Origin of the sequence: Leclercia sp. Marseille-Q4284, from assembly GCF_916618945.1 — a bacterium.
Taxonomy (GTDB): Bacteria; Pseudomonadota; Gammaproteobacteria; order Enterobacterales; family Enterobacteriaceae; genus Enterobacter; species Enterobacter tamurae.
Map to the genome: position 1 here is coordinate 1,435,584 of NZ_CAKAKG010000001.1, position 461,373 is coordinate 1,896,956.

424 protein-coding genes, 6 pseudogenes and 1 riboswitch (2 of these 431 running past the window's edge) are annotated in these 461,373 nt (G+C 57.5%); of the genes and pseudogenes, 222 read left to right on the forward strand and 208 right to left on the reverse strand.

Annotated elements, in window-relative coordinates; translation table 11 throughout:
• On the forward strand, positions 1 to 93 hold the final stretch of the coding sequence (gene acnA / locus LG383_RS06690; RefSeq protein WP_225758620.1) for an aconitate hydratase AcnA. Its footprint begins 2,583 nt before the window's first position; the window shows 93 of its 2,676 coding nt (coding positions 2,584-2,676); its start codon lies off the left edge, out of view; the stop codon is at positions 91 to 93.
• A gap of 48 nt (positions 94 to 141) precedes the next feature.
• On the opposite strand, the gene ribA is transcribed toward acnA, so the two are convergent.
• Positions 142 to 732, reverse strand: coding sequence for a GTP cyclohydrolase II (gene ribA / locus LG383_RS06695; RefSeq protein WP_106993149.1), 591 nt, complete (start codon positions 730 to 732; stop codon positions 142 to 144).
• A gap of 197 nt (positions 733 to 929) precedes the next feature.
• Between ribA and pgpB the strand changes: the two genes are divergently transcribed.
• The 5 genes from pgpB to yciH all read left to right on the forward strand — a co-directional run bounded on the left by pgpB (position 930) and on the right by yciH (position 4,577).
• Positions 930 to 1,694, forward strand: coding sequence for a phosphatidylglycerophosphatase B (gene pgpB, locus LG383_RS06700; protein WP_225758621.1), 765 nt, complete (start codon positions 930 to 932; stop codon positions 1,692 to 1,694).
• Positions 1,695 to 1,845: 151 nt separating this feature from the next.
• Positions 1,846 to 2,154: a LapA family protein gene (locus LG383_RS06705; protein WP_106993147.1), complete on the forward strand. Its 309-nt coding sequence runs from the start codon at positions 1,846 to 1,848 to the stop codon at positions 2,152 to 2,154.
• 6 nt (positions 2,155 to 2,160) lie between these two features.
• Positions 2,161 to 3,330, forward strand: a complete 1,170-nt coding sequence (lapB, locus tag LG383_RS06710) for a lipopolysaccharide assembly protein LapB (protein ID WP_106993146.1) — start codon at positions 2,161 to 2,163, stop codon at positions 3,328 to 3,330.
• A 183-nt stretch (positions 3,331 to 3,513) separates the two neighbouring features.
• Positions 3,514 to 4,251, forward strand: a complete 738-nt coding sequence (gene pyrF, locus LG383_RS06715) for an orotidine-5'-phosphate decarboxylase (protein WP_225758622.1) — start codon at positions 3,514 to 3,516, stop codon at positions 4,249 to 4,251.
• Complete coding sequence (yciH, locus tag LG383_RS06720) at positions 4,251 to 4,577, forward strand: stress response translation initiation inhibitor YciH (RefSeq protein ID WP_106993144.1); 327 nt, start codon at positions 4,251 to 4,253, stop codon at positions 4,575 to 4,577. The genes pyrF and yciH overlap by 1 nt, the downstream gene beginning before the upstream one ends.
• A 112-nt stretch (positions 4,578 to 4,689) precedes the next feature.
• Here the strand turns inward: yciH and osmB are convergent, their stop codons facing one another.
• From osmB to LG383_RS06735, 3 genes are all read right to left on the reverse strand, one after another.
• Entirely contained in the window at positions 4,690 to 4,905 is a 216-nt protein-coding gene (osmB, locus tag LG383_RS06725; RefSeq protein WP_106993143.1) for an osmotically-inducible lipoprotein OsmB, read from the reverse strand.
• Between the two features lie 261 nt (positions 4,906 to 5,166).
• Positions 5,167 to 5,922 carry a DNA-binding transcriptional regulator YciT gene (locus LG383_RS06730; RefSeq protein ID WP_106993142.1) on the reverse strand — a complete coding sequence of 252 codons (756 nt, stop codon included), beginning with the start codon at positions 5,920 to 5,922 and terminating at the stop codon, positions 5,167 to 5,169.
• A gap of 68 nt (positions 5,923 to 5,990) precedes the next feature.
• On the reverse strand, positions 5,991 to 6,173 hold the full coding sequence (locus tag LG383_RS06735) for a hypothetical protein (RefSeq protein ID WP_106993141.1): 183 nt from the start codon (positions 6,171 to 6,173) through the stop codon (positions 5,991 to 5,993).
• A 192-nt stretch (positions 6,174 to 6,365) separates the two neighbouring features.
• Between LG383_RS06735 and LG383_RS06740 the strand changes: the two genes are divergently transcribed.
• Complete coding sequence (locus tag LG383_RS06740) at positions 6,366 to 7,235, forward strand: crotonase/enoyl-CoA hydratase family protein (RefSeq protein ID WP_106993140.1); 870 nt, start codon at positions 6,366 to 6,368, stop codon at positions 7,233 to 7,235.
• Here LG383_RS06740 and pdeR read toward each other — a convergent pair.
• The 10 genes from pdeR to pspF form a co-directional block, all read right to left on the reverse strand.
• Positions 7,232 to 9,223, reverse strand: coding sequence for a cyclic di-GMP phosphodiesterase (gene pdeR / locus LG383_RS06745; protein ID WP_225758623.1), 1,992 nt, complete (start codon positions 9,221 to 9,223; stop codon positions 7,232 to 7,234). The genes LG383_RS06740 and pdeR overlap by 4 nt on opposite strands.
• A gap of 323 nt (positions 9,224 to 9,546) precedes the next feature.
• Positions 9,547 to 11,481: an exoribonuclease II gene (locus LG383_RS06750; protein ID WP_225758624.1), complete on the reverse strand. Its 1,935-nt coding sequence runs from the start codon at positions 11,479 to 11,481 to the stop codon at positions 9,547 to 9,549.
• Between the two features lie 88 nt (positions 11,482 to 11,569).
• Positions 11,570 to 12,577 (reverse strand): CMD domain-containing protein, encoded by a 1,008-nt coding sequence (locus LG383_RS06755; RefSeq protein WP_225758625.1) that lies wholly within the window; start codon positions 12,575 to 12,577, stop codon positions 11,570 to 11,572.
• A gap of 161 nt (positions 12,578 to 12,738) precedes the next feature.
• On the reverse strand, positions 12,739 to 13,527 hold the full coding sequence (gene fabI, locus LG383_RS06760) for an enoyl-ACP reductase FabI (protein ID WP_225758626.1): 789 nt from the start codon (positions 13,525 to 13,527) through the stop codon (positions 12,739 to 12,741).
• A 121-nt stretch (positions 13,528 to 13,648) separates the two neighbouring features.
• Positions 13,649 to 14,455, reverse strand: a complete 807-nt coding sequence (sapF, locus tag LG383_RS06765; RefSeq protein ID WP_106993135.1) for a putrescine export ABC transporter ATP-binding protein SapF — start codon at positions 14,453 to 14,455, stop codon at positions 13,649 to 13,651.
• A 1-nt stretch (position 14,456) separates the two neighbouring features.
• Positions 14,457 to 15,449 (reverse strand): putrescine export ABC transporter ATP-binding protein SapD, encoded by a 993-nt coding sequence (gene sapD / locus LG383_RS06770; protein WP_225758627.1) that lies wholly within the window; start codon positions 15,447 to 15,449, stop codon positions 14,457 to 14,459.
• Positions 15,449 to 16,339 carry a putrescine export ABC transporter permease SapC gene (gene sapC / locus LG383_RS06775; protein ID WP_106993133.1) on the reverse strand — a complete coding sequence of 297 codons (891 nt, stop codon included), beginning with the start codon at positions 16,337 to 16,339 and terminating at the stop codon, positions 15,449 to 15,451. Before sapC ends, sapD begins: the two co-directional genes overlap by 1 nt.
• A complete protein-coding gene (gene sapB, locus LG383_RS06780) occupies positions 16,326 to 17,291 on the reverse strand; it encodes a putrescine export ABC transporter permease SapB (RefSeq protein ID WP_106993132.1) in 966 nt (321 codons plus the stop codon). Before sapB ends, sapC begins: the two co-directional genes overlap by 14 nt.
• Positions 17,288 to 18,928 carry an ABC transporter substrate-binding protein SapA gene (gene sapA / locus LG383_RS06785; protein ID WP_166182669.1) on the reverse strand — a complete coding sequence of 547 codons (1,641 nt, stop codon included), beginning with the start codon at positions 18,926 to 18,928 and terminating at the stop codon, positions 17,288 to 17,290. Before sapA ends, sapB begins: the two co-directional genes overlap by 4 nt.
• Before the next feature lie 88 nt (positions 18,929 to 19,016).
• Positions 19,017 to 19,994 carry a phage shock protein operon transcriptional activator gene (pspF, locus tag LG383_RS06790; protein ID WP_166182668.1) on the reverse strand — a complete coding sequence of 326 codons (978 nt, stop codon included), beginning with the start codon at positions 19,992 to 19,994 and terminating at the stop codon, positions 19,017 to 19,019.
• A gap of 166 nt (positions 19,995 to 20,160) precedes the next feature.
• Between pspF and pspA the strand changes: the two genes are divergently transcribed.
• The 15 genes from pspA to LG383_RS06865 all read left to right on the forward strand — a co-directional run bounded on the left by pspA (position 20,161) and on the right by LG383_RS06865 (position 34,590).
• A complete protein-coding gene (pspA, locus tag LG383_RS06795) occupies positions 20,161 to 20,829 on the forward strand; it encodes a phage shock protein PspA (protein WP_106993129.1) in 669 nt (222 codons plus the stop codon).
• Positions 20,830 to 20,883: 54 nt separating this feature from the next.
• Positions 20,884 to 21,108, forward strand: coding sequence for an envelope stress response membrane protein PspB (gene pspB, locus LG383_RS06800; protein ID WP_106993128.1), 225 nt, complete (start codon positions 20,884 to 20,886; stop codon positions 21,106 to 21,108).
• Positions 21,108 to 21,467, forward strand: coding sequence for an envelope stress response membrane protein PspC (gene pspC / locus LG383_RS06805; RefSeq protein WP_225758628.1), 360 nt, complete (start codon positions 21,108 to 21,110; stop codon positions 21,465 to 21,467). Before pspB ends, pspC begins: the two co-directional genes overlap by 1 nt.
• A 14-nt stretch (positions 21,468 to 21,481) precedes the next feature.
• Positions 21,482 to 21,706 (forward strand): phage shock protein PspD, encoded by a 225-nt coding sequence (gene pspD, locus LG383_RS06810; protein WP_106993126.1) that lies wholly within the window; start codon positions 21,482 to 21,484, stop codon positions 21,704 to 21,706.
• A gap of 183 nt (positions 21,707 to 21,889) precedes the next feature.
• Positions 21,890 to 23,587, forward strand: a complete 1,698-nt coding sequence (locus LG383_RS06815) for a sugar phosphorylase (protein ID WP_304608144.1) — start codon at positions 21,890 to 21,892, stop codon at positions 23,585 to 23,587.
• A gap of 14 nt (positions 23,588 to 23,601) precedes the next feature.
• Positions 23,602 to 24,894 (forward strand): ABC transporter substrate-binding protein, encoded by a 1,293-nt coding sequence (locus LG383_RS06820; protein WP_225758629.1) that lies wholly within the window; start codon positions 23,602 to 23,604, stop codon positions 24,892 to 24,894.
• Positions 24,895 to 24,916: 22 nt separating this feature from the next.
• Positions 24,917 to 25,798 carry a carbohydrate ABC transporter permease gene (locus LG383_RS06825; protein WP_106993123.1) on the forward strand — a complete coding sequence of 294 codons (882 nt, stop codon included), beginning with the start codon at positions 24,917 to 24,919 and terminating at the stop codon, positions 25,796 to 25,798.
• Positions 25,785 to 26,627, forward strand: a complete 843-nt coding sequence (locus LG383_RS06830; RefSeq protein ID WP_166182665.1) for a carbohydrate ABC transporter permease — start codon at positions 25,785 to 25,787, stop codon at positions 26,625 to 26,627. Before LG383_RS06825 ends, LG383_RS06830 begins: the two co-directional genes overlap by 14 nt.
• A 28-nt stretch (positions 26,628 to 26,655) precedes the next feature.
• On the forward strand, positions 26,656 to 27,708 hold the full coding sequence (locus LG383_RS06835; protein WP_225758630.1) for a zinc-binding alcohol dehydrogenase: 1,053 nt from the start codon (positions 26,656 to 26,658) through the stop codon (positions 27,706 to 27,708).
• Positions 27,709 to 27,725: 17 nt separating this feature from the next.
• Positions 27,726 to 28,514: a sugar phosphate isomerase/epimerase gene (locus LG383_RS06840; RefSeq protein ID WP_166182663.1), complete on the forward strand. Its 789-nt coding sequence runs from the start codon at positions 27,726 to 27,728 to the stop codon at positions 28,512 to 28,514.
• Between the two features lie 11 nt (positions 28,515 to 28,525).
• Positions 28,526 to 29,584, forward strand: coding sequence for a Gfo/Idh/MocA family protein (locus LG383_RS06845; protein WP_225758631.1), 1,059 nt, complete (start codon positions 28,526 to 28,528; stop codon positions 29,582 to 29,584).
• Positions 29,578 to 31,857 carry a glycoside hydrolase family 65 protein gene (locus LG383_RS06850; protein ID WP_225758632.1) on the forward strand — a complete coding sequence of 760 codons (2,280 nt, stop codon included), beginning with the start codon at positions 29,578 to 29,580 and terminating at the stop codon, positions 31,855 to 31,857. Before LG383_RS06845 ends, LG383_RS06850 begins: the two co-directional genes overlap by 7 nt.
• A complete protein-coding gene (gene pgmB, locus LG383_RS06855) occupies positions 31,847 to 32,524 on the forward strand; it encodes a beta-phosphoglucomutase (RefSeq protein ID WP_166182660.1) in 678 nt (225 codons plus the stop codon). Before LG383_RS06850 ends, pgmB begins: the two co-directional genes overlap by 11 nt.
• Positions 32,525 to 32,526: 2 nt before the next feature.
• On the forward strand, positions 32,527 to 33,609 hold the full coding sequence (locus LG383_RS06860) for an ABC transporter ATP-binding protein (protein ID WP_166182659.1): 1,083 nt from the start codon (positions 32,527 to 32,529) through the stop codon (positions 33,607 to 33,609).
• Positions 33,610 to 33,675: 66 nt separating this feature from the next.
• Positions 33,676 to 34,590, forward strand: coding sequence for an OmpG family monomeric porin (locus tag LG383_RS06865; protein ID WP_225758633.1), 915 nt, complete (start codon positions 33,676 to 33,678; stop codon positions 34,588 to 34,590).
• A 34-nt stretch (positions 34,591 to 34,624) separates the two neighbouring features.
• Here LG383_RS06865 and LG383_RS06870 read toward each other — a convergent pair whose 3' ends face one another.
• Positions 34,625 to 35,635: a LacI family DNA-binding transcriptional regulator gene (locus LG383_RS06870; protein WP_225758634.1), complete on the reverse strand. Its 1,011-nt coding sequence runs from the start codon at positions 35,633 to 35,635 to the stop codon at positions 34,625 to 34,627.
• Positions 35,636 to 35,789: 154 nt separating this feature from the next.
• On the opposite strand from LG383_RS06870, the gene LG383_RS06875 reads away from it, so the two are divergent.
• From LG383_RS06875 to tyrR, 3 genes are all read left to right on the forward strand, one after another.
• Entirely contained in the window at positions 35,790 to 37,187 is a 1,398-nt protein-coding gene (locus tag LG383_RS06875; RefSeq protein WP_225758635.1) for a YcjX family protein, read from the forward strand.
• On the forward strand, positions 37,184 to 38,233 hold the full coding sequence (locus LG383_RS06880; protein WP_225758636.1) for a YcjF family protein: 1,050 nt from the start codon (positions 37,184 to 37,186) through the stop codon (positions 38,231 to 38,233). Before LG383_RS06875 ends, LG383_RS06880 begins: the two co-directional genes overlap by 4 nt.
• 127 nt (positions 38,234 to 38,360) lie before the next feature.
• A complete protein-coding gene (gene tyrR, locus LG383_RS06885; protein WP_106993113.1) occupies positions 38,361 to 39,902 on the forward strand; it encodes a transcriptional regulator TyrR in 1,542 nt (513 codons plus the stop codon).
• Between the two features lie 38 nt (positions 39,903 to 39,940).
• On the opposite strand, the gene tpx is transcribed toward tyrR, so the two are convergent.
• Positions 39,941 to 40,447 (reverse strand): thiol peroxidase, encoded by a 507-nt coding sequence (tpx, locus tag LG383_RS06890; protein ID WP_032611112.1) that lies wholly within the window; start codon positions 40,445 to 40,447, stop codon positions 39,941 to 39,943.
• A 105-nt stretch (positions 40,448 to 40,552) separates the two neighbouring features.
• On the opposite strand from tpx, the gene ycjG reads away from it, so the two are divergent.
• Positions 40,553 to 41,518 (forward strand): L-Ala-D/L-Glu epimerase, encoded by a 966-nt coding sequence (gene ycjG, locus LG383_RS06895; protein ID WP_106993112.1) that lies wholly within the window; start codon positions 40,553 to 40,555, stop codon positions 41,516 to 41,518.
• Here ycjG and mpaA read toward each other — a convergent pair.
• Positions 41,509 to 42,222 carry a murein tripeptide amidase MpaA gene (mpaA, locus tag LG383_RS06900; RefSeq protein ID WP_106993111.1) on the reverse strand — a complete coding sequence of 238 codons (714 nt, stop codon included), beginning with the start codon at positions 42,220 to 42,222 and terminating at the stop codon, positions 41,509 to 41,511. The genes ycjG and mpaA overlap by 10 nt on opposite strands.
• A gap of 185 nt (positions 42,223 to 42,407) precedes the next feature.
• Here mpaA and LG383_RS06905 point away from each other — a divergent pair, with 185 nt between their 5' ends.
• The 5 genes and pseudogenes from LG383_RS06905 (at position 42,408) to LG383_RS06925 (ending at position 48,062) form a co-directional block, all read left to right on the forward strand.
• Positions 42,408 to 44,024, forward strand: a complete 1,617-nt coding sequence (locus LG383_RS06905) for an ABC transporter substrate-binding protein (RefSeq protein ID WP_225758637.1) — start codon at positions 42,408 to 42,410, stop codon at positions 44,022 to 44,024.
• Between the two features lie 419 nt (positions 44,025 to 44,443).
• Positions 44,444 to 44,935, forward strand: coding sequence for a type VI secretion system contractile sheath small subunit (gene tssB, locus LG383_RS06910; protein ID WP_225758638.1), 492 nt, complete (start codon positions 44,444 to 44,446; stop codon positions 44,933 to 44,935).
• A gap of 42 nt (positions 44,936 to 44,977) precedes the next feature.
• Positions 44,978 to 46,513 carry a type VI secretion system contractile sheath large subunit gene (gene tssC, locus LG383_RS06915; protein ID WP_225758639.1) on the forward strand — a complete coding sequence of 512 codons (1,536 nt, stop codon included), beginning with the start codon at positions 44,978 to 44,980 and terminating at the stop codon, positions 46,511 to 46,513.
• Positions 46,514 to 46,526: 13 nt separating this feature from the next.
• Positions 46,527 to 47,427, forward strand: a pseudogene (gene tssK / locus LG383_RS06920) (type VI secretion system baseplate subunit TssK); the annotation flags it as partial.
• Between the two features lie 155 nt (positions 47,428 to 47,582).
• On the forward strand, positions 47,583 to 48,062 hold the full coding sequence (locus LG383_RS06925; RefSeq protein WP_225758640.1) for a hypothetical protein: 480 nt from the start codon (positions 47,583 to 47,585) through the stop codon (positions 48,060 to 48,062).
• A 31-nt stretch (positions 48,063 to 48,093) separates the two neighbouring features.
• Here LG383_RS06925 and LG383_RS06930 read toward each other — a convergent pair whose 3' ends face one another.
• Both LG383_RS06930 and LG383_RS06935 read right to left on the reverse strand, forming a co-directional pair.
• Positions 48,094 to 48,660 (reverse strand): DJ-1/PfpI family protein, encoded by a 567-nt coding sequence (locus LG383_RS06930; protein ID WP_106993094.1) that lies wholly within the window; start codon positions 48,658 to 48,660, stop codon positions 48,094 to 48,096.
• A gap of 44 nt (positions 48,661 to 48,704) precedes the next feature.
• Complete coding sequence (locus LG383_RS06935; RefSeq protein ID WP_225758641.1) at positions 48,705 to 49,937, reverse strand: sensor domain-containing diguanylate cyclase; 1,233 nt, start codon at positions 49,935 to 49,937, stop codon at positions 48,705 to 48,707.
• Between the two features lie 597 nt (positions 49,938 to 50,534).
• On the opposite strand from LG383_RS06935, the gene LG383_RS06940 reads away from it, so the two are divergent.
• The 4 genes from LG383_RS06940 to dbpA all read left to right on the forward strand — a co-directional run bounded on the left by LG383_RS06940 (position 50,535) and on the right by dbpA (position 54,666).
• A complete protein-coding gene (locus LG383_RS06940) occupies positions 50,535 to 51,653 on the forward strand; it encodes a methyl-accepting chemotaxis protein (RefSeq protein WP_225758642.1) in 1,119 nt (372 codons plus the stop codon).
• Positions 51,654 to 51,822: 169 nt separating this feature from the next.
• On the forward strand, positions 51,823 to 52,806 hold the full coding sequence (gene zntB, locus LG383_RS06945; RefSeq protein WP_106993091.1) for a zinc transporter ZntB: 984 nt from the start codon (positions 51,823 to 51,825) through the stop codon (positions 52,804 to 52,806).
• 281 nt (positions 52,807 to 53,087) lie between these two features.
• Complete coding sequence (locus LG383_RS22940) at positions 53,088 to 53,264, forward strand: hypothetical protein (protein ID WP_269468323.1); 177 nt, start codon at positions 53,088 to 53,090, stop codon at positions 53,262 to 53,264.
• A 28-nt stretch (positions 53,265 to 53,292) separates the two neighbouring features.
• Positions 53,293 to 54,666: an ATP-dependent RNA helicase DbpA gene (gene dbpA / locus LG383_RS06950; protein ID WP_225758643.1), complete on the forward strand. Its 1,374-nt coding sequence runs from the start codon at positions 53,293 to 53,295 to the stop codon at positions 54,664 to 54,666.
• Between the two features lie 45 nt (positions 54,667 to 54,711).
• Here the strand turns inward: dbpA and ttcA are convergent, their stop codons facing one another.
• Both ttcA and LG383_RS23010 read right to left on the reverse strand, forming a co-directional pair.
• Entirely contained in the window at positions 54,712 to 55,647 is a 936-nt protein-coding gene (gene ttcA, locus LG383_RS06955) for a tRNA 2-thiocytidine(32) synthetase TtcA (protein ID WP_106993087.1), read from the reverse strand.
• A 74-nt stretch (positions 55,648 to 55,721) separates the two neighbouring features.
• A pseudogene (locus LG383_RS23010) lies at positions 55,722 to 55,826 on the reverse strand (hypothetical protein); the annotation flags it as partial.
• Between the two features lie 32 nt (positions 55,827 to 55,858).
• Here LG383_RS23010 and LG383_RS06960 point away from each other — a divergent pair.
• The 3 genes from LG383_RS06960 to LG383_RS06970 all read left to right on the forward strand — a co-directional run bounded on the left by LG383_RS06960 (position 55,859) and on the right by LG383_RS06970 (position 57,180).
• Positions 55,859 to 55,936, forward strand: a complete 78-nt coding sequence (locus tag LG383_RS06960; RefSeq protein ID WP_225759512.1) for a hypothetical protein — start codon at positions 55,859 to 55,861, stop codon at positions 55,934 to 55,936.
• 226 nt (positions 55,937 to 56,162) lie between these two features.
• Entirely contained in the window at positions 56,163 to 56,669 is a 507-nt protein-coding gene (locus tag LG383_RS06965) for a hypothetical protein (protein ID WP_225758644.1), read from the forward strand.
• Positions 56,670 to 56,766: 97 nt separating this feature from the next.
• A complete protein-coding gene (locus LG383_RS06970) occupies positions 56,767 to 57,180 on the forward strand; it encodes a GFA family protein (protein WP_106993084.1) in 414 nt (137 codons plus the stop codon).
• Between the two features lie 45 nt (positions 57,181 to 57,225).
• On the opposite strand, the gene LG383_RS06975 is transcribed toward LG383_RS06970, so the two are convergent.
• From LG383_RS06975 to nifJ, 3 genes are all read right to left on the reverse strand, one after another.
• Positions 57,226 to 57,438, reverse strand: coding sequence for a KTSC domain-containing protein (locus LG383_RS06975; protein ID WP_106993083.1), 213 nt, complete (start codon positions 57,436 to 57,438; stop codon positions 57,226 to 57,228).
• Positions 57,439 to 57,574: 136 nt separating this feature from the next.
• Positions 57,575 to 58,684, reverse strand: a complete 1,110-nt coding sequence (gene ompC, locus LG383_RS06980; protein ID WP_106993082.1) for a porin OmpC — start codon at positions 58,682 to 58,684, stop codon at positions 57,575 to 57,577.
• A 400-nt stretch (positions 58,685 to 59,084) separates the two neighbouring features.
• Complete coding sequence (gene nifJ, locus LG383_RS06985; RefSeq protein ID WP_225758645.1) at positions 59,085 to 62,609, reverse strand: pyruvate:ferredoxin (flavodoxin) oxidoreductase; 3,525 nt, start codon at positions 62,607 to 62,609, stop codon at positions 59,085 to 59,087.
• Positions 62,610 to 62,876: 267 nt separating this feature from the next.
• Here nifJ and LG383_RS06990 point away from each other — a divergent pair, with 267 nt between their 5' ends.
• On the forward strand, positions 62,877 to 63,143 hold the full coding sequence (locus LG383_RS06990; protein ID WP_166182626.1) for a DUF333 domain-containing protein: 267 nt from the start codon (positions 62,877 to 62,879) through the stop codon (positions 63,141 to 63,143).
• On the opposite strand, the gene hslJ is transcribed toward LG383_RS06990, so the two are convergent.
• Both hslJ and LG383_RS07000 read right to left on the reverse strand, forming a co-directional pair.
• Positions 63,144 to 63,557, reverse strand: coding sequence for a heat shock protein HslJ (gene hslJ / locus LG383_RS06995; protein WP_225758646.1), 414 nt, complete (start codon positions 63,555 to 63,557; stop codon positions 63,144 to 63,146). It abuts the gene before it with no gap.
• A 137-nt stretch (positions 63,558 to 63,694) separates the two neighbouring features.
• Positions 63,695 to 64,684: a 2-hydroxyacid dehydrogenase gene (locus LG383_RS07000; protein WP_106993079.1), complete on the reverse strand. Its 990-nt coding sequence runs from the start codon at positions 64,682 to 64,684 to the stop codon at positions 63,695 to 63,697.
• A 403-nt stretch (positions 64,685 to 65,087) separates the two neighbouring features.
• Between LG383_RS07000 and LG383_RS07005 the strand changes: the two genes are divergently transcribed.
• The 4 genes from LG383_RS07005 to LG383_RS07020 all read left to right on the forward strand — a co-directional run bounded on the left by LG383_RS07005 (position 65,088) and on the right by LG383_RS07020 (position 68,606).
• On the forward strand, positions 65,088 to 65,252 hold the full coding sequence (locus LG383_RS07005) for a hypothetical protein (RefSeq protein ID WP_166182623.1): 165 nt from the start codon (positions 65,088 to 65,090) through the stop codon (positions 65,250 to 65,252).
• 201 nt (positions 65,253 to 65,453) lie between these two features.
• The gene (locus tag LG383_RS07010; RefSeq protein ID WP_225758647.1) at positions 65,454 to 68,090 is read left to right on the forward strand and encodes a YdbH family protein; all 2,637 of its coding nucleotides are present in this window, start codon (positions 65,454 to 65,456) and stop codon (positions 68,088 to 68,090) included.
• Positions 68,087 to 68,278, forward strand: coding sequence for a YnbE family lipoprotein (locus tag LG383_RS07015; protein ID WP_059307766.1), 192 nt, complete (start codon positions 68,087 to 68,089; stop codon positions 68,276 to 68,278). Before LG383_RS07010 ends, LG383_RS07015 begins: the two co-directional genes overlap by 4 nt.
• A 7-nt stretch (positions 68,279 to 68,285) precedes the next feature.
• Positions 68,286 to 68,606: a YdbL family protein gene (locus LG383_RS07020; protein ID WP_106993077.1), complete on the forward strand. Its 321-nt coding sequence runs from the start codon at positions 68,286 to 68,288 to the stop codon at positions 68,604 to 68,606.
• Here LG383_RS07020 and feaR read toward each other — a convergent pair whose 3' ends face one another.
• On the reverse strand, positions 68,607 to 69,512 hold the full coding sequence (gene feaR, locus LG383_RS07025; protein WP_225758648.1) for a transcriptional regulator FeaR: 906 nt from the start codon (positions 69,510 to 69,512) through the stop codon (positions 68,607 to 68,609).
• A gap of 235 nt (positions 69,513 to 69,747) precedes the next feature.
• Here feaR and LG383_RS07030 point away from each other — a divergent pair, with 235 nt between their 5' ends.
• Positions 69,748 to 71,247, forward strand: a complete 1,500-nt coding sequence (locus tag LG383_RS07030; protein ID WP_225758649.1) for an aldehyde dehydrogenase family protein — start codon at positions 69,748 to 69,750, stop codon at positions 71,245 to 71,247.
• A 146-nt stretch (positions 71,248 to 71,393) separates the two neighbouring features.
• Here the strand turns inward: LG383_RS07030 and LG383_RS07035 are convergent, their stop codons facing one another.
• The 3 genes from LG383_RS07035 to paaZ all read right to left on the reverse strand — a co-directional run bounded on the left by LG383_RS07035 (position 71,394) and on the right by paaZ (position 78,186).
• The gene (locus LG383_RS07035; RefSeq protein WP_225758650.1) at positions 71,394 to 73,370 is read right to left on the reverse strand and encodes an alkyl/aryl-sulfatase; all 1,977 of its coding nucleotides are present in this window, start codon (positions 73,368 to 73,370) and stop codon (positions 71,394 to 71,396) included.
• Between the two features lie 326 nt (positions 73,371 to 73,696).
• Complete coding sequence (tynA, locus tag LG383_RS07040; protein ID WP_225758651.1) at positions 73,697 to 75,964, reverse strand: primary-amine oxidase; 2,268 nt, start codon at positions 75,962 to 75,964, stop codon at positions 73,697 to 73,699.
• A 176-nt stretch (positions 75,965 to 76,140) separates the two neighbouring features.
• Positions 76,141 to 78,186, reverse strand: coding sequence for a phenylacetic acid degradation bifunctional protein PaaZ (gene paaZ / locus LG383_RS07045; RefSeq protein ID WP_225758652.1), 2,046 nt, complete (start codon positions 78,184 to 78,186; stop codon positions 76,141 to 76,143).
• A 282-nt stretch (positions 78,187 to 78,468) separates the two neighbouring features.
• On the opposite strand from paaZ, the gene paaA reads away from it, so the two are divergent.
• The 13 genes from paaA (at position 78,469) to paaY (ending at position 89,618) form a co-directional block, all read left to right on the forward strand.
• The gene (paaA, locus tag LG383_RS07050) at positions 78,469 to 79,398 is read left to right on the forward strand and encodes a 1,2-phenylacetyl-CoA epoxidase subunit PaaA (protein WP_225758653.1); all 930 of its coding nucleotides are present in this window, start codon (positions 78,469 to 78,471) and stop codon (positions 79,396 to 79,398) included.
• Between the two features lie 11 nt (positions 79,399 to 79,409).
• Entirely contained in the window at positions 79,410 to 79,697 is a 288-nt protein-coding gene (paaB, locus tag LG383_RS07055) for a 1,2-phenylacetyl-CoA epoxidase subunit PaaB (RefSeq protein WP_106993070.1), read from the forward strand.
• Between the two features lie 8 nt (positions 79,698 to 79,705).
• Positions 79,706 to 80,452 (forward strand): 1,2-phenylacetyl-CoA epoxidase subunit PaaC, encoded by a 747-nt coding sequence (gene paaC, locus LG383_RS07060; protein WP_225758654.1) that lies wholly within the window; start codon positions 79,706 to 79,708, stop codon positions 80,450 to 80,452.
• A gap of 14 nt (positions 80,453 to 80,466) precedes the next feature.
• Positions 80,467 to 80,964 carry a 1,2-phenylacetyl-CoA epoxidase subunit PaaD gene (gene paaD, locus LG383_RS07065; RefSeq protein ID WP_106993068.1) on the forward strand — a complete coding sequence of 166 codons (498 nt, stop codon included), beginning with the start codon at positions 80,467 to 80,469 and terminating at the stop codon, positions 80,962 to 80,964.
• A gap of 7 nt (positions 80,965 to 80,971) precedes the next feature.
• A complete protein-coding gene (gene paaE / locus LG383_RS07070; protein ID WP_225758655.1) occupies positions 80,972 to 82,042 on the forward strand; it encodes a 1,2-phenylacetyl-CoA epoxidase subunit PaaE in 1,071 nt (356 codons plus the stop codon).
• Positions 82,039 to 82,806: a 2,3-dehydroadipyl-CoA hydratase PaaF gene (gene paaF / locus LG383_RS07075; RefSeq protein WP_225758656.1), complete on the forward strand. Its 768-nt coding sequence runs from the start codon at positions 82,039 to 82,041 to the stop codon at positions 82,804 to 82,806. Before paaE ends, paaF begins: the two co-directional genes overlap by 4 nt.
• Before the next feature lie 2 nt (positions 82,807 to 82,808).
• Positions 82,809 to 83,594 (forward strand): 2-(1,2-epoxy-1,2-dihydrophenyl)acetyl-CoA isomerase PaaG, encoded by a 786-nt coding sequence (gene paaG, locus LG383_RS07080; RefSeq protein ID WP_225758657.1) that lies wholly within the window; start codon positions 82,809 to 82,811, stop codon positions 83,592 to 83,594.
• A 1-nt stretch (position 83,595) separates the two neighbouring features.
• Positions 83,596 to 85,020: a 3-hydroxyacyl-CoA dehydrogenase PaaH gene (gene paaH, locus LG383_RS07085; RefSeq protein ID WP_225758658.1), complete on the forward strand. Its 1,425-nt coding sequence runs from the start codon at positions 83,596 to 83,598 to the stop codon at positions 85,018 to 85,020.
• Entirely contained in the window at positions 85,010 to 85,432 is a 423-nt protein-coding gene (paaI, locus tag LG383_RS07090; protein WP_225758659.1) for a hydroxyphenylacetyl-CoA thioesterase PaaI, read from the forward strand. The genes paaH and paaI overlap by 11 nt, the downstream gene beginning before the upstream one ends.
• On the forward strand, positions 85,432 to 86,637 hold the full coding sequence (pcaF, locus tag LG383_RS07095; RefSeq protein WP_225758660.1) for a 3-oxoadipyl-CoA thiolase: 1,206 nt from the start codon (positions 85,432 to 85,434) through the stop codon (positions 86,635 to 86,637). The genes paaI and pcaF overlap by 1 nt, the downstream gene beginning before the upstream one ends.
• Before the next feature lie 34 nt (positions 86,638 to 86,671).
• Positions 86,672 to 87,988 (forward strand): phenylacetate--CoA ligase PaaK, encoded by a 1,317-nt coding sequence (gene paaK / locus LG383_RS07100; protein WP_106993550.1) that lies wholly within the window; start codon positions 86,672 to 86,674, stop codon positions 87,986 to 87,988.
• 87 nt (positions 87,989 to 88,075) lie between these two features.
• Positions 88,076 to 89,011, forward strand: coding sequence for a phenylacetic acid degradation operon negative regulatory protein PaaX (gene paaX, locus LG383_RS07105; RefSeq protein WP_225758661.1), 936 nt, complete (start codon positions 88,076 to 88,078; stop codon positions 89,009 to 89,011).
• 10 nt (positions 89,012 to 89,021) lie between these two features.
• A complete protein-coding gene (paaY, locus tag LG383_RS07110; protein ID WP_106993060.1) occupies positions 89,022 to 89,618 on the forward strand; it encodes a phenylacetic acid degradation protein PaaY in 597 nt (198 codons plus the stop codon).
• Positions 89,619 to 90,274: 656 nt separating this feature from the next.
• Here paaY and nadS read toward each other — a convergent pair.
• The 3 genes from nadS to azoR all read right to left on the reverse strand — a co-directional run bounded on the left by nadS (position 90,275) and on the right by azoR (position 91,736).
• Entirely contained in the window at positions 90,275 to 90,559 is a 285-nt protein-coding gene (gene nadS, locus LG383_RS07115; protein WP_106993059.1) for a NadS family protein, read from the reverse strand.
• Between the two features lies 1 nt (position 90,560).
• Positions 90,561 to 90,893 (reverse strand): type II toxin-antitoxin system RelE/ParE family toxin, encoded by a 333-nt coding sequence (locus LG383_RS07120; RefSeq protein ID WP_106993058.1) that lies wholly within the window; start codon positions 90,891 to 90,893, stop codon positions 90,561 to 90,563.
• Positions 90,894 to 91,130: 237 nt separating this feature from the next.
• Positions 91,131 to 91,736, reverse strand: a complete 606-nt coding sequence (azoR, locus tag LG383_RS07125) for an FMN-dependent NADH-azoreductase (protein WP_106993057.1) — start codon at positions 91,734 to 91,736, stop codon at positions 91,131 to 91,133.
• Between the two features lie 203 nt (positions 91,737 to 91,939).
• Here azoR and hrpA point away from each other — a divergent pair, with 203 nt between their 5' ends.
• Positions 91,940 to 95,842 carry an ATP-dependent RNA helicase HrpA gene (gene hrpA / locus LG383_RS07130; protein WP_225758662.1) on the forward strand — a complete coding sequence of 1,301 codons (3,903 nt, stop codon included), beginning with the start codon at positions 91,940 to 91,942 and terminating at the stop codon, positions 95,840 to 95,842.
• A gap of 80 nt (positions 95,843 to 95,922) precedes the next feature.
• Here hrpA and LG383_RS07135 read toward each other — a convergent pair whose 3' ends face one another.
• The 4 genes from LG383_RS07135 to LG383_RS07150 all read right to left on the reverse strand — a co-directional run bounded on the left by LG383_RS07135 (position 95,923) and on the right by LG383_RS07150 (position 100,784).
• Positions 95,923 to 96,582, reverse strand: coding sequence for an O-methyltransferase (locus LG383_RS07135; protein ID WP_225758663.1), 660 nt, complete (start codon positions 96,580 to 96,582; stop codon positions 95,923 to 95,925).
• Positions 96,583 to 96,645: 63 nt separating this feature from the next.
• Complete coding sequence (locus tag LG383_RS07140) at positions 96,646 to 98,022, reverse strand: efflux transporter outer membrane subunit (RefSeq protein WP_225758664.1); 1,377 nt, start codon at positions 98,020 to 98,022, stop codon at positions 96,646 to 96,648.
• Positions 98,019 to 99,098 (reverse strand): HlyD family secretion protein, encoded by a 1,080-nt coding sequence (locus tag LG383_RS07145; protein WP_106993053.1) that lies wholly within the window; start codon positions 99,096 to 99,098, stop codon positions 98,019 to 98,021. The genes LG383_RS07140 and LG383_RS07145 overlap by 4 nt, the downstream gene beginning before the upstream one ends.
• Positions 99,099 to 99,131: 33 nt before the next feature.
• Entirely contained in the window at positions 99,132 to 100,784 is a 1,653-nt protein-coding gene (locus LG383_RS07150) for an MFS transporter (RefSeq protein WP_370635140.1), read from the reverse strand.
• A gap of 189 nt (positions 100,785 to 100,973) precedes the next feature.
• Between LG383_RS07150 and LG383_RS07155 the strand changes: the two genes are divergently transcribed.
• Positions 100,974 to 101,777, forward strand: a complete 804-nt coding sequence (locus tag LG383_RS07155) for a YdcF family protein (RefSeq protein ID WP_106993052.1) — start codon at positions 100,974 to 100,976, stop codon at positions 101,775 to 101,777.
• Between the two features lie 199 nt (positions 101,778 to 101,976).
• The gene (gene aldA / locus LG383_RS07160) at positions 101,977 to 103,416 is read left to right on the forward strand and encodes an aldehyde dehydrogenase (protein WP_106993051.1); all 1,440 of its coding nucleotides are present in this window, start codon (positions 101,977 to 101,979) and stop codon (positions 103,414 to 103,416) included.
• A 98-nt stretch (positions 103,417 to 103,514) separates the two neighbouring features.
• On the opposite strand, the gene LG383_RS07165 is transcribed toward aldA, so the two are convergent.
• Both LG383_RS07165 and gap read right to left on the reverse strand, forming a co-directional pair.
• Entirely contained in the window at positions 103,515 to 104,441 is a 927-nt protein-coding gene (locus LG383_RS07165) for an alpha/beta hydrolase (RefSeq protein WP_225758665.1), read from the reverse strand.
• 103 nt (positions 104,442 to 104,544) lie between these two features.
• Entirely contained in the window at positions 104,545 to 105,546 is a 1,002-nt protein-coding gene (gene gap / locus LG383_RS07170; RefSeq protein ID WP_106993049.1) for a type I glyceraldehyde-3-phosphate dehydrogenase, read from the reverse strand.
• Positions 105,547 to 105,731: 185 nt separating this feature from the next.
• On the opposite strand from gap, the gene cybB reads away from it, so the two are divergent.
• Both cybB and LG383_RS07180 read left to right on the forward strand, forming a co-directional pair.
• The gene (gene cybB / locus LG383_RS07175; protein ID WP_106993048.1) at positions 105,732 to 106,259 is read left to right on the forward strand and encodes a cytochrome b561; all 528 of its coding nucleotides are present in this window, start codon (positions 105,732 to 105,734) and stop codon (positions 106,257 to 106,259) included.
• 9 nt (positions 106,260 to 106,268) lie between these two features.
• On the forward strand, positions 106,269 to 107,537 hold the full coding sequence (locus LG383_RS07180) for an MFS transporter (RefSeq protein WP_225758666.1): 1,269 nt from the start codon (positions 106,269 to 106,271) through the stop codon (positions 107,535 to 107,537).
• A gap of 66 nt (positions 107,538 to 107,603) precedes the next feature.
• Here LG383_RS07180 and LG383_RS07185 read toward each other — a convergent pair whose 3' ends face one another.
• From LG383_RS07185 to LG383_RS07195, 3 genes are all read right to left on the reverse strand, one after another.
• Entirely contained in the window at positions 107,604 to 107,822 is a 219-nt protein-coding gene (locus LG383_RS07185) for a hypothetical protein (RefSeq protein WP_146145506.1), read from the reverse strand.
• Between the two features lie 116 nt (positions 107,823 to 107,938).
• On the reverse strand, positions 107,939 to 108,121 hold the full coding sequence (locus LG383_RS07190) for a general stress protein (RefSeq protein WP_039028538.1): 183 nt from the start codon (positions 108,119 to 108,121) through the stop codon (positions 107,939 to 107,941).
• A gap of 307 nt (positions 108,122 to 108,428) precedes the next feature.
• Positions 108,429 to 109,763, reverse strand: coding sequence for a PLP-dependent aminotransferase family protein (locus tag LG383_RS07195; protein WP_225758667.1), 1,335 nt, complete (start codon positions 109,761 to 109,763; stop codon positions 108,429 to 108,431).
• A 90-nt stretch (positions 109,764 to 109,853) separates the two neighbouring features.
• Between LG383_RS07195 and LG383_RS07200 the strand changes: the two genes are divergently transcribed.
• The 4 genes from LG383_RS07200 (at position 109,854) to LG383_RS07215 (ending at position 112,334) form a co-directional block, all read left to right on the forward strand.
• Positions 109,854 to 110,738, forward strand: coding sequence for a DMT family transporter (locus tag LG383_RS07200; RefSeq protein WP_225758668.1), 885 nt, complete (start codon positions 109,854 to 109,856; stop codon positions 110,736 to 110,738).
• A gap of 282 nt (positions 110,739 to 111,020) precedes the next feature.
• The gene (locus LG383_RS07205; protein WP_225758669.1) at positions 111,021 to 111,323 is read left to right on the forward strand and encodes a type II toxin-antitoxin system HigB family toxin; all 303 of its coding nucleotides are present in this window, start codon (positions 111,021 to 111,023) and stop codon (positions 111,321 to 111,323) included.
• Positions 111,324 to 111,326: 3 nt separating this feature from the next.
• Entirely contained in the window at positions 111,327 to 111,686 is a 360-nt protein-coding gene (locus tag LG383_RS07210; protein ID WP_106993044.1) for a type II toxin-antitoxin system HigA family antitoxin, read from the forward strand.
• A gap of 228 nt (positions 111,687 to 111,914) precedes the next feature.
• On the forward strand, positions 111,915 to 112,334 hold the full coding sequence (locus tag LG383_RS07215; protein WP_106993043.1) for a translesion error-prone DNA polymerase V autoproteolytic subunit: 420 nt from the start codon (positions 111,915 to 111,917) through the stop codon (positions 112,332 to 112,334).
• Here LG383_RS07215 and LG383_RS07220 read toward each other — a convergent pair.
• Positions 112,331 to 113,269 (reverse strand): LysR family transcriptional regulator, encoded by a 939-nt coding sequence (locus tag LG383_RS07220; protein ID WP_225758670.1) that lies wholly within the window; start codon positions 113,267 to 113,269, stop codon positions 112,331 to 112,333. The genes LG383_RS07215 and LG383_RS07220 overlap by 4 nt on opposite strands.
• A gap of 117 nt (positions 113,270 to 113,386) precedes the next feature.
• Here LG383_RS07220 and LG383_RS07225 point away from each other — a divergent pair, with 117 nt between their 5' ends.
• Positions 113,387 to 113,878, forward strand: coding sequence for a GNAT family N-acetyltransferase (locus LG383_RS07225; RefSeq protein ID WP_225758671.1), 492 nt, complete (start codon positions 113,387 to 113,389; stop codon positions 113,876 to 113,878).
• A 1-nt stretch (position 113,879) separates the two neighbouring features.
• Here the strand turns inward: LG383_RS07225 and LG383_RS07230 are convergent, their stop codons facing one another.
• A complete protein-coding gene (locus LG383_RS07230) occupies positions 113,880 to 114,809 on the reverse strand; it encodes a LysR substrate-binding domain-containing protein (protein ID WP_225758672.1) in 930 nt (309 codons plus the stop codon).
• A gap of 159 nt (positions 114,810 to 114,968) precedes the next feature.
• On the opposite strand from LG383_RS07230, the gene LG383_RS07235 reads away from it, so the two are divergent.
• Together LG383_RS07235 and LG383_RS07240 are read left to right on the forward strand one after the other, a co-directional pair.
• A complete protein-coding gene (locus LG383_RS07235) occupies positions 114,969 to 115,745 on the forward strand; it encodes an SDR family NAD(P)-dependent oxidoreductase (protein WP_225758673.1) in 777 nt (258 codons plus the stop codon).
• A gap of 136 nt (positions 115,746 to 115,881) precedes the next feature.
• Positions 115,882 to 116,319: a GNAT family N-acetyltransferase gene (locus tag LG383_RS07240; RefSeq protein WP_225759514.1), complete on the forward strand. Its 438-nt coding sequence runs from the start codon at positions 115,882 to 115,884 to the stop codon at positions 116,317 to 116,319.
• A 10-nt stretch (positions 116,320 to 116,329) separates the two neighbouring features.
• Here the strand turns inward: LG383_RS07240 and bdcA are convergent, their stop codons facing one another.
• A complete protein-coding gene (bdcA, locus tag LG383_RS07245; protein WP_225758674.1) occupies positions 116,330 to 117,043 on the reverse strand; it encodes an SDR family oxidoreductase in 714 nt (237 codons plus the stop codon).
• Between the two features lie 73 nt (positions 117,044 to 117,116).
• Here bdcA and LG383_RS07250 point away from each other — a divergent pair, with 73 nt between their 5' ends.
• The 3 genes from LG383_RS07250 (at position 117,117) to LG383_RS07260 (ending at position 119,013) form a co-directional block, all read left to right on the forward strand.
• On the forward strand, positions 117,117 to 117,710 hold the full coding sequence (locus LG383_RS07250; RefSeq protein WP_225758675.1) for a TetR/AcrR family transcriptional regulator: 594 nt from the start codon (positions 117,117 to 117,119) through the stop codon (positions 117,708 to 117,710).
• A 91-nt stretch (positions 117,711 to 117,801) separates the two neighbouring features.
• Positions 117,802 to 118,521: a DUF1571 domain-containing protein gene (locus LG383_RS07255; RefSeq protein WP_225758676.1), complete on the forward strand. Its 720-nt coding sequence runs from the start codon at positions 117,802 to 117,804 to the stop codon at positions 118,519 to 118,521.
• Positions 118,522 to 118,536: 15 nt separating this feature from the next.
• Entirely contained in the window at positions 118,537 to 119,013 is a 477-nt protein-coding gene (locus LG383_RS07260; RefSeq protein WP_106993037.1) for an SRPBCC family protein, read from the forward strand.
• Positions 119,014 to 119,094: 81 nt separating this feature from the next.
• Here LG383_RS07260 and LG383_RS07265 read toward each other — a convergent pair whose 3' ends face one another.
• Positions 119,095 to 119,472: a RidA family protein gene (locus tag LG383_RS07265; protein WP_225758677.1), complete on the reverse strand. Its 378-nt coding sequence runs from the start codon at positions 119,470 to 119,472 to the stop codon at positions 119,095 to 119,097.
• A 124-nt stretch (positions 119,473 to 119,596) separates the two neighbouring features.
• Between LG383_RS07265 and LG383_RS07270 the strand changes: the two genes are divergently transcribed.
• Positions 119,597 to 120,454: an alpha/beta fold hydrolase gene (locus LG383_RS07270; protein WP_225758678.1), complete on the forward strand. Its 858-nt coding sequence runs from the start codon at positions 119,597 to 119,599 to the stop codon at positions 120,452 to 120,454.
• Positions 120,455 to 120,482: 28 nt separating this feature from the next.
• Here the strand turns inward: LG383_RS07270 and LG383_RS07275 are convergent, their stop codons facing one another.
• Complete coding sequence (locus LG383_RS07275; protein ID WP_225758679.1) at positions 120,483 to 121,532, reverse strand: NAD(P)-dependent alcohol dehydrogenase; 1,050 nt, start codon at positions 121,530 to 121,532, stop codon at positions 120,483 to 120,485.
• Between the two features lie 112 nt (positions 121,533 to 121,644).
• Between LG383_RS07275 and LG383_RS07280 the strand changes: the two genes are divergently transcribed.
• Positions 121,645 to 122,031: a helix-turn-helix domain-containing protein gene (locus tag LG383_RS07280; RefSeq protein WP_225758680.1), complete on the forward strand. Its 387-nt coding sequence runs from the start codon at positions 121,645 to 121,647 to the stop codon at positions 122,029 to 122,031.
• 18 nt (positions 122,032 to 122,049) lie between these two features.
• Positions 122,050 to 122,946, forward strand: a complete 897-nt coding sequence (locus LG383_RS07285) for a LysR family transcriptional regulator (RefSeq protein WP_225759515.1) — start codon at positions 122,050 to 122,052, stop codon at positions 122,944 to 122,946.
• Between the two features lie 92 nt (positions 122,947 to 123,038).
• On the opposite strand, the gene LG383_RS07290 is transcribed toward LG383_RS07285, so the two are convergent.
• The gene (locus LG383_RS07290; protein ID WP_166182577.1) at positions 123,039 to 123,362 is read right to left on the reverse strand and encodes a YebG family protein; all 324 of its coding nucleotides are present in this window, start codon (positions 123,360 to 123,362) and stop codon (positions 123,039 to 123,041) included.
• A gap of 218 nt (positions 123,363 to 123,580) precedes the next feature.
• Here LG383_RS07290 and LG383_RS07295 point away from each other — a divergent pair, with 218 nt between their 5' ends.
• From LG383_RS07295 to LG383_RS07310, 4 genes are all read left to right on the forward strand, one after another.
• Complete coding sequence (locus LG383_RS07295; protein ID WP_225758681.1) at positions 123,581 to 123,916, forward strand: copper-binding protein; 336 nt, start codon at positions 123,581 to 123,583, stop codon at positions 123,914 to 123,916.
• A gap of 46 nt (positions 123,917 to 123,962) precedes the next feature.
• Positions 123,963 to 125,984 (forward strand): protein-disulfide reductase DsbD, encoded by a 2,022-nt coding sequence (locus LG383_RS07300; RefSeq protein WP_225758682.1) that lies wholly within the window; start codon positions 123,963 to 123,965, stop codon positions 125,982 to 125,984.
• Positions 125,981 to 126,736: a thiol:disulfide interchange protein DsbG gene (gene dsbG / locus LG383_RS07305; RefSeq protein WP_225758683.1), complete on the forward strand. Its 756-nt coding sequence runs from the start codon at positions 125,981 to 125,983 to the stop codon at positions 126,734 to 126,736. The genes LG383_RS07300 and dsbG overlap by 4 nt, the downstream gene beginning before the upstream one ends.
• A gap of 167 nt (positions 126,737 to 126,903) precedes the next feature.
• Positions 126,904 to 128,169 (forward strand): Y-family DNA polymerase, encoded by a 1,266-nt coding sequence (locus tag LG383_RS07310; RefSeq protein ID WP_225758684.1) that lies wholly within the window; start codon positions 126,904 to 126,906, stop codon positions 128,167 to 128,169.
• 437 nt (positions 128,170 to 128,606) lie between these two features.
• Here the strand turns inward: LG383_RS07310 and LG383_RS07315 are convergent.
• Positions 128,607 to 128,699 (reverse strand): annotated as a pseudogene (locus tag LG383_RS07315) (SOS response-associated peptidase); the annotation flags it as partial.
• A 155-nt stretch (positions 128,700 to 128,854) separates the two neighbouring features.
• On the opposite strand from LG383_RS07315, the gene LG383_RS07320 reads away from it, so the two are divergent.
• Complete coding sequence (locus LG383_RS07320; protein ID WP_106993028.1) at positions 128,855 to 129,256, forward strand: type II TA system antitoxin MqsA family protein; 402 nt, start codon at positions 128,855 to 128,857, stop codon at positions 129,254 to 129,256.
• A 42-nt stretch (positions 129,257 to 129,298) separates the two neighbouring features.
• On the opposite strand, the gene LG383_RS07325 is transcribed toward LG383_RS07320, so the two are convergent.
• Positions 129,299 to 129,976 carry an SOS response-associated peptidase gene (locus LG383_RS07325; RefSeq protein ID WP_106993027.1) on the reverse strand — a complete coding sequence of 226 codons (678 nt, stop codon included), beginning with the start codon at positions 129,974 to 129,976 and terminating at the stop codon, positions 129,299 to 129,301.
• Positions 129,977 to 130,056: 80 nt separating this feature from the next.
• On the opposite strand from LG383_RS07325, the gene LG383_RS07330 reads away from it, so the two are divergent.
• A complete protein-coding gene (locus LG383_RS07330) occupies positions 130,057 to 130,887 on the forward strand; it encodes a DMT family transporter (RefSeq protein ID WP_225758685.1) in 831 nt (276 codons plus the stop codon).
• On the opposite strand, the gene LG383_RS07335 is transcribed toward LG383_RS07330, so the two are convergent.
• The 4 genes from LG383_RS07335 to LG383_RS07350 form a co-directional block, all read right to left on the reverse strand.
• Positions 130,862 to 132,694, reverse strand: a complete 1,833-nt coding sequence (locus LG383_RS07335) for a glycoside hydrolase family 15 protein (protein ID WP_225758686.1) — start codon at positions 132,692 to 132,694, stop codon at positions 130,862 to 130,864. The genes LG383_RS07330 and LG383_RS07335 overlap by 26 nt on opposite strands.
• Before the next feature lie 47 nt (positions 132,695 to 132,741).
• A complete protein-coding gene (locus LG383_RS07340; RefSeq protein WP_166182570.1) occupies positions 132,742 to 133,623 on the reverse strand; it encodes an SDR family oxidoreductase in 882 nt (293 codons plus the stop codon).
• Positions 133,624 to 133,741: 118 nt separating this feature from the next.
• Positions 133,742 to 135,154, reverse strand: a complete 1,413-nt coding sequence (locus LG383_RS07345) for a hypothetical protein (protein ID WP_225758687.1) — start codon at positions 135,152 to 135,154, stop codon at positions 133,742 to 133,744.
• Positions 135,155 to 135,356: 202 nt separating this feature from the next.
• The gene (locus LG383_RS07350; RefSeq protein ID WP_225758688.1) at positions 135,357 to 135,944 is read right to left on the reverse strand and encodes a DUF4142 domain-containing protein; all 588 of its coding nucleotides are present in this window, start codon (positions 135,942 to 135,944) and stop codon (positions 135,357 to 135,359) included.
• A gap of 477 nt (positions 135,945 to 136,421) precedes the next feature.
• On the opposite strand from LG383_RS07350, the gene hflK reads away from it, so the two are divergent.
• From hflK to LG383_RS07370, 4 genes are read left to right on the forward strand one after another with little or no spacing between them, the layout of a single operon-like run.
• Entirely contained in the window at positions 136,422 to 138,170 is a 1,749-nt protein-coding gene (hflK, locus tag LG383_RS07355) for a protease modulator HflK (RefSeq protein ID WP_225758689.1), read from the forward strand.
• Complete coding sequence (hflC, locus tag LG383_RS07360) at positions 138,167 to 139,150, forward strand: protease modulator HflC (protein WP_225758690.1); 984 nt, start codon at positions 138,167 to 138,169, stop codon at positions 139,148 to 139,150. The genes hflK and hflC overlap by 4 nt, the downstream gene beginning before the upstream one ends.
• Positions 139,143 to 140,174, forward strand: a complete 1,032-nt coding sequence (locus LG383_RS07365; RefSeq protein ID WP_225758691.1) for an SPFH domain-containing protein — start codon at positions 139,143 to 139,145, stop codon at positions 140,172 to 140,174. Before hflC ends, LG383_RS07365 begins: the two co-directional genes overlap by 8 nt.
• Positions 140,171 to 142,063, forward strand: a complete 1,893-nt coding sequence (locus tag LG383_RS07370; RefSeq protein WP_225758692.1) for a cation-translocating P-type ATPase — start codon at positions 140,171 to 140,173, stop codon at positions 142,061 to 142,063. Before LG383_RS07365 ends, LG383_RS07370 begins: the two co-directional genes overlap by 4 nt.
• Positions 142,064 to 142,230: 167 nt before the next feature.
• Here LG383_RS07370 and LG383_RS07375 read toward each other — a convergent pair whose 3' ends face one another.
• Complete coding sequence (locus tag LG383_RS07375) at positions 142,231 to 143,058, reverse strand: N-acyl homoserine lactonase family protein (protein ID WP_225758693.1); 828 nt, start codon at positions 143,056 to 143,058, stop codon at positions 142,231 to 142,233.
• 115 nt (positions 143,059 to 143,173) lie between these two features.
• Positions 143,174 to 144,304 (reverse strand): alkene reductase, encoded by a 1,131-nt coding sequence (locus tag LG383_RS07380; RefSeq protein ID WP_225758694.1) that lies wholly within the window; start codon positions 144,302 to 144,304, stop codon positions 143,174 to 143,176.
• Positions 144,305 to 144,515: 211 nt separating this feature from the next.
• Here LG383_RS07380 and LG383_RS07385 point away from each other — a divergent pair, with 211 nt between their 5' ends.
• Positions 144,516 to 145,454: a LysR family transcriptional regulator gene (locus LG383_RS07385; protein ID WP_225758695.1), complete on the forward strand. Its 939-nt coding sequence runs from the start codon at positions 144,516 to 144,518 to the stop codon at positions 145,452 to 145,454.
• 211 nt (positions 145,455 to 145,665) lie between these two features.
• Here the strand turns inward: LG383_RS07385 and LG383_RS07390 are convergent, their stop codons facing one another.
• Positions 145,666 to 146,592 (reverse strand): hypothetical protein, encoded by a 927-nt coding sequence (locus tag LG383_RS07390; protein ID WP_225758696.1) that lies wholly within the window; start codon positions 146,590 to 146,592, stop codon positions 145,666 to 145,668.
• 728 nt (positions 146,593 to 147,320) lie between these two features.
• On the opposite strand from LG383_RS07390, the gene LG383_RS07395 reads away from it, so the two are divergent.
• The 5 genes from LG383_RS07395 (at position 147,321) to LG383_RS07415 (ending at position 163,885) form a co-directional block, all read left to right on the forward strand.
• Entirely contained in the window at positions 147,321 to 148,529 is a 1,209-nt protein-coding gene (locus LG383_RS07395; protein WP_225758697.1) for a TolC family protein, read from the forward strand.
• Positions 148,529 to 150,754, forward strand: coding sequence for a peptidase domain-containing ABC transporter (locus LG383_RS07400; RefSeq protein WP_225758698.1), 2,226 nt, complete (start codon positions 148,529 to 148,531; stop codon positions 150,752 to 150,754). Before LG383_RS07395 ends, LG383_RS07400 begins: the two co-directional genes overlap by 1 nt.
• A complete protein-coding gene (locus tag LG383_RS07405; protein WP_225758699.1) occupies positions 150,744 to 151,976 on the forward strand; it encodes an HlyD family efflux transporter periplasmic adaptor subunit in 1,233 nt (410 codons plus the stop codon). The genes LG383_RS07400 and LG383_RS07405 overlap by 11 nt, the downstream gene beginning before the upstream one ends.
• A gap of 78 nt (positions 151,977 to 152,054) precedes the next feature.
• On the forward strand, positions 152,055 to 161,198 hold the full coding sequence (locus LG383_RS07410) for a cadherin domain-containing protein (RefSeq protein WP_225758700.1): 9,144 nt from the start codon (positions 152,055 to 152,057) through the stop codon (positions 161,196 to 161,198).
• Complete coding sequence (locus LG383_RS07415) at positions 161,195 to 163,885, forward strand: tetratricopeptide repeat-containing sulfotransferase family protein (RefSeq protein WP_225758701.1); 2,691 nt, start codon at positions 161,195 to 161,197, stop codon at positions 163,883 to 163,885. The genes LG383_RS07410 and LG383_RS07415 overlap by 4 nt, the downstream gene beginning before the upstream one ends.
• Positions 163,886 to 164,225: 340 nt before the next feature.
• Here the strand turns inward: LG383_RS07415 and LG383_RS07420 are convergent, their stop codons facing one another.
• From LG383_RS07420 to LG383_RS07430, 3 genes are all read right to left on the reverse strand, one after another.
• The gene (locus LG383_RS07420; RefSeq protein WP_225758702.1) at positions 164,226 to 164,699 is read right to left on the reverse strand and encodes a hypothetical protein; all 474 of its coding nucleotides are present in this window, start codon (positions 164,697 to 164,699) and stop codon (positions 164,226 to 164,228) included.
• 221 nt (positions 164,700 to 164,920) lie between these two features.
• Positions 164,921 to 165,493 carry a DUF1349 domain-containing protein gene (locus tag LG383_RS07425; protein ID WP_225758703.1) on the reverse strand — a complete coding sequence of 191 codons (573 nt, stop codon included), beginning with the start codon at positions 165,491 to 165,493 and terminating at the stop codon, positions 164,921 to 164,923.
• A gap of 425 nt (positions 165,494 to 165,918) precedes the next feature.
• Positions 165,919 to 168,336: an excinuclease ABC subunit A gene (locus LG383_RS07430; protein WP_370635141.1), complete on the reverse strand. Its 2,418-nt coding sequence runs from the start codon at positions 168,334 to 168,336 to the stop codon at positions 165,919 to 165,921.
• Positions 168,337 to 168,648: 312 nt separating this feature from the next.
• On the opposite strand from LG383_RS07430, the gene LG383_RS07435 reads away from it, so the two are divergent.
• On the forward strand, positions 168,649 to 169,533 hold the full coding sequence (locus LG383_RS07435) for a LysR family transcriptional regulator (RefSeq protein WP_106993008.1): 885 nt from the start codon (positions 168,649 to 168,651) through the stop codon (positions 169,531 to 169,533).
• 61 nt (positions 169,534 to 169,594) lie between these two features.
• On the opposite strand, the gene LG383_RS07440 is transcribed toward LG383_RS07435, so the two are convergent.
• From LG383_RS07440 to LG383_RS07465, 6 genes are all read right to left on the reverse strand, one after another.
• Positions 169,595 to 169,921 (reverse strand): multidrug efflux SMR transporter, encoded by a 327-nt coding sequence (locus tag LG383_RS07440; RefSeq protein WP_225758705.1) that lies wholly within the window; start codon positions 169,919 to 169,921, stop codon positions 169,595 to 169,597.
• Complete coding sequence (locus LG383_RS07445) at positions 169,918 to 170,244, reverse strand: multidrug efflux SMR transporter (RefSeq protein ID WP_106993006.1); 327 nt, start codon at positions 170,242 to 170,244, stop codon at positions 169,918 to 169,920. The genes LG383_RS07440 and LG383_RS07445 overlap by 4 nt, the downstream gene beginning before the upstream one ends.
• A gap of 210 nt (positions 170,245 to 170,454) precedes the next feature.
• Complete coding sequence (locus LG383_RS07450; RefSeq protein WP_225758706.1) at positions 170,455 to 171,477, reverse strand: methionine synthase; 1,023 nt, start codon at positions 171,475 to 171,477, stop codon at positions 170,455 to 170,457.
• A gap of 27 nt (positions 171,478 to 171,504) precedes the next feature.
• Positions 171,505 to 172,488, reverse strand: coding sequence for a DUF1852 domain-containing protein (locus LG383_RS07455; protein ID WP_225759516.1), 984 nt, complete (start codon positions 172,486 to 172,488; stop codon positions 171,505 to 171,507).
• Positions 172,489 to 172,650: 162 nt separating this feature from the next.
• On the reverse strand, positions 172,651 to 173,421 hold the full coding sequence (locus tag LG383_RS07460; protein WP_106993004.1) for a hypothetical protein: 771 nt from the start codon (positions 173,419 to 173,421) through the stop codon (positions 172,651 to 172,653).
• A 1-nt stretch (position 173,422) separates the two neighbouring features.
• Entirely contained in the window at positions 173,423 to 173,620 is a 198-nt protein-coding gene (locus LG383_RS07465) for a hypothetical protein (protein WP_106993003.1), read from the reverse strand.
• Positions 173,621 to 173,795: 175 nt separating this feature from the next.
• Between LG383_RS07465 and LG383_RS07470 the strand changes: the two genes are divergently transcribed.
• Positions 173,796 to 175,169 carry an FAD-binding oxidoreductase gene (locus tag LG383_RS07470; RefSeq protein WP_225758707.1) on the forward strand — a complete coding sequence of 458 codons (1,374 nt, stop codon included), beginning with the start codon at positions 173,796 to 173,798 and terminating at the stop codon, positions 175,167 to 175,169.
• A 68-nt stretch (positions 175,170 to 175,237) separates the two neighbouring features.
• Here LG383_RS07470 and LG383_RS07475 read toward each other — a convergent pair whose 3' ends face one another.
• Entirely contained in the window at positions 175,238 to 175,501 is a 264-nt protein-coding gene (locus LG383_RS07475; RefSeq protein WP_225758708.1) for a hypothetical protein, read from the reverse strand.
• Positions 175,502 to 175,791: 290 nt separating this feature from the next.
• Between LG383_RS07475 and LG383_RS07480 the strand changes: the two genes are divergently transcribed.
• From LG383_RS07480 to LG383_RS07495, 4 genes are all read left to right on the forward strand, one after another.
• Positions 175,792 to 176,067 (forward strand): metal/formaldehyde-sensitive transcriptional repressor, encoded by a 276-nt coding sequence (locus tag LG383_RS07480; RefSeq protein ID WP_032610935.1) that lies wholly within the window; start codon positions 175,792 to 175,794, stop codon positions 176,065 to 176,067.
• 29 nt (positions 176,068 to 176,096) lie between these two features.
• A complete protein-coding gene (locus tag LG383_RS07485) occupies positions 176,097 to 177,215 on the forward strand; it encodes an S-(hydroxymethyl)glutathione dehydrogenase/class III alcohol dehydrogenase (protein WP_106993000.1) in 1,119 nt (372 codons plus the stop codon).
• 173 nt (positions 177,216 to 177,388) lie between these two features.
• On the forward strand, positions 177,389 to 179,080 hold the full coding sequence (locus tag LG383_RS07490; RefSeq protein ID WP_225758709.1) for a methyl-accepting chemotaxis protein: 1,692 nt from the start codon (positions 177,389 to 177,391) through the stop codon (positions 179,078 to 179,080).
• Between the two features lie 163 nt (positions 179,081 to 179,243).
• Entirely contained in the window at positions 179,244 to 179,696 is a 453-nt protein-coding gene (locus LG383_RS07495; RefSeq protein WP_225758710.1) for an energy transducer TonB, read from the forward strand.
• A 40-nt stretch (positions 179,697 to 179,736) separates the two neighbouring features.
• Here the strand turns inward: LG383_RS07495 and LG383_RS07500 are convergent, their stop codons facing one another.
• Both LG383_RS07500 and LG383_RS07505 read right to left on the reverse strand, forming a co-directional pair.
• Positions 179,737 to 182,115, reverse strand: a complete 2,379-nt coding sequence (locus tag LG383_RS07500) for a glucose/quinate/shikimate family membrane-bound PQQ-dependent dehydrogenase (protein ID WP_225758711.1) — start codon at positions 182,113 to 182,115, stop codon at positions 179,737 to 179,739.
• Between the two features lie 280 nt (positions 182,116 to 182,395).
• Complete coding sequence (locus LG383_RS07505; RefSeq protein WP_225758712.1) at positions 182,396 to 183,319, reverse strand: LysR substrate-binding domain-containing protein; 924 nt, start codon at positions 183,317 to 183,319, stop codon at positions 182,396 to 182,398.
• A 274-nt stretch (positions 183,320 to 183,593) separates the two neighbouring features.
• Between LG383_RS07505 and LG383_RS07510 the strand changes: the two genes are divergently transcribed.
• Positions 183,594 to 184,937, forward strand: a complete 1,344-nt coding sequence (locus LG383_RS07510; protein ID WP_225758713.1) for a VOC family protein — start codon at positions 183,594 to 183,596, stop codon at positions 184,935 to 184,937.
• An 18-nt stretch (positions 184,938 to 184,955) separates the two neighbouring features.
• Entirely contained in the window at positions 184,956 to 186,488 is a 1,533-nt protein-coding gene (locus LG383_RS07515; protein ID WP_370635142.1) for a carboxylesterase/lipase family protein, read from the forward strand.
• Here LG383_RS07515 and LG383_RS07520 read toward each other — a convergent pair.
• A complete protein-coding gene (locus LG383_RS07520; protein WP_225758714.1) occupies positions 186,475 to 187,317 on the reverse strand; it encodes a LysR substrate-binding domain-containing protein in 843 nt (280 codons plus the stop codon). The genes LG383_RS07515 and LG383_RS07520 overlap by 14 nt on opposite strands.
• 110 nt (positions 187,318 to 187,427) lie before the next feature.
• Here LG383_RS07520 and LG383_RS07525 point away from each other — a divergent pair, with 110 nt between their 5' ends.
• From LG383_RS07525 to rimL, 4 genes are all read left to right on the forward strand, one after another.
• The gene (locus LG383_RS07525) at positions 187,428 to 188,597 is read left to right on the forward strand and encodes a pyridoxal phosphate-dependent aminotransferase (protein WP_225758715.1); all 1,170 of its coding nucleotides are present in this window, start codon (positions 187,428 to 187,430) and stop codon (positions 188,595 to 188,597) included.
• 11 nt (positions 188,598 to 188,608) lie between these two features.
• The gene (locus LG383_RS07530) at positions 188,609 to 189,382 is read left to right on the forward strand and encodes an ABC transporter substrate-binding protein (RefSeq protein WP_106992991.1); all 774 of its coding nucleotides are present in this window, start codon (positions 188,609 to 188,611) and stop codon (positions 189,380 to 189,382) included.
• A 250-nt stretch (positions 189,383 to 189,632) separates the two neighbouring features.
• Complete coding sequence (locus LG383_RS07535) at positions 189,633 to 191,288, forward strand: glucan biosynthesis protein D (RefSeq protein ID WP_225758716.1); 1,656 nt, start codon at positions 189,633 to 189,635, stop codon at positions 191,286 to 191,288.
• A gap of 65 nt (positions 191,289 to 191,353) precedes the next feature.
• The gene (rimL, locus tag LG383_RS07540) at positions 191,354 to 191,905 is read left to right on the forward strand and encodes a 50S ribosomal protein L7/L12-serine acetyltransferase (protein WP_225758717.1); all 552 of its coding nucleotides are present in this window, start codon (positions 191,354 to 191,356) and stop codon (positions 191,903 to 191,905) included.
• Here the strand turns inward: rimL and ydcK are convergent.
• A complete protein-coding gene (gene ydcK / locus LG383_RS07545) occupies positions 191,900 to 192,880 on the reverse strand; it encodes a YdcK family protein (RefSeq protein ID WP_225758718.1) in 981 nt (326 codons plus the stop codon). The genes rimL and ydcK overlap by 6 nt on opposite strands.
• Before the next feature lie 122 nt (positions 192,881 to 193,002).
• On the opposite strand from ydcK, the gene tehA reads away from it, so the two are divergent.
• The 5 genes from tehA to LG383_RS07570 all read left to right on the forward strand — a co-directional run bounded on the left by tehA (position 193,003) and on the right by LG383_RS07570 (position 196,178).
• Positions 193,003 to 194,007 carry a dicarboxylate transporter/tellurite-resistance protein TehA gene (gene tehA, locus LG383_RS07550; protein WP_106992987.1) on the forward strand — a complete coding sequence of 335 codons (1,005 nt, stop codon included), beginning with the start codon at positions 193,003 to 193,005 and terminating at the stop codon, positions 194,005 to 194,007.
• Positions 194,004 to 194,600, forward strand: coding sequence for a tellurite resistance methyltransferase TehB (gene tehB / locus LG383_RS07555; protein ID WP_106992986.1), 597 nt, complete (start codon positions 194,004 to 194,006; stop codon positions 194,598 to 194,600). Before tehA ends, tehB begins: the two co-directional genes overlap by 4 nt.
• A 288-nt stretch (positions 194,601 to 194,888) precedes the next feature.
• The gene (locus LG383_RS07560; RefSeq protein ID WP_225758719.1) at positions 194,889 to 195,380 is read left to right on the forward strand and encodes an Hcp family type VI secretion system effector; all 492 of its coding nucleotides are present in this window, start codon (positions 194,889 to 194,891) and stop codon (positions 195,378 to 195,380) included.
• Between the two features lie 10 nt (positions 195,381 to 195,390).
• Positions 195,391 to 195,747 carry a tlde1 domain-containing protein gene (locus LG383_RS07565; RefSeq protein WP_225758720.1) on the forward strand — a complete coding sequence of 119 codons (357 nt, stop codon included), beginning with the start codon at positions 195,391 to 195,393 and terminating at the stop codon, positions 195,745 to 195,747.
• Positions 195,744 to 196,178 (forward strand): hypothetical protein, encoded by a 435-nt coding sequence (locus LG383_RS07570; RefSeq protein ID WP_225758721.1) that lies wholly within the window; start codon positions 195,744 to 195,746, stop codon positions 196,176 to 196,178. Before LG383_RS07565 ends, LG383_RS07570 begins: the two co-directional genes overlap by 4 nt.
• 40 nt (positions 196,179 to 196,218) lie before the next feature.
• Here LG383_RS07570 and pepT read toward each other — a convergent pair whose 3' ends face one another.
• Positions 196,219 to 197,448: a peptidase T gene (gene pepT / locus LG383_RS07575; RefSeq protein ID WP_225758722.1), complete on the reverse strand. Its 1,230-nt coding sequence runs from the start codon at positions 197,446 to 197,448 to the stop codon at positions 196,219 to 196,221.
• Between the two features lie 114 nt (positions 197,449 to 197,562).
• Between pepT and LG383_RS07580 the strand changes: the two genes are divergently transcribed.
• Entirely contained in the window at positions 197,563 to 199,155 is a 1,593-nt protein-coding gene (locus LG383_RS07580; protein ID WP_106992982.1) for an ABC transporter substrate-binding protein, read from the forward strand.
• 140 nt (positions 199,156 to 199,295) lie between these two features.
• Positions 199,296 to 199,973 (forward strand): DUF3313 domain-containing protein, encoded by a 678-nt coding sequence (locus tag LG383_RS07585; RefSeq protein WP_106992981.1) that lies wholly within the window; start codon positions 199,296 to 199,298, stop codon positions 199,971 to 199,973.
• A 39-nt stretch (positions 199,974 to 200,012) separates the two neighbouring features.
• On the opposite strand, the gene LG383_RS07590 is transcribed toward LG383_RS07585, so the two are convergent.
• On the reverse strand, positions 200,013 to 200,909 hold the full coding sequence (locus tag LG383_RS07590; protein WP_225758723.1) for a DMT family transporter: 897 nt from the start codon (positions 200,907 to 200,909) through the stop codon (positions 200,013 to 200,015).
• A gap of 186 nt (positions 200,910 to 201,095) precedes the next feature.
• Between LG383_RS07590 and LG383_RS07595 the strand changes: the two genes are divergently transcribed.
• Positions 201,096 to 201,968 (forward strand): helix-turn-helix domain-containing protein, encoded by an 873-nt coding sequence (locus LG383_RS07595; RefSeq protein WP_225758724.1) that lies wholly within the window; start codon positions 201,096 to 201,098, stop codon positions 201,966 to 201,968.
• Here the strand turns inward: LG383_RS07595 and LG383_RS07600 are convergent.
• Positions 201,948 to 203,114, reverse strand: a complete 1,167-nt coding sequence (locus tag LG383_RS07600) for a benzoate/H(+) symporter BenE family transporter (RefSeq protein ID WP_225758725.1) — start codon at positions 203,112 to 203,114, stop codon at positions 201,948 to 201,950. The genes LG383_RS07595 and LG383_RS07600 overlap by 21 nt on opposite strands.
• A gap of 89 nt (positions 203,115 to 203,203) precedes the next feature.
• On the opposite strand from LG383_RS07600, the gene LG383_RS07605 reads away from it, so the two are divergent.
• Together LG383_RS07605 and LG383_RS07610 are read left to right on the forward strand one after the other, a co-directional pair.
• Positions 203,204 to 203,731 (forward strand): helix-turn-helix domain-containing protein, encoded by a 528-nt coding sequence (locus LG383_RS07605; RefSeq protein ID WP_225758726.1) that lies wholly within the window; start codon positions 203,204 to 203,206, stop codon positions 203,729 to 203,731.
• 80 nt (positions 203,732 to 203,811) lie between these two features.
• On the forward strand, positions 203,812 to 205,776 hold the full coding sequence (locus LG383_RS07610; RefSeq protein WP_225758727.1) for a U32 family peptidase: 1,965 nt from the start codon (positions 203,812 to 203,814) through the stop codon (positions 205,774 to 205,776).
• Here the strand turns inward: LG383_RS07610 and LG383_RS07615 are convergent, their stop codons facing one another.
• From LG383_RS07615 to LG383_RS07645, 7 genes are all read right to left on the reverse strand, one after another.
• Complete coding sequence (locus LG383_RS07615; protein ID WP_225758728.1) at positions 205,777 to 206,007, reverse strand: DUF2554 family protein; 231 nt, start codon at positions 206,005 to 206,007, stop codon at positions 205,777 to 205,779.
• 157 nt (positions 206,008 to 206,164) lie between these two features.
• On the reverse strand, positions 206,165 to 206,293 hold the full coding sequence (locus LG383_RS07620; protein ID WP_106992974.1) for a DUF2474 domain-containing protein: 129 nt from the start codon (positions 206,291 to 206,293) through the stop codon (positions 206,165 to 206,167).
• Entirely contained in the window at positions 206,293 to 207,303 is a 1,011-nt protein-coding gene (gene cydB, locus LG383_RS07625) for a cytochrome d ubiquinol oxidase subunit II (RefSeq protein WP_225758729.1), read from the reverse strand. Before cydB ends, LG383_RS07620 begins: the two co-directional genes overlap by 1 nt.
• Positions 207,303 to 208,709 (reverse strand): cytochrome ubiquinol oxidase subunit I, encoded by a 1,407-nt coding sequence (locus LG383_RS07630; RefSeq protein ID WP_225758730.1) that lies wholly within the window; start codon positions 208,707 to 208,709, stop codon positions 207,303 to 207,305. The genes cydB and LG383_RS07630 overlap by 1 nt, the downstream gene beginning before the upstream one ends.
• Positions 208,710 to 209,178: 469 nt before the next feature.
• Positions 209,179 to 209,658, reverse strand: a complete 480-nt coding sequence (locus LG383_RS07635; RefSeq protein ID WP_166182534.1) for a DUF2778 domain-containing protein — start codon at positions 209,656 to 209,658, stop codon at positions 209,179 to 209,181.
• Positions 209,655 to 210,137, reverse strand: a complete 483-nt coding sequence (locus tag LG383_RS07640) for an Hcp family type VI secretion system effector (protein WP_166182533.1) — start codon at positions 210,135 to 210,137, stop codon at positions 209,655 to 209,657. The genes LG383_RS07635 and LG383_RS07640 overlap by 4 nt, the downstream gene beginning before the upstream one ends.
• A gap of 178 nt (positions 210,138 to 210,315) precedes the next feature.
• A complete protein-coding gene (locus tag LG383_RS07645; RefSeq protein WP_225758731.1) occupies positions 210,316 to 211,344 on the reverse strand; it encodes an LLM class flavin-dependent oxidoreductase in 1,029 nt (342 codons plus the stop codon).
• Positions 211,345 to 211,722: 378 nt separating this feature from the next.
• Here LG383_RS07645 and LG383_RS07650 point away from each other — a divergent pair, with 378 nt between their 5' ends.
• The 8 genes from LG383_RS07650 (at position 211,723) to LG383_RS07685 (ending at position 220,740) form a co-directional block, all read left to right on the forward strand.
• Entirely contained in the window at positions 211,723 to 211,911 is a 189-nt protein-coding gene (locus tag LG383_RS07650; RefSeq protein ID WP_106992970.1) for a cold-shock protein, read from the forward strand.
• Positions 211,912 to 212,024: 113 nt separating this feature from the next.
• A complete protein-coding gene (locus LG383_RS07655; protein ID WP_106992969.1) occupies positions 212,025 to 213,443 on the forward strand; it encodes a PLP-dependent aminotransferase family protein in 1,419 nt (472 codons plus the stop codon).
• Between the two features lie 292 nt (positions 213,444 to 213,735).
• A complete protein-coding gene (gene ydcS, locus LG383_RS07660) occupies positions 213,736 to 214,881 on the forward strand; it encodes a putative ABC transporter substrate-binding protein YdcS (RefSeq protein WP_225758732.1) in 1,146 nt (381 codons plus the stop codon).
• Positions 214,882 to 214,898: 17 nt separating this feature from the next.
• Entirely contained in the window at positions 214,899 to 215,912 is a 1,014-nt protein-coding gene (locus LG383_RS07665; protein WP_225758733.1) for an ABC transporter ATP-binding protein, read from the forward strand.
• A gap of 7 nt (positions 215,913 to 215,919) precedes the next feature.
• Positions 215,920 to 216,858 (forward strand): ABC transporter permease, encoded by a 939-nt coding sequence (locus LG383_RS07670; RefSeq protein WP_370635159.1) that lies wholly within the window; start codon positions 215,920 to 215,922, stop codon positions 216,856 to 216,858.
• Positions 216,848 to 217,654, forward strand: a complete 807-nt coding sequence (locus LG383_RS07675) for an ABC transporter permease (protein ID WP_225758735.1) — start codon at positions 216,848 to 216,850, stop codon at positions 217,652 to 217,654. Before LG383_RS07670 ends, LG383_RS07675 begins: the two co-directional genes overlap by 11 nt.
• A gap of 24 nt (positions 217,655 to 217,678) precedes the next feature.
• On the forward strand, positions 217,679 to 219,103 hold the full coding sequence (gene patD / locus LG383_RS07680; protein ID WP_166182525.1) for an aminobutyraldehyde dehydrogenase: 1,425 nt from the start codon (positions 217,679 to 217,681) through the stop codon (positions 219,101 to 219,103).
• A gap of 188 nt (positions 219,104 to 219,291) precedes the next feature.
• Positions 219,292 to 220,740 carry a flagellin gene (locus tag LG383_RS07685; protein ID WP_225758736.1) on the forward strand — a complete coding sequence of 483 codons (1,449 nt, stop codon included), beginning with the start codon at positions 219,292 to 219,294 and terminating at the stop codon, positions 220,738 to 220,740.
• Positions 220,741 to 220,750: 10 nt separating this feature from the next.
• Here the strand turns inward: LG383_RS07685 and LG383_RS07690 are convergent, their stop codons facing one another.
• Together LG383_RS07690 and LG383_RS07695 are read right to left on the reverse strand one after the other, a co-directional pair.
• On the reverse strand, positions 220,751 to 220,933 hold the full coding sequence (locus LG383_RS07690) for a DUF1869 domain-containing protein (protein WP_059307860.1): 183 nt from the start codon (positions 220,931 to 220,933) through the stop codon (positions 220,751 to 220,753).
• Between the two features lie 15 nt (positions 220,934 to 220,948).
• Positions 220,949 to 221,278: a DUF1971 domain-containing protein gene (locus LG383_RS07695; protein WP_225758737.1), complete on the reverse strand. Its 330-nt coding sequence runs from the start codon at positions 221,276 to 221,278 to the stop codon at positions 220,949 to 220,951.
• Positions 221,279 to 221,690: 412 nt separating this feature from the next.
• On the opposite strand from LG383_RS07695, the gene LG383_RS07700 reads away from it, so the two are divergent.
• Positions 221,691 to 221,864 (forward strand): GhoT/OrtT family toxin, encoded by a 174-nt coding sequence (locus tag LG383_RS07700; protein WP_106993544.1) that lies wholly within the window; start codon positions 221,691 to 221,693, stop codon positions 221,862 to 221,864.
• 125 nt (positions 221,865 to 221,989) lie between these two features.
• The gene (locus tag LG383_RS07705) at positions 221,990 to 222,760 is read left to right on the forward strand and encodes an alpha/beta fold hydrolase (RefSeq protein WP_225758738.1); all 771 of its coding nucleotides are present in this window, start codon (positions 221,990 to 221,992) and stop codon (positions 222,758 to 222,760) included.
• A 70-nt stretch (positions 222,761 to 222,830) separates the two neighbouring features.
• Here the strand turns inward: LG383_RS07705 and LG383_RS07710 are convergent, their stop codons facing one another.
• The 3 genes from LG383_RS07710 to LG383_RS07720 are packed head-to-tail and all read right to left on the reverse strand — an operon-like array spanning position 222,831 to position 229,304.
• The gene (locus LG383_RS07710) at positions 222,831 to 224,993 is read right to left on the reverse strand and encodes a virulence factor SrfC family protein (protein ID WP_225758739.1); all 2,163 of its coding nucleotides are present in this window, start codon (positions 224,991 to 224,993) and stop codon (positions 222,831 to 222,833) included.
• Entirely contained in the window at positions 224,990 to 227,971 is a 2,982-nt protein-coding gene (locus tag LG383_RS07715; RefSeq protein WP_106993543.1) for a virulence factor SrfB, read from the reverse strand. The genes LG383_RS07710 and LG383_RS07715 overlap by 4 nt, the downstream gene beginning before the upstream one ends.
• 4 nt (positions 227,972 to 227,975) lie before the next feature.
• A complete protein-coding gene (locus LG383_RS07720; RefSeq protein WP_225758740.1) occupies positions 227,976 to 229,304 on the reverse strand; it encodes an SrfA family protein in 1,329 nt (442 codons plus the stop codon).
• Between the two features lie 281 nt (positions 229,305 to 229,585).
• Between LG383_RS07720 and LG383_RS07725 the strand changes: the two genes are divergently transcribed.
• Together LG383_RS07725 and LG383_RS07730 are read left to right on the forward strand one after the other, a co-directional pair.
• Positions 229,586 to 231,184 carry an ABC transporter substrate-binding protein gene (locus LG383_RS07725; protein WP_225758741.1) on the forward strand — a complete coding sequence of 533 codons (1,599 nt, stop codon included), beginning with the start codon at positions 229,586 to 229,588 and terminating at the stop codon, positions 231,182 to 231,184.
• A gap of 74 nt (positions 231,185 to 231,258) precedes the next feature.
• Positions 231,259 to 231,492: a YdcY family protein gene (locus tag LG383_RS07730; protein WP_225758742.1), complete on the forward strand. Its 234-nt coding sequence runs from the start codon at positions 231,259 to 231,261 to the stop codon at positions 231,490 to 231,492.
• Between the two features lie 2 nt (positions 231,493 to 231,494).
• Here LG383_RS07730 and LG383_RS07735 read toward each other — a convergent pair whose 3' ends face one another.
• Positions 231,495 to 231,944, reverse strand: a complete 450-nt coding sequence (locus tag LG383_RS07735; protein WP_225758743.1) for a DMT family transporter — start codon at positions 231,942 to 231,944, stop codon at positions 231,495 to 231,497.
• Positions 231,941 to 232,459: a GNAT family N-acetyltransferase gene (locus LG383_RS07740; RefSeq protein WP_225758744.1), complete on the reverse strand. Its 519-nt coding sequence runs from the start codon at positions 232,457 to 232,459 to the stop codon at positions 231,941 to 231,943. The genes LG383_RS07735 and LG383_RS07740 overlap by 4 nt, the downstream gene beginning before the upstream one ends.
• Before the next feature lie 152 nt (positions 232,460 to 232,611).
• Between LG383_RS07740 and LG383_RS07745 the strand changes: the two genes are divergently transcribed.
• From LG383_RS07745 to LG383_RS07755, 3 genes are all read left to right on the forward strand, one after another.
• Positions 232,612 to 233,187: a helix-turn-helix domain-containing protein gene (locus LG383_RS07745; RefSeq protein WP_225758745.1), complete on the forward strand. Its 576-nt coding sequence runs from the start codon at positions 232,612 to 232,614 to the stop codon at positions 233,185 to 233,187.
• Between the two features lie 65 nt (positions 233,188 to 233,252).
• The gene (locus LG383_RS07750) at positions 233,253 to 234,290 is read left to right on the forward strand and encodes an NADP-dependent oxidoreductase (RefSeq protein WP_225758746.1); all 1,038 of its coding nucleotides are present in this window, start codon (positions 233,253 to 233,255) and stop codon (positions 234,288 to 234,290) included.
• A 257-nt stretch (positions 234,291 to 234,547) separates the two neighbouring features.
• Positions 234,548 to 235,216: a GntR family transcriptional regulator gene (locus tag LG383_RS07755; protein ID WP_106992952.1), complete on the forward strand. Its 669-nt coding sequence runs from the start codon at positions 234,548 to 234,550 to the stop codon at positions 235,214 to 235,216.
• 89 nt (positions 235,217 to 235,305) lie between these two features.
• On the opposite strand, the gene pqqU is transcribed toward LG383_RS07755, so the two are convergent.
• On the reverse strand, positions 235,306 to 237,420 hold the full coding sequence (pqqU, locus tag LG383_RS07760; protein ID WP_225758747.1) for a TonB-dependent receptor PqqU: 2,115 nt from the start codon (positions 237,418 to 237,420) through the stop codon (positions 235,306 to 235,308).
• Positions 237,421 to 237,684: 264 nt separating this feature from the next.
• On the opposite strand from pqqU, the gene LG383_RS07765 reads away from it, so the two are divergent.
• Entirely contained in the window at positions 237,685 to 238,746 is a 1,062-nt protein-coding gene (locus tag LG383_RS07765) for a YncE family protein (RefSeq protein WP_225758748.1), read from the forward strand.
• A 97-nt stretch (positions 238,747 to 238,843) separates the two neighbouring features.
• Here the strand turns inward: LG383_RS07765 and LG383_RS07770 are convergent, their stop codons facing one another.
• On the reverse strand, positions 238,844 to 239,437 hold the full coding sequence (locus tag LG383_RS07770; RefSeq protein ID WP_370635160.1) for a TetR/AcrR family transcriptional regulator: 594 nt from the start codon (positions 239,435 to 239,437) through the stop codon (positions 238,844 to 238,846).
• Positions 239,438 to 239,555: 118 nt separating this feature from the next.
• Between LG383_RS07770 and LG383_RS07775 the strand changes: the two genes are divergently transcribed.
• Complete coding sequence (locus LG383_RS07775; protein WP_225758750.1) at positions 239,556 to 239,948, forward strand: RidA family protein; 393 nt, start codon at positions 239,556 to 239,558, stop codon at positions 239,946 to 239,948.
• Between the two features lie 132 nt (positions 239,949 to 240,080).
• On the opposite strand, the gene ansP is transcribed toward LG383_RS07775, so the two are convergent.
• From ansP to LG383_RS07790, 3 genes are all read right to left on the reverse strand, one after another.
• Positions 240,081 to 241,577 (reverse strand): L-asparagine permease, encoded by a 1,497-nt coding sequence (gene ansP, locus LG383_RS07780; protein WP_225758751.1) that lies wholly within the window; start codon positions 241,575 to 241,577, stop codon positions 240,081 to 240,083.
• Positions 241,578 to 241,811: 234 nt separating this feature from the next.
• Positions 241,812 to 243,119, reverse strand: coding sequence for an HdeD family acid-resistance protein (locus LG383_RS07785; RefSeq protein WP_225758752.1), 1,308 nt, complete (start codon positions 243,117 to 243,119; stop codon positions 241,812 to 241,814).
• Positions 243,120 to 243,121: 2 nt separating this feature from the next.
• Positions 243,122 to 244,369 carry an MASE1 domain-containing protein gene (locus LG383_RS07790; RefSeq protein ID WP_225758753.1) on the reverse strand — a complete coding sequence of 416 codons (1,248 nt, stop codon included), beginning with the start codon at positions 244,367 to 244,369 and terminating at the stop codon, positions 243,122 to 243,124.
• Between the two features lie 180 nt (positions 244,370 to 244,549).
• On the opposite strand from LG383_RS07790, the gene LG383_RS07795 reads away from it, so the two are divergent.
• Positions 244,550 to 245,164 (forward strand): Fic family protein, encoded by a 615-nt coding sequence (locus LG383_RS07795; protein ID WP_225758754.1) that lies wholly within the window; start codon positions 244,550 to 244,552, stop codon positions 245,162 to 245,164.
• Here the strand turns inward: LG383_RS07795 and LG383_RS07800 are convergent.
• Together LG383_RS07800 and LG383_RS07805 are read right to left on the reverse strand one after the other, a co-directional pair.
• Positions 245,161 to 245,307 carry a hypothetical protein gene (locus tag LG383_RS07800; RefSeq protein ID WP_225758755.1) on the reverse strand — a complete coding sequence of 49 codons (147 nt, stop codon included), beginning with the start codon at positions 245,305 to 245,307 and terminating at the stop codon, positions 245,161 to 245,163. The two genes, LG383_RS07795 and LG383_RS07800, sit on opposite strands and share 4 nt — an antisense overlap.
• 127 nt (positions 245,308 to 245,434) lie before the next feature.
• Positions 245,435 to 246,970 carry a methyl-accepting chemotaxis protein gene (locus tag LG383_RS07805; protein WP_225758756.1) on the reverse strand — a complete coding sequence of 512 codons (1,536 nt, stop codon included), beginning with the start codon at positions 246,968 to 246,970 and terminating at the stop codon, positions 245,435 to 245,437.
• Positions 246,971 to 247,319: 349 nt separating this feature from the next.
• On the opposite strand from LG383_RS07805, the gene LG383_RS07810 reads away from it, so the two are divergent.
• The 10 genes and pseudogenes from LG383_RS07810 to pptA all read left to right on the forward strand — a co-directional run bounded on the left by LG383_RS07810 (position 247,320) and on the right by pptA (position 256,388).
• Positions 247,320 to 247,904 (forward strand): adenylate kinase, encoded by a 585-nt coding sequence (locus LG383_RS07810; protein WP_106992941.1) that lies wholly within the window; start codon positions 247,320 to 247,322, stop codon positions 247,902 to 247,904.
• A 65-nt stretch (positions 247,905 to 247,969) separates the two neighbouring features.
• A complete protein-coding gene (locus LG383_RS07815) occupies positions 247,970 to 248,965 on the forward strand; it encodes an LLM class flavin-dependent oxidoreductase (RefSeq protein WP_225758757.1) in 996 nt (331 codons plus the stop codon).
• Entirely contained in the window at positions 248,962 to 250,083 is a 1,122-nt protein-coding gene (locus LG383_RS07820; protein ID WP_106992939.1) for an amidohydrolase, read from the forward strand. The genes LG383_RS07815 and LG383_RS07820 overlap by 4 nt, the downstream gene beginning before the upstream one ends.
• Positions 250,084 to 250,098: 15 nt before the next feature.
• Positions 250,099 to 252,359 (forward strand): annotated as a pseudogene (locus LG383_RS07825) (NtaA/DmoA family FMN-dependent monooxygenase).
• A 9-nt stretch (positions 252,360 to 252,368) separates the two neighbouring features.
• Positions 252,369 to 252,878, forward strand: coding sequence for a GNAT family N-acetyltransferase (locus tag LG383_RS07830; RefSeq protein ID WP_225758758.1), 510 nt, complete (start codon positions 252,369 to 252,371; stop codon positions 252,876 to 252,878).
• A 9-nt stretch (positions 252,879 to 252,887) separates the two neighbouring features.
• Positions 252,888 to 253,811 carry an amino acid ABC transporter permease gene (locus LG383_RS07835; protein WP_225758759.1) on the forward strand — a complete coding sequence of 308 codons (924 nt, stop codon included), beginning with the start codon at positions 252,888 to 252,890 and terminating at the stop codon, positions 253,809 to 253,811.
• A complete protein-coding gene (locus LG383_RS07840; protein ID WP_225758760.1) occupies positions 253,795 to 254,568 on the forward strand; it encodes an amino acid ABC transporter ATP-binding protein in 774 nt (257 codons plus the stop codon). Before LG383_RS07835 ends, LG383_RS07840 begins: the two co-directional genes overlap by 17 nt.
• 9 nt (positions 254,569 to 254,577) lie before the next feature.
• A complete protein-coding gene (locus LG383_RS07845) occupies positions 254,578 to 255,465 on the forward strand; it encodes a transporter substrate-binding domain-containing protein (RefSeq protein ID WP_225758761.1) in 888 nt (295 codons plus the stop codon).
• Between the two features lie 39 nt (positions 255,466 to 255,504).
• Entirely contained in the window at positions 255,505 to 256,125 is a 621-nt protein-coding gene (locus LG383_RS07850) for a glutathione S-transferase family protein (protein ID WP_106992932.1), read from the forward strand.
• A gap of 32 nt (positions 256,126 to 256,157) precedes the next feature.
• Positions 256,158 to 256,388 carry a tautomerase PptA gene (pptA, locus tag LG383_RS07855; protein WP_039028695.1) on the forward strand — a complete coding sequence of 77 codons (231 nt, stop codon included), beginning with the start codon at positions 256,158 to 256,160 and terminating at the stop codon, positions 256,386 to 256,388.
• A 47-nt stretch (positions 256,389 to 256,435) separates the two neighbouring features.
• Here the strand turns inward: pptA and LG383_RS07860 are convergent, their stop codons facing one another.
• Positions 256,436 to 257,329, reverse strand: a complete 894-nt coding sequence (locus tag LG383_RS07860; RefSeq protein ID WP_225758762.1) for an ABC transporter six-transmembrane domain-containing protein — start codon at positions 257,327 to 257,329, stop codon at positions 256,436 to 256,438.
• A 92-nt stretch (positions 257,330 to 257,421) separates the two neighbouring features.
• On the opposite strand from LG383_RS07860, the gene LG383_RS07865 reads away from it, so the two are divergent.
• Positions 257,422 to 258,003 (forward strand): TetR/AcrR family transcriptional regulator, encoded by a 582-nt coding sequence (locus LG383_RS07865; RefSeq protein ID WP_106992929.1) that lies wholly within the window; start codon positions 257,422 to 257,424, stop codon positions 258,001 to 258,003.
• Between the two features lie 47 nt (positions 258,004 to 258,050).
• On the opposite strand, the gene LG383_RS07870 is transcribed toward LG383_RS07865, so the two are convergent.
• On the reverse strand, positions 258,051 to 258,947 hold the full coding sequence (locus LG383_RS07870; protein ID WP_225758763.1) for a LysR family transcriptional regulator: 897 nt from the start codon (positions 258,945 to 258,947) through the stop codon (positions 258,051 to 258,053).
• Between the two features lie 129 nt (positions 258,948 to 259,076).
• Between LG383_RS07870 and LG383_RS07875 the strand changes: the two genes are divergently transcribed.
• The 4 genes from LG383_RS07875 to LG383_RS07890 all read left to right on the forward strand — a co-directional run bounded on the left by LG383_RS07875 (position 259,077) and on the right by LG383_RS07890 (position 263,421).
• Positions 259,077 to 260,384 carry an MFS transporter gene (locus tag LG383_RS07875; RefSeq protein WP_225758764.1) on the forward strand — a complete coding sequence of 436 codons (1,308 nt, stop codon included), beginning with the start codon at positions 259,077 to 259,079 and terminating at the stop codon, positions 260,382 to 260,384.
• A gap of 15 nt (positions 260,385 to 260,399) precedes the next feature.
• On the forward strand, positions 260,400 to 261,467 hold the full coding sequence (locus tag LG383_RS07880; RefSeq protein ID WP_166182497.1) for a tartrate dehydrogenase: 1,068 nt from the start codon (positions 260,400 to 260,402) through the stop codon (positions 261,465 to 261,467).
• A gap of 3 nt (positions 261,468 to 261,470) precedes the next feature.
• Positions 261,471 to 262,733, forward strand: coding sequence for a glycerate kinase (locus LG383_RS07885; RefSeq protein WP_225758765.1), 1,263 nt, complete (start codon positions 261,471 to 261,473; stop codon positions 262,731 to 262,733).
• A gap of 241 nt (positions 262,734 to 262,974) precedes the next feature.
• On the forward strand, positions 262,975 to 263,421 hold the full coding sequence (locus LG383_RS07890; RefSeq protein ID WP_225758766.1) for a hypothetical protein: 447 nt from the start codon (positions 262,975 to 262,977) through the stop codon (positions 263,419 to 263,421).
• Between the two features lie 147 nt (positions 263,422 to 263,568).
• Here LG383_RS07890 and LG383_RS07895 read toward each other — a convergent pair whose 3' ends face one another.
• From LG383_RS07895 to LG383_RS07905, 3 genes are read right to left on the reverse strand one after another with little or no spacing between them, the layout of a single operon-like run.
• Positions 263,569 to 263,805, reverse strand: coding sequence for a hypothetical protein (locus tag LG383_RS07895; RefSeq protein ID WP_225758767.1), 237 nt, complete (start codon positions 263,803 to 263,805; stop codon positions 263,569 to 263,571).
• The gene (locus tag LG383_RS07900) at positions 263,805 to 264,281 is read right to left on the reverse strand and encodes a DUF2778 domain-containing protein (protein WP_225758768.1); all 477 of its coding nucleotides are present in this window, start codon (positions 264,279 to 264,281) and stop codon (positions 263,805 to 263,807) included. The genes LG383_RS07895 and LG383_RS07900 overlap by 1 nt, the downstream gene beginning before the upstream one ends.
• Positions 264,278 to 264,760 (reverse strand): Hcp family type VI secretion system effector, encoded by a 483-nt coding sequence (locus LG383_RS07905; RefSeq protein ID WP_225758769.1) that lies wholly within the window; start codon positions 264,758 to 264,760, stop codon positions 264,278 to 264,280. The genes LG383_RS07900 and LG383_RS07905 overlap by 4 nt, the downstream gene beginning before the upstream one ends.
• Before the next feature lie 283 nt (positions 264,761 to 265,043).
• Here LG383_RS07905 and fusA point away from each other — a divergent pair, with 283 nt between their 5' ends.
• Positions 265,044 to 267,146, forward strand: a complete 2,103-nt coding sequence (gene fusA / locus LG383_RS07910) for an elongation factor G (RefSeq protein WP_225758770.1) — start codon at positions 265,044 to 265,046, stop codon at positions 267,144 to 267,146.
• A 15-nt stretch (positions 267,147 to 267,161) separates the two neighbouring features.
• Complete coding sequence (locus tag LG383_RS07915; RefSeq protein ID WP_225758771.1) at positions 267,162 to 267,779, forward strand: serine protease; 618 nt, start codon at positions 267,162 to 267,164, stop codon at positions 267,777 to 267,779.
• Here the strand turns inward: LG383_RS07915 and LG383_RS07920 are convergent.
• Complete coding sequence (locus LG383_RS07920) at positions 267,773 to 268,348, reverse strand: flavin reductase family protein (RefSeq protein ID WP_225758772.1); 576 nt, start codon at positions 268,346 to 268,348, stop codon at positions 267,773 to 267,775. The genes LG383_RS07915 and LG383_RS07920 overlap by 7 nt on opposite strands.
• Positions 268,349 to 268,484: 136 nt before the next feature.
• Between LG383_RS07920 and LG383_RS07925 the strand changes: the two genes are divergently transcribed.
• From LG383_RS07925 to nhoA, 4 genes are all read left to right on the forward strand, one after another.
• Entirely contained in the window at positions 268,485 to 269,177 is a 693-nt protein-coding gene (locus LG383_RS07925) for an ABC transporter ATP-binding protein (RefSeq protein WP_225758773.1), read from the forward strand.
• Entirely contained in the window at positions 269,174 to 270,142 is a 969-nt protein-coding gene (locus LG383_RS07930; RefSeq protein WP_225758774.1) for an ABC transporter substrate-binding protein, read from the forward strand. The genes LG383_RS07925 and LG383_RS07930 overlap by 4 nt, the downstream gene beginning before the upstream one ends.
• 38 nt (positions 270,143 to 270,180) lie before the next feature.
• Complete coding sequence (locus tag LG383_RS07935; RefSeq protein ID WP_225758775.1) at positions 270,181 to 271,836, forward strand: iron ABC transporter permease; 1,656 nt, start codon at positions 270,181 to 270,183, stop codon at positions 271,834 to 271,836.
• Positions 271,837 to 271,907: 71 nt separating this feature from the next.
• Positions 271,908 to 272,753, forward strand: coding sequence for an N-hydroxyarylamine O-acetyltransferase (gene nhoA / locus LG383_RS07940; RefSeq protein WP_225758776.1), 846 nt, complete (start codon positions 271,908 to 271,910; stop codon positions 272,751 to 272,753).
• 28 nt (positions 272,754 to 272,781) lie between these two features.
• On the opposite strand, the gene mazF is transcribed toward nhoA, so the two are convergent.
• Both mazF and LG383_RS07950 read right to left on the reverse strand, forming a co-directional pair.
• Positions 272,782 to 273,108, reverse strand: a complete 327-nt coding sequence (gene mazF / locus LG383_RS07945) for an endoribonuclease MazF (RefSeq protein WP_106992912.1) — start codon at positions 273,106 to 273,108, stop codon at positions 272,782 to 272,784.
• Positions 273,108 to 273,356, reverse strand: coding sequence for an AbrB/MazE/SpoVT family DNA-binding domain-containing protein (locus LG383_RS07950; protein WP_059307895.1), 249 nt, complete (start codon positions 273,354 to 273,356; stop codon positions 273,108 to 273,110). Before LG383_RS07950 ends, mazF begins: the two co-directional genes overlap by 1 nt.
• A 334-nt stretch (positions 273,357 to 273,690) precedes the next feature.
• Between LG383_RS07950 and LG383_RS07955 the strand changes: the two genes are divergently transcribed.
• Positions 273,691 to 274,140 (forward strand): hypothetical protein, encoded by a 450-nt coding sequence (locus LG383_RS07955; RefSeq protein WP_225758777.1) that lies wholly within the window; start codon positions 273,691 to 273,693, stop codon positions 274,138 to 274,140.
• Between the two features lie 99 nt (positions 274,141 to 274,239).
• On the opposite strand, the gene narI is transcribed toward LG383_RS07955, so the two are convergent.
• The 6 genes from narI to LG383_RS07985 all read right to left on the reverse strand — a co-directional run bounded on the left by narI (position 274,240) and on the right by LG383_RS07985 (position 283,127).
• Complete coding sequence (narI, locus tag LG383_RS07960) at positions 274,240 to 274,920, reverse strand: respiratory nitrate reductase subunit gamma (RefSeq protein ID WP_106992911.1); 681 nt, start codon at positions 274,918 to 274,920, stop codon at positions 274,240 to 274,242.
• On the reverse strand, positions 274,917 to 275,612 hold the full coding sequence (gene narW / locus LG383_RS07965; protein WP_225758778.1) for a nitrate reductase molybdenum cofactor assembly chaperone: 696 nt from the start codon (positions 275,610 to 275,612) through the stop codon (positions 274,917 to 274,919). The genes narI and narW overlap by 4 nt, the downstream gene beginning before the upstream one ends.
• Positions 275,612 to 277,156, reverse strand: a complete 1,545-nt coding sequence (gene narH / locus LG383_RS07970; protein WP_225758779.1) for a nitrate reductase subunit beta — start codon at positions 277,154 to 277,156, stop codon at positions 275,612 to 275,614. Before narH ends, narW begins: the two co-directional genes overlap by 1 nt.
• Positions 277,153 to 280,893, reverse strand: coding sequence for a nitrate reductase subunit alpha (locus LG383_RS07975; RefSeq protein WP_225758780.1), 3,741 nt, complete (start codon positions 280,891 to 280,893; stop codon positions 277,153 to 277,155). Before LG383_RS07975 ends, narH begins: the two co-directional genes overlap by 4 nt.
• Before the next feature lie 67 nt (positions 280,894 to 280,960).
• Positions 280,961 to 282,352, reverse strand: coding sequence for a NarK family nitrate/nitrite MFS transporter (locus LG383_RS07980; protein WP_225758781.1), 1,392 nt, complete (start codon positions 282,350 to 282,352; stop codon positions 280,961 to 280,963).
• Between the two features lie 199 nt (positions 282,353 to 282,551).
• Positions 282,552 to 283,127, reverse strand: a complete 576-nt coding sequence (locus LG383_RS07985) for a TetR family transcriptional regulator (RefSeq protein ID WP_225758782.1) — start codon at positions 283,125 to 283,127, stop codon at positions 282,552 to 282,554.
• 116 nt (positions 283,128 to 283,243) lie between these two features.
• Between LG383_RS07985 and LG383_RS07990 the strand changes: the two genes are divergently transcribed.
• Entirely contained in the window at positions 283,244 to 284,731 is a 1,488-nt protein-coding gene (locus LG383_RS07990; protein WP_225758783.1) for an MFS transporter, read from the forward strand.
• A gap of 137 nt (positions 284,732 to 284,868) precedes the next feature.
• Here the strand turns inward: LG383_RS07990 and LG383_RS07995 are convergent, their stop codons facing one another.
• From LG383_RS07995 to LG383_RS08025, 7 genes are read right to left on the reverse strand one after another with little or no spacing between them, the layout of a single operon-like run.
• Positions 284,869 to 286,095, reverse strand: coding sequence for a Zn-dependent hydrolase (locus LG383_RS07995; RefSeq protein ID WP_225758784.1), 1,227 nt, complete (start codon positions 286,093 to 286,095; stop codon positions 284,869 to 284,871).
• Positions 286,092 to 286,574, reverse strand: a complete 483-nt coding sequence (locus tag LG383_RS08000) for an L-2-amino-thiazoline-4-carboxylic acid hydrolase (protein ID WP_106992903.1) — start codon at positions 286,572 to 286,574, stop codon at positions 286,092 to 286,094. The genes LG383_RS07995 and LG383_RS08000 overlap by 4 nt, the downstream gene beginning before the upstream one ends.
• Before the next feature lie 17 nt (positions 286,575 to 286,591).
• Positions 286,592 to 287,749, reverse strand: a complete 1,158-nt coding sequence (locus LG383_RS08005) for a branched-chain amino acid ABC transporter substrate-binding protein (protein ID WP_225758785.1) — start codon at positions 287,747 to 287,749, stop codon at positions 286,592 to 286,594.
• A 23-nt stretch (positions 287,750 to 287,772) separates the two neighbouring features.
• Complete coding sequence (locus LG383_RS08010) at positions 287,773 to 288,492, reverse strand: ABC transporter ATP-binding protein (RefSeq protein ID WP_106992901.1); 720 nt, start codon at positions 288,490 to 288,492, stop codon at positions 287,773 to 287,775.
• A complete protein-coding gene (locus LG383_RS08015) occupies positions 288,485 to 289,252 on the reverse strand; it encodes an ABC transporter ATP-binding protein (protein ID WP_225758786.1) in 768 nt (255 codons plus the stop codon). The genes LG383_RS08010 and LG383_RS08015 overlap by 8 nt, the downstream gene beginning before the upstream one ends.
• On the reverse strand, positions 289,249 to 290,355 hold the full coding sequence (locus LG383_RS08020) for a branched-chain amino acid ABC transporter permease (RefSeq protein ID WP_225758787.1): 1,107 nt from the start codon (positions 290,353 to 290,355) through the stop codon (positions 289,249 to 289,251). Before LG383_RS08020 ends, LG383_RS08015 begins: the two co-directional genes overlap by 4 nt.
• Positions 290,356 to 290,364: 9 nt before the next feature.
• Positions 290,365 to 291,315: a branched-chain amino acid ABC transporter permease gene (locus LG383_RS08025; protein ID WP_225758788.1), complete on the reverse strand. Its 951-nt coding sequence runs from the start codon at positions 291,313 to 291,315 to the stop codon at positions 290,365 to 290,367.
• Between the two features lie 171 nt (positions 291,316 to 291,486).
• Here LG383_RS08025 and LG383_RS08030 point away from each other — a divergent pair, with 171 nt between their 5' ends.
• Positions 291,487 to 292,419 carry a LysR substrate-binding domain-containing protein gene (locus LG383_RS08030; RefSeq protein ID WP_106992897.1) on the forward strand — a complete coding sequence of 311 codons (933 nt, stop codon included), beginning with the start codon at positions 291,487 to 291,489 and terminating at the stop codon, positions 292,417 to 292,419.
• A 35-nt stretch (positions 292,420 to 292,454) separates the two neighbouring features.
• On the opposite strand, the gene yddG is transcribed toward LG383_RS08030, so the two are convergent.
• A complete protein-coding gene (yddG, locus tag LG383_RS08035; protein ID WP_225759518.1) occupies positions 292,455 to 293,342 on the reverse strand; it encodes an aromatic amino acid DMT transporter YddG in 888 nt (295 codons plus the stop codon).
• Between the two features lie 222 nt (positions 293,343 to 293,564).
• On the opposite strand from yddG, the gene fdnG reads away from it, so the two are divergent.
• From fdnG to fdnI, 3 genes are read left to right on the forward strand one after another with little or no spacing between them, the layout of a single operon-like run.
• The gene (gene fdnG / locus LG383_RS08040) at positions 293,565 to 296,612 is read left to right on the forward strand and encodes a formate dehydrogenase-N subunit alpha (RefSeq protein WP_225758789.1); all 3,048 of its coding nucleotides are present in this window, start codon (positions 293,565 to 293,567) and stop codon (positions 296,610 to 296,612) included.
• A gap of 11 nt (positions 296,613 to 296,623) precedes the next feature.
• A complete protein-coding gene (fdxH, locus tag LG383_RS08045; protein WP_106992894.1) occupies positions 296,624 to 297,508 on the forward strand; it encodes a formate dehydrogenase subunit beta in 885 nt (294 codons plus the stop codon).
• Complete coding sequence (gene fdnI, locus LG383_RS08050) at positions 297,501 to 298,157, forward strand: formate dehydrogenase-N subunit gamma (protein ID WP_106992893.1); 657 nt, start codon at positions 297,501 to 297,503, stop codon at positions 298,155 to 298,157. The genes fdxH and fdnI overlap by 8 nt, the downstream gene beginning before the upstream one ends.
• Before the next feature lie 98 nt (positions 298,158 to 298,255).
• Here fdnI and LG383_RS08055 read toward each other — a convergent pair whose 3' ends face one another.
• The 3 genes from LG383_RS08055 to ppk2 all read right to left on the reverse strand — a co-directional run bounded on the left by LG383_RS08055 (position 298,256) and on the right by ppk2 (position 299,769).
• Positions 298,256 to 298,579 carry a CcdB family protein gene (locus tag LG383_RS08055; RefSeq protein WP_106992892.1) on the reverse strand — a complete coding sequence of 108 codons (324 nt, stop codon included), beginning with the start codon at positions 298,577 to 298,579 and terminating at the stop codon, positions 298,256 to 298,258.
• A complete protein-coding gene (locus tag LG383_RS23015; RefSeq protein WP_106992891.1) occupies positions 298,579 to 298,767 on the reverse strand; it encodes a hypothetical protein in 189 nt (62 codons plus the stop codon). The genes LG383_RS08055 and LG383_RS23015 overlap by 1 nt, the downstream gene beginning before the upstream one ends.
• 177 nt (positions 298,768 to 298,944) lie before the next feature.
• Positions 298,945 to 299,769 (reverse strand): polyphosphate kinase 2, encoded by an 825-nt coding sequence (gene ppk2 / locus LG383_RS08065; protein WP_225758790.1) that lies wholly within the window; start codon positions 299,767 to 299,769, stop codon positions 298,945 to 298,947.
• Between the two features lie 201 nt (positions 299,770 to 299,970).
• Here ppk2 and araJ point away from each other — a divergent pair, with 201 nt between their 5' ends.
• Positions 299,971 to 301,146, forward strand: a complete 1,176-nt coding sequence (gene araJ, locus LG383_RS08070; protein ID WP_225758791.1) for an MFS transporter AraJ — start codon at positions 299,971 to 299,973, stop codon at positions 301,144 to 301,146.
• 86 nt (positions 301,147 to 301,232) lie between these two features.
• Here the strand turns inward: araJ and LG383_RS08075 are convergent, their stop codons facing one another.
• The 9 genes from LG383_RS08075 to LG383_RS08115 form a co-directional block, all read right to left on the reverse strand.
• The gene (locus LG383_RS08075; RefSeq protein WP_225758792.1) at positions 301,233 to 301,832 is read right to left on the reverse strand and encodes an NAD(P)H-dependent oxidoreductase; all 600 of its coding nucleotides are present in this window, start codon (positions 301,830 to 301,832) and stop codon (positions 301,233 to 301,235) included.
• 74 nt (positions 301,833 to 301,906) lie between these two features.
• Positions 301,907 to 302,500 carry a TetR/AcrR family transcriptional regulator gene (locus tag LG383_RS08080; protein WP_106992887.1) on the reverse strand — a complete coding sequence of 198 codons (594 nt, stop codon included), beginning with the start codon at positions 302,498 to 302,500 and terminating at the stop codon, positions 301,907 to 301,909.
• 96 nt (positions 302,501 to 302,596) lie between these two features.
• Entirely contained in the window at positions 302,597 to 303,688 is a 1,092-nt protein-coding gene (locus LG383_RS08085; protein ID WP_106992886.1) for an alkylhydroperoxidase domain protein, read from the reverse strand.
• Between the two features lie 9 nt (positions 303,689 to 303,697).
• Positions 303,698 to 304,687, reverse strand: coding sequence for a putative FMN-dependent luciferase-like monooxygenase (locus tag LG383_RS08090; RefSeq protein WP_106992885.1), 990 nt, complete (start codon positions 304,685 to 304,687; stop codon positions 303,698 to 303,700).
• Complete coding sequence (locus tag LG383_RS08095) at positions 304,684 to 306,285, reverse strand: ABC transporter ATP-binding protein (RefSeq protein ID WP_225758793.1); 1,602 nt, start codon at positions 306,283 to 306,285, stop codon at positions 304,684 to 304,686. The genes LG383_RS08090 and LG383_RS08095 overlap by 4 nt, the downstream gene beginning before the upstream one ends.
• A complete protein-coding gene (locus tag LG383_RS08100; protein WP_225758794.1) occupies positions 306,282 to 307,133 on the reverse strand; it encodes an ABC transporter permease in 852 nt (283 codons plus the stop codon). The genes LG383_RS08095 and LG383_RS08100 overlap by 4 nt, the downstream gene beginning before the upstream one ends.
• Positions 307,130 to 308,074 carry an ABC transporter permease gene (locus LG383_RS08105; RefSeq protein WP_225758795.1) on the reverse strand — a complete coding sequence of 315 codons (945 nt, stop codon included), beginning with the start codon at positions 308,072 to 308,074 and terminating at the stop codon, positions 307,130 to 307,132. Before LG383_RS08105 ends, LG383_RS08100 begins: the two co-directional genes overlap by 4 nt.
• 10 nt (positions 308,075 to 308,084) lie before the next feature.
• On the reverse strand, positions 308,085 to 309,704 hold the full coding sequence (locus LG383_RS08110) for a TIGR04028 family ABC transporter substrate-binding protein (RefSeq protein ID WP_225758796.1): 1,620 nt from the start codon (positions 309,702 to 309,704) through the stop codon (positions 308,085 to 308,087).
• A gap of 143 nt (positions 309,705 to 309,847) precedes the next feature.
• Positions 309,848 to 311,050: an NAD(P)/FAD-dependent oxidoreductase gene (locus tag LG383_RS08115; RefSeq protein ID WP_225758797.1), complete on the reverse strand. Its 1,203-nt coding sequence runs from the start codon at positions 311,048 to 311,050 to the stop codon at positions 309,848 to 309,850.
• Between the two features lie 201 nt (positions 311,051 to 311,251).
• Between LG383_RS08115 and LG383_RS08120 the strand changes: the two genes are divergently transcribed.
• Positions 311,252 to 311,758, forward strand: a complete 507-nt coding sequence (locus LG383_RS08120) for an Rrf2 family transcriptional regulator (RefSeq protein ID WP_106992879.1) — start codon at positions 311,252 to 311,254, stop codon at positions 311,756 to 311,758.
• A 33-nt stretch (positions 311,759 to 311,791) separates the two neighbouring features.
• Here LG383_RS08120 and adhP read toward each other — a convergent pair whose 3' ends face one another.
• Positions 311,792 to 312,802 carry an alcohol dehydrogenase AdhP gene (gene adhP / locus LG383_RS08125; protein WP_106992878.1) on the reverse strand — a complete coding sequence of 337 codons (1,011 nt, stop codon included), beginning with the start codon at positions 312,800 to 312,802 and terminating at the stop codon, positions 311,792 to 311,794.
• A 273-nt stretch (positions 312,803 to 313,075) separates the two neighbouring features.
• Here adhP and LG383_RS08130 point away from each other — a divergent pair, with 273 nt between their 5' ends.
• Positions 313,076 to 313,675 (forward strand): inorganic diphosphatase, encoded by a 600-nt coding sequence (locus tag LG383_RS08130; RefSeq protein ID WP_225758798.1) that lies wholly within the window; start codon positions 313,076 to 313,078, stop codon positions 313,673 to 313,675.
• A gap of 39 nt (positions 313,676 to 313,714) precedes the next feature.
• On the opposite strand, the gene LG383_RS08135 is transcribed toward LG383_RS08130, so the two are convergent.
• Complete coding sequence (locus tag LG383_RS08135) at positions 313,715 to 315,421, reverse strand: ABC-F family ATP-binding cassette domain-containing protein (protein ID WP_225758799.1); 1,707 nt, start codon at positions 315,419 to 315,421, stop codon at positions 313,715 to 313,717.
• Between the two features lie 362 nt (positions 315,422 to 315,783).
• Here LG383_RS08135 and LG383_RS08140 point away from each other — a divergent pair, with 362 nt between their 5' ends.
• The 3 genes from LG383_RS08140 to LG383_RS08150 all read left to right on the forward strand — a co-directional run bounded on the left by LG383_RS08140 (position 315,784) and on the right by LG383_RS08150 (position 317,919).
• Positions 315,784 to 316,998 (forward strand): MFS transporter, encoded by a 1,215-nt coding sequence (locus LG383_RS08140; RefSeq protein ID WP_225758800.1) that lies wholly within the window; start codon positions 315,784 to 315,786, stop codon positions 316,996 to 316,998.
• 53 nt (positions 316,999 to 317,051) lie between these two features.
• Entirely contained in the window at positions 317,052 to 317,399 is a 348-nt protein-coding gene (yajD, locus tag LG383_RS08145; protein ID WP_106992874.1) for an HNH nuclease YajD, read from the forward strand.
• A 301-nt stretch (positions 317,400 to 317,700) separates the two neighbouring features.
• Positions 317,701 to 317,919, forward strand: coding sequence for a cold shock domain-containing protein (locus LG383_RS08150; protein WP_106992873.1), 219 nt, complete (start codon positions 317,701 to 317,703; stop codon positions 317,917 to 317,919).
• A 101-nt stretch (positions 317,920 to 318,020) separates the two neighbouring features.
• Here the strand turns inward: LG383_RS08150 and LG383_RS08155 are convergent, their stop codons facing one another.
• Entirely contained in the window at positions 318,021 to 318,191 is a 171-nt protein-coding gene (locus LG383_RS08155) for a YnfU family zinc-binding protein (RefSeq protein ID WP_312077461.1), read from the reverse strand.
• A gap of 327 nt (positions 318,192 to 318,518) precedes the next feature.
• Between LG383_RS08155 and cspA the strand changes: the two genes are divergently transcribed.
• Entirely contained in the window at positions 318,519 to 318,731 is a 213-nt protein-coding gene (cspA, locus tag LG383_RS08160; RefSeq protein WP_166182458.1) for an RNA chaperone/antiterminator CspA, read from the forward strand.
• 45 nt (positions 318,732 to 318,776) lie between these two features.
• Here cspA and LG383_RS08165 read toward each other — a convergent pair whose 3' ends face one another.
• From LG383_RS08165 to LG383_RS08180, 4 genes are all read right to left on the reverse strand, one after another.
• A complete protein-coding gene (locus LG383_RS08165; RefSeq protein WP_166182457.1) occupies positions 318,777 to 320,474 on the reverse strand; it encodes an NAD-dependent malic enzyme in 1,698 nt (565 codons plus the stop codon).
• 175 nt (positions 320,475 to 320,649) lie between these two features.
• The gene (gene sra / locus LG383_RS08170; protein ID WP_225758801.1) at positions 320,650 to 320,787 is read right to left on the reverse strand and encodes a stationary-phase-induced ribosome-associated protein; all 138 of its coding nucleotides are present in this window, start codon (positions 320,785 to 320,787) and stop codon (positions 320,650 to 320,652) included.
• Between the two features lie 80 nt (positions 320,788 to 320,867).
• On the reverse strand, positions 320,868 to 321,083 hold the full coding sequence (bdm, locus tag LG383_RS08175; protein WP_106992870.1) for a biofilm-dependent modulation protein: 216 nt from the start codon (positions 321,081 to 321,083) through the stop codon (positions 320,868 to 320,870).
• A 142-nt stretch (positions 321,084 to 321,225) separates the two neighbouring features.
• The gene (locus LG383_RS08180; RefSeq protein ID WP_225758802.1) at positions 321,226 to 321,747 is read right to left on the reverse strand and encodes a VOC family protein; all 522 of its coding nucleotides are present in this window, start codon (positions 321,745 to 321,747) and stop codon (positions 321,226 to 321,228) included.
• Positions 321,748 to 321,881: 134 nt separating this feature from the next.
• Between LG383_RS08180 and LG383_RS08185 the strand changes: the two genes are divergently transcribed.
• Complete coding sequence (locus LG383_RS08185) at positions 321,882 to 322,310, forward strand: OsmC family protein (RefSeq protein ID WP_106992868.1); 429 nt, start codon at positions 321,882 to 321,884, stop codon at positions 322,308 to 322,310.
• Positions 322,311 to 322,335: 25 nt separating this feature from the next.
• On the opposite strand, the gene LG383_RS08190 is transcribed toward LG383_RS08185, so the two are convergent.
• Positions 322,336 to 323,241, reverse strand: coding sequence for a LysR family transcriptional regulator (locus tag LG383_RS08190; protein ID WP_166182455.1), 906 nt, complete (start codon positions 323,239 to 323,241; stop codon positions 322,336 to 322,338).
• 125 nt (positions 323,242 to 323,366) lie between these two features.
• Between LG383_RS08190 and LG383_RS08195 the strand changes: the two genes are divergently transcribed.
• On the forward strand, positions 323,367 to 324,116 hold the full coding sequence (locus LG383_RS08195; RefSeq protein ID WP_225758803.1) for an SDR family oxidoreductase: 750 nt from the start codon (positions 323,367 to 323,369) through the stop codon (positions 324,114 to 324,116).
• Here the strand turns inward: LG383_RS08195 and LG383_RS08200 are convergent.
• Positions 324,113 to 325,093 carry a mannuronate-specific alginate lyase gene (locus tag LG383_RS08200; protein ID WP_225758804.1) on the reverse strand — a complete coding sequence of 327 codons (981 nt, stop codon included), beginning with the start codon at positions 325,091 to 325,093 and terminating at the stop codon, positions 324,113 to 324,115. The two genes, LG383_RS08195 and LG383_RS08200, sit on opposite strands and share 4 nt — an antisense overlap.
• A gap of 153 nt (positions 325,094 to 325,246) precedes the next feature.
• Between LG383_RS08200 and LG383_RS08205 the strand changes: the two genes are divergently transcribed.
• From LG383_RS08205 to glgX, 5 genes are all read left to right on the forward strand, one after another.
• On the forward strand, positions 325,247 to 326,464 hold the full coding sequence (locus tag LG383_RS08205; RefSeq protein WP_225758805.1) for a diguanylate phosphodiesterase: 1,218 nt from the start codon (positions 325,247 to 325,249) through the stop codon (positions 326,462 to 326,464).
• Positions 326,465 to 326,681: 217 nt separating this feature from the next.
• On the forward strand, positions 326,682 to 328,232 hold the full coding sequence (locus tag LG383_RS08210; RefSeq protein ID WP_225758806.1) for a methyl-accepting chemotaxis protein: 1,551 nt from the start codon (positions 326,682 to 326,684) through the stop codon (positions 328,230 to 328,232).
• A gap of 254 nt (positions 328,233 to 328,486) precedes the next feature.
• Positions 328,487 to 330,259 carry a malto-oligosyltrehalose trehalohydrolase gene (gene treZ, locus LG383_RS08215; protein ID WP_225758807.1) on the forward strand — a complete coding sequence of 591 codons (1,773 nt, stop codon included), beginning with the start codon at positions 328,487 to 328,489 and terminating at the stop codon, positions 330,257 to 330,259.
• On the forward strand, positions 330,259 to 332,775 hold the full coding sequence (treY, locus tag LG383_RS08220; protein WP_225758808.1) for a malto-oligosyltrehalose synthase: 2,517 nt from the start codon (positions 330,259 to 330,261) through the stop codon (positions 332,773 to 332,775). Before treZ ends, treY begins: the two co-directional genes overlap by 1 nt.
• Positions 332,776 to 332,804: 29 nt before the next feature.
• On the forward strand, positions 332,805 to 334,880 hold the full coding sequence (glgX, locus tag LG383_RS08225; RefSeq protein ID WP_225758809.1) for a glycogen debranching protein GlgX: 2,076 nt from the start codon (positions 332,805 to 332,807) through the stop codon (positions 334,878 to 334,880).
• A 9-nt stretch (positions 334,881 to 334,889) separates the two neighbouring features.
• On the opposite strand, the gene LG383_RS08230 is transcribed toward glgX, so the two are convergent.
• A complete protein-coding gene (locus LG383_RS08230) occupies positions 334,890 to 335,168 on the reverse strand; it encodes a VF530 family DNA-binding protein (RefSeq protein ID WP_106992861.1) in 279 nt (92 codons plus the stop codon).
• Between the two features lie 106 nt (positions 335,169 to 335,274).
• On the opposite strand from LG383_RS08230, the gene LG383_RS08235 reads away from it, so the two are divergent.
• From LG383_RS08235 to LG383_RS08245, 3 genes are all read left to right on the forward strand, one after another.
• The gene (locus tag LG383_RS08235; RefSeq protein WP_225758810.1) at positions 335,275 to 335,760 is read left to right on the forward strand and encodes a metallophosphoesterase; all 486 of its coding nucleotides are present in this window, start codon (positions 335,275 to 335,277) and stop codon (positions 335,758 to 335,760) included.
• A 68-nt stretch (positions 335,761 to 335,828) separates the two neighbouring features.
• Positions 335,829 to 337,085 (forward strand): MFS transporter, encoded by a 1,257-nt coding sequence (locus LG383_RS08240; protein WP_225758811.1) that lies wholly within the window; start codon positions 335,829 to 335,831, stop codon positions 337,083 to 337,085.
• 71 nt (positions 337,086 to 337,156) lie between these two features.
• On the forward strand, positions 337,157 to 337,744 hold the full coding sequence (locus LG383_RS08245; protein WP_106992859.1) for a hypothetical protein: 588 nt from the start codon (positions 337,157 to 337,159) through the stop codon (positions 337,742 to 337,744).
• A gap of 42 nt (positions 337,745 to 337,786) precedes the next feature.
• Here the strand turns inward: LG383_RS08245 and LG383_RS08250 are convergent, their stop codons facing one another.
• Together LG383_RS08250 and LG383_RS08255 are read right to left on the reverse strand one after the other, a co-directional pair.
• Positions 337,787 to 339,127: a glycoside hydrolase family 10 protein gene (locus tag LG383_RS08250; RefSeq protein WP_225758812.1), complete on the reverse strand. Its 1,341-nt coding sequence runs from the start codon at positions 339,125 to 339,127 to the stop codon at positions 337,787 to 337,789.
• A 78-nt stretch (positions 339,128 to 339,205) separates the two neighbouring features.
• Positions 339,206 to 339,739 (reverse strand): dihydrofolate reductase family protein, encoded by a 534-nt coding sequence (locus tag LG383_RS08255; RefSeq protein ID WP_225758813.1) that lies wholly within the window; start codon positions 339,737 to 339,739, stop codon positions 339,206 to 339,208.
• Between the two features lie 825 nt (positions 339,740 to 340,564).
• Between LG383_RS08255 and LG383_RS23020 the strand changes: the two are divergent.
• The 3 genes and pseudogenes from LG383_RS23020 to LG383_RS08270 form a co-directional block, all read left to right on the forward strand.
• A pseudogene (locus LG383_RS23020) lies at positions 340,565 to 340,785 on the forward strand (hypothetical protein); the annotation flags it as partial.
• Positions 340,782 to 342,167: a cytochrome ubiquinol oxidase subunit I gene (locus LG383_RS08265; RefSeq protein WP_225758815.1), complete on the forward strand. Its 1,386-nt coding sequence runs from the start codon at positions 340,782 to 340,784 to the stop codon at positions 342,165 to 342,167. The pseudogene LG383_RS23020 and the gene LG383_RS08265, both read left to right, overlap by 4 nt.
• Positions 342,160 to 343,143, forward strand: a complete 984-nt coding sequence (locus tag LG383_RS08270) for a cytochrome d ubiquinol oxidase subunit II (protein WP_225758816.1) — start codon at positions 342,160 to 342,162, stop codon at positions 343,141 to 343,143. The genes LG383_RS08265 and LG383_RS08270 overlap by 8 nt, the downstream gene beginning before the upstream one ends.
• Positions 343,144 to 343,174: 31 nt before the next feature.
• Here the strand turns inward: LG383_RS08270 and LG383_RS08275 are convergent, their stop codons facing one another.
• The 3 genes from LG383_RS08275 to LG383_RS08285 form a co-directional block, all read right to left on the reverse strand.
• On the reverse strand, positions 343,175 to 343,441 hold the full coding sequence (locus LG383_RS08275; RefSeq protein ID WP_225758817.1) for a hypothetical protein: 267 nt from the start codon (positions 343,439 to 343,441) through the stop codon (positions 343,175 to 343,177).
• A gap of 340 nt (positions 343,442 to 343,781) precedes the next feature.
• Positions 343,782 to 344,000 (reverse strand): hypothetical protein, encoded by a 219-nt coding sequence (locus tag LG383_RS08280; protein WP_225758818.1) that lies wholly within the window; start codon positions 343,998 to 344,000, stop codon positions 343,782 to 343,784.
• A 347-nt stretch (positions 344,001 to 344,347) separates the two neighbouring features.
• A complete protein-coding gene (locus LG383_RS08285) occupies positions 344,348 to 348,148 on the reverse strand; it encodes an NAD(P)-binding protein (RefSeq protein ID WP_225758819.1) in 3,801 nt (1,266 codons plus the stop codon).
• Positions 348,149 to 348,954: 806 nt separating this feature from the next.
• On the opposite strand from LG383_RS08285, the gene LG383_RS08290 reads away from it, so the two are divergent.
• The 5 genes from LG383_RS08290 (at position 348,955) to LG383_RS08310 (ending at position 354,991) form a co-directional block, all read left to right on the forward strand.
• Positions 348,955 to 349,206 (forward strand): helix-turn-helix domain-containing protein, encoded by a 252-nt coding sequence (locus tag LG383_RS08290; protein WP_106992856.1) that lies wholly within the window; start codon positions 348,955 to 348,957, stop codon positions 349,204 to 349,206.
• Between the two features lie 29 nt (positions 349,207 to 349,235).
• A complete protein-coding gene (locus LG383_RS08295; RefSeq protein ID WP_370635161.1) occupies positions 349,236 to 350,528 on the forward strand; it encodes a type II toxin-antitoxin system HipA family toxin in 1,293 nt (430 codons plus the stop codon).
• Between the two features lie 115 nt (positions 350,529 to 350,643).
• Complete coding sequence (locus LG383_RS08300) at positions 350,644 to 351,705, forward strand: YncE family protein (protein ID WP_225758821.1); 1,062 nt, start codon at positions 350,644 to 350,646, stop codon at positions 351,703 to 351,705.
• 10 nt (positions 351,706 to 351,715) lie between these two features.
• Entirely contained in the window at positions 351,716 to 353,710 is a 1,995-nt protein-coding gene (locus tag LG383_RS08305; protein ID WP_225758822.1) for a TonB-dependent receptor domain-containing protein, read from the forward strand.
• A 99-nt stretch (positions 353,711 to 353,809) separates the two neighbouring features.
• On the forward strand, positions 353,810 to 354,991 hold the full coding sequence (locus tag LG383_RS08310; protein ID WP_106992853.1) for a PLP-dependent aminotransferase family protein: 1,182 nt from the start codon (positions 353,810 to 353,812) through the stop codon (positions 354,989 to 354,991).
• 41 nt (positions 354,992 to 355,032) lie between these two features.
• On the opposite strand, the gene LG383_RS08315 is transcribed toward LG383_RS08310, so the two are convergent.
• Positions 355,033 to 355,869, reverse strand: a complete 837-nt coding sequence (locus LG383_RS08315) for an alpha/beta fold hydrolase (protein WP_225758823.1) — start codon at positions 355,867 to 355,869, stop codon at positions 355,033 to 355,035.
• A 91-nt stretch (positions 355,870 to 355,960) separates the two neighbouring features.
• Positions 355,961 to 357,349, reverse strand: coding sequence for an MFS transporter (locus LG383_RS08320; RefSeq protein WP_225759519.1), 1,389 nt, complete (start codon positions 357,347 to 357,349; stop codon positions 355,961 to 355,963).
• 122 nt (positions 357,350 to 357,471) lie between these two features.
• On the opposite strand from LG383_RS08320, the gene LG383_RS08325 reads away from it, so the two are divergent.
• The gene (locus LG383_RS08325) at positions 357,472 to 358,380 is read left to right on the forward strand and encodes a LysR family transcriptional regulator (RefSeq protein WP_225758824.1); all 909 of its coding nucleotides are present in this window, start codon (positions 357,472 to 357,474) and stop codon (positions 358,378 to 358,380) included.
• 385 nt (positions 358,381 to 358,765) lie between these two features.
• The gene (locus LG383_RS08330) at positions 358,766 to 359,989 is read left to right on the forward strand and encodes an MFS transporter (RefSeq protein ID WP_225758825.1); all 1,224 of its coding nucleotides are present in this window, start codon (positions 358,766 to 358,768) and stop codon (positions 359,987 to 359,989) included.
• Positions 359,990 to 360,042: 53 nt separating this feature from the next.
• On the opposite strand, the gene LG383_RS08335 is transcribed toward LG383_RS08330, so the two are convergent.
• The 5 genes from LG383_RS08335 to grxB form a co-directional block, all read right to left on the reverse strand.
• Positions 360,043 to 361,293, reverse strand: coding sequence for an MFS transporter (locus LG383_RS08335; RefSeq protein ID WP_225758826.1), 1,251 nt, complete (start codon positions 361,291 to 361,293; stop codon positions 360,043 to 360,045).
• 256 nt (positions 361,294 to 361,549) lie between these two features.
• Entirely contained in the window at positions 361,550 to 362,404 is an 855-nt protein-coding gene (dapF, locus tag LG383_RS08340) for a diaminopimelate epimerase (protein ID WP_225758827.1), read from the reverse strand.
• A 48-nt stretch (positions 362,405 to 362,452) separates the two neighbouring features.
• Positions 362,453 to 363,520, reverse strand: a complete 1,068-nt coding sequence (locus LG383_RS08345) for a bifunctional transcriptional activator/DNA repair enzyme AdaA (RefSeq protein ID WP_225758828.1) — start codon at positions 363,518 to 363,520, stop codon at positions 362,453 to 362,455.
• Positions 363,504 to 364,280, reverse strand: a complete 777-nt coding sequence (locus LG383_RS08350) for an isocitrate lyase/phosphoenolpyruvate mutase family protein (protein WP_225758829.1) — start codon at positions 364,278 to 364,280, stop codon at positions 363,504 to 363,506. Before LG383_RS08350 ends, LG383_RS08345 begins: the two co-directional genes overlap by 17 nt.
• A gap of 104 nt (positions 364,281 to 364,384) precedes the next feature.
• Complete coding sequence (grxB, locus tag LG383_RS08355; RefSeq protein ID WP_225758830.1) at positions 364,385 to 365,020, reverse strand: glutaredoxin 2; 636 nt, start codon at positions 365,018 to 365,020, stop codon at positions 364,385 to 364,387.
• 169 nt (positions 365,021 to 365,189) lie between these two features.
• Here grxB and LG383_RS08360 point away from each other — a divergent pair, with 169 nt between their 5' ends.
• The gene (locus LG383_RS08360; protein ID WP_225758831.1) at positions 365,190 to 365,738 is read left to right on the forward strand and encodes a GNAT family N-acetyltransferase; all 549 of its coding nucleotides are present in this window, start codon (positions 365,190 to 365,192) and stop codon (positions 365,736 to 365,738) included.
• Here the strand turns inward: LG383_RS08360 and LG383_RS08365 are convergent.
• The 7 genes from LG383_RS08365 to LG383_RS08395 form a co-directional block, all read right to left on the reverse strand.
• Positions 365,735 to 366,145 carry a DUF6691 family protein gene (locus tag LG383_RS08365; RefSeq protein ID WP_225759520.1) on the reverse strand — a complete coding sequence of 137 codons (411 nt, stop codon included), beginning with the start codon at positions 366,143 to 366,145 and terminating at the stop codon, positions 365,735 to 365,737. The two genes, LG383_RS08360 and LG383_RS08365, sit on opposite strands and share 4 nt — an antisense overlap.
• Before the next feature lie 10 nt (positions 366,146 to 366,155).
• Positions 366,156 to 366,587: a YeeE/YedE family protein gene (locus LG383_RS08370; protein ID WP_225758832.1), complete on the reverse strand. Its 432-nt coding sequence runs from the start codon at positions 366,585 to 366,587 to the stop codon at positions 366,156 to 366,158.
• Entirely contained in the window at positions 366,577 to 366,915 is a 339-nt protein-coding gene (locus tag LG383_RS08375; RefSeq protein WP_166182426.1) for a metalloregulator ArsR/SmtB family transcription factor, read from the reverse strand. Before LG383_RS08375 ends, LG383_RS08370 begins: the two co-directional genes overlap by 11 nt.
• Positions 366,916 to 367,037: 122 nt before the next feature.
• Positions 367,038 to 367,376: a hypothetical protein gene (locus LG383_RS08380; RefSeq protein WP_146145502.1), complete on the reverse strand. Its 339-nt coding sequence runs from the start codon at positions 367,374 to 367,376 to the stop codon at positions 367,038 to 367,040.
• Between the two features lie 64 nt (positions 367,377 to 367,440).
• Complete coding sequence (locus LG383_RS08385; protein ID WP_225758833.1) at positions 367,441 to 368,703, reverse strand: type II toxin-antitoxin system HipA family toxin; 1,263 nt, start codon at positions 368,701 to 368,703, stop codon at positions 367,441 to 367,443.
• Positions 368,696 to 369,010, reverse strand: coding sequence for a helix-turn-helix domain-containing protein (locus tag LG383_RS08390; protein WP_370635144.1), 315 nt, complete (start codon positions 369,008 to 369,010; stop codon positions 368,696 to 368,698). Before LG383_RS08390 ends, LG383_RS08385 begins: the two co-directional genes overlap by 8 nt.
• Positions 369,011 to 369,157: 147 nt before the next feature.
• A complete protein-coding gene (locus LG383_RS08395; RefSeq protein ID WP_225758834.1) occupies positions 369,158 to 369,913 on the reverse strand; it encodes a DeoR/GlpR family DNA-binding transcription regulator in 756 nt (251 codons plus the stop codon).
• A gap of 87 nt (positions 369,914 to 370,000) precedes the next feature.
• Here LG383_RS08395 and LG383_RS08400 point away from each other — a divergent pair, with 87 nt between their 5' ends.
• Both LG383_RS08400 and tam read left to right on the forward strand, forming a co-directional pair.
• Entirely contained in the window at positions 370,001 to 370,585 is a 585-nt protein-coding gene (locus LG383_RS08400; protein ID WP_225758835.1) for an NUDIX domain-containing protein, read from the forward strand.
• 75 nt (positions 370,586 to 370,660) lie between these two features.
• Positions 370,661 to 371,419: a trans-aconitate 2-methyltransferase gene (tam, locus tag LG383_RS08405; protein WP_225758836.1), complete on the forward strand. Its 759-nt coding sequence runs from the start codon at positions 370,661 to 370,663 to the stop codon at positions 371,417 to 371,419.
• Here the strand turns inward: tam and LG383_RS08410 are convergent, their stop codons facing one another.
• The 13 genes and pseudogenes from LG383_RS08410 to sad form a co-directional block, all read right to left on the reverse strand.
• Positions 371,420 to 372,610 (reverse strand): cytochrome c biogenesis protein/redoxin, encoded by a 1,191-nt coding sequence (locus LG383_RS08410; RefSeq protein WP_225758837.1) that lies wholly within the window; start codon positions 372,608 to 372,610, stop codon positions 371,420 to 371,422.
• Between the two features lie 256 nt (positions 372,611 to 372,866).
• Positions 372,867 to 374,168, reverse strand: a complete 1,302-nt coding sequence (locus LG383_RS08415; RefSeq protein ID WP_225758838.1) for an ATP-binding protein — start codon at positions 374,166 to 374,168, stop codon at positions 372,867 to 372,869.
• Complete coding sequence (locus LG383_RS08420; RefSeq protein ID WP_225758839.1) at positions 374,165 to 374,905, reverse strand: response regulator; 741 nt, start codon at positions 374,903 to 374,905, stop codon at positions 374,165 to 374,167. Before LG383_RS08420 ends, LG383_RS08415 begins: the two co-directional genes overlap by 4 nt.
• 47 nt (positions 374,906 to 374,952) lie before the next feature.
• On the reverse strand, positions 374,953 to 375,948 hold the full coding sequence (locus LG383_RS08425) for an alpha/beta fold hydrolase (RefSeq protein WP_225758840.1): 996 nt from the start codon (positions 375,946 to 375,948) through the stop codon (positions 374,953 to 374,955).
• A gap of 131 nt (positions 375,949 to 376,079) precedes the next feature.
• The gene (locus LG383_RS08430) at positions 376,080 to 376,994 is read right to left on the reverse strand and encodes a bestrophin family protein (protein ID WP_225758841.1); all 915 of its coding nucleotides are present in this window, start codon (positions 376,992 to 376,994) and stop codon (positions 376,080 to 376,082) included.
• 284 nt (positions 376,995 to 377,278) lie between these two features.
• Positions 377,279 to 378,730, reverse strand: a complete 1,452-nt coding sequence (locus LG383_RS08435; RefSeq protein WP_166182417.1) for a tagaturonate reductase — start codon at positions 378,728 to 378,730, stop codon at positions 377,279 to 377,281.
• Positions 378,731 to 378,848: 118 nt separating this feature from the next.
• Positions 378,849 to 379,376 carry a GNAT family N-acetyltransferase gene (locus tag LG383_RS08440; protein WP_225758842.1) on the reverse strand — a complete coding sequence of 176 codons (528 nt, stop codon included), beginning with the start codon at positions 379,374 to 379,376 and terminating at the stop codon, positions 378,849 to 378,851.
• Positions 379,377 to 379,457: 81 nt separating this feature from the next.
• Complete coding sequence (locus tag LG383_RS08445) at positions 379,458 to 380,423, reverse strand: sensor domain-containing diguanylate cyclase (protein ID WP_225758843.1); 966 nt, start codon at positions 380,421 to 380,423, stop codon at positions 379,458 to 379,460.
• A gap of 52 nt (positions 380,424 to 380,475) precedes the next feature.
• Positions 380,476 to 381,460 (reverse strand): annotated as a pseudogene (locus LG383_RS08450) (diguanylate cyclase).
• Between the two features lie 181 nt (positions 381,461 to 381,641).
• Complete coding sequence (locus LG383_RS08455) at positions 381,642 to 383,093, reverse strand: GGDEF domain-containing protein (RefSeq protein ID WP_225758844.1); 1,452 nt, start codon at positions 383,091 to 383,093, stop codon at positions 381,642 to 381,644.
• A gap of 161 nt (positions 383,094 to 383,254) precedes the next feature.
• Positions 383,255 to 384,181, reverse strand: a complete 927-nt coding sequence (gene glsB, locus LG383_RS08460) for a glutaminase B (protein ID WP_106993870.1) — start codon at positions 384,179 to 384,181, stop codon at positions 383,255 to 383,257.
• Between the two features lie 63 nt (positions 384,182 to 384,244).
• Positions 384,245 to 385,822, reverse strand: a complete 1,578-nt coding sequence (locus LG383_RS08465; protein ID WP_225758845.1) for a methyl-accepting chemotaxis protein — start codon at positions 385,820 to 385,822, stop codon at positions 384,245 to 384,247.
• A gap of 166 nt (positions 385,823 to 385,988) precedes the next feature.
• Positions 385,989 to 387,371, reverse strand: coding sequence for a succinate-semialdehyde dehydrogenase (gene sad, locus LG383_RS08470; RefSeq protein WP_225758846.1), 1,383 nt, complete (start codon positions 387,369 to 387,371; stop codon positions 385,989 to 385,991).
• A 99-nt stretch (positions 387,372 to 387,470) separates the two neighbouring features.
• On the opposite strand from sad, the gene LG383_RS08475 reads away from it, so the two are divergent.
• The gene (locus LG383_RS08475; RefSeq protein ID WP_225758847.1) at positions 387,471 to 388,349 is read left to right on the forward strand and encodes a LysR family transcriptional regulator; all 879 of its coding nucleotides are present in this window, start codon (positions 387,471 to 387,473) and stop codon (positions 388,347 to 388,349) included.
• On the opposite strand, the gene LG383_RS08480 is transcribed toward LG383_RS08475, so the two are convergent.
• Positions 388,303 to 388,785, reverse strand: a complete 483-nt coding sequence (locus LG383_RS08480; protein ID WP_225758848.1) for a GNAT family N-acetyltransferase — start codon at positions 388,783 to 388,785, stop codon at positions 388,303 to 388,305. The genes LG383_RS08475 and LG383_RS08480 overlap by 47 nt on opposite strands.
• A 151-nt stretch (positions 388,786 to 388,936) precedes the next feature.
• Between LG383_RS08480 and LG383_RS08485 the strand changes: the two genes are divergently transcribed.
• A complete protein-coding gene (locus LG383_RS08485) occupies positions 388,937 to 389,881 on the forward strand; it encodes an L-lactate dehydrogenase (RefSeq protein WP_106993864.1) in 945 nt (314 codons plus the stop codon).
• Between the two features lie 3 nt (positions 389,882 to 389,884).
• Here LG383_RS08485 and LG383_RS08490 read toward each other — a convergent pair whose 3' ends face one another.
• Genes LG383_RS08490 through LG383_RS08500 form a run of 3 tightly spaced genes read right to left on the reverse strand, consistent with a single transcriptional unit; the run spans position 389,885 to position 392,841 of the window.
• Positions 389,885 to 390,646 carry a DeoR/GlpR family DNA-binding transcription regulator gene (locus LG383_RS08490; protein ID WP_225758849.1) on the reverse strand — a complete coding sequence of 254 codons (762 nt, stop codon included), beginning with the start codon at positions 390,644 to 390,646 and terminating at the stop codon, positions 389,885 to 389,887.
• Between the two features lies 1 nt (position 390,647).
• Positions 390,648 to 391,634, reverse strand: a complete 987-nt coding sequence (locus LG383_RS08495; protein WP_225758850.1) for a D-threonate 4-phosphate dehydrogenase — start codon at positions 391,632 to 391,634, stop codon at positions 390,648 to 390,650.
• Positions 391,627 to 392,841 carry a four-carbon acid sugar kinase family protein gene (locus LG383_RS08500; RefSeq protein ID WP_225758851.1) on the reverse strand — a complete coding sequence of 405 codons (1,215 nt, stop codon included), beginning with the start codon at positions 392,839 to 392,841 and terminating at the stop codon, positions 391,627 to 391,629. The genes LG383_RS08495 and LG383_RS08500 overlap by 8 nt, the downstream gene beginning before the upstream one ends.
• A 175-nt stretch (positions 392,842 to 393,016) precedes the next feature.
• Between LG383_RS08500 and LG383_RS08505 the strand changes: the two genes are divergently transcribed.
• From LG383_RS08505 to LG383_RS08530, 6 genes are all read left to right on the forward strand, one after another.
• Positions 393,017 to 394,162: an iron-containing alcohol dehydrogenase gene (locus LG383_RS08505; RefSeq protein ID WP_225758852.1), complete on the forward strand. Its 1,146-nt coding sequence runs from the start codon at positions 393,017 to 393,019 to the stop codon at positions 394,160 to 394,162.
• A gap of 18 nt (positions 394,163 to 394,180) precedes the next feature.
• Positions 394,181 to 395,065, forward strand: a complete 885-nt coding sequence (locus LG383_RS08510; RefSeq protein WP_225758853.1) for a dihydrodipicolinate synthase family protein — start codon at positions 394,181 to 394,183, stop codon at positions 395,063 to 395,065.
• Between the two features lie 77 nt (positions 395,066 to 395,142).
• Positions 395,143 to 396,555 carry a sodium:solute symporter family protein gene (locus tag LG383_RS08515; RefSeq protein WP_106993859.1) on the forward strand — a complete coding sequence of 471 codons (1,413 nt, stop codon included), beginning with the start codon at positions 395,143 to 395,145 and terminating at the stop codon, positions 396,553 to 396,555.
• A 1-nt stretch (position 396,556) separates the two neighbouring features.
• A complete protein-coding gene (locus LG383_RS08520) occupies positions 396,557 to 397,726 on the forward strand; it encodes an exo-alpha-sialidase (protein WP_225758854.1) in 1,170 nt (389 codons plus the stop codon).
• Positions 397,723 to 398,193 (forward strand): YhcH/YjgK/YiaL family protein, encoded by a 471-nt coding sequence (locus LG383_RS08525; protein WP_225758855.1) that lies wholly within the window; start codon positions 397,723 to 397,725, stop codon positions 398,191 to 398,193. The genes LG383_RS08520 and LG383_RS08525 overlap by 4 nt, the downstream gene beginning before the upstream one ends.
• Position 398,194: 1 nt before the next feature.
• Entirely contained in the window at positions 398,195 to 398,872 is a 678-nt protein-coding gene (locus LG383_RS08530) for an SDR family NAD(P)-dependent oxidoreductase (protein ID WP_225758856.1), read from the forward strand.
• Positions 398,873 to 398,961: 89 nt separating this feature from the next.
• On the opposite strand, the gene LG383_RS08535 is transcribed toward LG383_RS08530, so the two are convergent.
• Together LG383_RS08535 and LG383_RS08540 are read right to left on the reverse strand one after the other, a co-directional pair.
• Positions 398,962 to 399,756, reverse strand: coding sequence for a PhzF family phenazine biosynthesis protein (locus LG383_RS08535; RefSeq protein WP_225758857.1), 795 nt, complete (start codon positions 399,754 to 399,756; stop codon positions 398,962 to 398,964).
• Between the two features lie 17 nt (positions 399,757 to 399,773).
• Entirely contained in the window at positions 399,774 to 400,562 is a 789-nt protein-coding gene (locus LG383_RS08540) for a PhzF family phenazine biosynthesis protein (protein ID WP_225758858.1), read from the reverse strand.
• Between the two features lie 175 nt (positions 400,563 to 400,737).
• Between LG383_RS08540 and LG383_RS08545 the strand changes: the two genes are divergently transcribed.
• Entirely contained in the window at positions 400,738 to 401,934 is a 1,197-nt protein-coding gene (locus tag LG383_RS08545) for a sugar transporter (RefSeq protein ID WP_166182401.1), read from the forward strand.
• Positions 401,935 to 401,970: 36 nt separating this feature from the next.
• Here the strand turns inward: LG383_RS08545 and LG383_RS08550 are convergent, their stop codons facing one another.
• Entirely contained in the window at positions 401,971 to 402,639 is a 669-nt protein-coding gene (locus tag LG383_RS08550) for a MarC family NAAT transporter (RefSeq protein ID WP_106993852.1), read from the reverse strand.
• A 257-nt stretch (positions 402,640 to 402,896) separates the two neighbouring features.
• Between LG383_RS08550 and marR the strand changes: the two genes are divergently transcribed.
• From marR to marB, 3 genes are all read left to right on the forward strand, one after another.
• A complete protein-coding gene (gene marR, locus LG383_RS08555; protein ID WP_106993851.1) occupies positions 402,897 to 403,331 on the forward strand; it encodes a multiple antibiotic resistance transcriptional regulator MarR in 435 nt (144 codons plus the stop codon).
• Between the two features lie 18 nt (positions 403,332 to 403,349).
• Entirely contained in the window at positions 403,350 to 403,733 is a 384-nt protein-coding gene (marA, locus tag LG383_RS08560; RefSeq protein WP_072250842.1) for an MDR efflux pump AcrAB transcriptional activator MarA, read from the forward strand.
• Positions 403,734 to 403,909: 176 nt separating this feature from the next.
• Positions 403,910 to 404,125: a multiple antibiotic resistance protein MarB gene (marB, locus tag LG383_RS08565; protein ID WP_106993850.1), complete on the forward strand. Its 216-nt coding sequence runs from the start codon at positions 403,910 to 403,912 to the stop codon at positions 404,123 to 404,125.
• 33 nt (positions 404,126 to 404,158) lie between these two features.
• Here the strand turns inward: marB and eamA are convergent, their stop codons facing one another.
• Entirely contained in the window at positions 404,159 to 405,058 is a 900-nt protein-coding gene (eamA, locus tag LG383_RS08570; RefSeq protein ID WP_225758859.1) for an O-acetylserine/cysteine exporter, read from the reverse strand.
• Between the two features lie 193 nt (positions 405,059 to 405,251).
• Between eamA and ydeE the strand changes: the two genes are divergently transcribed.
• Positions 405,252 to 406,445: an efflux MFS transporter YdeE gene (gene ydeE / locus LG383_RS08575; protein ID WP_225758860.1), complete on the forward strand. Its 1,194-nt coding sequence runs from the start codon at positions 405,252 to 405,254 to the stop codon at positions 406,443 to 406,445.
• Positions 406,446 to 406,537: 92 nt separating this feature from the next.
• On the opposite strand, the gene zinT is transcribed toward ydeE, so the two are convergent.
• The 9 genes from zinT to LG383_RS08620 all read right to left on the reverse strand — a co-directional run bounded on the left by zinT (position 406,538) and on the right by LG383_RS08620 (position 415,046).
• Positions 406,538 to 407,179, reverse strand: coding sequence for a metal-binding protein ZinT (gene zinT, locus LG383_RS08580; protein WP_225758861.1), 642 nt, complete (start codon positions 407,177 to 407,179; stop codon positions 406,538 to 406,540).
• 68 nt (positions 407,180 to 407,247) lie between these two features.
• Positions 407,248 to 407,946 carry an urea ABC transporter ATP-binding subunit UrtE gene (urtE, locus tag LG383_RS08585; RefSeq protein WP_225758862.1) on the reverse strand — a complete coding sequence of 233 codons (699 nt, stop codon included), beginning with the start codon at positions 407,944 to 407,946 and terminating at the stop codon, positions 407,248 to 407,250.
• Between the two features lie 9 nt (positions 407,947 to 407,955).
• On the reverse strand, positions 407,956 to 408,747 hold the full coding sequence (gene urtD, locus LG383_RS08590; protein ID WP_106993845.1) for an urea ABC transporter ATP-binding protein UrtD: 792 nt from the start codon (positions 408,745 to 408,747) through the stop codon (positions 407,956 to 407,958).
• Complete coding sequence (gene urtC, locus LG383_RS08595) at positions 408,747 to 409,820, reverse strand: urea ABC transporter permease subunit UrtC (RefSeq protein ID WP_225758863.1); 1,074 nt, start codon at positions 409,818 to 409,820, stop codon at positions 408,747 to 408,749. The genes urtD and urtC overlap by 1 nt, the downstream gene beginning before the upstream one ends.
• Positions 409,820 to 411,394 carry an urea ABC transporter permease subunit UrtB gene (gene urtB / locus LG383_RS08600; protein WP_225758864.1) on the reverse strand — a complete coding sequence of 525 codons (1,575 nt, stop codon included), beginning with the start codon at positions 411,392 to 411,394 and terminating at the stop codon, positions 409,820 to 409,822. Before urtB ends, urtC begins: the two co-directional genes overlap by 1 nt.
• Before the next feature lie 25 nt (positions 411,395 to 411,419).
• Positions 411,420 to 412,691, reverse strand: coding sequence for an urea ABC transporter substrate-binding protein (gene urtA, locus LG383_RS08605; protein ID WP_106993842.1), 1,272 nt, complete (start codon positions 412,689 to 412,691; stop codon positions 411,420 to 411,422).
• Between the two features lie 203 nt (positions 412,692 to 412,894).
• The gene (locus LG383_RS08610) at positions 412,895 to 413,998 is read right to left on the reverse strand and encodes a cobalamin-independent methionine synthase II family protein (protein WP_225758865.1); all 1,104 of its coding nucleotides are present in this window, start codon (positions 413,996 to 413,998) and stop codon (positions 412,895 to 412,897) included.
• Between the two features lie 295 nt (positions 413,999 to 414,293).
• The gene (locus LG383_RS08615; RefSeq protein ID WP_225758866.1) at positions 414,294 to 414,614 is read right to left on the reverse strand and encodes a hypothetical protein; all 321 of its coding nucleotides are present in this window, start codon (positions 414,612 to 414,614) and stop codon (positions 414,294 to 414,296) included.
• 15 nt (positions 414,615 to 414,629) lie between these two features.
• Positions 414,630 to 415,046, reverse strand: coding sequence for a GNAT family N-acetyltransferase (locus LG383_RS08620; protein ID WP_225758867.1), 417 nt, complete (start codon positions 415,044 to 415,046; stop codon positions 414,630 to 414,632).
• A 977-nt stretch (positions 415,047 to 416,023) separates the two neighbouring features.
• On the opposite strand from LG383_RS08620, the gene LG383_RS08625 reads away from it, so the two are divergent.
• Both LG383_RS08625 and LG383_RS08630 read left to right on the forward strand, forming a co-directional pair.
• Complete coding sequence (locus tag LG383_RS08625) at positions 416,024 to 416,779, forward strand: SDR family oxidoreductase (RefSeq protein ID WP_225758868.1); 756 nt, start codon at positions 416,024 to 416,026, stop codon at positions 416,777 to 416,779.
• A 44-nt stretch (positions 416,780 to 416,823) separates the two neighbouring features.
• Positions 416,824 to 417,114, forward strand: a complete 291-nt coding sequence (locus LG383_RS08630) for a Bor family protein (RefSeq protein WP_106993836.1) — start codon at positions 416,824 to 416,826, stop codon at positions 417,112 to 417,114.
• Between the two features lie 84 nt (positions 417,115 to 417,198).
• Here LG383_RS08630 and dcp read toward each other — a convergent pair whose 3' ends face one another.
• Entirely contained in the window at positions 417,199 to 419,244 is a 2,046-nt protein-coding gene (gene dcp, locus LG383_RS08635; protein ID WP_225758869.1) for a peptidyl-dipeptidase Dcp, read from the reverse strand.
• Between the two features lie 153 nt (positions 419,245 to 419,397).
• On the opposite strand from dcp, the gene ydfG reads away from it, so the two are divergent.
• Together ydfG and LG383_RS08645 are read left to right on the forward strand one after the other, a co-directional pair.
• Positions 419,398 to 420,144 (forward strand): bifunctional NADP-dependent 3-hydroxy acid dehydrogenase/3-hydroxypropionate dehydrogenase YdfG, encoded by a 747-nt coding sequence (gene ydfG, locus LG383_RS08640; RefSeq protein WP_032618025.1) that lies wholly within the window; start codon positions 419,398 to 419,400, stop codon positions 420,142 to 420,144.
• Between the two features lie 91 nt (positions 420,145 to 420,235).
• On the forward strand, positions 420,236 to 420,922 hold the full coding sequence (locus tag LG383_RS08645) for a GntR family transcriptional regulator (RefSeq protein WP_106993833.1): 687 nt from the start codon (positions 420,236 to 420,238) through the stop codon (positions 420,920 to 420,922).
• Between the two features lie 42 nt (positions 420,923 to 420,964).
• Here the strand turns inward: LG383_RS08645 and LG383_RS08650 are convergent, their stop codons facing one another.
• From LG383_RS08650 to LG383_RS08680, 7 genes are all read right to left on the reverse strand, one after another.
• Entirely contained in the window at positions 420,965 to 421,396 is a 432-nt protein-coding gene (locus tag LG383_RS08650) for a universal stress protein (RefSeq protein ID WP_106993832.1), read from the reverse strand.
• A gap of 161 nt (positions 421,397 to 421,557) precedes the next feature.
• Complete coding sequence (locus LG383_RS08655; protein WP_225758870.1) at positions 421,558 to 423,021, reverse strand: mannitol dehydrogenase family protein; 1,464 nt, start codon at positions 423,019 to 423,021, stop codon at positions 421,558 to 421,560.
• A 217-nt stretch (positions 423,022 to 423,238) separates the two neighbouring features.
• Positions 423,239 to 424,783, reverse strand: a complete 1,545-nt coding sequence (locus tag LG383_RS08660) for an MFS transporter (protein ID WP_225758871.1) — start codon at positions 424,781 to 424,783, stop codon at positions 423,239 to 423,241.
• A gap of 125 nt (positions 424,784 to 424,908) precedes the next feature.
• Entirely contained in the window at positions 424,909 to 426,288 is a 1,380-nt protein-coding gene (locus LG383_RS08665) for an MFS transporter (RefSeq protein ID WP_225758872.1), read from the reverse strand.
• 53 nt (positions 426,289 to 426,341) lie between these two features.
• The gene (locus LG383_RS08670) at positions 426,342 to 427,355 is read right to left on the reverse strand and encodes a Zn-dependent oxidoreductase (protein WP_225758873.1); all 1,014 of its coding nucleotides are present in this window, start codon (positions 427,353 to 427,355) and stop codon (positions 426,342 to 426,344) included.
• An 11-nt stretch (positions 427,356 to 427,366) separates the two neighbouring features.
• Entirely contained in the window at positions 427,367 to 428,581 is a 1,215-nt protein-coding gene (gene manD, locus LG383_RS08675) for a D-mannonate dehydratase ManD (protein WP_106993827.1), read from the reverse strand.
• Positions 428,582 to 428,690: 109 nt separating this feature from the next.
• On the reverse strand, positions 428,691 to 429,017 hold the full coding sequence (locus LG383_RS08680) for a YnfA family protein (RefSeq protein ID WP_225758874.1): 327 nt from the start codon (positions 429,015 to 429,017) through the stop codon (positions 428,691 to 428,693).
• Positions 429,018 to 429,164: 147 nt separating this feature from the next.
• On the opposite strand from LG383_RS08680, the gene LG383_RS08685 reads away from it, so the two are divergent.
• On the forward strand, positions 429,165 to 429,494 hold the full coding sequence (locus LG383_RS08685) for a DUF1283 family protein (RefSeq protein WP_106993825.1): 330 nt from the start codon (positions 429,165 to 429,167) through the stop codon (positions 429,492 to 429,494).
• Between the two features lie 39 nt (positions 429,495 to 429,533).
• On the opposite strand, the gene LG383_RS08690 is transcribed toward LG383_RS08685, so the two are convergent.
• Positions 429,534 to 430,244: a YnfC family lipoprotein gene (locus LG383_RS08690; RefSeq protein WP_225758875.1), complete on the reverse strand. Its 711-nt coding sequence runs from the start codon at positions 430,242 to 430,244 to the stop codon at positions 429,534 to 429,536.
• A 106-nt stretch (positions 430,245 to 430,350) separates the two neighbouring features.
• Between LG383_RS08690 and LG383_RS08695 the strand changes: the two genes are divergently transcribed.
• The 7 genes from LG383_RS08695 to LG383_RS08725 all read left to right on the forward strand — a co-directional run bounded on the left by LG383_RS08695 (position 430,351) and on the right by LG383_RS08725 (position 436,252).
• Positions 430,351 to 430,656: a DUF1161 domain-containing protein gene (locus LG383_RS08695; RefSeq protein ID WP_106993824.1), complete on the forward strand. Its 306-nt coding sequence runs from the start codon at positions 430,351 to 430,353 to the stop codon at positions 430,654 to 430,656.
• Positions 430,657 to 430,806: 150 nt separating this feature from the next.
• Entirely contained in the window at positions 430,807 to 433,245 is a 2,439-nt protein-coding gene (gene ynfE, locus LG383_RS08700; RefSeq protein ID WP_225758876.1) for a selenate/tellurate reductase subunit YnfE, read from the forward strand.
• 10 nt (positions 433,246 to 433,255) lie between these two features.
• On the forward strand, positions 433,256 to 433,873 hold the full coding sequence (locus tag LG383_RS08705; RefSeq protein ID WP_106992574.1) for a DMSO/selenate family reductase complex B subunit: 618 nt from the start codon (positions 433,256 to 433,258) through the stop codon (positions 433,871 to 433,873).
• A gap of 1 nt (position 433,874) precedes the next feature.
• Positions 433,875 to 434,729, forward strand: a complete 855-nt coding sequence (locus tag LG383_RS08710) for a dimethyl sulfoxide reductase anchor subunit family protein (protein ID WP_106993821.1) — start codon at positions 433,875 to 433,877, stop codon at positions 434,727 to 434,729.
• Between the two features lie 43 nt (positions 434,730 to 434,772).
• On the forward strand, positions 434,773 to 435,372 hold the full coding sequence (dmsD, locus tag LG383_RS08715; protein ID WP_225758877.1) for a Tat proofreading chaperone DmsD: 600 nt from the start codon (positions 434,773 to 434,775) through the stop codon (positions 435,370 to 435,372).
• Positions 435,373 to 435,506: 134 nt separating this feature from the next.
• Complete coding sequence (locus LG383_RS08720) at positions 435,507 to 435,773, forward strand: DUF1778 domain-containing protein (RefSeq protein ID WP_225758878.1); 267 nt, start codon at positions 435,507 to 435,509, stop codon at positions 435,771 to 435,773.
• Positions 435,761 to 436,252: a GNAT family N-acetyltransferase gene (locus tag LG383_RS08725; RefSeq protein ID WP_225758879.1), complete on the forward strand. Its 492-nt coding sequence runs from the start codon at positions 435,761 to 435,763 to the stop codon at positions 436,250 to 436,252. The genes LG383_RS08720 and LG383_RS08725 overlap by 13 nt, the downstream gene beginning before the upstream one ends.
• Positions 436,253 to 436,309: 57 nt before the next feature.
• Here LG383_RS08725 and atzF read toward each other — a convergent pair whose 3' ends face one another.
• The 7 genes from atzF to LG383_RS08760 form a co-directional block, all read right to left on the reverse strand.
• The gene (gene atzF / locus LG383_RS08730) at positions 436,310 to 438,100 is read right to left on the reverse strand and encodes an allophanate hydrolase (RefSeq protein WP_225758880.1); all 1,791 of its coding nucleotides are present in this window, start codon (positions 438,098 to 438,100) and stop codon (positions 436,310 to 436,312) included.
• Positions 438,097 to 441,699, reverse strand: coding sequence for an urea carboxylase (uca, locus tag LG383_RS08735; RefSeq protein WP_225758881.1), 3,603 nt, complete (start codon positions 441,697 to 441,699; stop codon positions 438,097 to 438,099). Before uca ends, atzF begins: the two co-directional genes overlap by 4 nt.
• A 152-nt stretch (positions 441,700 to 441,851) precedes the next feature.
• Positions 441,852 to 442,484, reverse strand: a complete 633-nt coding sequence (locus tag LG383_RS08740) for an urea amidolyase associated protein UAAP2 (protein WP_225758882.1) — start codon at positions 442,482 to 442,484, stop codon at positions 441,852 to 441,854.
• An 11-nt stretch (positions 442,485 to 442,495) separates the two neighbouring features.
• Positions 442,496 to 443,203, reverse strand: coding sequence for an urea amidolyase associated protein UAAP1 (locus tag LG383_RS08745; RefSeq protein WP_225758883.1), 708 nt, complete (start codon positions 443,201 to 443,203; stop codon positions 442,496 to 442,498).
• A 4-nt stretch (positions 443,204 to 443,207) separates the two neighbouring features.
• Positions 443,208 to 443,984, reverse strand: a complete 777-nt coding sequence (locus tag LG383_RS08750; RefSeq protein ID WP_225758884.1) for an ABC transporter ATP-binding protein — start codon at positions 443,982 to 443,984, stop codon at positions 443,208 to 443,210.
• Positions 443,981 to 444,796 (reverse strand): ABC transporter permease, encoded by an 816-nt coding sequence (locus LG383_RS08755; RefSeq protein ID WP_225758885.1) that lies wholly within the window; start codon positions 444,794 to 444,796, stop codon positions 443,981 to 443,983. The genes LG383_RS08750 and LG383_RS08755 overlap by 4 nt, the downstream gene beginning before the upstream one ends.
• A gap of 17 nt (positions 444,797 to 444,813) precedes the next feature.
• Positions 444,814 to 445,872, reverse strand: coding sequence for a putative urea ABC transporter substrate-binding protein (locus tag LG383_RS08760; protein WP_225758886.1), 1,059 nt, complete (start codon positions 445,870 to 445,872; stop codon positions 444,814 to 444,816).
• Positions 445,873 to 445,929: 57 nt separating this feature from the next.
• A riboswitch (guanidine-I (ykkC/yxkD leader) is annotated at positions 445,930 to 446,028 on the reverse strand.
• A 523-nt stretch (positions 446,029 to 446,551) separates the two neighbouring features.
• Between LG383_RS08760 and LG383_RS08765 the strand changes: the two genes are divergently transcribed.
• Both LG383_RS08765 and LG383_RS08770 read left to right on the forward strand, forming a co-directional pair.
• The gene (locus LG383_RS08765) at positions 446,552 to 447,682 is read left to right on the forward strand and encodes a DNA cytosine methyltransferase (RefSeq protein WP_225758887.1); all 1,131 of its coding nucleotides are present in this window, start codon (positions 446,552 to 446,554) and stop codon (positions 447,680 to 447,682) included.
• Positions 447,639 to 448,622, forward strand: coding sequence for an HNH endonuclease (locus LG383_RS08770; RefSeq protein WP_225758888.1), 984 nt, complete (start codon positions 447,639 to 447,641; stop codon positions 448,620 to 448,622). Before LG383_RS08765 ends, LG383_RS08770 begins: the two co-directional genes overlap by 44 nt.
• 372 nt (positions 448,623 to 448,994) lie before the next feature.
• On the opposite strand, the gene LG383_RS08775 is transcribed toward LG383_RS08770, so the two are convergent.
• Together LG383_RS08775 and LG383_RS08780 are read right to left on the reverse strand one after the other, a co-directional pair.
• The gene (locus LG383_RS08775; RefSeq protein ID WP_225758889.1) at positions 448,995 to 449,423 is read right to left on the reverse strand and encodes a hypothetical protein; all 429 of its coding nucleotides are present in this window, start codon (positions 449,421 to 449,423) and stop codon (positions 448,995 to 448,997) included.
• Positions 449,424 to 449,804: 381 nt separating this feature from the next.
• Positions 449,805 to 450,641: a MipA/OmpV family protein gene (locus tag LG383_RS08780; protein ID WP_225758890.1), complete on the reverse strand. Its 837-nt coding sequence runs from the start codon at positions 450,639 to 450,641 to the stop codon at positions 449,805 to 449,807.
• A 203-nt stretch (positions 450,642 to 450,844) separates the two neighbouring features.
• On the opposite strand from LG383_RS08780, the gene LG383_RS08785 reads away from it, so the two are divergent.
• The 3 genes from LG383_RS08785 to LG383_RS08795 all read left to right on the forward strand — a co-directional run bounded on the left by LG383_RS08785 (position 450,845) and on the right by LG383_RS08795 (position 453,527).
• Positions 450,845 to 451,522 carry a response regulator gene (locus tag LG383_RS08785; protein ID WP_106993811.1) on the forward strand — a complete coding sequence of 226 codons (678 nt, stop codon included), beginning with the start codon at positions 450,845 to 450,847 and terminating at the stop codon, positions 451,520 to 451,522.
• Entirely contained in the window at positions 451,522 to 452,910 is a 1,389-nt protein-coding gene (locus LG383_RS08790; RefSeq protein ID WP_225758891.1) for a HAMP domain-containing sensor histidine kinase, read from the forward strand. Before LG383_RS08785 ends, LG383_RS08790 begins: the two co-directional genes overlap by 1 nt.
• Before the next feature lie 137 nt (positions 452,911 to 453,047).
• Positions 453,048 to 453,527 (forward strand): Rrf2 family transcriptional regulator, encoded by a 480-nt coding sequence (locus LG383_RS08795; RefSeq protein WP_010430601.1) that lies wholly within the window; start codon positions 453,048 to 453,050, stop codon positions 453,525 to 453,527.
• A 64-nt stretch (positions 453,528 to 453,591) separates the two neighbouring features.
• Here LG383_RS08795 and oqxB read toward each other — a convergent pair whose 3' ends face one another.
• Complete coding sequence (gene oqxB, locus LG383_RS08800; RefSeq protein WP_225758892.1) at positions 453,592 to 456,747, reverse strand: multidrug efflux RND transporter permease subunit OqxB; 3,156 nt, start codon at positions 456,745 to 456,747, stop codon at positions 453,592 to 453,594.
• Between the two features lie 24 nt (positions 456,748 to 456,771).
• Positions 456,772 to 457,947: an efflux RND transporter periplasmic adaptor subunit gene (locus tag LG383_RS08805; RefSeq protein WP_225758893.1), complete on the reverse strand. Its 1,176-nt coding sequence runs from the start codon at positions 457,945 to 457,947 to the stop codon at positions 456,772 to 456,774.
• Between the two features lie 336 nt (positions 457,948 to 458,283).
• Between LG383_RS08805 and LG383_RS08810 the strand changes: the two genes are divergently transcribed.
• The 4 genes from LG383_RS08810 to LG383_RS08825 form a co-directional block, all read left to right on the forward strand.
• On the forward strand, positions 458,284 to 458,637 hold the full coding sequence (locus tag LG383_RS08810) for a helix-turn-helix domain-containing protein (RefSeq protein ID WP_225758894.1): 354 nt from the start codon (positions 458,284 to 458,286) through the stop codon (positions 458,635 to 458,637).
• A gap of 436 nt (positions 458,638 to 459,073) precedes the next feature.
• The gene (locus LG383_RS08815; protein ID WP_225758895.1) at positions 459,074 to 459,751 is read left to right on the forward strand and encodes a DUF1963 domain-containing protein; all 678 of its coding nucleotides are present in this window, start codon (positions 459,074 to 459,076) and stop codon (positions 459,749 to 459,751) included.
• Between the two features lie 77 nt (positions 459,752 to 459,828).
• Positions 459,829 to 460,107 carry a hypothetical protein gene (locus LG383_RS08820; protein ID WP_225758896.1) on the forward strand — a complete coding sequence of 93 codons (279 nt, stop codon included), beginning with the start codon at positions 459,829 to 459,831 and terminating at the stop codon, positions 460,105 to 460,107.
• A protein-coding gene (locus LG383_RS08825; protein ID WP_225758897.1) for a TonB-dependent siderophore receptor crosses the window boundary here: on the forward strand, positions 460,049 to 461,373 show its 5' portion. 865 nt of this gene lie beyond the right edge of the window; 1,325 of the gene's 2,190 nt are visible here — the first part of the coding sequence; it begins with the start codon at positions 460,049 to 460,051; its stop codon lies beyond the right edge, outside the window. The genes LG383_RS08820 and LG383_RS08825 overlap by 59 nt, the downstream gene beginning before the upstream one ends.

Here is a 461,373-nt window from a genome sequence, read left to right on the forward strand (position 1 = left end):
GAGTGTCGCTGCCGTATTGATACCGCGACAGAGCTAACCTACTACCAGAATGACGGCATCCTGCACTATGTTATTCGTAATATGTTGAATTAACGTGCTGTGACCAGCCCGGCATGCCTTGCGCTGCCGGGCTGTTATTTTTTATTCGCTAAGGAGATGCCCAAGCTTCGCCGCTTTGGTATCCAGATAGTGTTCGTTGTTCGGGTTGCGGCCCACGATCAGCGGCACGCGCTCAACAATGTTGATGCCAGCTTCGGTTAGAATCTCGACCTTACGCGGGTTGTTGGTCAGAAGACGCACTTCGTCCACGCCCAGCAGCTTGAACATATCGGCGCAGAGGGTGAAATCACGCTCATCGGCAGCAAAGCCTAACTGGTGGTTCGCTTCCACGGTGTCGTACCCTTGATCCTGCAGGGCATAAGCGCGGATTTTATTCAGCAGGCCGATATTACGACCCTCCTGACGGTGATACAGCAGGATGCCACGGCCTTCTTCCGCAATGTGCGACAGGGCGGCTTCCAGTTGAAAACCACAATCGCAGCGCAGGCTAAACAGGGCGTCACCCGTCAAACACTCGGAATGGACGCGAGCAAGCACTGGCGTCTGCCCGGAGGTATCCCCGAACACTAACGCAACGTGATCCTGCCCGGTTGCCAGTTCTTCAAAACCCACCATCAGGAAATCGCCCCATGGGGTTGGCAGATTGGCTTCTGCCACACGTTTAAGCTGCATGTGATTCTCCAGAAAATGCTGACACGCCTTGTGTCTGTTGCCTGTTTGGCTGTCGGTATTGTCATATTTTGCCACAAGCTGCGCGGGTTCACCTAATCACCGCAAGCTTAACGAACGTTAAACGCACAATCCGACATTTTTACGCGGTTGTAATTTTTCGGTTATGATTGTGAGGCTTATCGAAAAAAGGAGACGACATGCTTTCTATTGCCCGCCGCACGGCAGTTGGTGCAGGGATATTACTCATTATGCCTGCGACGGTATGGATATCAGGCTGGCAGTGGCAGCCTGGCGCGGATAGCGGGTGGCTTAAGGCGCTGTACTGGATCACAGAGACGGTCACCCAACCCTGGGGCATTATTACGCACGCGCTGTTGTGCGGATGGTTTCTATGGTGCCTGCGTTTTCGCCTGCGGGCCGCCATTATGCTCTTTGCCATTCTCGCCGGTGTGATCCTGATCGGCCAGGGACTCAAATCCTGGGTGAAAGATCAGGTTCAGGAGCCGCGTCCGTTTGTCGTCTGGCTGGAAAAAACTCACCATGTCCCGGTCAACGACTTCTACAATTTAAAGCGTAAAGAACGCGGCGAGCTGGTGAAAGAACAGCTTACTGAACAACAGGCTGTTCCGACATTCTTACGCAAGCACTGGCAAAAAGAGACAGGATTTGCCTTCCCGTCCGGCCACACAATGTTCGCCGCGAGCTGGGCATTGTTGGGGGTAGGATTGCTGTGGCCGCGTCGACGCACCTTCACTATCGCCATTCTGCTGGTGTGGGCGACGGGTGTCATGGGGAGCCGCCTGCTGCTCGGCATGCACTGGCCGCGGGATCTGGTGGTGGCCACCCTGATGTCGTGGCTGCTGATCATCTGTGCGACCTGGCTTGCTCAGCGCGTCTGTGGTCCACTCACGCCGCCAGTAGAAGAGAAGCGGGAAATAGCCGACAGGGACCAGGAAAGCTGACAGCGGTTGAAATTCTCATATTTAGCCGCAGATCTCACCGTGGCGCGATGCTTTTTCCGTTTCGCGCCCGTCCTTAAAATGGTAGTTTATAAGGCTGGCTACGCGATGTTGAACACTCTTTATTCGCTCAAACCACATAACGGGAAGTAATGTGAAATATTTACTCATTTTCTTACTGGTATTGGCGATTTTCGTCATTTCCGTCACATTGGGTGCGCAAAACGATCAACAGGTAACCTTTAATTATCTGCTGGCGCAAGGCGAATATCGGATTTCCAGCCTGCTGGCGGTACTCTTTGCGGCCGGGTTTGCAATCGGCTGGCTTATTTGCGGCCTGTTCTGGCTGAAAGTTCGGGTTTCACTTGCCCGTGCTGAACGTAAAATTAAACGTCTTGAATACCAGATTGCGCCCACGACCGACGTTCCGGTGAGTTCAGGTGTGCCGGTAGCGAAGGAATAATCAAAGATGCTGGAGTTGTTGTTTCTGCTTTTGCCTGTAGCCGCAGCCTATGGCTGGTATATGGGCCGCAGAAGTGCGCAACAAACAAAACAGGATGAAGCTAACCGCCTGTCACGCGACTACGTTGCCGGGGTTAACTTCCTTCTGAGCAACCAACAGGACAAAGCGGTCGACCTGTTCCTCGAGATGTTGAAAGAGGATACCGGCACCGTTGAGGCCCATCTTACTCTCGGCAATCTGTTCCGTTCCCGCGGTGAAGTTGACCGCGCCATTCGCATTCACCAGACCTTAATGGAAAGCGCCTCATTAACCTATGAGCAGCGTCTGCTGGCCGTACAACAGCTGGGTCGTGACTATATGGCGGCCGGGTTGTACGACCGCGCCGAAGAGATGTTTAACCAGCTGGTGGACGAAACCGATTTCCGCATCAGCGCCCTGCAACAACTCCTGCAGATTTACCAGGCCACCAGCGAGTGGCAGAAGGCGATCGACGTTGCCGAACGTCTGGTGAAGCTGGGTAAAGACAAACAGCGCGTCGAAATTGCCCATTTCTATTGCGAACTGGCTCTCCAGCAGATGGGCAATGAAGACATGGATAAAGCCATGGCGCTGCTCAGGAAAGGCGCTGCCGCCGATCGCAGCAGCGCGCGCGTCTCCATCATGATGGGGCGCGTGTACATGGCGAAAGGCGATTATCAGAAAGCGGTAGAGAGCCTGCTACGGGTCATCGAGCAGGATAAAGAGTTGGTCAGCGAAACTCTGGAGATGCTGCAAACCTGTTATCAGCAACTGGGTATGGCCGAAGAGTGGGTTGCCTTCCTGCGCCGCTGCGTGGAAGAGAACACCGGGGCGTATGCGGAGCTGATGCTGGCGGATGTCGTCCAGGAGCATGAAGGCAGTGACACGGCGCAGGTCTACATCACACGTCAGCTGCAGCGTCATCCCACCATGCGTGTCTTCCACAAGCTGATGGATTATCACCTGCACGATGCAGAAGAGGGGCGTGCTAAAGAGAGTCTGATGGTGCTGCGTGACATGGTCGGCGAGCAGATCCGCAGTAAGCCGCGCTACCGCTGCCAGAAGTGCGGTTTTACCGCCTATACGCTGTACTGGCACTGTCCGTCCTGCCGCGCCTGGTCCACCATCAAGCCGATTCGCGGCCTCGATGGGCAGTAATTTTTAAAAAAATCTCATTTTAGTTACAACATACTCTAAGTCTGGCATCCAGGCTGGTCGGTGCGCGCTGCGGTCTGGCAGGAATGGAAATGGAACCTGTTAATTTCAGCGAGGCACAGGTAGAATGCACGCCGTTTATCATTCCCGCGCCGATGCGGCGCCCATCGACGAGAAGGTCCGGTCATGACGTCTGTAGCTCCCTCTTCTTCCCGCGCAGGTACTGAATCTCCTGTTGTTGTCGCTCTGGATTACAACAATCGCGATAACGCGCTTGCGTTCGTTGATCGTATTGACCCGCGCGACTGCCGCCTGAAAATCGGCAAAGAGATGTTCACGCTCTTTGGCCCGCAAATCGTGCGTGACATGCAGCAGCGCGGCTTTGATATCTTTCTGGATCTAAAATTCCACGATATTCCTAACACTACGGCCCATGCGGTAGCCGCGGCGGCCGAGCTGGGCGTCTGGATGGTGAACGTCCACGCTTCAGGTGGGGCACGGATGATGACAGCCGCCCGGGAAGCCTTGCTGCCGTTTGGCAAAGACGCCCCCTTGCTGATTGCCGTCACCGTGCTGACCAGCATGGAAGCCAGCGACCTGCTGGATCTCGGCGTGACCCTGTCACCGGCTGAGCATGCCGAGCGCCTGGCGCGGCTGACCCATTCCTGCGGGCTGGACGGTGTAGTGTGCTCTGCTCAGGAAGCGGTGCGCTTCAAAAGTGCTATCGGTCAGGATTTTAAGCTGGTCACCCCAGGCATTCGTCCACAGGGCAGCGATGCCGGCGATCAGCGCCGCATTATGACCCCTGAGCAGGCGCTGGCAGCGGGCGTAGACTATATGGTTATTGGTCGACCGGTGACCCAGTCTGCGGATCCGGCTCAGACCCTGAAAGCCATCAACGCATCACTTCACAAGGGGGCCTAATGCGCGATACCAACAGCCGCCTGGTCTATTCGACCGACACCGGGCGCATCGATGAACCGAAGGTGGAAGCTGAGCGCCCGAAAGGCGACGGCATTGTGCGCATTCAACGCCAGACCAGCGGACGCAAAGGCAAGGGCGTTTGCCTGGTGACCGGCATTGATGCCGACGATGCCACCCTGACAGCCATTGCCGCCGAGCTGAAGAAAAAGTGTGGCTGTGGCGGATCGGTTAAAGATGGCGTGATTGAGATCCAGGGCGATAAGCGGGATCTGATTAAATCCCTGCTGGAAGCAAAAGGGATGAAAGTGAAATTAGCGGGCGGTTAACGCTTAGCAGAAACAAATAAGCCACGGTCGAGACCGTGGCTTATTGTTTTTATTTTGAGATAGCGCCAGAAACAACAGGGCGGTATCAAATGACTGCGGGGTAATCGGTAAGTTATTTAACCTGGTGACCGATGATACCACCCACTGCAGCACCACCCAGGGTACCCAGCGTGCTACCGTCTGTTAAGACGGAACCACCGATTGCGCCTGCACCCGCACCAATCGCGGTATTACGATCTTGTCTGCTCATGCCGGAGCATGCGCTCAGTGATAACGCCAGCGTGACAGCCAGCATAGCAGCGGATAATTTTTTGCTGTTAATAGACATAACTCATTCTCCTGAAATAGTGATCCACGGAAATAGCTCTGCTTAAATAAGTGTAAAACTCTTAAGCCAGTTTTCCATGAAACTTGATTGCGCAGGCGTTACAAAATCACGCAGGTGATAGTTACTTCCTGTTATATCGCTAACAATAATTTTACGTCTTTATCACTGATCCGACAGGTAAATAGTCTTAAAGGCTGCGTCAGAATAATCTCAGAGCGAAAGGGCAGAAAAAACGCCCGACGAGGCGGGCATAGAGGAGAGTCAGGCCGGTTTTTTGACGATATCGACGATCAGGCCTTCTTGCTGTAGCTTCTCGCTGTGGGCCGCTTTGATGCCCTCGTCAGTGATCACCCGATTGAAGCGGGAGACAGGGCCCATCGTGTAGGGATGCACTGCGCCAAACTTGGTGCTGTCGGTCAGCACAATGGCTTCAGCGCCTTTCTCAAGTACCGCGTTAACCACGTCAGAACGCATCATGTCCCGCCCGGTAAAGCCAGTCTCAGGCTGCCAGCCATCGATACCGATAAAAGCCTTGCTGAAATGCACCTGCTGAACATACTGACGCGTCAGTGGGCCAACCATGCTTTCGCTTTTTTTCTGATAGATACCGCCCAACAAAATGACTTCGCTGCGCGTCTCTTTCAGGAGATGAGCAATGTAGCTGCTCACCGTCACGATGGTCACATCCTCTTTCTGCTCAGCCAGCGTTCGCGCCAGCAGGGCATTACAACTGCCATTTTCGATAAACACCGTTTCGCCATTATTGACCAGAGAAGCGGCAAACTCTGCCAGTTCACGTTTCAGGGCGTAGTTGTTCATCATGCGCGTTTCGACATCTTCGCTGTCCAGCGGCACGGCATAGCCATGTGCGCGGCGCAGATAACTCATCTTTTCCAGAAGATTGAGATCCTGGCGGATGGTGACTTCTGATACGCCGGTGCTTTTAGCCAGATCAACGACGCTCATGCGACCCGTGTCGATCACCATCTGTAATATTATTTGTTGTCGGGAATTCATAGCATCCATATTAAAACGGCAGAGCCGTTAGTTGAAAACTGACATTACCATGTGGGCTGCTGTGACCCTTAAACTTCCCACGGCGATTTAGGCTGTGCTGCATCGCCGTTTTTCTGTGCGCCCGCCTGAGTCAGTAATTCTGATTTTAATATCTCGAGATTACGCAGAGCAGAGTTCACATCACCTGCAACCAGAATATCCAGCACAGTATCAATACGTTGGGCAACTTTCAGTGCATCGATATCAGACATAATCTCATCCCTAAATGAAAAGTGAATAAATTCAATGATGCAGAAATTGAAGGCAAAAGAGAAGGGAAAAAGTGTGCTAACGAAAGCACATTAATGGTAGTGATATTTTCGTACTTCTTTATACAGAGGACTTTAGTAGTGGATTAGTCTAATTCTGCGCGCAAGGCGCTTTTTTCTATGAGGAATTAGACTATGACAATTATCAATCAGGCTACCTGTAAACTGTTTACTGATTCTGTACGATTCACCCAACTCGCCGGTTACTACGAGGAGGAAAGACGCACCCTGTGGATGATGCTGCGAGCTCAGCCGCGCCCTTGCTTCAATCATGCCCTCATTGAGGAGATCATGAACCTGTCGTGGCTGGTAAGGCAGTCGGGGTTTGAGGTTGATTTTTGGGTAACCGGATCGCTGGTGCCAGATATCTACAACACCGGCGGGGATTTACGCTTCTTTGTTGAGTGCATAGAGAATGGTCGTCGCGAAGCGCTTCGGGCGTATGCTCGCGCCTGTGTGGACTGCGTCCATGCGGCGTCGCGGGGCTTTGATACCGGGGCGATCACCCTGTCGATGGTGGAGGGTAGTGCGCTTGGCGGCGGATTTGAGGCCGCGCTGGCGCATCACTTCCTACTGGCTCAGCGGGATGCGCGCTTAGGCTTTCCGGAGATCGCTTTTAATCTTTTCCCTGGCATGGGTGGCTACTCGCTGGTGGCGCGCCGTTCAGGCATGAAACTGGCAGAGGAGCTGATCTATAAAGGGGAGTCACACACGGCGGAGTGGTATGAGCAGCAGGGGCTGGTGGACGTGCTGTTCGAACCCGGTCAGGGCTACGTGGCGACACGGACCTTCATCGACACCTTACAACCTAAAATGAATGGCGTCAGAGCCATGCTGCGCGCCCGTCAACGGGTATTACAGTTGCCGCGCAGTGAGCTGATGGACATCACGGAAGATTGGGTGGACGCTGCATTCTGCCTGCAGCCGAAGGACGTGGCCTATATGCAGCGGCTGGTTCAGCTTCAGGATCGCCACACTGCATCAGGCCTGCGTAAAGCCAGCTAACGCGCGTTGCGTGCCTGGTAACGTTTAAACCATCGCTCGAATGCGACAGCGGGCATGGGCTTAGCAAACAGAAAACCCTGTCGTTCGTTGACGCCATTCTTCGTCAGAAAGGCGTCTTCTTTCGCACTCTCCACCCCTTCGGCAATGACCTGTAAATTCAGCGCCTGAGCAACGGCAACAATCGCGCGCACCAGCGACTGCGATACCGACTGCTTATGAATATCCCGGACAAAGGCCTGATCGAGCTTAATGGCATCGATGGGGAAGCGGGCCAGCTGTGATAGTGACGAATACCCGGTGCCGAAATCGTCGAGATGGATCTGCGCCCCCAGCTTGCTGAACTGCTGAATGACCGACAGCGCCAGCTCCTCGTTCTCAATCAGGCAGCTTTCCGTCAGCTCCACGTCAACCGGGCAGTACTCAAAGTCGAGATCCTTTAACGCCTGTTTCAAATCGCTGAAGATGGTTTGATCCGCCAGCTGACGGGCAGAGACGTTGACCGCTACCCGCAGGTTGATGCCTTTATCACGCCATTTAGCGATCTGGCGCACCACGTCGAGCATTACCCAACGGCCCAGCGGTACAATGAGCCCGGACTCTTCCGCATAGGAGATAAACTCCAGCGGCGGGATCAGCCCGCGTTCCGGCGACTGCCAGCGAACCAGCGCTTCGAGGGTTCTGACCTCGCCCCGCCAGGTAATTTTGGGCTGATAGTGGATCACCAGTTGGTCGTTATCCAGCGCCTTGCGCAGGTTCGTGTCCAGCCACAGGTATTCAAAGACGCGCTGATTCATCTCCGGGGAGAAGACGCAGAACGTCCCGCGGCCGTTCTCTTTAGCGGTGTACATGGCGGTGTCGGCATTGCGGATCACGCTCTCACGATCGGTTCCGTGCTGCGGGGCGAGAGAGATACCCAGCGAGCAGCCGGTATAGACTTCGATTAAACCAATCCGGAAGGGCTGGCGCAGTCGGGTCAGGATCCGCGAGGCCATGGCTTCCAGCGCGCCCTGGGAGGTGCCACTGGCCAGCACGATGAACTCATCCCCGCCCAGACGGGCCAGCACCTGCCCATCTTCCAGACAGCTGAGGATCGCCAGCGCCACGGCCTGTAACAGCTGATCGCCGAACATATGCCCGTAGGCGTCATTCACCTTTTTGAAATTATCGAGGTCAAGATAGACCACGCCCACCTGGGTATCGCCGCGCGTGTCGATCGCTTCGGTGATCATATCGTGAATAGCATTGCGGTTTGGCAGGCCGGTGATGGTATCGGTATTGGCCAGGACCCGGAGTCGCTCCTGGGCGCGGCGCTCTTCGGTGATGTCCGTCCCGGAACAGATAAGGAAGATTTCGTTCTTACCGCTGCCGCTGTGCACGAATTTATTCCGAAACAGGAACAGGCGTTGCCCTTTGCGGGTTTTGATCCAGCGCTCCACTTCATAGGAGCTACCGTCGCGAAAAAAACCGCTGATATTGCGGCGGGAGGCGGCGGCTTCGCTGCGGCTCATAAAAAGCTTGAATACGTTCTGGCCGATAACCTCCTGCTCCTTCATCCCGGTGTACTCTTCGCTCAGGCGGTTAAAGCGCTGAATATTGCCGTGCCGGTCTAGGATGACAATCACCGAGTTGGCTTCGGAAACCACCTGTTCGGCAAAGGATAAACCCTGCGCCAGATCGCGGGCAACGGAGGGGGTATCATGCCAGGCGGAGGCGGTGCCAGCCCACTCTTTTTTGGTGATTTTACGGCCCACCAGATGCACCGGCACCTCGGTTCCGTACAGGGAGAGCGTCATGGTAATACTGGAGGTGATCACCGTCATCTGGCGAATATGACTGGCCTGCTCATCGGAGAGCGCGACAACTTGCGTCGTATCGGCACTTTCACTGGCCGCAAGATGCAGAGCATTGCTGTCCGCCGTCAGTCGCCACCAGGGACTGTGGGTGCCCATGTAACGAAACAGCAAATTTTGCTCCAGATCGTCAATCATGCTCTCTCCCAGGCGCACTTAATTGCACACATTGTGCATTTTCAGTCGGTTTAATCGCGTTAAAACGGCGGTGACCCCGAGCTAAACTTATTGTTTTTCCCAGTATTCTTAATAGTAGAACGAGAATAGCGAAAAAGGATACAGGCGAATGAATATTCTACAAATGCACCATAGCGTGAACCCGCCCGTCGCTAATAATTGTGATCGCTTTTTGCAATTTGTGGGAGGAAAAGGTCAGTAAAAATAGTGAGAATGGGTTTTAGTGGTAATAAAAAAGTCGGATCACCCGGGGTGGGTGAATCCGACTTTTTAGCAGACAATAATCAGATGGCTGGGCGGGCGATGACGCTGCGTGTTTCCATACGCACTTCAGCGATAGTGACGTCAATAACCTCGGTCACTTTAAAGGCCACTTCACCTTTGATCTGAACGGTGCCGTTCTCCTGGCTGCAGACCAGTTCATCACGCACGGCGTGCAGGAACGGAGCCGGAATGAAGGCCACAGCGCCGTTATCCACCAGACGAACACGCATGCCGCCGCGGCTAATATCGATGATCTCGGCCGCAAAACGGGTGTCAGTCCCGGCTTTGTCTTTCAGGAAGCGGGCATACAGCCAGTCACCGACATCGCGCTCCGCCATGCGGTTAAGGCGACGACGCTCCGCCATCTGCACAGTGGTTTCGTCCTGCGGACGGGCGATGGATTCACCCTTGACGATCGCTTTCAGCAGGCGGTGGTTAACCATATCGCCATACTTACGGATCGGGGATGTCCAGGTGGCATAGGCTTCCAGACCGAGGCCAAAGTGCGGGCCCGGTTCGGTGCTGATCTCAGCGAAAGACTGGAAACGGCGAATGCGGCTGTCGAGGAAGCCGGACGGCTGTGCATCCAGCTCACGACGCAGCTTGCAGAAGCCGTTCAGGGTCAGGACTTCCTGCGGATCAACGTGTACGTCGTGGGTCTTCAGCAGGGCAGCCAGCGTTTCGCTATTTGCCGGGTCAAAGCCGGTGTGCACGTTATAGATGCCGAAACCGAGTTTATCGCGCAGGACGCGAGCGGCACAGATGTTCGCCGCAATCATTGACTCTTCAACAATGCGGTTAGCAATGCGACGCGGTTCAGCAACGATATCCAGCACTTCGCCTTTTTCACCAAGAATAAAGCGGTAGTCAGGGCGATCCTTGAATACCAGCGCATGGGTCTTACGCCACTCGCTGCGGCTCAGGCAGACGCGCTGCAACAGACGGATCTGTTCGGCAATGGCGTCACTGGCAGGTTGCCAGCTACCGCTGTTTTCCAGCCAGTCAGACACCTCGTCGTACACCAGTTTGGCTTTCGACTCGATGGTGGCGGCAAAGAACTCAATGTTCTCTTCGATGGTGCCATCGGCAGCAATGGTCATGCGGCAGGCGAGGACCGGACGCACTTCATTGGCGCGCAGGGAGCACAAGTCATCAGAGAGTTCGCGCGGCAGCATCGGGATGTTGAAGCCCGGCAGGTAGTTGGTAAAGGCGCGGATTTTGGCAGACTCATCCAGCGGGGTGCCTTCAGCAATCCAGGCCGTTGGATCGGCAATCGCCACGGTTAACAGCAGCTTGCCGTCAGCCTGCTCTTCCACATACAGCGCATCGTCCATATCTTCGGTGCTGGCGCTGTCGATGGTCACGAAATTGAGGGCGGTGAGATCGCGACGTTCCAGACCTTCGTCCAGCATCTCCGTCGCCGCGCCTTCTGGCGCTTCTTTTTCCAGATTATGGCGTGCCAGGGTGACCCACCATGGCACGAAGTGGTCGTCGCCAAAGGTAATAAACTGGGTCAGTTCGGCATAAAAGCCGCGGTCGCCCTTCAGAGGGTGACGGCGCATCTCAGCTACCGCCCAGTCACCTTCTTTAAAATCATGCTCGACGCCGCGCTCTGCGCGGCAAGGGATGGCGTCTTTCAGCAGGGGATGGTCCGGGATAATGGACAGACGGTCATCTTTACGCAGCACCTTACCCACAAAGCGGGTCAGGAAGGGTTCAATCAGCTCTTCAGGCTCGGCGGATTCACGATCCTTTTGGCTATGGATCACGGCAGTAATACGATCGCCGTGCATCACTTTCTTCATCTGCGGAGGCGGAATGAAGTAACTTTTCTGTGCATCGACTTCAAGGAAGCCAAAGCCTTTTTCCGTGGCTTTTACCACCCCTTCAGCACGTGGCGTCTGGGAATGCAGTTGCTGTTTAAGCTGCGCTAGCAGCGGGTTGTCCTGGAGCATAGTGATCTATTTTCGTAGCCATTGAGCGGCTGACAGTTTTACGCGAATCTCACTGCTACAGCAAGCGCTCTTTAGGTAATTAGTATGGTTATTCGCCTCTGCCGATGGCGATTTTAAGCCGGTTCAACCAGCCGCAAAAAGCGCTCCAGGTCAGCAAGTTGATAGCCTGCGCCAGAGGAAGCCCCTCGTCCGTCAGTGGGGTAAATTGCGCGGCGCTGAACCGATCCGGGGAGCGTGCCAGCTGTTCCACAGCGCGTCTCACCGCCTCATCTGAAGCACCCGCTGGCTGTGCGGCATCGAGCCCGCTAACCAGGATTTCACCGGTGTAATCGAGGAGCGCGGGCTCATGACACAGCACCGGCGTGAGCTGCTGCAATAGCGGCTCGGCCTGCCAGCGTTCAAGGGACGCCAGCTGTTGTGCACTGGCATTTCGTTGCTCAACGCCCGGGACGACTGGCTCCCAGGTATCCATGTTCAGCGCACTATCGTCAATCAGGGCGTGCAGCGGGATATGGTGCCCGGGCAGCCAGCGGACAGGATGGCCGAGCAGGGCCTGGAACACCGCCACCACCCGGGCCTGAAAGCCGACAAAGCCGATGATCTGGTTGATGGTCACAATGTCATACACCGTCAGGCCCACCTCATCGAGCTCCTGCTGCGCTTTGGTGTCGATCACGTCGGGTGAGCTGGCAAGCTGGCGGGCGTACTGGGTGATCTGGGCGAGACGGCGATTGCTTTCACGGGAGGAGTCGGGGCCGGGGAGCGGGGCGAGTAGCGCGGCGTAGTGATTACAGAGCCGCTGCACGCCACACACCTGGGCTACCGTCAGGGCGGTGCTGAATCGGTCATACGCGCTGAGCGTGCGCAGGCGATTGACCGGCACGGTGCGCGGGAAAAAGAGGTCGCACAGCGCCCGGGCCGGGGTTAACCAGCGTTCGCAGGCCGCCAGCAGCGACGCCGGTAATGTGAGGTTCAGCAAAAAACGATCCGCGACCTGTGCGGCTTCGGGAACCAAAGGCAGGACTTCCGTCGGGCTGCTACTGGACTGGGTTTCATGATACCAGTGGCCTTTGCCAGAAATACGGCGTTGTTCCATGTGCGTTCCTTGATCTCATAATGGCGATCAATATCCTGGCGTAAGGCGGATAAGCGGAAAAATATTGTTAGGTGATAACAAATAGCGGAACGGAATAACGAGGGGAAAAGCGGGGCGTAACAACAGGAAAACCTTCCCGCCGCAGCGGGAAGGTGACGAACTTATTTGATTTCCAGCTCGTTCATTGCAGCGATACTGAAACCGCCGTCAACGTGGACCACTTCACCGGAGATGCCAGCAGAGAGGTCAGAGCACAGGAAGGCCGCAGAGTTACCCACGTCTTCGATGGTGACGGTGCGACGGATCGGCGTAACCGCTTCGCAATGCGCCAGCATTTTACGGAAGTCTTTGATGCCTGAAGCGGCCAGGGTACGGATTGGACCCGCAGAGATCCCGTTCACGCGCACGCCTTCAGGCCCCATAGCGTTCGCCATGTAGCGCACGTTGGCTTCCAGAGAGGCTTTCGCCAGGCCCATCACGTTGTAGTTCGGGATGGCGCGCTCAGCACCCAGATAGGAGAGGGTCAGCAGGGCTGCGCCCGGGTTCAGCATGCTGCGGCAGGATTTTGCCATCGCCACGAAGCTGTAGGAGCTTATATCGTGGGCAATTTTGAAGCCTTCACGGGTAACCGCGTTCACGTAGTCGCCATCCAGCTGGTCGCCTGGTGCGAAACCGATGGAGTGAACAAAACCGTCAAATTTCGGCCAGGTTTTTGCCAGCTCAGCGAACATGCCATCGATGCTTTCATCTTGTGCAACGTCGCATTCCAGAACAATGCTGGAACCCAGCTGCGCGGCAAACTCTTCTACGCGGCCTTTCAGCTTGTCGTTCTGGTAGGTGAATGCCAGCTCAGCGCCTTCGCGATGCATCGCCTGTGCGATGCCGTATGCGATGGAGAGTTTGCTGGCAACGCCGGTTACCAGAATGCGCTTACCGGAAAGAAAACCCATAGCTCTGATCCTTATAATCATTGTGGTGGCGGCTGCCGTCTTGCTGGGCACCCGTCGTTAAAACGCGGCGATAATAGCATGGGTCGCCAATAGAATTAATCCGACCACTCTGCAGAGCCGATCAGCGGTCTTTCCGCCAGGCGTCGGCGGTTAAGGCTTCGCCAAAATGCCCGGCAATTAAACGTTTGGTCAGATCGTGAAGCGGCGCGGCCAGCACCGACGCGGTACTGCCGCGTTCCACCACCGAGCCTTCATGCATCACCAGCACCTGATCGCTGATGTGCTTCATCATTCCCAGATGCTGGGTGACGTAAATATAGGAGATTCCCTGTTTCTCCTGCAGCTCCAGCATCAGATTGATTAACTGAGAACGCATCGACATATCCAGCGAGGCCAGCGCTTCGTCAGCGATAATCACTTTAGGTCGCAGGATCAACGCGCGCGCCAGGCCGAGACGCTGTTTCTGGCCCGGGGCCAGCATGTGCGGATAGTAACTGACATGATCCGGCAGCAGCCCGACCATGCGCAGGGTTTCGATAATCTGCTTACGCCGCGCTTCAAACTCCAGATCGGTATTCAGACGCAGCGGGAAATCGAGGATCTGTGAGATACGCTGGCGCGGGTTCAGCGAGGTCGAGGGATCCTGGAAAATCATGCGGATCCGCTGACTGCGGAACGAGTAATCGCCAAACTTCAGCAGATGGTCATCAATCAATACTTCGCCATCGGAGGGTTCGATCATCCCGGCCAGCATTTTCGCCAGCGTCGATTTCCCCGACCCGTTCTCACCGATAATCGCCAGGGTCTGCTTTTCCCGCAGGGTAAAGCTCAGCGGCTTCACCGCTTCGACGGTCTGACGGTGGAATAAACCGGTGCGGTAGCGAAAGGTCTTACTCAGGTTGCGCACTTCCAGCAAGGTTTCGACCATGTCACTCTTTCTCCATGTTCAGCGGGAAATGGCAGGCAAACAGATGGTTTCTCGGCCCGGCAAGGCGTGGCGTTTCAATGCATTTTCGCTGGGCATACGGACAGCGTGGCCCCAGGCGACAGCCGATCGGCAGATGCTCCAGCAGCGGGATCGCCCCTGGCAGGGTGTTGAGACGGCTTTTATGCGGCATAGCGCTGCCAAAATCGGGGATCGCACGGATCAGCGCCTGGGTATAAGGATGATGCGGCATGGTAACCAGCTCTTCACTGCCGGCGGTTTCCACGGTTTGGCCGCAGTACATCACGTCAATCTTATCCGCCCATTTGCTCAGCATCTGCAGGTCATGGCTGATCAGCAAAATGGTGGTGTTGTTGTTCTGATTAAGCCTGGTGAGCAGGCGGAAAATCTGCGCCTGGGTGGTGGGTTCCATTGCGTTGGTCGGTTCGTCGGCAATCAGCAGGCGCGGCTGGTTGGCCAGCGCAATGGCGATCATCACTTTCTGACACTCGCCATCGGTCAGCTCATAGGGGAAGCTGCGCATGGCGTCTTTGTGATCCTTGATCCCCACCCGGTGCAGCAGCTCGATGGCCCGGCGTTTGCGCCAGCCAAAACGCTGCCACCAGCGGCCTTTATAGGTCCAGGCGGGAATGTTCTGCATCAGCTGTTTGCCGACACGCTCCGACGGATCGAGACAGGACTGCGGCTCCTGAAAAATCATCGACACGTTGTGACCCACCAGCTTGCGTCGCTCCCGGACGGAGAGGCGCAGCAGGTCGATATCGTCAAAGCGCATCCGGTCTGCGGTGACGCGCCAGTTATCTTTCGCCACGCCGCAAATCGCTTTGGCAATCAGGCTTTTGCCCGAGCCCGACTCACCTACCAGCCCGCGGATTTCGCCTTCGCTGAGAGTAATGCTGACGCGGTCGACCGCTTTCACCCAGCCTTCGCTGGTTTTAAATTCAATCGTCAGATTGCGAATATCCAGTAATGGCATTATTCCACCCCCGCCACGATGGCGCGACGAATGCCGTCGCCAAGCAGGTTCACCAGCAGCACGCTCATCATGATCGCCGCACCCGGCAGCATCACCGTCCAGGGGGCTACATAGATCAGTTCCAGTGCGTCGCCCAGCATCGCGCCCCATTCCGGGGACGGGAGCTGCGCGCCCAGATCGAGAAACCCGAGCGCGGCGATATCGAGGATTGCCATCGACAGGGCGCGGGTGATCTCGGTAACCATCCCGGAGGCGATATTGGGCAACACGGCGAACCACAGAATATTTAAGGTGGTAGCGCCATCCAGACGGGCGGCGACCACGTAATCTTTTTCCAGCTCATCGTGCACCAGGCTATAGACCGAGCGCACCATGCGCGGCAGCAGCGCCAGCCACACCGCAAACATGGCGTGGATCAGGTGCGGCCCGGAGAACGCCACCACGATGATTGCCAGCAGCAGCGACGGAATCGACAGTAGGGTGTCGAGAATGTGGTTCGTCACTGCCGAGCGCAGGCCGTGGGTTGAACCGGCGACAATGCCGAGCAGCAGACCGCACAGCGTGGCCGCCAGCGTCACCACAAAAGCACCGCCCACCGTTGGCGCCGCACCGCTCAGCAGGCGACTTAAGAGATCGCGTCCGAGGTCATCGGTGCCGAGGAAGAAAGAGACTTCGCCGTAACGCGACCACGAGGGCGGTAACAGCTGATAGCCGAGGAACTGCTGGTCAATGCCGTAGGGGGCAAACCAGGAGCCCAGGATGCAGAGCAGCACCAGGCCGCCGCAGCCGTACAGGCCGATCATGGCGGTGGCGTCGCCGTAGAAGTTACGCCACGCGGTGCGCAATGCCCCGGGGGTGCGCTTTTCACTGTATACGCTATCGTAAGGCATACCATTCCTTATGTTTCAGCGGGTTAGCCATAGCGCCCAAAATATCGGATATTACGTTAACAATAATGACCAGCGCGCCAATCACCATCACACCGGCGGAGATCGCGGCGTAGTCCTGCTGGCGGATGGCGTTGATTAGCCAGCGGCCCAGGCCCGGCCAGCTAAAGACCATCTCGGTGATCATCGCCAGGGTCAGCATGGTGGAGAACTGCAGGCCAAGACGCGGGATCACCGGCGGGAGGGCGTTATGCAGAACATGGCGGCGTAAAATCGTCAGCCGCGACAGGCCGCGCGTGGCGGCGGCTTTAACATAGTTCTGATCAAACACCTCGATGGTGCTGATGCGCATCAGGCGGATCACCTCGGTGGTTGGCGCAACGGCCAGCGCCAGCACCGGCAATACCATGTGGCGCACGGCGCTGATAATCATCTCATGCCGCCAGACCGAATCTGAGAGCCAGGCGTCAATAATCGCGAAACCGGTCACCGTCTTCACCGTATACAGCAGGTCGAAACGGCCGGACACCGGCAGCCAGCCGAGCGTCAGGGAGAAAAAGAGCGTCAGCAGCAGCGCCAGCCAGAACACCGGAACCGAGAAACCGAGCAGGGCAATGGCGCTGATAAGCTTATCCTGCCACTTGTTGCGGGTGATCCCGGCGAGCATCCCGACCGGGATCCCCACCACCAGCGCAAAGCCGAACGCCAGGATACACAGCTCCATAGTGGCGGGGAACACCTCTTTCAACTGCTCGGCGATGGGCTGACCGTTGATGCTGGAGACGCCAAAGTCCCAGTGCAGCACCCCTTCAAACCAGAACCACCACGCATTCCACAGGGAGGCGCCCTGCAGCGGCGCATGAGGGGTGAAATAGCTCAGACTGAAGCCGACAAAGGTCAGAAAGAAGAGGGTGATCAGCAGCAACAGCAGCCGACGTAAGGTAAAAATAATCACGGTTTTTTCACCTCTTCTTGCTCTTCACGGGAGACGCCGGCAAAGGATGCGCTACCGAACGGGCTCAGCACCAGGCCTTTAATGTCGTAACGGTACGCCTGCAGACGCAGGGAGGAGGCCAGGGGCAGTACCGGCAGCTCTTTGGCCAGAATAATTTGCGCTTCGTCGTAGGCGTCGATACGCGCCGCCAGTTGCTGAGTCGAGAGGGCTTTGCGCAGCACATCATCGAACTCGCGGTGGCACCAGTGGGCGTAGTTGGTCTGCGAGTCAATCGCCGCACAGCTCAGCAGCGGCCGGAAGAAGCTGTCCGGGTCGTTACTGTCGGTTGCCCAACCTGCCAGGGTTAAATCATGGTTCATGTCCATCAGGCGCGCCTCCTGAAAACGGCCTTCCACCGGAACGATCACCACCGTGACCCCCACCTGGGCGAGGTCGGCCTGCAGCAGCTCGGCGGTCTTCAGCGGGCTGGGGTTCCAGGCCTGAGAGCTGGTGGGCACCCACAGCTGCAGGGTGAGGTTATCCGCCCCCAGCGCCTTGAGCTGTTCGCGGGATTTATCCGGATTATATTCGGTAATTTTAGCCTCGCTATCGTAAGCCCACGAGGCGCGGGGCAGGATGGAGGCGGCGGTTTCTGCGGTACCGTAATAAATGGACTGCATCAGACGCTGGTTATTGATCGCCAGCGCGAGGGCGTGCCGCACCGCCGGGTTATTCAGCGGCGGCTTATTGGTATTAAACGCCAGATAGGCGATGTTCATGCCCGGACGCAGGGTCAGGCGCAGACGCGGGTCGTCGCGCAGAATGGTCAGCTGGCTGGCGGCGGGCCAGGCCAGCACATCGCACTCACCGGTGAGCAACTTCGACAGGCGACCCGTTCCGCCGGAGCCTAAATCCACCACCACCTGGGGCATCAGCGGTTTGCCGCGCCAGAATTTTTCGTGGCGCTGCAGACGAACATATTGCCCGGCGCGATACTCTGCGATCTGGAACGGCCCGGTGCCTACCGGCTGGCGATCCATCAGCTCCTGTTTATCCTTCAGGGTCAGCTGGGTGGCGTACTCCGAGGACATTACCGAGGCGTAGTGCGTCGCCAGATGCCAGAGGAAAGAGGCATCCGGGCGGGCGAGGGTGAACTCGACGGTGCGGTTATCCAGCTTGCGCACGTTCTTTACCGTATCGGCAAATTGCAGGCTGTCGAAGTAAGGGAAGCTGCCGCCGTTGACGTAGTGCCACGCATGGTCGCGGTTAAAAATGCGCTGGAAGGTGAAGACCACGTCATCCGCATTCAGTTTACGGGTGGGTTTGAACCACGGCGTGGTCTGGAAGTTCACATCGTCGCGCAGACGGAAACGGTAGGTCGCGCCGTTGTCCAGAACTTCCCAGCTCTCGGCCAGCTCCGGCACCAGGCGGTAAGTATAGGGATCGACATCCAGCAGGCGGTCATACAGCTGCGCGGCGAGGGTATCGACGATCAGGCCGCTGCTCGCTTTTTGCGGGTTGAAGGTGTTGACCTGCCCACTGACGCAGTAGACAAAGCCGCTGTCGCGAATATCGGCGCGATCTGCAGGCGTGGGCGCAGCAAAAGCCTGGCTACTTAACAGACCGAGCGCAATCAGGGACGAGAAAACCAGACGCATAATTTTTAAGGTTTTTAGTGACGATCTGCAAAGTGTATCGCACTTACACCTGCTTCGTAAAAATGTCTGCGGATAAGTGCTGATATTGTCAGCGCATCTGATGCTTTTTGAGCAATGCCCGCAATTGATGGTAGGTCAGCCCCAGCAGTTCAGCCGCCCGTTTCTGATTAAACTTGGCCTCCCGCAGACTCAGCTCCAGCAGCTGCTTTTCCTGCGCCTGCTGGAACTGACGTAAATCCAGCGGCAGGGTGGGGGAAGCGGCATTGCGGGGCTTATCGACAGGTAATTGTGTGGGGCGATGGAAGGGATCGATCACAATCTCATCCAGCTCGGTTTCGCTGCTGCCATGGCGATAGACGGAGCGCTCAACCACGTTCTTCAGCTCGCGGATATTACCCGGCCAGCGGTAATCGAGCAGGGTTTCGCGGGCGTGCTGGCTAAAGCCGGGGAACAACGGCAGGCCCAGCTCGCGGCACATCTGGATGGCAAATTGTTCCGCCAGCAGCATGATATCGCTGCGCCGCTCGCGCAGCGGGGGCAGGTTGACGACGTCGAAGGCCAGTCTGTCCAGCAGGTCGGCGCGAAACCGCTCCTGCTCGACCATCTCCGGCAGGTTGGCGTTGGTGGCGCAGACCAGTCGCACATTCACCTGTAATGGCTGGCTGCCGCCCACGCGCTCGAGCTCGCCATACTCAATGACGCGCAGCAGCTTTTCCTGCACCAGCATCGGGGCGGTGGCCAGCTCATCCAGGAACAACGTCCCACCGTCGGCGCGCTCGAAACGCCCGGGATGACGCCGCTGGGCTCCGGTAAAGGCGCCCGCCTCATGGCCGAACAGCTCGGTATCGAGCAGGTTTTCGTTCAGCGCGGCGCAGTTCAGGGAGATAAAAGGGCCATCCCAGCGCCCGGATAAATAGTGCAGACGGTTGGCTATTAGCTCTTTCCCGGTGCCGCGCTCGCCGATGATAAGCACCGGTTTATTCAGCGGGGCCAGGCGCGAAACCTGCTCCAGCACTTCGAGGAAGCTGTTGGCTTCCCCCAATAATGTATCTTTAAATTCAGCCATGATGAAATTAACTACTTATTGGTGTGATTCACTAAGCGAGAGTAGGGTGGAACGGGCGAAAAAGCAATCACCTTGCGTAAAATCAATAAGATAAAAACCTGGCATGGGATTTGTATTAGCTAAACAGCAGGGCTTAGCCCGATAACAGAACTATGAGGATTCAATTATGGGTATTTTTTCTCGTTTTGCCGACATCGTGAACGCCAACATCAACTCGCTGCTGGAAAAAGCGGAAGATCCACAGAAGCTGGTTCGCCTGATGATTCAGGAGATGGAAGATACGCTGGTCGAAGTGCGTTCAAACTCCGCCCGTGCGCTGGCCGAGAAGAAACAGCTTTCGCGCCGCATTGAGCAGGCGACCGCCCAGCAGAACGAATGGCAGGAAAAAGCCGAACTGGCGCTGCGTAAAGATAAAGACGATCTGGCCCGTTCCGCGCTGATTGAAAAGCAGAAGCTGACCGATATCGTCGCAACGCTGGAGCAGGAAGTGACGCTGGTGGATGAAACCCTCACCCGCATGAAAAAAGAGATTGCCGAGCTTGAGAACAAGCTGAGCGAAACCCGTGCCCGTCAGCAGGCGCTGACGCTGCGTCATCAGGCGGCAAATTCTTCCCGCGACGTGCGTCGTCAGCTCGACAGCGGCAAGATTGATGAGGCCATGGCCCGTTTCGAGTCATTTGAGCGCCGTATCGATCAGATGGAAGCCGAAGCGGAAAGCCACAGCTTTGGCAAACAGAAGACGCTGGATCAGCAGTTTGCCGATCTGAAAGCGGATGATGAAATCGGCGAGCAACTGGCCGCGCTGAAAGCCAGAATGAAACAAGACAATCAATAATAATATCTGCGGCGCCAGCTGGCGCCGCCACTCATCGTAAGACAAGGAGTAGACATGAGCGCGCTTTTTCTTGCCATTCCGCTGACCATTTTCGTGCTGTTTGTGTTGCCGATTTGGTTGTGGCTGCATTACAGCAACCGTTCTTCCCGAAGCGAGCTGTCGCAAAGCGAACAACAGCGTCTGGCGCAGTTAACCCAGGACGCGAATAAAATGCGTGAACGTATTCAGGCGCTGGAAGCAATCCTGGATGCGGAACATCCGAACTGGAGGGATCGCTAATGGCCGGACTAAACCTGAATAAAAAATTGTGGCGTATCCCCCAGCAGGGGATGGTGCGCGGCGTCTGTGCCGGGCTGGCGCACTACCTCGACGTGCCGGTAAAGCTGGTGCGCGTGGTGACGGTGCTCTCCATTTTCTTTGGCCTGGCGTTTATTACTCTGGTGGCCTATATCATTTTATCCTTCGTGCTGGATCCGATGCCGGACGGTGCGATGGGCGATGAAAATGCCCCCACCAGCAGTGAACTGCTGGATACGGTGGATGCCCAACTGTCGGCAGGTGAACAACGCCTGCGCGAGATGGAGCGGTATGTCACCTCTGATACCTTCTCGCTGCGAAGCCGTTTTCGTCAGCTTTAACGGAGAGATTTCATATGAATCAACGCTGGCAACAGGCCGGACATCGCGTTAAGCCGGGCCTGAAATTCGCAGGGAAGCTGGTTTTACTTACCGCACTGCGTTACGGCCCTGCAGGCGTGGCCGGGTGGGCCATTAAATCTGTCGCCCGTAAACCCGTCCGGATGCTGCTTGCGGTAGCGCTGGAGCCGATGCTGAAAAAAGTGGCTAACCGCGTCTCACGCCGATACTTCTCCCGCTAATTCCTCACCGCACCAGCCCTTTTCGCAATGAACAGGGCTGGCGACGTTTCTTCTTATTTCATCCTTTCTTTGCGTCAGTTCACATTAACGATCTGCGCGCCTTTATGATCGCGTTTTTCTGCCGCCTGGTCCGTTGACAGATATTTACCATGGGAGTAGATTGCCCTTCGTGGGACCGCTACCATGGAAAATAATGTGAACGACAAAATTAAAAATTTAATCAATCTTATTTACGGGAAAACGTTTTCTGAACGCCATCTTGAGATGTTGTCAGAAAACATCAGTCGGGGGGCTTCTCGTATTAACGAGAGGCGTAAGTCAGGTTGGGATGAAAAAGATATCGTCCTGATTACCTATGCCGATCAATTTTTTTCGAAAGAGGAGAAGGCGCTGCCCGTTTTTACGCGCTTTTATAATAGGTGGCTTGCACGCTCTTTTTCTCATGTCCATCTCTTGCCTTTTTATCCATGGTCATCTGACGATGGATTTTCCGTTATTGATTATCACCAGGTCGCGCCTGAAACAGGCACATGGCAAGATATTGCCGATTTAAAACAGTCGACCGGTCTGATGTTTGATTTTGTTTGCAACCATATGTCAGCCAAAAGCCAGTGGTTTGCTAATTACCTTAAACAAGCCCCAGGCTATGAAGATTTCTTTATTTCTGTCGCACCTGGAACCGATTTATCCGCCGTGACGCGCCCGCGGGCATTACCGCTCCTGACACCATTTACGCTGGAGGATGGCAGCGTACGCCATCTGTGGACCACCTTCAGCGAGGACCAGGTCGATCTCAATTTCGCCTCGCCAGAGGTGTTGATTGCCATGGTGGACGTGCTCCTGCATTACCTGGCGGAAGGAGCCCGTTATATCCGCCTGGATGCGGTTGGCTTTATGTGGAAGATCCCCGGAACCACCTGCATCCATCTTGAGCTGACTCACCGCCTTATCCAGCTCTTCCGCGCCATTACTGACGCGGTCGCGCCTGGCACGGTGCTGATCACCGAGACCAATGTTCCCCATAAAGATAACGTTTCCTATTTTGGCGACGGGCAAAATGAGGCGCAGATGGTATATCAGTTCTCATTACCTCCGCTTGTGCTGCATGCTATCCATCGTCAGGATGTCCGCGCCCTCTGTCAGTGGGCGGCGACGCTGAATCTGCCTTCAATCAAGACCACCTGGTTTAACTTTTTAGCTTCTCATGATGGCATCGGCCTTAATCCGCTGCGGGGTATTTTACCCGAGCCGGAGATCCTCTCCCTGGTAGAGAAACTCCAGCAGGAAGGGGCACTGGTTAACTGGAAAAATAATCCTGATGGTACGCGAAGCCCGTATGAAATCAACGTAACCTATCTCGATGCATTAAGTTCAAAAGACGCTGCAGAGGACGAACGCATTGCGCGCTTTATTCTGGCCCATGCGGTGCTATTAACTTTCCCGGGTGTGCCGGCAATTTATATTCAAAGCATCCTGGGTTCAGGTAACGATTATGAAGGGGTTAAACGCCTTGGCTATAATCGTGCGATTAATCGTAAGAAATACCCTGCCGGGCAGATTGATGCCGAACTGGAAAATAAACGTAGCCTTCGCCATAAGATTTATCATCAATTAAACGATCTGATTGCCCTTCGTCGCACAGAAAAAGCATTTCATCCTGACAGTCAGGCGTTATTTGAAAGATCAGGTGAACATATTCTTAAAATTACTCGTGTTGCCAATAAGAGCGAGCGGATAACGGCATTATTTAATTTTAGCGATTGTATTCAGTCTGTTTATTCGGGGGATTTATCCGGTACGGACCTGATTTCACACCAGGATATTCGCGGTACAGATCTGTCCCTGAATCCATGGCAGGTAATGTGGATTAAAGAACACTAAAAAGGACCCTAACAATGAAGATACCCAAAATTGTGCTGATCTCAGCACTGGTTTCGTGCGCCCTGTTGACAGGCTGTAAGGACGACAAAAAGTCTCAGGTCACCATCGAGTTTATGCACTCCTCAGTGGAACAGGAGCGTCAGGCGGTGATTACTCGTCTGATTGAGAAGTTCGAGATAGAGAATCCTGGCATCACCGTGAAACAGGTGCCGGTGGAAGAGGACGCCTACAACACCAAGGTCATTACTCTGGCGCGAACCGGTGCCCTGCCGGAAGTGATTGAGGTGAGCCACGACTATGCAAAAGTCATGGACAAGGAGCAACTGCTGGATCGCGCTGCTATCAGCGACGCCATTAATGCCGTAGGTGAAGACACCTTCTATGACGGCATTCTGCGTGTGGTGCGTACGGAAGACGGCGCGGCGTGGACCGGGGTACCCATCAGCGCCTGGCTGTCCGGCGTCTGGTACCACAAAGACATTCTCGCCGCTGCGGGCCTTGAGGAGCCACGCAACTGGGATCAATTGCTGAATGCCAGCCAGAGGCTCAACGACCCAGCCAACAAACATTACGGCATTGCGTTACCCACGGCGGAAAGCGTGATGACAGAGCAGGCATTTTCGCAGTTTGCCCTCTCGGGTGGCGCGAATATCTTTGATGCGAAAGGCGATATTGAAATCGATACCCCTGAAATGGCGCAAGCGCTGGCGTTTTATAAAGGGCTGGCGGCCACCACCATGCCGGGATCCAACGATGTCATGGAGATTAAAGACGCCTTTATGAACGGCTCCGCGCCGATGGCCGTTTACTCCACCTACATCCTCCCGGCGGTGTTCAAAGACGGAAACCCTGCCAACCTGGGATTTGTCGTCCCAACGGAAAAATCGTCTGCGGTCTACGGCATGGTGACCTCCCTGACCATCACCTCCGGCCAGAGCGAAGAGGAGACCAAAGCAGCAGAGAAATTTGTCACCTGGATGGAGCAGGCTCAAAACGCAACCGACTGGGTGATGATGTCACCGGGTGCGGCGCTGCCGGTTAACAAGCTGGTGGTCGGGACCGAAACCTGGAAAAACAACGATGTGATTAAAGCCTTTGGTCATCTCCCTTATGAGCTGATCGCCCAGTTCCCGAATGTGCAGGTGTTTGGTGCCGTGGGTGACAAAAACTTTACCCGCATGGGTGACGTCACCGGGTCCGGCATTATCAGTTCTATGGTGCATAACGTCACCGTGGGTCAACAGGACCTCAACGCGACCTTAAGCAGCAGCCAGAAGCGACTGACTGACCTGATCACCCAACGATAGGCGCGCACTGCGGAAGGGAATTATGAAAACGTTGTTTTCTGGTCGTTCAGATATGCCTTTCGCCATGCTGCTGTTGGCCCCCAGCCTGATTTTGCTGGGGGGCCTGGTGGCCTGGCCGATGATATCCAACATTGAAATCAGCTTCTTACGCTTGCCGCTCAATCCGCGCATCGATGCGGTGTTTGTGGGGCTGGATAACTACATTCGCATTTTGAGTGATGCCGCGTTCTGGCACTCCCTGTGGATGACGTTCTGGTACACCGCGCTGGTGGTGATGGGCAGCACGGGGTTAGGGCTGGCGGTCGCCGTCTTCTTTAACCGGGAATTTCGCCTGCGTAAAACGGCGCGCTCCCTGGTGATTTTGTCCTACGTCACCCCGTCGATATCGCTGGTCTTTGCCTGGAAGTATATGTTCAACAACGGCTACGGGATTGTGAACTATCTGGGTGTGGATCTGCTGCATCTATACGATCAGGCCCCGCTGTGGTTCGACAACCCCGGCAGCAGTTTTGTACTGGTGGTGCTGTTCGCCATCTGGCGCTACTTCCCGTATGCGTTCATTTCGTTTCTGGCCATTCTGCAAACCATCGATAAGTCATTGTACGAAGCGGCAGAAATGGACGGGGCCAATGCCTGGCAGCGTTTTCGCATCGTCACGCTGCCCGCGATTATGCCGGTGTTGGCCACGGTCATCACGCTGCGCACTATCTGGATGTTCTACATGTTTGCCGACGTGTATCTGCTGACCACCAAGGTCGATATTTTGGGCGTCTATCTCTACAAAACCGCCTTTGCCTTTAACGACCTCGGTAAAGCCGCGGCGATCTCGGTGGTGCTGTTCGTAATTATCTTTGCCGTCATTCTGCTGACCAGAAAAAGGGTAAACCTCAATGGCAACAAATAAACGCCTGCTGGGCCGGCTCGGTTTTTATCTGGGGCTGGCGGTGTTCCTGATTATCACGCTGTTCCCGTTCTTCGTGATGTTAATGACGTCGTTTAAGAGCGCGAAAGAGGCGATATCGCTGCACCCGACCATTTTGCCGCAGGCGTGGACCCTGCAGCATTACGTCGACATCTTCAACCCGCTGATCTTCCCGTTTGTGGACTACTTCAGAAACAGCATGGTGGTGTCGCTGACCTCATCGGTGATCGCCGTATTTCTCGGCACGCTGGGGGCGTATGCCCTCTCTAAACTGCGGTTTAAAGGGCGGGCGACGATCAATGCCAGCTTCTACACCGTCTATATGTTCTCCGGGATTTTGCTGGTGGTACCGCTGTTCAAAATCATCACTGCACTCGGAATTTATGACACCGAGCTGGCGCTGATTATCACCATGGTGACCCAGACGCTGCCGACGGCGGTATTTATGCTGCGCAGCTATTTCGACACCATCCCGGACGAGATCGAAGAGGCCGCGATGATGGACGGCCTCAACCGCCTGCAGATCATCTTTCGCATTACCGTGCCGCTGGCGATTTCCGGGCTGGTGTCGGTCTTCGTCTACTGCTTTATGGTGGCGTGGAACGACTATCTGTTCGCCTCTATTTTCCTGTCCAGTGCCAGCAACTTCACCTTGCCGGTAGGGCTTAACACGCTCTTCAGCACGCCGGATTACATCTGGGGTCGCATGATGGCCGCCTCGCTGGTGACGGCACTTCCGGTGGTGATCATGTACGCGCTGTCAGAACGTTTTATTAAAAGTGGTTTGACCGCCGGGGGCGTAAAGGGCTGAGGCGGCCGATTTTAACAAGGAGTCAGTCATGAAGAAGTTAGTTGCGACAGCGCCCCGCGTGGCGGCGCTGGTGGAGTATGAAGATCGTCCGGTTGCCGTTCACGAAGTGAAGATTCGCGCCCGCTTTGGCGCACCGAAACACGGTACCGAGGTGGTGGATTTCCGGGCGGCGAGTCCGTTTATCGATGAAGAGTTTAACCCGGAGTGGCAGATGTTTACCCCGCGTGAAGAGGGTACGGCTCGTGGGATCGAATTCGGCAAATTCCAGCTGGGGAATATGATCGTCGGCGACATCATCGAGTGCGGCACTGACGTGACGGATTACCAAGTTGGCGAGAGCGTCTGCTGCTACGGGCCGCTGCAGGAAACGGTGATTGTTAATGCCGTCAATAACTACAAGCTGCGCAAAATGCCGCAGGGCGCGTCGTGGAAAAATGCCGTCTGCTATGACCCGGCGCAGTTCGCCATGAGCGGCGTACGGGATGCCAACGTGCGGGTCGGGGATTTCGTGGTGGTAGTCGGGCTGGGGGCGATTGGTCAGATAGCCATTCAGCTGGCGAAAAAAGCCGGAGCATCAATTGTTATCGGCGTCGATCCTATCGAACACCGCTGCGAGATTGCCCGCCGCCATGGGGCGGACCATTGCCTCAATCCGATCGGGACAGATGTCGGTCTGGAAATCAAAAAGCTGACCGGTAAGCAGGGCGCGGACGTCATCATCGAAACCAGCGGCTTTGCCGATGCGCTGCAATCCGCCCTGCGCGGGCTGGCCTACGGCGGAACGATCTCTTACGTTGCCTTCGCGAAACCCTTCGCAGAGGGCTTTAATCTCGGACGTGAGGCGCATTTTAACAACGCGAAAATTGTCTTCTCCCGCGCCTGTAGCGAGCCTAATCCGGATTACCCGCGCTGGGATCGCAAGCGGATCGAAGAGACCTGCTGGGAATTGCTGATGAACGGATATCTCAACTGTGAGGATCTGATCGACCCGGTAGTGACCTTCACCACCAGCGCTGAAAGCTATATGCAGTATGTCGATCAGCACCCGGAACTGAGCATCAAAATGGGCGTCACTTTCTGAGCTAAGGAGAGCACACAATGAAAATCGCAACGCAAAATCAGGCCTTTTTTCCGACCAACATCCTGGAGAAATTCAGGTTCATCAAAGCCATGGGGTTTGACGGCTATGAGATCGACGGCAAGTTGCTGGTGGAGAATCTGGATGAGGTGAAAGCCGCCATTAAAGCCACTGGCTTACCGGTGACCACCGCCTGCGGCGGCTACGACGGCTGGATCGGTGACTTCATCGAAGAGCGTCGCCTGAACGGGTTACATCAGATTGAACGCATTCTTGAAGCGCTGGCTGAGGTCGGAGGAAAGGGCATTATCGTTCCTGCCGCCTGGGGGATGTTTACCTTCCGCCTGCCGCCGATGACCTCCCCGCGCAGCCTCGACGGTGACCGCAACGCGGTGAGCGCCTCGCTGCGCTGGCTGGATGAGGTGGCGGCGCGTACCGGGACTACCGTCTACCTGGAGCCGCTGAACCGCTATCAGGATCATATGATCAACACCCTGGCGGATGCGCGCCGCTATATCAAAGAGAACGCCCTGAAGCACGTGCAGATCATCGGCGATTTCTATCATATGAACATCGAAGAAGATTCGTTGACGGAGGCGCTGCATCACAACCGGGATCTGCTTGGGCACGTGCATATTGCCGATAACCACCGTTATCAACCGGGCAGCGGCAGCCTGGATTTCGCCACTCTGTTCGATCAACTGCGTGCCGACAATTATCAGGGCTACGTGGTGTACGAGTGTCGCGTTCGTGCTGACGATCCTGCGCAGGCTTACCAGGACTCCCTCACTTATTTGCGTGAATGCTAAGGATGACGAGCGTGATAAGTGCTTCAACAGCTTTGCCTCTGCGCGTCGCCATCATCGGCGCCGGGCAGGTTGCAGACAAAGTGCATGCCTCGTATTACGCCACGCGCAGTGATGTTCAGATGGTGGCTGTCATGGACAGCCGCCTGGAACAGGCTCAGGCGTTTGCGGAACGTCATGCTATCCCGTCGGCATGGCAGGACGCGCACGAGATGCTGGAAACGGTCAAGCCGGAAGTGGTGAGCGTCTGTTCGCCCAACCGCTTTCATTATGAACATGTCATAGCGGCCCTGGCGGCCGGGTGCCATGTGATGTGTGAAAAACCGCCCGCCATGACGCCACAGCAGGCCGATGAGATGCGTCTCGCGGCCCGCAGGGCGGGGAAAGTGCTGGCCTATGATTTTCACCACCGTTTTGCTCAGGATACACAACTGCTGCGTGAGGCCGTGCAGAGCGGCACCTTCGGGGAGATCTATTTCACAACGGCGCAGGCGCTGCGCCGCTGCGGTGTGCCGGGGTGGGGCGTGTTTACCAACAAATCCCTGCAGGGCGGCGGACCCTTGATTGATATCGGCATTCATATGCTGGATGCCGCGATGTATGTGCTGGGGTTCCCGGCGGTAAAACGGGTGACGGCGCACAGCTTTCAGAAGCTGGGAAATCGTAAAAACCGGGGGCAGTTCGGCGAGTGGGATCCCGCTCAGTTTACGGTTGAAGATGCCCTGTTCGGGACGATTGAGTTCTGCAATGGCGGCGTTCTGCGGCTGGACACCTCCTTTGCGCTGAATATCCGCGAGCAGTCGATCTTGAATGTCTCCTTCTGCGGTGAAAAGGCCGGGGCAACGCTGTTCCCGGCCCATATTTATCACGACGAAGCAGGGGTATTACAGACAATCGCGCAGCGTGAAGAGGCGGACGATCAGCGGCATCTGCGCAGTATGGATGCTTTTGTTCGCCATCTGTTCGGCGAGCCGGTGATGATCGCCGATGCGGAGCAGGGGCTGGTGATCCAGCAGCTGGTCGCCGCGCTATATCAAGCGGCGGAAACAGGGGAAAGCGTGACCTTATGCTGAACCTGTCTGTATTAACCGATCCGGGCTTCTGCCCGCATAGCCTGAATAAATACGCATCCATTATGGCTGGCGGTAATGGCTACATGGGCGTTCGCGCCACGCATGAAGAAGATTACACCCGGCAAACGCGCGGTATGTATCTTGCCGGTCTCTATCATCGCGCAGGCTGCAACGAGACCAACGAGCTGGTCAATCTGCCTGATGTGGTCGGTATTGATATTGAGCTCGATGGCGAGAATTTTACCCTGCTAGCAGGGGAGATCCTGAGCTGGCAGCGAGAACTGGCTTTCGCCAACGGGGAACTGCGTCGCAGCGTCCTCTGGCGCTCGCCGGGAGGGAAACGCTACCGGCTGGAGAGCCGTCGGTTTGTTTCGCTGGATCAACTCCCGCTGTTGGCAATGCAGCTCTCCATTACGCCGGTAGATGACGCTTCGCAGGTGGTGTTAAAGACCGGCATCGACGCGACCCAAACCAATACCGGCAGGCAGCATCTGGATGAGATGTCGGTCAGAGTCTTCGACCAGCACTACCTGCAGGGGGGGTATGAGACGCAGGACCATGCCGCAGAGGTGGTGATGTCGGCATACTGCCGCCTGTCGACGGAGAGCGACAGCTGTTTTACCGCAAAAAATCGACGTATTACGGCCCACCAGGCATTCAGCATCCCGCAGGGTGACACTGTCACGCTGGAGAAGCTAGTATGGGTCGCACACCGCAGGGACAAAACCCTTTCACAGGAGGCTTTCGCCCGGAATGCGCTGGCAGAGCTAAAAGTTTGTGCGGTGAAAGGCTACGCCGCCTTGCTGAAAAGTTCTGCCGACGCCTGGGAAAAAATCTGGCGTGACGGGCGGGTGGAAGTGGCTTCAACGGAACCTCAGGACCAAATCGCGCTGGATTATGCCGTCTGGCATCTGACGGCCATGACGCCAGCCCATGACGAACGCAGCAGCATCGGGGCTAAAGGACTCACCGGGGAAGGGTATAAAGGACACGTTTTCTGGGATACGGAAATCTTCCTGCTGCCTTTCCATCTCTTTACCCGGCCCCAGATCGCCCGCAGCCTGCTGCGTTATCGCTGGCTTAACCTCCCGGGGGCGCGAGAAAAGGCCCAGCGCAACGGCTGGCCAGGCGCGCTGTTCCCGTGGGAAAGCGCCGCCAGCGGCCAGGAAGAGACGCCGGAGTTTGCGGCGATCAACATCCGCACCGGGACGCGCCAGAAAGTGGCTTCCGCGCTGGCTGAACACCACATTGTGGCGGACATTGCCTGGGCCGTTGTCGCCTACTGGCAGGCGACGCACGATGATGACTTTATGCGCAATGAAGGCCTGAAGCTGCTGATGGAAACCGCGACGTTCTGGATGGGGCGCGCCACAGAGGTTAACGGTCGTCTGGAAATCCATAACGTGATCGGGCCGGATGAATACACGGAACACGTGAATAACAACGCTTATACCAACTATCTGGCCTGGCACAATGTCGCCAGCGCTTGCCAGTTTATGGTGAGGTTTAAGCGTGAGGACAGGCGTTTTACGGAAAATGCCAGCCGGTTCCTGACACGTTTATGGCTTCCGGAGGCCGATGCCGACGGGGTGATCCCGCAGGATGACAGCTTCCTGGCGAAACCGGCTATCGACCTGAGTCGCTACAAAGCGCAGGCGGGCAAACAGACCATCCTGCTCGATTACTCCCGGGCGGAAGTGAATGAGATGCAGATCCTGAAGCAGGCGGATGTGGTGATGCTCAACTACCTGTTACCGGAACGGTTTACCCCGCAGCAGTGCGCCGCCAATCTGGCGTTCTACGAGCCGCGCACCATCCACGACTCTTCCCTGAGCAAGGCTATTCACGGGATTGTCACCGCCCGCTGCGGCGACACGGAAGGGGCATACACCTTCTGGCGTGACGGGATCGCCATCGATCTGGGGGACGATCCGCACAGCAGTGACGACGGCATCCACGCCGCCGCCACCGGCGCAATCTGGTCCGGCGTGATTCAGGGTTTTGCCGGATTGCAGATCGTGGAAGGGGAACTGCACCTTGCCCCGCGCATCCCCGCCCACTGGCAAAAGCTCACATTCCCGTTACGGTGGCGAAATGCGCGCATGCATTTCACCTTTGAGAATGCGGTGTTAACCATCGAAACCTCGGCTCCCGTCACCTTAACGCTGTGGGGCAAAACCCTTATGACTTCAGGTCGGCAAGTCTGGTCGCAGAAGGATTTTATAACGCCTGATACTGGGACCGCTACCACGGAGGGAAGCCATGACGCCTGACGCCGTTGTGTTTGATTTGGACGGGGTGATCACCGATACCGCGCATCTGCATTTCCTTGCCTGGCGTGCCGTGGCGCAGGAGATCGGCATCACCTTTGACGAAAACTTTAACGAACAACTGAAGGGGATCAGCCGCATGGACTCCCTGCAGCGGATCCTGCAACACGGCGGGAAAGCCGGGGCGTTTAGCGATAAGCAGCGTCTGGCCCTGGCCGGGAAGAAAAACGATCTCTATGTGCGGTCGCTGGCATCGCTGACGCAAGCGTCACTCCTGCCGGGAATCCGCGAGGTGCTGGCGGAGATCCGCGCCGCGAAGGTCAAGATTGGGCTGGCTTCGGTTTCCCTTAATGCCCCGGGAATAGTGCAGGCACTGGGGGTACACAAGGCGTTTGATTTTTGCGCCGATGCGTCCCGTATTGCCTGCTCAAAACCCGACCCGGAGATCTTCCTCGCGGCTTGTGCCGGGCTGAAGGTACGCCCTGAAAGCGCCATCGGGATAGAAGATGCCGCAGCAGGCGTTGAGGCGATCAACGCGGCGGGCATGTTGTCGGTGGGGATTGGCTCGGGTCTGGAGCAGGCGGGACTACAACTTCATTCAACGCGGGAACTTACCTGGAAATGCCTGACCGATTTCTGGGCGTCCCGGCCGGTATTGATAAGGAACTAACAATGGCTCAACTCTCCCTGAAACACATTCAGAAAATCTACGATAACCAGGTCCACGTGGTGAAGGATTTCAACCTCGAGATTGAGGACAAAGAGTTCATTGTCTTCGTTGGGCCGTCGGGGTGCGGTAAATCGACCACGCTGCGCATGATTGCCGGTCTGGAGGAGATCAGCGCCGGTGAACTGGTGATCGACGGCGTCTGCATGAATGACGTCCCGGCCAAGTCGCGTGACATCGCGATGGTGTTCCAGAACTATGCGCTCTATCCGCATATGACGGTGTACGACAACATGGCCTTTGGCCTGAAGATGCAGAAAATCGCGCCCGCGGTGATTGAAGAGCGGGTTAGCTGGGCGGCGCAGATCCTGGGCCTGCGCGACTACCTCACGCGTAAGCCCGGGGCGTTATCCGGCGGCCAGCGCCAGCGTGTGGCGCTCGGCAGAGCGATCGTGCGCGAAGCGGGGGTGTTCCTGATGGATGAACCGCTCTCAAACCTCGACGCCAAGCTTCGGGTACAGATGCGCGCTGAAATCAGCAAGCTGCACCAGAAGCTCAACACCACCATGATCTATGTTACCCACGATCAAACCGAAGCCATGACCATGGCGACCCGTATCGTGATCCTCAAGGACGGTATCATTCAGCAGGTGGGGGCGCCGAAGCAGGTCTATAACGAACCGGCCAATATGTTTGTGGCAGGCTTTATCGGTTCGCCAGCAATGAATTTTATTCGCGGGGCGATAGACGACCGCTATTTCGTGACCGAAACGCTGCGGCTGGCGATCCCTGCGGACCGGCTCGCCAGACTCAATGCGCTGGGATACCAGCGCAAAGCCGTGGTCTTTGGCATTCGGCCAGAAGATATTTTCACGCTTCAAAACGCTGGTGAGGATATTACGGCAAAAGTCAGCGTTGCGGAGCTGACGGGCGCGGAGTTTATGCTCTATGCCACCGTGGGCGGGCATGAACTGGTGGTCCGCGCTGGTGCGGCAAATGACTATGCCGCCGGAGATAATATCGGCATCCAGTTCGATATGAATAAGTGCCATTTCTTCGACGCTGAAACTGAAGCGGCTATTAGATAAGAAAGGTCTTCGCCGGGAATATTCATTTCCGGCTTTTTTGTGTGTAAATGATAAAGGACTATTTTAATGAGTACTCTACTAAGACGTGCTGCGCTCGTTCTGTGCGCAGGGATCGGCTGCGCGCAAGCAACCGAAACAGCTAAACAGTGGGAATTTAATATTGGAGCCATGTATGAAATTGAAAACGTCGAAGGGCAGGGTGACGATAAAGATGGATTATATGAACCTTCCGTCTGGTTTAATGCCACATGGGACGCATGGACGCTCTCGCTTGCCATGTATCAGGAAGGGCCGGTTGATTACAGCAGCATGACGCGTGGCCCCTGGTTCGATCGGCCTGAGTTCGAATTACGTTATCGCTTTATCCGTTCTGATGACTTTACGCTAGGCCTGACCGGCGGGTTCCGTAATTATGGTTATCACTTTAAAGATGAACACGGCGCGAAAGACGGCAGCGCGAATATGCAGCGTTACAAAGTTCAGCCGGACTGGGATCTTAAATTAACCGACGACTGGCGCTTTGGCGGCTGGTTAGCCCTGTATCAGTTTGCCAACGATCTGGAGAAAACGGGGTATGCCGACAGCCGGGTTGAAACAGAAACCGGGTTTAGCTGGGCTATTAACGAAACGGTCTCCGCGAAAGTAAATTATTATCTGGAGCGCGGATTTAATATGGATGGTTCGCGTAATAACGGTGAGTTTTCCACCCAGGAGGTTCGCGCCTATCTGCCCATTGCACTGGGGCAGACCACATTAACCCCTTATACCCGACTGGGCCTTGACCGCTGGTCGAACTGGGACTGGCAGGACGATCCGTCGCGAGAAGGGCACGACTTTAACCGCCTGGGCCTGCTGTACGCCTATGATTTCAATAATGGACTATCCATGACGCTGGAGTATGCCTACGAATGGGAAAATCATGACGAAGGCGATAGCGATCGCTTCCACTATGCCGGTATCGGCGTCAACTACGCGTTCTGACAGACGGATCCCCAGGGGCTCATGGCCCCTGGTGTTAACGCGCGACGTCGGCGAACGTTAAATGGGTATCCACCAGCACCTTGCGTGGGGCGGGCTTACCGGCAATACGCTTGAACAGAAGATCGCAGCTCTCTTCCCCCAGCTTACGCGTTGGGATGTCAAAGCCTCCGGGTGCAGGGGTCAAAATGAGCGACAGCATCGGGTCACTGTAACCTGCCACCGCCACCTGTTCAGGGAGTGCCAGCTTTAATTCATCCGCTGCGCGATACAGGCTGAGCAACTTCATGCTGTCAGTAGCAAATACCGCATCCGGCGGCCTGGCTGACGACAGTAATTCACGGGCCGCAGCAAGCGCACTTTCGTGGGTATATCCCCCATCGATGATCCACTCCGGGTTAATCGCAATATTATGCTTTTCCAGGCTGGCTTTATAACCCGCCAGACGATCAACAGAGACGTGATAATCGAGAGGAGCGTGCAGGCAGGCAATGTTACGGCGCCCGTTCTTAATAAAATTATCCGTCAGTGTGGCGCTGTCGTGAAAATTATCGGTATCGACAGAGTAGATATTCTGATATTCACCTTCCACTTTCCCGATAACCACCACCGGTACGCCATAAGGGTCCAGCGTTGAGAAAAAGGATTCATCTGCCGGAGAGCTCAACATAATGATCCCTTTGATCATCTTTTGTTTTATTTTGTTCACGCATTTCAGCAGATCGTCTTCACTGCTTTTTGACGTTTGCAAAATGACGTCAAACTCTTCCTCTTCTGCTTTGGCAGTAATGGCATGCAGAACATCGGAGAAAAAAGGATTGCCGGCGGTGGTTTTAGTAGAGCGGGTCGAAATAACCATAATGGCGTCAAAGCCAGAAGAGGTCAGGGCGCGGGCCACTTTATTGGGCTGATAATTTAATTCTTCGATCGCCTTCAGCACTTTTTCCCGCGCTTCAGGGGAAATATTCGTTTGCTTATTCAGAACCCGGGACACGGTTGATTTCGATACGCCAGCAACGCGCGCAATATCATAGATGGTGGGTGACATACACCTTACTCACTCCGATAGACGGCAATGAGGGCCATCTTACTGGAGAAAAAACGGCAATAGCAATAATTATGAATTGATAATCAACGAACTGCCCCAATTTACTGTATTCTGAGGCAAGTGATTCCAGGCTTCCAGGCAATGAAGGATGACGATGAAGCGACTTAAAAATGAACTCAATTCTCTGGTCAATCGTGGGGTTGACCGTCATTTACGCCTGGCGGTCACCGGACTGAGCCGCAGCGGCAAAACCGCGTTTATAACGGCGATGGTCAATCAACTCCTCAACCTGCACGCCGGGGCGCGTTTACCTCTGCTGAGCGCCGTGCGCGAAGAGCGGCTGTTGGGCGTAAAGCGCGTGCCGCAGCGCGATTTTGGCATTCCCCGTTTTACCTACGATGAAGGGCTGGCCCAGCTGTATGGCTCTCCGCCCACCTGGCCGACGCCGACTCGTGGGGTAAGCGAGATCCGTCTGGCGCTGCGCTTTCGCTCCAACGATTCGCTGCTGCGTCACTTTAAAGAGACCTCCACCCTCTATCTGGAGATCGTTGATTATCCGGGTGAATGGCTACTCGATCTGCCGATGCTGACCCAGGATTATCTGAGCTGGTCGCGACAGATGACCGGTTTACTGCAGGGGCAACGCGCGGAGTGGTCAGCCCGCTGGCGTACGCTGTGCGAGGGGCTGGATCCGCTGGCACCCGCCGACGAAAACCGGCTGGCGGCCATCTCAGAAGCCTGGACCGATTATCTGCATCAATGCAAAAAAGAGGGGCTGCACTTTATCCAGCCGGGCCGCTTCGTGCTACCGGGCGATATGGCTGGCGCTCCGGCGCTGCAATTCTTCCCCTGGCCGGACGTGGACGCCGTTGGCGAATCTAAACTTGCTCAGGCGGATAAACAGACCAACGCCGGAATGCTGCGGGATCGCTTCAACTACTACTGCGAAAAGGTGGTGAAGGGGTTCTACACCAACCACTTCTTACGCTTCGACCGCCAGATCGTGCTGGTGGATTGCCTGCAGCCGCTCAACAGCGGGCCGCAGGCCTTTAACGACATGCGTCTGGCGCTCACCCAACTGATGCAGAGCTTCCACTACGGGCAGCGTACGCTGTTCCGTCGCCTCTTCTCCCCGGTGATCGACAAACTGCTGTTCGCCGCCACCAAGGCGGATCACGTCACGGTGGATCAGCACGCCAATATGGTGTCGCTCCTGCAACAGCTGGTGCAGGATGCCTGGCAGAACGCGGCGTTCGAGGGCATCAGCATGGACTGTCTGGGCCTGGCCTCGGTGCAGGCCACCCAGAGCGGATTGATTGACGTCAATGGCGACAAGATCCCGGCGCTGCGTGGGCACCGCCTGAGCGATGGCGCCCCGCTGACGGTCTACCCCGGCGAGGTGCCCGCCCGGCTGCCCGGCCAGGCGTTCTGGCAAAAGCAGGGCTTCCAGTTCGAAGCCTTCCGTCCGCAGACCATGAACGTTGACCAGCCGCTGCCGCACATTCGTCTCGATGCCGCGCTGGAGTTTTTAATTGGAGATAAATTGCGATGACCGAACCCTTAAAACCGCGGATGGACTTTAGCGGGACGCTGGAGCAGGAACAGCAAGAGGCCTTCAAGGCGTCACAAACTTTCGATGCGGCGCAGGCTGAGCAGTTTGCCCCGGTGGTGACGGACATGCTTCCCGCTGAAGAGGGACAGGCCGAAGCCGTGGTTGAGGCAGCCCTGCGCCCGAAACGCAGCCTGTGGCGCAAAATGGTCAGCGCCGGGCTGCTGCTGGCTGGCGTCACGGTGGTGGGACAAGGCGTACAGTGGGCGATGAACGCCTGGCAAACCCAGGACTGGGTGGCGCTGGGTGGATGCGCGGCCGGGGCGCTGATCGTCGGCGCAGGCGTGGGCTCCATTGCCACCGAATGGCGACGCTTATGGCGACTGCGTCAGCGCGCGCACGAGCGTGACGAAGCCCGGGATCTGCTCAACAGCCACGGCACCGGTAACGGACGAGTATTTTGCGAAAAACTGGCGAAACAGGCCGGGCTGGATCAGTCTCACCCGGCGCTCCAGCGCTGGTATGCCGCGATCCACGAAACGCAGAACGACCGGGAAGTGGTCTCGCTGTATGCCCACCTGGTTCAGCCGGTGCTTGATGGCCAGGCGCGACGGGAGATCAGCCGCTCGGCGGCAGAGTCGACCCTGATGATCGCCGTCAGCCCGCTGGCACTGGTGGATATGGCCTTTATCGCCTGGCGTAACCTGCGTCTGATCAACCGTATCGCCGCCCTGTACGGCATTGAACTGGGCTATTACAGCCGCCTGCGTCTGTTCCGTCTGGTGCTGCTGAATATGGCCTTTGCCGGCACCAGCGAAGTAGTGCGCGAAGTGGGTATGGACTGGATGTCGCAGGATCTGGCCGCACGCCTCTCGGCCCGCGCGGCCCAGGGGATTGGTGCCGGATTGCTGACCGCGCGGCTGGGGATCAAAGCGATGGAGTTGTGCCGTCCTCTGCCGTGGACAGCGGACGATAAACCACGCCTGGGCGATTTCCGCCGGGAATTAATCGGTCAGCTGAAAGAAACGCTCAACAAAAAACCGCAGTAGCCCTTCCGCCTCGCACATAATTCCGCCTCTCGCTTCACAGGCTGTCAATATTTGTTGACAGCCTTCTTCCCGATCGCCGATATCTGGCTTATCATTTCAGAGTTACTGTTTATAGAGTGATTTTCCCATGCGTCTGGAAGTGTTTTGTAAGGACCGTCTCGGCCTGACTCGCGAGTTACTCGATCTCCTTGTTTTGCGTAGCATTGACCTGCGTGGAATTGAGATCGACCCTATCGGGAAGATTTACCTGAACTTTGCCGAAATTGCATTCGATACATTCAGCAGCTTGATGGCTGAAATCCGCCGTATCGCTGGCGTTACGGATGTGCGCACCGTGCCGTGGATGCCCTCCGAGCGCGAGCATCTGGCTCTGAGCGCACTGCTGGAAGCGATGCCGGAGCCGTTCTTGTCCCTGGATCTGAAGGGCAAAATTGACCGGGCCAACCTGGCGAGCTGTCAGCTGTTTGCCCAGGAGCAGGACAAGCTGAGCAGCCACAATGCCGCCCAGTTGATCCCCGGCTTCAACTTCCAGCGCTGGCTGGAGAGCAACCCACGCTCGACCCATAGCGAGCATGTGATCATCAACGGGCAGAATTTCCTGATGGAGATCACCCCGGTCTACCTGCAGGGCGACAACGACGACCGCACTCTGACCGGGTCGGTGATCATGCTCCGCTCCACGGTGCGCATGGGACGTCAGCTGCAAAACCTGTCCAGCCAGGATGTCGGCGCCTTTAGCCAGATCATCGCCGTCAGCCCGAAAATGCGCCACGTGGTGGAGCAGGCGCGCAAGCTGGCGAATCTGGCGGCGCCTCTGCTGATTACCGGCGATACCGGCACCGGCAAGGATCTGCTGGCCCATGCGGTACATCAGGCGGGCCCGCGCGCGGCTAAACCTTATCTGGCGCTCAACTGCGCCTCTATTCCGGAAGATGCTGTCGAAAGCGAACTGTTCGGCCACGCCCCGGAAGGCAAAAAAGGCTTCTTTGAGCAGGCCAACGGCGGCTCGGTGCTGCTGGATGAGATCGGTGAAATGTCACCGCGGATGCAGGCCAAACTCCTGCGTTTCCTCAACGACGGTACCTTCCGCCGGGTGGGGGAAGATCATGAGGTCCATGTGGATGTGCGCGTGATCTGCGCCACCCAGAAGAATCTGGTGGAGCTGGTGCAGAAGGGTGTCTTCCGGGAAGATCTCTATTATCGCCTTAACGTGCTGACGCTGAATATCCCGCCACTGCGCGATTGCCCGCAGGACATCATGCCGCTGACCGAGCTGTTTGTGGCGCGCTTTGCCGACGAGCAGGGCATTCCACGGCCTAAGTTTTCGGCCGATCTGAATACGGTGCTCACCCGTTACGGCTGGCCGGGAAATATCCGTCAGTTGAAGAATGCAATTTATCGCGCGCTGACCCAGCTTGAAGGCTATGAGCTGCGGCCGCAGGATATTTTGCTGCCGGATTATGACGCCGGTACGGTGGCGGTGGGCGAAGAGGCGATGGAAGGGTCGCTGGATGACATTACCAGCCGCTTCGAACGCTCGGTGTTAACGCAGCTGTACCGCAACTATCCCAGCACCCGCAAGCTGGCGAAACGGCTGGGTGTTTCGCATACCGCGATTGCCAATAAACTGCGTGAGTATGGGCTGAGCCAAAAGAAGGGTGACGAGTAAAAGAAAAAAGCCTCCGCAGGGAGGCTTTATTTTTGGTCTCAGGCTTTCAGCGCTTCCAGCGCGGCAGCATAGTCCGGCTCGGTGGTGATTTCATTCACCAGGTGGCTGAACACGACGGTGTCGTTTTCGTCGATCACCACAACTGCGCGGGCAGCCAGGCCTTTCAGGGCGCCTTCAGCGATGCCCACACCGTACTGCTCCAGGAATTCCGGGTTACGCAGGGTGGAGAGGGTGATGACGTTGCTCAGGCCTTCAGCACCGCAGAAACGAGACTGGGCGAACGGCAGGTCGGCGGAGATGCACAGCACAACGGTGTTGTCCATTTCAGTCGCCAGCTGATTGAATTTACGCACAGATGCGGCACATACGCCGGTATCGATGCTTGGGAAAATGTTCAGTACTTTACGTTTGCCGGCAAACTGGCTCAGCACGACGTCAGACAGATCTTTTGCCACGAGCGTAAACGCCTGCGCTTTGCTGCCAGTCTGAGGAATGGATCCTGCAACAGAAACCGGGTTGCCCTGGAAATGAACGAGTTGTGACATAGTTATCTTCCTGTTTACATATAGTTAACGTCGCCGTTAGTGTATGTCATCAGCCAATAACACAGCAAACCCTATTTACGCGAAGCCGCTATACAGGAGTGAGTGATGAGAACCCTCAAGGTTTATGAAGAAGCCTGGCCATTGCATACGCCGTTTGTGATCTCCCGGGGAACCCGGAGCGAGGCCTGCGTGGTGGTAGTCGAAATAGAGGAAGAGGGTGTCAAAGGGGTGGGGGAATGTACCCCGTACCCGCGGTATGGTGAAAGTATCGCCTCGGTGATGGCGCAGATTATGGCACTGGGGCCGGAACTTGAGCAGGGGCTTAGCCGGGAAGCACTGCAGACGCTGCTGCCACCCGGTGCGGCGCGCAATGCCGTTGACTGCGCCCTGTGGGATTTAGCCGCGCGCCAGCAGGGGATCCCGCTGGCCGCTCTGGCCGGGGTGACGCTGCCGCAAACGGTGGTGACCGCCCAGACGGTGGTGATCGGCGAACCCGCGCAGATGGCCGCCAGCGCCAAAGCCCTGTACGCCGCCGGGGCGCGACTGCTGAAAGTGAAGATGGACGATCGTCTGATCAGCGAAAGGATGGTCGCCATTCGCGGTGCAGTTCCTGAGGCTACGCTGATCGTTGATGCTAACGAATCCTGGCACAGCGAAGGGCTGGCCGCGCGCTGCCAGCTGCTGGCGGATCTGGATGTTGCCATGCTCGAGCAACCCTTGCCTGCGGGTGACGATGCCGCGCTGTCGAATTTCATTCACCCGCTGCCCATCTGCGCCGACGAAAGCTGCCATACGCGCGCGAGCCTGCCCGCCCTGAAAGGGCGCTACGAGATGGTGAATCTTAAGCTGGATAAAACGGGTGGGATCACTGAAGCGCTGGCGCTGGCCGCCGAGGCGCGGGAGAACGGTTTTGCGCTGATGCTGGGCTGTATGCTCTGCACCTCACGCGCCATTAATGCGGCGTTACCCCTGGCGGGCGAGGTGCAGTTTGCCGATCTGGATGGCCCGACCTGGCTGGCGGTGGACGTCTCACCGGCGCTGCATTACACCACCGGCGTAGTTCATCTCTGAGGTTCCCAGCGCAGCAGATCGGTCATCGCTCTCAGGTATTTCTCACTGGCCTCGTCGGAGGAGATCGGCGGGAACTCGGCGGTGATGCAGTGCAGGCTTAAATCAGCGCACCAGCTGCCGAACGATCCCGGCGTTTCATACCCGACGCTGGTGACCAGTGGCAGCGAAAACGCATCAGCCAGCCAGCGTCCCAGCGCGGTATGGGCCGGATCCTCAATGCAGGCCAGCGGATCGTGAAATGACACCACCCAGGCCGGATGCAGCTTGTGGATCAGGTGACACAGCGCTTCCGTTTCCGGCTCTGAGCCCGGTTTGTCACCGGTCAGCAATACCACATCCCGGTCCTGGGCGGCACTGTTCCAGCGGTAAACCGTCTCGCCTTCACGCCAGTTGGCCGCCGGGAAGTTACGATTTAAATCCACGCCGCGGGCGTTGGCGCGCAGCCCCAACTGACAGCCGTCCGGGTTGACGGTTAAAATGACATGGTGACGACGAAGCTCCGGGGCGAGGGTGCGCAGGGCGCAGGAGAGGGTTACTATCGATGAGTTTTCATCCCCGTGGGTCCCGGCAATGATCAGGCCGCTATTGCGATCGGCCTGCGGCGCAGGGAACCAGATCAAGGGCGCGCCGAGGAACGAGCGGCCATAATGTTCGGTTCCAGGCGGGAAAGCACCACGTTCCGTTCTTGGGCGAGTAAGGGACATAGATGTTCCTGAATCAAAGTTATACTACTGGCAGTGTTGTGCAAAACACATGGTTAATCAAATAGTTTCAGTGCCGGGGCAAAACCGGCCGATATCAACTTTCCGACGGAAGTTGTTTGCATTTCCCTGTTCTGAAACAAATAATTACGCATCTGCTCGTTACCCATCATTTCAAAGGGGATCTCATGAAGCATCCGGTTTCGTTGATTTGTTCAGCCCTGTGGTTGTGTGGCTTTTCTTCTTATTCCTTTGCTGCGGATGTGCCCTCCGGGACGACGCTGGCGCCGAAGCAGGAGCTGGTGCGTCATATTAAAGATGAACCGGCCTCGCTGGATCCCGCCAAAGCGGTGGGGCTGCCGGAGATTCAGGTGATCCGCGATCTGTTCGAAGGCCTCGTCAATCAGAACGAAAAGGGCGAACTGGTTCCAGGGGTTGCCACCCGCTGGCAGAGTAACGATAACCGCGCCTGGACCTTCACCCTGCGCGAGAACGCCCGCTGGTCTGACGGTACCCCCGTCACCGCACAGGATTTTGTCTACAGCTGGCAGCGCCTGGTGGATCCGAAAACCACGTCGCCGTTCGCCTGGTTTGCAGCGTTGGCGGGGATCAGCAACGCGCAGGCCATCATCGATGGCAAGGCTACGCCGGATAAGCTGGGCGTGACCGCGGTGGATAACAGAACCCTGCGCGTGCAGCTGGATAAACCGCTGCCGTGGTTTGCCAACCTGACGGCGAGCTTCGCCTTCTACCCGGTACAAAAAGCCAACGTGGAGAGCAGCGCGGAGTGGACCCGGCCCGGTGCGCTGGTGGGCAATGGGGCATACATCCTGAAAGACCGGGTGGTCAATGAGAAACTGGTTGTTGAGCGCAACACTCATTACTGGGATAACGACAAAACGGTGCTGCAGAAAGTGACCTTTATCCCGATTAACCAGGAGTCCTCTGCCACCAAGCGTTACCTGGCAGACGATATCGACATCACCGAGTCATTCCCGAAAAACCTCTACCAGAAGCTGCTGAAGGACATTCCGGGCCAGGTCTATACCCCGCCGCAACTCGGCACCTATTATTATGCTTTTAACACCCAGAAAGGCCCGACGGCGGATGCCCGGGTGCGTCTGGCGCTGAGCATGACCATCGACCGGCGGATTATGGCCGAGAAAGTGCTTGGCACCGGTGAGAAACCGGCATGGCACTTCACGCCGGACGTCACCGCAGGCTTTACTCCTGAACCATCCCCCTTCGAGCAGATGAGCCAGGAAGAGATGAATGCGCAGGCTAAAACGCTGCTGCAGGCGGCAGGCTACAACGCGCAGAAACCTCTCAAGCTGACGCTGCTGTACAACACCTCGGAAAACCACCAGAAAATCGCTATCGCGGTGGCATCAATGTGGAAAAAGAATCTTGGCGTCGATGTGAAGCTGCAAAATCAGGAGTGGAAAACCTATATCGACAGCCGTAACACCGGTAATTTCGATGTGATCCGCGCTTCGTGGGTGGGGGATTATAACGAGCCGTCGACGTTCCTCTCGCTGCTGACCTCCACGCATACGGGTAATATCTCCCGCTTTAACGATCCGGCGTATGACAAGGTGATAAATCAGGCGTCGCTGGAGACCACCGTTAAGGCCCGCAACGCGGATTACAATACGGCGGAGAAAATCCTCGCCGAAAAAGCGCCAATTGCGCCGATCTATCAGTACACCAACGGGCGCTTAATTAAACCCTGGGTGAAAGGGTATCCGATCAACAACCCGGAAGATGTGGCGTACAGTCGCACAATGTATATCGAGAAGCATTGACGGGGCCTGCGTAAGACAACCTCTGCTGTAACCGGAACTGGCGCGATTATCAGCGCCAGTTTTCATTTAACAGCCAATTATAACTGCGCCCATTCTGATTTTTATTTTCCCTTATTAAATTCGCTGCGGCATTTATAAACCTTATTGATTTAATAAAGAAGAAGTATTCAGTGCAAAAATAATACCTTGCTCTTTGCGAGGGACATCTCTTCTTTATTCCTGCGCGAATGATTAAAGTCCTGAATATATAATTGCTATCTGATGTTTCTTATTGTGGGGAGTTAACGATATCTGTTAGAGGGAAGTCTAGTTTTGGACCACGAGTTAGTTGATTCATTCTAATTAATTGGTCTAATATCGACCCCGGCGAACAAATGTAGATTTACTTAATAACTATTCCTTAAGGAAAAGGGACTGCTATGGCTGATACATTTCAGAATGAGGTGCCCAAGGCACGCATAAATTTAAAACTAGCCCTCCACACCGGCGGCGCACAGAAGAAAGTTGAACTGCCGCTGAAGCTTCTTACTGTTGGTGACTTCAGTAATGGCAAAGAAAACCGGCCGTTATCTGAACGTGAGAAGATAAACGTCAATAAAAATAATTTTGACAGTGTACTTTCGGAATTTAACCCGGAAATTAACCTGGATGTGCAGAACACGCTGGCGAGTGAGGGTTCAGAAGAAAATATCCGACTGCATTTTTCCAGCATGAAAGATTTCGAGCCAGAACAGGTTGCCCGTCAAATTCCTCAACTTCGCGCCATGCTGGCGATGCGTAATTTATTACGCGATTTGAAATCCAATCTCCTTGATAACGCCACTTTCAGAAAAGAGCTCGAGAAAATTCTTAAAGATCCGGCGCTGTCTCAGGAATTACGTGACGAAATGAGTGCGCTTGCCCCGAAATAAAAAACGGGCATCTCTTTTAATGGATTAACCGGGAATATGCTGATGTCTGTGAATACTGAAACTGGCTCTGCTCAGGGGCAAACCACCGTACTGGAAAAAGAGGGCGTTTACGCCTCCCTGTTTGAAAAAATCAACCTCACCCCGGCGTCCAGCCTCGGGGATATTAATACGTTTCTGGATGATGCCGCGCTGGCCGATGCGCCTGCGGGCGAGCGCCTGACGGCCGCCATGCAGGTGTTTATGGACTGTATCCGTAAATCTGGCCAGCAGGTGGAAAAGCTCGACAAAACGCTGATCGATCACCATATCGCCGAACTGGACTTTCAAATAAGCCGCCAGTTGGATGCGGTGATGCATCATGAAGAATTCCAGAAGGTAGAGTCCCTGTGGCGTGGCCTTAAACAGCTGGTGGACAACACCGACTATCGCCAGAACGTGAAAACAGAAATTCTCGACGTCTCCAAAGACGACCTGCGTCAGGATTTTGAAGATGCGCCGGAGCTTATCCAGAGCGGACTTTACTGGCACACCTACACTGCTGAATACGACACCCCAGGCGGCGAGCCGATTGGTTCGGTGATCTCCTCCTGGGAATTTGACGCCAGCCCGCAGGACGTGGCGTTGCTGCGCAATATCTCAAAAGTCTCCGCCGCGGCGCATATGCCGTTTATCGGATCTGTCGGGCCAAAATTCTTCCTGAAAGAGTCGATGGAAGAGGTGGCGGCCATTAAAGATATCGGCAACTACTTCGACCGCGCCGAATACATCAAATGGAAATCCTTCCGCGACACCGACGACTCCCGCTATATCGGTCTGGTCATGCCCCGCGTACTCGGACGCCTGCCGTATGGCCCGGATACCGTGCCGGTACGCAGCTTTAACTACGTTGAGCAGGTAAAAGGGCCCGACCACGAGAAATACCTCTGGACCAGCGCGTCATTTGCCTTTGCCTCCAACATGGTGAAGAGCTTCATTAATAATGGCTGGTGCGTGCAGATCCGCGGCCCACAGGCCGGTGGCGCAGTGAAAGATCTGCCGATCCATCTGTACGATCTGGGTACCGGCAACCAGGTGAAGATCCCGTCCGAAGTGATGATCCCGGAAACCCGCGAGTTCGAATTCGCCAATCTCGGTTTCATCCCACTGTCGTACTACAAGAACCGCGACTACGCCTGCTTCTTCTCAGCCAACTCCACACAAAAACCGGCGCTGTACGATACGGCAGATGCCACGGCTAACAGCCGCATCAACGCGCGGCTGCCTTATATCTTCCTGCTGTCCCGTATCGCTCACTACCTGAAGCTTATTCAGCGCGAAAACATCGGTACCACCAAAGACCGTCGCCTGCTGGAGCTGGAGCTCAATACCTGGGTACGCGGTCTGGTGACCGAAATGACCGATCCGGGCGACGAGCTGCAGGCCTCTCATCCGCTGCGCGACGCGAAAGTGATTGTGGAAGATATCGAGGACAACCCGGGCTTCTTCCGTGTGCGGCTGTATGCAGTACCGCACTTCCAGGTGGAAGGGATGGATGTGAATCTGTCGCTGGTTTCCCAGATGCCAAAAGCGAAAGCGTAAGGCGGTAGCAGGGATGAAAATTTATCGTCCGCTTTGGGAGGATGGGGCCGCTCTGGCCCCGCAACAGTTCCAGCAGCAGACCCGCTGGAATGAACACGTTGCCGACATGGTCGCCCGGATGGGTATTTCTCATCCCTGGGGCGTGGTGGCAGCAGAATTTGATGATGCAGCACTGGCGCTCTCGCGCCTGAACGCCACCCGTCTGGTGGTGCGCTTTCAGGACGGTACCCTTGTTGATACTGACCTGGCAGACACGCTTCCTCCGGTCTGTGATGTGTCTGTTGCAGCTGGCAGTGAGGCTGTTGACGTGGTTATCGCGCTGCCGCTGCTGAGCGCCAGTGGCGGCAACCTCGATAACGGTCAGGACAGTGAGCGCCCGCGTCGCTGGAAAGCCGAACGCGTAGTGGTGCAGGAACTGGCCGGCCATGAAAGCGGGGAACTCGCAATTTTGCGTCATGCGCTGACCCTGCGTCTGTCCAGTCAGGAAAACACGGCATACCTGACCTGTCCGGTGGCCCGTCTGGTGCGTAATGCACAGGGGCAGTGGAGCCTGGACCCGGCCTTCATTCCGCCGATGCTTGCCGTTGCTGCAAGCCCGTTGCTGACTACCGAACTGGGTGACCTGCTGGTTCGCTTGCAGGTTCGCCGCCGCCGCCTGATGGCCATGCGCCGGGAAAGTAATGAGCGGATGGCCGACTTTGCGGTCGCGGATGTTTCCCTGTTCTGGCTGCTCAATGCCCTGAACAGCGCTGAGCCGGTGCTGACAGAACTGCTGCAGACACCGGGCAGGCACCCGGAACTGCTGTACCGTGAACTGACCCGTCTGGCCGGCAGCCTGTTGACTTTTTCCCTGGAGCACGACGCCGGGGATATTCCTGCTTATCAGCACAATGCACCGGAACGGGTAGAGGAGCAGTTGCGTCAGCTCTCTGAGCTCCCCGCAGAGCAGGACAGTAACGCCGTCCGGCAGCGCCAGGTGGAACAGCATCTGCAACAGCTGATTGCCTCCTGGGCTGCGCTGAAATCAATCCAGATTGAATAAAGCCGAAATGATGACAAGGACGACAATGTGTCAGCCAGAGAACGTTTTTTTAAAAAAGTGCAGGACAAAAACAATAGAGTTACGTCGGGCAAAAAATCCGCTGACGCAGAGGTCAGGGCATTCTGCTCCCGAATGGATGAGCTTGCGCAGCAAATAAACCAGTGGTTTGCGGGTTCCGGAATTGAGGTGACGTTTTCCACCCGACACCTCCATGACCTGAGCGCGGTGGGCTACAGCCTGAACAGCGGGATATATCGGTATGACATCACCGCGATCCAGTTACAGAACGGTGATCGTAGCGTCCGACTTCTTCCGGAGCAGCTCTGGAATGGCACCGAGACGGGTATTGTGATCCTGCATGTCGATGCGCCCGGTATCAGGCAGGTCTTTTGTCTGAGCATGGCACCAGAGACCGGATGGTTTATTCGGCGTGAGTATCAGAGCGCCAGAGATAACGTCATTATGACGGAAGCGCTGTTTTTTGAGGCTGTTGACAGGCTGGCGTGAAGCCCGCGAGCCTGTCAACTCTCTGGCGGGCCTACTTCTGCAACACTTCAGCAAATTTCGCCAGCCACTGCGGATGCGCAGGCCAGGCGGGGGCGGTAACCAGATTATCATCGACATACGCCTCATCGATACCGATGTCGGCATAGTACCCGCCGCTGAGTCGGACTTCCGGCGCACAGGCTGGATAGGCGCTGCAGGTGCGACCCTTCAGAACGTCAGCGGCAGCCAGTAATTGAGCACCATGGCACACGGCGGCGATCGGTTTACGCGCCTGGTCAAAGGCCTGAACCAGTTTGATGACCTGTTCGTTCAGCCGCAGATATTCCGGCGCCCGTCCGCCCGGAATTAACAGGGCGTCATAATCCTCTTCTTTCACATCAGCGAAATTGGCGTTGAGAATAAAGCGATGGCCTGGCTTCTCACTGTAGGTCTGGGCGCCGTCAAAATCATGGATCGCCGTCATGATAAAGTCGCCTTTGGCTTTGTCAGGACAGACCGCATCAACCTGATGGCCAATCATCTGCAGTGCCTGAAACGGCACCATCGTTTCGTAATCTTCAGCGTAATCCCCGACCAGCATCAAAATCTTCTTGCTCATCTTAACCACTCCTCAAGGAATATATTGAAAGACAGATGGCGACATCAAGCCGCCAGCACTTTATTACGACCATCATTCTTGGCGCGATACAGCGCATCGTCTACGCGCTTAAACAGATCGTCAATACTTTCATCCGGGTTATGCCGCGCCACCCCAATGCTGACGGTAAAGCGGGGCAGGCCTGCAATGGTAATGCGGGCGATCGCCGCACGCAGGGTTTCAGCGATCTGCATTGCCGCATCCAGCGACGTGCGGGGCAGCAGCAGCACAAACTCCTCGCCACCCCAGCGGAAAACGTAATCGTCCTTCCGACAACAGCTTTCCAGCATCCGCGAGAGGGCAATCAACACCTCATCCCCCTTTTGATGCCCAAACACATCATTAATACCCTTGAAATGATCCGTGTCCACCAGCAGCAGGCTGAACTCCTGCTGGGCCGGAAGATGATTCGGTGAGGCCTGATCGGTAAGGTGATAAAACTGCCGGCGATTGAGCAGCCCGGTTAACGAATCGCGCAGCGCGGCGTGTTCAAGCTCCTGTTCAAGCCGTTTTTGCTCGGTAATATCGTGAATGATGCACAACATCAGTTTATCGCCGTAGATCTCAATCGGGCCGGCATAGGTCTGTACATGTCGGGTGGAGCCGTCAGCCAGGCGATGGACAAAGTTGAGCGGCTTATGGCCGCCGGGCAGGCGTGAGATCTCCGTCATCACCGGCATGATATTGCGCCCGAGGGTATTGATCTCCCAGGTGTGCTTGCTGCACATCTCCTCATGGGTGTAGCCATAAAAATTGAGAGCCGCGAGATTGGCATCAACCAGCTGACCGTCCCGGGCGGGATCGATTAACAGCATTGGCGCACTGTTGGTCTGGAAAAAGCGGGCGTAGAACCCCTGTTTTTTGCGTTGATAGGTGCCAGAGCTGGTGGCCTTGAGGCCCGTGACCGGCTGTCGGGCAATGCCCTCAAAAATAATCACCTCACCACAGCTGTCAAACACGGCCAGCGAGAGTCGGCAACTGAGGCTGGTCTGCTGGTTATTGACCAGCACGCTCCAGATCTCGATGATCTCTTGCTGGGTTTTTAAATCGGGCACATACATCGCAAGCGTTGCCTGGGCATGTGCCGAGCAGACCCCTTTGCGCAGGCTGTCAAGCGTCGCATCCTGCATAATCTTTTTTGCGGCCGTATTGGCGAACAGGAGATCCTCCGTAACCGGGGATACCACCCATACGGGCGTTTTAAGCATATCCAGTGCAGCAAACCCTGTAGGCGACATAGCTCAGTCTCATTTATCGGCACATCAAATGTCTGAGAACCACGGCGGAGCGGAACGCGTGGGCTTCTTTGAAACATACTCTACTTCATACGCTCAGGCAGGATTTTTTTGTGATATTCGTATGAAATTCGTATTAATTTTACCAACTGGAATAGTTTTATTCTCAACGGGTCGGCAGCATTGATTAAATTAATTTTCCTGTCTGCCCGAAGGAAAGGTAGTGCTGTTTTAGGCGAAAATGTGTTTAGTATCGGATTGAGATTAAGAAAACATTAGGGCTTTTTTCAAAAAAATCATAAAAACATATTCGACACAAAATAGTTTAAGCCCGGCTAACAAATACAGCTTCAAAGCGTGCGTGCGGCTTAAGTGTATAATTTATCAGGGTCACTACTTTTCAAGGCGTTAAGCATGCAATCTTCTTGTTGTCAGATGTTAATGCATGGGAGTCCCGGTAAAATAGGTTTTATCTCCTCCTTAAGGTAAATTCCATAACCTTTAAGATTAATAAATTGTCTCTACGAAATGAGGGTGAAAAATTAAAATCAGAATGCTATATATTCCCTATCATATGAAAATACCGCTGCGGGATATATTATGCTCAGAAACATTAGCGTAAGAACCTTTATTCTTTCTTATCTATTAGTCGTGCTTCTGGTAATTGATGGAATGGTCATTCTTTTAGCACCGCAAACATCTTTGTTAATTGCACTTAATGTTTTATTCGTCGTCGCGTTCGTGCTCCTGCGGGTTTACATGACCCAATACCTGGTCGTGCCCATCAATACGGTTAAGAGAAGCATAGAAGAGGTGGTCTCCGGCAATCTGGGTGTCACGATCCCGGAATTTGGTGATAACTGCGCGGGGCGATTGATCCCGGGCATCAACACGCTGTCGAGCAACATCGCCACGCTGGTGCGCGAGATCCGTTCTTCCTCTGCGACCGCAATGAGTCTCTCTGAACAACTGGCCGCTCGCAGTTCAGCCCTGGCGGCGAAAACAGAGCTGCAGTCCGCATCGCTGATCCAGACCTCAGCCAGTATGGAACAGATGGCCGCCACCACTAAAAACACTGCCGATAACACCCGCCTTGCTAACGAGAAGGCCAACGTGGCGACCCGACAGGCGCAGAAAGGCGGGGAGCTAATGGGGCAGGTCGCCACCAACATGAACTCCATCACCGAATGCGCTCAGCAGATGACCGAGATCATCACCATGATCGACGGTATTGCCTTCCAGACCAATATTCTGGCGCTCAATGCGGCGGTCGAAGCGGCCCGCGCCGGTGACCATGGCAAAGGCTTCTCCGTCGTGGCCGGGGAAGTGCGTAGCCTGGCGCATCGCAGTGCCGAGGCGGCAAAAAGCATCAAATCCCTGATCGCCGTTACCAGCAGCAACGTCAACCAGGGGGCGATGGTCGTCGCTGAAGCCGAGAAGAACATGCAGGAGATCGTCAGCGGCTCCGGGCAGGTCAGCAAACTGATGGATGAGATCTCCACTTCAACCTATGAACAGGAGAAGGGCATCGCGCAGATCACTCAGGCGTTAACCGATCTGGAAAACGTCACCCAGAGTAATGTGGGGATGGTGGAGGAGCTGTCCGGCTCCTCGGCGGTGCTGAAAAATCAGGTAGTTGAGCTGCAGGCCCGCACGCGAAACTTCCATCTGGAACCGGCATCACTATACGATGGGCAGTTCAAACCCGCGCGAGCCTGATATCACAACAGATATAAAAGCCTGGTTCGCCAGGCTTTTTTGTGCGTCAGGGTCCATTCAGGAATAGTCTCTTTTATGAATAAATTCAGCGCGATGGCGAGGGAAATGGTTGCTTAACCTGCCGGGGTGGCTAGACTGACAGCAAAGAACAGCTACTGGCGGAGGCGCTGTGGAAGGCTTAAAAGGATCGGAAGTTAACGTTCCTGACGCAGTTTTTGCGTGGATACTCGACGGTAAAGGCGGGGCAAGACCGCTCACCAACAATGATGTTATCGATCAGCAACATCCCTGCTGGCTGCACCTGAACTATACCCAGCCGGAGAGCGCCCACTGGCTGGCCTCAACCCCGTTATTGCCCAATAACGTCCGCGACGCGCTGGCTGGAGAAAGCCTGCGCCCGCGCGTGACCCGCATGGGCGAGGGGACGCTCATTACTCTGCGCTGTATTAATGGCAGCACCGATGAGCGGCCGGATCAGTTGGTGGCGATGCGCGTCTATATGGATGAGCGGCTGATTGTCTCCACCCGCCAGCGAAAAGTGCTGGCGCTGGACGATGTCGTCGGGGATTTAAAAGAGGGCACCGGTCCGGGCGATTGCGGTGGCTGGCTGGTGGATGTCTGCGACGCGCTCACCGATCATGCCAGCGAGTTTATCGAAGAGCTGCACGACAAAATTATCGATCTGGAGGATAACCTGATCGATCAGGTCATTCCCCCTCGCGGCTTCCTCGCGCTGCTGCGCAAACAGCTGATCGTCATGCGCCGCTACATGGCCCCGCAGCGCGATGTTTATGCCCGGCTGGCGAGTGAACGTCTTCCCTGGATGAATGACGATCAGCGCCGCAGAATGCAGGATATTGCCGACCGGCTCGGGCGCGGCCTCGATGAAATTGACGCCTGTATTGCCCGTACCGCGATACTGACCGACGAAATCGCCCAGGTTATGCAGGAGTCGCTCTCCCGCCGAACCTACACCATGTCGCTGATGGCGATGGTCTTTCTGCCCAGCACCTTCTTAACCGGGCTATTTGGTGTCAATCTCGGGGGGATCCCCGGCGGGGAATTCCGCTTTGGCTTCTCACTGTTTTGCATCATGTTAGTGGTTTTAATAGGTGGTGTTGCATGGTGGTTACATCGCAGTAAATGGTTGTAAATTTGCACAATTTTGTCGTTCTGGCAGGTCTGAAACGCCATTTTAATTGAGCGAGGTCAATAAACCCTTTACCCATAAGGTGCAATATCTCTTCCGCAGGTGAATGCAACGTCAAGCGATGGGCGTTGCGCTCCATATTGTCTTACTTCCTTTTTTGAATTACTGCATAGCAAAATTGATTCGTACGACGCCGACTTAAATAAGTCGGCTTTTTTTTGCCTGCAACCCAGCAGCGACTACCCTAAAAGAGTCATCCCGCTCTTCTGGAGGGTAATATGTGCATGCTTTTAACACTGCTGCTGCAACAGACGCGGCAATCGGACCCGGTCCCCACCGATCCGGTGCCTGTTCCCGAACCGATCCCACGCCCACAGCCGATGCCGGATCCGCCACCGGATGAAGTGCCCATTAAAATGTCGCATCAGAGGCGGAGATCTGCGAGGATACGCGCCTGCTGACTGTGTGTCTTTTACCGCGAGAATAACTGTGACTGCTTTTTCAACGCTGAACGTACTGCCTGCCGCCCAACTCGATAACCTTAACGAGTTGGGTTACCTGACGATGACCCCTGTACAAGCTGCCGCCCTGCCAGCGATCCTGGAAGGACGCGATGTCCGCGTACAGGCGAAAACCGGCAGTGGCAAAACGGCAACGTTTGGCCTCGGGGTGTTACAGCATATCGACGCCACCCTTTATAAGACCCAGTCTTTGGTGCTTTGCCCGACGCGCGAGCTGGCGGATCAGGTCGCGGCTGAGTTACGTCGTCTGGCGCGTTTTCTGCCCAACACCAAAATTTTAACCCTCTGCGGTGGTCAGCCGTTCGGCGCCCAGCGCGACTCGTTGCTGCATGCACCGCACATCATCGTCGCCACGCCAGGGCGTTTGCTCGATCACCTGCAAAAGGGCACGGTCTCCCTCGAGGCGCTGCAGACGCTGGTGCTGGATGAAGCTGACCGGATGCTGGATATGGGCTTTAGCGAGGCCATCGACGAGGTGACCCGTTTCGCACCGCCGTCGCGTCAGACCATGCTGTTCTCTGCTACCTGGCCAGAGGCGATTGCCGCCATCAGCGGCCGCGTGCAGCAAAACCCGATCGCCATCGAAATTGACACCGTTGACGCACTGCCGGCGATTGAACAACAGTTCTTCGATACCACCCAGCGAGGCAAAATTCCGCTGCTGCAAAAGCTGCTCAGCGTACATCAGCCAGCCTCGTGCGTGGTGTTCTGTAATACTAAAAAAGATTGCCAGGCGGTATGTGATGCCCTGACCGAAGCCGGACAGAGCGCACTGTCGCTGCATGGCGACCTGGAACAGCGCGATCGCGATCAGACCCTGGTACGTTTTGCTAACGGCAGCGCCCGCGTGCTGGTGGCGACCGACGTGGCCGCCCGCGGTCTGGACATCAAATCCCTCGAGCTGGTGGTGAACTACGAGCTGGCGTGGGATCCGGAAGTTCACGTTCACCGTATCGGCCGTACTGCCCGGGCCGGTAACAGCGGTCTGGCGATCAGCTTCTGCGCCCCGGAAGAGGCGCAGCGCGCCAATATCCTGGCGGAAATGCTGCAAATTAAGCTCAACTGGGTCGATGCTCCGGCCAACGTCAGCGTTGTGCCGCTGGTTGCCGGGATGGCGACGCTCTGTATCGACGGCGGTAAAAAAGCCAAAATGCGTCCGGGTGATGTGCTGGGTGCGCTGACGGGTGATATTGGTCTGGATGGTGCCGATATTGGCAAAATCGCGGTGCATCCGGCGCACGTGTATGTGGCTGTGCGTCAGTCAGTGGCACAAAAAGCGTGGAAACAGCTGCAAAACGGCAAGATTAAGGGCAAAGCCTGCAAGGTTCGTCTGCTGAAATAAGCGGGCGGGAGAGCGTCTCAGCGCGATCGCTGAGACGCTTAACGATTACTTCACTTCAATAACGTTCAGACGCATCTCATCCAGCTGAGTGTCATCTTCTTCCGGCTGCCAGCCCGCTGGCTGCATCGGGATCTCTTCGCGATCGAATGCCAGATCGCCACCGTTCACCACTTCTGAACCGTGCTTAATCCCTTTGAAATCAAACAGGTTGATATCGCTCAGGTGCGAAGGCACCACGTTCTGCATCGCGCTGAACATGGTCTCGATGCGGCCCGGATAACGTTTGTCCCAGTCGCGCAGCATATCGCCAATCACCTGACGCTGCAGGTTTGGCTGGGAGCCACACAGGTTGCACGGAATGATCGGGAAGGCTTTCGCCTCGGAAAAACGCTCGATGTCTTTCTCGCGGCAGTAGGCAAGGGGACGGATCACAATGTGCTTCCCGTCATCGCTCATCAGCTTCGGTGGCATGCCTTTCATTTTGCCGCCGTAGAACATGTTAAGGAACAGCGTCTGTAAGATGTCATCCCGGTGGTGACCGAGAGCAATTTTGGTCGCGCCCAGCTCGGTAGCCGTGCGATACAGAATGCCACGACGCAGGCGGGAGCAGAGCGAGCAGGTGGTTTTGCCTTCGGGGATCTTCTCTTTGACGATGCCGTAGGTGTTCTCTTCGACAATTTTGTACTCAACCCCCAGCTGCTCCAGATATTCCGGCAGGATATGTTCCGGGAATCCTGGCTGCTTCTGATCCAGGTTGACGGCAATTAATGAGAAATTGACCGGTGCGCTTTGCTGAAGATTGCGCAGGATTTCGAGCAGGGTGTAGCTATCTTTGCCGCCAGACAGGCAGACCATGATGCGGTCGCCTTCTTCAATCATGTTGTAATCCGCAATGGCTTCGCCGACGTTACGGCGCAGACGCTTTTGCAGTTTGTTGAGGTTGTACTGGTCTTTCTTGGTAATTTCTTGATTTTGCGACATTTAATAGTGGCTCAATTCGTTTGTGGCTAAAGCCGCCCAGGCGGCCCACCGTTAAGATGGGGGGCAGCAGGTCAACATGAAAAAGGATGGCGTGTATGGTACGGATTACGGCGGTGAATGTCAGCACGTTTTACAGCAAACGCCTGCCGCCTGGCTGGTTTTAAACAATAGACGCTATAGTTGTAGTCCATCCATAAAACGGGAGGTAGTCATGCAGTATGTTGAAAAAGATGACCCACGCGAGGCCCCGGAGTCGGGCGATAAAAAGCCCCAACCCGTCAAAAAATAGCTGACCGTGCGTCATGCCCACGCCACCGGCATTCGCTGGTGGCTTTTTTATGCCTTCACCCGCCCGCGCCACCCTGACGGCGCTCAGTAAGTAGTGCTGTATCGTCCTTGCGTACTCATCAAAAAGGCCCATGTGTTGTTGAAGATCAATTCTGTACGATAGAGAAGAGACAGGTACTGAAGGCGATAGTCAGCAAAAACACGACTGATACGATGAGGTGCTAACGATGGGTAAACAGTGGCAATTACTGATAGGTATGTTTGTTTTACTGGCAGTATTTTCATCCGCAAAAGCAGATACCACGGCGATGGGGTTGACGTTAGGTAAAACCACGCTGCAGCAGTTCATTAAAGCCTATCCTTCCGCCCAGCATGAGGGGCGCAGTAAGTGGAGCGACGGTGATATTTTCTCTATTCCCAATAATGAACTGGGATTAGAGGGCGCAAAAAATAATGCGATTATCTTCAATCAAGCGGGAAGGATCACCGCGATTATGCTTGAGCTGGATAAGACGCGATTTGATGAAGTTGAGAGTATGCTCGAGCATAAATATGTGGCGCTGAAAAAACAGATCTCTTTCGCCGGTGACAAATACGCCAAATACCAGAATGAAAATGATTTAATCGAGCTCGATGCCCCCTATTTAGCACCCGTCATGAAACTCACCTACTCAGAACAACTCTTCCAGGAGGCTTGGCTGAAAAAGAGCGCGCAGGAATTTAGCCGCCGCTGATAACGGCGCAGGGGGGGAGGCTGGCTTACACTTAGCCGGTACGCGGCGTTCCGTCACGCCGTTCAGGCGAGTCATGCTTATCGGAAAGGAGCCAGTTATGGCAAATAAAGTCTCTGGACAGTGCCACTGTGGTGCGGTCAGGTTTACCGTTGAACTCTCGGACGGGTTCAACACTATCCGACGTTGTAACTGCTCGTTCTGCCGGATGCGCGGGGCAATCGCGGTCTCCGCGCCGTTATCCGGGCTGGACATTATTCAGGGCGCGTCGCTGCTGACCGAGTACCGGTTTAACACCCGGGCGGCAGTGCACTATTTTTGTTCGGTCTGCGGGATTTACACCTTCCACCAGCGGCGTTCAACGCCGGATCAGTATGGCGTCAACGTCGCCTGCCTTGAGGGCGTCTCGCCGTTTGATTTCCCGGAGGTGCTGGTGATGGAGGGAAGACACCACCCTAACGACGGGGGTGGCGGTGTGGCCGGTGTGCTGAGCTATCGCGCGACCGACAGCTAGGGCAGCCATTTATCAGGGCAGGTCATAGGCACAGCGGATGTGCGATCAGGCAATTTTTCTCTCTTTGAATTTGCCTTTCACTACCCCGTCATAGAAACGTCCCTTTGAAACCACGCTCAGGAAATCGTTAAAAATACGCACAGGCACGGACTGATATTGCCAGGCGCTGTGATCCCGAAAACGGACTTCCAGCGTCTCGTTGCTTGTATCGTAGGCAATCGAGGCGATGCGCGAAGATTTAACAGAATGGTGGTTCACGATAGTGAGTCCTCTACAGCCGGGCAGACATGAGATTTATCTTGTATCAGAAAGGTTAAACGGCGCAACAAAATTTGAAGGCAAGGCGGCAAGGGATATAAAGCGTTAGCCCGCGCCGTAACGCGGGCTAATTTCATCAGAACTGGTAAACCAGACCGACGGCGACGATGTCATCGGTGCCGATGCCATTGTCTTTGTAGAACTGCTCGTCTTCATCCAGCAGATTAATTTTATAATCAACGTAGGTAGACATATTTTTGTTGAAGTAGTAAACCGCCCCGACTTCAGCATATTTAACCAGATCCTGATCGCCCTGACCGTTGCCCAGGTCTTTACCTTTAGACTGCAGGTAAGACACCACCGGACGCAGGCCGGAATCAAACTGGTACTGAGCCGTTACTTCGAAGTTCTGGGTTTTGTTTGCTACCGCGTCAGCCTGGTCGCCGTACGGGGTCATGTTACGGGTTTCAGAGTACATGGCTGCCAGGTAGATGTTGTTGGCGTCGTATTTCAGACCGGTAGTCCATGCGTCCGCTTTGTCGCCGCCTGCGGTGGTTTCGTTAACCTGTGCATTGGTACGGTCAGAAGAAGTGTAGGCCGCCGCCGCGCTGAAGCCCATACCGAAGTCGTAGGAGGTGGAGATACCGAAACCGTCGCCGTTCTCATGACGTACGTCACGGCCGTTGTTGGTGCCTTCGTTACCGTTACCGCTGTCTTCGTTGTTACCCTGGTACTGCAGGGCGACGTTCAGGCCTTCAACCATGCCGAAGAAATCGCTGTTACGGTAGGTCGCCACGCCGTTCGCACGACCGGTCATGAAGTTATCGGCTTTGGTGTAGGTATCGCCGCCGAACTCTGGCAGCATATCGGTCCAGCCTTCCACGTCGTACAGCACGCCGTAGTTACGGCCATAATCGAAGGAACCGTACTGGTCGAATTTCAGACCAGCAAACGCCAGACGGGTCCAGGACTGATTTGATGAACCTTCGGTGTTGTTTGCCTGAATATTATATTCCCACTGGCCGTAACCGGTGAGCATATCGTTGATCTGGGTTTCGCCTTTAAAGCCGATACGCATATATGTCTGGTCGCCGTCAGCACTGCTGTCGTCGGAGAAATAGTGCAGACCGTCAATTTTACCGTAAAGATCTAATTTGTTGCCGTCCTTATTATAAATTTCAGCGGCATTTGCTGCGCCTGCCATTAACAGGGCAGGGATCATCAGAGCCAGTACTTTTCTTTGCATTGTGACTAATCCTTATGCTGTTTTTATATTTAATATTTTTAAACTTTCCATTGAACTTTCTGCGTTGGAAAGTGGTCACATGCTAAATCACTCTTCCTTCCAGCGATAAAGCATAATTGTTACCAATTAAGTGAAATCTCAAGTATTTGCTGCCAGTGAAATAGTCATAAGTTTAGTGAATACATTAAATAAAACTATATAAAACAAAAATTACTCATTTCTCAATAAACTCAGTAGACTCTGGTTTGTTATATGCCTGTAGTATTTTCGTCCGTTTATTTGATAAATACTTTTCTGATTCATAACTGATATTTATTGCTGAACAGGATCACCCGCCAGTACTTTCCTGGCGGGTTTTTTTATAGCCAAAGAAAAGCCCGGACATGCCGGGCTATATATGTTATTCGCTTGCCGACTTTTCGGCTTTCCCGGCTAGCTGCGCCAGGAAGTCGTAGCGTTTTTGCAGATCGGCGGCGGCATCCTTCCACAGCTGCTCTGCCACTTCAGGCTGCTGGGCGTTGAGGCGACGGAAGCGTTGCTCCTGCATCAGCGTCTCTGCCAGCGCATCCGACGGTGGACGGGAGTCCAGTGCCAGCGGCAGCTTGCCCTCATCGGCACGACGCGGGTCGAAGCGATACAGCGGCCAGAAACCGGTAGCCGTTAGCTGGCGCATCTGATCGTGGCTCAGGGCCAGATCGTAGCCGTGCTCCTCGCATGGGCTGTAGGCGATGATCAGCGACGGACCCGGATAGGCTTCCGCCTCCTGAATCGCCTTCACGGTCTGGTTGAGCTGCGCGCCCAGCGAGATCTGCGCCACATACACATGACCGTACATCATCATGCTGACCCCCAAATCTTTGCGCGCCTTGCGTTTGCCATGCTCGCCAAACTTGGTTACCGCCCCCAGCGGCGTCGCTTTTGACGCCTGGCCGCCGGTATTGGAGTAACACTGGGTATCCAGCACCAGAATGTTGACGTTCTCGGTCAGGCTCAGGACATGATCCAGCCCGCCAAAGCCGATGTCATAGGCCCAGCCGTCACCGCCAATCAGCCAGATCGATTTCTCGACCAACGCATCGGCATCGGTTAACAGCTGCTCAGCGCCATCAACGCCCGCCAGATGCTGACGCAGCTCCGCCACCTGCTGACGACGCACGTCCGGCGTGGCCTCGCTGTGCAGGGCGCTGTTGAGCTCTGCCGGGATGTTATCGGCAAACTGTTCCAGCAGACGCATCACGCGCACCCGATGCTGATCCACCGTCAGGCGGAAGCCCAGGCCAAACTCGGCGTTATCCTCGAACAGCGAGTTGGCCCACGCCGGCCCGCGACCATTAGCATCGGTGGTGTACGGCGTTGACGGCAGGTTGCCGCCATAAATCGACGAACAGCCGGTGGCGTTGGCGATCAGCATCCGGTCGCCATACAACTGGGTCAGCAGCTTGATGTACGGCGTTTCGCCGCAGCCGGAACAGGCCCCGGAGTATTCGAACAGCGGGGTGATCAGCTGCGAGGTACGAATATCAATGCGCTCGAGGCTGTTGCGATCGATTTCCGGCAGGTCGAGGAAGAAGTCATAATTCACCTTCTCCTCTTCCACATGCTCAAGGCGCGACATCATATTGATGGCCTTGATCTCCGGGTTCTGGCGATCTTTCGCCGGGCAGACTTCCACGCACAGGTTACAGCCGGTGCAATCTTCCGGTGCCACCTGCAGGACATATTTCTGGCCGCGCATGTCGCGGGATTTCACATCCAGCGAGTGCAGGCTGGACGGGGCGCTCTCCATTGCCTCAGGCGAGACGACTTTGGCGCGGATCGCGGAGTGCGGGCAGGCCGCCACGCAGTGGTTACACTGGGTGCACAGCTCCTCTTTCCAGATCGGGATCGCTTCGGCGATATTGCGTTTTTCCCAGCGGGTGGTCCCCATCGGCCAGGTACCGTCCGGCGGCAGGGCGGAGACGGGCAGGGCATCGCCCAGACCGGCCAGCATCGCGGCGGTAACGGTTTTGACAAAATCCGGCGCGGCATCGGAAACCACCGGCGGACGGTTCGGGCTGTGAGCATTCACCGGTTGCAACGGCACCTCCGCCAGTGACTCCCGCGCCAGGGCCAGCGCCTGCCAGTTGCGTTCCACCAGCTCCTGGCCTTTGCTGCTGTAGCTTCTGGCGATAGCGCCCTGGAGTTCCATCAGGGCGCTATCGCCCGGCAGGATCTTCGTCAGATGGAAAAACGCCATCTGCATAACGGTGTTAATACGTGCCGCGAGGCCGCACTCACGGGCGATTTTTGCCGCATTAACAATATAGAATTTGGCTTTTTTCTGATTCAGCACCGCCTGGACTTCCTGCGGCAGCCGTCCCCAGACCTCATCGGCACTGTAGGGGGTATTGAGCAGGAATATCCCGCCCGGTTTCAGGCGCTCGGCCATCTGGTATTTGTCGATAAACTGCAGCTGGTGGCAGCCGACGAAATCGGCCTGTGAGACCAGATATGCCGAGCGGATCGGCTGCTCGCTGACGCGCAGGTGGGAAACCGTCAGGCCCCCTGCTTTCTTCGAGTCATAGACGAAATAGCCCTGGGCATACCACGGCGTAGAGTTACCGATGATCTTGATGTTATTTTTGGTGGCCGAGACGCTGCCGTCGCTGCCCAGACCGTAAAACAGCGCTTCCAGCTTCGCGGTGGAGGGCAGGGTATTTTCCGGCAACGACAGTGACAGATTGGTCACATCGTCATAGATGCCGACGGTGAAGCGCGGCTTCGGCTTTGCAGCGCTCAGCTCGTTGAAGATCGCCAGCACGCACTCCGGACCGAACTCTTTGGAGGAGAGGCCATAGCGCCCGCCAATCACCCGCGGCAGGGTCTCGCGCTCGCCGCCGTTAAAGGCCTCGGCCAGGGCGGTCATCACGTCCAGATAGAGCGGCTCGGCCTGGGCGCCCGGCTCTTTGGTGCGATCCAGCACCGCCACCGACCGCACGCTCTCCGGCAATACCGCCAGCAGGTGTTTCGCGGAGAACGGGCGATACAGGCGCACTTTCAGCACGCCGACTTTTTCACCCCGGCTCAGCAGCTCGTCCACCACCTCTTCACAGGTACCGATGGCGGAACCCATGATCACAATCACGCGCTCCGCCTGCGGATGGCCGTAATACTCGAACGGTTTGTACTCGCGTCCGGTGGCGGCGGCAAAATCGGTCATCGCCTGCTCTACGTGGTCATAGACCGCGTTGTACCACGGGTTGGTAGCTTCCCGGGACTGGAAGTAGGTATCCGGGTTGGCGGAGGTGCCGCGGATCACCGGATGTTCCGGATTGAGTGCACGGGCGCGGTGAGCATCAATCTCCGCCTGCGGGAGCAGGCTGCGGATGGTGTCGTCGGAAATCGACACGATCTTGTTAATCTCGTGCGAGGTACGGAACCCGTCGAAGAAATGGATAAACGGCACCCGGCTTTTCAGCGTCGCCATATGGGAGATGAGGGCAAAATCCTGCGCCTCCTGCACGCTGGCGGAACAGAGCAGGGCGCAGCCGGTCTGGCGGACGGCCATCACATCGGAGTGATCGCCAAAAATCGACAGGGCGTGCGTGGCGATGGTGCGCGCTGCGACGTGCAGCACGAAGGGGGTGAGCTCTCCCGCCAGCTTGTACAGCGTCGGGATCATCAGCAGCAACCCCTGCGACGAGGTGAAGGAGGTGGACAGCGCCCCGGTCTGCAGCGCGCCGTGGACGGTGGCAATCGCCCCTGCTTCTGACTGCATTTCGACCACGCGAGGGACATCGCCCCAGACGTTCTTCAGCCCGTTTCCGGCCCAGGCATCCGCCTGTTCAGCCATGGTTGAGCTGGGTGTAATGGGATAAATGGCGATCACTTCACTGGTGCGAAACGCCACGGACGCGACTGCGCCATTCCCGTCAATAGTTTGCATATGACACCCTTACATTGCGCAAAGAAAAAGGGACCCGTGATACGTCGACGCGTCCTGTAGTTATCTTTTTATTTTAGCAAAGGCCCGCTGAAACGATTTTCGCTTTTGTGTCCTGCTTATTAATGCCATCAATGGTTTGATCAAACTTTTGCCTGAAAATAGTCTGTAATTGTTTTGACAGCGCAGAAAACCGCGCTTCGGCTCTCGACGGCAGGACGTGTGATGCCTATTATGCATAGGTTTTGCAATTCAATATGGGGAGAGAATATGCGCGCAGCATTTTGGGTAGGGTGTGCCGCTTTGTTACTGTCGGCCTGTAGCAATGAACCAGTACAGCAGGCTACCGCCGCGCACGTCGCGCCGGGGATGAGAGCGGCGATGTCCAGTTCCGGCGAGGCGAATTGCGCCATGATTGGCGGGTCGCTGTCCATTGCGCGTCAGCTGGACGGCTCGGCCATCGGCATGTGTGCGCTGCCTAACGGCAAACGCTGCAATGAACAGTCGCTTGCCGGCGGTTCGTGCGGGACTTACTGATTACTCAGCGCGTTTAAAGACCAGCGTCGTCTCTGCCGTCGCCAGGGTTAACACGTCTTCCGTCAGATCGACCTGCGTACCGTTACGCAGCATCGTGCCGATCGCGTGATCCAGGTCATTGAGCTGTGGCTCGGTACACAGTTTTCGCGTCATGGCGAGCGCTTTTACCTTGAGCTCGCCGTCTGACAGCTTGCCCTGTCCGTTGAAGCGATTACACATCACACCGGATACGGCCAGGTCTTCCCCAAAGGCGATTTCCGGCGGGGTAGTAGCCGGGTTGATGGCGGTGCCATTGATACTTTGCAGCACGAAGCGGTGCTGCTGAAGCTGTTCTTCCTGAACAGAGGCTTTTCCTGGATTGACACAGCCTGCCAGCGCCATGCTGAGGATCGTTACTGCGACGAGCGTTTTCATGGTTCTTCTCAATATATTCACTTCATAAATATCTAATGCATAGTCTATTGCGCTGGCGGGAATTGTCTTGCGGGAAAATCTGAAAACCGGGCGGGGTTTGTTCCCTCTCCCTTGAGGGAGAGGGAGAATTACGTCACTCAGAACAGTGCGTTCGGGCTTGCTTCGCCTTTCTCCAGCTGGCTCAGGTTCCCCAACGTGGTCTCCGAAATACTGATCAGCGCCTCGGCGGTCAGGAACGCCTGATGGCCGGTAAACAGCACGTTGTGGCAGGCGGACAGGCGACGGAACACGTCATCCTGGATCACGTCGTTAGACTTATCTTCAAAGAACAGATCGCGTTCGTTCTCATATACGTCCATCCCCAGTGCGCCGATTTTTTGCGTTTTCAGCGCTTCAATGGCCGCCTGAGAGTCCACCAGGCCACCGCGACTGGTGTTAACAATCATCACGCCATCTTTCATTTGGTCAAATGCGCTCTGGTTCAGCAGATGGTAATTGTCTGCGGTCAGCGGGCAGTGCAGGGAGATGACGTCTGACTCGGCATACAGGGTTGCCAGGTCGACATACTCCACGCCCATCTCCAGTGCGGCAGCGCTTGGATAGGGATCGAACGCCAGCAGGCGCATACCAAAACCTTTCAGGATCCGCAGCGCCGCGATACCGATTTTACCGGTGCCTATCACCCCGGCAGTTTTGCCGTACATGGTGAAACCGGTCAGCCCTTCCAGCGAGAAGTTGGCATCACGGGTACGTTGATAAGCACGGTGAATACGACGGTTTAAGGACATCATCAGGCCGATGGCATGTTCAGCCACAGCTTCCGGGGAGTAGGCCGGTACGCGTACCACCTGCAGACCCAACTCTTTGGCCGCGTCGAGGTCAACATTGTTGAAGCCCGCGCAGCGCAGCGCGATGTACTTCACGCCCTGTCTTTTTAACTCTTCCAGCACTGGGCGACTGCCGTCATCGTTAACAAAAATACAGACCGCATCGAAGCCGTGGGCGGTTTTGGCTGTTTTTTCGTTAAGCAGAAAGTCGAAAAATTCAAGTTCGAATCCATATCCCTCGTTAACATGTTGCAGATACTTTTTGTCGTACTGCTTTGTGCTATATACCGCGAGTTTCATAAGACTTTCTCCAGTGATTTTGGAACTACGTTAGCATGATTAAAATAATCATACAAATTATAAAATATTATTGAATTCAATAAGTTCTGAGAATGATTTTACACCATCCCACCTCCCGCAGGTGAAATAGAGAAGGCGCTCGTTTCATCTCACAATAAAACTAAATAAAACAACAGTATAAAGTTAATTCACTGCCGTCTCGCTCGATATAACTATAAGCGTAACTTATAGTTTCAGGGTGGCGACTTGCTGCATCTACAATCGGAGTTTCAAAATGAAATCCACCGCACAACATGTCTCGAAAGAACAACCTAAGCAGCCGCAAAAGAATCAAGATGAGCAGACCAAACAGAAACCAGGTAAATCGAAATAACCTCTCATAACGCAGTTTGACGGAGGCTTTATGGCTGATCGTCCCGACTATATTGATCCCATTCCTGATGATGAACCACTTCCTGGTGGCAGCGATCCCCTCCCGGGCGACACCGATCCACTCCTCCCGGGTGATGACATACCTGATGTGAATGACCCGCTGGATCCGGATGACCCTGATGTGATCAGAAGATAGGGTCAAAAACCGCTTTTCTAAACCGCCTCCGGGCGGTTTTTTGTTGCCCTGAATGGGCATGGGCGGAGATTAAAAACGCTCACATTCAGGATTAACACATCTATTCTTAAACAGGCCTTCGCTTCACCTGCCTGACGAAACATGCCACAATATTCCATACTGTCGGCTAATTTTTTCGCTAAATCAGGATATTAACTGCCCATGAGGGGTAAATACAAAGCCGCAATCGCGCTACTGCTGCTGATCGTTCTTTTGCCGCTGACGCTGCTGCTGACCCTTGCGCAGTGGGTTCCTACGCTTGCCGGGATCTGGCTGCCTGCCGGTACCCGGATCGCGTTTGAAAAAAGCCCGCGCCTGACCCGCAACGCGCTGGTGATCGCCGATCTGCGCTATCTGGTAGACGACTGCGAAATCGCCCGCATCGAAGACGCTACCCTTAGCCACCCGAGCCGCTGGAAAATCGACATCGCCGGGCTGGATCTCAACAGTGCCTGTCTGAGTAAAATCCCCGCCAGTGAGTCCACGCCCGCCGCACCGCGAACGCTGGCCGAGTGGCAGTCGCTACTGCCCAATACCTGGCTGACCATCGATCGCCTGACGCTCTCTCCCTGGCAACAGTGGCAGGGGAAGCTAACCGCCTCGCTGACTCCGACGCGACAGGAGATCGCTTACCACGGAGATCAGTTTAGCCTGCGTGGCACACTCCGGGGACGTTCTCTGACCGTCAGCGACGTCACGCTAAATCTGCCCGATAACCCGCAGCCCGTGACCCTGGTGGGGGAATTTACCCTGCCGCTGGTGCCGGACGGCCTGCCGGTGCAGGGACATGCGGCAGCGACCTTCTCGGTGCCGCAGCTTCCGTCGCTGGTGGATGCCGATCTGGCGTGGCAGGACAATCAGGGCCAACTGGTGATGGTAGAACGGGAGAGCGGCGAGCCGCTGCTGGATCTCCCCTGGCAGATCACGCCCGACCAGTTGACCATCAGCGACGGGCGCTGGCGCTGGGATCGCGCGGGTATTCCGTTGAGCGGTCGCCTGGGGCTGAAGATTGACAACTGGCAGCAGGGCACGGAGCGCGCCGTTATCAGCGGGCGGATGAACGTCCTGACTCAGGGGGATGCAGGGAAAGGCAACGCGGTACTCACCTTTGGCCCCGGCAAGCTAAGTATGGATAACAGCGCCATGCCGCTGCAGCTCACCGGCGTGGCCAAACAGAACGATCTGATCCTCTATATCGGGTTGCCCGCTATGCTGACCGGTAGCCTGGCCGAGCCCCGGCTGGCCTTTGCGCCAGGGGCGCTGCTGCGCTCCCGCGGGCGAATTATTGATTCCCTGAATATCGATGAAGTGCGCTGGCCGCTGGCCGGGGTGGCGCTGACCCGCAAGGGTATCGACGGTCGCCTGCAGGCCATTTTGCGCGTCCATGAACAGGAGATGGGGGATTTCACCCTGCATCTTGATGGCCGGGCGAATGATTTCCTGCCGGATAGCGGCTTATGGCAGTGGCGCTACTGGGGTGAAGGCAACTTCACCCCGATGCAGGCCCGCTGGGACGTGGCGGGCAGGGGCGAGTGGCGCGACAGCGTGATTGAACTCAGCGAACTCTCAACCGGGTTCGACCAGCTGAAGTACGGCTCGATGCATGCCAGCGCCCCGCGAATGGTGCTGGACAGCCCGATCCGCTGGCAGCGCGATCCCGCCCGGCCACACTTCAGCGGCGCATTATCCTTTGACGCTGGGGAAACCACCTTCACCGGCGGCAGCGTATTACCGCCGTCGACCGTCAAATTCAGCGTCGATGGCAGCGATCCTACCCTGTTCCAGTTCAAAGGCACCCTCAACGCCGAAGCGATCGGCCCGGTGCAGCTGAACGGGCGCTGGGACGGGGAGCGTCTACGCGGCCAGGCCTGGTGGCCGAAGCAGTCCCTGACCGTCTTCCAGCCGCTGGTGCCGCCGGACTGGAAAATGACGCTGCGCGAAGGAGAGCTGTACGCTCAGGTGGCGTTCTCCGCGGCGGCCGATCAGGGCTTTGAGGCCGGAGGGCACGGAGTAGTAAAAAGCGGCAGCGTCTGGATGCCAGATAACAAAATTAATGGCGTCGATTTCATTCTGCCGTTCCGCTTCAGCGAAGGCACCTGGTCGCTGGGCACCCGTGGTCCGGTAACGCTGCGGATCGGCGAAGTGATCAATCAGGTTACGGCCCGCAATATCACCGCCGATTTGCAGGGCGACTACCCCTGGAGCGAAGCGAATCCGCTCCTGCTGACCGACGTCAGCGTGGATCTGCTGGGGGGCAAAGTGACCATGCAGCAGCTGCGCATGCCGCAGCACGACGCGGCTCTGCTGCGGGTGAATAACATCTCCTCCAGCGAGCTGATTAGCGCCATCAATCCGAAACAGTTTGCCATGTCCGGGCCGTTCAGCGGGGCGCTGCCGTTCTGGCTGGACAACGACAAGTGGATCATCAAAGATGGCTGGCTGACCAATTCTGGCCCGATGACCCTGCGTCTCGACCAGGACACCGCTGATGCTCTGGTTGCCGATAACAGTGCGGCAGGGGCGATTAACTGGCTTCGCTATATGGAAATTTCGCAGTCGTGGACGACACTCAATGTAGATAATCTGGGTGAATTAACCCTGGCATCGACCCTCCGTGGCGCCAGCCGTTCCGGGGGCCAGACGCAAGCCGTTAACCTTAACTACACCCATCAGGAGAACCTGTTCACCCTCTGGCGCAGCCTGCGTTTTGGCGACAATCTGCAGACCTGGCTGGAGCAACACGCAGCATTACCGGATAACCGCTGCCCGACAGGCAAGGAATGTAAGGAACAACCATGAAAAAGCTGGCCGGTGGGTTCACCGCGATTGTGATCCTGACGCTGACAGGCTGTACGCCGAGGATCGAAGTGGCGGCGTCGAAAGAGCCAATCACCATCAACATGAACGTTAAAATTGAACATGAAATCCATATCAAAGTGGATAAAGACGTCGAGACGCTGCTGAAATCACGCAGCGATCTGTTCTGAGGTAGCCATGAAAAAATTCATCCCGCTGATGATATTGACGCTGGGGCTCTGTGCGCCCGCGCTGGCGCTGACCCTCAACGAGGCCCGCAGTGCAGGGCGGGTCGGTGAAACCCTGAGCGGTTATATTGCGCCACGGAGTCAGGATCGCGAGACGCTGGCGCTGGTGGAGCAGATCAACAAGGCTCGCACCGACAGCTATCAGAAACTTGCCGACAGCAATAACCTTCCGGTGGATGAAGTGGCGAAAATGGCCGGGACAAAGCTGGTATCGCGCGCTAACCCCGGCGAGTATGTCCAGGGGATTAACGGCAAGTGGATGCAGAAGTGATCAGCGGTGGCGTTTGCGGTACTCGCCAGGCGACACGCCAAAACGCTGCTTGAAGGCCGTGGAGAAGTGGCTGTGATCGGTAAACCCCCAGCTGTAGCCAATGCCCGCCAGCTTTTCATCATCGCCGGTGGCGCGCAGCATCTGCGCGCACAGATCCAGACGACGATTTTTTATGTACTGCGCCACCACCAGCCCTTTCTCGGCAAACATTCGGTACAGGCTCCGGACTGACATTCCACACTCCGAGGCAATCCACTCCGGGCGCAGGTGCTCGGCTTGAATATGGTCGTCGATCAGAGTCAGCACATGGGTGAACTGGCGTTCCTTGCGCGGCGTCACGCTGTCACGCTGCTGCAATACCGGGCGCAGCAGGCAAACCATCGCTTCGAGGGCGGCTTCGCTTTCGGTTTCGCTTAATGCCGGGTTGTTCATGCTGTCCTGCAGCAGGCGATAGCTGAGCTGGACGGTGGGCAAGCTGCGGGAGAGTTTTTGCGCGCAGGTCACTTCCTGAAAGCGAAAGTGTTGCTCAAGGATCTGACGTGGCAACAGGAGCGAGATCTGACGTGATTTTTCCGGCCAGTAGATTGAGCAGGGGCGGGAGGCGTCAATCAGGGTGATATCCCCGGCGTTCAGCACAATCTGGCGGTCATCCTGCTCCAGTCCCGCTTCGCCTTCCAGCTGAAACACGGTGTAGAACCAGGCGTCGTTGCTGGTCTTGATCTCCTGACGGGTACGAAACAGATTCACACCGCCGGCAGTAACGGTGCTCAGTTTCAGGTTGCCGGTCCAGGTTGCTTCCAGCTCGCCATAAAACTCACCGCTCATCGGCCGGGCAGCAAAACTGCCGCAAACCTGGTTAATCTGCGCCAGCCAGCGCTGGTAGTTGTCCTGTTCGTCTGCAAACATGTCATACCCGCTACGTCGTCAATGTTTAAACATTGTTGCATTTATGTTTCGAATTACCCGTGACATGGGGCGAAATCCAGGCAAAAACTCCGCTGCCCAACAGAGCGAAACGGCGGTATTGTCGCGTTTTGCGGCGCCTGTCACAGCGGACAAAGCGAATGTCACAGAGATAAAAGCGCATTCGGCAAAGCCATCTTAGACTGCGTTGACACCCTGCGAATAATAAGGAATCGCTATGTCTGATACACAGGTCGACGTACTGCCCAGCGTGCAGCAATTTCTGGATCGCCAACATGGCCTCTGGATTGAGGGACGCCAGTCCGCCTCCGACAGCGAAAAGCGTCTGGAGATTTTTAACCCGGCTACCGGCCAGGTAATTGCCTCGACGGCCGATGCCAGCGCGCAGGATGTGGACCGCGCGGTGATGTCCGGCTGGCGCGCTTTCGTGGCCCGCAGTTGGTCAGGCAAACTGCCTGCGGAACGTGAACGTATTCTGCTGCGCTTTGCCGATCTGGTGGAGCAGCACACCGAGGAGCTGGCCCAGCTCGAGACCCTTGAGCAGGGTAAATCTATTAACATCTCCCGCGCCTTTGAAGTGGGCTGCACCCTGAACTGGATGCGCTACACCGCCGGGCTGACCACCAAAATTTCCGGCAAGACACTGGATCTCTCCATTCCGATGCCGCAGGGGGCCCGCTATCAGGCGTGGACCCGTAAAGAGCCGATTGGCGTGGTGGCCGGGATCGTGCCGTGGAACTTCCCGCTGCTGATCGGCATGTGGAAAGTGATGCCCGCCCTGGCCGCTGGCTGCTCCATTGTGATCAAACCGTCGGAAACGACACCGCTGACGTTGCTGCGCGTGGCCGAACTGGCTAGCGTTGCCGGGATCCCGGACGGCGTCTTTAACGTGGTGACCGGCAGCGGGGCGGTGTGTGGCGCCGCGCTGACCAACCATCCGCATATCGCCAAAGTGAGCTTCACTGGCTCGACTGCCACCGGTAAACAGATTGCGCGCGCGGCAGCGGATCGTCTGATGGGGGTGACCCTGGAGCTGGGGGGTAAAAACCCGGCTATCGTCCTGAAAGATGCGGATCCGTCGTGGGTTATCGAAGGGCTGATGACCGGCAGCTTCCTGAACCAGGGCCAGGTCTGTGCGGCAAGCTCGCGCATTTACATCGAAGCGCCGCTGTTTGATACCCTGGTGAGCGGCTTTGAGCAGGCGGTGAAGTCCCTGAGCGTCGGGCCGGGGATGTCCCAGGAGGCGCACATCAACCCGCTGGTCTCCCGTGCCCACTGTGACAAAGTGCAGACCTTCCTCGACGAGGCGCAGTCGCGTCAGGCCGAGCTGATCGTCGGTAATCGCGGCCCGAACGGCCAGGGGTATTACGTTTCGCCGACGCTGGTGGTCAACCCGGACGCCAGCCTGCGTCTGACCCGCGAAGAGGTGTTTGGTCCGGTGGTGAACCTGGTGCGCGTCGCCGACGGCGAAGAGGCGTTGCGCCTGGCGAACGATACCGAATACGGCCTGACTGCCAGCGTCTGGACGCAAAACATCAGCCAGGCGCTGGAGTATACCGAACGCCTGCAGGCTGGCACCGTATGGGTCAACAGCCATACCCTGATCGACGCCAACCTGCCGTTCGGCGGCATGAAGCAGTCCGGCACCGGCCGCGATTTCGGCCCGGACTGGCTGGATGGCTGGTGCGAAACCAAATCGGTGTGCGTGAGATATTAGGTAAAAGCAAAACGGTCACCTCGGTGGCCGTTTTTAGTGTTTGCGCCCTCTCCCTGTGGGAGAGGGTCGGGGTGAGGGCACCAGGCCGCACAATGCCCGTAGGCCGGGTAAGCACAGCGCCACCCGGCAATTTCTCCGGAAGTAAGTTACGGTGTCACAATATTGAACCAGAACTCAAACTTATCCATATAACCCAGCATGGTATCCAGTTTCGTCCCGTCCCCGGTCACCTTCACCGCACCGCTCTCCTCAGCCTGTTTCAGGGTGGTCTCCTTGAGGATGATTTTATTTAGCGTGTCGCGGTTAAGCGTAATGGTGGCGTCAGCATCAGTGGCTTCGGCATTGGCGGTGTGGTTCAGCACCCCGTTCTCCAGCTCCAGCTTGTACTTCCCGCCGTCACTGCCCAGATCGATATTAAACACCGATTTCGCCGTCCCGGCTTTGTCACCGTTAATATGCACCGCCAGATAGTCGAAGAACATCTCCGGCGTCATCGCCCGCACTGTATCCGGGCTGGCAGTATTCGGGGTCGGGCCTTTCACCACGCCGTTACGCAGTTCCTGCGCCCCGGTAAGGTAGAAGTTACGCCACGGGCCAGACTCCGCCTGATAACCCAACTGCTCCAGCGCATCCGCCTCCAGATTGCGGGCCGCCTGGTTGTTCGGATCGGCAAATACCACTTTACTCACCACCTGCGCCACCCAGCGATAGTTCCCCTGGTCGAAGTCGGTTTTGGCCTTCTGCAGAATGGCATCCGCGCCGCCCATATACTCAACGAATTTCTTCGCACCTTCTTCCGGTGGCAGCTCGTCAAGAGTCGCCGGGTTGCCGTCGAACCAGCCGAGATAGAGCACGTAGGTGGCCTTCACGTCATGGCTCACCGAACCGTAGTAACCGCGGTTCGCCCAGGTGTGTGCCAGCGAATCCGGCAGCTTAAAGTTGGCGGCAATTTCGTCCCGGGTCAGACCCTGATTCGCCATACGTAAGGTCTGGTCGTTGATATAACGGTAGAGATCGCGCTGGCTTTTTAGCAGATTATTGACGTTCTCTTTGCCCCAGGTGGGCCAGTGGTGTTGGGCCATCAGGACTTCTGCTTTATCACCCCAGCGCACAATGGCTTCGTTGATATATTTCGACCACGGCAGCGGCTCGCGGATCTTCGCCCCGCGCAGGGAGTAGGTGTTGTGCAGGGTGTGGGTCACATCCTCGGCAGTCTCGATCAGCTTTTTCTCTTCGATAAACCACAGCATTTCCGACGGCGCTTCCGAGCCCGGGGCGAGCATAAAGTCATAGGTCAGGCCGTCGATGGTCTCCTTCTGGCCATCTTTTTCGATGATATTGGTCGGCGCAAGCAGGGTAACGGTCCCGGCGGAAGTGGTGGTACCCAACCCGGCACCGACCTGGCCTTTGGCATCCGGTTTCAGCAGGTTGCCGTACATGTAGCTGGCGCGGCGGCTCATCACGTTCCCGGCCATAATATTCTCTGCCACCGCGGCTTCCATAAAGCCAGCCGGGGCGTAGATTTTCACCTTCCCGGCTTTAACATCGGCCTCATCCACCACCCCGCGCACGCCGCCGTAATGGTCGACGTGGCTGTGGGTATAGATCACCGCTACCACCGGCTTCTGCCCGCGGTTTTTAAAATAGAGATCCATCCCGACTTTCGCCGTTTCGGCCGACACCAGCGGGTCAACGACGGTCACGCCGGTGGTGCCTTCGATAATGGTCATATTCGACAGATCGAGGTTGCGGATCTGATATACCCCGTCCGTCACCTCAAACAGGCCGCTGATATTAATCAGCTGCGCCTGACGCCATAAGCTGGGGTTGACGGTATCCGGCGCTTTGTCGCCCTCTTTAATAAACGCGTATTGTTGCGGATCCCAGACCACGTTGCCTTGTTCACCTTTGATCACCTCCGTGGGGAGCGGGGCGATAAAGCCCTTATGAGCATCGGTAAAGTCGGTGTTATCGGAGAAGGGCAGTTGACTAAAGAGGGCGTTATTGGCTTGTTGGGTGGCAGCGGCGGCGTCTTTTGGCGCTTCTGCGGCAAACGCAGGAGTGCCAGTGGAAATAAAAAGCCCGGCGAGCGCAAGGCTTCTTGCTATCAGATTGAATCTCATCCTGAAAACCTCTCAATGTGCATACAGCGGCGTAGGGGAAACTTCGCGTGATGACCAGAAAAACGTTTTAAGAAAGGCAACCCGGATGGCATGGGTATGATTAACTATAAGCAGGCAAATACATTCAGCAAATAAATCCGTTAATGATAATTAATTATCGTGCGGCGGAATTGCCCGGCGGCAAGGTAAAAGCAAAAACGGTCACCTCCGGTGACCGTTTTTGTGTTTGCACCCTCTCCCTGTGGGAGAGGGCCGGGGTGAGGGCATCAGGTCGCACAGTGCCCTGGCAATGCCCGGCGGCGCTATGCTTGCACGGGCCTACGGGTTTACTGCCCCTCTTTCTTCTTGCCCAACGACGGCGTTTCGTCGAAGAAGTTCCAGGGTTTGAGCAGGGTATGCACCCACTCGGTTGGCATGATCGGCCACTCCTCCGCCCGCGCCACGTGGGTCGTACCGGTGGTCATCCACACCACGTTATCCTGCTTATCCAGCGACTCGTTATCCTTGCTGAACTGGCCCAGCCCCTGATCCTGGCTGGAGCGGTTCGGGAATTTGCCTTCCGGGTACATCTCGTTCGGATGGTAGCGGGTCACCCACAGCTGTTTATCCATAAAGCTCAGACGGTGATAGATCCACTCGTCCGGGGCGAATTTCGCGCCGGTGGCCACCGGGTGCGTACCGCCCGCATACGGGATGATCTGGTAGGAGACCGGGTTGCCCATGCGGTTCTCCTTGCTGGTGTTGCTCAGCAGACGAATGGTGCCCGGGTCAAATTTTTGCGCCGCCTGCTGCTCGGTATCGATGTTGTACTGGTTGATTTGCAGGGTACTGGTACGTGGGCCGCCCGCGGTGTTCGGCTTCACCTCCGGATCCATTGCCACCAGACTGTTGCTGGTGCCATCCACGTCCATATCCAGACGGAAGTTATAAATGTGCTGGTGGGTGGTCCCGACGATGTTGTGATCGATCAGGGTCCCGTATTTGGTATCCTCTTTGGCGCTCGGGTCGTGCATGGTTTTCGCCGTCACCCCTTTCACCGCTTCGATACCGGTCGCCCCGGCATCGATGCCGATGGTGCCGTTTTCGTGGAACACCCAGTCGAAGATGTAGTCGTAGTTGCCGACGGTACTGATCCAGCGCACTACCAGCTCACGACGCTCGGTGCTGACGTTCGGCTGATTCATCTCCTGGTGCTTATACTCCGGCCCGGCGTAGCGTTCGAAAATCGCCATCGCCCGCGGGATCTCCATCGGCGCTCCGGTGTAATCCGGGATGGTCTGATTCAGCAGCACGGCATTGGACGGCACATCTTTGCCGCGTACCAGCGGGGAGGTCAGGGTGCCCATCCCGTAGTCGCCGGAGTCGAGATAAGCTTTGAAGTACCAGCCCACGTCCGGGTCGCCGTAAGGGACGATCATCCCCCCCAGCGATCCTTCATACATCACCTGGCGTTTTTTGCCGTTGTCGTTAAAGGTCACGGTGGAGATAATCGGCCCGACGCGGGAGTCGAGGCTCAGATGGAAGTCCCAGTTCTGCCAGTGGATCATATTGCCGGTGATGGTGTAGTTCTTGCCTTCCGGCTCAACGATCTCCAGCGGTTTATGGGCGACCGGCTCGCGGTCGCGGCCGTCATAAGGACGAGGCTCCATCGGTACCGGGACAATCGCACCTTCTTCGATTTTGACGATCTTCTTCTCGATCAGATCCACCACCGCCACCAGGTTTTCAATCGGGTGCGCCCAGTAGTTACCGTCGCCCGTGTCCAGATAGCTCACCACTTTCAGCAGGCGATCTTCCTGCTTCAGGCCATCTTTGCCGTCAAAGTAGCCGACGGTCAGCGGGGTGGTCATCACCTTGCCCGGGTCATTGATGCCGCGTTTTTTCAGCGCGTCGGCATACTCCTGGCTGCCGGTGACGATCTTCTGTACCGCCATAAAGTCATCCAGCAGCACCATGCCGTGGGCATCTTTAATCGGCTCCCAGTGCATGATTTTCTTATCTTTCAGATCCACCAGCGCTTCGATAACGAATTTGCCGTCCAGCATGGTGACATTGGCCTGACGCGGCGCATCCACCGCCGTGCCGTTCAGCACGAAGTCCCACACTTTGGCTTTTTCCGGCTCGGCCAGAGCGATCTGGGTAAAGCGGGTATTGGGTTTAAAGTCCGGCGAAGCTTTCACAATCTCGACAGCCTGTTTAATTTCATCTGCGGACAGGGCGTTCAGCGGGTGCGGGGTCTTCTCCACCTGGAAGGTCTGGTCGAGGCCGGACTGGAACACATCGTTGACAAAGGTATCGGAGATCCAGGCCTTGTTGTCCTTCATTACCACCGGTGCCTGTAGGGTGAGCGGTTTACCGTTGACGATGGCGGTGGTTGCGCCCGGCTTCACTTTGATGAATGCCCCGTCTTTGCTGATGGTGTAGATCCCGGCATAGTCATCCCATTTCACATCAGCGCCAAATTCGGCCAGGGTTTTGTCCATCTCGACCATATGCGCCGCGCTACCGTGAGCCAGCACCTGACCGGAAAAGAGACAAGCAACGGCCAACGCCAGCGCCGTTTTACGTGGAGAAAAGATTGAGGAGCTTCCCATGATTAACCTCTGTTGTATGTGTTGTTATCCACTCGGGACCGCTGTTCTGCGCGCGGTTTATTCATTGCCAACATAGCAATATCGCTGTGCGTACCGTTTGCCTGCATTTGCCAGATGTTTTGTCAGATGTGCCAGAAGCCGGGTAACGTGCGCGACGTTACCCGGTGGGAAGGGGATCAGGCGTCAAAATCGCCGTGCTGGCGGGAGACGAGGGTCAGGATCGAGTAGAGCGCCACCGGCTGCTGGTGCTGGTTGACGATCTCAACTGACCACTCCACCACGCCGGTCGGTTTCTCTTCCGCCGTGCGCTGTTTCTTCAGGGTCTTGCGCTTACAGGTCAGACGCACCTGGATGGTATCGCCCGGTTTCACCGGCTCGATAAAGCGCAGGTTTTCCATGCCGTAGTTGGCGATCACCGGCCCGACGCCCGCATCGACGAACAGCCCGGCGGCGGCGGAGATCAGGAAGTACCCATGCACCACGCGCTCGCCAAAAATCGACTCCGCCGCGCCAATCTTGTCCATGTGGGCGTAGAAATGATCCCCGCTCAGGCAGGCAAAGTTAACGATATCGGTCTCGGTCAGGGTGCGGCGCGGGGTCAGCAGGCTGTCGCCCGGCTGCAGCTCCTCGAAATATTTGCGGAACGGATGAACGCGATCCTCCTGCACCTGGGCGCCACGCACCCACTGCTGGCTGATGGCGGCCAGCATGCTCGGGCTGCCCTGGATCGCGGTGCGTTGCAGGTAGTGTTTCACCGCCCGCAGCCCGCCCAGCTCTTCGCCACCCCCGGCACGGCCCGGACCGCCGTGCACCAGCTGCGGCAGCGGAGAGCCGTGGCCGGTGGACTCTTTGGCCGACTCTTCGTTAAGGATCTGGATACGCCCGTGGGCCCGCGCAGCCCCGGAGATGAACTGACGCGCCAGGCGCAGATCGGCGGTCACCAGCGTTCCGGCGAGGCTACCTTCCCCGGCGCGGGCCAGCGCCATGGCGTGTTCGCGGTCCTGATACGGCATCAGGGTGGCGACCGGGCCAAAAGCTTCGGTAGCGTGTACGGCCGGGGTTTCGTCCGGCTGCGGGCAGAACAGCAGCGTCGGCGGGAAGAAGGCCCCGGCGGCGTTCAGGTCGGCTTTACCGCCCAGACGGATCTGACACCCGGCAGCGACCAGGGCATCCACCTTCTCCTGCACGTCAGCGCGCTGGTCGGTGTTGACCAGCGAACCCATCTTGATTCCTTCCTGGGCCGGGTCACCCACCGCCACTTTCTCCAGCCGGACGATCAGCGCCTGGCTGACGGCTTCCACCTGCGCCTGCGGCACAATAATGCGGCGGATGGCGGTACATTTCTGTCCGGCTTTGGCCGTCATCTCCCGCACCACTTCGCGGATAAACAGGGCAAACTCCGGCTGCTCCGGAGTGACGTCATCCCCCAGCACGCAGCAGTTCAGGGAGTCCGCTTCCATAGTGAACGGAATCGATTTGGCGACGATGTTCGGGTGAACGCGCAGCATCTGGCCGGTGACGGCGGAGCCGGTAAAGGTCACCACGTCCTGATGATCGAGCTGGTCGAGCAGATCCCCCGCGCCGCCGCAGATCAGGCTGATAGCACCGTCCGGCACCAGGCCGCTGTCGACAATCGCTTTTACCATCGCCTGGGTCACCTGGGCGGTGGCGGTGGCCGGTTTGATGATTGCCGGCATCCCCGCCAGCCAGGTTGGAGCCAGTTTTTCCAGCATCCCCCAGCAGGGGAAGTTAAAGGCGTTGATGTGGACGGCCACGCCGGATTTCGAGGTCAGGACGTGACGGGCGGCAAAACCGCCTTCTTTCGACAGGGGGATCAGTTCATCTTCCGGCCACAGGGTGTCGTCCGGCAGTTCGCGGCTGCCGAGGCTGGCGAAGGTGAACAGCGTCCCAATCCCGCCCTCGATATCCACCCAGCTGTCGGCGCGGGTCGCTCCGGTCTGCGCGGAGAGGGCATAGAACACCTCTTTCTGGCTCATCAGATGTTTTGCCACCGCTTTCAGCATTGCGGCGCGCTCGATAAAGGTCATGGCGTGAAGTGATTCACCGCCTTGCTCAATGGCGTAACGACGCGCGGCGGCCATATCCAGCCCTTCGCTGGTGACCTGCCAGAGGGTTTCGCCGCTGATGGCGTGCTGAATAGTGCGCTCACGGCCCCGGCCAGACTGCCAGGTGCCGGACAAAAAGCTGGCTAACTGCTGCATTTTTCTCTCCGAGTGGTTCGTGATTTCACTATAGATAGTTTGATTATGAATCATAAAATGCAAGGGATGTTTTAATGATTTGTTAACAGTGTGATCTTGTCTGACTATTCCTGCTCCCTGTTTCCCGCCGCATAAGGGGCTCCGCAAAAGCCTTGCGAGCCACATCACAAAATAAACAAACACTCCTTGGGGTTATATTTAACCTTTGTGTAACTTTTAAGAAACGAAGTGATTCATCATTGAATGGAATTTACCGGTTAAACGAATCATAAGGGTGATGACGTGACGGAAGAACAACGCTTTGAACAGCGAATCGTGCAAGAGACGGCCATCGAGCCGCAGGACTGGATGCCTGACGCGTACCGCAAGACGCTGATCCGCCAGATTGGTCAGCACGCCCACTCCGAAATTGTCGGCATGCTGCCGGAAGGTAACTGGATCGCCCGCGCCCCGACGCTGCGCCGCAAGGCCATCCTGCTGGCGAAAGTGCAGGATGAAGCCGGACACGGCCTCTATCTCTACAGCGCGGCGGAGACGCTGGGCTGCGCCCGGGAAGACATCTACCAGAAGATGCTCGACGGCAAGATGAAGTACTCCTCGATCTTCAACTACCCGACCCTGAGCTGGGCTGATATCGGCGTGATTGGCTGGCTGGTGGATGGCGCGGCCATCGTTAACCAGGTGGCGCTGTGCCGCACTTCGTATGGTCCTTATGCCCGGGCGATGGTGAAAATCTGTAAAGAAGAGAGCTTCCACCAGCGTCAGGGCTTTGAAGCCTGCATGGCGCTGGCTCAGGGCAGCGAGGCCCAGCGCCAGATGCTGCAGGACGCCATCAACCGTTTCTGGTGGCCAGCGCTGATGATGTTCGGGCCGAACGACGACAACTCGCCGAACAGCGCCCGCAGCCTGGCCTGGAAGATCAAACGTTTTGGCAACGACGAGCTGCGTCAGCGCTTCGTCGACAACACCGTGCCGCAGGTGGAGATGCTGGGGATGACCGTCCCGGATGCGGATCTGCACTTCGATGCTGAAACCGGTCACTACCGTTTCGGCGAGATCGACTGGCAGGAGTTTGACGAGGTGATCAACGGCCGCGGCGTCTGCAATCACGAACGCCTGGCCGCCAAGAATAAAGCCTGGGAAGAGGGGACGTGGGTGCGCGAAGCCGCCCTGGCGCACGCAGAAAAACAACACGCCCGCAAGGTCGCGTAAGGGGAATCACGATGAGCAAAACATACTGGCCGTTATACGAAGTGTTTGTCCGCAGCAAACAGGGGTTGTCTCACCGCCACGTCGGCAGCCTGCACGCCGCCGATGACCGCATGGCGCTGGAAAACGCCCGCGATGCTTATACCCGCCGCAGCGAAGGCTGCTCCATCTGGGTGGTGAAGGCGAGCGAAATCGTCGCCTCGCAGCCGGAAGAGCGCGGTGAGTTTTTCGATCCGGCGGAAACCAAGGTTTATCGTCATCCCACTTTCTACACCATCCCTGATGGCATCGAGCACATGTGAGGTCCGGGATGAAAACGTTAACGCACTATGTTCTGCGTCTGGGTGATAACGGCCTGGTGCTCTCTCAGCGTCTGGGGGCCTGGTGTGGCCACGCCCCGGAGCTGGAAATTGACCTCGCGCTGGCCAATATCGGCCTCGACCTGCTGGGCCAGGCACGCAACTTCTTAACCTACGCCGCCGAACTGGAAGGCACAGGCGATGAAGATACGCTGGCCTTCCAGCGTGACGAACGCCAGTTCAGCAACCTGCTGCTGGTGGAGCAGCCGAACGGCAACTTCGCCGACACCATTGCCCGACAGTACTTTATCGACGCCTGGCACGTGGCGCTGTTTACCCGTCTGACGAACAGCCGCGACCCGCAGCTGGCCGCCATTGCCGCCAAATCCATCAAAGAAGCGCGCTATCACCTGCGCTTCAGCCGTGGCTGGCTGGAACGCCTGGGGAACGGCACGGCGGTTTCCACGCAGAAAATGCAGCATGCGGTCAACGACCTGTGGCGCTTCACCGCCGAGCTGTTCGAAGCCGACGAGATCGACTTAGGCCTGGTGGCCGAGGGTATCGCCGTCGATCCGCGCAGCCTGCGTGACGAATGGGAAGCGGAAGTCTTTGCCGGGCTGAACGCGGCGACGCTGAGCGTTCCTGAGGAAACTGCCTACCGCAGCGGCGGCCGTAAAGGGCTGCACACCGAACATCTGGGACCGATGCTGGCAGAGATGCAATATCTGCAGCGCGTCAATCCCGGCCAGCAGTGGTAGAGCAGGAGAGCGCTATGCAACGTTTCGCTGAACCCGCACCCGCCGCCGTCCCGCAGATCTGGTCCCTGTTAAGCCAGATCCCGGACCCGGAGATCCCGGTGCTGACCATTACCGATTTAGGGATGGTGCGCAGCGTGACCCCGCAGGGTGAGGGCTGGGCCATCGGCTTTACGCCGACCTATTCCGGCTGCCCGGCCACCGACCACCTGATGGGGGCGATCCGCGACACGTTGACCGCTCACGGCTATGGACCGGTGCAGATCAGCATCCAGCTCGACCCGGCGTGGACCACCGACTGGATGACCCCGGACGCCCGGGAGCGTCTGCGCCAGTACGGCATCAGCCCACCCGCCGGACACAGCTGCCATGCGCATCTGCCTGCCGAGGTGACCTGTCCGCGCTGCGCCAGCACCCGTACCACGATGATCAGTGAATTTGGTTCCACGGCCTGTAAAGCGCTCTACCGCTGCGACAGCTGCCGGGAACCCTTCGACTATTTCAAATGTATCTGAGGTCGCCATGACAACGTTTCATTCCTTAACGGTGGCAAAAGTAGAACCCGAAACCCGCGATGCGGTGACCATTACCTTCGCGGTTCCCCAGGCGTTGCAGGAGGCGTATCGCTTCCGTCCGGGCCAGCATCTGACTCTGAAAGCCCATTTAGCGGGGGAAGAGTTGCGCCGCTGCTACTCCATCTGCCGCAGCGTTCAGCCGGGCGAGATCAGCGTGGCGGTGAAAGCCATCGACGGCGGGCGCTTCTCGCGCTATGCCCGGGATGAGATCACACAGGGGATGGCGCTGGAGGTGATGGTGCCCCAGGGCCACTTTGGTTATCAGCCCCAGGCGGAACGAGAAGGCTGCTACCTGGCGATTGCCGCCGGTTCCGGCATCACCCCGATGCTGGCGATCGTCTCCAGCACCCTGAAAACCGAACCCAACAGCCAGTTCACCCTGATCTACGGCAACCGCAGCAGCCAGAGCATGATGTTCCGTCAGGCGCTGGCCGACCTGAAGGATAGCTATCCCACCCGCCTGCAGGTGGTCAACATTTTCAGCCAGGAGACGCTGGACAGCGAGCTGCTGCACGGCCGCATCGACGGCGAAAAGCTGCAGGCGCTGGCGAAACATCTGATCGACTTCAGCCAGTTTGACGAAGCCTTTATCTGCGGCCCGGCGGCGATGATGGACGAGGCCGAGCAGACCCTGAAAGCGCTGGGCATGCCGGAAAAATCCTTGCATCTGGAACGCTTCAACACCCCGGGCACCAGCGTAAAACGCGCCCACACCGTGCAGGTGGAGGGCCAGAAAGTGACGGTGCGCCAGGACGGACGCGACCGCGAGATCACCCTTACGGCCGACGACGAGAGCATTCTCGACGCCGCCCTGCGTCAGGGGGCGGATCTGCCGTACGCCTGCAAGGGCGGGGTCTGCGCCACCTGCAAATGCAAAGTGCTGCGCGGGAAAGTGGATATGGCGACCAACTACAGCCTCGAGCCGGACGAACTGGCGGCGGGCTACGTTCTGAGCTGCCAGGCCCTGCCGTTGACCAGCGACGTGCTGGTGGACTTTGACGCGAAGGGGATGGCATGAGCGACCTGATTGTTACCCGTCAGGGTCGGGTTTTGCACCTGACTCTCAACCGCCCGGCGGCCCGCAACGCTCTTAACAATGCGTTGCTGAGCGAGCTGGCGATCACCCTCGAAGCCGCGGCTGACGACCGCGAGATTTCGGTGTGTGTGATTTCTGGCAACGAACGCTTCTTTGCTGCGGGGGCCGATCTGAATGAAATGGCGGAAAAAGATCTGGCCGCCACCTTGAACGATATTCGTCCCCAGCTATGGGGGCGGATCAACGCCTTCAGCAAACCACTGATCGCCGCGGTCAACGGCTACGCGCTGGGCGCAGGCTGCGAACTGGCGCTGCTCTGCGATGTGGTGATTGCCGGGGAGAACGCCCGTTTCGGCCTGCCAGAAATTACGCTGGGCATTATGCCGGGCGCGGGCGGCACCCAGCGCCTGATCCGCAGCGTCGGCAAATCGCTGGCCAGCAAAATGGTGCTGACCGGGGAGAGCATTACCGCCCGTCAGGCGCAGGCCGCGGGGCTGGTGAGCGACGTTTATCCCGAATCTCTGACCCTGGAATATGCCCTCCAGCAGGCGGCGCTGATGGCGCGCCACTCCCCGCTGGCGTTGCAGGCCGCGAAGCAGGCCTTACGCCAGTCGCAGGAGGTGCCCCTGCAGGCCGGGCTGGCCCAGGAGCGTCAGCTCTTTACCCTGCTGGCGGCCACCGAGGATCGCCGCGAGGGCATTGATGCCTTTCTGCAAAAACGCACCCCCGACTTTAAAGGACGCTAACCATGGATTTCATTCTGAGTCACGTTGAGCAGGGGGTAATGACCCTTACCCTGAACCGCCCGGAGCGTCTCAACAGCTTTAACGAGGAGATGCATCTGCAGCTGGCGGCGTGCCTGACCCAGGCCGAGCGCGACGACAGCGTGCGCTGTCTGCTGGTGACCGGTGCCGGACGCGGTTTTTGCGCCGGACAGGATCTCAACGACCGCAACGTCGACCCGAACAGCCCCGCGCCGGACCTCGGGATGTCGGTGGAGAAATTTTATAACCCGCTGGTTAAGCGCCTGGCAAAACTGCCCAAGCCGGTGATCTGCGCGGTGAACGGCGTCGCCGCCGGGGCCGGTGCCACCCTGGCACTGGGCTGCGACATCGTGATCGCCGCCCGCTCGGTGAACTTTGTGATGGCCTTCAGCAAGCTGGGTCTGATACCAGATTCCGGCGGGACCTGGCTGCTGCCGCGCCTCACCGGCCGCGCCCGGGCGATGGGCCTGGCTCTGCTGGGGGAGAAAATCAGCGCTGAACAGGCGCACGCCTGGGGGATGATCTGGCAGGTGGTGGATGATGCTGAACTGACCGACACCGCCCGCCAGCTGGCGGTGCATCTCGCTTCGCAGCCGACCTTTGGCCTGGGGCTGATCAAGCAGGCGATCAACGCCGCCGAAACCAACACCCTGGACGCACAGCTGGATCTGGAGCGTGACTATCAGCGCCTGGCCGGACGCAGTGCCGACTACCGGGAAGGCGTCGGCGCCTTCCTCAACAAACGCGCGCCGCAGTTTACGGGGAAATAAGATGACGACTATTCATACCGTGGCGGTGATTGGCAGCGGCATCATGGGAGCGGGGATCGCCGAAGTGGCGGCCAGCCACGGGCATCCGGTGCTGGTATATGACATCAATGCCGGGGCCATTACTCGCGCCATTGACGGCATCCGCACCCGTCTCGAATCCCGCGTGGCGCGAGGCAAGCTGAGCGCTCAGGCCTGCGAGCAGACGCTCCAGCGCCTGATCCCGGTCACCGACATTCACGCCCTGGCGGCGGCCGACCTGGTGATTGAAGCGGCCTCTGAGCAGATGGAAATTAAAAAGGCGCTCTTTGCCGAACTGGCGGCCATCTGCCCGGCCAACACGCTCCTGACCAGCAACACCTCCTCTATCTCGATCACCGCAATTGCCGCCGACCTGCGCCACCCCGAGCGCGTGGCCGGGCTGCACTTCTTTAATCCGGCCCCGGTGATGAAGCTGGTGGAGGTGGTGAGCGGTCTGGCGACCTCGGAAGAAGTGGTGGCGCAACTGAGTGAACTGGCGGTGAACTGGGGTAAACAGCCGGTGCGCTGCCAGTCCACTCCGGGCTTTATCGTTAACCGCGTGGCGCGTCCTTATTACGCCGAAGCCTGGCGGGCGCTGGAAGAGCAGGTGGCCGCCCCGGAAATTATCGACGCGGCGCTGCGCGACGGCGCAGGCTTCCCGATGGGGCCGCTGGAGCTGACCGACATGATCGGCCAGGACGTCAACTTCGCCGTCACCTGTTCAGTATTTAACGCCTTCTGGCAGGAGCGCCGTTTCCTGCCGTCGCTGGTGCAGCAGGAGCTGGTGCTGGCCGGGCGCTTCGGTAAGAAGAGCGGCCAGGGCGTCTACAACTGGCGCAGCGAGAGGCCTGCCGTGAACTGGCAGAAGACCGTTGGCGACACATGGAGCGCCATGAGCGTGCAACGAAGAAGTGACGGTGTCACCGAAATTGACGGCCTGCTGCTGATCGAGACCCAGGGCGAGACTGCCCAGGCGCTGGCGAACCGTTACGGCCAGCCGGTAGTGGTCATCGATCGGCAAGAAGGGGATGTAGCGGTGATTGCCGCCGCGGCCAGCAACCCGACCTCCGCTACCCTGAAAGCGGTCCGGCATCTGCAGCAGCAGGGCAAGCGCGTCCTGCAGGTGGCGGATTATCCCGGCCTCTTGATCTGGCGCACGGTGGCGATGATCGTCAACGAAGCCCTCGACGCCCTGCAAAAAGGGGTCGCCAGCGAACAGGATATCGATACCGCCATGCGCCTCGGGGTGAACTATCCGCGCGGCCCGCTGGCGTGGGGAGAACAGCTTGGCTGGCAGCGTCTGCTGATTCTGCTGGAAAACCTGCAACGCCACTACGGCGAAGAGCGTTACCGTCCGTCATCCCTGCTGCGCCAGCGCGCGCTTCTGGAGAGTAGCTATGAGTCATAACGCCTGGCGCAACGCCCGCGCCATGTATGAAAACGATGCCTGCGCCCAGTCCTGTGGCATCGACATTATTGAGATGGATGACGGCGTCGCCGTGCTGACCATGACCGTCACCCCGCAGATGCTCAACGGCCACAAAAGCTGCCACGGTGGCCAGCTGTTTACCCTCGCCGATACGGCCTTCGCCTACGCCTGCAACAGTCAGGGGCTGGCGGCGGTGGCCTCGGGCTGCACCATCGATTTTGTGCGTCCGGCCTTTGCCCATGACAGGCTCACCGCCACCGCGCAGGTGCGTCATCAGGGGAAACAGACCGGCGTGTACGACATTGAAATTGTTAACCAACAGCAAAAAACCATTGCCCTGTTCCGTGGGAAATCCCACCGCATCGGCGGCACTATTACAGGAGAAGCATAATGCGTGACGCCTTTATTTGTGACGGGATCCGAACCCCTATTGGCCGCTATGCCGGGGCATTATCCGGCGTGCGCGCGGACGATCTGGGCGCCATCCCCCTGCGCGAGCTGCTGGTGCGTAACCCGGGTCTGGACGCGGAACGCATTGATGATGTGATTTTTGGCTGTGCCAACCAGGCGGGGGAAGACAACCGCAACGTGGCGCGAATGTCCCTGCTGCTGGCCGGGCTGCCGCAGACCGTTTCCGGCACCACCCTCAACCGCCTGTGCGGCTCCGGCCTGGATGCGCTGGGCTTTGCTGCCCGCGCCATTCGCGCCGGTGATGGTGACCTGATGATCGCCGGGGGCGTGGAGTCGATGTCCCGTGCGCCCTTCGTGATGGGAAAAGCCACCAGCGCCTTCCAGCGCCAGAATGAAATCTTTGATACCACCATCGGCTGGCGTTTTGTGAACCCGCTCATGGCGCAGCAATATGGTTCTGACAGCATGCCGGAAACGGCAGAGAATGTAGCGGAATTGTTACGAATTTCCCGTGAAGATCAGGACGCCTTTGCTTTCCGCAGCCAGCAGCGCACCGCCCAGGCTCAGGCCAACGGCATCCTGGCCCAGGAGATCGTCCCGGTGATGATTAAAGGCAAAAAAGGGGCGGTGACTGAAGTGATGCATGATGAGCACCTGCGCCCGGAGACCACCCTCGAGATGCTGGCCGGGCTGAAAGCCCCGTTCCGCGCCGGTGGCGTGGTCACCGCAGGTAACGCATCCGGCGTGAATGACGGTGCCGCAGCGCTGATTATCGCCAGCGAGGAGATGGCCGCGGCGCAGGGCTTAACCCCGCGTACCCGCATCGTGGCGATGGCCACCGCCGGGGTGGAACCGCGTCTGATGGGGCTGGGCCCGGTGCCGGCCACCCGCCGCGTGCTGGAGCGCGCCGGGCTGAGCATCAACGATATGGACGTTATCGAACTGAATGAAGCCTTTGCGTCGCAGGCGCTGGGCGTGCTGCGCGAGCTGGGGCTGCCGGACGATGCTGCGCATGTGAACCCTAACGGGGGCGCGATTGCTTTAGGCCATCCGCTGGGGATGAGCGGAGCCCGTCTGGCGCTGGCCGCCAGCAACGAGCTGCATCGTCGGAAAGGGCGTTATGCGCTCTGCACGATGTGCATTGGTGTCGGTCAGGGAATTGCCATGATCCTTGAGCGTGTCTGAACAATTATAAAAATGTGAGTACCCTACAATGACAATCACAACGACAACTAAGCTGGATCCGATCGAAACCGCGTCCCTGGATGAACTGCAGGCCCTGCAAACCCAGCGCCTGAAGTGGACCTTAGAACACGCTTATAACAACGTCCCGATGTACAAACGCAAGTTTGATGCGGCGGGGGTCCATCCTGACGATTTCAAAGAGTTAGCGGATATCCGCAAGTTCCCGTGCACCACTAAACAGGATCTGCGCGACAACTATCCCTTCGACACTTTCGCGGTACCGATGGAGCAGGTGGTGCGTATTCATGCCTCCTCGGGCACTACCGGCAAACCGACCGTGGTCGGCTACACACAAAACGACATTGATAACTGGGCCAACATTGTGGCGCGCTCCCTGCGGGCCGCAGGCGGCAGTGCGAAAGATAAAATTCATGTGGCTTATGGCTACGGACTCTTTACCGGCGGACTGGGGGCGCACTACGGTGCCGAGCGTTTAGGTGCGACGGTGATCCCGATGTCCGGCGGCCAGACCGAGAAACAGGCCCAGCTGATCCGCGATTTCCAGCCGGACATGATCATGGTGACGCCATCCTACTGCCTCAACCTGATCGAAGAGCTTGAGCGCCAGATGGGCGGCGATGCCAGCCAGTGCTCCCTGCGGGTCGGTGTGTTTGGTGCTGAGCCCTGGACCCTGGCGATGCGCCGCGAAATTGAAAAACGCCTCGGTATTACCGCCCTCGACATCTACGGCCTCTCCGAAGTAATGGGCCCGGGCGTGGCGATGGAGTGTATCGAAACCGCCGACGGCCCGACCATCTGGGAAGATCACTTCTACCCGGAAATCGTCAACCCGAACGATGGCACGCCGCTGAACGACGGCGAGCAGGGCGAACTGCTGTTCACCACCCTGACCAAAGAGGCGCTGCCGGTGATCCGCTACCGCACCCGCGACCTGACCCGCCTGCTGCCGGGTACCGCCCGCACCATGCGCCGTATGGATCGCATCAGCGGTCGCAGCGACGACATGCTGATCATCCGCGGCGTGAACGTCTTCCCGTCCCAGCTGGAAGAGGAGATCGTCAAGTTCGAGCACCTGTCGCCGCACTATCAGCTGGAGGTGAATCGTCGGGGCCATCTTGATTCGCTTTCAGTGAAGGTGGAGCTGAAACAGAGCAGCTTAACCCTGACCCATGAGCAGCGCTGCCACGTGTGCCATGAGCTGCGCCACCGCATCAAGTCGATGGTCGGGATCTCCACCGACGTGACCATTGTCAACTGCGGCAGCATCCCGCGTTCCGAAGGCAAAGCCTGTCGCGTCTTCGACCTGCGTAAGGTTGCCGCCAACGGTTAATTCCGGCCTGCCGACCCTCTCCGTATTGGGGAGGGTCAGGCTTTTGGGGCTATGCTATGATTCATCCGACATAATAATCACAACAGAATGAATCACATGAGTAAACTCGACGCCTTTATCCAGCACGCGGTCAGCTCCGTTCCCGTCAGCGGCACCTCGTTGATCTCCTCCCTGTACGGTGATGCGCTGTCGCATCGCGGCGGCGAAGTCTGGCTGGGAAGCCTGGCGGCACTGCTGGAGGGAATGGGATTTGGTGAACGCTTCGTGCGCACCGCGCTGTTCCGCCTGAACAAAGAGGGCTGGCTGGATGTGGTCCGTATCGGCCGACGCAGCTTTTACCGCCTGAGCGACAAAGGGCTGCGCTTAACCCGTCGCGCCGAGGCAAAAATTTACCGCGCAGAATTACCGGCCTGGGACGGCAAATGGTTGCTGCTGCTCTCCGAAGGGATGGACAAAGCCACGCTGGCGGATGTGAAAAAGCAGCTGATCTGGCAGGGGTTCGGCACTCTGGCACCCAGCCTGATGGCCTCGCCATCGCAGCAGCTGGCAGACGTGCAGACGTTACTGCACGAAGCGGGGGTGGCCGAGAACGTCATCTGCTTTGAGGCGCATTCGCCGCTGGCGCTCTCCCGCGCCGCGCTGCGCTCCCGGGTGGAGGAGTGCTGGCAGCTCAGCGAGCAGAACGGCATGTATGAAACCTTTATCGACTCGTTCCGTCCGCTCCTGCCGCTGCTGCGGGAGGCCACCCCGGATGAGCTGACGCCGGAACGCTGCTTCCAGATCCAGCTGCTGCTGATCCATTTTTATCGCCGGGTGGTGCTGAAAGATCCGCTGTTGCCTGAAGAGTTACTCCCGTCGCACTGGGCAGGCCAGACGGCCCGCCAGCTGTGCATCAACATTTATCAGCGCGTCGCGCCGGGTGCGCTGGCGTTTGTCAGTGAGAAAGGCGAGACCAGCGTCGGCGAACTGCCGTCGCCGGGCTCTTCTTACTGGCAACGCTTCGGCGGCCTGACGCCTGCGTAAAGGAGGTAGTGTGCCTGTATATCAAATCGATGGGATGACCCCGGTTGTTCCGCCAGAGAGTTATGTCCACCCGACCGCGGTGCTGATTGGCGATGTGATCCTTGGCAAGGGGGTCTACGTGGGGCCCAACGCCAGCCTGCGCGGTGATTTTGGCCGTATCCTGGTGAAAGACGGAGCCAATATCCAGGATAACTGCATCATGCACGGTTTCCCGGAGCAGGATACGGTGGTGGAGGAGGAGGGCCATATTGGTCATGGCGCGATCCTGCACGGTTGCATCATCCGCCGCAATGCGCTGGTGGGGATGAATGCGGTGATCATCGACGGGGCGGTGATTGGCGAAAACAGCATTGTCGGCGCGGCCGCGTTTGTGAAAGCGAAGGCGGAAATGCCGGCCGACCATCTGATTATCGGCAGCCCGGCCAAAGCGATCCGGGTGCTGAGCGAGCAGGAAAAAGAGTGGAAAAAGCAGGGCACCCGGGAGTATCAGACCCTGGTTGAGCGCTGCAAACAGACGATGCATCAGGTGGAGCCGCTGCACGAGGTTGAACCGGACCGTAAGCGGCTGGTGTTTGATGAAAATCTGCGGCCCAAATCCGCCGGTTGAGCGGCAAAACCCGCTTCATAACGAGATCGGGATCACGTAAATATCTGTTTTTATGATATTAAACAAGAAAATATAATAGGCCTCAATCTGAGGGTTGACACTGCGTCTATAATGAGTAAATTAGAACTCAGCACCACAGAGAAATAAATGTTTCACGGTGCGGTAATAGAGCAGTAACGAGATGCGATAAAGGCCACGAAGTAGTGTAGTTTGGGTCCTGGTAATAAGTAAACGCCAGTGTGAACACGCTTTCAGGCCATGCAGTAAATCAGTACGATCGCATGATGGGGAAGTTAACGCGATGATGTAAGGCCTTGTTTCAAAGAGTAATGGTCGCGACTTGGGTACGTAAGTATGGCGTTAAGAATATCGCGACGCAGTTAAGGCAACGCATCAAGAGTATATATCGCGTGGGTGATGTACACGACAGGAAAAAATGTTATTTCACATACTTATCGAAGGAGGTAGCGTTAACTGGTTTAAACGGTAATCCTGTGAGAATACGTACATCTTTGAAGTTGTAGTGTGTAATTAAGTTGATGAATGTTAATTATTAATTTGGTAGTACCCTAAAAGCCCTGGCAAAATATCGCTGGGGCTTTTTCATTTCTGCGGCGTTAATTCCCGTCCCGCTGTTGATGGTGTAAAAACGACCATTAATGTGCAGCCAGTTCGTAAAAGAATGCCGGGTTCGCCTGGATCGTGGCCAGCACTTTTGCCGCCAGGCCCGTAGGATTACGTCGTCTGGATTCCCAGCTTTTGATGGTGTCCACGCTGGTACCCAGCGCTTTTGCCATTTCAGCCTGAGAAACGTTGAGCTGCTCTCGGATCGCCTTCACATCGGCAATCTCGTAGCGGGTGACACGAGCAGGGGCTTTGGTCCCGTTTTTGATCTCTACCGCCTCTTTCAGAGACGTTTTCAGTTCGTCAAAAAAATTCATTTCATACCTCATTTTTCAGTAAGGTTGTCAGTTTCTTGAGTTCAGCCTTTTCTGCATCAGTCAGATTCTCTTTGGCGCTTTTCGGATAAGCGAGCACTAGCCAGATAATCTCCCGCGTTGCCAGAAGGTAAATCACCCTGGCGCTACCGCTTTTACCCTGAGTGCCCGTTGCCATCCGGACTTTTCGCAGCCCGCCGGTATGCTGGATGACATCGCCTTTGTCCGGAAAGGCAATGAGCTCTCTTTGTAATGTCAGAAGCTCATCATCAGTCGCGATCTGTTTAATTTGCCGCGTAAACAGTGACGTCTCGATAAATTCTATTGCATGGCACACGATACTCTCTCCATGTAAGGTACCACGTACACCCCTTGGTGTACATAGTACAGGTCCATAATTATTTTGCTGCCAGAGAACGCGTGAACTAAAACGATCTCTGATGCTGGCTGGCATTGTATGAAGCGTGGGAAGAGTGTGCTGAAAAGCGTGCTGACTCTACGAGGCGTCTCGTAAAGATGCGAGAGAAGGCAGGGGAAATAAAAAACTCCCACCGGGTGGTGGGAGTGGGAAATCTTATGCTGCTACCAGGCTGTCGATCGCGGCTTTCGCGTCGGACTGAGCTTTGGTTGCCACTTCCGGACCGTATGCGATACCTTCAGCAAACACGAAGTTCACGTCGGTAATGCCGATGAAGCCCAGGAACACGGACAGGTACGGGGCAATCAGGTCAGTTGGGGTATCTTTGTGAATACCACCACGGCTGGAGAGCACAACCGCACGCTTACCGGTAACCAGACCTTCCGGCCCTTTCTCGGTGTAGCGGAAGGTGACGCCAGCACGGGCAATCAGGTCAAAGTAGTTTTTCAGCTGCGTCGGGATGTTGAAGTTATACATCGGGGCGTTAATCACGATCACGTCGTGCGCCTGCAGCTCGGCAATCAGCTCATCAGAGAGCGCCAGCGCTTCCTGCTGACGTGGGGTCAGCGGCGCATCGCTCGGACGCAGAGCACCTACCAGTTCACCATCCAGTACCGGAATTGGCTGAGCGGCCAGATCGCGGACGGTGATTTCGTCACCGCTGTGCTGTTCACGCCACTGTTCAACGAAATAATCAGACAGCTGACCAGACTGAGAGTACCCTGCCAGAATACTGGATTTAAGAACTAATACTTTGCTCATGGGTGATTCCTTTTATGTATTTGATAAGGGGGGTGGCCCCGTTGCTTGCTGACACTTTATTCACAATCCTGTCGCAGGGATAGCGCAATATATCGAAGCCTATGTTCGAATTTTTTGAATAAGGCGCAAAAACCACCGATGTGGTACTCTATATCAATCATTAAAAAGAGATTTTATCCGGCAGTGCACTGCCCGTTAACGCTATGACAGAACAACAGAAATTAACCTTCCCGATGCTGATGCAACAGCTGGAATCGCTGATGCTGCGTGACAAACAGCGGTTTGCCCGCCGTCTGCACGGGGTAAAGAAGGTTAAAAATCCTGATGCACAACAGGCTATCTACCAGGAGATGGCGAAAGAGATTGAACAGGCTGCCGGTAAGGTCGTGCTGCGCGAAGCCGCGCGTCCGGCGATCACCTACCCGGAAAACCTGCCCGTCAGCCAGAAGAAACAGGAGATCCTCGAAGCCGTGCGCGATCACCAGGTGGTGATTGTGGCGGGGGAGACCGGCTCGGGTAAAACCACTCAGCTGCCAAAAATTTGTATGGAGCTGGGCCGCGGGCTCAAGGGTCTGATCGGCCACACCCAGCCGCGGCGTCTGGCGGCGCGTACGGTTGCGAACCGTATTGCCGAAGAGCTGCAAAGCGAGCCGGGCGGCTGTATCGGCTATAAGGTGCGATTCAGCGATCACGTCAGCGACAACACCATGGTCAAACTGATGACCGACGGGATCCTGCTGGCGGAAATTCAGCAGGACCGGCTGCTGATGCAGTACGACACCATCATCATCGATGAAGCGCACGAGCGCAGCCTGAACATCGACTTCCTGCTGGGCTATCTGCGGGAGCTGCTGCCGCGTCGTCCGGATCTGAAGGTGATCATCACCTCGGCCACCATTGACCCGGAACGTTTTTCGCGCCACTTCAACAATGCGCCAATCATTGAAGTCTCCGGTCGAACCTATCCGGTGGAAGTGCGCTACCGTCCGATGGTGGAAGAGGCCGACGACACCGAGCGCGATCAGCTGCAGGCCATCTTCGATGCGGTGGACGAGCTGGGCAACGAAAGCCCGGGCGATATCCTGATCTTTATGAGCGGCGAACGCGAAATCCGCGATACCGCCGATGCGCTCAGCAAGCGCGATCTGCGCCATACCGAGATCCTGCCGCTGTATGCCCGTCTGTCCAACAGCGAGCAGAACCGCGTGTTCCAGTCTCACAGCGGCCGCCGCATCGTGCTGGCGACCAACGTGGCGGAAACCTCCCTCACCGTACCGGGCATTAAATATGTCATTGACCCCGGCACGGCGCGTATCAGCCGCTACAGCTACCGCACCAAGGTGCAGCGTCTGCCGATTGAGCCGGTATCCCAGGCCTCGGCTAACCAGCGTAAGGGCCGCTGCGGACGCGTCTCGGAAGGGATCTGTATTCGTCTCTATTCGGAAGACGATTTCCTGTCGCGCCCGGAATTTACCGACCCGGAAATTCTGCGTACCAACCTCGCGTCAGTCATTCTGCAGATGACCGCTCTTGGGCTGGGCGATATCGCCGCCTTCCCGTTTGTCGAAGCGCCGGATAAACGCAATATCCAGGACGGCGTGCGCCTGCTGGAAGAGCTGGGGGCAATCACCACCGACGAGCAGGCCACGGCCTACAAGCTGACCCCGCAGGGTCGTCAGCTCAGCCAGCTACCGGTGGACCCGCGTCTGGCGCGGATGGTGTTGGAGGCGCAAAAACATGGCTGCGTGCGCGAGGCGATGATCATCACCTCCGCGCTCTCTATTCAGGATCCGCGCGAGCGTCCGATGGACAAGCAGCAGGCTTCCGACGAGAAGCACCGCCGCTTCCACGACAAAGAGTCCGACTTCCTCGCCTTTGTGAACCTGTGGAACTACATCGGAGAGCAGCAGAAAGCGCTCTCCTCGAACCAGTTCCGCCGCCAGTGCAAGCTGGACTTCCTCAACTACCTGCGGGTGCGCGAGTGGCAGGATATCTATACTCAGCTGCGTCAGGTGGTGAAAGAGCTGGGTATTCCGGTGAACAGCGAACCGGCGGAGTACCGCGAGATTCATATCGCGCTGCTGACCGGTCTGCTGTCGCATATCGGGATGAAAGATGCCGACAAGCAGGAATTTACCGGCGCGCGTAACGCCCGTTTCTCCATCTTCCCGGGCTCCGGCTTGTTCAAGAAGCCGCCGAAGTGGACGATGGTGGCCGAGCTGGTAGAGACCAGCCGCCTGTGGGGGCGCATTGCCGCACGCATCGATCCGGAGTGGGTCGAGCCGGTAGCCCAGCATCTGCTGAAGCGTTCGTACAGTGAACCGCACTGGGAGCGGGCGCAGGGCGCGGTGATGGCCACCGAAAAGGTCACCGTCTACGGCCTGCCGGTGGTAGCCGCGCGCAAAGTTAACTACAGCCAGATCGACCCTGTGCTGTCGCGCGAGCTGTTTATCCGCCACGCGCTGGTGGAGGGCGACTGGCAGACCCGTCACGCCTTCTTCCGCGAAAACCTGAAGCTGCGCAGCGAAGTGGAAGAGCTGGAGCACAAAACCCGTCGCCGCGACATCCTGGTGGATGACGAGACGCTGTTTGAGTTTTACGACCAGCGCATCAGCCACGATGTGGTCTCGGCCCGCCACTTCGACAGCTGGTGGAAAAAGGTCAGTCGCGACACCCCGGACCTGCTCAACTTTGAAAAGAGCATGTTGATCAAAGAGGGGGCGGAGCAGGTCAGCAAGCTCGATTACCCGAACTTCTGGCATCAGGGCAACCTCAAGCTGCGCCTGAGCTACCAGTTTGAACCGGGCACCGATGCCGACGGCGTCACCGTTCACATCCCTCTGCCGCTGCTTAACCAGGTGGAAGAGAGCGGTTTCGAGTGGCAAATTCCCGGCCTGCGCCGGGAGCTGATTATCGCTCTGATCAAATCCCTGCCGAAGCCGGTGCGGCGTAACTTTGTCCCGGCGCCGAACTACGCCGAGGCGTTTTTAGGCCGCGTGACGCCGCTGGAGCTGCCGCTGCTGGATTCGCTGGAGCGCGAGCTTAGGCGTATGACCGGCGTAACCATCGACCGCGAAGAGTGGCACTGGGATCAGGTGCCCGATCACCTGAAAATCAGCTTCCGCGTGGTGGACGAGAAAAACAAGAAATTGCAGGAAGGCCGTTCCCTGACCGACCTGAAAGACGCCCTGAAAGGCAAAGTGCAGGAGACCCTCTCCGCCGTGGCCGACGACGGGATCGAACAGAGCGGGCTGCATATCTGGAGCTTTGGTCAGCTGCCGGAAAGCTACGAGCAGAAGCGCGGCAACTACAAGGTGAAAGCCTGGCCGGCGCTGGTGGACGAGCGCGACAGCGTGGCGATCAAGCTGTTCGATAACCCGCAGGAGCAGCAGCAGGCGATGTGGCGCGGGCTGCGCCGTTTACTGCTGTTGAACATCCCGTCGCCGATCAAGTATCTGCACGAGAAGCTGCCAAACAAAGCCAAGCTGGGACTCTACTTTAACCCGTACGGCAAGGTGCTGGATCTGATCGACGACTGCATCTCCTGCGGCGTGGACCAGTTGATCAACGCCGCGGGCGGGCCGGTGTGGACCGAAGAAGGCTTTGCGAAGCTGCACGAAAAAGTGCGCGCTGAGCTCAATGAGACGGTGGTCAATATTGCGAAGCAGGTCGAGCAGATCCTCACGGCAGTGTTCAATATCAACAAGCGCCTGAAAGGGCGGGTGGATATGACCATGGCGCTGGGGCTGTCGGATGTGAAGGCCCAGATGGCAGGGCTGGTCTATCGCGGGTTTGTCACCGGCAACGGCTACAAGCGTTTAGGGGATACGTTGCGCTACCTGCAGGCGATTGAAAAACGTCTGGAGAAGATGGCCATCGATCCGCACCGCGACCGGGCGCAGATGCTGAAGGTGGAAGCGGTGCAGCAGCGCTGGCAGCAGTGGCTGAATAAGCTGCCACCTGCCCGTCGCGATGACGAAGATGTACAGGAGATCCGCTGGATGATCGAAGAGCTGCGCGTCAGCTTCTTTGCGCAGCAGCTGGGGACGCCGTATCCGATCTCCGACAAGCGTATTTTGCAGGCGATGGAGCAGATTTCAGCCTAAAAAACGCCGGGCGGCGCATTCGCTTGCCCGGCCTACGGAGTCCTGTAGGCCCGGTAAGCGCAGCGCCACCGGGCATTTCCTCAGCCGTTGACCACTGCCAACGTAAACCCATCCCACCCCTTTACGCCCACCGTCTGGAGCGCCGTGGCGGTCAGGCGCGGGTTATCGCCAATCATCTCAATAAAGCGTCGCACGCCGTGCACCCGGGCATCATCGCTCTGGCCGTTAATCACTTCCCCGTCGCGCACCACGTTGTCACCGATGATCAACGTTCCCGGTCGGGAGTAGTGCAGCGCCCACTCCAGATAGCCGGGATTGTTTGGCTTGTCGGCATCAATAAAAATCAGATCGAACGGGGGAACCTCGCCAAGCTGGTCGAGGGAGAGCAGCGCCGGGCCTTCAATCAGCTCAATGCGAGAGTCCAGCCCCGCCAGGTGGATGTTCTGGCGCGCGGCCTTCGCGTGAACCGGATCGGCCTCAAGGGTAATCAGCTTTCCGTCCGGCGGCAGGGCGCGCGCCATCCAGATGCTGCTGTAGGCCCCCAGGGTGCCAATCTCCAGAATGCGCCTCGCCTGGGTCATGCGCACAAACAGCGCCAGCAGCTGCCCCTGATTGGCGGCGACGTCGTGCGCCGGTAAACCGGCACGCTGGTTATTTTCCAGCACCTGCTGGAGCACCTCATCCTGAGGAATAAGCTCGGAAATCATGTAATTATCGACGGCAGACCACTGTTGTTGCATAGATTGACCCCTTAGTGAGAGTTTTGCCCGGCGGCGCTACGCTTGCGCGGGCCTACGATCCGATTATGCCGACCACCCACCCCCCAGCGCCTTATACAAATCGATCTGCGCCAGCAGTAGATTATTTTTCGCCTGCACCACGCTGGTCTGCACCGAGAACAGCGTCCGCTGGGCGTCCAGCACGTCCAGATAGGACGAATAGCCGTTGTTATAGCGGTTCTGCGCGATCCGCAATGTCTCCTGGGCGACCTCCTGCTGGGCCACCAGCTCGGTCAGCTGCTCGCCGTAGCGGGTGATAGCATCCAGACTGTCATTCACCTCTTTAAAGGCGTTGCGCACGGTTTTTTCATAGCTGTAGAGCGCCTGATTACGCTGCGACTGGCCGATATCCACCTGGGCATTCAGCGCCTGGCGGTTCAGGAGCGGGGCCAGAATACTGCCGCCGATACTCCACAGCTCCAGCGGGTTGTCCAGCAGGCCGGGCAGGGTGCGATCCTGGATCGATCCGGTTGCGGTCAGGTTGAACGACGGCAGCAGGCTGGCGCGCGCGGAAGCCAGAGAAGCATCGGCGGCGATCAGCTGGCGTTCCGCCTGCACAATATCCGGGCGGCGATTAAGCAGCGACGAAGGCAGCTGCGACGGGATACGCAGCGGGGTCAGGGTGTCGAAATCCGCGCTGCGGGCGATAGCTCCCGGGTTGTTTCCCAGCAGTAGGGTCAGGGCGTTCTCCTGGCGGGCAATCTGATTCTGCACCTGCGGGATCTGGGCCCGCGTCGAGCGCAGCTCGGAGTCGGACTGCATCAGCTCCAGACGCGAGCTGTAGCCGGTCTGATACTGCCGTTGCGCCAGGTTGAAGGCCTCTTCCCGCGCTTTGAGGGTCGACTGCGTCACCCGGAGCTGCTCGTCCAGCGCCAGCAGGGTGACATAACCCGAGGCCACCGAGGAGGCCACGGTCAGATCCGCCGCGGCCGCCGCCGCTTTTTGCGCCTCGAGCGAGGCCCGGGCGGCATCGGTGGTGCGGCGGTTCACCCCCCAGATATCCACATCATAGCTGGCGGTCAGGCTCCCTTTGTACAGCGCGCCGTAGGTGGGCAAACCGGTGGCCGCCGACTGGGACCGGGCGCGACCCGCATTCAGATCGGCATCGAGGGTCGGAAACAGGTTGCCCTCACTGGCGTACACCCGGGCCTGATACTCGTTGATCCGCTCCCGGGCAATCAGCACATCGCTGTTGTTGCGCAGGGCCTGATCCACGTAAGCGTTGAGAGGATTGTCGTGAAAATTGCGCCACCACATCTGCTCTGCCGGGCTGGCGGGGCCGGTGCTGGCCCGCCACTGGGCGGGGATCTGCAGGGTGGGTTTCGCCGGGGCGACATCCACTGACTGGCAGGCGCTCAGGGCGGCGGCAATCAGCAGGGCGATGAGCGGGCGGCGGATCATTCTGCCTCCCGGGTATCAATCGTCACCTGCACCGACATTCCCGGCCGCAGCCGTGCCGCGTCTTCGGCTTTGCCGAGCACCTCAATGCGCACCGGGATCCGCTGGGCAATCTTGACGAAGTTGCCGGTGGCGTTATCCGGGGTAATGGCGCTGAACTCTACCCCGGTGGCGGGGGAAATGCTCTGCACCCGGCCTTCATAGGCCTGGTCGTTCAGGGCATCGACGGTAAATTTCACCGGCTGGCCGACACGCAGGTTCGCCAGCTGAGTCTCTTTAATATTGGCGATCACCCAGTGCTGCGGCGGCACCAGGGTGGTGAGGTGGGTCCCGGCGGTAACGTAGGCCCCCAGACGCACGGCAATCTGCCCCAGCTGGCCGTCACGCGGCGCAACGATGCGGGTGTTCTGCAGGTCGATCTGTGCCAGCTCCAGCGCCGCCTTCGCGTTTTCGACATCGGCCTCCAGCGCGGCGCGGTTGACGATCGCGGTCTGCAGATCCTGGCGCGACATCTCCAGCGTGGCTTTCGCCTGGTCGATATTGGCGCTGCCCTGGGCGGCGCTTGCCAGCGCGGCATCCCGCTCACGGATCGACAGCGAACCGTCGGCGGTAAGGTCCTTCACGCGCTTTAAGTCGGCCTGGGTTTTCTGGCTCTGGGCCCGGGCGTTTTTCAGCGCCGCCTCGTTACGCTGAATCACCGCTTCGGCGCTTTTGCGCTGTTGCAGGTTGTTGTTGAGGGTGGCGATTTTCATCGCCAGCTGGGCTTCGGCCTGATGCACCCGCTGGCGGTAGATGCGATCGTCGATCTGCAGCAGCAGGTCGCCTTTCTTCACCTGCTCAAAATCCTGCACCTTCACCTCGGTGATGTAGCCATTCACCTGGGGGCTGATAAAGGTGGTCTGGCCGCGCACGTAGGCGTTATCGGTAAACTGAACGTGGCGGGTAAAGGGCGGTAGCTGCCAGGCGTAGAGGATCACCAGCACGCCAACGATGCCGATCGCGGCGGCGGCGAACACTGACACCACGCGCAGATTATTACGGGTATTGGCCTGCTCTTTAGCGGCATCCTGCTGACTCATAACTTCTCCAGAAACATCATTAATTTTTATCCATTACTGACTGCCGGTGGCCTTTTTCAGCGCCAGACGGGCAGTGATGCGCAAGCGCAGCAAGCGCCATAAAATCCAGACCAGCGTGGCGGTGGCAATGCCAGCCGTCAGAAGATAAGTATCGTTGTAAGCGAGAATATTTGCCTGCAGCGTGCTGGCGGTTTGCAGCTGGAGCGCCGACTGGGTGTTCAGCAGGGCGCTGTCGCCAATCTGGCTCTGGTACATCTGGCTGTACATTTGCAGCCGTTCCGTCACCAGCGGGTTGAGGCTGGTGAGCTGTTCGGCCAGCAGGCCAGAGTGGTACTTCTCGCGCCAGGTCTGAAAGGTGCCCAGAATGGCGGAACCCAACAGGCCGCCGAGGTTCTGGCTCATGCCGAACAGCACCGAAAAGCTGACCAGGTTACGCGGGTCAGCAATTACCCCGCCAATCCCGGCCAGCATCGCCGGGGCGAGGAAGAAGGCGCTGCCGAACCCGAGCAGGAACTGGCTCAGCATCAGCTGATCCGGGCGGGTGAGGCTGGTGGACTGGCTGTCGAGCAGGGAGGCGATAATCATCAGTACCAGCGAGGTGACTATCGGCCAGGCCAGTCGGGTCGGTTTGATGGTCAGGCAGCTGACGGCGATGCCGCAGGCGATCCCGGCAAAAATCGCCCATGCCAGGTGAGTCATCTGTTCGTTCTGCAGGCCGACATACTGCAGCCAGCCAATCACCCCGGTGTTCTGCTCCGCCAGCACGATGCGGATCAGCAGCATGATCAGCCCCAGGCGCAGGATGCTGCCGCTGGAGAGCCAGCGGGTGTTCAGCAGCGGGTTGCTGCGGTTATGCTCGAAGAAAATCGCCGAGACGATCAGCACCAGTGAACCCGCCAGCGCCCAGCCGATCCACGGCGCTTCAAACCACCAGTCGACGCGCCCGAGCGACAGCACCGCGCACAGCAGCGCCATCCCCGGGGCCAGCAGAATAAAGGTGATGAAATCTTTCTTCTCGAACACTTTGCGCCGGTCGCCGGGAGGCAGCTTGAGGGCGATCACGCAGCCCAGTGAGATCAGCGCCAGGCCGAGTTCGAAGAGGTAGAGCCCGCGCCACTCGTCCAGCTGCAGCAGCTCGGTAGAGAACAGCCGCGCAATGGGGATCGCCAGCGACGAGCCGGTGATGCCGATGGTCAGCGCCTTCAGGCGATGTTTCGCTGGCCAGGCCTGGATCTGATAGTAGATGCCCAGCGAACTCAGCGCCGCAGCCACCATGCCGTGGGCGGCGCGCACCATCAGGGCCGAGCTGAGATCGTTGACGAACAGGTGAAAGAAGGTGACCAGCACATACAGAACCAGAAAGCCTTCGGTGAAGGCGCGCAGGCCAAACTGCTGGCGAAACTTCACCAGCAGCAGGTTGATCGACACGTTGGTCATCACGTACACCGCCGGTAGCCAGGCGATCTCGGTGGACCAGGCGGAGAAGGTACCCTGCAAATTTTGCAGGTTGGCCGCAACCATCGCATTGCCCAGCGCCCCGGTCAGACAGACCAGCAAACCCACCACCCCATAGGCGATGCGTTTCGGGGTGCTGTGCACCGGCGTGGACGGGGAGCCTAACAGCATCGGCTTTTCGTGAGGCTGCCACTCGCGAGGAGCATAGGGGTCGCGTTGGGGCAGTCGCATAGCGGTAATTACCTGTCGCATTAATGAATGGTTAGTGGGCTAATGATTCTACGTCTGACGTAAAGACTGTTTCAAGTGAATATGATCATGCGAGGTTACGCAAATGTAGGCGAAAATATTTCAGAGGGATCCTCTGTTAACCCGTAGCCTATGCGTTACTCTGAACTTACTTGCTGGAAGGAGGTAACGATGAGTCTCACAATCTTCCCATCTCTGCCGGATAAAACGCTGGCTGCGGTCAATACCGTCGGGGCCTGGCTCGCTGAGGATAATCTGCCCTTCAATCCACCCGCGCTGCAGCCGGATCTGGTGGTGCTGGCCGGTAATGCGGTGATCCCCTCCATCGACGCGGCCTGTCGTCTGGCGTCGGAGCTGGCCATCCCCCTGCTGATCAGCGGCGGCATCGGTCATTCGACCACCTTTTTATACGCCGCCATTGCGCGACACCCGCGCTACAACAGGGTGCGTACCACCGGCAAAGCCGAAGCCACCATCCTGGCGGAGATCGCCCGGGAGTTCTGGCATATTCCACCGGAGCGTCTGCTGGTGGAAGATCAGTCCACCAACTGCGGTGAAAATGCCCGATTTAGCGCCGCCACCATCACCCATCATCACCTGACGGTGAAGCGCGGAATTGTGGTCCAGGACCCCACCATGCAGCGCCGTACCATGGCGACCTTTGCCCGGGTCTGGCGCGATAAGCCCGATGCCCCGGCGTGGACCAGCCATCCCGGTATCGTGCCGCAGCTGCAGAACAGCGAGGAAGGGCTGGTATTCCGCGGCGGCGGCGAGGGGCTGTGGCCGGTGGAACGCTATCTCTCCCTGGTGCTGGGTGAGCTCCCGCGCCTGCGCGACGACATCAACGGCTATGGCCCGCTCGGCCGCGATTTCATCGTTCATGTCGATATTCCTGCTGAGGTTGAGACCGCCTGGCAGATCCTGCGCAACGACGTCATTCTCACCGAGGCGCTGGTCAGCCGCTCCCTGCTGTAACGCGTTGCCCGTTTGCGATGACTTTCCCGCAAACGGGCACGCTTTTGTTGTCGACTTGTAATTATTTCCCCCTGCTGACCCGTTTCTTTTATGAGATATCTCACAAAAACAGCGCGATAGACTGGGATTGCGGATCGGGAACTGTAGTTTTTAACAATAATTTTACTTGTTAAAAACAGTGCAATTACAGGAGCAGGTCATGACAGTACCCGTACAACATCCTATGTATATCGATGGACAGTTTGTAGCCTGGCAGGGTGATGCCTGGATTGATGTGATCAACCCGGCCACCGAAGAGGTCATTTCCCGTATTCCCGACGGCAGCGCCGAAGAGGCCCGCAAGGCCATCGACGCCGCCGAGCGCGCCCAGGCTGACTGGGAGGCGCTGCCGGCCATCCAGCGTGCGGGCTGGCTGCGTAAAATCTCCGCCGGTATTCGTGAGCGCGCCAGCGAGATCAGCGCTCTGATCGTGGCTGAAGGCGGCAAAATTCAGCAGCTCGCGGAGGTGGAAGTGGCGTTCACCGCCGACTATCTCGACTACATGGCCGAGTGGGCGCGCCGCTACGAAGGCGAAATTATCCAGAGCGATCGCCCGGGTGAAAACATCCTGCTGTTCAAACGTGCCCTCGGCGTGACAACCGGCATTCTGCCGTGGAACTTCCCGTTCTTCCTGATCGCCCGCAAGCTGGCCCCGGCGCTGCTGACCGGCAATACCATCGTCATTAAGCCGAGCGAGTTCACGCCGAACAACGCCATCGCCTTTGCCAAAATCGTCGACGAGATTGGCCTGCCGAAAGGGGTCTTTAACCTGGTGCTGGGCCGCGGCGAAACCGTGGGTCAGGAGCTGGCGGGCAACCCGAAAGTGGCGATGGTCAGCATGACCGGCAGCGTGGGCGCAGGCGAGAAGATCATGGCCGCCGCGGCGAAGAACATCACCAAAGTGTGCCTGGAGCTGGGCGGTAAAGCCCCGGCCATCGTGATGGACGATGCGGATCTGGAGCTGGCGGTCAAAGCGATTGTCGACTCGCGGGTGATCAACACCGGGCAGGTGTGTAACTGCGCCGAGCGCGTGTATGTCCAGAAGGGCATCTACGACCGCTTTGTGAACCGTCTTGGCGAGGCGATGAAAGCCGTGCAGTTTGGCAACCCGGCCGAGCGCAACGACATCGCCATGGGGCCGCTGATCAACGCGGCGGCGCTGGAGCGCGTGGAGCAGAAAGTGGCCCTGGCGGTGCAGGAGGGGGCGAAAGTGGTGCTGGGCGGTAAAGCGGTAGAGGGCAAAGGGTATTACTATCCGCCAACGCTGCTGCTCGACGTGCGTCAGGAGATGACCATCATGCACGAAGAGACCTTCGGACCGGTGCTGCCCGTGGTGATGTTTGACACGCTGGAAGAGGCGCTGAAGATGGCCAATGACAGCGACTATGGCCTGACGTCGTCGATTTATACCCGGGATCTGAACGTGGCGATGAAAGCCATCAAAGGACTGAAGTTCGGCGAAACCTACATCAACCGCGAGAACTTTGAAGCGATGCAGGGCTTCCACGCCGGCTGGCGTAAATCCGGGATCGGCGGGGCGGATGGCAAGCATGGCTTGCATGAGTACCTGCAGACCCAGGTGGTCTATTTGCAGTCCTGAGCCTGAAGATGCCCGGCGGCGCTTCGCTTGCCGGGCCTACAAAACCGACCCCGATCCCGTAGGCCGGGTAAGGCGTAGCCGCCACCCGGCGTTACAGGCTACACCTTTGTCGCAATCCAGTTCATCATCAACTCTGGCCAGACGGCCACCGGCAACCCCTGGGCATCGCGGATGCCGAACCCGTGTTTTCCTCGCTCGAAGATATGCATCTCCACCGGCACTCCCAGGCGGCGCAGGGCGCTGAACATCCCCAGGCTATTCTCAACGTTTACTGCCGGGTCGTCGGCGGCGTGCAGCAGGAAGGTTGGCGGCGCATCGCGGGTGGCGCGCTCCTCCAGCGAGTAATGGTGGATCTGCGCCTCTGTCGGGTTATCCCCGATCAGCTCATGACGTGAACCCGAATGATGATGCGCCTCGCGCATGGTGATCACCGGATAGACCAGCGCCATAAAGGCCGGACGGGCAGGGAACGCATCGGCGGCGTCCATTGGGGCATACACCGCTTCATCGTGCCGGGTGCCGAGGCTCGCCGCCACGTGCCCACCCGCAGAGAAACCCAGTACGCCAATGCGGGTCGGATCCAGCTTCCACTCCTGAGCCCCGGCGCGGATCACCCGCATCGCCCGCTGAATGTCGGCCAGCGGCGCGTCGGCCCCTTCTTCGTGACCATCCCCCGGCATACGGTAGGTCATCACAAACAGGGTATAACCGCGGGCATTAAAGAACGCGGCCAGCGCGCTGCCCTCTTTATCCAGCACCACGCGGCGATAAGAGCCGCCGGGTGCCACCAGAATACCCACGCCGTTAGGGCGGGCAGGGGCGTACACGGTGATCTCCGGCGCGCGGATGCCGGTGACGGCGCGATCGTAGTCGGAGGTTCCGGTATGGCGGGGTTCAGGGGTAAAAACGGCGTCGCTGGTGTGCGCGCCAGGGGCTTCATTATCGGGCCAGATGGTAAAGGTGGTCGATCGACCCACGGCTTGCGCCATCTGTTGTTCTAATGTGTCGCGGCTCAGTGCTTCCATGATAAGGCTCCCTCTCTGGAAAGCCTTTGTTATATCAGGGTTAACAAAATGAAAACCAGCACCGACTCACAGGTTGCGGACAGCAGGGCTGTCCGCGGCGTGTTTACAGGGCAGCGAACTTATCCAGAGTACGCACCAACTGGGTCACAAACCCGTATTCGTTATCGTACCAGGCCACGGTTTTTACCAGCTGGACGTCGCCCGCGTCGGTGACTTCCGTCTGGGTGGCATCGAAGATCGAACCAAAGTTTGAGCCGATCACATCCGACGAGACTATCTCTTCGTCGGTATAGCCAAAGGACTCGTTGCCTTCGGTGGCTTTTTTCAGCGCCTGGTGGATCTCATCCACGCTCACCTTTTTCTCCAGAATCGACACCAGCTCGGTCACGGAGCCGGTTTTGACCGGCACGCGCTGGGCATGGCCCTTCAGTTTGCCGCTCAGCGCGGGGATCACCAGCCCGATGGCCTTCGCCGCGCCCGTAGTGTGCGGGATGATATTTTCCGCTGCGGCACGTGAGGCGCGAAGATCTTTCCCGCGCGGGCCATCCACCAGCGCCTGGGTGCCGGTGTAGGCGTGGATAGTGGTCATGGTGCCAGCTTTGATGCCAAACGAATCGTGCAGCACTTTCGCCAGCGGTGCCAGGCAGTTGGTGGTGCAGGAGGCAACCGAGATAATGGTGTCGCTGGCCTCGATAGTGTCGTCATTGACGTTAAAGACGATGGTTTTCATCTCCCCGGCCGGGGCGGAGATCAGCACTTTTTTAGCACCAGCATCCAGATGCGCCTGCGACTTCTCCTGAGAGGTGTAGAACCCGGTGCACTCCACCACCAGATCCACCCCGGCGGCTTTCCACGGGATATGTTTCGCCTCTTTCTCGGCGTATACCGAAATGGATTTCCCGTCGACGATCAGGGAGTCTTCCGTAAAGTCCACGCTCCAGGGGAAGGGGCCATAGTTGGAGTCGTGTTTTAGCAGGTAGGCCAGCACTTTCGGTGACGTTAAATCGTTAATTGCCACGACGCTGTTACTGTCCTGAGTTTCCAGTAACCGACGAAGAACCAGTCGGCCAATGCGACCAAATCCGTTAATGCCAATCTTACTCATGATCTTCTCCTGTGTAATGGACGGGACGTTGAACTCATCCAGGATTAGACCATGAAGCCCAGCGAGGCAATTGAAGATGGCTCATCTGCACGGAAGTTTTTGAAAAGGCGGGGACAATAAATAATGAATTTTTAACTGAAGCTGGTTATTTTACCTTTTTGTTAGCCTACTATTCAGGAAAGACTATGCGCAATAAATACACCGGCCTGCAGATTGCAATTCACTGGCTGGTTTTTCTGCTGGTGATTGTGGCCTACTGTGCCATGGAGTTTCGCGGCTTTTTCCCGCGCAGCGACCGCCCGCTGATCAACATGATCCACGTCTCCTGTGGTATCTCAATTCTGGTGCTGATGGTGGCACGCCTGCTGGTACGTCTTAAGTATCCTGCGCCGCCGATCGTGCCGAAGCCAAAACCGATGTACATCGGCTTATCCCATCTGGGCCACCTTGCCATCTACCTGCTGTTTATTGCCCTGCCGCTGATTGGCCTGGTGATGATGTATAACCGGGGCAACACCTGGTTTGCCTTTGGCCTGGGGATGCCGCACGCCGCCGAGTCCAATTTCGACCTGGTGGACACGTTGAAAGCCTGGCATGTCACCCTGGCGAACCTGGGATACTACATCATCGGCATTCACGCTTTTGCCGCGCTGCTTCATCACTACTTCTGGAAAGACAACACCCTGCTGCGCATGATGCCGAAAAAGCGTTAAGGGCAGCCGGTGTCTTATCAACAGCGTAAGGTGCTGGTTGCCACCGGCATCGGCCATTTTGTCGAATGGTTCGATTTTGGGCTCTACGGTACGCTGGCAACCATCATCGGCATGCAGTTCTTCCATACCAACGACCCGGCGACGGCGTTGCTCTCATCGTTTGCCGTGTTTGGCGCCGGGTTTGTGATCCGCCCGCTGGGCGGGCTGTGGTTTGGCTCCCTCGGAGACCGGATCGGGCGGCGCAAGGTGCTGGCCACCGTGATCCTGCTGACCTCCGGCGCCACCTTTACCATTGGGTTACTGCCCACCTACGCGCAGGCCGGGTTTTTCGCCACGCTCCTGCTGGTGCTGGTGCGGATGATCCAGGGGTTTGCCGCCGGAGGCGAAAGCGCAGGCGCCACCACCTTTCTGGCCGAATTTGCCCCCGCCAGTCGTCGGGGCTACTTCACCTGCTGGACCGACAGCTTCGGCTTTATGGCCTTTGTCGCCGGATCGGGCCTGGTGCTGCTGCTGACCGCACTACTGGGGGAGGCGGCGATGAATGACTGGGGCTGGCGCATTCCGTTCCTGCTGGCCGGGCCGCTGGGCTGGATTGGCCTCTATCTGCGCAACCATCTTCAGGACTCCCCCGAATTTGAGGCGCTGCGGAAAAGCCATCAAACGGAACCTGCGCCGCTGCACAAGGCCGTGACCTCCGGCAGACGGGCGCTGGGCTTCTGCATCGGGTTTGTGGCGATCAAGGCGGTGGTGCACTGGATGCTGCAAACCTTTATTCCTGCTTATCTGGTGGCGACGCTGCACTTTCCGGCGCTGGATGCGTATACCATCACCACTCTCGGGCTGTTGGCCGTCGCCGTGCTGGTGCCTTTTATGGGCTACTTGTCGGACAGGGTTGGCCGTAAGCCGCTGATGCTGGCGGGATGCCTCGGGCTGATCCTCTTTGCCTGGCCAGCCATGAAGCTGATGGCGAGCGGGGAGATGTTCCCGGCGGTGCTGGGGCTGCTGCTGGTGGGGCTGTGTATTGCCGCCTTTGACGGGGCCAGCAATGCGGCGATGGCGGAGTTGTTCCCGACCCGGATCCGCTATGGCAGCATGGCGATCGCCTATAACCTTGCGGTGGCGTTGTTTGGCGGGATAACGCCGTGGTTGCTGGCCTGGCTGCTGACCGCGACCGGCAATCCGCTCTCGCCGGCGCTCTACGTGATGGTGGCGGCGCTGATTACCTTTCTGACGGTGCTGCGTGCCAGAGAGACTGCCGGGCTGCCGCTGCGGAGATAAAAAAGCCCGGCGGGGAAGGCCGGGCGAACAACAAAGCACAACAAGTTTGCATCACTTAACAGATACTTACTTCAGGTCGCGGCGCGCCATGGCGTTGACCAGATACGACTGACGCTGGCTGAGCTTCATCTCACTGCTGGCGTCATTATCTCTTCTGAGCTGGAGTGCCGGACCGCTATCCGGTGAACGGGTACGCTCAGCGTCTCCCGGAATTATCCAGCCAACATCATCACTGGTGCGATGATTATTACGGGCATTGCGAACTCGTCTTCTTAAATGCAGCATATAACCTCCGCATAATTCATCGAACTGCCTGTTAATGGCGCGGTATTTATACCGCTCTGTTTGCCTCAACTATATTGTCTGACAAAAGAGGTCAGACCGAGAATATATTGTGAAACTTACGCCGCTGGTTTACGACCACCGCCCCGGCTATTTTGTCCGCCTTTTTTTCCCGCTTCGGATGCGCGCTGCGGGTCATTTTTAAAATTCCCGCCGCTGCTCTGTCCACCTTTGCGGCCGGCCTGGGATGCACGCTCCCGGTCTTCTGCGAAATTGCCGGAACCGCCCCGATGTTTAGTCATAACATGTCTCCAGTGTTTCGTTGAAAATATTTTCCGAGAGGAAATTAACCTCTTCAAATGTGTGCATAAATAAATGTAGACACAACGGCAAAAAGTTCAATAAGCCATTCGGCGCGATTTTATTCGCGGCCTGTCTGTATTTTAGGTGCTTCCAAGGGCAGGAGAGAATATATCGACGCTAATAAATAAGTTAGCAAAAGTTACATGCGGGCCGAATAATTTCAGCCTTAATTTCTACTGTGATGCAGATCCGGAAAAATAAGCATTATGGACATAATTAAGACAACTCTTAATAAGCGGGGCAGGCCTAACGGCTCTGCTCCAGCTCCACCGCCACGCGGACCTGCATTAACGCCTGGCGTAAATTATCCACCGTCACCGATCCCAGGGCGATGCGGATCGCCTGCGGCACCGTGCCGGAGGTGGAGAACGGCTCGGCGGTCGAGACGGAGATGTTGTTGTCCATCAGCGCTTTCACTACCCGATCGGCTCGGGCCTCGTCCGCGAGGGGCAGCCACGCAAAATACGATTCGGGATGGGTGATGCAGGGCAGATCCCCCAGCACCGCGTTGAGGACGGCTTGCCGCTGCCGGGCGTCGCGTCGTTTCAGGGTTTCAAACCGGGCCACGGTGCCGTCCTGGATCCAGTGACAGACCATGGCGGTCATGACCGAGGGGGTATTCCAGGTGGTGGCCCGGATGGCCCTCTCCAGCGCCGGGCGCAGATCCGGCGGACAGACCACCGCCCCGACCCGCAGACCGGTCGCCACATTTTTGGAAAAGCCGGTGACGTAGACCGTCCGTTCGGGGGCGAAGCTGGCGACAGGGGGCGGCGGGCGGCGGATCAGCCAGCCGTAGGCGGTGTCTTCGACGATCAGCAGATCGTGCTGCCGGGCAATTTCTGCCAGCGTCCTGCGCTGCTCCCGGCTCAGCACCCAGCCCAGCGGGTTGTGCAGGGTGGGCATGGTGTAAACCGCCCGCACCTGACGCCGCTGACAAAGCTGGCGTAGCGCCGTCAGGTCCGGGCCGGTTTCCGTGCAGGGAATGGCGAGCAGTTCCAGATGATAGAGCGCCGCCAGGGCCTTAAAGCCCGGGTAGGTGAGGGCGTCTACCGCCACCACGTCGCCGGGCCGGAGCAGCCCCATCACGGTGACGGTCAGGCCATGCTGAGCCCCGTTCACGATCAGCACGTTATCCCCCGAGGGTTGAAAATGTGGCCCCGCGAGGTGCGCGGCGACAATCTCCCGCTCGGTCTGCCTCCCGGCATGGGGCTGATAGCGCAGATGCGCTTCAATATCGCCCCCGGCGGCGACCTGCCGGAGCGCCTCCCGGAGCAGTTCCCCCTGGCCCGGCAGGGCGGGATAGTTGAAGTTCAGATCCAGCACATCGCTGGCAACCGCATGCTGATCGATCCCCTGGCCCGACGGCAACAGGATCTCCCTGACGAAGGTGCCGCGCCCGGTTTCCCCGCTCGCCAGCCCCATCTTCTCCAGCTCGGCGTAGACCCGCGTCGCGGTGGCGAGGGAGATATGTTCCCGGGTGGCGAGCGTGCGGTGGGTGGGCAGGCGGGTACCTGCCGGGATCTGCGCCGAGCGAATCATCCCGGCGTAGCGATCCACAATCTCTTTGTAGCGCGCTTTCATCAAATGTATCCATGACAATAATTTGATTGTATTGAATGGGCGAGACTACCATCGGCTCCACAGAGGCTCAAGATCGGGAAGATAAGGGTAATGAATATTGCAGTAGATAAAAACGCGCTTTCAGGCTGGCTCAACGGCCTGCTGGGCGTCGTCATTTTCAGCGGTTCCTTGCCCGCCACGCGGGTTGCGGTGCAGGATTTCGATCCCTTTTTCCTGACCTTTGCCCGGGCCTCCCTTGCCGGGATGGTGGCCCTGATCCTGATCCTGATCCTGGGATGGCGGGAAAAACGCCCGCCAGCCGCGCGGATTGTGCCGCTGATGATGGTCTCCCTGGGCGTGGTAGTCGGTTTTCCGCTGCTGACCGCCCTGGCGTTGCGGCATGTCACCGCCGCCCACTCTATTGTGTTTCTCGGGCTGCTGCCGCTGATGACCGCCATTTTCGCGGTGCTGCGTGGCAAGGAGCGTCCTGCCCAGGCCTTCTGGATCTTCTCGGTGCTGGGCAGCCTGCTGGTGATGGGATTTGCCTTTTCGCAAGGCGCATCGCTCTCCCTGACGGGCGATCTGCTGATGCTTGCGGCGGTGATCGTCTGCGGCCTGGGCTATGCCGAAGGGGCCGCGCTCACCCGCGAGTGTGGCGGCTGGCAGGTGATCAGCTGGGCGCTGATCCTGGCGCTGCCGTTTATGGTGGTGGCCTCCCTGCTGATGATGCCTGTATCCTTCAGCGACATCGGTATTCCAGCCTGGGCCGCGCTGGGTTATGTGTCGCTGTTCAGCATGCTGATCGGGTTTATCTTCTGGTACAAAGGGCTGGCCCAGGGCGGGATCGCCGCCGTCGGGCAGCTGCAGCTGCTGCAGCCGTTTCTCGGGCTGGCGCTGTCCGCCACGCTGCTGCATGAGAGGGTTAGCCCGCTGATGATGTTTATCACCCTGGGTGTGATTTTGTGTGTGATTGCCTCGCGGAAATATGGCCGCTGAAGGTAGAGCTGCTCCCTCTCCCTGAGGACTATACGGGCCGGGAACATGCGATCTCGCTGTTTTGCGAGACACCTTCCGGTAATGTTTTTCCTGGCTTGTCGCCTCGATCTTCCCGCAGTATCTTTTTGTTGCGCCTGCAAAGGACGCTGTCATTTTGTGGTTCCTCTCGTTCCTGGCGTAACTTGTCGATTAGCCATTTGTCAAAGGCTATGATTTATTACTCATATCCCAATATGGGACTAAAGGATTGCTGAAGTCCCATATTGGGACTATCATTTGTGCATGAAGATCATCTCGGTGAAAATATTAAGGGATTTCTGGGCGGAGAACCCCGATGCTGAACAACCGCTAAGGGCTTGGGTGGATGAGGCTACAAAAGCTGACTGGAAAACCCCAGCAGAAATTAAAGTACAGTACCGCAGTGCCAGTATTCTTAAAGACAGGCGAGTGATCTTCAATATCAAGGGAAACAGTTACCGGTTAATAGTTGCAATTGCCTATCAGCGTGGATGGATCTTCGTTAAGTTTATCGGAACGCATAAGGAATATGATGCAGTAGACGCGGATACGATTGACCTGGAGTAAACGATGAACATTAAACCTATCCGAACTGAACAAGACTATGAAGCGGCCCTGCGAGCGGTCGAACCGATGTTCGAAAATGAACCTGCACTGGATACACCAGAAGGTGACTATTTTGAAGTGATGTGCCTTTTAATCGAAGATTATGAGAAAAAGCACTATCCGATTGAGCCACCTTCCCCGGTTGAGGCCATTAAGTTCCGCATGGAACAGCAAGGTCTGAGTGCTAAGGATCTCGAGCCAGCCATCGGTAAGTCGAATCGTGTTTACGAAATTTTGAACGGAACGCGGACTCTCACTTTACCGATGATCCGCCGTTTGCATGCTCAACTTGGCATTCCTCTTGAAAGCCTGGTGGGTGTGTAACAGCGCAGTAGAAGCAAAAAACTAAGGTGCATGGAGCCGTCCCGTTCGTGCAGGTGAGGGGATACCTCTATGCAACGTCCTGAAATATTTACAAAATCAATATTGTTAGACACATTAATCACTTATAAGCGAAGCGGTTAAGCAATAAACAGCTGCCGCTGCCCCATGACTTGCCTGCGCTCCTCGCTACGACTACTGTATATAAAAACAGTATTCGAGGAACGAATCATGGTGTTTTACCAACTTGCAGCATTGCGCGAGGTGATCGCGCTACCCCTTTTCAGCGATGTCGTGCAGTGCGGCTTCCCCAGTCCGGCACAGGACTACGTGGAGCAGCGTATCGACCTGAACAAATTGCTGATCCAGCACCCCAGCTCAACCTATTTCGTAAAAGCCGCCGGGGATTCAATGATTGATGCCGGCATTGGCGACGGCGATCTGCTGATTGTCGACAGCGCCAGAACGGCGCAGCACGGAGATATTGTGATCGCCGCGGTGGAGGGGGAGTTTACGGTAAAGCGCCTCCAGCTCAGACCCCGGGTGCAGCTTAACCCGATGAACAGCGCCTATTCACCGATTGTCGTGAGTAGCGAAGATTCGCTCGATATTTTTGGCGTGGTGACCTATATCGTCAAATCGGCGGATTAGCCTGCATGCACCGGCTCTTGCCCATCGCATATCGCTAAAATTTGCTCCCTCATCCACAGATGCCCGGGTGAGTTACCCAGCGCAGGGCTGTAATACGCCTTCAGGGTGTACTGCGGTGTCGGGAAGGGGGGAGCAAAAACCACCAGATCTTTCATATCAAAGACCGACGCTATGCCTCTTTTCGGCAGGGTGATCACCAGATCGGAGCGGGAGACAATAAGCGGGGCGATCATCAGGCTGGGCAGTTCAACAACGATCCGACGGCGGACCTGCTGACTTTCCAGATAACGATCGATCATCCCGCGAGTTTCCATCCACGGCCGCACCACCACATGCCCGGCACTCAGGTAATGCTCCTGCGTCAGTAAATCCTGAATATCCGGGTGACCATGGCGCACGGCAACCACATAATCATCGGTAAAACAGGTCATGGATTCGATGCCGCGCCGGGGGTGTTTTTGCTCCTCTTCGAACCCCAGGGCGAAGTCGACCTTACCCGACAGCAGATCGTCGTCGGCATTAAAATCCCGCGAATAGACAATCTTAATGGTGATGCCCGGTGCCAGCCGGTTTACGCGCGCCACCAGCGCGGGCAGGATCACCGCGGCGGTGTAGTCCGTTGCGGCAAAGGTGAATGTCTCCCGGCTTTTTCCCGCCTCGAAGTGCCCGGGTTCGTGCAGGCAGGAAGAGAGGCTGCCTAACGCCCCGGAAACCTTCGCCGCGATACTCTCCGCTCTGGCGGTGGGCACCATCCGGCCGCCGGTACGCACGAACAGTTGATCCTCAAGCGCCATCCGCAGGCGATTCAGGGCATGACTCAGCGCCGAAGGGCTAAGGGCCAGCTCATTGGCGGCATCCGTTACGCTGCCGTGACGGTAGAGAGAGTCGAAGACCAGCAGCAGATTCATGTCGATCTTACGTAAGGGCGAGTACATGTTTTTCCTGAATTCGGTTAACTGCATGTTATGCAGTTTATTATTGCATAACATGCAGCGCAAACATGCCGGGAACAAAGTAACCTGTCGCCCATAAAATAATGAAAAGGTAAAAACATGACCACTCCCGTATTCCGACAGGCAACCCCAGCTGACGTCGATCGTTGCTATGAAATTGAAATGACTTCTTATGAAGGGGATGAAGCGGCAACGCGCGAAAAAATTGCCACCCGCATTCACCGCTATCCGGAAGGCTTCCTCTGTATGGCGCTGGAGGGCAATGTCATCGGATTCATTAATGCGGGCTGTGCATGGGAAGTGGTGATGTCCGACGAGGAGTTTAAAGAGCTAGTGGGCCACGATCCGGATGCGCCAAACGCAGTGATCATGTCCGTGGTGGTTCACCCGGATTTTCAGGGGAAAGGCTACTCGTCGCTGCTGATGCGTGAGTTCGTGTCACGCCTGAAGGCGATGAACAAAAAGACAATTCACCTGATGTGCAAAGATCGCCACGTCGATCTGTATGCCCATTTTGGCTACCGCTATATCAAGCCGTCGGCGTCCGATCACGGCGGGATGGCGTGGCATGAAATGATGATGACGCTCTGATTTAAACCGCCCGGGACTGCCCACTACTGGCAATCACATCCTGCACCAGCCAGTCATGAAATATTTTTACTTCGTGGCGCATCACTGCCTGCTGGGGTGTGACCACGTAATAGGACCATTTCAGCGGCCAGCGATGGTCAGGATGTAGCTGGACGAGTTGTCCGGTTTCAATCAGCTGACTGACGAGAGCGCGACGAACAATGGCGACGCCACGCCCGCTGAGGGCCGCTAAGATCACGGCGGAGGTCGAGTTAATGTGCAACCGGCTTTCCCGGACCTCGGGAGCCTTCACCGCGCTCAGCACCGCCTCCCAGGAGGGAAACTCTGCGCCGGGGTGAGGCGTGTCGTCATGGATTAATTTTTGCGTGGCGAGCCACTCGCCGCAGGCAACTTTCGCGGGTGGTACCAGACGCGGACTACAGACCAGCACCGCTTCTTCATCCATCAGCCAGGTTTTATTCACGCCGGGCCAGTCTCCCTGACCACAGCGAATGCCGATATCGGCTTCACCGTGGGCGACATCCATTAGCTTTTCGGTCACGTTAAGCCGCAGATCGATAGTTTCATGGTTTTCCGCAAAGCGGTTGAGACGATCCATCAGCCAGTTCATCACCAGCACCTGTGATGCGGTCAGCACCACTACAGAACGTGCCCGACCTCCCCGGAGCTTATTGAGCCCGGCTTCCAGCTTATCCAGCCCCTGCGTAATGTCCTGCAACGCCTCCCGGGCGTCATCCACCAGGGTAAGGCGTTCTTTGCCCGTGCGGGTGCGGTTGAGCAGCGGGTGCCCGACCCAGGCTTCAAGGGAGCGGACAAGCTGTCCTACGGCGGCAGGCGTCACGCCCAGCTCCTGAGCAGCTCCGGTAAAGCTGCCATGGCGTGCCGTGGCCTCGAAGGCGTGTAGCCATTTCAGTCGGTTAAGCGATCGCATTCTTAAATCCCCTTAGCGTGAAAGCCTGGTCATTATACGCCAGTAAGATAGATTTTCTTTCTCGTCCCGCAATTTCTTCTGCGTCGTCAACCCGGACGCGCGCTGGCATTCTGCTGCCACAGGTTCCTTATTCATTACATCATTTCAAAGAGGTTAACGATGAACGCATCTTTTACTGGTAAAAAACTGTTAGTGGTCGGTGGTACAAGCGGTATGGGTTTTGAAACCGCGAAAAAGGTTCTGAAAGAGGGCGGCAGCGTGGTGCTGGTGGGCAACCGTCAGGACAAAGCGGAGCAGGCTCGCCAGGCGCTGGCGGCTGACGGTCAGGTATCGCTGATCCTGGCCGATCTGATGACCGAAGCGGGCATGAAGCACGTCACTGAGGTGATTAACGCCGAACATAAAGATATCAGCCTGCTGGTGAATGCGGCCGGGGTGTTCTTCCCGAAACCCTTCACCGACCATGAAATGGCTGACTACGATCTCTATATGAGCCTGAACCGCGCGACCTTCTTTATTACCCGCGATGTGGTGCGCAATATGGTTGACGCCGGGATCAAGGGTGCCATCGTTAACATCGGCTCCATGTGGGCCCAGCAGGCCATCGGGGCGACGCCATCTTCCGCCTATTCCATGGCGAAAGCGGGCCTGCACGCGTTGACCAAAAACCTGGCGATCGAGCTTGGCGGGAAAGGTATCCGCGTGAATGCCGTCTCGCCGGCGGTGGTGCATACCCCAATCTACGAAGGCTTCATTCCTAAAGACGACGTCAAAGAGGTGATGAACAGCTTCGACAGCTTCCATCCGATCGGCCGCGTCGGTACGCCGGAAGATATCGCGGAAACCGTGGCCTTCCTGCTCTCGGACAAAGCGGCCTGGGTCACCGGTGCCATCTGGGATATCGACGGTGGGGTGATGGCGGGTCGTAACGCCTGATAACGAATTTAATTTCAACCAGCGTGCCTTCCAGGTTAAGCCAGAGGACATGAAGAATATGAATAAAGTATGGGCGGTAATAACGCCGACAGCTGGTATAAATTTGCGTTGAACTTAACGTAAGGAGTTAATGGCAATGGCTTTAATAAGGGCGGCAGCGTTAAAAGACATCCCCTCTCTGCAAACGCTTTTTCTGCAGTTGGGCTACCAGACAGACCCTGAGAAACTGACGCGACACATTACTGAAGCAAATAACGGCTTCAACCTGTTAGTGGCGGAAGCAGAGCAGGGCGTATGTGGTGTGATCGTGGTGAACTTTATCACCCCGGTGCATGAGAGTGGCCTGTGGGCATTGATCTCCGCCCTGGTGATCAATGAGTCTACAAGAGGAACAGGCATTGGTCAGAAACTCCTTATCGCCGCTGAGCAGCTCGCCCTGGATAAAGGCTGTACGCAGATTGAGCTTTCAAGCAGTGAAAGAAGAGTCAGGGCGCACAATTTTTATGAAAATAATGGCTATAAGGAGGTCAGGAAGCGCTTCGTCAAGCTTCTTGCTGACCCTCCTTCTGTGTGATTACGGACGATTATGCCCCAAACGCGCCGTCGATGGTGTGCATCGCCCCGGTCACAAACGACGCCTCCGGGCCTGCCAGCCAGGCGACCATGCCCGCTACCTCTTCGGGACGCCCGTGTCGTTTGATGGCCATAAAGCTGTGCATCAGCTCCTTCATCGGGCCGCTCTCCGGATTCGCATCGGTGTCGATGGGGCCGGGCTGTACGACGTTGACCGTAATCCCACGTGGGCCCAGGTCCCGTGCCAGGCCACGCGCCAGCCCCTGCAGGGCGGATTTGCTGACGGCATAAGAGGCCATTCCCGGGACGGGCATACGATCACCATTCACGGAACCGATGACAATAATCCGTCCGCCGTCCGGCATCTGCCGGGCCGCCTCGACCGCAGCATGGTAAGGGGCATGGATGTTGATACGGAACAGACGATCGACGGCATCGCTGTCCTGCTCCAGGGCATCACCGAACAGAGCGATACCCGCGTTAACGATCAGCACATCCAGCGGCCCGCTGTCACGCACCAGCTTTATTACCGCCTCCCGGTCGGCGCTGTCGGTCTGTACTGCCACGCTTCCGGTTTCAGTGGCGAGTTGCGCGGCGGCCTCTGGCGAGCCGGCGTAGCTGAAGATCACCGACGCGCCATCGGAAACAAAGCGCCGTACGATAGCCGCGCCAATCCCACGACTCCCCCCTAAAACCAGTACCGATCTCTTTTGTAATGCAGCCATAATCTGTTCCTCATGATATTGTAGTGATGATTACAATATTCGTCGGCAACGCGTGCCGTCAAGGAGTAATGTAGTGGTCACTACAAAAAATAGCCGTACCCCGGGACGTCCTCGCCGGTTTGATCCTGAGCAGGCCATTGAAACCGCGCAACATCTCTTTCATTCCCGGGGGTATGACGCGGTCAGTATTGCAGACCTGACAAAAGCGTTCGGCATCAATCCGCCCAGTTTCTATGCGGCTTTTGGCAGTAAATTCGGGCTCTATACCCGTGTGCTGGAGCGCTATAACCATACCGGCGCGATCCCCTTTACGGCGCTGTTGCGTCGCGATCGTCCGGTGGCTGACTGTTTGATAGATGTCCTGAACGAGGCGGCAAGACGCTACGTTGCCGATCCAACCGCCGCCGGGTGCCTGGTGCTGGAAGGCACCCATTGCAACGATCCCGAGGCGCGCGAGGCGGCGTGCGATCTGCATACTGCTGCTGAAAATAGTATTCGGGCTTATATCGCCGAACAGCACCCGCAGGACGCCGTCCGGCTGACTGACTTTATCAGCACGCTGATGTCGGGTCTGTCTGCGAAAGCACGGGCGGGGGATAGTCTGGAACGTCTTCAGGAAACCGTGCGGCTGGCAGGGCTGGCCCTGAAGCAGTTACTTCCGCGCTGATGTGGGGAAGATGGCAGGGAACCGCGTTTAACGACCTGCCCGGCACATTTAACGGTTATCCGACATACTGATCTTATTCCCGATCATGTTATTGCAGGAGACCATCATCAGCGGCTTCCTCTCTGTGGCAGTAATGCTGACAACATTGCTGCTCTTAAGCTTTCATGAGCCTGCGCACGCCGCGGACAAGCTGGTTATGGCCGCAGCCTTTTTGCAAAGCGGCACAACCTCCGATCCCGTTGCGCGCGCCCTGCAACGTTTTGCCCAACTCCAGTCTTACCAGGTGATGGTGCGCTCCGTCTCCTCGCAGGATGAAACCAAAGTCATCCGCTATAGCTACCGTAAACCGGGTCATGTGCGGATGGATTTTTCCACTCCGCATGCCGGGGCGGCGCTCATCTATAATCCGGGTAATGGCAAGGTGAAGCTGTGGCCCTTTGGCGTAGGGACGTTCCCGGTTCTGAACCTGTCGCCCACGGATTCATTGATAATGGATGAAAATGGTCATCGGGTGGATCAATCCGACCTTGGCGTGTTGCTGAATAACATTCGGCATCTGCAACAGGGGGGCACAACCACCACCCTCGGGGAGGCGATTGTCGCCGGGAAACCGACGCTGCATTTGTCGGTGGTCGGTCCCGAAGGTAAGACTGTCGATGCGGTTCATCACTATGAGATTTGGTTCGATAAGAAATCCGGATTGCCCATCAAAGTGGTCAGCTATGGACTGGCGGGCAAATTACTGGAAACCGTCCTGATGGAGGCCATGGCGATCAACGTGCGTTTCCCTCCTGATTTCTTCGCACCCTGACGGGAGACGAACGCTATGGCTGACTATCAGTTTTCCACCATCTGGCGGGTTGAGGCTTCTGTCCAGGAGGTATGGGATATTTTGTGTCATCCGGATTTGTGGCCCGAATGGTGGGAAAGCCTGGTGCAGATCGTCGAGTTGAAGAAAGGCGATGTGCGGGGGATTGGTGCTCTGCATCGCTATACATGGAAGGGCGCGCTCCCGTATCACATCACTTTTGATATTCATGTCTTAACTATTCAGCCGCTGTCCCTTCTGGAAGGAGAAGCCAGCGGAGAGGTAGTCGGGCGCGGCGTGTGGTCGTTGTCCGATCACGGGCAAGAGACGATTGTCCGCTATGACTGGGATATTCGCACCAACACCCGCTGGATGAACCTTCTTGCGCCGTTGGCTGGGCCCGTTTTTCGCTGGAACCACCATCAGGTGATGCGCGACGGCGCTAACGGGCTGGCCCGGAGATTAGGCACGCGTGTTGAAGTGTATGCCGGGTGAAAGACCAGTGAACCGTATCCTTCCGGATAAACATCGGCGGGCGAAGTTGCCCGCCAGAAACGACCGACTATGAGCAATAAATTACAGGCCGAATACTGCCTCAATTTCAATTGAGAGGTCGGGTGAGAAGAGGCGGCTGACTTCCACAAGCGAACTGGCAGGCAGGTGATCGCCGTAATTTCGGTATAACACTTTACGTAGCGCGTCGATCTCCGCAAAAGAGGTGATGAATATAGTCACTTTAATCAGGGCGGAAAAATCAGCGCCTTCTGCACTGACGATTTTCCTGATTTGGTTGAATATTTCTTCAGCCTGCTCGGCAATACCTTTATGTTGAGCCGCTGTGCCAAAGGCAGTAAGGCCGGAAATATAAAGCGTATTGCCATGCTTTACTGAATGGACATAAGGCGCCTTTACTTCCCCTAATTCAGGATAATTCCTTCTTATTACATTACTCATGCGGCAGGCCTTCTTAAAAGTGAACAAGCCACCACCTTAGCAGAAAAAAATCGCCAGATTGGAAAGGAAGGTCTAGATTGAATTCAGTTGCCACTGGTATGACCACATAGATAAGGCTCAACGCATGAATTCAATAATAATACCCGTAAATGAAGGCGGATTTCTGGCGGCCACGATATGGGAAAGAAGCGATGCCAAAGCGATGGTGATCCTTCACCCCGCAACGGCGGTTGTGCAGGCGTTTTATAAGGGATTTGCAGAGTACCTTTTTAACAGGGGATTCAGTGTCCTCACGTACGATTACCGTGGCACGGGCCTTTCAAAATCCGGGAAAGTCCGGAGCTACAGCGTCTCAATGTCAGACTGGATCGAGCAGGACGTCGGATGCATCACCGCCTGGGCTAAAGCGCGCTGCCCCGGTCTTAGCCTGCTGGCGGTAGGGCACAGTGTGGGAGGGCACGCCGTTCTGCTTTCGCCAGCTACGCACGCTCTGCAGGCCGCGGTGATAGTGGCCTCACATGCCGGGGTGACAAGCACCATAAAACAGACGACAGAAAAGGTGCGAGTCTGGTGCTTATTGCGCGTTCTGGCCCCGGTTCTTTGCCGACTCTTCGGGTACATGCCTGCCAGGCGTCTTGGGCTGGGCGAGGATTTGCCGGCGCCAGTGATGCTTCAGTGGGGGCGCTGGAGCGCAATGCCGGGCTATTTCTACGACGATCCAGACTGGGATGCACGCCAGCGGGCAAGCGAGATAACCTTACCCGTGCTGGTGATGGGGTTTGATGATGACCCTTGGGCTAACCCTGAAGCCATTACGCGGCTGATGGCGCCAGTGCGAAACGCCAAAATAGAACGCCGCGAGATACGGCGCGCCGATTTCGGTATTCCGGCCATTGGCCATATGGGCTTTTTCCGTACCCGATGTGCGGAGAAATTATGGCCCGTCGTCGGTCAATGGCTGGAGAAACAGTGCCCGGATTGAACGACGCGGGCAGGGGGCTGTTGCTCTGCTACCAGCGTGTCGCCTGCATATCAATCACAAAGCGATACTTAACGTCCCCTTTCAGCATGCGGGCAAAGGCAGCCTCAATATCCTCGCCGCCGATCGTTTCAACCTCGGCGGTAATATTGTGTTTGCCGCAGAAGTTCAACATCTCCTGGGTTTCCTGAATGCTGCCAATCGACGACCCGCTGATGCTTAAACGTCGGAACACCATGGGGGTGATATTCGGGGAGTTGTGTGGCTGGTCCGGAATACCGACCAACACCAGGCGGCCATTGGTTTTCAGCGTTGCCAGATAAGGGTCGAGGTCGTGCGGGGCCGCTACGCAGTCGATGATAAAATCGAGCGAGGTCTGGCAGGCAGCCATTTGCGCGGCATCTCGCGATACCACGACCTGTTTTGCCCCCAGACGTCGGGCATCGTCGCCCTTCCCGGGGGAGGTGGTAAACAGCGTCACTTCCGCCCCCATCGCACTGGCAAGCTTCACGGCCATATGGCCTAATCCACCCAGGCCCACCACACCCACACGATCGCCTGCTTTGACGTTGAAATGGCGCAGCGGCGACCAGACAGTCACGCCTGCACATAACAGCGGTGCAACTCCGGCAAGGGAGAGGTTTTGCGGTACAGAAACAACAAAATGTTGATCGACAATGATGCTCTGGGCATAGCCGCCCCGGGTTCTGTCGCCGGTATATTTATCAATGCCATTGTAGGTTGCCGTAAACCCCACCTCACAGTACTGCTCTTCGTGGTGTTTGCAGAAATGGCACTCGCGGCAGGAGTCGACCATTACCCCCACACCGACGATATCACCGGGTTTAAAATGGCTGGCTTCGTCTCCAGTCTCCACCACGCGTCCGACGATTTCATGTCCCGGTACCAGGGGGTACTCACTTACCGCCCATTCGTTACGCGCCATATGGAGATCGGAGTGGCACACGCCGCAATAGAGGATCTCGATTTTGACATCCTGCTTTTGTAAGGCGCGCAGCGAAACCTGGCCTGATACTAAAGGTTGTGCCGCGTCATGTGCGACTAAAGCGTTGATTTTCATCTTACCTCAGGAATGTGCTGGTGTTGGTTAACTCAAGGGGGCAGACTATAGTCAACAGGGTTCCATATTGATAGTAGTTACCATTTGGTGACCATAAGCAGAGGGAAGAACAATGCCAGCCTGGGTTGAGGGTAAACTCTTTTTCTATGCGGACTCGCCGCCGCGCCGCCTGATGGATCTCTTTTCTGTGAAATGGAGCACGATGGTGCTGCACGCGCTGTACCACTGGCCGGATGAACGTGCCCGCACGGGTGAGTTACAGCGCAGCCTGCAGGGGATTTCGAAGAAAATGCTGTTCCAGACGCTGAAAGAGCTGGAGCAGCGAGGGTTGATCGCCCGCCATGTGTATGACGTAATCCCCCCCAAAGTCGATTACCGTCTGACCCCACTTGGCAGAACCTTTGCCGAACCCATTGAGCAAATGTACCAGTGGGGGTTAGAAAATCAGTTCGCGCTGGATGAAATGGAAGCCTGTTATCAGGCGGCGACGTCCAGCTGACTGCTTTGCAACAGCGGCCTGCCGCCTGGTGGGCTTCGCACATTCCAGCGCATCGTTGAAACGCGCTCATTCACTAAGGCCGCTGCACACCTGGGGTTGCCACGCTCTACTGTCAGTAAAGCGCTCAAGGATCTTGAAGCGCACCTTGGCATCAAGCTGATACAGCGCACGACGCGATCGGTTACCTTAACGATCGAAGGCGCTGAGTATTACCAGAGAATCAGCAGGCTTGTCGCCAGGCTGGATGAGACTGAAACTGCCATGCGGGACAGGGGCGCTGCGGCTAAAGGAAGGCTGCGAATCGATCTTCACTCTTCACTCGCCAACTTTGTGTTGCTCCCCATTCTCGACGAGTTTCGGGAACGCCATCCTCATATCCAGCTCGCGCTGGGGATCGGCGACCGGCCAGTAAACCTTATTGAAGAGGGAGTAGACTGCGTTATTCGCGCGGGCGAGCTGGCGGATTCGTCTCTGATTGGCCGAACCTTATATAAAGATCGCTTAGTGACCTGCGCAAGCCCTGACTATCTTGAAAAGTTTGGTGTACCCAGGCGTGTCGCTGACCTTGAAAACGGGCACAGGGTGGTGGGTTACTTCAGCGCCGCGACAGGAGAAGCCTGGCCTCTTCGTTTCCGGAACCGGGGCGGTGAAAAGCAGGTGCTTAACTTCGATATCGCCACGAATGACAGTGCTGCGCTGATCAATATGCTTGTGCGCGGCATGGGAGTAGGGCAAACACACGCTTCTGTAGCAAAAAGCTTTCTTCAGTCAGGGCAGCTCGTTCCCCTTCTTGAAGACGCGACCCATACACGATTTCCTGTATCAATAATTTATCCGCCAACGAAGCAGTTGAATGCGCGTCTCCGGCTCTTCATTGACTGGATGGTAGAGAGACTTTCCGGGCATCACGCCTGAAAAGCGTATCCGGCAACCATACCCCCCATAAAAAAAGCCGCGAGCGGTTTCCCACTCACGGCGACAGGTTCAGTGATGATCTGTTCTGGCGATCAGGCTGCTTTAACGGCTCTGATTTTTTTACTGCCAGCGGTATCTGCATCTGACTCTGTTTTATCTGTTGCAGGTGCGGCATTCAGCTCAGGAAGCTTGCTGGTACGCAGAATATGTTGCACGGCCTCTTTCTGCTCGGCCAGATATAGCCCAAGATTCTCAGCCTGGGTTTCATCCATCTGCATTTCGCTTTGCAACAGCCAGTCGGTGAACGCTTCTGCCAGGTCGAGCAGTTTGTCGTGAGCGTCAGCCTCTTTCTTACTGGCAAATGTCATTTTCTCTTCACCTTTTCTTACGACAACAAATTTTGTTTCAACAGCCATTATGCGCCCTCCGTACTGTAATTATATACAGTATAACAGCTCCGGGTTTTTGTTGCAGCAAAAAATGACATCGTTAGGTAGAAGGTGAGGAGACCGCTTGGGTTGGCATTCCTTTACAAATTGCCGCTTGCCCGCAGGCGCGCCGCTCACTATTCTCATTGCCCATGAATATCCTGACGGGTCCGGCTCATCAAAAAAACAGGCAACTGAAAGCCATCGTGCTTCTGGTGGTTGCCTGTTTTGTCATGCTGATCTGCCTGACTCAGCGGGCGAGTATCCTGCATAACATGCAGGTGAAAGCCGCCGCGCTCTCCCTGAGCGCTGAAAACAGCGTGCAGGAGCGCGTGTCGCCCGCCTTGTCCCCCTGTGAGCTCAGCGCCCACTCGCTGCTGAACGCCCAACCCCTCCATTTCGATACGCTTCTGCTGTTACCCGGTCTGCTGGTTCTGGTGTTAGCGGTGCTGATCAAAATCAGCGTCCTGCCGAGACCGGTGATCCTTTTTCGACCGCCTTTACTTCGAATACACCTCAAAAACTGCGTTTTCCGTGAATGACTGAACTGGACGTTCCTGTTTAGTTAATTTTTTACGGAGAAAATAGATGAAAACCTTTTTCAGGAGCCTGTGGTTCCTGTTATTCAGCCTGTCTGCGGCCTCAGCTGCGGTACCGGGCTGGTCGATGAAGCCTGAAAATTCCCATGCTCAGGTTCACGTCTGGCATGATGCGCCCGCAGAGGGGAAAGTTCGTCTGCTGCTGGACGTGACCCCTAATGAAGGGTGGAAAACCTACTGGCGTACCCCCGGTGACGGCGGCTTTCGGCCGGTGATTGCGTGGGAGCCGCAGGCCAAAACGCAGTGGCACTGGCCCCGGCCTGTCCGCTTTGATTCTGCTGGCTTCAGTTCAGTTGGCTACGATCGCCGCGTTGTGTTTCCGCTCGACGTGGCCACCGATGAGCGGCAGCGATTGCGCGGGAAACTGACGCTTTCGCTGTGCAGCACGCTCTGCGTGGTCAATACCTTCCCGCTGGATATCAACCTGGCCACCGGTCCGTCAGCGCAGTTTGCTGATGCCTGGGACAACGCAATGCGCGCGGTTCCGCCAGATAACGGTCCTGTGGCGGTTAAATCCGTCGCCGCTGACAATGACACGCTGACCGTCAAACTGACCTCCCCGGAAGGCTGGTCCCAGCCCGATCTCTTTCCTGACAACCCGACGGGGGTGAATCTGTCGCCGCCGCAGACAGCGATCCTCGGTGACACGCTGACCGCCCGGTTTAACGTCAGCGATAGCCAGGGCAAACCGCTGGAGGCCTCCGGGTTGCAGCCGCTCTCTCTGCTGGTCAGCGATGGTGCGCAGAGCCAGCAACTCAGGATTGATATCAGTTCGTCCACCACGCTGTGGCAGATCATGGCTGTGGCGTTAGCGGGTGGCCTTATCCTCAACCTGATGCCCTGTGTTCTGCCTGTCCTCGGGATAAAACTCGCTTCGCTGATGACCCTGGCAGAAAGCAGCCGCCGTAAGACGCGGGTGCGTTTCCTGGCAACGGCGGCCGGGATAATGTTCTCGTTTCTGGTGCTGGCGGCGGTCATTACCGGCCTGCGGTTATCCGGGGCCTGGATTGGCTGGGGGTTTCAGTTCCAGAGCCCCTGGTTCATCGCCGCTATGGTGCTGGTGACCTGGATTTTTTGTTTCAGCCTCGCCGGCCTGCTTGAAATTCGCCTGCCTTCCACTCTGTCCACCCGGCTGGCTACCGCCGGTGGCAACGGTATCGGCGGGAGTTTTCTGGAAGGCGCCTTTGCGACCCTGCTTGCCACGCCCTGTACGGCGCCATTCCTTGGTACTGCCGTCACCTTCGCGTTAGCGGCACCGGTGCATCAGCTGTGGCTTATCTTCCTGGTGCTGGGGCTTGGGATGAGTCTTCCCTGGCTGGCGATCAGCATTGTTCCCGGCGTGGCGCGCTGGCTGCCTAAACCCGGCCCCTGGATGGGAAAACTGCGTCTGGGGCTGGTGCTCCTGATGCTGGGCTCCTGTATCTGGCTGATGTCGCTGTTGGTAAAGGAGTGGGGCGCACGCTATGTGCTGATCGGCGGCGGCCTGATGGTGGCGTTTTTCCTTTTCCGTTGCGCGAAGGCCATGCCGAACCACAAAGAAAATCTGCGCAGTCTGGTGTTTGGCGTGCTGTTTGGCGCGGGGCTGTATGCTTTTCTGGCTCCCCAGCCCCAGGGGAAGGACGACTCCCCCCTGAACTGGCAACCGCTCAGCGAAGCGGCGCTCAGTGAGGCGCTGAATGCCAGAAAGCGCGTGCTGGTGGATATCACCGCCGACTGGTGCCTTAACTGCCGGGTGAACGAAGTGCTGGTTCTTCATCGCCCTGAGGTGATCGCTGCCTTAAACCGCGACGACGTTGTATTGCTGCAGGGAAACTGGAGTCAGCCTTCTGCTGAAATCGAGCGATTCCTGCGCCGCTACGGCGCCAGTGGCATTCCTTTTAACGCTGTTTTTGGCCCTGCAATTCCGCAGGGGCACGTGCTGCCATCCCTACTTAGTAAAGACGCGCTGCTGACCACCCTGATGAGTGCGAATGCAGCCACATCACCTGATTTCACTGAGGAAAAACAATGAACAAGATCCTGACCCTGTTAATTTTACTGATAAGCGCCACCACGCAGGCGCAGACCACTGACTTACCTGAAGCAGTTAAACAAGTGCAGAAGCAGGGCATTGAAATTATTAAGCCGTTCAGCGCCCCCGGTGGCGTGGAAGGCTGGTTGGGTAAATATCAGGACATGGGCGTCACGCTTTATCTTACCCCGGATAAAAAGCATGTGATTTCAGGCTATATGTATGATGCCGAGGGAAATAACCTGAGCGAAAAAATCATTAATGATGAGATTTATATTCCCGCCGGGCGCGAGATGTGGAAGCAGCTTACCGCCGCGCCAGGGATCGCAGAAGGCAGCCCGGATGCGAAGTGCCAGGTGGTGGTATTTGCCGATCCCTTCTGCCCCTACTGCAATAAGTTCTGGCACCAGGCCCAGCCTTTTATCAAAGATAAAAGCATCAACACCAAAACCTTGCTGGTTGGCGTGATCCGCCCGGACAGCGCCCAGTATGCAGCGGCAATTCTCTCCGCGAAGGATCCGGCTAAAGTCTGGTATGACCTGGAAAGCAGCGACGGAAAAACCAAACCTGCGCTGCAGGGCGACACTCCGCCTGCGGTGTTTAAGCAGATCCAGCACAATCAGCAACTGATGGAAAAACTCGGTGCCAGCGGCACGCCTGCCATTTATTACCTGAATAAGGCGCAAGTCCTGCAACAAATCATCGGCATGCCTGATGCTGAGCAAATGGCCGATCTGGTGGCCTGTAAATAAGCCACTCTGGCCATATGTCCTGTCCGCGCCAGAAGAAAGGTTGCGGACAGGACCTTGATTTATCCATCGATTCATGAATACTGTATAGATATACAGTTAAATGGATTTGATATTATGCAACTCATCCTTTCGCGCGTTATCGCGCCAGTCAAAGCGCGCCAATAATCATGTTTGCGCTGGTAGACGTGAATAGCTTCTATGCCTCCTGCGAAACCGTGTTTCGCCCGGATCTGAAGGGGCGCCCGGTGGTGGTGCTGTCGAACAACGATGGCTGCGTCATCGCCCGCAGCGCCGAAGCGAAAGGGCTGGTGACGATGGGGGCACCCTATTTCAAGCAGAGAGAGATTTTTCGCCGCCACGGGATTGTCACCTTCAGCAGTAATTACGAACTGTACGCCGATATGAGCCACCGGGTGATGACCACCCTGGAAGAGATCACCCCGGGGGTTGAGATCTACTCCATTGATGAGGCCTTTTGCGATCTCACCGGCGTCAGCAATTGCCTCAATCTGGAGGCCTTTGGCCGTGAAATTCGACAAACGCTGCTGCAACGTACGCACCTGACCGTCGGGGTGGGTATTGCCCCCACCAAAACTCTCGCCAAGCTGGCGAATTTCGCGGCCAAGAAATGGCAGCGGCAGACCGGCGGTGTGCTCGATCTCTCCAGCGTCGAGCGGCAGCGTAAGCTGATGGCGGCGCTGCCCGTCGAGGAGGTATGGGGCGTTGGGCGGCGGTTGAGTAAAAGGCTGGATGCCATGGGGATTAAAACCGTGCTGGATCTGGCCGATACCCACACCGCCGTGATCCGCAAGCATTTCAGCGTGGTGCTGGAGCGCACCGTGCGGGAATTGCGCGGCGAGTCCTGCCTGGGGTTTGAAGAGTTTGCCCCGCACAAGCAGGAGATTATCTGCTCCCGTTCTTTCGGCGAGAAGGTCTCAGAGTACGAGGCGATGCGCCAGGCCATCTGCAGCTATGCCGCCCGCGCCGCTGAGAAACTGCGGGCCGAGCACCAGTACTGCCGGTTTATCTCCGCCTTTGTGAAGACCTCGCCGTTCGCGCTGAACGAGCCTTACTATGGCAACAGCGCCTCGATTAAGCTCCTGACGCCCACCGAAGACAGCCGGGATATTATTAACGCGGCGACTCGCTGTCTGGACGCCATCTGGAAAGAGGGGCTGCGCTATCAGAAAGCCGGGGTCATGCTGGGGGATTTCTTTAGTCTTGGCGTCGCGCAGCTTAATCTGTTTGATGAAAATCCTCCCCGACGCAACAGCGCAGAGCTGATGGCGATTATTGACGAACTTAATAAAAAAGAAGGGCGTGGAACTCTCTGGTTTGCGGGGCAGGGGATTGAACAGCAATGGCAAATGAAAAGAGAGATGTTATCTCCGCGATATACCACGCGTTTTTCTGATTTATTACGGGTGAGATAAATCCTTATCCCGAAAATAGTCTGCTTATAAAAAAGAAATATAGGTGAAAAGAAAGTTTTTTATACGATATATCCCTGATCGATTAATAATTACTGTATGGTGGTGTTTCTATTCACTTGCCCGGAGGGGCTATTCCCAACCTAAAATTTGAGTGCCCGGTTTGCACAAGTACGCGATTTCGTTTTACCACGTTTAGCCCAGCGCAAACCCAACCTCATGGTGCTGTTTGTTCCGTCTGTGGAACCCGACTCACCCCTCACTCATGCCTGCCACTCCCGAAAAGGAGACGCTGGCCAAAACAGGTTGTTTAAGTGTAATGCGGGGGCCCGTCCTGGGCCCTCCTGGATTATTTTTTACCGCTTCGCTTACGGCACTTTTATATTAATTGAGTGTTAGTAAATTCCAGTAAATAATAGTAACAAGTCATCCGCTTTATTTTACGCGTCGCTGATCTTATCAATTAATTCTGGCCCCTGGTTTTTTACATTCCCCACTGCCCGGCTAACGGCAGGCCATTGAAACGGGTCTGCGACCATCCTCGCATTTTCATCTCAGGCTATCTTTACTTGCTTACGTCACGAATTTAACCTGTTTGCACAATTTGGCATGCAGCTGAATTTTATGGAAAGGATAACCATTCATCACATTTACACGTACTGGTGGTGTCATTTAAGGAGCTATGAAGATGAAATGTCCTGTTTGCGGTGGCGCGGAGCTTCAACACGAAAGCCGCGATATTGCGTATGAATACAAAGGCCAGAAAACGATCTTTCATGCCGTTAAAGGGCAGTTTTGCGATGCGTGCGATGAGATTATTTTTAGCAATGGGGAAGGGGACGAGTACTTTGCCGCCATTCTGGCGTTTAACCGTAAGGTAAACGCTGAAGAGGTCGATCCAACCTTCATCGCAAACGTGCGTAAACGCCTGAATCTGGACCAACGTCAGGCAGCCGAAATTTTTGGCGGCGGAGTCAATGCTTTTAGTCGCTATGAAACGGGGCGTGTCGCGCCGCCACGGCCATTAGTGTTGTTGTTTAAAGCGCTGGATAAACATCCTGAACTTCTGGACGAACTGAAGCAGGCTTAACCGGTCAACCTGGCCAGAAAAGATGCTCAGATAATCCAGACTTTAAGACGCGCTGATGTCATCAATTAATTCTGGCCCCTGGTTTTTCACATTCCCCACTGCCTTTGTAACGGCATGCCAATGGAATGCGTCCGCGGGGACTGCACCCGTCTGCGCAATCTCTTCTGCTTCTTGCCCGCTCACCGACTCGTGTAGCCATTCCCGTGCTGCCTCTGGCGTTAACACCAGCGGACGCCGATCGTGAATATCCACCAGCCCTTTATCCGCCGCGGCGGTGACGATCAGGAATCCTTCCGCCTCATCCCCGCGTTCAAACGGCGTGCTGCCGATGGCCGCCATAAAGATGGGTTGTCCGTCGGCGCGACAGATAAAGTAAGGCTGCTTTTTATCCCCCTCTTTTTTCCACTCGAACCAGCCGTCGGCAAAGACAATTGCCCGACCATGGTTCCACAGCGGTTTAAACATCCGGCTGCTGGCGGCGGTCTCCTGCCGGGCATTGATCAGCGGCGGCTTGTCCCACCAGCCAGGGGCGTAACCCCAGAATACCGGGTCGAGATGCAACAGATCCTCGCGCTCGCTGAGCAGTAATACTTTGGTGCCGGGCGCCACGTTATAGCGCCCAATGGGTTGCGGGTCGTAGGGGATGTCGCAATCCGCTTCATCGGCCAGAAAGGCAAGATACTCTTCCCGGGTCTGCGCCTGGGCAAAACGTCCACACATAGTCACCTCCGGTGGTATATGTAAGTATTATAGGTTGTCTATTTTCCGGAAACGGGCAGGTTGCACTTGTGAGAGAGGGTATGACAGGAAAAATAATACTCACCATGCTGGCATTTGCGGCGAACTCCGTCCTGTGCCGGGTGGCACTGACGGGCGGGCACATCGATCCGGCGACCTTCAGCGATGTGCGGATCGTCAGCGGCGCACTGTTCCTGGTGATACTGATGAGCGTCAGAAAAAAGCCGGCATCGAAAATACATTATGACTGGCGGAGCGGCCTGGCCCTGACGCTGTATGTGCTGGCGATGTCCTGGTCCTATCTGCGGATCGATACCGGGACCGGGGCGTTGTTACTGTTCGGGACCGTGCAGACGGCAATGGTCATCTATGGCTGGCGGCAGGGAGAAAAAATCGGTGTGCTGAAGGGCGCGGGGCTGTTGCTGGCGGTCGCTGGAACCCTGCTGCTCCTGCTTCCCGGCGCGCATGCCCCGGAACCAACCAGTGCGTTGATGATGATCGGCTCCGGGCTGGCCTGGGCGTACTACTCGGTGAAAGGGAAAAGCATGCCGGAAGCCATACCGGCGACGACCGGGAATTTTATCCTCGCCGTACCTTTCACCGTCGTTCTCTCGCTCTTGCTGTCCGGGGAAAGGTTTACCAGCGCGCCCGGACTGTTATTAGCCATGACGTCCGGGGCACTGGCATCAGGCGCGGCTTACGCGCTGTGGTATACGCTGCTGCCGAAGATGAAAGCCATGACCGCAAGTACGGTACAGCTTAGCGTTCCCTGCCTTGCCACTCTGGGCGGCGTGGTGCTGCTCGGCGAAACCTTCAGCCTGCGCATGCTGGTGTCGATGTGTGCCGTGCTGCTCGGCATTACGCTGGTCATTCGGGCCCGTGATGCTCGCTGATGGCCTGCGCCGCGCAGATGAGGGCGAGATGGCTCAGGCCCTGGGGCATATTGCCCACCCATTCGCCGGTGCGGGTATCAAACATCTCATTGAAGGTTTCAACGTTGCCGCGGTGGCACAGCGTCTCCAGAATTTCCTCCATCATCTCCTCGCCAACCGCTGGCTCGCCCATCGAGGCCCAGGCCTCTGCCAGCCAGAATGAACAGGCGATGAAGGTACTCTCCTCCTGCTCGACGCCGCTGTAGCGGTAGACCATCGCGCTGTTATGGCCCAGTTCGCGATGGATAGCCTCATAGGTCAGCTTCATGCGTTTCGGGTTCACGTTCATGCCGTAGCGTGAAACCAGCGCCAGGGAGGCGTCCAACTGTCCGCCGTCCCCGACGTAAAAGCAGTAGGACTGATGGGTTTCGGACCAGCAGTGCTCCTCAACCCAGTCGCGGATGCGGTCCCGCTCGCGTTCCCAGCGCGCCTTCCATGTCGGTTCGATATGGCTGTGCTCCGCCAGCACCACGGCGCAGTCCAGCGCCAGCCAGCAGGACATTTTCGAGTGGGTGTAGTGTCGCTCTTCCGGCAGCTCCCAGATCCCGGAGTCCTTCATGCGCCAGCGGTCGGCGCACTGATTGGCAAGATGCCCGAGGAAGCGCGAGGTGCCCGTATCCAGAATATGGCCCGCTTCGACAAACAGTTTTGCCACGCCGAGCATATCGGCATACATGCTCAGCTGACGCTGGTCGCGGGCGTTATTGCCAATGCGTACCGGCTGCGACCCCCGGTAACCCTGGAGTTCCGCGTAACGCTCTTCCGGTACCAGCTCGCCTTCGAGGGTGTAGCAGGCCTGCATCTCCGGGCCGTGTTTGATAATGGTTTTCGACAGCCAGGAAAACGCCGCCTTACACTCCTCAAGGGTGCCGAGGAAGGTAAAGGCTTTGATAATCAGGCAGGCATCTCTCACCCAGGCGAAGCGGTAGTCGTAGTTTTTCTCGCCGCCGATCCCTTCCGGCAGGGAGGTGGTGGCCGCCGCGGCCAGCGCGCCGGTTGGTGAATACCAGAGGAACTTCAGCGCCAGCGCGGAACGGATAACGTGATCTTTATAGAGGCCGTCATATTTGAGCCCCTTCACCCAGTCCTGCCAGGCGGTGTGGCTGGTTTCAATGCGGTTATCAATCGCCTGAATGTCCGGCACCGCCAGCGGCTCGCTCTGGGTCACGAGCAGGGCGACAACTTCCCGGCTTCCCTTTTTGAGGGTGATCTCCGCTTCGATCTCTTCGTCATCAGCGTGAGTAATAACCACGTTTTCGCTGGTGTGCAGCATCGCCATCAGATCGCCGATATGGTAAACGCTCCCCTTGAAGGTATCTGACCGCCAGGGGGAGCGCGTTTCGACCATCGTCCCGAAGCGCAGATGGAGTCGGAAAGGCACGGTGCCGTGGACGCCTTCCAGCCGCCGGGCCAGTTCACTCCAGGGCAAACGCCCCGCCAGGGTGCTGTTAATCGATTCGGTTAAAAGCACCGTGCCGTCTTTGGTCTCAAAACGGGTTTCCAGCACGTTGCTGTCATCGCGATAGGCACGCGAGACGGTATAGTCCACCGCAGGGGTCAGGCTGAAAAAGCCGCCGATGGTCGGGTCCAGTAGCCGGTCGAAAAGGGGCGGCGAGTCGAGATTAGGCGCGCTCCACCAGTCGATCGAACCATCCGGGGCGATGAGCGCCACGGAGCGGCCCTCACCGATCGCGGCATAATCCCCCAGACCAATAAATCCTTCCTCGCGCAACGGCATAGTGTATTTAGCATTTTTCAAATGAGTCATCCCTTAGTCTGGCGCAGCAGGCCACGTTGTCTTTTCGTTACGGATAATTAAAGCGTGCCGTTGCCACCGTCTGCGCACCAGACCTGACCCGAACAATAGCTACTTTCATCGGAGGCAAGGGTCACGTAAAGTGAGGCAATTTCTACCGGTTGTCCCGGGCGATCCATCGGTGTGCCGGAGCCCATGCTGACGATCTTCTCCTGCGGCTGGCCGCCGCTCACCTGTAACGGCGTCCAGTAGGGGCCTGGCGCCACGGCATTTACGCGTATACCTTCGCTACCCAACTGTTTGGCCAGCGATTTAGTAAAGGCCACGATAGCGGCTTTGGTCTGGGCATAGTCCAGCACGATAGCGTCAGGATCGAAGGCCTGAACGGAGGAGGTATTTACAATCGCCGAGCCGGCCGAAAGATGGTTGAGGGCGGCGCGGGTGATCCAGAACATGGCATAGACGTTGGTTTTGAAGGTGGCGTCAAAGTCGGCGGTAGAGAGAGTGCGAATCGAGGTGGAGAACTGCTGACGCCCGGCATTGTTCACCAGGATATCAAGTCCGCCAAGCTCTGCGGCCGCGCGTTCCACAAGGGTTTCGCAGAAGGACTCGGTGCGAATATCGCCGGGGATAGCGACGGCTTTACGGCCTTCAGCCTGGATGAGTTTGATCACTTCCGCCGCGTCGCTCTCCTCTTCGGGCAGATAATTAATGGCCACGTCTGCGCCTTCACGAGCATAGGCAATCGCCACCGCCCGGCCAATCCCCGAATCCCCGCCGGTGATAAGCGCTTTGCGGCCTTTGAGTCTACCAGTGCCGCGATAGCTGGTCTCGCCATGGTCGGCCTGAGGCGTCATCTGCGAGGCGAGTCCCGGCCAGGGCTGAAGTTGTTCAGGGAAAGGAGGGCGAGGGTACTGATCCGGTGAGGTGTGATGCGACATAGCAGGCTCCTTATATTTCGGTGATGAATATAAAGCCTGGCATAATGTGATGAATATCGCGCTTTCAGGGGGAATATTTGAGAATTCAGCCCGTTAACGGGCTGAAATTCAGGCGGGTTTAACGCGTCACCACGACATCGGTAAAGGTAAAACGTTTCGGCTGAAAATTGTCTTGATAGCCGATGCGAATAAACACCCGCAGCGCCTCAAGCCAGGCGTAGTCGCTGCTGGCTTCTCTGTCATCACCGAGATCCCCTTTACAGATGTACTCCAGATAGCGTCCGGGCAGGTTGGGATGGATGTCGGCGGCGTTATGCCACGTTTTGCCAGCCACACAGGTCTGACTGATAGTTTTATTCAGTTGCGGCTTGTCCCGGTTGGCGAGCTGGCTGAACCAGGAAAAGGCCTTGCCCGGCTGTAAGGGAAACGTAATCCAGTTATCCAGTCTGGCACCGACCCACGGCGCTTCGGACATGGTTTCCCATTTCTTCACCTCCACGATGTTGAACAGGCGCTGGTACTGCGAATAAAACACGGCATTGCCGATAGCCATCTTGACGATGGTTAAGGTTGTGCCGTCTGGCTGGGCATCCACTCTGGCTGACAGCCCGGGTCCCTCTGTTTCCGGGCCGCTCTGGGTGTAGCTGAGAGAGCGGAAGGCCGGTTGATACTGTGGATCGGAGAAGGTTTTGTTGATCACAGCAGCGACCTCCGCCGGAAGCGCAAAACGCTGCAACGCTGCCGGGGAATTGTGTTCTAAATCCGGCTGCACGGAGGCTGTATCGGCCAGGTCTTTATTACGTAAGGTCAGAGTGCCGGTCCCTTTAAAGTGCGCAAGATCGGGACTCGCGCAGAGCGTTTTTGTCGCTCCCGTCATCTCAGGCGACAGCCCGGTTGCGGCCCCGGAATCAGTCACCCGCCCCTGGGTATCCAGCGAGAAGGTGTTAAGTACGCGACCCTGGGCTGTTTCACAGTTGAGCTCTACGTCCTGGATTTTAATCGAGTAAGGTGCGCCGTATTTCTCATCGTGATGGACTTTGTCGAAATCCGTCGCCAGACGCGCTTTTAGCATCGTCCCTTCGCGCAGGCTGTTGTTCAGGTCAATGAATGGCTTGTCTCCCTGCTTCTCTGGGGAGGAGAGGCCCGCCCACTTCGGCTCAGGGATATTCTGCTTACAGAGATCCAGCCCGGGGGTGGTCATAAATGGGCTATCAGACTCAGGTTCGAACGGCGTGCCTGGCGTGAAGCGATCGATAGAGTCGGTACTGTAGACGCGCAACCCTTTACCTGGCTGAGCGTTGATAAACAGCAGGGTTTTATCCTGGGTCTGGCAGTCGGTGTGGATCCAGATCTCACTGGACTGGCCCGTCATCGTCGTCACGCGATAAGCCGCGTTGATGCCCTGCCCAACACGTACGGTGCTGGCTGGCAGCCATTCGATGCTTTTAACGGGAGCGGGGGGAGGCATGTCGATAGCGAGGGCCGGGGCGGCGAAGAGCAATCCGAAAGACAAGGCGACAAGCTGTTTCATCTTAATTCCGTTATTAATCATTCCTTAAAGTGAAGCAACGATAGCGCAAAACGACGGCGCGTTGTAACACCAGAATCGGGGGGATTGAAGGAGGGAGACAGCATGCGCTCTTACTGTGCCAGAAGGGAACCTTCGCAAGGATAGCGCCATGCTGTCTGACGGCAGTCCGGGTCGCAGGACCCGGTGACCACCGAACAACCTGTTATTTATCTGCTGCCATTTTCATCTGCTCGGCAGACTTCAGATGCTGCTCTACGACCGGCGTATGTGCGTCCGCCAGGGCCTTCACATCGGGATCCTTGATGTTTTTGGCGTCATTTTGCAGTTTCGACAACACCATTTTGTGGTCTTTGGTGCCGGCATTCTCCATATACATCTTGTCAAACGCGTCGCCGCTCTCTTTTTCCAGCTTATCGGCCATGGCTTTATGGGCTGGATCCGGCTCAGTCGGCAGCGTCACGTCCTTCTGCTTAGCCACCGCCTGGACTTTGGTCAGAGCAGCGCCGTGGTCATCGACCATCTTCTGGGCGAAGGCTTTGACGTCGCTGTTTTTGGCCTTGCTCAGGGCGATCTTAGCGGCGGCAACTTCATTGATATTGGCCTGCGCCATGTCCTTCAACGCTTTTTCGTCGCCGGAGTCCAGCTTAGCCATGGAGCCGGTCGAGCTGGTCTGGGCTGAGGCGTCACTCTGGGCGGCGCTCGTCGACTGGGCCTGCACGCCAGCAGTACCGAACATGGCGGCGACTGCTGAGGCAATCAGCAGCACTTTCAGGTTGTTACGCTTTTGCATGTTGTTCTCCTGATGGTCATGGGTAGGGTTGATGTCAGATCATTAACCGTGCATTTCCTGCTGTCCAAATTACAACTGCAATGGTCAGTATAGTGGATGGGTGGGGTGTGGCAGCAGATTCAGCTATTGTCCTGGTCGGAGGGCGGCAGGAAATGACGAGAGTAAGGCGCTTGCCCACGGCTCGGTTGTACAAATGGTTACACGCGGTTCGTTTACGAAAATTTACGATGATGATATGTTATGTGATAACAATACACGTCAATGACGTATCCTCTTGCGTCCGAAAGTCAAAACGCCATGCAACCCTCTCAGGCTCGATATTCATTAGCATCCTCTCAGGCCTTACTCGCCGCCAGAGTCGTTTTTGGGCTCGGTGCGACAATTTTTCTTATGCTCATGACGGCGCTGATCGCGCAATTTTTCGCGCCAGCTTCCCGGTGGCCTGCGCTGTTATGCAGCAACGCCGGGGCGCTAATTTTGTTAGCGGTCACGTGGTATCACGCTCAGCGGATTTGCCAGTGGCGCGCGGACATCTTCTCGCCGCCGCTCAAAATGGAAGAGGTTCTGCCAGAATCTGCACCTCAGTTGAGTATTTACCCGCGCTTTGTTGGGTTGCTCCCGATTAATTTCAGACGCATCGGGGCACTGCTTAAAAGCGATGGCGTGGGGCTCGCCGTAATGGCGGTCTTCGTGATAGGTGTTGCGCTTGCGGGGTGGGGCGAAAATTACGTCGCGCTGGATGACGGCAGGCTGCGATGGGTAGCGGTGGGTATTATTGCGGCAGCGATGTTTGCCGTGCTGGTTGCCGAACGGCATATGGCGGCAACGGCCAACGAAGCCTGGCCGGAAGCAAAATTTATCGCGCCGATATTGCGCCTGACGCTGGCGGTGCAATGCCTCTCGTTACCGGCGTTCGTTTTTCCCACCCTCAATATCGCACTCTTCATTAATCTGCCTGCAGTACTGGTGCTGGTGGTGGCGATTGAGTTCCTGCTGCGCGGCCTGTTCTCGCTGTTTATGCCGCCGAAAACTGAAGAGGTTGAACCTGACTATCTGGCAAAAAGCCAGCTGGCGGCCCAGCTTGTCTGGCCCCCGCGCCCGATGCTGTTTTTACAACACGAAATCCATCAGCGCTTTGGCATCGATCTGCGCCAACTTTGGGCGTTAACGGTTCTGAAGCGCGTGTTTATGCCTGTACTGACGGTGATGATCGTTTGCGGCTGGATGCTGACCGGGTTCCAGCAGGTTTCCACCACGCAACGCGGGATCTACGAACGGTTCGGCAAACCGGTGACGGTGCTGCCTGCAGGGCTGCATTACGGGCTGCCATGGCCTTTTGGGCAGGTGAAGTTAACCGAAAACGGCCAGGTACATGAACTGGCCGCCGGGGAACAGGACGATACCGCACCCGAGCCGCTGGCCAGTGCCGAAGGTAATGCTCCACCAGGGGCAGACCGTCTCTGGGACGCGATCCACAGTTTTGATAAAGCCCAGATCATCGCCAGCCAAAGTGATGACCAGCAGAGCCTGCAAATCATCAACAGCGACGTGCGTTTTATGTGGCGCATTGGCTTGACCGATAACGCGGCACTGGCGGCAACTTACCGCAGCAACAATCTACCGGCGCTGATCCGCAGCACCGCCAATCAGGTGCTGGTGCATCAATTTTCCTCACTCACGCTGGAACAGTTACTCGGGGAGCAGCGCAACGCCTTAGCCAGCCTGATTAACCGGGCAGTACAGCAAAAACTCGACGCCTTACACAGCGGCGTTGAATTGCTCTCTACCGTGGTCGAAGCCATTCACCCGCCAGCCGGTGCCGCCGATGCGTTTCACGGCGTGCAGGCGGCACAAATCTCCGCTCAGGCGCTGGTATCCCGCGAGCGCGGTCATGCCGCTGAACTGGCCGCCAGCGCGCAAACCCTGGCGACCACTCGCCGGAACCAGGCGCAAATGAATGCCACCGATATGACCAGCAAGGCGCAGGCCACGGCAGTCAGCTTTGCCGCGCAAAAGCAGGCAGTCGCGCACGCCGGGCAGGTCTTTATCGACGAATTATGGTTTAGCCAGCTGCGCCAGACGCTCGGCCACAGCCTGCTGCTGATAATCGACAGCCGCATTGGGGCGGGTGCATCCCCGACCATCGATCTGCGCGAATTTCCCTCATTGAACGCCGCAGCACGCCGCGATGTGCCTGCAAAACCGACACAGGAGCCTTCCCGTTGAGTCATTCACATCATCATGGTTGCAGCCACGGCTGTAGTCACCACCATCATTCAGTCGGGCCTGCAACGGGCGGCTGGAAGCGCATTGCCGGGGCGGGTTTACTGGTGCTGGTTCTTGTTGCGGCCGCCAGTCTGGTGCAGGTCCGCTCGGGTGAATCGCTGATTATCACCCGCTTTGGCAATCCGGTGCGCGTGCTGCTTACGCCGGGCCTGGCATGGCGTCTGCCTGCGCCGTTTGAAACGGCAACCACCGTGGATCTGCGCATGCGCACCACCTCGAGCGGCTTGCAGGATGTCGGCACCCGGGATGGGCTGCGCATTATCGTGCAGTCTTACGCGGTCTGGCAGGTTGATAACACGCCGGAACATGTGCAGCGCTTCCTGCGCGCGGTGCAAAATCAGCCCGATGAAGCCGCACGGCAAATCCGGGCGTATTTAGGATCGGCGCTGGAAACCACCACCAGCGGCTTTACGCTTTCACAACTGGTGAATACCGACAGCACACAGGTGCAACTCAGCCAGTTTGAATCACACCTGCAGGCGCAAATCAGCCAGCCGCTGCTGGAAAGCTACGGCATTCGCCTGGTGCAGGTGGGAACCGAACGCCTGACGCTCCCGGCGGTGACGCTGAATGCCACCGTCGACCGGATGCGCGCCGAACGTGAAACCATCGCCACCGCGCGCACCGCCGAAGGCAAACGTGCCGCAGCGGAAATCCGTTCGGCGGCAGAGCGCGACGCGCGCATTGAGGAGGCGCAGGCACAGGTTCAGGCCGCCGACATTGAAGCGCAGTCGCAGGCGCAGGCGGCAGAAATCTACGCTAAGGCTTACGCCAGTTCACCGCAGCTTTACCGCCTGTTGCGTCAGCTTGATGCCCTGAGCGGCGTGGTGAACGCCAGTACCCGCCTGGTATTACGCACCGATGCTGCCCCTTTCAACCTGTTAGTCGATGGCCCGAAACTGGATAAAACCCATGAGTGAGAGGCAAAAACCTGCCGGGCCCTGGACGCAGTCCATCCGCCTCGCTTTTTATGCCTTGCTTGGGTTGACGCTTATAGCCGCCTCAAGCTGGCTGTTTTCGAACATCCGCCAGGTGCCTGCTGACAGTCGCGCCGTGGTGCTGCATTTTGGCGCCCTGCAACGCGTTACCGAACCCGGATTATTGCTGAGCTGGCCGAAGCCGATTGATGAGGTGGTGATGGTGCCTGCGCCTGACCGGGTTATTGAACATCGCGTAACTGCGCTGTTGCGCTCGCCCGACGCGCTGGAGGCGGATACAAGTGATGCGCTAGCCGGTTCAGGCTATTTGCTCACCGGCGATGCGGGCGTGGTGCAGTTGGATATCAGCGTCTTTTACCGCGTCAACAGCCCGGCAGATTATGTGTTGCAGGGCGAACACGTAATCCCCGCCCTCGACCGCCTGGTGGAGCGCGCGGCGGTGGCGGTTTGTGCTGCCCGCGATCTCGACAGGATCCTGGTGGCTCGCCCGGAGATGGTCAGCAACAACATGAACGTGGCCCAACAGCGCGAACGTCTGCGCACCGACGTTCAGCACAACATCGAGCATAATCTGCAACGCCTTGCCCGGGCCGGCAGTTCGCCCGGCATTACCCTTGAGCGCGTCACCGTACAATCGATGCTGCCGGCTACAACAGTCACCGCCTTTAATGGCGTACTCACGGCCAGCCAGATGGCCTCACAGGTGATTGCTACGGCAAATACGGAGGCGTCTGTCATTCGGCAAAAAGCCACTCAACATGCTGACCAGATACGCCAGACTGCCCAGGCACAGGCCCGGGAAAAGGTCGCCAAAGCGCAGGCCGACACCGCGATGGTTACGCGATTAGCGAACACGCCGCAGGATCCGGATCTGCTGGCGCGCATTTACCGGGAACGCATTGCGGCAATTCTGGCCCAGGCGGCATCTGTCATTACCGTTGCACCGCAGGATGATGCCAGGCTGATCCTGCAGGCAGCCGGGCAAAAGGAACCTTCTCCACAATGAGCACCGATTCAATGAATCCGGGTGGCGCGTTAAGTCATCAGGAACAGCGCAACATTGCCCAACGGCTGATTCTGGCCATGCTGGCCAGCGGTACGTTAATTCTCGGCCTGCTGTGGCGCGCCCTGGCACCGGAGCAGGTGGCCGTCGCCGATATGCTGCTGGGGGCCGCCTCGTTGATGGTCGGCATTCCGGTGCTGCGCCACGCCGTTTACAGCCTGCGCTATCCAGACCTGCACGGCATTACCGATCAACTGGTGGCGCTGGCGCTGCTGGGGGCGTGGGCAACAGGGGATATGCTCACCGCCGCACTGCTGCCGCTGATCATGATCGTCGGGCATATTCTTGAAGAACGCAGCGTGATTGGCTCGCAAGAGGCAATCGAGGCGCTTGGCAAGCTTACCCGTAGCCGTGCGCGGCGTGTTGCTGCCGACGGCAAACTGCATGACATCGATAACCACCAACTGGTGGCAGGCGATATCGTGGAGGTGAGGGCGGGCGACCGTTTGCCTGCCGACGGGCGTGTGCTGGAAGGGCAGGCGAGTCTGGATACCGCGCCGATCACCGGTGAATCCGTGCCGCTGGAAGTGAAACCGGGGATGGACGTGTACGGCGGCGCGATCAACCTCGACGGACGGTTACGTATTGAAGTCACGCGCACCGGCGAAACCTCAACGCTCGGACGTGTTATCGCGCTGATGCAAAGCGCGGAGCAGGCCAGCCCGCCGATTACCCGCCTGCTGGAGCGTCATGCGGCCCGCTACTTGCTGCTGGTGTTGCTGATCGCCGCCAGCACCTGGTTTTTAACGCAGAATAGCCAGGCAATGCTCGCCGTGCTGGTGGCCGCTTGCCCTTGCGCGCTGGTGCTGTCTGCCCCTGCGATCTCCATTGCTGGCCTGACCGTTGCCGCGCGACACGGTATTTTGATTCGCGGTGCCGCGTTCCTTGAAGAACTCGCCGAGCTCAATGCGGTGATTATCGACAAAACCGGCACGCTCACCCACGGCAGACTGCAACTACATGAACTGCGCCTGGAGGCGGGGGAATCGCCGGAGGCCCTGGCAGCGCTGGCGGCCAGTCTCGGTTCGACCAGCAATCACCCGGTCAGTTGCGCGCTGGTCAACATCGCGGCACAAGGCGCGTGGCCTGCGTTGCAGAATGTGCATGAGCATCAGGGCCTCGGCGTATCCGCCACGACCGCGGCGGGCGAGGCCTGGCTTGGCAGATATGCATTACTGGCAACCCAGGTCGCGGATTTACCGCCGGAACCCCCACACGACGGGCCGATAGTGGGCCTGGTACTGGCAGGGCGCTTCCGGGGCTGGATTTTACTTGCCGACAGCCTTCGCGAAGAAGCGCACGACGCGATGGCGCAGCTGCGCGACCTTGGCCTTCATCAGCAACTCTTACTCACCGGCGATCGCCTGACCGTGGCACAACGTATCGCCAAAAAGGTCGGTATTAACCAGGTTATCGCCGGCGCGTTGCCCGCCGACAAACTGCACCAGGTGAAAGAGCAGATCGATAACGGCTTCCGCCCGATGGTGGTTGGCGATGGGATCAACGATTCGCTGGCGATAAAAGCAGGCGTGGTCGGCGTAGCGATAGGGGCAGGTGGTTCAGATATTGCCATGGCATCAGCGGATATCGTGTTGATTGGCGGAGACTTACGTCGCCTCGGCACCTGCGTGCGCTTAAGCCGCCGCTGTCGCCGCACGCTGCACATTAACGTGATGATTGGCCTTGGCTGGACGCTGGTCATTGTCGCTGCCGCCGCGTTTGGGTGGTTAGGCGCGTCGGGTGCAATCATTGCGGCGATTTTGCACAATATGAGCACCTTGCTGGTGCTGGGAAATGCCGGACGTCTGTTACGGTTTGAGGAGAATATGTAGTTGAGGTTAGTTAGCTGGCGATGATAAAGATGTCCGCCTGGTGCCAAAAGCAGTCGTTGTACTATATAGCTCAGTAGGTTTCGAGAGTGATAAATAATGTCCACCCTGACATTCGCGGATGAAATGTCAGGATGATTCATTCATCCCCTTAAAAAGGTTCTCTGTAGTTATTCTGCAGCCTGAGGAAATTTGGGTAATTTTTCAATATCCGCAGCCTCGTGGCCAATGATGAGTTCGGCGTTAAGGTTATGGATAATACGGTTTAATCTGTCCTGTGATGCAAGCGTATCGGCGCGATTAGTATTAAATGTCGGTACACCATTAATCGGTACTGAGGCAGCAAAATGCCATAAGTCTCCGGAAAGAATGATATTCCTGTCGCGAAGGCGTACCAGCAAGGAATGATGGCCTGGAGTGTGTCCTGGTGTTTTAAGCATGACCACCTTACCGTCGCCAAAAATATCAAAATCACCCTCTACTTCAGTCACCTTTGCGTTACCGGAAAGCCAGTGAGTGAACTGGCTCCGGTCGAGGTTCTCGTCAGGCTTTTGGGAACGAATCACTGCCATATCGCTCGCGCCGATGAGCAAGCGAGCTTTAGGAAAGCTGGAGAGCTGGCCAGCGTGATCAAAATGGTAATGACTGAGCGCGACCAATGAGATCATATCAGGCGTCACGTTTAGCTTTGCGAGCTGCTCAACCAGTGGACGTTCAAGACGCGGCCGTATACCTGTCCCGCTCTGATCTTTTCCCAGGTCAGACAAAGGAAGGCCTGTATCCCACAACATCCATGTGTTGTTATGGCTAATCAGATAGCAGCTATCGGCCACGTGTCGCGGCTTAACTGCATAATCGAAGGTATCGGAAAAAGGACTCATATCCGATAACTCGATGGTGCCACAGTTAAGTCGCCATAATTTAATTGATTCAGCATGAGCGGTCAGGCTCAGGCTGTAAAGCGCAACGGCGCCAACGACATATTTTACCCAGTTCATATTTTGAACCCTTCAAATTTTCCGTTCTGCCAGAAAAGTTTGTTTACTCAGTCAGAAAAATTTCAGCCGGTTTGCGATATTTTCACAGAAACAGGCGAACCCTCTCATTCAATGATTAAGCTCCATAGGGAGGGTAATCGACATAACCTTTTGAATCCCCACCATAGAATGTCTCCCGATCGGGTTCTGCAAGCGGCAGCCCATTCTGCATACGTGCTACCAGGTCCGGGTTGCTGATAAAGTTCGCGCCAAACCCGGCGAGGTCAATTTCACCTCCCTCAATCATTTCCGTTGCCAGATCACGGGTCAGTCCGCCAGCCAGGATCAATGCTGTAGCGTTCAGCGGTGACTTCATTCCTCGCATAAGCTCGAAGAAACCATTTTCAGCAGATCCTTCAACTTTGCCGTCTGCACGAGAGAAGCCTGACTGATTCATAAGATGCAGGTAGGCAAGCTCACGCTTACCGATTTCTGCGGCAAGGGCCAGGTAAGTTTCATTAATTTCGGGATATACCGGCATATCAAAAATCTGACCATAAGGAGACAGTCGAATACCTGTTCGATTTGCACCGATCCTTGTCGTTACTGCATCGATGACTTCAAGCGTGAATCTTAGCCGGTTATCCAGCGTGTCGGCTGCATATTTGTCGGTACGGTCATTGACACCTGGATTGAGAAACTGCTCGAAAAGATAGCCATTGGCAGCATGGATCTCGACACCATCAAAACCGGCAGCTATCGCGTTTTCAGCAGCCCAGGCAAAGTCTTCAACAAGCCGTGGGATCTCATCCGTATTCAATGGTCGCGGAGCAGGAGTGTCAATCAGGGCGGGCTGCCCGTTTTCATCATAGCCGAAGGCTTTCGTCCCTTCTGCTTTTCTGGAACTCGGGCTGACAGGTAGCTTACCGCCTTCCTGAATTGAGGGATGGGACAACCGGCCTACATGCCAGAGTTGTGCAAAGATTCGTCCTCCAACAGCATGTACTGAATCCGTGGTCAGCTTCCAGCCAGCAATCTGATCATCACTGTAAATCCCCGGATTGAACAGATATCCCTGCCCTTCACGTGACACCGGGGTGCCTTCAGTCACGATCAGGCCCGCCGTGGCGCGTTGGGTGTAATAGAGGGCTGTCATCGTGTCAGCGACGTCGCAGGGTGCACGGGAGCGCGTCATCGGAGCCATGACTACGCGATTGCTTAAGGAGGTTCCTGACAGATTGTAGGCTTCAAATAATGTGTTTTTCATAACGTCCCCAGAATGAATTTACGTTCACGACGGCTTTGAAATTCATCTCAGCCGTCAGGTCTGGATACAGTCTAGAAAAATGTTATTAAAGGAACAATTAGGCTAAAATGCAAAACATTATTGCAATAATGACAATTTATAGCTTATTAGTTAGTCATCACAGCAACAACTGACAGTGAGTTAATCCGTTTCGCATACATTGAGAGGGCTTATGCAGCTTAAGGCACTTCGTTATTTTTTAATGGTTTCCAGCTCCGGCAGCTTTCTCGCAACAGCGCGTCACTTTGGTGTCCCGGCCTCATCGGTATCGCGTGATATAGCAGCACTGGAAAAAGAGCTAAATCAGCAGCTTTTGTACCGAAGCACACGAGCGGTAACTCTGACAGAAAAAGGAACCTGGTTCCGGTCTCAGGTCAGGGAGGCTCTGGACCTGCTGGATAACGCTGCCGAGCAAATTGCTCAGGAAGGCCAGCAAATAAGTGGCAAAATAAGGATTAATGCCCCGGAAGCACTGGGCAGGCTGCATATTGTTAATCTCGTCAGTCAATTAAGAAGGAAATATCCGGGCGTATCCGTTGAACTGACCCTGACAGATACCTTTCGTGACCCGGTACAGGAGGGAAATGATATTACCTTCAGGGTAAGTACGGTCGAGGATTCCGGAATGTTAGGTAAGGTAATTTGCGATCAACAGTATATTGTGGCAGCCAGCCAGACCTATCTGCAGCAGAACGGTATACCGATGCAACCGGAAGATCTCCGCAACCATAACTGCCTGCTGTATCGTGGGGGATCAGGAGAACAGCGGTGGTATTACCGTACATCTCTGAAAGATAAGTATAAGAATATTGAGGTCAGTGGCGGCATAAGTAGCAACAATGCTGGAGCACTGGTCGCTGCGGCACAGGACGGAGCAGGCATTGTGCTGTTTCCAACATGGATTTTTAGCCCTGAAATTTTTGTGAATGGTAGTCTTATAAGACTCCTTCCTGAATGGGATATGTCAGCAGAATCTGTCCCGACCGTTATACACGCTCTCTATCCCGAAAATAAGCTTCGCTCGCACCGCATACGTGAAATTCTCAAATTTATGGTTGATGAGATCGGCTCCCCTCCATACTGGGATCAATACTTTATTAACAATCATTAACCGCTGGCGTATGTCTAAAAAATAGGTAATGAAATGATGAACTTTCGAACCATTTGCCTTAACGCTGAAATAAGCAATAATAGCGCGAGAGAAGTTCCGCTTATCGCTCACAGCGGAACAAGCTCAATCATTTGATGCTGTTCTTCCTTTAAGGAAAGCGACTGAACTCACTCTGCCTCGTAAGGGGCGTGAATAACGTCGCGTTAATTGTCTATATTGCTATCTGCCGTTCCGCGAGAGCATGTCTTGCTGCGCTTGATGCCCATTCATCGGATTGGTCCAGATGTTCAATCTCTGACTCTGCTATCGGCGTTACGCGAATGAGCGGAACCGAACCGAAAGGCAAATTATCAATCCTGCGGCTATCACGGCTGAGGATGATTCGGGTCACTGGGTTATATTCGTCTGTAAGAGCGCAAAACAGGATTGCGCCATAATTTTCTACATCAGCCGCAACCTGATAACCATCGGCAACGAGATCCCCCAGGGTAATCAAGAGATGAGCCCAGTCATCAATCTGCTGGCTGATCATATTCGAAGCGTCTAATTCCATGAAAAGTTCGCATCCTACGCCATTTTCCGGGTCTGCAATGCCGGCCCAGGGCGTCGAGAGGCCATCAGTGGCAAGCGTTAATGTGGTGTTCCTCTTAATATTGAGCACCCGGCGATGGGGCCCGAACCATTTCGTCTGGTTATGTACGTTTGCGTCATCTCGTTCAACCGTAAAGCCATCTGAGACGCTGCCATACTTTTCCCAGAAGGCTCGCCTTGCTACAGCGGCAATCTCATAAATCGGGTCCTGAGGACCGCGCGGCACAATAGTCTCATCGAATAATGTCTCAACCGTAACGCGCCCCCGTATTAACGGTATTTTAGACCTTGTCCAGTGAACGATAACTTTATTGAAGGGCTGTACCCGTGATGCTTCGAGTTTCCCGACAACCTCCCGGACCTTCTGTAAGGCGTGGTTACCCTCTGCAACGTGACTCCCGTCGGCATACATGTAACCTCCGATTTGTGAGGAGACGCCTGCCTGTTCGGTGATAAAGAACCATTCTCCGTTCACCGCGCCAGCGGGTGCCTTGTCTAAGGCCGGGCGTAAGTCCCTTGCCGCATCAGAATTGGAATATGCTGTCATGTCTGTCCTTTAGCTTCATGTCTTATGCATCATACTTATTTCAGGCTTTTCAAAATTACAGTATTGCTTACCTTTAGGCCCAACAAACTGAAAAACGTCTGTCGGATTCATTTTGGCTCTGTTTAACATGGCTCTGGACAGTAAACGTCGGGGCTGGGATCTGGATAAGTTAATAACGCTTTATAACAGCCTTGATTTGCCATACAACGTCACTTCCTCTCAGGGGCAACGACATTCTCTTGCCTAACTCAACAATCAACACCTCCCTCTGCCACTTTTCGCTAGTGACAAATTATCCACTGCCTTAACAGATATTCCTCTAATAAAGTTTTTCTTCATCCTGCGGATATTTGAGTTAAATGAACTTATCGTCTCAATTAACGATGTTTTACAGTCTTTATTACACGATTACACACATTGACATGAATGTTGTTGATCGGTAATCATTGCGTAAAACAATAGGCATTTTCTTATTTCCAGCTCGTTATCCGGCCGTGCCATTTATTAAATCATTGTTATGTCGGGATAACCTGAGAAAAATCGTGATCGGTGGGCCTTTTACACTTTCTTAAATACAGGGCTCTTCAGACATGGGGTTTCTTCCAGTGCGACACGGTTGTCGCATTCTTCCTGCAATCATACTTCCTTTAGCCTTTGTCATTTCTGTGACCATGGCTGAGGCGAGGGTGCCTTCGCACTCTATCTCTGACGACACTTCGCCGGGGGGGTTGTACGCCGCACTGCGCAGCACCATGCTCCATCACCCCGGTCTGGCCAGTCAGCAGGCGCTTGTGCGTTCCAAAGAGGCCAACGCCGACAGCGCCCGCGCGGCACGTTTGCCAACCCTTGGGGCCAGCGCAGGGACGGGGCAAATTTCTGGTTACAATGATTCCAGTTCGACCACGCTGAGTGTATCGCAACCATTATGGGCGTTTGGGCGCATCGACAGCGCCATTGACTACGCCGACACTGACACCCTTGCTCAGCAAGCTACGGCCTGGGCGACACGTCGTGACTTGCTGGAAGAGACCGCAGTGGCCTATGCGAATGTCCAGGGTGTTCGCGAGCGTCTTGCCGTTGCCGAATCGAACGTTACCAACCATCAGGCGTTGCAGGAACAGATCCAGCGCCGTCAGCAGGGGGGACTGGCGTCTTCGGCTGATGTCAGCCTGGCGAAGGCCCGGTTGTTACAGGCGCGTTCCTCATTCGAACAGGCCAAATCGGACCTGCTTACCGCTGAATCCACGCTGTTATCCTTGACGCAGGTGCCGGTCGCAAGCGACCTGCCGGTGCCTGGCAGCATCCTCAAACTGCCTGCCGATCGGGCTATACAGGAACAAATTCTTGCGCAGAGTGCAACCGTACGAGCCCGCGAAGCGGGGGTCACGCTTGCCGAAACGGATGTGAAACGTCAGCGCACCTCATCCATGCCGACCGTCTCCCTGCAAGCCTCTCGCAATGACTACTCGGGCATCCCCAATCAGAGAAATGAAAATACGATCAATGTTGTGGTGACCGGCACGATGGAAGGTCTGGGACTGGTGAACCGCGGCCTTCAGAACGCGGCAATAGAACGCGTGGAGTCCGCACGACAGGATCTGGCTCAACAACGCCACAGCGAAGACATTCAGACGCGCCAGCTGCTCGATCAGCGTGATGCTAACCAAATGCTGATGACGGGTTATGAGCAGTCTGTCATTGAACTCAGCGACACGCTGGCATCCTTCCGACGCCAGTATGAATCGGGCTACAAGAGCTGGCTGGATGTCCTCAACGCCGTGCGCGAATTAACTGAACAACAACAAGCCCTGGTAGCGGTACGATCGGCATGGCGGGTCGATTGCCTGCGCCTGGCTGCACGCACAGGACGTATGGACGATACCTCTGGCGCCCTGCCAGGCACCCAATTAGCTAACACGTCTGCGAGCCTTCCCTGATGATATCTGTTCCTCTCTCTGAATTACTGGCCTTGCTGGACAAGCTAAAGGCCCCGGTGAATAAAGCGGCGTTAACGCAGGCGTATGCACGTGCGCAGACCGTTCCTTCATTGACAGATCGCCCCCAGGATGATGTGCGCAGTTTACTGTCGGACGCGGGGATGAAAGATGTCCGGCTGGCGTTGCTTCCGTGGCGGCGTTTTGATCCCCGTCAACTCCCGGCACTGATGTGGCACGAACAAACATGGTGGCTAGCCGAGCGACACAGTGAGGGAGGGAATACCGATACCCTTACGCTGACCCGTGAAGGTGCCGAATCCCGAACGCTAACGGTAGACGATATTCTGACCGGTGCGCCGGGTACGGTTGCGGGTGACGAAACGGCTGTTCTCTGGTTGAGACTGGCTTCACCTGTACAGTCAGAAAACCTCTCTGATAGTGAAAACCCGGCCATGCGCCTGGTCTGGCGAGAACTGTTGCGCGACCGCCGTTGGGTGTTCCAGGTCGTCGCCGCCACGCTGCTGGTGAACATCCTGGCCATTCCCACCTCGCTCTTCGCGATGCAGATCTACGATCGCGTGGTGCCTACCCTGGCCTGGGCAACCCTGACCACGCTGGTCGTGGGGATGGTGCTGGTTGTGGGGCTGGACTGGCTGCTCAAAACGCTGCGGGCCCGCGTTATGGACAGCGTTGCCAGCAGTGTGGATAAACGCCTTTCCCAGCATGTCTATGAACACCTGCTGCACCTGCAACTCGACCAGCAGCCCGGCAGTCTGGGCACGCTGGCCGCGCAGGTGGGGGCGCTGGATTCGGTACGGCAGGTTGTCTCTGCCGGTCTGGTCTTCGGGATCGTGGATCTGCCGTTTGCCTTTCTGTTTATCGGGCTGATTGGTTTGATCGGTGGGCCCGTCGGCTGGGTTTACCTTGGAATGCTGCCTGTCGCGCTGGCGCTTGGCCTGTTCACGCGTATGCGCTTACGCCGTCTCACGCGCCAACAGATGCTTCGCAGCAACGAGCGTCTGGGCCTGTTAGTCGACAGTATTCGCGGCGCCGAGACGCTGCGCGCCAGTCATGCTGGCTGGCGTTTTGCACAAGACTGGCAGACGCTCAGCAATTCCATCGCTGGCTACAGCATTCAGCAAAAATCGCTCAGTCAGTTCTGTACTAACACCACCGGCAGTCTGTCGACGCTGGCGTATGTTATGGGGATCGTGGTGGGCGTCTGGGGCGTCGAGGCCGGATATTTGACCACCGGGGGCATGGTCGCCTGCAGTATTCTGGGGGGGCGTGTCATCGGGCCGGTGAGTCAGGGCGTTCAGTACCTGATGCAATGGCAGCAGGTCAGAGAAGCGCTGGACATGGTGAACAACCTGCTGCGTAAACCGACGGAGCGTCGTCCCGGACAGACCCTGCTGTTGCCCGATCGCCTGCCAGAACATATTAGTGTGGAAAAGCTGCGCTTCGCCTTTCCGCAGTCTCCGGTACAACAACTCAATATTCCCGCACTTCGCTTTCATGCCGGTGAACGCGTTCTGCTGTTAGGGCCCGTTGGCGGCGGTAAATCGACGCTGCTGAAGATCCTGTCCGGGCTGTATCGCCCCGGTGAGGGCCGCGTACGCCTGGGCGATGCCGATTTGTGGGAGATCGATCCCCAACTGGTCAGTGCTCAGGTTGGCTATCTGCCACAAGCGGTGCAGCTCTTCAAAGGCACGCTGCGAAGCAATCTGATGCTCGCAGGAGCAGTCAGCGACACCACGCTGACCGACGTCACCCGCGATCTGGCGCTGGATCAGGTGGCTGCCAGTAATCCGCTGGGTATGGATATGGCGATCAGCGAAGGTGGCTCGGGTCTTTCTGGCGGTCAGCGCCAGCTGGTAGGGCTGGCACGTGTGCTGATGTCTCGTCCACGTATCTGGCTTCTGGATGAACCGACGGCCTCGCTGGATGGCGAAGCGGAGGCCCGTGTCTGGCAAGCATTACAGGCCAGGCTGCAGCCAGAAGATATCCTCATCGTCGCCACTCACCGTCCGATGGCTGCCGTTAATTTTGCCACCCGCGTCCTGGTCGTGCAGGAAGGCACCATCGTACGTGATGGTGCACCGGAAAAACTGATGCCAGGACTAATGGCCCGCGCCACGGGTTCGCGGCCCACCGTTGAAGTAACGAACTTAAAAACACGTATGCCTGAAGCATCTAATTCAGCAGGAGTCCTTAATGGCCGTTGAACTGTTTGACGACGAGGTCGCTGACGCCGCTCGCGTGCATCGGCTGGAAAACTACCACCGTAGCCGACTCTCCGCCGGGCTTATCGGGAGCATCGTCGTCCTGGTGCTGGGTTTTGTCATCTGGGCGATCTATTTTCGCATTGATGAAGTCGCACGGGCACACGGGGAAGTGATCGCCAGCAGCCGGGTGCAGATAATCCAGACCGTGGACGGGGGCGTACTGTCCGAGCTGGGCGTCAAAGAGGGTGACCATGTTAAGGCGGGGCAGATTCTGGCTCGTCTCGACCCAACCCGCGTTGAGGCAGCGGCGGGTGAAGTGGACGCGCGTATCGTCGGTCTACGGGCGCGTATTGCCCGACTGCGCGCAGAATCAACGGGCCAGTCAGCCCCCCGGTTCCCCTCCGATCCTGATCCGGCATTGCGCGAGCAGGCTGACATTGAGCGCGCCCTGTTTTTGCAGCGCCGTCAGAGCCTGCAGGAAGATATCACTGCGCTGCAAACCGCTGTCAATTTAGCCAGTCAGAAGCTCAACCTGGTGAACGGGCTTGAACGCTCTGGGGATGTGAGCACCAGTGAGCGGCTTAACGCGCAGCGCGATCTCAATGAAGCCCGTGCCCGCCTGCTGGGTCGACGCAATAAGTTTCTGGATGACGCGCGAGCCGATCTCACCAAGGCCGAAGATGACCTGAGCCAGACGCTGCAACAGATGGCCGGCCGTCGCCAGCAGGTGCACGATACGGTCTTTACGGCCATGGGACCTGGGATAGTCAAAAACGTCCGCGTCACCACGCTGGGTGGGGTACTGCGTGCCGGTGATGAAATTATGCAGATCGTCCCGTCAGATGATGCCCTCATCGTTGAAGCTAAGGTTCTGCCTGCTGATATTGCCCGCGTTCAGGTTGGACTGCCGGCCACCGTACGGCTGGATCCCTTCGATTACACCATTTATGGCGCATTGCAGGGGGAGGTGATCTATGTGTCGGCCGACACCCTTAAAGAAAACACACCCCGTGGCGAGGAGATCTACTACCGCGTCCACGTTCGTTTGAAAAGCCATGCAGAAGGAGAGGGGCAGCTTGTGCGCAGTACGACAGGTCGTCAACTGGACATCCTGCCGGGCATGACATCTCAGCTCGATATCCGTACCGGCGATCGCACGCTGATGGATTTTTTACTTAAACCTTTGCGTAAAACACTCAGTGAATCATTCCAGGAGCGATGACACCACAGGTGGTCGTTGCAACCCGATTTTCCTGTTCGCCCCAATTGGACACAACACACAATGACATCCGAGACCCAGATGAACCCACGCCAATATACGCTCAGTACCGGTAAAACCCGTATTACCCTGCAGGCCGGGCAGGCCAACATTCACAAGGCCGCGCCGGGTGAAGCTTACCGGGTGCTCAAGCGCCAGGGCGATAAAGATCAGGAAAAGCTGGCCGATGACGTCGTGGCTTCGCGTCACGGGCAAGATCTGCAGCTGGACTATGCCGATGGCACCACGTTGACCCTGCAGGACTGGTATTCGCAAAACGATACCAGCGTCACCCTGCCTGCTGATGGCTCCGCTACCCAACTGATGACGCCCGGTAGCACCGAAGGGGCGGCGTTGGCCGACGGCAGCCATGTTCTCTATGCGCACGGTTCGCCGGACGCGCTGGCCAGCATGACCTCTGGTCACCCGGGTCTCGAGAGTATCTTAGCCGGCCTGCAGAATAGCTCTGTGGTGTCTGGCCATCCGGTCACCTACCTTCCTCAATCGCACTCTTACGTGGGCTACCTGGCTGGCGCTCTCGCACTGGGTGGCGTGGTCGGGGTTGCCGTGGCGAGTGGTCATAGCGGGAGTGACAATGGCGGCAAGCACGATAACGGCGGTGGAGAACCCGCTGTACAGAACGCCGTCGAGCTTAATTTTGTCGGCGGCCCGGCGCTCAGCAGTAACGATTTGAATGTAGAGATTTATCAGGCCGATGGCAAAACGCTGATTGGCACGGGGACGCTGGGGCCCAACGGCTCGGTAACCATCTCTGCTGGCAGTTACAGCGGCGTGGTGATTGTTAAGCTCGTCAACAGCGGCAGCGCTGCTGACTACCTGGACGAAGCGACTGGCGCGGGAAAAGACCTCTCTGCGCAGCTCTGGAGCATGGGTGTTATCTCCGGAGACAACAGTACCCTCGTTCTCAATATTAACGTGTTGACCACTCTCGCCTATAACAAGGCTCAGGAAGCCATCGGCGGCACGCCTGACAGTCCAGCCACCCTGAGTGCGACGCAGGTGGCCGACACGTCCGCCGCCATTAGCAGCCTGTTTGGTGTGGATGACATTCTGAACACCACGGTCGTTGCCACCAACGGCGGCAGCTATGATGCGACCGATGGCCTGAGTGCCGGTGAAAAATATGGCCTGCTGCTGGCGGCATTCTCCGGCGCGGAAGCCAACGCCGGTGCATCCACCCAGGCCATCCTTGACACCGTCACTGCCGGGATCACACTCGGCAGCAGTAGCAGTTTGTCCGATGAGGTGCAGTCGTTGCTGATTAAAGGCGCAGCGACCGCCACTGACACGTCCGGTGGACTCAGCCTCATTATTGATACCCATGCGCCTGTCTTCAGCAGCGCCACGACGGCCAGCGTGGATGAGAACATCGGGGCAGGCCAGGTGGTCTGGACTGCTGTCGCCACCGACCCCAGCCAGTTTAGCTACAGCCTGAGCACCACCGGCGATAGCGCGCTGTTCAGCATCAATGCCGCCACCGGTGCGGTCACCCTGATCGGCAACCCGGACTTTGAGAACAAAGCCAGCTACAGCTTCACCGTGGTGGCCACCGATGCGGCGGGCAACGCCAGCAGCCAGAAGGTGACCCTGGGGATCAACAACCTCGACGAAGTTGCGCCGACCATCACCAGCGGCACCACCGCTACCGCAATCAACGAAAACAGCGGCGCAGGCCAGGTGATCTATACTGCCACGACCACCGATACCGCCGACATCAGCGGGGGCGTCACCTTCTCCCTGAAAGCGGGCAGCGACGCGGATCTGACGATTGATCCGATCACCGGCGCGGTCACCCTGACCGGCAACCCGGATTTTGAAAACAAAGCCAGCTACAGCTTCACCGTAGTGGCCACCGATGCGGCGGGCAATGCCAGCAGCCAGAAGGTGACCCTGGGGATCAACAACCTCGACGAAGTTGCGCCGACCATCACCAGCGGCACCACCGCTACCGCAATCAACGAAAACAGCGGCGCAGGGCAGGTGATCTACACCGCCACGGCCACCGACACTGGCGACATCAGCAACGGCGTTACCTTCTCGCTGAAAGCGGGCAGCGATGCGGGCCTGACTATTGATGCCTCCACCGGAGCGGTCACCCTGACCGGTAACCCGGACTTTGAGAACAAAGCCAGCTACAGCTTCACCGTGGTCGCCACCGATGCGGCGGGCAATGCCAGCAGCCAGAAGGTGACCCTGGGGATCAACAACCTCGATGAAGTTGCCCCGACCATCACCAGCGGTACAACCGCCCCGGCAATCAACGAAAACAGCGGTGCCGGTCAGGTGATCTACACCGCCACGGCCACCGACACTGGCGACATCAGCAACGGCGTCACCTTCTCCCTGAAAGCGGGCAGCGACGCGGATCTGACGATTGATCCGATCACCGGCGCGGTCACCCTGACCGGCAACCCGGATTATGAGAGCAAAGCCAGCTACAGCTTCACCGTGGTGGCCACCGATGCGGCGGGCAACGCCAGCAGCCAGAAGGTGACCCAGGGGATCAACAACCTCGATGAAGTTGCGCCGACCATCACCAGCGGCACCACCGCTACCGCAATCAACGAAAACAGCGGCGCAGGCCAGGTGATCTACACCGCCACGGCCACCGATACCGCCGACATCAGCGGGGGCGTCACCTTCTCCCTGAAAGCGGGCAGCGACGCGGATCTGACGATTGATCCGATCACCGGCGCGGTCACCCTGACCGGCGACCCGAATTTTGAGAGCAAAGCCAGCTACAGCTTCACCGTGGTGGCCACCGATGCGGCGGGCAACGCCAGCAGCCAGAAGGTGACCCTGGGGATCAACAACCTTGATGAAGTTGCCCCGACCATCACCAGCGGCACCACCGCTACCGCAATCAACGAAAACAGCGGTGCCGGGCAGGTGATTTACACCGCCACGGCCACCGATACCAGCGATATCAGCAACGGCGTTACCTTCTCGCTGAAAGCGGGCAGCGACGCGGATCTGACGATTGATCCGATCACCGGCGCGGTCACCCTGACCGGTAACCCGGATTATGAGAGCAAAGCCAGCTACAGCTTCACCGTGGTGGCCACCGATGCGGCGGGCAATGCCAGCAGCCAGAAGGTAACCCTGGGGATCAACAACCTCGATGAAGTTGCCCCGACCATCACCAGCGGCACCACCGCTACCGCAATCAACGAAAACAGCGGTGCCGGGCAGGTGATCTACACCGCCACGGCGACCGATACCGGCGATATCAGCAACGGCGTTACCTTCTCGCTGAAAGCGGGCAGCGACGCGGACCTGACGATTGATGCAACCACCGGCGCGGTCACCCTGACCGGCAACCCGAATTTTGAGAGCAAAGCCAGCTACAGCTTCACCGTGGTGGCCACCGATGCGGCGGGCAATGCCAGCAGCCAGAAGGTGACCCTGGGGATCAACAACCTCGATGAAGTTGCCCCGACCATCACCAGCGGCACCACCGCTACCGCAATCAACGAAAACAGCGGCGCAGGCCAGGTGATCTACACCGCCACGGCCACCGATAGCGCCGATATCAGCAACGGCGTCACCTTCTCCCTGAAAGCGGGCAGCGACGCGGATCTGACGATTGATCCGATCACCGGCGCGGTCACCCTGACCGGCAACCCGGATTTTGAGAGCAAAGCCAGCTACAGCTTCACCGTGGTGGCCACCGATGCGGCGGGCAATGCCAGCAGCCAGAAGGTGACCCTGGGGATCAACAACGTTGATGAGCAGGCCCCGAGCTTCACCACCGGCAACAGCAGCGACAGCTATGCCAGCGCCACGGTAAGCGTTGCTGAGAATACCGCCGCCAGCACCGCCATCTATACCGCACAGGCCAACGATAATGACGCCGCCGACGGTGGCGAGCATGTCACCTATAGCCTGGCTGACGAGCCTGGTCGCGCAGACGCCCAGTATTTCACTATCGACGCTGCAACGGGTGCGGTCACCTTTAATACCAGCCCCGACTATGAAGGCACCCACGTGCCGCAATACACCTTCAACGTCGTTGCCACTGACGCCGCGGGTCACGCAACCACGCAGACCGTTACCGTCAATGTCACCGATGTGGACGAAATCGCACCGACTGTCACCCTCGACGGCAGCTCGTCGGGGCCAGTAATGTTGAGCCCGGCGACCTACTCCACTTACCCCAACGGTTTTGACACCACCGCGCTGGGTGACGGCAGCTTCCTGGTGACATGGGCAGGCAACAACAATGGCAGCTACGGGATCTATGCGCAGCGCCTAAGCGCTCAGGGTGTGGCGCTGGGTGATGCCGTACAGCTCGCATCAGGTGCGACCAACTCTTTCTACAACTGGTCAGACAGTGTTGTCAGCGTGACAGCCATTAATGATGCCGGGGCTTACGCTGTGGCCTGGATCGGCCAGAACGATGGCAGCAACGACACCAGCATCTATACGCAGTTATTCAACGCTGACGGCATCTCCCTATCCGCCGCTGTGAAACTGGATGGGTACGCTTCTGCGCAGGACATCGCCCCGCAGATCGCGACGCTGGCCGATGGCGGCTATATCGTGACCTGGTACACCAGCGGCAGCGACGGCGTGTACGTGCAGCGCTTTGACGACGCCGGTGTCGCCGTGGGCAACACCGTGCCACTGGTGGTGCCTGGCTCTTATAGCAATGCCAGCCCGCAGATCACCGTGCTGGACAATGGCGGCTACGTGGTGACCTGGCAGGGCTATACCTCCGGCGATTACCACATCTACGTGCAGCAGTTCGACGCTACCGGCACCGGTTCCCCCCCGGTGGTGCTGGATGGCACTACCGGAAACAGTTCCAGCTACGAAACCCAGCCGCAGATCACGGCGCTGACTGGCGGCGGCTATGTCGTCACCTGGTCGGGCTTCGACTACAACAGCTCGAATTACGACAGCAGCACCTGGGTGCAGCAGTTCGATGCCACTGGCGCTAAAGTCGGCACCCCCGTCGAACTGGACGGCTTGAGCAGCGGCAGTAACGGTGGCAACTATACCTATCCGTATGTTGCCGCGCTGGCCGACGGCGGCTACGCCATCACCTGGATGGAATACGACACCACCAACGGATCCTGGGATTACACTGTCTATGTGCAGCAGTTCACTGCAGGTGGCAGCAAAGTGGGCGCTGTCGTGCAACTCGATGCACCGCACAACAATACGAGCAATAACTACGACGAAAACCCGCGCATCACGGCGCTGGGTGATGGCGGCTACGTCGTCACCTGGATGGGTAATAGCGGCTCGAGCCCGGACATCTATGTGCAGAAGTTCAATGCCAGCGGCGTCGCGGTAGGCGATATTGTGCGTCTGGAGGCTTCCGGCGGCGCGATTGACCAATACCCACAAGTGACCGCCGTCGGTGCAGACGGCGAATACATGGTGACCTGGTACGCTTTCAATCCTGCCAACGGTATTTTTAACTTCAACCTGTATGTGCAGAAATTTAACGCCGACGGCAGCACCTACGAAAACCTCGTCGTGCTGAACCATGATGGCCACGCGACCGTGCAAAGCAGCGAAAGCGGCACCGTCTATCTGGTCAACGACACAGTGGTGGTCAGTCAGCTTAGCGACATTACCGGCGCGGCCAGCGACCAGTGGGCCAGCACTGTCGTTACCGCCAATACCCCTGCAGCGATCTCCGCAGCCAACCTCGCTGACGGTACCTACCATGCCTGGGCTGTTGATGCGGCAGGCAATCTGTCAGTCATTTCCGGCAGCAGCGTGATGGTGGATAACGTCGACCCTGTCTTCACCAGCGCGGCCACCGCCGCCGACATTACGGACAGCACCGTCGCTGGCGACACGGTCTACACCGCTGCCGCGACCGACGCGCACGGGGTCACCTACAGCCTGAACGACATCCAGCACTTCCGCATCAACGCCAGCACCGGCGTCGTGACGCTGCTCACCAGCCCGGCCAAGGCCACCGGTGCGCAATTCATTGTCACCGTCACCGATGCCGCCGGTAATCAAACCACGCAGACCGTCACCTACAACGTCGTCGATACTACACCGCCGATCGCCACGCTTATCCGTGACGCGGATGGCGTGGAGAACAGCAGCGAGACGGTCAGCGTGCAGAGCACCGAAACTGGCACGGTATATCTGGTCAGCGACAGCGTGACAGTGACGGATCTGAACAGCCTCACCAGTGCTGCCGACAATCTGGTGAACAGCGTTGCCGTCACGGCTAATACCGGCTCTACGCTGGCGCTGACTGGCCTTGTCGACGGCACTTACCACGCTTACGCCGTGGACGCGTCCGGCAATGTCTCTGCTATCTCCGGCAGCAGCGTGATCGTGGACAACACCGCACCTGTTATTGCAGGCGGCGCAACTGCTACCGGCACCACCCTCACCAGCGGCGCAGCGGCGGGCACCCAGGTGTACGACGCCAACGCCAGCGATGCCAACGCCGTCACCTACAGCCTGGATCAGGACAGCCTCGGCTGGTTCGACATCAACGCCACCACCGGCCTCGTCACCCTGAACAGCGCCGCCGTGGCTGGCAGTTATAACCTGGTCGTGACCGCCACCGATGCGGCGGGCAACCACAGTAGCCAGACCGTTACCGTTGAGGTGGCGCCAGGCCTCAACCTTGATGGCAGCGCAATGGTCTCGGGCAGCACCAACGACACCTCTACCGAGATGACCATCAACCTCGGCCTGGAGAAGTTGAGTAACGGCTATACGGTTGTCGAATATATGCGGCAGACCGGCGGCGACTATATCACCTGGGATCCGACCGGTGCGCTGTACGACGGCGTCGTCAGGGTGCTGGACGTGAACAACAACGTCGTCAAGACCCTGGACATCAGCATTCCTGCGGGCTACACCATGCTGGATACGCAGATCAAGGCGCTGGCCAACGGCGGCTTCGTTGTGGCCTGGTCGCAGGTGGATACCCTTAACTGGAATGACTACAGCGTCCACTACGCTATCTACGACAACAGCGGCAACCTGCAATCGAGCGACACGCTGGCGTCACCTGGCCAAGGCGTCACCATTGCCGCGCAGAGCAGCGCGAATGGCGGTGATTTCGCGATCGCTTACCAGACTTACGGACCGGGGACCGACCAGCAGCAGGCCGTCTCTGTCTTCCATTACAACGGCAGCGGAACCAGCTTCACACCGGTCGCGCAGACCCTGATCGGCGGCAACAGCGCGAGTCAAAACTTCGGCGGCGTTGCCAGCCCGGCAGTCCAGTTGATGAAATTCCAGCTGTCGCCAGGTGTACTGACGGCACTGAGCGATGGCAGCTATGTCCTGGCCTCCGAGGTCTACGACTGGATTGGCACGCCGGGTCAGTCGGCGACAAGCACGCCTATTGGTGCCTTCATCTTCAAGCTCGACGACACCGGCTCGCTGGTCAATTTCGACAGCGGCACCACCTGGCAGCGCGTTAACTGGAATGACGAGCAAACTTCTCCGACCAACGTCATTGCGTTCGACGGCGGTTTTGCCGTCTTTAGCCAGGAATACCGCTCCGCGACCTGGGAGGTCACGCTCTACAACAACAACGGGACGCTGATCACCACCAACGTTCAGAGCAATACCGTCTATAACATGGGGACCCAGAGCTATCACGCCGTGGACGTTGGCGCGATGGACAAAACGCTTCATGACGAGCTGGCGTGGGCAAGCAGCGGCTCCGTGGCTGCATCGGCTACGGCCTATGACAACGGCACCGATCTGGTGTTTGTGTTCCCTGACGGTAACGGCGGCTTTAGCCAGGTCACCATCTCCAAAACCACCGGCGAGCTGACCAGTGCCGTGACCGACAGCGGTATCACGGTGCCTCAGGGCGGGCAGTTGTATAACCCGCGGATCGTCTCCGACGGCGCGGGCGGCTATGACATCACCTATTCTGTGCTGTTTGATTCCGACTCAAGCGATGGCGGCAAAAGCGGCTACGCAGTGGGTGGTATCTACCAGATCGGCCTGAATGCGCCTGTGGCACCGACAGTGACCGATGCCCATATCGCCATCACCTCCATGCCAGGTGGCGCAGACGGCAGTACCTACAAGGTCGGCGACACCGTTACCGCCACGTGGGACAACTCCGCCAGCGGCGATGCCAATGCCAGCACTGTAAGCAGCGTCACCATGGACTTCAGCCAGTTTGGTGCCAGCACGCCAACGACCGCCTGGGACGACGGTACCCACGGGGATGCCATCGCGGGCGATGGGAAATTCACGGCGCAATACACCCTCACCGCCGGTGCCATTAACCACGTAGACAGTCGCAACGTCGCCGTCACGGTCACCACGGCAAACCACGGCATGGCGACTGCGGCGGACAGCACCGGCCTGACGGTAGACAACACTGCGCCGATGCTCACCAGCAGCACGCCGCAGGACAACGGCGGCAGCGTTGCCACGGGCGCGAATCTCACGCTGACCTTCAGCGAGGATGTGCAGGCTGGCAGCGGCCATATCACCCTCGTCAACGAGAGCAACAGCAGTCTGAACAAGGTTATCGACATCACCGACAGTTCGCAGGTCAGCATCAGCGGCAACACGGTGACGGTGAACCCGACAACGGATCTGGCGGCAGGCGCAAACTACCACGTCCAGATCGACAGCACAGCGCTGCACGATACGGCGGGCAATGACTATGCCGGGATCAGCACCTCGACGGGGCTGAATTTCACGACCGTTTCCGCCGGGATGGGGGATCCGTCCATTGTGGTATTCGACCTGACGACGGGCCAAAGCTCCGATCACAACGGGCGCGTCTTTGATGCCAATACCGCGTACACCATCTATATCCAGGTCAACAGCAATTACGGTTCGCTGGCTGGGCTGGACAGCAACGAGATGTGGTCGGGCGCGCAGAATCTGAGCCAGGACGACAAGATTGTGCTGGTGGGCACGGGCAGTGATGTTCGGGGACAGTATGGCGATCCCGTGATGAATATGAATCACGGTGGGAATGCCGTTAACTGGTTGGCGGGGTTCTCTACTTCGTTTTCTGCTTATAACGCCGCCGGTGTTGATGCTAACGGCCAATTCTATCGTGGTGGTTATAGCGCGGATCTCTGGACCGGCTCATGGGCCCAAAACCCGAATGGGGACAATTCGTTTGCTCAGGCCTATATGCCGGCGATGCCTGCTGGCCTCCTCACCTCGCAAGGGCTGGCGCTGCCATGACAGGTTCTCTGACGTTGCTACGCCGTCTGGTCGACATGCGGCAGTTCGACGCGCTGCATGAGGCCTGTTATAGCCTGCCGGTGATGTCACCGGCAGAACAGGTGCTGCTGGCTCTGGCCCAGGCCCATCTGGGCCAGCCAGAGGCGGCCCGCCAGGCGCTGATGGTGCTGAGCCCGGCGGCACTGGAGGTCGACGCCCGCGTCGACCTGGCCGCCATACACCTGTTTCTTGGGGAATGTGACGCGGCGCAGGCGCTGCTGGAAGCCACCCGCACAGAGGCGCCAGACCACGCGCTTTTGCTGGCGCGTCTGGCTGCCTGTTATGTGCAGCATCAGCGGGGGGAGGAGGCTATCCCCCTGTATGAACGCAGTCTGCGCCTGCAGCCCGACGTCGACGTTTATCAGCAACTGTTGCGTCTCCATCTGCAACGGGAGAATTTGCCGCAGGCCGAGGAGACGCTGGCCGCCGCCGACCTCTTCTGGGCAGGCGAACGGGAGCACTGGCCTGCACCGCAGGCGGCTCTGCACGACCAACAGCTGCGCGGCCTGCGCCTGGAGCTGTGGCTGGCCCGTGACGACAACGCCCGCGCTGAAACCTGGCTGGAGTCACGCCATGCTGAACTGGCTGAGGACGATTATTGCGGCCTGCTGACCGGCTATGCTCAGCGTCTGGCCGAGCGTGGACGCCATGCCCAGGCCGAGGATGCGCTGCGCCGTGGTCTGCGGTATTACCCGGAACAGACGGATCTGTATCAACAGCAGGCTGAACTGGCGGAGTTACAGGGGCGTCTGCCTCAGGCTATCTCATTGTTGCACCGTGCCATCCATCTGGCCGGACAGCAGCAAAACAAGACGCTTCCTTTGCGCCTGAAGCTGGCCAGCGTTGCCACTCAGGGCCATCCGGCGCTGGCGCGTCAGATGGCTGAACAGGCTATCGAGGAGGCCGGGGCGCTGACGCCATCATCCGAGATGGACGCCGGGCAGATCGGCCAGTGGCTGGCCCAGGCGCAAGTGGCACTCGCCGGGGCGGATGCGCAAGAGCAGCACTACAGTGGGGCAGAGGCGCGATACCTCGAGGTACTGCAAGCGTATCCGCACCTGGTACCCGCCCTGCAGGGGCTGGGGCAGCTGTATATGCAACTGGGGCGCATCGACGAGGCGGTCGCGTTGTTCGAACAGGTTCTGGCTGTCGATCCGGCACGCGGTCATGCGGCCCTGATTAACGCCCGACGTTTTCCGCAAGACGACGAAACGTTGATTCGCCTGGAAACCCTGGCCCGACGGCCTGGCCTGTCCGGCCCGGTGCAGCCTGGATTGCTGCTGCAACTGGCTGCGGCCTGGGAAAAGCGCAAGGACTACACCAAAGCCTTCACCCTGGCCAATGACGCCAATGCGGCCAGCCGCGCACTGCTGCGCTACGACCCGGTTTCGCACCGGCAGGGCAGCGCGCGTATCCGTCACGCGTTCAGTCGTTCGCTCTACGAACACCGTGGCGGCATCGGCAACGATTCAACGCTGCCGGTATTCGTACTGGGTATGCCGCGTTCCGGGACCACGCTTGTCGAACAGATCCTCGCGGGCCACAGCCAGATCCACGGCGCGGGCGAACTGGGGGTGATCCCCAGTACGATCGCCCGGCTGGAACGCTGGGAACGTCATACGGGTTCAGGACGTCATTACCCGGATTGTGTGGACGATCTATCGGCCGATGTCGTGGCGGGTATCACCGACAGCCTGCTTAGGGAGCTGCGGGAAACCTTGCCCGAAAATGCGTCTGAAGTCCGGCATGTGGTGGACAAGCTGCCACACAATTTCGAGAACATTGGTCTTATCAAGCTGCTGTTCCCGAATGCGCGGATAATCTCAGTGCGACGCGACCCACGCGATATCGCTATCTCCAACTACTTCACCGACTACGCGGCCAGGCACGGCGGGATGGGCTTCGCCTATGACCTGCGGTGGATTGGCGAACAACTGGCCGACCACAACCTGATGATGCACCACTGGAACCAGTTGTTCCCTGGCGACATTCTCGAGGTGCGCTATGAAGACGTGGTTTCTGAGCCGGAGCGCGAGGCGCGTCGCATGCTGGAATACGTGGGCGTGCAATGGGAGCCGCAGGTGCTCGACACCTCTGAGCTGAACAGACCGGTCAAGACCGCCAGCGTGTGGCAGGTGCGTCAGCCTATCTATCAGACTGCACGTGAACGCTGGCGACGTTACGCGGACTTTCTGTCGCCGCTGATTGCGGGGACTAACGCGAAGATCGTGCACGAGCCAGTTGAGATGGTGAGCTTGCCCGTGCCGGGAATGCAGACCGACGGCATCGCCCGCTATCGCGAGGGGAAGCTTGATGAAGCCGAGATGCTCTTCAGGCGTCTGCTGCATCACGTGCCCGAACACGCGACCGCGCATTTCATGGTGGGCCTGATTTGCGTGCGTAAAGGGCACCTGGCGGATGGCATTGCGCACATGGAAAAGGGACACCAGGCCTGCCCATGGAATGTCAACTGGCGACGCGATCTGGCGCTGGCATACGAATTAGCGGAGCAACCGGAAAAAGCACAGAGGGTAAGGGGGCGTCACGTCGGTATGGATGACAGAGTGATGAGCGTAATAGATATTGACCAGGATGATGCACTTCCTCTGGGCTATTCCATTCGCACCTCCGCGACGGCACTGTTTTAATTTAGCGGGCAAGGAGGCCCGCAAACCTCTAAACGGGCCATACACGTTGGCGGTATCAGTCAGGCGATAACCGCTGTGGTTCTAATCGTTCCGGGCTTCGGGCCGACCGATCGGGATGGAAACAACCCGCATGGTGTGAATGCATCGCCTTACCCACTTCTTGCTGAAGGCCTGGCTGCAAAAGGCTTTGCAACGCGTCGTATCGACAAATGTGAAATGTTCGCTAGCGCAATGGCCGTAGAGGATGCGAATGCGGTGACGATTGCTGACTATGTTGACGATGTTCGCTCCTGGGTAAAAGTGCTTAGAAGTCAGGTACACACTCCCTGCCAGGAGGCATTTAATTCCGGTCTGAGCGCGTTGCCAGGAAGACCACCGCTGCCCCAAGGGCGACGATAAGCGTGTCTTCAATCAGGCCACTTCGGGTCTGGCCTATCTGTGCCATGGCTTTTTTACGTGCCGCAAGCGTTGCATAGGCCATTGGCACCGCGGCAGAGATGGCGATAGCGGCCCCGATTTTTTCTTCTCCTCTGGGTGCCAGCGCAGCACCAGCAATCCCTGCGCTGGCCACGCGTGCGGACAAACCCAAAAAGACGGTGCGGTCTGGCGCTGACTTCATCTTGTCGCCAAACAGTTCACCTGCACCCATCGCTAATGCGCCAAATTTGAATAGCGGACGGTCCAGCAGCAAGAGCTTGCCCGAGGTGTCGCGCCCACTAAGGCGTGCTGCAGCAATGGCCGCCATCGGCGTCATGGAACGGCAGCTGGCGACAAGGCCAATCAGGGCGGAATAAACAAAATCGGTCATTTTCATCAGTTATCTCCCGGATAAATAAGGTTTTTGTATTCAGACGGCAGTCTGCGCGGGCGCATGATGGCGGGTTATCAGGACCAGGGCAGCTGGCTGGACCGGTTACGCCGTCGAGTCGCGTAATGTATTTGACGAGTTAATACCTGGCCTGCTCCCCGTTGATTCATACATCTTTATGAAGCAGACAGGCGACGTAGTCGCCTTTTATGGATGGCCTTGTGACATTAGCTCAAATCATGCAGTGCCTTATCCAGCGGCGGCGTTAAAAGGATGTCCTGAAACACGACATCCAGGCCAGCCCGCTCCGGAGTACAACACATTGTACCGATCTTGACCGGACCCGGCGGAAAATAGCTCAGGCGTATTAAAGGCCACGTCTGTCCCTCTGTTGAATACTGTAGTCTCAGGCTGTCTCCTTTACGCGTGAGCCTCAGCCAGAACGCTCGCGCATCGCCGGGAAAAATGCCTGTAGCCCAGTCGGAATGGCCGAGTGTCAGCACGCTGCCAATGGCGGGCGCGCCGTCGTTATATTCAACCCCCGCTTTTAACCAGTGCTGTTCATCACATATCAGCATCAGTCCGGCCTGATCGTACAGCGTGGTAAAGTCTGCGCAGATCTTGAGCTGGAAAGTAAAATCTCCCTCAACCTCAGTGGCAAAAACATGACCGGAAAAGCGTTCAAACCCGTACCAGGTTTCGCGCCAGAAATCCGTTTTGTCATCAGTGGTGACCTGTAGAGTGCCTTTCTGGCAATGCCACGTTGCAGGCTCATTTATCCAGGCGAACGATTTAAACATAACGGTTCCAAAAATGGTTATGGCTGACCGCAACGAATGCGGCTCAGAATTAAATCAGTATAGCTGTTAAGCAGTTTAACGCATTCAACAGTTTACCTGACTCTCCATGCCCCGCTGCGCTCTCCGTCCCGGTTTGATAATATCTACCGTAACCGGTTCCCTGAGTGCCAAAATTATTATGGAAGGTTAAATATGTTTTAACACTCTGGCGGGTACCCCACCGGCTATAACCCTGTCACGAATATCACGGGTCACGACACTACCTGCGGCAATAACAACATCATTGCCAATCTTTATCCCGGAAGAATCACCGATCTACCTCCAACCCAGACGCGGTCGCCGATAGTAACGTCATTCTCCCTCAAAGCGGACCCTTAGCGCCACATCCCCGTCCGCTCAGTAACCATGAGAAGATCTGACCGACGTTATTCCACAAGATCGCCAATCCGTTTTTTCAACCTGGCCGACAGATAGGGCGCGGTGAGGCTTTGCAGTGAGCGGCTGACCTCTTCCGGCGTGCCGGCCGCAACGAGTTGACCGCCGTTTTCGCCCGAGCCGGGTCCGAGATCGAGGATCCAGTCGGCTTCTGACGCAATCCGCATATCGTGTTCCGCCATCACTACCGTATCACCGCGCTGAACCAGCCTGTCGAGGACCCCCATCAGTTTATCCATATCTGCCGGATGCAGCCCTGTGGAGGGCTCGTCCAGCAGATAGAGCGTTTTACCTCGCTGCGCGCGCTGCAGCTCCCAGGCAAGCTTGATGCGCTGGCATTCACCGCCGGACAGCTCGGTGGCCGGCTGGCCCAGCTTCAGGTAGCCGAGGCCTAGCGAGGCAAGGGCGGCAAGGGATCGCTGGATGGTGTCGTTATTCCTGAAGACAGAGATGGCTTCGTCGACGGTGAGATCCAGCACATCCGCTATGGTTCTGTTGTGCCACCGCACCTCCAGCGTCTCGTCGTTGTAGCGACGTCCACCGCAGGCGGAACACGGCGCGCTCGCCTGAGGCATAAACATCAGCTCAATGGTGATTTGCCCCTGGCCCTCGCAGGCGGAGCAACGTCCGGCGGGCAGGTTAAAGGAAAATCGGCTGGCGTCAAAACCGCGTTTTTTCGCCTCGTCGGTTTCGGCAAAAAGCTTACGCACGGTGTCAAAAAAGCCGGTATAGGTGGCCAGATTTGAACGCGGCGTACGCCCGATAGGCCGTTGATCGATACTGACCAGACGCTTGAGGGAAGTACCACCCGCGGTGATGTGACCCTGTACGTCCGGCACCAGGCTCTCTTCCTCGTTATCTTCATCCTTTGGCGTTTTGTCGAGTCGCTGAAGCAGGGTAGGGAGCACCCGGGCCAGAAGCGTTGACTTACCCGAGCCGGATACGCCAGTGATAACGGTCATCCGTTCAAGGGGAATGCCGACATCCAACCCGTGAATATTATTGCTGGTGACCTGCTCAAGCTTCAGCCAGTGCTCGGGAAGCCGACGCTGGCGCAGGCCCGGACGGTGCTTATCGAACAGATAGCCTGCAGTAGGTGAACGAGATATCTGTCTGAGACCGGAAGGCGGGCCGTTATACACGATTTCGCCCCCCAGCCGTCCCGGCCCGGGACCAATCTCCGTTAACCAGTCGGCTTCGGCGATAACGTCCAGATTGTGCTCGACGATAACCAGCGAGTTGCCGGCCTCCAGCAGTAAGCGCAGGGACTGGAGCAGGGCGCGTACGTCCTCTGGGTGCAGGCCGGCCGCGGGTTCGTCAAGCACGTAGATCACGCCAAACAGCCGGGAGATAAGCTGCGTGGCCAGACGGATCCGCTGCAGCTCTCCGGACGACAGCATGGTAGTCCGCCGGCCGAGAGACAGGTGACCGAGGCCCAGCTTTTCGAGCTGATCGAGGCGACCGCAGATATCGGTTGTCATCCTGATGACGGCCTCCCGGACCGCGGCCTCGCTGGAGATCTGCCGGGAACGGCCTTCGGCAAAGGGTAAAAGCAGCGCTTTGAGCTGCGTTATCGTCAGCTCACCCATTTCGGCAATGTCGTGGCCTGCAAAGGTGTAAGCAAGGGCATTCTGGTTGAGCCGCTTACCCTGACACTCGTGGCACGGGGCAACGGTAATGAAGCGTGAAAGGCGTTTTTTCACCGAATCCTTACCGCCTGAGTAGCTCTGTAGCAGGTATTTTCTGGCGCTGGTATAGGTGCCGGTATAGGCGGGCTCGGTGCCTGCCGCGATTGCCTCCCGGCGCTGCTCCGCATTCAGCCCCATAAAGATGGGTACCGACGGCTGTTCGTCGGTGAAAAGGATCCACTTCCTGTCTTCTTCAGCCAGCGTGTTCCACGGGGCATCGATGTCGTAGCCCAGCGAATCGAGAATTGAACGCAGATTTTTCGCCTGCCAGCCGTTGGGCCAGGAGGCTATTGCGCCTTCGCGGATGCTTCGCGACCCGTCAGGGACAAGCGCATCGTCCCTGACTTCATGGATCATTCCCATTCCCTGACAGGCGGGGCAGGCGCCCTGGGGGTTATTAGGGGAAAATGATTCGGCGGGCAGGAACGGGACGTCAGCGGGACGGAGGCCCGCGCGGGAAAACAGCAGCCTCAGGGTGACGGAGATCCGCGTCAGGCTGCCTACCGTAGAGCGCTCCTGCGCCCCGGCCCGGCTCTGCTGCAGGGCAACGGCGGGCGGCAGACCGTCTATCCCATCCACGTCCGGGGCGGAAGCCTGTTCAATCAGGCGTCGCGCGTGCGGCGCGATGGATTCCATAAACCGACGCTGCGCCTCGGCATACAGTGTGTCAAACGCCAGGGAGGATTTACCCGAGCCGGAGATCCCGGTAAATACCACCATGGCGTCGCGGGGAAAGGAGAAGGAAACATCCCTGAGATTGTGTGTTCTGGCGCCGTGTACGCTGACGCTTGTGCTGATATCCAGAGGCTGTGCGCTTATGCTTGCTGATCGTTTTTCTGATGACATGGTTTCCTCTAAGAGCTCCGTTCTGATGAAGAAAGTCGGACAGACGGCCTGAGAATAGAACTTCAAGGGTAGACCTGAGAAGCGCATCGAACAATTGTCTGTTCCGGTAATTCAGTCGTGACGAAATGGAATGTAAGGATGGGATAAGATGGCCGGACTGCAACCCCCATTTCACAGGAGAAGAGGATGAACCTGGTTGACGGTATTACAGCGTTCGTGAAGATTGCCGACCTGGGCAGTTTCGCGGCCGCAGCGCGTGAGCTGAATATCTCCCCCTCAGCCGTGAGCAAGTTAGTCAGCAAAACCGAAGAGGAGCTGGGTACGCGGCTGCTTAACCGGAACACGCGCGGCTTAAGCCTGACGCAGGAAGGGGAGATGTTTCTTGAGCACAGCCGGGTCATTCTTGATGAACTGACGTCAGCAAAGGAAGAACTCTCGTCCATTTCAGGCGAGCCCAGAGGCAAGCTTCGCGTGAGTCTGCCCAATATGCCGTCTTTTTTCCTGCCGGTTATCAGCCGTTTTATGGCGCAATACCAGGCCGTAACTCTGGAGGTCGATCTCAGTGACAGGCTGGTAGATGTGATAGATGAGGGATTCGACGCGGTGATACGCGTCGGGCAGCTGTCGGATTCCCGGCTGACCGCCCGTTCACTCGGCAACTGCGCCATGAATCTGGTGGCATCGCCGGACTACCTCAGGAGATATGGCGTCCCTGCGACCGTGGACGATCTCCGTTCCCATACCTGCATCCAGTACCGCTATCCCTCAAGTGGACGGACCGAGCCCTGGCCACTGCAACATCCGGCATCCGGCGTTGTGGACGTTATCCCGTCACTCATCTGTAATAGCACGGACGTGCGTCTCGGGCTGGCGCTCGATAGTAAAGGTATTGCCTTTATGCCGGGGCTGCTGACGGAGAAATATATTGCATCAGGCGAACTGGACGTTGTGCTGGAAAATATCGTGGAACAAAATTATGAAATGAATCTGGTCTGGCCCACTAATAAATATGCGCCCTCAAGACTCAAAGCCTTTACTGATTTTATAGTGAATTATTTTACCGACAGGTAATACTGATTTAAAAAATGCTCTCTTTCATTCAATATCCTGTCTGAAAGAGAGGACAAATAAATCAAACAAGTTTCAGCATGATCGCGCTGAAGATAATAAGAGAAATACTAAGACCCTTACGCAGGTGGATTTTGTCATCGTTAATAAACACACCCACCGCCACCGCACCGACGGCACCCACCCCCGTAAAAATGGCATAGGCCACGGAGAGTGGGATCTCACGCATGGAGATACTCAGGGCGCTGAGTGCAACGGTAAAGAGTAAAATTGTGGCCAGAAGGAACATAACCTTACGACTTACACTGCCTGCATTAGCATAACCGTTGAGCGTGGAGATACCTGCAACCTCAAAGCATCCAGCCACGCATAAAATAATATAAGAGATCATGACTTTGCTCCTTTAACACCAATCACGCCCAGCATCAGAGTAACAACAAAAACGATACGAAGGAGTTCCGGCTGACCTCCGTGAGACAAGGTGTCTGCCATTTCGATGAGGACGACAAACAGGGTGCCGAGTCCGGTGTAAACCACGTAGGCAATACTCGCTCCGACATAGTTGAACGAAAGCATGAAGATGCCGAAACTGGCCACCACGCACACGACGGTTAAAAAGATTTCTACAGTGCCTTCAGCGTGTTTAAGCCCGTAAGCCCATGCGCATTCAAACAGCGCGCCAATAATAATAAGGAGTAAACCTTTTGTATTCATAACGACCTTCTGATTTTATTATGATGCCTGAATTTCTGGAATTAAATAATTTAATGGCTATTTTTGCGGATTATCCCGGGGCGTGAAAGAACGGGAAAAATAATAAGGTGAGGGGGTGATTCAGGCAATACGAATAAAGTGAATTTCAGAAGTGACAAAATGGAAAAGCCGGGGGCGCTTCGCTTGCCCGGCCTACGCTCGTACTAAATCTTATAGCTCTCTGCGAATAATCTCCGCCCCGGCACTTAAGGCATTGAGCTTGCCGTTAGCCACCTGGCGGGATAACGGTGCCATCCCACAGTTGGTTGAAGGGTAGAGCTTGTCGGCATCAACGAACTGCAGCGCTTTGCGTAAGGTGTTGGCAACCTCTTCTGGCGTCTCGATGGTATTGGTCGCCACATCGATAGCGCCCGCCATCACTTTTTTACCGCGGATCAGCTCCAACAGATCCATCGGCACGCGGGAGTTATGGCACTCCAGGGAGATGATATCGATATTCGAGGTCTGCAGTTTCGGGAACGCCTCTTCATATTGCCGCCACTCTGAGCCCAGGGTCTTTTTCCAGTCGGTATTGGCTTTGATGCCATAGCCGTAGCAGATATGTACCGCCGTTTCGCATTTCAGCCCTTCGATGGCGCGTTCTAATGCGGCGATCCCCCAGTCATTGACCTCGTCGAAGAACACGTTAAAGGCCGGTTCATCAAACTGAATAATGTCCACACCCGCTGCTTCTAACTCTCTGGCTTCCTGGTTGAGGATCTTTGCGAACTCCCAGGCCAGTTTTTCGCGGCTTTTATAGTGGTTGTCATAGAGGGTGTCGATCATCGTCATCGGACCCGGCAGCGCCCATTTAATCGGCTGGGTGGTGAGCTGACGGAGATATTTAGCATCCTCAACAAACACCGGCTTCTGGCGGGCGACAGCACCCACCACCGTCGGCACGCTGGCATCATAGCGATTACGGATTTTAACCACTTCGCGCTTCTCAAAATCGACGCCGCTGAGGTGCTCAATAAACGTGGTGACGAAATGCTGACGCGTTTGCTCACCATCGCTGACGATATCAATCCCCGCCCGCAGCTGATCGTCGAGGGATAAACGCAGCGCATCCTGCTTACCGGCGAGTAATTCCTCGTTTTCCAGCTTCCAGGGGGACCACAGGGTCTCAGGTTGGGCAAGCCAGGACGGTTTAGGCAAGCTGCCGGCTGTAGACGTGGGGAGCAATGTTTTCATAACAGGTGACCTTATATTTTTAATGAATCAACGCGCGTACTGAGCAGACCATTGCTCAAGAATATTCTTGTACGGGGTGATGAAATGTTTCTCAGTAAATTTGCCCTGCTCAATCGCTAACTGGCTACGCTCTTCGCGATCGTAAACGATCTTGGTTAAGGAGTGATCCTGGTTCGTCAGGCTGGGCTGATAATAGTGCCCGGCGACCGAGTTCGCGTTGTAAATCTCAGGCCGGTAGATTTTCTGGAACGTCTCCATGGTGCTGATGGTGCCGATCAGCTCAATAAAGCTGTAGTCATTCAGTAAATCGCCGATGAAAAAGAACGCCAGCGGGGCAGCACTGTTTGGCGGCATAAAATAGCGCACCTGCAGGCCCATTTTTTTGAAGTACGCTTCCGTCAGGGACGACCCCTGCTGCTGATATTCGATGCCTAATACCGGATGTTCATTCCCGATGCGTTGATAGACATTTTTATTGGAGACGCTAAGGCAGATCACCGGCGGCTTGTTAAAGTTCTGCTGGTACGCTTCTGAATTCACGAAATGCTTGAAGATATTGCCATGTAACGCACCAAAATCCTGCGGAATGCTGAACTCGGTCTGCTGCTTATTGTGATCCGGCAGCAAGACGCTGAAATCATAATCCCGGACGTAGGAAGAGAAGTTATTCCCGACAATACCTTCAATACGCTCGTTGGTTTTTTTATCGACAATATTGGTTTTTAATATTTCGATTGCCGGGAAGGTGAAGCGGTTATCTTCCGCATCAATATTCATCTCGACAGAGATAATGTCCAGCTCAACGGTATAACGATCGCCTTTGGGGTTATCCCAGTGGGCGAGGGCGTTAAAACGATTATCGATCATCGCTAAGGTATTACGCAGGTTCTGCTGGCGGTTGTCGCCCCGGGCCAGATTGGCAAAGTTAGTGGTAATGCGCGTGTTTTCTGAGGGATTGTAATTCTCATCGAACCGACTGCGTTTGATCGTAAAGGTGAAGTCTTTATTCATCGTCATCTCACTTCCTGAGCGCTGGCCTAAAGAGTGAAACGATTTCATTTCACTCTTTATGTTATTGATACGTTAATGCATCTTTTATGCCAGAGCCCCGGAACGAGTGAAAGCGACTAAATTTCACTACAACATGAGCCATCTTCATGATCGCTGAACCGATCAGTCAATTTTCTCCGAACGCTGCTCCAGATCCAGCGCGCTGGCACTGGCCGGATCGAATAATGAGAGACTTTCAATTTGATCCAACATAATCACTTTTCGAAAGGCCATCGCGCTTCTGGGCTGGGAGTCGAGGGTGATGTCATGGTCGGCATACCACTTGCTGTAATTATGCTCAATGCACAGGTTCAGCGTCGTACCGTCACGGTAGCCGCTGAGCATCGGGATCAGCACGATATTGGCCGTCTTTTCGTATTCCAGCGTCGCGGTATGGATCATACCGATGTAAATGCGTCGCGACTTGAGGGTCACCAGCGCCAGTTCACCTTCCTCCATACACTGATACAGCAACTGCTCGATACCGCTTGATTGCGACAGGCGTTTATACAGCTGTTTCCGGCCTTCGCCGTCCAGCCTGGCGCTGCCCGCCCAGTTGGAGCGATAGAGACAAAACAGGATCGCAAAGGCCAGCATTATCACCACCGGCGCCTGGATGCCCAGAAAGCTCCAGTTCATAAAATCCACTTGCCAGTTAGCGTCGGGCTGCGCAGTAAGATGGAAGGTATTGGCAGCCCAGGAGACCCCGAGCAGCAGCAGCCAGAGCAGGCCAGTGGCGATCACCCCCTGCAGGACGAAAATACAGCCATACAGCGCGACCAGAAAATAGACATCCCAGCCAAAAGAACGCTTAATTTTAAACCGGGTGGAGAGGTCGCGGCTGGTGTACCAGTATCCGCACACCATCAACACCATAAATATCGCCGTTCCCATATCAGGCCCTCTTCAGCGCGTTAACATGGCGCAGAAAGTCCTCACGCACCTCTTTGCTCTTGTAGTTGACCGAGGCGTTACCGTCCTGATCGATAATAATACGGTCGCCGTCCTCGACGGCTTCAATGATTTCCTGCTGACTCATTACCTGCAGCAATGACTCCGGGCTGGAGAAGATCGACATGACCAAACGTCTCATCGCGGGGCATCCTTATAAACAAAAAGGTTAAGTCTGGCCGATCCCGGCTGGGGCTGCCTTAAGGTTATGCTGAAAATTTCCCTTACGGGTACACCTGAATAAATCCCGCTTCACACCCTCATGACGCGCGAAACCCACCATAATTAGTAGGGTTAAACAACGCCAGGGGATAATCATGAAGGTCACAATCGATGAATTTAAAACGCACTTCCAGGGGGAAGTGCTTCTTCCGGACGATGCTGGCTACGACGAGGTGCGCCAGATCTGGAACGCCATGGTCGACCGCAAACCCGCAGTAATCGCACGCTGCGCGTCAACGGAAGATGTTATTCGGGCCATTCAGTTTGGTCGCACGCAAAATCTGCTCATTTCGATCCGCGGAGGAGGACACAACATCGCCGGCAACGCCGTGTGCGACGACGGGCTGATGATCGACCTCTCGCTGATGAAGGACGTGCAGGTGGACCCGACCACCCGAACGGCCAGCGTCGGGCCAGGCTGCACGCTGGGGGATTTTGATCGGGCGGTGCAGGTCCATGGCCTCGCCACACCGCTGGGCATCAATTCGACCACCGGGGTGGCCGGCCTGACGCTCGGGGGCGGTTTCGGCTGGCTGAGTCGCAAGTACGGCATGACCATCGACAACCTGATCTCGGCAGAAGTGGTCACGGCAGATGGCCGACAGCTTTACGCCAGCGAATCAGAAAATGCGGATCTCTTCTGGGGCCTGCGGGGCGGGGGCGGTAACTTCGGGGTGGTAACACGCTTTGACTTCCGGCTCCATCCCGTTGGGCCGGATGTGCTAAGCGGGCTGATCGTCTTTCCGTTTGAAGAGGCAAAGCAGGTGATCACCCAGTTTGCCCGCTTCACCTGTAGCATGCCGGAAGAGCTCAATGTCTGGATGGTCACCCGCAAGGCACCACCGCTGCCTTTCCTGCCTGAAGCGTTTCACGGGAAAGAGATGGTGGCGCTCGCCCTGTGCTATGTCGGCCATCCTGAAATGGGAGAGCAACTTATCGCGCCGCTGCGCGACTTCGGGACGGTGATTGGCGAGCACGTCGGCGTGCAGCCCTATGTCGCCTGGCAGCAGGCATTCGATCCGCTGCTGGCGAAAGGGGCGCGCAACTACTGGAAGTCACACAACTTCACGCAAATCAGCGACGGGGTGATCGATGCCATCGTCGACTACGCGGCCAGACTGCCGTCACCGCACTGTGAAATATTTATCGGGACGATTGGCGGTGAGACGACCCGCATCGCCCCCGAAGCCATGGCCTACTCCAGCCGGGATGCGAATTACGTGATGAACGTACATGGCCGCTGGGAAACCGCCGCCGAGGATGAGCGCTGCATCGCCTGGGCGCGGGCGTTCTTCGCCCAATCCCAGCCTTTTGCCAGCAGCGGGGCCTATATTAACTTCCTCACTCAAGAGGAGACCGACCGCATCGCCTTCGCCTACGGTGCGACCTGGAACCGGCTGGTGGAGATCAAGAGCAAGTATGACCCGACAAATCTGTTCCGGATGAATCAGAACATCAAGCCGGTATGAGGTCGGGCAGGACGCATCAGCTAAGCCAGTCCGCAGCGAGTCGGACTGGCGTTTAGCGTTAACCGGGATCAGTTCTCTTCAGATTCACTTTCCGCGTCGTTATCGCCACCAAAACTGAGCAGTTCGGAGACTTTCATATTGCCGATCTCCTCCGCTTTCTGCTTAACGCTGTCGATTTGCTTGTTCGTCTCTTCCGACAGGGTAGAGGTGAGAGCGCTCTGTTTAGCTTTTTCCATTTCGCTGTTCACGGAGTGGGTTAACGCCTCTACCGAGGCATTCGCCTCCTGGGTCGTCTCTTCAACTTTGGATTTCGCTTCCTGCGAGAGCTCCATATCACAGCCCGCGAGGAGAACGCTTCCCGCAAGGAGGAGTGCCGGGGTAAGTTTTATCATAGTGGTGCAGGCCTTTTTTATTATCCGGACGTGTCGCAACGTCGTGGTGGGGGTATTTGCCAACATGATGACATGCCGCTTTGATATTTATTCGAGCGATAAAGTAAGAAAGCGCAAAGTTGGGTAAGCCAGTGGGACGTCACCTTTACCGGGCTGCGTAGATATCACGGTTTACATCGCGGTAGCAGATCGCATACCATACCCCCCTACAGTATCCAGGAGCCCCTCCCATGCCACATTCACCTGAAGATAAAAAACGTGTCCTGACGCGCGTGCGCCGCATTCGCGGGCAGGTCGATGCCCTGGAGCGGGCGCTCGAATCCGGCGAACCCTGCCTCGCCATCCTGCAGCAGATCGCCGCGGTGCGCGGGGCGGCAAACGGGTTGATGGGCGAGATGGTTGAAATTCACCTCAAAGATGAGCTGGTGACGGGCGAGACTACCGCCGATCAGCGGGCCGTCAGAATGGCAGAAGTCGGTCATTTGCTGCGCTCTTATCTAAAATAAACACCTGACATCACTAAAAGGAAAGCAAGATGAAATCACGTGCAGCTGTTGCATTTGGCCCAGGCCAGCCGCTGAAAATTGTTGAGATTGATGTGGCACCGCCGAAGAAAGGCGAAGTGCTGGTCAAAATCACCCACACCGGCGTGTGCCACACCGATGCGTTTACCCTGTCGGGTGACGATCCGGAAGGCGTTTTCCCGGCGGTGCTCGGCCATGAAGGCGGCGGCGTGGTGGTGGAAGTCGGTGAGGGCGTCACCAGCCTGCAGCCGGGCGATCACGTCATCCCGCTGTACACCGCCGAGTGTCGCGAGTGTAAGTTCTGTAAATCCGGCAAAACCAACCTCTGCCAGGCGGTTCGCGCCACCCAGGGTAAAGGCCTGATGCCGGACGGCACCACCCGTTTCTCGTACAACGGCGAGCCGATCTATCACTACATGGGCACCAGCACCTTCAGCGAATACACCGTGTGTGCAGAAATTTCTCTGGCGAAAGTGAACCCGCAGGCACCGCTGGATAAAGTCTGCCTGCTGGGCTGCGGCGTCACCACCGGGATTGGTGCCGTGCACAATACCGCCAAAGTAAAAGAGGGCGATACCGTCGCGGTATTCGGTCTGGGCGGGATCGGTCTGGCGGTGATCCAGGGTGCGGTGCAGGCGAAAGCCGGACGCATTCTGGCCGTGGATACCAACCCGGAGAAATTCAAGCTGGCCGGAGAAATGGGCGCGACCGATTTCATCAACCCGAACGACTACGACAAGCCGGTGCAGGAGGTGATTGTTGACCTCACCGACGGCGGCGTCGACTTCAGCTTCGAGTGCATCGGTAACGTCAACGTGATGCGTGCGGCGCTGGAGTGCTGCCACAAGGGCTGGGGCGAAAGCGTCATCATCGGCGTGGCCGGAGCCGGGCAGGAGATCAAAACCCGTCCGTTCCAGCTGGTGACCGGTCGCGTCTGGCGTGGTTCTGCCTTTGGCGGCGTCAAAGGCCGTACCCAGCTGCCGGGCATGGTAGAAGATGCGATGGCGGGCAAAATTCAGCTCGATCCGTTCATTACCCACCGTCTGCCGCTGGACCAGATCAACGAAGCGTTCGATCTGATGCATGAAGGCAAATCCATCCGCACCGTTATCCATTTCGGCGATAACTGATCGATCTTTTCTCCCGCTGTGCCTTTACGGGCAGCGGGACGACATTTCTTTAAAAATCATTGCGAAAGTGTGACCCGTGTTGCGATCTTAGCCGTAATCAAATTCCTTGTAGTGCCGATGACTATTTTACAGGCGTGTTTGCACGCATCTTACCTCTAAGAGAGTCAACGGCTATGGACAAAACAACAACAGTTCGGGCGCAACATAAGCTGGGCTTCCTGCATCACATCAGGCTGCTTCCGCTTATCTCCTCGATTTTGGGTGGTATTATTTTGCTGTTTGCCCTGAGCGCCGGGCTGGCAGGCTATTTTTTACTGCAGGCCGATAAGGATCTGCGGGATGTGACCGCTGAAATCCAGGTGCGTACCGGGTTATCCAACAGTTCAAACCACCTGCGCACGGCGCGTATCAACATGATCCACGCGGGTGCCGCCAGCCGTATCGCGGAAATGGAGGCGATGAAAAAGAACATCGCCGAAGCTGAACAGCGTATTAAACAGTCCCAGGCAGGCTTTGCCGCCTATATGGATCGCGGCGTTCGTACTCCGGCGGATGAAGCGCTGGATGGCGAGCTGAAATCCAACTATCAGGCCTACATCGACGGCCTGCAGCCGATGCTGAAATATGCCAAAAACGGCATGTTCGAAGCCATCATCAACCATGAAAATGAGTCGGCGCGTCCGCTGGATGACGCCTATAACGTGGTGCTGCTGAAGGCGATCAAGATCCGTACTGACCGCGCCACTATGCTGACCGAAGAGGCGCACACCCGCACCCAGATGGGGCTGATCTTTATGGTCGGTGCCATTGGTCTGGCGCTGGTGATGACGGTGCTGACCTTTATTGTGCTGCGTCGCACGGTGATTAACCCGCTGCAGCGCGCGGCGAATCGCATTGCCCATATCGCCAAAGGCGACCTGACCCTGGCCGAGGATCTGACCGGACGCAGCGAAATTGGCCGTCTGACCCACGACCTGCAAACCATGCAGCGTTCGCTGGTGGGCACCGTTGGCACCGTGCGTCAGGGCGCGGAAGAGATCTACCGCGGCACCAGCGAAATCTCGGCCGGGAACACCGATCTCTCATCCCGTACCGAACAGCAGGCTGCGGCCATTGAGCAGACGGCAGCCAGCATGGAGCAGCTGACCGCCACCGTGAAGCAGAACGCCGATAACGCCCATCACGCCAGCAAACTGGCGGAAGATGCTTCCGGTAAAGCCAGCCGTGGCGGCCAGATGGTCTCCGGGGTGGTGAAAACCATGGGCAACATCTCCACCAGCTCGAAGAAAATCTCTGAGATCACCGCGGTGATCAACAGCATCGCTTTCCAGACCAACATCCTGGCGCTGAACGCCGCGGTGGAAGCGGCCCGCGCCGGTGAGCAGGGCCGTGGGTTTGCGGTGGTTGCCAGCGAAGTGCGTACGCTGGCCAGCCGCAGCGCCAACGCTGCGAAAGAGATTGAAGGGCTGATCAACGAGTCGGTGTCGCTTATTGACCAGGGCTCCGGGGAAGTGGTTGCTGCTGGTAACACCATGAGCGAGATCGTGGACGCGGTGAAACGCGTGACCGATATTATGCTGGAGATCGCCGCCGCCTCAGACGAGCAGAGCCGTGGCATTGTGCAGGTCAGCCAGGCGATCTCGGAGATGGATAAAGTGACCCAGCAGAACGCCTCGCTGGTGGAAGAAGCCTCCGCCGCCGCCGCCTCGCTGGAAGATCAGGCTGCCCGTCTGACCGAAGCAGTAGGTACCTTCCGTCTGCACGGTATGACCCAGACCCGCAGCAGCAGCACAGTTGTCCCGGCCACTGCAGCCGTACCGCTGCGCCCGGCCGTTGCCGATGGGGATAACTGGGAAACTTTCTGATCCCAGCGCGTATCCAGCCCGGTGGCGGCTACGCCTTACCGGGCCTACAAACCGTAGGCCCGTGCAAGCGAAGCGCCGCCGGGCAAAAAGGGTTCATGTTTCGACATGAACCCTTTTTTTATTCCCCGCTATGCTGGTTGTAAGGGCTGAAGAGGAACAGGCGATGAGACAATTTATGCAGGTGGTTTGCGCCGCGTGGCTACTGGCCGGATGCGCATCAGGCGGCAGCGTGGGGATTGGCGGTGTAGGGATCGGCGGAGGCGGGGGGAGCAGCGGCGTAGGGGTTGGTCTCTCCTTTCCGGTGGGCGGCAGCACGTCGACCGCAGACAGCGGCCAGGCGGACTGCGACGGCGACGTTTATCGGGTGCAACCTCGCTATCCAGAGCAGGCCGCGGCGCAGAACTACTCCGGCAGAGTCACGGTGTCGTTTAACGTCAAGCTGAACGGAAGGGCGGCGGACTACGAGGCTGCGGGGGACAAACCCTTCTTCGACGAGACAAAGCGGGCAGTGATGCGCAGCTGCTGGCCAGCCGGGGTCAGGCAGAATCTGGTGGCAAGTTACCAGAACGGCAAGACGGCGACCTGGGTCGAAAACTCTCTGTCCGGCACACCGTAAAGACAAAAAAAACCGGCCACATCAGTGGCCGGTTTCACCATTACTGCTTATCAGGCAAGGCGTACGCGATGATGTAATCCCCGCGATCCGGTGACTGACGTGCGCCACCCGCATTGATGATGATGTACTGCTTCCCGGTTTTCGGGGACACGTAGGTCATCGGCCCGGACTGGCTGCCCACCGGCAGACGGTCTTTCCAGATCTCTTTCCCGTTGGCGGTATCGAACGCGCGCAGGTAGAAGTCCTGAGTCCCGGCGAAGAACAGCAGGCCAGACTGGGTGGAGAGCGATGCCCCCAGGGTCGGCATGCCGATTGGGATTGGCATGTGCATGCGAATGCCCAGCGGACCGGTATCTTCAACGGTACCCACCGGAACCTGCCACACCAGCTTGCCGGACTTCAGATCGACCGCAGACATGGTGCCGAACGGCGGTTTCTGGCACGGAATGCCCAGCGGCGACAGGAAACGCTCACGCATGGCGCCAAACGGTGTACCGTCCATCGGGACGATCCCCATCTCAATCCCGCTGGCGTTTTTAGCCACATTGGCGCGCGGCACCATGTAGTTCGCCAGCCCCAGACGCATATCGTTAACGAACATCAGGCTATTGTTCGGGTCCACCGACACGCTGCCCCAGTTCATCCCGCCCAGAGAGCCCGGGAACTGCAGGGAGCGATCCAGACCCGGCGGGGTATAGACGCCCTGATGGCGCATCTCTTTAAACTGGATGCGGCACAGCAGCAGGTCAACCGGCGTCGCGCCCCACATATCCGACTCGTGCAGGGTCTGGTTGCCAATCATCGGCATGCCCACCGAGTACGGCTGGGTAGGGGAATAACGCTCGCCCTCGACATTCCCGGCAGGCACCGGACGCTCTTCCACTTTTGCCACCGGCTCGCCGGTTTCGCGGTTGAGCATGAAGATCATGCCCTGCTTGCTGGTCTGCACCAGCACCGGGGTCGAGCCGCCTTTATCATCCGGCAAATCGTACAGCAGCGGCTGAGAAGGCAGGTCGAAATCCCACAGATCGTGATGGGTGGTCTGGAAATGCCAGCGGACCTGACCGGTCGCGGCATCCACCGCCACAATCGAGGAGCTGTATTTATCGTCCAGCTCGGTACGTTCGCCCGCGTAGAAGTCTGGGGTGGCGTTACCGGTCGGGAGGTAGATCAGGTTCAGCTTCGCGTCATAGGACATCGCTGACCAGACGTTCGGCGTCCCGCGGGTGTAGGTCTGGCCTTCCGGCGGCAGGCCGGTGAGGTTTGGATTGCCTGGATCCCAGGCCCACGCCAGTTTCCCGGTATGCACGTCGTAAGCACGGACCACACCAGGCGGTTCACCGGTGGAGAAGTTATCCGCCACGCGTCCACCTACGACCACCACATTACCCGCCACCAGCGGGGTGGAGGTCTGCTGATAGTAGCCAGGCTTGATTTCACCCATGCCCACACCAAGGTCAACCACGCCGTGGTCGCCAAAGTCGTCGCACAGCTGACCGTTATCGGCATTAAGCGCAATCAGACGGGCATCGGTGGTCGGCAGGAACAGACGGCGCGCACAGGCGGCAGGTTGAGTCTCTGTCGGTGACGTTGTCACCTTGGTGGTCTCTTCGAAATAGCCCAGCCCACGGCAGCGCTGCCAGTTTGGCGCAGTGGCTTTCGAATCGTAACGCCACTTCTCTTTCCCGGAGTCCACGTCCAGCGCCAGCACTTTGCTGTACGGAGTACAGACAAACAGCGTATCGCCAATCTGCAGTGGGGTGTTCTGGTCTTCCGCGCCGGAGCCGTTGCTCTGCGGAATGTCGCCGGTATGGGCAACCCAGGCCACCTTCAGATCGTTCACGTTCTGCTTGTTAATCTGGTCCAGCGCGGCAAAACGGTCGCCGTGGGTGGTGTTACCCCAGTGCGCCCAGTTCTTCTGCTGCTGACCTTCGGCGACCGGTTTAACCGGGACGGGTTCGTTAGCCGCGACCAGGGTTTGTGGCTTAAACATCCAGCCGATGCTCACCAGCATCACCACCGCCAGCACGGCAGCAATGGTGAACGCCGGGGCTTTGTTAACCGGTTGCTCTGCGCCACGCAGGAACGGCCAGACGATGGCGGCGAGGAAGGCCAGCACCGCCAAGGTGAACAGGCGCGAGAACAGCGGCCAGAAATCCCAGCCCGCGTCGCTCACGGCCCAAACCAGCGAGGCGATAAACGCTACCGCGTAAAGGATGATGCCGCTGGCGCGACGGCGCGCAATGAGGAACGCGGCGATCAGCATCACCACACCCATGATCAGGAAGTACCAGCTTCCCCCTACGGTGGCGAGCTTAAAGCCCAGCCCACCGACCGCCAGCCCGATGAGTGCCATCAGACCGACCAGCAGCCACAGCAGGATCCGGGGGAACCCACGTAGCGAATTACCTAAAGCCATTTCTGTCTCCTGAAATAATCTTGTCTTCGCTGGCCAGACAGCATTGCATCTGAACCAAATGGGTAACAGAAGAGAAGATCCATGATGAAAAAGTCGGACATAACGCCTTTATAGCGTCTTGGAGATCACCGCTGCGTTATTTGAATGAACCATTTGGTGAAATCGGCGGGTATGATAAATCTGTTAAATTGTTTTGCGCAATTGTTAATGAATGATTTCGCATTATTTGAGTAACGGAAACAAAAAGCCCGTCATCAAGACGGGCATAGAGGAAGTGTGATCACACCGGCATGGATTTACGTATCGCGCTGAGCAGCGTCTGGGTGGCGGTGGAGAGTGGGGCCTCCACGCGGGTTAATACCCCAATCGGTTCGCCGGGGCTGGAGGTGGTTACCGGCAGCGCCACCAGCGTGCCCTGGCGCAGATCCTCTTTCACCGCGCCGGAAGGCACGAACCAGACATAGTCAAAATCGACCGTCAGCTGGCGCGACAGGGAGGCCGACAGGGTTTCGATACAGCCCGACGGCAGTTTACACCCCTGCGTTTCCAGCAGTGTTTCTGCGGTCTGGCGCGGAACGGTGCCTTTCGGGGAGACCACTACCGGCCACTCCATCACCCGGCTGAGGGTCACGGTATCATTGAGGATCGGATGACGCGGGCGCACCACCAGCTTCAGGGATTCGAGGAACAGCAGCTCATAGTTGAGGCCGCTCATCAGCTCCGGGTCCGACATTCTGCCGATCCCCAGATCCAGCTCCCCGGACTTCAGCCCCGCCAGCAGCATGGTGTTATTCATGGTCGCCACCTGCAGCGTGATGTTGCGCTGCTGCTTGTGAAACTGGCCGATAACCGCAGGCAGAATGCCCAGCGCTGCGGTAGGGAGAGCCCCAATGCGCACCACATCCCCCGGCACGTCGTTACGCCGCGTCAGCGACTGGCCCGCCGTATTCAGGGCATCAAGCACTTTAACGGCGTGGGTCAGGAATTGCTCTCCCACCAGCGTCAGCTGTGCACCCAGTCGTCCCCGGTCGAACAGGCGGGTACCGGTCAGCTGCTCCAGCTCGTTCAGCGTTTTGGAGAGCGCAGGCTGGCTCAGATTAAGCGTCTCAGCCGCACGCCCCAGCGTTCCCTGTTGAGCGACGGCCACAAAAGTGTGCAGATGGCGCAGACGAATGCGCTGACTAAACAAACCATTTTTTTCCATAGGCGATGTTAAAAACAGAGGTAGCGAAGTGACAAGTAAAGTTGTTTAATTTTGATAACCTGCTAGCAAAATATTATTAACATTCAATCTAATTGAGTAACAAGCATTTTTTGAAGATGTCCATAAAGAGTTGTGCAGACGCCTGAATCGGTTAACGTCGTCACCACTCAGGAAATGAACAGCGCTCCATCTGGATCACAAATCGTAAATTCTTCCCGACGGTCGCAATGGCCTTCTCTACACTCCAGGTAATATTCACTGGAGGCATTAAATCATGGCGAACAACATCACGGCTGATGATATTCGGGAGAACTTTTCACAGGCGATGTCGGCAATGTATCAGCAGGAAGTTCCGCAATACGGAACGCTGCTGGAGCTGGTCGCAGATGTGAATCTGGCGGTACTGGAAAATAACCCGAAACTGCATGAGCAACTGGCCAACGCGGATGAACTGGCTCGCCTCAACCTCGAACGCCACGGAGCAATCCGTGTCGGTACGGCCCTGGAGCTGGCCACCCTGCGGCGGATGTTCGCCATTATGGGGATGTTCCCGGTCAGCTATTACGATCTCTCCCAGGCCGGGGTGCCGGTCCACTCCACCGCGTTTCGTCCGGTTGACGATGCCGCCCTGTGCCGTAACCCGTTTCGAATTTTCACCTCGCTGCTGCGCCTCGATCTGATCGACAACGTTTCCCTGCGCGAGCAGGCGGCAGAGATTCTGGCCCGCCGCAACATCTTCACCCCCCGTTGTCTGGAGCTGATTGCCCTGCACGAGGCGGAAGGGGAATTCACCCCGGCACAGGCTGAGGAGTTTGTCCATGAGGCGCTGGAGACGTTCCGCTGGCACCGCCATGCCACGGTGGATCACGACACTTACCAGGCGCTGCACAACGAACACCGGCTGATTGCCGACGTGGTCTGCTTCCCGGGCTGCCATATCAACCACCTGACGCCGCGCACCCTGGATATCGACCGGGTGCAGGCCCTGATGCCGGAGTACGGCATTGAGCCGAAGATGCTGATTGAGGGGCCGCCGCGTCGGGAGGTGCCGCTTCTGCTGCGTCAAACCAGCTTTAAGGCGCTGGAGGAGCCGATTCTGTTTGCAGGCGAACATCGCGGAACCCATACCGCTCGCTTCGGTGAGATCGAGCAGCGCGGCGTGGCGTTAACCCCGAAAGGACGGGAGCTGTACGATCGCCTGCTGGCCGAGTCCGGTACCGGCAAGGATAACCTGACTCATCAGCTGCATCTCCAGGAGGTCTTCCGGGCCTTTCCCGACAGCGATATCTTCCTGCGCCGTCAGGGGCTGGCATGGTTCCGCTATCGCCTGACCCCGGCGGGCGAGTCGCACCGGCACTCTTTTGGCCCCGGGGACGATCCTCAGCCGCTGATTGAGCGCGGCTGGGTGGTGGCCCAACCCATCACCTATGAAGATTTCCTCCCGGTGAGCGCCGCCGGGATCTTTCAGTCGAACCTCGGGAATGAAACCCAGGCCCGCACCCACGGCAACGCCAGCCGCGATGCCTTTGAGGAGGCGCTGGGGTGCCCGGTGCTGGATGAGTTCACCCTCTATCGGGAGGCGGAGGAGCGCAGCAAGCGGCGTTGCGGTTTGCTCTGAAAACGGTACTCTGCGGGGATGAGTCAGCAATGTAAGGTCAGTATGGAAAACGCCTCATCTCAGATCATTACCACGCGCCAGGGGGCGCTAAGCGGCATCACGGATGGTGATGTGCAGAACTGGCGCGCCATTCCCTACGCCGCGCCGCCGGTGGGCGCATTGCGCTGGCGCTCACCGCAGCCTGTTGAAAGCTGGCAGGGCGTGCGACAGGCCACCACCTTTTCACCGTCGAGCTGGCAGAGCAGTGAGTATTGCCAGCAGCTGGGCGGGGGCGATCCGGGGCGTTTCTCGGAAGATTGCCTCTACCTGAACGTCTGGTCGCCGGTTCAGCGTCCGGAACCCCTCCCGGTGATGGTCTGGCTGCACGGGGGCGGCTTTACCATTGGCGCGGGCGGGTTGCCGCCCTATGACGGGAAGGCGCTGGCACAGCGCGGCGCGATTGTGGTGACGCTGAACTACCGGCTGGGCCATCTGGGCTTTTTTGCCCATCCGGCGCTGGAAAGGGAAGAGGAGCGGGTGGTGCATAACTTTGCCCTGCTCGATCAGATTGCCGCCCTGGAGTGGGTGCGGGACAACATCGCCCGGTTTGGCGGTGACCCGCACAACATCACCCTGTTTGGCGAGTCCGCCGGCGCGCGCAGCGTGCTGTCACTGCTGGCCTCACCGCTGGCAAAGGGGCTGTTTCATAAGGCGATTGTTCAGAGTGGATATACTCTGCCGGATACGCCCCGGGAGCAGGCGCTCAGAAAGGGCGAGGCGCTGGCGGCTCATTTTGGGCTGCAAAACGCTACCGCGGAGCAGCTGCGGGCGATCCCGCCGGAGGCGCTCTGGCCGCTGACGGCCCCGCTGAACGTGGCACCTGCGCCCATCGTCGGGGATTGCGTGTTACCCGATCCGATGCTGGAGGTCTTTTTCGCCGCCCGCCACCATCCGGTGCCGATTATGGTGGGCTCCAACAGCGACGAAGCCAGCGTGATGGCGGTGTTTGGTATCGATCTCGCGGGGCAGATCCAGAAGCTACGCCGGGAGCGGCGGCTGGGGCTGGGGTTGATCAAGCTGCTCTATCCGGGGGTGAAGGATGATACCGAGTTAGGGCGCCAGGTGTGTCGGGATATGGCCTTCACCACCCTGGGGTTTGTGGTGATGCAGGCTCAACGGCGGATAGGGCAGCCATGCTGGCGCTACTGGTTTGACTATGTCGCCGAAGCCGAGCACGCCACCTACGTTAACGGAGCATGGCACGGCAACGAGGTGCCGTATGTGTTTGATACGCTTACCCTGGCCGAGCCCGCCCGGCACTATGTGAATAACAACGACCTGGCGTTCTCAGCCCAGGTTGCCGATTACTGGGTTAACTTCGCCCGCCACGCCAGCCAGACGTGCGATATCCTGGATGGCCCGACGCGCTGGCCTGCCTGTCACCACGGGCGGGACGTACTGCTGCGCATTGGAGTGAATAAACATGCGGGATTTAAGCTTGAAAATCGCTTTATGCGCGCCCGAATGGTGCTGTTTAAACGGGTGATGAAGCACCACGTCAGCCTGGATTAAGCAGACACTCGCGAAAGGCGGCCAGTCCGGCCGCTTTGTCGCGCGACTCCCGCAGCACCAGCCGGTAGCTGGCCCCGGTTCTGACGCTGCTGGCGTAAGGCCGCACCAGCCGCCCGGCGCGGATGTCTTCCGCTACCAGCGTCTCATCGGCAATCGCCACCCCGAGCCCCTGAATGGCGGCGGTGATCGCCAGATCCATAGTGTCGAAGTGTTGATTTTTGTGCATGACAGACGGCTGTGCGGTCTGTTTTTCCAGCCACAGCGACCAGTCGGTCTTATCCCGGGTCGGGTGCAGGAAGGTGAGCGACTCCACCGCTGACCCCTGGCGCAGGGGGCTTAACACCGGGGTTAACGCCTCCTCAAACAGCAGATCCCCGGCGCTGAGCTGAGTGCCAAACACAATGGCGGCATCGTAGGATTCGGTTTTGAAATTAACGCTGTGCTCGTTGGTGGTGGTCAGGGCGATCTGCAGTTCAGGCTGCTCGCGCTCCACCTGCAACAACCGCGGCACCAGCCAGCGCATGGCGCAGGTGGGGACTTTAAGACGCACCACGGTTTGCTGGGCGCGGGCCTGATCCACCACCGTCAGAAACTGTTCATACGAGGCGCGCAGATCCGGCAGCAGGGCGCTGCCCTGGGAGGAGAGGCGCAACCCGCGGGCGTGGCGCTCAAACAGCGGAAAGCCGAACCAGCTTTCGAGGGCGGCAATCTTGCGGCTCACTGCCCCCTGAGTCAGACACAGCTCTTTAGCGGCATGAGTCAGGTTCAGATGCCGCGCGGTAACAATAAAGGCCTCAACGGCGGTAAGCGGGAACGAGCGACGCGACACGGAACCTCCAGGTATGATTTTTTGTCATGGCTATTATGACAACAATTCGATTGTCGCCACAATAGCCTTCAGGTTGAATAGTTATGCACTCTCTACCAGAGGAATTTCCGATGACGCTGCGTACTCCGATACAACCCCGTTCCAAACTGCCGGACGTTGGCACCACCATTTTTACCGTTATCGGTCAGCTCTCCGCTGAGCACAATGCCATCAACCTTTCCCAGGGTGCGCCGAACTTTGAATGCGATCCGGCGCTGATTGCCGGTGTCCACCGGGCGATGCAGGCGGGCCATAACCAGTATGCGTCGATGACCGGGCTGGCACCGCTGAAAGCGCGCATCGCCGATAAAATCGCCTCGCTGTATGGCACGCAATACGATCCCGCCAGCGAAGTGTTGATCACCGCCAGCGCCAGCGAAGGGCTTTACTCCGCCATCAGCGGGCTGGTGCATCCCGGCGACGAGGTGATCTACTTTGAACCTTCGTTCGACAGCTATGCGCCAATTGTGCGTCTGCAAGGCGCGACCCCGGTCGCTATCAAGCTGACGGTGCCGGATTTCGCGGTGAACTGGGATGAAGTCCGCGCCGCCATTACCTCGCGCACGCGGATGATCATCATCAACACGCCGCATAACCCGAGCGGGCAGGTCTTCTCTGCCGACGACCTGCAACAGCTGGCGGCCATTACCCGCAACACCGATATCATCATTCTCTCTGACGAAGTCTACGAGCACGTGGTGTTTGACGACGTGCCGCATCACGGCATGGCGACCCATCCCGGGCTGGCGGAGCGCAGCGTGATCGTCTCGTCGTTTGGCAAAACCTATCACGTTACCGGCTGGCGCGTAGGCTACTGTGTCGCTCCGGCGGAGCTGATGGACGAGATCTGCAAGATCCATCAGTTTTTAATGTTTTCAGCCGATACACCAATGCAGTACGCTTTTGCCGAGCATATGGCCGACCCGCAAACCTGGCTGTCGCTGGCGGCGTTTTACCAGCGTAAACGCGATCTGCTGGTTAACCTGATGGCGGATTCACCTTTCCGTCTGCTGCCAAGCGCTGGCTCGTTCTTTCTGCTGGCGGATTACAGCCACTTCAGCGACGAGCGTGACAGCGAGATGGTGAAACGGCTGATTGTTGACCACGGCGTTGCCACCATTCCGCTGTCGGCGTTTTACACCGACGGGACAGATAACAAATTAATCCGCCTCTCTTTTGCGAAAGATGAGGCAACATTACGGGCAGGTGCGCAGGCCCTGTGTCGGGTAACACCACGCTAAGGAGTTCAGTCATGAAATTAAAAGCCTTCGTTGTCGGCCTGGGATTGCTGTGTTCGTTCTCTTCCATCGCCGCAACAGAATTACGTTATGGCGTAGAAGCCGAGTATCCGCCGTTTGAGAGCCGTAACGCCTCGGGTGAGCTGGAAGGGTTTGATATTGAGCTCGGGAACGCCATTTGCGCCGCCGCCGCGCTGAAATGCAGCTGGGTGGAGACCTCGTTTGACGCGCTGATCCCGGGGCTGGTGGCCAAGAAATTCGATGCTATCAACTCGGCGATGAACATCACCGACCAGCGTCGTCAGAGCATCGACTTTACCCAGCCGATCTACCGGATCCCATCCCAGCTGGTGGGCAAGACCGGTACCGCGGTCGATGCCACCCCGGAAGGGCTGAAAGGCAAGACCATTGGCGTGTTGCAGGGTTCCATTCAGGAGACCTACGCCAAGGAGCACTGGGAAAAGCAGGGCGTTACCGTGGTGTCCTATAAAGATCAGAACATGGCCTGGGGCGACCTGCTGAACGGGCGTATTGACGCCTCGCTGGTGATGTCTGCCGCCGGGCAGGCCGGATTCCTCAGCAAGCCACAGGGGAAAGGCTTCGGCTTTATCGGCAAGCCGGTGGCGGATGACACTATCCTCGGAAGTGGGATCGGTTATGGTCTGCGTAAAGGCGACGAGGCCACTAAGAAGCAGCTTGATGCCGCCATTGATAAAGTCCGCGCTGACGGCACTATCGATAAGCTGGCGAAGAAGTACTTCCCGGGTATCGATGTCAGCGTAAAATAACAACAATTTCATCTTTTAGCCCCTGGCGTTGATGTCCGGCAGGGGCTTTTTTATACTTTTCTTTACCTCCGTTTCGGGCAATTCTCCTCGACAGAAAAATCTTTCCCCCTTTGCGCAGATTCTCACCTGTCAATAATTGGATTCTTAATCATTTTTGTTTAGGCTGTGCCCTCTTAATGATGTTCTTTCTTGCCGTTGTTTCGCCGATGCGAAACCCACTCCCCACGACCATAAGGACGTTTTCCCAGGCATGAATCGCAGACGTTTTTTAAAAGGCTCAATGGCCGTTGCCGCACTGAGCGGGACTTCCGGACTCGCCGCGCTCTTTTCCCGGGCGGCCAGTGCGGCTGAATCGGATATTGCGGACGGTACGAGCCGTCGTTTCGACTTTTCCGTGCTGCAGTCCATGGCGCACGACCTGGCGCAAACACCGTGGGGCGGTGCGCCGCGTCCGCTGCCGGATACCTTAGCGACCCTGACGCCGCAGGCCTATAACAGCATCCAGTACGATGCGAAGCAGTCGCTGTGGAATAACATCGAAAACCGCCAGCTCGACGTGCAGTTCTTTCACGTCGGGATGGGCTTCCGCCGCCGGGTGCGCATGTTCTCGCTGGATAGCCAGACCGCCCAGGCGCGTGAGATTCACTTCCGCCCGGAACTGTTCAATTACCACGACGCGGGCGTCGACACTAAACAGCTGGAAGGCCAGAGCGATTTAGGCTTTGCCGGTTTCCGTGCCTTTAAATCTCCGGAGCTGGCGCGTCGCGACATCGTTTCCTTCCTCGGCGCCAGCTACTTCCGCGCGGTGGATGATACTTACCAGTACGGTCTCTCGGCGCGTGGCCTGGCGCTGAACACCTACGCCGATACGCAAGAAGAGTTCCCGGACTTTACCTCGTTCTGGTTTGAAACCGTCAAACCGGGCGCGACCACCTTTACGGTCTACACCCTGCTCGACAGCCCAAGCATCACCGGGGCCTATAAGTTCGTGATCCACTGCGAGAAGACCCAGGTGATCATGGACGTCGAAAACCATCTGTATGCCCGCAAGGACATTCAGCAGCTGGGCATTTCGCCGATGACCAGCATGTTTGCCTGCGGCAACAACGAGCGCCGCATGTGCGACACCATTCACCCACAGATCCACGACTCCGATCGTCTGGCGATGTGGCGCGGCAACGGGGAGTGGATCTGCCGTCCGCTGAATAACCCGCAGAAGCTGCAGTTCAACGCCTATACCGACAAGAACCCGAAAGGGTTTGGTCTGTTACAGCTTGATCGTGATTTCTCGCACTATCAGGACATTATGGGCTGGTACAACAAACGCCCAAGCCTGTGGGTCGAACCGCGTAACCAGTGGGGCAAAGGCACCGTGTCGCTGATGGAGATCCCGACCACCGGTGAAACCCTGGATAACGTGGTCTGCTTCTGGCAGCCGGAAAAACCGGTGAAAGCGGGGGATAAGCTGGACTTCCAGTACCGTCTCTACTGGAGTGCCAAACCGCCAGTCCGTTCTCCGCTGGCGAACGTGATGGCGACCCGCACCGGTATGGGTGGCTTCCCGGAAGGCTGGGCCCCGGGCGAGCACTTCCCGAAAGTGTGGTCGCGCCGTTTCGCGGTCGATTTTGTTGGCGGCGATCTGAAAGCGGCTGCGCCGAAAGGGATCGAGCCGGTGATTACCCTCTCCAGTGGGGAAGCGAAGCAGATTGAGATCCTCTACGTGGAGCCGTTCGACGGGTATCGCATCCTGTTTGACTGGTACCCGACCAGCGACTCCACCGATACGGTGGACATGCGCATGTTCCTGCGCTGCCAGGGCGAGGCGATCAGCGAAACCTGGCTGTATCACTATTTCCCACCCGCAGCGGATAAACGCCAGTACGTCGATGACCGGGTAATGCGTTAAGGCAACAGGCACAAACCGTAGGCCGGGCAAGCGCATGCGCCGCCCGGCATTGCACAGGAAGCACAATGACCACCACAACCGAAGAAGAAATTATCCCCGTCAACACGCATCTCGAACTGCGCGCCACCGATGAGCGTTACACCACCGAGCTGCACAATCTGGTGGTCAAAAACCGGGCGTATCTGCAGGACTATCTCAACTGGCCGCAGTTTGTAGGCTCAGAAGAGGACACCCGCCAGAACATCCTCAGCAACCAGATGCTGCATCAGCGCGGTTACGCCAAAATGTTCCTTATCTTCAGGGATAACGTCCTGGCAGGCGTGCTGTCGTTCAATTCCATCGAGCCGCTGAACAAAACGGGCTATATCGGCTACTGGCTGGATGAAGCGCATCAGGGGCAGGGGATTTTATCTCAGGCGCTGGAGGCGTTTATCCGCCACTACGCCAGACGCGGCGAGATCCGCCGCTTTGTGATCAAGTGCCGGGTCGACAACCCCGCCAGTAACCAGGTGGCGCTGCGCAACGGCTTCCTGCTGGAAGGGTGCCTGAAAGAGGCCGAGTTCCTCAACGGGCGCTATGACGACCAGAATATCTACGCCCGGATCTGCACCTCATAATGCCCCGAGCAACGGCGTGCGCGTGATGTGCTGCGCGCCGTTAATCATCTTCTCGCCGCGCAGGTGAATCACGTCTCCGTGTGACGCTTCAATCACCGCGTCATCGGTAATTTCAATATGATGCTCGATCAGCACTTCTCCGTGAATGCGCGCCCGACCCTGGATCACCACTTTATCGTCAATCAGGATCGGCCCGCCGCGCAGCCAGGCGTTGCCACCAATCAGGACGTGATGTTTGATCACGCAGTTACCCTCGACCAGCGCGTTTTCCGCCACCTGGGAGCTGTAACGCAGGGTTGGGATGGCATCCTCTTCCAGCCCGGCGAGCAGGCGGGCGTTGCCGTACACTTTGGCGCAGTCGCACACCCAGACGTTATTCACCTCGTTGCCCTCGAGCAGCGCGTTCTCAAACACTTCGGCACGATGCTCGACAAAGGCATAACTGACGATGGCATTGCCGTAGATCTGCGCCTGATGCACCACCCGCGACTGGCTAACGGTGGCCTCGCCGAAAATGCGCAGGATCTGATGCGGGTCCGGGGTCAGGCCTTTGGCGGCAATCACCATGCTGTTATGCAGGATGCGGGCGTTGTCGAACAGATGACACTCCCCGCGCACCACCGAAGACTGAACCGTGACGTTGTCACTTAAGCGAGCGCCATAGCCGATCTCAGCCCCATCCACCCAGACGTTATCCCCAATGGAAACCTGATGGCTGATGACGCACGGCTGGGTGATCCGCGCGTTGCCGCTGATCTGCGCGCCGGCGAAGACCACGCTGTTCTCATCGTAGATCCAGCAGTCGTGCTCGTGAGACAGGGCCGATTCGTCATCGATCCAGCCACCCCGGGTGCCTGATTTCACATCGCTGAAATCACGTTCGGCGATAATCTGGCGCACTTTTACCGCTGTTTTTGTCTCACCGTCCTGCCAGTGGTGCAAACGGCTTTCATCACTAAGTCGATATTTTTTCATCACTGTGCCCGCAGTTGTCGTCTCCACTAAACGTAGCAAACTTTAGCTTGATCGAAACAGTGGCATCCGCAAATGAAACACCTTAAACTAGTATTTCAAATATATTTTATAGATTAAAATTTATGTATAAAACGCAAGCGACTGAACGCGTTCTTAATTTACCCGCGGGTTACTACGGGATGGTGCTGGGAACCATAGGTATGGGCTTTGCCTGGCGTTACGCCAGCACCCTCTGGCCGGTGACGCGTTGGCCGGGGGAGATCCTGGTGACGCTGGCGATGGTGATGTGGCTCCTGCTGACCGCGGCGTTTCTCACCCGCGCGATACGCTTTCCGCGCAGCGTACTGGCGGAGATGCGCCACCCGGTGATGAGCAGCTTTGTCAGCCTGTTTCCGGCCACCACCATGCTGGTGGCGATTGGCTTCGTGCCCTGGTTTCGTCCGCTGGCGTTGGCCCTGTTCACCGTCGGGGTGGTGGTGCAGCTGAGCTATGCGGCGTGGCAGTCTGCCGGACTCTGGCGCGGCAAACACCCGGAGGAGGCGACAACTCCGGGCCTCTATCTGCCGACGGTGGCGAATAATTTTATCAGCGCCATGGCCTGCGGGGCGCTCGGGTTTCACGATGCAGGGCTGGTGTTCCTCGGGGCCGGAGTTTTCTCCTGGCTGAGCCTGGAGCCGGTGATTTTGCAGCGTCTGCGCAGTGCAGGCGAACTGCCTTCTGCGATGCGCACCTCCCTTGGGATCCAGCTGGCACCCGCGCTGGTGGCCTGTAGCGCCTGGTTAAGCGTCAACGGCGGCGAAGCCGATACCTTCGCCAAAATGCTGTTTGGCTACGGCCTGCTGCAGCTGTTATTTACCCTGCGCCTGATGCCCTGGTATCTGTCGCAGCCGTTTAATGCGTCGTTCTGGAGCTTTTCGTTCGGCGTCTCGGCGCTGGCCACCACCGGTCTGCATCTGGGGCAGAGTAGCCCGTCCGGTTTTTTCCACGCCATCGCCATCCCGCTATTTATTTTTACCAACGCCATCATTGCGCTATTACTGGTGCGCACGTTTATCCTGCTGATGCAGGGGAAACTGTTGGTCCGTGCAGACAAAGCAACGCTTATGCAAGTTGAGGAAAGAGAATGACTGTGTTTGATGAGAACTACTTCACCGAAAAATATGGCATGACCCGCACCCACTCTGAAGTGGTGTATAGCGCAGGGATGGTTAAACCGGGCAAAACCCTGGATCTCGGCTGCGGCAACGGGCGCAACAGCCTCTATCTGGCGGCGAACGGCTTTGATGTCACCGCATGGGATAAGAATGCGGCAAGCATCGATAACATCGAGAGCATCAAGGCGAAAGAGGGCATCACTAACCTGCAGACGGCGATTAAGGATCTCAACACCCTGCGTTTTGACGGCGAATACGATTTTATCCTCTCGACCGTGGTGCTGATGTTCCTGCAGGCAGAAACCATTCCTGGCCTGATCGACAATATGCAGCGCTGCACCAGACCGGGTGGCTATAACCTGATTGTCGCGGCGATGGATACCGAAGATTATCCGTGCAACGTCGGCTTCCCGTTTGCGTTTAAAACCGGGGAGCTGAGCGGCTACTATGCGGGCTGGGAACAGCTGAAATACAACGAGGACGTCGGCGAATTACACCGCACCGACGCCCAGGGGAATCGTATTAAACTGCGATTCGCCACGCTGCTGGCGCGCAAACCGGCTTAACGTGCATTGCCCGGCGGCGCTTCGCTTGCACGGGCCTACAGGTCAGGGGTTTTGTAGGCCGGGTAAGCGTTAGCGCCACCCGGCAGAAACAAGGGCACAATGTTAATACAAGTTCGTTATCAGACTCAGGCCGGATATTTCCGGCCTTTTTTATTTACATCAATGAAACCGCAGATCGTTGTTTATCGACGTAGTTAAGACGTTGACGGGTTCTTTTTTGGTCTATAGCTTGAATTTGCACGTAAGTGCATAACATATCAGGATTTTCTTAAATGGAGTTTAACCAAAATGGCAATCCCCGCATATTTATGGCTTAAAGACGATGGTGGTGCGGATATAAAAGGCTCTGTCGACATCCTTGGGCGTGAGGGCAGCATAGAGATCATCGGCCTCAACCATGGCGTAATGCAACCTACCGACATGCACAACGGCAAGGCAACCAGCCTGCGTGTACATTCCCCTTATTCATTCGATAAAGAGGTCGATGCCTCCAGCCCTTATTTTTACAAAGCTGTCAGTACGGGTCAAAAACTCAAATCCGCTGAGGTGAAGTTTTACCGCATCAATGACGCTGGTCAGGAAGTGGAATACTTCTCCACCTTTATGGAGGGTGTAAAAGTTGTCAGCGTCTGTCCGATGATGCTGGATATCAAAGATCCGGGTTATGAGAAACATAATCACATTGAGCTGATCGAGTTGTTGTATGAAAAAATCACCTGGCGCTATGTCGACGGTAACATCATGCATTCAGACAGCTGGAACGACCGTAAAACGGCATAAGGAGAGGGTTATGGGATGGAAGTATGAGCAGTCGACCGGCAAAATGTATAAAGACGGCAAGCTAATCGAGTCGGGCTATTCCGGCGCACTCACTAATAAAAACAACCCGGACCGCCAGCATGTTAAAGGACTGGGGCCTCTACCAAGAGGGACCTATAAAATCGCGGGACATTCGAATTCCAGGGGCCCTGTGACCATCATTCTTGAACAGACCACCGGCGAAACCTTTGGACGCTCAGCGTTTCGTATCCATGGCGAGCGTGTAGAAGGTCCCGCAGGTTTCGCATCGGCAGGCTGTATTATTCTTTCGCTGTCGACGAGTCGGCAGATACTCCGCGATGGCGGCGATCTGGAGGTGGTGCGATGAAGTGCCTGGCCATTTTGTTGCTAGCTGTTGTCTCACTTCCGGTAATGGCTAACGGCACTGATTGGCCTGCGGCTTTGCGTGGGATAGCCGCTGGTGAACCACGATGGATTGAACAAACCCCGTCACTTGCGGCAATTGCCGACGTTAAGCAAGCGCAGCAGCTGGAAGACGCGCTGGCCTTAGCCTTATCAACTAACACCACCACCACGCTTAAGGTGCTGCGCACCATTGATGCTGGGAAATGGCCGCATATTATTGGCAGCGATATCGTCTGTACCCCACCGAGCGAGAAATCACCGACCGAGGTCGAGGCGTTCTACCAGCGTACGCGCAAAGCATTGTTAGCGACCATCGACGGTGCCCAGTGCCTGTGGATACTTGAAGCATCCTGGGAAGAACTGAACGCCGATAAATCGCGTCAGGTTAAGTAAGGTAATTTGCCCGGTCATTTTATGACCGGGTTATTTCCAGTTAACGTGCCGCCAGCAAACAGAGCTGCAGCGCCGTGTTATACGAGGCCTCGAACGATTTCAGCGGTAAAAACTCAAACTTCGAGTGGAAGTTATGCGCGCCGGTGAAGAAGTTCGGGGTCAGCAGCCCCTTCGCTGACAGGGCCGCACCGTCGGTGCCGCCGCGCATCGGGGTCGGTTTCGGCGTGATGCCTAAGCTCTCCATCGCCTCAAACATCAGGTCGATGGCGCGACGGTCTTCACCCACCGCGTTGCTGATGTTGCTGTAGGTATCTTCAATGTGCCAGCTTACCTTTGCGGTAGGGTGCTGCGCGGCAATTTTCTCCGCTACGTCGCCAATCTGCGCCTTGCGGGCGGCGAAGCTGTCGCGATCGAAATCACGGATATTGGCTTTCAGCACCGCCTCGTTTTGCCCGGCCTGGATGCCGTTAAACCAGATGTAGCCTTCCCGGCCTTCGGTGTGCTCCGGGGTTTGCAGGCGATCGAAGTGGTTGATGTAGTCGGTGGCCATCAGCAGCGGGTTCACCAGCACGCCTTTGGCCGACATCGGGTGCGCCGTCACGCCGGTAAAGCGAATTTCTGCCGCCGCGGCGTTGAAGTTCTCATAAACAATCTCTCCCAGCTCGCAGCAGTCGATGGTCCAGGCAAAATCGACGTCAAAACGTGCCAGATCCAGCGCTTTCGCCCCGCACAGACCAATCTCTTCGTCCGGCACAAAAGCGACCACGATATCGCCATGCCGATGTTCTGCAGTGAGGTTTTCCAGCAGCGTCATTACCACGGTGACGGCCGCTTTGTTGTCGGCACCCAGCACGCTGGTGCCGTCGCTGAAGATGATCGCTTCGTTGGGGTAGGCCAGAATTTCCGGGTGCTCGCTGACCCGCAGCCAGATATCTTTTTCGGCATTCAGGCAGAGATCATCGCCTGTAAAGGTGAGGATCTGCGGATAAATATCCGGTGACAATCCCACGTCGACGGTATCGATATGGGTGATAAAACCGACCCGCGGCGCGCCGGGCACGTTGCCCTTTTTGACCGCCGTAACGGTGGCAGATTCGTCGATCACAATGTCGTCCAGACCCAGCGTTTGCAGCTCCATCGCCAGTGCCCGAGCCATCTCGTGCTGGCCGGGTGTGGAGGGCAAGGTTTTCACCTTCGGATCGCTCTGACTGGTGATAGCCAGATAGCGAAAGAAGCGTTGGGTTAATTGACTGGCGAGCGCGTGAGCCATGGTTGATCCTTCTTTATTTGTGTTATCAGGTGTTTGCACAATCACTTTAATGATATTTATGGTTTGGCACGACAAAAATTCATTAGCCGTCAAATTAAAAGACAGGAAAACGCGATGAAAAGCAACCTCACAACGTTGGCACTGACCGTCGCCGCGCTGACGGTCAGTTCCACCGTCGCCGCTAAAACGCTGGTCTATTGTTCGGAAGGATCGCCGGAGAACTTTAACCCGCAACTCTACACCTCGGGCACCAGCGTGGATGCCAGCGCCGTACCGGTGTACAACCGGCTGGTGGATTTTACTCCGGGCACGACCGATCTGGTGCCGAGCCTGGCCGAAAGCTGGGAGGTCAGCGAGGATGGTAAGGTCTATACCTTCCATCTGCGTAAGGGCGTTAAGTTCCAGAGCAGCAAGCTGTTCACGCCGACGCGAGACTTTAACGCGGATGATGTGATCTTCTCGTTTATGCGGCAGAAAGACGCTAATCATCCGTATCACAACGTCTCCAACGGCAACTACTCCAACTTCGAGAGCCTGGAGTTTGGCAAGCTGATCACCGCCATCGACAAAGTCGACGACCATACGGTGCGCTTCACACTGGCCCACCCGGAAGCGCCGTTCGTGGCTGACCTCGGCTGGTATTTCGCCTCGATTCTCTCTGCCGAATATGCTGACGCGATGCTGAAAGCGGGCACCCCGGAGAAGGTGGACATGGAGCCTATCGGCACCGGGCCGTTTAAGCTGGCGAAATACCAGAAGGACTCGCGGATCCTCTACACCGCCTTCCCGGAGTACTGGCAGGGTAAGGCGAAGCTGGATCGGCTGGTGTTTACCATCGTTCCGGATGCCTCCGTGCGTCTCGCCAAGCTGGAGAAAAACGAGTGTCAGGTGATGCCATTCCCGAACCCCGCCGATCTGCCGCGGATGAAGGAAAATAAAGACATCAACCTGATGAGCAAGGCGGGGCTGAATACCGGTTTCCTGGCATTTAACACGCAAAAGCCGCCGCTGGATAACGTCAAGGTGCGCCAGGCGCTGGCGATGGCGATCAACAAACCGGCCATTATCGAGGCTGTCTTCCAGGGCACTGGCACCGCCGCCAAAAACCTGCTGCCGCCGGGTGTCTGGAGCGCAGACAGTTCGCTAAAGGACTACGATTACGATCCGGATAAAGCCAAAGCGTTGTTGAAGGAGGCCGGGTTTGCCAACGGGATGACCATTGACCTGTGGGCCATGCCGGTGCAGCGTCCGTATAACCCCAATGCCAAACGGATGGCCGAGATGATCCAGTCCGACTGGGCAAAAATCGGCGTGCAGACCAAAGTGGTCACCTACGAGTGGGGGGAATATCTCAAGCGGGTGAAGGGCGGGGAACATCAGGCGGCGCTCATGGGCTGGACCACGGCGACCGGCGACCCGGATAATTTCTTCGGCCCGCTGTTTACCTGCACCTCGGCCAACGGCGGTTCCAATTCCGCCAAATGGTGTTATCAACCATTCGACAAAATTATTGCTGAAGCGAAATCTATTACCGATCACGATAAACGCGTAGCGTTATATCAGCAGGCGCAGCAGATGATGCACGATCAAATGCCTGCGGTAATGATTGCGCACTCAACAATATTCGAGCCGGTGCGTAAAGAGGTGACCGGCTACGAAATCGATCCGTTTGGTAAACATTTATTCTGGCAAGTGGATATAAAATAAACCTTTAATTCAGCCCGTCATTATGACGGGCACTTTTTTTTCAATTTGTGCTGTCTTCATCATTTTTTGTCACTTCTTTTTCAGCCAGCTTTTGCTATAACTTCAAGTGCATATTTGCACTTAACAGGGATACACCCACTATGCGTACTAATACTTTATTTAAAGTTGCCGCGCTCTCCGGCCTGTTGCTTCTTGCTGGCTGTGCGTCAAAAGTGGCTGCGCCTGAACAATATTCAGGTTTTTTAAAAGACTACTCCGGGCTCCAGCAAACCACCTCTGCTTCGGGTAAACCGACGCTGCGTTGGGTTGATCCGTCTTATAACGAATCAAACTACGACAGCATTATCTGGAACAATATCACCTATTATCCAACGCCAAAGCCAACCACCCAGATCGGTCAACGCACGCTCGATGAACTGTTAAATTACACCAACACCAAAATGAAGACCGCAATCGGCCAGCGTAAGCCGATTGTGACCACACCAGGTTCACGCAGCCTGATCTTCCGCGGTGCCATCACCGGTGTGAGCTCGCAGAAAGAAGGCCTGCAGTTCTATGAAGTTGTCCCTGTGGCGCTGGTCGTAGCTGGCACGCAAATGGCAACCGGTCACCGTACCATGGATACCCATCTGTTCTTTGAAGGTGAGCTGATTGACTCTAAGACCAACAAGCCGGTCATTAAAGTGGTCCGTAAGGGTGAAGGGAAAGAGCTGAATAACGAAAATACGCCAATGACCTTCGCGACGCTGAAGCAGGTTGTTGATGACATGGCGACTGATGCCACCATGTTTGATGTCAATAAAACCGCAGCAAAATAATCACAATAGACCGGCCTGCATCGCGCAGGCCGGTTTTTTTTACGCCATTCGCAGCCGCTTAAACCAGTTCTCCGGCCGGGCAAACATCACCAGATTCCCGGTTAAGATCAGCAGAAGCCCCGCAATCCCGTTGCTGTGCCAGACGTACCCTTCGTACACCGTCGAGAACGAGAGCGCCACCAGCGGGAACAGCAAGGTGCTGTATGCCGCTTTGCCCGCGCCAATTCGTCCGACCAGCGTGAAGTAAGCGCCAAAGGCAATCACCGAGCCAAACAGCGCCAGATAGAGCAGAGCGCCCATATAGCTCACCGACCAGACCGGCGTAAAGTCATCCCCACGGATCAGCGCAATCGCCCCCATCACCAGGGTGCCGTATAGCATCGCCCAGGCGTTGGTGGTCATGGTCTCCAGCCCGTTGCGCTGGTGGCGCAGGCTGATCATATTCCCGAGTGAGAAGCCGTAGGTGCCCAGCGCCGACAGGGCAACGCCGAACAGCAGACCGGCGCTCCAGCCGCTGGCTAACAGGTCGTTCCAGAACAGGGTAATAATGCCGAGCAGCCCCAGCGCCGCCGCCAGATAAAAACGCGTCGGCGGGCGCTGGCCAAAGAACAGGAAGCTGTTCAGGGCGTTATACAGCACTGCCATCGAAAAAATCACCGATTCGAGGCCGGTGTTGATATACCCCGCGGCGGTATAAAAGCACCAGAAATTAAAGCAGAACACGCAGCAGCCCTGCAGGGCGCAAAACAGGTGGTCGCGCAAGGCCAGCGGGCTCAGACGGCGCAGGATTAACAGCACCGTCATGATGGTGGCGGTGGCGACGGCAAAGCGCCAGAAAATCGAGACCGGGGCGGGCACCGGCCCCTGTTGTAAGAAGATGGCAATCCACGTTGTTCCCCAGATAACAACTACCAGCGCGTACAGTAATGTGTTCATCGTTTTTTCTCTTATCAGCAAAGTCTGGGGTCAGTATGGCGGCAGGGAGAACGGCCTTCTTTCACAGACTTGCGTCGGACTTGCATATTCTTGCGCTTTTTTCCCGCCGGGGAGTCAACAGGGCTGGCACTGAAGGGAAGATCTTTTTAGACTCAATGGTTCTTATTTATCAGGGTGTGAGTCGCTATGGCTGAGATGTACGGTGCCTTTGAAAATCTGCGCAAGCATAAAGCGGTATTGCACAATGCCGTGGCGCTGAATTCGGGTATCCAGCTGGCGGCCTGGTCTAATAAACGCGACACCATCACGCAATATTGCGATCACCATACCCTGAGTCTCTATATCGCCGACGGCTACGAGAGTTATCACAAAACCTCTGCGGGCTGGAAAAACGGCGGCGGCCCGGACCGTTTCTGTCTGATGCCGAAAGAGAGCGAGTCCAGTTGGGATATTCGCGACGATCTGTCGTTTATCCACCTTTACTGTACCGACGATCATCTGCGCAACGTCGGGGAGCAGATCTGGGACAAAAGCCCTTACAGCTTTACCCTCGACGAAAATCTGTTCGGCGATGATGCCAGCATTACCGCCCTGTACCGCCATTTTATCCTCGGCTGCGACTGGCAGCAGCCTGCCAATCAGCTCACGCTGAGCACCGCCTCCACACTGTTGCTGACCCATCTGGTGCAGCGTTACAGCAACGTGCAGTGGACGCTGCCAACGGTCACGGGCGGCCTGTCGCCTTTTGTGCTGCGCAACGTGCTCGGGTTTATCGAAGAGAATCTGGCCCAGCCGCTGACCCTGGCGGATCTGGCGGGTCAGGCGAGCTTAAGCGAGTTCCATTTTGCCCGCATGTTCCGGCAGTCGATGCAGATGGCACCTCACCAGTATGTGATGCAGCGGCGGATGGAGAAGGCCAAAACCCTGGTGCGCTACACCCGCCAGCCGCTGACCGAGATCGCCCTGACGTGCGGATTCAGCTCCGCCAGCCACTTCAGCAACCGCTTTCGCGTCGCCACCGGGCTGACGCCGTCCCAGCTACGCGCGTCGGGTGCGTAACAGCAGGGCGTAGCAGATGCCGCCCGCCACTAATCCCCAGAATGCCGAGCCGATCCCGGCAAGCGTCGCGCCGCTGGCGGTGAGCAGAAACGTCACGATTGCCGCATCGCGTTCGGCCTCATTGTGCAGCGCCTGATGCAGGCTACCGCCGATGGTGCCCAGCAGCGCCAGCCCCGCCAGGGTCTGGATCCAGCTTAACGGCAGGGCCGCCATCAGCCCGCTAATCGAACCGCCGAAAATCCCTGCCAGCAGATAAAAGACGCCTGCCGCTGCCGCGGCCAGCCAGCGCTTGCTGGCATCCGGGTGCGCATCCGGGCTCTGGCAGATGGCGGCGGTGATTGCCGCGATGCAGATCGAGTAGACCCCAAACGGCGACAGCAGCAGCGCCAGCCCACCGGTAAAGACCATCAGCGGCGAGACGGCCACCGGGTAGCCGGAGGCTTTAAGCGTCGCGAACCCTGGCGCATTCTGCGAGGCCATGGTGACCAGGAAGAAGGGCAGACCGATGCTGACCAGCGTGGTCAGGTTAAAGGTTGGGGCGATAAATTCGGGCATCACCACCGCAAAGCTGAGCTGCTCGGTGACAACGTCACCTTTCAACGCCGCCACCGCGCCCCCCACCAGCAGGGTCGCGACGATCGCATAGCGCGGCGCAAAGGCTTTGGTCACCAGCCAGGCCAGCAGCATGCTGCCGCACAGCAGCAGATGCCCCTCGAGGTTGCTGAAGGCCTGCAAACCAAAGCGCAGCAGGACGCCCGCCAGCATCGCCGCCGCCAGCGAATGGGGGATAATCTTCATCAGGCGGGCGAACAGGCCGCTGATGCCGCAAATCAGGATCAGGGCATTGGCAAAGATAAAGATGCCGATGGTCTCTGAGAGTGTTACCCCCTGCAAGCTGGTCGCCAGCAGGGCGGCACCGGGCGTCGACCAGGCGGTGAGCACTGGCGCTTTATACCACCACGACAGCGCCAGGGTGCTGATCCCCATGCCGATCCCCAGCGACGTCATCCAGCCGGCAATCTGCGGTGCCGTTGCGCCTGCCGCCGCCGCGGCCTGCCAGATGATGGCCGCAGAGCTGGCATAGCCCACCAGAACGGCAACAAAACCGGATAACAGGGTGGGAAAGGTGAGCGAGGATGGGCGCATGGGAACTCCGTTGTGCGTTATAACAGCCGCAAATGTATCACTGTGCGTTATAGCATACAAGTGCTACACTCGCGGCAACGGGAGGGACCATGAACATCACACAACATCTTGCCATTACACTGAAAACGCTGCGTCAGGCCCGCGGCTGGAGCCTGTCGAAGCTGGCTGAAGAGACCGGGGTGTCGAAAGCGATGCTCGGCCAGGTGGAACGCAACGAATCCAGCCCGACGGTCTCGACGCTGTGGAAGATCGCTACCGGACTGAACGTGCCGTTCTCCACCTTTATCAGCCCCGAAGCGGAGAACCCGCCGGTGTTTGACCCGCAGCAGCAGGCGATGGTGGTCAAACCGCTGTTCCCCTGGGACGACACCCTGAAGTATGACCACTTCTCGATTACCCTCGCGCCGGGGGCGCTCAGTGAATCCACGCCGCACGAAGCCGGAGTGGTTGAGCACGTGGTGGTGATCAGCGGTGAGCTGGAGATGCAGATCGAGGGTATCTGGCAGACGCTGGTCCCGGATACCGGCCTGCGTTTTGCCGGAGATAAACCGCACGCCTACCGCAACCGCAGCGGCCAGACGGTGCACTTTCACTCGCTGATCCATTATCCCCGCTAAAGGTGCGCAAAACTGTTTCACTGGCCCATACTTCTGACTACAATAGCCGCCATTTTGACCATAACGGATAACGACGAAGTATGCGCCTGCCATCCCATCATCTTGAACTCTTAAGCCCGGCTCGTGACGCCGCCATTGCCCGTGAAGCGATCCTTCACGGTGCCGATGCGGTCTATATCGGCGGCCCTGGATTTGGCGCCCGCCATAATGCCAGCAACAGCCTGCGCGATATCGCCGACCTGGTGCCGTTCGCCCACCGTTTCGGGGCGAAGGTGTTCGTAACCCTGAACACCATTCTTCATGATGATGAACTGGAGCCAGCGCAGCGTCTGATTACCGACCTGTACCAGACCGGCGTTGATGCGCTGATCGTCCAGGATATGGGTGTCCTTGAGATGGATATCCCGCCGATTGAGCTGCACGCCAGTACCCAGTGCGATATCCGCAGCGTGGAGAAAGCGAAGTTCCTCTCGGATGCCGGATTTACCCAAATCGTGCTGGCCCGCGAACTGAACCTCAATCAGATCCGCGATATTCGCCAGGCGACCGACGCGACCATTGAGTTCTTTATTCACGGCGCCCTGTGCGTGGCCTACTCCGGACAGTGCAACATCTCCCATGCCCAGACCGGGCGCAGCGCCAACCGTGGCGACTGTTCTCAGGCCTGCCGCCTGCCATACACCCTGAAAGACGATCAGGGCCGCGTGGTGGCCTTCGATAAACACCTTCTGTCGATGAAAGACAACGACCAGACCGCCAACCTTGGCGCGCTGATCGATGCCGGCGTGCAATCCTTCAAGATTGAAGGGCGCTACAAAGACATGAGTTACGTGAAGAACATTACCGCCCACTATCGTCAGATGCTGGATGCCATTATCGAGGATCGCGGCGGTCTGGCGCGCAGCTCAGCCGGGCGCACCGAGCACTTCTTTATTCCGTCCACCGACAAGACCTTCCACCGCGGCAGCACCGACTACTTTGTGAATGCGCGTAAAGACGACATCGGCGCCTTCGACTCCCCGAAATTTATCGGCCTGCCGGTAGGGGAAGTACTCAAGGTGACGAAAGAGTATCTCGACGTGGAAGTGACCGAACCGCTGGCGAACGGCGATGGCCTGAACGTGATGATCAAACGTGAGGTGGTGGGCTTCCGCGCCAATACGGTAGAGAAAACCGGCGAAAACCGCTATCGCGTCTGGCCGAACGAAATGCCCGCCGACATGTATAAAGCACGCCCAAATGCGGCGCTGAACCGCAACCTCGACCATAACTGGCAGCAGGCGCTGATGAAAACCTCCAGCGAGCGTCGTATCGCGGTGGACATTGAACTGGGTGGCTGGGAAGAGCAGCTGATCCTCACCATGACCTGCGAAGATGGCATCAGCGTGACTCATACCCTGGACGGGATGTTTGAGATAGCTAACAACGCCGAAAAAGCGCTGAACAGTTTGAAAGACGGGGTGGCAAAACTGGGTCAGACGATCTATTACGCCCGGGACATTCAGGTCAATCTGGCGGATGCGCTGTTTATTCCGAACAGCCTGCTGAACCAGTTCCGCCGTGAAACCGCCGGGATGCTCGACGAAGCCCGTCTGGCGAATTACCCACGCGGCAGCCGCAAAGCGGTCTCTGTACCGCCGCCGGTCTACCCGGAAACGCACCTCTCATTTCTGGCGAACGTCTACAACCATAAAGCGCGGGCCTTCTATCAGCGCTATGGCGTTGAGCTGATCGATGCCGCCTATGAAGCGCACGAAGAGAAGGGCGACGTGCCGGTGATGATCACCAAGCACTGTCTGCGCTTCGCCTTTAACCTCTGTCCGAAGCAGGCGAAGGGCAGCATCAAGAGCTGGAAGGCCACCCCGATGCAGCTGGTGAATGGCGATGAAGTGTTAACCCTGAAGTTCGACTGCCGTCCGTGCGAAATGCACGTTATTGGCAAGATGAAAAACCACATCTTCAAAATGCCGCAGCCGGGCAGCATTGTGGCATCGGTCAGCCCTGACGATCTGCTGAAAACGCTGCCGAAGCGTAAAAGCAGTTAATTAACGAAAGTGAGTATCCGGTTTGCGCGACTTCTGCCAGTGGTGGTGTTCGCGCAAACCTTCTGCTGAATCCTCTGCCACCGCACGCAGCTCATCGCTATCTGCTTCATGACGTAACTGCTGATCCACGTTCTTCACCCAAAAAAACTCATGTCCCTTGTGTCCTGCCATCAGTTGACCGGAAAATAACGCACAGGTCAGTAACACTATTGATAACGCTCTTGTAAACATTCTGCCACCACCCGGTTACGTTGAGCGGCCATCATGCCGATAGTTACCTTGAGTTATTATTCGCTTTTTCAAATGCAGGAAAGGTTTTGTCAGATTAGGTATATCTGCACGGACTGTTCCCTCTCCCTTTCAGGGAGAGGGTGAGGGTGAGCTGAATTCAGTGCGCCTTAAACCCCGCCGCAGTCATCAGCACGCGGAAGAACATCCCGACCAGCGTCAGCGCCAGCACGCTCCCGCCCCAGATAATCACCATCCACATCAGACGTTTCCAGACAGGTTGATTCATCAGTGATAGCCCTCCCCAGGCTGGACTTTGCCGCGAAACACGTAATAGCTCCAGAAAGTGTAGACAAGGATGATCGGGATAATGAATAACGCCCCCACTAACATAAAGCCCTGGCTCTGCGGAGGTGCCGCAGCCTGCCACAGGGTAATCGACGGCGGAATGATATGCGGCCAGATGCTGATCCCCAGCCCGCTAAAGCCGAGAAAGATCAACCCGAGGGTCAACACGAACGGCAGATGGTGGCTGCGCGGGTTACTCAGGCTGCGCCACTGCCACAGGCCCAGCACCACCACCAGCACCGGAACCGGCAGCAGGAAGAAGAGGTTCGGCAGGCTAAACCAGCGGTCGGCAATGGCGGGCTGGGAGAGCGGCGTCCAGATGCTGATCACCGCGATAATCCCCAGCAGCGCCAGCAACAGACGTTTCGATACCTGCCGCATCCGCGCCTGCAGCGGGTTTTCGCTTTTCATCACCAGCCAGGTGGCGCCTAAAAAGGCATAGGCCACCACCAGCCCCAAACCGCAGAACAGGTTGAACGGCGTGAACCAGTCGAACGGACCGCCGGCAAAGGCGCGTCCACTGACCGTAAAGCCGTTGATCACCGCTCCCACCACCATGCCCTGGGTAAAGGTGGCCAGCACCGAGCCGCCGATAAAGGCCTTATCCCAGAAGGGCCGGTGCGCGGGTGTGGCCTTAAAGCGGAACTCAAAGGCCACGCCACGGAAAATCAGCCCAATCAGCATTAAGGTCAGCGGGATGGTCAGGGCATCGATGATCACCGCATAAGCCAGCGGAAACGCGCCAAACAGTGCCGCTCCCCCCAGCACCAGCCAGGTTTCATTCCCGTCCCACACCGGGGCGACGCTGTTGACCATCACATCCCGGTCGTCCGCATCCTGGATGGCGGGAAACAGAATGCCAATACCCAAATCAAACCCGTCCATCACGATGTACATCAGGGTGGCGAAGACGATTATCACAAACCAGATCAGGGAGAGATCGATACCCATTATGGTGTCTCCTTGGTAGTAAATTCAGCGTTTGCTGCCGAGAGCGGGCGCGCCGGGCGACCATCGTTTTCGGTCGGGAAGGACTCTTCTTCCTGCGGACCCTTTTTAATCAGGCGCACCATGTAGCTGTAGCCGACGCCAAACACCGAGGTGTAGACCACAATAAAGGCCAGCAGGCTGACGCTCATATGCAGATCGCCATGGGCCGATACCGCATCTTTGGTACGTTGCAGACCGTAGACGACCCACGGCTGACGGCCCACTTCGGTCGTCACCCATCCGGCGAGAATGGCAATTAATCCCGATGGTCCCATCAGTAGGGCAAACCACAGGAAAGGCCGGGAGTGGTAGAGCCGCTGCTTATAGCGCAGCCACAGGGCGACGGTGCCCAGCAACAGCATCAACATCCCCAGCCCGGCCATAATGCGGAACGACCAGAAGACAATGGTGGAGTTAGGCCGATCCTCTTTCGGAAACTCTTTCAGCGCCGGCACCTGCTTATCGAGGCTGTGGGTGAGGATCAGGCTGCCGAGTGCCGGGATCTCCAGACCATAGCGGGTGCGTTCCTGCTCCATATCCGGCCAGCCAAACAGCAGCAGCGGAGTAGGTTCGCCGGGCGGGTTCTCCCAGTGACCTTCGATGGCGGCGATTTTGGCGGGCTGATGTTTCAGGGTGTTCAGGCCGTGCATATCCCCGACCATCGCCTGAATGGGGGCGACGATCAGCGTCATCCACAGCGCCATGGAGAACATGCGGCGAATGGCGGAGGTATTATTACCCCGCAGAAGGTGCCATGCCGCCGAGGCCGCAACAAACAGGGCGCTACTGAGAAACGCGGCAATCGACATGTGCAGCAGGCGATACGGGAAGGAGGGGTTAAACACCACCGCAAACCAGTCCACCGGCACCACCTGACCGTTGACGATCTCAAAGCCCTGCGGGGTCTGCATCCAGCTGTTAGAGGCGAGGATCCAGAAGGTCGAGATGATGGTGCCCAGAGCGACCATGCAGGTGGCAAAGAAGTGCAGCCCCGGCCCGACTTTGTTCCAGCCGAAGAGCATCACGCCGAGAAAACCGGCTTCGAGGAAGAAGGCGGTCAATACTTCATAGGTCAGCAGCGGGCCAGTAATGCTCCCGGCAAACTGGGAAAAACCACTCCAGTTGGTGCCGAACTGGTAGGCCATCACCAGCCCGGAGACCACGCCCATGCCAAAGTTGACGGCGAAGATCTTCGACCAGAAATGGTACAGCGACCGCCAGACAGGGTTTTTGCTTTTCAGCCATAACCCCTCCAGCACCGCCAGATAGCTGGCGAGGCCAATGGTGATCGCCGGGAAAATAATGTGGAAGGAGACAGTAAAAGCAAACTGGATCCTCGCCAGGTGAAACGCATCTAAACCAAACATGCACAACCTCAGGGTAAAACGGTGTGGCTGTTATGGTAAAGCGGCGGGAAGTCGAGTATCAGAGACAGTAAAGGGGAATTTAGCTATAACAGTTTGGGGGAATAGTATTAAAATACAACGCTGTTATGTCTTTGAAGCCCATGCTTGTAAATGTTTACGCCTTATTCAGGCCTGAGAATGTAATAATTCAAGGAGATGACGGGGCTAAAGCCCCGTCATAGTCAGCGGGCTAAACGCTTATGCTTATAACGGGCGAAAAGCCATATTAAAAAAGTCGTTAACAGCAGAGACAAAACCGATAAAGTGAAAATATAACGGTCGTACCATTGTGCTTCTGTCAGAAAACCAAACTTATCCGTGTAAATGTCATAGAGATAAATATCGGGCATAACGATGCATAACAACGAATAAACAAGGCACAGAAGCGCTAACTCCATCAGCCATATAACGACGCTTGTGCTAGGTTTCATCAATATACCTGTATAGTGCCAAATGCTTTAAGCTCAGAGGTAATGAGTAAAGAACCGTTGCTTAATAATGCATGATGAAGGATTCGATAATGAGAATGGTTTGGCAATGTAATACAGCCTTCACTGATTCCAGAAGTGCCAGCAGGATGTAGACGAAAAGCACCACGTTCCACGTTACCAATAAACGTTGAATCATCTATAGCCCCATCATCCCGGTAAAGCGCAAACCAAAAGTCACGATTTGAACCGCTCTCCAGTTCTTTGAGCATATCGTGCCATCGGGACCCGGTGCCTCCGCGGGAACGGGTTACGATGAAATATTTTCCGGGAGGCAAGGGACCTTTCTTTTTCAGGGCAATAGCATCCGGATTATTTCTATTGGCACCGGCATGTCCAGAATATGCCGGAAAGAATCCCAACCCCGGACAGCTTAAGGTAGACATCTGCCCACCGTTTAAATGAAAAGTGCAGCGGATCATCTCTCATTCCACGCATCAGAAAAAATAATATTTCCATCACAATGCTTCCATGTGATTTTTTCGTAGCGCAAAGCGATAGACTCGAGATGATTATGTTTTTCAGTGGAAGGATTTTTCACATCATGCATAAGAGGACAAACGGAAACGACCTTCACCCCTTCGAGGAGCATATTAAAGTACTCTTCTTCAAATCCGGCATCATTTATACGATACCATTTAAATTCTGCTGATTTGAGCGTTTGCCCGTGAGCAACGGCTTTATAGAGGTATGGACTGGAAGAGTCGAATTCTTTCTCAAAAACAAGTGCGCTATGAATGCGTGTACCGGTTATCTTTCCAGTATTGCTGTCCGTAGGTAAATGAAGCCCGTGACCAAATCCAAATATCTCAATACTTCCTTCACGTTCCTGAACATCTACAGAACCACGGATATCCGCGCCACCATCATCCTTTAACCACAGATAGGCCGGTATTGCCATGTCAAACTCCTTTTGTCAGTTAGCTTAAAAAACAGGCATTACTTAACAATGGTTTTATGACAAAGGCCAGGCATAACGTGCCATAGTTATTGTAAATATTTCATGTATTTATATGCGAAATAATGATTCGGTGTAGTAAACGTCTCGCATAATATTGCCTACACGAGACGTTATTCCTTTATTCGTCGCGCCAGCCCATAGCTGGTGCAACATGCTTCAGAATCGACTCAATCACATGTACGTTATACTCCACGCCCAGCTGGTTCGGCACGGTGAGTAACAGCGTATCCGCTTCGGCAATCGCTTCGTCCTGTTTCAGCTGAGCAATCAGCTTGTCAGGCTCGGCGGCATAGCTGCGGCCGAAAATGGCACGGGTTTTCTCATCCAGGTAACCCACGCTGTCGCTTTCGTTACGGCTGGAACCGAAGTACATCCGGTCGCGATCGTCCATCAGGGCAAAGATACTCCGGCTGACCGATACGCGCGGCGTGCGGGTATGACCCGCTGCGGCCCAGGCGTCGCGGTAGGCGCGGATCTGTTTTGCCTGCTGGATGTGGAAAGGCTCGCCGGTTTCGTCGTCCTTCAGGGTTGAGCTTTGCAGGTTCATCCCCAGCTTCGCGGCCCACACGGCAGTGGCGTTCGAACCCGCCCCCCACCAAATCCGATCCCGCAGCCCTTCGGCGTGCGGCTCAACGCGCAGCAGGCCCGGCGGGTTAGGGAACATCGGCTGCGGATTGGGTTTGGCAAATCCTTCGCCGCGCAGGGCGTCTAACAGCACTTCGGTGTGGCGACGCGCCATATCAGACTCGTTTTCACCTTCGCCTGGCACGTAACCAAAGTAGCGCCAGCCATCGATCACCTGTTCCGGAGAGCCACGGCTGATCCCCAGCTGCAAACGTCCGCCGGAAATTAAATCGGCAGAACCCGCGTCTTCTGCCATATAGAGCGGATTTTCATAGCGCATATCGATAACGCCGGTGCCGATCTCAATCTTGCTGGTTTTCGCGCCAATCGCCGCCAGCAGCGGGAAGGGGGAGGCGAGCTGGCGAGCAAAGTGGTGCACGCGGAAGTAAGCGCCATCTGCGCCCAGCTCTTCGGCGGCTACCGCCAGATCGATGGATTGCAGCAGGGCGTCGGCGGCAGTACGGGTGCCCGACTGCGGCGACGGCGTCCAGTGACCAAATGACAAAAAGCCGATCTTTTTCATGTCGGGTTATCCTGGTTTCAAATGATAAGCGTGGCCTTTACTTTACGGATTGCCTGAGGAATGAAAATGGGCTTTATTTCACAGAAGCCATCAAATAATTTGACCGATAACAATGACAGCTGGCTAAAGCACAGAATTTTATCTTTTAAAAGCGCTTGCATCCTTCCACCGGTTGTGCGTAAATGGATTTTCGGTTTGAATGCCAAAAGAATATCCGTCGCAGTCCCTTAAAGCATCTCTCAACACGTTGTGCCTCTCCGCAGCCTCTCTTGGGTTTTTTCTTTACGCTCTGAACGCTCTGATTAGTTTTTGTCTCAGACCTCTAATGCCGCTAAGGCCCAATTTAGTATTTGACGTTTTTACGTTCAGGAGATTTACATGAGTTCACATATCCATTTTCGTTGCCCTTGCTGTCATGGTTCGCAGTTCCGTACTTCCGCTTTCGACGTGTCTGAAAAAAATCCACTCGGTGCGAAGTGCATTTTCTGCAAATCCTCGATGATCACGCTGGATCATTTAGCGGCCTCCCGCCATGCGCGTCAGGTGCCGTTTGAGTTTCGTAAGTAAGTCAGTCGGGCGCCGTCACGCCTGCTGAAATCCTCACTACTATCTATAACAGTTTATTAATCCTGCCTTTTTTCTCCTGCTGATATACACTGTGATGCAGCAAGGAGAACCCGATGAAAAAATACCAGCGCCTGGCGCAGCAAATCATTTCGCAGATCGAGCTCGGTGTCTGGCAGCCCGGCGATAAGCTGCCCTCCCTGCGTGAGCAGGTGACCAGCAGCGGAATGAGCTTTATGACCGTCGGTCACGCGTATCAGATGCTGGAGAGCCAGGGGCGTATTGTCGCGCGCCCGCAATCAGGTTACTACGTGGCGGCCCGGCCCACCGGGCAGCAGCCGATGCCACCCGCGCAGGTGATGCGCGATGAAGCGGTGGATATCAATACCTATATCTTCGATGTCTTACAGGCCAGCCGCGATCCCTCGGTGGTCCCTTTTGCCTCGGCCTTTCCCGATCCGCGTCTCTTCCCCTTACAACAGCTGAACCGCTCTCTGGCCAATGTCAGTAAAACTGCCACCGCCATGAGCGTCATCGAGAATCTGCCGCCGGGCAACGTCGATCTGCGTCATGCCATTGCCCGCCGCTATGCCCAGCAGGGGATGAACATCTCCCCGGATGAAATTGTGATTACCGCCGGGGCCCTCGAAGCGCTGAACCTCAGCCTGCAGGCGGTTACCGAGCCGGGCGACTGGGTGATCGTCGAAAACCCCTGTTTCTACGGGGCCTTACAGGCGCTGGAACGTCTGAAGCTCAAGGCGCTGTCGGTGGCCACCGACGTGCGCGAGGGGATCGATCTCAACGCGCTGGCCCAGGCGTTAAACGACTATCCGGTGAAAGCCTGCTGGTTAATGACCAACGGCCAGAACCCGCTGGGCTTCACCCTCAGCGCCGACAAAAAGGCGCAGCTTATCGCCTTGCTCACCGAACATAACGTCACCCTGATCGAGGACGATGTTTACAGCGAGCTCTACTATGGACGCGAAAAGCCGCTCCCGGCGAAAGCCTGGGATCGCAGCGACATGACGCTGCACTGCTCCTCTTTCTCGAAATGTCTGGTCGCCGGGTTCCGCATTGGCTGGGTGGCCGCCGGGAAACATGCCCGCCGCATTCAGCAGTTGCAGCTGATGAGCACCTTATCCACCAGTTCCCCGATGCAGCTGGCGCTGGTGGATTATCTCGCCACCAAACGCTACGACGCCCACCTCAGACGTCTGCGCCGCACGCTGGCGGAACGTAAACAACAGGCGTGGCAGGCCCTGCTGCGCCATCTGCCCGCAGAGGTGAAAATTCACCACAGCGACAGCGGCTACTTTTTATGGCTTGAGCTACCCGCGCCGCTGGATGCCGGGGAGCTTAGCGCCCGGGCGCTGGAGCATCACATCAGCATTGCCCCGGGCAAGATGTTCTCCACCTCCGATACCTGGACGCCGTTTTTCCGCTTCAATACCTCCTGGGCCTGGGGAGAGCGGGAAGAGCAGGCGGTGATCCAGTTAGCGCAAATAATTAGCGCTATGTTGAAAGGGCAAAAATAGTATTTTCTCGCTATTGAACACCGCGCCTGAATAATTGTTTCTTATCCCGTTAATAACGCCGCAATTAATTTGCGGCGTTTTTTTATTATCGCTCATAGGAAATATGCATAACCCCTGCGCCAGCTAACCCCTTGTCTATAATCCACTTACCGGGGAATGCGCCCCCGGTCACAACCTGGTGAAATTTCTGCAGGCCGCCGGGTGCGGGGCAATAGCGCGGTCTACGTTTAATTAAGGAGATATTCTACCGGCACGGCTGCCTTCTGATTTCATTACGACAGGAGTAATACGTATGAGCAAAAAATTTGCCCGTAGCAGCCTGTGCGCGCTCGGCATGACGGTGTTGACTGCGCAAGCGGCGGAGCCGCCAAAAGAGATCGGTCAGGGCGAAGGACGGCTGGATATTATTGCCTGGCCGGGCTACATCGAGCGCGGCGAGACTGATAAAGCCTATGACTGGGTCACCGCGTTTGAAAAAGAGACCGGCTGCAAAGTGAACGTCAAAACCGCCGCCACCTCTGATGAGATGGTCAGCCTGATGGCGAAGGGTGGTTACGACCTGGTGACCGCCTCCGGCGACGCCTCCCTGCGCCTGATCATGGGCAAACGCGTTCAGCCCATTAACCCCGACCTGATCCCCAACTGGAAAACCCTTGACCCGCGGATCGTCAAAGGCGAATGGTTTAACGTCGATGGCAAGGCGTACGGCACCCCGTATCAGTGGGGGCCAAATCTGCTGATGTATAACACCAAAACCTTCCCGACCCCGCCTGACAGCTGGGGTGTGGTATTTAAAGAACAAAACCTCCCGGACGGCAAAAGCAACAAAGGGCGGGTTCAGGCCTACGATGGCCCGATCTACATCGCCGATGCGGCGCTCTACGTCAAAGCCACCCAGCCCGATCTGGGGATCACCGATCCCTATCAGCTGACGGAGGCGCAGTACGCGGCGGTGGTGAAAGTACTGAAAGATCAGCGTCCGCTTATCCACCGCTACTGGCACGACACCACCGTGCAGATGAGTGATTTCAAGAACGAAGGGGTGGTCGTCTCCAGCGCCTGGCCGTATCAGGCTAACGCCCTGAAAGGCGAGAATCAGCCGATTGGCACCGTCTTCCCGAAAGAGGGGGTAACGGGCTGGGCGGACACCACCATGCTCCATGCCGACGCCAAACATCCGATGTGTGCCTACAAGTGGATGAACTGGTCCCTGACGCCAAAAGTGCAGGGCGATCTGGCGGGATGGTTTGGTTCACTGCCAGTGGTGGCGGAAGGCTGTAAAGCCAGCACCCTGCTGGGCGACAAAGGCTGTGAAACCAACGGCTACAACTATTTCGACAAGATCATGTTCTGGAAAACGCCAACCGCCAACGGCGGCAAGTTTGTGCCTTACAGCCGCTGGGTTCAGGACTACATCGCCATCATGGGCGGTCGTTAAGCGCCAGGGAGCGGATTATGACGTACGCAGTAGAGTTTAACGATGTCTCGCGTCTGTATGGCGACGTGCGTGCGGTGGACGGGGTAACGATCCGCATCCGTGACGGGGAGTTTTTCTCCATGCTGGGGCCTTCGGGCTCCGGCAAAACCACCTGCCTGCGCCTGATAGCGGGTTTTGAACAGCTGAGCGGTGGCAGCATCTCGATCTTTGGCAAAGATGCCAGCGAGCTCCCGCCCTGGGAGCGCGACGTTAACACCGTCTTTCAGGACTACGCCCTGTTTCCCCACATGTCGATCCTTGAGAACGTCGCCTACGGGCTGATGGTCAAAGGGATCAACAAACCTACCCGTCAGGCCCAGGCGCGGGAAGCCCTGGACAAAGTCGGCCTTAGTTTCGCCGAGGCACGCAAACCCTCGCAGCTCTCCGGCGGCCAGCGTCAGCGGGTGGCGATTGCCCGGGCGCTGGTTAATCAGCCCCGGGTGCTGCTGCTGGATGAACCCCTCGGGGCGCTGGATCTGAAGCTGCGCGAGCAGATGCAATTTGAACTGAAAAAACTGCAGCAGGAGCTGGGCATCACCTTTATTTTCGTCACCCACGATCAGGGCGAAGCCCTGTCGATGTCGGACCGGGTGGCGGTGTTTAACAACGGGCGGATTGAGCAGGTGGATACCCCGCGCGAACTCTATCTGCGCCCGCGCACGCCGTTTGTGGCCAGCTTCGTCGGCACCTCGAACGTCTTCACCGACGCCCTGGCGCAGCGCGTCTGCGGCCTGACGGGGAGTTACTCCCTGCGTCCGGAGCATATCCGTCTCGACGGGGAGGGGGATATCCAGGTTCAGGGCCGGGTACAGGCCGTGCAGTTTCAGGGGGCCGCCACCCGTTACGAGCTACGCCTTGCCGAGGGGGAAAAGCTGCTGGTGAGCCAGGCGAACCTGACCGGCTCCGGGCTGGCGACAGGCGTGGAGCCGGGGCAGATGGTGACCGCCTCCTGGGCGCGCGACGCCATGGTGCCGCTGCATGAGGAGGGGTGATATGGACATGAGCGTTTCGCCTCCTCCGGCCTCACGCAGCCTCGCGGGGCGTCTGTCGGCGCTGTTCTGGCGCAGACCGGCCCTGGGGCTGTTCTTACTTCTGCTCGGCCCGCTGATGTGGTTTGGCATTGTCTATCTGGGGTCGCTGTTTGCTCTGCTGTGGCAGGGGTTCTACACCTTCGATGACTTCACCATGTCGGTGACGCCAGACCTGACCTTCGCCAACATTCGCGCCCTGTTTAACCCCGCCAACTACGACATCATTCTGCGAACCCTGACGATGGCGATCGCCGTCACTATCGGCAGCGCGATCCTCGCTTTCCCGATGGCCTGGTATATGGCGCGCTATACCCGCGGGAAGTGGAAAGCCTTCTTCTACATCGCGGTGATGCTGCCGATGTGGGCCAGCTACATCGTCAAGGCCTACGCCTGGACGCTGCTGCTGGCGAAAGACGGCGTGGCGCAGTGGTTTCTCAGCCATATGGGGCTGGAAGGGGTGCTGACCTCGCTATTGACGGTACCCGGCATCGGCGGCAGTACGCTCTCCACCTCCGGGCTGGGACGTTTCCTGGTGTTCGTCTATATCTGGCTGCCGTTTATGATCCTGCCGGTGCAGGCGGCGCTTGAGCGTCTGCCGCCGTCTCTGCTGCAGGCTTCTGCCGATCTGGGGGCGCGCCCGCGGCAGACCTTCCGCTACGTGGTGCTACCCCTGGCCATTCCGGGCATTGCCGCGGGGTCGATCTTCACCTTCTCCCTGACGCTGGGCGACTTTATCGTCCCGCAGCTGGTGGGCCCGCCGGGGTACTTTATCGGGCAGATGGTGTATTCCCAGCAGGGGGCGATCGGCAATATGCCGATGGCAGCCGCCTTTACGCTGGTGCCCATTGTTCTCATCACTGTCTATCTGGCGTTCGTGAAGCGCCTTGGAGCGTTTGATGCACTCTGAACGCGCGCCGCTGTTCCTGAAAATTGCCACCTGGGGCGGGGTGATCTTCCTCCACTTCCCGCTGCTGATTATTGCCATCTATGCTTTTAATACGGAGGACGCCGCGTTCAGTTTTCCGCCCCAGGGGCTGACGCTGAAGTGGTTCAGCGCGGCGGCGGGGCGCAGCGACATCATCGAAGCGGTGACGTTGTCACTAAAAATCGCTGCGCTCTCAACGGTGATTGCGCTGGTGCTGGGCACCCTGGCGGCTGCGGCGTTATGGCGGCGGGAGTTCTTTGGTAAGAACGCGGTGTCGCTGATGCTGATCCTGCCGATTGCCCTGCCGGGGATCATCACCGGCCTGGCGCTGCTGACGGCGTTCAAGACCATCAATCTGGAGCCTGGTTTCTTCACCATCATTCTCGGTCATGCCACATTCTGCGTGGTGGTGGTGTTCAATAATGTGATTGCCCGTTTCCGACGCACCTCATGGAGCCTGGTGGAAGCGTCAATGGATCTGGGGGCTAACGGCTGGCAAACCTTCCGCTACGTGGTGCTGCCCAATCTGGGCTCGGCGCTGCTGGCGGGGGGCATGCTGGCCTTCGCGCTGTCGTTCGACGAGATCATCGTCACGACCTTTACCGCCGGACATGAGCGCACCCTGCCGCTGTGGCTGTTAAACCAGCTCGGCCGCCCGCGTGATGTCCCGGTGACCAACGTGGTGGCCCTGCTGGTAATGCTGGTGACCGCGATACCCATTCTGGGGGCCTGGTGGCTCACCCGCGACGGCGAAACCATTGCCGGCAGCGGGAAATAACGTTGATTTCAACAGGACAATACTATGCAAACTCAACTGCTGATTAATGGTGAACTGGTCAACGGCGAAGGGGAAAAGCAGCCGGTCTATAACCCCGCGACCGGCGAAGTACTGCTGGAGATCGCCGAAGCCTCCGCTGAACAGGTCGATGCTGCCGTGCTGGCCGCCGACCGGGCCTTTATCGAGTGGGGACGTACCACGCCGAAAAGCCGCGCCGAGTGCCTGCTCAAACTGGCCGACACCATCGAAGCCAATGCCGACACGCTGGCCCGGCTGGAGTCGCAAAACTGTGGCAAGCCGCTGCACTGCGTACTGGGAGATGAGATTCCGGCGATAGCCGACGTGTTTCGCTTCTTTGCCGGGGCGGCGCGCACCCTGCACGGCTCGGCGGCGGGGGAATATCTGGAGGGGCACACCTCGCTGATCCGCCGCGACCCGGTGGGGGTTGTCGCCTCGATTGCGCCCTGGAACTACCCCCTGATGATGGCAGCCTGGAAGCTGGCCCCGGCGCTGGCCGCCGGGAACTGCGTGGTGCTTAAACCTTCTGAAATCACGCCACTCACCGCTCTCAAGCTGGCGGAGCTGGCAAAAGAAATTTTCCCTGCCGGGGTGCTTAACGTGCTGTTCGGGCGAGGTAAAACGGTCGGCGATCCGCTGACCGGGCATGAAAAGGTGCGGATGGTGTCGCTCACCGGCTCTATCGCCACCGGGGAACACATCATCGGCCATACCGCCTCGTCCATTAAGCGCACCCATATGGAGCTGGGCGGCAAAGCGCCGGTGATCGTTTTTGATGACGCTGACCTTGACGCGGTGGTGGAGGGGGTACGCACCTTCGGCTTCTACAACGCCGGGCAGGACTGTACTGCCGCCTGTCGCATCTACGCGCAAAAAGGCATTTACACGAAGCTGGTGGAAAAACTGGGTGCCGCAGTCGCCAGCCTGAAGATCGGCGCCCCGGATGATGAGAGCACCGAACTCGGCCCGCTAAGCTCGCAGGCGCACCTCGACCGGGTGTGTAAAGCGGTGGATGAGGCCAAAGCCCTGGGGCATGTGCAGGTGATCGCCGGCGGCAGCAAGCACGACGGCAAAGGCTATTACTTCCAGCCGACCCTGCTGGCAGGCGCGAAGCAGGAGGACGCCATCGTACAGCGGGAGGTGTTTGGCCCGGTGGTCAGCGTCACCGAATTTGACGATGAGGATCAGGTCCTGGAGTGGGCCAATGAATCCCAGTACGGGCTGGCCTCCTCGGTCTGGACCCAGGATGTGGGCCGCGCGCACCGGATCAGCGCCCGCCTGCAGTATGGCTGCACCTGGGTGAACACCCACTTTATGCTGGTGAGCGAAATGCCCCACGGGGGGATGAAAATGTCGGGCTACGGCAAAGATATGTCGGTGTATGGTCTGGAGGATTACACCGTGGTCAGGCACGTGATGTTTAAGCACTGATAAGCCTCACCGCCGGTTCTGGGAGACTAAGCCGGCGGTGATTTAATATATTCTCTAAGCGAATATATTAAATATTTATCTTTTATATCCCCGCGAGAATATATCGTCAGCTTTTTTTAACCATTACCCTAAATTAAATCGCCAGCCCGCCGATACCGAAGTAAATCCATAATAAAATCGCCCTGACCATGCTTGCAATTAATCATAACGAGATTGCCGGGCTCTCGCTTAAGTCCCGGAATACCAACAGTACTTTACTGTCCCAGACCATTGAACGGCTGTCGTCCGGCTTGCGTATTAACAGCGCGAAGGATGACGCAGCCGGGCAGGCGATTGCCAACCGCATGACCGCCAACATTAATGCGGATGGGGTGATTTCCCGTGGGCTGGATGACGCGATAAGCCTGGCGCAGACGGCAGAAGGGAGTCTGAGCGATATCGGCGCTATGCTGATCAGAGCCAAAAGTCTGGCGATTCAGGCGGCAACTGGCACGTTATCGCAGTCTGACCGCAACAGTATCAACCAGGAGTATCAGCAGATCCTCGGGACGATTACTCAAGTCTCTGAGCAAACTGAAATATTTGGTCAATATCCGCTGGCAACGGATAAGCCTGTATTACCGCCGCAATTAATTGGCGATGTTGCACCGCTGGACCGTAAATTCCCGGTGGCCGGAACAGATTATTCTTTCAGTTCCGGTGTTATTCCGCTGGCCTATATTCCCGCCGGGTCGATCAATATCAGCATTACCATTGATTCACTGGGCCTGGATGACGATCTGCAGATATTTACCCGGGATGGCAAACATCTCGCGGGTACGCCTTTATCCGGCCCGGACGCGGATTATACCTGGGTCAGCCGTGGCATTACCGATGGCGCGAAAGCCACCGCTTCGGTGCTGACGGCCAAAAACGGATTCGACAGCGGAGCGGCGTATGACGACTCGCAGCTGATTTCTGGCGGAGCCAGCTGGAGCCTCAGCGGTGAAACGCTCAACTATAACGGGATGAACATAACCTACAGCGGGGATGGGGATCGTTATGAAGATGTGGCCTCCGGAGCCTGGAACGACGGCGCTAACGGCTCAAACCGCATCGAACGCGTTACGCTGGATACCGTTACGGAAGATTTGCTGGTGATGGTGGTGGGGAGCGGCTCCTTTACCAGCAATATTACCTGGGGAACTTTACCGACACCGACGATCACCCCGGCGGTTCCGCCGAAGCAAAGCCGCCCCGTTGAGATAGTGACCAGCGCCAATTTCGGTGAAGCCCTGCAGTCCACGACCATCGAGCCAACGCCGACAGATCTGAAGACGCTGCAGCTGGACAATACCGACATGATCACCGAGGCGGGGGCTCGCAAGTGCATGGGGTTACTGGATGCCGCGCTGGAGAAGGTGAGTGGCTATCGCGCGCAGTATGGCGCCGCGATCAACCGGTTTGAATCCAGTAAGGCGGTGCTGTCCCAGCAGAGCATCTCCCTGCAAACGGCTCGCAGCCGCATTCAGGATGCCGACTACGCCGCCGAGGCCAGCCAGCTTGCCCGGGCGCAGATCCTGGAACAGAGCCAGAATGCGGCCCTGAAAATGGCGAATCAGGTGCCGCAGACGGTGCTTGAACTGCTCAAAATGTAACGGGGGGCGGCTACCAGCCGCACACCTCGTGTTCATTCTCCGTGTCGTACGCGCGCACCGTATTCACCAGGTCTTTTACCACCTGAGCGGCGACGTCCGGGATCATCAGCTCCATCGGGGCGTCCGTCTCGTAATCCACCGATACGCCGTTGCTGTTGTTGGTCACGGTGACGGTATAAGTTGCTTTGCCCATGATGTTACTCCTTCTCTATTTGCGACTTCTTAGTACGTCGGGTTCAACAAAAAAGTCGATATTGAAATACGTATCGTCGGTCATCACTTCGATGTGGTGCCAGCGTTCAGGCGGGAATACGCCGAAATGCCCGGCTTCAATGATCAGAACGCTGTCGGGATCGGGCGAGGTTTCGTCAGCATAGCCGAGATAACGCACCGCACCCTGCATCACGCTGAGGCGCGGATAGACGCCGGGCTGCGTCCCGGTATCGAGATGGCGTTTAAAAATCCCCGGCGGGGCGGTCTCTTTGGTCCAGAATGGGGTGGAACGAGTGTGAATACAACTTTGCGGAATACGCAGCATAACGTCCTCCTTATAAAAAGTGAGGATATTACAGCACGGATCGCCAACCGGGACTTACCAGAAAGTGCATTTAAAATGCGGCTTTAAAGTAGTACTCCTCAGTTGGGCTATACTTACTCATTCCGAAGGCCATAAAGGAGAGTCTTATGCTACACGTCGATAAAGACAAATCCCGTAAAGTACCCGACTCGGGGAACAAGAAGCCTCAGCCGGTGAAGAAGTAGTCCCGGAAATCAGGGCCGCATAGTGCGGCCCTTTTAGTTTAAAGCGTCACGCCAGAGATGTAGCTAAAGCTACTCAATTGTTAGTAACCATAAAATCTATGTGGCTAATATGTAACAAAAAACTTGATCTGGTTCAACATTTGCCGCATATTGCGCGCGGTTATTGAACAGCAGATTGGGTGAATGAGATGACGTTGTACCAGAAAATGTTAATGTTTTACGCCATCATGGCGACCATCTGTGCGCTTATCACCTGGTTTCTCTCTAAAGATCGCAAACGCATCCGCTTCCTGAGCGCCTTTCTGGTGGGCTCTACCTGGCCGATGAGTTTCCCGGTTGCGCTGCTGATCTCTCTCTTCTAAAAGCCGCCCCTGCGCGGCTTTTTGCCGGATGCGGTGCAAGCACCTTATCCGGCCTACAAAATCTGGCAATGGTATTCCTCTGCGATGAACTGTATAAATACACAGTCATCTGAAAAGGAGTGCATATGAACAGCTTTTATTCTCAACAGGCTTGCTGCGCTGTGCGCTGGCAGGATCTTCCAGGACACGGCGAACCGCTGGTATTTATTCACGGGCTCGGCTGTGCCTCTTCTTACGAATATCCCCGTATCGTCTGCGACCCTCAGTTCGGTTCCCGCCGGGCCATTCTTATCGATCTTCCCGGCAGCGGTTACAGCGATAAGCCTGAGACCTACGGCTATCAGACTTCAGCCCAGGCACAGGTCATTATCGAACTGCTCAATCATTTAGCCATATCGTCATTCTGGCTGTATGGGCACAGCATGGGCGGCAGCATTGCGATCGAAACGGCAGAGCTGGCCGGTAATCGTCTGCTGGGCCTGATCGTGTCCGAACCCAATTTCCATGCTGGCGGTGGCGTGTTTAGTCGGAATATTGCCGCCCAGACGGAAGAGGATTTTGTCACTACCGGATATCAGGCCATGCTGGAGGCTGAAACTTCATCCTGGAAAGGGAGCCTGCAAAGCAATGCCCCCTGGGCGGTATGGCGCGGAGCAGCGAGTCTGGTTGAAGGCGTACAGCCCAGCTGGAACGAGCGATATCTGCAATTAGTTTGTCCGGTATGGCTGATTTTTGGTGAGCTTTCGCTTCCCGATAGCGATATGGAGGAGATGCGCCAGCAGGGTATTGAGGTAAAAATTATCCCCGATGCCGGACATTCAATGTCGTGGGAAAACCCGTCGGCGCTGGCGAAGGTACTGGCTGATTGTATCCAGCAGGGTCAGGCGGGCCGATGAGGTTGCCGTATGGTTATCAGGCCTACGATTCACCGTAGGCCTGATAAGCGTAGCGCCATCAGGCGTCTTTTCAGGCAAGCAAGCCCTGCAACGCCTTGCGATCCTCCATCGACATATCGTGCGGATGCTGATACCCGATGTTATCAATCGCCTGGGTGTACAACGCTACCAGCCAGTCATAGACATAGGCCGTGGCCGCATGGACCGGCTGCTCGCCGAGGCGGGTCAGGCGGGGCGCACTGCTGTTGACCGTTGGGGTTACAAACACCGGCTGGCCTTTACGGATGCGGCTGGCAGGGCGGTCAGAAGCGGGTGTCTGCGCATAGCCGACCCAGCCCACGAAATTCCCCAGCGCGGCATGCAGTTGCGCGGCACTGCTTTTATCGGTATCGACAATCTTCTTCAGCTGAGCGAGCAGGTTCAGTCGATAGCTGGCGATCACCAGCACATCGCTAATCTGCTGTAACACCGCATTATCGATCCCCAGACGGCTGGCGACGGCTTCATCGCGGCTCCACTGTCGCAGGTGATTCACCCAAACCTGATGGGCGAGGCGGGCTTTGTCCGTCGGCTGCCAGATCTCATCGGCATCCTGGGCGCTGTCGGCAAACAGGTCGATGGCGTCGGTAAACAGGCCGTTGACCTGCTCTTCGCGCGGCTGTTGCACTGCGAGTAGCGTTTCAAAGGCGCGCAGCGGCGGGAGCAACCCTTCCAGCAGCTCACCGTGACGGGCGGCGCTTCCCTGCAGGGTACGCACCATCGCTTCGGCGGCACCGCGCTGGGCGGCAGGATCCTGAGTCAATGGCGCCAGATACCCCTGCATCAGCTGATGCAGGTCGCGCTGATGGTGCTGGCGGAGGGCCAGCAGACGCGTCTTACGCTGGGATGGCAATGTCGCCTGGGACAGCCACTCGATCACCCGCTGCATGCTGCTGCTGTCCAGCGCCTGCAGGGTGCCCCAGTGCTGACCGGGTTTGCCGAGCAGCTGCTGTACCGCTTCGTCGAGATTAGTCCGGCGGGTAAAGCGCGCATCCTGCGGGGTGATCGCCCACACCAGCCCCGGCAGGGCAGCGTCGTCACCCGGCTGGGTCTCTTTCACCCAGTTGAGCAGCGTTTTTGCGGTTTTTGCCGTCTCGCCGTGGTGGGCGGTAGCGTTGCAGATCACCAGCACGTCCGGCTGGAGATGCTGGCGATAGTGCTCCAGCAGCCACTGCTGTTTGGCCTGGGCCAGGGGTAAATCAGGCTGGGTTGACGGGGCCGGAATATCGATAATATCCACCCCGGCCAGGGCGCTGTTTTCTATCGGCAGGATCAGCTCGCGGGTCAGCAGGGCCAGCACGTCCAGCGGGATGCTGATGGCGTTAAGCAACTCGCCGTTGTGCAGCGGATGCAGCACGGCCTGCTGCACGTCCGGCAGGGCCATGTCGCCCCGGGTGAGGAAGCCCTCGGTCGGCAGACCAAAGTTATCCACCAGCAGGCTCAGCGGCGCGGCGAGCGCCCGGGCATGGCTGGTCTGGTGCAGAATATGTGCCAGCTTCAGCCACTGCTGAGTCAGCTCCTGCTGTTCGCCCCACAGCAGCGACCAGACGCTGGCGCGGGTGCTCAGATCCAGCGACGGCAGCAGCAGGGCAAACTGGTGCCACAGGGCATCGTCCATCTGCTGGGCTGCGGCGGGCACCGTATCGCGCCAGTAGTGGGCGATGGTACCCACCTCGGCGGGCGTGATCCCCGGTACGCTCTGGGGCTGACGCAGGGCGCGCCACTTCTCCAGCCGGGCTTCAATCACGGTTTTGTCCACCGCCGGCAGCGTGGCGCGGGCCAGGAAGACCTGCACCAGTTCGGCCTCGGTGAGCAGACTCAGGCGCAGCGGAAAGGCGTCGTCCGCGATCTCTGCCGCGTTCGGGCTGAAGCGCAGCGCCATGTTGGTCAGGGCATGGCCGGGGTTGATGTGTGAAAAATAGTCAAAGGTCCGCTGGCCGACAATCACGTTCATGCGCTGATTGTCGCTTCCACACAGGGTGGCGAGCAGGTGGGCTTTCGCCGCCTGGGCGTGACCGTACAAGCCGATAGTGCTTCCCGCGGTCAGCGCCCGCTCGATGGCGTGCTCCCGCGCGTCAGCTATCGCCAGTCTGGCCAGCAGGGCGTCGGCGTCGTTATCAAGGATTGGGGCGTGCTGGCGCGTTGTGTTGATCCACCCGATTAACGCCTGAGTTGTGGTCGTCGTGGCTGTCATTTCAGGTATACGCTCCCGCTGTCGATCCAGTAGTGGCTACCGCTGTGTCGGCGGTCGGCCAGGGTATTCAGTTTAAAGGTCAGGGCATCGGGTGGCACCGGGGTGCCGTCCTGCAGCCAGGCATCGCTCAGTTCAAAGGCTTCCGGGCCATCATGTTTGTTTCCGCCGCACAGCTTCAGGCGCACGTTCAGGACCCCATCCCCGGCGATGGATTTCGCCAGTTCCGCCGAGTTGATGCTCAGGGTGTAGAGCGGGGTGGCAGGCCAGCGGGCATTCGCCAGCTGACGGAAGCCGAGCGTCACGTTACCGCGCAGCGGGAAGTGCAGGCGGGTATCCAGCTTCGCCCCCGGTTTGTCGAGATCGATATCCTGATACCAGACGTTCTCGTCGCGCAGGGTGTTGACGGTATTATCCAGCACGCCGAGATAACGCACGGTGGAGTAGGCCCCGATATCCGCCGCTTTAAAGTTAAAGCGCGGCAGGCGCAGATCCAGCGCCAGGCTACAGAGCATCGCCCCAACCGCCGCGGTGGATTTCGGGTTGCCGATCCGCCCCTGCTGGCTGAACGGATACCACTCATGCACCCGGTACTTATCCAGCCACACCATCCGGCTGACCGGCACCGGCTGCAGATGGCGGATCAACGCCTGAACGCCCGGCAGACAGCCCGGACGCCCGGTGATTAGCAGGATATCGCAGGCGTAGTGGGAGATCGCCTCTGCCACCGCGTGCAGCGGCGCGGCGAGGGTAAAGTGCCCGGCCAGCATCGCATCCTGCATTTCACGGAAGTTAACGTGCAGCGGCACGGCGAACAGGTCGAACGGCTCAGAACCCGCAGGCAGAGCGTGTTCGATGGCCTGCTGGAGATAGTTCATCACATTGCGCGTCGGCTTGCGGGTCAGCAGATCGCCAAAGGTGGCGTGCAGCCCGTCGAGCGGATTGTCGATATCGCTGGCTTCCCACGCGGCGAGGATCGCATGCCCAATCGGCATAAACAGCTGCAGCGCCGTCTGCTGGCGCAGCACCGCCTGGGTGTCGATGCGCCCGGAGTCGCCAAACAGCGAGGCCATCAGCAGTGAGGCATCGGCAATGCCGGACTTCTGCAGCTGCGTCTGCAGGGCAGGCAGGACATAACGCTGGATCACATCCAGCAGGGTGTCATCGCCCGCCACCTTAAAGCCTTCGCGGAACAGCAGTTGGGGGGTGATTTTGACGTTACTGCCCGAGCCATCGTCGAGCTGGTAATGGGTGATCGCCATATCGGTGGTGCCACCGCCGATATCAATCGAGGCCACGCGCAGGGCGCGACCCGGGGCGCAGCCTGGCTCCGGCTCGCGATCCGGTCGGGCTACCGCCGCGAAGAAGGCTTCGGTCTGGCCGTTGTAATGGGAGATCGCTTCGTTATAGAGCCATACCAGCTGGCCGCAGCTGGCTTCGTCCCACTCCATCTGGATCTCCGGCACTGGCACCACGCTTTTCTCCTGCTGCTTGCGGCTGGAGAAGTCGTCATCCTGCGGGTGCCAGCCCATCGCTTTCCAGACGATGGCGATGGCTTCGAACATGCGGCGGCGGAAGATCTCGCGCTCCTGCTTCGGCATTGCCGACGGCAGGGTGAGGATCAGGGTGCGCAACTGACGCGGCGACGCCGGGAAGCCCAGACGCAGACGAGTAGCCACGCTGTTGATCTGCCCCAGCGCCTGCGCCAGCAGTTCGCACAGCATGTGGGTCATCAGGGTGCTGCGGCTGTACTGCGGCGAGAAGACCGGCAGACGCTCATCCTGCGGGAGGGTGAACAGCGGCTGGCCGTCATCGTTCATCAGGTTCATCAGCGGGAAGGCGGTCGCCAGCGGTTCGCGCTGGGTTTTGCTGTTCATCTGGCTGAAGCGCCAGTCCTGCACCACCGGGGTTTCATCCCACAGGTAGCGGCGCGGGCTGGAGATGCCGCTGTTACCTTCGGTGCCCAGTCGCTGGGTGGCCAGCTTCCGCGCTTCATCGCCGACGCGCACGATGGAAGGCCAGACAAAGGCGTCTTCCCGACCGCTCTCCACTGAGAAGTGCTGCTTGCCGAAGCGGGCTTCGGAAAACTCCAGACGGCTGGTAAACAGTGGCTCGTTGAGGAACTGCGGTTCGCTCAGGGAGCGCACCTGCAGCTCGGCGGTCTGGCGCAGGCCGTCGTTGGCATCGCCGTGGTCTTCAATGATCACGCCGCAGGTGTGGGTGTTGCCGACATCCAGAATCAGATCCACCGGGATCGCCGGGGTGCTGAGGGTATGGGTGACAAATTTCACTTCCGGCACGGTGAGCTGTTCGCCCAGCATCGCCATAATGTTCAGCCAGTGCGCCTGATACTCAAAGTTACGCATTGCCAGCTGGAGATCGCGCTCGGCGCGGTTCTCTACCCCCGCGGCATACTGGGTGAAGGCCTCGCGCAGCCAGCCGTCAATCCAGGTCTGGTCGAGGAAGTTCGCCACTTCGTCGTCGCGCCAGGCCAGCGCGAAGCGGGTGCCGTTAAGAATATCGTTCTCCACCGGCGACAGCGGGCTGGTGGCGTGGGCGGCAATCTGGCTGTCCAGCGCCAGGGTCACGCGGTGGCTGTTCCCGGCGTTGTCCGGCGTCTCCAGCTTGCGCACCTGCACCCGCGCCCAGTTATCCGGACCATCAACAAAGGTGCGCGGCGGGTTAAAGCGTAAAAACGGCACCGGCAGCCAGACGCCGTCCAGTACCGCCAGCGACTGCTGGAGCAGAATGGTGCTTTCGGGTTTGACCACCTCCGGCTGTCCGCCGCCGGTGGTGGGCAGGGTGTAACGGCCATTCACCAGATCGAAGTTCAGGCGCAGCAGGGGGCCGTTCGCGGTTTTACGCACGAAACGTCCGCTCTGGGCGGAGTCCTGCGGCGTCAGGCCAAAATCAAGAAACTGAACGCCGCTGTTCGCAATCAGCGTGACGCTCTGTTTGTAGTCGCAAAGGTTTACCAGCATAGGATCACGCACCTGCCTTCCTGAATGTCAATGGAACTACGGTTTTCGCGTCGTAGCGCGCGCTGCATTCCGCCACGTCGTTGGTGCCGGCTTTACAGGTAATTTCCGGCATCGGGTAGCGCGAGCCGTCGGCGCAGCGGGCGTTGCCCCGGGTTTTGATCAGCAGCTCACCGTTGCTGTGCAGGCCGGAGAAGACCTCTACGCGGCAGACCACGTTGTCGCCGTGAACGACGCGGGCCGTCCCTTTATTGTTCTGGATCTGATAGCGCAGTGACGGCGGTTTGCCGGTGATCGGATCGGTTACATCCAGCATGACGCGCCAGCTGCCGTTAAGAAAACGGGTCGAGCCGGATTTCACCTGACCGGCCTCCATCACCATCGCCTCTTTCGGGATCGCAGTAATCACCACCGGTTCGGCCGCGACCGGGGCCGGGGCTTTTACGGCGGCGACTTCAGCCTGGTGCAGCGGTAAATTCAGCGGCAGAGGTTCGACGGCGGCAACCGGTTTTGGCTCGATGGCCACCGGGGCGGCCGCCACGGCTTTTACCGGCTCAGCGGTAGGGGTGTGCTTCTGCCACAGCAGCGGGCCGGCAACGGCAGCAACCACGACGGCGGCAACCGGCAGCGGCCAGAGTGGAAGGCGGCGTTTTTTCGCGGCCACCACCACCGGGGTCGGTTCCGGCTCGGGATCGCTGGCGGTCATCACCGGAGCGGGATGGGCCTCGTACAGATCGTCGGCGGTGATATGCACCGTTGAGGGGGCAGCAACCAGCGGTTCATCGGCTTTTTCAAAGACGATGGCCGGTTCCGGCTCGGATTCAGGCTCGGGCTCAACAACCGGGGCAGGCAGCAGGGAAGCGCGCAGACAGTCGAGGATATCCTCCCGCGCATTTTCATTGAGGTTCACAAACCCCCAGAAGGTGATCACCGGCTTGCCGTCAACCAGGAACAGGAAGTTCTCGCCGGGGAACTGAAACGCTTTAGAGAGCAGGGAACCAAACAGCTGCTGGGCGGTTTTTGGCGACTGGAGCGATTTTTTGCTCAGAGACTCGACGCTGGACAGGGTGCTTTCCAGCAGGCGCAGGGCCCGGAAGCGCGCATCTTCGTCGGCGGCTTTCCAGCTGGTCACGGTGCCTTCCGTGGGCGAGTACCAGTCTACCCGGTCGCCTTCATCATTGACCTGCGGGATCGCCAGGCAGTCGACAATCGACTGCTGTTTGCGCAGGCGCAGGGCCTCACGGATTTGCAATGCTGATTCAAAAACGGCCTGTCCGCCGCCGCCAACGGCCTGAAAATCATCAAGATTGCCGCTGCGTAAAAGGGTTTTTGCCACGATTTGGTCCCATAGACTTTTTCACGCGTCTACTTTACGAAATCTGCGGGCAAGCAAACGGCAGAAGAGACGGCAAAAGCGGCGATTTCTTACAGCATTGAGGCAGCGGAAAGTGCTTGACGTTGAATGTACCTTAAGGCAAATCACTCTCCCGTGGCTGGTGGGAAAATCAGCGGAAATAACTGCTTTAGAATAACCTGATAGTGTTTCGTTATTTGCCAGGGGAGAGGGGCTGTGCTGTTATTACCCTTCTCTATAATAAAACCAAACAGGTAATAAACATGTCTACAGGGAAAACGCTCCTCGCGCTGGCATTAAGCGCGTTGTTACCGGCAGGTGCCGCCTCGGCGGCGAAAAACGACACCATTATCTATTGCTCAGAGGCTTCGCCTGAGTCATTCAACCCGCAGATCGCCAGCTCCGGCCCGACCTTTGTCGCCAGTTCGCAGGTGCTGTATAACCGCCTGATCAACTTTGATCCGGTCAAAAATACCCCGGTACCGTCGCTGGCAGAATCCTGGACCATCTCCCCGGATGGCAAAACTTATACCTTTACCCTGCGCAAAGGGGTGAAGTTCAACAGCAATAAATTCTTCAAACCGACCCGCGATTTTAATGCCGACGACGTTATTTTCTCGGTGCTGCGTCAGAAAGACCCTAATCACCCGTACCACAAGGTGTCACAGGGCAACTATGAATACTTCAATGACGTCGGGCTGGATAAGCTGATCCAGGAGGTGAAGAAGGTAGATGATACCCACGTTCAGTTTGTATTGAGCGAACCGAATGCCGCGTTCCTCGCCGACTGGGGGATGGACTTCGCCTCGATCCTCTCTGCGGAATATGCCGACGCGATGCTGAAGAAAGGCACGCCGGAGAACGTCGATACCTGGCCGATCGGTACCGGGCCGTACGTGCTGCAGCAGTACAAAACCGACTCCCAGATCCGCTATCTGGCTAACCCGAATTACTGGGATGGCGAGGTGCCGACCAAACATCTGATCTTCTCCATCACCCCGAACGTCGAGACCCGTCTGGCGAAGCTGCAGACCAACGAGTGCCAGATTATCCCTGCGCCATCCCCGGTGCAGTTTGATGTGATCAAGAAAAACAACGATCTGACCCTGCATTCGGTGGATGCGCTGAACGTCGGTTATCTGGCGTTTAACACCGAGAAAAAACCGTTTGATAACGTGCTGGTGCGTCAGGCGCTGAACTACGCCACCGATAAAAAAGCGATTATCAACGCGGTGTTTATGGGCTCCGGTACGGTGGCAAAATCGCCGATTCCGCCGAATATGATGGGCTTTAATAAAGATTTGCAGGACTACAGCTACGATCCGGAAAAAGCGAAAGCGCTGCTGAAACAGGCCGGGCTGGAGCAGGGGGCGGAAGTGACCCTGTGGTCGATGCCGGTGCAGCGTCCCTATAACCCGAACTCACGCCGCATTGCCGAGATGATCCAGAGCGACTGGGCGAAGGTGGGGATTAAGGCGAAGATCGTCTCCTATGAGTGGGGCGAATATCTCTCCGGGATGCGTAAAGGCGAGCACGACAGCGCGCTGTTTGGCTGGATGTCGGATAACGGCGACCCGGATAACTTCGCCGATGTACTGCTGGGCTGCAACAGCATTAAAACCGGCTCCAATGCTGCGCGCTGGTGCGACAAGGGCTATGATGACCTGGTCCAGAAAGCGAAGCTCACCAGCGACCCGGCTGCCCGCACGAAGCTTTATAGCCAGGCGCAGGAGATCTTCTACCAGCAGGCGCCGTGGATTGCGCTGGCGAACGGCAAAACCTTCTATGCTACCCGCAGCAACGTCAGCGGGTATAGCGTCAGCCTGATGGGGAGCGATTTCTCGAAGGCGAAGCTTAACTGAGTCTGGTGCGGCCTGAGCCCCTCACCCTGACCCTCTCCCCATAGGGGAGAGGGAAAAAAACATAAGGAGTGACAATGTCACATTTAGAGGAAGTGATCGCCCGCGTTGATGCGGCGGTTGAGGAAAGCGTGATCGTTCATATGAACGAGCTGCTGTTCGAATTAAGCGAAGATACCGAACTCAGCCGGGAAGATCGCTATACCCAGCAGCAGCGTCTGCGCACTACCATCGCCCATCACGGCAAACACTATAAAGAGGATCAGGAGGCCCGTCAGGAGAGCCTGACCAAAGGCGGAGTGATCCTCTGATGTCAGAATGAGCGCCTTGCCACCAGCCAGGCGCCAATGACCAGCAACACCGCGCCGCAAACCGGGCCGATCAGCGCCTTCAGCGGCACCCCCTGACTGCGCACCACGTCCATCACCAGACCGCCAATCAACTGGCTGGCGACCAGCACCGCAATGGTCGTCGCGGCCCCGACATACTGATAGCCGCTGATGCTGGCAAAAACGAAAAACGACCCCAGCAGGCCGGGGATTAAGGTCCACCAGCGCACCGTATGCACCAGCTCGCTGAACCCGGCCACGCCGTTTTTAATCAGCAGGATCGACACAAACAGCACAATCCCCACCAGCGAGTTGAGCAGCATGGCGATAAGAATGGTGCTCGAGGTCTGGGTAATACGCACCATCAGGGTGTTCTGTACCACCAGGCCAATGCCTGCCGCCACCAGAAACACCAGCGTCAGGGACTGATTCATCCGATGTTATCCGGGTCACTGCGCTCGTCGAGCTGCAACTGCATGAAGGTCAGATCCAGCCAGCGGCCAAACTTGGTGCCCACCTGCGGCATCTGTCCGGTGGTGACAAAGCCCAGCGTCTCATGCAGATGAAGGGAGGCGCTGTTTTGCGCTTCAATGCCTGCCACCATCACGTGTTTGCCAATGCGCCGCGCTTCTGCGATCAGGGCCTTCATCAGCTCGCGACCAATGCCTTTACCCTGGTGGTCCGGGTGAACGTACACCGAGTGCTCCACGGTATGACGAAAGCCGTCAAAGGCGCGCCAGTCACCGAAGGAGGCATAGCCCGTCACCACCTCATTTTCCTCGCTTACCAGCACCGGATACCCCACCATCTGGCGCGCTTCGAACCATGCGATACGGTTATCGGTATCGACCGTGGCATCGTTCCAGATCGCGGCGGTGTACAGCACCGCGTGGTTATAAATTTCACCGATGGCGGCGCAATCCTCTTTGCAGGCGTGACGAATAATCATAGGGATCCTCAGGCTGAATGTGTTCACTATAGTGGTACGTATTGTCACAATATTACACAGAGCGGCTGACTTAGCACTATGCTATAAGTCATAACTTTTTGTTATGTAAAAAAGCGTCTTGTAATCCATTACTTTCACTATAGTATTACGCGATGACAACTATGCCAGACAATATCAATCAACGGATCAGCGCCCGTATCCGGCTGGAGCGTGAAGCCCGCGGCTGGTCGCTGAGTGAGCTCGCGGAACGCGCCGGTGTCTCACGAGCAATGATCCATAAAATTGAACGCGCAGATAGCAGCCCGACGGCGACGCTGCTGGCCCGTCTCTCCGGCGCGTTTGGCATCAGTATGTCCACGCTTATTGCGCGCGCTGAACTGCAGGAAGGCAAGCTGTTACGCTTTGCCAACCAGCCGGTCTGGCGCGACCCGCAAACGCACTATCTGCGTCGTCATGTCTCACCTCGCAGCGATCTGCCTATCGATATGGTGCAGGTTGAACTTCCCGGTGGGAGCGATGTACCGATGCCTGCCTCTTCTTATGCCCTTGCACGCCAGCTGATCTGGCTGCAGTCGGGTGAACTGGTCTTTCAGGAAGGCGATACCCGCCACGACATGCGCGCCGGGGATTGCCTCGAACTGGGGCCGCCAAACGACTGCCGTTTTATCAACGAGAGTCGCGAACCCTGTGTCTATCTGGTGGTGCGGCTCAATCAATCCGGCTCGTAATGCGAAGGCAGGCTGGAGGATATGCAGCTAGTCTCTAAGGACATTTGTGTAATCTGGAGTCATATATGAGTCAGCCTTCTACACCAAACCGTCGTTGGGTTCTCGCTTCGCGTCCAAAGGGCGCCCCGGTTGCCGATAATTTTCGCCTGGAGGAGCGTTCTGTTCCTCCGCTGGCTGAAGGGCAGATCCTGCTCCGTACCGTCTGGCTGTCGCTGGACCCCTATATGCGCGGCCGCATGAGCGATGCGCCATCCTACTCGCCGCCGGTGGAGATCGGGGCGGTGATGGTGGGCGGCACGGTCAGCCGCGTTGAGCAGTCGAACCACCCGGAGTATAAAGCCGGTGAATGGGTGCTCGGCTACAGCGGCTGGCAGGAGTATGACGTCTCCGACGGCAAGGATCTGGTCAAGCTGGGCGATAACCCTGAGCGTCCCTCCTGGGCGCTGGGAGTGCTGGGAATGCCGGGCTTTACCGCCTATATGGGGCTGCTGGATATTGGCCAGCCTAAAGAGGGCGAAACCCTGGTGGTGGCGGCCGCAACCGGTCCGGTAGGGGCTACCGTCGGGCAAATTGGCAAACTGAAAGGCTGCCGGGTAGTCGGTATTGCCGGGGGCGCGGAGAAATGTCGCCATGCGACCGAGGTACTGGGCTTTGACCAGTGTATCGATCACCATGCCGCCGATTTTGCCGACCAGCTGGCTAAGGCCTGCCAGGCGGGGATCGACGTCTATTACGAAAACGTCGGCGGGAAGGTGTTCGACGCCGTACTGCCGCTGTTAAACACCGGGGCGCGAGTGCCGGTGTGCGGTCTGGTGAGCGGGTATAACAACGACGCCCTGCCGGACGGCCCGGACAGGCTGCCACTGCTGATGGGTACGTTGCTGAAAAAACGTATTCGCATGCAGGGCTTTATCATTAACCAGGACTATGGCCATCGCATCGAAGAGTTTCAGCAGGAGATGGGCCGCTGGGTCAACGAGGGCAAAATCCACTACCGCGAGCAAGTGGTTGATGGGCTGGACAATGCCCCGCAGTCGCTGATTGGTCTGCTGGAAGGTAAAAATTTCGGCAAAGTCGTGATACGCGTCGCGAAGGATAACTAATAGTACTTGTAAGGGCGGGTAAAACCGCCCTTACGGACTATGCAAAATTCTGAATAACGTCTTTAATAATACATGTCTACAATAACTCAGCCGCAAAATTGACGGATGAGATACCTAAAGAAATCAATTAATTTTAGTTCTGTTTTTATGCGGTCAAGAATACCAGGCATGCAGATACAGGATATATCATCACGCGTCGCTTCACGCCTTTTGCCCATTTGGCAAAGCGCGTTTTGCATCTGTTACAGGAATTGAACATGCTTGATTTGGATAATATTGAAAAAGCGCAGCGCATGAGTCTGACGACTCAGGTGGAAGTGGCGCTAAAAGGGGCGTTAATTGCCGGTTCGCTTAGGCCAGGGTCACGTCTTGTGACGAAAGAGATTGCCGATAAATTAGGCACCAGTATTACTCCGGTTCGTGAAGCACTACTGCGGTTGGTCTCCGCAGGCGTACTGCACGCTGCACCGGCTCAGGCCTTTCTGGTGCCTGAAGTGACACAGGTAGGGTATGACGAGGTCAACCGCATCCGTCGGGAGCTGGAGATGTTGGCCGTTGCCGCAGCCTGCGAACGCATGACGGACAGCAAGCTTGAGGAGTTGCGTAAACTCAGTGAGGCGTTTCACGACGCCATGAGCAACAACGATGTGGAGAAGTCTCTGGAGGCCAACCGCATCTTCCGTTTTACCCTGTACAAACACGCCGAAATGCCAACGCTCTGCACCCTGATCGAACAGCTGTGGATGCGGATCGGTCCCTGCTTTAGCTACTGGTACGATCAGGATATCGAACTTCCTGCGACCACCTATCGCTATGATGAACTGATCGACGCGCTGGAGAAACGCGATGTTGAACGGTGCCGCGCCGCCGTCGCCGAGGTCGTGGACAAAGCGAATAACCTGCTGCTGCAACAATATTTAGCTTAATATTTAACCGCCAGCGAAACGCTATATTTTTTAATATTACCGCTTCGCTTGTTTATTCCCGGCAGACGAATGCCTGCCGGGTAGTTTAATTACTCAAAGCGGTAAGAGATTGATAACCCAACGCCATAATTACGTCCTGGCGCCGGCTCGTAATAACGTCCATTGGATTCATTAACGATCACCGACCCGATATATTCTTTATCGAACAGGTTATCCACGCGACCAAAGAGATCCATTCCCCAGTTACCCAGATTCATCTTATAGCCGGTGTTCAGACCCACGACGGTATAAGAGGGCGCTTTGGCGTTATTCTCGTCATCGGCCTCGATGTCACTCATGTAACGCACATCCGATCCCGCATACCAACCCTCTTCAGGCTGCCAGCCAAACGAGGCATAGCCCATGTTGCGCGCAATGCCTGGCATCCGGTTGCCGTTACAGTCTGCGTCGCCGCAGACGTTGCTGCGGTAGGTAGCATCCAGGTAGGTCCACGCCATTTTCAGCTTCCAGTTCTCGGCAAACTGCTGGTCAAGGCCGAGCTCCACGCCCTGACGACGGGTTTTCCCGGCGTTTTTGTAGCTGGTGCGTCCGCCTGCGCTGGCGTCCACCACGATCTCATCGTCGGTATCGGTACGGAACAGCGCCGCGGTCAACAGGCCGTTGCCGATCCGCGTTTTGCTCCCCACTTCATACGTGTTGTTGGTGGACGGCTTGAGGCCGAAGTTCAGGCCGCTCTGATTATCGGTGCGGTAGGAGAGTTCGTTGATGGTCGGCGTCTCAAAACCACGGCCTGCGGCGGCATACAGGTTCCATGCGTCGGTCACGCGGTACTTCAGCGCCCCTGCCGGGAGCCATTTGTGATAGCTGGCCTCACCGCTGTCATCGCCGTTGGCACCCTGCACATAGTGGTCGTTCGAGTCGAACCATACGGAGCTGTAGCGCACGCCTGCGTCGAGGGAGAGTTTATCCGTCAGCTGCCAGTTGGTTTGCAGGTAGGGATCGACGTTCCACATCAGGTTGCGCTCGTCGCGGCGTTTCGCCCCTTTCACGCCGTAGTCCGGTGTCCCGTTGTTCATCACGTAGTTTTCATAACCGCGACGATCTTCACTCAGGTTTTCGTAGTTCAGGCCGGTGGTGAAGGTCATCGGTACCAGCAGCTCCCCGCGGTGGGTCCAGCGGGTGTCGATCCCCTGGTAATGACGCTGCATGTCGATCACGCCGCCCGCGTGGGTAGGACGCAGCTGGGGCTGGTACGGAATCGACTGGTACTGAGTCATCTCGCGTTCACCCGCATAGGCCATCACGCTGAGGTCGTCCTGCGCGCTCAGCTGGCGCTCATAGCGCAGGCCAGCCTGGGTCTGCTTGATGGTCTTACGGGTGTTGTACTGATCCCCGCGCGGGGACTGGCGCGGGTTATCCCGCCACTCCTGATAGTCCAGGCCGCCGGGATCGTTGGCTTTCATATCCACGCTGTTGAAAATCAGGGTCAGCTTGCTGGCATCGTCGATGCGCACGCCCAGTTTGGCGTTGGCGAGGTTTTTACGCGCGCCGCTGTGATCGCGATAGCCGTGGGTGGTGAAGCGGGTGGTGGAGACGGTGTAATCCACATCTCCTGGCTGGGTGCCGTCGCCCATCGCGCCGGTAGCCTTCATGCCGTAGCGCCAGCTGCCGTAGCTGCCGTAATAGCTGCTGGCCTCCACGGTATTAGGCTGGCGTCCGGTTTCGGTGGTCATGTTTATCACGCCGCCCGAGGCGTTGCCGTACAGGGCGGAGAACGGCCCGCGCAGGACCTCGACGCTCTCGATGCTGTTAAGATCGATATTGGACGTTTGCCCCTGGCCGTCCGGCATGGTGGCCGGGATCCCGTCGACATACAGGCGAATACCGCGCACCCCGAAGGTGGAACGTGCACCGAAACCACGGGTCGATAACTGGAGATCCTGGGCGTAGTTCTGCCGGTTCTGGATTTGCAGTCCCGGCACGCTGCCAAGGGTTTCAGAGAGATTAATACGCGGGGTGGCGTGGCGCATATCGTCGCCGTTGACCACGCTGACCGCAGCAGGGGTATCCAGCTCAGAGAGCGTTTGTGGCGACGCGCTGACGATCATGGTCTGCTCTTCTGCCGCCAGGGTGGCGACAGGAGACAAAATAACAGGAACCAACAGCAGGGGAAGCGTTGCCTTACGGGCAGAAAAGATTTTCATTAATAAAAGCCGCTTAAGGAAATGACGAACCAAATGGAACATGTGCTTACATGGTAAATCTTTTGTAAATGTTTTGAAAACCATAACAGCACATAGCGTTAAGCAAAGTGTAGGTTAAATCGGCGGATCGTCCTGACACGATCAAGAATTACTCCACATTGCGATAAATAATGATTACTATTCTCATCCATAATCAGGCGAAGCGATGACTTTGCCAGCCGGAAGCGATGTCAGCGATACCATTTACGTTAAAAGGGAGTTGTTATGAATTTACGTCACCTGTGCTCGCCGCGTCTGCGTGGCTCACTGCTGTTAGGTACTCTGCTGGTCGCCGGGACCTTTAATGTTCACGCTGCAGAAGAGATGCTGCGTAAAGCAGTTGGTAAAGGCGCGTATGAGATGGCCGTCAGCCAGCAGGAGAACGCGCTGTGGGTCGCTACCACGCAGAGCCGCAAAACCGATAAGGGTGGGGTGGTTTACCGTCTCGATCCGCTGACGCTGGAAGTGACCCAGGCGATTCATAGCGATCTGAAACCTTTTGGCGCGACCATCAACAACGCTACCCAGACGCTGTGGTTTGGTAACACCACGAACAGCGCGGTGACCGCAATTGATGCCAAAACGGGTGACGTGAAGGGCCGTCTGGTACTTGACGACCGTAAGCGCAGCGAAACCGTTAAACCGCTGCAGCCGCGTGAGCTGGTGGCCGATGACACCACCAATACCGTCTATATCACCGGCATCGGTAAAGAGAGCGTGATTTGGGTAGTGGATGGCGAAACGCTGAAGCTGAAAGAGACCATTACCGGCACCGGTAAGTTCAGCACCGGTCTGGCGCTGGACGCGCAGGCGAAACGTCTGTACACCACCAACGGTGACGGCGAGCTGCTGACCATCGACACCGCGACCCACAAAATCATCGAGCGCAAGAAACTGCAGGACGACGGGAAAGAGCACTTCTACCTGAACCTGAGCCTCGACGTGAAAGGCCAGCGCGCGTTTATTACCGACTCTAAGCAGCCGGAAGTGCTGGTTGTCTCCCTGAAAGATGGCAGCGTCATCAGTAAAGTGGCCGCGCCGGAATCACTGGCAGTGCTGTTTAACCCGGCACGTAATGAAGCCTACGTGACCCACCGCGAGGCGGGCAAGGTGAGCGTGATTGACGCGAAAACCTATAAAGTGAAGAAGACTCTCGACACCCCAACCTTCCCGAACAGCCTGGCGCTCTCCGCCGACGGTAAAACCCTGTTCGTGACCGTGAAGCAGAAGTCTTCCCGCCAGCAGGAAGCCACCCAGCCGGATGATGTGATCCGTATCGCGCTGTAAGGTGAGTGCCGTGCCGGGTGGCGGCTTCGCCTTACCCGGCCTACAACACCACGTAAACCGTAGGCCCGTGCAAGCGCAGCGCCGCCGGGCAAATGTGTTATTCCGGACGCTGGCACAGGCCGCTCGCCAGCTGCGTAAATACCGCAATAATGTCCGGCAGCGCTTTCTGTGGGTCCTGGCTGGCCGCTATCCACAGGGCGGCGCTCATGGCGGCGCTGTTTAACATATAGGCCGCGGCGTCTGCGTCCACCGGTTTTATCACGCCGCGTTCGAGCATCTTGATGATGCTCTGACGGGTCGATTCCAGGCAGCTCAGCTGACCTGGCCATTGGGCGGGATCGCCCAGAAACGCCGGGCCATCAAGCAGAACGATGCGCTGCACCTCCGGATCCAGCGCCATTTTGATATAGGCGACCCCTTCGGCTAACAATCTGTCCCAGTCATCCACCACTCCAGAGGCCTCAGCCTTAGCCCGTTGCGCCATTTCGCCATCAATCTGGTCGACAACTGCCGCGAGAAGTCCCTTTTTATCGCCAAAATTGTGGTACAGCGCCCCACGGGTCAGGCCGACGCTGGCCGTGAGTTCATCCATTGATGCCGCGACAAAGCCCTTTTCGGCAAAGGCTTTACGCGCTGATGCGATCAGTTTTTCGCGGTTCTCTTCCATCGTTTCGCTGCGGCGTTTGGCCATCACAGGTTCTCCATCTTCATTTGACATACGCGGCGTATGTGTGATTAATTTGACATACGCCGCGTATATTAAATCATCCCTACGCGTTTTTCACCCTTAATACAGTACAGGAGACGCTATGATCCAGCGCGAAACGGTTTTCCCTGCCAACCGACATGCTCTTTATGAGGAGCACGGTTATTCTGCCGCGATCCGTTCCGGCGATTTGCTGTTTGTCTCCGGTCAGGTGGGCAGCCGCGCCGATGGCACGCCGGAGCCGGATTTTGCAGCTCAGGTGCAGCTTGCCTTTGATAACCTGAAAGCGACCCTTGCCGCGGCGGGGTGTACGTTCGATGATCTGATTGATGTCACGACCTTCCACACCGATCCGCAAAATCAGTTTGCAACGATCATGGAGGTCAAACAGGCTATTTTCCCGCAGCCGCCTTATCCGAACTGGACCGCCGTCGGCGTGACCTGGCTGGCAGGATTTGATTTCGAAATTAAGGTGATCGCCCGCATTCCGCAGTAACCGTAGGCCCGTGCAAGCGTAGCGCCGCCGGGCAAAAAGGTAGGTGCGGTCTGATGCCCTCACCCCGACCCTCTCCCACAGGGAGAGGGAGCACAGATAAAAAAAACGGTCACCTGAGTGACCGTTTTGCTTTTACCTTGAGGTCTCTTCCACCAGCGGACCATCACGCTTTTCATCGTCCGGATGGACCGGCGCGGTGCTGTGGATCTCATGCACGCGTTTACGCACGCCAAACCAGCCAGCCACCAGCAGGACTGCCAGCAGTGGGATCGTAGCGATGGTGTAAGTGCCGTTCGGGTAGTCGAACGCCATCAGTACCAGCACGCTGAACAGGAACAGGAGGGTCAGCCAGGAGGTGACCGGCGCGCCCGGCATTTTGAAGCTTACGTCAGCCGCGGTACCTTCTTTAATCGCTTTGCGCAGACGCATCTGGCACACCACGATAAAGGCCCAGGAGGCGATAATGCCCAGCGCCGCCACGTTAAGCACGATCTCAAACACCTGCGACGGCACCAGATAGTTCAGGAACACGCCGAAGACGTACACCACCAGGGTCGCCAGAATGCCCGCGTACGGCACCTGCTGCTTGCTCATCTTCGACATAAACTTCGGCGCAGAACCGCCCATCGACATGGAGCGCAGGATACGGCCGGTAGAGTAGAGGCCGGAGTTCAGGCTGGAGAGCGCCGCGGTCAGAACCACGATGTTCATGATGCTGCCCACGTACGGCACGCCCAGCTTCGAGAAGAAGGTAACGAACGGACTCTGACCCGCCTGATAGGCGTTCCACGGCAGGAGCAGAACCAGCAGCACCACGGAGCCGACATAGAACAGGCCGATACGCCAGATCACGCTGTTGATCGCTTTTGGCACCATGTTCTCGGGATCTTTACATTCCCCCGCCGCCGTACCCACCAGCTCGATGGAGGCAAAGGCGAATACCACGCCCTGAATCAGCACCAGCGCAGGCAGCAGGCCGTGCGGGAAGAAACCGCCGTTGTCGGTGATCAGGTGGAAGCCAGTCATGTTGCCGTCCAGCGGTTTACCGGTGCCAAGGAACACCGTACCCACCACCAGGAAGATGACAATCGCCAGTACCTTAACCAGCGCAAACCAGAACTCCATCTCGGCGAACCACTTCACGCCGATCATGTTCATGGTCCCGACAATCGCCAGCGCGCCAAGGGCAAACACCCACTGCGGCACATCGCCAAACGCGCCCCAGTAGTGCATGTACAGGGCCACCGCCGTGATATCCACGATCCCGGTCATCGCCCAGTTAACGAAGTACATCCAGCCCGCAACATAGGCGGCTTTTTCACCGAGGAACTCACGGGCGTAGGAGACGAAGCTGCCGCTGGACGGACGGTGTAATACCAGTTCGCCTAGGGCACGGAGAATGAAGAAGGAGAAGATCCCGCACACCAGATAGACCAGGGCGAGGGCCGGGCCAGCCATCTGCAGGCGGGCGCCTGCACCTAAAAACAGCCCCGTACCGATAGCGCCGCCGATGGCGATCATCTGCACCTGACGGTTGCCCATCGCCTTGTGATAGCCCTCTTCGTGGGCGTTCAGCCAGCGACGTTTCGCGGCCTGATGATCGGCTGCGCTTTTATTGCTTGTTTTCATTGAGTTACCTGTTTACCTGTCAAAATCACTTTCATGATGTCCGTACCCGGCAGTCGCAATACAAACGATTGCTCTTGCGCGGAAATGTGCTGCCTTTCCAGTCATTCTGCGTATGGATAAGGCAAAACATGGCGAAGCATCCTACCTGCAATTAATAATCGACGCAAAAAATAACGGGGCGAAAGTGATGTGTGTCGACGTAAATATCAGGCGCTGGAGATTGGCTGGAAAAGGTTACTGACGACCCGTATCCGCAGCCGTAAACCATCTCTTTTTAATCAGGTGCAGAAGCGACACGTCCGTGGGGTGAACCACCGCATGTAGCGCCCGGGTATAGTCCAGCACCAGCCCGGGTGTCCAGGCCATATTAGTGGCGCGCTTGCGCAGTTGCGCGGCGATCCACAGCTCCGGAATAAACAGCAGCCGCACAAAACCGCCCCGGGAGCAGCGCTCTTTTAAGGCCCCGTCGAGGGCCGCTTCGAGGGCATACGCCACGCTGCTGGAACAGTTGCGCCAGGTCAGATTGTAGGTTTCGGTTTGTCGGTACTGAGTCCAGAAATGGGTTAACGACGCCACATTGAAGGTGGAGAAGTGGATTTTGCGGTCAGACTCGCACCACATATTGGCTTCAAAGCGGTAATCCGGTTGATACTTGCCCGCCACCGTATTCGCTTCTACCGCTTTCAGCAGGTTAAAAAACTCCGAGGGTGAACGGTCGATCTCCGCCGCCGGATAGAGACTGATATAGAGGGCAGGAGGAACCTCCAGCGCCGCATGGCCGGTTGAGATCACCCCGTTGGCGTCTACAGCGGCGATATAGCGGTTGATCACCGGGCGCGGCAGGGTTTGCTGTTTAGCCGAACCTTCCGGGGTCCAGACGTGGACGATCAGCTGATGGCCCGGGGTGTTCGCCACCGCCTGTGGCAGCGTCTCCCGCCCGGCGGTCATTAGCGTCTGCGGGGCGAGAATATCGAACACCGAGCGACCCTGGCGGATCTGGCGCATCCGCAGGGAGAGGATCACCGATTGCAGCCCGCCGGTGAGCATCACCATGCCGATAAACTGCGAGACGGTGCCGTCATGTTCGGTCGGAAAGGGCAGGAACAGGAAAACGGCAAACAGGATCTGTAACACCCCGGACAGCAGGGCCCGACGCCAGTGGGTAAAGCGCACCACCACCGCAGAGGCGATGGTAAACAGGCCGGTGATGAAGTACGCAATCCCGAAGACGATCGCCAGCACCAGGGTGCCATCGTGGCGACCTGACAGGATCAGAATGGCGATTAGCAGGAACACGCCGCCCTTGAAGTAAAAAATGCCGCGCTGAGTCCCTTTGGCCGCCGAGCCCAGGGTGAGCGACACCAGGCTGTCGAGCAGCAGAAACAGGCCAAAGACGTGTAGCGGGAAATGCAATCCGCCCTGCAGGCCATCAATAAAAATGGCCAGCCCCAGCCCGCCCCAGAGCATGCCTGCCACCAAAAAGAAGGGTGCCGCTTTGCGGACAAACGCCGCCCCGGCGAGTAAAAAGGCGATCTGCAGCATGATTAACCCTCCTCCTGCGGCGCGGACTGAAACAGGCTTCCCTGGTCCTCAGACCAGAACGCGACAATCACCGGGCGATCCTTATTGCTCATCATCAGCATATTTCGCTCTGTTAAGGTGATGGGCGGATGGCCTGCAATCGCCAGCGTAAAACGAAACGTCTCTGCAACGGGCTGGTTGTTCGCCACCGCCTGCCAGCGGGCGGTCATCCGGGCCTGCTGTTGCGGATCGGGCACAAGGGCCAGCAGCGCTTCCCGGTGGGTGACCGGGGCTAGCGCGGCGGCGAGAATTGGGTCCGCATGGGGATCCCAGCTCATCCGGCCCGTTTCGGGATCGAGGGAATAGGCCATCGCCCGGGAATGACGACCGGCCGTGCTGTGCATTTTCTGGGCGCGGATAAACACCAGCAGCAGGGCGGCGGCAGAAAGATAAGATTGCGCCAGTAGGACCGACTCTTCCGGCGTCAGACGGGCAAAATAAAAGGGGCCGGTTTCCCGCCAGGAGGCATAGATCACCCCGGCGCTAAACAGGATAAACGCCAGCGACGCCAGCCGATTTCCGCAGATAACGGTAGCGGCAGTCAGCAGAACCAACGGCAGGCAGGCCAGGGCGTAAATCACGGCGACATTGTCGCTGGGGTCGGGCAGGTCGCTGAAGATATACAGGGTCGCCAGCAAGACGGCGAAAACTAAACAGACACCCGCCAGCGACTCACGCCGCGCCACTTTATCAGCCAGGGCCAGCAGACCCATCAGCGGCGGGGTAACAAACAGCGTGCCGGTGACGTTAGCGCTCCAGGCGATCCACAGCCACTGCATCTGCACGCTCCCGGCCAGCAGGGAGAGCCAGCCAACCCCCGCCAGCGCCGCCAGGGCGCTGATGACAATCGTCGAGATCACCCAGGTAACGATCTTATGCAACTGGTCGTAGCCCCGGGAAAAGTAGCGCACGCACCAGGCAATCCCCATCTGGCTGGTGAGCGAAAACAGGGCCAGCACCAGCGAGACGTGAAACGTATGATGAAAGGTCAGCCCCAGCGCCAGGCGGGCGAGGAACAGAATAAACCACAGCGCGAGCCACTGCTTTCGCGTCGCGATCAAAAAGGCGGCGACAGCCACGCCCGAGGGCAGCCAGATAAAAGCCACCCGACTCTCCGGGCCGTCGAGGAATAAGGAGATCCAGCCCAGCAGATAGTAGAGCGCCCCCCAGGCGAGTAACGAGACCGCAAACGTCAGTTTTTCTGCTTTCATCCAGGCTCCCGGCAGCGACCGTCGCTTTAAAAAAGATATGACCTTTTCGCCGGGTTAGCCATTTTGCCGTAGCGATGAATGGTGGTAGATATGATGAACCCGAATCGCTACGCTCGACAGATTTCACGACAGTAAGGCGCAGGGTGCAACGTTAAAACGCGTTAGAGAGGAGGTAACGGCTTGTCAAAATATGAACTTCATTCAGCGGAACAGCGTCACCAGCCTGGCTCTGGCGACTCGGTTCTGGCGAACAAATTAGGGATCATCGATGTCGATGAAATGGAAGCGCTGGAATCGGGCTTGTTGCTGATGCTGTATGAAGAACTGTTCATCGAAGATCAGCCGCTTTCGGGGCTGGCTTTTGAACATATCAGGGTATGGCACCGGAAATGGCTGGGAAATGTGTACGACTGGGCGGGGAAGTTGCGTAATGCAAACCTGACAAAGGACGGTTTTCAGTTCGCCGCAGCCAACAGGATCCCGTTGCTGATTGCTGGCTTCGAGAAGCAATATCTCTCCCGTTCTGGTGAACTAAAAAACCTGACGCGTCCTGAGCTGGTGAGTTATCTGGCCGAATGTCATGTTGAGTTTATTTTGATTCATCCATTCAGGGAAGGTAATGGACGTCTGTCGCGGCTACTCTTCGATATGCTGTCCGTTCTGGCGGGAAAAGGAGTGCTGGATTACAGCTTATGGGACGAGCACAAGCTTTTTTACTTCAAGGCAATTCAGGCTGGTGTCTCAGGCAACTACAGACCCATGATGCAACTGGTAAGCGATATTTTGCCAGATTAGCGGGCGAGACCAACGGCTTTCGCCTGGGCCAGATTTTGTATAAGTTGCTGCTCGATTTTTTGCACAGCAACACCTGTTTCGATCGCGGTTGAGCTGGCAACGGAACGATAAATCTGCGCTTTTGTAATGGTTTTTTTTCTCATGCTACGTATCTCCTGAGCGACTCTGGAAATTCTAGGGAGGAACAGGGCCATTAGCAAGGCTGTTATTACAGTGGCCTTGCTCCTGACACTTAATCGGGGCGAAACGACAATTTCGCCCCGATAGTGATTAGCCGCCAAACACCGCAATCGCCTGCTGCAGGCGGGTGGTGCGCTGGGTAAGGTGGTTGGCCGCCTGGGTGACGTGCTCCACCATCCCGGTGTTGTTATGAGTCATCACTCCGATACGGGAAATGGACTCATTAATCAGGGTCAGCGCCTGGGTCTGCTCCTGAGTGGCGTGGCCGATCTCTTTAATCAGGGCCGACATGTTCAGCACGTTGCCGATCATGGTGGTTAGCTGGGTTTCGGTTTGCTCGACCATATTGACCCCGGCATTGACGCTGGCGACATTCTTCTCGATAAGCGACGCGATCTCCTTCGCCGCCGACGCTGAGTGCTGGGCCAGATTACGCACTTCGGCGGCCACCACCGCAAAACCGCGGCCTGCCTCCCCGGCGCGAGCGGCTTCCACCGCGGCATTCAGCGCCAGGATATTGGTCTGGAAGGCGATACGGTCGATCACCGCGATGATATCGACTATCTGGCCGTTATCCCGCGACACCGACTGCATCACGCCGATGGTCTGCTTCATCACCGCTTCGCCGCTGTAAGCGCTGGCGCTGGTCTGGTCGGCCATGCGGATTGCGTCTTCCGCCGTCTGGGCCGTCTGTTGTACCGCGCTGGCAATCTCTTCCACCGCCGCGGCGGTCTGCTGCAGATCTCCCGAGGTCTCCTCCGAGCGGGCCTGCAGAGCGTCGCCTTCTTTAGCGACCTGCTGACTGATGGCGCGGATGCCGCTGATTTGCGTCCCGACATCATCCACCAGTGAATTCAGGTTTAATCCGGACTGATTAACCAGCCGCATCATCAGGCCAATCTCATCGACCCGATCGAAGTGGTAATAGTCGGTCTTGCGGCCCGAGACGACGCGCTGCATCTGTTTAACAATGGTTTTCACCGGGCGGCAGATCTGGGCATTAAGAAATATCGACAGCAAAATAAACAGCACCGCCAGGCCACCGGACTGCATTATTTCATCAGGAAGTAATAAAGGAAGGGCGAGGGCAACCAGGGCGGTAATACCAAGGGAGTAATTAACCCGTTTTGCAGTGCTGAGTCGTTTGAAAATAGAGAGAAAGGAGAATATACCCCGACGCACCAGCACACCTTTATAAAAGCGATGGCTTTTTAATTCGTTATTTCGTACCCGCTGATAAAGCGCTTCACTGGCATCGACCTCACGACGCTCAGGAATATTCCGCACCGAAATATAACCGGTCAAAGTGTCATTCTGGTAGACCGGTGTAACGTTGGCTCGCACCCAGTAGTGATCCCCGTTGTGGCGGCGGTTCTTTACCAGCCCGGTCCAGCTCTCGCCCTGCTGGAGGGTAAACCACATATCGCCAAACGCCTCCGGAGGCATATCCGGATGGCGGATCACATTATGCGGTTCACCAATAAGATGTTCTTCTTTATAACCACTGGCATCAATAAAGGCCGAGTTCGCATACGTAATATGACTCAGGGTATCGGTGGTCGACATTAAGGTCGACCCTTCGTTAAGCAAATACTCGTTTTGTGTAACGTGATTGTTACGCCTCATGAATAACTCCATGGTGATGTCTGTGTAAAAGAGTAGCCGCCCGATAAAAGAGTCAGGCAAGGTTGGATATTTATTCTGTAATATTACGGCTGGCGTATTCTCCACAAAAAGTAATGAATTAGAAAGCGCCGCAATTAACTATTTTTTCGTATTAATGAATATCCAGGTCATAAAAATGCAATCAGCGGGATGCAGAAAGTAAAGCAGAGGGGAAATAAACCGACTTAAGGCAAATGTTAAGGAAATAATGAATCCGTGGCCTAAACCATACCGCCGAAATCGTGTTTCATTAACAATGATAAAACATTATCATTGTTAGCCCGTTTTCCCCGACTCATCAGGAAATGTGATGAAAATCAACCTGGTTGGTACCAGCGGCAGCGGCAAGAGCACGCTTGCCCGCCGGATCGCCGCCGAACTGGCGCTACCCTGTATCGAAATGGATACCCTGTACTGGCGTCCCGACTGGCAGGGCACCCCGGACGACGTCATGTTCGCAAAGCTGGAGGCGGCGCTCAGCGCCACGCCTGGCTGGGTGCTGGACGGCAACTACAACCGCACCCGTCCGATTAAATGGCGCCACGTCGATCTGGTGGTGTGGGTCGATTACGGTCTGGCCCGCACCCTGCGTCAGGCCGTCACCCGGGCGGTAAAACGCGCCTGGACTCAGCAGGAGCTGTGGCCCGGCACCGGCAATCGGGAGAGCTTTCGCCGCACTTTCTTTAGCCGGGAGTCGATATTACTGTGGACGATCAAGACCTGGCGCAGCAACCGCGCACGCTATGAAGCCGACATGCAGAATCCAGCTTTTGCCCACATCCGCTTCGTGCGCATCACCTCCCGGCAACAGGCCGATGCCCTGATCGCTGAGCTTCGTGCAACGCTGTCATCCGACGCTGTATATCTGAAATCCGGCAAACCAAATGTAAATTAATTGTTTCTCAGCGGTGAAATCGCCCCTTAATAATGGCGACATGTTTAGTCAAACGAGATTGCAACATGTCCTGGCGAATCAGCATTCTGGATAAAAGTCCTGTCGCAGAAAACGAAACGGCCGCCGATGCGCTGGCGCGCACGCTGAGCCTGGCGCAGCAGGCCGAAACCCTGGGTTATCACCGCTTCTGGATTGCCGAACACCACAACACCCCACAGCTGGCGAGCCCGTCACCCGAGCTGCTGATTGCCTGGATCCTCGGGCAGACGAAACGCATTCGCGTCGGCTCTGGCGGGGTAATGCTGCAACACTACAGCCCCTACAAAGTGGCAGAAAACTTCAACCTGCTGGCGGCTATCGCCCCTGGTCGTGTGGATCTGGGCGTCGGCAAAGCGCCGGGCGGCCTGCCGCTCTCGACCCGGGCATTACAGCTCGGCCTCAGCCAGCAGGAGAAGGGCGACTTCGCCTCCCAGCTGGCGCAGCTGAATGGCTGGATCAACCCTACATCACAGGAGGAGGCGGTTCGAGCCACACCGTTACCGCAGGTGGCGGCGGCTGGCTTCCTGCTGGGGGCCAGCGCGGAGAGCGCGCGCCTTGCCGCCAGCCTCGACTGGGACTTTGTTTTTGCCGCCCATCTGAATGGCGACCCGGAACTGCTGCGCGAGGTCATCGGCACCTGGCGCGCCCATAGCGCCCGGGAGGTGATTGTCGCGGTGCAGGCGATTGTGGCACCAACCCAGGCCCAGGCTGATGAGTTGGCGAAATCAGTAGAAGTGTGGGGCGTTGAGCTGGCCAACGGCCAGCGGGTCACCGTGGCCAGCGAAGAGCAGGCTTACGCCTTTGCCCGTCAGGCAGGCAGCGAGCCGCTGCGCATCGCCCGTCGCGCCCAGTCGTTGCTGGCAGGTACCGCCGAGTCGGTGCTCGCACAGCTGGAGGCGCTGCATCAGCAGTGGGGCATCGACGAGTTCATCATTGATACGCCGGTCGCGGAGGGCACCGCCCGGGTGCAATCCCTGCGCCTGCTGGCTCAGGCCCGAGAGCAGAGAGAGGTGGCAGTATGAGCCTCGAACAACAGCTGATCGCCTGGCGCCGCGAGCTGCACCAGAACCCGGAACTCTCCGGGGAGGAAGTCCAAACCACCGCCCGACTGCGTCAGTGGTTAGGCGACGCCGGAATTAAGGTTCTGCCTTACGATCTGGCCACCGGCGTGGTCGCCGAGGTGGGGAAGGGTGATAAACAGATCGCCCTGCGAGCCGATATCGACGCCCTGCCGATCGAGGAGCGCAGCGGCGTAGCCTTTACCTCTCAGCGTCCCGGCGTGATGCACGCCTGCGGCCACGACATCCACACCAGCGTGATCCTCGGCGCGGCCCTGAAGCTGAAAGAACGGGAAGCCTCGCTGAACGGCCGGGTGCGGATCCTGTTCCAGCCCGCGGAGGAGAATTTCGGCGGCGCCAAAAGCCTGGTGCGCGCCGGGGCCCTGCGCGACGTCAGCGCCATCTTCGGTATGCATAACGAACCCGGTCTGCCGGTGGGCAGCTTTGCCACACGCGGCGGACCGTTCTACGCCAACGTCGACCGCTTCGTGTTCCGCATCACTGGCAAAGGGGCGCACGCCGCTCGTCCACATGAAGGCAACGATGCCATCCTGCTCGCCAGCCAGCTGGTCACCGCCCTGCAAAGCGTCGCCAGCCGCAACGTCAATACCCTCGATTCGGTGGTGCTGAGCGTGACCCGCATTACCGGGGGCAACACCTGGAACGTGCTGCCGGAGAGCGTCGAGCTGGAAGGCACCCTCAGAACCCATCGCACCGAAGTGCAGCAGAACGTGAAGGCCCGGGTGGCCGAAATCGCTGCTGGCTTTGCTGCCGCCTTTAACGCGCAGATCGACATCACCTGGTACGCCGGGCCTACCGCGCTGGTTAACGACGCCAACTGGGCCGAGTTTGCCACCTCGGTGGCTAGCGAAAGCGGCTATGAAACCCGGCATGCAGAACTGCATATGGGCGGGGAGGATTTCGCTGTCTACCTGCAGCAGATCCCGGGGGCTTTCGTCAGCATCGGCAGCGCCAGTCAGTATGGCTTACATCATCCGGCCTTTAACCCGGACGAGGCATTAATAGAACCCGCCGCGCGTTACTTCGCCCGACTTGCGGAAAAAGCACTGAATCAACTTTAAGGGTAAGGAGGGAATATGTCCGCACCACGACAACTGCGACTGGGCACGATTTTGCACGGCGCCTCGGGAAATATGTCCGCCTGGCGTCATCCGGCAGCCCCGGCCGATGCCAGCATCAATTTTAACTTCGTCAAAGAGACGGCCCTGAAGGCCGAAGCGGGCAAGCTCGACTTTATCTTTGTCGCCGATGGTCTCTACATCAACGAGAAGTCGATCCCGCATTTTCTCAACCGCTTTGAGCCCCTGACCGTGCTGTCGGCGCTGGCGACCGTCACATCACGGTTGGGGCTGGTGGGGACGCTATCCACCTCCTACAGCGAGCCGTTCACCGTGGCGCGCCAGTTCGCCAGCCTCGATCACCTGAGCAACGGCCGGGCGGGCTGGAACGTGGTGACCTCGCCGCTGGAAGGGTCAGCGAAGAACTTCTCCCGCGACAAGCACCCGGAGCACGCCCTGCGTTACCGCATCGCCGATGAGTATCTCGACGTGGTGAAAGGGCTGTGGGACTCCTGGGAGGGCGACGCCTTTGTGCGTAACAAAGAGACCGGGCAGTTCTTCGACCCTAAAAAGCTGCACACCCTCGATCACCACGGGGATTTCTTCAAGGTGGCCGGGCCGCTGAACATTGGCCGCACGCCGCAGGGCAGGCCAATCGTCTTCCAGGCCGGGGCCTCGGACGACGGCAAAAAGCTGGCGGCGAAACATGCTGACGCCATCTTTACCCACCATGAAACCTACGAAGAAGCCCAGGCCTTCTGGCATGACGTCAAAAGCCAACTGAAACAGCATGGTCGAAGCGAGGACGAGCTGCACATCTTCCAGGGGGTGAGCGTGATCGTCGGAAAAGACGCCGACGACGTGGAGGCGCAGTACCAGACCACTGCCGCGCTGGTCTCCATCAACGATGCCCTGAACTATCTCGGTCGCTATTTTGAGCACCACGATTTCAGCCAGTATCCGCTGGATGAAGCCTTCCCGGACGTTGGCGACCTGGGAAAAAACAGCTTCCGCAGCACCACCGATGAGATCAAGCGTAACGCCCAGGAACGCAACTTAACCCTGCGTCAGGTGGCACTGGAAGCTGCCTCGCCGCGCCCGCGTTTTTCCGGCACCCCGGAACAGGTGGCCGACGGCTTGCAGCAGTGGTTTGAAGGCTATGCCGCAGACGGTTTTATCATCCAGGGCGGCACGCCGGATACCTTCCCGCGCTTCGTGGATCAGGTGGTGCCGCTGTTGCAGGCCCGCGGCCTGTTCCGCACAGAATATCCCGGCACCACCCTGCGTGAGAGCCTGGGATTAGACCAACCAGCAAATCAGTTCACACAACAATAAGAGAACCTGCCATGCAAAAATCATCGCTTATTCTGGCGCTCGCGCTGGCCTTTACCCCTGCCGTCTGGGCAGAGAACGTCAACATTAACGGCACCGGGGTCAGCCTCGAAGCCAACAAAACGCCGATCAATACCGCGAAAAACCCGCAGGCCATCGCCCAGCTTCCCGCGAGCTTTAAGCCGGTGGTGCCGGGGAAATTTACCGTGGCGATTTCTGCGCAGAGCCAGCCGCCGCTGACGGTGTTTGCCGATGACAACAAAACCCTGATCGGCAGCGAGGCCGATATCGCCCGTCTGGTGGCCGACAGCCTCGGGCTGGAGCTGAACGTGGTGCCCACCTCCTGGGAAGACTGGCCGCTGGGTGTCACCTCCGGGAAATACGACGCGGCGATCAGCAACATCACCGTCACCAAAGAGCGCAAACAGAAGTTCGATTTCGCCACCTATCGTAAGGATTCGCTGGGCTTCTACGTGAAATCCACCAGCCCGATTAAGAAACTTGAGAAGGCGGAAGATATCGCCGGTCTGCGGATTATCGTGGGTTCCGGCACCAACCAGGAGGCGATCCTGCTGGCGTGGGATGCAGAAAACCAGAAGAAGGGCCTCAAGCCGTTCACCCCGATCTACACCAAAGATGATGCCGCCCAGACGCTGGCGCTGCAGTCCGGTCGCGCGGACGCCTACTTCGGCCCGAACGTGATTGGTGCGTGGAAAGCGGCCCTCACCGGCAAAACCAAACTGGTGGGCAGCGTTGACGGTGGCTGGCCGAAAGCGGCGCACATCGCCGTGACCCTGAAGAAAGGCAGCGGCCTGGCGGAACCGGTGCAGACCGCCCTCAACGGGGTGATCAAGAACGGCGACTACGACAAGGTGCTGAACCGCTGGGGTGAAGGCGTGGAGCGCATCCCGAGTTCGGAAGTGAATCCGGCTGGCCTGGGCGACTAAGGAGGACTTATGAGCGACCTTTTTCGTGACGTTTCGCCGGAGGATGCCGAACTTCAGCCCATCATCGAGGGGCTGTTCGGGGAATACGCCGCGCGCTACGGTGACTACTTCTCCAAAGATGCTGAGATCGAACTGACCGAGTGGTATCTGGCGCCGCAGGGGCTGTTTATTGTGCTGGAGCGCGATGGGAAAATCATCGCCACCGGGGCCTATAAACCCTTCGATGATCACACCGCCGAGATCAAACGGATCTGGACCGACAAATCTCTGCGTCAGCAGGGACTTGCCGCCCGGGTGGTGCAGGAGCTGGAGCACCGGGCGGTGCTGGCCGGTTACAGCCAGATCTACCTCACCACCGGTTTCCGTCAGCCGGAAGCGGTGCGGCTCTACCTGAGCCAGGGCTACGCGGCGCAATTCGACCTCGACCGCGACCCGGAGGAGTACAGCCAGCCGCCGTTCGACGGGCGGCTGCGCTTCACCAAAACGCTGGTACGCGAAGCGTTCAGTAAATCGGCATGAGGAACGACCATGAACAACGTTGAAACCATCAAAGTGGTCCCGGCGCGCTACCCGCTGCGCACGGTGGGGGCGATTGTGGCGCTGTTTGTGCTGGCGGTTGTCGTACAGTCGGTGGCCTTTAACCCCCGCTGGGAGTGGAGCGTGTTCGCGCGCTGGTTCTTCGACCCGGTGATCCTTGAAGGGGTGGGGCAGACGTTGCTCCTGACCCTGATCGGCACCGCGCTGAGCGTGGTGATCGGCGGCCTGTTAGCCCTGGCCCGGTTGTCGTCCTCGTGGCTGCTGAGCAGCCTCGCCTGGGGCTATATCTGGCTGTTCCGCTCCCTGCCGCTGATTGTGGTCCTGATCATCCTCTACAACTTCTCCTATCTCTACGACACGCTGTCGCTCGGCGTGCCGTTCACCCGCATCACCTGGGGCAGCTTTGAGACCATCAACGTGCTGGGGCAGTTCTCCACCGCGGTGGTCGGGCTGACGCTGGTGCAGAGCGCCTATACCGCAGAAATTATCCGCGGCGGTTTCCTCGGGGTCGATCACGGCCAGTATGAAGCCGCTGCCGCGCTGGGTTTACCGGCCTCGCGCCGTACCCTGCGCATCATCCTGCCTCAGGCGCTGCGCACCATTCTGCCGGCCGGGTTCAACGAAATTATCAGCCTCGCCAAGGGCACGGCGATGGTTTACGTCCTCGCCATGCCGGAGCTGTTCTACACCATCCAGATGATCTACAACCGCACCCAGGAGGTAATCCCGCTCCTGATGGTCGGTGCCGTCTGGTATCTGGTGATCACCACCGTGCTTTCCGCGATCCAGCATCTGGTGGAACGTGCCCTGGCCCGCAGCGAGCGCCGCTCGGCGGTGAACACCACCCGCGCCACCCGCACCCGTTCCGTGACCACCCAAACCACACAGGAGCCTGTCCATGCAAGCCTCTCCTGAAGGACATATTTCCATTACCGGCGTGAGCAAGTTCTTTGGTCGCCACAAGGCGCTGGATAACGTCTCGCTGGAGATCCCGCCGGGTTCAGTGACGGTGATCCTCGGCCCGTCCGGCTCCGGTAAATCGACCCTGCTGCGCACCATTAACCACCTCGAACGCGTGGATGAAGGCTTTATTCAGATTGACGGGGATTACATCGGCTATCGCCGGGAGGGCAACACCCTGTATGAGCTGAAGGAGAAAGCGATCCTCAAACAGCGCATCAACGTCGGGTATGTGTTCCAGAACTTCAACCTGTTCCCGCACCTGACGGTGCTGGAGAACCTGATCGAGGCACCCATTGCCCATAAACAGCTGAGCCGTAAACAAGCCGTCGAACGGGCCTACGATCTGCTCGACGTGGTGGGTCTGCGCGATAAAGCCGACGCCTGGTCCCGGCATCTGTCTGGCGGGCAGCAGCAGCGCATCGCCATTGCCCGCGCCCTGGCCCTGCGCCCACGGGTGATGCTGTTTGATGAACCGACGTCGGCGCTGGATCCCGAGCTGGTGGGTGAGGTGCTGGATGTGATCAAAAAGCTGGCCCGCTCCGGCACTACCCTGGTGGTGGTGACCCATGAGATCGGCTTTGCCCGGGAAGTGGCGGATCAGGTGGTGTTTATGGTCGACGGCAAAATCGTCGAACAGGGGAGCAGCGACGAGGTGCTGAACCGTCCGTCGCATGCGCGAACGCGGCAGTTCCTGTCCAAAGTCCTGTAAGGAGAGAAGATGAAAAAGGGATTACTGGCGTTGTTAGTGGTGGCCTCTGCGAGCCACGCCTCGATTGATTTACAGGCTAACGAGCAGCCGCTGCCGGTGACGGTGGATAAACAGGCGGTGGCGAAGATCCCGGCGAACTACAAGTTTGTCGAACCGGGTACGCTGACCGTCGCCATTTCGGCCCTTAACTCACCGCCGCTGGCGCTGCTGGCCAGCGATAACCGCACCCGCATCGGCAGCGATCCGGATATCGCCCGGCTGCTGGCGGGCAGCCTGGGTTTAAAACTCAAGCTGGTGCCGACGGCGTGGGAGGACTGGCCGCTGGGGATCACCTCCGGGCGTTACGACGTGGCGCTGGTCAACATTGCGGTGACCGAGCAGCGCAAACAGAAGTTTGATTTTGCCACCTATCGCGTCGATAACCTGGCCTTCTCGGTGAAATCCACCAGCGAGGTGCAGTCGATCAACAGCGCTGCCGATCTGTCCGGTAAAAAGGTGATTGTCGGTTCGGGCACTAACCAGGAGCGCATTCTGCTGGGCTGGAATGAGGAGAACAAAACCGCCGGGCGCGAGCCTGCGCTGCCGGTCTACCTGACCGATGACGCCTCGGGCAATCTCTATATCCAGTCCGGTAGGGCGGACGTGTTCTTCGGCCCGCAGTCGGTTTCCGCCTACAAAGAGGCCCTGACCGGCAAAACGCGGGTGGTGGGCTTAGGGCCGAAGAAGGCTTACGTGGCCACCACCACCAAAAAGGGCAACGAGCTGGTGTATGCCCTGCAGGCCGCGCTCGACGGGGCCATCCAGCGGGGTGACTACCAGAAAGTGCTGGCCCGCTGGGGCGAGCAGGGCGAAGCGGTGGCGCAGTCGGAAGTCAACCCGCCCGGGATAACCTACTGAGGCTGCTCTACACTTAAGGCTTTGACCGAGGTATAGCCGATGATCAAAGTCTATGGCGTTCCCGGCTGGGGCTCAGCCATCAGTGAAGTGATGCTGACCCTGGCCGACATTCCGTACCAGTTTATCAACGTCGACGGGTTCGATAAGCCTGGCGAGACGCGTGAGCTGCTGGAAAAACTCAACCCGCTGTGTCAGGTCCCGACCCTCGAGCTGGAGAACGGCGAGATCATGACGGAAACGGCGGCAATTGCGCTGATGATCCTCGATCGTCGGCCCGATCTGGCCCCTCCGCTCGGGAGTAGCGAGCGTCAGCAGTTTCAGCGCCTGCTGATCTGGCTGGTGGCTAACGTCTATCCTACCTTCACCTATGCCGACTACCCGGAACGCTGGGCACCGGATGCCCCGGAACAGCTGCAACACCACTGCCGGGAGTACCGCAAATCGCTCTACCTGTGGCTGGATAATCACCTTAAAGCCACGCCGTACGCCTTTGGCGAGCAGATCACCCTTATCGACTGCTATCTGTGCGTGATGCGTACCTGGGGGCCGCGATCGGACTGGTTTGCCGCCAACACACCAAAGATCACCGCCGTTGCCGATAGCGTGGGCAAGCTCCCGAAACTGCACAAGGTGCTAAAAGACAATGACATACTCTGCTAGTCTGGAATCATTACTCAAAAGGAGCCCTGCCCATGCCACACGTTGATATTAAGTGTTTTCCCCGCGATCTGAACGACGAGCAAAAAACTGCCCTGGCGGCGGATATCGCCGAGGTGATTACGCGCCATCTGAACAGTAAAGATCGCTCTATTTCCGTGGCCCTGAACGAAGTTCAGGAAGCCGACTGGAAAGCGCAGGTCTGGGATACGGAAATTGGCCCGAAGCTGGATGAGCTGATTAAGAAGCCGGGTTATTCGATGTAAAAGCGTAAGTTATCCCCTCATCGTTGCGGTGAGGGGATAAAGACTGATTAAACCGTACTGGTATTAACCCGCTTGCCAATATCTTTCAGCTGCGAGTATTTTTCCAGCAACTGCGGCCCGTCATCCAGACTCATCGCAAACATCCACATGTAGGTCATGACCGAATAGATATGACCGGCATCCAGTCCGCCTTTGAACGACATGGTCAGGATAGTGCTGGCGAACAAAATCGCGGTCACCGTGCCGATGGCTAAATAGCCAAAAGCTTCCCGATCTGACAGTTTAACTCTGAGTCGCGCCAGCACATCGTAGTGCCTGGAGAGCGATATCCTGGAGGCGCTGTTCACAAACGCCACCTCTTTTTCCAGCCGGTCGTTCAGTCTCAGGAATAACGCTTCGTTCCTGCGGGTAAATCCCGGTAAAAACAGGGCAAAGAAGACCAGGATAAGCAGACAGGCGACGCCGGTCCAGAACTGCAGCAGGAGCAACATCACCGCGGCGCCGATGATGGACGCGACAGAGGTCACCAGCACCGGCAGATGTTTCTCGAAGAAATCGACAAATTCACGCGACAGCGCCACGCGGGCAGCAATCGTCGACGAGCTGTGCTGCTCTTCACGTTGCGCAAGGATGACCGGAACCGCCAGTTCGGCATAGATGCGCGCAAAGGTGCGGGTGTCGATACTGCGTCTTGCCGCGCCGATCGCCCACATCACAAACACCATCACCGCATACAGCACGGCATGCAACGCCTGGCCGGAGATGATGGCGTTGATCGCAAACCCCGCCAACAGGGGATAAAGCAGCATGGTGATGTTTTCAGCTGCCACCAGTAAGAAGGTCAGGACGAGTTTTCGGCTATGGCGTTGGCCCAGCAGTTTGAGCGTTTTGACCGCGCTATTTGAGACTGCGGCAGGAGCCGCATTTTTTAAGGTAAGCATACAATTTTCTGTTAAGATAAATTTGAGCGGTTGCTCAAATTTGTAGGGCGAGTCTATTTGAGCACTTGCTCAAAGTCAACGTGGGCGTGTAGATGAAAGAAGCAAAAGAGGCGGTAAAAGCCAGGATTCTGGACGGGGCGATCGCATTATTTCTGGAGAAGGGGATCGCTAACGTCACCACGCGTGAGTTGACCGAGTCGTTAGGGATCTCTCGCAGCCATATTTACCATTACTTCAGCAACTGGCAGGCCCTGTGTATTGCGGCGCTGGATCGTTTTATGCGCGACGAACTGGAGACATTTACCCGTGAGGTGGCGTCCTTACCCTCCACGCAAAAAATGGAGCGCCTGGTCGTCGATTTTTTACCCTTTGAGCCGGATGCCGCCTGGCAGCTGTATGGCTCAACGTGGCAGTTAGCGCTGCATAATGACGTTTACGCTGAATTTGTTGAATCCATCACGCAAGCATGGAACGACATCGTCCGCGGCATTATTGAGGAGGGCGTAGCGAATGGGAGCTTTCGCGAGTGTGACGTCAGCCGCACCACGCGACAGCTGATTTCATTGTTGAATGGTTATGACGAGTTTCTCGGGGTCAGGCCTTCGGCGGAAAAATGCGCCATGGTCGAAGCCGATATCGCCGATTTTATCCAACGATTTATTTATAAGGCGTAGGTCCGTGCTCTCGTAGGCCGGGTAAGGCGTAGCCGCCACCCGGCGATTCACTCATACAGCTCCGGATGCTCCTCCAGCATCCCCAGCATATTATCCCGTATCTCATCCTGCGCCCCGGCCATCCATACCGCCTCCAGCGGCATTCCCATCTTTTCCGCTCCGTTCAGCTTCACAAATTTCACTCCCGGCATCAGATAGCGGCTGCTCCAGGCTGGCACAATCGCCAGCCCAATTCCCGCCGACACCAGATTGATGATGGTCTGCTTCTCGTCCGCCATCTGTGACACTGTCACCTCAATCCCGGCGGTATGAAACAGATTCATGGTCAAATCATGGCTGTGCGGACGGGAACGCCGCTCCGGCAGGATCATCGGCATCCCTTCCAGCTCGGCAATATTGACGGTTTCCCGGTCGGCAAACGGGTGGCTGGCGGGCAGGGCCAGGATCCCCGGCTCATTGCAGAGAAACGCCCGGCCAAACTGGGCGTCGAGCTGGGCGGGAGGGCGAATAAACACCAGATCCAGCCTGCCGCTTTTCAGTTTCGGCAGCAGATGGACGGTCTTATCTTCGAAGAGCTGGATCTCCACCGTCGGGTAGTGCTGGCGGAACAATTGCAACAATCCTGGCAGCAATCCGATGGCCGCGCTGTCGATAGTGCCGACGCGCAACAGCGGCTGTGAGCGGCGTGGATTTTGACGAAATTGCAACATAATCGCGTCGGCATGGGCGAGCAGTTTACGTGCCTCTTCCCGCAGCAATACCCCGTTCTCGGTGAGCGCCACCCGGCGGGTCGAGCGGGTAAACAGCCGGGTGCCAAGTGTCTCTTCTAAAAGACGAATATTCCTTCCCAGGGCAGAGGGCAGCATATCCAGTTTTTGTGCCGCCTGACCGAAATGCAGGGTTTCGGCTACCGCCAGGAAACAGCGCAGGTGTTGTAGTTCCATTTTGGCTCGCTCGCGATTATTGCATTTTTTTGTATAAACCGATGCGCATGATCATGCAAGAAATATCAGCATACTCATCAAGGCAGCCCGACTGCGTACCCTACAAAATAATTATGAGGAACACCTCACATGACCTGCACAATCGAACAACGGGTAATGCGCAAAATCACCTTGCGCATCGTACCCTTCATCATGCTGTTGTATTTCATCGCCTTCCTCGACCGCGTCAACATCGGCTTCGCGGCGCTCACCATGAACGCCGAACTCGGCTTCTCCCCGGCGGTGTTCGGGTTTGGTGCCGGGATCTTCTTCCTCGGCTACTTCCTGTTTGAAGTCCCGTCCAACCTGATCCTGCACAAGGTCGGGGCCCGCATCTGGATTGCCCGGGTGATGATCACCTGGGGGCTGGTCTCCGGCGGGATGGCCTTTGTCCAGGGCACCACCAGCTTCTACACCCTGCGTTTTCTGCTCGGCGTGGCGGAAGCGGGCTTCTTCCCGGGGATCATCCTCTACTTAAGCTACTGGTTCCCGGCGCAAAAGCGCGCCCAGGTGACGGCAATCTTTATGGCGGCGGCACCCATCTCCACTGCGCTCGGCTCGCCGATCTCTGCGGCGCTACTGGAGATGCACGGCCTGATGGGCTTTGCCGGCTGGCAGTGGATGTTTGTCCTCGAAGCGGTGCCTGCAGTGATCCTCGGCGTGGTGGTGCTGTTCTGGCTCACCGACCGCCCGGAAAAAGCGAAATGGCTCAGCGAAGAGGAGCGCGGCTGGCTGATTTCTACCCTGCAACGTGAGCAGGCCGCTAAACAGGGCACGGCGCAGCACAGCGTCTGGAAAGGGTTGCTGGATAAACGCGTCCTTGCCCTGTCGCTGGTCTACTTCGGCACCTCCGCCGGGCTCTATACCCTCGGCATCTGGTCGCCGCAGATCATCAAAACCCTCGGCGTCTCCTCGATGACCGTCGGCCTGCTGAATGCGATCCCGGCGGTGATGGCGGTAGTGGCAATGGTGCTCTGGGCGCGTCATTCGGATAAAACCGGCGAACGTTCGTGGCACGTGATTGCGGCCTGCGTCGTCGCGGCGGCGGGGCTGTTTATGGCGGGTAGCACGGCGAGCATCGTCGGGGTGATCCTCGCCCTGACCATCGTTAACTGCGGCATCAGCGCCTCTAAACCACCCCTGTGGAGCATGCCGACCCTGTTCCTGTCCGGGTCGGCGGCCGCGGCGGGTATCGCCACTATCAACTCACTCGGCAATCTGGGCGGCTTTGTCGGTCCGTTCATGATTGGCCTGATTAAGCAACAGACCGGGAGTTACACCTGGGGGCTGTGGTTTGTCGCCGGGCTGCTGATCCTCTCTTCACTCGTGGTGCTGTGGCTCTCGGCGTCCAGCCGCAAGGCGCAGGCCAACGACACATTAATTCAGTCAAAACATTAATTTAAGGAATAACAGATGAAAGATTACGCCATTGCAGCTATCCCCGCAGACGGTATCGGCCCGGAAGTGATCACCGCGGGTGTGGAAGTGTTACACGCGCTGGCCCAGCGTCAGGGCGATATGCGTTTCTCGGTGCACACCTTCGAGTGGGGCTCGGATTACTACAAAACCCACGGGGTGATGATGCCGGAAGACGGGCTGGAGCAGCTCAAAGCCTTCGACGCCATCTACTTTGGCGCGGTGGGTGCCCCGGACGTGCCGGATCACATCACCCTGTGGGGGCTGCGCCTGCCGATCTGTCAGGGCTTCGATCAGTATGCCAACGTCCGTCCAACCAAAATCCTGCCGGGCATTCAGTCCCCGCTGCGCAAGGCGGTGCCGGGCACCCTCGACTGGGTGATCGTGCGTGAGAACTCGGAAGGGGAATATTCCGGCCACGGCGGTCGCGCGCACCGCGGCCTGCCGGAAGAGGTGGGCACCGAGGTGGCCATTTTCACCCGCACCGGGGTAACGCGTATTATGCGCTACGCCTTCCGTCTGGCGCAGACCCGTCCGCGTAAGCTGTTAACCGTGGTCACCAAATCCAACGCCCAGCGTCACGGGATGGTGATGTGGGACGAGATCGCTGCCGAAGTGGCGCGCGAGTTCCCGGACGTCACCTGGGACAAAATGCTGGTGGATGCCATGACCGTGCGCATGACCCTACATCCGGAGTCGCTGGACACCATCGTGGCGACCAACCTGCACGCCGATATTCTTTCCGATCTGGCCGGCGCGCTGGCGGGCAGTCTGGGGGTGGCCCCGACCGCCAACATCGATCCCGAGCGTCGTTTCCCGTCGATGTTCGAACCGATCCACGGCTCGGCGTTTGATATCACCGGCAAAGGCATCGCCAACCCGGTCGCCAGCTTCTGGACCGCGGCCCAGATGCTGGAGCATCTGGGCGAGGGCGAGGCCGCCATTCGCCTGATGGCCGCCGTGGAAAAAGTCTGTGCTGAGGGCATCATGACCCCGGACGTGGGCGGCACGGCCAACACCCGCGAGGTCACTCAGGCGGTGATCCGCGCCATCGCAGAAGGCTGACCTATGGCACAACACGACGACAGCGCCCTGCAAGGGGCGCTTACTGAGATCTTCATGGCGGCAGTAAAGAGTGCCGATCCCCATGAAGCGCTGATTAAAGCCCTGCCGGAGAAACCGCGTGGGCGTTGCATCGTGGTAGGGGCAGGGAAAGCCAGTGCCGCCATGGCTGCCGCGCTGGAAGCCGCCTGGCCGGATGTCGATCTGCAGGGCGTGGTGGTCACGCGCTACGGTCATGCAGCACCGACGCAAAAAATCCGCATCGTCGAGGCGGCGCACCCGGTCTCGGATGCGATGAGCGAAGTGGCCTCGATGCTGATGATGGAGCAGGTCAAAAATCTTACTGCCGACGACTGCGTCATCGCACTGATCTCCGGCGGCGGCTCATCGCTGCTGGCCCTGCCGCGCAAAGGGATCACCCTCGCCGATAAGCAGGCGGTGAACAAAGCGCTGTTGAACAGCGGGGCGACCATTCAGGAGATGAATACCGTCCGCAAGCAGCTGTCGGATATCAAGGGCGGACGGCTGGCACTGGCGGCCAGACCCGCCCGGGTGATCACCCTGATTATCAGCGATGTGCCCGGCGACGATCCCCAGAGCATCGCCTCCGGCCCGACGGTGGCGGACAGCTCCACTGCAGAAGAGGCGCTGGAGATTATCGCCCGCTACGGTCTGGATCTGCCGGAGCCGGTGATGCGGGTTCTGCGCACCCCGCGCGCCCCGGTGACTGCTAAGGAGATAGACGACGATATCCGCCTAATCGGCACCCCATCCGGTGCGCTGGCCGCCGCTGCAGCCGTAGCGCAGCGGATGGGCTACACCCCGTTGATTCTGGGGGATGCCCTGGAAGGTGAAAGCGCCCAACTGGGGATTATGATGGCCGGGATCGCCAAATCGGTGAAGCAGCACGGCCTGCCGGTCAAAGGCCCGGCGGTGCTGCTCAGCGGGGGAGAAACGACGGTCACGATTGGGAGCGCAGGTGCCGGACGCGGCGGGCGCAACACCGAGTTCTTGCTCGCGCTGGCCTGCGCCCTGAAGGGCGAGGCGGGGATTTACGCCATCGCCGGAGACAGCGACGGGATTGACGGCACCGAGGATGCGGCGGGAGCGATTGTCACGCCGGATACGCTGGGTCGTACTTCGCTGGATGCGAAGGCGATGCTGCGCGGGCATGACAGCTACAGCTACTTCGCCGCCGCGGGGGATCTGGTGGTGACCGGGCCGACGTTAACCAATGTGAATGATATTCGGGTGATAGCGATCACCTGACGTGGGTTATGCCGGGCGGCAGCTGCGCTTTGCCCGGCCTACCACACCAATCCCGTAGGCCGGGTAAGGCGCAGCCGCAACCCGGCGTTTTTTTAATGATTTGCGAGGCTGCTTCCGGGAATGCCTCTTGCCGCCTCGTCTGTATCGCAGTATCTTCTTGTCGCGCCTGCAAAATCAGGCGTCGGGATTAGCCTCCTGAAACCTTAGTGAACAAACTTCGTTCATTTATCAGGAGATTCACATGGCTACGACCGCAACCCCAATTCACACATTAATTACCAGACCTTTCAACCATCTCACCGATTTCATCGAGCTTGCAGATAACTGCGAACGCTACGTTGAAGCGATGGTAGAAGCCGACGACACCCGGGATAAACTGGCCCTGTGCGGGCGGCTTTCCACCAGTCTTTCGCTACTTATGCCGACGCTTAACGATCCCATTCCGCCGGAAATGGTGGCTACGTTGACCATTGATACGCTGCCCACCCATCTCCCGGTGTTCGAGCCAGAAACCGATACTCTGTGCCGGTACTGCCAGGAACTCACTCAGCTAACAATGAGTGGCATGCTGACAAGCGAGCAGCAGCGTGTGATTGAAGATCTGCTGTTTGAACTGGTGAGTTATTTTAGCGACCGGCTGAAAGCCCCTCGCTGGTTGCGAACAGAGCAGGGCGACGTATTACTTTGATGTCGAAAAGAGATCTACTTCTTACAGCTGAATGTCCGTAATGAAGCAAGTATCTTAATTTGAGTCGTTAAATGTTTTCATCGAAGAGTTGTTGAGTCCATATGTACCGAAAAACCCCCTTATAGTTATCACCTATAAGGGGGCGTTTTATCTCTTCTTCAATGATGCACTTATATAAATAATGATGGCAACAATGAGTAACGATGCAATGCAGAGGGAAAGGAAATAATATTTATCCCATGTATCACCAGGTATGACCCCTGTAAAAATTCTTACCAGACTATAGGCTTTCATTTCTGGCATGAATAAAAATAAGGACGCTAATACCAAAACATAGAGAAACGCTTCCCCAACCCACAATAACACATAATGCATTGGCTTCATTAATACACCTGTATAGTACCGAAAGCAGTTAAAGAGGACGTTACTTGTATGGTTGGCGTTTTAAGCAAAGCATCACGTAACAGCATAAAATCAGATAGACGGGGCAAAGTAATACAACCTTCACTTACGCCTTTATAACCTGCTGGATGCAAGCGGAAATGTCCTCTTTCTATGTGTCCTATGAATGTAATATCGTCAATCTGTGCGTCATGTTTGTACAAAGCAAACCATACTGACCTGTCTGAACCTGATACAAACGACGCAAAAGCATCACTCAACCCTGTTAGTGCACCCCCGGTACCACGTGTAACAATATAGTACAAACCTGGCGGTAGCGGTCCGATAGAGGGGATTGCAATATCATTAGCATTGTTGCGTGATGTGCCTGTACCAGAATATGCAGGAAAAAAACCTATACCAGGGCAGCTCAGATTACTTAGCTGATTCCCATTTAGATGGAATGAACATTGGATCATCTTTCATTCCAGCTATCCGAGAAAATAACGTTCCCATCACAGTATTTCCATGTGATTTTCTCATAACGTAAGGATACCGCTTCCAGATGATTATGTTTTTCAGTTGCTGGATTTTTGCAGTCGTGCATCATAGGGCAGATTGAAATAACCTTAACATTCTCTAGTAACATGTTGAAGTATTCCTCTTCCTGCCCTGAATAATTGATTTTATACCATTTCAACTCGACGTTCTTAAGTGTTTGCCCCTGGGCTACAGCCTTGTAGATATAGGGGCTTGAGGAATCAAATTCTTTCTGGAATGTTAAAGGCGCGTGTAAGCGCGTTCCAGTGATTTTACCTGTACTGTTATCAGTCGGTAAGTGTAATCCATGACTAAAACCCAAAACCTCTATGCTTCCTTCGCGATTTTTAACATCTACCGATCCTTTAATATCAGCGCCACCATCATCTTTCATCCATAAGTAAGCTGGAATTGCCAATTTGTAATCCTTTATATAGTTGATGAACTCAATGAAAACCCTACATAAAATAATGTTAATTTGCAAAGATATTGAGTCCGAAAACAGAGGGGTATTGTTTTTACGTCTATGAAAACTTAATTCAACGGTGCTGGCTCGTATTGAATAACAGACGTCAAATTTTTCTCAGTCCACCCCCTGCAATATCACCCGTCCCCCCTTTGACAGGGCACTACACTGATCTACATACCTGCACGCGCTACCCCAGCGCGTGATTGTCATGTCCATTGAATAAGGATGCATCATGATCCGGTCCATTCCTCTCGAGCGTTATCGCAACATCGGTATCTCGGCGCATATCGACGCCGGTAAAACCACCACCACCGAGCGCATCCTGTTTTATACCGGGGTGAGCCATAAGATGGGGGAGGTCCACGATGGCGCGGCGATCACCGACTGGATGGCGCAGGAGCAGGAGCGGGGCATCACCATCACCTCGGCGGCGGTGAGCTGCTTCTGGTCAGGGATGGACCGCGGTTATGAGCCGCACCACATCAACATCATCGACACCCCCGGGCACGTCGATTTCACCATTGAGGTGGAGCGCTCCATGCGGGTGCTGGACGGAGCGGTGATGGTCTACGACTCCGTCGGCGGGGTGCAGCCGCAGTCAGAAACCGTCTGGCGGCAGGCCAATAAGTACCGGGTGCCGCGCATCGCCTTCGTCAACAAGATGGACCGTCCGGGGGCTGACTTCTTCCACGTGGTGCAGATGATGATCGACCGGCTGAAAGCCCACCCGGTGCCGATTGTCATCCCCATCGGGGCCGAGGAGCACTTCACCGGGGTGGTGGATCTGATCCACATGCGGGCCATCATCTGGGATGACGCTACTCAGGGGATGACCTTCAGCTATGCCCCGGTGCCGGACGATCTGCAGGCCACCGCCAAAACCTGGCGGGAGAAAATGGTCTCAGCGGCGGCGGAAGCCAGCGACGAGTTAATGGATAAATACCTCGAAACTAATGAACTCGACGAAGCGGAAATTATCAGCGGCCTGCGCAAACGCACGGTAGCCGGGGAGATCCAGCCGATGCTCTGCGGCAGCGCTTTTAAAAACAAAGGGGTGCAGCGGATGCTGGATGCGGTGATTGAGCTGATGCCATCCCCCCTCGACGTGCCCGCCATCGACGGCGTGGATGAAAAGGGGCAACATGCCGAACGTCATCCCAGCGATGAAGAACCTTTCTCAGCGCTGGCGTTCAAGCTGATGTCCGACCCCTACGTCGGGCAGCTGACCTTTATCCGCGTCTACTCCGGGGTACTGAAAAAAGGCGATGCGGTATTTAACCCGGTGAAGGGTAAGAAAGAGCGTATCGGGCGCATCGTGCTGATGCATGCCAACGATCGCCACGACGTCGAGGAGCTGCGGACCGGGGATATCGCCGCCTGCGTCGGGCTGAAGGATGTCACTACCGGTGACACCCTGACCGACCCCGGGGCAGTGATCACCCTTGAGCGGATGGAGTTCCCGGACCCGGTGATCTCCCTCTCCATCGAGCCGAAAACCAAAGCCGATCAGGAGAAAATGGGCATCGCCCTGCATCGACTGGCGGCGGAAGATCCCTCTTTCCATCTGCATACCGATGAAGAGTCCGGCCAGACCATTATTTCCGGGATGGGGGAGCTACACCTGGAGATCATCGTCGATCGCATGAAACGCGAGTTCGGTGTCGAGGCCAATATCGGCCGTCCGCAGGTCACCTACCGGGAAACTATCCGCAAAGGGGTGAGCGACATCGAAGGCAAGTTCGTTCGTCAGTCCGGCGGGAAAGGGCAGTACGGCCATGTGGTGCTGAGCCTCGAGCCGCAGGAGCCGGGCAGCGGCTTTGCCTTTGTCGACGCCACCAAGGGCGGGGTGGTGCCGCGGGAGTATATTCCGTCGGTGGAAAAAGGGCTGCGGGAGGCGATTAACAGCGGCGTGCTGGCGGGTTATCCGGTGGTCGATATCAAAGCGACCCTGACCTTTGGCTCCTATCATGACGTCGACTCCTCGGAGATGGCCTTCCGCATGGCGGCGATCTTCGGCTTTAAAGACGCGGCGCGCAAAGCCGATCCGGTGATCCTCGAGCCGATGATGCACGTCGAGGTTGAAACCCCGGAAGAGTACGCCGGGAATATTATGGGGGATCTCTCCTCCCGACGGGGGCTGGTGCAGGGGATGGAGGAGCAGTTCGGCAGCCAGATTATCCGCGCCGACGTGCCGCTGGCGGAGATGTTCGGTTACGCCACCACGCTGCGCTCCATGTCTCAGGGACGGGCCACCTACAGCATGGAGTTCCACCATTACGCCGAAGCGCCGCGTATCGTGGCCGATGAGATCATCGCCGGGCGGTCGAAAAAGTAGATCCTGGGGTGAACCATGAAGCGTCTGCATCTTGCTCTCGCCGCACTCATGGCACCCCTTACACTGCTGGGGTGCGTGGTGATGTCCGGCACCAGCCGCACTGACTTTTCCGCCACGAAGCAGGCGGATTTAGTCTTTATCGGTCTGCCTGCGCCACTGAACTGGCTGGCGGCGGGGATGCAGGGCACCACCTTTCCGGTCTCAAGCACGCTTTCTCTTACCGCCGCCCATGTCGCCGTGCCGCTGCTCAAGCCGGTCAGGGCGCAACATCCTGTTTGCGATGTGGCGGTGATTGGCGATAACAACCGCGGCAAGATCGTGCATCAGCTGGCGTACGCCAGGGTCGGGCGCAACGTGACTCTGTTCGGCTACAGCGCCATTAACAGCCTGCCCAAATCCAGCATGGGGAAAATCGACGGCTTCGTGAAGCGTGACGGCTGTTACTACGGCATCATCACCGGCGCGGGGGCGGTATCCGGCATGTCCGGCGGGCCGGTGGTGGACAGCATGACCGGGGAGACGGTGGGGATCATCACCAACGTCATCCCCGGCAAAGGGGCGGTGGCATTCGTCGCGGTGCAGGATTTTACTAACCTGCTGGACCGGATGCGTATTCCCTATAAGAGTTACTGACCCGGCGCTTTCACCTGCTTCCCGCTGGTCACAAAAGTCCCTGCGCCCAGGTGGTGCAGCGTATTGCGCTTATCGTCGTCAAACTGCCATCGCCCGTTCACGAACGCCCGTTCATCCGCAGCGGCAGAGACCACTTCGCCAAACAGGGTGTCATACTTTTCCGCAGCCGAGGTGGCAGGCAGCAGACGGCACTCCATCCACGCCAGACACTTCTCCTCAATCACCGGTAGCCCCAGCACCGGGCCGTTGAACGCCGGAATGCCGTAGCAGTTGAACTTATCCTCATCCCGGCCGCTGACGCTGCCCACTGCATACGTCCAGTTGGTGGCCGCCACGCCGGGAATGACGATCCCGAACCTGCCGCTGCGCTCGATCAGCTCCCGCGACCAGGCGCTTTTATCCACCACGATGGCGATCCGCGGCGGCTCGAACTCCACCGGCATCGACCAGGCGGCGGCCATCACGTTGCGGCGGTCGATGGTCTCGTCGCGGCTGGTGATCAAAACGGTCGGGCCGTGATTCAACAGGCGGCTGGCGTGCATTAACTCAACGGGGCGGAAGTGGCTCATCGATTTTCCTCATAAATAGCGTCAGAGCATTAAACGGCTGAAAGCCATTGGAAATCAAGCTGCAACAAATGCGTAATTAATTCGTCACACAAGCTGCCTACAGTGGCGAGCATCAAATCCCAAAGAGGATAACAATATGCTCACTTCCATCACGCTCAAAGGCGTCTCGTACGCTTTTGGCGCGAACACCGTTTTGAATCAAATCGATCTGCATATCGAGCCGGGTAGCGTGGTTGCGCTGCTGGGGCCGTCGGGTTGCGGCAAAAGCACGCTGTTGCGTTTGCTGGCGGGGTTAACCCAGCCCGCAGAAGGGGAGATCCATTTTGGCGATCGCCTGGTGGCGAAAACCGGATGGGCCTTACCGCCGGAAGCCCGGGACATCGGCATGGTGTTCCAGGATTACGCCCTCTGGCCGCACATGACCGTGGAACAGAACGTGTCGTTCCCACTGCGAATGCGCCATATCCCGCGTCAGGAATGCGACCGCCGGGTAGCGCAGGCGCTGGCCCGCGTCGGGTTAAGCGATTTCGCCGACCGCAAACCGGCCGGGCTCTCCGGCGGGCAGCAACAGCGCGTGGCGCTGGCCCGGGCGATTGTCGCCGAGCCGCGGGTGCTGCTGTTTGACGAGCCGCTCTCCAACCTCGACAGCGAACTGCGTGGAACCTTGTGTCACGAGATGGCCACGCTGCTGCGCCAGCTCGGCACCACCGCCGTCTATGTTACCCACGACCGCCGGGAGGCTGAAATTCTGGCCGATCGCATCGTGCATTTGTCTGCTGGCAGCGTCGCTGCCGATCGTTTGATTACATCTTCAGGGGAGTTCGCATGAAAGCTGCAATGTCCGTTAAAAAAGGAGTGCTGTTAGCCATGGCGTTATCGTCCGTTATAATCTCCAGCGCCCACGCGCTGACCGTCTACACCGCAGGCCCGGGGTCGCTGGCTAAAAACCTCGCCAGCGGTTTTGAAAAGAAAACCGGCGTGAAGGTGGATATCTTCCAGGCGACTACCGGCAAAGTGATGGCCCGCCTTGAGGCGGAGCAGGCGAATCCGCAGGCCGATATTCTGATCTCCGCCTCCTGGGATACCGCAGAAGATCTGCATAACCGCGGCTGGCTGCTGCCGTACCAGAGCGCCAATGCGGCGAAGGTGCCTGCGGATCTGAAATCTGACGACTACGTCGCGCAGGGCATTTCAGCGTTGGGCATCGTCTGGAACACAAAAAGCGGCACCCCGGAGCCGAAAGAGTGGCGCGATCTGACCACCGCGGCCTTCAAAGATAAAGTCACCACCCCGGACCCGGCGCTGTCCGGCGCGTCGCTCGATCTGCTGATCGGGCTGCAAAATGGGATGGGCGATAAGGCCTGGACCCTGTTTGATGAGCTGAAAAAGAACGGCATGGTGGTCAGCGGCCCGAATGCCCAGGCGGTGACGCCGGTGATGCAGGGGGCCAAAGCGGCGGTGTTTGGCGCGGTGGATTATGTGTCGTACGGTAACATCAGCCAGGGCGAATCCCTGAAGGTGATCTTCCCGGCCAGCGGGACGGTGATCGCCCCGCGTCCAATGATGATCCTTAAATCCACCCAACACGCGGAGGATGCCAAAGCCTTCGTCGATTACGTCCTGTCGCCAGAAGGCCAGGCGATGGTGGCCGATGCCTGGCTGATGCCGGCCCGTGGCGACGTGCAGGCTAAGCGCCCGCTGCTCAACGATCTGAAAATCCTGCCGACCAAAAGCGATGGTACAAGCGAACGCAGCGATATCCTCAAGCGTTTCAACACGCTCTTCACCTTATAATCACCTGACGGGGGCAACCCCGTCTTCAGGACTGTTTTGTGAACCCTAAATTCTTGTCGGTGACGACGCTGGCGCTGCTGGTGATCCTGGTGGCGTCTCCGCTCACGTTTATTCTGCTGCAGGCGGTGTTTCCGCAGTTCAGCGCCGGCGTTTTCGCCGGGGCCTTTAGCGGCGTCGCGACGCTGCTGGCCGAGCCGCAACTGCCCACCATGCTGGGCGGTACGCTACAGGTGGCGGTCGGCGTGGCGCTGGTCAGCGCCCTGATTGGCTTTCCCCTTGGCGTGGCGCGCGGGCTGCTTAATCTGCCGCTGCCCCGGCTGTGGGATCTGCTGTTTCTGATCCCGTTTTTAACCCCGCCCTATATCGCCGCGCTGTCGTGGATGCTGGTGCTGCAAACCAACGGCTATCTGCAACAACTCACCGGCCTTAACCTGAATAATCTGCTGTTCAGCCAGACCGGGATCGTGCTGGTGATGGCCCTGAACATCTTCCCGGTGGTCTATTTTGCTGTGTCGCGTAGCCTGCTGGCCAGCGGACAACGGCTGGCGCTGGTGGCGCGCGTACACGGCGCCACTCCCGGCCGGGCCTTCTGGCATATCACTCTGCCAATGCTGTCGCCGTCGCTGGCGGCGGGGATGCTGCTGGCCTTCACCCTGGCGATTGAGGAGTATGGCGTGCCCGCGGCGCTCGGGACCCGTGCCGGGGTACTGATGCTCACCACCGATATCGAGAAAAAACTCGCTGAATGGCCGATCGATCTGTCGGGGGCGTCGATGCTCTCGGTGGTGTTGGTGACCATCGCCCTGAGCGCCTGGTGGCTGCAGAAAAAGCTGACCGGCAATCAGGACGTGACCAGTATTACCGGCAAACCGACGGAGAACATGGGCGCGGATGCGGGGGGCTTTACCCTGCCGATAGTAGCGCTGCTGGCCCTGACCGGATTTATCGCGGTGATCCTGCCGGGAGCCTCCATGGCCTTGTCCGGGGTGCTGGGCACCTTATCGGGCGGGGTGACGCTCGCCAATCTGACGACCTCCCACTATGCGGCGTTATTCAGCCAGCAGGGGGACGCCCTGTCGGCGCTGGGCACCAGTCTGTCGCTGGCCCTTGGCGCGGCCTGTATCACCGGCTTGCTCGGCCTGCTGGCCGCCTGGCTGGTGGTGGTGCAGAAGATCAAAGGCCACGGGCTGGTGGATGCGCTGTCGCTGATGCCTGCCGCGCTGCCCGGCGTGGTGGTCGGGGTGGGGCTGATCCTGCTGTGGAACCAGCCGTTCTGGCCGGTCTCACCCTATAACAGCTGGGCGATCCTGCTGCTCTCCTATTGTTGCCTGCTGCTGCCGTGGCCGGTGCGCTATGTCGGCAGCGCGCTGCGCCAGCTGGGGGGCAACCTCGAGCCTGCCGCGCGGGTGCATGGCGCGTCGGCATTGCAGGCGTTGCGCTTTATCGTCCTGCCGCTGGTCTCTCAGGCGATGCTGGCGGCGATGCTGATGGTGTTTGCCATCGCCTCGCGGGAGCTTGTTACCTCGCTGCTGCTGGCCCCGGCGGGGACGCAGACCGTGTCGGTATTCATCTGGCGGCAGTTTGAGCAGGGCTCGGTCGGGCAGGGAATGGCGATGGCGACCCTGACGCTGCTTACCGGGCTGGTATTAATGCTCACGGCGCTGGGGATCATGCAGCGCTCGGCTCGGGGATAAAAAGCACTATTGCGACAGTGGACGGGTAAAAATAGTTTATAAACAAGGGAGACTGTAAAAGGAAACTGATTATGACCCCGTTTTTAAGCGCCTATTTCGCCCGTACCGGCTGGCAGCAGCCGGTTTCTGTGGACATCAACACCCTGCGGGCGCTGCATTTGCAGCACAACAGTACCATTCCGTTTGAAAATATCGATGTGGTGCTGCCGCGGGAGATCCAGCTCGATGAGCAATCCCTGGTGGATAAGCTGGTCACCGCCCGGCGCGGGGGCTACTGCTTTGAGCAGAACGGCCTGTTTGAGCGGGTGCTGCGTGAGGTGGGCTTTAACGTCCGCAGCCTGCTGGGCCGGGTAGTGCTGGCGAATCCGCCCCACATGCCGCCGCGCACGCATCGCCTGCTGCTGGTGGAGCTGAACGATGAACGCTGGATCGCCGATGTCGGCTTCGGCGGGCAGACCCTGACGGCACCGATTCGGTTAATCGCCGAGGAGGAGCAGGCGACGCCGCACGGGGTCTACCGGCTGATCAACGACGGCCAGGACTGGGTGCTCCAGTTCCGTCATCATGATCACTGGCAGTCGATGTATCACTTCGACCTCGCCGCCCAGTATCAGACCGATTACGTAATGGGCAACTTCTGGTCCGCACACTGGCCGCAGTCCCATTTTCGTCATCATCTGCTGATGTGCCGCCATCTGCCGGACGGCGGTAAACTGACCCTCACCAACCTGCACTTTACCCACTGGCAGGACGGGCACGTGGTGGAGCAGAGTAATTTGCCGGATGCCGGGGCGCTGTATCAGCTGATGCAGGAGCGGTTCGGGCTGGGGGTGGACGATCCGAAGTACGGTTTTTCACTGGCAGAACTGACGGCGGTGATGGCCGGGTTTGAAACCCATCCACAGGCGGGGAAATAGGGCGGGAAGGGGCGTAAGCCCCTTTCTGTTAGCCGATGAGAACCTTAGCGCGCATTCTCACGGCATCCAGTTCTTCGGCGGTTGCCGTTCCCTTTTTCACCGCGTTACGCGCCCGCCAGTCCAGATTTTTGATCTGATCGGCGAGGGCGACGTTGCGGCGTGAACCGCTAATAACCACTTCGAAGGGATAGTTTTTGATTTGCGACGTGAGCGGACAACAGAGCATCAAACCGGTACGTCCATTGTAGGTGGCGGGTGAAATAACCAGCGCGGGGCGATGTCCTGCCTGTTCATGTCCTGACTGCGGATCAAAATCCAGCCAGACGATATCGCCCGCTTCCGGGATGTAGTCCATTACAGCAGCTCCTTACCTTGCGGTTCCCCGAAGGTGACTTCGTGATGCAAATTGTCGTCGGTGATCGCCGCGAGCAGCGATTCCAGCGTCGGTTCGTCCTTTCTGACCGGTGTCAAAATAATACGTCCTTCTTCGTCTACGTTAACGTTCACCACATCGTCAACGTGCAGTTCTGCCTCACGCATAACCGCGACAGGGAGCCTGACGGAAGGGCTGTTACCCCATTTTTTAACGGTGACCTGCGGCATAAAAACACTCCAGATGTTGATACAAAGTATCGCCATCTTAGGCGGGGTCATTCTGGTGTGTCAACATTGTTGATACAGTGGAAATGTTGCAATGCCGGGCGGCGCTGTTGTGCGGTTTGATGCCCTCACCCTAACCCTCTCCCACAGGGAGAGGGAACAAACATCAAAAACGGCAACGGGGTTGCCGTTTTGCTTTTACCTCCGCCACCCGGCGGGATGTATTGACCCGGATCTCCAGCGAGTATCTCTTCGAATGTTGCTGATGTTGAGTACAATAATGCCGCCTGGATAATAAACCAGGACGCTTATACTCATCATCACAAGGCATATTGATATGGAAATCTTGTCGCAGAATAAATTTAGCTCACTGGGCATGCTACTGGGCGCTTTCGCCCTGGTGCTTGGGATAGTGCATTTCTCTTTTGGTCCTTTCTCTTCACCACCTCCATCCCTGGAAACGGTGGTTGCTGAGCAGGTCGCTGCCGTTAAAAAGGGCATTATTGCTGGCATAACCGGGAACACGCCTGCAATCGCAGAAAACCGCACTCTGGATGTTGACCGGCTTCTCCATAATGGTGGGATTGTTCTTGCCATCGCCGGGTTGGGGCTCGCGTTTATCGGCGGTATGCGAAAGGAGAATCGCTGGGGCATACGTGGCGCTATGGCGTTTGCCGGAGGCACCTTGATCTTTCATACCGTACTGTTTGGCATCGGGGTTGTTTGCGCCATTATTGTGCTAATGGTGATCCTTTCCATAGTGAGTGCTCTTTTGCCGGGTATCTAGCCAGTCGGTAACGCCGGGTGGCGCTGTCGCTTGCCCGGCCTACATGGTGCGGTTTTCCAGGACGGGTAAGGCGCAGCCGCCACCCGGCGTGGTTCGGGCTTATCTCCGGGATCTCACCAGCTGATAGCGCCGGGTGATGTATTCGAACGGCGCGCTCCAGACGTGGACCAGTCGAGTGAAGGGGAAGAGCAGGAAGATGGTCATCCCCAACACCAGATGGACGCGGAATATAAATGCTACCCCGGTCAGCATTTCAGACGAGCCCCCGCGGAATGTGAAGATCCCCTGCGCCCAGCCGACCAGCTTCAGCATTTCGCTGCCGTCCGGGTATTGCGCCGAGAACGGAATGGTCGTCAGGCCGAGCACGCACTGGGTCAGCAGAATGCTCATGATGATAATATCCGGCGTGGTGGAAGTGGCGCGCACCCGCTGATTAAACAGGCGACGATACAGCAGCATCGAGCCGCCAATCAGGGTCAGCACCCCGCAGATCCCCCCGGCAATCATCGCCAGCTGCTGCTTGACCGCCATCGGCAGGAACCAGGCGTACATCCAGTGTGGGGTTAACATCCCGAACAGGTGGCCGAAGAAAATCCCAATAATGCCGATGTGGAACAGGTTAGAGCCCCAGTTCATGCCGCGCTTGTCCAGCAGCTGGCTGGAGGAGGCGCGCCAGGTGTACTGGCCGTAGTCATACCGCAGCCAGCTGCCGAGGAAGAAGACCGCGGCGCAGATGTACGGATAAATATCAAAGAAAAAGACGTTCAGATGGTGTGTCATTTTGGGCCTCCGGCGCTGACGTCTACGTACTGCGGCGCGACGTCCTGGCTAAAGCGTCGTTGATATTGCTGCATGGGCGAGCTGTCGCACGCCGTGGCGTTATCCTCAATAAACTTCACCTGCTCCTCTTCCCAGACCGCATCCAGCGCCTGGCGGGTATCGTCCCGTTTTTCACCTGCCACCTGCTGCGTGACACTGTCACAGGAAAGCTTGCTCCCCGCGAACTTCAGTAGGGCGTCGAACAGTTGATAATGCGCCACCTGGCGCTGTTTCAGCCGTCCACCAATCAGGGCCAGGATCGGCGCGACGTTCTGTAACCCCTCCCGGACCTGCGCCTCGGGCACAATGCTCAGATACTCCAGATAGAGCGGCAGATAGTCCGGCAGCTCGCGGCAGTCGAGCTGAAGCCCGGCCTGCTCGTACTGACTCATCAGGTCGACCATCGCCTGACCGCGATCCCGGGATTCGGCATGCACATGTTCAAACAGCAGCAGCGAGGTGGCGCGCCCGCGTTCGAACACCTCGCACCACTCGGCCTGGCGATCGAGCAGCGGGGCATTAAGGTACTGCTGCGCAAACGGCAGCAGCCCCGGCGCGTCCTGCGCCACGAGTGAGATCGCCTCGTCGCGGCTCTCCCACAGCGCCTCGTCTGGATACTCAATCAGCAGGGCGATAATTTTGAGGATCTGCATCACTCTCCCTCCCCATGTTCGCGCACCTCGGTGATGTTGATGGCATCGATGCGGCTACTGTTGAACAGGTTGAATTTAGTGTCGGAGCCGTGGCAGCCGTCGCCGAAGGTAAAGCCGCAGCCGTTTTTCTCCGGGAAGGCGTCACGGGCCATCTCCCGGTGGCTGGTCGGGATCACGAAGCGGTCTTCGTAGTTGGCGATGGCGAGATAGCGGTACATCTCCTCCACCTGCTCGACGCTGAGGCCCACTTCCTCGATGGCGCGGGTATCGGTCACGCCTTCCACGGTCTGGGAGCGTTTGTAGTGGCGCATCGCCATCATCCGTTTCAGGGCGCGCAGCACCGGGCCGGTATCGCCCGCGCTGAGCATATTGGCCAGATACTGCACCGGAATGCGCAGGCTTTCGACCGCCGGGAGGATGCTGTCGGTCTGCGGCAGGCCACCGGCATCGGCATAGGACTGGATCGGTGACAGAGGTGGCACATACCAGACCATCGGCAGGGTGCGGTACTCCGGGTGCAGCGGCAGGGCCAGCTTCCAGTCCATCGCCATTTTGTAGACAGGGGAACGCTGGGCCGCGTCGATCACGTTCTGCGGAATACCTTGCTTAACCGCCTCTTCAATAATCGCCGGGTCGTGCGGGTTGAGGAACACGTCGCACTGACGCTCATAGAGATCGGTTTCGTGTTCAGTGCTGGCCGCCTCTTCGATACGGTCGGCGTCATACAGCAGTACGCCGAGGTAGCGGATGCGTCCAACGCAGGTTTCCGAGCAGACGGTGGGCTGGCCGGATTCGATACGCGGGTAGCAGAAGATGCATTTTTCTGACTTGCCGCTCTTCCAGTTGAAGTAGATCTTTTTGTACGGACAGCCGCTGATGCACAGACGCCAGCCGCGGCACTTGTCCTGGTCGATCAGTACGATGCCATCCTCTTCGCGCTTGTAGATCGCCCCGCTCGGACAGGTAGCCGCACAGCTCGGGTTCAGGCAGTGCTCGCACAGGCGCGGGAGATACATCATGAAGGTGTTTTCGAACTGACCGTACATCTCCTTCTGCATCCGGTCGAAGTTGCGGTCCCGGGCGCGCTTCTCGAACTCGCCCCCCAGCAGCTCCTCCCAGTTTGGCCCCCACGTGATTTTGTCCATCCGCTTGCCGTCAATCAGCGAGCGCGGGCGGGCGGTGGGCAGGTGATTGCCCTCCGGGGCGCGGTGCAGATCCTGATAGTCAAAGGTGAAGGGCTCGTAGTAGTCGTCGATCTGCGGCATCTGCGGGTTGGCGAAGATTTTTGACAGCACCCCCAGCTTGCCGCCGAGGCGCGGGGTCAGCTTGCCGGAAATGCCGCGGATCCAGCCGCCTTGCCACTGCTCCTGGTCCTCCCAGTTTTTCGGGTAGCCGATGCCCGGCTTGGTTTCGACGTTATTAAACCAGGCGTACTCCATCCCTTCGCGCCCGGTCCAGACGTTCTTGCAGGTCACCGAGCAGGTGTGACACCCGATGCATTTGTCGAGATTGAGTACCATGCCAACCTGTGAGCGTATTTTCATTTTTTCGCCTCCTGTACCTGATCCCGACCTTCGCCATCCAGCCAGTTAATGTTTTTCATTTTGCGGATCATGATGAACTCATCGCGGTTCGACCCGACGGTGCCGTAGTAGTTGAAGCCATACGCCAGCTGGGCGTAGCCGCCAATCATGTGGGTCGGTTTCGGACAGATGCGGGTGACCGAGTTGTGGATCCCCCCGCGTCGTCCGGTCACTTCTGAACCCGGAATGTTCAGAATGCGCTCCTGGGCGTGGTACATCATGGTCATCCCCGGCGGCACGCGCTGGCTGACCACCGCGCGGGCGGTGAGGGCGCCGTTGGCGTTGAAGCACTCGATCCAGTCGTTATCCTCGATGCCCAGCTCGCGGGCGTCGGTTTCGCTGATCCAGACAATCGGCCCCCCGCGCGACAGGGTCTGCATCAGCAGGTTTTCGCTGTAGGTGGAGTGGATGCCCCATTTCTGGTGCGGGGTCAGGAAGTTCAGCGCCTTCTCCGGGAAGCCGTTAGGTGGGATCTCGCGCATGTGGGTCACGCTGCGGGTATCAATCGGCGGACGATAGGCCACCAGACTCTCACCGAAGGCGCGCATCCACTGGTGATCCTGATACAGCTGTTGACGCCCGGAGAGGGTGCGCCACGGGATCAGCTCGTGGACGTTGGTATACCCGGCGTTGTAGGAGACGTGCTCGCTCTCAATGCCGGACCAGGTCGGGCTGGAGATGATTTTGCGCGGCTGGGCCTGAATATCGCGGAAGCGGATCTTCTCGTCTTCCTTGTTCAGCGCCAGATGGCTGTGCTCGCGACCGGTGAACTCGGCCAGCGCCTCCCAGGCTTTGACCGCCACCTGCCCATTGGTTTCCGGGGCGAGGGCGAGGATCACCTCCGAGGCGTCAATCGCTGTCTCAATGCGCGGACGGCCTTTCGCCGGGCCGTCGAGCTTGACGTAGTTGAGCTTGCCGAGGAAATCGACCTCGTCCTGGGTGTTCCACGAGATGCCTTTCCCGCCGTTGCCGAGCTTGTCCAGCAGCGGCCCGAGGGAGGTAAAACGCTCGTAGGTGTCCGGGTAGTTACGCTCGACCACGGCAATGCCTGGGGCGGTTTTGCCCGGGATCAGGTCGCATTCGCCTTTGCGCCAGTCGGCAATGTCGAACGGCTGGGAGAGCTCCGCCGGGGAGTCGTGCTGCAGAGGCTGCAGCACCACGTCGGTTTCGGTTCCCAGATGCCCGACGCAGACCTCGGAGAAGACTCTGGCGATGCCCTTGTAGATCTCCCAGTCGCTGCGCGATTCCCAGGCCGGGTCCACCGCGGCGGAGAGCGGATGAATAAACGGATGCATATCCGAAGTATTCATATCGTCTTTCTCATACCAGGTGGCGGTGGGCAGGACGATATCCGAGAACAGGCAGGTGCTGGACATACGGAAATCGAGTGTCACCAGCAGATCCAGCTTGCCCTCGATAGCGGCGGTCTGCCACTCCACCTCTTCCGGCTTCACGTCATCGGTATTACCAAGGTCATCGCCCTGAATACCGCTCTCGGTCCCCAGCAGGTACTTGAGCATGTACTCGTGGCCTTTCCCGGAGGAGCCGAGCAGGTTTGAGCGCCAGACGAACAGGTTGCGCGGGTGGTTTTTTCCGCTGTCCGGCTGCTCGCAGGCCATGCGGATATCGCCGGATTTCAGCCCCTGGGCGGTGTACTCCTGCGGCGACATGCCTGCCGCCTCCGCCTGGGCCTTGATGTGCAGCGGGTTAAGGTTCAGCTGCGGTGAAGAGGGCAGCCAGCCCATGCGCTCGGCGCGCACGTTAAAGTCGATCAGATGCCCGGTGAACTTCGAGGCGTCCGCCAGGGGAGAGAGCAACTCCCGGGCGGTGAGTTTTTCATAGCGCCACTGGCTGGCGTGGTTGTAGAAGAACGAGGTGCTGTTCATCTGGCGCGGCGGACGGTTCCAGTCCAGCGCGAAGGCCAGCGGCAGCCAGCCGGTCTGCGGGCGCAGCTTCTCCTGGCCGACATAGTGCGACCAGCCGCCGCCGCTTTTGCCCACGCAGCCGCAGAAGACCAGCATGTTGATCATCCCGCGGTAGTTCATGTCCATGTGATACCAGTGGTTGACCCCGGCACCGAGAATGATCATCGACCGGCCATGGGTTTTGTGCGCCGTGTCGGCGAACTCCCGGGCGATCTGTTCGATGTGGCGACGCGGCACGCCGGTGATCTGCTCCCCCCAGGCTGGGGTGTAAGCTTTGATCTCGGCGTAATCTTTTGCCGCGAGCTCATCCTCCAGGCCGCGATCGAGGCCGTAGTTGGCCAGCACCAGATCGTAGACGCTGGCGACCTGCAGCTGGCGGCCATCGGCGAGGGTCAGGGTTTTCACCGGCAGCTGGCGGACCAGCACCGGCTCCTGCTTCACGCTGCGGAAATGCGGGTTTTCATTGCCGCCAAAGTAGGGGAAAGCCACGCCGGCGACGCTGTCGTGGGTGCCGAGCAGGGAGAGCGTCAGCTCGGTCTCCTGACCTGCCGCCTGGGGTTCGAGGTTCCATTTGCCTTTTTCGCCCCAGCGGAAGCCGATAGAGCCGTTTGGCACCACCAGATCGCCGGTGGCGGTAAAGGCGACGGTTTTCCACTCCGGGTTATTGGCTTCGCCCAGCCCGTCAGCAAGGTCGGAGGCGCGCAGCATCCGGCCCGGCACATAGCTGCCGTCCTCACGCGGATCGAGCATCACCAGCATCGGCATGTCGGTATAGCGACGGCAGTAGTTGAGGAAGTAGTCGCTCGGGTTATCGAGGTGGAACTCTTTCAGGATCACGTGGCCCATCGCCATCGCTAAAGCGCTGTCGGTGCCCTGTTTCGGTGCCAGCCACTGGTCGCTGAGTTTTGCCACTTCCGAAAAGTCCGGGGTGATGGCGATGGTTTTGGTGCCTTTGTAGCGCACCTCGGTAAAGAAGTGGGCGTCCGGGGTACGGGTCTGCGGCACGTTGGAGCCCCAGGCGATGATGTAGCTGGAGTTGTACCAGTCTGCGGACTCCGGCACGTCGGTCTGCTCGCCCCAGGTCATCGGCGAGGCGGGCGGCAGGTCGCAGTACCAGTCATAGAAGCTGAGGCAGGTGCCGCCCAGCAGGGAGAGATAGCGGGTGCCGGCGGCGTAGGAGACCATCGACATCGCCGGGATCGGCGAGAAGCCTGCCACCCGGTCCGGGCCGTAGTGTTTGATGGTCCAGACGTTGGCGGCGGCGATAAGCTGGTTCAGCTCTTTCCAGTTCGAGCGGATAAATCCGCCGTGACCGCGCGCCTGCTTGTAGCTCTGGCTCTTTTGCGGATCATTCTGGATGGCATTCCAGGCCAACACCGGATCGCTGTGCTGGGCCAGCGCCTCGCGCCACAGCTCGATAAGTTTGCGGCGCACCAGGGGGTACTTCAGGCGGTTGGCGCTGTAAAGATACCAGGAGTAGCTGGCCCCGCGCGGGCAGCCGCGCGGCTCGTGGTTTGGCAGGTCGGGGCGGGTGCGGGGGTAGTCGGTCTGCTGGGTTTCCCAGGTCACCAGGCCGTTCTTGACGTAGATCTTCCAGCTACAGGAGCCGGTACAGTTCACGCCGTGGGTGGATCGCACAATTTTGTCGAACTGCCATCGCTGGCGATAGCTGTCCTCCCAGTCGCGGTTGGTGTGCATCACCTGACCGTGTCCATCCGCGAAGGTCTCGCCTTTGAGTTTGAAATAACGAAAGCGATCCAACAATTTACTCATGACGTTTCTCCTGACGGAGCGACTCCCGCCCCGTGGTTACACTGCTCACAAAAAATTGAACTACTCGTTATGGTTTGACGTGCTTCTGACGACGGCCATACACCAGCCAGGTGATGAACACGCAGACGATGTAGAACACCAGGAAGACCTTCATCGCTCCTACCGGCGAGCCGGTCATTGCCAGCGAGGTGCCGAAGGCTTTAGGAATGAAGAACCCGCCGACGGCGCCGATGGCCGAGATAAAGCCCAGCGCAGCGGCGGTGTCGGTAACGGCCTCTTTCTGGGCCTGCTCGTCCGTGCCGCCGTGCAGTTTGACTCTATAGACGGTGATTTGCCGGAAGATGACAGCGATCATCTGGAAGGTGGAGCCGCTGCCGAGCCCGGCGGTGAGGAACAGCCCCATAAACACCAGATAAAAGGCGGTAAAGTTGCCGGAGCCGGTGCCCGGCAGGGTAAGAAACAGCAGGGCGCTGAACAGCGCCATAAAGATAAAGTTCACCAGCGTGACGCGCACTCCGCCGAGCTTATCGGAGATCACCCCGCCGGCAGAGCGCGCCAGAGCGCCGATCAGCGGGCCGAAGAAGGCCAGATGCAGGATATTGACGTCCGGGAACTGGGTTTTCGACAGCATGGCGAAGCCCGCAGAAAAGCCGATAAAGGAGCCGAAGGTGGCGAGATAGAGCAGGCTCAGCAGCCACAGGTGCAGGCGCTTCAGCACCGGCAGCTGGCTGGCGATGGTCGCCTTCGAGCTGGCGATATCGTTCATGCCGAAGAAGGCGGCAAGGGTGGCCAGCAGCAGCAGCGGGGCCCAGATCCAGGCGGCGTTGGCGAGGAACAGCGTCGAGCCATCCTCCTGCGGCACGCCGTGGACCCCGAGGAAGGTAAACATCGGCAGGAAGATCACCACCGGGGCCGCCATCTGCATCACGCTGACGCCGAGGTTGCCCAGCCCGCCGTTAATACCCAGCGCGCTGCCCTGTTTGGCTTTGGGGAAGAAAAAGCTGATGTTGCCCATGCTGGAGGCAAAGTTCGCCCCGGCAAAACCGCACAGCAGGGCAATAGTAATAAATACCGCATAAGGGGTAGCCGGATTTTGTACCGCAATACCGAGCCAGACGCAGGGAATAATCAGAATAACGGTGCTTAATACTGTCCAGTAGCGGCCACCAAATATGGGCACCATAAAGGAGTAGGGTACGCGTAATATGGCCCCGGAGAGCGATGGCAGAGCGGTTAACATAAACAGCTGATCGGTGGTGAAATTAAAACCCACCTTATTCAGGTTTACCGCCACTGCGCTAAATAACATCCAGACGCAAAATGCCAGCAGTAGACAGGCAACCGAAATAACTAAATTTCGTCGCGCAATGGGTTTGCCTTTATTTTCCCAAAATGCCGCGTTTTCCGGTTTCCAGTTGCTTAACAAATAATGATTATTCTTCTCAGCTTGTTGTGACATATTACCCTCTTGCATATCCGTAAATGGCAGAAAGAGAAATACAATCAGGCAGTTGCCTGAACTTTTGATGAGAAATTATTAGATGTGTTTTGGGAGTCTTCTGAAAGGATAGAGAAAAAAAGCGAACCCATGAGTTTATAAGGGAGAAGAGGGTCCGCTTAATGTGTTACAAATCGTAACAGTTAAGAAAGACTGATGATTAACCCAGTTCCAGGGTAATAAGCGTCTCAAGATGTCGATTAAACGCGGCGTCATCCATTTCTGGCATGGATAAAACGTATAAGCCGTCCAGCCCGCAGACCAGACCAATCAGCCGCCAGGCAATGTTTTCAGGACTATCTTTCAGCCTGAAGGCGTTCTGTTGTTCACCCGCCCGTATGATGGCGACCGTCTCCTGATGCCACATCTCCATGGTTAACACATAAGCGCCTTTTATTTCTGCATCGCGGGCGGCTAGCAGCTGGGCTTCCCGCCACAGACGAATATAGGGTTCAAAACTACGGTCGTCGCTGCCGAGCATGGCATGCAGCTTTTCGCGCCAGCTGGCGTTTGCTGCCACCACCTCAGCATCCAGCAGATCGCGGATCAGGCGGATAAAGGCCTGTGACTTGAGTTCGCCTGCGGAGGCAAAATGGTGATGGACCTGACCCGTCGCCACTTTCGCTTCGGTGGCGATCCGTCTCACGGTCATCGCGGTAAAGCCGTCGCTCAGCGCCACGCGCATCGCCGCCTGCATGATCTCTTCCCGCCGCTCGTCCTTGCTCAGATAGCTCATTCTTTTCACTCTCAACTGGGGGACAACGAGTGTAACAAAAAAGCTGGACACGCGTTCAACTTTCCGTAGGATCGCAAACTGGACATGTGTCCAGGTTTGGAAGAATAAGGATAGTTATGTTTCGTCAGTGGTTAGCGTTAGTGATTATTGTGCTGGTCTACATCCCGGTTGCGATTGATGCCACAGTGCTCCACGTCGCCGCCCCGACGCTGAGCATGACCCTGGCTGCCAGCGGCAATGAACTGCTGTGGATCATTGATATCTACTCGCTGGTGATGGCCGGGATGGTGCTGCCGATGGGGGCGCTCGGGGATCGCATCGGCTTTAAACGGCTGCTGATGATGGGCAGTACCCTGTTTGGCCTCTCGTCGCTGGCGGCGGCGTTTGCCCCGACTGCGGGGTGGCTGATTGCCGCGCGGGCCTCGCTGGCCATCGGGGCGGCGATGATCATTCCTGCCACCCTGGCCGGGATCCGTACGCTGTTTCCGGATGCGCGCCAGCGCAATATTGCCCTTGGGGTCTGGGCCGCGGTGGGGTCCGGCGGGGCGGCTTTTGGCCCGCTGGTGGGCGGGATGCTGCTGGCGCACTTCTACTGGGGATCGGTATTTTTGATCAACGTCCCGATTGTGCTGCTGGTGGTCTCCCTGACGGCGCGGTTTGTTCCGGCCCAGCAGGGGCGACCTGAGCAGCCGCTGAACATCACCCATGCCCTGATGCTGATCGTGGCGATTTTGCTGCTGGTCTTCAGCGCTAAAACAGCACTGAAAGGGGAGCTCTCCCCGTGGCTGGTGGCGGGCACGCTGCTGATCGGAGCGGCCATGCTGTGGACCTTTGTCCGCATCCAGCTCCGCGCCCCTACACCGATGATCGACATTCGCCTGTTCGGCCACCGCATTATTCTCAGCGGCGTGGTGATGGCGATGACGGCGATGATCGCCCTGGTGGGGTTTGAACTGTTGATGGCCCAGGAGCTGCAGTTCGTGCACGGCTTCACCCCGTTTGAGGCGGGGATGTTTATGCTGCCGGTGATGGTCGCCAGCGGCTTTAGCGGCCCGATTGCCGGGGTGCTGGTGGGCCGTCTGGGGCTGCGGATCGTGGCGACCGGTGGTATGGGATTAAGTGCGCTCAGCTTTATCGGGCTGTCTACGCTGGATTTCAGCACCCAGCAGTGGCAGGCCTGGTGCCTGATGGTGCTGCTGGGCTTTAGCGCCGCGAGCGCGCTGCTGGCGTCGACCTCGGCGATCATGGCCGCCGCGCCAAAAGAGAAGGCCGCCGCGGCCGGGGCGATTGAAACCATGTCCTACGAGCTGGGAGCCGGGCTGGGGATCGCGATCTTTGGTCTGCTCCTGACCCGCAGTTTCTCGGCGTCGATTGCATTGCCGCCGGGGCTGGATGTATCACTGACGGATCAAGCGTCATCTTCTATCGGTGAGGCGGTAAAGGTGGCTCAGGATCTGACGCCGTCGCTGGCGGAGTCGGTGATTGAGGCGGCGAAAACCGCGTTTATCACCTCACACAGCGTGGCGTTGGGCAGCGCAGGCGCGATGTTAACGGTACTGGCGATCGGGATTTGGTTTAGCCTGGCGAGGGTCGCGCAGCGGTAAAAAATGCCCGGCGGCGCTGCGCTTGCCGGGCCTACGGTGTGCTCCCTCTCCCTGTGGGAGAGGGTTGGGGTGAGGGCAACCGGCCGCACAAAATTACGAATCGTAGGCCGGATAAGCGCAGCGCATCCGGCGTTTTTTTATGGCTCCTGCGCTGCGCTCAGCACGCTATGCAGCAGCACGTTGGCGCCTTTCTCTGACCATTCCGGCAGGATCTTTTCGGCTTCGTTATGGCTGATGCCTTTTACGCACGGAATAAAGATCATGCTGGCAGGGGCGATTTTGCTGATATAGCAGGTATCGTGCCCGGCACCGGACACCATCGGTTTTGCCGAATAGCCTAATGCAGCCACTGCCTGCTCGCTGCGCGCCAGGCAGGCGGCATCAAAGTTGATGGGCGAATAATCGAAAATACGCTCCACCTCTGCCGTGATGCCACGCGCGGCAAGGCTCTCCGCCGCCTGGTGCAGGGCGGCTTCCATCGCCACAAGCGCCTCGCGTTGCGGATGACGGAACTCGACGCTGCACACCACCCGGGAAGGGACCACGTTGCGCGAGTTCGGCGTGATTTCCGCCATCCCAATCGTCGCCCGACCGTCAGGCGCATGCTGATAACCAATGGCTTCCACCTTCAGCGCCAGCTCCGCAAAGGCGGTTAAGGCGTCGCGGCGGCTGTGCATCGGTGTGGTACCCGCATGGGCGGCAAAACCGTCGAGGGTGATGGTAAACCAGCGCTGGCCCATTGCTGCACGCACCAGCCCGATATCCACGGCTTCATCTTCCAGGATTGGCCCCTGTTCAATATGCAGTTCGTAGCAGGCGTGGATCGGAAAGGCGCGGGCAGGGCGTTCGCCGCGATAGCCGATAGCTTCCAGCGCTTCACGCACCGTGATTTTTGCGCTGTCGGTACGGGCATAAGCAAACTCCTGCGAGAGTTGCCCGGCCCAGACGCCGGAGGCCAGCATCGCCGGGGCAAAACGCGCCCCTTCTTCGTTGGTCCAGTTCACCAACACGATATCGCGCTCGGTTTCAACCTGATGGTCGTTCAGGGTACGGAGCAGCTCCAGCCCGGCCAGCACGCCGTAGATCCCGTCATAGTTGCCGCCGAGGGGCTGGGAATCCACGTGCGAGCCGGTCATCACCGGGGAAAGAGTGGGATTCTTGCCCGCACGGCGGATAAACATATTGCCCATGCTGTCGACGTCACAGGAAAACCCCGCATGCAGCGCCCAGTCGCGCAGCAGGTTGCGGGCAAGCTTATCCTCATCGCTCAACGCCAGACGGGTGACGCCTCCGGCGGGGGTGCCGCCGATCTGCGCCATCCTCTCCAGCGTCGACCATAGCCGGTCGGCGTTCACGCGGATCATGCTTTGTCCTTCGTGCTGCGGTAGCGGAAGTCACAGCACTTACCGCCCTGCATGATGGTGGTGGTGCGGGTCAGCTCCACGTCCGGCGCGTAACCGACGATGAATTTCTCATCACGGGCGCACGACAGCAGGTGGCCGATCTCGCCCAGGCCCATCTCGTGATACATCTCGGCATAGCGGCAGCGGGTGACGTTGTAGTTGTACTGCTGGTCGTCGGCGTCGATCACCTTCACGTCGAGGGCGTTATCTTTCTCCCACAGATATTGCAGGGCGATAAAGCTCTTCACGTCCGCGCCGTTCGGCTCCTGACTGGCAAACTCTTTGCCAGCGTTAATGGCGGCCTGCTCAATGGCCTCGCCAATCACCGCCTGGGCACGGGTCTTGCCGATCTCGCGCACCAGGATCTCGTAAATTGGCTTAATAATTTCTGCTTCAATTTTGCGGCGGGCGAGAATGCCCAGCTCATTATTATCACTCATCACATTGCCTCACTGCGTTACTTAGCTTTTGCGCCGCCGAGTACGGTTTGCGGCTGCCATTTGCCATCGACCACTTTATAGACGGTGAACGACGGGGCTTTCAGGTTGCCCTGATCATCAAAGGCGATCTGCCCGGTGACGCCGGAGTAGCTGATGGCGCGCAGGGCAGGCAGGTACTCGGCCGGATCCACCGAGTCGGCTTTCTCCATCGCCGCTACCAGCACGCGCGTTGCGTCATAGGCGAACGGGGCGTGCAGTTCGATATGGGTGTGGTAGCGGGACTGATACGCCTGTTCGAACGCTTTGCCGCCAGGCATCTGGTCCACCGGCAGGCCCGGCTCCAGCGCCACCACGCCTTCACCCTCTTTCTGCGCCAGCTGCAGGAAGGTCTGGCTGACAAAGCCGCCCGCGCCCATCAGGGTGGCGTTCATCCCCAGCTGTTTGATACGACGCGCCAGCGGTGCCGCCTGGCTGTCGACGCCGCCGAAGAAGATCAGATCGGCGTTCTTGCTGCGAATGGCGGTCAACACGGCGCTAAAGTCGACGGTTTTGTCGTCAACGTACTGGCGGTCGACAATTTTCACGCCCTGAGCGTCCAGAGATTTAATAAACTCGTCGGCAAGCCCCTGACCGAAGGCGGTACGGTCGTCGATCACCGCGATGCGTTTGGCTTTCAGGGTATCGATGGCGTACTGCCCGGCAAACTGGCCGCCGTCATCGTCGTGGCCCATCACGCGGAAGCTGGTGTCGAAGCCCTGTTTGGTATAGGCGTGGCCGGTCGCGACCGGAGCTACCTGGGCGATTCCGGCATCGTGATAGACGCGTGCCGCCGGGATGCTGGTGCCGGTGTTCCAGTGTCCGACTACCCCCGCCACGTCACTGTCCACCAGACGCTGGGCCACGGCCACTGCGGTACGCGGATCCGACTGGTCATCTTCGGACTGCAGTTTGAAGGTCACCGCTTTGCCGCCGATGGTCGGGTGCTGCTTGTTGATGTCGTCAATCGCCAGCTGGGCGCCGTTCTCCAGGTCTTTACCGATACGGGCAGAGGGGCCGGTGAGCGGGCCCGCCAGGCCAATCACCACGGTTTCGCTGTCGGCGGCCCAGGCTCCGGTTGAGGCAAACCCGCTGAGCAGAATAGCGGCGCTGAGGGCGCTGATTTTTACGGTTTTCATTGTTATTCCCTGATGTTGGTGTGTTAAACGGGCATTTCGCCCAAATAAATCTGTGCAATCTGGTCGTCGTCGAGCATCGCTTTCGATTCGCCATGATGAACGATGCTGCCGCTATCCATCACCCAGGCCTGGTCGGTCACTTCCAGCGCCAGGCGGGCGTTCTGCTCGATCAGCAGCAGGGCGACGCCGCGCTCGCGCAGCCCGGCGATCACCGCAAAAATGTTCTCCACCATCTTCGGCGCGAGGCCCATCGACGGCTCGTCGAGGATCAGCAGGCGTGGTCGGCTGAGCAGGGCGCGGTTAAGGGCTAAAAGCTGCTGTTCCCCGCCGGAGAGCAGCCCGGCCAGCTGATGCTGGCGTTCGCCGAGGCGCGGGAAACGGTCGAAAATCTCGTCCATCTCCTGCCTCACTGTGACAGTGTCACGGCGCAGCCAGGCGCCCATCTGCAGGTTCTCCAGCACCGTCATACGGGCGAAGATGCCGCGACCTTCCGGGACCATCACTAACCCGTCGCGCAGCAGCGCTTCGGCTTTCTGTTTGCGCACCGGCTTGCCGTTAAATTCGATATTGCCGCCAAAACGCTCCAGCCCGGTGATGGCCCGCACGGTGGAGCTTTTGCCCGCGCCGTTAGCCCCGATCAGCGTGGCCTGTTCGCCTTCATGCAGGCTAAAGGAGACGTCGCGGACCGCCTGGATCCCGCCGTAATGCACGTCGAGACGTTCCACTTTGAGTAATTCAGACATGGGCATTACCTCCCAGCCAGGCGGCGATCACCGCCGGGTCGCGTCGCACGCTGTCCGGGGTGCCGTTGGCCAGCGTTTTGCCGTAATCCAGTACCGTCAGGCGATCGCAAATGCCCATCACCAGCTTCACATCGTGTTCAATCATCAGCAGGGTTTTTCCGTCATCACGTATGCGGATCAGCAGTTCGCCCAGGGTGCCTTTTTCGGCGGCATTCATCCCGGCGGCGGGTTCATCCAGCGCCAGCAGCAGCGGATCGGTAGCCAGCGCCCGGGCAATCTCCAGCCGCCGCTGATGGCCATAGGCCAGGTCGCAGGCGCGGTAGTGGGCGAACTTCGCAATGCCGGTGTACTCCAGCCAGTGCCAGGCCTGCTCCAGGGTCTGCGCCTCTTCTTCCCGGGCGCGCTTGTGACGGCTCAGCGCCGCCCACAGCCCGTTGCGGGTCCGCACGTGGCGACCGACCATGACGTTTTCCAGTACCGACATCTCGTTAAACAGCCGCACGTTCTGGAAGGTACGGGCGATGCCCGCAGCGGTCACTTTCTCGATCTGCGTCGGGAAGTAGGGTTTATCGGCAATGGCGAACTCCCCGCTGTCGGCCGGATAGAGCCCGGTGATCAGGTTAAAGCAAGTAGTTTTGCCCGCGCCGTTGGGGCCAATCAGGCCGTAGATCTCGCCCTTGTTAATCGACAGCGAGACGTTATCGACCGCCGTCAGGCCGCCAAAGCGTTTGGACATATTGTTTACGGTTAACAGGCTCATGCTTGCACCTCCTTGTGGCGCTTCGGCCAGATGCCCGACGGGCGAACCAACATCACGCCCACCAGTGCCAGGCCGTAGAACAGCTGACGCAGGATCTCCGGGTCAATCAGCACCGAACCAAACAGCGCCTGCTGCACCGGTGCCGCCTGGCTGCGCAGCAGCTCCGGCAGAGCGGTGAGCAGCACCGCGCCGAGGATCACTCCGGGAATGTGGCCCATCCCGCCCAGTACCACCATCGCCAGTACCGCAATGGACTCCTGCAACGTGAAGGATTCCGGGGAGACAAAGCCCTGGAAGGCACCGAACAGCGCCCCGGCCACGCCGCCAAAGGAGGCACCCATGGCGAAGGCCAGCAGCTTAAAGTTGCGCACGTTGATGCCCATCGCCCGGGCGACGTCTTCATCTTCACGGATGGCGTGCCACGCCCGGCCAATGCGCGAGTGTTGCAGGCGCAGGCAGACAAAAATGATCCCGACAATCACCAGCATCAGCAGGTAGTACCACAGCCACAGGGCCGGGACTTTGACGCCGAACCAGTGGTAAACCCCGCTGAACTTGAGGCCGAACAGGTTGAGGGTATCGACGCCGGTTATGCCTTTCGCGCCGTTGGTGATATTCACCGGGCGGTCGAGGTTACGCATCAGGATGCGGATGATCTCCCCGAAGCCGAGGGTGACGATGGCCAGGTAATCCCCGCGCAGCTTCAGCGTCGGGGCACCGAGCAGAATGCCGCATACCGCCGCCACCAGCGCCGCAATAGGGATAATCAGCAGATACGAGGTGTGCAGCCCGTCCGGGAACCAGAGGTTGAGGATCGGGAACACCTCCGCCAGATGCGGGGAGGCCAGCAGCGCCGCCAGATAGGCCCCGACGGCGTAGAAGGCGATAAAGCCCATATCCAGCAGGCCGGTGTAGCCGACCACGATATTCAGCCCCAGGGCCAGCATGATGTAGAGCAGGGCGAAGTCGATCACCCGCACCCAGTAGTTGCCGCCCAGTTGGCTAGCCACCACCGGTGCAAGGAGCAGGGCAAGGACAAACAGCGTCATGCCGGACCAGAGTTTACGGCGGGTCGCCGGGGTTTTGAGTTCAATGGCAGTCATATTTTTCCCTTACGCCCTGTGCGCCACGCGCTCGCCCAACAGACCCGCCGGACGGAAGACCAGCACCAGAATCAGCACGATAAAGGCAAACACGTCCTGGTAATTACTGCCGAACACGCCGTTCGTCAGCTCGCCCAGATAGCCCGCACCCAGCGCTTCGATAATGCCCAGCAGGATCCCGCCAATCATCGCCCCGCGAATATTGCCGATGCCGCCCAGTACCGCTGCGGTAAAGGCTTTAATCCCGGGCAGGAAGCCCATCGAGAAGCTGGCGTTGCCGTAGTTGCTGGCCATCATCACCCCCGCCAGAGCGGCAAAGATGCCGCCGATGGCAAAGGTCAGGGTGATGATCGCATTGGGATTGACCCCCATCAGGGTGGCGACGCGCGGGTTTTCCGCCACCGCGCGCATGCCGCGGCCGAGGCGGGTGTACTCCACCAGCAGCCACAGGCCGGTCATGACGATCAGGGCCAGCGCCACGGTCACGATACCGGTGACGGTGACAATCGCCGGGGGATGCACTTCACTGCCCGCGGTGATGGCAATCGGGTCCATCGGCAGGATCTGCGGGAACATCAGCGGATTTCGCGACCAGATAATCATCGCCACGGTTTGCAGCAGCACCGACACGCCAATCCCGGAGATCAGCGGTGCCAGACGCGGGGCATTACGCAGGCGACGATAGGCGAAGCGCTCAACCGCCATCGCCAGCAGGGCGCAGACCGCCATGGCGATCAGCAGCGCAAAGCCGAGCTGCAACAGCTGCGGCATGGCCGGGAAATAACCGTTGAGGAGATTCAGGGCCGACAGGGTGGTCAGCGCCCCGACCATCAAAATATCGCCGTGGGCGAAGTTAATAATGCGCAAAATGCCATACACCATGGTATAGCCCAGCGCGATCAGCGCGTAGATGCTGCCCAGCATCACGCCGTTGATCAGTTGTTGTATGAGAGTGTCCAACGTTCCTACCCGACAAATTGCTCTTTTCAGCGGGTAACATCTAATAATTGAATTAAATTGTGAAATACGCATATATTCTTTCTTATGATTTTTGGAGCTTGCGTTATCTGATTGATTTTTAAGGTGACGATAAATGGCTGAATAACCTGATTATCCATAACAGATCAATATATGAATAAAACAGAACAATCCCTGACGTTGTCAGCCTTTGCCGAGAGTCGACTGGCGAACGATCCGCCGCTGCGGGCGGTTCGGGCCTTCGAGGCGATAGCCCGGCTGGGCAGCGTGACCCAGGCGGCCCAGGAGCTGGCCATCTCGCCCTCGGCGGTCAGCCATCAGCTGAAAGTGCTGGAAGGGTATTTGCAGATGCCGCTGACCGAACGCCAGGGACGTGGACTGATCCTCAGCCAGCAGGGGCGGGACTATTACCGCTCCATCCGCGCGGCCTTTAACGTCCTGCGTCAGGCCACCGGGCATCTGCTTGAGCAGGTGCAGACCCGCCAGGTGACCATCAGCCTGATCCCGCTGTTTGGCATGGGGTGGTTTATCCCGCGCCTGCCGGGGTTTATGCGGGCGAACCCGCAGACCGAGATTAACGTGGTCTACGCCAACCACCGCAACTACCTGAGCGACGCCTCGGATATGTCGATCCGCTTTGGAAACGGGCAGTGGGCGGGCTATCAGAGCGAGAAGCTGATCTCCGGGCAGATGGTGCCGGTCTGTAGCCGGGCCTTTTTGCGCCTGCACGGGCATATCGATACCCCCGAACAGCTGCTGCAGATGCCGCTCCTGCATGATGAGGAGCGCGCCACCTGGCAGCAGTGGTTTGTCCAGCAGGGGGTAAAACGCCCCCTGCGCCGCAGCGGACCGATGTTTGAAGACGGGCTGTTAACCCTGGCGGGGGTGCAGGCGGGACTGGGCTGCGCGTTGATGCGCGAGCCGCTGATTGCGCCCTATCTTGAGAGTGGTGAACTGGTGAAGATTTTTGACCTGCCGATCGACGATGGCCGGGATTACTACCTGTGCGTGCGTCAGGACGGCGAGATGAGCCAGGACGGGAAGTTGCTGCAGAGCTGGCTGCGGCGTGCGGCGGGGCAGGAATAGTTACACCAGAGCAACAACGCCACCCGGCGTTGCCCTCAACCCACCCGCGCCCGCGTAGCATACCAGCACAGCAGCGACCCGGCGCACACCATCAGCGCTCCCTGCCAGAAGCTAAACGACAGGGGCGCATTGAGTAGCACCGCCGCCAGCGCCGCTGACAGCACTGGGGTAAAATAGGAGGCCGCTGCCAGCAGCGTCACATTGCCGTGCAGAATGCCGATATTCCACGACGCATAACCAAACCCCAGCGCCACGCCGCACATCAGCAGCTTGATCACCACCGGCACGCTAAACACCATCTCCGGCTGATCGCTGAAAACATATTTAACCCACAGGGTCAGGGCCGTCAGCAGCACAAACAGCGTGATCCCGTTCTGCCCGTTCGCATATTTACTGGTCACGGTGCAGTAGGCCGCCCAGATAAAGGCCCCGACAAAGGCCAGGCCGTAACTTAGCGGGTTGGAGATGACATTGCGGGCAATCTCCGTCGGATTGAGTCCATTTTCGCCGCCCAGTACCCAACTGACGCCCAGCAGGGAGATAAGCAGCCCGGGGATCACCCACAGGGTCGAGCGCTGGCGGTTAAACAGAATGGCAAACACGATGGTCAGGCTCGGCCAGAGATAGTTAACCATGCCTACCTCAATCGCCTGGTGTCGGGTAGTGGCGTAGCCTAACGACAGGGCGAGACAGATCTCATAGCTGACAAACAGCACGCTGCCGGCCATCAGGTAGCGGGGCGAGAAACGTCGCAGATTGGGAAACCCGACCGTGACCAGACAGAGTAAACCGCTGAGCGTGTAGATCATCGCCGCGCCGCCTACCGGGCCCAGCCCCTCACTCACTCCCCGGATCAAGCCGACCATCGTGCTCCAGAGCACAATCGCGGCCAGCCCGATGAGTGTGGCTTTTTTTCTGTCCATCATTTTCCCATTGCCATGACATTTTCAGGGGCAAATTTATAGCACTGTTTCAGTACCTTCCGCGAATTAATCTCCTCTCCGCTACTCCTTAAGCAGTAACAAAACGGCCCCCCGCTGACTATTAAGAGGGCGAAGTTTTCCGATATTGATTTGCCGCAAAAAAAACAGGGGCTTTGCTGTTAGTTTTCCGCCGGAATTCTCAATGATCTAACGAGGACAGCAATGGACGTCAGCCGCAGACAGTTTTTTAAAATCTGCGCGGGCGGTATGGCCGGTACGACAGTGGCTGCTTTAGGGTTCGCTCCCAAAATGGCGCTGGCTCAGGCGCGCAACTATAAGTTGCTGCGCGCGAAAGAGATCCGTAACACCTGCACATACTGCTCCGTGGGATGCGGGCTATTGATGTATAGCCTGGGTGATGGCGCGAAGAACGCCAAAGAGTCGATTTATCATATTGAAGGCGACGCGGATCATCCGGTCAGCCGTGGGGCGTTATGCCCGAAAGGGGCGGGGCTGCTGGACTATGTCCACAGCGAAAACCGTCTGCGTTACCCGGAATACCGCGCGCCGGGTTCCGACAAATGGCAGCGACTCTCCTGGGATGAGGCCTTCACCCGGATTGCGAAATTGATGAAAGCCGACCGCGACGCCAACTTCGTTGAGACCAACGACCAGGGCGTGACGGTGAACCGCTGGACCTCCACCGGGATGCTGTGCGCCTCGGCGGCAAGTAATGAAACCGGCATGCTGACGCAAAAATTTGTGCGCTCCCTCGGCATGCTGGCGGTAGATAACCAGGCGCGCGTCTGACACGGACCAACGGTAGCAAGTCTTGCTCCAACATTTGGTCGCGGTGCGATGACCAACCACTGGGTTGATATCAAAAACGCCAACGTCGTGATGGTGATGGGCGGTAACGCCGCTGAAGCTCATCCAGTGGGATTCCGCTGGGCGATGGAAGCGAAAAACAATAACGATGCGACGCTGATCGTCGTCGATCCGCGCTTTACGCGTACGGCATCGGTGGCTGATATCTATGCGCCCATCCGCTCCGGCACGGACATTACGTTCCTCTCCGGCGTGCTGCTGTACCTGATCGAAAACAACAAAATTAACGCCGAGTACGTTAAGCACTACACCAACGCCAATCTGCTGGTGCGGGAAGATTTTGCCTTTGAAGACGGGCTGTTCAGCGGCTACGACGCCGAAAAACGCCAGTACGATAAATCTTCCTGGAACTATCAGTTTGACGAGAACGGCTATGCCAGACGCGATGAAACCCTGACCGACCCGCGCTGCGTGTGGAACCTGCTGAAACAGCACGTCTCCCGCTATACGCCAGAGGTGGTGGAGAACATCTGCGGCACGCCAAAAGCCGATTTCCTGAAAGTGTGCGACGTGCTGGCCTCCACCAGTGCCGCGGACAGAACCACGACGTTCCTGTACGCGCTGGGCTGGACGCAGCATACCGTCGGGGCGCAGAACATCCGTACTATGGCGATGATCCAGCTGCTGCTCGGCAACATGGGCATGGCCGGTGGCGGGGTCAACGCCCTGCGCGGACACTCCAACATCCAGGGTCTGACCGATCTCGGTCTGCTGTCGACCAGCCTGACCGGCTATCTGACGCTGCCGTCCGAGAAACAGACCGATCTGCAGAGCTATATGACGGCGAACACGCCGAAAGCGACGCTGCCTGACCAGGTGAACTACTGGAGCAACTATCCGAAGTTCTTCGTCAGCCTGATGAAATCTTTCTACGGCGATGCGGCACAGAAGGAGAACGACTGGGGCTTTAACTGGCTGCCGAAATGGGATCAATCCTATGACGTCATCAAGTATTTCAACATGATGTCGAAAGGCCAGGTCACAGGCTATATCTGCCAGGGCTTCAACCCGGTGGCATCGTTCCCGGATAAGAACAAGATTGTCGCCAGCCTCAGCAAGTTGAAGTACATGGTGGTAATCGATCCGCTGGTGACCGAAACCTCGACCTTCTGGCAGAACCACGGCGAGATGAATGACGTGGACCCCACCTCGATTCAGACCGAGGTCTTCCGTCTGCCGTCCACCTGCTTCGCGGAAGAGGACGGCTCCATCGCCAACTCCGGCCGCTGGCTGCAGTGGCACTGGAAAGGACAGGATGCCCCGGGCGAAGCGCGTAACGACGGCGAGATCCTGGCCGGGATTTACCATCGCCTGCGCGAGATGTACCGCACCGAAGGCGGCAAGGGCGTCGAGCCGCTGCTGCGGATGAGCTGGGATTACAAACAGCCGGATCATCCTGAATCGGAAGAGGTGGCGAAAGAGAACAATGGCTACGCGCTGGCGGATCTCTACGACGCTAACGGTGTGCTGATCGCGAAGAAAGGCCAGCTGCTGAGCAGCTTCGCCCAACTTCGTGATGACGGCAGCACCGCGTCGTCGTGCTGGATCTACACCGGGAGCTGGACCGAGCAGGGCAACCAGATGGCCAACCGCGATAACGCCGACCCGTCAGGGCTGGGCAATACGCTGGGCTGGGCCTGGGCGTGGCCGCTCAACCGTCGCGTGCTCTACAACCGCGCCTCGGCGGACATCAACGGTAAGCCGTGGGATCCAAAACGGATGCTGATCCAGTGGAACGGGACGAAGTGGACCGGGAACGATATTCCGGACTACAACACCGCCGCGCCGGGCAGCAACACCGGGCCGTTTATCATGCAGCCGGAAGGGCTGGGACGTCTGTTTGCCATCGACAAGCTGGCAGAAGGGCCGTTCCCGGAACACTACGAACCGATGGAAACGCCGCTGGGCACCAACCCGCTACACCCGAACGTGGTCTCCAGTCCGGTGGTGCGAGTCTACGAGGAAGATGCCGTGCGGATGGGCAAGAAAGACAAGTTCCCGTACGTCGGCACCACCTATCGCCTGACCGAGCATTTCCACACCTGGACCAAGCATGCGCGACTGAACGCTATCGCTCAGCCGGAACAGTTTGTCGAGATCAGCGAGACCCTGGCGCAGGCCAAAGGGATTGCCAACGGCGATCGCGTCAAGGTCAGCAGCCAGCGCGGGTTTATTCGTGCCGTGGCGGTGGTTACCCGTCGTCTGCAGGCCCTGAACGTTCACGGTCAGCAGGTAGAAACGGTGGGTATTCCGCTGCACTGGGGCTTTGAAGGGGTGGCGCAGAAGGGCTATATCGCCAATACCCTGACGCCTGCGGTAGGGGATTCCAACTCGCAGACGCCGGAGTATAAGGCGTTTCTGGTCAACATCGAGAAAGCATAAGGAGCGAATACATGTCGATGGAAACACAAGACGTCATCAAACGCTCCGCCACAAACGGCATTACGCCCGCGCCTCGCGCGCGGGATTATAAAGCTGAAGTGGCAAAGCTTATCGATGTCTCCTCCTGCGTGGGCTGCAAAGCCTGCCAGGTGGCCTGTTCCGAGTGGAATGATATCCGCGACGAGGTGGGCCATTGCGTCGGGGTGTACGACAACCCGGCAGATCTGAGCGCCAAATCCTGGACGGTGATGCGCTTTAGCGAAACCGAGCAGAACGGCAAGCTGGAGTGGCTGATCCGCAAAGACGGCTGTATGCACTGCGAGGATCCGGGCTGCCTGAAGGCCTGCCCGTCCGCCGGGGCGATTATTCAGTACGCCAACGGCATCGTCGATTTTCAGCAGGATAACTGCATCGGCTGCGGGTACTGCATCGCCGGGTGTCCGTTTAACGTGCCGCGCCTCAATAAAGAGGATAACCGGGTCTACAAATGCACCCTGTGCGTGGATCGCGTCAGCGTCGGTCAGGAGCCGGCGTGCGTGAAGACCTGTCCGACGGGCGCGATTCACTTTGGCACCAAGAAGGAGATGCTGGAGGTTGCCCAGCAGCGGGTCGATAAGCTGAAAGCGCGCGGCTACGCCAATGCGGGCATCTACAATCCGCAAGGGGTGGGCGGGACGCACGTGATGTATGTCCTGCACCATCTCGACCAGCCGGAGCTGTATCACAATCTGCCGAAAGATCCGGCGATCGATACCTCCATCAACCTGTGGAAAGGCGCGCTTAAACCGCTCTCTGCGGCGGGCTTTATCGCCACCTTTGCCGGGTTGATTTATCACTACATTGGTATCGGGCCGAACAAAGAGGTGGATGACGATGAGGAGGAGCACCATGAGTAAGTCAAAGATGATCGTGCGCACGAAGTTTGTTGACCGCGCCTGTCACTGGACGGTGGTGATCTGCTTCTTCCTGGTGTCGCTGTCGGGAATTTCGTTCTTCTTCCCGACGCTGCAGTGGCTGACGGAGACCTTCGGCACACCGCAGATGGGGCGCATTCTGCATCCGTTCTTTGGGGTGCTGATTTTCGTGGCGCTGATGTTTATGTTCGTGCGTTTCGTACATCACAACATCCCGGACAAGCAGGATATTCCCTGGCTGAAGGGTATTGTTGAGGTGCTGAAAGGCAACGAGCACAAAGTCGCGAAAGTGGGTAAATATAACGCCGGGCAAAAGATGATGTTCTGGACCATCATGAGCATGATTTTTGTGCTGCTGGTGACCGGGGTCATTATCTGGCGTCCGTACTTTGCGCACTATTTCCCGATGCAGGTGGTGCGTTATAGCCTGCTGATCCATGCCACCTCGGCCATTATTTTGATCCACGCCATTCTGATCCATATGTATATGGCGTTCTGGGTCAAAGGCTCGATTAAAGGGATGATCGAAGGGAAGGTGAGCCGCCGCTGGGCGCAGAAACACCACCCGCGCTGGTATCGGGACGTGGAACGTCTGGAAGCGAAAAAAGATGTTAGTGAAGGGATGAAGTAATCTCATCGCCTGTTGTGCCCGGCGGCGCTGCGCTTGCGCGGGCCTACGGGGAAAGCCCCCCGCTCCGGAAGGTATTTCGGAGCGGGTTTTTTGGGAGGTCAGGTGTTGGTTATTAGCGAGTCAATGGCACCAACGACATCCTGGCGCGTATTACGCAAATTACAAATTAAATCCCTGCTGTTAATTTTTCTGTTATTGACGTTCGTCACCATAGGTGAAAATATTAATAAGCTTTCGAAATCAATATTGATGCGCGGTGCAAGGTGTTCATGCCAGAGTGGAAGCTTACGCGCCCGTACTAAAGGAACGATGACGCGTGTTTCCAGATCGTCATAACAATCATGTTGAATAATCATATAGTAGGGTAGTTCTTTATTGGTCAAAATAGACGAATTACGATAAACGTTAAATTGTTTTAGCATTATATCACCCTAAAAAATTCATCATCGGTAAGGGTTCCATATTTAGCGACGAACTCATTCATAGCCTTCATGAATTCTTTATCGCGTTTGCGCTGCTCGATGCGTTCCTCCGCCGTTAATACGGGGCGCGGTGGGACGCCAGTTAAATGATCCTTTCCTGGGTTTTTTTCCTTGATACTTGTTTTCATTGTTTTGTTCTCCTGTGTCGGTGCAGCCATTATCAGTCGCCAACAATAAAAAACAATACCGAACCGCCTGGTAATTCAGGAATTGCGAGCATGCTTCCAGACAAAAGCAATACGGTGAAATCAGGGGAGATTATTGGGGAGCACCCTCCCGATAAACAACCAGGAGGGGTGTAACCGTCAGAACTTCTCTTTAATATAACGGAACGGATAAGCGGTTGGTTTAATTTTGCCGATTTTACGTTTCGGTAATTTGACATCTTCTTCTGGCAACTCTTTATAGGGAATTTGCGTCAGCAGATGGGAGATAATATTCAGCCGCGCGCGCTTTTTATCCTCGGAGCGGGCAACAAACCACGGGGCCCAGGCGGTGTCGGTGGCGGCAAACATCGCATCGCGTGCCTCGGTGTACTCATCCCAGCGGTTAAAGGATTTGATGTCCATTGGCGACAGCTTCCAGGTTTTGCGTCCGTCGTTGATGCGGTCGCGCAGACGCCGCTCCTGCTCTTTCGGCGTCACTTCCAGCCAGTATTTGATCAGAATAATGCCCGCATCGACCATCGCTTTTTCGATGATCGGCGCACCGTCGAGAAACTTCTCGACCTGGTCTTCCGTACAAAATCCCATCACCCGCTCCACGCCTGCGCGGTTGTACCAGCTGCGGTCAAATATCACGATCTCGCCCGCTGAGGGCAGATGCGGCACATAGCGCTGGAAGTAGAGCTGGCTTTTCTCCTTCTCAGTCGGGGCAGGCAGTGCCACCACCCGGAACACGCGCGGGCTGACGCGTTCGGTCAGGGCCTTGATGGTGCCCCCTTTACCCGCGCCGTCGCGCCCTTCAAAGACGACGCACACTTTCAGGCCCTTACTTACCACCCAGCGCTGCAACTTCACCAGCTCCACATGCAGGCGGTGCAGCTCTTTCTCGTACTCCGTACGCTTAAGCGGGGCGGGGGGCGTTAGCTTCTCTACAGGTTTGCTTTTCTTCTTATCTTTATCTGCCATGATGCGTTCCTTTACAGGGATTCTGACGGTACGGTGCGACATAACACTTTGAAGTGTAATCAGGGCTGAGCTAGCTTGCGGAAAATATTCACTGCCTACCCGAATTGATGGAGGAATCGGCCAGCGGTGCGATTTGAACTGGCTCACCATACAAGATTGTTCAATAATGCTGGTTGCAATTTTTTAACAACTGGTTGTGGTATGAAAAAGACGGTGTTTTCGTTAGCACTTGGCACCTTTGGCCTCGGCATGGCCGAATTTGGCATTATGGGTGTGTTAACCGAGCTGGCGCGGGATGTGGGGATCACCATTCCCTCCGCCGGAAATATGATTTCGTTTTACGCCTTCGGGGTGGTGATAGGGGCGCCGATCATCGCGCTGTTCTCCAGTAAGTTCTCCTTAAAGTCGATCCTGCTGTTCCTCGTAGCGCTGTGCCTTATCGGCAATGCGATTTTCACCTTCTCCACCTCCTATACCATGCTGGCGATTGGGCGGCTGGTCTCCGGTTTTCCCCACGGGGCGTTCTTTGGCGTCGGCACCATTATCCTGTCGCGTATTGCGCCGCCGGGCAAAGTGACGCTGGCGGTGGCGGGTATGGTCGCCGGGATGACGGTGGCTAATCTCGCGGGGGTGCCGTTCGGGACCTGGCTCGGGCATCATTTCAGCTGGCGCTACACCTTCTTCCTGATCGCCGCGTTCAACCTGTTGGTCATGCTGTCGATTGTCCTCTGGGTGCCGCAGACGTTTGATACCACCCAGCGTCGCCTGAGCGAGCAGTTCCACTTCCTGAAGAAACCGGAGCCGTGGTTTATCTTCGCCGCCACCATGTTCGGCAACGCCGGGGTCTTCGCCTGGTTCAGCTTCGTGAAGCCGTTCATGATCAACGTGTCGGGCTTTTCCGAAGGGGTGATGACCGCCATCATGATGCTGATGGGGCTGGGGATGGTGCTGGGCAACCTGTTCAGCGGCAAGCTCTCCGGGCGCTACAGCCCGCTGCGCATTGCGGCGATCACCGATCTGGTGATTGTCCTGTCGCTGCTGCTGTTGTTTGCCTTCGGTCAGATGCCTGCGGCCTCGCTGGTGATGGGCTTTATCTGCTGCGCCGGGCTGTTTGCGCTGTCGGCACCGCTGCAGATCCTGCTCCTGCAAAATGCGCAGGGCGGGGAGATGCTCGGAGCGGCGGGGGGACAGGTGGCGTTTAATCTCGGCAGCGCTATTGGGGCGTACTTTGGCGGGATGATGATTACCCTGGGCTTCAGCTGGAGCCACGTGACCTTGCCTGCGGCGGCGCTGTCGTTCTGCGCCATGTCGTCGCTGTTGATGTATGGGTATCTGAAAGCCCGGCGTGCTGGGGGGAATGCCCAGGCGTTAGCCTGAGAGTGAATTGCCGGGTGGCGCTGCGCTTACCCGGCCTACAAAATCAGTAGGCCCGCGCAAGCGCAGCGCCGCCGGGCAAAAAACACTCACATCACGCTTTCAAGATTGTGCAGAAAATCGTCGATCTGCTCTGACGAGGCGGTATCTGCCTGATAGAGAATATCCAGCCTGACGTTCTTCAGGCCGCAAAAACCAAAAACACCTTCGACTAACTGGGTGTGTATCGCCGTCGAATAACCGTGTTTATCGAAACCTGTAAGATCGCTACCCCCCGTCGCGATCAGGCGGACCGGAACATCGCGTAAATTTCCCACAATCCGGCCATCTTCCGCCACTTTGTAGGCCCAGTTCAGGGTGAGCACCCGATCAAACCAGCCTTTCAGCAGGCCAGGCACCGACCACCAGTACACCGGGAAGACAAACACCAGCATATCGGCCCGCTCCACACGCTGTTGCTCACGCAGAATATCGGCGGGAAGGGCGCTGGCATCTCCGTGATACAGCGCAAGATCGGCACGTTGCATAGCCGGTGTAAAGGCTTCGGCATGCAGATCGGCAATCTCGACCTGAGTACCTTGTTCACGCAGGCGCGCGGCAATGCGCGCCGCCAGGGTATGGGATAACGAATTTTCGACAGGGTGAGCCGTCACGATCAGCGCAGTATCTATGACATGTGTTCCAGACATAACCACCTCAGCACGGAGTTAACGTGCTACCTATATTACTATTGGTAACTTAGGTGTCAATCCGTCGGCAGCACTCATTTTGTGCTATTGGTACAGGTGTTCAGTACGCCAAACATCGCGCCGCTGAGTGTATTCTCCGCGACGTTACGTGCCAGTACGCCGTTGCTCGCGGCGGTGCTGAGCGCATCCGCCGCACCAATGATGGCCGTCAACGCCGCTTCACCCTGTACCCCTTTCAGGGTGATATAGGGGGACAGCGCCATGCGCAGGCAGTCTGCACAATCTGCGACGCAAGCCTCGCGAAATGTCTGCAGCGCCCGGGAGCCGGAGAGTGCAGCGGCGATAGGCCCGGTTTCTGGCCCGGCGCTGATCGCGCAATCAATATAGGCGGCACTGAAAAAGCGGACAGTCTTTTCCAGCGTTTTGTTATCGACCTTCAGCGTCTCACGGAATTTTTTTAACTGTTGGTCGCTGTAATCCTGATACAGCGCCATCAACAACCCTTCACGGTCGCCAAAGTGATCGTAGGGGATAGGCTTGGTGACATTCGCCCGCTCGGCCAGATACCCCAGCGTCAGCGCCTCGGTGCCTTGTTGACGCACAATCCCACGAGCAACCTCCAGCAGCTGCACCCGGCGATCCTCTTTTCTTAACCGCTTAACAACCATATTTCCCTCGCGCCCGTTGTCTACTAAAAGTAGTTTACACGGTTTATTGGCGAGGCTGAATTATAAAAGGCTCCCATAGGGGGAGCCTGAATGCATTCATGGCAGCGAGGGCTCACCCAGCGTCAGCATCAGCCGGTTAGCCCAGGCGAAGAACGCTGCGGACTGGACCAGATCCAGCTGGGCGAGGGTATCCAGCCCCTGACGTTCCAGCTCGGCCAGATGCCCTGGTGTTACCGCAGGCGGAGTGACCGACAGCGCGGCAGCAAAATCAATTCCCGCCTGCCAGCGCGGGGACTGCCCGCTGCTCAGCGACTGCCCCGGCTCGACCGCCAGCAGCCTTTCCACGGCAGCGTTGTCCTTCGACAGCTGGCTGGCTTTCCGCGCATGAACGGACGCGCAGTAGATGCAGCCGTTGATTTTACTGGTCACCGCGGCGGCCAGCTCGCGCTCCGCCCGGGACAGGCCGCCTGCGGTATAGAAAATGCCTTTATCGGTTAAGGTGCGCTGCTCCAGCACCGGCAGATTGCGTCCCAGCAGGCGGAAATAGTCCGAGTCGGTGTGACCGAATTTCGCGAGGATCGCCTGCTCATCGGGGGTAAATTCCGCCAGCGGTTTGGGGGCCAGCCACGGCTCCCAGCCTAACTCCAGCTGAGTAAATTCCACCGGGGCCGCTTTGCCGTTTTTGGTCAGCGGCACGGTGTGCCAGGGGCCCGCGACCACCGGGGCATCGCTGGCCGGCACTGGTTTGTCATTGAGCAGCCGCAGGCCGACAATCAGGCGGCTCTGGAAGCTGACAAAGGCGATCAGCTGCGCAAGGGTAACAATGCCTTCTTTGCTCCAGCCCGCCAGAGTGAGGGCGTTGATCGCCCCTGGGGTAGCCTGAACCGGGGAGAAGGTCAGCAGCCGGGCAAAGGTCAGGGCGGGGGTCAGGCGCACGGACGTCGGATCCGCCAGGCCAAACCCGGCGTAGTGGGCCGCCAGCGCGTCGGCGTTGTGCCATTTCGCCACTTTTGCTGCCACCGCAAAGCGCTCGTCCAGCGCAAAGTCGGCGTCCTGCTGACTGAATAACGTTTCGTAGCTCCCCTGCGCGTGACGCGTTGCCGCCTCGCGGGTGAGTCGTGCCTGTGCCAGCGGGGAACCCGGGGCGATCTCCGCCAGTTCGGCGAGAATATCCTGACTTAAAGCCATAGTGACTCCTTATAAAAGATGAGGGGCGATCTGCTCTGCGATTAACTCAATCGAACGCAAGGTGTCCTGATGCGACGGCTCAACCGAATGCACCTGGAACGAAATGTCGGTGGCGCGCGCCAGGACCGAATCCTGCTTCAGCGAAGCGAGCACCGTCTGCGGCGCGCCGATATGGGCGTCAAACTGGCGGATATAATCCGTGACAGTGTCACCAGTAAGGGCGTGCCCGGCGGCCTGATGCTGCTGCGCCTGGCGGGTCAGACCCGGTTCGGCGACCTTCAGGGCATAGGCATCGCTGTCGGCAACAAATGCGGTGCGCGAAGCCAGAATGCGAGGGGCAACGCCGGACGGCAGGGCGTCGAGATAGGCGTCGATTATTGGGTTCTGGATCGCATCCAGCGGCAGCGCAAGATTGTCCGGCGGGCGCGGCTGGGTGCGGGAGAGCATCAACCCATGGCCCTGCCGGGCGGCACGCACGGCCCCCTCCACCGAGAAAGTGGCGATCCATACCCGCTCCGTCAGCCCGGGCGCAGGCGGATAGAGATGGTTATCCGGATGGGCTAGGGAATCCCCGCGCCACGCGCTGTTGATCAGGTGCAGGTGATCGGCAAAGGTGGCCGCCCGCTCGTTAATGGTCAGCCCGAACGGCAAAAACGAGGTCGGCGTCCCGCCGGAACCAAACCCCACCTCCAGCCGCCCGTCGGATATGAGATCCAGTACCGCGGTATCTTCCGCCACCCGCAGCGGGTTCTCCAGCGGCAGGGTGATAATGGCGGTGCCCAACCGAATGCGGGTGGTGTATGCCGCGATATGGGCGAGGAACACCAGAGGCGACGGCAGGCCGCCCTCACGCTCGTGGAAGTGGTGCTGGGCGATCCAGGCGGTGTCAAAGCCGTAGCGTTCGGCATGACGGATCTGCTCTGTCGCCAGGCGATAGCGTTCTTTGGCTGGCACATCGTCCAGCAGGCGGGTGAAGAATCCCAGGCGTTTACGCGTCATGCGTACTCCTTCTGTGAAAAGTGGGGAATGGCGGCGATCAACTCGCGGGTGTAGTCGTTCTGCGGGGCGGCGAACAGTGATTCCACCGCGCCGTGCTCCACGACCTGACCGCTGCGCAGCACGGTGACGCTGTGGGCAATGCGCCGGACGGTCGCCAGGTCGTGGGTAATAAACAGATAGGTCAGGCCCAGCTGCTGTTGTAACTGCTGGAGCAGGGCGAGGATCTGCGCCTGTACGGTGACGTCCAGCGCCGAGGTAGCCTCGTCCAGCACCAGAATGGTCGGCTCGAGGATCAGGGCCCGGGCAATGGCCACGCGCTGACGTTGACCGCCCGACAGTTCCCGTGCGGTGCGGGTTAGCAGCTCAGGCGGTAGGGCCACCCGGCGGGTGACGTTCTCCACCCGGGCGGCCCGTTCGGCCTTGCTGACCGGAGCAAAATTTTTCAGCGGCTCTTCGATGATCTCAAACAGCGTCTGGCGCGGGTCCAGCGAGGCAAACGGGTTCTGGTAGACGAACTGGATCTTCTGTCGCAATTGACGGCGCGCCTCGTGGCTGAGGGTGGTGGCGTCGATGTCATCGATAATCACCTGGCCGCTGTCGGCCTGCTCAAAGCCGAGCAGGATCCGGGCGAGGGTGGTTTTACCCGAGCCGGACTCCCCGACCAGGGCGTGGGTGCTGCCGCGTTGCACGGCAAAGCTGACGTCATCCAGAGCCTGCAGCTGATGACCTTTGCCCAGCCCAAAGCGTTTGCTAATACCAATAGCCTGGATGGCCGGAGAGGCCAGAGCACGACCCGACACCGGGGCGATGGTCAAGCGCTGTCCGTTCAGATCGCTCAGTAGTTGGCGCGTATAGGCGTGCTGCGGGGCGCGCACCACGTCGGCGGTAGCGCCATGCTCCTGCACCTCGCCGTGGCGGAATACCAGCAGCCGATCGGCCCGCTGGGCCGCGAGGGCGAGGTCATGGGTGACAAACAGCACCGCGGTGCCGGATTCCCGCCGCAGGACGTCCAGCAGATCGAGAATGCGTTTCTGCACCGTGACGTCCAGGGCGCTGGTGGGTTCATCGGCAACGATCACGTCCGGGCGCAGGGCGATGGCGATAGCAATCAATACCCGCTGCTTCATGCCGCCGGATAGCTGATGCGGAAACTGCTTCATCCGCTGCTCCGGGTGGCTGAGGCCCACTTTGGTCAGCAGGGCCAGTACCTGGCTGTCGCACTCGGCCTTATTGATTTTTTGATGCAGACGCAGGATTTCGCCCACCTGGGCACCGACGGTTTTCACCGGATTAAGGGAGTTACCCGGATCCTGCGGCACCAGGCTGATGTGGGCTCCGCGCAGGCTGTCGAGGCGTTTGGTCGACCACTGGCTGAGATCTTCCCCGTTCAGGCGAATGCTGCCCCCGTCGCGGCGGGCGTTATCTGCCAGCAGACCGATAATCGCTTGCGCAGTGGTGGTTTTCCCCGAGCCGGACTCGCCGACAAAGGCCAGCATCTCGCCGCGCCCGAGGGTAAAGCTGACGTTATGCACCACCTCGCGCCATTCGCGACCGGTGCGGTAGCTGAGGGTCAGGTTTTCCACGGATAACACGGTCATGAGCGATCTCCGCTTAACTGACGGCTGATACGGTTGGTGGCCAGCACCACGGCGATCACCACCAGGCCGGGGAATGTGGTTAACCACCAGGCGGTGGAGAGATAGTTACGCCCTTCGGCAATCAGCAGGCCCCACTCGGGGATCGGCGGCGGGGTGCCGTAGCCGAGGAAGCTGAGGGTCGACAGCGCCAGGATTGCCTGACCAAACTGCAAGGTGGCAAAAGCCAGCACCGCGGTCAGCGAGTTGGGCAGAATGTGGCGCCACAGCACCGACCAGAAGGTGCCCCCGCAGCCAAATGCCGCTTCGACATAATCGGTGTGGCGGATGCGCACCACTTCCCCGCGCGCCAGGCGGGCAAAGCTGGCGATCGACGCTACCCCAACGGCGATGGCGGCGTTAACGGTGCCAAAGCCGAGGAGAATGATCACCGTCAGCGACAGCAGCAGCGAGGGGATGGCGAGCAGGACATCCACCAGCCGCATCAGCACCGACTCCACCCGTCCGGCAAAGGCCCCGGCAATCACGCCGATAGCGGTGCCAATAAACAGCCCCATCGCCACCGCCACCAGCGCGGCGCTCAGGGAGTGCGAGGCACCGTAGACGATGCGGGTATACACATCGCGTCCCAGCTGGTCGGTGCCAAGCCAGTAGTCCGCCTGGGGAGCCAGCCGCTGCGCCCCGGCAATGCCCTCAATCGGGCTGAAGTGGGTAAATAGCCCCGGCGCGATGGCCGCCAGCGCGGCGGCGGCAATAATGGCCCAGGCCAGCCATAATCCTGGCTGCCAGCGCAGTCCGCCCCAGGCGGGAATGCGCTTACGCGCCGCGGCAGCATAATCAACAAGGCTCATGCAGCACCTCCGGTAACGGTTTGCAGGCGGGGATCGAACAGCGGCATCAGCAGATCCACCAGCAGGTTAATCAGCACAAAACCGAGGGCAGAGATCATCACCACCGCCTGTAACACGGCGATATCCTGGTTATTTACCGCCTGCTGGGTCAGCAGCCCCAGCCCGCTGCGGCCAAACACGGTTTCGGTGATCAGCGCCCCGGCAATCAGCTCGCCCAGCAGCAGCCCGGCGATGTTCAGTACCGGCAGCAGGGCATTGCCGGTGACGTGCCGCCAGAGGACGGCGGTTTCGCTTAGCCCTTTGGCCCGCGCCACCGCCACAAACGGCTGGGCAGCCACCTGATCCAGACTGCGCATCAGGATCTGCGCCAGCGGGGCGGAGATCGGAATGGCCACGGTGATTATCGGCAGGATCAGCCCCTGCAATGGGGTCGGGTTAATCACCGGGATCAGCCGTAGCTGGAAAGAGAACAGCTGAATCAGGGCGATCCCCAGCCAGAATGTCGGCAGGGAGATAAACAGCACCGGCAGGGACTGGATAGCATTGCTGAGCCAGCGCAGCCCCGGCAGGCGCGAGGCCAGCGCGAGGGAGAAGGCCAGCACCACCGCCAGCGCAAAGGCGGGCAGCGCCAGGCTTAAGGTGTCCGGCAGGTTGGTGGCGATAAGCTCGCTCACCGCCACCCCCGCCTGTACGGAGAAACCAAAATCGCCGCGCAGCATCGCCCCGAGGGTGTGCAGATACTGTTGCCACAGCGGGCTGTCGGCCCCGTAAGCAATCCGCATCTCTTCGATTTGCGCCGGGCTCAGACCCAGGTCCGGGTTCTGAAACTTGATCAGCACCGCGTCCCCGGGCAGCACCTGAAGCAGCACGAAGGACAAAGTGAACGCCGCCCAGAGCACCAGCAGACCCAGCCCGGCGCGTCGCAGCAGATAGTGGCTCATCGTTTTCCCCTTAGTGTTTTTCGAGCCACGCGCCGTAGAACGACGGGCGACCGACCGCTTCAAAACTCACCCCTTTCAGCCAGGGCGCACCGGCGAACACCTGCGGCTCCTCGAAGATCGGGATCACGTAGGCGTTATCCAGCAGGTAGCGCTGGGCATCGCCGGTTAGCTGGAGGCGCTTCTGCGGGTCTATTTCGGCGGAGATGTTCACCAGCAGGTCGTTGAGCTTGTCGTCGCGGAAGCTGTTGACCTTGTCGCTGGAGCCGCCTTTTTGCAGCAGGGCGTCGCGGTTATTCGGGTAGAACATGCTCTTCACCACGTCCGGGTCGGCGCGGCCCACTTCCGAGACGGTGAGCGGGGTTTTCAGCGGATCGAGGTTATCGAGAACGTGGCTCCCGGCATCACCGGCCTTCACGTTGAGGGCGACGCCCACCTGACGCCACTGCTGGGCCACCAGCTGCAGCACCTCTTTATTCTGCGGCTGCGGCAGGGATTCGTAGATAGTCAGGGCCAGACGCTGACCGTCCTTGGCGCGGATGCCGTCGCTGCCCGCTTTCCAGCCTGCTTCATCCAGCAGGGCGCTGGCTTTGGCCGGGTCGAAGGTGAGCTTGTCGCTGAGATCGACATACCCTGCGGCGGAATCGGCAATCACCGATTTGGCCTGCGGGTAGTTCGACGAAAACAGGGTCTCAACCACCTGTCTGGCATTGGTGGCGTGCAGCAGCGCCTGGCGTACCCGCAGGTCGGCCACCAGTGGGTTATCCGGGCGGAAGCTGATGCTGTCGTTTACCCCGCGAGTCGGGGCGGCATAGATGTGATATCCCTGTTCGGTGGCCTGTTTTTCGTCATAGGCCTGCACCTGACGGATAAAGTCGGCCTGACCAGCCAGCAGCGCCCCGACGCGAACGCTGTCTTCCGGGGTCACCAGATAGGTGATGCCGTCGAGGTTAGCCGGGCCCTGCTGGGTGAGATTTTTCGGCCCCCAGGCGTAGTCTTTCCGCGCCTGAAGATTCACTTCCCGACCCAGCTTTTCGTCTTTCACCACGAACGGGCCGGAGCCGATGATATGTCGGGCGTCGCCCAGCTCTTCAAAGTTACGTTGTAACGTGCTCAGTGAGACCAGCCCCGAGCCGATAGTGGCGGTGCCCTGCAGGAAGCCCGGGGACGGCTTTTTGAAGTAGAACTTCACCGTCTGCGGGTCGATCACTTCGCTGCGGTCGTAGTTATTAATGACTTCAGACACCGGCAGGCGCTGGGCCTTATTACCTTTGCCGTAGGTATCGAAGTTCTTCGCTACCGCGATAGCATCCAGCGGCGTGCCGTCGGAGAAGGTCACCCCCGGACGGATTTTAAAGGTATATTCGGTTTTATCGGCGTTGGTGGACCAGCTCTCGGCGATCCACGGCTCCACTTCCAGCGTCTTCGGGTTCTGCCAGGTGAGCTTGTCGGTGATTTGATTCAGGATCCCGCCGTTGGGGTAAAACCCGCCCGCCGGGGGATAGAGGTTGGTGTGCGCCTGCTGTTCCAGATAGACCAGCGTGCCGCCTTTAACCGGGGTATCGGCAGCATAAGCCGCCGTTGTCGCAAGAATAAGCGCCGTCAGCAGCGGCAGGCGAAATGGGGTTTGCATGGTGAATTCCTTATGTTTTTTCTTGTTAGCGTCGAAAGCATCTTCGGGCGGGGAAGAACAGAAAGGAACCAAGGAATTGAGCTAAGGATTTGCGGAAAGTGGAAATAATAAAACCGCGCCGGGAGTGGCGCGGTTAGCTGGCACTAAACAAATTTCGCCAGCGGATCGGCGGCGGCAAAGGCCACGGCGCGGTCGGCCGCCGGGGGATAAATCAACTCGTTGGTGATGGCGATTTTGATTTTCTTCGCCTCATCGCGGACGCATTTTACCTTCTGGTCCCAGCCTTCGCTGTAGACCGCGCCCCAGCCACCCAGATCGAGACAAGTAACGTAGTTCACCTGACGATAGGGAAAGGGTGCTACCTCTAACAGGCTGGCGGCGGCGTTATGCCCGGCGAATTTGCCCAGTTGGATGGCGTGCTGGCAGGTCATCAACGCCGTGTTGCCAAGATCGTCGGTACGGGCGTGGGCCATGTCCCCGGTGGCGTAGACCTCCGGGTGGCCAGGCACCTGCAGGCTCTCGTTGACCACTAAGCGCCCCTGGCCGTCGCGCTCGCCCGCAATCTGCTGACTGAGGGGATGGGCTTCCACCCCCGCCGTCCAGACGACGGTGGCGGCAGGTATACGCTCGCCGTTTTTCAGGGTGACGCCTCGGGCATCGATGGCTTCGATCTCACTGTTGAGCCGCCACTCTACGCCCAGTTCTTTGCTAGCCTCTTCGATGGTATGACGAAGCTCTTCGCTGTAGCGCCCGGCAATCACAGGGCCTCGCTCAACTACGATAACTTTAGTCTGTGTATCATTGCCGAAACGGGCCCGCAGACGGGCAGGGAGTTCGGTCGCCAGCTCAATGCCGGTGAAACCGCCCCCGCAGACCACCACAGTGTTACGTTCCGGCGTGGAAGGGCGTGAGGCCAGCGAATCAAGATGATTTTCAAAAAACTGGGCGGATTCCAGCTGATCGATATCAAAGGCAAATTCGGCCAGGCCGGCAATGGCCGGACGGCGGGTCTGGCTGCCGGTCGCCACAATCAGACGGTCGTAACAGACCAGGGTCACATTGCCCTGAGGATCGCGATACCAGACGCTTTTCTGTGTTGCATCAATACGTTCAGCCGATCCGGCAATAAAGTGAATATCAAGTTCAGCAAAGAGATCGCTTAACGGGGCGGCATAGCCTGCGACCTGCTCTTCATAAAAGCGCGGGCGGATGCGCAGTTCCGGACGGGGGGCCAGCACGGTGATCCGCAGGTCATTACTTCCCGTTAAATCAGCCAGGCGCGCGGCGCTCACTGCTGCCCACATACCGGCAAAACCGCTGCCCACAATTAAAATGTGCTTCTTCATCTTCAATCCTTTTTTCTCATCAGGCCCTCTGGCTGACGTGACTGCAACTATACTTGTCGGAGTTAACTGCGACAACTTCTTTCTGAGTTAAAAGGTGATGAGCTTTAAAAACAGAAGGTTAGCTGGAGTGTGGGGTTCAGGCTGTCTTTACTACGCTGAATATGGCTATAATGACCCGGAATAATAACTTCGGAGTTAAGCATGGCTTTTTACAGTTCCGGTGTGGAGTACGGCATTCATAGCCTGATGACCATGGTGGATGCGAAAGGGAACGACCGCGAGATGAGCGTCAGGGAGATGGCGGCATTGCAGGGCGTGCCCTATGACTACCTGGGTAAGATCTTCACGCGCCTGTCACGCGCCGGGCTGGTGAGCAGCACCGAAGGAAAGGGCGGCGGTTTCCGCCTGGCGCGGCCTGCGGAACTGATCACCGTGCTGGATGTGGCCCACGCCATCGACGGCGAGAAGAACATGTTTGAGTGTCGGGAAGTGCGTCAGCGGCTGGCGGTGTTCGACGAAACGCCTCCGGCCTGGGTCTGCGACGGGCCGTGCGGGGTGCGCTCGGTGATGGACAGCGCCCAGCAGCGGATGGAAGAGGAGCTGGCGCGGCATACCATTCTCGACCTGGCGCGCAAAATGTACCGTAAGGCCCCGGATACGTTTTTGATTGAGGTGCAGGAGTGGATTGCGGATCGGCGCAGTACGTAGGCCCGGCAAGCGTAGCGCCGCCGGGCATGCAACTTATGAACGGAAATCAATCACCATGCGGCCGCGGATCTGGCCTTGTTCCATCTCCCTGAAGATGGCGTTAATGTCGCCCAGCGGACGCAGCGCCACTTTTGGCACCACTTTGCCTTCGGCGGCAAACTGGAAGGCTTCGGTCAGGTCCTGACGGGTGCCGACCAGCGAGCCCACCACCTGAATACCGTCCAGCACCAGACGCGGAATATCGAGGCTCATCGCTTCCGGCGGCAGACCGACCGCCACCACGCGGCCACCGGCACGCACGGCATCCACCGCCGAGTTAAAGGCCACTTTCGCCACCGCCGTCACCACTGCCGCGTGGGCACCGCCGGTTTTTTCCTGAATGAATTTCGCGGCATCCTCGCTGCGGGAGTTAACGACCAGATCGGCCCCCATGCTGGTGGCCAGCTTCAGCTGTTCATCATTGACGTCAACGGCGATCACTTTGGCGTTAAAGACATTTTTGGCGTACTGCAGCGCCAGGTTGCCCAGACCACCGAGGCCATAAATGGCAATCCACTGGCCGGGTTTGATCTCCGAAACCTTCACTGCTTTATAGGTAGTCACCCCGGCGCAGGTGATACTGCTTGCGGCGGCGGACTCCAGTCCGTCCGGCACTTTTACCGCATAGTCGGCGGTGACAATGCACTCTTCGGCCATCCCGCCGTCCACGGAATACCCGGCGTTCTTAACGGTACGACACAGGGTTTCGTTGCCGGAGTTACAGTATTCACAGTGGCCGCAGCCTTCGAAGAACCACGCCACGCTTGCGCGATCGCCCGGCTTCAGGGAGGTCACGCCCGGGCCGATCTCCTTGACGACCCCAATGCCTTCATGGCCGAGGATCACCCCGGTCTTATCGCCAAAGTCGCCGTTCTTAACGTGAAGATCGGTGTGGCAAACGCCACAGCACTCCATTTTCAGCAGCGCTTCGCCATGTTTCAGTGGGCGCAGGGTTTTCTCGGTCACTTCTACCTGATGGTCTTGAGTCACGACAGCAGCTTTCATATGTATCTCCATTTTCATATTGAGGATCTGCGGGGCAGGTATGCGTCCAACAGCGCGACATACTCCTTAAGGATTAATTTTTTTAATGGTTGAGGCAAGGGCTGTGAAACATAATGTCATTATTTAAATGAGGTTTAGCGGAACGGTGATAGCAGAATAAGTAATAGCCTTAATGAATGCACGGGCAATATTTCTGCAGTAAATCTGTCATGTTTCTGACATTTCGAAACCGTAAGGTGTGGTCTTCTTAAAAACCGAAGAGTTAACAAGACAATGCATCTGGTAAAAAAAATTCTCGCTGTTAGCGTCCTCCTGTCCGCTTCTGTGCAGGCGCAGAATATCCTCGAATTTCCACAGCCTGATAACAACCCGGAAGAGTTTTATGCCGTCACCGAAATTCCGGCGGGCGGGATTATTAAATATGAAACGGATGCCAAAACCGGTTTTATCATTGCCGACCGCTTCCAGTCGATGCCGGTGGCCTACCCGGCGAACTACGGCTCGTTGACCCAGTCGCTGGCGGGGGATGGCGATCCGCTGGACGTGATCTTCTATACCCGCGCCCCGATGGCCCCGGGCACTTTGATTAAACTGCGCGCCATTGGCGTGCTGAAGATGATCGACGGCGGTGAGAAAGACGACAAAATTGTTGCCGTTCCGGCCAGCAAAATTGACCCGACCTATGACGATATCAAAGAGCTGAGCGATCTGCCGAAGATTGAGCAGCAGCGTCTGGAGTCGTTCTTCCGCGTCTACAAACAGCTGCCGGAAGGGCGCAAGTCGGTGGAGCTGAACGGCTTCAATGATGCCGCCACCGCGAAGCAGGAAATTAAACAGGCATGGGATGCCTGGAAAACGAATCAGCCGAAGTAAAAAAAATGGCCCGGCGGCGGCTACCCGCCGGGCGATTTCCTACAGCTGCGCCGTCAGCGCGGCAATCTCCTCCTGCCACTGGGCCTGAAGCTGCGGCTTCTGATGCTTGGGCTTACGCAGCCGATCTTCTTCCAGCAACGTCTCCAGCATAATCAATCGTTCCAGCAGATCCTCATGTGACTCGGGTTCCTCTTGCCGCACTGCCTGAACCGACACGGCGCTGACCCCGTTGCCGTCCCGCAGGCGGGTAAACACCGCGTCGGCATCGTACCATTCGCTGAGCTGGCCATGTTCAATCAGCCAGAAGCGGTTGCAGCTCTGGGTGATTAACTGCCGGTCATGGCTGACCAGCAGCACGCCGCCTTCGAACTGTTGCAGCGTTTCGGCCAGCGCCTCTTTGCCTTCCATGTCCAGATGGTTGGTCGGTTCATCGAGCATCAGCAGGCTAAAGCGGGCCAGCGTTAAGCCAATAAACAGCAGCCGGGATCGTTCACCCCCGCTGAGGGTGCTGACCTTTTGCCCGTGCCGGGCCCAGGCGAATCCGGCGGAGATCAGCGCCATCTTGCGATGCTGCGGGTCAGGCGCGAAGGGCTCAAGGGCGTCGATCAGCGTGGCGTCATCCGCCAGCTGATGCAGGGTCTGGTCGTAATAGCCCATGGCCACGCGCGGGTGGATCTTCAGCCCGGCATGCGTTTCGCTGGCAATACACTGCCGCCAGATCAGCCGCATCAGGGAGGATTTCCCGCAGCCATTGCGCCCGACAATCGCTACCCGATCGCCGCTTTTGAGCCGGACGTTTTCCGCCGAGAACAGCGCTGGCAGGCCCGGCGCAGGCGGAACGCTGAGTGTGTCGATCTCCAGCAGCCGGTCCGCCCGCAGCGCATCGCCGCGCAGGGTCAAGGTCCAGGGCGTGCCGTTTGTCAGCGCCGTCTGGCTCTCCTTCAGCCGCTCCACCTGACGTTCCATCTGCTTGGCTTTGCGGGCCAGATCCTCGTTATCGTATACCTTGCCCCAGGTCGCCAGCCGTCTGGCGCTGGCGGTGACCCGGTCGATCTCCTTTTGCTCGGCTTTATGGCGCAGGGCGTCGCTCTCGTCCTTCTCCGCCAGGGCCTGACGCGCCCGGGTGCAGGGAAGGGCGAAGTAGTGCAGGGTTTTATCGCGCAGGATCCAGCTGCCGTTGGTGACGGCATCCAGCAGTTGTCTGTCGTGAGAAACCAGCACAAAGCTGCCGGACCAGTTTTGCAGGAACTGCTCCAGCCACAGCAGCGTCGGCAGGTCGAGGTGGTTGCTGGGTTCATCCAGCAGCAGCAGATCCGGCTCGTTAATCAGCGCCCGCGCCAGCAGCAGACGGGTGTGCTGTCCGCCGCTGAGGGTAGCCGATTGCAGGCCAGTGTCCTGCGGGGTAAAACCCATGCCCGCCAGCAATGTTTCCGCCCGCCAGCGCAGGCTTTCGCGCTCGGCCACCGGCAGCTGCGCCAGCACCGCGTCGATCATGGTCAGCGGATAGACGGATTCCGGGAGATGTTGCTCCACCCGTGCCATCAGGCAGTGCCCGGCCAGCGCGACCGTCCCGGAGAGGGGCGTGTCTGTGCCGTCGAGGATCTTCAGCAGGGTACTTTTGCCGCAGCCGTTATCGCCCAGCAGACCAATGCGGTCGCCTTTTTTCAGGCTAAAGGTGAGGTCGTTGAACAGCGTGTCAAAGGCGGTATCAACACGGAGAGAAAGTGCAGTCAGTAATGTGCTCATTTGCTTACTCAAGAGTTACAGGCATGAAAATGCCTCGTCATACATCGCTGACGATAACCCGGTAAGCCCGAGAGAAGGGATTCAGTCTTAGGTGTCTTCGCTCAAGCCGAAGTTATCGCAGCACGAAACCGATAACGCTTGAGCAGGTGCGATCACCAAGGTGAAGTGAAATTTCAAAGATTTCACAGCACAGCATAATTAGCCTCCTTTTATATTCAGTGGGTTGATGAATGAAAGGAGTGTAGCGGGGTTTTGTATGACCAGCAAGGGCACCAGCATAAAGCTGGTGGTTGCATTTTAAAACCACCTGACCTACCTTTAAATGGTTTTATTTTGAAACCATATTACAGGAAGCTAACAGCATGAATGTGCAACCGAGCGCGCGTATATCACCCAGCCTGGTGTGGCTGTTCGCCATCGCCAGCGGTCTGAGCGTGGCGAATGTCTATTACGCCCAGCCGCTACTCGACGCCCTGGCACGGGATTTTGGCATCAGCCAGGCGGCGGTGGGCGGGGTGATCACCGCCACCCAACTGGGTTGCGCGCTGGCGCTGCTGTTTCTGGTGCCATTGGGGGACCGGGTGGATCGCCGTCGGTTGATGGCGATACAAATGGTGGCCCTGATTGTCGCTCTGATTGCGGCGGGGATGGCGCAGTCCGCCCCGGTATTGCTGGCAGGTATGCTCGCCGTTGGGCTGCTCGGCACGGCGATGACCCAGGGGCTGATCGCTTATGCGGCCAGCGCCGCTGCGCCCCATGAACAGGGGCGGGTAGTGGGAACGGCCCAGGGCGGGGTCTTCATTGGACTGCTGCTGGCGCGGGTCTTTGCCGGGGGCATCAGTGACCTCGCGGGCTGGCGCGGGGTCTACTTCTGCGCCGCGCTCCTGATGCTGGCGATTGCGATCCCCCTGTGGCGACGGCTGCCGGTTCTGCCTCCGGCCTCGCGTACGCTGAGTTATCCCCGTTTGCTGGCCTCGATGCTAACCCTGCTACGTGATGAGAAAGTGTTACAGGTGAGGGGCATGCTGGCCCTGCTGATGTTCGCTGCGTTTAACATCTTCTGGAGCGCGCTAGTCCTGCCCCTGAGCGCACCGCCCTACAGTTTCTCGCACACGGCGATTGGTGCGTTCGGGCTGGCGGGCATGGTCGGCGCGCTGGCCGCGGCCCGGGCCGGGGAGTGGGCGGACAGGGGATATGCCCGGCGCACCAGCGGGATAGCGCTTCTGGCGCTGGTGCTGGCCTGGTGGCCGCTGTCGCTGATGGAGGTTTCTCTCTGGGCGCTGGCGATCGGCATCGTGCTGCTGGACCTGGGCGGCCAGGCGCTGCACGTCACCAATCAGAGCCTGATCTTCCGCACCCGCCCGGACGCGCACAGCCGGCTGGTGGGGCTGTACATGCTGTTTTACGCCGTCGGCAGCGGACTGGGCGCCATCGGCACCACCGTCACGTATGCGCATTTTGGCTGGCAGGGGGTATGTCTGCTGGGTGCGGTAGTCAGCCTGCTGGCGCTGGTGTTCTGGTGGCTGACGCAGCGTCAGGTCGCAGAAACCATGGACTGCGCCACTGAACGCAGGTGAAATCCCGGCCGTACTGGCGTAAAATTAGCTTTTTGCCACAGGTAACTTCAGCAATGGCTCTGATCCCTAAAAACTACGCGCGGCTGGAAAGCGGCTACCGCGAGAAAGCACTTAAAATCTATCCGTGGGTATGCGGACGTTGTTCGCGGGAGTTCGTTTATTCGAACCTGCGTGAATTAACGGTTCACCATATCGATCACGACCATACCAACAACCCGGAAGATGGCAGTAACTGGGAGTTGCTGTGTCTGTTCTGCCACGATCATGAGCATTCCAAATACACGGAAGCGGATCTGTACGGCACCACCGTGGTAGCCGGTGAAGACGCGCAAAAAGATGTCGGTGCGGCGACCTACAACCCGTTTGCCGATTTACAGGCGATGTTGAATAAGAAGAAATAATTGTCGAAACGCCGGGTGGCGCTGCGCTTACCCGGCCTACGAAAAATAATGCGCTGGTATTCCCGATTATTCTCGTTATTTTTTTTCGGGTCGTCGGTATGGTTAAGATAAATTTGCTTATTGACACTGGACGTGCATTAATAAAATCTTCGGTTCGACATACAAACGAACGTAAAAATTTTACTAAGTAGTTCTCATAACCTGGCGCTATCGCTGATATCCCCTCCCTTTGAGCCCAGACGTTTAATCCATTACGTTTATTATGAACGCTCACCTCTATTGATGCTCAACAGGAGTCAGTATGTCCGCAAGAATTACAGGCCTGGTAAAGTGGTTCAAAGAAGACAAAGGTTTTGGTTTTATCTCCCCGCTGGACGGGAGTAAAGATGTCGCAGTACATTTTTCTGCGCTGGAAGATGATAACGTCGAAACGCTCTTTGAAGGGCAAAAGGTTGAATTTACCATCCGCAGTGACGACAAAAGGCCTACCGCCACCAGAGTAAGACTGTGCGACAGATAAACCGCATCACAGGTCTGCTTTAGCGATCGAACGTGAGTTATATTGCCAAATGAGCCGGTAACGCAACGAATGCATCCGGAGCATTTGGCAATTGCTGATTTTTAAATTCGCTGGGTGGATTTAAATAAGGTACTGCAGTACGGGCAGACAAGTTGAGCCCCTTTCTGTACGCGGCTAAAGCTATGTTCAGAATCTTTTGAACAGCCTGGGCATGGGCATTTTACTAAGTAATTACGACGGGCTTGCGTGTTTTTACGTCCGGACATAGGCATCTCCTGATTTAAGGGATTGCCACCTTACACGCTTAATCATCCCGATGCTTGTATTTATTTTTTTTGTCGGGCATTTAGCCATCCGGGTGGTTAAGTGGTTAAGATAAAAAACATAAACATTGCATAATTAATTTTCTTGTGTCTTAATGGCTTATCGGTTTGGAAAACAGACCTTATGAAAGCAATTTTAGTAAAGCAGTCCTCAGTTCAAGTGTTATCACCCGATACCCTTCTTCATGAGCCTCCTCCTATAGTGCCTAATAAGTCACTCTAAAATACAGGCCATCATCGCCGCGGTTAAGTGGCTCATCAATTAAGGAAGTATTTATGTCTAACAAAATGACTGGTTTAGTAAAATGGTTTAACGCTGACAAAGGTTTCGGTTTTATTACCCCTGACGACGGCAGCAAGGATGTATTCGTGCATTTTTCTGCGATTCAGAGCGATAATTTCAAGACCCTTGATGAAGGCCAGAAAGTTTCCTTCACTATTGAAAGCGGCGCTAAAGGCCCTGCTGCCGGAAACGTATCAGCGCTTTAATTTGCGCTTGATAATAAAAAACCCGCCTTGAGCGGGTTTTTTATTTTATATCGACGTTCGACGGTAGCTGCGGTACTCCGGCTGCCAGAAGTTCTCGTCAATCGCCTGCTGCAACGCATCGGCAGAGGTTTTCACCGCCACGCCTTGCTGCTGCGCCATCTTACCCACGGCAAAAGCAATCGCCTTCGACACCACGTGAATATCCTTCAGCTCCGGCAGTACCAGCCCCTCACCGTTGTTAACCAGCGGGGAGTGCTTGGCCAGGGTTTCGCTGGCAGACATCAGCATCTCATCGGTAATGCGTGAGGCGCCGGAGGCGATGACACCCAGGCCAATTCCCGGGAAGATATAGGAGTTGTTGCACTGGGCGATCGGGTAGGTTTTATCCTTCCATACCACCGGGGCAAACGGGCTGCCGGTCGCGACCAGCGCATTGCCTTCGGTCCAGGCGATGATATCCTGCGGGGTGGCTTCCACGCGGGAGGTCGGGTTCGAGAGCGGCATCACGATCGGGCGCGCGCAGTACTTATGCATCTCGCGGATGATCTCTTCGGTGAACAGTCCAGTCTGCCCGGAGACGCCGATCAGGATATCCGGCTTGACGTTGCGCACCACATCCAGCAGGGAGAGCACTTCGTTGTCGGTATCCCAGTTTTTCAGGTTCTCGCGCTTTTGCACCAGTTTGGTCTGGAACGGAAGCAGGTTCGGCATCGCATCGGTGAGCAGGCCAAAGCGGTCCACCATAAAGACGCGCGAGCGGGCCAGCTCTTCGCTTAAGCCTTCCCGCTGGGTCTGGGCGATGATCTGCTCAGCAATACCGCACCCGGCGGAACCGGCGCCGAGGAAGACGATCTTCTGATAGCTTAACTGGTTGCCCGCCGCGCGGCTGGCCGCAATCAGTGTGCCGACGGTCACTGCCGCGGTGCCCTGAATGTCGTCGTTAAAGGAGCAGATTTCGTCGCGATAGCGATTCAGCAGCGGCATGGCGTTTTTCTGGGCGAAGTCTTCAAACTGCAGCAGCACGTCCGGCCAGCGATGTTTCACCGCCTGGATAAAGTCATCCACAAACTGGTAGTACTCGTCGTCGGTGATGCGCGGGTGACGCCAGCCCATATACAGCGGATCGTTAAGCAGCTGCTGGTTATTGGTACCCACATCCAGCACCACCGGCAGGGTGTAGGCCGGGCTGATGCCGCCGCAGGCGGTGTACAGCGACAGCTTGCCGATCGGAATACCCATCCCGCCGATCCCCTGGTCGCCCAGACCGAGAATACGTTCCCCGTCGGTCACCACGATCACCTTGATGTTGTGGTTCGACACGTTCTGCAGAATGTCATCCATGTTGTGACGGTTCTGATACGAGATAAACACGCCGCGCGAGCGACGGTAAATTTCGGAGAAGCGTTCGCAGGCGGCCCCGACGGTCGGGGTGTAGATCACCGGCATCATCTCGTCGAGATGGTTTTGCACCAGCCGGTAGAAGAGGGTTTCGTTGGTGTCCTGGATATTGCGCAGGTAGATGTGCTTATCGATTTCGGTTTTGAAGCCCTGGTACTGGATCCATGCGCGCTCGGCCTGTTCTTCGATGGTTTCCACCACTTCCGGCAGCAGGCCCAGCAGGTTGAAGTTGCTGCGCTCTTCCATGCTAAAGGCGCTGCCCTTGTTCAGCAGGGGGAACTCCAGCAGAACCGGACCGGCATAAGGGATGTAAAGGGAACGATGTCGGGTTGCTTTGTTTTCCATGTCACTCACTTAATTTTTGGAAATCCGTCCCTGGCACTGGTGTTAATCATTGTGGCTGTCGTGCCCGCAGGGGATGTCAGGCAGGTATTATAGAGGAGGTGGATGTTAAAAACCGCAACATACAAACAAAAACACCATCGGTTTTGCCGATGGTGTCAGGGATCGTTGAGCGAACTTACTTAGGTTCGTGGCATTTTCTGCCGGTGGCGTTGGTGACCTGCGTTTCGCTGTCACCCTCAATCACCACTTTACGCTGGTTAGAGAGCTTGTAGTTCAGTCCCAGAATATGGCGTGCCTGACGGTTCGATTTCATATTAACTCCTCAATCCTGTTGATAGTGATAAGGCGAACGAAATGTAACCCCTAAGGTTGCTGATCCAGCATAGCAGATTTTCAGAAACTGGCGTGCTGGCCGCTGACGACGTAGTTAATGGTCTGCTGGTAGATGTCACTGAGGATGTCATTATCTGAGGCTTCTACCCATTTGGTGAGTTCCATCAAAATGTCATCTTCGGTGACAGCGCCCAGTTCTGCGCGTAAACCCTGTGCAATTGCATTTACCAGCTCCGGCTGTGCGGATGGTGTGGTTGCTGAAGTATAAGTAAACATAGTGCCTCCGTGTCGTTTTCTATTTAGTGTTCCGGTTCGCAATAACGTAATGCACATTCAGAATGGCAAAATTTTATCGTGCTGTGTGTAAGACTCGTCCTGGAAATAAAAATATCATAATCCCTGTTCTTTTAAGGATATATCATGGCTTCCAGCGACGCAGGTCCGTGTATTTTTCATAAGGCATAGGTGAGGGCCAGGATATCAATTCAATCACGCTTCCCCAGGGCGTTTTACCGTAGCAAAAGGCGTTGCCTTCTCCCTGTTCCGCCGGGAAGGAGAGCGGCTTAGGCTCGGTAAACATTTCGCCACCCGCCGCCGTGAAACGGGCTATCGCCTGTGCGAAATCATCGACATAGACGGCGAAATGTTGCAGACCAAAGTCACTTGGCCGTGCCGGAGGCTGCTGCTCCGGGCCGTGCATCTCAAACAGTTCAACGCCCGGCCCGTGGGGCATCGCCAGCATACGTATGGCGCGAACCTCAGTTCCCGGAAATAAGCGCAACGTCTTCTGCTGGGCATCAGGATCGATATTTCCGTCCCCGGGTTCAACGGAACGATATATTTCTTTCGCGTTAAACGCCTGCTCAAAAAATAGCGTGGCCTGCTTAATATCCGGCACGGTAATACCGATATGGTCAATACCTCTTACGGGTGAATTCATTTTGTCCTCCTTTTTAAAAATTCAAATATAGCAGGTGAATATCTGCGCAATGGGATGAGAATGTTCCGTCTTGGCCGCAAAGCGCGATCTCTCTTCTATACTTAACCCCTTGTAAGCCAAAAGGAGAGCAATTTATGACAATTCACAAGCACGGTTCGGCACACTGGTCTGGCGATATCAAACGCGGCAAGGGGACGGTTTCCACCGAGAGCGGCGTCCTTAATCAGCAACCTTACGGCTTTAATACCCGCTTTGAAGGGGAAAAGGGCACCAACCCGGAAGAGCTGATTGGCGCGGCGCACGCGGCCTGTTTCTCGATGGCGCTGTCACTGATGCTGGGCGAATCTGGTTACACCGCCGATTCCATCGACACCACTGCCGATGTGTCGCTGGATAAAACCGACAGTGGCTTTGCCATCAGCAAAATTGCATTGCAGAGTAAAGTGACCGTCCCGGGCATTGACCCGCAGCAGTTTGATGGCATCATTCAGAAGGCCAAAGCCGGGTGTCCGGTGTCGCAGGTGCTGAAAGCTGAAATCACCCTCGACTACACTCTGAACTAAGCCTTTCGCCGGGCGCCATGCCCGGCTATCCCTTCACCGCCTGCGGAAAAACCTCCCCCAGCCACGCGATAAATACCCTTAAACGCTGCGTCACATGCCGGTTCTGTGGATACACTACGTAAAACGGGTAGTGCGGCGGACGCCATGTCGCCAGAATTTCCACCAGCGATCCCGCCTCAATCAGCTCCCTGACGGAGTAGCGAAAGGTCTGGATAATCCCTATCCCGGCAACGGCCGCCGCCAGATGCGCATTGCTTTCGTTGATCCCGATATGGTGCTGCAGGGTGATGTCCCGGGTTTCATCGCCGTGGGTAAAGCGAAACGGCACCGCGCGACCGGACACCGGAGAGAGATAGCTCACCAGCTTATGACCATTACGCAACTCCTCCGGGTAGGCGGGGATCCCGTGCTGCTTCAGATAGCCCGGTGTGGCGCAGGTGACCATCTCCGCATTGCCGATATGCCGGGCAATCAGGGATGAATCCCCCAGCGCGCCGCCGCGGATCACGCAGTCGACGTTACCGCTGATTAAATCCACTGGCCGGTCTGCCACCCCCAGGTCGATACGGATATCGGGATAGCGACGCATAAAATCCGGCAGCAGCGGGATCAGAACGTCCCGCGCTGTCGAGCCGCCCACATCGATTCGCAAATGCCCCTGCGGCTGAAGTTTTACCGCGCTAAAGGAGGTGTCGATATCTTCGATATCAATCAGCACCCGCCGGGCCTTGTCGTAATAATCCTCTCCTTCCGGTGTCGATGTCACCCGGCGGGTAGTGCGCTGCAACAGCCGCACGCCCAGATGCGCCTCCAGCGCCTTCACCAGCTTGCTGAGCGTAGCGATGGGCATGTTCAGGGAGTCCGCCGCCCGGGTAAAGCTGCCGGTTTCCACCACGCGCGTGAAAGCGCGCATTGCCATTAACTGATCCATAGAGCGGGCCCTTACAAGCGAGGATTATTTACGTGAGGAAAAAGTGATTCCCATTTTTGCTGATTTTTCGCTAATGCCGCAAGCGGTAGAGTGCGTCCACACCCACAACGCACAAGGTAAATCACATGAACTCAGCATTAGCAGGCAAAATCGCACTCGTCACCGGCGGCACCAGCGGTATCGGTCTGACAACCGCAAAAGAGCTGATGGCTCAGGGGGCGAAGGTGTACATCACTGGCCGCCGTCAGGCTGAACTGGACAACGCCGTCGCCAGTCTGGGCGGGCAGGTGACCGGTATTCGCGCCGACGCGTCACGTCTTGCCGATCTCGATACGGTGTATGCGCAGATCGCCGAACAGGCCGGACGGCTGGACGTGCTGTTCGCCAATGCGGGCGGCGGGGATATGCTGCCGTTGGGCGCCATCACCGAAGAACACTTCGACCGCATCTTCGCCACCAACGTGCGCGGGGTGCTGTTTACGGTACAAAAGGCGCTGCCGCTGCTGGTTGCCGGGTCGTCGGTGATCCTCACCGGCTCGACCGTCTCCGTGAAAGGTACCGCTAATTTCAGCGTCTACAGCGCCAGCAAGGCGGCAGTCAGAAACTTTGCCCGCTCCTGGGCGCTCGATTTGCAGGGGCGCGGGATCCGGGTCAACGTCGTCAGCCCGGGTCCGATTAAAACCCCGGGGCTGGGAGAGCTGGTGCCGGAAGAACAGCGTCAAGGGCTGTTCGATGCCTTAGCCGCAACGGTGCCGCTGGGTCGCATTGGCGAACCGGAAGAGGTGGCCAAAGTCGTGGCGTTCCTTGCCTCCGATGCCGCCAGCTTTATCAATGCCACCGAGCTATTCGTGGATGGCGGGATGGCGCAGATTTAACGCTGATAGAGCAGGGTGAGATTGCCGCCGAGGCGGCGATCCTCTGCTGGACGGCTGGCTTGCAGGCGTGACAGCGTGTCTGAATCGCAGTGAGTCATGGCGCACCAGGGCTCCAGCCACTCCAGATGAGCCTCATTCTGTCGCAACACATACCCCGCCAGCCGCGCCAGCGCACCCTCGTTCTCTTTTATCACATCCACCTGATTGGCTCTGGCAAAACTGGCGATCATTACCAGCGGCTGCAGGGCATAATTATGGTAGAACTGCGCCCGCTCACCGCGGCGCTGTTCATTTGCCAGCGTGCCGTCGGCAGCAATTTGCCCCGCGGCGATGCGGTACTCTTTTAACGACCAGTCGAACAGATCCCGCCGGTCGAGCGCCACGGCGCTGGCCATCACCGCCCATGCTGCCCAGTAGCTGTGATTATTGGTGCTTTTCAGCGGCAGGCCGTCCCACTCCTGTACCACCCGATCCGCCAGCTGGCCCAGCCAGCGTTCAGTGTCCTGTTGTCCGCCAGAGGATGTATCCGGCGTAAACTTCAGATCCAGCCAGCTGCTGGCCAGCGTCGCCAGCGCCCATTTGCGCATGGCACGACCGGTGTGGCTGGTCTCCCCGGAGAGTAACGCATCTGCTTTAGCCCAGGCCGCGTAGCCGTCCAGAATACAGTCCAGGGTCTGCGGATCCCCGCTCTGTTTATAGCGCCACACCATCGTCGAGATCCCGCGTTCAAAGCCGACGACAGGTTTGATTGCCGTGCGATATGCCTGTTCGGCCTGCGGATTGAGGGTGGCGCGGGCGCTGTCGGACCCTTCATATTTACTGCGCAGCGTCAGTGGGGCGATATAGGGCGCGGGCAGGGGAACGCAGCCACCTTTTCCCGTGTGCGGTAGCGCCTGGGTAAAACCGGCGGGCGGCACCAGCGGAGCGGCGAGGGCGTACACCGGTAAACAGAGCAACAGCCGCAGCGTACGTTTCATTTTCATCTCCGCCAGAATTAAACATTCATATTGATTGTTTTTGAGCCGAATCGCTTCTTTCCTGATATATCCTTTTAATACTATTAGTCGATAAATGTAATTTATGTTAAACAATAGTTTATAAGGCCTAACACTCTATCGGGAACAATGACTGTGCTGACGACACTCATTTACAAAAGCCAGTTAAATCCATCCTGCAAATCTATATCCCTCCTCACACTTGTTGAAAAGGCCAGGAAAAACAATACCGCGCTGGATGTCACGGGTATTTTGCTGTTTAACGGTCATGATTTTCTGCAGATCCTTGAAGGCTCTGAAGAGGTCATTGAGACCTTGTTCGCGAAGATCGGCCAGGACAAGCGTCATGACAGCGTGGTGGAGTTGATGCGTGATTACGGCCCGCGCCGCCGCTTTGAAAACGTCGGCATGCTGCTGTTCGATCTGCGGATCGACACGCCAAAATCGGTGCTCTCATCGGTGTTGCGTTACAGCAAGCTGGATAATTATCTGGCGGCGGAAGACCGGGTCTTTAAATTTATTAAGACGTTTATCACGCAGCCCAAAAGAACGTCGGGCGGATCTCAGTTCCGGCCGGAGAGGTGGTCACTGGCCGCGGAGCATAACCCCTTTGGCGATGCCATCGCCGGGCTGATTGATAATCAGGTCTGCCAGTTTGCCCTGCAGCCCATCGTGCAACCCACCGAGGGCAAAATTTCCTCGCTGGAGGCGCTGATCCGCAGCAACGACGGCGGGAGCCCCGAGCGCTTTTTTAGCACTCTCGATCAGGACAAAGTCTATGAAGTGGATCTGCTGACCAAGGCATACGCCTTTGCGCTGGCAGAAAAGATTGGCATTGGCGATCATAAAATTGCCATTAACCTGCTGCCGATGTCGCTGGTCAATGTGCCCGGCGCCGTCGATTTTCTGATGGATCAGATCCTCGCCCACCGGCTACAGCCGGAGCAGGTGGTGATTGAAGTCACCGAAAACGAGATGATCTCCGGCTTTAACCAGTTCAACAGCGCCATCAAGCAGTTAAGGGCAGCGGGGATTGGCCTTGCGATTGATGATTTTGGCTCAGGCTATGCCGGGCTGTCGCTGCTGACCCGCTTCCAGCCGGATAAACTGAAAATCGATCGTGAGATTGTCAGCAACATCCATTTAAGTGGCCCGAAGCAGGCGATTGTGAAGTCGATCATCAGCTGCTGCACCGATATGGAGATTGCGCTGGTGGCAGAAGGCATTGAAAAAATTGAAGAGTGGTGCTGGCTGGAGTCGGCAGGCATCAGACGTTTTCAGGGCTTTTTATTCGCCCGCCCCAAATTAAACGGTGTGGGCGAAATTCACTGGCCGCACTTTCACCACGCTTAATCTTTAGACGATTAACTCTGCAGCAAATAATCATCCGCTAAACAGATAAAAAATTTCCATCTATGGCAGGGCCAAAATATCAGGTCCTGCTGTGCAATGTGATGATTTAAATAACTATTCACAGCAATATCAATATCCCTATAAATAAATAACTTTAATTCAATATTAAGGGGTGGATGCCGATAACACTTCAGACCGTTTTATTTCTGAGGTAGTTATGTCGTTAAAAAAGTCGTCCCTTGCCATTCTGTTAGCCCTGCTGTTTTTCTTTGTTGCCAGTGCCGCCAGTAATGTCTGGCTGGCCATTAAAAGCAATGATTCTCTGGATAACGTGAATAAAGAAATTCAGGTGGTGTTATCCATTATCGATCCCATTAACCACAGCCGTACCCTGCGCGTGCGGGTCATGGAGTACATGAAGCAGGTGGAGAGCGGTGACACCGCCGGTCTTGCGGAGAAGCTGGACTCGGTGAAGCTGGCGCTGACCAAAGCGGATGGCGCCTTCGCCGCCTTCAATGCCGCGCCGCGTCTGCCGGATGAGGCCCCGTTAGTGCAGGCTTATGATGATGCCTGGCTCGCCTACCGCAATCAGGGGCTGTCGCCGCTGATCGACGCGGCCTCGGCGCAGGATGCGGCAAAATTTGATGCCCTGATCCCGCAGATTTCCCGTCTCGACCGTCAGTATGAAATCGTCCTCGATCAGGTTCTGACGGTGCATCAGACATACGCGAAGCAGCTCAATGACGATGCGCGGGCGCATTTCGCCTCTGGCTTAACCATTATTGCCGCCTTTGCCGCGCTGTTTGTGGTGGTGATTATTGGGGTGAGCGTTCTGATGAAGCGCTTTGTCTTTGCCCCGATTAACCTGGCCCGGGAACACTGCAGCCAGATCGCCGCCGGTCAGCTGACGGAGGCCGTACCGCAGAAGGCGGGTTCGAACAATGAAATCGATCTGCTGATGGGCTCGATGGAGCAGATGCGTCTGGCCCTGCTGGATACCATCTCCCAGGTGCGCGAAGCCTGTCGCACCGTTAATTACGCCTCGCAGGAGATCGCCTCGGGCAACATCGACCTCGCTTCACGTACCGAGCAGCAGGCGTCAGCCCTGACGGAAACCGCCGCCAGCATGGAGCAGCTGAGCGCCACGGTCGCCAATAACACCGACAATGTGCATCAGGCCGGTAAGCTGGTGCAGGATGCGGTGAACAATGCCCGCACCGGGGAGGCGGTCACCCGCGAGGTGATCGAGACCATGAACACCATCGCCGCCAACTCCCAGCGCATTGAAGATATCACCAGCGTGATCAACAGCATCGCCTTCCAGACCAATATCCTGGCCCTGAACGCCGCGGTTGAAGCCGCTCGTGCCGGTAACCAGGGCCGCGGTTTTGCGGTGGTGGCGACCGAAGTGCGTACCCTGGCGCAGAAGAGTGCCGTGGCGGCGAAGGACATTGAAAACCTGATTGCCCAGTCGGTCTCCAGCGTCAAAAACGGTTCGCAGCTGGTAAATCGTTCCGGAGAGGTGATTCATGCCATCATCAGTTCGGTCAATAAAGTGAATGCGCTGATGGAGCAGATCTCGGTGGCGTCGGAAGAGCAGAGCCGCGGCATCGGCCAGGTCGGACAGGCGGTGACCGAGATGGACGGTGTGACCCAGCAAAACGCCGCCCTGGTGCAGGAGTCCGCCGCCGCGGCCGCCTCGCTGGAAGAGCAGGCGAAACACCTGACCCAGAGCATCGCCAGCTTCAGACTGCCGGAACCGGCATAACACGGGGGAGCGCTCCGGTCTGCTGGTGCGGCCGGTTCCCCCTCACCCCAACCCTCTCCCTCAAGGGAGAGGGAGCCGATAGTGCCCAATAGTTATCTTCTCCGCACCCTTAGCAGTGACCCATCTCACATTAATTTCCTGGTCTATGCTTGATGTTCATGCGCGGTTTAACACCAGCGCATTTTCTCTTTTTCCCTCTGCTTCGCGATAAACGCCGGGCAACCCGAGGATCATGGGTCAAACGAGGTGGTGGAATGACTGCTAAATCTATTAGGTATTGGGGTTGTGAATATAGCGATGCGAACAGCGTTCGCTTTCATCTGTGGGCCAGCGGTCAGCAGCAAATTTCCCTGCGCCTGAACGACGAAACACTGCCGATGAACCCGACCGGCGACGGCGGATTTGAACTGACGGTCAACAACGTTGCCCCCGGTTCAGTGTACAGCTTTATCCTGCCTGACGGCACAACGGTGCCCGATCCGGCCTCCCGCGCTCAGCAAGGGGACGTTAACGGCCCGTCGCTGGTGTGCGATCCTCACAGCTATGTCTGGCGCAACACCCACTGGCAGGGCCGGCCCTGGGAAGAGAGCGTGGTCTATGAGCTCCATATCGGGACCTTTACCCCCGAGGGCACCTTCCGCGCGGCCGCCGACAAACTGCCGTATCTGGCCTCGCTCGGCATTACCATGATTGAGCTGATGCCGGTCTCCCAGGCCGGGGGCAATCGCGGCTGGGGCTACGACGGGGTCCTGCTGTATGCCCCGCACAGCGCCTACGGCACGCCGGACGAGCTGAAAGCCTTTGTCGATACTGCCCACGGGCTGGGGCTGTCGGTGGTGCTGGATATCGTCCTTAACCATTTTGGCCCGGAGGGTAACTATCTACCGAAACTGGCCCCGGACTTTTTCCATCCGGAACGCATGACCCCGTGGGGGAACGGCATTGCCTATGACCTCGCCCCGGTGCGTCAGTTTATTGTCGAGGCGCCGCTGTACTGGCTGACGGAGTTCCACTTCGATGGCCTGCGCTTTGACGCTATCGATCAGATTGAAGACTCCTCCGACACCCACGTGTTGATTGAGATCGCCACCCGCATCCGCGCCGCTATCACCGACCGGCCGGTGCATCTCACTACCGAAGACAGCCGCAACGTGGTGTTTCTCCATCCGCGAGAGGCCGACGGCAGCGTGCCGCTGTTCACCGGGGAGTGGAATGATGACCTGCACAATGCCGTCCACGTGATGGCCAGCGGAGAAACCCACGCCTGGTACCAGGATTTTGCTGAAAAACCAGAGCAGTGGGTGGCAAGGGCGCTGGCTGAGGGCTTTTCTTATCAGGGGGAACGTTCCCCGCAAACCGGTGAACTCCGGGGAGTGAGCAGTATCGCTCAACCGCCAACGGCCTTCGTCGATTTCATCCAGAATCACGATCAGGTAGGTAATCGTGCTCAGGGCGATCGCCTGTTGAGCCTGATTGGGGAGGCGCGTACCCGGGTGCTGATGGCCGCGCTGCTGCTCTCCCCGCACATCCCCCTGATGTTTATGGGCGAGGAGTTTGGTGAAACCCAGCCGTTCCTGTTCTTTACCGATTTTCACGGCGATCTGGCCCGCGCGGTGCGGGAAGGGCGCGCGAAGGAGTTCAGCGATCACGACGAGACGGTGCCGGACCCCAACGAGCCGGAGACCTTTGCCCGTTCGAAACTGGACTGGAACAAACTCAATCAGCCTGATGGCCAGAACTGGCTGCGCTTTACCCAGCAGCTGTTGCAGCTGCGCCAGCGGGCGATTGTCCCGTTGCTGGCCGGCGCACAGGGCGGTACCGGCCGGGTGCTGAAAACCGCGCCGGGCTGCGTGGTGGTGAGCTGGACCTTTACACAGGGCACGTTGTCGCTGGCATTTAATACGGGTGACCAGCCTCAGTTGATGCCCGATATCGCAGGTGAAACGCTGTTTGCCTGGCCGGAAGGCCGCACGGAGCTGCTCGCGAACACCGTTATTGTACGTTTTGCACAAGGAGAACCAACCTGATGATCCCCACAGCGACCTGGCGTATTCAGTTTCGCAATGGCATGACTTTCGATCGTGCCGCCAGTCTGGTGCCGTATCTGCAACAGCTCGGTATCAGCCATCTGTATGCTTCTCCAGTTTTCACCGCCGCCCGGGATTCGACGCACGGTTATGACGTCACCGATGCTAACGAGATTGACCCTTCTATTGGCGGCCGGGCCGGTTTTGATCGGATGGTCAGCGCCCTGAAGGCGGCCGGACTGGGGTTGATCCTCGATATTGTGCCGAACCACATGTCCACCTCGCTGGAAAATGGCTGGTGGCGGGATGTGATTGAGCACGGGGAGAAGAGCCGCTACGCCCGGCATTTTGATATCGACTGGTCCCGGCGGCTGACGCTGCCGTTTCTGGGGGATGATTTTGATGTCGTGCTGACCAACGGCGAAATTAGCGTCCGGCGCGACCCTGAGACCGGTAAACCGGCGCTGGCTTATTTCGACACCTTCTATCCGCTGACCCCTGATAGCTGGGAAGGGCGGGAAGAGGAGGTGCTGAGCCTTCGCGATCCGACTGCCATTACGAAGCTGCACAACCAACAGCCGTGGCGGCTCACCAGCTGGCGCGATGCGCCGCGCGATCTCTCCTGGCGACGTTTCTTCGAGATCACCGGTCTGGTGGGCGTGCGGGTTGAGGACGACGCGGTGTTTGATGACAGCCACAGGCTGATCCTTGAGCTGGTGCGCTCGGGGGCGGTGGACGGGCTGCGTATCGATCACGTGGACGGGCTGGCCGACCCACGCGCCTACCTGCAACGTCTGCGGCAGGAGGCGGGTCCCGACAGCTATATCACGGTGGAGAAGATCCTCAGTAAAGGCGAGAACCTGCCCAAAGACTGGCCCATCTCCGGCACCACTGGCTATGAATTTATCGCTTCGCTGTCGGAAGTGCTGATTGACGATGACAAAATCGATGGCCTGCGCCAGGCCTATGACAGGGTGATGGGCCGCCCGGTGGATATGGATGCGGAACTGCGCGACGCCCGTCTGCTGATGGTGGACCGAAACTTTGCCGGGGAGTTTTCCACGTTGCTGATGCTGGCGGCAAATCTTGCCCGGACCGAAGGCATCAGTATCGAAGAGGAACCTCTGCGGCTGGCACTGCGCGAACTGCTGGTGGCCTTCCCGGTCTACCGCACCTATGGCACCGCACAGGGGATGTCTGCCGCGGATATGCGGCTGCTGAACCACGTGGTGTCGACGGTCAACGCCGATCCCGACGCCATCGCGCTGCTGATGCGCATTCTGACCGGCGAGGTCTCTGAGGAGGCGCGTGATACCGCCACTAATTTCCGCACCCGTTTCCAGCAATTGACCGGGCCGCTGATGGCGAAATCGGTGGAGGACACGCTGTTCTTCCGGCAGCACATGGATCTGGCCCTCAACGAGGTGGGAGCCGAACCGGTACCGCGCGCCTTCTCGCTGACGCGTTTCCACACCGAGATGGCCGCGCGTCGGGATCGTCAGCCGGACGCGCTCTCCGGCACCTCGACCCACGACACCAAGCGCGGGGAAGATGCCCGTGCCCGGCTCTATTCCCTGACCGAAGCGCCGGAGGTCTGGGCCGAGTGCGTGACCCGCTGGCAGCAGCTGAACCAGACTCATGTCCGCTTCCTGAATGACGGTACAGCACCGCGTGCCGCCGACACCTGGATGCTCTATCAGGCGCTGGCGGGGGTCTGGCCGCCGGAACTGGATACGCAGGATGTAGCGGGGCTGAAGGCGCTGGAAGCGCGTTTCCTCGCCTTTGTGGAGAAGGCGCTGCGCGAGGCCAAGCTGCGCACCGACTGGGTGGACAGCAACGAAGCCTATGAGACGGTGGTGCTGGAGTACGCCCGCCATCTGCTCTCCCCGGACAATCAGGATTTCCTGCAAGACTTTACCTCCTCGCTGCGGCCGTTTATCCGCGCCGGGCTGGTGAACAGTCTGAGCCAGACGGTGATTAAACTCACCGCCCCGGGCGTGCCGGATGTCTATCAGGGCAGTGAGGGGCTCAACTTCAGCCTCGTCGATCCGGATAACCGCCGCGAGCCCGATTTCGATCAGCTCCGCCAGCAGATGGCAACGGCGGATCGGCAGATTGCTACACGCGCAGCAAGCTGGCTGGATGGGCAGCTGAAGCTCTCCGTCACCCGCACGCTGCTGCATCTGCGCCAGCGCAAACCGGCGCTGTTCCGTCTGGGTAGCTATATGGCGCTCCTGACCCGTGGCGAACGGGCGGATAAGGCGATCGCCTACGCCCGCGTTGATGACGATGACGTGCTGATCGTAGTGGCACCGCGGCTGGCCCTGGCGAAAGCCGCCCAGGCGTTTCCGGTAACCGGAGCGGCCCTGTGGGGGGCGACAGAGGTGGTGCTTCCTCCCGAGCTTGCCGGACGCAGCTACCGGGACTGTTTCAGCGGTGAGACCCTGACGTTGGGCGAAAGCCTGCAATTGAGTGATGCACAGGATTGCTGGCGGGTGTTACTTGCCTGCGGCTAATGATTATTACTGTTCGAGGGAAAGACATTATGGCTTATGACAAAATTTATGAAATTCAGCCGGGGCAGAGTTATCCCCTTGGGGCGAATTACGATGACAAAGGGGTGAATTTTGCCCTCTTTTCGGCCTGCGCCGAACGCGTTGAGCTGTGTCTGTTTGACCCGAGTGGTAAATCTGAAATTGCCCGTCTGGAGTTACCGGAGTACACCGATGAAGTCTGGCATGGCTACGTCCCGGATCTGAAACCGGGGGCGCTGTACGGCTATCGCGTGTATGGCCCTTACGATCCGGAAAACGGGCACCGTTTCAATCCGCATAAGCTGCTGATTGACCCCTATGCAAGGGCACTGACCGGGGAGCTTATCTGGAACCCTTCCCATTTTGGCTATGAGCTGGGGCACGAAGAGCTCGATCTCAGCTTTGATACCCGGGACAGCGCGCCCTATACCCCGAAATGTCGGGTCATCGACCCGCGGGTGTTTGACGGCCAGGATCCCCATCGCCCGGCGGTGCCGTGGTCCAGCACCATTCTGTATGAAACCCACGTGAAGGGCTTTACCCAGCTCAACCCGGCGATCCCGCCTGAACTGCGCGGCACCTTTGAGGGGATGGGGCATAAAGCTACGGTGGACTACATCAAGAGCCTCGGCATCACCTCCGTTGAGCTGCTACCGGTACACGCGTTCCCGGACGACCAGCATCTGCTTGAGCGGGGGCTGAAAAACTTCTGGGGCTATAACACCCTGAACTTCTTCTCCCCGGCGTCGCGTTACGGCGGCCCGAATGGTATTCAGGGCTTCCGCGATATGGTGCGCGCTTTCCATGATGCCGGTATCGAGGTGATCCTCGACGTGGTTTATAACCACACCGCCGAGGGCAACGAGTTAGGCCCGACGCTGTCATTCAAGGGGATCGACAACTTCTCTTACTACCGCACCATTGCCGGGCAGCATCGCTATTATGTGAACGATACCGGCACCGGCAATACCGTGAATACCTCGCACCCGCGTGTGCTGCAGATGGTGATGGACTCCCTGCGCTACTGGGCGGAATCGATGCATATCGACGGCTTCCGTTTTGATCTCGGCACCATTCTCGGGCGCGAGCCGGAAGGGTTCGACCAGCGCGGCGGCTTCTTCGATGCCATGATGCAGGATCCGACCCTCTCAAAGCTGAAACTGATTGGCGAACCCTGGGATATTGGCCCCGGTGGCTATCAGGTAGGGGGCTTCCCGCCGGGCTGGGGCGAGTGGAATGATAAGTATCGCGATACCGTGCGGGAGTACTGGCGCGGGGATAACGTGTCCTCCGATTTTGCCGCGCGTCTGCTTGGCTCCGGGGATCTGTATGACCAGCGCGGGCGTCGCCCGTGGGCGAGCATCAACTTCATTACCGCCCACGACGGTTTCACCCTCAACGACCTGGTCTCCTTCAATGAGAAGCACAACGAGGCCAACGGCGAGGATAACAACGACGGCCACAATGATAACCGGTCATCGAATTACGGCGCCGAAGGTCCGACCGATGACGAGCAGATCAATGCGATACGCGAACAGCAGAAACGCAACTTCCTTACTACGCTGCTCTTCTCCCACGGTACGCCGATGCTGCTGGCCGGGGATGAGTTTGGCCGCAGCCAGATGGGTAACAATAACGGTTACTGTCAGGACAGCGAGATCAGCTGGGTACACTGGGAAAATCTCCCGGAAAGCGCCGAGACGCTGCGTAACTTCACCCGCCATGTGATCGAGCTGCGTACCAGCCAGCCGCTGCTGCGTCGTGAGAGCTGGCGTGACGGGATGGAGATCACATGGTTCAATGCCGGCGGCGGGCCGCAGCTGCCAGAGCACTGGGACGAGGGCACCACCCTGGGACTCTATCTCACCCGGCCCGATCTGCATGGGCAGAAGGGGATCTGGCAGGAGGTGCTGCTGTTAATCAATCCGTACGAAGGGGAGGTACCGTTCCGTATCCCGGAATGCGGTGAAGCGGGCTGGGTGCTGGAGCTGAGTACGGCAGGGGATGAGGACCAGGGGCAGTCAGTGAGCCCGGATACCGATTTTCCGCTGCCAGGCCGCAGTATCGTGCTGTTACGGCGGCCATAACGCGGGGCGTTACTTGTTGGCCCGCGCTCTGTCCCACGGGCTGGTGGATTCGGCGTCAGTCGGCGCGGGATCCTCCAGCGAGTCCAGATAGAGGGCTTCGACTTCGGCGCGGGCCCACGGGGTACGGCGCAAAAACTTGAGGCTGGATTTGACGCTGGGATCGCTGTTAAAACAGTTGATTTTAATCAGCTTTCCCAGCTGCACCCAGCCGTAACGCGCCACCAGGGCATTGATCTGCATCTCAAGCGTGACGCCATGCAAAGGATCTTTCGAAGGGTGAGCTGTCACAGGCATCCTTTTATTATCTGGAAAGGGGCGGAAAGCGGGGAAGGTTACAAGAAAAGCAGGGGGCCAGCAAGCGCCTTAACGGGCTCCCGAACCCAAGGAAAACGCGATGTTGATAGCCCAGGTTTCAGATATTCACGCCGCTCCCGACAACGATCATCTGGCCCGTTTTGACCGGGTACTCGGATGGCTGGCACAACTCCAGCCTGACGTGCTGGTGCTTTCCGGGGATTTGACCGACGACGGCTGGCTTGAGGGGTATCGACAGATCGCTGCCCGTCTGGGTAAGGTGCCTTATGCTTCCTTAATACTGCCGGGTAACTCAGACGATCGTCGTCTGATGCGTTCGGTATGGGGAGAGAACGCCTGGGCGAAGGATGCCTGCGACGGCGCGCTGCACATTGCTTCAGGGCACGTACACAGACCGATAGCAGGAATGTTTGCGGGCATTCCGGCACATATTTGTGCCTCCGTGTGTCCGGCCAATCCGGTCTGCTTTGGTACCGAACGGGTTCCTCCCGCTGAGGATGCGCCGGGTCTGATGATCCACCGTTACATGAATAGTGTGTTGACCAGCCATCATGTGAGGGTTTAACCGGCCGGGATGTTTTTGAAACGCTGTTCCTATATACTCTCTCTCCCGATCCCGCAGCTATTGACCCGATGAAAACAGATAATAAAAACCGTCGTGCCTTTCACTTCTCCGCCTTTCGCAATCTGTTTGCCGCCCGCTTCCTCACCGTGCTGGGCAATGGCATTGCCCCCATCGCGCTGGCTTTTGCGGTCCTGGATATTGGGGGATCGGTTTCTGATTTAGGTATCGTTGTCGCGTCCCGGTCAATCTTCAACGTGCTGTTCCTGCTGCTGGGCGGCGTCCTGGCGGACCGCTATTCCCGCAGCCTGGTGTTAGTTTCGTCTTCGCTGGTGGCAGCCGTCTCGCAGGCGATAGTGGCCTGGTCGGTACTGGACGGTTCCGCCACGGTGATCGGGCTGGCCTTGCTGGGGGCGCTCAATGGCGCGGCCGCCGGGATCGCCTTGCCAGCTTCGTCGGCGCTGATCCCTCAGACGGTTCCCGCGCAGAAATTGCGTGAGGCTAACGCCTTCCTGCAGGCCGGTATTTACGGTGGAACGGTGATCGGCGCGTCGCTGGGGGGGATTCTGATCAGCTACGTCGGCCCCGGCTGGGGTCTGGCCATTGATGCGCTGGGCTTCGCTGCCGCGGCGCCGCTCTACTCTTTGATCCGCGTGACGCGACTGGATGCCGGGACATCGCAAAGCAACATCCTGCAGGACCTGAAAGAGGGATGGAAAGAGTTCGCCAGCCGGGCCTGGGTATGGGCTATCGTCGTCCAGTTCACCATTATTAACGCCGCCTTCAGTGGCGTGATGATGGTGCTCGGGCCGGTGATTGCGGATGCCTCCTTTGGGCGGGCGCACTGGGGGATGATTATTGCGTCCCAGAGCGTGGGCCTGATCGTCGGGTCATCTCTCGCCCTGCGCTGGCGTCCGCGTCGAGACCTCTTCATTGGGGTCATGCTGATGTCATTCTGCGCCTTACCCATCTTCATGCTCAGCCAGCTTGCCGCTACATCCTGGCTTATGGCCGCGTTCTTTATGGCTGGCGTCACCTTTGGTCTGTTTGGCGTGGCCTGGGCTCAGTCGCTGCAAACCCACATTCCCCCGGAAAAGCTGGCGCGTGTCTACGCCTACGATGCGGTGGGGTCGTTTGTGGCCATTCCCTTCGGTGAGCTCATCGCTGGCCCGCTGGCGATCCAGTACGGCACCAGCAACGTGCTGCTGGTCTCCGCCGTTGCGGTGGTGATCGCCACGGCAGGGGCCTGCCTGGTGCCGGCTATCAGACGGCTCGAGAGTGGTTCTCAGGTGACATCGCGCACTATTGCCCCGGAAAACCACCCGTAGGCCGGGCAAGCGCACTTGGTTGAAGGAAGGGGCTGTATGCCCCTTTACTGCGGTTTTGGCCAGGTGAATCAATGGCTTCTTTCAATGATCAAACCGGAAAGGTAAATTTGACGGAAATTATTAGTAAGGCAAATATAAAGATGTTCAGAACCTACGCTGTTATCTCACTCCTCCTGGCCCCAATTGTTGGTCTCGCGGCCTCGCATGAAGAGATATTGCGCTTAAATGCCGTACAAAATCCTGGTACTCAGGTTATTTGTCATGTTCCGCTGAATATTGCCGCCGATCAGAATTCCGTCACCGTGGATTATAAAAACAGCATGACAGTGATCGCTAATCAGGGTGACACCCGGCTATATCAGGTGATCACAACCTTTATCCCCAATGGCACAACCACCTCTGTGCTCACCCAACGCTATAAACTCAGCGTCATTACGGACGAAACGGGACAGACGCATAAAATCGATCCCGATAGCGTCAGCGTGACCAGCCCCAGTTCAGCGGAGTTAGCCCGCATTAATGAAGACCAGCTCCGCAATGGACCCGCAAGTTATCAATCTGACAGCATGGTGACGGTGACTGATTTCCCGAACTTCACGATTCAGGGATATGATTACGGTCCCGTCACCGAATGTACTGTTTTGCCTGTGAAGGGGTAAATAAGCGCCCGGCATGTTATTCCTGAACGCGCAGGGCATTAACTACGACCCCCAGCGGGTTCGCAGATACCGCACTGCCTCCTGCGCCTGGGGCTGATTCAGGTTGTTCTCTCGGAACAGGATAGTGCCGTCGATCTGCGGCTCGGATTCGTTCAGATCCAGCTGTTTTTTCAACTCCGGCACGCCGCCTTGCACCGTCCAGTCAGGCTCCTTGCTCGAGGGTTCGCCCACCTTATACAGCGCGACACCAATATAGAGCCGGGTATGGGTTGGTTTCACCACGCCAGCCCACCATTTCGCCAGCACGTCATAGCGCGCCGCATCGCGGGAAAACGGCCAGTAGATTTGCGGGGCGATGTAGTCCAGCAGATCCTGCTGCACCCAGCGTCGGGTATCGGCGAAAGACTCATCGTAGGCTGCGGCACCCCGGGTATCGGACCCGGCCGGATCGTGAGAGCGGTTACGCCATACTCCTGCCGGACTCACGCCAAACTCAACGTTGGGGTTAATCTGCTTAATGGTCCGCGACACCTGGGTAATCAACTGCTGGGTATTATCACGTCGCCAGTCAGCTTTCGAGTTAAAACTCTGCCCATACTGGCGGTACGTCTGGTTATCGTTGAGCGTTGAGTTCGTGGATTCCGCATAGAAGTAATCATCGAACTGCACGCCGTCCACCGGATAGCGCGATACCACTTCCGCCACGATGCTGGTGATCCATTCCCGGGCTTCCGGAATGCCAGGGTCGAGAACATAGCGATCGCCTGCGGTGCGGATCCACTCCCGATGCAGAACAAAAACGCTCGGCGGGTTGAGCGACAGGGTACGGTTCAGCTCCGCGACCGTGCCGGGCCGGGTATTGGTCGTCACGCGGTACGGATTAAACCACGCATGGACCTTCATCCCACGCTTGTGCGCTTCATCGAGCATAAACTGCAGCGGGTCGTAGCCCGGATCTTCCCCGATTTTGCCGGTCAGCATATCCGACCATGGCAAAATCTTTGATGGCCATAACGCCGTGCCGTCCGGTTTGACCTGGAAAAACACGGTGTTAATCCCGAGACTTTTCAGGTTATCCAGCTTATCGGTCAGGGCCTTTTGCTGCATGGCGATCCGCGATGCGGCAGGGCGACCATTTACCGACGCCAGCGGTGGCCAGTCGAGACGAGAGACGGTCGCCAGCCAGACGCCGCGCACCGGTTCATGAGGTCCTGTTTTATCCGGCAGGGGCTGTTTAGCTACCGGCGGCAGCGGGGTGACCAGTGATTTGGGTGGGGTAGAGCTGCAACTGACCAGTAACAACGCCCAGGCGATCAGCGCGCCGGAGCGTTTAAGGTGGGTAGCAAGCTGAGAATGACGTGAGCAGGCGATGATAGACTCCATTTCTACAGTGTGTCGCCGGGAACATTTATTTTCGTTCTATTCGGGGGTAAGTCAATTCTTAACGATCAGGGTGATTTATCACCGCACCCGATAATGCGACTGCACCAGGCCCGAAGCGTAGCTACGGCTTGATAACAGCGTCAAATCGATATCCCCGGGCAGGGAACCGAACAGCGGTTTTCCCGAGCCGAGCAGGACCGGAACGGTAGTGATAACCATATCGGCGACCAGCCCTTCGCGCAGAAACGACTGTATGACTTGCCCGCCATCAATATAGACGCGCTTTACGTTCTGCGCCGCCAGGTCATTAAGCACTTCTTTTGGCGTGCGGCGGGAGAACTGCACTTTGCCCTTCAGCGCCTCGGGCACCGGGGTATCGGCCAGCTGTCGCGAGAGCACCAGCACCGGCCGATCGTAATGCCACGCCTCAAAGGTCAGCACCTTCTCATAGCTGCCTCGCCCCATAACAATCCACTCTTTGTCCGCGATGAACGCCGCATAGCCATGATCTTCTGTCGGATCGTCGCGCTGCAACAGCCAGCCGATATCGCCATCCTGTCGGGCGATGTAACCATCAAGACTGACCGCGATAAAAACGTGTGTGGTGACCATCTGGTGCTCCGTATTCAGATTGTAGCCGGGAAGTTGAGTGTAGAGATGTTAGCAGCAGAGTCATTAAATCGCGGCATCTCGACTTTCTTAGTACGCCTTCCCGTCGATTGCTTACACTTTATTGACGTGAGTTTACAAAAGAGGTGGGCAATGCCACAGACAACATCTCGTCTCTGGGCCGTATTGACCGGCTCCCTGGTCGCCCTGGTGGGGCTCGCATATATTATCCTCGGCGGCTGACTGGCCTATGTCGGCGGCCCCATGGTCTTTATCCTGTTCGGGATTGGCTTTTTGCTCAGCGGCGTGCTGCTGTTGCGTCTTAGGCTGAGCGGCGTCTGGCTCTACCTGCTGGTGTTCCTCGGGTGCGTCGGCTGGTCGGTGTGGGAGGTGGGTCTGGATGGCTGGCAGCTGATGCCGCGCCTGCTGGTGCTTACTGTGCTGGGGGTAGGGATCAGCATGCCGTGGGTGATCCGGCCACTCACCTTTACCTTTTCCGCCAGACGTAGCGCTATGGCTCCGGGGATCTTCTATGTACTGGCTATCGCCGCAATATTTATTACCGGCTGGCATATCTCCGATACCCGCTTTATCCAGCATCAGCAATTTCCGGCGAATGCGGCGGCGCAAATGCCGCAAAGCGATCGTGACTGGAAATATTATGGCCGCACCGCCGACGGACAGCGTTTTTCCCCGCTGATGCAGATCACCCCGCAGAACGTCAGCCAGCTGAAACAGGCGTGGCGCTTTGATTCGGGGGATGTGAAGCACGAGGGGGAAGATAAGGCCGGACGGGAGTTTAATCTTGAGGTCACACCCGTGAAGGTGGGGAACGTACTCTATATCTGCACCCCGCATCGCCAGGTGATTGCCCTCAATGCCACCTCCGGCAAACCGCTGTGGAAATCAGGCTGCCTGCGGGCGGGCAGGCTACCCCGATGAGCTATCAGGGGGACGACGGTAAGCAATACGTGGTGATTGCGGCGGGCGGTCACGGCGGCCTCGGTACCCGATCGGGGGATTCCTTGATGGCGTATGCGCTGCCATGAGTCCGGAGACCGCACTCCTGCTGGTGCGCAGTCAGTTCGCTTTTACCATCAGCTTTCATATTGTGCTGGCGGCCTTTACCCTCGGGCTGGCGCAGTTTCTGATGATGCTGGAGGGGCTCTGGCTGTGGCGCAGGCAACCCGTCTGGCTCAGCCTCTGGCGCTACTGGAGTAAGGTATTCGCCCTGAACGTGGCGGTGGGGATCGTGACCGGCGTAGTCATGGAGTTTTCGTTCGGGACCAACTGGAGCGGGCTGGCCAGCCGCACCGGGGCAGTGCTGGGGCCGATGCTCTATATGGAGGTGCTGGTGGCCTTCTTTCTGGAAGCGGGCTTTATGGGGGTGATGCTGTTCGGGATGAACAAGGTGCGGCCGTGGGTCCACTTTATGGCCACCTGCATTGTGGCGCTGGGATCGGTGTTTAGCGCATTCTGGATCCTTGCCGCGAATTCCTGGATGCAAACCCCGGACGGGTATTTCATTGGTGCCGACGGACGTTTTCGGCCCGTGGACTGGTGGGCGGTGATTATCAATCCCTCCTTCCCGTGGCGGATGGCGCATATGGTGGTGGCCGCTCTTCTCGGTACCGCCTGTCTGGTAGGGGCCTGTGGGGCATGGCATCTGCTGCGCGATCCCCGGCATCACGCGGCCCGGCATATGTTCTCTATCGCTATGTGGACCCTGCTACTCATGGCGCCGCTGCAGGTGGTGGTGGGGGATCTGCATGGGGAGAATACCCGGGATCGTCAGCCGGTGAAGCTGGCCGCCATGGAGGGGAGTTGGGATCCGCCTCCGCCCGGACAGGGCGAGCCAGTGCGGCTCTTTGCTCTGCCGGATATGGCAGAACATCGCAACCATTTTGAGCTGGCCATTCCCGATATCGGCTCCCTGTACCTGCGGCATAATCTGCACGGGACGATCCACAGTCTTAATCAATATCCGCCCGATGAACTGCCTTGGGTGCCGCTGGTGTTCTGGGCCTTTCGCATTATGGTGGGGCTGGGTCTGCTGATGGTGGCGACCGGTATTGCCGGACTGGTTACGCGTTTACGCGGGCGACTATGGCAGGCACGCGGGCTCCAGCGTCTGATGGTGGTGATGGCTCCCGCTGGCTTTTTTGCCATGCTGGCGGGGTGGATGGTGACTGAAGCCGGGCGGCAACCCTGGACGGTCTACGGTCTGGTGCGTACGGCAGAGAGTCTCTCGCCCCTGGGGCCGCAGTTCGTTCTCGGCTCGTTCATTGTTATCGTCACGCTTTATCTGGCGCTGTTCGGGCTGGGGCTGTGGTTTTTGCTGCGTCTGCTCGCCAGGCCGCCCGCGCAGGAGGAAGAGGGGGCCGAGCCCGATGTCGCCCGACGAACCGGGAAAGGGGAAACCGATGCATGAGTTGATAGGATTGCCGCTCCTTCAGGCCCTGTCGGCGGCGTCGCTGGTGGTGAGTCTGTGGATCTACGTTCTGCTGGACGGGACGGATCTCGGTGCCGGCATGCTCTGCGCTTTGCAACGCGACGAGGCCTCCCGGCATAAGATCAACCTCTCGTTACTGCCCATCTGGGACGGGAATGAAACCTGGCTGGTGCTGGCAGTGGGGAGTCTCTTCGGTCTGTTTCCCCTCGCGTACGCCATTATCCTGAGCGCGCTCTACGTGCCGGTCTTTACCCTGGTACTGGCGCTGGTGGTGCGCGGGATGGCCATTGAGTATCGGCATTATGCTCCGCGCCTGTTTGATACGCTGCTGGTGACCGGCTCGCTGCTGGCGACGCTGGCGCAGGGGGTGATTGCCGGGAGTTTGATCCAGACGATCCCCAATGACGGGCAGCAGTTTACCGGCACCGGCTGGGAGTGGCTTAGCCCGTTTCCGCTCTTTTGCGCGCTGTCGCTGGTGGCGGTCTATTGCCTGATGGGCGAGGGCTGGCTGATCTGGCGGGGTACCGGGGAGCTGCTGCATCGGGCAAGGCGGGCGACGCCCTGGCTGGCGGCGATCGCGTTGTTGCTGATGGTCGGGGTCCTGTTCTGGTCTATGCATTTACAGGAGACGTGGCGTCTGCATCTGCACAACCCCCGAATCTGGCTACCCTTCGCCGGGGCGGTGCTGGCGGGTGGGGCGCTGATGTGGTTCAGCCTGAAGCGCGGGTATCACTTTCTGCCGCTGGCCGGGATCCTGGTGCTGGTCAGTAGCGGCTTCGGCGCACTGGTATTTACGCTGTTTCCGTGGATAGTCCCGGCCTCGATAAGCATTCCACAGGCGGCAGCGCCCCCGGAGACACAACGCTTTCTGCTGGTTAGCTTTGCGCTGCTGGCTCCGGTAACGCTGCTGTATAACACCTGGGGATTCAGGCTGTTTAGCGGGAAAATTCGTTAGGGTTCAATGGAATAAGTATTACCCCGTCTAATTAAAGTTCGCCTGCAGGAATTAACGTCAGGATGAATTCTCCTGGTTTTTTTGACGTAGCTTCTGCGGTAAGTCCGTTTTTATCCGTTTTCCCTTTAATGATAGTTCCGTCGGGAGAGATTATTTTGTAAGGCACTCCAGAAAGAGGTTGATTCGACAATGGGTGTTTAATAACAAAATCAGATCGGTAGATGCCATGACTTGTATCTGAGCACCCCTGAATCATGAATGAAAACATTAAAAGCAATACAATTTTATAATGTGTCATAAACGGCTTTACCACTTTTCCAAAAAATTGAATTCAATGTGTACACGGTTGGCGTAACCAAAAAGGAAGAGATTAAGCTATTGAATTAAAATGCATATCTTAAAATTCCGAGATTATGTCGGATGGAAAATACGTAGCAAGAATAGGAGGTATAGGGCAAGTCCTGTTAAAAGTATTAACAAAACCATTTTAATGAAACCCACTAAAAAGTACTTACCATTCCCCAACGTCCGGAATATATAAAACATGATGATAAAAATAACGACCAGCAATCCTGTGAGAACAAGCCAAATATAATCCATACTTTCATTCCCTGAATGTTTTGAACGGGGCTATTTTATCAGACCTGTACCTGCGCCAGCACCCTTTTTCCACGCTGGTTAAAATAGACATTCACCCCGTGGTGCATGCGGCAGGGTTTAAGGAATTCATGGTAGAACGGCGTTCTGTATAACTCGCGGGCGGGCATCACCTCTTCAACCAGCGTCGGGCGCTGCTTTGCGCGCAGAAGTGGGGTGATGGGGTCGATATATTGCCAGGTGCTGGCATGCTCGCGCATCGCTTTGTCGTCAATGTTCCAGCGTCTCCTGACGCAGAGCGCGGCTGCCCTGGCCCGAGCCGAGTTGCCACAGGATCTGCGAGAACAGATGAAGCTTATGGGGGGTTAACGGGGTCTCCATTATTGATGTTCTCCCGGTGGTGTGGTGTCAGTGAGTGTAGAACAGGCCAGACGTAGCGGCAGGATTATCAATAGTTACAACATACAATAAGCTCATTCTGTTTACACACCTCAACATTGTGCCCGTTTGTGTTCACTTTACAGGAGGCTGTGGCCCGCGTTGCGCCGTTTGCGAACAAATACGTTAGCGCAAACGGCGACGGCTGAACAGGTTAATCATCTTACCGTCAGGAAACAGAATGCCGGTAAGCTGACCCCCGGACTTTCTCAACGGCGACTTTCCCGGCGATAAACGCATGGTCCGAATTGTAGTATTCCCATTCGCTGTAACGTCCGGCGAGGGTGATGCCATGCAGCAACAGCCATTTGCGGATCGTTTCTACGCTCTCCTTCCTGCTCTGATCGTAAATCACGTAGGCGTAAGGGATATCGATTTGGTTGGCGGTGATAATCTCATCCTCGGCCGAAAAGATGCCGGATTCGATGCACTCCTTAATACAGCGGTCGATCAGCGCCTGGCCATCGACCGGCAGCGGTTTATCCGGTGAGTAACTGATTTCGCAGGTCAGGCCGCAGCTGCCGGGCGGACTACAGAAGGGACTGGCGTTGCCCTGAACGAAAATGCGGTGGAATACCGTCTTACCGGCGAAGTAGATCCAGTGTTTGTCGGTCAGATTGTCGCGGCCAATCCCCAGATTGACGCAGCGAACCGAGACGTGGCGCAGGCCTTTCGCTGCCTTGCGGACTTCTGGCGGCACCTCATCCCCCATCAGGCGAATCAGTTCCGGCAGCACCAGGGTGCTGATCATCCGTTCATAGCGGTACTGCCGTCCGTCTGCGAGAGCGACAATGTGCTGATTGGCGTAAATTTTACTGACTTCAGCCCCGGTTTCGATCCGTCCTTTGATGTGCGGCAGGAACCCGTTCATCAGCGCCTGGAAACCACCCTGTAGCGGATAACCGAAGCGGGCATTTGGCCCCATCGGCTTCGCGGTCTCGTTCAGGGCACCCTCGATAATCTGCTCCAGGTCGGGCAGGGGGACGCGACCACCCAGCCAGGATGTCTCCATTTCCGACAGCGGTACCGTCCAGAGCTTTTTGTTGTAAGGAATGGCAAAATGCCGGGCGATCCCCTTGCCCCACGTCTCATAGATGAAGGCTTCAAAGCTGTCTTTACGGGGGGCTTTTTCTGCCGGGTCGGCGCTGATGTAGTCCGGCACCGCGCCGTCGGCGCAACAGTCGTGGTGATGTTTACCCTGACCGGTTTTCTCTGCGCAGTTCGTCATGCTTTGTACGTCAGAGCCTGTTCCGTAGCGCGCCTCGATGGCCCCCAGAATGCACTCTTTAACAACCGTGGCCGGCAGACCGTAAAGCGATCCCTGGAAGGGGTAGCGGGTATAGACGCCGTCGGTATAGACCCAGGCTTCGCGGATCTGCCAGTGGATATTGTCCCCCAGTAACGTCTTGTACAGAGCCAGCACCTCTTCGTCCGCGGAAAACATAATGTGCCCCGCATAGTCGAAGGTAAAACCTTTGTCCTGAATCGAGCGGCAGAGCCCTCCAACCGTGGTATTGCGCTCAAGTAACGTCGCCCCTTCACCATAGTGATAGGCCGCGCTCAGGCCGGTAGGCCCGGCCCCGAGGATCAAACACTTTTCGGTTTCCGTATGGGCCTGTTTCGCTGGTATCAGGCGTAAAACCGGCTCGGAAGAGGCGTCCTCCGGGTTGCTATCCGCTGCGTTGACCGTCGCAGCGGAGGCATCCAGATAGTGTGAAAATGCGCGCTCAATCAGCTCGTGCATGCTCTGCACGGTTTTATCCCAGGAGGTGCTGGCGATAATACGCTGCATCATCTGCTGCTGCGCTTGTCGGGTCTCTTCCGGCAACGCCAGCGCCTGCTCACAGGCGGCGATAAACGCTGACTGGTCGTGAGCGACGGCTACCACATGGCTATAGGGTTTTTCGACATCGGCAATGGCGGTGCTCACCACCGGAAGCTGCGCGGCCATGTACTCGAGCACTTTTGTCGGGCTAATAAAACGCGTGGATTCGTTCAGCGCGAACGGCATCAGGCACACATCCCAGCCGGCAAGAAACTGGGGCAGCGCCTGATACGGCTGCATGCCGGGATAATGGATGTTGCTACGTCTGGGCAGGGTGGCGGGATCGATCTTCACTACCGGGCCGACCATCACGATCTGCCACTCCGGATGTGAATCCGCCAGGGCGGCAATCAGCGATAAATCCATCCGTTCATCAATGACCCCGTAATACCCCAACCGCGGATGCGGAATGTCTTCCTGCAGCGGGTGATGATTGCCGCGATCCAGCGCCTGTTCAAAGTGCACCGCATCGACGCTACTGGCAAAACAGTGAATGTTCGGGTGACGTCCTTTTCTTGCTTCATACAGGCTCGGGCCGCCGGTAAAGACAATATCCGCCCGGGTCAGGAGGGCTGACTCACGCTGCAAAAGCTGGCGGGGGGCTTTCTCAAAGGCGGCAAGCTCATCCATGCAGTCGTAAATCACGATTGCCGGGGTAAATACCTTCAGCAGCGGAAGCGCCATCGGTGTGTAGAACCAGACCACCGGGATTTCGTCCGGCTCCCGAAGCTCTGTCAGTAGCGTTTCCAGAAAAGCAATCTGCTCGTCATGGAATCCTGGCGTCGTTGACGGGGTGTGCGGCTGAACCACGGTGACGTTCGGTGCGGGCCGGGAGAGCTTCAGCTCAGGTTTGTCCGCTGAATACAGCGGCTCTTCGATAAAGACGATGTGATAGTGCTGGGCAAGACGTGTCATCAGATGCTGTGGACGCTGAAAGACAAAGTCCCAGCGCAGGTGACTAAACACATAGATTTTTTTCATATCTGATACCTCTGTGCCGTTGCAGGTAAAGGCGCCTGATGGCTGTTGAAAATATTCCAGCCGGGACTGGGTTTGCTTAAGCGCGCGTGCATAAACGGTATTAAGATGTCGCTCTTTATCCGGGGAGATGTCCCATAAACCGCAGTGATGCCAGACGGCATTATTTTCCCAGTCGGGGCGGTCAATAATGGGGTAAAGACAAATTCCGGAGAGCTCAACGCCCGCCAGCTGAGCCTGAGCCACCTCAGAGGCGACGTCGTTAATCCAGGCTCCACGTCCACTGCCAACATGGCTTGTTTCGGCAAGCAGAATAGGGCGGTGATAGCGTTCATAAAGTTCCTGCAACATCTCGTGTAATCGTCGTCGTCGGCGATCGCCAAGATGCCAGGGAAGGCGCTGGTTGTTTCCCGTTATCCACTGGTTGTCGTGGTAATAATTGGCCCCGATCAGATCCAGATAACGCGGGTGGCCACCCAGCTCCGGCTCATGCCGTCCCGCTAACATGTCCCACGCCTGGAACTGCGCGGTACGCAGTGCCTCGGTTTCCTCTTTGGTGGTGGGGTCGTCGTCGGGAGAAATCAGATGAACAATTGGGTCGCAGTGCAAAATTCTCGCCCGGGGATCCGCCGCCCAGATGGCATCGCAGCCAGCCAGGGTGGCGCGAACCAATTGCCGTTTGATTTGTATACCGTTCGTGTCTGCAGGAAGGGCGGCAGGAAACAGGCCCACGGCAATACCCCAGGCGGTGAAGGAGATTTCGTTGACCGGGGAGTAGACCGGCGGCTCCTGATACCAGGGGCGCAAGAAGGCGGCCAGCGCGCCGCACAGCCGGGCGAAACGCGCTACAAATTCATCTGAGAAAAAATCGACATTGTCTGGCCAGCCGTAATGACAAATCGTCCAGCAAATCTGGATACCGTTCTCCTTTGCCGACACCATTTTTGCGGTAACAGTGCTAAAATCGTAACCGCCTGATTTATCAGTCAGGCGCCAGCCAACGCTCTCTCTGACCGTGGCGATATTAAAAGGGCTAAGCGCCCTGTAATCATCGTGATGTCTGCTGTCATGGCCCGTTTCATGATCCATGGATAGGGCATGACCCTGCCGTGTAACAAAATCCGCACCCTCAAACCCCGCCTGCCAGAATGAGTGAAAAATAGGCATCTCACTGCTCCCGTATGGATAGTGCTAATCAATAAAAAACAAACCGGCATGGTATTTAAATGGGAAAATTAATTATCCCTTTCAGGATTCAATACTCGGCAGAATAATAAGAACCTCACTACGTTTTACTTCAAGTCCAGGCATATTTATCCCCTCCACTTATTTGATTAAACGCGAAACAGAGTCAAAAAAAAAACCCCCGGAAGTACCAGGTTTGTTTCAACATCCCTTGCAGAAATAAGTGCGAACCAGATTTACCGCTCTCTTATCTTTAAATCATAGACGGGAACGCTGATGAACAGCGGGGTCTTTTCATGGGGGGTCGGCTTCGGTTTATAAAAAGATGATTAAAATCATTGGTGGATAGCGATGCTTTTTTTACATGTCACGCTTCGGTTAAGCGACATTATTTTTTATTGTCCGCGTAAAGTACCAGATGCCGGTACGTTAGTTTCCCGTCACCGCGTGTTTTACACGACTGAATTAACGAGCCGGCAACTCAGCCTCTACGGTTAATTATTTTTGCCGGGTTCTAATTACGGGGTGAATATAAAAACAAGAACCTTCTAAGCGCAATAAATAAAATACTGCAATATAAGCATCATTTGTAGTTACAACATACAATATCTACTCTTTTAAATATGTACCTCAGCATAGTGCTCATTAACAAAGTCTGGCAGAACAACAGGGCGGGAGCGGACACGTATCCTTTACAGGGGATAAATTGCACTTATCCCCTAAAGGGGTTATTCTCATTTTATCCCCTATAGGGGATTTTCTTAAAATATCCGCTATGGGGGATAATCATGAAAGTGACATCAGCGGACGCTCTGGCACAGGCCGTCCGGGATCAGCGTAAGGTCAATAAGTTAACCCAAACGGCGACGGCTGAACAGGTTGGCATCAAACAAACCACCGTATCGGATTTCGAGAACAAACCGGGCTCAACCAAGCTGGAAACCTTGTTCAAAATTCTCGCGGCGCTGGATCTGGAGCTGCACGTGGTGAAACGCGGTGCTTCGCTTCCGGATAACAACGCCTGGACGAAGGAGTGGTAAGGGTGCGCGCACAACGTCTGACTGTCGCGATGAATGGCGACGTGGTAGGTACGCTGCATCGTGACGGCAGCGGGGCGATGTCCTTTCAGTATGCCCAGGAGTGGCTGGCAGAGCCCGGTTCACGCGGGATTTCCCTCTCACTGCCGCTGCAGCACGGCAGGATCAAAGGCGCGCAGGTCTTTAATTTTTTCAGTAACCTGCTGCCTGACTCCGAGGCGATTATTGCCCGGATGCAGGCCCGTTTCCAGGTTGAGACCGCCCATCCCTTTGATCTGCTTGCCAGCGTCGGCCGGGACTGCGTCGGCGCTATTCAGCTCTATCCGCCCGGGCAGGAGATCCCTCCGGTAATGGATATGGTGGCTGAACCACTGGATGATGAGCAGATTGCCGCGCTGCTCGACGGATATCAGATGGCACCGCTGGGGATGACAGAGGAGGGGGCCGATTTCCGCATTTCGCTGGCCGGGGCGCAGGAGAAAACGGCACTGCTGTGGTATCAGGATCGCTGGCAGCGGCCCCAGGGGAGTACCCCAACCAGCCATATTTTCAAGTTGCCGATCGGCAGAATTGAGCAGAACAACATCGACCTGAGCGAAAGCTGCGAGAACGAATGGCTGTGCCTGCGCATCGCAAAAGCCTTTGGTTTCCCCGTTGCGCATGCCGAAATGGCGCGGTTTGGCGGCAAAAAAGTGCTGATTATCGAGCGTTTCGATCGGCGCTGGGCCCGTAGCGGCTGGCTAATGCGTCTGCCGCAGGAGGATTTTTGTCAGGCCCTGGGCGTCTCACCGGCGCTGAAATATGAGTCGCATGGTGGGCCCGGGATCGCCGACGCCATGAAGCTGCTGCTTGGTTCACGCCTGGCGGGACAGGATCGCGAGATGTTTTTTAAGACGCAGATCCTGTTCTGGATGCTGGCCGCCATTGATGGCCACGGTAAGAATTTCAGCCTCTTTATTGAGGCGGATTCCTCATTTCGCATGACGCCGCTGTACGACGTGATCTCCGCGTTTCCGCTGTTCAAGGCCGGGGGGATCCCCATCAAAAAGGCCAAGATGGCGATGGCGTTGCAGGGTAAGAACCGGCAGTACCATTTTGCGATGATCCAGCCGCGTCACTTTATCAGCACCGCGGCCTTTGCAGGCTTTTCACAGGAGATTGCCCGCCGTTTGATGACGGAGATGGCCGATCGCACCGACGAGGTTATCGCCTCCGTCAGGGCAGAACTGCCGTCAGATTTCCCGCCGCAGGTGAGCAAGGCTATTTTCGACGGTCTGGCCAGCCAGGCGGCAAGGATAGGGCGTTTCAATGGGTTGGCCACGTAATCTCAATGGATATCAGTACCAAAAATGGTAGGTAATTGAGATGTATTTACATTGTAAATGATATTTATTTTCATTATCATTTTTCTTTACGTAAGCAACTGTAAAGAATAATGACATGAAAAACGCCTCTGCAGTAAAGAACAAAACCCTGTGTGCCCTCGCCATTTGTCTGGCTATGCACTCTGGCTCGCTATTCGCTAAGGAGTTCACTGAGAAGGATTTTCTCGTCCAGCCGCTGGGGCCGGGAGTCTATGAGCTGGCCTATGATAAAGGCCAGAATACCCTCTATGCCGCCTCTGCACCCTCGTTTGATAAAGACAAGACGGCAGGGTTGGTCTTCCAGCTGGCGGCATCCACGCTGAACATTGAGCACCAGATCCCGACCGAACGTCGCACCTTTGCCGTTGCGCTCGATCAGGAGCAGCACATTCTCTATCTGGGCAATGCCCTGGAAGGGTCGGTCACGCTGCTCGACACGCGTAACAATAAGGTCATCAAAACGATCCAGCTGAGCGACGATTCAGATCCGAATAAGAAAGCCCACGTTCGGGAAGTGGTGCTGAATAAGAAGCATCAGCGTCTTTATGTCTCCGGGATTGGGCGCAAAGGTAAAGGTTTGCTGTGGGTCGTGGATACACATAAGCAGGCGCTGGACCAGACGCTGGAAAAACTGGAGCCCGTCGGTTTTGCCGTGGATGAGGCAGGCGACAAGGTTTACGTTGTCTCCGGCGCCGGGGAGCTGATCACCCTGGATGGTAAAACCTCGCAGCCGCTTGCCCGCGTAAAAGTCGATCCTGCCGATCCGGAACATTACTTCCTCAACATCGCGCTCAACACCGCGAAAGGGGTGGGGTATATCGCGGACACCAACACCAAAGATGTACTGGTTGTGGAGCTGAATTCCGGCAAACTCCTGCACCGTGTCCCGACACCTAATTCCGTTGCCGTGCTCTACAACGCCGCGCGCGATGAAGTCTATGTCACCCATCGCAACGATCGTCAGATTAGCGTGATCGACGCGACCAACAACCGCCTGAAACACACCATTAAAACCGCGGCGATGCCTAACAGCCTCGCGCTTTCTGCCGATGCACGCACGCTCTACGCCAGCGTCAAGCAGGATGAGAAAGCGAATAACGCTGATTACGTGCTCAAGATTGATTTAACCCAGTTCTAAGGATCCTGTTGTGATAAAGCAAACACGCATGGCCGTGGCGGTTTCGCTCGCCCTGGCTAACCTGCCGGTGGCCGTTTTCGCCGCAGAAAACACCGCTGTGAACGAAGATGAACTGGTGGTAACCGCGACCGGTTTTAGCCAGGAACGCCGCGAAGCACCAGCGACAATCTCCGTGGTAAATGAAAAAGAGCTGAACACTCGCTCGAATCAGAACGTCACCGAAGCCCTGCGCGAAATGCCGGGCGTGCTGGTCGGTAACGGTCACGGCAGCCTGGCGACCGGCGATGTACAGATGCGCGGGATGGACTCTACGTATACCTCGTACATGGTGAACGGTATTAAACAGGCCACCCGCGAATCTCGCCCGTATGGACACCATATCGGCACCGAAGCCGCCTTTATGCCGCCGCTTTCCGCCATCGAGCGGATCGAAGTGATCCGCGGGCCGATGTCCTCCCTGTATGGCTCTGACTCCATCGGCGGTGTAGTAAACGTCATTACCAAAAAAGCCTATAACCTGGAGACGTGGACCGGAGTTCTGGAGGATAACTACTTCCTGCAGGAGAAGAGCGAATACGGCAATACCAACCAGACCAACCTCTTTTTAATGGGGCCGGTGATCCCGGGCAAGCTCGGGGTGAGTGTGGCTGCCGATTATCTCGATCGCCGCGACGATGACAGCATCAACGATGAACGCTTTGTGAAGCATCAGTCCGGGAATCTGGACGCGACCATCTCCATGTCGCCGACCGATACCCAGCTCTGGGATCTGAATGCCACCAAAGGCAACCAGGAGAAGACCCATAACGACAAGCAGTGGTACTGGGGCTTTGATCGCGATGCCGCCTCGCTGTCGCAACATGCCTGGTATGGCGATATCCTGGAAGTGAAGAACTTCGTCAGCTACGAAAAAGCCAAAACCGAGTACCGCGTCCCGGGGATGTCATCGCAGTTTATTACCCAGAAAAACTACGAGGCCAACAGCGCCAACACCTTTACGCTGGGCGATCACAAGCTGACGCTGGGTGTGAACTTTACCCGCAACGAACTGGACGATGAGTTCGGTATCAAGGATAAAGAAGCCCCGGGTGTTACGCCGGTGAGTGAAATTACGCGCGACGGCTGGGCGGTGTTTGCTGAAGATGCCTGGATGATCGTTCCGGACTTCACCCTGACCACCTCGGCGCGTCTGGATCACGACAGCTATTTCGGTTACCACGTCACGCCTAAGCTCTACGGCAACTGGACCATCGATGAAAGCTGGGCGCTGAAGGGCGGCGTCTCTGCTGGCTATAAGAAACCGGATCTGCGCCAGAATAACGAAGGCTTTACCAGCGTATACGGGGCTTATCCTTACTCGGAAATCGGTATCGGGAATGACGATCTGAAGCCGGAGGAGAGTGTCAACACCGAGCTGGGCCTGTACTGGCAGCAGGATGCGCTGGCGCTGGACGCGACGCTTTTCTACACCAAATTCAAGAACAAAATCAGCGACCATCTCATTTGTACCGCGTCGGACACGCAGAAGTGTACCTATAACGGGTATGTCGCCGATACCGTCTTCCAGTACGCCAACGTCAGCGATGCGCAGATCTACGGTCTGGAGCTGAACGGCGACTGGCAGGTTACCGCTTCCCTGAAAGCTAACGCCAACTATACGTACACGCACAGCGAACAGCAGAGCGGGGAGTATAAAGGCTATGCCCTGAGCGATTTCCCGGAAAGCATGGCCAACGTCTCCCTGACCTGGAACGCGGTGAATGATCTCGAGCTGTGGACCAAAGCCAGTTGGCGCAGCAGTTCCCCGGACATTGGCAAATCGAGCGAAACGGACGCCTACGCGCTGGTCGACCTGGGCGCGCGTTATCATCTGAACAAGAACGTGACGCTGATGACCGGCATCTATAACCTGTTTGATGTGAACCCGATCTACCGCACCTCTTACAACCAGTCTTCTATGCTGGAAGGTCGACGCTATAACGTTGGTGCCCGTATCGAGTTCTGATCCCACTGCCGGAGCCTGCGGGCTCCGGTCTCTTCGGCTGGTTAAAACGTTCTACATGTGATACTTAAACTGGGATACAACAAACCAGGATAATAAAAGATGTCGCAGAACAAAATTGCCCACAAAGTACAAAACCTCCAGTCATCCGCGATCAGAGAATTATTAAAACACAGCAAGATGGAAGGGGTGATTTCACTCGGCGGGGGCATTCCCAACCCGGATCTTTTCGATCGTGAAGGGCTGGAACTGGCTATGGAGAAGGTGCTCTCCAGCACCTGGAAAGAGGCGTTTCAGTACGGTTTGAGCGAGGGCAGCCCGGAGCTGCGCGGCGCCATCTGCCAGCTGCTGAGCGGCAGGGGGATTAACTGCGGCGTGGACGACGTGGTGGTGACCTCCGGCTCCCAGCAGTCGCTGGATATTCTGGCGCGGGCGCTGATTAACCCGGGCGACATCGTGGTCGTCGAACGCCCAACTTATCTTGCTGCACTGCAGGTTCTGCAGTTAGCGGAAGCTAACCTGATGTCGGTGGGGACCGACGGCGAAGGGATGATTATCGATGAGCTGGAAGCGCTGGTTAAGACCACGCGCGTCAAAGCCGTCTATATTGTGCCAACGTTCGGTAACCCGGGCGGCGTCACTCTGGCAGAGCAGCGTCGTAAGCAACTGGTGGAATTATCCCAGCGCTACGATTTTGTTATCATCGAGGACGATCCCTACGGTGAAATCAACTTCACCGACAAGACCTTCACGCCACTGAAAGCCTGGGCGGCAGAGATGGGCTGCAGTGATAACGTCATTTACACCTCCACCTTTTCAAAAATCCTCGCGCCGGGCGCAAGGGTTGGCTGGTTAGTGCTGCCGGACTGGATAAAACGTCAGGTGGTGATCCTCAAGCAGGCGACCGACCTGCACACCAGCTCATTATCGCAGTCGCTGACGTATCACTACCTGGAGAGCGGCCGCCTGGCCGGGCAAATCGACCTGATCCGCGAGGCTTATAAACACAAATGCCAGATCCTGTGTCAGCACGTAGAAAGTGAGCTGAGCGATCATCTGACCTTCCATAAACCGATGGGCGGCATGTTCCTGTGGGCGAAATTCAAATACGAGATGAACACCACGGAGTGGCTGAAAAAGACGCTGAACAACGGCGTGGTCTATGTGCCTGGGGAGTTCTTCTACTGCAACGAACCGGATCATGCCACGCTGCGTATGTCTTACGTCAGCGTCACGGATGAGAACCTGAAAGAAGCCGTGGCGCGGTTAAAAGCCTCCCTGTAAGTTCACGGAACGGGTGGCCCTGGCCACCCGTTTGTAACTTATCAACTGCGAATAAATTCCAGTAAATCTTTGTTGATGGTATCTGGATGTGTGGTGTGCATCCCGTGCGGATAGCCCGGATACACTTTCAGGGTGCTGTTGCTGAGAAGTTCATCCTGGAGCAGGCTGGCGTTCTTATAAGGCACAACCTGATCGTCATCCCCCTGCAAAATAAGCACCGGCAGGGTGATCGCTTTCAGATCGGCGGTCTGATCCGTTTCTGAAAACGCTTTAATGCCTTCATAGTGCGCCTTCGCGCTACCAATCATCCCTTGTCGCCACCAGTTCTGGATGGTGCCCTGCGAAATTTCAGCCCCGTCACGGTTAAAGCCGTAGAAAGGACCTGTCGCCACGTCGAGATAGAACTGCGCCCGGTTTGCCGCCAGCGCTTGACGGAACCCATCGAACACCTCAATCGGCGTGCCGCCCGGATTGTCTGGCGTTTTGACCATCAATGGCGGTACGGCGCTGATCAGTACGGCTTTCGCCACCCGGCCCTGAGGTTGGCCGTATTGCGCCACGTACCGCGCCACCTGGCCACCGCCGGTGGAGTGGCCGACATGTACCACGTTGTGCAGATCCAGATGTTCAACCACGGCGGCAACATCGGCGGCGTAATGGTCCATATCATGGCCGTCGCTGACCTGATCGGAGCGGCCATGACCACGACGGTCGGAGGCGATGACCCGGAAACCTTCCGCTAAAAAGAACAGTAACTGGTTATCCCAGTCATCCGCGCTTAATGGCCAGCCGTGATGGAAGAAGATAGGTTGTGCATCTTTGGGGCCCCAATCTTTATAGAAGATACTGACATTATCTTTTGTGGTGACAAATGACATGGTAGACCTCTCGGGGAGTGAAAAAACCTGAGTGAAGTGAGTGAGCCGATACGTGACGACGTACAGCCGCTTAGAAGTCTAGTTGAGATAATTAGCGATTGCCTCCAAATGAGTAGTTCAGTGATTTGCGCAGCCGGCTCAGGCTGAACACCACCGATGCGACAGAGGCGGCGACGGCGATCCACAGGGCAATATTGACGGCTTCAGTCGACATAACGGCCAGCAGGATCCCGACCACCGCAGCGCCCAGGCATTGCCCAAACGTCCGCGCGATGGACAAGATCCCGGAGGCATAGCTGGCATACTCCCGGGAAACATTCGCCAGCATCTCCCGGTTATTGGGGCTTTGGAAGCAGCCGAACCCAATCCCACACACAAGGCTACGCAGGCAGATATCCCACATGGCAGGCGTGGCGGGCAGCGTCGCCAGCAGGATCAACCCGACGACAAAAATCACCAGCCCAAGGGTGGAGATCAGCGGTGCAGAAAACGTATCGGCCCAACGGCCCGCATGGGGGGCAATCAGCACGATGCCGATCGGCCAGGGGATAAACAGCAGTGCGGACACAACAGGGCTGTAGCCATACACAGTCTGAAACTGGAAAGGCAACGCGATGAAAGTGATGCCCTGGCTGATAAAAGAGGCCAGCGATGTTAAGGCGGCGAGGGTAAAACGCCCGTTGTGGAAAATGGCGGGCGGCAGTATCGGCGCGCGGACGCGGCGGATATGCCAGATAAACACAACCGTGCAGCCCAGGGCGAGGAGCCCCCAGCAGAGCGCCTCGTGAGGGCGGGAAAAGCTGTTGGCCATCATGATCGTTGAACCCAGAAGCGTCGCCGACAGCACTGCGCCGGGTAAATCGAACCCAGCCATGCCGGACGTGACGTGTCCCGGTAATGCCTTGCCTGCCAGCACCAGCGCGAGGGTTCCCGGAATCAAATTAATGGCAAACAGCCACTGCCAGCTCAGAATGTCGAGGATGGTGCCGCCCAGCACGGGGGCAATAGCCGTACTGGACGCAATCAGCAGGGCGTGCAGACCCAGAACGCGCCCGAGCAGTCGCCCCGGAAAGACGGAACGCAGGATCGCCGGGGCGATACTCAGTGTGGCTGCGCCGCCGATCCCCTGCAGAATGCGCATTCCGATGAGCATCTCCGGCGTTGTTGCCAGCGCGCAGCCCAGTGATGTCAGGGTGAATGTCGCCAGGCCCGCCAGAAAAACAGGGCGCGTTCCGTAGCGGGCCGCGAGCGCGGCGAAAATGAGCAACGTCATGGCCGCAGAAAGCAGATAACCGTTGGCGAACCAGACGGCGTAACCCGCGGGCACCTGCATGGCTTGCGCCATCGAGGGCAGGGCAATGTTGATCATCGTGCCATCGAATACGCCCATCAGCGTGGTCATCATCACGGCGATCATAACCCGGGCGCGCGCCTGGCCTGGCAGCCCTTCGTCACCGGGTTGGTTTGAAAATAGCGTCATCATCTGGAATCCTCGAGGGTGTTGAGATGAAGAAACTATATTCCTGGGGTATAGAGTGCGGAAGATGCAGCGTTTACACTTAATCATTGCACCGAACGCCTTATCTAAGCTCAGAGGTTCTCATGTCCGATCCTGATTTTAACTTGCTCGTCGCGCTCGACGTTCTGCTGGCAGAGGCCAGCGTTGCAGGGGCAGCGCGGCGTTTAAACCTGAGCACATCAGCCATGAGCCGCACGCTCAGCAGGCTACGGGAGGTGACGGGGGATCCGATCCTGGTGCGGGCAGGACGCAATATGGTGTTGACGCCCTGGGCTGAAGCGTCCCGGGATCGCGCCCGGAACGCGGTGCATGAGGCGAGGGCGGTGCTGCAACCTTCCATGGAAACGCTTAACGTGCAAAATCTGGCGCGGTTTTTCACTATCAGAGCCAATGATGGATTTGTCGTCGCGTTTGGTCCGGCGCTGATTGCCGCCGTGGCTGAAGTGGCGCCTGACGTCTGCATCCGCTTTGCACCGAAACCTGAAAAAACATCCCGCTATCTGCGCGAGGGCCTGGTGGATCTGGAGATTGGCGTGCAGAGCAATATGGGCCCGGAAATTCGTCTCCAGAGACTTTTTCAGGACAGATTTGTGGGTGCGGTTCGTAAGACGCATCCGCTGGCATCGTTACCCAACATCGGCCTCAACGACTATGTCTCCTGGGGCCATGTGGTGGCCGCGCCCGACGGATCGTTACACGGGTTTGTGGATGATGCGCTGGCAGAGGCAGGGATGACGCGAAAGATTGCAAGCGTGGTGCCCGGATTTCCGACAGCGTTGTCCGTGGCGCTGGCGTCCGATCTTGTCGCCATGGTGCCGGCGCTCTATCTGCAAAACCCGCACATGACAGAACAACTGCATGTTTTTGAGCTGCCCTTTAAAACCCGCACTATAACGGTATCGCAGATGTGGCATCCCAGAATGGAAAACGACCCCGGCCATCGCTGGCTGAGAGAGAGGGTGATTGCGGTGTGTCGGACGGTGGGACAGTGAATCCGCGCGCCGAATCGCACATCTTCGATTCGGCGCGCCAGAATCAGGGCGTGAGCGGGAGTTATTAAAGCGGTAAATGCCGGGAGTGGTACCGAGGAGATGGCTGACCTGGGTATCGCAATATCGCATTTAACATAATATACATTATGCGCACTGATGTTTATAACCGCGAAATAGTCCTGTCTGCTCAGGACTAAGAGACTTAAGATGTCAGACACGTGAATTCGCCAACATGGGATTCAGACTCGCAGACCAGCTCGATGTTCATCTGGCCCAGGATACCGTCCGGTCACGTCTTTTCTATATTTTGTAGGCTGTGTGAAATTGCGCTGCAGACTATGATACTTGTTGCTGATCACCTGTCGTTTCCGCAAAGGATAACTGTATGACTGATGCGCACCCGGATGAAGAAATGATTAATCGGTCTGCCAGAAATGGCTGGCTGATCGTTTCCGCCCGCTTTATCTCCGATTTCGGCGCTTTTTTAAACATGGTGGCATTATCCACCTATGTATACGTGCTAAGCCAAAGTGTGATGCAAGTGAGTATTTTTCTGGCCTGTCGCGTTACCGGCGGAATTTTAGCAAGCTTGTTTGGCGTCCCTTATTTCAGACGTTTCACCGGACGCCTGCCCCTGGTAATACTGGATGTTCTTCGTGCGGCGCTGCTGGCATCATTATTAATTTTTCCTTATTCCGTACAAATCTATCTTTTACCTTTTATTGCTTTGGGGATTGGTATTGGTAATTCGATGTTTGCAATTGGGCTAAACAGCCAGTTGCCATACTGGGTGGATGATTCCCGCCGGGTTGCGACTAATGCCTGGTTAACATCAGCATCTGCGACCGGTGCGGTTACGGGTAGTATGGTGTCGGGTATTTTGCTGGCTGCGAACGGTTATGAGCTGGTATTCATCACCAATATTCTCACTTACCTCCTTGCAGGTTTATCTATTCTGCCTTTACGCTTTCTGGTTACCCCGGCGGGCGTAGACAAGAAAAATCAGCGTAACGAATGGAGTAATCTTGTTAAAGGACTTAAAACAGCACCGCTGATGGCAGGCATGTTGCTGGTAACTATGGCTGATACTCTCGGGAGTGCTGCCCATAACGTAGGGTTTCCTGTCATTTCAGAGCTTCTGACGTCTGAATCGCCAGGAAAAACGATGGGTCTTCTGCTGGCAGTCTGGGCCGGTGGGAAATTTGCAGGTGCAAGAGCGGCAAATTATCTTTTGCTTAAGCGAGGGATACGAACTGAGCGTTTATTCTTTTATGGTGTGGCATTAATGTCGCTGGGGTTTATTTTAACGTTCCAACAAAACGCCGTCTCTCTGGCATTATTCTTTATTTTCTTCGCAGGCACTGGAGATGGACTTGCGGATGTTAGCCTCATCTCACGCATCCAAAGTGAAGTTGAATCATTAAGGCTACCTATTTTTAGCCTGATCACGCTCTTACAGATGACAGGTTTTGGTGTTGGAATGCTGATAGTGGCGCCCTTCTATATCTGGTTAGCGCCCTCAATGGTCATTATTATTTTCCATGGAATTCCATTACTCACGCTGACCTTCGTATGGCTATATATCCGACGAAGACAGCGCTCACATTAAAATAAAGCCTGAGGATCCTCAGGCTTTATGTTCCATGCTGGCTATCATCACTATCAATCCTGCAAACGCACCAACATCCTGACCCGACAAGCATAAATAATCACGCACAGCAGCAGGCTCAGTAATGCGGTGCTGATAAATACGCCCGCTCCGGTCATGGCCAACATCACGCCACCGATCAACGGCCCGAGAGCTACCCCCAGCGTCGTTAATGTTGAAGCCCCCAGATAAGCACCGCGATGCTCAGCCGGTGCCAGTTGATCGAGCAGAATGTTCAGGTTCGGCATCAGAATCGCCTCCCCCATACTGAACACGACGGTGACCGTCAGCCATGGCCAGACTTCCGTCGAACGCGTGGCAAACATGCAGAGCTGCGACAAAGCAAAAATGGCGCCACCCAGCAGAATGCGTTTTGGCAGGTTGATTTGCGCCAGAAACCGCATAATAAAACTCTGGAACACCAGCACGGTACAGGCATTGGTCACCAGTATCAGGGTTATCAACTTAATCGCCGCGTTGCCGTCAAGTAACATCAGGTATTGCGGCAATACAGCTTCGTAATGGATAAAAACAATGCTGCATAAAATGCTGCACAGCAGTGCCGCAATATAGATTTTGTCCCTGGCAATGATTCCCATCACCTGATGCAGCTTAATCGCCGGGGCGCTGGCTCCCTGCTGTTCCCCCAGCAGTTTACCCGCCGGGATAAACAGCAGCACGTAGACGAAAAACGGCAGATAGGTCAGCCCGGTGATCAGGAACGTCCCCTTCTGGGATGTCAGGCCAAAAACTATCCCGACCAGCGGACCAAATACCGCCGCGACGTTGATCAGGTAGTAACGCATTTGCAGAGCAAGTGCACGGCGGCGGCGATCGCCAAGCAGATCGCTCATCAGAGCACGCACAGGGGGATCAACCCACGCAAAGCACACGCCGATGATCATCAGGCCGGTAATAAACAGCCCCATCCCGGTGGCCTGCGCCAGGGTGATATAGCCTACGGCAGAAAAGCCACAGCCCAGCAGAAGAATGATCCGGCGCCCTAACCTGTCCGAAATCTGCCCGCCATACATGCCGAGCGCCACCGATAACAGCGCACTGCTGGTCATCGCCACGCCAATGGCAATCGGCGACATATGGTAATTCTGCGTCATGATCACCGCGATAAACGGCCATGCCATGAAATAGCTAAAGCGAACAATGAAGGTAAAAAAGAGCAGCGCATGGACAGTGGCCGGGAAGGTTTTTAGCGTCTGAAACAGACCAGGTACCGCACTCACTTCAGCGGCAGGTTTTGTCGTCATAAGTTATCCTGATAATTATTTTTATTAACATATTGGATCGCTATGAAATATAAGCGCCTAAATATTATTAAGATTATTCATCAGCAGCTGCAATAATAAATGTTAACGAAATGTATAATTTGCCAGCTTATGATGTGAGGGCTATTGGTCGCAGAGAAATATAAGGGAAAGGATGAATCAGGCTATGGAACGCGGTAGTTAATCCTAAAAACGACCGGCAACCCGTTGCAGGCTGCCAGTCTGAGAAGTCGCAAAATCAGCTGGCGACCTTCCCACCAGCAAAACAGTCTTCGTCCAGCGTCAGGCTGGCAATTTTATGCACCGGGCCAGACATGCTGACCTGAAAATTGTCATCAAAGCTGATTTGCAGCTGCCCACCGGGCATATTCACGCTGACCCAATTATCGACCCGGTCTAATTTACGCATAACGCTGGCTGCTGCACAGCTGCTGCTGCCGGAAGCCATCGTAAAACCGGCGCCCCGCTCCCAGATACCGATACGCAGCGTAGTGCGATCGACGACCTCCACCAGCTGGACGTTGGTGCGTTTCGGGAACACGGGATGATTTTCTATTTGCGGCCCTAAGCGGTGAACCAGCGCCAGATCGAGCTTATCCACCAGCACAACACAGTGTGGATTGCCCATTGAGACCAGCGATACCAGGATAGTTTCATCCGCCAGCTTTAAGGGATGATTCAGCACTTCAGGTTGGTCAATCAGCGCGGGCAGTGCCGCCGGACTGAAATTCGCCTGCCCCATCTCCACCGTGATCTGATGCGGATCGTCATGTACCCGGCAACGTACATCCCCACCTGCGGTGTGCACTAAAAACGGCTCGTGTCCGACGCGGCCGATATCGAAAAGATAGCGAGCATAGATGCGCAGACCGTTACCGCTTTTCTCGGCTTCTGAACCGTCCGGATTGATGATGCGTAAGGTGGGCTGATGTTGATCCCCACTGTCAATAAGCAGACCGTCAGAGCCTACACCATAATGGCGATGGCATAGGATACGAATCTGCTCGGTGCTCAGCTGCTCTGCGACAGAACGGTGGCACACCAGGTAATCATTACCGAGCCCGTGATATTTATGGAATAGCAAAGATGTCATGGATAGCGTTCTGAATTTGTTTATTTAACAAATACATTACCGTATTTTTCAGCCCGCAGGACAAAAAAGTGAACGCTGCTTTCGTTCATGTTCAATAAGCCACTCTTTACGTGCGATCCCTCCCCCGTAACCGGTCATTGCCCCCTCTTTGCCGATAATCCGGTGACATGGAATTACAATGGCTATCCGGTTAGCGCCATTTGCCGCCGCTACCGCGCGTACGGCAGCCGGTTTTTCAATCTGCCTGGCAAGAGATTGATAATAGGATGTCTGACCGTAAGGAACGTCGCGTAACGCCTGCCACACGGCGCGCTGGAAATCCGTGCCGGGGGCATCCAGCGTGAGATCAAAATGTTGCCGGGTACCGGAAAAGTACTCATGTATCTCTCTTTCCGCCTGGCGGGTATGACTATTTTCCCCCGCCATGATCCTCGCCTTTAACAGACGCTGGAGATCGCGAAACTCTGTCTCCAGCATACGACGATCGGTAAATTCCAGCAGACACACGCCCCGTTCCGTGGCGCATACAAACATAGGGCCAAGCGTGGTGGTAAAACGTTGAATAACGATCACCCTGGTCTGTTCGGTTGGCGCGACGCCCGTAAGACGTTTACAGGTATAGCCAAAACCGCTTAATGACTCGTAACCACTGTCAAAAGCGACATCGGTCGCGTTACGCCCACCTTTTAACTCCTGCAGGGCAATATTAACCCGCTGCATTCGTTGAAATGCCTGAAAAGTAATACCGTGATTTTGCAGAAACCAGCGCCGCACCCGCTCGGGGCTAATGTCATGATTACGTAGAGCCGTATCGCTTATCCGTGTTTTAGGATCTGCGCGAACAAGCTCAAGCGCCTGTTCGATGAACGTCGGCGCACTGTGCGCATTTTCAGTGGGTCGACACACTTTACAGGGACGGTACCCGGCATCGAGGGCAGATTTAAAATCTGTATAAAACTCCACATTCTCACGTTTCGGTTTCCGGGCCCGGCATACCGCAATACAGAATACCCCTGTCGTTTTAACGCCGACGTAAAATACCCCCGTATACCCGGAATCACGCTCAAGTAATGCCTGATACCAGAGATCGCACTGCTTACTATCGAGCACTTTCATCAATAAAGACCTCTGCAAATGACTGCTGCGCCTGGATACGTTCCAGCAAATTCTTCAGCTGCAACTGAATAGCCGAATGCACAACGTTCCCCATTGAGATCCGGCTTACTCCTGCTTGCTTCAGTCTCCCGAAGGTAGCGAGATCGGGCATGCACATGACGTTCAACGGCAGGTTGAGCTCCTTAGCAATCATCGCTATATCCTGTTCTGACGTCAGGCATGGAACAAAAAGCCCATCAGCCCCCGCCGCTTTGTAGAGGCGGCCCCGGTAAAGCGTTTCCTGTAACGCGTGCTCATGATCCAGCAGGTAGGTATCGGTACGGATATTAAGAAACAACTGATGATTCTCTGCGTTCAACCGGGTGCGAATCGCTTCTAACTTCCTGGAGAATGCCAGCGCGTCCACAAGTCGTCTGACCCCATTAACGACTTTACTGTCCTCAAGGTTTATCCCTACCACGCCCGCCTGCGCAAGACGCTTAAGATGCTCCGCTATCTCATCCGCGTTACTGCCATACCCCGCTTCAACATCAACACTTAATGGCAGATTACTGACGGACGTGATCCGCGTGACAATATAGAGCAATTCGTCAAACGACATTGCTTCTCCATCCTCGTAACCCAGCATCGCAGCGATGGCTGCACTTGACGTCCCCAGAGCCTGATAACCTGCCTGTTGCGCCGCTATAGCACTGGTCGCATCCCAGACATTAGCGATAACTAAGGGTGTGTGTTGATGGTGAAGTTCAGCGAAGGTCATGATTCTCTCCTGTAATAAGATACAGGGTGAATCTAAGGGATTCGATGAATCCCTCACAACCGAAAATCGGACGACCATTTTTTAAGGGGCATACCCCCTTGCCGTTATAAAGCTTTGTCTGTAAACAGCGGTACGTTACAGGCCGAGGAAATATGGTCCAGATAACCGCGCAGCGCCTCTGTGTACGGGAAGCCTTTCACAATCGTCAGCGAATTCAGGATCGGGAAGAGATAAAAATCGGTGATACTGACAGGATGTCGCCCTTGCAAATACGCCTCGATTTTACCGAGCGCTTCCACCAGCGTGTCGATGTAGGTCTGGCTATTCGCCATCAACGTATCCAGATCGCCAAAGGCGTTAATCTCGCGCTGAGTATAGGCCTCGCGCGCGGCGGGTGTGGCGAGTTCTTTAAAATCGGCGCGGGTAAAACGCGGGATCGCCAGATTGAATACGGCACGCGTATTCTCTTTGCACCAGGCGTCAATGACCGGATTGCACTCCCCGGTAATAACCGGCGCGCCATCAAGCTGGTCAACGTAGTGAACGATATCCATGCTTTCCGGCATGTATACGCCCTCTTCTTTCTGCAGGATCGGCACAACCTTTTTACCTACCATGCGGGTTGGCGTCTCCGCATCCCCTTCCATGATCACGCCCAGCTCAAAAGGCACCTGTTTGAGGCCGAAGATCATTCTCGCGCGGATACAGAACGGGCAATGCTCATACACATATAATTTCATAGCACTCTCTTTTCAGAACAGTTCGATAACAGGATGTCTACGCCATAGCATCTGGCAAATCGGGTCAAGGTTTCCAGCCTAACTTTAGTAGGTTGAGTCAGTTGCAGGCTGGAAATGAACGTTATTATCAGTACAATCGATGTGACAATAATGTTAATGAGAGCGCGACATGAAGTTATTCTCCACCGAAAGGACGGACGTTTATCTGCTGACGTCCGATCTGGCAGACAGCCTCCTGCTTTTCCTGCGGGAAAACCGATCGCATTTCGCGCCCTTTGAGCCCTTACGTGATGAGGAATATTTCACGCTGGAGAGCGTATCTCAACGAATTGAGAGTGCGCAGAGCGATTACAACGCGAGAAAATGCCTGCAACTGGTTTTCACCTTAAAAGGCGAGAATAAAATAATCGGCAGCATCAACTTCACCAACTTTATCTTTGGTGTTTTCCAGGCGTGCTATCTCGGCTTCTCGCTCGATCGCGCTTATCAGGGGCAAGGACTGATGCACGAGGCGCTGAAGGAATCGCTGAGCTATGTGCAGGTCAATTACCGCTTTCATCGGATTATGGCAAACCACCTACCTGATAACGCACGCAGCAGTAAAACCCTGGCCAGCCTCGGCTTCGTTAAAGAGGGGTATGCGCCCTCTTATCTCAAGATCAATGGGGTCTGGCAGGACCACGTGCTCACCTCCCTGGTGATTCCAGAAGTGGATTAAGATGACCGGACCCGGGTAACGATCCACATCCCGGCAAGCATTGATAAAACAAACAGCAGCCCCTTGCCGATGCCCGCCCCCAACAATATCAGCGACGGCCCGGGACAAATGCCTGCCAGCCCCCAGCCCAGACCAAACAGGATCGCGCCCACCACCAGTGTGCGGTCAACGGTGTTATTGTCTGGTAGCAGAATCGGCACCCCGCAAAACGCCGTTTTTCTACCTTTCACCAGCGCAAAGCCAATGATCCCCACCGCAATCGCCCCAATCATCACGAAGGCAAGTGAGGGATCCCAGGCCTGAGACAGATCCAGAAAACCAAGCACCTTTTCAGGATTCGCCAGACCGCTAATCAGCAAGCCTGCGCCAAAAATCAGACCACACAGAAACGCCATAATTACCAGCATCATATTTTCCTCAGCCCAGCCATAAACCGGTCAGCGTTGCGGTAACAATGCCGACAACCATAAAGGTCAGCGTGGCGACCAGAGATCGCTTAGAAAAACGCGATAGTCCGCAAATGCCGTGCCCGCTGGTACATCCCGAGCCGAGACGTGTCCCGATGCCCACCAGCAAACCGGCCACGATAATTACCGGCCAGGAGGCCTCAACGTTAATGTCCGGCAACGGGAAAAACAGCGCAAACAGCAGCGGCGAGCCAATCAGACCGGCTAAAAAAGCGATCCGCCACCCTTCTTTCCAGGTCTGCTTCGTCAGCATGCCCGCCACAATGCCGCTGATCCCGGCGATACGCCCACAAAAGTGAATCAGCAGTATGGCGGCAAGCCCGATTAACAACCCGCCGCCGAGGCTACTCAGCGGCGTAAAGTGAATAAAATCAATCGACATGATTGTCTCCTGCCTGTGGGCAATAGAGGTCATATAGGGTATTGAGCAGCGCGAAGATCCGCGGATCCTCAATCCGGTAGAAAATCTGTTTGCCGGTGCGTCGGGTCTCCACCAGCTTTAAACGGCGTAGCACCCCCAACTGCTGGGAGAGTGTAGGCTGGTGGATCCCCACCGCCTCTTCGAGTTGCGCGACGCTCGCTTCCCCCTGACTTAACTGACACATCAACAGCAGCCTGTCCGCATTGGACAAACCGCGTAAGATCTCCGCGGCACCTGACGCCGCCTGTTTCATTGCATCCTGAATATCAGTATCTGCCATCACAGCCATGGTTTGCATCCATCAATATATAATTTTATATAATGTAATTTAGTATATTGTATGCCGGGCTGTGCTGCAAAAAAAAACCGGCAGGGATCATGGGATCGCTGCCGGTTATTCCTGTCAAAAGTTTATATTTTCAGTTCAGGCACAAGGGCTTTTTTGTCCGACATACAGGTCTGCCACGCCTTGCCCGGCTCGCCGTTATCCAGCACCGAGGAGGTACGATACTCCACCGTGCGGGTATGCTGGCCAGGCACCACATACTCTATGGTCGTCCAGCGGGTATTGGCATCCTGTCCTTCGGCGGTGAGTTCGATGGTCTGGTTTTTCACAATCTCGGCGCACTCGCTTGCCGCGGACTCGACTTTGCGAAACTTCTTCTCTTCGGGGGATGTGCCCTCATTGGACATACACCCGGTAAACAGCAAACAGGCGAGAGATATCAGGCTGATTTTTTGCAGCATCATGCAGTCCTTTTATTAAATAAGCATTAGCTGAAGCGTAGCTTATGCGGCTGCGCTCTTCCTCTGTTTAGCGGAGCTGGCTGATATTTGCATCTATTTGCTTTTGCATGGCATGCCGTGTGGCCGGGGTGATTTTTCCTGGCAGCAAGGCTTCGGCATAAGCGGAGAACCCGCTGGCGACGTCGGCAATACGCGCGATAAGCTGGTTTACCTGCGATTCACTGAGCTCCGCCTCCCGGGTGCCCAACCACAGCAGATGCTGCTGCTTTATATTCAGCGCCTCGCCCATAACGTCCATCTGATGATAACCGCCGGGACCTTCGTTCCAGGTGACATCAAACGCAGGTGCCAGAGTCCAGGTTCCCTCCGCGGACATCAAATAAGCGAAGTTTTTTGGATGATCGTCGCGGTTATTGAAAATGACGTTGAAGACAACGCGGGCAAAAGCACGGGCTTGCTCACGCACATCATTGGTACAGACCTGCGTGGCACGTAAAAAAGTGGCGTAATCCAGTGAACCCGGTGCGCGGTAATCCGCCCCGGTAAATGCCGCCAGGCTTTGCATCGGAACACGCATCCCGGCTTGCCGATCGAAGCGCCTGCTGGCAAAAGCCGCATAGCCTCCCGGCAGGTCAAAGTATTCGGTTTGTGGTGTATCGATGCCACAATCCCGTAAGCACTGAGCGTATACCATCTCAATGGCGCACACTTCGGCATGCTCATCCCGGGCAGGAAACTTGATTAACCAGGGTTCATAGTCCTTAACAGGGATTGTGGTGAAACGTCCGGTGACAGTGTCACGATACAGCAAGGCTTTTGGTCTCGCCCCCTGCGGCGAACCGCCCATTTGCAGTAGTCGGTGCAGAAACGCCCCGCCTTCACCTTCCAGTACCTCGCGTACCTCTTCTGCAAGCTGGGTCAGCGGGATATCGTTCTGTGGCGCAGCGAGCTCGGCCTGAACGGGCACAAAAGAGATCGCCCCCATCGCATTACTGCCAATGTAGGTCAGCCTTTCGAGAGGACCAATGCGGGCCGCACTCAGGCCACGCTGCCTGAACAAGCGATCCATCAGCAGCATGCCCCAGCCGTCAGGCAGGGAGTCATATACCGGGCCAGGTAAACCTAACTGGTGAGCGGGAAAATTTTGTCGCAGCTTGTCCCCCTTCAGCGGAAGAGTAAACGCGGATAATTCAAACCCTTTTTCCAGCGCCTGCTGGCTGTATTCGAAGAAGATCAGTGGCCGTCGGGTCAGTGCGGTGGTGGTGGCCAGCGTTCCCCACAACCAGCGTTCACCCCAACCCTCGTAATACACCTCTACGCGATCAGGCATCATGACTCCTTTTTCTGATGCGCTGGCGGGATGCGCTAGCTTCGAAACGGCGAAGATCGTCCAGGCTCTCCAGCTGCGGCATAAACAGGTTTTCCAGTTCTCGGGTAAGACCCAGAACCATCGCCACACGCACCACGACTTCAAAGCCGACGTTGCGCCCCGCCTCAAGATTTGAAACTGTATTCACCCCTACGCCAGCCCGTTGCGCCAGTTCGGCCTGGGTGAACTGGCGCCGGATGCGCTCCAGGCGTAACCGTTCACACAATAACCTGACGATCTCATCAGGCTTTTTGAAGTTTAAATCCATTATCTTGTACCTTAACGGCGTATTTTGGCGTTAACACACAATATTATAGAGTTATTTTGATTTATCCGCCATGCTTCATAAGCCACCAAATAAGAGAATAAACGCGAAAAATAAGACTTAAGCAACGTAATAATGGAATTATCGATATCAGACTTTAACAACCGAAACACCTTGCCCAGTGACCACCTCCACCCAGCGGCTGTCGGTATCGGCCTCAACCACCACAGTATTAATTAGCGATAGCTCACCGATCCTGAAGGATGATGCAGTGTTGATTTTTTCCGGGGATGCCAGCACTACCGTTTCTGCAGCTCTGCCGGAAAATGCACGTTTGATGCACGCTTCTTCATAATCTCCGGTAGTTAACCCGGCGTCAGGATGTATCCCGGTTACCCCCATGAAAAACAGATCGGCATGGATATGCGCAATACCTTCTATGGCCGCAGCACCTACCGTGACCACCGAGTGGCGGAACAGCCGCCCGCCAATCAGGATCACCTCCACCTGCGGATAGTCCACCAGCGCCAGAGCAATGCCCGGGCTATGGGTCACGGCGGTGAAAGAGAGATCTGCAGGCAGGCAGCGCACCAGCTCAGCGGTGGTGGTGCCACCGTCGATAATCACCACCTGGCCCGGGGAGATCAGCTCCGCGCCCTTCTTCGCCACCCGCTTTTTCGCCTCGATACCCAGACTGCTGCGCTCGGCAAAACTGGAGACCGCCTGTGATGCCGGTAGTGCGCCGCCGTGGACCCGCTGTAAACGGCCGTCAGCCGCCAGCTCGCGCAAATCCCGACGAATGGTATCTTCCGACACCTCAAATTCCAGGCTGAGATTTTTTGACAACACCTGCCCTTCGGAACTCAGTTTTTCGAGGATCAGCTGTTTGCGTTGACGAGTGAGCATGGGTCTTTTCCTGAAGCTGCATGTTTGATCTTGATATTGCACGAAAGTGCAGTTTATGATGCCCACTCTACGTAAACAGGAGGCACCGTGCAATCAAATCGTGCAGAAGTACGCATTCTCGACAGCAAAACGCTGTCAGATGACTGGTATACACTTAAAAAATATACCTTCGATGTGCGCCGCCGTAATGGGGAGTGGCAACGCCAGAACCGGGAAGCTTACGACCGGGGTAACGGCGCGACCATTCTGCTCTACAACCGCGACAAACGGACGGTGATCCTGACCCGCCAGTTCCGCTTTCCGGTGTACATCAATGGTCACGACGGCTATCTGATTGAAACCGCCGCCGGTCTGCTCGACAACATGGCGCCGGAACAGCGGATTAAAGCCGAAGCGGAAGAAGAGACCGGGTATCAGATCGACCGCGTGGAGAAGGTCTTCGACGCCTTTATGAGCCCCGGCTCGGTCACCGAGAAACTCTACTTTTACATCGCGGAGTATCGTCCTGACGATCGCAAAGGCCAGGGAGGCGGAATTGAAGCCGAAGGTGAAGATATCGAGGTGCTGGAGTGGCCTGTTGACCAGGCGTTGCAGGCCATCGATGACGGCCTGATTGTCGATGGTAAAACCATCATGCTGCTGTATCACGTTGCCCTGAAGGGGATCCTCTAGCGAATCACACCGACAGAAACGGATTTCTGTCATCATCATCTACACTTCTGGAAAGAATAAACCGGAGATGACTGCATGACCGACTGGAACCCCGCCCTCTATCTGCAGTACGGCGCCGAACGTACTCGCCCCGCCCTAGAGCTTCTCTCCCGCATTGCGCTGGATGAGGTCACCGATGTGGTCGACCTGGGCTGCGGGCCCGGCAACAGCACGGCGCTGCTGCAACAGCGCTGGCCTTCGGCACATATCACGGGCGTTGATACCTCACCCGCTATGCTGACAGAAGCCAGAGCCGCCCTGCCGGGCTGCCATTTTTTTGAGGCCGATATTCGCCACTATCGCCCGGAACAGGCGTTGAGTGTGATTTACGCCAACGCCTCATTGCAGTGGGTGGAAAACCACTACGAACTGCTGCCGCATCTGGTCTCGCTGCTAAAACTGCACGGCGTGCTGGCGATCCAGATGCCGGATAACGATCTCGAGCCAACCCATGTGCTGATGCGGGAGGTGGCATCTGAACAGGATTATCCGGATCGCGGCCGCGCTGCCCTGCTGGGCGTCCATGCGTATTACGACATTCTGACCGAGGCGGGATGCGAGGTGGATATCTGGCGTACCACTTATTATCACCAGATGAGTTCACATCAGGCCATTATCGACTGGGTGAGCGCCACCGGCCTGCGCCCCTGGCTGCAGGAGCTGAATGAGCACGAGCAACAACGCTATTTGCACCGCTATCATCAGCTGCTGGAGGAGCAGTATCCGCTGCAGGAGAACGGGCAGATACTGCTGGCTTTTCCGCGGTTGTTTATAGTTGCGCGACGCGAACCCTAACTACGCCTTCGCCTCTTTCAATAGCTGCTGGATCACCTGCTCCTGCTTGTCGTTATTCCCCTCCCCAAACGAGGCGTAGCGCAGCTGGCCTTTGGCATCGAAGAAGTAGTGCGCGGGCCAGTAGCGATTACCGAAGGCCGTCCAGATCTTATAATTGTTGTCGGTAACCACCCGGTACGGGAGTTGCCATTTGTTGATGGCCTGCTGCACCGACGCCAGCGGTTTTTCCCACGGATACTCCGGGGTATGTACCCCAATCACCACCAGTCCCTGGGCCTGATACTTATTGGCCCACTCGCGAACGTGCGGCAGGGCGTGCTGACAGTTGATGCAGTCCCAGGTCCAGAAGTCGATCAGCACCACGTTGCCTTTTAACGACGCCGGAGTGACCGGTTCACCGTTCAGCCACCCGGTACCGCCCTCAAGCGACGGCATGGCGCTGGTGGTGACCGGTTGCGCAACCGGCTGGAGGGTCGGCTGAGGCTGACTTTCCGGTGCCAGCTGCAGCAGCGTTTTCTCCAGACGGTCGGCCACGCCGTTTGCCCCCTGAAAGACGCTATTCAGCCCGAACGCGGTAAAGGCGACCGACATCAGCATCGCCACCCCCGCCGCTTTTCGCAGCCCGTCCATCAGTCCTGATTTGGTTTTCAACCGTGCAATCAGTGCCTGCCCGCTAAAGCCGAGCAGCGCGAGCATCACCGCACAACCGCTGCCGTACGCCGCCAGCAGGCTACCGGTAGCGACGGGGTTATGCCCTGCGATACTCAGACTGAGAATGGCCCCTAACACCGGCCCGGCGCACGGCGACCACAGCAGCCCGACCGCCAGCCCGGCGAGCACCGCCGAGGTCATCCCCCGGGTGCGGGTGCTGCGGGAATTAATCGTATTGCCGAGGCGTAATGCCGGGCCAGCAATGCGCTGCGCAAAGGTCGGGAAGATCAGTGCCAGCGCGGCCAGGCTCAACAACCCCAGCGCAATCCAGCGCCCGACCAGTGTAGCGCTGATCACCCAGTCACTGGCGACGGTGATCAGGCTGGCGACCAGGGTAAACATGATCACCATGCCGAACAGCATAGCGATTAGCTGGCGCTTCTGCCCACGAAAGCCGGCGAACAGCAGCGGAATAACCGGAAGCGTACAGGGGCTGAGCAGGCTGACCATGCCCCCTAAAAATGCGATCACGAGAAACATAACAGACCTCACTAAAGCGGTTCGCTGCGACGATTGCAGTGAGGCTATTACAGCGTGGAGATGTGTTCGGCATGTGTGGTGGATTGGGATTTTTGTCAGGTGCTGTATTTGTGTAGCGGGGGGATACAGTACGGTACAAATGGCGGGTTTCGGTGGTTTCGTAGGCCGGGTAAGGCGCAGCCGCCACCCGGCGGTAAGCACCGGTGCGGCTTGTTCCCCCTCACCCCAACCCTCTCCCAAAGGGAGAGGGAGAAAGTCAGGTCACCGGCAAGGTAATCCGTGCGCAAAGCCCGCCTTCGGGCCGGTTCGCCAGCTGCAATTGACCATCAAGCTGGGCGGTGAGCTGAGCGGCAATCGCCAGCCCAAGCCCGGTGCCGCCAGTTTCCCGGTTGCGGGAGGATTCCACGCGGTAGAACGGCTGCAATACCGCCGCCAGCTCATGTTGCGGAATACCCGGGCCGTTATCCGCCACGGCGATTTGCACTCTGTCGTCGTGCACCGTCAGCGTCACCTCTGCGGCATCGCCAAACTTCAGGGCGTTATCCAGCAGATTGGTCAGGATGCGGTGCAGCGCCTGCGGACGGGTAGCAAAAGGGACAGCAGTACGGGTCGCGTTAAACTGCACGTTTTTACCCGTATCGGCGTAATCACAGACCAGCGTATCAATAAAGCTATAGAGATCGACCTTGCGCACCGGCTCGGGTGATACCCCGGACGAACGGGCGTAGTCGATCCCCTCGCGCACCAGTCGGGTCATGCTGTCCAGATCCTGGGTCAGTTTGTCACGCAGCTCCGGCTGGTCGGCCATCTCCACCCGCAGCCGCATCCGGGTAATGGGGGTCTGCAAGTCATGCGAGATGGCGGCAAGGATCTGCGCCCTCTCCTTCAGCGAGGTCTGGATCCGGTCCTGCATTGCATTGAACGCCCGCGCGGCGTGGCGCACCTCCAGCGGGCCTTGCTCGGTGAGGGTCAGCGGATTGGGGCTGGTGGGTTCGAGGGTATCCACTGCCCGGGTAAAACGTGTGAAGGGAAGCACCACCTGGCGCACCGCCAGCCAGGCGCAGATCACTACCAGGAGCAGCTGAATAATAAACACCACCGGCAGCCAGCGGGCCACCGGCGGCATCCGGGGAGTAAGATCCAGCGTCAGCGGCGAGCCGTCGCGCAGCGTCAGGTGCGCCTGAATATGCGAAACCGGCCCCGGTACCGCCGTGAAGCGCAGCGGATACTGGGTCGCCAGCGTCTCCGTTAACGTGCGGACTGCATCCCGGGAACGGGCGTCAGCGGGCGGAGCCCCCGGCTCCCCCGCCCCCAGCAGATAGTGATAGTTATCCCGGTCAAGGCGCGGAAGCCACTGCGCCCGCTCATTCGCCGGCAGCCGATCCAGAATCGCCACACTGGTGGAGACATCGTCCTGCAGATTGCCCAGCATCACGTTGCGCACGCTGCTCATCCGCTCGGCCATCACCAGGGTCAGGCTCAGGCCGTTGGCGAGCAGCAATCCCAGCAGGACGATCACCAGCAGACGATAGTGCAGCGAACGCGGCCAGAGCCTCACTCTTTAGCCTCAAGAATGCTCACCGGCATCGAAAAGACATACCCTTCGCTGCGTACTGTTTTTATATACCGTGGTGAGCGTACATCCTCATTCAGACGCTGACGCACGCGGCTGACCAGCAGATCGATGGAGCGCTCAAACAGCTCGGCATCCCGCCCCTGGGTGAAGTTAAGCAGCTGATCGCGGGTTAATACGCGCTGGGGATGATCGACAAACACCCGCAGCAGACGGTACTCCGCCCCGCTCAGCGCCACGATGGTGCCGGAGGCATCCAGCAGATGACGGGCGCTGGTGTCGAGCTGCCAGTCGCCAAAAGCGATGATCCGCCCGGCTTCGGTCACCTGCAGGTTGGGCGGCAGCGTGCGATGGCGGCGCAGTATGGCTTTGATCCGCGCCAGCAGCTCGCGCGCCACAAAGGGTTTGACCACATAATCATCCGCGCCCATCTCAAGGCCCAGGATGCGATCCATGTCCTCGTGGCGCGCGGTCAACATCAAAATCGGCAGATCTTTATGTTGACCGCTGCGCAGCTGGCGGCACAGGGTCAGTCCGTCGTCGCCGGGCATCATGATATCCAGCACCACCAGATCGACCGCCTGTTTATCGAGCACGGCGCGCATCTCTTTGCCGTTGGCGGCGCCGGTGGCGCGGTAGCCCGATTTCACCAGATAATCGACGACCAGCTCGCGAATATCCCGGTCGTCATCAACGACAAGAATGTGATCGGTTGTCTCCACCTTAAGCTCCTGTTTATCAGCGATGCGCCAAAAATAGCATAGATTGCTTACAACTTATCCGCATCCACCACCGCCTTAACAAAGTCCTGCGGATCTTCCTGCGCCGGGTTGTGGCCGATGTTGCCGGTATAGGTGCGATGCTGATATTTACCGGTGAATTTCGCCGCGTACACCTCAGGTGCCGGGTGCGGTGCGCCGTTATTGTCGCCTTCGATGGTGATGGTCGGCACGCTGATGGTCGGGCCCGCTGCCAGCCGTTGTTCATAGCTGTCGTAGCGGCGCTCACCTTTTTCCAGTCCCAGGCGCCAGCGGTAATTGCTGATGGTCACCGCCACGTGATCCGGGTTATCCAGCGCTTTGGCGCTGACGTTAAAGGTGGCATCACTGAATTTCCAGCCGGGCGAGGCCAGGATCCAGATGAGTTTGGCAAAGTCATGGGTGTTGGCGGCATAGCCCTTCTCGCCGCGCTCGGTGGCGAAATAGAACTGATACCACCACTGCAGCTCAGCCTGCGGCGGGAGCGGTTTTTCCCCGGCCTTCTGGTTACCAATCAGATACCCGCTCACCGAAACCAGCGATTTAACACGCTCCGGCCACAGCGCCGCCACGATATCCGCCGTTCTGGCGCCCCAGTCATAACCGGCGAAGACCGCACGTTTGATTTTCAGAGCATCCATCAGGTTAATGACATCTTTTGCCATGGCCGCAGGCTGACCGTTGCGCGGTGTGGTGGGTGACAGAAAATGCGTGGTACCGAACCCGCGGTTGTACGGGACGATCACCCGGTAGCCTTTGGCCGCCAGCGCGGGAGCAACCTGGGCGTAACTGTGAATGTCGTACGGCCAGCCGTGGAGCAGGATCACCGGTTCGCCGTTTTTCGGGCCGATATCGACATAGCCAATATTCAGATCGCCCGCGTCAATCTGGCGGATTTGTTTAAAGGCGGCGGCATAGTCAGGGCCTGCCGCTTCGGCCTGACAGGCAGAAACGGTGGCGAGAGAGAGCGTCAGAGCGAGGGTTGAGTAAGCCAGTTTGTTCATCATGGTGGTATCTCCGGGTTATGAATAACACCCGCTTATCTCACCAACATGATGTATGGCAAATATGTGCAAAATTGCCCGTTTTGCAAGGTGCTGTATCTTGCTCCGGCGCAGATACAGTGGGATACAAACTCCTACGTCAGCTGGTAATACTTGTCTGGCATCTTGCGCGCCGGGATCTCCTGCTCATCATTCATCTGCAGCAAATCAATCTCCATCGCATTGCAGATGGCATCCAGCGGCAAGTCGTTATTCTCGACGCCGAACGGCTCCTCCAGCTCTTCCGCCAAGGTATCCAGCGAGATAAAGGTGTAGGAGATCAGTACCGACACGAACGGCGTCATATAGTGCAGGTCGCTGACCAGGGCAAACGGAAGCATGATGCAGAACAGGTAGACGGTGCGGTGCAGGATCAGGGTGTAGGCAAAAGGCACCGGGGTATTGGCGATACGCTCGCAGCCGGCCAGCACGATCGACATATCATTCAGACGAATATTCAGGCTGTGGAACAGAATATCCGACAGCTCCCCTTTCCGGCGCCTGACCGCCAGCCACTCCCCCATGATCAGCAGGATGCGGTTGGCAGGCGAGCTGGAGTCCATCGTCAGGCGCAGGTTCTCCTCGGAAAGATAGGCCGACAGCTGGTCGGCCTGCGGCTGTCTGCGCAGGGTCATGCGCAGACAATGGGCAAACGCAATTTGCAGGCGAACAAACTCACCCAGCGCCGGATCGTCCGGCAAGGTGTTTTTGACTTCACGGAACAGCGAGCGCGAGGCAATCATCAGCTGGCCCCACAGCAGGCGCGCTTCGACATAGCGTGCGTAGCAGGCGTTATTGCGGAACCCGAGGAAGATCGCGATGGCGACCCCGAGAATGCTGAACGGCGCTACCGTCAGCCGGATGCCCAGCGAGGTATACCAGGGCAGCATCAGGATCACGACGATAGAGAGCAAAAAGTTAAGAAACAGGCGGGAAAAGATTTTTGTCAGCACGGAACCGTGCCAGACAAAAATCAGGCGCAACCAGTGCTGTTGAGGACGAACAATCATAGTCAGCTTCATCGGGAAAAAAGAGCGGTGACTATTAAACGTGATCGTCGTCACGGTTGCAAGTATGTTAAAAAATGATGACGTTTTTGCGAGGCGGATGGCAGATCGCACGGGGTTAAGGTGTGGGGTAACAGGAAGAGGTTAAAGTATGTTGTAACTAATACGGAGAAGAAGAAAAGTTATCTGCGGTATGCTCCCCCTCACCCCAGCCCTCTCCCTCAAGGGAGAGGGAGTCAGCCCTGTAGGCCGGGTAAGCGCAGCGCCACCCGGCAAAATCTAAAGGATTAACACAGCGGTTTAACCGCTGCGCGCATCCCTTTCAGCACAATCGCATCCAGATCCAGCGCAACCTGCTCTACCAGGCCATTGACCTGAGTCAGGTCCTGCTCCCAGTGCTCGCTGACGCTCAGCACCGCCGTCACCAGCTCACGGGTGGTGATCTGCTGGTCATGATGCTGGGTCCACAGCTGCTGGAAACGGGTGATCCAGTGTGCATCGTCCTGCACCGGATAGCTTTCGCCGTTACGTTCTGCGCGGTAGAAGGCAATCAACGCCGCCAGGGCAAACGTCAGACGCGCCGGGAGTTTGCCGCTGGCCTGCTGCCCTGCCAGAAGCTGCGGCAGAATGCGGGTGCGGTATTTGGTCATACCGTTAAGGGCGATCGACAGCAGCTGGTGTTTGATATACGGGTTGCGGAAACGGCCCGTCACGGCGCTGGCGAAGGAGGCCAGCTCATCACGCGGCAGATCCAGCACCGGAATGATCTCTTCATGGATAGCTTTTTCAACAAACGCACAGATCTCGGTGTCGTTCATCGCCTCACCCACGGTATCCAGCCCGGCCTGGAAGGCCACCGGCACCAGAGCGGTATGCGCCCCGTTGAGGATCGCCACTTTGCGCTCTTTGTAAGGCTTGATGTCATCAACAATCAGCACGTTCAGCGCCAGCTTGTCGAGACGCAGCTCCTGCGCCAGTGATTTCGGCCCCTGGATCACAAACAGGTAGAAGTGTTCAGCAGTATCGAGGAAAGCATCGTGATAGCCGAGAGAGGCTTCGAGCTGGGCCACTTCGTCACGCGGATAGCCGGTGACGATGCGGTCAACCAGGGTTGAGCAGAAGCTGTTAGCGTCGTTCAGCCACTGGGTAAAGGCCGCTGGCAGCGCCCACTCCTGAGCATAACGCAGCACCAGTTCGCGCAGGGCGTCGCCGTTATAGTCGATCAGTTCGCAGGGGACGATCACCCAACCTTTATCGGCGGCACCGTTGAAATGGCTGAAACGCTCGAACAGCAGACGCGTCAGTTTTGCCGGATAGCTCACCGCAGGCGCATCCTCGAACTTATCCCCGGCGTGATAGCTGATGCCCGCTTCGGTGGTGTTGGAGAAGACAAAGCGCATCTCCGGGTTGTGGGCCAACTTCAGGAACTCATCGTACTGGTCGTAAACGCTGATTTCGCGGTTAACTGAGCGGATCAGACGCGCGTCGCTGACCGCTTCGCCCTGCTCGTTCAGACCACGGATGATGGTGGTATAGAGGCCGTCCTGGGTGCTCAGTGAAGGCGGGAAATCGCTTTTGATCGGGCGGACAATCGCAATACCGGCGTTGAGGTCGGTATGTTCATTGAGCAGGTCAATCTGCCAGTCAATAAACGCGCGCAGGAAGTTGCCCTCACCAAACTGGATGATACGTTCAGGATAGAGAGCACCGGGGAAATCACGACGGTTCAGTGTGTTCACAATGGGGTCCTTGTAATGATTAGTCATACAGCCTGATAAGATTGGTACGATAACTTATCAAAACTTAACGACCACAAACCCCGGTCTGGATCAAACCCGGTGCGAATTGTGACAGGATCTATAAGAATTTGTAGAAGACTGAGGTAGCCGTCATCTCACCGTCGGGCATCAGGGCATAGCGCGGGATCTCCCCCACTTTCTGCCATCCCGCCCGTTGATAGAAGGTCTCCGCCCCGCTGCCGGTGGCCGTGTCCAGCACCAGCACGGTTTTACCCTTGTCGCGGGCCACGTTTTCCAGGGCCTCCATCAATCGTCCGGCATCACCGTTGCGGCGCGCGTTCTGGTGAACCAGCAGTTTGGCAACATCTGCCCGGTGCGGTTGGTTGTCGGGCTGATCGGTGATCAGCTGCACGGTGCCGGTGATGTCGCCTTCGGCATTGGTCGAGATCAGTACGGTACGCTCCCCGCGCCCGACGCTGTCGGCCACGCCGCGCCAGAAAGCGCTGGCCTGCTCATGGCTGTAGGGCAACATAAAGCTCACCGACGCGCCGCCGGTGACACAGCTGTGCAGGATGTCAGCTAATTGAGGGAGGTGCGCAAGGATATCCTCACGCGAAAAGATCTGAATTGCAGGTGATGGCATCATTATTCTCCTTTTTATCAACGGCATCACCATGCGCTTTACATTTTTGTAACACAAGGACCTGTGTCAGAGGATTTTCTTATCTCAGCATCCGGTGCCGCGCTGCTGTTTCATGGAGTACATCATCTCATCGGCCGTGGTCAGCCAGCTGGCCAGATCGTCGCGATCGTGATCAAACTCTCTGACGCCCCAGGAGAAGGAGAGCGCCCACGGATACTCGGCATGCTCATTCCACACCGCGGCCTGCTCGGTCAGATACTGCATGGCGATCCACGCCCCCTTCTCGTCGCTGTTGGCAAACAGGATCGCAAACTCATCCCCGCCGTAGCGCGCCAGCACGTCGGCCTGGCGGAAGGTGGAACTCAGCAGACCGGCCATCGCCTTCAGGGCGTTATTGCCATCGGCGCGACCGTACCGGGCGTTAATCTGTTTGAAGCGGTCGAGATCCAGCCAGGCGAGGGTCAGCGGCTCAGCCCGACGGCGTGCGGCGCTGATGGCGTAGGTAGCAAGATGATGAAAACCACGGCGGTTATACAGCCCGGTCAGGTCGTCGACGATGTTGGCGCAGATTGCCGCGAATTCAGCCTCCACCAGCGCCGCCAGATCGGCCAACGCCTCAACGTCAGAGGACGAAAACTGCCGCGGCTGGTGGTCGATAATGCACAGCGATCCCACCGTCGCACCGTTGGGCAGATGCAGTGGATGACCGGCATAAAACCGGACAGGATTATCGTCGGTCGCCAGCGGATTATCCGCAAAACGGGCATCGTCGAGGGTATCAGGCACTACCAGCGGGGCATTACTGAGTACGGTATGGCCGCAAAAAGAGAGATTTCGCGGCAGATTAGTGGCGTCACCGCCATCGGCTGATTTAACCACCACCACATGCTCGTCCACCAGATTGATCATCGCCACCGGGACGGAAAACAGGCGTTTTGCCAGCCGGGTCACACGGCCATAGCTCGGGTGATTCTCGATCTCCAGCAGCCCGGATTCGCGCAAGGCGCTGAGACGCTCCACTTCATTGTTGGGTCGTGAGGGTGATTTCATTGGGGGCTCCGGACATCAGGCTTTTTAAAAGCTTAGCGCATCCTGACGCCGCTTAGTGGGCAAAGATGCGGTTTTTCCCTTCACGTTTCGCCTGGTACAGCGCAGTGTCGGCCGCCTGTAACCAGTCTGTAACATTTTTCATATCCCGGGTGGCGATGGCGATGCCAATACTCATCGTACACTGGACCACGTCTTCCGCTACGCCATCGATCACGGCGGCGGCATCCATAATGCGGGACGCGACAACGTGCGCCTCGTCCAGGGTCGTATCCGGCAGCAGGATCACAAACTCATCCCCGCCCAGCCGCGCCGGGGTATCGCTCTGGCGAGTGGCGATATGCAATATCTGTGACACTGTCACTAAAAGCATATCCCCTACCTTATGGCCGAAGCGATCGTTAACCTCTTTAAAGTTATCGATATCAATAAACATCAGCGCTGATTCGCTGCAGGTCTGCCGCAGCTTGTGCAGCTCATGATCGATACGCTTCTCCAGCAGACGCCGGTTGGCAATGTCGAGCAGCGGGTCCATCATCGCAATGCGTTCCAGCTCGCGCGATTTAAAGCGCAGCCGCATGGCGATACTGTTGGTGAGCACGCTCAGCGCTACAGTATAGATGCCAATCAGCGGCAGCGTGGCGTACATCGTACGCTGCGACACCCAGGGAACCAGCGCCATCCCCTGCGTCAGCCAGCTGGCCATGAAGACCGCCAGCATCACCGCTCCGGCTTTTTTCATCAGCGGGAACCCCCCGGCCGCCAGCCGATCGGCCAGTAGGATAGTAGCAATGGCGACGGACGGCAGCGGGTTCGCCGACATCATCGCGATCCAGAACCCGCCCGCGCCGGCGTCCAGCACCAGGTTTTGGTGTTCGGTACTCAGCGGCGCGGCAGAGCGACGCGCACGCCAGCGTCGGCCAGATAAAGGCGTTTATCGCCAGAAGACCCATAAGCCAGGGTGAACGTTGCTGTTCCACCAGCACCGAAAGAATGGGGAAAAAGCAGAGAAATGTTCCAAGCACTCGCATCAGGAACATGCGTTTGATAAACCGTCTGCCAGGCACGCGAGGGGATTTACTGAGTCTGTCAGATGCGTTCATCACACGAATTTTCCGAAATAATCACCCCATTATATTATTGACGTACAAAATACGTATCAAGGCATTTATCAGTTTCGTGAATATATGCTAGTGGCCCGTGTGCCGTGCAGGCAAACGATTACAGCGGTTCCGATGCCGCAGCCTTTTGCGCAGCAGACGTTATCTCTGTCATTCGGGCGCTGGTGCGATTTCGCCCTGCTTTTTTCGAGCGATACAGATAATCATCCGCTTCGCTCATCAGACGATTGAAAACGTCCGTCAGCTGCCACGACTCCGATTTTCCGTTGCCCAGACCAATACTGACGGTTAAAAACAGCGCCTGCCCGCGCCATTTGAACGGATACTGTTCAATGGTGGTACGGATACGTTCCGCCAGGGCGTAACCCTGCTGTGCCGACGTGGTGTTGATCACCACCGCAAACTCCTCCCCACCCATTCGCGCCACCAGCCCCTCGCTCCCCACGGTCTCCTGCACTTTACGGGCAAAGGCCGCCAGGACCGTATCGCCGCACTCATGACCGAAGTTGTCGTTGATGCTTTTGAAATAGTCGATATCCAGCAGCATGACGGTCAGCAGCGGGCTTTTGCGTGTTCCCTCATCGCGCTTCAGCGCTTCATACAGCCCGGAACGGGAGTAAACCTGGGTTAAAAAGTCATAATCGGCACGCAGGGAGACCTGGCGGATCAGGGAGTTGATCGCCGCCATGCTGACCGACACCATTATCGGGCAGATGGCCATGGTGGCGATCCCCAGACGGGCGGAGAACATCATCGGGGTGGTGAGCGGCGTGGTCGCCACGATGGTAATAATGGAGTTGGCGACCAGGGTGATCTCCACCGCCCCGGTGACAAAGGTCAGCAGGCAGGTTGCCGGCAGCGAATAACGCACCGCGCACCAGATCAACGCCGGCATCGGAAATGCCAGCGCACCGGCCCCGCCGATCGCCACCGAGGCCACGACAGAGATCACCAGTAACACCACCGGCATCAAATGGCTGGCGCGCAGGGTCCGGGTGAACGCGGGCCAGGTGATGGTCAGCAGACAGGGAACGATTAACACCCCGGTGGAGAACTGTTCGCTAAACCAGTCGGCGACCAGCGGCCAGAAGGTGCGATTGTCCAACCCGACTGACGACAGCGCCCCGATCAGGGCGCACAGTAGCGCGGCCAGCAGGCAATAGTTAAACAGTCGCAGGGCATTGACCGGATCCGGGGTACTGTTTTTCAGCCGCCTGTCGCGCTGAACCAGCAGCGCAACGGTGACAATAAACATCATATTCGAGAGGTTAATGCCGAGCGAGGTGATACCCCAGTTGGTGGTGATAAGGTCGTACAGCAGCATGGCAATGTACGATATCGCATAGTAGTGCAGCCGGTTGAGGTAAGCATAACGGGCAAACACCCCCGCCATCACCCCATTCAGCGGCCAGAACATCGACAGGGACTCCACCAGACGTAGCTGCGCGCCAATAAAATAGAACAGCGTGGTCAGGACAAATATGCCCACCGCATTACGTAAGGGACTTTGCGGCTGAAAAAGCGCGAAGGTTCTGGTGGAGGCAGAAGACATGCAATATCAATCCATAGGGTTGCTTTTAACAATGATTTTCACCCGCGCGGGTGAATGTTAAAAGTTTGGGATTAATGTATATCACATTAGGGGTATGACAATCACCACCCCGTTAAGGGGGGGTTAACGGTCCGGCGGTCAGCCCCCGCCGCAGGACCCGCTTAATAGACCGAACGCCCCAGCTTCTGGCTCAGACGCTCCAGCACCGCGACGCCTGCAAGGGAGTTACCCGTCTCGTCCAGCTCCGGGCTCCAGACCGCAATGGCCATCTCGTGCGGCACAATCGCCACCACCCCACCGCCAACCCCTGATTTAGCAGGCAGCCCCACCCGCCAGGCGAATTCACCGGCGCTCTGATACATGCCGCTGGTCGCCATCAGGGCATTCACCTGCCGGGCCTGCATCGAGGTGACCACAGGCTCAGAGAGATGCGGTGCATAGCCCTGCGCGGCCAGAAACAGAAAGGTGTCAGCCAGTTCGACACAGTTCATCTTCAGCGCACAGTAGTGAAAATAGTTTTGCAGAACCGTCGGCACGTCGTTATGGAAATTACCGAACGACTTCATCAGCCAGGCGATAGCCGCATTGCGCGCCGAGTGTTCGAACTCCGATCGGGCCACAGCAGCATCGTAGGCAATATCACTCACCCCGGAGAGCTGACGCACGATCTCCAGCATCCGCTGACGGGGTGCGCTAAGACGACTCTGCAGCATATCGCACACCACCAGCGCCCCGGCGTTGATAAACGGATTGCGGGGCTTGCCCTGTTCGATCTCCAGCTGCAGCAGGGAGTTGAACGGCTGGCCGGAGGGATCTTTGCCTACCCGCTGCCAGATCTCATCCTCGTCATACTGACGCATGGCCGCCACCAGGCTGAGGACTTTCGAGATCGACTGAATGGAAAAACGCTCGGTGGCATCCCCGGCCTGGAAGTGCTGGCCGTCGACGGTACGGATGGCGATCCCGAGCTTGTTGCCGTTAACCGAGGCCAGCGCCGGGATGTAATCGGCCACTTTACCCTGGCCCAGTAAGGGACGTACTTGCGCCAGAATGGCTTCCAGCATCTGATTATTGATGTTCGCAGCCATCGGTTGCTCCTTGCTCACAGGCCAAAAACGGCCTGCGAGTATAACAGAGGCTTATGGATGACGTCAGGCAGGAAGTCGGAACCGCGAGACCGCCTGTAACAGCAGGCCGGATTCATCATGCAGCCGTTGGGAAGCCATGGAGGCGGTGTTAACCAGGTCGTCGGTCTGGCGCGCCACCTGGTTCAGGGCCTGCAGCTGGTCGGTCATCCGGTGAATGCTGTCGCCCTGGCTGAGGGTGGCGGCGGAAATCTCGTTCAGTAAGCTGCAGAGATTGCCCACAAGACCGATCACCTGCTGCAGGTTATCCTCCAGCCGGGTGACCGCTTTCGAGCCATCTTCGATGCCCTGCAACGAGTGGTTAATCAGCTGCTGAATGGTTTGCGTCGAGTGGCTGCTTTTGCGCGCCAGCAGGCCCACTTCCCGCGCCACCACTGCAAAGCCGCGCCCCTGATTCCCGGCATGCGCCGCTTCGATGGCCGCATTCAGCGCCAGAATATTGGTCTGAAACGCCACGTTATCGATGATCGCCACGATGCCGCGCATCTCGGAAGAACGCTCCACGATCGCCGCCATCGAGGCGTTCACCGTCTCCATCATCCGATCCCCGCCTGCCGCCATCGCCCGCGCCTCGTCCGCCCGGGAGCTTGCCAGCCTGGCATAGCCGCTGTTGCCCTCGACGTGGGTCTCCAGATCGGCAATGTGCGCGGTGACCTCTTTCAGCTCCTGCGCCTGGCGCGCCGACTGGTGATAAAGCTTCTGATTGCCCTGCGCCAGGGAACCAATATTGGTCACCATCGAGGTGGTCGCCTCGCTGACCTGGGTCACCAACTGTTGCAGGCCCTGCTGGAGGGTATCGACGCTGTCACCAAGCTGCGCCATCTCGCGGTTGAAACGCTTCACGCCGGGCAGCGGCGTGGAGAGATCCCCTGCCGCCAGCAGAGTGATATGGGCGATCAGGCGACGCAGGGGCACGATCACCCAGCGCGACATCGCAAACCACACTGCCACGGCGATCGCCACCAGCACCACCGGAGCCAGTAGATAGAGGAACTGCAGGCTGGAGAGGCTGGCGGTCAGCAGTTGACGCCCTTCCGCGGCGCGCTGGGCGCTTGCCTGCTGATAGCGGGCGTAGTTGTCATTGAAATCGGCCTGGAAAGCCTGGGCGGGTACGGCAAAAAAGGCGTCAATCGACTGGCTGTTGACCAGTCCATCGGCCTGTTCGCGGATGGCATCGAAGAACAGCTGATAGCTGTTGAACAGCGCCTCATCCCGCGGCGGCTGCATCGCCTGCCACGCCTGCCAGGCCTGCTGAGAATCCCGTAACGCCTGCTGGGCCTCATCCATCAGGCTGTGCCAGCTTCCGTCCGAGCCGGTCTCTTTATCCTGCATAAAGTAAACCCCCGCCCGGTTAAGTAGATCGCTGGCCGCCAAAAGGGAAATCCGGGCCTGATCGACCTTCGTCTGTTGCAGGTACGCCATCTGGTTACGCTGTTCATTGCGCTGGGCATCACGCAGCGAGACGGAGAGTAAAACCGAAGAAGAGATTTGCAGGGCGGAAAAGAGCCCGATAATGCAGAAGATCCCCGCCAGCAAACCAAACTGCCGGGGAGTAAAGCGGCGGAAAATTTTGGTTAAGTTCATAATTATATTCATTAACAATGCCTTAGACGTGGGCGAGTCTACGCAGTGAAAATGACAGAACTATTTCAGAATCATGACAGGCGCCCGGCGGCGCTGCGCTTGCACGGGCCTACAGATCGGTAGGCCGGGTAAGCGCAGCGCCACCCGGCAAAACACCGGCGCTAGATCACACCCGGTCTTTCCACACCGTCTGCACATTACAGAACTCATGCAGGCCAAAGTGCGACAGCTCCCGGCCAAAGCCGCTCTTCTTCACGCCGCCAAAGGCCACGCGGGCATCGCTGGCGCTGTAGCCGTTGATAAACACCCCGCCGCACTCGAGCTGGCGGGCAAAGCGATCCGCCATCTCAGGATCGGCGGTAAACACCGTCGCTGAGAGGCCGAAATCGCTGTCGTTGGCCAGCTGAAGGGCATGATCCGCATCGGTTGCTACGCTGATGGCCGCGACCGGGCCAAACAGCTCCTGGCGAAACGCGGTCATCGCAGCCGTCACGTTGCCCAACACCGTCGGCGCATAGTAGTTCCCTGCCCCGGCCACCTTCTCGCCGCCCAGTAACAGGGTGGCGCCTTCGGCCAGCGTGGCCTGTACCTGCTGATGCAGCTCGTCACGCAGATCGTAGCGCGCCATCGGGCCGAGGTAGTTTTCCTCTGCGTCCGGCGCACCCATTTTCAGGACCGCGGTCGCCTCTACAAACCGCCGGCTGAATTCATCCGCAACCCCCGCCTCGACGATAAAGCGTTTGGCGGCGGCACAGACCTGTCCGGTGTTCTGATAGCGGCCGGTGACCGCCGCTTTGACCGCCAGATCCAGATCGGCGTCATTCAGGACGATAAAGGGATCGGACCCGCCCAGTTCAAGGACGCATTTTTTCAGCGCCGCCCCGGCCTGAGCACCAATCGCCGCCCCGGCACGCAGGCTGCCGGTGACCGTCACCGCCGCAATGCGCGGATCGGCAATCATCTGGCTTACCCCGTCGTTGGTGGCATTCAGCTGGCTGAACACTCCTTGGGGGAAACCCGCATCGTTAAAAATCTGTTCGATCAGGTTCGCGGCACCCAGCACGTTCGGGGCGTGTTTCAGCAGATAGCTGTTGCCAGCCAGGATAATCGGCACCGCGCCGCGCAGCACCTGCCACAGGGGGAAGTTCCACGGCATCACCGCCAGCACCGGGCCCAGGGGGCGATATTCGATCACCGCGTCCGCTACCTGGGTCGCCTCGGTAGAGAGCATGGCCGGGCCGTGTTCGGCATACCAGTCGCAGAGACCGGCGGATTTCGCCACCTCTGCGCGCGCCTGGGCGATGGGTTTGCCCATCTCCCGGCAGATCATCTGAGCCATCTCTTCGCCGCGGCTGCGCAGGGCGTCGCCCAAATCACGTAATTTTTGCGCACGCGCCGCTACCGGCACGCTGCGCCACTGACGAAATGCGGCATCGGTCTGCGCGAGGGCATGTTCAACCTCGGTGACGGTCGCCCACGGCCACACAGCCAGGGTTTCGCCGTTTGCCGGGTTGATGGACAGGGCATGGTTAACAGAAGGTGTAGTCATGATCGGCTCCGTGTAATAACAGTTGCTTTAGTGTGGCGCACTCTGCTATTTCTTAAAAATGAATAATAGTGACCACCTTATTCACGAAACGAGAACGATATGGATCTGACCCAACTGGAAATGTTTAACGCCGTCGCCCAGACCGGCAGCATCACCCAGGCCGCGCAGAAGGTGCATCGCGTGCCGTCGAACCTGACTACCCGCATCAAGCAGCTCGAGGCCGATCTCGGCGTTGAGCTGTTTATCCGCGAGAACCAGCGGCTGCGCCTCTCCCCGGCGGGGCATAATTTTTTGCGCTACAGCCGACAGATCCTCGCCCTGGTGGATGAGGCCCGAATGGTGGTCGCGGGCGATGAACCCCAGGGGCTGTTTACCCTCGGGTCGCTGGAGAGCACCGCCGCGGTGCGTATCCCGGCCTCGCTGGCGCAGTTTAACCAGCGCTATCCGCGGATTCAGTTTGCGCTGGCGACCGGCCCTTCCGGGACGATGATCGACGGGGTGCTGGAGGGTACGCTGAGCGCGGCGTTTGTCGACGGGCCGTTAACCCACCCGGAACTCGAAGGGATGCCGGTCTACCGGGAGGAGATGATGCTGGTGGTGCCCGCCGGGCAGCCAAAGGTGGATCGGGCGCTGACCATTAGCGGGCGCGATATCTATGCCTTTCGCGCCAACTGCTCCTATCGCCGTCATTTCGAGAGCTGGTTTCATGCGGATCGCGCCACGCCGGGGCGCATTCATGAGATGGAGTCCTATCACGGGATGCTGGCCTGCGTGATTGCCGGGGCCGGGATTGCGCTGATGCCGCGCTCCATGCTGGAAAGCATGCCCGGCCATCATCAGGTGGAAGCCTGGCCGCTGGCAGAGAACTGGCGCTGGCTCACCACCTGGCTGGTATGGCGCCGGGGGGCGATGACCCGCCAGCTCGAAGCGTTTATAGCACTGCTAAACGAAGATCAGCCACCAGCACCTTCTCCATAAACAGGCTCAATGGATCGGGGGCGTATGGGGGAAAGGCCTCGCACATCTGGTATCCGCAGCGTTCATACAGACGCACGGCTGCCAGCTGCTTGATCCCGGTCTCCAGCCGCAGGGTATGACAGCTCCGGCTGAGAGCTTCATCTTCCAGCGCCGCCAGCAGTTTTTCCCCCAGCTTTTGCCCACGATGGGTCGGATCAATATAGACCCGCTTCATCTCCCCGCTGCCGTCAGCGTTCAGCACTACGGCCCCGCAGCCGACGGCGTTAAGCTGACGATCGCGGATCACCATCATGATCAGGCTGTGCTCCGGTAGCCCGGTCAGATCCAAGAGATGGTTGCTTTCCGCCGGATAGAGCGTGCTCTGGTAGCTGTCGAGGTCGGCAATCAGGGTGGTGATATCCGGATGGGCGGGCGATTCTGAGGTAATGGAATACATGGCAGGCTCCTTTTGTCGTTTTTCTCCACCATAGCGCCGGGCGGCGAAGGAACAGGCATATTTTTAACTTATAGCTGCCGCCAGCCATTGCGCCCCCTGCCGCCGGGGGGTAAGTTTGGGCACAGTCACTGTTAAAACATCAGGAAAAACAATGAACACCAAAGCCCGCAAAGTGATGATTATCGGGGCCGGAAACGTCGGTACCTCCGCCGCGTACGCCCTGCTGAACCAGAATATCTGCGAAGAGCTGCTGCTGGTGGATATCAATCAGCCGCGCAGCGAAGGCCACGCCTGGGATCTGTCGGATGCCGCGGCCTATATGCCCGGGATGATGACCATCTCCACCCGCGAGGCCAGCGACTGTGCCGATGTGGATATCGCAGTGATCACCGTCTCCGGCGGCGCGCTCAAACCGGGGCAGACCCGGCTGGATGAGCTGACCGCCACGGCCCGCATTGTGAAAAGCATTGTGCCGCAGATGATGGCGGGCGGGTTTAACGGCATTTTCCTGATTGCCACCAACCCGTGCGACATCATTACCTGGCAGGTGTGGCAGCTCTCCGGCCTGCCGCGCAATCAGGTGATTGGTACCGGGGTGTGGCTGGATACCACTCGTTTGCGCCGCACCCTGGCCCAGGCGCTGGATATCGGTGCGCAGAGCATCGATGCCTTTATTCTGGGCGAGCACGGGGATACGCAGTTCCCGGTGTGGTCCCATTCGTCGGTCTACGGCTCGCCGATTGCCGAGGTGTATCAACGCCACACTGGCAAAACGCTGGATTTTGATGCGCTGGCGGAGCGCGTGCGCAAACAGGGATTTGAGATCTACGCCCGCAAGGGTTGCACCGAGTACGGCATCGCCGCCACCATCGCTGAGATCTGCCGCAATATCTTTACCGGCAGCCACCGGGCGCTGGCGATCTCCTGCATTCTGGACGGGGAGTATGGTGTGGACGGCGTGGCGATCGGGGTACCGGCGGTGCTGGCCCAGAGCGGCGTCCAGCAGATCATTGAGCTGAAGCTGGCAGAGGATGAACTGCAAAAATTCCGCCATTCGGCGGAGGTGATCAAAGCTAATATCGCCCGCCTGCCCTGAGCCTCAAGGTGCCAGGGTCAGGGTGGCATCCAGCTGGCTTAAGGTCTGCTGCACCCCCTCGTCCAGCCGTTTATCAGTAACGATATCGGTCAGGGTGTTGAGGTGAGCCACGTTAAACAGCGACCAGGCGCCGTATTTCGAGCTGTCGGCCAGCAGCACGCGACGCCGGGCGTTAGCAATCAGATCCCGTTTCAGGGCGGCTTTCTCTTCCGTCGGGGAGGTAATGCCGCGCTCCAGATCCCAGCCGTTACAGCTGACAAAAGCGATATCCGGCCAGATGTTCTGCAGCAGCCGGCGACCGTGCTCGCCAATACAGGACTGGCTGGAGTCATCGATGCGCCCGCCAATGATCGTCACCTCAATCTGCTTAAACTCCGACAGAAACAGGGCGATATGCAGATCGCTGGTGATGATGCGCAACGGCAGATGGGTCAGCTGGCGAGCAAGTTCAATCATGGTGGTGCCCGCATCGAGCACCACCGCGTCACCAGCTTTCACAAAGCTGGCGGCCGCGCTGGCGATGGCGTGTTTCTCCGCCAGGCTACGCTGCATTTTTTCGCTGGTGGTGGGCTGGGAAGGAATAAACCGGTTCAGGGTCACGCCGCCGTGGGTGCGGCTGATGACCCCCTCCTGATCGAGCTTAATCAGATCCCGGCGAATGGTCGCGGGCGAGGCATCCGTTGCCGCCACCAGCTGATCCACCGTCACCAGATTGTGCCCTTTCAGGTAGTCCATTATCTGTTCTAACCGGCTATATCCCTTCATATTATTCCCGTGTGATTTGCATCGCTAACTGGATAGAGACCGTCATGCTCTCAGACTTCGCTTTACCTGTCCACGCAATGTCAAACGCGGTCCCATGGTCGGCAGAAGTACGGATAAACGGCAGCCCGGCGGTGATGTTCACCCCGTCATAAAACCCAAGTAATTTCAACGGAATGTGGCCCTGATCGTGGTACATCGCCACCACCATGTCGTACATCCCTTCATGGCACTGCATAAACACTGTATCCGGCGGGCACGGCCCTGACACATTCAGCCCTTGTGCCTTCATCGCCTGTACGGCCGGACCGACAATCTTAATCTCTTCGTCGCCAAACAGGCCGTTCTCCCCGGCGTGCGGGTTGACCCCGGCCACGGCGATGCGCGGATTCTTATATCCCACGCGCTTAAGGAAGGTGTCCGCAATGCCAATCACGGTTTTTACCCGATCCTGGTTGAGGGTATCAAGGAATTTGCGCAACGCGATATGGGTGGTGATGTGGATCACTTTCAGCTGATCGGTATAGAGCACCATGGCGTAATCTTTGCTGTCGGTGAGGTGCGCCAGCAGTTCGGTATGGCCCGGATAGTGATGGCCCGCCAGATGCAGCGCCTCTTTGTTTAGCGGCGCAGTGGCAATGGCTTTTACCTCGCCCGCCATCGCCAGCTCGGTGGCGCGACGCACGCAGCGATAGGCCAGATCCCCGGCCTGGGCCTGCACCACGCCGGGCTGCAACGCCTCGGGATCCGCCAGGGGTTCATCCAGCACGTTAATAATGGCCGGGCCAAACTGCGCCTCGCTGACGCGGCTAATCACGCGTAACTCCGCCGGGGCGGTGATGCCTTTCGCCAGCACCCGTTGCAGGGTTCTGGCACACCCTACCACCACCACCTCCGCGCCGGACAGTTCGCCCTCGGTCAGGGATTTGATAATGATCTCCGGGCCGATGCCCGCCGGGTCGCCCATGGTTACAGCAATGATATTAGTCACTCATCTTCTCCTCGATAAAATGCAAAACCTCAAGCAGCGTGGATTCAGTACCAAAACCGCCCGCTTTGGTCATGACTGGCCCCTGCCAGCGACAACCCAAAAACCGACCAAACGGCACGCACTGCGCCACTTGTCCGCGAATGGCAAACCCTTGCGCGTTAAGCGCGCGGGCAACCGCCATCGCCACATCGCCGCCGGAGACATACAGCGCCGCCGGGTTGTGGCTCTCAAGCACGTTGCGCGTTAACGCCCCCAGAAATGCGCTGATGGTCTCCCCCAGTGCGGCGCGGCTTAATTCGCGCTGCTGACACAGGGTGTCGATCTGATGCCGGGCCTGAGTATCGGCGCAGGTATGCACCACGCAATGCTGGCGCGCCGCCAGCGCCGCAGCGATCTGCTGCTGATAACCCGCCAGCGCACCGTTAAACACATCATTAATATCAATCAGTACCGTACTAACATCAGGGTGGCTGCGGATGAGCTGGATCTGCTGTTGCGCAATCTCACTCATCGAACCGATTACCGCCAGCAGCTGACGCGGGGTAGCCAGACGGCGCGCCAGGGCATCGCACAGCCCGGCGGAGCCCACCAGCAGCGGACGCTCAATGCTGGCAAAGGCCGCACTGACAATCTGATCCAGTTCGTCGTCGCTCTGCGCATCCACAATCAGCAGGTGCGCATCGCCCTGTAGAGCCGCCGCCAGCTGCGCCGGGGTAACCACCACGCTGTTAAGCGCAGTTTGCTCCGCCAGTACCGCTGCAATATGGGCATGACGCACCGGGGTTTTCGGGTCGCTGGCAAATTCGGTCTCCGTGACCGGCACGCCCTTCACCAGGCAGACGCCGTTTTGCGTGGTGCGTCCCGCCGCCGGGAACGCCGGGGCGATAATCGCCTGACGCTGACCGCTAAGACGCAGCAGCGCCTCGACTTCTGCCCCCGGGTTACCGCGCAGGGTGGAGTCGATTTTCTTCACCAGCCATTTTGCGGCGTCAATCTCGGTGGCGTAGCGCGCCAGCTTTTCAGCAGCCTCTGATGCCGCTAACGCCCGACTGTCGCTATTAATAACCAGCGCATCGGTGTCGCCGGTAAAGGGAGTCTGAAACGCCACGCTGACTTTTTTGCCGCTTAACGCCAGGCTGACGCCCGCATCGTTAGCGCCGGTAAAGTCATCGGCGATCACCACCACTTCTCTGTTCAGGTTGTTCACTTACATCCCCAAAGGTTCGCATTTCCTGTTAATGATTATATTCAATCATGATTGATTATATGTGAGCAAGATCAAGTTATTCAGTTTGCGAATAAATTATAAATTTAGACACACGATGACTGTGATTGCCTTTTTTGAGCGAAATTAATCACAGACACAGCAACAGGAGAGCAATGTGTTAACCATTAACAGTACGATTATCAGCGGTGCAGGGGCCATCCCGGCCCTCGCGCCCCTGCTGGCCGGCAAGACGCGCCTTTTACTGGTCACCGACGGCAATATCGCCCGTCTGGACGCGGCCCGCGCGATCCGCACTCTGCTGGAAGCCGACAACCGCCACGTCAGCGTGATCGACAGCGTGCCGCCGGAGCCAACCGATCATGACGTTCGCGCCCTGCTGGCCGGGATCAACAACACCGACGTTGATCTGGTGGTGGGCGTGGGCGGCGGCAGCGTACTGGATGTGGCAAAGCTGCTCTCCGTCCTGTGCCATAACTCTTCTCCGGGGCTGGACGCCCTGCTGGCGGGAGAAAAACCGACGGTTCGCCTCCCCTCATTATTGATTCCGGCCAGCGCCGGCACCGGTTCTGAAGCCACGCCGAACGCGATCCTCGCCATCCCTGAGCAGAGCACCAAAATCGGCATCATCTCCCCGGTGCTGCTGCCGGATTACGTGGCCCTGTTACCGGAGCTCACCACCAGCATGCCGCCGCACATTGCCTCTTCGACCGGGATTGACGCGCTGTGCCACTTGATCGAGTGCTTTACCGCCACCGTGGCGAATCCGGTGAGCGATAACGCGGCGCTGATTGGCCTGCGCAAGCTGCTGAACAACATCGAAACCGCCTGCGCCGAGCCGCACAACCTGGCGGCGAAGCTGGAGATGCTGTGGGCCTCGTACTACGGCGGCGTGGCCATTGCCCATGCCGGTACCCATCTGGTACACGCCCTTTCCTATCCGCTGGGGGGCAAATATCACCTCCCGCACGGGGTAGCCAACGCCATTCTGCTGGCGCCCTGCATGCGCGTGGTGCGCCCGGACGCGGTCGAAAAATTCGCTCAGGTGTGGGATCTGGTGCCGGGTGCCGATACCTCTCTGTCGGCAGAAGAGAAATCTCATGCGCTGGTGGAGTGGTTTGCCGCCCTGGTGCGTCGCCTGAATTTACCGGACAACCTCGAAACGCTGGGCGTCCCGCGGGATGACATCGCCTCCCTGAGCGATGCCGCCCTGAACGTTAAACGCCTGATGAATAACGCCCCGCGTCAGGTCAGCCATGCCGAGGTGCAGGGCATTTACCAGACCCTGTTCCCCGAAATGTAAACATCGAAGGAGTGAGAAATGCGTAACAAGATTGAAGGCGTGCTGACGGCGATCGTCACCCCCTTTAGCGAGGATGGCGGTCTGCATCTGCTGGGCCTGAAACGCCAGATCCAGCGCCAGCTCGCGGCGGGGAACGGTATTTTCTGCGGCGGCACCAACGGTGAGTTCTTTGTCCTGACCGAAGAGGAAAAAGTGGCCGTCACCCGCACCTGTGTGGAAGAGGTCGCCGGACGCGCGCCGGTGGTGGCGCACATCGGGGAGATCTCCACCCGGGCCACCATTCGCCTCGGCAAGCAGGTTGAAACGCTGGGCGTGGATGCCGTTTCGGTGATCACCCCATGGTTTGTCCCCCTGACGCAGGCGGAGCTGATTACCCATTACACCGCCATCGCCGATGCCCTGACGGTGCCGGTCTTCCTGTACAACATCCCGGCGCGAACCGGCAATACCATTGAGCCGCAGACCGCGCGCGCGCTGGCCTCGCACCCGAACATTATCGGGATTAAAGACAGCGCGGGCAGCTATGAGAGTCTGAGCGGTTTCCTGAAGGCCGCCCAGGATATCGACGGTTTCGACGTGCTGAACGGCCCGGACTCGCTGATCCATCAGGGCTTTGTCGAAGGTTGTTCCGCCTGTATTTCCGGGCTGGCCAACGTCGCACCGGAGGCGATCAACGCCATCTGGGCGCGTTTCCATGCGGGCGATATCGACGGCTCGCGTCAGGCGCAGGAAGGGGTGACTGAACTGCGTACCCGTTTATACAACGTGGCCTTCTCCCCGGCAGCTGTGAAAAAGGCGCTGCAGGTGATGGGCGAAGAGGTGGGTGAAAGCCGCTACGCGGTGGCTTTCGATGCGCAACAGACTGAACAGATCCGCCAGATAGTGACAACGTCACTGCAGTAACCGGCGTTTGATTTCGTCCATAAGAATACCGGGTGCCGCTGGCGCCCAGGTTTCCTACGCCCTGAAGAGAGGCAAAGATGAACAACTTTACCGCTGAAGATACCCTGATCATCGTAGGCATTGTGATTGTCTACATCCTGTTTACCACCTGGCTGACCTTCCGGTTGCGCAGTAAAAACTCCGGCGATTTCATGGAAGGCTCCCGCGCAATGCCGGCATTTATCGTCGGGATTTTGCTGATGTCGGAGTACATCGGCGCCAAATCCACCATCGGAACCGCGCAGGCGGCGTTCGAGGATGGCTTTGCCGCCTCCTGGTCGGTGATCGGCGCAGCCATTGGTTTCCCGCTGTTTGGCCTGCTGCTGGTGAAGCGCATCTATAGCACCGGCAAAATCACCATCTCCGGGGCGATTGCCGAGAAGTACGGCAACAGCACTAAAAACATCATCTCGATCATCATGATCTACGCCCTGCTGCTGGTGAACGTCGGCAACTATGTCTCAGGTGCGGCGGCGATCTCCACCGTGCTGAAGGTTAACCTGCCGGTCGCGGCCTTTATTACCGCGATTGTCAGTACCTTCTACTTCGCCTTTGGCGGCATGAAGGGCGTGGCCTGGGTCACGCTCCTGCACAGCGCCCTGAAGTATTTCGGCATCCTGGTGATCATGGGCTTTGCGCTCTCCAAAACCGGCGGTTTTACGCCAATGATTGAGCAGATGCCTTCTTACTACTGGACCTGGGATGGCAACATCGGGGCCAGCACCATCTTTGCCTGGCTGATTGGCACCATCGGCTCCATCTTCTGTACCCAGTTTGTGATTCAGGCGATTTCGTCCACTAAAGATGTGAAATCGGCTAAACGTTCGACCTGGGTGGCCTTCTTCTTCTGCCTGCCGATTGCGCTGGCCATTGCGGTGATTGGCGTGGCGGCGAAATATCTGCACCCGGAGATCGACAGCCTGTACGCGATGCCAATCTTCCTGCAGGACATGAACCCGTGGCTGGCCGGTTTAGTGACAACGTCACTTGTGGCTTCGATTTTCGTTAGCGTCAGTACCGTGGCGCTGGCTATTGCCTCGCTGGTAGTGAAAGATTTCTACGTGCCTTACCGCAACCCAACCCCGGAGCAGGAATTTAAAGCGACCCGCTGGATATCGCTGCTGATTGGTTTCCTGCCGCTGATTTTCGTTCTGCTGGTACCGGAGGTCCTGAAGCTGTCGTTCTTCACCCGCGCCATTCGTCTGTCGATTACGGTGGTGGCAGTGATCGCCTTCTATGCCCCGTTCTTTAAGAGCGCCCGCGGCGCGAATGCCGGCCTGATTGGCGCCTGTGTCGTGACCTCGGTGTGGTATCTGCTGGGCGACCCGTTTGGTATTAACAATATGTATATCGCGCTGATCACCCCGGCGGTGATTATGGTTCTCGACCGCCTGATCCCAAATAAAGCGGATCGTAAAGCGCCTGCCCCTGTTCAACATAATGGAGTCTGATATGTCTGTAACCGTAACCCGTGACGGGATTGTTCGCCCGACGCCGCAGGATGCCCGCGTGGAAACGGCCATGCTGCCCTCTTCCTGCCCGCAGAATCATGCAGCCAACCTGCTGCCGCTGCCGGATGGCTCCCTGATGTGCGTCTGGTTTGGCGGCACCCAGGAGGGGATCGCTGATATTTCGGTCTGGGGATCACGTCTGGCTCCCGGTAGCAACCAGTGGAGCGAGGCGGTGAAGCTGTCGGACGACGCCAGCCGCTCGGAGCAGAACCCGGTGCTGTTCCTCGCCCCGGACAACGTGCTGTGGCTGCTGTGGACCGCGCAGCTCTCCGGCAATCAGGATACCGCCATCGTGCGCTACCGTAAGTCTGAGGATCTGGGCAACAGCTGGGGCGAGATCGCCACCCTGCTGGATAAGCCTGGCACCTTTATTCGCCAGCCGATTACCGTGCTGGAGAACGGCAACTGGCTACTGCCGGTCTTCTACTGCCGCACTCAGCCGGGCGAGAAATGGGTGGGTAACGACGACATCAGCGCGGTGAAAATTTCCGAAGACCAGGGAAAAAGCTGGCGCGACGTCGAGGTGCCGGAGAGCCTCGGCTGCGTGCATATGAATATCACCGCCCTGAACAACGGCCATCTGGTGGCGCTGTACCGCAGCCGCTGGGCGGACAATATCTATATCAGCCAGTCGCTGGACAACGGCGAAAGCTGGTCGGTGCCGGAGCCGACTGAACTGCCGAACAACAACTCGTCGATTCAGGTCACCACCCTTGCGAGCGGCGAGCTGGCGCTGGTGTTCAACCCCATGAGCGCAGCGGGTGCGCTGGAGCGTCGCGCCTCGCTGTATGACGAAATCGACGACGGCGACGGGCGCAAAGAGCCGGAAGTGAAGGACGGTCGCGCCGCTTTCTGGGGCGCACCGCGCGCGCCGATGACGGTGGCGATATCCAACGACGGCGGCAAAAGTTGGGCCTGGCAGCGCAACCTCGATGAGGGCGACGGCTACTGCATGACCAACAACTCGCTGGAGAAACTTAACCGCGAGTTCTCCTATCCGAGCATCAAACAGGGTGCCGACGGGTCGCTGCATATCGCCTATACCTACTTCCGTCAGGCGATCAAGTATGTGCGCGTGTCGCCGGAGTGGGTAAAGGAGGCGCAGCAGTGATTATTGGTCATCTTAATGCCCTGCCGCTGGCCGGGCTCCCGCCTGTGCTGCGGCAGATCCTCGATCGCGCCGACTGTACGCTTACGGCGCTGTCCGCCCGGGACGATGGACGCTGGCAGCCCGAAGGCTGCCCGTGGTTCTGTCATATCGGCCCGGCGCAGACCCAGCCGCTGGCCGAGCGGCATACCGAGTATCACCATCAGTGGGCCGATATTCAGGTGGTGCTGACGGGAGAGGAGACGATCCGCGCCGGGATGCAGTCTGTCGCGCAACCTGGCGACGAAGAGCGCAAACCGGATCTGTTTATTGCTCCTGGCGCAGTGCATCCGGTGAGCATCACCCTGAAGCCCGGTGATTTCGCGGTGTTTTTGCCCGGGGAGCCGCATCAGGCGCTGTGTGCCGTTAACCAGCCTATGACCGTGCGCAAGGCGGTGTTCAAGGTGCCGCGCGCCCTGCTGGAGGTGTGATATGCGCCAAGCGATTGTCACCGGGGCCAGCTCGGGGATTGGCGAAGCTATCGTCACCCGCCTGCTGGCAGAAGGCTGGCAGGTGACGGGGTTAAGCCGACGCGGAGTGGAATGCGGACATCCGAATTTTACCAGTGTGAGCGTGGATCTTAGTGACAGTGTCACGCTCGCAGCCGCGCTGAATACCCTGCCGGTGCCACAGGCGATAGTGCATGCCGCTGGCATGATGGCGGCTGCCCCGCTCGGCGAGCTGGACCCGGCGGTCAGCGCCCGGCTGTGGGGGCTGCATATTCAGGCCGCGGAGATCCTGTTCAACCATTTTGCCCCGCGGATGACAGTGGGCGGACGGCTGGTGGCGATCGGGAGTCGTACCTCACGGGGTGCCGCTAGGCGTTCGCAGTATGTGGCGACCAAAGCGGCGCTGGTGGGCATGGTACGCAGCTGGGCAGCCGAGCTGGCCCCGCGCGGGATCACCGCCAACGTGGTGGCCCCGGGAGCGACGGCAACACCGATGCTGAGTGCGCCAGGACGGGAGGCGTCACCGCCAAACGTGCCGCCAATGGGGAGGCTGATCGCCCCGGAAGAGGTGGCGGCGATGGTGAACTATCTCCTGAGCGCCGAGGCCGCACCCATCACCGGGCAGGAGCTGGTGTTGTGCGGCGGGGCGTCGTTGGGGTGATGTGCAGCCTGATGCCCTCACCCCGACCCTCTCCCACAGGGAGAGGGAGCAAACACTAAAAACGACAACCTTCGGTTGCCGTTTTGCTTTTACCTCCGCAGGAACACGGTGCCTTTGAGATAGAGCGCCGCCTGGCCGCCAATCAATACCCGGTCGCCCTTTAGTTCGCAGCGCAGGTCGCCGCCGCGGGGGGAGACCTGCCGCGCCTGCATCGCCGTTTTACCCAGCTTCTCGCTCCAGTACGGGATCAGCATGCTGTGGGCTGAGCCGGTGACCGGATCTTCCGCCACCGACTCGCCCGGGCAGAAGAAGCGGCTGACAAAGTCATACTCGTCCCCCGGAGCGGTGACGCAGACCATCTTATCCAGCGGCATCATGCCGTCGATATCCGGCGTTAATGCCTCAACCTGCTGCTGGTTTTCCAGCACCACCATGTAGTCGCGCCCTGCCCGAACCTCTTTGGCCCCGGTGATGCCCAGCGTGCTGAACAGTAACGCTGGTGGGTTGTCTACCACCTCACTGCTCCATGCCGGGAAGTTCAGGGTCAGCCAGTCGCCGCTGCGGGTGACTTTGAGGTCGCCGACAAAGCGGGTGGAGAAGACAATCTCGGTGTGCGGATAGTCGAGATACTCAAAAATCACATGGGCGCTGGCGAGCGTGGCGTGACCACAGAGGTCAATCTCGTACTGCGTCGTAAACCAGCGCAGCTCAAAGCCCGCATCGGTACGCACGAAAAACGCGGTCTCCGACTGGTTATGCTGCTGGGCCATCTTTAACAGCACGTCATCCGGCAGCCACTCCTCGAGCGGGCAAACGGCTGCAGGATTCCCACCAAACGCGCGGTCGCTAAACGCATCGACCAGATAAAATTCAATTTCTTTCATTGGGTTAACCCTTATCGTTAGCGTAAAAACAGATGACCTTTCATATACAGCGATGCCCTGCCGCTCATTAATACCCGGTCGCCCTTCAGTTCACAGCGCACATCGCCACCGCGGGCAGAAACCTGCCGGGCGAAGAGCGAGGTTTTATTTAACTTTTCACTCCAGTATGGGATCAGCATAGTGTGGGCCGAGCCGGTGACCGGATCTTCCCACAGCGCCGCGCCCGGGGAGAAAAAGCGGCTGACGAAATCGTATTCACCCTCGCCGCGGGCAGTGATCGACACCTTATGCTCCCCGGGGGTCATGGCATTGATATCCGGCGTGACCGCCTCAACTTGCTCACGACTCTCCAGCACAATCACCCAGGCGCGCCCTTTGCGGGCTTCGACGTAGTCCTGGACCCCTAGCGCGGCAAGCATCTCTGGCGGCGGGGTCTGCGGCTCGCTCGGGCAGGCAGGGAAATCGAGAGTCAGCCAGTCGCCCTCGCGGGTGACGGTCAGCCTGCCGGAGGCGGTATCAAAATGGATCCGGGGGTCGGGATAGTCCAGCTCGTTGAAAAGTACCCAGGCGGTCGCCAGCGTGGCATGACCGCAGAGGTTGACCTCGCCGTTAGTGGTGAACCAGCGCAGCTCAATGCCTCCCTTGTGGCGCACAAAAAAGGCGGTCTCGGACTGGTTGTGCTCCCGCGTCATGCGCAGCAGCATCTCGTCCGGCAGCCATTCCGGCAATGGACACACTGCCGCCGGGTTGCCGCCAAACGAGACCTCACTGAACGCATCCACCAGATAAAACTCAATTTCCTGCATCGCCTGACCCACTGTTAACGTTATGTTGCATCCTATATTTATGGAAAATAACCGATTTCACCAGCTATTAGTTTTAGGATGGAGTGAGATCCAGATCACAAAACGATTGTATTTCCACCAGGGAAGGTTTTAAGATCGTCCCACCTCATTGACGTAACGACTCCCGGACATCTCCATGACAACTCACACCGTTTCCCGCAGGGTCGCGTGGCTACGCGTGGTCACGCTCGCCGTTGCCGCCTTTATCTTTAACACCACGGAATTTGTTCCCGTCGGCCTGCTGTCGGATATCGCCAGCAGCTTCGGCATGGAGACCGCGCAGGTGGGGATCATGCTCACCATCTATGCCTGGGTGGTGGCGATGATGTCGTTACCCTTTATGCTGCTCACCAGCCAGATGGAGCGGCGCAAACTGCTGATCGGGCTGTTTGTCCTGTTTATTGCCAGCCATGTGCTGTCGTTCCTGGCGTGGAACTTCACGGTGCTGGTCATTAGCCGGATCGGGATTGCCTTTGCGCACGCCATTTTCTGGTCGATAACCGCCTCGCTGGCGATCCGCCTGGCCCCCGCCGGGAAGCGCGCCCAGGCGCTGAGCCTGCTGGCTACCGGCACCGCGCTGGCGATGGTGCTCGGACTGCCGATCGGGCGCATCGTCGGGCAGTTGTTCGGCTGGCGTACCACCTTTTTCGTTATCGGGCTCGGGGCGCTGTTCACCCTGCTGTGCCTGATCAAGCTGTTACCGAAACTGCCGAGCGAGCACTCCGGATCGCTGAAAAGCCTGCCGCTGCTGATGCGTCGTCCGGCGCTGATGAGCCTCTATCTGCTGACGGTGGTCGTGGTCACCGCACACTACACCGCCTACAGCTATATCGAGCCGTTTGTGCAGACCATCGCCGGGTTCAGCGCCAGCTTCGCCACGATACTGCTGTTGCTGTTGGGTGGCGCGGGGATTATCGGCAGCCTGCTGTTTGGTAAGCTCGGCAACCGTCACGCCTCGCTGCTGGTGAGCAGCGCTATTGGTCTGCTGCTGGGGTGTCTGCTGCTGCTGCTGCCCGCCTCGGGTAGCGAGACCAGTCTCGCGCTGCTGAGCGTCGTCTGGGGTGTGGCGATTATGATTATCGGCCTTGGGATGCAGGTGAAAGTGCTGGCCCTGGCGCCGGATGCCACGGACGTGGCGATGGCCCTCTTCTCCGGGATTTTCAATCTGGGGATTGGCGCAGGCGCGCTGGTGGGGAATCAGGTGATCCTGCATCTGTCGATGGCGTCGATTGGCTATCTGGGGGCGATCCCGGCGCTGGCGGCGTTAATCTGGTCGGTGCTGATCTTCAGGAAATGGCCTGTCGCTCTGGAAGAGCAGCCGCATCACGGCTAGAGAGGTGACCGGGTGGCAGCGCGCCACCCGGCTTTGTTAGTTAGGGTAGGTTTGAATAATTTCCAGCACGCCGTTAATAATAAACTGCACGCCCATACAGACCAGCAGGAAGCCCATCAGACGGGAGATCGCTTCGATACCGTCTTTGCCCACCCAGCGCATAATCGCGCCCGAGCTACGCAGACAGCCCCACAGGATCACGCCGATAATGGCAAAAATCAGCGGCGGGGCAATCATCACCACCCACTCCGGGAAATCAGAGCCACTGCGCACCGTCGAAGCGGAGCTGATGATCATCGCAATGGTCCCCGGGCCCGCAGTGCTTGGCATCGCCAGCGGCACGAAGGCGATGTTCGGGGCCGGTCTGCCCTGCTTGTCTTCCAGCGCGTCCTGGGCGTCAGCAGCATCCGGCGATTTCGGGGCCGGGAACAGCATCCTGAAACCGATAAACGCCACGATCAGACCACCCGCAATGCGCAGCCCGGGAATGGAGATCCCGAAGGTGTTCATGACCAACTGCCCGGCGTAGTACGCCACCATCATGATCGCGAAGACGTAAACGGAGGCCATCAGCGACTGATGATTACGCTGTTCACGGTTCATGTCGCCCGCGAGGCCGAGGAAAAGCGCAACCGTGGTTAACGGGTTTGCCAGCGGCAGCAACACCACCAGCCCAAGGCCAATTGCTTTAAATAAATCAACCATTTTATAGAGTTGTCCTTAGCAAAATTTTACCAGCCAAGTATAGGGTTAAAACGACCGTAACAACCATGCTCACATCGTAAGTATTATTTTCGCTCCGCAATCAATTTACCCCAGTGATATGACGATCCGTGAAGCGGACAAAAATGTGATCTGAATCGCTTTAGCAAATCGTGTCATAAGCTTATGCATTCAGTTGACTTATAGTTGCCTGAGCAATAATATCTGCCGTGATTAAACTACTTGCCAGGGCAACCATTGTGAAAAGCACCAGTGACCTCTTCAACGAAATCATTCCGCTGGGTCGGCTTATCTATATGGTTAACCAAAAGAAAGACCGCCTGCTCAATGACTATCTGTCACCGCTGGATATCACCGCAACCCAGTTTAAAGTGCTCTGTTCTGTGCGCTGCGAAGTGTGTATCACCCCGGTTGAGCTGAAGAAGATCCTGTCTGTCGACCTCGGTGCGCTGACGCGCATGATGGATCGTCTGGTCTGCAAAGGGTGGATTGAACGCCGCCCGAACCCGAATGACAAACGCGGCGTACTGGTGCAACTGACCAGCGACGGCGCGGCAATGTGTGAACAATGTCATCAATTAGTAGGACAAAAACTGCACCAGGAACTAACAAAAAACTTAACGGCGGACGAAGTGGCAACGCTTGAGCACTTGCTTAAGAAGATCCTGCCGTAAACAGAAAGAGGTATGACGATGTCCAGACGCAATACTGACGCCATCACTATTCATAGCATTTTGGGCTGGATCGAAGATAACCTGGAGTCACCGCTCTCGCTTGAGAAAGTGTCCGAGCGTTCAGGTTACTCAAAATGGCACCTGCAACGGATGTTTAAAAAAGAGACCGGCCACTCATTAGGCCAGTACATCCGCAGCCGCAAATTAACGGAAATCGCACAGAAGCTGAAAGAAAGTAACGAGCCGATCCTGTATCTGGCTGAGCGTTATGGGTTTGAATCGCAGCAGACCCTGACCCGCACGTTCAAAAACTACTTCGACGTTCCACCGCATAAATATCGCATCACCAATATGCGCGGGGAATCCCGGTATCTGCTTCCGATCAATCACTGTAACTGCTAATCGCCTGTATTTTAGGCTATCCCAGTAGGCGTAATTGTTGCAGACAGTTTGAACACGGACAGCGCGGAACAACCGGAGCGTACTTTAAGTACGTGAGGATTGTGAGCACTGCCCAGGTTCAAAATGGCAAATAAAATAGCCTAATGGGATAGGCTCTAAGACGTATCGAGGAAATTATGAAACTATTCGCTTCCGCTGTTTTCACCGCCCTGGTGCTGGTCTCCGGCCAGAGTTTTGCGGAGCAAACGCCAGGTGTTTCGCCGCAGAACAGCCGCGACACCATGATCCTGCCAACGGCTAATGGCCAGTCGCCCCACGATTTTAACCATATGGGCGCAGGCAGCGACAAATCCGACGAATTAGGCGTGCCCTATTACAATCAGGGCGTCTGATTCGTTTTGGCCCCGCCCGTGCGGGGCTTTTTTTTACCCTTTGACCCGCGTCGCCCGACGCACCCGCAGGCCGAAGACGTTAATATAGAGCCCGGCCATCACCAGCAGCGCCCCCACCAGCTGCAACGCGCCCAGTTTTTCATCCAGCAACAACGCCGCACTGGCGATGCCCACTACCGGGACTAACAGCGACAGCGGTGCCACCCGCCAGGTTTCGTAGCGACCGAGCAATGCCCCCCAGATGCCGTAGCCGACAATGGTGGCGACAAAGGCCAGATAGAAAAGCGACAGCACAGTAGTCAGATCGAGGGTGACCAGGCTATGCCACATCACCGTCGGGCCATCCAGCAGATATGACGCCGCCATAAAGGGCACAATCGGGATCAGGGCGCTCCACACCACCAGGGACATCACCGCTGGACGCGTCTCAAGCTGCATGATCTTTTTGTTGAAGATATTGCCGCTGGCCCAACAGAACGCCGCCGCCAGGGTCAGTAAAAAGCCCAGCAGCGCGACGTGCTGCCCGTTGAGGCTGGCTTCAGCCAGCACCAGCACGCCGACCACCGCGAGGGCAATCCCTGCCAGCTGTTTGCCCTGCAGACGCTCGCCAAACACCAGCGCCCCGAGGATGATGGTGAAGAAGGCCTGAGCCTGCAGCACCAGCGACGCCAGCCCGGCGGGCATGCCGAAATTAATGGCGCAGAACAGAAAGGCAAACTGACCGAAGCTGATGGTCAGGCCATAGCCGAGCAGCAAACGAAACGGGATTTTCGGGCGGGCGACAAAAAACAGCGCCGGGAAGGCCACCAGCAGAAAGCGTAAACCGGCCAGCATCAGCGGCGGCATGTTGTGCAATCCGACTTTGATCACCACAAAATTCAGCCCCCAAACCACCACCACCAGCAATGCCAGCAGCCCGTCTTTGCGTGTCATACCCTGCCCCTGTTTATTAAATTTTTGTAAACACTCTTCAAAGTAACGAAAAAAAACGCCGAGGAACAGATCATTAATTCTGGCAGTCAGGCGAAGCACTTAGGGATAAATTTGGAGCTATACAAGCCTCTTATGCCGTGATAATCCTGATAAGACATAACAAAAAATTCACACGCAATTGTCGGGCAGGAAAATGAAATCATCACTCAGGCGCTCAACGGCAGCGCTGCTGGCGTCGTCGCTGTTACTCACCATTGGGCGCGGCGCGACGTTGCCGTTTATGACCATCTATCTCACCCGCGTCTACAACATGAGCGTGGAGAATATTGGTTATGCCCTGACGGTGGCGCTGACTATCGGGGTGGTTTTCAGCCTGGGCTTTGGCATCCTGGCCGACAAGTTCGATAAAAAACGCTACATGCTGATCGCCATTACGGCGGTGGCGCTGGGCTTTCTGGCGATCCCGCTGGTGGACAACGTGGTGCTGGTGGTGCTGGCCTTCGCGCTGATCAACTGCGCTTATTCGATCTTCTCCACGGTGCTGAAAGCCTGGTTTTCCGATGTGCTGAACCCGGCGGAAAAGGCGCGGGTATTTTCGCTTAACTACAGCTTTCTCAACATTGGCTGGACCATCGGGCCACCGTTAAGCACCCTGCTGATGATGTACAGCCTGCAGTTGCCCTTCTGGATGGCGGCCTTCTGCGCCGCCTTACCGCTGGTGCTCATTCAGGTTTATGTGCAGAAGAGCGTGGTGGCAGACAGCGAACAGGCCCCGGTGCCGTGGCAGCCGTCGGTGCTGCTGCGGGATCGGGCGCTGTTCTGGTATACCCTCTCCGGGCTGCTGGCCTCCTACGTGGGCGGCTCCTTCGCCAGTTGCATCTCTCAGTACGTGCTGGCCGCCGATTACGACAGCGATTTTGCCCAGAACGTGGTGGCGGTGGTGCTGCCAGTGAATGCCGCAATGGTGGTGTCGCTGCAGTACATCATTGGCCGCAAACTGTCGGCGCGTAACATCCGCCCGCTGATGACCCTGGGCACCCTGTTCTTCGTCCTCGGTCTGGCCGGGTTCATGCTCTCCGGGGAGAACCTGGTCTACTGGGGGCTCGCCGCGGCGGTCTTTACCATTGGCGAAATCATCTATGCCCCGGGCGAATATATGTTGATCGACAACATCGCCCCGCCGGGGATGAAAGCGAGCTACTTCTCCGCTCAGGCGCTCGGCTGGCTGGGTGCGGCCTTTAACCCGATGATCACCGGGCTGATCCTGACCCACCTCCCGCACTGGTCGCTGTTTGTGATTATGATGGTCGCCATTGTGCTGGCGTGGATGATGATTTTGCGTGGAATGCGGGTAAAGGCGTGGGTTGATATGCCTCGTGTAGCTTAAGAGCAGTGCCCGGCGACACTTCGCTTGCCGGGCCTACAAACCCGTAGGCCGGGTAAGGCGCAGCCGCCACCCGGCGCACAGGCCGCACCGAATTAATGGTGCAACATCTCCTCCACCACCTGCTTTGTATACATTTCGTTTGGATAATAGGTCGGCCAGTTATCCATCTCTTTTAATAACGCCTCGTGGGAGGTGTTGCCCATAAAGATATGGAAATGGGCAGACTGGCGCGGGCCGATGGTGTGGTCGCTGAACTGGACAAACTTCGGTGCCATGCTGCTGGCATCCTTACATTCAAACAGGTAACGCACGCCCTTCTTGCCGGAGGCATAGGTCAGGATCTTGTAGCCGTTAGAGACATATTCACAGCGGCTGACGTTTTTCCCGGTGTGGAACGCCATCACATTGTTCTCAATGCCGATGGTCTCTACGTCGGTGGCGTAGCCGGTGCGGTAATAGGCTTTCACCTGGTCAAAGGTTTTGCTGCTGTCTTTCTCAGCTTTCTTTTTGAACACCGGGTCGAGATCGCCGCTCAGCAGGAACGGATAGACCGACTGCCAGACCCCGTCCCAGTTGGAGAGCGGCCGATCCTTCACCTCTTTGTCGTCAAACACGCCGTTGGCCGCTTTTTGTTCCGCCTCGGTCATTTGATGGCCGTGCGAGTGGGCATACAGCTGGCCGCTGACCAGCAGCGCCCCCAGAGTCATTGCATATTTACCAATAGGTCCTGCCAAGATAACGTCCTCACTCCATTTTAAAGAGTTTTGAATGTTATATTATAACATACCGCAAAACAACCCCGTTAAATCGCCACCAGACCGCGAACGCCCTCCTGTTCCATATCCTCCCCGCGGCCGCGCTGGATGATGCTGCCCCGGGACATCAGCAGATAGCTGTCGGCCAGCTCGGCAGCAAAGTCGTAAAACTGCTCCACCAGCAGGATCGCCATGTCGCCCCGATTCGCCAGCTGACGGATCACCTGACCAATCTCCTTAATCACCGAGGGCTGGATCCCCTCCGTCGGCTCATCAAGAATCAACAGCTGAGGACGGCTCGCCAGCGCCCGGCCAATCGCCAGCTGCTGCTGTTGCCCGCCCGAGAGATCGCCCCCCCGGCGCTGCTTCATCTCCTGCAATACCGGAAACAGTTGCCAGATCTCCTCCGGCACCTGCTTCGCCTCGCGCGCCGGAAAACGCGACAGCCCGAGCAGCAGATTCTCCTCCACCGTCAGGCGGGGAAAGATCTCCCGCCCCTGGGGCACATAGGCCACCCCGGCCTGCACCCGCTGATGTGGCCTGGCGTGGGTAATGGGTTTGCCCTGCCAGAGGATCTCCCCATTACGGGCCGGGATCAGCCCCATCAGACATTTCAGCAGCGTGGTTTTGCCCACCCCGTTACGCCCCAGCAGGCAGGTGATTTCTCCGGGCAGCGCCTCGAAGCTGACCCCGCGCAGGATGTGGCTCCCGCCGTAATACTGATTCAGTTCGTTAACCTGTAGCATCCGCGCTCCTTAGCGTCCGAGATAGACTTCAATCACCTGCTCGTTGGCCTGCACCTCGCGCAGCGAGCCCTCCGCCAGCACCCGCCCCTGATGCAGAACGGTGACGTGATCGGCAATGGTTTCGACAAAGCCCATGTCATGCTCCACCACCATCAACGAGTGTTTCCCCGCCAGAGTGCGAAACAGTTCGGCGGTGTAATCGGTTTCAGCGTCGGTCATCCCGGCGGCCGGTTCGTCGAGCAGCAGCAGATGCGGCTCCTGCACCAACAGCATGCCGATCTCCAGGAACTGCTTCTGACCGTGCGACAGCAACCCGGCCCGGCGATGCCGCTCCGCGCCGAGGCGCAGCAGGCTCAGCATCTCGTTGATCCGGTCCCCCTGCTCGCTGCTCAGCCGGGCGCGCAGGCTGGCCCACACCGATTTATCCCCCTTCATCGCCAGCTCGAGGTTCTCCCACACCGTCAGGGCCTCAAACACCGTCGGCTTCTGAAACTTGCGCCCGATGCCCTGGCGGGCAATGGCGATCGAATCGAGGGTGGTGAGATCCGTGGACTGATCGTAAATCGCCCGCCCGCTCTGGGGCCGCGTTTTGCCGGTGATGACGTCCATCAGCGTGGTTTTTCCCGCGCCGTTGGGACCGATCACGCAGCGCAGCTCGCCTACGCCGATATTGAGCGACAGATCGGTCAACGCCTTAAAACCGTCAAAGCTGACGTTAATTCCTTCCAGCTGCAACACCGGGTCGGTCTGGTCGCGGTAGCGATCCCCGGGCAGTTGGCGGGTAAATAATTGCTCGCTCATTACTGGTCTCCTTTGCGGAACAGTCCCGTTACGCCGCGGGGTAAAAACAGCGTGACCGCGATAAAGATCAGCCCGAGGAACAGCTGCCAGTACTCCGGCATCGCCACGGTGAAAAAGCTTTTTGCCCCGTTGACCAGCGCGGCGCCCATCACCGGGCCGATCAACGTGCCGCGTCCGCCGAGCGCGACCCAGATTGCCGCTTCGATGGAGTTAGTCGGCGACATCTCGCCGGGGTTGATGATCCCCACCTGCGGGACGTACAGCGCTCCGGCCAGCCCGCACAGCACCGCTGATAACGTCCAGACCAGCAGCTTAAACCCGCGGGGATCGTAGCCGCAGAAGGTCAACCGGTTTTCGGCGTCGCGCACGGCGGTCAGGATGCGGCCAAACTTACTTTTTGCCAGCGCATAACCGACTCCCAGCGACGCCGCCAGCAGCAGCACGGTGGCAATAAACAGGGCGATGCGCGTCGAGGTGGCGGTGACCGAAAAGCCCAGCAGCGTGGTAAAGCCGGTAAAGCCGTTGTTGCCGCCAAAGCCGGTTTCATTGCGGAAGAACAGCAGCATCCCGGCAAAGGTCAGCGCCTGGGTCATGATCGAGAAGTAGACCCCTTTGATTTTTGAGCGGAAGGCAAACCAGCCGAACAGCAGCGCCAGCAGGCCCGGCACCATCACGATCAGCACCAGCGCCCAGGCGAAATGCTGGGTGCCCCACCAGAACCAGGGCAGCTCGCTCCAGGAGAGAAACGACATAAAGGCCGGGAGCCCGTCGCCCGCAGCCTGGCGCATCAGGTACATCCCCATCGCGTAGCCGCCGAGGGCAAAGAACAGGCCGTGGCCCAGAGACAACATGCCGGCGTAGCCCCAGACCAGATCCAGCGCTACAGCGACAATCGCATAGCAGAGGATTTTGCCCACCAGGGTCAGCATCCAGGTGGAGACCGCCAGCGGATGGGTGGCGGGCAGCAGGGCCAGAAACGGCAGCACCAGCAGTGCGGCGAGAAGCAGACCGAGGAGTATCGGTACGCTGCGCGGCGCTCTCCGCGCCAGGGTTAAGGTCAGTGGCTGGCTCATCAGTCGATTACCCTCCCTTTCAGTGCAAACAAGCCCTGAGGACGTTTCTGAATGAACAGAATGATCGCCACCAGAATCACGATTTTGCCGAGTACGGCCCCCATCTGCGGCTCGAGGATCTTATTGAAAATCCCCAGCCCAAAGGCGGCTGCCACGCTGCCGGCCAGTTGACCTACGCCGCCGAGCACCACCACCAGGAAGGAGTCGATGATATACCCCTGGCCCAGCTCCGGCCCGACGTTGCCCAGCTGCGACAGCGCCACCCCGCCGAGACCGGCAATGCCGGAACCCAGCCCGAAGGCCAGCATATCGACGCGTCCGGTGGGCACCCCGCAGCAGGCTGCCATGCTGCGGTTTTGCGTCACCGCCCGCACGTTGAGCCCCAGCCGGGTTTTGTTGAGGATCAGCCAGGTGAAAAAGAGCACCAGCAGCACAAAGCCCAACACCACCAGCCGGTTCCACGGCAGGATCAGGCTGGCATAGACCTGCACGCCGCCGGAGAGCCACGCCGGGTTAGCGACCTCGAGGTTTTGCGCCCCGAAGATCATGCGCACCAGCTGGATGAGCATCAGGCTGATGCCCCAGGTCGCCAGCAATGTTTCCAATGGGCGGCCATAGAGGTGGCGGATCACCGTGCGCTCCAGCGCCATGCCTACGCCTGCGGTAAGCGCGAACGCCACCGGCAGCGCCACCAGCGGGTAGAAGGTGAGCCACTGCGGGGTAAACTGCGCCATCGCCTGCTGCACCATCCAGGTGGCGTAGGCCCCGAGCATCAGCATTTCGCCGTGGGCCATGTTGATCACCCCCAGCAGGCCGTAGGTGATCGCCAGGCCGAGCGCGGCCAGCAGCAGAATGGAGCCCAGCGACAGACCCATAAACGCCTGGCCCAGCAGGTCGCTGATGGTCTGACGGTGTTGGATCTGGCGCAGGCTTTCCGCGGCGGCTTCCCGCACGCCAGCGTCCGGCTCGGTCTGCACATGGGTATATGGCAGCAGTCGGGACTGCACCTCCGGATCGCTCGACTCGCCCAACAGCGTGACGGCCTGCTGGCGCACTGCTGGCTGGGTGCTGGTCAGTTGCAGGCTGGCGACGGCCAGGCTCAGCACCTGACGCACCGCGTCATCGCTCTCGCTTGCCAGCTGACGCTGTAAAAAAGGCAGCATCTGCGGCTGGGGATCGCGCTGGAGTTGTTTCGCCGCCGCCAGCCTTTCAGTGACACTGTCACCTGTCAGCTGGTGGGTGGCGAGCGCCGTGGCCGCCAGCACCCGCAGGCGGTTGGTGAGCCGCACGGCTTTGGTGGCCCCCTCGTGCTGGGCGGCTTCACCGAGAGCGGTTAAGGCGCCGTTTTCCCGGGTGAAGGCCTGTTTATGGCTATCGACAAAGACATTTTCCTGCTGCAAGGCGCGCAGCAGCGCCAGCCGGGCGGGATCGGGTGCGGCGGCCCACTGCTCGAGCAGTACCGCCTGCTGGCTGCGGCTGGCAGCGACAAAGTTATCGGCGTCCGTTGCCTGTGCCATCCCTGGCAGCAGTCCGGCAAGCCATACGAGAGCGAAGATCATGCGCATGACGTTCATGGCTTTACCTCTTTATGATCCGGATTCAGTTGCTGGCGGTTTTGATCGGGGTGTCGGGCTTTTTGTCATTCCCGGCGATGTACGGGCTCCACGGCTGGGCGCGCACCGGAGCTTCGGTCTGCCATACAACGTTGAACTGGCCATTACCCTCGATCTCGCCAATCATCACCGGCTTATGCAGGTGGTGGTTGGTGGCATCCATGGTCAGGGTGAAGCCCGACGGCGCTTTGAAGGACTGACCGGCCATCGCGGCACGCACTTTATCCACGTCGGTGGTACCCGCTTTCTCTACCGCCTGGGCCCACATGTGGATCCCCACGTAGGTAGCTTCCATTGGATCGTTGGTCACCACCGTGCCGGCGTTCGGCAGCTTCTGCGCTTTGGCCCAGTTTTTATATGCGGCGACGAAGGTCTGGTTGGCCGGGTTATCCACCGACTCGAAGTAGTTCCACGCCGCCAGGTTGCCCACCAGCGGTTTGGTATCGATGCCGCGCAGCTCCTCTTCACCCACCGAGAAGGCGACGACCGGCACGTCGGTGGCTTTTACGCCCTGGTTAGCCAGCTCTTTGTAGAACGGCACGTTGGAGTCACCGTTGATGGTAGAGACCACCGCGGTTTTGCCTGCGGCAGAGAATTTCTTGATGCTGGCGACGATAGTCTGGTAATCGCTATGGCCGAACGGGGTGTAGACCTCTTCGATGTCTTTATCCTGAACGCCTTTCGAGTGCAGGAAAGCGCGGAGAATTTTGTTGGTGGTGCGCGGGTAAACGTAGTCAGTGCCCAACAGGAAGAAGCGTTTCGCTTCGCCGCCATCTTCGCTCATCAGGTACTCCACCGCCGGGATGGCCTGCTGATTAGGTGCGGCCCCGGTGTAGAAGACGTTCGGTGACATCTCTTCCCCTTCGTACTGCACCGGGTAGAACAGCAGACCGTTCAGCTCCTCAAACACCGGCAACACCGATTTGCGCGACACCGAGGTCCAGCAGCCAAAGACCGCCGCCACCTTATCCTGGCTCAACAGCTGACGGGCTTTCTCGGCAAACAGCGGCCAGTTGGAGGCGGGATCTACCACTACCGGCTCCAGTTTTTTGCCCAGCACCCCGCCTTTGGCGTTGATTTCGTCGATGGTCATCAGCGCCACGTCTTTCAGCGGCGTTTCAGAGATCGCCATCGTGCCGGAGAGCGAATGCATGATGCCAATCTTGATGGTGTCGGCTGCCTGCACGCTGAAACTCATCCCCATGGCCACTACGGAGGCCGATAAAGCAAAGGCTTTGATTAAGGTACGACGATGCATAATTTTCACTCCTGAAAAACAACGCTGTGCGAAATCGTCCGTTACGGCGTGGACGCAGAAAAAGCATTCAGGATTAGTCAGAGCAAAAAGGATGCCAGAATGAAAATTCAGTGGGTTCAGGGAGCTGGAGAACGTTTTAACGCGGATGCGGATCAGAATGGCACAGCGTTGCACTTTATTAATGCAACGCTGTGGATAAGCACTTACCAGACTTCGCTGGCGATTTGTGTGACCAGGCGAACCTTATCCCACTGCTGGGCTTCGGTCAGGGCGTTGCCCTCTTCGGTGGAGGCAAAGCCGCACTGCGGGCTGAGGCAAATCTGCTCTTTCGCGACATACTTCGCCGCCTCTTCCAGACGCGCTTTCACCCCTTCCGGGTTTTCCAGCTCGCCGCTTTTAGTGGTGATCAGACCCAGCACCACCTGCTGTTTGCCCGGACGGACAAAGCGTAACGGGGCAAAGTCGCCGCTGCGATCGTTGTCGTATTCGAGGAAGAAGGCATCGACGTTGACGGTGCCAAACAGGATTTCCGCCACCGGCTCGTAGCCCCCTTCGGAGATCCAGGTCGAGCGGAAGTTACCGCGACAGACGTGCAGCCCGATGGTCAGATCGTCCGGCTTGCCTTCCAGGGCCTTATTCAGCACGCGAGCATAGGTGCGCGCCAGCTGGTCCGGGTCATCTCCGCGCTCGCGGATCTGGCGGCGCTGATCGTCCGAGCAGAGGTAAGCCCAGACGGTGTCGTCCAGCTGCAGGTTGCGGCAACCGGCGTTATAGAAAGCGTGGATCGCATCGCGCCAGGTTTGCGCCAGGTCATCAAAGTAAACATCCAGATCCGGATAGACCGTGGCGTCGATATCCTTACGCCCGCCGCGGAAGTGCAGCACGCTCGGGCTCGGGATGGTCATCTTCGGCTGGGCGGTGCCGCTGACGCTCTGCAGATAGCGGAAGTCGTCCAGCATCGGATGGCTGCCGAACCCCAGCTTGCCGGTGACGCGCACGCCGTGGGCTTTAGTCTGCACGCCGTTGAACTGGATCCCCTGGTTCGAGTCGTAACGCTCTACGCCCTGCAGGCCATCGAAGAAATCAAAATGCCACCAGGCGCGGCGGAACTCACCGTCAGTCACCACCTGCAGGCCACAAGCGCATTGCTGCTCCACCACATGGCGAATCGCCTCGTCTTCTACCGCACGCAGCTGCTGCGCGTCGATCTCACCGCTGGCAAATTTCACCCGCGCCTGTTTGATGGCGTCGGGACGTAAGAAACTGCCTACCACATCGGCGCGGTTCGGGGCGTGTTGTCGCTGCATGCTTATCTCCTTTAACTGTCGCCAGGTAATTGCCGACAGTGATAATTCATTATGTGAACTTTAGACTTCTGGATGGCTATATGTCCAAAAGATGTCACAGCGCCCGCCTCCCGGCAAACGAGAAAAATTCATGGGTGATGAAAAAAATTCATGTTGAGCGAAAGACAAAAAAAACCGCCAGAGACTGGCGGTAAATGCTTGCATGGATAGATTTGTATTTTGATATCTACGGACCCGGTAATCCATACCGGGCTGCGGATCCTGACCAGGTTAGCACGAGCAAGATAAATGAAGGTTAAACGAGGTTTGAGCTGGTGGACGATGACCGATAACGCGCAACAAGCCAGACGGCTGTGCAGGCCGCGACTGGCACCAGCCAGTCGAGCAGGCTGGCCAGGTTCCAGACCTGCCAGTCGAACCCGCCCCACCACGGCATGTTGGCGCGCTTGCCGTGACCAAACAGGGCGATCCAGCGGTATTCCGCCTGAGTCTGTTCCCGGGCGATAAACCACAGACAGCCCATTGCTCCGCCGATGCCCCATTTGCCCAGTCTGAGGCCGCAGAGGCACTGGAGTGTTACGGCGGCTAAGGCGTGCAGTAGAGGGGAGAAATCCATTATGGTGTTCACGGCTTATTGTTCATTTTTCCAGCTGATCGCCATACCTTCGCAAGCAGGCGTCACATTTTCGAAGCCAAACTTTTCATAAAGTGCAGGCACATCCGCCACCAGGGAAATATAGGTGCCATCCCAGGCGTTTTTGCCCAGCCAGTCCATGATATGTTCCATGATAGCTCTGCCTAAGCCTTTACCCTGGAAGTTCGGATCGACAGCGATATCTACGATCTCAAAATTCAGTGCGCCGTCGCCAACCACTCTTCCCATCCCAACGGGGATCCCCTCGTGACGGACGTGTACAGCGTAGCAGCTCGCGGGCAGTCCTTTTTTTGCAGCTTCAAGATTTCGAGGGGAAAGCCCGGCGATTTCGCGCAAACGGCAAAAATCTTCAGCAGAAGGATGCGTTTCGATGAACTCAAAATTTTGCGTCATGTAATACACTCAATAATTAAAAAGTTACTTTTTTAATAACATTACAAGTTTTTATCTTCAACACCCTTTCAGGCCCCGGCTACTGATTTCTGACTTACAACAATTATGACAAACCTGTCATGAGGTTCAGGGTGTTTGAGACAGAAAAGACTGCCAGAAAGAAGTCTTTTGATATGAGAAACAGAATGAATTATTGGCGTTGTCCAAAGTAACTTTTTTATTTTTTTGACCAAAAAACGCCCAGAAAAGCTAATGTGTAATCCCGCAGTTCTTCATACAAATTCCTACGCAAGGCCAGAATAATGATAACTACAGCTAAAAACCCTTGAACGTCAAATAGTGTGAGTGGCCAATTCTCGAGGTAAGTCGGAAAAGGGTACTGGAGCCATTGTTCAAAAAGATCTGTGCGTAAAAGCATTTTTAAGTCCTCGAAAATTGAAAACAATGATTATCGCATATTGTAATCGCCCTACATCCCCGTATAAGGAACTAATCGAAGGTCTGCGCATTCAGGTTTCAATTTTTCTTCACTACACTTCTTTTTGGGGATAGATAATCCTTTAAAAAAAGCCGCTCAATACGCCCAGTTATATTTCCAGCCTGAAGAAACCCTACGTACTTAACCCGCGGTTCACCATCATCGGATCGTGCCCGCGCCATACCCGATAACGTTCATCTTAATTATTATTCCCACAGGTCAAATTCGCCTCACGAAATTCCTGCCCGTATTCAATGTTCATTCCGCCCTGCTCTACAAATCACTGATAGCCGTCGTCAACCAGTATTTACGTCCAGAGATAGGCATAATAGCCTGCCGAATAGATGAATTTACTTATCCCCGTGCAGGCTATTAAAAAGTGGGCAATGCAGCTTATTTATATTCTCATGTCCAAATGGCACTAACTGAAAGATGTTACTCCACCTCTCCATGCTATATCTACCTCAACAACTACTCATTAAGAAAAGGATGCACGAAGATGCTAAGAGGTAAAATAGCGGTCATTACCGGTGGAGGCGGAGGATTTGGTCAGGCGCTGTGCGTATGGTTGGCGCGAGAAGGCGTTGAGGTGAATTTTAGCGCGCGGCGGACTGAGGATATTCAAAAAACCTGCAGTATCATCACTGCTGAAGGCGGTATTGCAAAGGGTTATATCTGTGATTTAACCCGGTCAGAATCCCTTTCACAGTTTTCTTCACAGCTATTAACGTCAGGCAAACCCATAGACATTTTAATCCTCAATGCTGCTCAGTGGTTGTCAGGGTCGTTAGAAGAGCAACCTGATACAGAAATTATCAGTACCATCAGTTCAGGCCTGACAGGTTCTATTCTTCTGACTCAAGCATTGCTGCCGGGGTTAAGGCGTTCAGACAGCGCTGATATCGTCTCAATTATATCTACATGTGGGATTCCGAATTTTACGAACTCAATTGCGCATCCCGTTTTTTTCGCGAGCAAACATGGGCTTAGCGGGTTTACAACTAAACTGTCCCAACAATTGTCCGAAGAAAACATACGCGTTACTGGGGTGTACCCACCTGATTTCGAACTTACAGGGTTAGACACCTTTGTCGATAATCAATCCAGAATGGGGGAGCGTCTGATGAATGGGCGATCGGTCTGGGAAACGATTCGTTTTGTGCTGGCTCAACCTCGTAGTTGCCATATAAGTAACATCTACTTTCAAGGCCCAACGCGCGAAGACGCTACTGGTCTAATATGTAGCGTTCATTAATCATGTCATCATTTTTTCGAATTATACAAACAACAGGGTCATTTATGAAAAAGTTAATCATGGTAGCGCTGATTGCAGGTGCAGTTTCCGGCTGTGCTCAACAATCATTTTCGGTAAATAAAGGAACAACTTTCGAACCACAGAAAGTCACAACGCACCATTTCTTCGTTAGCGGAATCGGCCAGTCTAAGCAAATCGACGCAGCTCAGGTGTGCGGCAGTGCAGACAAAGTCGTTCGTACTGAAGTGCAGCAGACTTTTGTGAATGGCCTGCTGGGCGTTGTTACTTTTGGTATTTATACGCCGCGTGAAGCGCGCGTTTACTGCGCCAAATAAAGTTTTCGTCGGCAGGGTTTATTCCAGCTGACACGAAAAAGAGCCGGGCATCTCGCCCGGCTCTTTTTTTGATCCTGAAAAGGCTTACGCACTCAACCCACGATTCACCAGCATCGGCTCAATCTGCGGATTGTGCCCGCGCCACTGGCGATAAAGTTCCGCTAAATCACTGCTATTCCCACGGGACAAAATCGCCTCGCGGAATTTCTGTCCGTTTTCACGGTTCAGTCCGCCCTCTTCCACGAACCACTGATATCCGTCGTCGGCCAGCATTTGCGTCCACAGATAGGCGTAATAGCCCGCCGCGTAGCCGCCACCGAAGATATGGGCGAAATAGCTGCTACGATAGCGCGGCGGTACAGCGGTGAGATGGAGTTGCTCCCGCTCCAGGGCTGCGGTTTCGAAGGCTTCGACATCCTCTGGCGCTTCGCTGGCGGTTAATCCGTGCCAGTTCATGTCCAGCAGCGCGGCGCTGAGCAGCTCGGTCATGTCATAGCCTTTGTTAAACTGGGTGGCGCTGAGCATTTTCTCCCGCAGGGCATCGGGCATCGGCTCCCCGGTTTCGTAGTGACGGGCATAGCGGGCAAAGACCTGTGGATGGCTGGCCCAGTGCTCGTTGATTTGCGACGGGAACTCCACAAAATCGCGCGGTGTGTTGGTGCCGGAGAGCGTGGCGTAACGCTGGCTGGCAAACAGCCCGTGCAGGGTATGACCAAACTCGTGGAACAGGGTGATCACATCATCCCAGGAGATCAGCGCCGGCTGGCCTGCGGCAGGCTTTTGATAGTTGCAGACGTTATAGATCACCGGACGCGTACCAAACTCATGGGACTGCTCGACAAAATTCCCCATCCATGCCCCGCCGCCTTTGGAGTCGCGGGCGAAGAAGTCGCCGTAAAATAGCGCCATCCCTTCTCCGTGGTGGTCGAAGATCTCCCAGACGCGCACATCAGGATGGTAAACCGGGATGTCGCTGCGCTCGACAAAGGTAATGCCGAACAGCTGGGTCGCCGCCCAGAAGACACCATCGGTCAGGACACGATTGAGGGCAAAATAGGGTTTAACCTGTGACTCATCGAGGGCGTACTTCGCCAGCCGCACGCGCTCGGCGTAAAACGACCAGTCCCAGGCCTGTACCTCAAACCCACCCTGTTCGTCATCAATCACCTTCTGGATATCGGCCTGCTCCTGCAATGCACGCCCGCGCGCAGCCGGGACAATCCCGCGCATAAACGCCAGCGCAGCGTTGGGAGTTTTGGCCATCTGATCGACAATTTTCCAGCTGGCATAGCTGTCGAAGCCCAGCAGTTCCGCCTGACGCGCCCGCAGCGCCACCAGACGCCGTACCAGCTCGCGGGTGTCGTTGGCATCGTTTTTTTGCGTACGCAGCCAGCCTGCTTTAAACAGATTTTCCCGGGTCTGGCGATCGCGCAGCTGTTGCAGGGCCGGTTGCTGGGTGGTGTTCAGCAGCGGAATCAACCAGCGATCGCTGAGCCCTTTATCCGCCGCCGCCTGAGCGGCCGCAGCCAGCTCTGCCTGGCTGAGCCCATCCAGCTGATGAGGATAATCCACCACCAGCCCGCCCGCCTTATCGGCTGCCAGCAGACGCTGGTTAAACTGGCTGGTGAGCGCGGCAGACTCGGTATTGATGGTTTTCAGCGCCTGCTTTTCTGCCTCTCCCAGCCGGGCTCCGGCGAGAATAAAGCGCTGATGCAGCTCCTCAATCAGGCGCAGGGACTCCGCGTCCGGGGCCATCGTCTGCCGGGCATTATAGACAGCATCAATCCGGGCGAAGAGCGCATCATTCAGCCAGATATCATTGGCCAGCGCCGCCAGTTCGGTAGAGATCGCCTCTTCCAGCTGCTGCAGATAATCATTGGTATGTGCCGAGGTCATGGCGAAGAAGACGTTGCTCACCTGGCTCAGCAGGCCGCCGCTCTTCTCCAGCGCCAGCACGGTATTGGTAAAGTCAGGTGCCGCCGCACATCCGGCGATTGCGGCGATCTCCTCGCGCTTCTGGCGGATCGCCTCGTCAAACGCCGGACGATAGTGGCTGTCGTCGATCAGATCAAAATGCGGCGCCTGGTACGGCAGCAGGCTGGTTGCGAAAAAGGGATTAGTGCCAGACATATCAGACTCCTGAATACGATGAATTTCACCAGAGTAGGCCAGCCCGGCAGTGGCTGCAATCTCTGTCACCACTAGGGGTCGAAAAGTCGCCTTACTCTGCGTCAGATCACATGCTATGGTAGTACTACACAAAAAGCGTTGAGGAACAGTGACATGATTATTTTAGTTACCGGAGCGACAGCAGGTTTTGGTGAAAGCATCACGCGTCGCTTCGTCGCCAACGGGCATAAGGTGATTGCCACCGGCCGTCGTCAGGAGCGTCTGCAGGAGCTGAAAGAGGAGCTCGGGGACAGCATTCTGACCGCGCAGCTGGACGTGCGTAACCGCGCATCCATTGAAGAGATGATTGCTAACCTGCCGGCCGAGTGGCGCGACATCGACGTACTGGTCAACAATGCCGGGCTGGCGCTGGGCCTTGAGCCTGCGCATAAAGCCAGCGTCGAAGACTGGGAAACGATGATCGACACCAACAACAAAGGGCTGGTGTATATGACCCGCGCCGTGCTGCCTGGCATGGTCGAGCGCAACCGCGGTCATGTCATTAATATCGGTTCCACGGCGGGCAGCTGGCCTTACGCGGGCGGCAACGTCTATGGCGCGACCAAAGCCTTTGTGCGTCAGTTCAGCCTGAATCTGCGCACCGATCTGCACGGCACCGCTATTCGCGTGACGGATATCGAGCCGGGTCTGGTTGGCGGAACGGAGTTCTCCAACGTGCGCTTCAAAGGCGATGATGACAAAGCAGGTAAAACGTACGAGAACACCACTGCCCTGACGCCGGATGATGTCACCGAGGCGGTCTGGTGGGTGGCTACCCTGCCGAAGCACGTCAACATCAACACCGTTGAAATGATGCCGGTCAGCCAGAGTTTTGCCGGTCTGAGCGTCCATCGCGGATGATTTTTCCGGACCTGGCCTGCGGGCCAGGTCTGGGATGCCCGGCAAAAGAATGGTAGTATTTACCGGTTAATTCTCTGAGAAATCACAACCAATGGCCGCTGAATCGCAACTTAATCCGACCCAACCCGTTAATCAGCAGATTTACCGTATTTTGCGCAGCGACATTGTGCATTGTCTGATCCCTCCCGGAACGCCGCTCTCGGAAAAAGAGGTGTCGGTCCGCTTTGATGTCTCCCGCCAGCCGGTTCGCGAAGCCTTTATTAAACTGGCTGAAAATGGCCTGATTCAGATCCGCCCTCAGCGCGGCAGCTACGTGAATAAGATCTCCCTCACCCAGGTGCAGAATGGCTGCTTTGTCCGTCAGGCCATCGAGTGCGCCGTGGTCCGTCGCGCGGCAAGTCTGGTGGACGATCATCAGTGCTATCTGCTGGAGCAGAATCTCCACCAGCAGCGCATCGCCATTGAACGTAAGCAGCTGAATGACTTTTTCCTGCTCGACGACGAGTTTCACCAGAAGCTGGCGCAGATTGCCGGCTGTCAGCTGGCGTGGGATACCATCGAGAACATCAAGGCGACGATGGATCGGGTGCGCTACATGAGCCTTGACCACGTCTCACCGCCGGAGATGTTACTGCGTCAGCATCATGATATTTTCACTGCGCTGGAAAAGCGCGACGCTGATGCGGTCGAAAAAGCGATGACCCTGCATCTGCAGGAGATTGGCGAGTCGGTGCAGTTAATCCGTCAGGAAAACAGCGACTGGTTCAGCGAAGAGTAAGAGATCCGCATCCCGTCGAATACCCGGGATGCGGAAATGAATTTAGCGCACCACTAATACCGGAATTTTGGCATAGCGTAATACCGATTCGGCATTCGAGCCCAACAGATGCGTTGTTACCCCCGGCTTTTTCGAGCCGATAACAATGATATCGAACTCCCCTTCTTTACCCAGCGCGATAATTTCATCGCGCACGCTGCCAAACCGCACCAGGGTATGAATATTCTCAGTCGGAATATCAAACAGCCGCTTTAACGCATTCATCTTTTTGTTGGACTCTTCAGTCATATAAGCCTCGAATTTGACAATATCCGAGGAGAAGCCCCGCAGCATGGCGCGACTGTTGACCGGGAGAACATTTAATAACGTAATTTCAGCATTATCCGCCCGCGCCAGAAATGCCGCGTGACGCACCGCCTTATCGCTTAAATCCATTTCAAATACATCGACAGGCATCAATATCTTCTTATACATACGCCTTTCTCCTTATATCGATAATATGTTGCTTAACGATATTCAGAGTGACATGACTTTATCAAACGAAGGTTAAACGGCTGGGTCAGGAAATAAGCGGTATGAGTAAAGAAATGTGGGAATACGATCATGCCGCCGGAAACGGCGGCATGTGGAGGGGGTTAAATCTGCGCGGCGTAGTGAGCGACGGTGGCTTTCGCCCCGTTCTTCAGCAACCCAGCGTAAGCGTTCATCACAGCTTCAACAAAGACGCTGTCGTGCGGCAACTCCTGACCGAAAATGGTCTCAATCCCCAGCAGGGCTTTCACGCGGCTTTCACCTTCTGCACTGCCCTGTACCGCCGCCTGGATCACCGGCAGCAGCGGATCGCATACCTCGATAGCCTCGCCGCGTTCATCGACGCCACCGACATAGCGCATCCAGCCCGCAATGCCCAGCGCCAGCAGTGGGAAGCTGCGCTGGTGCACCCGGTGCCAGCGCACGGAGTCCAGCATACGCTGCGGCAGCTTCTGGCTACCATCCATGGCGATCTGCCAGGTACGGTGGCGCAGCGCCGGGTTGCTGTAGCGGTCGATCAGCAGATCGGCGTAACGGGCCAGGTCCACCCCGGTGACTTTCAGCGTCGGGGCCTGCTCGTTTAACATCAGCGCGTGGGCGGCACGCTTGTAGTTCGCGTCTTCCATGCAGTCGTTGATGTGCTGATACCCGGCCAGATAACCCAGATAGGCGAGGAATGAGTGGCTGCCGTTGAGCATGCGCAGCTTCATCTCTTCGAACGGGATCACGTCGGCCACCAGCTCGGCACCCGCTTTCTCCCAGGCCGGACGTCCGGCGACAAAGTTGTCTTCGATGACCCACTGACGGAACGGCTCGCAGGCCACCCCCGCCGGATCGCGCACGCCGGTAATCTGTTCGATTTTGCTCAGCGTGTCGGCGGTGACGGCAGGCACGATACGGTCGACCATGGTGGACGGGAAGGTGACGTTGGCTTCGATCCAGTCGGCCAGCTCGCTGCTAACCGCCCGGGCATAGGCACAGGTAACATTGCGCATTACATGGCCGTTCTCCGGCATGTTGTCGCAGGACATCACGGTGAAGGCAGGCAGACCGGCATTTTTACGTCGCGCCAGCGCTTCCACCACGACGCCTACCGCGGAAACCGGCTGATGTGGATTCTGCAGATCGGCGGCGATCAATGGGTGATCCAGCATCAACTGCCCGGTGGCCGGCGCATGGCAGTAGCCTTTCTCGGTGATGGTCAACGAGACGATCGCCACCTGCGGTTCGCACATAGCAGCCAGCACCGCTTCCAGCCCATCCACCTGGGCGTGCAGCGCTTTTTTCACCACCCCAACCACTCGCGCCGTCCAGGCATCGGCTGACATTTCGGCGACGGTGTAGAGGTTATCCTGGGCCTTAAGATCCGCGATCTGCTGCTCGCCGCCGATCAGGTTAACTTCGCAGTATCCCCAGTCGCTGCCGTGGTCCGCTGCCAGCATATCGGCATACACCGCCTGATGGGCGCGGTGGAAGGCGCCAAAACCCAGATGCACGATGCGCGACTGTAAGGCATCGCGGTTGTAGTAAGGAAGCGTGGCTTGCGCATGTAATAACGGATTTTTCATGATAGTACTCGTTAAAAGTGATTAAGCGATGGATCCGGGCGGTAGTGCTTACCCGCCCGGCTTACTAACCCAACTAGAATGGTAGATGGCATAAAAAATTCTCTGCCGTTAACCATACTGATTGTTGCTGGCGTGATATTGATTTACGTTAACTTTTCACCATCTGGTGTGACATCAATTGCAAGTTGTGTGACAGCATTAAAATGCTGTAAACCACTCATCCGGTCGTGGTGACGCTTTCACGCGTTTGAGATACAACCGGAGTCTGCTCCGTCCAGAGCCTGTCGTAGTCATGGCCCGTCAGGTCTTCCACGATGCGCCGCACGTGGGGTTCAACCGCCGCTTTAGAACCATTGGCCCGCAGTCGCTCGACCTCTTCCACGAAGATCTGGTGAGTCTGTTTGTTCAGACGGAACGTCAGGGCCTGCCAGAGGGCGAGGATCAGCAGCCCGGCGGTACCGATAAACATCAGCATGGCGATCATATGAATCGCTTCCGGCGGCTGGACCTGACTCCCCTTCACGAAGCCCCCGGTTTGCAGCAGAAAACCGACCACAAAGGTGGCGATGGCAACCGTGGTTTTGCGCGAGAAAGTCATCACCGCGGCGAACAGCCCTTCCCGGCGCTGACGGCTGACCATTTCGTCAATATCGGGAATGAACGGGAACACGTTCCACGGGGTGAATTCCAGCACGCAGCGGCCCACCTGATACAACCCGGCCAGGATGAACAGCGTGAAAACGGTATTCAACGCCGGGATCTGGTACACCGCCAGGAAACCGGCCAGGCACAGCATCATCACCAGATAGGCAAAAACGTACAGCCGGGCCGGACCGTATTTGATGATCCCGAGGCCAGCAATGAGCGTCACCGGCAAACCAACGATACTCATCGACAGCAGGCTGCCCGCCAGGGATGACGAGACGTTCAGGCAGTAGACGCAGAAGAAGACAAACACGGTGTTGTAGACATCTTTGCCGGTGAACGACAGCAGATAGATCGCCAGATGCTTTCTGAAAGCGCGGATTTTCAGCGTCGAGGCGTAGGATTTGAACAGCTCGACAACCATTCGCAGTTTGTCAGAGAAGCTGGTGGGCAAGGCTGACTTTTCCAGCTCGGCTTGCATCTCCGGGGTGAGCTCCCGCTCCCAGGTCACTTTCCACGAGATAAAGACGCAGACCATGAACAGCACCGCGAAGATCACGCCGTTAATCAGGTAGGCATTGGCGCTCTGCTCGCCAAAATAGCCGATCAGCAGCCCGGGGATAAAGGTTGCCAGGAAGGTGCCGGAGGCCGACAAAAACATGCGGCAGGTGGAGAGTTTGGTGCGGCCGTTAAACTCTTTGGTCATCTCTGACGGCAGCGTTTCCCACGGGATCAACACCATGGCGGCAATGATTTCAAACGCCAGATAGACCGCGAGGTAGAAACCGTAACTCATGCCGTCGAGCCACAGCAAGGCGTAGACCAGCATCAGCGGCGCACCAATCAGCAGGAAAAAGCGCCGACGGCCAAATTTCTTACCAAAATAGTTCTTATAGAAGTGGTCGGTCAGGCTGCCCATAAACAGGCTGACTACCGCATCGACAATACGGGCGATGGCAACGATCGAGGCCGCTTCCATTGGGGACAAGCCCACAAAGGTGGTGTAGAAAAATAGCAGCCAGGCGCCGATGACGGTAAAGGCGCCGCCGCCCATAATATCGGTTAATCCGTATCCAATACTCACCGGTATGGTGATGTTTTTCTTTGCACGAGACATACAGTTTCCTTACCTGAAAATAATCCAGTTAATTCCCGATGCTTCCCTGAAATGGTTGGTAATAGCGTTGTGTTTTGCGAGGGATAAAAAAAGACTCCCCTGCGTTGGCAGGAGAGTCATCAGGGTCAGGAGATAGCGCGATGTTTATTGTTGATGCCCAGCGCGGCAGATTTGTCTTCTGCGGCATCCTCCAGGATGCTCAGATCGCGGTCGCGCACTTCCGGCATCAGCAGGGCTGAAATCAGGCCGATGAAGGAATAGAGCATCACCATCACCACAATTGGCCACCAGGAGCCGGTCATGTTGCAGAAGATCCCCGCCAGCACCGGACCAAAACCAACCGCCACCAGACCGCCCGCCTCTTTCGATATCGCCATTCGGGTGAAACGATTTCGTGAACCGAACATCTCAGCCATGGTGATATTTTCCAGGGCAAAGAGTCCCAGTACCGCGAAGTTATGGATCACGATAATCGACAGCATAATCACGCCAGGCGTATAGGATTTATCGACAATAATCGACAGCATCGGGTAGGCCAGAATAATGGCGGAAATGCTCAGCAAAATATAAGGCAGCCGACGGCCATATTTATCCGACAACCAGCCCAGCAGCGGGATAGTAATAAAGCCGAGGATCGAGCTGATCATTAAGGCGTCGGTCGGGATAGCTTTATCAAACAGCAGCGTCTGTACCAGATAACCGGCAAGGAACGTCTGGATCAGACCGGAGTTACCTGCCTGGCCGAAACGCAGGCCGGTCGCCAGCCAGAACGATTTGCTCTTCACCATCGCGCCCAGGGTACTTTCCTGCACAGCCGCCTGTACCGGGGCTTCTTCGGCGTTAACCTGCTCGAAGACCGGGCTCTCTTTCAGGTTCATACGCAACCAGATGGCAAAGATCATCACCACTACGCTGGCGAGGAACGGCACGCGCCATCCCCAGGCCAGCAGTTCTTCGCGGTCGAGGGCAAAGAACATCACCGCCCAGATCGCCGTGGCGCTCAGGGTACCGCAGTTAGTACCCATCGCCACCAGCGAGGAGATAATGCCGCGTTTTCCTTTTGGCGCATATTCCGCCAGCATAGTGCCCGCGCCGGAGATTTCCGCCCCTGCGCCCAGGCCTTGAATAACACGCAGCGTCACCAGCAGCACCGGCGCGAAGATACCGATCTGCGCATAGGTCGGCAGCACGCCGATCAGGGTGGTACAGATCCCCATCATGGTGATGGTGATAAACAGCACCTTTTTGCGCCCCACGCGGTCGCCCATTTTGCCGAAGATAAAGGCCCCGACGATACGGGCGATATAGCCCGCGCCGTAGGTCCCCATTGCCAGAATCAGCGCCATCGCCGCCGATTGTTCCGGGAAGAAGATCTCGTGAAAGACTAATGCTGCGCCCAGCGAGTAAAGCTGGAAGTCCATGAACTCTAACGCGGTTCCGAGCCAGCCTGAGACGGCGGCTTTGATCAGGTCAGATGTGGATCTTTCATGTTGTACTTGAGTCATAATGGCTATCTCAACAGGGTAAGATGCGTACCGCTAAACCGCATTCATAGTTATTAGAACGTCAGCAACACCTTGCAGCACTGCCGCTGGTCTTTCTCAAACAGTTCGATGGCGTCTTTTACATGCTGATACTCAAAGGCATGGGTAATCAGTTTGTCGGGATCGATAAGTCCCTTCGTCAGCCAGTCGATCACAACCGGGAACTTATTGGCGTTCAGTCGTGAGGAGAAAATCGACAGTTCCTTGCCGGTGATCCCCTGCTGCACGATCTGGCTCGGCTCGCTGGAGAAGCCCATCAGCACGATGCGCGCCGCCGGTGCGGCCAGGGTGATGGCTTCCTGCAGAATGGACGGATGGCAGGCCGCATCGATAATCAATGTCGGCTTGATGCCCTTCTCCTCCAGCAGCGCCGGCAGGGACTGGTTGCCATTGTTAATCACCCAGTCCGCCCCGCTGCGCTGGGCCATCGCCAGACGCTCGTCGATGCGATCGACCACAATCACCTGCTTGACCTTATAGACGCCCTTCAGCGCCTGAACGGTAACCAGCCCCATCGGACCGGCACCGTAAATCAGCGCCACGTCCTGCTCGGTCGGACTAACGTGTCCGGTAACGTTGGCCGCAATGGTGAAGGGCTCAATCATCACCGCGTGCTTGTCGCTGATGGAGTCCGGAATGACCTTCGCATTTTTAGCCGGGACCGCGGCGTATTCGCTGAAGCCGCCATCGCGGTGCACGCCCAGCACCACCAGCGAGGCGCAGACGTTCGGTTTACCCACCGAACACTGATAGCAATGTCCGCAGCTGATCACCGGATCCACCGACACGCGCTGCCCCAGGCGAGCGGTATCGACACCGTCGCCGACGGCATCAATCACGCCGAAAAACTCATGACCGATAACACGCGGGTATTTGGCGAACGGGTTATGGCCGCGATAGATATGGCTGTCGGAACCGCAGATCCCCGCCAGCTTCACCTTGACGCGCACCTCGCCCGCTGCGGGGGTCGGTAATGGGCGATCTTCGATAACCAGCATATTCGGTTGTTGAATAACGATACTTTTCATCTTCTGCTCCTTTACCAGTTCCACAGCGTGCCGTCTTCCAGACGGGCAACCGGCAGGTAGGCTGGATCGTAGGGATATTTTGCCGCCAGTTTTTCATCAAACTCGATGCCCAGGCCCGGCTTATCGCCCGGATGCATGTAGCCGTCTTCAAAGGTCCAGTTGGTGTTGAAGACCTCGAGCATCTGCTCGGAATAGCCCATGTACTCCTGCACGCCAAAGTTCGGTACCCACAGGTCAAAGTGCAGCGCCGCCGCGTGGCAAATCGGGGAGAGATCCGACGGGCCGTGGGAGCCGGTACGCACCTGATACAGCGAGGCGAAATCAGCGATCCGACGCATCCCGGTGATGCCACCCGCGTGGGTAATGGTGGTGCGGATGTAGTCGATCAGCTGCTCTTCGATCAGCTGTTTGCAATCCCAGATGCTGTTGAACACTTCGCCCACCGCAATCGGGGTAACGGTGTGCTGGCGGATCAGGCGGAAGCACTCCTGGTTCTCGGCCGGGGTTGGATCTTCCATCCAGAACATGCGGTACTGCTCGATGCTCTTACCGAAGCGCGCGGCTTCAATCGGCGTCAGGCGGTGGTGCATGTCGTGCAGCAGGTGTTCATTAAAGCCATACTTGCTGCGCACGGCGTCAAACAGTTTCGGGGTAAAATCGAGGTATTTTTCGGTTGACCACAGCTGTTCATCCGGCCAGTTGCCTTTGGTGGCAGGTTCATACGCCAGCCCTTTTCCTTTAGACATGCCGTAAGTGGTTTTCATTCCCGGCACGCCGCACTGGACGCGGATGGCCTTGAATCCCATCTCTTTATGACGGGCGTAATCTTCCAGCACATCGTCGATGGTGTGGCCAGTGGTGTGACAGTAAACCATCACCCCTTCACGGGAGGCACCGCCCAGCAGCTGGTACAGTGGCATGTTGGCAGCTTTGGCTTTGATGTCCCACAGCGCCATGTCGATGGCGGAAATCGCCGACATAGTGACCGGGCCGCGACGCCAGTAGGCGCCTTTGTAGAAGAACTGCCAGATATCTTCGATACGGTGGGCATCCCGGCCAATTAACTGCGGGCAGAGATGATCTTTCAGGTACGAGGCCACGGACAATTCGCGGCCGTTTAAGGTGGCATCACCCAGGCCGACGATCCCTTCGTCGGTGGTGATTTTCAGCGTGACAAAGTTGCGCCCTGGACAGGTGACAAATACTTCAGCCCCTACAATCTTCATTTTCCGGTTCCTTACATCTCTTGTTGTGATGCAGGAAATTTACGCAACAACCCTACTACCATACAAGTATTAAGATCGAAAAATCCCCGCTTGATCACAGATTGGGCGCTTAAGCGCGCCCCCAGCCTGCGACGATAATCAACATGCCGCACAGCGCGATCGCGGCGCCAGCCCAGTCGTACGGGCTTAACTTAACGCCATCGACTACCCGCAGCCACAGCAGCGCGGTGCAGACATACACCCCACCGTAGGCGGCATAGACACGTCCGCTGGCTGCGGGATGAAGCGTTAACAGCCAGACAAACAGCGCCAGGGCAACGCCCGCGGGAATTAACAGCAGCACCGACGCGCCTTTCTTCAGCCACAGCCAGGGCAGAAAGCAGCCGATAATTTCGCACAGCGCGGTGGCAAAAAAGAGCAGAGTTGTTTTAAACATATTTAACGTTGTCTGAGGAGTGATGCGGTATCATACCCGAATGTGAAAGGATCCTTTCCACATACCCGATATGGGTTTGCCCTCAAAATGGACTGTTATAGAATCTGCGGTGGGATTCGAATTTCCACCATTCATAAGGAAATCGCTATGCGTAAATTGAGCACACGCCTCTGTCTGGTTGCCCTGCTGGCCTCGGTCTTCGTCGCGCCAGTATCCGCCAACACCAGCAAACTGATTATTGAATCCGGCGACAGCGCCCAGAGCCGCCAGAATGCCGCCATGGATAAAGAGCAATGGAACGACACCCGCAACCTGCGCCATAAGGTGAACACCCGCGCGGAGAAAGAGTGGGATAAAGAAGATGTGGCCTTTGATGCGCGGGATAAATGCCAGCAGAGCGCCAACGTCAATGCCTACTGGGAGCCGAACACCCTGCGCTGCCTGGATCGCCGCACCGGCCGCACGATGGCCCCCTGATTTCAGTCCGAACGCACCGCGCAGCCTGCTGCGCGGTGGTTAGTAATACTCAATACTGTTTTTGATGGTGTACTTCCGCGACACCGCAGGCCTCACGCTCGCATCCACAATCTCCAGCTCGCACTCCTCCGGGTTGTTATGTCGGTCGTACTCGCAGGTCTGCTTCACATTTCTCAAGGGTTTATCGTTCAGCAGACTGACCGCGGTATAGTCCATTCGCTTGCGCTTGTCGGCCGACGGGGTCGCCGTAATCGTCAGGTGTTGCTCCCCGGCCACGGTAGTTTTACCCAGCGGATAGCCGTCGGTATCGTAGCGATAGCGGATTTCCATATCTTTACCGTGGGCGCTCACGATAAACCCGTTGTCATCGGTATCCCATGAGACGCCCGAGGCAGGCATCTCCGCCAGCTGGCACTTACCCTGCAACCGCAGCTTTTTCTGCTGGGTCTGGGCATCGAGATAGTAGTTGGCATCCAGCACCAGAGCGATGCCGGAGTTCGACTCCAGATCCTGCATTTCCAGGCTGTCAAAACACCCTTCTGCCGACAGCGTCCCGCTGACGCGCTTCGCCACTTCCCCTTTGTCATTGAAAAGCGTCTGGCTGAAATCCTTCACTGGCCCACGAAGCGGATCAAAATCGAATTCGTTAGAAAAGCTGGCCATCTCTGGCGTAAACGACAGCGGAGCGGTGGTGTTGTCACACCCCACCAACAGACCCGCCAGGAGAAGCATAAGCGCGTGTTTATTCACATGACCTACCGATAGATGAAGATAATTGCCCGTCATAGTAGCAAATACAACCATTTACATTAACCCTGCTAATATTATAGTCACACACAGTCGTAAGGAGGCAGATATGACACGGTTACCCTGGATTACTGCACTTTTGCTGGCGGGCATTGCCCCGGCCGCGCTGGCCGCGCCCGACAACTGCGAGCGGATCAAAAGCGATATTCAGCAGAGAATTATCAACAATGGCGTCCCGGAATCCGGCTTTATGCTGAACATTGTGCCAAACGATCAGGCCGATAAACCCGACGCTGAAGTGGTGGGTCATTGCGCCAATGACACTCTAAAAATCCTCTACACCCGCACCAGCAGCGGAAACTACCCGGTCAGCGGAGGCGGCACCCAGGCCCCGGCACCGCGCGAGCCACAGTAAACGTTCTCCCCCGTTAAGGCGGGGGAATCCCCTTTGTTTTGATATACATTAAGATTATCTCCCCCTTAATGGGTAACACTCTCACTCCATTAGCCCGATCCTAATCACGGCTGAAAACGTTCATTAATAAAGAACATAATGGAGTGAGCCATGTCAGATAATGCGCAAAGCGGCGGGATCAGCCGCCGCACCCTCGTCAAATCCACCGCCATCGGGTCGCTTGCGCTGGCCGCCGGCGGTGTGTCATTACCCTTCGGTTTACGCCCTGCCGCTGCCGCACTCAACACGTCGCTTAATTCTGGCGCGGATAAAGTGGTGTGGGGAGCCTGCTCGGTGAACTGCGGCAGTCGCTGCGCGCTGCGACTGCACGTCCGGGATGAGGAAGTGTACTGGGTCGAAACGGACAATACCGGCGACGATATTTACGGCAACCATCAGGTGCGCGCCTGCCTGCGCGGTCGCTCGATCCGTCGACGGATAAACCATCCCGACCGCCTGAATTACCCCATGAAACGCGTCGGTAAACGCGGCGAAGGCAAGTTCGAACGCATCAGCTGGAATGAGGCGCTGGATCTGCTCAGCAACAGCCTGCGCGACGTTGTGGCTAAATACGGCAACGAAGCGGTCTACATTAATTACAGTTCCGGAATTGTGGGCGGTAACATCACCCGCTCCTCGCCCTACGCCTCTCTGGTGGCGCGTCTGATGAACTGTTACGGAGGGTTCCTCAGCCATTACGGTACCTACAGCACGGCGCAAATCGCCTGCGCTATGCCCTACACCTACGGCAGTAACGACGGCAACAGCACTTCCGATATCGAGAACAGCAAGCTGGTAGTGATGTTCGGCAACAACCCGGCGGAAACGCGTATGAGCGGCGGCGGGATCACCTATTACCTCGAACAGGCGCGGGAACGCTCAAATGCGCGCATGATCGTCATCGATCCTCGCTACACCGACACCGCCGCCGGGCGTGAAGATGAGTGGATCCCGATTCGGCCGGGCACGGATGCGGCGTTGGTAGCCGGTATCGCCTGGGTGCTGATTAACGAAAACCTCGTCGATCAGCCATTCCTCGATAAATACTGCGTCGGCTACGACGAGAAAACCCTGCCGGAAGGTGCCCCTGCCAACGGCCATTACAAGGCCTACATTCTGGGCCACGGCGAAGATGCAACGGCCAAAACCCCGGACTGGGCCGCGGCTATCACCGGTATTCCCGCAGACCGGATTATCAAGCTGGCTCGTGAGATCGGTACGGCCAAACCGGCGTACATTTGCCAGGGCTGGGGTCCGCAGCGCCAGGCCAACGGCGAGCTAACGTCAAGGGCCATCGCCATGCTTCCGATCCTCACCGGCAACGTCGGGATTAACGGCGGCAACAGCGGCGCGCGTGAATCGACCTACACCATCACCATCGAGCGGATGCCGCTGCCGGATAACCCGGTCAAAACGCAGATCTCCTGCTTCAGCTGGACCGACGCCATCGCCCGCGGACCGGAGATGACCGCTACTCGCGACGGGGTGCGCGGCAAAGATAAGCTCGACGTGCCGATCAAGTTCATCTGGAACTACGCCGGCAACACCATCATCAACCAGCATTCGGACATCAATAAAACCCACGACATTCTGCAGGACGAGAGTAAGTGCGAAATGATCGTGGTAATCGACAACTTCATGACCTCGTCGGCGAAATATGCCGACCTGCTGCTGCCCGATCTGATGACCGTCGAGCAGGAGGACATTATTCCCAACGATTACGCCGGGAATATGGGCTACCTGATTTTCCTCCAGCCGGTGACCGCGCCGAAATTCGAACGTAAACCTATCTACTGGATCATGAGCGAAGTGGCGAAACGCCTCGGGCCGGATATCCATCAGCGCTTTACCGAAGGCCGTACTCAGGAGGAGTGGTTGCAGTATCTGTACGCCAAAATGGTGGCGAAAGATCCGCAACTCCCCTCTTACGAGGCGCTCAAAGAGATGGGCATCTATAAGCGCAAAGATCCCAACGGTCACTTTGTGGCCTACAAGAAATTCCGCGACGACCCCGATGCCAATCCGCTGAAAACCCCGTCGGGAAAAATCGAGATCTACTCCAGTCGGCTGGCAGAGATCGCCCGCACCTGGGAGCTGCAGGCGGATGAAACCATCAGCCCGCTGCCGGTGTATGCCTCTACCTTCGAAGGCTGGGACTCGGACGATCGCGGCCAGTTCCCGCTCCAGCTGTTCGGCTTCCACTATAAAGCCCGCACCCACTCCAGCTACGGCAACGTGGACGTGCTGCAGGCCGCCTGCCGTCAGGAAGTGTGGCTCAACCCGGTGGATGCCCGGGCGCGCGGCATCCAAAACGGCGACATGGTGCGGGTCTTTAATACCCGGGGCGAAGTGCGCATTGCCGCCAAAGTCACGCCGCGGATCATGCCGGGGGTCAGCGCCATGGGCCAGGGGGCGTGGCATCAGGCAGATATGCAGGGCGACCGCGTTGACCACGGCGCCTGCATGAACACCCTGACCACGCACCGTCCGTCGCCGCTGGCGAAGGGCAACCCACAACACACCAATCTGGTGCAAATCGAGAAGGCGTAAGGAGTAGCCGATGACCACTCAGTATGGATTTTTTATTGATTCCAGCCGCTGCACCGGGTGCAAAACCTGCGAACTGGCGTGCAAGGATTACAAGGACCTGACCCCGGACGTCAGCTTCCGCCGCATCTATGAGTACGCGGGCGGCGACTGGCAGGAGGACAACGGCGTCTGGCAGCAGAACGTGTTTGCCTACTACCTCTCCATCGCCTGCAACCACTGCGAGGATCCTGCCTGCACCAAAGTCTGCCCCAGCGGGGCGATGCACAAGCGCGAGGACGGCTTTGTGGTGGTGAATGAGGATGTCTGCATCGGGTGTCGCTACTGCCATATGGCCTGCCCGTACGGCGCCCCGCAGTACAACGCCGCCAAAGGCCATATGACCAAGTGCGACGGCTGCCATGAGCGTGTCGCCGACGGTAAAAAACCAATCTGCGTCGAGTCCTGTCCGCTGCGGGCCCTGGACTTCGGCCCGATTGAGGAGCTGCGTCAGAAACACGGCAAGCTGGCCGCCGTCGCCCCGCTGCCGTCGGCGCACTTCACGAAGCCGAGTATCGTCATTAAACCCAATGCCAACAGCCGACCCACGGGTGATACCACCGGCTATCTGGCCAATCCGAAGGAGGTGTGAGATGGGAAACGGATGGCATGAATGGCCGCTGGTCATTTTTACCGTGTTCGGTCAGTGCGTCGTCGGGGCGTTGATAGTGGCAGGCGCAGCCTGGATCCGCGAGCACGACCCGGTGGTGCGCTACCGCCTGGTGCGCAGCATGTTCTTTTTATGGCTGGTGATGGGGTTGGGTTTTGTCGCCTCGGTGCTGCACCTCGGCTCGCCGCTACGCGCCTTTAACTCCCTGAACCGCGTCGGCGCCTCAGGCCTGAGCAACGAAATTGCCAGCGGGTCGCTGTTCTTTGCCGTCGGCGGCTTCTGGTGGCTGGTAGCCGTCCTCGGCAAAATGCCGGCAACGCTGGGCAAGATCTGGCTGGTGCTGAGCATGGTGTTGGGGCTGGTCTTTGTCTGGGCGATGACCCGCGTGTATCAGATTGACACGGTGCCTACCTGGCATAACGGCTACACCACCCTGAATTTCTTCCTGACGATGCTCCTCGGCGGCCCGCTGTTTGCTGCCCTGCTGATCCGGCTGGCGAAGGCGCATTTTAATGCCCATGTGGCGGCAGGGATCGCCGTGGTGGCGCTGCTGGTAAGCGCGGCGGTGGTGGTACTGCAAAGCAATGATCTCGGGACGATCCACAGTTCCATCCAGCAGGCCAATGCCCTGGTGCCCGATTATGGTTCCCTGCAGGTGTGGCGTATCATACTGCTGGCGGCCGGACTGGGCTGCTGGCTCTGCGCGCTGGTACGGCGCAAAGTCCCGACCTTACCGGGACTCACGCTGGGGCTGCTGTTGGTAGTGGCCGGAGAGCTTATTGGCCGTGGCGTCTTCTATGGCCTGCATATGACCGTAGGTATGGCGATTGCCGGATAATGTGTCAGCGCGGGGCAACCCGCGCCGTTCAAGGAATGCAGTAATGAATGAAGGTTTTGCGTTTACCGCCCGGGTCCTGGGCGCACTGTTTTATTTTGCCCCGGACAGCGAGCAGACTGCCCCATTGGTGACAGCCCTGACTCAGGGCGACTGGCAGCAGGACTGGCCGCTGCCGCCCGGGCAGTTAGCCCCCCTCGCCGACGCCCTGCGCCAGCCGTCTGACGAACCGCTCCCGGATGCCTGGCAGCGGCTGTTTATCGGCCCCTGGGCGCTGCCCGCCCCGCCATGGGGCTCGGTCTGGCTGGATCGTGAATCGGTGCTGTTCGGCGACTCCACCCTGGCGCTGCGTCAGTGGATGCGCGACAACGGCATTGTCTTTGAGATGGCGCAGAACGAACCGGAAGATCACTTCGGTACCCTGCTGCTGCTGGCCGCCTGGCTGGCAGAAACAGGGCGTGATGCGGAGCGGGATCAGCTTCTGGCCTGGCATCTTTTGCCGTGGAGCACCCGTTTTCTCACCGTGTTTGTCGAAAACGCAGGCCACCCGTTCTACCGGGCGCTCGGACAGCTGGCCCAGCTGACGCTGGCGGACTGGCAATCCACGCTGTTGATCCCGGTGGCAGAGAAGCCGCTCTACCGTTAATGACAGGCAGCCAGTGTGACCCACTGGCTGCGCTCATGTTCAGTCGAACTAACACTACTGAAAAGATTTTCGTATAGCAGTTGCTATACAATAGGTGTAGAATATGTATACCATTTGCTATACAGGAAGACATTATGAAATCTGACGTTCAGCTCAACATCAGAGCTAAAGAGGCTCAGCGAGCGCTGATCGATACGGCAGCAGGCATTCTCCATAAAACCCGTACAGACTTTATTCTGGAAATGGCCTGTCAGGCTGCTGAAAACGTTATTCTTGACCAGCGTATGTTCAACCTCAACGATGCGCAATACGCTGAATTTATCGATATGCTGGATGCCCCTGTTACTGCGAATCCTGCTTTAGATACCCTTCTGGCGAGAAAACCACAGTGGGAAAAATAACAGCGCCGACGCCACTCAATGCAACGCATATTCTTTCTGAATTTTACTGTGGAGAAGCGGTCCTGGATGAATGGATCAGAAACCGGGGATTAAAAAATCAATCTCTCGGTGCTGCCAGGACTTTTGTTGTATGCAGGGAACACTCTTCACAGGTTATCGGTTTTTACTCGCTTGCTACCGGTAGCGTAACGCATGCCATCGCAACCGGTAGCCTGAAACGAAACATGCCCGATCCTGTCCCTGTTATTATTCTGGCGCGGCTGGCTGTTGATGCCAGTTATCACGGCACAGGCCTTGGCGCAGATTTACTTCATGATGCAGTGTTGCGCATCTGCCGTGTCGCTGAGAATATTGGCGTTCGGGCGGTTATGGTTCATGCCCTTTCAAACGCTGCAAAACAGTTTTATCTGCACCATGGCTTTACCCCCTCCACCACGCAAGAAAATACGCTTTTTCTCCGTTTGCCTGTTCCCCTGTAACAAACATCCAAACTCCCCTGAAAATGCTCCGGGGAGATGTCAGATTTACCTGAATGCTCAGGCGATCCATGCCCGCCAGCCGCCAAACGAAGTGATATCTTTTGCCCCCTGCAGACCATACGCCTCGCAGATAAACCCCGTTAACCAGCGTCCGTCCTCCAGTTCAACTTTGCCAAGCCCCAGTGGTGCCGGGATCCCGGTCAGAAACGATCCCACTTCGGTATGGGGCAGATCCCACACCTCGACGGCGATGGCAGCCCCCTGTTCGCGGTCGCGCACCATGCCGGGGCGTTTACCGTCGGCCAGAGCATACAGCCGATAGTGCGGCGCGCTGCGGGTGGTCTCGCGGAGCGTTGCCCCCCGCTGACGCAGCTGATGGTTCAGCGCCAGCCCGTCGAGGTGTGCCCCGCAGACCACCACCGACAGGCGATCGTGGCTGGCGGTGGTAACGGGTGAAGCCGCCTGAATCTGACGATCGCCGGGCAAAATCAGCTTCTGGTGACGTTGTAACGCCCAGGCAAGGCTGAGCAAATACTGGTCGGTAAAAGCCCGCCCAAACAGCGTCACGCCTGACGGCAAACCATTCGCCATCACGCCCGCAGGTACCGCCACGGCGGCATAGTCCAGCAGGTTCATAAAGTTGGTGTAGACCCCCAGCTCGGAGTTGCGTTTTACCGGCTCCTCCGCCAGTTCGGCCAGGGTCACCGGACGCGGATAGGTCGGGGTTAACACACAGTCCAGATCCGCCATTATCCCGTCGCAGAGCGTTTTGAAGTGCTGAAGTTTGTACTGGGCATCAAATGCCGCCACCGCGTCAGTTCCGGGGGCTTTGCGCAGCACATCTCGGATCACCGGCAGGACCACCTCCGGCTGCCGCTCAATCAATTTCCCCGCAACGTGATAGCGCTCGGCGACCCACGGGCCGTCGTAGAGCAGCGTTGCCGCCGCTAAAAACGGAGAAAAGTCGATGGTCACCGGGATGCCACCCAGCGCGATTAAACGGTTTTTTGCAGAGTGATATAGCGCTTCGCTCTCCGCGCAGCCGAGAAACTCCAGCCGGTCCGGCACGCCAAAGCGGAAACCTTTTTCAGGTACGCCGAACGCCTGCGCCCCGTTCCATGCCGGATTGGCGCGACTGTAGTCATCCCGCGAGTCTTTCATCGCCGTTAGCGCCAGCAGCTGGCTGGCTTCGGCGGCGGTAGTGGTGAAGAAGGTCACGCAGTCCAGAGTGCGGCAGGCCGGGACCACCCCAGCAGTGGAAATTAACCCCCTGGTTGCCTTCAGCCCGACCAGGTTATTCAGCGCGGCTGGCACGCGACCACTCCCGGCGGTATCGGTGCCAAGGGCAAAGCTGGCCAGCCCGAGCGCCACCGCCAGGGAGGAACCCGCGCTGGAGCCTCCTGACGGATACTCGGCATTAACGCTGTTGCGACAGGCGCCCCAGGGCGAGCGGGTGCCGTTTAAGCCGGTGGCGAACTGGTCCAGATTAGTTTTACCCAGCGGAATGGCCCCCAGCGCAATCAGCTGGCCGACGATAGTCGCATCCTGTTCTGCCCGGTAAGCAAACGCCGGACAGGCGGCAGTGGTCTCTATCCCCGCCAGATCGATGTTGTCTTTGATGGCAAAGGGCACACCGTAGAGCGGCAGCGTCTGCGGCGACGCGCCCTCCAGTGCGGCCAGATAGGGCTCCAGCTCATCGGCGGTAAGCAGATATATAAAGGTGTTGAACTCCGGGTTCAGGGCCTGCGCCCGCTCGCGCAGAGTGGCAATCACCTCCCGCGGCGTGAAGCGACCCTCGCGGTAAGCCTGCGCCAGTACATCGAGGCGTAAATCAAAGGGATGCATCATGCTGTTTTCTCCAGAACCACCACACACTGACCCGCCCGCACCGAGGAACCCGGCTGGACGCGCACCTGACTAACCACGCCGTCCCGTGAGGCCACAAGCGGGATCTCCATCTTCATCGACTCCAGCACCACCAGCACATCACCTTCGCGCACCGGGGTACCGACCTCAACGTTCACCTGCCACAGATTGCCGGATATCGGGCTGTCTATCCCGGCTTGTCCCGGCTGGAGCGGAGCATCCTCCCCCTCCTCCGCCAGCACGTCACTGCTGTCGAAATGCGCCTGGCCGTTGGCGATCCAGCGCTCACGCTCGGCGTTAAACGCCCCCTGCTGATGAGTGCGAAACGCCTCAATGCCCTGGGCTTCGTCAGCCAGAAACTGCTGATATTCGGCAAGCTTCAGGGTGGTGTGCTCGATGCGCAGGGGATAGCGCCCCAGCGGGAAATCGCGGCGAATGGTAACTAACTCGTCGGCGGAGACCGGGTAGAAGCGGATCTGATCGAAGAAGCGCAGCAGCCAGGGCTTGCCGCCAAAATCCTCTACCGCGTGATAACGGCTCCACATCTGCAGCGTGCGCCCAACGAACTGATACCCGCCCGGCCCCTCCATGCCGTAGACGCACAGATAGGCCCCGCCGATCCCCACCGAGTTTTCCGCCGTCCAGGTGCGGGCCGGGTTGTATTTAGTGGTGACCAGACGATGACGCGGATCGAGCGGCGTCGCCACCGGCGCGCCGAGATAGACATCCCCCAGCCCCATCACCAGATAGCTGGCGTCGAACACCGTTTTGTAGACCTCGTTCACATTGGCCAGGTCGTTAATGCGGCGGATAAACTCGAGGTTGCTCGGACACCAGGGCGCGTCCCGGCGCACGGTGGTCATATATTTGTCGATGGCTTTCTGGCAGGCCGGATCGTCCCAGGAGAGCGGCAGCCAGACGACGCGCGACGGCACCTCCAGCGCATCCTGCTCGCACACGCCCTGCCACAACCCAGCGACCACCTCCAGCAGCGCTGTCAGGCTGAGCGCCTCCGGCTGATAGTGAATTTGCAGGGAGCGAATGCCCGGCGTCAGATCGGTAACGCCGTCCAGGGACCGCGCTTCCAGGGCCTGCATCAGGGCGTGGGCGCGAAAACGCAGGACCAGATCCAGCTCCGGTTCGCCAATCTCCAGCAGCAGATGGGTGTCGCCGGAAAGCCGTGCCACCAGCCGTTTATCGGACTGCCCCTGCTCCAGCACTACCGGCGAGGTGATTTTGGCTGGCTGCCAGTCGACCGCCAGCGGGTGCAGGCTGGCGATTTGCGCCTCCTCTGCCTGCGCCAGACGTCGGGCGGTGGCGATGCCGACGGGAACAAAGCGCACTTTATCCCCCGCTTTCAGCTGCCCGACCGCGGGCAGATCGGCCTCGATGATGGTGACCGGGCAGACAAACCCGCCCAGGCTCGGGCCATCCGGGCCGAGGATCACCGGCATATCGCCGGTAAAATCCACCGCGCCAATGGCATACGGGTTGTCGTGAATGTTCGACGGATGGAGCCCCGCCTCGCCGCCGCTGTCGCGCACCCACTCGGGTTTAGGGCCGATCAGGCGCACGCCGGTGCGGCTGGAGTTGAAATGCACTTCCCAGTCGGTGGTCAGGAAGGTTTGCATGTATTCAGGCGTAAAATACTCCGGCGCGCCGTGCGGGCCGTAGATCACCCGCAGTTCCCGCACCGCGCCCAGGGTGGTGCGCAAGGCCTGAGGCAGCGCCTGCTCCGGACATGGCGCGGTCAATGGCGCAATGTGCAGCACATCCCCGGTACGCAGGGCGCGTCCGGCGTGGCCGCCAAACTGCCCGAGGGTAAAGGTGCTTTTGCTCCCGAGGTAATCCGGGACGTTAAACCCGCCGCGCAGGCACAGATAGCTGCGTACGCCGTCGTTGGTGATATCCCCCATTCGCAGCGTCATGCCGCGCTGCACGGTAAAGACCCGGTTGTTTTCCAGCGGCTCGCCGTCGAGGGTGAGGTCAATCTCTGCCCCGGTCACCACCAGCTGGGCATCGCAGTTAAATTTCAGCGTCGGGCCGCTGAGGGTGATCTCCAGCGCCGCGGCGCGGTCGTCGTTGCCCAGCAGACGGTTGCCGAGACGCAGCGCCCGGCTGTCCATTGGTCCCGATGGCGGCACCCCGACCGCCCAGTAGCCAATGCGCCCTGGGTAATCCTGCACCGTGGTTTGCGTTCCGGCGCTCAGCACCTCCAGGGTAGAAGCCTGGTAGGTTAGCCCCTCCAGACAGCGGGTCCAAGGCTCGCCGCTGGCGAACGGGGTAAAGGTTAAGATCTGCTGCAGGTAGCTGCGGTTAGTCTCCACGCCGTACAGATGCGTGTTACCCAGGGCGGCGTGCAGGGCCTCAATGGCCGCATCGCGCGTGGGCTGCCAGGCGATGATTTTCGCCAGCATCGGATCAAAAAATGGTGGGACTTCACAGCCGGACTCTACCCAGGTATCAATGCGCAGAGTGCGACGGTCATCCGCCGGGAACACCACCTCGGTGAGCAGGCCTGGCGAGGGCTGGAACTGACGACCGGGATCTTCCGCATAGACACGCGCCTGAATGGCGTGGCCGTCAGGTTGCAGGCTATCGCGCAGTTCCGCCAGCGGCGGCAAGGTTCCGGCCGCCAGCTCAATCATCCAGCGCACCAGATCCACGCCCCACACCTGCTCGGTGACGCCGTGCTCCACCTGCAAACGGGTATTCACTTCGAGGAAATAGAACCGCTCTGCGTTGCTGTCGTAGACAAACTCCACGGTGCCCGCGCTGCGGTAGTTGACCGCTTTACCCATGGTGATCGCAGCATGGCACAGGGCGTCCGCCATCCCGTCGGGCAGGTTCGGCGCAGGGGTCTCCTCCAGCACCTTCTGGTTACGTCGCTGCACCGAGCAGTCGCGCACGCCGAGAGCTATCACCTCCCCCTCGCCGTCGCCAAACAGCTGGACTTCGAGATGCCGTGCCCGCTCGATGTACTTCTCAATAAATACCCCCGCATCGCTGAAGTTGTTTTTCCCCAGCCGCACCACCGCATCGAAGGCCTCCAGGAGTTCGGCGGCGGTAGAGCAGACGCGCATGCCGATCCCGCCCCCGCCCGCGGTGCTTTTCAGCATCACCGGGTAGCCGACCTGTTCGGCGGCTGTCAGCGCCTCATTCACATCCGCCAGCAGTTCGGTGCCTTCCAGCATCGGCACCCCGTGGGCCCTGGCCAGCGCCCGGGCGGTATGTTTCAGGCCAAAGAGGCGCAGTTGCTCCGGCGTGGGGCCGACAAAGGCAATACCCGCGGTCTCGCAGGCTTCGGCAAAGGCGGCGTTTTCCGAGAGAAAACCGTAGCCCGGATGGATCGCCTGAGCACCGCTGGCTTTCGCCGCGGCAATGATTTTTTCACTGACCAGATAGGTGTTCGCCGCCGGGCCGTCGCCCAGGCTCAGGGCCTCGTCGGCCTCGCGAAGATGCAGGCTGCTGATATCCGCTTCGGAATAGACCGCCACGCCGCCGATGTTCATGGCGCGCAGCGTGCGCAGAATGCGGCAGGCAATCGCCCCGCGGTTGGCAATCAGGAGTTTCGTCAACATAGTTCAGACTCAATCGTGGCGGGTCGTCCCGCCGAAAATTGGCTCACCGCATGGTCGTCCACGGGGAAAAAACGTTTACGGCAGGATGCGTCCGGCGCGCACCTCGAACAGGCGGTAAAGCATCTGGCGCAGGCGCTGCCAGCGGGTGGTTGTCAGTTCCATACCAGCACCTCCGCCGGGGTTGGGTTCCAGCCGTTGCAGGGGTTGTTCAGCTGCGGGCAGCTGGAGATCAGCACGATGACGTTGCACTCCGCGCGCAGTTCGACGTATTTCCCCGGGGCGGAGATGCCGTCGGCAAAGGTCAGTCCGCCCTCCGGGGTTACCGGCACGTTCATAAAGAAGTTGATGTTGGCCGCGATATCGCGCTTTTGCAGGCGGCCATCGTGCAGACAGGCGCAGAGGAAGTTGTCCCGGCAGCTGTGCATATGGCGCTTGTCGAGGGCATAGCGCACGGTGTTACTCTCCTGGGCGCAGGCCCCGCCGAGCGTATCGTGTCGTCCACAGGTATCGGCCACGATGGTCAGCAGCGGGTTGCCGAGATTCGAGTAGAGCACGCTCCCGCTGGTCAGATAGGCGTTGTTCTGCCGACGTAGCGTGCGCTGAGCGTCGTAGCGCTCCCGCGGGTTTTCGGCGCTATAGAACAGGGTATCCACCGCCTGGTTACCCTCCAGATCCAGCAGGCGCAACGTCTGGCCCTTTTTCACTTCAAACAGGTAGGGCTCGCCCGCCGGGATCACGTGGCGGAAGGTCGCCTCCTGGGGCTGTTTTTCGCGGACATTCGTCATCTTGCGGCTCCTTACAGGGCGAAAAGTTGGGTGTTGGTGATGGCGCGGCCGTTTTCCGGGCGCGTGAGGAGTGTGTTAATGGCCCCCTCCTCGTCCTCTGCCTGCCGCCAGCTGAGCTGTACCGGGCGCGGGGCATACTCGGTGGACGGGTCCATCGGATGCTGCAGGGCGGTCATCACCATCAATGTGTCCATCGGGGCGAACAGCTCGACGTAGCTGCCCGGTTGGGAATGGTCGCGGTGGAAGCTGAACTGTCCGTGATCGTCCACGGTCACTTTGCTGAAGAAGTTGACCACCATCAGCAGATCTTCGAGGTTGAGATCCCACTTGCCCATCTCCACCAGCAGGTTGTCGGTGCCGTTACGGTAGAAGCCGTTACGCAATTCCTGATAGCGTCCCTGGCCATATTTTTCCGTCACTTCGGCGGCATTGAGCACCCCGCCGAACGGATCGTGCCAGCCAGCGGTATCAGCTGTAATGCCCGCCAGTACCCGGCCCATATCGGAGTAGAAGCAGTGCCCGGCGGTCAGGCGCGCGGTGTGCTGGCCTTTCAGGGTGTCCGGCAGGTTCAGGCGTTCGCTCTTCTCGTGCGGGTTGAGCATCATCAGGCTGACGTTCGCCCCGCCGTCGAGGTCGGTCATACGCAGGATCTGTCCGCGCTTAAGCACAAATGAGAGGTGGCCGCCGCCAGGCAGGATCGCTTCACGTAAAGTCGTCATAGTGTTAACCCCTTAAGGCATAAACGTTGTCGGGAGCCGAACCGCTCAGCGCGGAGAGCCGGGTCTCGTTGAGCGGAATATCGTAGGTAATGCGCGCCCCGTAGGCGTTCGGGGCCTGCGGATCGAGGCGCACCTTGTCGAACACCAGCAGACGGGTGCCGAGGTTGAAGCCTTCGGAGAGATCGTGGGTGACCATAAACACCGTCATGCGGGTTTCGCCCCACAGCTGCAGGAGCAGCGCGTGCATATCTTTGCGGATGCCGGGATCCAGCGCGCCGAAGGGCTCGTCCAGCAGCAGAACCCGCGGCTGCATGATAAAGGCCTGGGCGATGGCAAGGCGCTGCTGCATCCCGCCGGAGAGCTGGGCGGGATATTTGTCGAGGGCATGGCCGAGGCCGACCTTCTCCAGCATCTGCGCGGCCTGCTCCCGCGCGGCGCGTTTTTTCGCCCCAAACAGCCGTCCGAACAGCGGGGATTGCGGCAGTTCGAGGCCGATAGCGACGTTATCCAGCACGCTGAGATGCGGAAAGACCGAGTAGCGCTGGAACACCACGCCCCGACGGCTGTCCGGTTCGGCGGTGAGCGGTTTACCGTCCAGAGTGATCGTTCCCCGGCTCGGCGTCTCCTGCCCGAGCAGCAGACGCAGAAAGGTCGATTTCCCGCAGCCGGAGGCGCCAACCATCGAGCAGAACTCCCCTTCGTTGATCTGTAAATTCAGGCGCTCCAGCACCACATGGTCGCCGTACTCCTGCCAGATATTGTTGATGGTGATAAAACTCATGCTTTCCCTCCTTCTGCCCATGGGAAACAGCGTTTGTGCAGCTGGCGCAGGGCCAGATCCATCAGCCAGGCCAGCAGCGTGATCCACAGGACATAGGGGATAATTACGTCCATCGCCATATAGCGGCGGACGAGGAAAATGCGATACCCCAGCCCGGCGGTGGAGGAGATGGCCTCCGCCGAGATGAGGAACAGCCAGGCCGAACCAAGCAGCAGGCGCAGCGAGGTGAGCAGGCGCGACAGCAGCTGCGGCAACACCACCCGCAGCACCAGCGTCCAGCTGTTGGCCCCCAGGGTCTGGGCTTTGATCAGGATCTCCGGCGGGATTTCACAGGCGCGATGCTCCAGATCCCGGGCCAGCATCGGGGTGATGCCGATAACAATCAGCATGATTTTTGACAGCTCATCGAGGCCGAAAACAATAAACAGCACCGGTAAAATCGCCAGCGGCGGGACCATCGACAGCACCGTCATCAGCGGCGACAGCGACGCGCGCCACAGGGGGAACACCCCGGCGGTGACGCCGATGCACAGGCCGATCAGCGAGGCGATCGAAAGCCCCACCAGCAGACGCGCCAGGCTCACCAGGGTATCGACCCAGAACAGGTACTCGCCGCTGCGTTTATCCGGGGTAAAGGCCATCCGCGAGATCGCATCCAGCATCTGCTGCAGACCGGGCAGCAGCTTGTCCTGGGGGTTGGCCTCGAGGCGCACCGCCGAGCCCAAAAAATAGGCGGCCAGCAGCAGGACAAAGGGCAGCATCACCAGCATCAGCCGCATGCCCGGTGTGGGATGACGATTAATTTGTCGCATGGAGACTCCGTCACTCATTACAGCTGGCCCGCGGCAGCCATCTTCACGAAGCTGTCGTCAAAGCGCAGTTTGACGTTGCTGGCATCGCCCTGGGTTACGTTGCCCGGGAAACTCATCCCGATAAAATCAGCGCTCTGTGCGCCATCGCCCAGCAGCCCTTTATCGAAGGAGAACGCCGCCACGCGCTGCATGGTTTTCACCAGATCCGCCGAGGTGACAAAGGCGATGTTGTCCTGCGGGGTGTAGAACAGGTGGGTGGTTTTGAGCTGCGCCTGATAGCCGGTGAGATCGGTGCCGGACGCCGCCGCCATCGCATTCAGGGCGTTCGCATCCTGGGCTATCATCAGCCCCATCATCTCGTACCATGCCCCGGTCAGCGCTTTGCCCAGCGCCGGGTTGTCCTTCAGGGTTTCGCTGTTGACCACCATCATGTCGATCAGCTCGCCGGGCACCTGCGAGGAGCTGAACACCTCGGTGGTTTTCGGTGTGCCTTTGATAACCGAGAGCTGCGGGTTCCAGGCCACGGCGGCCTGCACATTTTGCGTGGCGAAGGCCGAGACGATATCCGCGTCTGAAGTGTTGACCACGGTGACGTCTTTCTCCGCCAGCCCGGCTTTCTCCAGCCCGCGCACCAGCAGGTAGTGGGAGACGGACAGTTCCGGCAGATAAATCTTCATGCCTTTGAGGTCGGTAAGGGTTTTGCCCTCGCCTTTCATCACCACGCCGTCGTTGCCTTCGGAATAGCTACCAAGGATCAGCGCCGTGGTATCCACCCCGCCCGCCGCCGGAATGGTCAGCGCATCCATGTTGGTCATGGTGCAGCCGTCAAACTGGCCAGCAGTGTATTGGTTGATGGATTCGATGTAGTCGTTGAGCTGCACGACGTTGATTTTGATGCCGTACTTGTCGGCCCATTTATCGATGATTTTGTTAGTGCTGATGGTGCCCCAGGGCATCCAGCCTGCGTAGATGGTCCAGCAGACGTTGAACTCTTTTTTAACGGCCGCAAAGGTGGGGAGACTGACCAGCATCGCCAGCGACAGTACAAGAGAGCGGAGTAATGGCGTTTTGTTCATGCTTGACCTCTGAGTGGCACAAAATAAGGGGGCAGCGCGACACCGTCTGGTGCTGCTGTCTCCCGGGCTTTTGTCCCGCCGTGTAACCTCTCAGAGGTCGCCAGCTCTTGGACCAGCCATTCACCAAAGTGAACCGGAACCCTAGCCAGCTATTTTCATGTTGTGTGGTGCTGCCCTTCGTGATTGGTGGTTGCAAAGGGTGTGCCAGGAATTTTTTGTGATTTTTATTAGTGCTTTAGGCAAATTTGCGGATTGGGTTTCACTGTTTTGGTGAGGTGGTGCGGGATGGGTGCACTGTGGTGGTGCTCAGGAAAGGCTGGTTAGATGGGAGTTGGTTAATCACGTATTTGGGCAAAGTTGATGAACTTAATGCCCGAAACAGAGGGTCCGCTTTGTACCAGAAGCTGACCATAATACCAGCACTCTCCTGAAAACCACTCATCCGGACCATCGCCACCATAGTAATCAAGTGTTTTGCGGCCGAACGTTATGGCTTATTACTACACATGTTCCACGCATCGTTAAGTTAGGTCAGCGTTACTATGACTGCGTTCAGTCCATACGCGTGTTTGCACCTCATCTGAAGCAGGTTATACAGGTGGTACTGTGCATACATACAGATTCGCTTTATGATAGACTTATCTGTCGAGACTGAAGTGAGAAACGGGATACTAACTGAATGAGTAAAACCAATAAATTAAAGGTCATTGATCTGTTTTGTGGCGCTGGCGGCTTGTCCTGCGGCTTCATGAAAGGGAAGAATGGCGCTCATTTCGAAAGTGTTCTGGCTCTGGACAATGATAAAGCGGCCATTAGAACGTACAACGCCAACTTTGGCGAGCATGGGATCGTCGCCAACATAGAAGAGTGGATTACGGAAAATACCGTGCCTGAAGCGGATGTTGTTATCGGTGGGCCGCCGTGTCAGGGGTTCAGTCTACTTAATAAGAACCGGGAAGGGGACCATCGACGCGCGCTCTGGGAACCGTACATGGATATCATTGAGCGATCGGGCGCTTCTGTCTTTGTGATGGAAAATGTCCCGGGTCTGTTAACCAGTGATGAATTCCAGGACATCCGCGAACGTGCAGAGAGTATGGGCTTTATGCTTCTCAACCCTTCAGTGCTGAATATGGCAGACTATGGTGCCCCCCAGACGCGTAAGCGTGCCATTGCGATCGGCATTAAGAAAGACCGTTTTGTGCGGGGGGGGATTCCTGCGTTTCCGCCTGCGCCTTCGCACCAGCATCCTGATAAAGCCGGAGATCTGCCTGCCTGGCTGACGGTCAGAGAATTCATCGGTGATTTACCGGAGCCAGTCGGCACGGAAGTGCGCGATCTGCCTCCGCCCTTAGATCTGCATTTTGGGCGAAATCCGACTGCACTGTCTCAGGAGCGTTATCGCGCTGTGCCTGTGGGCGGGAACCGTTTCGACTTACAAAAAAACAGACCCGATATTACGCCTGCCTGCTGGATCAAAAAAACGTCCGGTGGTACGGATTTGTTTGGTCGGCTGTGGTGGGAACGTCCTTCCGTAACGATCCGCACCGAGTTCTTCAAGCCCGAAAAAGGGCGTTATCTACACCCTGAAGCGCATCGTCCTATTACGCACCGGGAAGCGGCGCGCCTGATGAGTTTCCCGGATGATTTTGTTTTCCAGGGATCAAAAACCGAGATCGCGCGTCAGATTGGTAACGCGGTTCCACCCGTCTTTGCGCAAAAGATTGCGACCTATGTGCTTACTTTAATGGAATATCAGATTCAACATGGCGAGAAGATCGAAGAAGAGCGAACCGGAAACGCTGCGTAAACAGCTCCTGGCCTTAATTACCGATTTCGAACACAGGCTCGCGGATGACTCCCTGCGGGAACAGGTCCTCTCCCTCGTCCCGGCCAATCATCTGCTGCGGGATCTCGGCAGCTCTCTGATGCATGAAGAGGGCTGTAATTCGGCACGCGACCGCATTCTGGCTTACCTACTCAAATATCCTCGTGTCATCATTCACGGTGATGAACTGATGGTGGTAGCAGGGATAAGCGAGTATGCGCGGCGGATAAGAGAACTCCGGGTTCAGTTTGGCTGGTCCGTCTTAAGCGGTACCACGCTGAAGGAAATGATTGAACAGGATGAGATGAAACTGGAGGAACTCCAGGCCCGCACAATGACCGTACTTAAAACGGATGTCTATGCGCTGATGACGACGGAGCAGGACAGGGAGGCCGCCCTGCGTTGGAATGAGGCTAATGTTCTGCGGCGAAGTAAGCTTTCGACGAAAGACAAAATTCTCTCTTATCTGCGTAAAAACGTTGGCCGCCCGGTAACGGGCGAAGAGTTACGTTATCTTGCAAACGACAGTAAGGAATGGGCCCGCCGAACACGCGAGCTGCGTACCGAAGAAGGCTGGCCGATTGCCACCAGGAATTCAGGCCGACCGGAGCTTGAAGTGGGGGCCTATTTGCTCGAGGAAGATCGTCAGGCTGAGGTACATGACCGGAAAATCCCTGACCCTGTACGCGTAGCCGTCCTTGAGCGTGATCATCACACCTGCCGAAATTGTGGCTGGTCGCACGTCCGTAAAACAGCAAATGACCCCCGAACGTTCCTTGAATTGCATCATATAGAGCATCACGCTGACGGCGGCGAAAATACGCTGGATAACCTAATTACGCTCTGTAATGTCTGCCATGATGACGTGCACCGCCGTAAATTGTCGGGGGATGCGCTTTTACACCTGTTGAAGGGAGACTGAAATTCGCGGGTGTTAGCATAATTTGTTACGGGTAGGTCATTCACTTGCGTAGCTGTAGTAACGTGCTTGCGGGATTTTGCTATTTGAGACGTCCGCTTTGTGCCAAAAGCGGACGTTTCCAAGATTTGCATTCATTAATCCGCGTAGAACAGATCTTATCGCATAGTCATGCAAACATGCCGGGATCATCAGGGAGGTTTTTTCGAGATACGGACAAGAAAGGTGCTCTAAACAGATAGGAGGCCGCTGAAACGCGCTTAAGACCCCTGCGGGGGTGCGGCCAAGAGATGCTATGGTAAATCAATACGATTGCAAGCGACAAGAAAGCCGCCCTATCTGGCGGCTTTCTGTAACGGGAACTCTGATTAGTAATTACAAATCAACTTTTTTTACGACCTCGTATACTGCTGCATTGTTGATGTTACGGTTTTGAAACTCAACAACCAACTCGCCCTCTGCTGCTTTATCCCAGAGTTCGTTAGCAGTGGTGCGGAACCGACGACCCAAAGATTTTCTAGTTGAGGGACTCAGTTTGCTCCATGATTCATTTAAGGCTTTAAAATATAACTCATTTGCTTTGAAACTCTTGTTTTCTTTACGGTTTTGTATCGCAAAGGAAATCATCTGATGAATTACTTCATTGATTTCATCATCGCTTAAAGTTTTGGTTTTTTTACTATTAACAGCATCACTAAGAAGCGATGAAACAATGTCCTCGAAGTCCATGTCTTCGTCGTTTTCATTAGCATGGTTAAGAATCTCGCGCACCACTGAATCTTCAATATCTATAAGAACCTTCATGTTTACCCCTTGTTTTTCATTGTGTCACCTTGTTAATCCGAAATATATTTGAAATGCTTACTCATGTAAACATGTTTTTTATTGTTTTTAGTTCTTTTTAATTGTTTCTCGGAGCTGTCCAAGTTGCTGGGTCATTCGGTGAGGGGGCGTGCTCATTTCTCAGACTTGGGATGAAAGTCCCTGTCTAGCTTGATGGTGAAAAACGACTAATGGGGCGATAGGGATGTTATGTCTAATGTGGCATAACATCCCTATCGCCATGATTTTAACGTCCGCTAATCGCTCAGAGCGGACCTACGCCCACTCCTCGCCCGTCCGCCACTTCCCGGGGCGGCTCGAATTCATCGCTATTGCGCGCTCATATCCATAAGAAACCAACCCTCAAAAACTGTACGTCACCTTCAAACTCCCCGTGGGCGACGTTTTGCGTTGAACAATGGGACTATCACCCGCATCCCCCGTCAGCTGCGTTGCACCCGCTGAGGCAAGCACGCTCCAGCGCGAGGTGAGCCTGTGGGTCCAGTCCAGATTCATCGACCAGGCATAAATACCGGCTCCGGCGTCATATCGGGCAAATCCCGATGCGCTCGACTGGGCGGAACTGACACCATAGTACGTCTGCATATACTTGTCGGATCCCCAACTACCGGTCAGCGCCAGCGTCACCTCATTTTTTGGTGAGGTATAGAGCGGGCTGATAATACCGAAATGCACCGCCTCACCGTTGTCTGTCTCTGAAACCGGGACCTCAGCCTGCAGCTGCAGATGAAGCCAGTCGGTCACCTTATACCCCAGCCCAGGCACAACGATGGCCGAGCCTTTGATGTCGCCCATACCCCTCAGGTAATCGCTGCCGGAGCTGATCGAATCACTGCTCACGTCTTTATCTTTACGGCCTGTTCGATAGCTCACTGCGGCGCTGTAATCCAGGTTGCCGATGTTGTTGCCGTAACCAATCCCTCGCGTGGTGCTGATAAAGAAGCCGTTTGCCATGGCGTAATCCACCACCTGCGCCGCACTGACGCGGCTTTTATCCGAACCCGAGTAGCGTGGCGCGACATCCACGCCTCCGCCCAGTGTTAAGACGTTACCCTGGCTCTGTTCTGCCGCCAGTACAGGCGTGGCCAGTAACGCCAGAACGACGCCCGGCACGATGTTTTTCAGGCTGCGGCCCGAGAGCAAGTGTGGGGACGTATGACGCAGTTCGATGTTTCTCATTAAAGAAGTCCTTCTGGATTCAAATGGTGACGATGCAAGCGGTTAAACGCCAGAGCGCCCATTTTGAATACTGACCCTAAGGTTCTTATGAGCCGAAAATGAAGAAAGACTGAAGCAGGCGCGGGTGCTGTAAACCGGATAGATTTCCTGATACCGTTTTTTTCTTAAGATGTTCTTCATTCACGGTTGATACAGTTACGAGTGTGAAAATTCTACTAATCGAAGACGACCTGGATCTGGGCAATGGCGTACGTATCGCCCTTGCCGATCAAGGATTTGACGTCATATGGGTTCGCCGTAAAGAGGATGCGCTGCATCAGCTTGACGTCTGCGTGCCAGAACTTATTTTGCTCGACCTGGGGCTGCCCGACGGCGACGGCATGAGCCTCATGACGCGCTTACGCCAGCAGCTTAAGGGGATCCCCGTCATCATCCTGACGGCGCGAGGCACGCTGCAGGATCGCCTGTGCGGGCTGGATGCAGGTGCAGACGACTATCTCGTTAAACCTTTTGTTCTCGCCGAACTGCTGGCGCGGGTAAGAGCCCTTGCGCGGCGCAGTTACGGTTTCGAGAATGAGACGATAGAAATTCGAGGCTTATTCCTTCATATGCCGACGCGTCGCGTGACGGTAAACGCGCGTCACGTCGAACTGACGGCCAGTGAATACGCTCTGCTTGAAACGTTGATGCTGCGTGCTGACCGCGTGATAACGCGACGGTTTCTGGAAGAACGGATATTCGGCAACAAAGAGAACCTCAGTAATGCGCTCGACGTGCATATGGGGAATTTGCGGCGAAAGATCGGCGACGGTTACGTGCGAACGGTGCGTGGCGTCGGGTATGTTATTGATACCGTTGCTGTTCAGAAGGTAACGACTTAATGCGAAACCTGTGGTATCACCTGAGGCGCCCAACGCTGGTACGCCGAATTATCATCGCCCAGATGCTGCTGCTTACCCTGCTGTGGAGTCTTTTTTTGACCTTCATTCTCTGGGAGGACCTGCGCAGCCCTCCCATACTCACGGGCAGTAAGACTTACGAAACGCTTTTTACCCTGGTTGAGCGAATGGACGAGCGCCCGCAGGCGCGAACCGAAGTCCTGGAAGCCTTCAGCAAGGCGTTACGCGAAAGCTATGGCGGCGGTGAAGATCCCGCACTATCGATTAACCTCATCGTTCGCAAGAACGGTGCCGTTATTTTTTCATCTGCGGGCGCACCTGTGGGGGTAACCAACACCCGTCCCGGAGAAATGGAGCATGTTCAGAGTGAAGGTCGAGCCTGGACCAGCCGCACCCTTAAATCCGCTCACTCCGACGTGGAAGTCACCCTGTTCACCCCTGCCAGCGGCTGGAACTTCTTTATCTACCTGAACTCGCGCGGCTATTACATCCTGCCGCTGCTGGTCTGTTTCCCTTTTCTTCTGTTCCCCGCGTGGCTGTCAATTCGCATTGCCATGCGCCCCTGGAACAAGGTGGTCAATGAAATTTCATTGCGCACGCCAGACGATCTCTCCCCCTTAAAAGCTGTACCAAAACACAGGGAGCTTCGCCAGATGGTGGATGCAATTAACGACTTTCTCGCCAGGGTGCGAGAAAGCGCGGAAAGGGAGCGGGTTTTCATTGCCGATGCGGCTCACGAACTGCGAACACCGCTGGCGGCGATGCGAATCAACGTGGAAGCGTTGCAATCGTATGTACTCAGCCAGAGCCAACAGGAATTGCTTGCAGGGATTGTTCGCAGCAATAGCCGTGCTGCGCGTCTCGTCAATCAGTTGCTGCTGATGATGCACAGTGAAGCACGCATTGACACGGTTATGGAGCCCGTACCGCTGATGTCCCTCATCCAGGATCGAATGGCTGCGCTGGAACCGTTAGCCTCTGAGCGCAGGGTTGAGCTGGAGTTCTTCGCTGAAGATGAAGTTTGGGTCTCAGGTATCCGGGAATGTCTGATGTCGCTGATCGACAATTTGATTGAAAATGCCGTGAAGTACAGCCCTGAGGGTGGGCGGATTCAGGTGGATGTTCGTTCACTAGAGAAATCCACTCAACTACACGTTTCCGATGCAGGGCCCGGCATTCCGGTTGAATTACGCGAGCGCGTGTTCGACCGATTTTTCCGCGATCCCAATCAACTGCAAAGCGGGAGTGGACTGGGGCTTGCCATCGTTAAAGCGGTGGCGCAGCAGCACAACAGCTGTGTGAACCTGAGCACTTCCGCAGAAGGTGGCCTGATGGTGACGGTTGACTTCCCGAACCGCACGTTTAGCTAAACAGGCACAGGGGGTTCGATCGCAAATGCCGCAGATTGCTTCAAAATAATTAACGTATTTGTTATATTGTTGTTTATTGCTTATTCACCTCTGCGGTGCCAAAAAGAACAAGATTCACCGCAACCCAGGATACAAAAATGTTAGATTATCGCTTCCCGACAGCTTTGCAGATGGTTCTCAGCGTAGCAATGGCGGAGCAATTGGGTGAACGTTCGACGAGTGCGATTCTGGCCTACGGTCTGGAAGCAAACCCGAGCTTCATCCGCAAACTGATGGTTCCTCTCACGCGTGACGGTATTATCGTCTCCACGCTTGGCCGTAACGGCTCTATTCATCTTGGACGCCCGGCGGAAGAGATCACCCTGCGCGATATCTACCTCTCCGTCATCGAAGATAAAAAGCTGTGGGCATCACGTCCTGACGTACCGGCCCGCTGCGTAGTCAGCGCTAACGCCTGCTGGTACTTCAAGTCTATCTCCGAAGAAGCGGAGCAGGCTTCGTTACAGGTACTGGCGCGCCACACCGTGGCAAGCGCGCTGGAAGAAGTGAAAAAAGCCGATACCAGCGGCTGCGATCCGGTGCCTGAACTTATCGCCAAGTATAAAGAAGCCCTTTAACTTTCTTTGAATGCAAAAAAAACCGCCTTGCTATGAAGGCGGTTTTTTATTATCTGCAATATCCCTACGCGGGCAGAACATCCCTTTCCGCTTTTTTGCCGCGCGTCACAAACTTACGCAGCGTCACGTAAAACACCGGCGTCAGGAACAGACCAAACAGCGTCACGCCCAGCATCCCGGAGAAGACCGTGATCCCGGTAACGCCGCGCACTTCTGCGCCAGCGCCGTGGCCGAGGATCAGCGGAATGGTCCCGGCAATAAAGGCGATGGAGGTCATCACAATCGGGCGTAAACGCAGGCGGCACGCCTCCAGCGCGGCTTCCATAATACCTTTGCCCTGAATTTCCAGCTCGCGGGCAAACTCCACGATAAGAATCGCGTTTTTACACGCTAGCCCCATCAACACCACCAGCCCTACCTGCACGAACAAGTTGTTATCGCCACCGGTTAGCCAGACGCCAAACAGCGCGGAGAGCAGGGTCATCGGCACGATGAGGATCACCGCCAGCGGCAGTGTCCAGCTTTCATACAGCGCCGCCAGCACCAGGAACGCCAGCAGCACCGCGACCGGGAAGACGATCAGCGCCGTATTGCCCTGCGTGGCCTGCTGGAAGCTCAGGTCCGTCCATTCAATGTTCATCCCGTTCGGCAGGATCTGCTTCGACATTCCGTCCAGCTGCGCCATCGCCTGCGAGGACGAAAGTACGCGCGGGTCGGCATCGCCAATCAGGTCCGCCGCCGGGTAACCGTTGTAGCGAATCACCGGGTCCGGCCCGTAGGTAGTGCTGATTTTCACCATACTACCAATCGGTACCATTTCACCCTGATTATTGCGGGTGCGTAAGTTAGCAATATCCTCCACGCTGTCGCGGAACTGCCCGTCGGCCTGCGCCATCACGCGCCAGGTACGCCCGAACTGGTTGAAGTCATTCACGTACGACGAGCCCAGATAGGTTTGCAGCGTACCGAAAAGATCGGTCAGCGACACGCCCTGCGCTTTCGCCTTGTCACGGTCAACCTGCACGTCCAGCTGCGGAACGTTAGCCTGGTAGGTTGAGATCGGGAAGTGCATTCCCGGCGTCTGCATAATCGCACCGGACATGGTGTTTACCGCATTTTGCAGCGCGCCATAGCCCAGACCGCCGCGATCCTGAATGTACAGGGAATACCCCGACCCCTGACCCAGCCCTAAAATCGGCGGTGGCAGGATGGAGAAGCCAAAGCCCTGCTGGATTTGCGCAATTTTCGCGTTGATCTCCGCGTTAATTTCCGCCGCAGTATGTTTACGCTGGTCGAACGGCTTAAGGCCGAAGAAGACCGTCCCCGTATTCGGCGTATTGGTGAACTGCAGCGCGTTCAGCCCCGGGAACGCGACCGCGTAGTCCACGCCTTCGGTATTCATCCCGATTTCGCTCATTTTGCGGATCACCGCATCGGTGCGCGCCAGCGACGAGCCTTCCGGCATCTTCACGCCGCCAATCAGGTACAGCTTGTCCTGCGTCGGAATAAACCCGCCGGGTACCGCTTTAAACATGACGCCCGCGGCACAGAGCAGCAGCAGATACACCCCAAACACCGCCCCGCGTCGACCGAGCGTTTTGCCCACCAGCCCCTGATAGCCGTTCGAGCTACGATGGAAAAAGCGGTTAAACGGACGGAAAATCCAGCCGAACAGACGATCGATTAGCCGGGTCGGGAAATCTTTCGGCGCGCCGTGCGGTTTTAACAGCAGTGCTGCCAGCGCCGGAGAGAGCGTCAGCGAGTTGATGGCGGAGATGACCGTGGAAATCGCGATCGTCACCGCAAACTGCTTGTAGAACTGCCCGGTAACGCCCGAGAGAAACGCCATCGGCACAAACACGGCGCACAGCACCAGCGCAATCGCGATAATCGGCCCGGACACTTCCCGCATCGCCTGATGCGCCGCCGCGAGCGGAGCAAGCCCCTCTTCGATATTTCGCTCGACGTTTTCCACCACCACGATGGCGTCGTCCACCACGATACCGATGGCCAGCACCAGCCCGAACAAGCTCAGGGTATTCAACGAGAAGCCCAGCAGGTAGAGAATGCTGAAGGTCCCCACCACCGACACCGGCACCGCGATCAGCGGAATGATCGACGCGCGCCAGGTTTGCAGGAACAGGATCACCACCAGCACTACCAGCACCACCGCTTCCAGCAGCGTTTGCACGACTGCACGAATGGAGTCGCGCACGAAAACGGTCGGATCGTAAGGTGCCGCCCACTTCATATCTTCCGGGAAACGGGTCGACAGTTCGTCCATTTTCGCGCGCACCGCGTTAGACAGATCGATGGCGTTCGCCCCCGGAGACTGGAAGATACCAATCCCGACCGCGTCTTTGTTGTTCAACTGGGAACGCAGCGCATAGCTGCCGGACCCCATTTCGATACGCGCCACGTCGCGCAGGCGCACGACCGTACCGTCCTGCGTCGTTTTCAGGACAATATTGCCAAACTCTTCTTCGGTATGCAGACGGCCCTGGGCGTTAATGGAGATCAGGAAATCGCTCTCTTTCGGCAGCGGCTCGGCACCAAGCTGCCCGGCGGATACCTGCACGTTCTGCTCCTGCATCGCCGTGACCACATCCGAAGCGGTCAGCCCGCGGGCCGCCACCTTGTTGGGATCCAGCCAGACGCGCATCGCGTATTCACCCGAGCCGAAAATCTGGATCTGACCAACACCGGGCAGGCGTGCCAGCTCGTCCTTCACCTTCAGCGTGGCGTAGTTACGCATATACAGGGAGTCGTACTTACCGTTGGGCGAAAACAGATGCACCACCAGCGTCAGCGTCGGGGACTGTTTCTGGGTGGTAATACCCAAGCGCCGCACGTCTTCCGGCAGACGCGCTTCGGCCTGCGCGACGCGGTTTTGCACCTGTACCTGCGCCTGATCCGGATCGGTTCCCGGACGGAAGGTGACGGTGGTCACCAGCACGCCGTCGGAGCCCGCGACGGACTTCATGTACATCATGTTCTCAACGCCGTTGATCGCCTCTTCCAGCGGCGTCGCCACGGCCTCAGCAATCACTTTTGGGTTGGCCCCCGGGTACTCCGCGCGCACCTGCACGCTTGGCGGCACGACGTCAGGATATTCGCTCACCGGCAGCAGCGGGATGGCGATTAACCCTGTGATAAAAATCAGAATCGACAGCACCGCGGCAAAAATCGGCCTGTCGATGAAAAAGCGGGAAAAGTCCATGGGTCGGATTCTCAGGTCAAGGGATCAGTTGAGGGCGGCGCTGGCGGTCATGGCAACGGTTTTGGCGTTAACCGGCATACCCGGCATAAACACTTTTTGTAAACCGTCGACGATCACTTTATCGCCAGGGTTCAGCCCCTGCCGCACGATGCGTAGACCGTCTGCCAGACGTCCTGGCGTGATATCGCGACGCTGTGCTTTACCCTCTTTATCAACCACGTAAACATACTTGCGATCCTGATCGGTCAGCACCGCCTTGTCGTCGATCAGCGTAGCTTTGAATTCCGCGCTGCCCGGCAGGCGTACGCGGGCAAAAAGGCCCGGCGTGAACTGACGCTGCGCGTTATCCAGCAGCGCGCGCATGCGGATAGTGCCGGTACTCGGCGTTAGCTGATTATCCAGAAAATCCACTTTGCCCTGATGGGGATACCCCTCCTCGCCCGTCAGGCCAATCTCGACCGGTAGCGCCGTGTGATTGCTGGACGCACCCTGCCCGCTGCGGGCCAGATTTTGATAGTGAAGGTAGGTCGACTCATCCACGTCAAAGTAGACGTAAACCGTCTTCTGCGAGACCAGCGTGGTGAGGACGCTGGCGCTGTCACCCGCGGTGACAAGATTACCGCTGGTGATCAACGCGCGGCTGGCGCGGCCATCGATAGGCGCGGTGACTTTGGTGAAATCGAGGTTAAGTTGCGCGGCATCAACCGCCGCCTGTGCCGCGCGAATGTCGGCCTGCGCCTGGGTGGCAGCCGAACGACGCTGCTCCCACTCTTCGCGGGATACCACGTTGGTATTGACTAATTTATCGGTACGGTTCGCTTCACTACGCGCCAGGCTGGCCTGCGTTTTGGCTCTCGCCAGGTTCGCCTGCGCCTGTTCCAGTGCGGCGCGATAGGTTCGGTCATCAATAGTGAACAGCACCTCGCCCTTCTTCACTTCCTGGCCGTCGGTGTAATTCACTTTATCAATGTAGCCGGAAACGCGCGGGCGTAGCTGAACACTCTCCACCGCTTCGATCCGGCCGTTAAAGCTATCCCACTGGCTGATGGATTTCACGACCACGTTAGCTGCACTGACAGCGGGTGCTTGTGGCGTAGCGTTTTGCGCGACGCTGTCATCGCACCCGACGAGCAACACGGAGGCGAACATCGCCCCCAGTGCGCTCAGATGAAAGTTACCCCAGGTTTTTTGCAGGCTCATTATTTTTATTCCGGTAATTGTAGCCGCCGGGCAAGACGCAGGGGAGGCGCTGCGCTACTTCCTTTGTCCGGTGGCTGGCTTAAGGCCATTTGTGTCGTTCATCGCCACAAAACTGTAACAGTTGCGAATACACTATTCCCGGCGATTGTAGGAAGGCGCTTAATTAAGTGCAAGAATAATTGTTGCACTTAATGTGCTATTTGAGTCGATGTTAAAACACCCGTTTCGCTCAGGGATTTAAATGCAATAATAAAATTTGCAATTAACCGAAAAACGCGCCACCTTTAAATGCAACAGATAAAGATACCTTTATACAGGCAGCGTGAGGATAACCAGATGAACACTGGCGCATTTATGCATGATTTACTCGACTGGATCGACAACAACCTGGATAGCCGTCTGGATATTGAGTCCGTTGCCAGGCGTTCCGGCTACTCAAAATGGCATCTCCAGCGTCTGTTTAAGGAACATACTGGCTATCCCCTCGCCGGGTACATTCGCGCGCAAAAGCTGCAAAAATCGGTTGAGCGCTTAACCCGCAGCGACGAGCCGATTTTGAACGTGGCGATCGCACTGGGCTTTGACTCCCAGCAGTCCTTCAACCGCAGCTTTAAGCGTCAGTATGGTCAGGCGCCTGGGGCATGGCGGCGGAGTATGGGTGGCCCGGAAACGCAGGAGCTACGCCAGTAATGCATATTTTGCTGCACGTTGATCTGTAGCCGCGACACTGTGTATAAACACGGTGCAGCGAGGTGCACGATGGCTGTTGCAAAGCGCAATGCAGATGGATGAAATGCAGGCTGAAAAGATCAGAAATTACTAACACTAAAAGCCATATTGGCTGAGCAATGCACCTCCACTGACTTGAGTTAGCATCAACTTAACCGAATTTTTAAGGAGTCTGTGACCAGACTCCGTTGATTATCACACTGAAATGCTATAAATGCCCTCCGTGATTCAATTGCGAACTCCCAGGTGGCGGAGGGTTTACAGCAGGCGTTCACAGAGCGAAGAGCGTGTTGCGGGGTCGTCAGTTTCGAGCAGCACGCTGACCAGGGCGGCGCAGCGATCGGCAGCGCTGTAACTGCCCTACCCAGTGAATATCTCCCAACGCAAGGCAGCCAGTATGAAACGCGAGAGTGCATTAGTTTTAGAAGAGCTTAGATCCCAATTGCGGCCCGCGTCGGTGGCACAGGTCGGCGGTTTTCGCCCTGGTGCAGACCCTCTGACGTCCTGGTTTTTAAAAGGTGTTTGTCTTCCAGGAGAAGGATTGCCCGTCTGGAAGGGTCAGCCGATGTTTCCACTTCTTCAGATCCGTACGGATGAGCTTCCGGTGATCCCTGAACAACTAAAGGGCATCGCCCTTCTGGTGCTGTTTCACAATAGGGAACACCATCCCTTTGACCAACCTCACGGCGAGGGGTGGCTTATTCGGGAATATGCCACGCTTGAAGGGCTTGAGTTATTACCAGACTTAGAGACGCCGTATCGCCCATTTCCTGTTCGCTGGGTGAGCGTTAATGATGATGCGCCGGGATGGGAGGACGCCTGGGATATGATCGACCTTTCTGAGGTAAATGATGATACGCAGGCCAGCGACAGCTTCTTTGATGATTTTAACCGCTACGGGGGAACGAAAGTCGGGGGGTATCCGATGGAGATCCAACATGGTGTGGGGATTGAGGACTTTGTTTTTCAGGTGGGTTCGGAAGAAAAAGTAAACTGGATGTGGGCCGACAATGGTATTGGCTACTTTCACCGCTCAGCTGAGGGAATTTGGCAGTTTTCATGTCAGTTCTACTAGTAGTGCAACGTTCGATACTCGCTTACAGCGAACTTTCACAATTGTCCGTAAGTACCAAAAGCAGACGATGACGTGTTATGACGATTTCTGGATTATCCGTAAAATTGCTTATATCGGCCTCGCCCCAAAAACCCCATAAACATCAAGACATTATAGAAACATTTTTAACATTACCTGTTTACATTGTAATGATTATTCATATCATCTTGATAATCACTATCACCTTAGCGGGTGGTGTTCTTGCGGTGCCGGGCATTAGCGCCTCTGACACCTCGAAAAATCAGGATGATCATAATAATGAAACCGCGTTACCTCTGGGCTTTAAACCCGTGCTTGTTAATGATGTTAGCCGCTAATGCCTCGGCTGAAGGACAAAAAGAAGAGTCGCTGGTGGTCTCCGCCAGCCGCACAAACCACAGCATTACCGATATGGCGCAGACCACCTGGGTCATTGAACAGGCTGATATTGAACAGCAGGTTCAGGGTGGTAAAGAGCTTAAAGAGGTGCTGGCGCAGCTGATCCCCGGGATGGATGTCAGCAGCCAGGGGCGAACCAATTACGGTATGAATATGCGTGGCCGTTCGATGATGGTGATGGTCGACGGGGTGCGGTTAAACTCCTCGCGCAGCGACAGCCGCCAGCTGGACTCAATCGATCCGTTCAATATCTCCCGCATTGAAGTCATCTCCGGCGCAACCTCTCTCTACGGCGGCGGCAGTACCGGCGGCTTAATCAATATCGTCACCAAAAAGGGCCAGCCGGAAACGGAAGTCGAGTTCCAGACCGGCCTCAAAACGGGCTTCAATAGCCATAACGATAATGACGAAAACATCGCGGCGGCGGTCAGCGGCGGCAACGACAACGCTTCAGGGCGTCTTTCCGTCGCGTATCAGCGCTTTGGCGGCTGGTACGACGGCAAAGGCAATGAGGTGAACATTGATAATACCCAGACCGGTTTGCAATACTCTGACCGTCTGGACGTGATGGGCACCGGCATCCTGAATATCGACGATCATCAGCAGCTGCAGCTCACCACGCAGTATTACAAAAGTGAATCCGACGGTAAGCACGGTCTCTATCTTGGCGAGAACTTCTCGGCAGTGACCGGTTCCGGCGACGCTTACAACAAAAACAATCTCGACTCCGACCGTATTCCGGGCACCGAACGCCACCTGATCAACCTGCAATATTCCAACACCGATTTCTGGGGCCAGGATCTGCTCGCTCAGATTTACTACCGCGATGAAAGCCTGACCTACTACCCCTTCCCTACGCTTGCAGGCGGCCGGGTCACCAACATTGGTGCATCCCAGCAAAAGACCGATTTCTACGGGGGCAAACTCACCCTCAACAGCAAACCGCTGGATGCGTTGACCCTGACATGGGGTGTCGATGCCGAGCATGAAACCTTCGACGCCAATCAGCAATTCTTCGACCTTAACAAAGCGGCAGCCAGCGGGGGTATGAAGCTGGATAATGCCTACAACGTGGGACGTTATCCAGGCTACAGCATCACCAACCTCGCTCCGTTCCTGCAATCGAGCTACAACTTCTCCGCCATCACCCTGAGCGGTGGCGTGCGCTATCAGTATACGGAAAACAAGGTCGATGACTTTATTGG

Bases quoted from the DNA above. Each gene is read 5' to 3' on its own strand.
- yddG (WP_225759518.1), bottom strand. From the start codon at position 293,342: ATGGACAGAAAAAAAGCCACACTCATCGGGCTGGCCGCGATTGTGCTC.
- LG383_RS07950 (WP_059307895.1), bottom strand. From the start codon at position 273,356: ATGCCGCAGGTCACCGTTAAAAAATGGGGTAACAGCCCTTCCGTCAGG.
- LG383_RS07515 (WP_370635142.1), top strand. From the start codon at position 184,956: ATGAGTCAGCAATGTAAGGTCAGTATGGAAAACGCCTCATCTCAGATC.
- LG383_RS08665 (WP_225758872.1), bottom strand. From the start codon at position 426,288: ATGACTCAAGTACAACATGAAAGATCCACATCTGACCTGATCAAAGCC.
- LG383_RS07730 (WP_225758742.1), top strand. From the start codon at position 231,259: ATGTCACATTTAGAGGAAGTGATCGCCCGCGTTGATGCGGCGGTTGAG.
- LG383_RS07525 (WP_225758715.1), top strand. From the start codon at position 187,428: ATGACGCTGCGTACTCCGATACAACCCCGTTCCAAACTGCCGGACGTT.
- LG383_RS08360 (WP_225758831.1), top strand. From the start codon at position 365,190: ATGAAGTTATTCTCCACCGAAAGGACGGACGTTTATCTGCTGACGTCC.
- LG383_RS06860 (WP_166182659.1), top strand. From the start codon at position 32,527: ATGGCTCAACTCTCCCTGAAACACATTCAGAAAATCTACGATAACCAG.
- LG383_RS07270 (WP_225758678.1), top strand. From the start codon at position 119,597: ATGAATTCAATAATAATACCCGTAAATGAAGGCGGATTTCTGGCGGCC.
- LG383_RS07560 (WP_225758719.1), top strand. From the start codon at position 194,889: ATGGCAATCCCCGCATATTTATGGCTTAAAGACGATGGTGGTGCGGAT.
- LG383_RS07725 (WP_225758741.1), top strand. From the start codon at position 229,586: ATGTCTACAGGGAAAACGCTCCTCGCGCTGGCATTAAGCGCGTTGTTA.
- LG383_RS08140 (WP_225758800.1), top strand. From the start codon at position 315,784: ATGAATGTGCAACCGAGCGCGCGTATATCACCCAGCCTGGTGTGGCTG.
- LG383_RS08130 (WP_225758798.1), top strand. From the start codon at position 313,076: ATGCATCTGGTAAAAAAAATTCTCGCTGTTAGCGTCCTCCTGTCCGCT.
- LG383_RS07390 (WP_225758696.1), bottom strand. From the start codon at position 146,592: ATGACAGCATATTCCAATTCTGATGCGGCAAGGGACTTACGCCCGGCC.
- araJ (WP_225758791.1), top strand. From the start codon at position 299,971: ATGAAAAAGACGGTGTTTTCGTTAGCACTTGGCACCTTTGGCCTCGGC.
- LG383_RS07975 (WP_225758780.1), bottom strand. From the start codon at position 280,893: ATGAGTAAATTGTTGGATCGCTTTCGTTATTTCAAACTCAAAGGCGAG.
- LG383_RS08200 (WP_225758804.1), bottom strand. From the start codon at position 325,093: ATGAAACGTACGCTGCGGCTGTTGCTCTGTTTACCGGTGTACGCCCTC.
- LG383_RS08810 (WP_225758894.1), top strand. From the start codon at position 458,284: ATGAACACTGGCGCATTTATGCATGATTTACTCGACTGGATCGACAAC.
- LG383_RS08625 (WP_225758868.1), top strand. From the start codon at position 416,024: ATGCTAAGAGGTAAAATAGCGGTCATTACCGGTGGAGGCGGAGGATTT.
- LG383_RS07290 (WP_166182577.1), bottom strand. From the start codon at position 123,362: ATGGCTGTTGAAACAAAATTTGTTGTCGTAAGAAAAGGTGAAGAGAAA.
- pgpB (WP_225758621.1), top strand. From the start codon at position 930: ATGCTTTCTATTGCCCGCCGCACGGCAGTTGGTGCAGGGATATTACTC.
- LG383_RS08790 (WP_225758891.1), top strand. From the start codon at position 451,522: ATGCGAAACCTGTGGTATCACCTGAGGCGCCCAACGCTGGTACGCCGA.
- manD (WP_106993827.1), bottom strand. From the start codon at position 428,581: ATGAAGATTGTAGGGGCTGAAGTATTTGTCACCTGTCCAGGGCGCAAC.
- urtD (WP_106993845.1), bottom strand. From the start codon at position 408,747: ATGAGCGAGCAATTATTTACCCGCCAACTGCCCGGGGATCGCTACCGC.
- paaC (WP_225758654.1), top strand. From the start codon at position 79,706: ATGAAAACGTTAACGCACTATGTTCTGCGTCTGGGTGATAACGGCCTG.
- paaE (WP_225758655.1), top strand. From the start codon at position 80,972: ATGACAACGTTTCATTCCTTAACGGTGGCAAAAGTAGAACCCGAAACC.
- ydcK (WP_225758718.1), bottom strand. From the start codon at position 192,880: ATGAAAAAATATCGACTTAGTGATGAAAGCCGTTTGCACCACTGGCAG.
- LG383_RS06880 (WP_225758636.1), top strand. From the start codon at position 37,184: ATGACCGAACCCTTAAAACCGCGGATGGACTTTAGCGGGACGCTGGAG.
- rimL (WP_225758717.1), top strand. From the start codon at position 191,354: ATGACCACCACAACCGAAGAAGAAATTATCCCCGTCAACACGCATCTC.
- LG383_RS07145 (WP_106993053.1), bottom strand. From the start codon at position 99,098: ATGAGTCAGCAGGATGCCGCTAAAGAGCAGGCCAATACCCGTAATAAT.
- LG383_RS08660 (WP_225758871.1), bottom strand. From the start codon at position 424,783: ATGTCTCGTGCAAAGAAAAACATCACCATACCGGTGAGTATTGGATAC.
- LG383_RS07425 (WP_225758703.1), bottom strand. From the start codon at position 165,493: ATGTTTAAATCGTTCGCCTGGATAAATGAGCCTGCAACGTGGCATTGC.
- tpx (WP_032611112.1), bottom strand. From the start codon at position 40,447: ATGTCACAACTCGTTCATTTCCAGGGCAACCCGGTTTCTGTTGCAGGA.
- LG383_RS07010 (WP_225758647.1), top strand. From the start codon at position 65,454: ATGAGGGGTAAATACAAAGCCGCAATCGCGCTACTGCTGCTGATCGTT.
- marB (WP_106993850.1), top strand. From the start codon at position 403,910: ATGAAACTATTCGCTTCCGCTGTTTTCACCGCCCTGGTGCTGGTCTCC.
- LG383_RS08080 (WP_106992887.1), bottom strand. From the start codon at position 302,500: ATGGTTGTTAAGCGGTTAAGAAAAGAGGATCGCCGGGTGCAGCTGCTG.
- LG383_RS07585 (WP_106992981.1), top strand. From the start codon at position 199,296: ATGCGTACTAATACTTTATTTAAAGTTGCCGCGCTCTCCGGCCTGTTG.
- LG383_RS07260 (WP_106993037.1), top strand. From the start codon at position 118,537: ATGGCTGACTATCAGTTTTCCACCATCTGGCGGGTTGAGGCTTCTGTC.
- LG383_RS08710 (WP_106993821.1), top strand. From the start codon at position 433,875: ATGGGAAACGGATGGCATGAATGGCCGCTGGTCATTTTTACCGTGTTC.
- LG383_RS07325 (WP_106993027.1), bottom strand. From the start codon at position 129,976: ATGTGTGGACGTTTTGCCCAGGCGCAGACCCGGGAAGAGTATCTTGCC.
- LG383_RS06990 (WP_166182626.1), top strand. From the start codon at position 62,877: ATGCGCGCAGCATTTTGGGTAGGGTGTGCCGCTTTGTTACTGTCGGCC.
- LG383_RS08315 (WP_225758823.1), bottom strand. From the start codon at position 355,869: ATGTCATTTGTCACCACAAAAGATAATGTCAGTATCTTCTATAAAGAT.
- ompC (WP_106993082.1), bottom strand. From the start codon at position 58,684: ATGCAAAGAAAAGTACTGGCTCTGATGATCCCTGCCCTGTTAATGGCA.
- LG383_RS08490 (WP_225758849.1), bottom strand. From the start codon at position 390,646: ATGAAGGGATATAGCCGGTTAGAACAGATAATGGACTACCTGAAAGGG.
- LG383_RS07005 (WP_166182623.1), top strand. From the start codon at position 65,088: ATGGCTGATCGTCCCGACTATATTGATCCCATTCCTGATGATGAACCA.
- LG383_RS06740 (WP_106993140.1), top strand. From the start codon at position 6,366: ATGACAATTATCAATCAGGCTACCTGTAAACTGTTTACTGATTCTGTA.
- LG383_RS07805 (WP_225758756.1), bottom strand. From the start codon at position 246,970: ATGAGGCGTAACAATCACGTTACACAAAACGAGTATTTGCTTAACGAA.
- LG383_RS07695 (WP_225758737.1), bottom strand. From the start codon at position 221,278: ATGCTGCGTATTCCGCAAAGTTGTATTCACACTCGTTCCACCCCATTC.
- LG383_RS07715 (WP_106993543.1), bottom strand. From the start codon at position 227,971: ATGCTGGTAAACCTTTGCGACTACAAACAGAGCGTCACGCTGATTGCG.
- LG383_RS07420 (WP_225758702.1), bottom strand. From the start codon at position 164,699: ATGAAAATGACCGATTTTGTTTATTCCGCCCTGATTGGCCTTGTCGCC.
- sra (WP_225758801.1), bottom strand. From the start codon at position 320,787: ATGAAATCGAACCGTCAGGCACGCCATATTCTGGGACTGAACTACAAG.
- LG383_RS07800 (WP_225758755.1), bottom strand. From the start codon at position 245,307: ATGAGAAAAAAAACCATTACAAAAGCGCAGATTTATCGTTCCGTTGCC.
- LG383_RS07740 (WP_225758744.1), bottom strand. From the start codon at position 232,459: ATGATTATTCGTCACGCCTGCAAAGAGGATTGCGCCGCCATCGGTGAA.
- LG383_RS08430 (WP_225758841.1), bottom strand. From the start codon at position 376,994: ATGATTGTTCGTCCTCAACAGCACTGGTTGCGCCTGATTTTTGTCTGG.
- LG383_RS08775 (WP_225758889.1), bottom strand. From the start codon at position 449,423: ATGAAGGTTCTTATAGATATTGAAGATTCAGTGGTGCGCGAGATTCTT.
- LG383_RS08020 (WP_225758787.1), bottom strand. From the start codon at position 290,355: ATGACTGCCATTGAACTCAAAACCCCGGCGACCCGCCGTAAACTCTGG.
- LG383_RS07320 (WP_106993028.1), top strand. From the start codon at position 128,855: ATGAAATGTCCTGTTTGCGGTGGCGCGGAGCTTCAACACGAAAGCCGC.
- LG383_RS08650 (WP_106993832.1), bottom strand. From the start codon at position 421,396: ATGTATAAGAAGATATTGATGCCTGTCGATGTATTTGAAATGGATTTA.
- marA (WP_072250842.1), top strand. From the start codon at position 403,350: ATGTCCAGACGCAATACTGACGCCATCACTATTCATAGCATTTTGGGC.
- LG383_RS07400 (WP_225758698.1), top strand. From the start codon at position 148,529: ATGATATCTGTTCCTCTCTCTGAATTACTGGCCTTGCTGGACAAGCTA.
- ydcS (WP_225758732.1), top strand. From the start codon at position 213,736: ATGAGCAAAAAATTTGCCCGTAGCAGCCTGTGCGCGCTCGGCATGACG.
- LG383_RS07470 (WP_225758707.1), top strand. From the start codon at position 173,796: ATGAAGGTCACAATCGATGAATTTAAAACGCACTTCCAGGGGGAAGTG.
- LG383_RS07610 (WP_225758727.1), top strand. From the start codon at position 203,812: ATGCGCCTGCCATCCCATCATCTTGAACTCTTAAGCCCGGCTCGTGAC.
- azoR (WP_106993057.1), bottom strand. From the start codon at position 91,736: ATGAGCAAAGTATTAGTTCTTAAATCCAGTATTCTGGCAGGGTACTCT.
- LG383_RS08820 (WP_225758896.1), top strand. From the start codon at position 459,829: ATGACGATTTCTGGATTATCCGTAAAATTGCTTATATCGGCCTCGCCC.
- LG383_RS08300 (WP_225758821.1), top strand. From the start codon at position 350,644: ATGAAAAACGCCTCTGCAGTAAAGAACAAAACCCTGTGTGCCCTCGCC.
- sapF (WP_106993135.1), bottom strand. From the start codon at position 14,455: ATGGTCGAAACCTTGCTGGAAGTGCGCAACCTGAGTAAGACCTTTCGC.
- LG383_RS08015 (WP_225758786.1), bottom strand. From the start codon at position 289,252: ATGAGCCTGTTAACCGTAAACAATATGTCCAAACGCTTTGGCGGCCTG.
- LG383_RS06870 (WP_225758634.1), bottom strand. From the start codon at position 35,635: ATGTCACCCACCATCTATGATATTGCGCGCGTTGCTGGCGTATCGAAA.
- LG383_RS07210 (WP_106993044.1), top strand. From the start codon at position 111,327: ATGAACATTAAACCTATCCGAACTGAACAAGACTATGAAGCGGCCCTG.
- LG383_RS07830 (WP_225758758.1), top strand. From the start codon at position 252,369: ATGAGCGACCTTTTTCGTGACGTTTCGCCGGAGGATGCCGAACTTCAG.
- LG383_RS07035 (WP_225758650.1), bottom strand. From the start codon at position 73,370: ATGAGATTCAATCTGATAGCAAGAAGCCTTGCGCTCGCCGGGCTTTTT.
- LG383_RS08135 (WP_225758799.1), bottom strand. From the start codon at position 315,421: ATGAGCACATTACTGACTGCACTTTCTCTCCGTGTTGATACCGCCTTT.
- LG383_RS06815 (WP_304608144.1), top strand. From the start codon at position 21,890: ATGGAAAATAATGTGAACGACAAAATTAAAAATTTAATCAATCTTATT.
- LG383_RS07465 (WP_106993003.1), bottom strand. From the start codon at position 173,620: ATGAGACGTTTGGTCATGTCGATCTTCTCCAGCCCGGAGTCATTGCTG.
- LG383_RS06930 (WP_106993094.1), bottom strand. From the start codon at position 48,660: ATGAGCAAGAAGATTTTGATGCTGGTCGGGGATTACGCTGAAGATTAC.
- LG383_RS07685 (WP_225758736.1), top strand. From the start codon at position 219,292: ATGCTTGCAATTAATCATAACGAGATTGCCGGGCTCTCGCTTAAGTCC.
- LG383_RS08770 (WP_225758888.1), top strand. From the start codon at position 447,639: ATGGCGAGAAGATCGAAGAAGAGCGAACCGGAAACGCTGCGTAAACAG.
- LG383_RS08275 (WP_225758817.1), bottom strand. From the start codon at position 343,441: ATGACACATTATAAAATTGTATTGCTTTTAATGTTTTCATTCATGATT.
- LG383_RS07705 (WP_225758738.1), top strand. From the start codon at position 221,990: ATGAACAGCTTTTATTCTCAACAGGCTTGCTGCGCTGTGCGCTGGCAG.
- LG383_RS07920 (WP_225758772.1), bottom strand. From the start codon at position 268,348: ATGAGCCACTTCCGCCCCGTTGAGTTAATGCACGCCAGCCGCCTGTTG.
- pspA (WP_106993129.1), top strand. From the start codon at position 20,161: ATGGGTATTTTTTCTCGTTTTGCCGACATCGTGAACGCCAACATCAAC.
- sapA (WP_166182669.1), bottom strand. From the start codon at position 18,928: ATGCGTCTGGTTTTCTCGTCCCTGATTGCGCTCGGTCTGTTAAGTAGC.
- LG383_RS08395 (WP_225758834.1), bottom strand. From the start codon at position 369,913: ATGCTCACTCGTCAACGCAAACAGCTGATCCTCGAAAAACTGAGTTCC.
- LG383_RS07440 (WP_225758705.1), bottom strand. From the start codon at position 169,921: ATGATCTCTTATATTATTTTATGCGTGGCTGGATGCTTTGAGGTTGCA.
- cybB (WP_106993048.1), top strand. From the start codon at position 105,732: ATGCGCAATAAATACACCGGCCTGCAGATTGCAATTCACTGGCTGGTT.
- urtE (WP_225758862.1), bottom strand. From the start codon at position 407,946: ATGCTACAGGTTAACGAACTGAATCAGTATTACGGCGGGAGCCACATC.
- LG383_RS06750 (WP_225758624.1), bottom strand. From the start codon at position 11,481: ATGCTCCAGGACAACCCGCTGCTAGCGCAGCTTAAACAGCAACTGCAT.
- LG383_RS08760 (WP_225758886.1), bottom strand. From the start codon at position 445,872: ATGAACAAAACGCCATTACTCCGCTCTCTTGTACTGTCGCTGGCGATG.
- LG383_RS08655 (WP_225758870.1), bottom strand. From the start codon at position 423,021: ATGAAAAATCCGTTATTACATGCGCAAGCCACGCTTCCTTACTACAAC.
- LG383_RS08010 (WP_106992901.1), bottom strand. From the start codon at position 288,492: ATGTCTGAATTACTCAAAGTGGAACGTCTCGACGTGCATTACGGCGGG.
- LG383_RS08235 (WP_225758810.1), top strand. From the start codon at position 335,275: ATGTTGATAGCCCAGGTTTCAGATATTCACGCCGCTCCCGACAACGAT.
- LG383_RS08280 (WP_225758818.1), bottom strand. From the start codon at position 344,000: ATGCGCGAGCATGCCAGCACCTGGCAATATATCGACCCCATCACCCCA.
- LG383_RS08540 (WP_225758858.1), bottom strand. From the start codon at position 400,562: ATGCAGGAAATTGAGTTTTATCTGGTGGATGCGTTCAGTGAGGTCTCG.
- LG383_RS07615 (WP_225758728.1), bottom strand. From the start codon at position 206,007: ATGTTTACAAGAGCGTTATCAATAGTGTTACTGACCTGTGCGTTATTT.
- LG383_RS07215 (WP_106993043.1), top strand. From the start codon at position 111,915: ATGGTGTTTTACCAACTTGCAGCATTGCGCGAGGTGATCGCGCTACCC.
- treY (WP_225758808.1), top strand. From the start codon at position 330,259: ATGATCCCCACAGCGACCTGGCGTATTCAGTTTCGCAATGGCATGACT.
- LG383_RS08615 (WP_225758866.1), bottom strand. From the start codon at position 414,614: ATGGATTTCTCCCCTCTACTGCACGCCTTAGCCGCCGTAACACTCCAG.
- LG383_RS06825 (WP_106993123.1), top strand. From the start codon at position 24,917: ATGAAAACGTTGTTTTCTGGTCGTTCAGATATGCCTTTCGCCATGCTG.
- LG383_RS08445 (WP_225758843.1), bottom strand. From the start codon at position 380,423: ATGAAATCACCCTCACGACCCAACAATGAAGTGGAGCGTCTCAGCGCC.
- LG383_RS07845 (WP_225758761.1), top strand. From the start codon at position 254,578: ATGAAAAAGGGATTACTGGCGTTGTTAGTGGTGGCCTCTGCGAGCCAC.
- LG383_RS07630 (WP_225758730.1), bottom strand. From the start codon at position 208,709: ATGTTTGGTTTAGATGCGTTTCACCTGGCGAGGATCCAGTTTGCTTTT.
- LG383_RS07350 (WP_225758688.1), bottom strand. From the start codon at position 135,944: ATGCAAAAGCGTAACAACCTGAAAGTGCTGCTGATTGCCTCAGCAGTC.
- LG383_RS07185 (WP_146145506.1), bottom strand. From the start codon at position 107,822: ATGCTGCATTTAAGAAGACGAGTTCGCAATGCCCGTAATAATCATCGC.
- LG383_RS07300 (WP_225758682.1), top strand. From the start codon at position 123,963: ATGAAAACCTTTTTCAGGAGCCTGTGGTTCCTGTTATTCAGCCTGTCT.
- LG383_RS07645 (WP_225758731.1), bottom strand. From the start codon at position 211,344: ATGAAAAAGATCGGCTTTTTGTCATTTGGTCACTGGACGCCGTCGCCG.
- LG383_RS06755 (WP_225758625.1), bottom strand. From the start codon at position 12,577: ATGGAACAACGCCGTATTTCTGGCAAAGGCCACTGGTATCATGAAACC.
- LG383_RS07495 (WP_225758710.1), top strand. From the start codon at position 179,244: ATGAGACAATTTATGCAGGTGGTTTGCGCCGCGTGGCTACTGGCCGGA.
- LG383_RS07735 (WP_225758743.1), bottom strand. From the start codon at position 231,944: ATGAATCAGTCCCTGACGCTGGTGTTTCTGGTGGCGGCAGGCATTGGC.
- LG383_RS07240 (WP_225759514.1), top strand. From the start codon at position 115,882: ATGGCTTTAATAAGGGCGGCAGCGTTAAAAGACATCCCCTCTCTGCAA.
- LG383_RS08310 (WP_106992853.1), top strand. From the start codon at position 353,810: ATGTCGCAGAACAAAATTGCCCACAAAGTACAAAACCTCCAGTCATCC.
- LG383_RS07635 (WP_166182534.1), bottom strand. From the start codon at position 209,658: ATGATCCGCTGCACTTTTCATTTAAACGGTGGGCAGATGTCTACCTTA.
- atzF (WP_225758880.1), bottom strand. From the start codon at position 438,100: ATGATGCATCCCTTTGATTTACGCCTCGATGTACTGGCGCAGGCTTAC.
- LG383_RS07700 (WP_106993544.1), top strand. From the start codon at position 221,691: ATGACGTTGTACCAGAAAATGTTAATGTTTTACGCCATCATGGCGACC.
- LG383_RS08645 (WP_106993833.1), top strand. From the start codon at position 420,236: ATGGCCGCTGAATCGCAACTTAATCCGACCCAACCCGTTAATCAGCAG.
- cspA (WP_166182458.1), top strand. From the start codon at position 318,519: ATGTCTAACAAAATGACTGGTTTAGTAAAATGGTTTAACGCTGACAAA.
- LG383_RS06835 (WP_225758630.1), top strand. From the start codon at position 26,656: ATGAAGAAGTTAGTTGCGACAGCGCCCCGCGTGGCGGCGCTGGTGGAG.
- narH (WP_225758779.1), bottom strand. From the start codon at position 277,156: ATGAAAATACGCTCACAGGTTGGCATGGTACTCAATCTCGACAAATGC.
- LG383_RS08210 (WP_225758806.1), top strand. From the start codon at position 326,682: ATGTCGTTAAAAAAGTCGTCCCTTGCCATTCTGTTAGCCCTGCTGTTT.
- aldA (WP_106993051.1), top strand. From the start codon at position 101,977: ATGACAGTACCCGTACAACATCCTATGTATATCGATGGACAGTTTGTA.
- LG383_RS08115 (WP_225758797.1), bottom strand. From the start codon at position 311,050: ATGAAGAAGCACATTTTAATTGTGGGCAGCGGTTTTGCCGGTATGTGG.
- tehB (WP_106992986.1), top strand. From the start codon at position 194,004: ATGACTGTGTTTGATGAGAACTACTTCACCGAAAAATATGGCATGACC.
- LG383_RS07620 (WP_106992974.1), bottom strand. From the start codon at position 206,293: ATGAATCAACCTGTCTGGAAACGTCTGATGTGGATGGTGATTATCTGG.
- bdm (WP_106992870.1), bottom strand. From the start codon at position 321,083: ATGTTTACTTATACTTCAGCAACCACACCATCCGCACAGCCGGAGCTG.
- LG383_RS08745 (WP_225758883.1), bottom strand. From the start codon at position 443,203: ATGACGACTTTACGTGAAGCGATCCTGCCTGGCGGCGGCCACCTCTCA.
- paaB (WP_106993070.1), top strand. From the start codon at position 79,410: ATGAGCAAAACATACTGGCCGTTATACGAAGTGTTTGTCCGCAGCAAA.
- LG383_RS06935 (WP_225758641.1), bottom strand. From the start codon at position 49,937: ATGTCGCCTACAGGGTTTGCTGCACTGGATATGCTTAAAACGCCCGTA.
- LG383_RS08545 (WP_166182401.1), top strand. From the start codon at position 400,738: ATGACAACTCACACCGTTTCCCGCAGGGTCGCGTGGCTACGCGTGGTC.
- LG383_RS07985 (WP_225758782.1), bottom strand. From the start codon at position 283,127: ATGAGCTATCTGAGCAAGGACGAGCGGCGGGAAGAGATCATGCAGGCG.
- LG383_RS07500 (WP_225758711.1), bottom strand. From the start codon at position 182,115: ATGGCTTTAGGTAATTCGCTACGTGGGTTCCCCCGGATCCTGCTGTGG.
- LG383_RS07675 (WP_225758735.1), top strand. From the start codon at position 216,848: ATGCACTCTGAACGCGCGCCGCTGTTCCTGAAAATTGCCACCTGGGGC.
- oqxB (WP_225758892.1), bottom strand. From the start codon at position 456,747: ATGGACTTTTCCCGCTTTTTCATCGACAGGCCGATTTTTGCCGCGGTG.
- LG383_RS08455 (WP_225758844.1), bottom strand. From the start codon at position 383,093: ATGTCTTCTGCCTCCACCAGAACCTTCGCGCTTTTTCAGCCGCAAAGT.
- pptA (WP_039028695.1), top strand. From the start codon at position 256,158: ATGCCACACGTTGATATTAAGTGTTTTCCCCGCGATCTGAACGACGAG.
- LG383_RS07375 (WP_225758693.1), bottom strand. From the start codon at position 143,058: ATGAACTGGGTAAAATATGTCGTTGGCGCCGTTGCGCTTTACAGCCTG.
- fdxH (WP_106992894.1), top strand. From the start codon at position 296,624: ATGTCGATGGAAACACAAGACGTCATCAAACGCTCCGCCACAAACGGC.
- fabI (WP_225758626.1), bottom strand. From the start codon at position 13,527: ATGGGTTTTCTTTCCGGTAAGCGCATTCTGGTAACCGGCGTTGCCAGC.
- LG383_RS08425 (WP_225758840.1), bottom strand. From the start codon at position 375,948: ATGATGAACAAACTGGCTTACTCAACCCTCGCTCTGACGCTCTCTCTC.
- LG383_RS07510 (WP_225758713.1), top strand. From the start codon at position 183,594: ATGGCGAACAACATCACGGCTGATGATATTCGGGAGAACTTTTCACAG.
- LG383_RS08250 (WP_225758812.1), bottom strand. From the start codon at position 339,127: ATGGAGTCTATCATCGCCTGCTCACGTCATTCTCAGCTTGCTACCCAC.
- LG383_RS08380 (WP_146145502.1), bottom strand. From the start codon at position 367,376: ATGATGCTGCAAAAAATCAGCCTGATATCTCTCGCCTGTTTGCTGTTT.
- LG383_RS07480 (WP_032610935.1), top strand. From the start codon at position 175,792: ATGCCACATTCACCTGAAGATAAAAAACGTGTCCTGACGCGCGTGCGC.
- LG383_RS08180 (WP_225758802.1), bottom strand. From the start codon at position 321,747: ATGAATTCACCCGTAAGAGGTATTGACCATATCGGTATTACCGTGCCG.
- LG383_RS08120 (WP_106992879.1), top strand. From the start codon at position 311,252: ATGGCTTTTTACAGTTCCGGTGTGGAGTACGGCATTCATAGCCTGATG.
- LG383_RS07900 (WP_225758768.1), bottom strand. From the start codon at position 264,281: ATGATCCAATGTTCATTCCATCTAAATGGGAATCAGCTAAGTAATCTG.
- hslJ (WP_225758646.1), bottom strand. From the start codon at position 63,557: ATGAAAACGCTCGTCGCAGTAACGATCCTCAGCATGGCGCTGGCAGGC.
- LG383_RS07265 (WP_225758677.1), bottom strand. From the start codon at position 119,472: ATGAGTAATGTAATAAGAAGGAATTATCCTGAATTAGGGGAAGTAAAG.
- LG383_RS07340 (WP_166182570.1), bottom strand. From the start codon at position 133,623: ATGTCGCATCACACCTCACCGGATCAGTACCCTCGCCCTCCTTTCCCT.
- yajD (WP_106992874.1), top strand. From the start codon at position 317,052: ATGGCTCTGATCCCTAAAAACTACGCGCGGCTGGAAAGCGGCTACCGC.
- LG383_RS07755 (WP_106992952.1), top strand. From the start codon at position 234,548: ATGCTTGATTTGGATAATATTGAAAAAGCGCAGCGCATGAGTCTGACG.
- yciH (WP_106993144.1), top strand. From the start codon at position 4,251: ATGCGCGATACCAACAGCCGCCTGGTCTATTCGACCGACACCGGGCGC.
- LG383_RS08670 (WP_225758873.1), bottom strand. From the start codon at position 427,355: ATGAAAAGTATCGTTATTCAACAACCGAATATGCTGGTTATCGAAGAT.
- LG383_RS06820 (WP_225758629.1), top strand. From the start codon at position 23,602: ATGAAGATACCCAAAATTGTGCTGATCTCAGCACTGGTTTCGTGCGCC.
- paaZ (WP_225758652.1), bottom strand. From the start codon at position 78,186: ATGCAGCAGTTAGCCAGCTTTTTGTCCGGCACCTGGCAGTCTGGCCGG.
- LG383_RS08480 (WP_225758848.1), bottom strand. From the start codon at position 388,785: ATGTATTCCATTACCTCAGAATCGCCCGCCCATCCGGATATCACCACC.
- LG383_RS07410 (WP_225758700.1), top strand. From the start codon at position 152,055: ATGAACCCACGCCAATATACGCTCAGTACCGGTAAAACCCGTATTACC.
- gap (WP_106993049.1), bottom strand. From the start codon at position 105,546: ATGAGTAAGATTGGCATTAACGGATTTGGTCGCATTGGCCGACTGGTT.
- urtA (WP_106993842.1), bottom strand. From the start codon at position 412,691: ATGCATCGTCGTACCTTAATCAAAGCCTTTGCTTTATCGGCCTCCGTA.
- glgX (WP_225758809.1), top strand. From the start codon at position 332,805: ATGGCTTATGACAAAATTTATGAAATTCAGCCGGGGCAGAGTTATCCC.
- LG383_RS08765 (WP_225758887.1), top strand. From the start codon at position 446,552: ATGAGTAAAACCAATAAATTAAAGGTCATTGATCTGTTTTGTGGCGCT.
- LG383_RS07580 (WP_106992982.1), top strand. From the start codon at position 197,563: ATGAAAAGCAACCTCACAACGTTGGCACTGACCGTCGCCGCGCTGACG.
- LG383_RS08285 (WP_225758819.1), bottom strand. From the start codon at position 348,148: ATGCCTATTTTTCACTCATTCTGGCAGGCGGGGTTTGAGGGTGCGGAT.
- uca (WP_225758881.1), bottom strand. From the start codon at position 441,699: ATGTTGACGAAACTCCTGATTGCCAACCGCGGGGCGATTGCCTGCCGC.
- LG383_RS08530 (WP_225758856.1), top strand. From the start codon at position 398,195: ATGCGCCAAGCGATTGTCACCGGGGCCAGCTCGGGGATTGGCGAAGCT.
- fusA (WP_225758770.1), top strand. From the start codon at position 265,044: ATGATCCGGTCCATTCCTCTCGAGCGTTATCGCAACATCGGTATCTCG.
- LG383_RS07385 (WP_225758695.1), top strand. From the start codon at position 144,516: ATGCAGCTTAAGGCACTTCGTTATTTTTTAATGGTTTCCAGCTCCGGC.
- feaR (WP_225758648.1), bottom strand. From the start codon at position 69,512: ATGTTTGCAGACGAACAGGACAACTACCAGCGCTGGCTGGCGCAGATT.
- LG383_RS07190 (WP_039028538.1), bottom strand. From the start codon at position 108,121: ATGACTAAACATCGGGGCGGTTCCGGCAATTTCGCAGAAGACCGGGAG.
- LG383_RS07605 (WP_225758726.1), top strand. From the start codon at position 203,204: ATGAACATCACACAACATCTTGCCATTACACTGAAAACGCTGCGTCAG.
- LG383_RS07015 (WP_059307766.1), top strand. From the start codon at position 68,087: ATGAAAAAGCTGGCCGGTGGGTTCACCGCGATTGTGATCCTGACGCTG.
- pgmB (WP_166182660.1), top strand. From the start codon at position 31,847: ATGACGCCTGACGCCGTTGTGTTTGATTTGGACGGGGTGATCACCGAT.
- urtB (WP_225758864.1), bottom strand. From the start codon at position 411,394: ATGAACGTCATGCGCATGATCTTCGCTCTCGTATGGCTTGCCGGACTG.
- LG383_RS06965 (WP_225758644.1), top strand. From the start codon at position 56,163: ATGGGTAAACAGTGGCAATTACTGATAGGTATGTTTGTTTTACTGGCA.
- LG383_RS07870 (WP_225758763.1), bottom strand. From the start codon at position 258,947: ATGGAACTACAACACCTGCGCTGTTTCCTGGCGGTAGCCGAAACCCTG.
- LG383_RS07770 (WP_370635160.1), bottom strand. From the start codon at position 239,437: ATGGCCAAACGCCGCAGCGAAACGATGGAAGAGAACCGCGAAAAACTG.
- LG383_RS07885 (WP_225758765.1), top strand. From the start codon at position 261,471: ATGGCACAACACGACGACAGCGCCCTGCAAGGGGCGCTTACTGAGATC.
- LG383_RS08755 (WP_225758885.1), bottom strand. From the start codon at position 444,796: ATGCGACAAATTAATCGTCATCCCACACCGGGCATGCGGCTGATGCTG.
- pepT (WP_225758722.1), bottom strand. From the start codon at position 197,448: ATGGCTCACGCGCTCGCCAGTCAATTAACCCAACGCTTCTTTCGCTAT.
- LG383_RS07195 (WP_225758667.1), bottom strand. From the start codon at position 109,763: ATGAAAGCGCGCTACAAAGAGATTGTGGATCGCTACGCCGGGATGATT.
- LG383_RS07140 (WP_225758664.1), bottom strand. From the start codon at position 98,022: ATGATCCGCCGCCCGCTCATCGCCCTGCTGATTGCCGCCGCCCTGAGC.
- narI (WP_106992911.1), bottom strand. From the start codon at position 274,920: ATGACACACCATCTGAACGTCTTTTTCTTTGATATTTATCCGTACATC.
- LG383_RS08510 (WP_225758853.1), top strand. From the start codon at position 394,181: ATGCGTAACAAGATTGAAGGCGTGCTGACGGCGATCGTCACCCCCTTT.
- LG383_RS08365 (WP_225759520.1), bottom strand. From the start codon at position 366,145: ATGCTGGTAATTATGGCGTTTCTGTGTGGTCTGATTTTTGGCGCAGGC.
- LG383_RS08075 (WP_225758792.1), bottom strand. From the start codon at position 301,832: ATGTCTGGAACACATGTCATAGATACTGCGCTGATCGTGACGGCTCAC.
- ydfG (WP_032618025.1), top strand. From the start codon at position 419,398: ATGATTATTTTAGTTACCGGAGCGACAGCAGGTTTTGGTGAAAGCATC.
- LG383_RS07370 (WP_225758692.1), top strand. From the start codon at position 140,171: ATGAGCACCGATTCAATGAATCCGGGTGGCGCGTTAAGTCATCAGGAA.
- LG383_RS08085 (WP_106992886.1), bottom strand. From the start codon at position 303,688: ATGGCTTTAAGTCAGGATATTCTCGCCGAACTGGCGGAGATCGCCCCG.
- LG383_RS07330 (WP_225758685.1), top strand. From the start codon at position 130,057: ATGACAGGAAAAATAATACTCACCATGCTGGCATTTGCGGCGAACTCC.
- ansP (WP_225758751.1), bottom strand. From the start codon at position 241,577: ATGAAAACAAGCAATAAAAGCGCAGCCGATCATCAGGCCGCGAAACGT.
- tssC (WP_225758639.1), top strand. From the start codon at position 44,978: ATGTCTGTGAATACTGAAACTGGCTCTGCTCAGGGGCAAACCACCGTA.
- LG383_RS08000 (WP_106992903.1), bottom strand. From the start codon at position 286,574: ATGAGTGATAATAATGAGCTGGGCATTCTCGCCCGCCGCAAAATTGAA.
- osmB (WP_106993143.1), bottom strand. From the start codon at position 4,905: ATGTCTATTAACAGCAAAAAATTATCCGCTGCTATGCTGGCTGTCACG.
- LG383_RS08270 (WP_225758816.1), top strand. From the start codon at position 342,160: ATGCATGAGTTGATAGGATTGCCGCTCCTTCAGGCCCTGTCGGCGGCG.
- LG383_RS06840 (WP_166182663.1), top strand. From the start codon at position 27,726: ATGAAAATCGCAACGCAAAATCAGGCCTTTTTTCCGACCAACATCCTG.
- LG383_RS07475 (WP_225758708.1), bottom strand. From the start codon at position 175,501: ATGGAGCTCTCGCAGGAAGCGAAATCCAAAGTTGAAGAGACGACCCAG.
- LG383_RS06940 (WP_225758642.1), top strand. From the start codon at position 50,535: ATGCTCAGAAACATTAGCGTAAGAACCTTTATTCTTTCTTATCTATTA.
- paaG (WP_225758657.1), top strand. From the start codon at position 82,809: ATGGATTTCATTCTGAGTCACGTTGAGCAGGGGGTAATGACCCTTACC.
- LG383_RS08515 (WP_106993859.1), top strand. From the start codon at position 395,143: ATGAACAACTTTACCGCTGAAGATACCCTGATCATCGTAGGCATTGTG.
- mazF (WP_106992912.1), bottom strand. From the start codon at position 273,108: ATGGACTACATCCCGGAAGCGGGCGATATCGTCTGGCTGGATTTTGAT.
- LG383_RS07205 (WP_225758669.1), top strand. From the start codon at position 111,021: ATGAAGATCATCTCGGTGAAAATATTAAGGGATTTCTGGGCGGAGAAC.
- LG383_RS07565 (WP_225758720.1), top strand. From the start codon at position 195,391: ATGGGATGGAAGTATGAGCAGTCGACCGGCAAAATGTATAAAGACGGC.
- LG383_RS07150 (WP_370635140.1), bottom strand. From the start codon at position 100,784: ATGCGACTGCCCCAACGCGACCCCTATGCTCCTCGCGAGTGGCAGCCT.
- LG383_RS07000 (WP_106993079.1), bottom strand. From the start codon at position 64,684: ATGAAACTCGCGGTATATAGCACAAAGCAGTACGACAAAAAGTATCTG.
- LG383_RS08550 (WP_106993852.1), bottom strand. From the start codon at position 402,639: ATGGTTGATTTATTTAAAGCAATTGGCCTTGGGCTGGTGGTGTTGCTG.
- LG383_RS08105 (WP_225758795.1), bottom strand. From the start codon at position 308,074: ATGAGCCACTATCTGCTGCGACGCGCCGGGCTGGGTCTGCTGGTGCTC.
- LG383_RS07765 (WP_225758748.1), top strand. From the start codon at position 237,685: ATGAATTTACGTCACCTGTGCTCGCCGCGTCTGCGTGGCTCACTGCTG.
- LG383_RS06730 (WP_106993142.1), bottom strand. From the start codon at position 5,922: ATGAATTCCCGACAACAAATAATATTACAGATGGTGATCGACACGGGT.
- LG383_RS08475 (WP_225758847.1), top strand. From the start codon at position 387,471: ATGGATCTGACCCAACTGGAAATGTTTAACGCCGTCGCCCAGACCGGC.
- LG383_RS07430 (WP_370635141.1), bottom strand. From the start codon at position 168,336: ATGGTGGTATTTACCGGGATCTCCGGCTCGGGTAAATCCTCCCTGGCG.
- LG383_RS08165 (WP_166182457.1), bottom strand. From the start codon at position 320,474: ATGGAAAACAAAGCAACCCGACATCGTTCCCTTTACATCCCTTATGCC.
- LG383_RS07930 (WP_225758774.1), top strand. From the start codon at position 269,174: ATGAAAGCTGCAATGTCCGTTAAAAAAGGAGTGCTGTTAGCCATGGCG.
- LG383_RS07775 (WP_225758750.1), top strand. From the start codon at position 239,556: ATGATCCAGCGCGAAACGGTTTTCCCTGCCAACCGACATGCTCTTTAT.
- LG383_RS07810 (WP_106992941.1), top strand. From the start codon at position 247,320: ATGAAAATCAACCTGGTTGGTACCAGCGGCAGCGGCAAGAGCACGCTT.
- LG383_RS07030 (WP_225758649.1), top strand. From the start codon at position 69,748: ATGTCTGATACACAGGTCGACGTACTGCCCAGCGTGCAGCAATTTCTG.
- sad (WP_225758846.1), bottom strand. From the start codon at position 387,371: ATGACTACACCTTCTGTTAACCATGCCCTGTCCATCAACCCGGCAAAC.
- ppk2 (WP_225758790.1), bottom strand. From the start codon at position 299,769: ATGGCAGATAAAGATAAGAAGAAAAGCAAACCTGTAGAGAAGCTAACG.
- LG383_RS08390 (WP_370635144.1), bottom strand. From the start codon at position 369,010: ATGGATTTAAACTTCAAAAAGCCTGATGAGATCGTCAGGTTATTGTGT.
- LG383_RS08030 (WP_106992897.1), top strand. From the start codon at position 291,487: ATGAATAAAACAGAACAATCCCTGACGTTGTCAGCCTTTGCCGAGAGT.
- LG383_RS07405 (WP_225758699.1), top strand. From the start codon at position 150,744: ATGGCCGTTGAACTGTTTGACGACGAGGTCGCTGACGCCGCTCGCGTG.
- LG383_RS06850 (WP_225758632.1), top strand. From the start codon at position 29,578: ATGCTGAACCTGTCTGTATTAACCGATCCGGGCTTCTGCCCGCATAGC.
- nadS (WP_106993059.1), bottom strand. From the start codon at position 90,559: ATGAATTTTTTTGACGAACTGAAAACGTCTCTGAAAGAGGCGGTAGAG.
- LG383_RS08055 (WP_106992892.1), bottom strand. From the start codon at position 298,579: ATGCTAAAACAATTTAACGTTTATCGTAATTCGTCTATTTTGACCAAT.
- LG383_RS08620 (WP_225758867.1), bottom strand. From the start codon at position 415,046: ATGACGCAAAATTTTGAGTTCATCGAAACGCATCCTTCTGCTGAAGAT.
- paaF (WP_225758656.1), top strand. From the start codon at position 82,039: ATGAGCGACCTGATTGTTACCCGTCAGGGTCGGGTTTTGCACCTGACT.
- tssB (WP_225758638.1), top strand. From the start codon at position 44,444: ATGGCTGATACATTTCAGAATGAGGTGCCCAAGGCACGCATAAATTTA.
- LG383_RS08295 (WP_370635161.1), top strand. From the start codon at position 349,236: ATGAATGGCGACGTGGTAGGTACGCTGCATCGTGACGGCAGCGGGGCG.
- LG383_RS07530 (WP_106992991.1), top strand. From the start codon at position 188,609: ATGAAATTAAAAGCCTTCGTTGTCGGCCTGGGATTGCTGTGTTCGTTC.
- paaI (WP_225758659.1), top strand. From the start codon at position 85,010: ATGAGTCATAACGCCTGGCGCAACGCCCGCGCCATGTATGAAAACGAT.
- LG383_RS07865 (WP_106992929.1), top strand. From the start codon at position 257,422: ATGAAAGAAGCAAAAGAGGCGGTAAAAGCCAGGATTCTGGACGGGGCG.
- LG383_RS08465 (WP_225758845.1), bottom strand. From the start codon at position 385,822: ATGAACTTAACCAAAATTTTCCGCCGCTTTACTCCCCGGCAGTTTGGT.
- LG383_RS08100 (WP_225758794.1), bottom strand. From the start codon at position 307,133: ATGAGCCTTGTTGATTATGCTGCCGCGGCGCGTAAGCGCATTCCCGCC.
- LG383_RS07275 (WP_225758679.1), bottom strand. From the start codon at position 121,532: ATGAAAATCAACGCTTTAGTCGCACATGACGCGGCACAACCTTTAGTA.
- LG383_RS07655 (WP_106992969.1), top strand. From the start codon at position 212,025: ATGAAAAAATACCAGCGCCTGGCGCAGCAAATCATTTCGCAGATCGAG.
- LG383_RS08685 (WP_106993825.1), top strand. From the start codon at position 429,165: ATGCGTAAATTGAGCACACGCCTCTGTCTGGTTGCCCTGCTGGCCTCG.
- LG383_RS07750 (WP_225758746.1), top strand. From the start codon at position 233,253: ATGAGTCAGCCTTCTACACCAAACCGTCGTTGGGTTCTCGCTTCGCGT.
- pspC (WP_225758628.1), top strand. From the start codon at position 21,108: ATGGCCGGACTAAACCTGAATAAAAAATTGTGGCGTATCCCCCAGCAG.
- LG383_RS07225 (WP_225758671.1), top strand. From the start codon at position 113,387: ATGACCACTCCCGTATTCCGACAGGCAACCCCAGCTGACGTCGATCGT.
- LG383_RS06970 (WP_106993084.1), top strand. From the start codon at position 56,767: ATGGCAAATAAAGTCTCTGGACAGTGCCACTGTGGTGCGGTCAGGTTT.
- LG383_RS08610 (WP_225758865.1), bottom strand. From the start codon at position 413,998: ATGCAGCGACAACACGCCCCGAACCGCGCCGATGTGGTAGGCAGTTTC.
- dapF (WP_225758827.1), bottom strand. From the start codon at position 362,404: ATGACATCTTTGCTATTCCATAAATATCACGGGCTCGGTAATGATTAC.
- LG383_RS08740 (WP_225758882.1), bottom strand. From the start codon at position 442,484: ATGACGAATGTCCGCGAAAAACAGCCCCAGGAGGCGACCTTCCGCCAC.
- LG383_RS07455 (WP_225759516.1), bottom strand. From the start codon at position 172,488: ATGAATAAAGACTTCACCTTTACGATCAAACGCAGTCGGTTCGATGAG.
- LG383_RS07490 (WP_225758709.1), top strand. From the start codon at position 177,389: ATGGACAAAACAACAACAGTTCGGGCGCAACATAAGCTGGGCTTCCTG.
- LG383_RS07135 (WP_225758663.1), bottom strand. From the start codon at position 96,582: ATGCAACAACAGTGGTCTGCCGTCGATAATTACATGATTTCCGAGCTT.
- LG383_RS07890 (WP_225758766.1), top strand. From the start codon at position 262,975: ATGGCTACGACCGCAACCCCAATTCACACATTAATTACCAGACCTTTC.
- paaD (WP_106993068.1), top strand. From the start codon at position 80,467: ATGCAACGTTTCGCTGAACCCGCACCCGCCGCCGTCCCGCAGATCTGG.
- pspB (WP_106993128.1), top strand. From the start codon at position 20,884: ATGAGCGCGCTTTTTCTTGCCATTCCGCTGACCATTTTCGTGCTGTTT.
- LG383_RS07365 (WP_225758691.1), top strand. From the start codon at position 139,143: ATGAGTGAGAGGCAAAAACCTGCCGGGCCCTGGACGCAGTCCATCCGC.
- LG383_RS07650 (WP_106992970.1), top strand. From the start codon at position 211,723: ATGAGTTCACATATCCATTTTCGTTGCCCTTGCTGTCATGGTTCGCAG.
- LG383_RS07980 (WP_225758781.1), bottom strand. From the start codon at position 282,352: ATGTCACAACAAGCTGAGAAGAATAATCATTATTTGTTAAGCAACTGG.
- LG383_RS08090 (WP_106992885.1), bottom strand. From the start codon at position 304,687: ATGACGCGTAAACGCCTGGGATTCTTCACCCGCCTGCTGGACGATGTG.
- LG383_RS07850 (WP_106992932.1), top strand. From the start codon at position 255,505: ATGATCAAAGTCTATGGCGTTCCCGGCTGGGGCTCAGCCATCAGTGAA.
- pspD (WP_106993126.1), top strand. From the start codon at position 21,482: ATGAATCAACGCTGGCAACAGGCCGGACATCGCGTTAAGCCGGGCCTG.
- LG383_RS07345 (WP_225758687.1), bottom strand. From the start codon at position 135,154: ATGAAACAGCTTGTCGCCTTGTCTTTCGGATTGCTCTTCGCCGCCCCG.
- ribA (WP_106993149.1), bottom strand. From the start codon at position 732: ATGCAGCTTAAACGTGTGGCAGAAGCCAATCTGCCAACCCCATGGGGC.
- LG383_RS07165 (WP_225758665.1), bottom strand. From the start codon at position 104,441: ATGGAAGCACTGAGCCGCGACACATTAGAACAACAGATGGCGCAAGCC.
- LG383_RS08705 (WP_106992574.1), top strand. From the start codon at position 433,256: ATGACCACTCAGTATGGATTTTTTATTGATTCCAGCCGCTGCACCGGG.
- treZ (WP_225758807.1), top strand. From the start codon at position 328,487: ATGACTGCTAAATCTATTAGGTATTGGGGTTGTGAATATAGCGATGCG.
- LG383_RS08265 (WP_225758815.1), top strand. From the start codon at position 340,782: ATGAGTCCGGAGACCGCACTCCTGCTGGTGCGCAGTCAGTTCGCTTTT.
- LG383_RS07815 (WP_225758757.1), top strand. From the start codon at position 247,970: ATGTCCTGGCGAATCAGCATTCTGGATAAAAGTCCTGTCGCAGAAAAC.
- LG383_RS07235 (WP_225758673.1), top strand. From the start codon at position 114,969: ATGAACGCATCTTTTACTGGTAAAAAACTGTTAGTGGTCGGTGGTACA.
- pdeR (WP_225758623.1), bottom strand. From the start codon at position 9,223: ATGATTGACGATCTGGAGCAAAATTTGCTGTTTCGTTACATGGGCACC.
- mpaA (WP_106993111.1), bottom strand. From the start codon at position 42,222: ATGTCCCTTACTCGCCCAAGAACGGAACGTGGTGCTTTCCCGCCTGGA.
- LG383_RS08330 (WP_225758825.1), top strand. From the start codon at position 358,766: ATGACTGATGCGCACCCGGATGAAGAAATGATTAATCGGTCTGCCAGA.
- LG383_RS07925 (WP_225758773.1), top strand. From the start codon at position 268,485: ATGCTCACTTCCATCACGCTCAAAGGCGTCTCGTACGCTTTTGGCGCG.
- hrpA (WP_225758662.1), top strand. From the start codon at position 91,940: ATGACAGAACAACAGAAATTAACCTTCCCGATGCTGATGCAACAGCTG.
- LG383_RS08410 (WP_225758837.1), bottom strand. From the start codon at position 372,610: ATGTTTCTCGTGATCGCATTTTTAGGGGGCATGGTCAGCCTGCTCAGC.
- dcp (WP_225758869.1), bottom strand. From the start codon at position 419,244: ATGTCTGGCACTAATCCCTTTTTCGCAACCAGCCTGCTGCCGTACCAG.
- LG383_RS07990 (WP_225758783.1), top strand. From the start codon at position 283,244: ATGTTTCGTCAGTGGTTAGCGTTAGTGATTATTGTGCTGGTCTACATC.
- pspF (WP_166182668.1), bottom strand. From the start codon at position 19,994: ATGGCTGAATTTAAAGATACATTATTGGGGGAAGCCAACAGCTTCCTC.
- LG383_RS07445 (WP_106993006.1), bottom strand. From the start codon at position 170,244: ATGAATACAAAAGGTTTACTCCTTATTATTATTGGCGCGCTGTTTGAA.
- ynfE (WP_225758876.1), top strand. From the start codon at position 430,807: ATGTCAGATAATGCGCAAAGCGGCGGGATCAGCCGCCGCACCCTCGTC.
- LG383_RS07415 (WP_225758701.1), top strand. From the start codon at position 161,195: ATGACAGGTTCTCTGACGTTGCTACGCCGTCTGGTCGACATGCGGCAG.
- LG383_RS07690 (WP_059307860.1), bottom strand. From the start codon at position 220,933: ATGGGCAAAGCAACTTATACCGTCACCGTGACCAACAACAGCAACGGC.
- LG383_RS07915 (WP_225758771.1), top strand. From the start codon at position 267,162: ATGAAGCGTCTGCATCTTGCTCTCGCCGCACTCATGGCACCCCTTACA.
- LG383_RS08110 (WP_225758796.1), bottom strand. From the start codon at position 309,704: ATGCAAACCCCATTTCGCCTGCCGCTGCTGACGGCGCTTATTCTTGCG.
- LG383_RS08440 (WP_225758842.1), bottom strand. From the start codon at position 379,376: ATGATGCCATCACCTGCAATTCAGATCTTTTCGCGTGAGGATATCCTT.
- LG383_RS07875 (WP_225758764.1), top strand. From the start codon at position 259,077: ATGACCTGCACAATCGAACAACGGGTAATGCGCAAAATCACCTTGCGC.
- LG383_RS07785 (WP_225758752.1), bottom strand. From the start codon at position 243,119: ATGCTGCAGATCGCCTTTTTACTCGCCGGGGCGGCGTTTGTCCGCAAA.
- eamA (WP_225758859.1), bottom strand. From the start codon at position 405,058: ATGACACGCAAAGACGGGCTGCTGGCATTGCTGGTGGTGGTGGTTTGG.
- LG383_RS08150 (WP_106992873.1), top strand. From the start codon at position 317,701: ATGTCCGCAAGAATTACAGGCCTGGTAAAGTGGTTCAAAGAAGACAAA.
- LG383_RS07745 (WP_225758745.1), top strand. From the start codon at position 232,612: ATGACAACTATGCCAGACAATATCAATCAACGGATCAGCGCCCGTATC.
- LG383_RS07665 (WP_225758733.1), top strand. From the start codon at position 214,899: ATGACGTACGCAGTAGAGTTTAACGATGTCTCGCGTCTGTATGGCGAC.
- LG383_RS08815 (WP_225758895.1), top strand. From the start codon at position 459,074: ATGAAACGCGAGAGTGCATTAGTTTTAGAAGAGCTTAGATCCCAATTG.
- pqqU (WP_225758747.1), bottom strand. From the start codon at position 237,420: ATGAAAATCTTTTCTGCCCGTAAGGCAACGCTTCCCCTGCTGTTGGTT.
- LG383_RS08255 (WP_225758813.1), bottom strand. From the start codon at position 339,739: ATGGTCACCACACACGTTTTTATCGCGGTCAGTCTTGATGGTTACATC.
- LG383_RS07230 (WP_225758672.1), bottom strand. From the start codon at position 114,809: ATGCGATCGCTTAACCGACTGAAATGGCTACACGCCTTCGAGGCCACG.
- LG383_RS07435 (WP_106993008.1), top strand. From the start codon at position 168,649: ATGAACCTGGTTGACGGTATTACAGCGTTCGTGAAGATTGCCGACCTG.
- LG383_RS07280 (WP_225758680.1), top strand. From the start codon at position 121,645: ATGCCAGCCTGGGTTGAGGGTAAACTCTTTTTCTATGCGGACTCGCCG.
- LG383_RS07790 (WP_225758753.1), bottom strand. From the start codon at position 244,369: ATGAAAGCAGAAAAACTGACGTTTGCGGTCTCGTTACTCGCCTGGGGG.
- LG383_RS07200 (WP_225758668.1), top strand. From the start codon at position 109,854: ATGAATATTGCAGTAGATAAAAACGCGCTTTCAGGCTGGCTCAACGGC.
- nifJ (WP_225758645.1), bottom strand. From the start codon at position 62,609: ATGCAAACTATTGACGGGAATGGCGCAGTCGCGTCCGTGGCGTTTCGC.
- LG383_RS08485 (WP_106993864.1), top strand. From the start codon at position 388,937: ATGAACACCAAAGCCCGCAAAGTGATGATTATCGGGGCCGGAAACGTC.
- LG383_RS07485 (WP_106993000.1), top strand. From the start codon at position 176,097: ATGAAATCACGTGCAGCTGTTGCATTTGGCCCAGGCCAGCCGCTGAAA.
- LG383_RS07310 (WP_225758684.1), top strand. From the start codon at position 126,904: ATGTTTGCGCTGGTAGACGTGAATAGCTTCTATGCCTCCTGCGAAACC.
- LG383_RS07505 (WP_225758712.1), bottom strand. From the start codon at position 183,319: ATGGAAAAAAATGGTTTGTTTAGTCAGCGCATTCGTCTGCGCCATCTG.
- LG383_RS08375 (WP_166182426.1), bottom strand. From the start codon at position 366,915: ATGGCTGTGATGGCAGATACTGATATTCAGGATGCAATGAAACAGGCG.
- LG383_RS08325 (WP_225758824.1), top strand. From the start codon at position 357,472: ATGTCCGATCCTGATTTTAACTTGCTCGTCGCGCTCGACGTTCTGCTG.
- LG383_RS08185 (WP_106992868.1), top strand. From the start codon at position 321,882: ATGACAATTCACAAGCACGGTTCGGCACACTGGTCTGGCGATATCAAA.
- LG383_RS08240 (WP_225758811.1), top strand. From the start codon at position 335,829: ATGAAAACAGATAATAAAAACCGTCGTGCCTTTCACTTCTCCGCCTTT.
- LG383_RS07860 (WP_225758762.1), bottom strand. From the start codon at position 257,329: ATGCTTACCTTAAAAAATGCGGCTCCTGCCGCAGTCTCAAATAGCGCG.
- LG383_RS07710 (WP_225758739.1), bottom strand. From the start codon at position 224,993: ATGACAGCCACGACGACCACAACTCAGGCGTTAATCGGGTGGATCAAC.
- LG383_RS08345 (WP_225758828.1), bottom strand. From the start codon at position 363,520: ATGAAAGTGCTCGATAGTAAGCAGTGCGATCTCTGGTATCAGGCATTA.
- tynA (WP_225758651.1), bottom strand. From the start codon at position 75,964: ATGGGAAGCTCCTCAATCTTTTCTCCACGTAAAACGGCGCTGGCGTTG.
- ycjG (WP_106993112.1), top strand. From the start codon at position 40,553: ATGAGAACCCTCAAGGTTTATGAAGAAGCCTGGCCATTGCATACGCCG.
- LG383_RS07640 (WP_166182533.1), bottom strand. From the start codon at position 210,137: ATGGCAATACCGGCCTATCTGTGGTTAAAGGATGATGGTGGCGCGGAT.
- LG383_RS07380 (WP_225758694.1), bottom strand. From the start codon at position 144,304: ATGAAAAACACATTATTTGAAGCCTACAATCTGTCAGGAACCTCCTTA.
- LG383_RS08795 (WP_010430601.1), top strand. From the start codon at position 453,048: ATGTTAGATTATCGCTTCCCGACAGCTTTGCAGATGGTTCTCAGCGTA.
- glsB (WP_106993870.1), bottom strand. From the start codon at position 384,181: ATGGCTGCGAACATCAATAATCAGATGCTGGAAGCCATTCTGGCGCAA.
- lapB (WP_106993146.1), top strand. From the start codon at position 2,161: ATGCTGGAGTTGTTGTTTCTGCTTTTGCCTGTAGCCGCAGCCTATGGC.
- LG383_RS07155 (WP_106993052.1), top strand. From the start codon at position 100,974: ATGAGTCTCACAATCTTCCCATCTCTGCCGGATAAAACGCTGGCTGCG.
- LG383_RS08385 (WP_225758833.1), bottom strand. From the start codon at position 368,703: ATGCCTGATCGCGTAGAGGTGTATTACGAGGGTTGGGGTGAACGCTGG.
- ydeE (WP_225758860.1), top strand. From the start codon at position 405,252: ATGAAATCATCACTCAGGCGCTCAACGGCAGCGCTGCTGGCGTCGTCG.
- urtC (WP_225758863.1), bottom strand. From the start codon at position 409,820: ATGAGCCAGCCACTGACCTTAACCCTGGCGCGGAGAGCGCCGCGCAGC.
- LG383_RS07670 (WP_370635159.1), top strand. From the start codon at position 215,920: ATGAGCGTTTCGCCTCCTCCGGCCTCACGCAGCCTCGCGGGGCGTCTG.
- LG383_RS07020 (WP_106993077.1), top strand. From the start codon at position 68,286: ATGAAAAAATTCATCCCGCTGATGATATTGACGCTGGGGCTCTGTGCG.
- LG383_RS06905 (WP_225758637.1), top strand. From the start codon at position 42,408: ATGAAGCATCCGGTTTCGTTGATTTGTTCAGCCCTGTGGTTGTGTGGC.
- LG383_RS08630 (WP_106993836.1), top strand. From the start codon at position 416,824: ATGAAAAAGTTAATCATGGTAGCGCTGATTGCAGGTGCAGTTTCCGGC.
- LG383_RS08535 (WP_225758857.1), bottom strand. From the start codon at position 399,756: ATGAAAGAAATTGAATTTTATCTGGTCGATGCGTTTAGCGACCGCGCG.
- LG383_RS06865 (WP_225758633.1), top strand. From the start codon at position 33,676: ATGAGTACTCTACTAAGACGTGCTGCGCTCGTTCTGTGCGCAGGGATC.
- dmsD (WP_225758877.1), top strand. From the start codon at position 434,773: ATGAATGAAGGTTTTGCGTTTACCGCCCGGGTCCTGGGCGCACTGTTT.
- sapD (WP_225758627.1), bottom strand. From the start codon at position 15,449: ATGCCATTACTGGATATTCGCAATCTGACGATTGAATTTAAAACCAGC.
- LG383_RS22940 (WP_269468323.1), top strand. From the start codon at position 53,088: ATGCTTTTAACACTGCTGCTGCAACAGACGCGGCAATCGGACCCGGTC.
- nhoA (WP_225758776.1), top strand. From the start codon at position 271,908: ATGACCCCGTTTTTAAGCGCCTATTTCGCCCGTACCGGCTGGCAGCAG.
- tyrR (WP_106993113.1), top strand. From the start codon at position 38,361: ATGCGTCTGGAAGTGTTTTGTAAGGACCGTCTCGGCCTGACTCGCGAG.
- LG383_RS08095 (WP_225758793.1), bottom strand. From the start codon at position 306,285: ATGACCGTGTTATCCGTGGAAAACCTGACCCTCAGCTACCGCACCGGT.
- LG383_RS07835 (WP_225758759.1), top strand. From the start codon at position 252,888: ATGAACAACGTTGAAACCATCAAAGTGGTCCCGGCGCGCTACCCGCTG.
- LG383_RS07535 (WP_225758716.1), top strand. From the start codon at position 189,633: ATGAATCGCAGACGTTTTTTAAAAGGCTCAATGGCCGTTGCCGCACTG.
- LG383_RS07595 (WP_225758724.1), top strand. From the start codon at position 201,096: ATGGCTGAGATGTACGGTGCCTTTGAAAATCTGCGCAAGCATAAAGCG.
- LG383_RS07600 (WP_225758725.1), bottom strand. From the start codon at position 203,114: ATGCGCCCATCCTCGCTCACCTTTCCCACCCTGTTATCCGGTTTTGTT.
- LG383_RS08155 (WP_312077461.1), bottom strand. From the start codon at position 318,191: ATGCCTATGTCCGGACGTAAAAACACGCAAGCCCGTCGTAATTACTTA.
- LG383_RS06875 (WP_225758635.1), top strand. From the start codon at position 35,790: ATGAAGCGACTTAAAAATGAACTCAATTCTCTGGTCAATCGTGGGGTT.
- LG383_RS06735 (WP_106993141.1), bottom strand. From the start codon at position 6,173: ATGTCTGATATCGATGCACTGAAAGTTGCCCAACGTATTGATACTGTG.
- LG383_RS08750 (WP_225758884.1), bottom strand. From the start codon at position 443,984: ATGAGTTTTATCACCATCAACAATATCTGGCAGGAGTACGGCGACCAT.
- LG383_RS06830 (WP_166182665.1), top strand. From the start codon at position 25,785: ATGGCAACAAATAAACGCCTGCTGGGCCGGCTCGGTTTTTATCTGGGG.
- LG383_RS08320 (WP_225759519.1), bottom strand. From the start codon at position 357,349: ATGACGCTATTTTCAAACCAACCCGGTGACGAAGGGCTGCCAGGCCAG.
- fdnI (WP_106992893.1), top strand. From the start codon at position 297,501: ATGAGTAAGTCAAAGATGATCGTGCGCACGAAGTTTGTTGACCGCGCC.
- paaX (WP_225758661.1), top strand. From the start codon at position 88,076: ATGAATCACATGAGTAAACTCGACGCCTTTATCCAGCACGCGGTCAGC.
- LG383_RS23015 (WP_106992891.1), bottom strand. From the start codon at position 298,767: ATGAAAACAAGTATCAAGGAAAAAAACCCAGGAAAGGATCATTTAACT.
- pcaF (WP_225758660.1), top strand. From the start codon at position 85,432: ATGCGTGACGCCTTTATTTGTGACGGGATCCGAACCCCTATTGGCCGC.
- LG383_RS07335 (WP_225758686.1), bottom strand. From the start codon at position 132,694: ATGACTCATTTGAAAAATGCTAAATACACTATGCCGTTGCGCGAGGAA.
- LG383_RS08680 (WP_225758874.1), bottom strand. From the start codon at position 429,017: ATGTTTAAAACAACTCTGCTCTTTTTTGCCACCGCGCTGTGCGAAATT.
- LG383_RS07570 (WP_225758721.1), top strand. From the start codon at position 195,744: ATGAAGTGCCTGGCCATTTTGTTGCTAGCTGTTGTCTCACTTCCGGTA.
- LG383_RS07820 (WP_106992939.1), top strand. From the start codon at position 248,962: ATGAGCCTCGAACAACAGCTGATCGCCTGGCGCCGCGAGCTGCACCAG.
- tam (WP_225758836.1), top strand. From the start codon at position 370,661: ATGACCGACTGGAACCCCGCCCTCTATCTGCAGTACGGCGCCGAACGT.
- LG383_RS08190 (WP_166182455.1), bottom strand. From the start codon at position 323,241: ATGGATCAGTTAATGGCAATGCGCGCTTTCACGCGCGTGGTGGAAACC.
- LG383_RS08805 (WP_225758893.1), bottom strand. From the start codon at position 457,947: ATGAGCCTGCAAAAAACCTGGGGTAACTTTCATCTGAGCGCACTGGGG.
- LG383_RS08195 (WP_225758803.1), top strand. From the start codon at position 323,367: ATGAACTCAGCATTAGCAGGCAAAATCGCACTCGTCACCGGCGGCACC.
- bdcA (WP_225758674.1), bottom strand. From the start codon at position 117,043: ATGGCTGCATTACAAAAGAGATCGGTACTGGTTTTAGGGGGGAGTCGT.
- LG383_RS08520 (WP_225758854.1), top strand. From the start codon at position 396,557: ATGTCTGTAACCGTAACCCGTGACGGGATTGTTCGCCCGACGCCGCAG.
- LG383_RS08695 (WP_106993824.1), top strand. From the start codon at position 430,351: ATGACACGGTTACCCTGGATTACTGCACTTTTGCTGGCGGGCATTGCC.
- ttcA (WP_106993087.1), bottom strand. From the start codon at position 55,647: ATGTCGCAAAATCAAGAAATTACCAAGAAAGACCAGTACAACCTCAAC.
- LG383_RS07840 (WP_225758760.1), top strand. From the start codon at position 253,795: ATGCAAGCCTCTCCTGAAGGACATATTTCCATTACCGGCGTGAGCAAG.
- LG383_RS07895 (WP_225758767.1), bottom strand. From the start codon at position 263,805: ATGAAGCCAATGCATTATGTGTTATTGTGGGTTGGGGAAGCGTTTCTC.
- dsbG (WP_225758683.1), top strand. From the start codon at position 125,981: ATGAACAAGATCCTGACCCTGTTAATTTTACTGATAAGCGCCACCACG.
- LG383_RS08350 (WP_225758829.1), bottom strand. From the start codon at position 364,280: ATGACCTTCGCTGAACTTCACCATCAACACACACCCTTAGTTATCGCT.
- sapC (WP_106993133.1), bottom strand. From the start codon at position 16,339: ATGCCTTACGATAGCGTATACAGTGAAAAGCGCACCCCCGGGGCATTG.
- LG383_RS06960 (WP_225759512.1), top strand. From the start codon at position 55,859: ATGCAGTATGTTGAAAAAGATGACCCACGCGAGGCCCCGGAGTCGGGC.
- LG383_RS07995 (WP_225758784.1), bottom strand. From the start codon at position 286,095: ATGATCCGCGTGAACGCCGACCGGCTATGGTCGACGCTGGAGAGGATG.
- LG383_RS08780 (WP_225758890.1), bottom strand. From the start codon at position 450,641: ATGAGAAACATCGAACTGCGTCATACGTCCCCACACTTGCTCTCGGGC.
- paaH (WP_225758658.1), top strand. From the start codon at position 83,596: ATGACGACTATTCATACCGTGGCGGTGATTGGCAGCGGCATCATGGGA.
- tehA (WP_106992987.1), top strand. From the start codon at position 193,003: ATGTATAAAACGCAAGCGACTGAACGCGTTCTTAATTTACCCGCGGGT.
- pyrF (WP_225758622.1), top strand. From the start codon at position 3,514: ATGACGTCTGTAGCTCCCTCTTCTTCCCGCGCAGGTACTGAATCTCCT.
- LG383_RS08720 (WP_225758878.1), top strand. From the start codon at position 435,507: ATGAAATCTGACGTTCAGCTCAACATCAGAGCTAAAGAGGCTCAGCGA.
- adhP (WP_106992878.1), bottom strand. From the start codon at position 312,802: ATGAAAGCTGCTGTCGTGACTCAAGACCATCAGGTAGAAGTGACCGAG.
- LG383_RS08005 (WP_225758785.1), bottom strand. From the start codon at position 287,749: ATGAAAACCGTAAAAATCAGCGCCCTCAGCGCCGCTATTCTGCTCAGC.
- LG383_RS08290 (WP_106992856.1), top strand. From the start codon at position 348,955: ATGAAAGTGACATCAGCGGACGCTCTGGCACAGGCCGTCCGGGATCAG.
- cydB (WP_225758729.1), bottom strand. From the start codon at position 207,303: ATGGGTATCGATCTCTCCCTGATCTGGTTTGTGATAATCGTCTTCGCC.
- LG383_RS07955 (WP_225758777.1), top strand. From the start codon at position 273,691: ATGGAAATCTTGTCGCAGAATAAATTTAGCTCACTGGGCATGCTACTG.
- patD (WP_166182525.1), top strand. From the start codon at position 217,679: ATGCAAACTCAACTGCTGATTAATGGTGAACTGGTCAACGGCGAAGGG.
- LG383_RS07220 (WP_225758670.1), bottom strand. From the start codon at position 113,269: ATGTACTCGCCCTTACGTAAGATCGACATGAATCTGCTGCTGGTCTTC.
- grxB (WP_225758830.1), bottom strand. From the start codon at position 365,020: ATGAAATTATATGTGTATGAGCATTGCCCGTTCTGTATCCGCGCGAGA.
- LG383_RS07880 (WP_166182497.1), top strand. From the start codon at position 260,400: ATGAAAGATTACGCCATTGCAGCTATCCCCGCAGACGGTATCGGCCCG.
- LG383_RS07450 (WP_225758706.1), bottom strand. From the start codon at position 171,477: ATGAAAACATTGCTCCCCACGTCTACAGCCGGCAGCTTGCCTAAACCG.
- LG383_RS08245 (WP_106992859.1), top strand. From the start codon at position 337,157: ATGGCTTCTTTCAATGATCAAACCGGAAAGGTAAATTTGACGGAAATT.
- narW (WP_225758778.1), bottom strand. From the start codon at position 275,612: ATGCAGATCCTCAAAATTATCGCCCTGCTGATTGAGTATCCAGACGAG.
- LG383_RS08370 (WP_225758832.1), bottom strand. From the start codon at position 366,587: ATGTCGATTGATTTTATTCACTTTACGCCGCTGAGTAGCCTCGGCGGC.
- LG383_RS08335 (WP_225758826.1), bottom strand. From the start codon at position 361,293: ATGACGACAAAACCTGCCGCTGAAGTGAGTGCGGTACCTGGTCTGTTT.
- LG383_RS07460 (WP_106993004.1), bottom strand. From the start codon at position 173,421: ATGGGAACGGCGATATTTATGGTGTTGATGGTGTGCGGATACTGGTAC.
- LG383_RS07590 (WP_225758723.1), bottom strand. From the start codon at position 200,909: ATGAACACATTACTGTACGCGCTGGTAGTTGTTATCTGGGGAACAACG.